General features: G+C 72.6%; 419 protein-coding genes, 2 tRNA genes and 9 pseudogenes (1 of these 430 only partly in view). 222 read left to right on the forward strand and 208 right to left on the reverse strand.

What is annotated here, in order from left to right; translation table 11 throughout:
- From OG472_RS40740 to OG472_RS40755, 4 genes are all read left to right on the forward strand, one after another.
- Positions 1–35 carry the 3' end of a hypothetical protein gene (locus OG472_RS40740; protein ID WP_405942935.1) on the forward strand. Its footprint begins 382 nt before the window's first position, so the window shows 35 of its 417 coding nt (coding positions 383–417); the start codon falls outside the window, past its left edge; it ends in the stop codon at positions 33–35.
- A 91-nt stretch (positions 36–126) separates the two neighbouring features.
- Entirely contained in the window at positions 127–768 is a 642-nt protein-coding gene (locus OG472_RS40745) for a hypothetical protein (RefSeq protein WP_405942936.1), read from the forward strand.
- A gap of 45 nt (positions 769–813) precedes the next feature.
- The gene (locus tag OG472_RS40750; protein ID WP_401613608.1) at positions 814–1,764 is read left to right on the forward strand and encodes an aldo/keto reductase; all 951 of its coding nucleotides are present in this window, start codon (positions 814–816) and stop codon (positions 1,762–1,764) included.
- A complete protein-coding gene (locus OG472_RS40755; RefSeq protein WP_401613606.1) occupies positions 1,761–2,762 on the forward strand; it encodes a D-2-hydroxyacid dehydrogenase family protein in 1,002 nt (333 codons plus the stop codon). The genes OG472_RS40750 and OG472_RS40755 overlap by 4 nt, the downstream gene beginning before the upstream one ends.
- A 22-nt stretch (positions 2,763–2,784) precedes the next feature.
- Here the strand turns inward: OG472_RS40755 and OG472_RS40760 are convergent, their stop codons facing one another.
- The 3 genes from OG472_RS40760 to OG472_RS40770 form a co-directional block, all read right to left on the reverse strand.
- Complete coding sequence (locus OG472_RS40760; RefSeq protein ID WP_401613604.1) at positions 2,785–4,272, reverse strand: DUF2079 domain-containing protein; 1,488 nt, start codon at positions 4,270–4,272, stop codon at positions 2,785–2,787.
- 143 nt (positions 4,273–4,415) lie between these two features.
- Entirely contained in the window at positions 4,416–5,279 is an 864-nt protein-coding gene (locus OG472_RS40765; RefSeq protein WP_361763206.1) for an ABC transporter permease subunit, read from the reverse strand.
- Positions 5,276–7,978, reverse strand: coding sequence for an alpha/beta fold hydrolase (locus tag OG472_RS40770; RefSeq protein ID WP_405942937.1), 2,703 nt, complete (start codon positions 7,976–7,978; stop codon positions 5,276–5,278). The genes OG472_RS40765 and OG472_RS40770 overlap by 4 nt, the downstream gene beginning before the upstream one ends.
- 152 nt (positions 7,979–8,130) lie before the next feature.
- Between OG472_RS40770 and OG472_RS40775 the strand changes: the two genes are divergently transcribed.
- From OG472_RS40775 to OG472_RS40795, 5 genes are all read left to right on the forward strand, one after another.
- Positions 8,131–9,666 carry an ATP-dependent DNA ligase gene (locus OG472_RS40775; RefSeq protein ID WP_405834281.1) on the forward strand — a complete coding sequence of 512 codons (1,536 nt, stop codon included), beginning with the start codon at positions 8,131–8,133 and terminating at the stop codon, positions 9,664–9,666.
- A gap of 91 nt (positions 9,667–9,757) precedes the next feature.
- A complete protein-coding gene (locus tag OG472_RS40780; protein WP_401613598.1) occupies positions 9,758–10,387 on the forward strand; it encodes a helix-turn-helix domain-containing protein in 630 nt (209 codons plus the stop codon).
- A 16-nt stretch (positions 10,388–10,403) separates the two neighbouring features.
- Positions 10,404–10,559: a DUF6126 family protein gene (locus OG472_RS40785; RefSeq protein WP_383578299.1), complete on the forward strand. Its 156-nt coding sequence runs from the start codon at positions 10,404–10,406 to the stop codon at positions 10,557–10,559.
- 89 nt (positions 10,560–10,648) lie between these two features.
- Positions 10,649–11,731 (forward strand): dihydrodipicolinate reductase, encoded by a 1,083-nt coding sequence (locus OG472_RS40790; protein WP_401613595.1) that lies wholly within the window; start codon positions 10,649–10,651, stop codon positions 11,729–11,731.
- The gene (locus OG472_RS40795) at positions 11,728–12,207 is read left to right on the forward strand and encodes a carboxymuconolactone decarboxylase family protein (protein WP_401613593.1); all 480 of its coding nucleotides are present in this window, start codon (positions 11,728–11,730) and stop codon (positions 12,205–12,207) included. Before OG472_RS40790 ends, OG472_RS40795 begins: the two co-directional genes overlap by 4 nt.
- A gap of 77 nt (positions 12,208–12,284) precedes the next feature.
- On the opposite strand, the gene OG472_RS40800 is transcribed toward OG472_RS40795, so the two are convergent.
- The 3 genes from OG472_RS40800 to OG472_RS40810 form a co-directional block, all read right to left on the reverse strand.
- Positions 12,285–13,922: a GMC oxidoreductase gene (locus tag OG472_RS40800; RefSeq protein WP_405942938.1), complete on the reverse strand. Its 1,638-nt coding sequence runs from the start codon at positions 13,920–13,922 to the stop codon at positions 12,285–12,287.
- A gap of 62 nt (positions 13,923–13,984) precedes the next feature.
- Complete coding sequence (locus OG472_RS40805) at positions 13,985–14,638, reverse strand: DUF6629 family protein (RefSeq protein WP_405942939.1); 654 nt, start codon at positions 14,636–14,638, stop codon at positions 13,985–13,987.
- Between the two features lie 27 nt (positions 14,639–14,665).
- Positions 14,666–16,159, reverse strand: a complete 1,494-nt coding sequence (locus OG472_RS40810) for an MFS transporter (RefSeq protein WP_401613587.1) — start codon at positions 16,157–16,159, stop codon at positions 14,666–14,668.
- Positions 16,160–16,343: 184 nt separating this feature from the next.
- Between OG472_RS40810 and OG472_RS40815 the strand changes: the two genes are divergently transcribed.
- The 5 genes from OG472_RS40815 to OG472_RS40835 all read left to right on the forward strand — a co-directional run bounded on the left by OG472_RS40815 (position 16,344) and on the right by OG472_RS40835 (position 24,253).
- Entirely contained in the window at positions 16,344–19,952 is a 3,609-nt protein-coding gene (locus tag OG472_RS40815; protein ID WP_405942940.1) for a S8 family serine peptidase, read from the forward strand.
- A gap of 205 nt (positions 19,953–20,157) precedes the next feature.
- Positions 20,158–20,955: a hypothetical protein gene (locus OG472_RS40820; RefSeq protein ID WP_401613583.1), complete on the forward strand. Its 798-nt coding sequence runs from the start codon at positions 20,158–20,160 to the stop codon at positions 20,953–20,955.
- A gap of 52 nt (positions 20,956–21,007) precedes the next feature.
- Positions 21,008–21,526 (forward strand): protein phosphatase, encoded by a 519-nt coding sequence (locus OG472_RS40825; protein WP_401613581.1) that lies wholly within the window; start codon positions 21,008–21,010, stop codon positions 21,524–21,526.
- Between the two features lie 82 nt (positions 21,527–21,608).
- The gene (locus OG472_RS40830; RefSeq protein WP_405942941.1) at positions 21,609–23,177 is read left to right on the forward strand and encodes a cytochrome P450; all 1,569 of its coding nucleotides are present in this window, start codon (positions 21,609–21,611) and stop codon (positions 23,175–23,177) included.
- 119 nt (positions 23,178–23,296) lie between these two features.
- The gene (locus tag OG472_RS40835; RefSeq protein ID WP_405834295.1) at positions 23,297–24,253 is read left to right on the forward strand and encodes a hypothetical protein; all 957 of its coding nucleotides are present in this window, start codon (positions 23,297–23,299) and stop codon (positions 24,251–24,253) included.
- Here OG472_RS40835 and OG472_RS40840 read toward each other — a convergent pair.
- On the reverse strand, positions 24,239–25,636 hold the full coding sequence (locus OG472_RS40840) for a gluconate:H+ symporter (RefSeq protein WP_401613574.1): 1,398 nt from the start codon (positions 25,634–25,636) through the stop codon (positions 24,239–24,241). The genes OG472_RS40835 and OG472_RS40840 overlap by 15 nt on opposite strands.
- Positions 25,637–25,657: 21 nt before the next feature.
- Positions 25,658–26,209: a gluconokinase gene (locus OG472_RS40845; RefSeq protein WP_401613572.1), complete on the reverse strand. Its 552-nt coding sequence runs from the start codon at positions 26,207–26,209 to the stop codon at positions 25,658–25,660.
- A 132-nt stretch (positions 26,210–26,341) separates the two neighbouring features.
- Here OG472_RS40845 and OG472_RS40850 point away from each other — a divergent pair, with 132 nt between their 5' ends.
- Positions 26,342–27,052: a FadR/GntR family transcriptional regulator gene (locus tag OG472_RS40850; RefSeq protein ID WP_401613570.1), complete on the forward strand. Its 711-nt coding sequence runs from the start codon at positions 26,342–26,344 to the stop codon at positions 27,050–27,052.
- A gap of 104 nt (positions 27,053–27,156) precedes the next feature.
- Here OG472_RS40850 and OG472_RS40855 read toward each other — a convergent pair whose 3' ends face one another.
- The 3 genes from OG472_RS40855 to OG472_RS40865 all read right to left on the reverse strand — a co-directional run bounded on the left by OG472_RS40855 (position 27,157) and on the right by OG472_RS40865 (position 30,720).
- A complete protein-coding gene (locus OG472_RS40855; RefSeq protein ID WP_405942942.1) occupies positions 27,157–28,254 on the reverse strand; it encodes an alpha/beta hydrolase in 1,098 nt (365 codons plus the stop codon).
- Positions 28,255–28,424: 170 nt separating this feature from the next.
- Positions 28,425–29,693 (reverse strand): hypothetical protein, encoded by a 1,269-nt coding sequence (locus OG472_RS40860; protein ID WP_405942943.1) that lies wholly within the window; start codon positions 29,691–29,693, stop codon positions 28,425–28,427.
- A gap of 142 nt (positions 29,694–29,835) precedes the next feature.
- A complete protein-coding gene (locus tag OG472_RS40865) occupies positions 29,836–30,720 on the reverse strand; it encodes a sigma-70 family RNA polymerase sigma factor (RefSeq protein WP_405942944.1) in 885 nt (294 codons plus the stop codon).
- Positions 30,721–30,942: 222 nt separating this feature from the next.
- Between OG472_RS40865 and OG472_RS40870 the strand changes: the two genes are divergently transcribed.
- Positions 30,943–31,290 (forward strand): hypothetical protein, encoded by a 348-nt coding sequence (locus tag OG472_RS40870; protein ID WP_319723153.1) that lies wholly within the window; start codon positions 30,943–30,945, stop codon positions 31,288–31,290.
- Between the two features lie 12 nt (positions 31,291–31,302).
- On the opposite strand, the gene OG472_RS40875 is transcribed toward OG472_RS40870, so the two are convergent.
- From OG472_RS40875 to OG472_RS40885, 3 genes are read right to left on the reverse strand one after another with little or no spacing between them, the layout of a single operon-like run.
- Positions 31,303–31,800 carry an HIT family protein gene (locus tag OG472_RS40875; protein ID WP_401613562.1) on the reverse strand — a complete coding sequence of 166 codons (498 nt, stop codon included), beginning with the start codon at positions 31,798–31,800 and terminating at the stop codon, positions 31,303–31,305.
- Positions 31,801–31,845: 45 nt separating this feature from the next.
- A complete protein-coding gene (locus OG472_RS40880; protein ID WP_327411856.1) occupies positions 31,846–32,223 on the reverse strand; it encodes a VOC family protein in 378 nt (125 codons plus the stop codon).
- Positions 32,224–32,230: 7 nt separating this feature from the next.
- Positions 32,231–34,144, reverse strand: a complete 1,914-nt coding sequence (locus tag OG472_RS40885) for an ABC transporter ATP-binding protein (RefSeq protein ID WP_405942945.1) — start codon at positions 34,142–34,144, stop codon at positions 32,231–32,233.
- Between the two features lie 140 nt (positions 34,145–34,284).
- Between OG472_RS40885 and OG472_RS40890 the strand changes: the two genes are divergently transcribed.
- Positions 34,285–36,363 carry an AMP-binding protein gene (locus tag OG472_RS40890; protein ID WP_405942946.1) on the forward strand — a complete coding sequence of 693 codons (2,079 nt, stop codon included), beginning with the start codon at positions 34,285–34,287 and terminating at the stop codon, positions 36,361–36,363.
- A gap of 70 nt (positions 36,364–36,433) precedes the next feature.
- Here OG472_RS40890 and OG472_RS40895 read toward each other — a convergent pair whose 3' ends face one another.
- Positions 36,434–38,239 (reverse strand): GNAT family N-acetyltransferase, encoded by a 1,806-nt coding sequence (locus OG472_RS40895; RefSeq protein WP_405942947.1) that lies wholly within the window; start codon positions 38,237–38,239, stop codon positions 36,434–36,436.
- A gap of 95 nt (positions 38,240–38,334) precedes the next feature.
- On the opposite strand from OG472_RS40895, the gene OG472_RS40900 reads away from it, so the two are divergent.
- A complete protein-coding gene (locus tag OG472_RS40900) occupies positions 38,335–38,757 on the forward strand; it encodes a DUF350 domain-containing protein (protein WP_401613554.1) in 423 nt (140 codons plus the stop codon).
- Positions 38,758–38,829: 72 nt separating this feature from the next.
- Here OG472_RS40900 and OG472_RS40905 read toward each other — a convergent pair whose 3' ends face one another.
- The 4 genes from OG472_RS40905 to OG472_RS40920 all read right to left on the reverse strand — a co-directional run bounded on the left by OG472_RS40905 (position 38,830) and on the right by OG472_RS40920 (position 43,317).
- Positions 38,830–40,059 carry an acyltransferase gene (locus tag OG472_RS40905; RefSeq protein WP_405834308.1) on the reverse strand — a complete coding sequence of 410 codons (1,230 nt, stop codon included), beginning with the start codon at positions 40,057–40,059 and terminating at the stop codon, positions 38,830–38,832.
- Positions 40,056–41,099 carry an alpha/beta hydrolase gene (locus OG472_RS40910; protein ID WP_405942948.1) on the reverse strand — a complete coding sequence of 348 codons (1,044 nt, stop codon included), beginning with the start codon at positions 41,097–41,099 and terminating at the stop codon, positions 40,056–40,058. Before OG472_RS40910 ends, OG472_RS40905 begins: the two co-directional genes overlap by 4 nt.
- Positions 41,100–41,275: 176 nt before the next feature.
- On the reverse strand, positions 41,276–41,956 hold the full coding sequence (locus OG472_RS40915; protein ID WP_030721681.1) for a response regulator transcription factor: 681 nt from the start codon (positions 41,954–41,956) through the stop codon (positions 41,276–41,278).
- Complete coding sequence (locus OG472_RS40920; protein ID WP_405834311.1) at positions 41,953–43,317, reverse strand: sensor histidine kinase; 1,365 nt, start codon at positions 43,315–43,317, stop codon at positions 41,953–41,955. The genes OG472_RS40915 and OG472_RS40920 overlap by 4 nt, the downstream gene beginning before the upstream one ends.
- 83 nt (positions 43,318–43,400) lie before the next feature.
- On the opposite strand from OG472_RS40920, the gene OG472_RS40925 reads away from it, so the two are divergent.
- The 3 genes from OG472_RS40925 (at position 43,401) to OG472_RS40935 (ending at position 45,395) form a co-directional block, all read left to right on the forward strand.
- Positions 43,401–44,348, forward strand: a complete 948-nt coding sequence (locus OG472_RS40925) for an AEC family transporter (RefSeq protein ID WP_405834313.1) — start codon at positions 43,401–43,403, stop codon at positions 44,346–44,348.
- The gene (locus OG472_RS40930; protein ID WP_401613543.1) at positions 44,345–44,887 is read left to right on the forward strand and encodes an HXXEE domain-containing protein; all 543 of its coding nucleotides are present in this window, start codon (positions 44,345–44,347) and stop codon (positions 44,885–44,887) included. Before OG472_RS40925 ends, OG472_RS40930 begins: the two co-directional genes overlap by 4 nt.
- A 115-nt stretch (positions 44,888–45,002) precedes the next feature.
- Positions 45,003–45,395, forward strand: a complete 393-nt coding sequence (locus OG472_RS40935) for a hypothetical protein (protein ID WP_383578289.1) — start codon at positions 45,003–45,005, stop codon at positions 45,393–45,395.
- Here OG472_RS40935 and OG472_RS40940 read toward each other — a convergent pair.
- Positions 45,349–46,635 (reverse strand): trypsin-like peptidase domain-containing protein, encoded by a 1,287-nt coding sequence (locus tag OG472_RS40940; protein ID WP_405942949.1) that lies wholly within the window; start codon positions 46,633–46,635, stop codon positions 45,349–45,351. The genes OG472_RS40935 and OG472_RS40940 overlap by 47 nt on opposite strands.
- A gap of 12 nt (positions 46,636–46,647) precedes the next feature.
- The gene (locus tag OG472_RS40945) at positions 46,648–48,183 is read right to left on the reverse strand and encodes an FAD-binding oxidoreductase (protein ID WP_405942950.1); all 1,536 of its coding nucleotides are present in this window, start codon (positions 48,181–48,183) and stop codon (positions 46,648–46,650) included.
- A gap of 148 nt (positions 48,184–48,331) precedes the next feature.
- Between OG472_RS40945 and OG472_RS40950 the strand changes: the two genes are divergently transcribed.
- Complete coding sequence (locus OG472_RS40950; RefSeq protein WP_405834319.1) at positions 48,332–49,525, forward strand: cytochrome P450; 1,194 nt, start codon at positions 48,332–48,334, stop codon at positions 49,523–49,525.
- A gap of 39 nt (positions 49,526–49,564) precedes the next feature.
- Here the strand turns inward: OG472_RS40950 and OG472_RS40955 are convergent, their stop codons facing one another.
- Both OG472_RS40955 and OG472_RS40960 read right to left on the reverse strand, forming a co-directional pair.
- The gene (locus tag OG472_RS40955; RefSeq protein ID WP_401613535.1) at positions 49,565–50,212 is read right to left on the reverse strand and encodes a class I SAM-dependent methyltransferase; all 648 of its coding nucleotides are present in this window, start codon (positions 50,210–50,212) and stop codon (positions 49,565–49,567) included.
- 59 nt (positions 50,213–50,271) lie between these two features.
- Positions 50,272–51,798, reverse strand: coding sequence for an IucA/IucC family protein (locus tag OG472_RS40960; RefSeq protein WP_405942951.1), 1,527 nt, complete (start codon positions 51,796–51,798; stop codon positions 50,272–50,274).
- 106 nt (positions 51,799–51,904) lie between these two features.
- Between OG472_RS40960 and OG472_RS40965 the strand changes: the two genes are divergently transcribed.
- The 4 genes from OG472_RS40965 (at position 51,905) to OG472_RS40980 (ending at position 57,649) form a co-directional block, all read left to right on the forward strand.
- Entirely contained in the window at positions 51,905–53,500 is a 1,596-nt protein-coding gene (locus tag OG472_RS40965) for an IucA/IucC family protein (protein ID WP_405942952.1), read from the forward strand.
- A 127-nt stretch (positions 53,501–53,627) separates the two neighbouring features.
- On the forward strand, positions 53,628–54,425 hold the full coding sequence (locus tag OG472_RS40970) for a GntR family transcriptional regulator (protein WP_405834327.1): 798 nt from the start codon (positions 53,628–53,630) through the stop codon (positions 54,423–54,425).
- A 378-nt stretch (positions 54,426–54,803) separates the two neighbouring features.
- Positions 54,804–55,856 carry a glycine betaine/L-proline ABC transporter ATP-binding protein gene (locus tag OG472_RS40975; protein ID WP_405942953.1) on the forward strand — a complete coding sequence of 351 codons (1,053 nt, stop codon included), beginning with the start codon at positions 54,804–54,806 and terminating at the stop codon, positions 55,854–55,856.
- Complete coding sequence (locus tag OG472_RS40980) at positions 55,856–57,649, forward strand: ABC transporter permease/substrate binding protein (RefSeq protein WP_405942954.1); 1,794 nt, start codon at positions 55,856–55,858, stop codon at positions 57,647–57,649. The genes OG472_RS40975 and OG472_RS40980 overlap by 1 nt, the downstream gene beginning before the upstream one ends.
- Positions 57,650–57,782: 133 nt before the next feature.
- Here the strand turns inward: OG472_RS40980 and OG472_RS40985 are convergent, their stop codons facing one another.
- Entirely contained in the window at positions 57,783–59,981 is a 2,199-nt protein-coding gene (locus tag OG472_RS40985; protein ID WP_405834333.1) for an MMPL family transporter, read from the reverse strand.
- Positions 59,982–60,255: 274 nt separating this feature from the next.
- Here OG472_RS40985 and OG472_RS40990 point away from each other — a divergent pair, with 274 nt between their 5' ends.
- The 3 genes from OG472_RS40990 to OG472_RS41000 all read left to right on the forward strand — a co-directional run bounded on the left by OG472_RS40990 (position 60,256) and on the right by OG472_RS41000 (position 62,621).
- Positions 60,256–61,566 carry a sensor histidine kinase gene (locus OG472_RS40990; protein ID WP_405942955.1) on the forward strand — a complete coding sequence of 437 codons (1,311 nt, stop codon included), beginning with the start codon at positions 60,256–60,258 and terminating at the stop codon, positions 61,564–61,566.
- Positions 61,563–62,231, forward strand: coding sequence for a response regulator (locus OG472_RS40995; RefSeq protein WP_401613520.1), 669 nt, complete (start codon positions 61,563–61,565; stop codon positions 62,229–62,231). Before OG472_RS40990 ends, OG472_RS40995 begins: the two co-directional genes overlap by 4 nt.
- A gap of 147 nt (positions 62,232–62,378) precedes the next feature.
- Positions 62,379–62,621 carry a hypothetical protein gene (locus tag OG472_RS41000; protein WP_401613518.1) on the forward strand — a complete coding sequence of 81 codons (243 nt, stop codon included), beginning with the start codon at positions 62,379–62,381 and terminating at the stop codon, positions 62,619–62,621.
- Positions 62,622–62,715: 94 nt separating this feature from the next.
- Here the strand turns inward: OG472_RS41000 and OG472_RS41005 are convergent, their stop codons facing one another.
- A complete protein-coding gene (locus OG472_RS41005; RefSeq protein WP_405942956.1) occupies positions 62,716–63,654 on the reverse strand; it encodes an SDR family NAD(P)-dependent oxidoreductase in 939 nt (312 codons plus the stop codon).
- A 208-nt stretch (positions 63,655–63,862) separates the two neighbouring features.
- Positions 63,863–64,723, reverse strand: coding sequence for an MBL fold metallo-hydrolase (locus OG472_RS41010; RefSeq protein WP_405942957.1), 861 nt, complete (start codon positions 64,721–64,723; stop codon positions 63,863–63,865).
- Positions 64,724–64,929: 206 nt separating this feature from the next.
- On the opposite strand from OG472_RS41010, the gene OG472_RS41015 reads away from it, so the two are divergent.
- Positions 64,930–66,525 carry an alpha/beta hydrolase gene (locus OG472_RS41015; protein ID WP_405834342.1) on the forward strand — a complete coding sequence of 532 codons (1,596 nt, stop codon included), beginning with the start codon at positions 64,930–64,932 and terminating at the stop codon, positions 66,523–66,525.
- 195 nt (positions 66,526–66,720) lie between these two features.
- Positions 66,721–69,978, forward strand: coding sequence for a TIM-barrel domain-containing protein (locus OG472_RS41020; RefSeq protein WP_405942958.1), 3,258 nt, complete (start codon positions 66,721–66,723; stop codon positions 69,976–69,978).
- Between the two features lie 6 nt (positions 69,979–69,984).
- Here the strand turns inward: OG472_RS41020 and OG472_RS41025 are convergent, their stop codons facing one another.
- Positions 69,985–70,515 (reverse strand): DUF6817 domain-containing protein, encoded by a 531-nt coding sequence (locus OG472_RS41025; RefSeq protein ID WP_405942959.1) that lies wholly within the window; start codon positions 70,513–70,515, stop codon positions 69,985–69,987.
- Positions 70,516–70,696: 181 nt separating this feature from the next.
- Between OG472_RS41025 and OG472_RS41030 the strand changes: the two genes are divergently transcribed.
- A complete protein-coding gene (locus OG472_RS41030; protein WP_401613506.1) occupies positions 70,697–71,605 on the forward strand; it encodes a LysR substrate-binding domain-containing protein in 909 nt (302 codons plus the stop codon).
- On the opposite strand, the pseudogene OG472_RS41035 reads toward OG472_RS41030, so the two are convergent.
- Both OG472_RS41035 and OG472_RS41040 read right to left on the reverse strand, forming a co-directional pair.
- Positions 71,558–72,829: pseudogene (locus OG472_RS41035) on the reverse strand (MFS transporter); the annotation flags it as partial. The gene OG472_RS41030 and the pseudogene OG472_RS41035 sit on opposite strands and share 48 nt — an antisense overlap.
- Before the next feature lie 38 nt (positions 72,830–72,867).
- Entirely contained in the window at positions 72,868–73,494 is a 627-nt protein-coding gene (locus OG472_RS41040) for a TetR/AcrR family transcriptional regulator (RefSeq protein ID WP_405942960.1), read from the reverse strand.
- Positions 73,495–73,651: 157 nt separating this feature from the next.
- Here OG472_RS41040 and OG472_RS41045 point away from each other — a divergent pair, with 157 nt between their 5' ends.
- Positions 73,652–73,891, forward strand: a complete 240-nt coding sequence (locus OG472_RS41045; protein ID WP_327411829.1) for a DUF6158 family protein — start codon at positions 73,652–73,654, stop codon at positions 73,889–73,891.
- Positions 73,892–73,954: 63 nt separating this feature from the next.
- Here the strand turns inward: OG472_RS41045 and rpsR are convergent, their stop codons facing one another.
- From rpsR to rpmG, 4 genes are all read right to left on the reverse strand, one after another.
- Positions 73,955–74,191 (reverse strand): 30S ribosomal protein S18, encoded by a 237-nt coding sequence (rpsR, locus tag OG472_RS41050; protein WP_405834350.1) that lies wholly within the window; start codon positions 74,189–74,191, stop codon positions 73,955–73,957.
- Positions 74,192–74,252: 61 nt separating this feature from the next.
- On the reverse strand, positions 74,253–75,395 hold the full coding sequence (locus OG472_RS41055) for a CobW family GTP-binding protein (RefSeq protein ID WP_405942961.1): 1,143 nt from the start codon (positions 75,393–75,395) through the stop codon (positions 74,253–74,255).
- Complete coding sequence (locus tag OG472_RS41060; RefSeq protein WP_401613498.1) at positions 75,392–75,640, reverse strand: type B 50S ribosomal protein L31; 249 nt, start codon at positions 75,638–75,640, stop codon at positions 75,392–75,394. Before OG472_RS41060 ends, OG472_RS41055 begins: the two co-directional genes overlap by 4 nt.
- A gap of 33 nt (positions 75,641–75,673) precedes the next feature.
- Positions 75,674–75,838 carry a 50S ribosomal protein L33 gene (gene rpmG / locus OG472_RS41065; protein ID WP_405942962.1) on the reverse strand — a complete coding sequence of 55 codons (165 nt, stop codon included), beginning with the start codon at positions 75,836–75,838 and terminating at the stop codon, positions 75,674–75,676.
- Between the two features lie 17 nt (positions 75,839–75,855).
- Here rpmG and OG472_RS41070 point away from each other — a divergent pair, with 17 nt between their 5' ends.
- Together OG472_RS41070 and rpsN are read left to right on the forward strand one after the other, a co-directional pair.
- Positions 75,856–76,014 (forward strand): hypothetical protein, encoded by a 159-nt coding sequence (locus tag OG472_RS41070; RefSeq protein ID WP_405942963.1) that lies wholly within the window; start codon positions 75,856–75,858, stop codon positions 76,012–76,014.
- Positions 76,014–76,319 carry a 30S ribosomal protein S14 gene (gene rpsN / locus OG472_RS41075; RefSeq protein WP_405942964.1) on the forward strand — a complete coding sequence of 102 codons (306 nt, stop codon included), beginning with the start codon at positions 76,014–76,016 and terminating at the stop codon, positions 76,317–76,319. The genes OG472_RS41070 and rpsN overlap by 1 nt, the downstream gene beginning before the upstream one ends.
- Positions 76,320–76,408: 89 nt before the next feature.
- Here rpsN and OG472_RS41080 read toward each other — a convergent pair whose 3' ends face one another.
- Entirely contained in the window at positions 76,409–76,570 is a 162-nt protein-coding gene (locus tag OG472_RS41080; RefSeq protein ID WP_401613491.1) for a DUF6126 family protein, read from the reverse strand.
- Positions 76,571–76,667: 97 nt separating this feature from the next.
- On the opposite strand from OG472_RS41080, the gene OG472_RS41085 reads away from it, so the two are divergent.
- Both OG472_RS41085 and OG472_RS41090 read left to right on the forward strand, forming a co-directional pair.
- Positions 76,668–77,249 carry a TetR/AcrR family transcriptional regulator gene (locus tag OG472_RS41085; protein ID WP_405834357.1) on the forward strand — a complete coding sequence of 194 codons (582 nt, stop codon included), beginning with the start codon at positions 76,668–76,670 and terminating at the stop codon, positions 77,247–77,249.
- A 45-nt stretch (positions 77,250–77,294) separates the two neighbouring features.
- A complete protein-coding gene (locus OG472_RS41090; protein WP_401613487.1) occupies positions 77,295–78,818 on the forward strand; it encodes an MFS transporter in 1,524 nt (507 codons plus the stop codon).
- On the opposite strand, the gene OG472_RS41095 is transcribed toward OG472_RS41090, so the two are convergent.
- Positions 78,781–80,160 (reverse strand): tetratricopeptide repeat protein, encoded by a 1,380-nt coding sequence (locus OG472_RS41095; RefSeq protein WP_405942965.1) that lies wholly within the window; start codon positions 80,158–80,160, stop codon positions 78,781–78,783. The genes OG472_RS41090 and OG472_RS41095 overlap by 38 nt on opposite strands.
- Before the next feature lie 139 nt (positions 80,161–80,299).
- Between OG472_RS41095 and OG472_RS41100 the strand changes: the two genes are divergently transcribed.
- Complete coding sequence (locus tag OG472_RS41100) at positions 80,300–81,658, forward strand: M64 family metallopeptidase (RefSeq protein ID WP_405942966.1); 1,359 nt, start codon at positions 80,300–80,302, stop codon at positions 81,656–81,658.
- Positions 81,659–81,676: 18 nt separating this feature from the next.
- On the opposite strand, the gene OG472_RS41105 is transcribed toward OG472_RS41100, so the two are convergent.
- Positions 81,677–82,501 (reverse strand): DUF1206 domain-containing protein, encoded by an 825-nt coding sequence (locus OG472_RS41105; RefSeq protein ID WP_401613481.1) that lies wholly within the window; start codon positions 82,499–82,501, stop codon positions 81,677–81,679.
- Between the two features lie 222 nt (positions 82,502–82,723).
- Positions 82,724–82,912 carry a DUF6381 family protein gene (locus OG472_RS41110; protein ID WP_189744743.1) on the reverse strand — a complete coding sequence of 63 codons (189 nt, stop codon included), beginning with the start codon at positions 82,910–82,912 and terminating at the stop codon, positions 82,724–82,726.
- A 240-nt stretch (positions 82,913–83,152) separates the two neighbouring features.
- Between OG472_RS41110 and OG472_RS41115 the strand changes: the two genes are divergently transcribed.
- Genes OG472_RS41115 through OG472_RS41125 form a run of 3 tightly spaced genes read left to right on the forward strand, consistent with a single transcriptional unit; the run spans position 83,153 to position 86,924 of the window.
- The gene (locus tag OG472_RS41115) at positions 83,153–83,788 is read left to right on the forward strand and encodes a (2Fe-2S)-binding protein (protein WP_401613479.1); all 636 of its coding nucleotides are present in this window, start codon (positions 83,153–83,155) and stop codon (positions 83,786–83,788) included.
- Positions 83,785–84,792: an FAD binding domain-containing protein gene (locus OG472_RS41120; RefSeq protein ID WP_405834360.1), complete on the forward strand. Its 1,008-nt coding sequence runs from the start codon at positions 83,785–83,787 to the stop codon at positions 84,790–84,792. The genes OG472_RS41115 and OG472_RS41120 overlap by 4 nt, the downstream gene beginning before the upstream one ends.
- Positions 84,793–84,833: 41 nt before the next feature.
- A complete protein-coding gene (locus OG472_RS41125; protein ID WP_405942967.1) occupies positions 84,834–86,924 on the forward strand; it encodes a xanthine dehydrogenase family protein molybdopterin-binding subunit in 2,091 nt (696 codons plus the stop codon).
- A 78-nt stretch (positions 86,925–87,002) separates the two neighbouring features.
- On the opposite strand, the gene OG472_RS41130 is transcribed toward OG472_RS41125, so the two are convergent.
- Positions 87,003–87,755: a VOC family protein gene (locus tag OG472_RS41130; protein WP_401613473.1), complete on the reverse strand. Its 753-nt coding sequence runs from the start codon at positions 87,753–87,755 to the stop codon at positions 87,003–87,005.
- A gap of 239 nt (positions 87,756–87,994) precedes the next feature.
- On the opposite strand from OG472_RS41130, the gene OG472_RS41135 reads away from it, so the two are divergent.
- A complete protein-coding gene (locus OG472_RS41135; RefSeq protein ID WP_401613471.1) occupies positions 87,995–88,975 on the forward strand; it encodes an isopenicillin N synthase family dioxygenase in 981 nt (326 codons plus the stop codon).
- Between the two features lie 117 nt (positions 88,976–89,092).
- Here the strand turns inward: OG472_RS41135 and OG472_RS41140 are convergent, their stop codons facing one another.
- On the reverse strand, positions 89,093–89,854 hold the full coding sequence (locus tag OG472_RS41140) for an SDR family NAD(P)-dependent oxidoreductase (RefSeq protein ID WP_405942968.1): 762 nt from the start codon (positions 89,852–89,854) through the stop codon (positions 89,093–89,095).
- A 145-nt stretch (positions 89,855–89,999) separates the two neighbouring features.
- Between OG472_RS41140 and OG472_RS41145 the strand changes: the two genes are divergently transcribed.
- The 7 genes from OG472_RS41145 to OG472_RS41175 all read left to right on the forward strand — a co-directional run bounded on the left by OG472_RS41145 (position 90,000) and on the right by OG472_RS41175 (position 94,353).
- Positions 90,000–90,914 (forward strand): AraC family transcriptional regulator N-terminal domain-containing protein, encoded by a 915-nt coding sequence (locus tag OG472_RS41145; protein ID WP_405942969.1) that lies wholly within the window; start codon positions 90,000–90,002, stop codon positions 90,912–90,914.
- Positions 90,915–91,055: 141 nt separating this feature from the next.
- Positions 91,056–91,340 carry a hypothetical protein gene (locus tag OG472_RS41150; RefSeq protein ID WP_401613465.1) on the forward strand — a complete coding sequence of 95 codons (285 nt, stop codon included), beginning with the start codon at positions 91,056–91,058 and terminating at the stop codon, positions 91,338–91,340.
- A 99-nt stretch (positions 91,341–91,439) separates the two neighbouring features.
- Positions 91,440–91,952: a pyridoxamine 5'-phosphate oxidase family protein gene (locus tag OG472_RS41155; protein WP_401613707.1), complete on the forward strand. Its 513-nt coding sequence runs from the start codon at positions 91,440–91,442 to the stop codon at positions 91,950–91,952.
- Between the two features lie 63 nt (positions 91,953–92,015).
- A complete protein-coding gene (locus OG472_RS41160) occupies positions 92,016–92,498 on the forward strand; it encodes a hypothetical protein (RefSeq protein ID WP_405942970.1) in 483 nt (160 codons plus the stop codon).
- Positions 92,499–92,568: 70 nt separating this feature from the next.
- Positions 92,569–92,997 carry a hypothetical protein gene (locus OG472_RS41165; protein ID WP_405942971.1) on the forward strand — a complete coding sequence of 143 codons (429 nt, stop codon included), beginning with the start codon at positions 92,569–92,571 and terminating at the stop codon, positions 92,995–92,997.
- A gap of 86 nt (positions 92,998–93,083) precedes the next feature.
- Positions 93,084–93,698 carry a nucleotidyltransferase family protein gene (locus OG472_RS41170; RefSeq protein ID WP_405942972.1) on the forward strand — a complete coding sequence of 205 codons (615 nt, stop codon included), beginning with the start codon at positions 93,084–93,086 and terminating at the stop codon, positions 93,696–93,698.
- Positions 93,699–93,786: 88 nt separating this feature from the next.
- Complete coding sequence (locus OG472_RS41175) at positions 93,787–94,353, forward strand: DUF4291 domain-containing protein (protein WP_401613457.1); 567 nt, start codon at positions 93,787–93,789, stop codon at positions 94,351–94,353.
- A gap of 21 nt (positions 94,354–94,374) precedes the next feature.
- On the opposite strand, the gene OG472_RS41180 is transcribed toward OG472_RS41175, so the two are convergent.
- Entirely contained in the window at positions 94,375–95,451 is a 1,077-nt protein-coding gene (locus OG472_RS41180) for a hypothetical protein (protein WP_405942973.1), read from the reverse strand.
- A gap of 219 nt (positions 95,452–95,670) precedes the next feature.
- On the opposite strand from OG472_RS41180, the gene OG472_RS41185 reads away from it, so the two are divergent.
- Positions 95,671–96,834 (forward strand): alpha/beta hydrolase family protein, encoded by a 1,164-nt coding sequence (locus OG472_RS41185; RefSeq protein ID WP_405834376.1) that lies wholly within the window; start codon positions 95,671–95,673, stop codon positions 96,832–96,834.
- A gap of 8 nt (positions 96,835–96,842) precedes the next feature.
- Here the strand turns inward: OG472_RS41185 and OG472_RS41190 are convergent, their stop codons facing one another.
- Positions 96,843–98,117 carry a sulfite oxidase gene (locus tag OG472_RS41190; RefSeq protein WP_405834377.1) on the reverse strand — a complete coding sequence of 425 codons (1,275 nt, stop codon included), beginning with the start codon at positions 98,115–98,117 and terminating at the stop codon, positions 96,843–96,845.
- Between the two features lie 150 nt (positions 98,118–98,267).
- Here OG472_RS41190 and OG472_RS41195 point away from each other — a divergent pair, with 150 nt between their 5' ends.
- The 3 genes from OG472_RS41195 (at position 98,268) to OG472_RS41205 (ending at position 100,753) form a co-directional block, all read left to right on the forward strand.
- Entirely contained in the window at positions 98,268–98,801 is a 534-nt protein-coding gene (locus OG472_RS41195; RefSeq protein ID WP_405942974.1) for a GNAT family N-acetyltransferase, read from the forward strand.
- A gap of 165 nt (positions 98,802–98,966) precedes the next feature.
- Entirely contained in the window at positions 98,967–99,611 is a 645-nt protein-coding gene (locus OG472_RS41200) for an ankyrin repeat domain-containing protein (protein ID WP_401613447.1), read from the forward strand.
- Positions 99,608–100,753, forward strand: coding sequence for a YncE family protein (locus OG472_RS41205; RefSeq protein WP_405942975.1), 1,146 nt, complete (start codon positions 99,608–99,610; stop codon positions 100,751–100,753). The genes OG472_RS41200 and OG472_RS41205 overlap by 4 nt, the downstream gene beginning before the upstream one ends.
- Before the next feature lie 7 nt (positions 100,754–100,760).
- Here OG472_RS41205 and OG472_RS41210 read toward each other — a convergent pair whose 3' ends face one another.
- Positions 100,761–101,048, reverse strand: a complete 288-nt coding sequence (locus tag OG472_RS41210; protein ID WP_401613443.1) for a hypothetical protein — start codon at positions 101,046–101,048, stop codon at positions 100,761–100,763.
- Entirely contained in the window at positions 101,045–101,788 is a 744-nt protein-coding gene (locus tag OG472_RS41215) for an HNH endonuclease family protein (protein ID WP_405942976.1), read from the reverse strand. Before OG472_RS41215 ends, OG472_RS41210 begins: the two co-directional genes overlap by 4 nt.
- Positions 101,789–101,989: 201 nt before the next feature.
- On the opposite strand from OG472_RS41215, the gene OG472_RS41220 reads away from it, so the two are divergent.
- From OG472_RS41220 to OG472_RS41240, 5 genes are all read left to right on the forward strand, one after another.
- Positions 101,990–102,856 (forward strand): DUF4132 domain-containing protein, encoded by an 867-nt coding sequence (locus tag OG472_RS41220; protein ID WP_401613439.1) that lies wholly within the window; start codon positions 101,990–101,992, stop codon positions 102,854–102,856.
- Positions 102,853–107,787 (forward strand): DNA-binding protein, encoded by a 4,935-nt coding sequence (locus OG472_RS41225; protein ID WP_405942977.1) that lies wholly within the window; start codon positions 102,853–102,855, stop codon positions 107,785–107,787. The genes OG472_RS41220 and OG472_RS41225 overlap by 4 nt, the downstream gene beginning before the upstream one ends.
- Before the next feature lie 157 nt (positions 107,788–107,944).
- On the forward strand, positions 107,945–109,102 hold the full coding sequence (locus tag OG472_RS41230) for an AAA family ATPase (RefSeq protein ID WP_405942978.1): 1,158 nt from the start codon (positions 107,945–107,947) through the stop codon (positions 109,100–109,102).
- Positions 109,099–113,142, forward strand: a complete 4,044-nt coding sequence (locus OG472_RS41235; protein ID WP_405942979.1) for a DUF5682 family protein — start codon at positions 109,099–109,101, stop codon at positions 113,140–113,142. The genes OG472_RS41230 and OG472_RS41235 overlap by 4 nt, the downstream gene beginning before the upstream one ends.
- Positions 113,139–114,959 carry a hypothetical protein gene (locus OG472_RS41240; protein WP_405942980.1) on the forward strand — a complete coding sequence of 607 codons (1,821 nt, stop codon included), beginning with the start codon at positions 113,139–113,141 and terminating at the stop codon, positions 114,957–114,959. The genes OG472_RS41235 and OG472_RS41240 overlap by 4 nt, the downstream gene beginning before the upstream one ends.
- Positions 114,960–115,086: 127 nt before the next feature.
- Here the strand turns inward: OG472_RS41240 and OG472_RS41245 are convergent, their stop codons facing one another.
- The 3 genes from OG472_RS41245 to OG472_RS41255 form a co-directional block, all read right to left on the reverse strand.
- Positions 115,087–115,314 carry a hypothetical protein gene (locus OG472_RS41245; protein ID WP_401613429.1) on the reverse strand — a complete coding sequence of 76 codons (228 nt, stop codon included), beginning with the start codon at positions 115,312–115,314 and terminating at the stop codon, positions 115,087–115,089.
- A gap of 314 nt (positions 115,315–115,628) precedes the next feature.
- Entirely contained in the window at positions 115,629–116,555 is a 927-nt protein-coding gene (locus OG472_RS41250; RefSeq protein WP_405834392.1) for a hypothetical protein, read from the reverse strand.
- 71 nt (positions 116,556–116,626) lie between these two features.
- A complete protein-coding gene (locus OG472_RS41255; RefSeq protein ID WP_401613425.1) occupies positions 116,627–117,085 on the reverse strand; it encodes a hypothetical protein in 459 nt (152 codons plus the stop codon).
- Between the two features lie 605 nt (positions 117,086–117,690).
- On the opposite strand from OG472_RS41255, the gene OG472_RS41260 reads away from it, so the two are divergent.
- Positions 117,691–122,073: a hypothetical protein gene (locus OG472_RS41260; protein ID WP_405942981.1), complete on the forward strand. Its 4,383-nt coding sequence runs from the start codon at positions 117,691–117,693 to the stop codon at positions 122,071–122,073.
- Between the two features lie 70 nt (positions 122,074–122,143).
- Here the strand turns inward: OG472_RS41260 and OG472_RS41265 are convergent, their stop codons facing one another.
- Both OG472_RS41265 and OG472_RS41270 read right to left on the reverse strand, forming a co-directional pair.
- Entirely contained in the window at positions 122,144–122,743 is a 600-nt protein-coding gene (locus OG472_RS41265; RefSeq protein WP_401613421.1) for a DUF6461 domain-containing protein, read from the reverse strand.
- Between the two features lie 133 nt (positions 122,744–122,876).
- Positions 122,877–123,356, reverse strand: a complete 480-nt coding sequence (locus OG472_RS41270) for an HAD domain-containing protein (RefSeq protein ID WP_401613419.1) — start codon at positions 123,354–123,356, stop codon at positions 122,877–122,879.
- 20 nt (positions 123,357–123,376) lie between these two features.
- Here OG472_RS41270 and OG472_RS41275 point away from each other — a divergent pair, with 20 nt between their 5' ends.
- On the forward strand, positions 123,377–124,102 hold the full coding sequence (locus tag OG472_RS41275) for an MOSC domain-containing protein (protein ID WP_405942982.1): 726 nt from the start codon (positions 123,377–123,379) through the stop codon (positions 124,100–124,102).
- 79 nt (positions 124,103–124,181) lie between these two features.
- Positions 124,182–124,913 (forward strand): hypothetical protein, encoded by a 732-nt coding sequence (locus OG472_RS41280; RefSeq protein WP_405834401.1) that lies wholly within the window; start codon positions 124,182–124,184, stop codon positions 124,911–124,913.
- Here OG472_RS41280 and OG472_RS41285 read toward each other — a convergent pair.
- A complete protein-coding gene (locus OG472_RS41285) occupies positions 124,897–126,528 on the reverse strand; it encodes a carboxylesterase/lipase family protein (protein ID WP_405942983.1) in 1,632 nt (543 codons plus the stop codon). The two genes, OG472_RS41280 and OG472_RS41285, sit on opposite strands and share 17 nt — an antisense overlap.
- 185 nt (positions 126,529–126,713) lie before the next feature.
- Here OG472_RS41285 and OG472_RS41290 point away from each other — a divergent pair, with 185 nt between their 5' ends.
- Positions 126,714–127,694, forward strand: a complete 981-nt coding sequence (locus tag OG472_RS41290; protein ID WP_405942984.1) for a hypothetical protein — start codon at positions 126,714–126,716, stop codon at positions 127,692–127,694.
- Between the two features lie 54 nt (positions 127,695–127,748).
- Here the strand turns inward: OG472_RS41290 and OG472_RS41295 are convergent, their stop codons facing one another.
- From OG472_RS41295 to OG472_RS41305, 3 genes are all read right to left on the reverse strand, one after another.
- Positions 127,749–128,777, reverse strand: a complete 1,029-nt coding sequence (locus OG472_RS41295; protein WP_405834407.1) for an NAD(P)/FAD-dependent oxidoreductase — start codon at positions 128,775–128,777, stop codon at positions 127,749–127,751.
- Positions 128,774–129,328 (reverse strand): isoprenylcysteine carboxyl methyltransferase family protein, encoded by a 555-nt coding sequence (locus tag OG472_RS41300; RefSeq protein ID WP_401613705.1) that lies wholly within the window; start codon positions 129,326–129,328, stop codon positions 128,774–128,776. Before OG472_RS41300 ends, OG472_RS41295 begins: the two co-directional genes overlap by 4 nt.
- Before the next feature lie 140 nt (positions 129,329–129,468).
- Positions 129,469–130,530 carry a type III polyketide synthase gene (locus OG472_RS41305; RefSeq protein ID WP_405942985.1) on the reverse strand — a complete coding sequence of 354 codons (1,062 nt, stop codon included), beginning with the start codon at positions 130,528–130,530 and terminating at the stop codon, positions 129,469–129,471.
- A 76-nt stretch (positions 130,531–130,606) separates the two neighbouring features.
- On the opposite strand from OG472_RS41305, the gene OG472_RS41310 reads away from it, so the two are divergent.
- The gene (locus OG472_RS41310) at positions 130,607–131,503 is read left to right on the forward strand and encodes a UbiA family prenyltransferase (protein WP_405942986.1); all 897 of its coding nucleotides are present in this window, start codon (positions 130,607–130,609) and stop codon (positions 131,501–131,503) included.
- Between the two features lie 143 nt (positions 131,504–131,646).
- On the opposite strand, the gene OG472_RS41315 is transcribed toward OG472_RS41310, so the two are convergent.
- Positions 131,647–133,422 carry an Ig-like domain repeat protein gene (locus OG472_RS41315; RefSeq protein WP_405942987.1) on the reverse strand — a complete coding sequence of 592 codons (1,776 nt, stop codon included), beginning with the start codon at positions 133,420–133,422 and terminating at the stop codon, positions 131,647–131,649.
- Between the two features lie 191 nt (positions 133,423–133,613).
- A complete protein-coding gene (locus OG472_RS41320) occupies positions 133,614–134,648 on the reverse strand; it encodes a PHP domain-containing protein (RefSeq protein WP_405834413.1) in 1,035 nt (344 codons plus the stop codon).
- Positions 134,649–135,823: 1,175 nt separating this feature from the next.
- On the opposite strand from OG472_RS41320, the gene OG472_RS41325 reads away from it, so the two are divergent.
- Positions 135,824–136,108 carry a hypothetical protein gene (locus tag OG472_RS41325; RefSeq protein ID WP_405942988.1) on the forward strand — a complete coding sequence of 95 codons (285 nt, stop codon included), beginning with the start codon at positions 135,824–135,826 and terminating at the stop codon, positions 136,106–136,108.
- A 228-nt stretch (positions 136,109–136,336) separates the two neighbouring features.
- On the opposite strand, the gene OG472_RS41330 is transcribed toward OG472_RS41325, so the two are convergent.
- A complete protein-coding gene (locus OG472_RS41330) occupies positions 136,337–136,885 on the reverse strand; it encodes a GNAT family N-acetyltransferase (RefSeq protein WP_405942989.1) in 549 nt (182 codons plus the stop codon).
- A 1,066-nt stretch (positions 136,886–137,951) separates the two neighbouring features.
- On the reverse strand, positions 137,952–138,542 hold the full coding sequence (locus tag OG472_RS41335) for a Ku protein (protein WP_405943249.1): 591 nt from the start codon (positions 138,540–138,542) through the stop codon (positions 137,952–137,954).
- 165 nt (positions 138,543–138,707) lie between these two features.
- Between OG472_RS41335 and OG472_RS41340 the strand changes: the two genes are divergently transcribed.
- Positions 138,708–139,526, forward strand: coding sequence for a hypothetical protein (locus OG472_RS41340; protein ID WP_405942990.1), 819 nt, complete (start codon positions 138,708–138,710; stop codon positions 139,524–139,526).
- A gap of 311 nt (positions 139,527–139,837) precedes the next feature.
- On the opposite strand, the gene OG472_RS41345 is transcribed toward OG472_RS41340, so the two are convergent.
- On the reverse strand, positions 139,838–140,272 hold the full coding sequence (locus tag OG472_RS41345; RefSeq protein ID WP_401613391.1) for a hypothetical protein: 435 nt from the start codon (positions 140,270–140,272) through the stop codon (positions 139,838–139,840).
- Positions 140,273–140,885: 613 nt separating this feature from the next.
- Here OG472_RS41345 and OG472_RS41350 point away from each other — a divergent pair.
- Together OG472_RS41350 and OG472_RS41355 are read left to right on the forward strand one after the other, a co-directional pair.
- Positions 140,886–141,421 (forward strand): annotated as a pseudogene (locus tag OG472_RS41350) (DUF6420 family protein).
- A gap of 2 nt (positions 141,422–141,423) precedes the next feature.
- Positions 141,424–141,741 (forward strand): transposase, encoded by a 318-nt coding sequence (locus OG472_RS41355; protein ID WP_405943250.1) that lies wholly within the window; start codon positions 141,424–141,426, stop codon positions 141,739–141,741.
- Positions 141,742–141,767: 26 nt separating this feature from the next.
- On the opposite strand, the gene OG472_RS41360 is transcribed toward OG472_RS41355, so the two are convergent.
- Entirely contained in the window at positions 141,768–142,409 is a 642-nt protein-coding gene (locus OG472_RS41360; protein ID WP_405942991.1) for a hypothetical protein, read from the reverse strand.
- A 187-nt stretch (positions 142,410–142,596) separates the two neighbouring features.
- Between OG472_RS41360 and OG472_RS41365 the strand changes: the two genes are divergently transcribed.
- The 11 genes and pseudogenes from OG472_RS41365 to OG472_RS41415 all read left to right on the forward strand — a co-directional run bounded on the left by OG472_RS41365 (position 142,597) and on the right by OG472_RS41415 (position 148,582).
- Entirely contained in the window at positions 142,597–142,983 is a 387-nt protein-coding gene (locus OG472_RS41365; protein WP_405943251.1) for a hypothetical protein, read from the forward strand.
- Positions 142,983–143,540, forward strand: coding sequence for a hypothetical protein (locus OG472_RS41370; RefSeq protein ID WP_405942992.1), 558 nt, complete (start codon positions 142,983–142,985; stop codon positions 143,538–143,540). The genes OG472_RS41365 and OG472_RS41370 overlap by 1 nt, the downstream gene beginning before the upstream one ends.
- Positions 143,540–143,746, forward strand: a pseudogene (locus OG472_RS41375) (putative T7SS-secreted protein); the annotation flags it as partial. The gene OG472_RS41370 and the pseudogene OG472_RS41375, both read left to right, overlap by 1 nt.
- 50 nt (positions 143,747–143,796) lie before the next feature.
- Positions 143,797–143,946, forward strand: coding sequence for an HNH/endonuclease VII fold putative polymorphic toxin (locus OG472_RS41380; RefSeq protein ID WP_405943252.1), 150 nt, complete (start codon positions 143,797–143,799; stop codon positions 143,944–143,946).
- A gap of 22 nt (positions 143,947–143,968) precedes the next feature.
- Positions 143,969–144,325, forward strand: a pseudogene (locus OG472_RS41385) (Imm50 family immunity protein); the annotation flags it as partial.
- A 95-nt stretch (positions 144,326–144,420) separates the two neighbouring features.
- The gene (locus OG472_RS41390; protein ID WP_405942993.1) at positions 144,421–144,816 is read left to right on the forward strand and encodes an Imm50 family immunity protein; all 396 of its coding nucleotides are present in this window, start codon (positions 144,421–144,423) and stop codon (positions 144,814–144,816) included.
- Positions 144,817–145,102: 286 nt separating this feature from the next.
- A complete protein-coding gene (locus OG472_RS41395; RefSeq protein WP_405942994.1) occupies positions 145,103–145,240 on the forward strand; it encodes a hypothetical protein in 138 nt (45 codons plus the stop codon).
- 156 nt (positions 145,241–145,396) lie between these two features.
- Positions 145,397–145,696, forward strand: coding sequence for a lamin tail domain-containing protein (locus OG472_RS41400; RefSeq protein WP_405943253.1), 300 nt, complete (start codon positions 145,397–145,399; stop codon positions 145,694–145,696).
- Between the two features lie 269 nt (positions 145,697–145,965).
- Positions 145,966–146,253, forward strand: coding sequence for a hypothetical protein (locus tag OG472_RS41405; protein ID WP_401613381.1), 288 nt, complete (start codon positions 145,966–145,968; stop codon positions 146,251–146,253).
- 395 nt (positions 146,254–146,648) lie between these two features.
- On the forward strand, positions 146,649–147,422 hold the full coding sequence (locus OG472_RS41410) for a DUF4190 domain-containing protein (RefSeq protein WP_401613379.1): 774 nt from the start codon (positions 146,649–146,651) through the stop codon (positions 147,420–147,422).
- 833 nt (positions 147,423–148,255) lie between these two features.
- Positions 148,256–148,582, forward strand: coding sequence for a GYD domain-containing protein (locus tag OG472_RS41415; RefSeq protein ID WP_362237378.1), 327 nt, complete (start codon positions 148,256–148,258; stop codon positions 148,580–148,582).
- A gap of 422 nt (positions 148,583–149,004) precedes the next feature.
- Here OG472_RS41415 and OG472_RS41420 read toward each other — a convergent pair whose 3' ends face one another.
- On the reverse strand, positions 149,005–149,127 hold the full coding sequence (locus tag OG472_RS41420; RefSeq protein ID WP_405942995.1) for a hypothetical protein: 123 nt from the start codon (positions 149,125–149,127) through the stop codon (positions 149,005–149,007).
- 309 nt (positions 149,128–149,436) lie between these two features.
- On the opposite strand from OG472_RS41420, the gene OG472_RS41425 reads away from it, so the two are divergent.
- Together OG472_RS41425 and OG472_RS41430 are read left to right on the forward strand one after the other, a co-directional pair.
- Positions 149,437–151,620, forward strand: coding sequence for a hypothetical protein (locus OG472_RS41425; protein WP_405942996.1), 2,184 nt, complete (start codon positions 149,437–149,439; stop codon positions 151,618–151,620).
- A 583-nt stretch (positions 151,621–152,203) separates the two neighbouring features.
- A pseudogene (locus OG472_RS41430) lies at positions 152,204–152,383 on the forward strand (IS5/IS1182 family transposase); the annotation flags it as partial.
- 203 nt (positions 152,384–152,586) lie between these two features.
- Here the strand turns inward: OG472_RS41430 and OG472_RS41435 are convergent.
- Positions 152,587–153,747 carry an IS701 family transposase gene (locus OG472_RS41435; protein ID WP_405943246.1) on the reverse strand — a complete coding sequence of 387 codons (1,161 nt, stop codon included), beginning with the start codon at positions 153,745–153,747 and terminating at the stop codon, positions 152,587–152,589.
- 117 nt (positions 153,748–153,864) lie between these two features.
- Positions 153,865–154,014, reverse strand: a pseudogene (locus OG472_RS41440) (IS5/IS1182 family transposase); the annotation flags it as partial.
- A gap of 208 nt (positions 154,015–154,222) precedes the next feature.
- Between OG472_RS41440 and OG472_RS41445 the strand changes: the two are divergent.
- Positions 154,223–154,474, forward strand: a pseudogene (locus tag OG472_RS41445) (transposase); the annotation flags it as partial.
- A gap of 234 nt (positions 154,475–154,708) precedes the next feature.
- On the opposite strand, the gene OG472_RS41450 reads toward OG472_RS41445, so the two are convergent.
- A complete protein-coding gene (locus OG472_RS41450; protein WP_405942997.1) occupies positions 154,709–156,373 on the reverse strand; it encodes a beta-1,3-glucanase family protein in 1,665 nt (554 codons plus the stop codon).
- 111 nt (positions 156,374–156,484) lie between these two features.
- Positions 156,485–157,741: a family 16 glycosylhydrolase gene (locus OG472_RS41455; RefSeq protein WP_405942998.1), complete on the reverse strand. Its 1,257-nt coding sequence runs from the start codon at positions 157,739–157,741 to the stop codon at positions 156,485–156,487.
- Positions 157,742–158,432: 691 nt separating this feature from the next.
- Between OG472_RS41455 and OG472_RS41460 the strand changes: the two genes are divergently transcribed.
- Entirely contained in the window at positions 158,433–159,407 is a 975-nt protein-coding gene (locus tag OG472_RS41460; RefSeq protein WP_401614558.1) for an L-threonylcarbamoyladenylate synthase, read from the forward strand.
- 99 nt (positions 159,408–159,506) lie between these two features.
- Here OG472_RS41460 and OG472_RS41465 read toward each other — a convergent pair whose 3' ends face one another.
- From OG472_RS41465 to OG472_RS41475, 3 genes are all read right to left on the reverse strand, one after another.
- Positions 159,507–160,148 carry a carbonic anhydrase gene (locus tag OG472_RS41465; RefSeq protein ID WP_405942999.1) on the reverse strand — a complete coding sequence of 214 codons (642 nt, stop codon included), beginning with the start codon at positions 160,146–160,148 and terminating at the stop codon, positions 159,507–159,509.
- 422 nt (positions 160,149–160,570) lie between these two features.
- Positions 160,571–161,056, reverse strand: coding sequence for a transposase (locus tag OG472_RS41470; RefSeq protein ID WP_405943254.1), 486 nt, complete (start codon positions 161,054–161,056; stop codon positions 160,571–160,573).
- Positions 161,057–161,062: 6 nt separating this feature from the next.
- A complete protein-coding gene (locus OG472_RS41475) occupies positions 161,063–161,548 on the reverse strand; it encodes a MarR family winged helix-turn-helix transcriptional regulator (protein WP_405943000.1) in 486 nt (161 codons plus the stop codon).
- A 127-nt stretch (positions 161,549–161,675) separates the two neighbouring features.
- Between OG472_RS41475 and OG472_RS41480 the strand changes: the two genes are divergently transcribed.
- Both OG472_RS41480 and OG472_RS41485 read left to right on the forward strand, forming a co-directional pair.
- Positions 161,676–162,086: an organic hydroperoxide resistance protein gene (locus OG472_RS41480; protein WP_030770995.1), complete on the forward strand. Its 411-nt coding sequence runs from the start codon at positions 161,676–161,678 to the stop codon at positions 162,084–162,086.
- A 76-nt stretch (positions 162,087–162,162) separates the two neighbouring features.
- Positions 162,163–163,818, forward strand: coding sequence for an FAD-dependent monooxygenase (locus tag OG472_RS41485; RefSeq protein WP_405943001.1), 1,656 nt, complete (start codon positions 162,163–162,165; stop codon positions 163,816–163,818).
- A gap of 95 nt (positions 163,819–163,913) precedes the next feature.
- Here OG472_RS41485 and OG472_RS41490 read toward each other — a convergent pair whose 3' ends face one another.
- Entirely contained in the window at positions 163,914–164,279 is a 366-nt protein-coding gene (locus OG472_RS41490) for a DUF6204 family protein (RefSeq protein ID WP_401614550.1), read from the reverse strand.
- A 173-nt stretch (positions 164,280–164,452) separates the two neighbouring features.
- Between OG472_RS41490 and OG472_RS41495 the strand changes: the two genes are divergently transcribed.
- Both OG472_RS41495 and OG472_RS41500 read left to right on the forward strand, forming a co-directional pair.
- Positions 164,453–165,736, forward strand: coding sequence for a VWA domain-containing protein (locus tag OG472_RS41495; protein WP_405943002.1), 1,284 nt, complete (start codon positions 164,453–164,455; stop codon positions 165,734–165,736).
- The gene (locus OG472_RS41500; protein ID WP_405834434.1) at positions 165,736–166,542 is read left to right on the forward strand and encodes a hypothetical protein; all 807 of its coding nucleotides are present in this window, start codon (positions 165,736–165,738) and stop codon (positions 166,540–166,542) included. The genes OG472_RS41495 and OG472_RS41500 overlap by 1 nt, the downstream gene beginning before the upstream one ends.
- A gap of 74 nt (positions 166,543–166,616) precedes the next feature.
- Here OG472_RS41500 and OG472_RS41505 read toward each other — a convergent pair whose 3' ends face one another.
- Positions 166,617–169,223 carry a serine hydrolase gene (locus OG472_RS41505; protein WP_405943003.1) on the reverse strand — a complete coding sequence of 869 codons (2,607 nt, stop codon included), beginning with the start codon at positions 169,221–169,223 and terminating at the stop codon, positions 166,617–166,619.
- Between the two features lie 223 nt (positions 169,224–169,446).
- Between OG472_RS41505 and OG472_RS41510 the strand changes: the two genes are divergently transcribed.
- Positions 169,447–170,112, forward strand: coding sequence for a lysophospholipid acyltransferase family protein (locus tag OG472_RS41510; protein WP_319731561.1), 666 nt, complete (start codon positions 169,447–169,449; stop codon positions 170,110–170,112).
- Here OG472_RS41510 and OG472_RS41515 read toward each other — a convergent pair.
- Positions 170,109–170,834: a hypothetical protein gene (locus tag OG472_RS41515; RefSeq protein ID WP_405943004.1), complete on the reverse strand. Its 726-nt coding sequence runs from the start codon at positions 170,832–170,834 to the stop codon at positions 170,109–170,111. The two genes, OG472_RS41510 and OG472_RS41515, sit on opposite strands and share 4 nt — an antisense overlap.
- Positions 170,835–170,960: 126 nt before the next feature.
- Positions 170,961–171,392 (reverse strand): GNAT family N-acetyltransferase, encoded by a 432-nt coding sequence (locus OG472_RS41520; protein ID WP_401614538.1) that lies wholly within the window; start codon positions 171,390–171,392, stop codon positions 170,961–170,963.
- A 200-nt stretch (positions 171,393–171,592) separates the two neighbouring features.
- On the opposite strand from OG472_RS41520, the gene OG472_RS41525 reads away from it, so the two are divergent.
- From OG472_RS41525 to OG472_RS41540, 4 genes are all read left to right on the forward strand, one after another.
- On the forward strand, positions 171,593–172,009 hold the full coding sequence (locus OG472_RS41525) for a YciI family protein (protein WP_401614536.1): 417 nt from the start codon (positions 171,593–171,595) through the stop codon (positions 172,007–172,009).
- Positions 172,006–173,283 (forward strand): RNA polymerase sigma factor, encoded by a 1,278-nt coding sequence (locus OG472_RS41530; protein WP_401614532.1) that lies wholly within the window; start codon positions 172,006–172,008, stop codon positions 173,281–173,283. The genes OG472_RS41525 and OG472_RS41530 overlap by 4 nt, the downstream gene beginning before the upstream one ends.
- Positions 173,284–173,347: 64 nt before the next feature.
- Positions 173,348–173,530, forward strand: a complete 183-nt coding sequence (locus tag OG472_RS41535; protein ID WP_405943005.1) for a hypothetical protein — start codon at positions 173,348–173,350, stop codon at positions 173,528–173,530.
- 143 nt (positions 173,531–173,673) lie between these two features.
- On the forward strand, positions 173,674–174,834 hold the full coding sequence (locus OG472_RS41540) for a serine hydrolase domain-containing protein (RefSeq protein WP_405943006.1): 1,161 nt from the start codon (positions 173,674–173,676) through the stop codon (positions 174,832–174,834).
- A gap of 17 nt (positions 174,835–174,851) precedes the next feature.
- Here OG472_RS41540 and OG472_RS41545 read toward each other — a convergent pair whose 3' ends face one another.
- Positions 174,852–176,444 carry an AMP-binding protein gene (locus OG472_RS41545; RefSeq protein WP_405943007.1) on the reverse strand — a complete coding sequence of 531 codons (1,593 nt, stop codon included), beginning with the start codon at positions 176,442–176,444 and terminating at the stop codon, positions 174,852–174,854.
- On the opposite strand from OG472_RS41545, the gene OG472_RS41550 reads away from it, so the two are divergent.
- Both OG472_RS41550 and OG472_RS41555 read left to right on the forward strand, forming a co-directional pair.
- The gene (locus tag OG472_RS41550) at positions 176,443–177,204 is read left to right on the forward strand and encodes a class I SAM-dependent methyltransferase (RefSeq protein ID WP_405943008.1); all 762 of its coding nucleotides are present in this window, start codon (positions 176,443–176,445) and stop codon (positions 177,202–177,204) included. The two genes, OG472_RS41545 and OG472_RS41550, sit on opposite strands and share 2 nt — an antisense overlap.
- A 79-nt stretch (positions 177,205–177,283) precedes the next feature.
- Complete coding sequence (locus OG472_RS41555) at positions 177,284–177,694, forward strand: rodlin (protein WP_401614522.1); 411 nt, start codon at positions 177,284–177,286, stop codon at positions 177,692–177,694.
- A gap of 205 nt (positions 177,695–177,899) precedes the next feature.
- Here OG472_RS41555 and cynS read toward each other — a convergent pair whose 3' ends face one another.
- Both cynS and OG472_RS41565 read right to left on the reverse strand, forming a co-directional pair.
- Complete coding sequence (gene cynS, locus OG472_RS41560) at positions 177,900–178,370, reverse strand: cyanase (RefSeq protein ID WP_405943009.1); 471 nt, start codon at positions 178,368–178,370, stop codon at positions 177,900–177,902.
- Positions 178,371–178,430: 60 nt separating this feature from the next.
- Positions 178,431–179,042, reverse strand: a complete 612-nt coding sequence (locus tag OG472_RS41565; RefSeq protein ID WP_405943010.1) for a carbonic anhydrase — start codon at positions 179,040–179,042, stop codon at positions 178,431–178,433.
- A 123-nt stretch (positions 179,043–179,165) separates the two neighbouring features.
- Here OG472_RS41565 and cynR point away from each other — a divergent pair, with 123 nt between their 5' ends.
- Positions 179,166–180,128, forward strand: coding sequence for a transcriptional regulator CynR (cynR, locus tag OG472_RS41570; protein ID WP_405943011.1), 963 nt, complete (start codon positions 179,166–179,168; stop codon positions 180,126–180,128).
- Here the strand turns inward: cynR and OG472_RS41575 are convergent.
- Entirely contained in the window at positions 180,095–180,745 is a 651-nt protein-coding gene (locus OG472_RS41575) for a DUF4360 domain-containing protein (RefSeq protein WP_401614514.1), read from the reverse strand. The genes cynR and OG472_RS41575 overlap by 34 nt on opposite strands.
- 302 nt (positions 180,746–181,047) lie before the next feature.
- A complete protein-coding gene (locus OG472_RS41580) occupies positions 181,048–181,437 on the reverse strand; it encodes a PleD family two-component system response regulator (RefSeq protein ID WP_405834448.1) in 390 nt (129 codons plus the stop codon).
- A 99-nt stretch (positions 181,438–181,536) separates the two neighbouring features.
- Here OG472_RS41580 and OG472_RS41585 point away from each other — a divergent pair, with 99 nt between their 5' ends.
- From OG472_RS41585 to OG472_RS41595, 3 genes are all read left to right on the forward strand, one after another.
- Positions 181,537–181,821 (forward strand): hypothetical protein, encoded by a 285-nt coding sequence (locus tag OG472_RS41585; protein ID WP_401614510.1) that lies wholly within the window; start codon positions 181,537–181,539, stop codon positions 181,819–181,821.
- A 202-nt stretch (positions 181,822–182,023) separates the two neighbouring features.
- Complete coding sequence (locus OG472_RS41590; RefSeq protein WP_405943012.1) at positions 182,024–183,133, forward strand: serine hydrolase domain-containing protein; 1,110 nt, start codon at positions 182,024–182,026, stop codon at positions 183,131–183,133.
- A gap of 97 nt (positions 183,134–183,230) precedes the next feature.
- Positions 183,231–183,707, forward strand: a complete 477-nt coding sequence (locus OG472_RS41595) for a hypothetical protein (protein ID WP_405943013.1) — start codon at positions 183,231–183,233, stop codon at positions 183,705–183,707.
- 27 nt (positions 183,708–183,734) lie between these two features.
- Here the strand turns inward: OG472_RS41595 and OG472_RS41600 are convergent, their stop codons facing one another.
- On the reverse strand, positions 183,735–185,267 hold the full coding sequence (locus OG472_RS41600; protein WP_405943014.1) for an FUSC family protein: 1,533 nt from the start codon (positions 185,265–185,267) through the stop codon (positions 183,735–183,737).
- Positions 185,268–185,375: 108 nt separating this feature from the next.
- Positions 185,376–188,849 carry a M28 family peptidase gene (locus tag OG472_RS41605; RefSeq protein WP_405943255.1) on the reverse strand — a complete coding sequence of 1,158 codons (3,474 nt, stop codon included), beginning with the start codon at positions 188,847–188,849 and terminating at the stop codon, positions 185,376–185,378.
- 178 nt (positions 188,850–189,027) lie between these two features.
- Here OG472_RS41605 and OG472_RS41610 point away from each other — a divergent pair, with 178 nt between their 5' ends.
- Positions 189,028–189,987: a LysR family transcriptional regulator gene (locus OG472_RS41610; RefSeq protein WP_405834456.1), complete on the forward strand. Its 960-nt coding sequence runs from the start codon at positions 189,028–189,030 to the stop codon at positions 189,985–189,987.
- Positions 189,988–190,053: 66 nt separating this feature from the next.
- On the opposite strand, the gene OG472_RS41615 is transcribed toward OG472_RS41610, so the two are convergent.
- The 4 genes from OG472_RS41615 to OG472_RS41630 all read right to left on the reverse strand — a co-directional run bounded on the left by OG472_RS41615 (position 190,054) and on the right by OG472_RS41630 (position 192,168).
- Positions 190,054–190,884: a class I SAM-dependent methyltransferase gene (locus OG472_RS41615; RefSeq protein ID WP_401614500.1), complete on the reverse strand. Its 831-nt coding sequence runs from the start codon at positions 190,882–190,884 to the stop codon at positions 190,054–190,056.
- A gap of 88 nt (positions 190,885–190,972) precedes the next feature.
- Entirely contained in the window at positions 190,973–191,233 is a 261-nt protein-coding gene (locus OG472_RS41620) for a hypothetical protein (RefSeq protein WP_401614499.1), read from the reverse strand.
- The gene (locus OG472_RS41625; protein ID WP_405943015.1) at positions 191,220–191,504 is read right to left on the reverse strand and encodes a DUF6400 family protein; all 285 of its coding nucleotides are present in this window, start codon (positions 191,502–191,504) and stop codon (positions 191,220–191,222) included. The genes OG472_RS41620 and OG472_RS41625 overlap by 14 nt, the downstream gene beginning before the upstream one ends.
- Positions 191,505–191,592: 88 nt before the next feature.
- The gene (locus OG472_RS41630; protein WP_401614495.1) at positions 191,593–192,168 is read right to left on the reverse strand and encodes a GNAT family N-acetyltransferase; all 576 of its coding nucleotides are present in this window, start codon (positions 192,166–192,168) and stop codon (positions 191,593–191,595) included.
- Between the two features lie 147 nt (positions 192,169–192,315).
- Between OG472_RS41630 and OG472_RS41635 the strand changes: the two genes are divergently transcribed.
- Genes OG472_RS41635 through OG472_RS41680 form a run of 10 tightly spaced genes read left to right on the forward strand, consistent with a single transcriptional unit; the run spans position 192,316 to position 203,466 of the window.
- Entirely contained in the window at positions 192,316–193,596 is a 1,281-nt protein-coding gene (locus tag OG472_RS41635; RefSeq protein ID WP_405943016.1) for an ATP-grasp domain-containing protein, read from the forward strand.
- A complete protein-coding gene (locus OG472_RS41640; protein ID WP_401614491.1) occupies positions 193,593–194,438 on the forward strand; it encodes a Rossmann-like domain-containing protein in 846 nt (281 codons plus the stop codon). Before OG472_RS41635 ends, OG472_RS41640 begins: the two co-directional genes overlap by 4 nt.
- Positions 194,435–195,523, forward strand: coding sequence for a PLP-dependent cysteine synthase family protein (locus OG472_RS41645; protein WP_405943017.1), 1,089 nt, complete (start codon positions 194,435–194,437; stop codon positions 195,521–195,523). Before OG472_RS41640 ends, OG472_RS41645 begins: the two co-directional genes overlap by 4 nt.
- Entirely contained in the window at positions 195,520–196,575 is a 1,056-nt protein-coding gene (locus tag OG472_RS41650; protein WP_405943018.1) for a mandelate racemase/muconate lactonizing enzyme family protein, read from the forward strand. Before OG472_RS41645 ends, OG472_RS41650 begins: the two co-directional genes overlap by 4 nt.
- Complete coding sequence (locus OG472_RS41655; RefSeq protein ID WP_405943019.1) at positions 196,572–197,897, forward strand: MFS transporter; 1,326 nt, start codon at positions 196,572–196,574, stop codon at positions 197,895–197,897. Before OG472_RS41650 ends, OG472_RS41655 begins: the two co-directional genes overlap by 4 nt.
- On the forward strand, positions 197,894–198,724 hold the full coding sequence (locus OG472_RS41660; RefSeq protein WP_405943020.1) for a class I SAM-dependent DNA methyltransferase: 831 nt from the start codon (positions 197,894–197,896) through the stop codon (positions 198,722–198,724). The genes OG472_RS41655 and OG472_RS41660 overlap by 4 nt, the downstream gene beginning before the upstream one ends.
- Entirely contained in the window at positions 198,721–200,289 is a 1,569-nt protein-coding gene (locus tag OG472_RS41665; RefSeq protein WP_405943021.1) for an ABC transporter substrate-binding protein, read from the forward strand. Before OG472_RS41660 ends, OG472_RS41665 begins: the two co-directional genes overlap by 4 nt.
- Entirely contained in the window at positions 200,286–201,233 is a 948-nt protein-coding gene (locus tag OG472_RS41670) for an ABC transporter permease (RefSeq protein WP_405943022.1), read from the forward strand. Before OG472_RS41665 ends, OG472_RS41670 begins: the two co-directional genes overlap by 4 nt.
- Entirely contained in the window at positions 201,230–202,057 is an 828-nt protein-coding gene (locus OG472_RS41675; RefSeq protein ID WP_405943023.1) for an ABC transporter permease subunit, read from the forward strand. The genes OG472_RS41670 and OG472_RS41675 overlap by 4 nt, the downstream gene beginning before the upstream one ends.
- Entirely contained in the window at positions 202,054–203,466 is a 1,413-nt protein-coding gene (locus OG472_RS41680) for an ABC transporter ATP-binding protein (RefSeq protein WP_405943024.1), read from the forward strand. Before OG472_RS41675 ends, OG472_RS41680 begins: the two co-directional genes overlap by 4 nt.
- A 7-nt stretch (positions 203,467–203,473) precedes the next feature.
- Here the strand turns inward: OG472_RS41680 and OG472_RS41685 are convergent, their stop codons facing one another.
- The 5 genes from OG472_RS41685 to OG472_RS41705 form a co-directional block, all read right to left on the reverse strand.
- Positions 203,474–203,764, reverse strand: a complete 291-nt coding sequence (locus tag OG472_RS41685; RefSeq protein ID WP_405943025.1) for an antitoxin MazE7 — start codon at positions 203,762–203,764, stop codon at positions 203,474–203,476.
- A gap of 79 nt (positions 203,765–203,843) precedes the next feature.
- On the reverse strand, positions 203,844–205,094 hold the full coding sequence (locus OG472_RS41690; RefSeq protein WP_405943026.1) for a mannosyltransferase family protein: 1,251 nt from the start codon (positions 205,092–205,094) through the stop codon (positions 203,844–203,846).
- A gap of 97 nt (positions 205,095–205,191) precedes the next feature.
- A complete protein-coding gene (locus tag OG472_RS41695) occupies positions 205,192–205,617 on the reverse strand; it encodes a hypothetical protein (protein ID WP_405943027.1) in 426 nt (141 codons plus the stop codon).
- Positions 205,610–206,107, reverse strand: a complete 498-nt coding sequence (locus tag OG472_RS41700) for a SigE family RNA polymerase sigma factor (RefSeq protein WP_401614467.1) — start codon at positions 206,105–206,107, stop codon at positions 205,610–205,612. The genes OG472_RS41695 and OG472_RS41700 overlap by 8 nt, the downstream gene beginning before the upstream one ends.
- A gap of 367 nt (positions 206,108–206,474) precedes the next feature.
- Positions 206,475–206,548: transfer RNA gene (locus OG472_RS41705), tRNA-Met, on the reverse strand.
- Positions 206,549–206,836: 288 nt separating this feature from the next.
- On the opposite strand from OG472_RS41705, the gene OG472_RS41710 reads away from it, so the two are divergent.
- Positions 206,837–207,040 carry a cold-shock protein gene (locus tag OG472_RS41710; RefSeq protein ID WP_030384970.1) on the forward strand — a complete coding sequence of 68 codons (204 nt, stop codon included), beginning with the start codon at positions 206,837–206,839 and terminating at the stop codon, positions 207,038–207,040.
- Between the two features lie 131 nt (positions 207,041–207,171).
- Positions 207,172–208,311: a serine hydrolase domain-containing protein gene (locus OG472_RS41715; RefSeq protein WP_405943028.1), complete on the forward strand. Its 1,140-nt coding sequence runs from the start codon at positions 207,172–207,174 to the stop codon at positions 208,309–208,311.
- Between the two features lie 37 nt (positions 208,312–208,348).
- On the opposite strand, the gene OG472_RS41720 is transcribed toward OG472_RS41715, so the two are convergent.
- A complete protein-coding gene (locus tag OG472_RS41720) occupies positions 208,349–209,623 on the reverse strand; it encodes an MFS transporter (RefSeq protein ID WP_405943029.1) in 1,275 nt (424 codons plus the stop codon).
- A 50-nt stretch (positions 209,624–209,673) separates the two neighbouring features.
- On the opposite strand from OG472_RS41720, the gene OG472_RS41725 reads away from it, so the two are divergent.
- Together OG472_RS41725 and OG472_RS41730 are read left to right on the forward strand one after the other, a co-directional pair.
- The gene (locus tag OG472_RS41725; protein ID WP_405943030.1) at positions 209,674–210,066 is read left to right on the forward strand and encodes a MerR family transcriptional regulator; all 393 of its coding nucleotides are present in this window, start codon (positions 209,674–209,676) and stop codon (positions 210,064–210,066) included.
- Positions 210,067–210,250: 184 nt separating this feature from the next.
- Complete coding sequence (locus OG472_RS41730) at positions 210,251–210,766, forward strand: DinB family protein (protein WP_376613864.1); 516 nt, start codon at positions 210,251–210,253, stop codon at positions 210,764–210,766.
- 12 nt (positions 210,767–210,778) lie between these two features.
- On the opposite strand, the pseudogene OG472_RS41735 reads toward OG472_RS41730, so the two are convergent.
- A pseudogene (locus OG472_RS41735) lies at positions 210,779–211,658 on the reverse strand (IS5 family transposase).
- A gap of 31 nt (positions 211,659–211,689) precedes the next feature.
- Entirely contained in the window at positions 211,690–212,343 is a 654-nt protein-coding gene (locus OG472_RS41740) for a response regulator (protein WP_401611812.1), read from the reverse strand.
- A 160-nt stretch (positions 212,344–212,503) separates the two neighbouring features.
- Here OG472_RS41740 and OG472_RS41745 point away from each other — a divergent pair, with 160 nt between their 5' ends.
- Genes OG472_RS41745 through OG472_RS41760 form a run of 4 tightly spaced genes read left to right on the forward strand, consistent with a single transcriptional unit; the run spans position 212,504 to position 216,749 of the window.
- The gene (locus OG472_RS41745; protein WP_405834487.1) at positions 212,504–213,481 is read left to right on the forward strand and encodes an ABC transporter ATP-binding protein; all 978 of its coding nucleotides are present in this window, start codon (positions 212,504–212,506) and stop codon (positions 213,479–213,481) included.
- A gap of 5 nt (positions 213,482–213,486) precedes the next feature.
- A complete protein-coding gene (locus tag OG472_RS41750; protein ID WP_405943031.1) occupies positions 213,487–214,305 on the forward strand; it encodes an ABC transporter permease in 819 nt (272 codons plus the stop codon).
- Between the two features lie 57 nt (positions 214,306–214,362).
- Positions 214,363–216,027 carry a sensor histidine kinase gene (locus tag OG472_RS41755; RefSeq protein WP_405943032.1) on the forward strand — a complete coding sequence of 555 codons (1,665 nt, stop codon included), beginning with the start codon at positions 214,363–214,365 and terminating at the stop codon, positions 216,025–216,027.
- A 20-nt stretch (positions 216,028–216,047) separates the two neighbouring features.
- The gene (locus OG472_RS41760) at positions 216,048–216,749 is read left to right on the forward strand and encodes a ribonuclease H (protein WP_405834492.1); all 702 of its coding nucleotides are present in this window, start codon (positions 216,048–216,050) and stop codon (positions 216,747–216,749) included.
- Here OG472_RS41760 and OG472_RS41765 read toward each other — a convergent pair.
- A complete protein-coding gene (locus OG472_RS41765; RefSeq protein ID WP_401611777.1) occupies positions 216,746–217,480 on the reverse strand; it encodes a beta-glucanase in 735 nt (244 codons plus the stop codon). The genes OG472_RS41760 and OG472_RS41765 overlap by 4 nt on opposite strands.
- Before the next feature lie 145 nt (positions 217,481–217,625).
- Between OG472_RS41765 and OG472_RS41770 the strand changes: the two genes are divergently transcribed.
- The 4 genes from OG472_RS41770 to OG472_RS41785 all read left to right on the forward strand — a co-directional run bounded on the left by OG472_RS41770 (position 217,626) and on the right by OG472_RS41785 (position 223,314).
- The gene (locus OG472_RS41770) at positions 217,626–218,033 is read left to right on the forward strand and encodes a GNAT family N-acetyltransferase (protein ID WP_401611775.1); all 408 of its coding nucleotides are present in this window, start codon (positions 217,626–217,628) and stop codon (positions 218,031–218,033) included.
- A gap of 80 nt (positions 218,034–218,113) precedes the next feature.
- Entirely contained in the window at positions 218,114–218,995 is an 882-nt protein-coding gene (locus tag OG472_RS41775) for a hypothetical protein (RefSeq protein ID WP_405834494.1), read from the forward strand.
- Positions 218,995–221,166, forward strand: coding sequence for a bifunctional serine/threonine-protein kinase/ABC transporter substrate-binding protein (locus OG472_RS41780; protein ID WP_405834495.1), 2,172 nt, complete (start codon positions 218,995–218,997; stop codon positions 221,164–221,166). Before OG472_RS41775 ends, OG472_RS41780 begins: the two co-directional genes overlap by 1 nt.
- Before the next feature lie 6 nt (positions 221,167–221,172).
- Entirely contained in the window at positions 221,173–223,314 is a 2,142-nt protein-coding gene (locus tag OG472_RS41785; RefSeq protein ID WP_405834497.1) for a bifunctional serine/threonine-protein kinase/ABC transporter substrate-binding protein, read from the forward strand.
- Between the two features lie 19 nt (positions 223,315–223,333).
- Here the strand turns inward: OG472_RS41785 and OG472_RS41790 are convergent, their stop codons facing one another.
- A complete protein-coding gene (locus OG472_RS41790) occupies positions 223,334–223,954 on the reverse strand; it encodes an L-threonylcarbamoyladenylate synthase (RefSeq protein WP_401611766.1) in 621 nt (206 codons plus the stop codon).
- Positions 223,955–224,177: 223 nt separating this feature from the next.
- Here OG472_RS41790 and OG472_RS41795 point away from each other — a divergent pair, with 223 nt between their 5' ends.
- The 5 genes from OG472_RS41795 to OG472_RS41815 all read left to right on the forward strand — a co-directional run bounded on the left by OG472_RS41795 (position 224,178) and on the right by OG472_RS41815 (position 229,595).
- Positions 224,178–226,265 carry a SpoIIE family protein phosphatase gene (locus tag OG472_RS41795; RefSeq protein WP_405834499.1) on the forward strand — a complete coding sequence of 696 codons (2,088 nt, stop codon included), beginning with the start codon at positions 224,178–224,180 and terminating at the stop codon, positions 226,263–226,265.
- Between the two features lie 87 nt (positions 226,266–226,352).
- On the forward strand, positions 226,353–227,627 hold the full coding sequence (locus tag OG472_RS41800; RefSeq protein ID WP_405943033.1) for a serine hydrolase domain-containing protein: 1,275 nt from the start codon (positions 226,353–226,355) through the stop codon (positions 227,625–227,627).
- 58 nt (positions 227,628–227,685) lie between these two features.
- Entirely contained in the window at positions 227,686–228,210 is a 525-nt protein-coding gene (locus tag OG472_RS41805; protein ID WP_401611760.1) for a GNAT family N-acetyltransferase, read from the forward strand.
- Positions 228,211–228,261: 51 nt separating this feature from the next.
- Positions 228,262–229,053: a class I SAM-dependent methyltransferase gene (locus OG472_RS41810; protein ID WP_401611758.1), complete on the forward strand. Its 792-nt coding sequence runs from the start codon at positions 228,262–228,264 to the stop codon at positions 229,051–229,053.
- 143 nt (positions 229,054–229,196) lie between these two features.
- Positions 229,197–229,595: a DUF4440 domain-containing protein gene (locus OG472_RS41815; protein ID WP_405943034.1), complete on the forward strand. Its 399-nt coding sequence runs from the start codon at positions 229,197–229,199 to the stop codon at positions 229,593–229,595.
- A 43-nt stretch (positions 229,596–229,638) separates the two neighbouring features.
- On the opposite strand, the gene OG472_RS41820 is transcribed toward OG472_RS41815, so the two are convergent.
- Complete coding sequence (locus OG472_RS41820; protein ID WP_405943035.1) at positions 229,639–232,884, reverse strand: amidohydrolase family protein; 3,246 nt, start codon at positions 232,882–232,884, stop codon at positions 229,639–229,641.
- A 173-nt stretch (positions 232,885–233,057) separates the two neighbouring features.
- On the opposite strand from OG472_RS41820, the gene OG472_RS41825 reads away from it, so the two are divergent.
- Complete coding sequence (locus OG472_RS41825) at positions 233,058–233,954, forward strand: aminoglycoside phosphotransferase family protein (RefSeq protein WP_405835027.1); 897 nt, start codon at positions 233,058–233,060, stop codon at positions 233,952–233,954.
- A 170-nt stretch (positions 233,955–234,124) separates the two neighbouring features.
- Here OG472_RS41825 and OG472_RS41830 read toward each other — a convergent pair whose 3' ends face one another.
- A complete protein-coding gene (locus OG472_RS41830) occupies positions 234,125–234,676 on the reverse strand; it encodes a hypothetical protein (protein ID WP_405834508.1) in 552 nt (183 codons plus the stop codon).
- Positions 234,677–235,521: 845 nt separating this feature from the next.
- Here OG472_RS41830 and OG472_RS41835 point away from each other — a divergent pair.
- Complete coding sequence (locus OG472_RS41835) at positions 235,522–236,409, forward strand: helix-turn-helix domain-containing protein (RefSeq protein WP_401611753.1); 888 nt, start codon at positions 235,522–235,524, stop codon at positions 236,407–236,409.
- Positions 236,410–236,499: 90 nt separating this feature from the next.
- Positions 236,500–237,507 (forward strand): LuxR C-terminal-related transcriptional regulator, encoded by a 1,008-nt coding sequence (locus OG472_RS41840; RefSeq protein ID WP_405943036.1) that lies wholly within the window; start codon positions 236,500–236,502, stop codon positions 237,505–237,507.
- A 149-nt stretch (positions 237,508–237,656) separates the two neighbouring features.
- On the opposite strand, the gene OG472_RS41845 is transcribed toward OG472_RS41840, so the two are convergent.
- A complete protein-coding gene (locus OG472_RS41845) occupies positions 237,657–237,986 on the reverse strand; it encodes a DUF2690 domain-containing protein (RefSeq protein WP_405943037.1) in 330 nt (109 codons plus the stop codon).
- Here OG472_RS41845 and OG472_RS41850 point away from each other — a divergent pair.
- The 3 genes from OG472_RS41850 (at position 237,985) to OG472_RS41860 (ending at position 241,307) form a co-directional block, all read left to right on the forward strand.
- Positions 237,985–238,404, forward strand: coding sequence for a helix-turn-helix domain-containing protein (locus tag OG472_RS41850; RefSeq protein ID WP_401611747.1), 420 nt, complete (start codon positions 237,985–237,987; stop codon positions 238,402–238,404). The two genes, OG472_RS41845 and OG472_RS41850, sit on opposite strands and share 2 nt — an antisense overlap.
- A gap of 10 nt (positions 238,405–238,414) precedes the next feature.
- Entirely contained in the window at positions 238,415–238,828 is a 414-nt protein-coding gene (locus tag OG472_RS41855; protein WP_030711955.1) for a VOC family protein, read from the forward strand.
- Between the two features lie 76 nt (positions 238,829–238,904).
- On the forward strand, positions 238,905–241,307 hold the full coding sequence (locus OG472_RS41860) for an ATP-binding cassette domain-containing protein (protein WP_401611743.1): 2,403 nt from the start codon (positions 238,905–238,907) through the stop codon (positions 241,305–241,307).
- Between the two features lie 95 nt (positions 241,308–241,402).
- On the opposite strand, the gene OG472_RS41865 is transcribed toward OG472_RS41860, so the two are convergent.
- Positions 241,403–242,587: a cytochrome P450 gene (locus tag OG472_RS41865; protein WP_401611741.1), complete on the reverse strand. Its 1,185-nt coding sequence runs from the start codon at positions 242,585–242,587 to the stop codon at positions 241,403–241,405.
- A complete protein-coding gene (locus OG472_RS41870; protein WP_365481541.1) occupies positions 242,577–243,317 on the reverse strand; it encodes a tRNA-dependent cyclodipeptide synthase in 741 nt (246 codons plus the stop codon). The genes OG472_RS41865 and OG472_RS41870 overlap by 11 nt, the downstream gene beginning before the upstream one ends.
- A 407-nt stretch (positions 243,318–243,724) precedes the next feature.
- Between OG472_RS41870 and lepB the strand changes: the two genes are divergently transcribed.
- Positions 243,725–244,345: a signal peptidase I gene (gene lepB / locus OG472_RS41875; protein WP_401611739.1), complete on the forward strand. Its 621-nt coding sequence runs from the start codon at positions 243,725–243,727 to the stop codon at positions 244,343–244,345.
- 76 nt (positions 244,346–244,421) lie between these two features.
- On the opposite strand, the gene OG472_RS41880 is transcribed toward lepB, so the two are convergent.
- Together OG472_RS41880 and OG472_RS41885 are read right to left on the reverse strand one after the other, a co-directional pair.
- On the reverse strand, positions 244,422–245,294 hold the full coding sequence (locus OG472_RS41880) for a PhzF family phenazine biosynthesis protein (protein ID WP_405943038.1): 873 nt from the start codon (positions 245,292–245,294) through the stop codon (positions 244,422–244,424).
- 13 nt (positions 245,295–245,307) lie between these two features.
- Positions 245,308–245,934 carry a hypothetical protein gene (locus OG472_RS41885; protein WP_405834516.1) on the reverse strand — a complete coding sequence of 209 codons (627 nt, stop codon included), beginning with the start codon at positions 245,932–245,934 and terminating at the stop codon, positions 245,308–245,310.
- 71 nt (positions 245,935–246,005) lie between these two features.
- Here OG472_RS41885 and OG472_RS41890 point away from each other — a divergent pair, with 71 nt between their 5' ends.
- A complete protein-coding gene (locus tag OG472_RS41890; protein ID WP_405834518.1) occupies positions 246,006–246,974 on the forward strand; it encodes a TAXI family TRAP transporter solute-binding subunit in 969 nt (322 codons plus the stop codon).
- Between the two features lie 4 nt (positions 246,975–246,978).
- Here the strand turns inward: OG472_RS41890 and OG472_RS41895 are convergent, their stop codons facing one another.
- The 3 genes from OG472_RS41895 to OG472_RS41905 are packed head-to-tail and all read right to left on the reverse strand — an operon-like array spanning position 246,979 to position 250,593.
- Positions 246,979–248,433, reverse strand: a complete 1,455-nt coding sequence (locus OG472_RS41895; protein WP_405943039.1) for an ATP-binding protein — start codon at positions 248,431–248,433, stop codon at positions 246,979–246,981.
- A complete protein-coding gene (locus tag OG472_RS41900; protein WP_405834522.1) occupies positions 248,430–249,155 on the reverse strand; it encodes a response regulator transcription factor in 726 nt (241 codons plus the stop codon). Before OG472_RS41900 ends, OG472_RS41895 begins: the two co-directional genes overlap by 4 nt.
- Positions 249,156–249,189: 34 nt before the next feature.
- Positions 249,190–250,593: an MFS transporter gene (locus tag OG472_RS41905; protein WP_405835028.1), complete on the reverse strand. Its 1,404-nt coding sequence runs from the start codon at positions 250,591–250,593 to the stop codon at positions 249,190–249,192.
- 312 nt (positions 250,594–250,905) lie between these two features.
- Here OG472_RS41905 and OG472_RS41910 point away from each other — a divergent pair, with 312 nt between their 5' ends.
- A complete protein-coding gene (locus tag OG472_RS41910; protein WP_405943040.1) occupies positions 250,906–252,249 on the forward strand; it encodes a phytase in 1,344 nt (447 codons plus the stop codon).
- Between the two features lie 79 nt (positions 252,250–252,328).
- Entirely contained in the window at positions 252,329–253,177 is an 849-nt protein-coding gene (locus tag OG472_RS41915) for a PaaX family transcriptional regulator C-terminal domain-containing protein (protein ID WP_401611723.1), read from the forward strand.
- Between the two features lie 3 nt (positions 253,178–253,180).
- Here the strand turns inward: OG472_RS41915 and OG472_RS41920 are convergent, their stop codons facing one another.
- The 4 genes from OG472_RS41920 to OG472_RS41935 form a co-directional block, all read right to left on the reverse strand.
- Positions 253,181–253,990: a GDSL-type esterase/lipase family protein gene (locus OG472_RS41920; protein ID WP_405834526.1), complete on the reverse strand. Its 810-nt coding sequence runs from the start codon at positions 253,988–253,990 to the stop codon at positions 253,181–253,183.
- 60 nt (positions 253,991–254,050) lie between these two features.
- Positions 254,051–255,514: an MFS transporter gene (locus tag OG472_RS41925; RefSeq protein ID WP_405943041.1), complete on the reverse strand. Its 1,464-nt coding sequence runs from the start codon at positions 255,512–255,514 to the stop codon at positions 254,051–254,053.
- Positions 255,511–256,473: a class I SAM-dependent methyltransferase gene (locus tag OG472_RS41930; protein WP_405943042.1), complete on the reverse strand. Its 963-nt coding sequence runs from the start codon at positions 256,471–256,473 to the stop codon at positions 255,511–255,513. The genes OG472_RS41925 and OG472_RS41930 overlap by 4 nt, the downstream gene beginning before the upstream one ends.
- Before the next feature lie 379 nt (positions 256,474–256,852).
- Entirely contained in the window at positions 256,853–258,487 is a 1,635-nt protein-coding gene (locus OG472_RS41935) for a carboxylesterase/lipase family protein (protein ID WP_405943043.1), read from the reverse strand.
- Positions 258,488–258,792: 305 nt separating this feature from the next.
- On the opposite strand from OG472_RS41935, the gene OG472_RS41940 reads away from it, so the two are divergent.
- Genes OG472_RS41940 through OG472_RS41965 form a run of 6 tightly spaced genes read left to right on the forward strand, consistent with a single transcriptional unit; the run spans position 258,793 to position 263,764 of the window.
- On the forward strand, positions 258,793–259,968 hold the full coding sequence (locus OG472_RS41940; RefSeq protein ID WP_405834533.1) for an ABC transporter substrate-binding protein: 1,176 nt from the start codon (positions 258,793–258,795) through the stop codon (positions 259,966–259,968).
- A gap of 1 nt (position 259,969) precedes the next feature.
- The gene (locus tag OG472_RS41945) at positions 259,970–260,848 is read left to right on the forward strand and encodes a branched-chain amino acid ABC transporter permease (RefSeq protein ID WP_401611707.1); all 879 of its coding nucleotides are present in this window, start codon (positions 259,970–259,972) and stop codon (positions 260,846–260,848) included.
- A complete protein-coding gene (locus tag OG472_RS41950; RefSeq protein WP_405834536.1) occupies positions 260,845–261,837 on the forward strand; it encodes a branched-chain amino acid ABC transporter permease in 993 nt (330 codons plus the stop codon). The genes OG472_RS41945 and OG472_RS41950 overlap by 4 nt, the downstream gene beginning before the upstream one ends.
- A complete protein-coding gene (locus OG472_RS41955; RefSeq protein WP_401611701.1) occupies positions 261,834–262,613 on the forward strand; it encodes an ABC transporter ATP-binding protein in 780 nt (259 codons plus the stop codon). Before OG472_RS41950 ends, OG472_RS41955 begins: the two co-directional genes overlap by 4 nt.
- The gene (locus tag OG472_RS41960) at positions 262,610–263,320 is read left to right on the forward strand and encodes an ABC transporter ATP-binding protein (RefSeq protein ID WP_405943044.1); all 711 of its coding nucleotides are present in this window, start codon (positions 262,610–262,612) and stop codon (positions 263,318–263,320) included. Before OG472_RS41955 ends, OG472_RS41960 begins: the two co-directional genes overlap by 4 nt.
- 18 nt (positions 263,321–263,338) lie before the next feature.
- Positions 263,339–263,764 carry a VOC family protein gene (locus tag OG472_RS41965; RefSeq protein WP_405943045.1) on the forward strand — a complete coding sequence of 142 codons (426 nt, stop codon included), beginning with the start codon at positions 263,339–263,341 and terminating at the stop codon, positions 263,762–263,764.
- Between the two features lie 7 nt (positions 263,765–263,771).
- Here the strand turns inward: OG472_RS41965 and OG472_RS41970 are convergent, their stop codons facing one another.
- On the reverse strand, positions 263,772–264,707 hold the full coding sequence (locus OG472_RS41970) for a hypothetical protein (protein WP_405943046.1): 936 nt from the start codon (positions 264,705–264,707) through the stop codon (positions 263,772–263,774).
- Positions 264,708–264,865: 158 nt separating this feature from the next.
- Here OG472_RS41970 and OG472_RS41975 point away from each other — a divergent pair, with 158 nt between their 5' ends.
- Both OG472_RS41975 and OG472_RS41980 read left to right on the forward strand, forming a co-directional pair.
- On the forward strand, positions 264,866–265,291 hold the full coding sequence (locus OG472_RS41975) for a YjbQ family protein (RefSeq protein WP_401611692.1): 426 nt from the start codon (positions 264,866–264,868) through the stop codon (positions 265,289–265,291).
- 130 nt (positions 265,292–265,421) lie between these two features.
- Entirely contained in the window at positions 265,422–265,796 is a 375-nt protein-coding gene (locus tag OG472_RS41980; protein WP_405943047.1) for a hypothetical protein, read from the forward strand.
- A 29-nt stretch (positions 265,797–265,825) separates the two neighbouring features.
- Here OG472_RS41980 and OG472_RS41985 read toward each other — a convergent pair whose 3' ends face one another.
- Together OG472_RS41985 and katG are read right to left on the reverse strand one after the other, a co-directional pair.
- Entirely contained in the window at positions 265,826–266,278 is a 453-nt protein-coding gene (locus OG472_RS41985) for a hypothetical protein (protein ID WP_405943048.1), read from the reverse strand.
- A gap of 66 nt (positions 266,279–266,344) precedes the next feature.
- Entirely contained in the window at positions 266,345–268,585 is a 2,241-nt protein-coding gene (katG, locus tag OG472_RS41990; RefSeq protein ID WP_405943049.1) for a catalase/peroxidase HPI, read from the reverse strand.
- A gap of 299 nt (positions 268,586–268,884) precedes the next feature.
- Between katG and OG472_RS41995 the strand changes: the two genes are divergently transcribed.
- The 6 genes from OG472_RS41995 (at position 268,885) to OG472_RS42020 (ending at position 276,432) form a co-directional block, all read left to right on the forward strand.
- The gene (locus OG472_RS41995) at positions 268,885–269,295 is read left to right on the forward strand and encodes a Fur family transcriptional regulator (RefSeq protein ID WP_401611683.1); all 411 of its coding nucleotides are present in this window, start codon (positions 268,885–268,887) and stop codon (positions 269,293–269,295) included.
- Positions 269,296–269,373: 78 nt separating this feature from the next.
- On the forward strand, positions 269,374–269,697 hold the full coding sequence (locus tag OG472_RS42000; protein ID WP_405943050.1) for a plasmid stabilization protein: 324 nt from the start codon (positions 269,374–269,376) through the stop codon (positions 269,695–269,697).
- A 14-nt stretch (positions 269,698–269,711) separates the two neighbouring features.
- Positions 269,712–270,194, forward strand: coding sequence for a DUF6328 family protein (locus tag OG472_RS42005; RefSeq protein ID WP_401611678.1), 483 nt, complete (start codon positions 269,712–269,714; stop codon positions 270,192–270,194).
- 193 nt (positions 270,195–270,387) lie between these two features.
- Positions 270,388–274,305: a Pls/PosA family non-ribosomal peptide synthetase gene (locus tag OG472_RS42010; protein WP_405943051.1), complete on the forward strand. Its 3,918-nt coding sequence runs from the start codon at positions 270,388–270,390 to the stop codon at positions 274,303–274,305.
- A gap of 91 nt (positions 274,306–274,396) precedes the next feature.
- Positions 274,397–275,812, forward strand: coding sequence for a M1 family metallopeptidase (locus OG472_RS42015; RefSeq protein WP_401611672.1), 1,416 nt, complete (start codon positions 274,397–274,399; stop codon positions 275,810–275,812).
- Positions 275,813–275,877: 65 nt separating this feature from the next.
- Positions 275,878–276,432 (forward strand): 2'-5' RNA ligase family protein, encoded by a 555-nt coding sequence (locus OG472_RS42020; RefSeq protein WP_401611670.1) that lies wholly within the window; start codon positions 275,878–275,880, stop codon positions 276,430–276,432.
- Between the two features lie 16 nt (positions 276,433–276,448).
- Here the strand turns inward: OG472_RS42020 and OG472_RS42025 are convergent, their stop codons facing one another.
- Entirely contained in the window at positions 276,449–278,326 is a 1,878-nt protein-coding gene (locus tag OG472_RS42025; protein ID WP_405943052.1) for a protein kinase domain-containing protein, read from the reverse strand.
- A gap of 206 nt (positions 278,327–278,532) precedes the next feature.
- Between OG472_RS42025 and OG472_RS42030 the strand changes: the two genes are divergently transcribed.
- The 5 genes from OG472_RS42030 to OG472_RS42050 all read left to right on the forward strand — a co-directional run bounded on the left by OG472_RS42030 (position 278,533) and on the right by OG472_RS42050 (position 285,522).
- Positions 278,533–279,057: a zinc-binding dehydrogenase gene (locus OG472_RS42030; protein WP_405943053.1), complete on the forward strand. Its 525-nt coding sequence runs from the start codon at positions 278,533–278,535 to the stop codon at positions 279,055–279,057.
- A 220-nt stretch (positions 279,058–279,277) separates the two neighbouring features.
- Positions 279,278–280,084 (forward strand): polyphosphate kinase 2, encoded by an 807-nt coding sequence (gene ppk2 / locus OG472_RS42035; RefSeq protein WP_405834555.1) that lies wholly within the window; start codon positions 279,278–279,280, stop codon positions 280,082–280,084.
- Between the two features lie 124 nt (positions 280,085–280,208).
- Entirely contained in the window at positions 280,209–282,104 is a 1,896-nt protein-coding gene (locus OG472_RS42040) for a VanW family protein (RefSeq protein WP_405943054.1), read from the forward strand.
- 183 nt (positions 282,105–282,287) lie between these two features.
- Positions 282,288–284,927: a SpoIIE family protein phosphatase gene (locus OG472_RS42045; protein ID WP_401611656.1), complete on the forward strand. Its 2,640-nt coding sequence runs from the start codon at positions 282,288–282,290 to the stop codon at positions 284,925–284,927.
- 67 nt (positions 284,928–284,994) lie between these two features.
- Positions 284,995–285,522: an SMI1/KNR4 family protein gene (locus OG472_RS42050; protein WP_405943055.1), complete on the forward strand. Its 528-nt coding sequence runs from the start codon at positions 284,995–284,997 to the stop codon at positions 285,520–285,522.
- A gap of 13 nt (positions 285,523–285,535) precedes the next feature.
- On the opposite strand, the gene OG472_RS42055 is transcribed toward OG472_RS42050, so the two are convergent.
- A complete protein-coding gene (locus tag OG472_RS42055; protein WP_405943056.1) occupies positions 285,536–286,093 on the reverse strand; it encodes a GNAT family N-acetyltransferase in 558 nt (185 codons plus the stop codon).
- Positions 286,094–286,360: 267 nt separating this feature from the next.
- Between OG472_RS42055 and OG472_RS42060 the strand changes: the two genes are divergently transcribed.
- Entirely contained in the window at positions 286,361–289,012 is a 2,652-nt protein-coding gene (locus tag OG472_RS42060) for a transcriptional regulator (protein ID WP_405943057.1), read from the forward strand.
- Between the two features lie 3 nt (positions 289,013–289,015).
- On the opposite strand, the gene OG472_RS42065 is transcribed toward OG472_RS42060, so the two are convergent.
- The 3 genes from OG472_RS42065 to OG472_RS42075 are packed head-to-tail and all read right to left on the reverse strand — an operon-like array spanning position 289,016 to position 291,213.
- Positions 289,016–289,561 (reverse strand): TetR/AcrR family transcriptional regulator, encoded by a 546-nt coding sequence (locus OG472_RS42065; protein ID WP_405943256.1) that lies wholly within the window; start codon positions 289,559–289,561, stop codon positions 289,016–289,018.
- A gap of 40 nt (positions 289,562–289,601) precedes the next feature.
- A complete protein-coding gene (locus OG472_RS42070; RefSeq protein WP_405943058.1) occupies positions 289,602–291,011 on the reverse strand; it encodes an amidase in 1,410 nt (469 codons plus the stop codon).
- Positions 290,998–291,213: a hypothetical protein gene (locus OG472_RS42075; protein ID WP_401611642.1), complete on the reverse strand. Its 216-nt coding sequence runs from the start codon at positions 291,211–291,213 to the stop codon at positions 290,998–291,000. Before OG472_RS42075 ends, OG472_RS42070 begins: the two co-directional genes overlap by 14 nt.
- Positions 291,214–291,357: 144 nt before the next feature.
- On the opposite strand from OG472_RS42075, the gene OG472_RS42080 reads away from it, so the two are divergent.
- Both OG472_RS42080 and OG472_RS42085 read left to right on the forward strand, forming a co-directional pair.
- Entirely contained in the window at positions 291,358–292,626 is a 1,269-nt protein-coding gene (locus OG472_RS42080) for an MFS transporter (RefSeq protein ID WP_405943059.1), read from the forward strand.
- A gap of 86 nt (positions 292,627–292,712) precedes the next feature.
- Positions 292,713–293,627, forward strand: coding sequence for an MBL fold metallo-hydrolase (locus OG472_RS42085; protein ID WP_405834562.1), 915 nt, complete (start codon positions 292,713–292,715; stop codon positions 293,625–293,627).
- A gap of 13 nt (positions 293,628–293,640) precedes the next feature.
- On the opposite strand, the gene OG472_RS42090 is transcribed toward OG472_RS42085, so the two are convergent.
- Together OG472_RS42090 and OG472_RS42095 are read right to left on the reverse strand one after the other, a co-directional pair.
- Positions 293,641–294,711, reverse strand: coding sequence for a class I SAM-dependent methyltransferase (locus tag OG472_RS42090; protein ID WP_405943060.1), 1,071 nt, complete (start codon positions 294,709–294,711; stop codon positions 293,641–293,643).
- A 154-nt stretch (positions 294,712–294,865) separates the two neighbouring features.
- The gene (locus OG472_RS42095) at positions 294,866–295,168 is read right to left on the reverse strand and encodes an antibiotic biosynthesis monooxygenase family protein (RefSeq protein ID WP_405943061.1); all 303 of its coding nucleotides are present in this window, start codon (positions 295,166–295,168) and stop codon (positions 294,866–294,868) included.
- A 189-nt stretch (positions 295,169–295,357) separates the two neighbouring features.
- Here OG472_RS42095 and OG472_RS42100 point away from each other — a divergent pair, with 189 nt between their 5' ends.
- The 3 genes from OG472_RS42100 (at position 295,358) to OG472_RS42110 (ending at position 297,766) form a co-directional block, all read left to right on the forward strand.
- Positions 295,358–296,359 (forward strand): RNA ligase family protein, encoded by a 1,002-nt coding sequence (locus OG472_RS42100; RefSeq protein ID WP_405943062.1) that lies wholly within the window; start codon positions 295,358–295,360, stop codon positions 296,357–296,359.
- Between the two features lie 123 nt (positions 296,360–296,482).
- Positions 296,483–296,986, forward strand: a complete 504-nt coding sequence (locus OG472_RS42105) for a hypothetical protein (RefSeq protein WP_405943063.1) — start codon at positions 296,483–296,485, stop codon at positions 296,984–296,986.
- 429 nt (positions 296,987–297,415) lie between these two features.
- A complete protein-coding gene (locus OG472_RS42110) occupies positions 297,416–297,766 on the forward strand; it encodes a hypothetical protein (protein WP_401611624.1) in 351 nt (116 codons plus the stop codon).
- Between the two features lie 22 nt (positions 297,767–297,788).
- On the opposite strand, the gene OG472_RS42115 is transcribed toward OG472_RS42110, so the two are convergent.
- Positions 297,789–298,277: a hypothetical protein gene (locus OG472_RS42115; RefSeq protein ID WP_401611621.1), complete on the reverse strand. Its 489-nt coding sequence runs from the start codon at positions 298,275–298,277 to the stop codon at positions 297,789–297,791.
- A gap of 17 nt (positions 298,278–298,294) precedes the next feature.
- Between OG472_RS42115 and OG472_RS42120 the strand changes: the two genes are divergently transcribed.
- Positions 298,295–299,206, forward strand: a complete 912-nt coding sequence (locus OG472_RS42120) for an NADPH-dependent F420 reductase (RefSeq protein WP_405834570.1) — start codon at positions 298,295–298,297, stop codon at positions 299,204–299,206.
- A 217-nt stretch (positions 299,207–299,423) separates the two neighbouring features.
- On the opposite strand, the gene OG472_RS42125 is transcribed toward OG472_RS42120, so the two are convergent.
- Complete coding sequence (locus OG472_RS42125) at positions 299,424–300,809, reverse strand: pyridoxal phosphate-dependent decarboxylase family protein (protein ID WP_405943064.1); 1,386 nt, start codon at positions 300,807–300,809, stop codon at positions 299,424–299,426.
- Positions 300,810–300,927: 118 nt separating this feature from the next.
- On the opposite strand from OG472_RS42125, the gene OG472_RS42130 reads away from it, so the two are divergent.
- Together OG472_RS42130 and OG472_RS42135 are read left to right on the forward strand one after the other, a co-directional pair.
- Complete coding sequence (locus tag OG472_RS42130) at positions 300,928–301,461, forward strand: GNAT family N-acetyltransferase (RefSeq protein WP_405834573.1); 534 nt, start codon at positions 300,928–300,930, stop codon at positions 301,459–301,461.
- 75 nt (positions 301,462–301,536) lie between these two features.
- Positions 301,537–302,109 carry a GNAT family N-acetyltransferase gene (locus OG472_RS42135; RefSeq protein WP_405943065.1) on the forward strand — a complete coding sequence of 191 codons (573 nt, stop codon included), beginning with the start codon at positions 301,537–301,539 and terminating at the stop codon, positions 302,107–302,109.
- A gap of 29 nt (positions 302,110–302,138) precedes the next feature.
- On the opposite strand, the gene OG472_RS42140 is transcribed toward OG472_RS42135, so the two are convergent.
- The 10 genes from OG472_RS42140 to OG472_RS42185 all read right to left on the reverse strand — a co-directional run bounded on the left by OG472_RS42140 (position 302,139) and on the right by OG472_RS42185 (position 315,686).
- Positions 302,139–302,669 (reverse strand): EF-hand domain-containing protein, encoded by a 531-nt coding sequence (locus OG472_RS42140; RefSeq protein WP_405834576.1) that lies wholly within the window; start codon positions 302,667–302,669, stop codon positions 302,139–302,141.
- Positions 302,670–302,739: 70 nt separating this feature from the next.
- Positions 302,740–304,500, reverse strand: a complete 1,761-nt coding sequence (locus tag OG472_RS42145) for a hypothetical protein (protein ID WP_405943066.1) — start codon at positions 304,498–304,500, stop codon at positions 302,740–302,742.
- A gap of 24 nt (positions 304,501–304,524) precedes the next feature.
- Complete coding sequence (locus OG472_RS42150; protein WP_405834580.1) at positions 304,525–305,097, reverse strand: NADPH-dependent FMN reductase; 573 nt, start codon at positions 305,095–305,097, stop codon at positions 304,525–304,527.
- 45 nt (positions 305,098–305,142) lie between these two features.
- Entirely contained in the window at positions 305,143–306,759 is a 1,617-nt protein-coding gene (locus OG472_RS42155; protein WP_401611600.1) for a serine/threonine-protein kinase, read from the reverse strand.
- Positions 306,760–306,866: 107 nt separating this feature from the next.
- Entirely contained in the window at positions 306,867–308,879 is a 2,013-nt protein-coding gene (locus OG472_RS42160; RefSeq protein WP_405943067.1) for a calcium-binding protein, read from the reverse strand.
- Positions 308,880–309,052: 173 nt separating this feature from the next.
- Positions 309,053–309,826, reverse strand: coding sequence for a PIG-L deacetylase family protein (locus tag OG472_RS42165; RefSeq protein ID WP_405943068.1), 774 nt, complete (start codon positions 309,824–309,826; stop codon positions 309,053–309,055).
- Between the two features lie 52 nt (positions 309,827–309,878).
- On the reverse strand, positions 309,879–310,835 hold the full coding sequence (gene hemC / locus OG472_RS42170; protein WP_401611591.1) for a hydroxymethylbilane synthase: 957 nt from the start codon (positions 310,833–310,835) through the stop codon (positions 309,879–309,881).
- Positions 310,836–311,078: 243 nt separating this feature from the next.
- Positions 311,079–311,570 (reverse strand): MarR family winged helix-turn-helix transcriptional regulator, encoded by a 492-nt coding sequence (locus OG472_RS42175; protein ID WP_401611588.1) that lies wholly within the window; start codon positions 311,568–311,570, stop codon positions 311,079–311,081.
- Positions 311,571–311,649: 79 nt separating this feature from the next.
- Positions 311,650–314,499 carry a glycosyl hydrolase 2 galactose-binding domain-containing protein gene (locus OG472_RS42180; RefSeq protein WP_405943069.1) on the reverse strand — a complete coding sequence of 950 codons (2,850 nt, stop codon included), beginning with the start codon at positions 314,497–314,499 and terminating at the stop codon, positions 311,650–311,652.
- Positions 314,500–314,768: 269 nt separating this feature from the next.
- Entirely contained in the window at positions 314,769–315,686 is a 918-nt protein-coding gene (locus OG472_RS42185) for a LysR family transcriptional regulator (RefSeq protein WP_401611584.1), read from the reverse strand.
- A 78-nt stretch (positions 315,687–315,764) separates the two neighbouring features.
- Between OG472_RS42185 and OG472_RS42190 the strand changes: the two genes are divergently transcribed.
- Positions 315,765–317,261, forward strand: a complete 1,497-nt coding sequence (locus tag OG472_RS42190) for an aminotransferase class I/II-fold pyridoxal phosphate-dependent enzyme (protein ID WP_405943257.1) — start codon at positions 315,765–315,767, stop codon at positions 317,259–317,261.
- 108 nt (positions 317,262–317,369) lie between these two features.
- The gene (locus tag OG472_RS42195) at positions 317,370–318,320 is read left to right on the forward strand and encodes an ABC transporter substrate-binding protein (RefSeq protein ID WP_405943070.1); all 951 of its coding nucleotides are present in this window, start codon (positions 317,370–317,372) and stop codon (positions 318,318–318,320) included.
- A 124-nt stretch (positions 318,321–318,444) separates the two neighbouring features.
- On the opposite strand, the gene OG472_RS42200 is transcribed toward OG472_RS42195, so the two are convergent.
- Both OG472_RS42200 and OG472_RS42205 read right to left on the reverse strand, forming a co-directional pair.
- Complete coding sequence (locus OG472_RS42200) at positions 318,445–319,626, reverse strand: GDSL-type esterase/lipase family protein (protein ID WP_405943071.1); 1,182 nt, start codon at positions 319,624–319,626, stop codon at positions 318,445–318,447.
- Complete coding sequence (locus OG472_RS42205; protein ID WP_405943072.1) at positions 319,623–320,258, reverse strand: TetR/AcrR family transcriptional regulator; 636 nt, start codon at positions 320,256–320,258, stop codon at positions 319,623–319,625. Before OG472_RS42205 ends, OG472_RS42200 begins: the two co-directional genes overlap by 4 nt.
- Positions 320,259–320,400: 142 nt before the next feature.
- On the opposite strand from OG472_RS42205, the gene OG472_RS42210 reads away from it, so the two are divergent.
- From OG472_RS42210 to OG472_RS42230, 5 genes are all read left to right on the forward strand, one after another.
- Complete coding sequence (locus OG472_RS42210) at positions 320,401–321,243, forward strand: class I SAM-dependent methyltransferase (RefSeq protein WP_405943073.1); 843 nt, start codon at positions 320,401–320,403, stop codon at positions 321,241–321,243.
- Between the two features lie 20 nt (positions 321,244–321,263).
- Entirely contained in the window at positions 321,264–321,926 is a 663-nt protein-coding gene (locus OG472_RS42215) for a nucleoside/nucleotide kinase family protein (RefSeq protein WP_405834596.1), read from the forward strand.
- Positions 321,927–321,993: 67 nt separating this feature from the next.
- The gene (locus OG472_RS42220) at positions 321,994–322,908 is read left to right on the forward strand and encodes an arginase family protein (protein WP_405943074.1); all 915 of its coding nucleotides are present in this window, start codon (positions 321,994–321,996) and stop codon (positions 322,906–322,908) included.
- A gap of 78 nt (positions 322,909–322,986) precedes the next feature.
- A complete protein-coding gene (locus OG472_RS42225; protein WP_401611570.1) occupies positions 322,987–323,604 on the forward strand; it encodes a flavodoxin family protein in 618 nt (205 codons plus the stop codon).
- Positions 323,605–323,718: 114 nt separating this feature from the next.
- Entirely contained in the window at positions 323,719–325,020 is a 1,302-nt protein-coding gene (locus tag OG472_RS42230; RefSeq protein WP_405943075.1) for a hypothetical protein, read from the forward strand.
- A 5-nt stretch (positions 325,021–325,025) separates the two neighbouring features.
- Here OG472_RS42230 and OG472_RS42235 read toward each other — a convergent pair whose 3' ends face one another.
- Positions 325,026–325,991 (reverse strand): glycosyltransferase family 2 protein, encoded by a 966-nt coding sequence (locus OG472_RS42235; RefSeq protein WP_401611564.1) that lies wholly within the window; start codon positions 325,989–325,991, stop codon positions 325,026–325,028.
- Between the two features lie 156 nt (positions 325,992–326,147).
- On the opposite strand from OG472_RS42235, the gene OG472_RS42240 reads away from it, so the two are divergent.
- Positions 326,148–326,684: a hypothetical protein gene (locus OG472_RS42240; RefSeq protein WP_401611561.1), complete on the forward strand. Its 537-nt coding sequence runs from the start codon at positions 326,148–326,150 to the stop codon at positions 326,682–326,684.
- Positions 326,685–326,739: 55 nt separating this feature from the next.
- Here OG472_RS42240 and OG472_RS42245 read toward each other — a convergent pair whose 3' ends face one another.
- Positions 326,740–327,777 (reverse strand): helix-turn-helix transcriptional regulator, encoded by a 1,038-nt coding sequence (locus OG472_RS42245; protein ID WP_405943076.1) that lies wholly within the window; start codon positions 327,775–327,777, stop codon positions 326,740–326,742.
- A 222-nt stretch (positions 327,778–327,999) separates the two neighbouring features.
- Between OG472_RS42245 and OG472_RS42250 the strand changes: the two genes are divergently transcribed.
- Together OG472_RS42250 and OG472_RS42255 are read left to right on the forward strand one after the other, a co-directional pair.
- The gene (locus OG472_RS42250; protein WP_405943077.1) at positions 328,000–328,932 is read left to right on the forward strand and encodes a hypothetical protein; all 933 of its coding nucleotides are present in this window, start codon (positions 328,000–328,002) and stop codon (positions 328,930–328,932) included.
- 85 nt (positions 328,933–329,017) lie between these two features.
- Complete coding sequence (locus OG472_RS42255; RefSeq protein WP_401611554.1) at positions 329,018–329,416, forward strand: peptidase inhibitor family I36 protein; 399 nt, start codon at positions 329,018–329,020, stop codon at positions 329,414–329,416.
- A gap of 106 nt (positions 329,417–329,522) precedes the next feature.
- Here OG472_RS42255 and OG472_RS42260 read toward each other — a convergent pair whose 3' ends face one another.
- The 3 genes from OG472_RS42260 to OG472_RS42270 all read right to left on the reverse strand — a co-directional run bounded on the left by OG472_RS42260 (position 329,523) and on the right by OG472_RS42270 (position 332,331).
- Positions 329,523–331,088, reverse strand: coding sequence for an FAD-dependent monooxygenase (locus OG472_RS42260; RefSeq protein ID WP_405943078.1), 1,566 nt, complete (start codon positions 331,086–331,088; stop codon positions 329,523–329,525).
- A gap of 193 nt (positions 331,089–331,281) precedes the next feature.
- Positions 331,282–331,764: a hypothetical protein gene (locus tag OG472_RS42265; protein WP_405943079.1), complete on the reverse strand. Its 483-nt coding sequence runs from the start codon at positions 331,762–331,764 to the stop codon at positions 331,282–331,284.
- A gap of 72 nt (positions 331,765–331,836) precedes the next feature.
- The gene (locus OG472_RS42270) at positions 331,837–332,331 is read right to left on the reverse strand and encodes a winged helix-turn-helix transcriptional regulator (RefSeq protein ID WP_405834609.1); all 495 of its coding nucleotides are present in this window, start codon (positions 332,329–332,331) and stop codon (positions 331,837–331,839) included.
- On the opposite strand from OG472_RS42270, the gene OG472_RS42275 reads away from it, so the two are divergent.
- A complete protein-coding gene (locus tag OG472_RS42275; protein WP_401611544.1) occupies positions 332,311–332,721 on the forward strand; it encodes a YybH family protein in 411 nt (136 codons plus the stop codon). The two genes, OG472_RS42270 and OG472_RS42275, sit on opposite strands and share 21 nt — an antisense overlap.
- Positions 332,722–332,791: 70 nt before the next feature.
- On the opposite strand, the gene OG472_RS42280 is transcribed toward OG472_RS42275, so the two are convergent.
- Positions 332,792–333,502: an intradiol ring-cleavage dioxygenase gene (locus OG472_RS42280; RefSeq protein WP_405834612.1), complete on the reverse strand. Its 711-nt coding sequence runs from the start codon at positions 333,500–333,502 to the stop codon at positions 332,792–332,794.
- 297 nt (positions 333,503–333,799) lie between these two features.
- On the opposite strand from OG472_RS42280, the gene OG472_RS42285 reads away from it, so the two are divergent.
- Together OG472_RS42285 and OG472_RS42290 are read left to right on the forward strand one after the other, a co-directional pair.
- On the forward strand, positions 333,800–334,891 hold the full coding sequence (locus tag OG472_RS42285; RefSeq protein ID WP_401611539.1) for a sugar ABC transporter substrate-binding protein: 1,092 nt from the start codon (positions 333,800–333,802) through the stop codon (positions 334,889–334,891).
- Positions 334,892–335,060: 169 nt separating this feature from the next.
- Positions 335,061–336,293, forward strand: coding sequence for a cytochrome P450 (locus OG472_RS42290; RefSeq protein ID WP_405943080.1), 1,233 nt, complete (start codon positions 335,061–335,063; stop codon positions 336,291–336,293).
- Between the two features lie 33 nt (positions 336,294–336,326).
- Here the strand turns inward: OG472_RS42290 and OG472_RS42295 are convergent, their stop codons facing one another.
- From OG472_RS42295 to OG472_RS42310, 4 genes are all read right to left on the reverse strand, one after another.
- Positions 336,327–336,983: a class I SAM-dependent methyltransferase gene (locus tag OG472_RS42295; RefSeq protein WP_405943081.1), complete on the reverse strand. Its 657-nt coding sequence runs from the start codon at positions 336,981–336,983 to the stop codon at positions 336,327–336,329.
- A gap of 54 nt (positions 336,984–337,037) precedes the next feature.
- Positions 337,038–337,262, reverse strand: coding sequence for a response regulator transcription factor (locus tag OG472_RS42300; protein ID WP_401611525.1), 225 nt, complete (start codon positions 337,260–337,262; stop codon positions 337,038–337,040).
- 292 nt (positions 337,263–337,554) lie between these two features.
- On the reverse strand, positions 337,555–339,279 hold the full coding sequence (locus tag OG472_RS42305) for an acyl-CoA dehydrogenase family protein (protein WP_405943082.1): 1,725 nt from the start codon (positions 339,277–339,279) through the stop codon (positions 337,555–337,557).
- Positions 339,280–339,354: 75 nt separating this feature from the next.
- A complete protein-coding gene (locus OG472_RS42310) occupies positions 339,355–339,990 on the reverse strand; it encodes a PadR family transcriptional regulator (protein ID WP_405943083.1) in 636 nt (211 codons plus the stop codon).
- A gap of 197 nt (positions 339,991–340,187) precedes the next feature.
- Between OG472_RS42310 and OG472_RS42315 the strand changes: the two genes are divergently transcribed.
- Positions 340,188–341,129 carry an alpha/beta fold hydrolase gene (locus OG472_RS42315; protein WP_405943084.1) on the forward strand — a complete coding sequence of 314 codons (942 nt, stop codon included), beginning with the start codon at positions 340,188–340,190 and terminating at the stop codon, positions 341,127–341,129.
- 7 nt (positions 341,130–341,136) lie between these two features.
- Here OG472_RS42315 and OG472_RS42320 read toward each other — a convergent pair whose 3' ends face one another.
- The gene (locus OG472_RS42320) at positions 341,137–341,361 is read right to left on the reverse strand and encodes a response regulator transcription factor (RefSeq protein WP_401611532.1); all 225 of its coding nucleotides are present in this window, start codon (positions 341,359–341,361) and stop codon (positions 341,137–341,139) included.
- Positions 341,362–341,614: 253 nt separating this feature from the next.
- On the opposite strand from OG472_RS42320, the gene OG472_RS42325 reads away from it, so the two are divergent.
- Complete coding sequence (locus OG472_RS42325; RefSeq protein WP_405943085.1) at positions 341,615–343,078, forward strand: amidase; 1,464 nt, start codon at positions 341,615–341,617, stop codon at positions 343,076–343,078.
- A 156-nt stretch (positions 343,079–343,234) separates the two neighbouring features.
- Positions 343,235–343,786 (forward strand): hypothetical protein, encoded by a 552-nt coding sequence (locus OG472_RS42330; protein ID WP_405943086.1) that lies wholly within the window; start codon positions 343,235–343,237, stop codon positions 343,784–343,786.
- A gap of 88 nt (positions 343,787–343,874) precedes the next feature.
- Here the strand turns inward: OG472_RS42330 and OG472_RS42335 are convergent, their stop codons facing one another.
- A complete protein-coding gene (locus OG472_RS42335; protein ID WP_401611519.1) occupies positions 343,875–344,216 on the reverse strand; it encodes a hypothetical protein in 342 nt (113 codons plus the stop codon).
- 241 nt (positions 344,217–344,457) lie between these two features.
- On the opposite strand from OG472_RS42335, the gene OG472_RS42340 reads away from it, so the two are divergent.
- Together OG472_RS42340 and OG472_RS42345 are read left to right on the forward strand one after the other, a co-directional pair.
- Positions 344,458–344,916 carry an alpha/beta fold hydrolase gene (locus OG472_RS42340; RefSeq protein WP_405943087.1) on the forward strand — a complete coding sequence of 153 codons (459 nt, stop codon included), beginning with the start codon at positions 344,458–344,460 and terminating at the stop codon, positions 344,914–344,916.
- 38 nt (positions 344,917–344,954) lie between these two features.
- The gene (locus tag OG472_RS42345; protein ID WP_405943088.1) at positions 344,955–345,254 is read left to right on the forward strand and encodes an alpha/beta fold hydrolase; all 300 of its coding nucleotides are present in this window, start codon (positions 344,955–344,957) and stop codon (positions 345,252–345,254) included.
- Positions 345,255–345,351: 97 nt separating this feature from the next.
- Here the strand turns inward: OG472_RS42345 and OG472_RS42350 are convergent.
- Positions 345,352–345,893, reverse strand: a pseudogene (locus OG472_RS42350) (MFS transporter); the annotation flags it as partial.
- A 16-nt stretch (positions 345,894–345,909) separates the two neighbouring features.
- The gene (locus tag OG472_RS42355) at positions 345,910–346,464 is read right to left on the reverse strand and encodes an HPP family protein (protein ID WP_405943089.1); all 555 of its coding nucleotides are present in this window, start codon (positions 346,462–346,464) and stop codon (positions 345,910–345,912) included.
- Between the two features lie 329 nt (positions 346,465–346,793).
- Between OG472_RS42355 and OG472_RS42360 the strand changes: the two genes are divergently transcribed.
- Both OG472_RS42360 and OG472_RS42365 read left to right on the forward strand, forming a co-directional pair.
- Positions 346,794–347,174 (forward strand): CU044_2847 family protein, encoded by a 381-nt coding sequence (locus OG472_RS42360; RefSeq protein WP_401611514.1) that lies wholly within the window; start codon positions 346,794–346,796, stop codon positions 347,172–347,174.
- A 292-nt stretch (positions 347,175–347,466) separates the two neighbouring features.
- Entirely contained in the window at positions 347,467–348,849 is a 1,383-nt protein-coding gene (locus OG472_RS42365) for a S41 family peptidase (RefSeq protein ID WP_405834630.1), read from the forward strand.
- A gap of 7 nt (positions 348,850–348,856) precedes the next feature.
- On the opposite strand, the gene OG472_RS42370 is transcribed toward OG472_RS42365, so the two are convergent.
- The 4 genes from OG472_RS42370 to OG472_RS42385 all read right to left on the reverse strand — a co-directional run bounded on the left by OG472_RS42370 (position 348,857) and on the right by OG472_RS42385 (position 351,660).
- Positions 348,857–349,876, reverse strand: coding sequence for a hypothetical protein (locus OG472_RS42370; protein WP_405834632.1), 1,020 nt, complete (start codon positions 349,874–349,876; stop codon positions 348,857–348,859).
- A gap of 99 nt (positions 349,877–349,975) precedes the next feature.
- Complete coding sequence (locus OG472_RS42375; RefSeq protein ID WP_405835031.1) at positions 349,976–350,410, reverse strand: hypothetical protein; 435 nt, start codon at positions 350,408–350,410, stop codon at positions 349,976–349,978.
- A 94-nt stretch (positions 350,411–350,504) separates the two neighbouring features.
- Positions 350,505–351,206: a DUF4232 domain-containing protein gene (locus OG472_RS42380; protein WP_405943090.1), complete on the reverse strand. Its 702-nt coding sequence runs from the start codon at positions 351,204–351,206 to the stop codon at positions 350,505–350,507.
- Between the two features lie 226 nt (positions 351,207–351,432).
- Positions 351,433–351,660 (reverse strand): hypothetical protein, encoded by a 228-nt coding sequence (locus tag OG472_RS42385; RefSeq protein WP_401611509.1) that lies wholly within the window; start codon positions 351,658–351,660, stop codon positions 351,433–351,435.
- Positions 351,661–352,210: 550 nt separating this feature from the next.
- Between OG472_RS42385 and OG472_RS42390 the strand changes: the two genes are divergently transcribed.
- From OG472_RS42390 to OG472_RS42400, 3 genes are all read left to right on the forward strand, one after another.
- Complete coding sequence (locus OG472_RS42390; protein WP_405943091.1) at positions 352,211–355,300, forward strand: DUF4132 domain-containing protein; 3,090 nt, start codon at positions 352,211–352,213, stop codon at positions 355,298–355,300.
- A 4-nt stretch (positions 355,301–355,304) separates the two neighbouring features.
- On the forward strand, positions 355,305–356,333 hold the full coding sequence (locus OG472_RS42395) for an aminoglycoside phosphotransferase family protein (protein ID WP_401611506.1): 1,029 nt from the start codon (positions 355,305–355,307) through the stop codon (positions 356,331–356,333).
- Between the two features lie 65 nt (positions 356,334–356,398).
- The gene (locus OG472_RS42400; protein WP_405943092.1) at positions 356,399–357,190 is read left to right on the forward strand and encodes a hypothetical protein; all 792 of its coding nucleotides are present in this window, start codon (positions 356,399–356,401) and stop codon (positions 357,188–357,190) included.
- Positions 357,191–357,214: 24 nt separating this feature from the next.
- On the opposite strand, the gene OG472_RS42405 is transcribed toward OG472_RS42400, so the two are convergent.
- The 5 genes from OG472_RS42405 to OG472_RS42425 all read right to left on the reverse strand — a co-directional run bounded on the left by OG472_RS42405 (position 357,215) and on the right by OG472_RS42425 (position 360,952).
- Positions 357,215–357,631: a hypothetical protein gene (locus OG472_RS42405; RefSeq protein WP_405943093.1), complete on the reverse strand. Its 417-nt coding sequence runs from the start codon at positions 357,629–357,631 to the stop codon at positions 357,215–357,217.
- Positions 357,632–358,115: 484 nt separating this feature from the next.
- The gene (locus OG472_RS42410) at positions 358,116–359,510 is read right to left on the reverse strand and encodes a Mucin-2 (RefSeq protein ID WP_405943094.1); all 1,395 of its coding nucleotides are present in this window, start codon (positions 359,508–359,510) and stop codon (positions 358,116–358,118) included.
- 30 nt (positions 359,511–359,540) lie between these two features.
- Positions 359,541–360,350, reverse strand: coding sequence for a polysaccharide deacetylase family protein (locus tag OG472_RS42415; RefSeq protein WP_405943095.1), 810 nt, complete (start codon positions 360,348–360,350; stop codon positions 359,541–359,543).
- Positions 360,351–360,511: 161 nt separating this feature from the next.
- Positions 360,512–360,676 carry a hypothetical protein gene (locus OG472_RS42420; RefSeq protein ID WP_405943096.1) on the reverse strand — a complete coding sequence of 55 codons (165 nt, stop codon included), beginning with the start codon at positions 360,674–360,676 and terminating at the stop codon, positions 360,512–360,514.
- 96 nt (positions 360,677–360,772) lie between these two features.
- The gene (locus OG472_RS42425; RefSeq protein ID WP_405943097.1) at positions 360,773–360,952 is read right to left on the reverse strand and encodes a hypothetical protein; all 180 of its coding nucleotides are present in this window, start codon (positions 360,950–360,952) and stop codon (positions 360,773–360,775) included.
- Between OG472_RS42425 and OG472_RS42430 the strand changes: the two genes are divergently transcribed.
- From OG472_RS42430 to OG472_RS42440, 3 genes are all read left to right on the forward strand, one after another.
- Positions 360,951–361,400, forward strand: a complete 450-nt coding sequence (locus OG472_RS42430; RefSeq protein WP_405943098.1) for an ankyrin repeat domain-containing protein — start codon at positions 360,951–360,953, stop codon at positions 361,398–361,400. The two genes, OG472_RS42425 and OG472_RS42430, sit on opposite strands and share 2 nt — an antisense overlap.
- Positions 361,401–361,486: 86 nt before the next feature.
- Positions 361,487–362,776: a sensor histidine kinase gene (locus OG472_RS42435; protein WP_405943099.1), complete on the forward strand. Its 1,290-nt coding sequence runs from the start codon at positions 361,487–361,489 to the stop codon at positions 362,774–362,776.
- A 129-nt stretch (positions 362,777–362,905) separates the two neighbouring features.
- Complete coding sequence (locus tag OG472_RS42440) at positions 362,906–363,466, forward strand: hypothetical protein (protein WP_405834653.1); 561 nt, start codon at positions 362,906–362,908, stop codon at positions 363,464–363,466.
- Positions 363,467–363,495: 29 nt separating this feature from the next.
- Here OG472_RS42440 and OG472_RS42445 read toward each other — a convergent pair whose 3' ends face one another.
- Both OG472_RS42445 and OG472_RS42450 read right to left on the reverse strand, forming a co-directional pair.
- Entirely contained in the window at positions 363,496–364,293 is a 798-nt protein-coding gene (locus OG472_RS42445; protein ID WP_401611486.1) for an inositol monophosphatase family protein, read from the reverse strand.
- A gap of 33 nt (positions 364,294–364,326) precedes the next feature.
- On the reverse strand, positions 364,327–364,971 hold the full coding sequence (locus tag OG472_RS42450) for a hypothetical protein (protein ID WP_405834655.1): 645 nt from the start codon (positions 364,969–364,971) through the stop codon (positions 364,327–364,329).
- Positions 364,972–365,078: 107 nt separating this feature from the next.
- On the opposite strand from OG472_RS42450, the gene OG472_RS42455 reads away from it, so the two are divergent.
- Positions 365,079–365,819: a class I SAM-dependent methyltransferase gene (locus OG472_RS42455; protein WP_405834657.1), complete on the forward strand. Its 741-nt coding sequence runs from the start codon at positions 365,079–365,081 to the stop codon at positions 365,817–365,819.
- Positions 365,820–365,913: 94 nt separating this feature from the next.
- On the opposite strand, the gene OG472_RS42460 is transcribed toward OG472_RS42455, so the two are convergent.
- Positions 365,914–366,246, reverse strand: a complete 333-nt coding sequence (locus OG472_RS42460; RefSeq protein WP_405834659.1) for a hypothetical protein — start codon at positions 366,244–366,246, stop codon at positions 365,914–365,916.
- A 517-nt stretch (positions 366,247–366,763) separates the two neighbouring features.
- Between OG472_RS42460 and OG472_RS42465 the strand changes: the two genes are divergently transcribed.
- On the forward strand, positions 366,764–367,183 hold the full coding sequence (locus tag OG472_RS42465) for a DUF2809 domain-containing protein (RefSeq protein ID WP_405834661.1): 420 nt from the start codon (positions 366,764–366,766) through the stop codon (positions 367,181–367,183).
- Positions 367,184–367,336: 153 nt separating this feature from the next.
- Here OG472_RS42465 and OG472_RS42470 read toward each other — a convergent pair whose 3' ends face one another.
- The 5 genes from OG472_RS42470 to OG472_RS42490 all read right to left on the reverse strand — a co-directional run bounded on the left by OG472_RS42470 (position 367,337) and on the right by OG472_RS42490 (position 370,787).
- Positions 367,337–367,603, reverse strand: coding sequence for a hypothetical protein (locus tag OG472_RS42470; RefSeq protein WP_401611476.1), 267 nt, complete (start codon positions 367,601–367,603; stop codon positions 367,337–367,339).
- Between the two features lie 64 nt (positions 367,604–367,667).
- Complete coding sequence (locus OG472_RS42475; RefSeq protein WP_405834662.1) at positions 367,668–368,891, reverse strand: FAD-dependent oxidoreductase; 1,224 nt, start codon at positions 368,889–368,891, stop codon at positions 367,668–367,670.
- 54 nt (positions 368,892–368,945) lie between these two features.
- Positions 368,946–369,422 carry a hypothetical protein gene (locus tag OG472_RS42480; RefSeq protein WP_405943100.1) on the reverse strand — a complete coding sequence of 159 codons (477 nt, stop codon included), beginning with the start codon at positions 369,420–369,422 and terminating at the stop codon, positions 368,946–368,948.
- Positions 369,423–369,514: 92 nt separating this feature from the next.
- Positions 369,515–370,225, reverse strand: coding sequence for a hypothetical protein (locus OG472_RS42485; protein ID WP_405943101.1), 711 nt, complete (start codon positions 370,223–370,225; stop codon positions 369,515–369,517).
- Positions 370,226–370,262: 37 nt separating this feature from the next.
- On the reverse strand, positions 370,263–370,787 hold the full coding sequence (locus tag OG472_RS42490; RefSeq protein WP_405943102.1) for a GNAT family N-acetyltransferase: 525 nt from the start codon (positions 370,785–370,787) through the stop codon (positions 370,263–370,265).
- A gap of 377 nt (positions 370,788–371,164) precedes the next feature.
- Between OG472_RS42490 and OG472_RS42495 the strand changes: the two genes are divergently transcribed.
- Positions 371,165–371,638, forward strand: a complete 474-nt coding sequence (locus tag OG472_RS42495; RefSeq protein ID WP_405835032.1) for a DUF1772 domain-containing protein — start codon at positions 371,165–371,167, stop codon at positions 371,636–371,638.
- Between the two features lie 93 nt (positions 371,639–371,731).
- On the opposite strand, the gene OG472_RS42500 is transcribed toward OG472_RS42495, so the two are convergent.
- On the reverse strand, positions 371,732–372,631 hold the full coding sequence (locus OG472_RS42500) for an NAD-dependent protein deacetylase (RefSeq protein WP_405834667.1): 900 nt from the start codon (positions 372,629–372,631) through the stop codon (positions 371,732–371,734).
- 171 nt (positions 372,632–372,802) lie between these two features.
- Between OG472_RS42500 and OG472_RS42505 the strand changes: the two genes are divergently transcribed.
- Positions 372,803–374,170 carry an AMP-binding protein gene (locus OG472_RS42505; protein WP_405943103.1) on the forward strand — a complete coding sequence of 456 codons (1,368 nt, stop codon included), beginning with the start codon at positions 372,803–372,805 and terminating at the stop codon, positions 374,168–374,170.
- Between the two features lie 77 nt (positions 374,171–374,247).
- Here the strand turns inward: OG472_RS42505 and OG472_RS42510 are convergent, their stop codons facing one another.
- A complete protein-coding gene (locus tag OG472_RS42510) occupies positions 374,248–374,712 on the reverse strand; it encodes an ATP-binding protein (RefSeq protein ID WP_405834671.1) in 465 nt (154 codons plus the stop codon).
- A gap of 174 nt (positions 374,713–374,886) precedes the next feature.
- Entirely contained in the window at positions 374,887–375,792 is a 906-nt protein-coding gene (locus OG472_RS42515) for a creatininase family protein (protein ID WP_405834672.1), read from the reverse strand.
- A gap of 236 nt (positions 375,793–376,028) precedes the next feature.
- On the opposite strand from OG472_RS42515, the gene OG472_RS42520 reads away from it, so the two are divergent.
- From OG472_RS42520 to OG472_RS42530, 3 genes are all read left to right on the forward strand, one after another.
- Entirely contained in the window at positions 376,029–376,967 is a 939-nt protein-coding gene (locus tag OG472_RS42520) for a class I SAM-dependent methyltransferase (RefSeq protein ID WP_405943104.1), read from the forward strand.
- Entirely contained in the window at positions 376,964–377,488 is a 525-nt protein-coding gene (locus tag OG472_RS42525) for a hypothetical protein (RefSeq protein WP_401611460.1), read from the forward strand. The genes OG472_RS42520 and OG472_RS42525 overlap by 4 nt, the downstream gene beginning before the upstream one ends.
- A gap of 87 nt (positions 377,489–377,575) precedes the next feature.
- On the forward strand, positions 377,576–378,457 hold the full coding sequence (locus OG472_RS42530; protein ID WP_401611458.1) for an isocitrate lyase/phosphoenolpyruvate mutase family protein: 882 nt from the start codon (positions 377,576–377,578) through the stop codon (positions 378,455–378,457).
- Here OG472_RS42530 and OG472_RS42535 read toward each other — a convergent pair.
- A complete protein-coding gene (locus OG472_RS42535) occupies positions 378,432–379,580 on the reverse strand; it encodes an AraC family transcriptional regulator (protein ID WP_405943105.1) in 1,149 nt (382 codons plus the stop codon). The genes OG472_RS42530 and OG472_RS42535 overlap by 26 nt on opposite strands.
- 102 nt (positions 379,581–379,682) lie before the next feature.
- Here OG472_RS42535 and OG472_RS42540 point away from each other — a divergent pair, with 102 nt between their 5' ends.
- Complete coding sequence (locus tag OG472_RS42540) at positions 379,683–380,621, forward strand: MBL fold metallo-hydrolase (protein ID WP_405943106.1); 939 nt, start codon at positions 379,683–379,685, stop codon at positions 380,619–380,621.
- A 15-nt stretch (positions 380,622–380,636) separates the two neighbouring features.
- On the opposite strand, the gene OG472_RS42545 is transcribed toward OG472_RS42540, so the two are convergent.
- The gene (locus tag OG472_RS42545; protein WP_401611454.1) at positions 380,637–381,347 is read right to left on the reverse strand and encodes a 4'-phosphopantetheinyl transferase family protein; all 711 of its coding nucleotides are present in this window, start codon (positions 381,345–381,347) and stop codon (positions 380,637–380,639) included.
- Positions 381,348–381,430: 83 nt separating this feature from the next.
- On the opposite strand from OG472_RS42545, the gene OG472_RS42550 reads away from it, so the two are divergent.
- Positions 381,431–382,714 (forward strand): hypothetical protein, encoded by a 1,284-nt coding sequence (locus OG472_RS42550; RefSeq protein WP_405943107.1) that lies wholly within the window; start codon positions 381,431–381,433, stop codon positions 382,712–382,714.
- Positions 382,715–382,786: 72 nt separating this feature from the next.
- Here OG472_RS42550 and OG472_RS42555 read toward each other — a convergent pair whose 3' ends face one another.
- Complete coding sequence (locus OG472_RS42555; protein WP_405943108.1) at positions 382,787–383,782, reverse strand: GlxA family transcriptional regulator; 996 nt, start codon at positions 383,780–383,782, stop codon at positions 382,787–382,789.
- Positions 383,783–383,988: 206 nt separating this feature from the next.
- On the opposite strand from OG472_RS42555, the gene OG472_RS42560 reads away from it, so the two are divergent.
- Positions 383,989–384,579 (forward strand): isochorismatase family protein, encoded by a 591-nt coding sequence (locus OG472_RS42560; protein WP_405943109.1) that lies wholly within the window; start codon positions 383,989–383,991, stop codon positions 384,577–384,579.
- A gap of 79 nt (positions 384,580–384,658) precedes the next feature.
- On the opposite strand, the gene OG472_RS42565 is transcribed toward OG472_RS42560, so the two are convergent.
- A complete protein-coding gene (locus OG472_RS42565) occupies positions 384,659–385,900 on the reverse strand; it encodes a tryptophan 2,3-dioxygenase family protein (protein ID WP_405943110.1) in 1,242 nt (413 codons plus the stop codon).
- Positions 385,901–386,272: 372 nt separating this feature from the next.
- Here OG472_RS42565 and OG472_RS42570 point away from each other — a divergent pair, with 372 nt between their 5' ends.
- Entirely contained in the window at positions 386,273–386,962 is a 690-nt protein-coding gene (locus OG472_RS42570) for a DUF4328 domain-containing protein (RefSeq protein ID WP_405943111.1), read from the forward strand.
- Positions 386,963–387,077: 115 nt separating this feature from the next.
- Here the strand turns inward: OG472_RS42570 and OG472_RS42575 are convergent, their stop codons facing one another.
- Positions 387,078–388,568, reverse strand: a complete 1,491-nt coding sequence (locus tag OG472_RS42575; RefSeq protein ID WP_405943112.1) for an MFS transporter — start codon at positions 388,566–388,568, stop codon at positions 387,078–387,080.
- A 187-nt stretch (positions 388,569–388,755) separates the two neighbouring features.
- On the opposite strand from OG472_RS42575, the gene OG472_RS42580 reads away from it, so the two are divergent.
- The 3 genes from OG472_RS42580 (at position 388,756) to OG472_RS42590 (ending at position 391,199) form a co-directional block, all read left to right on the forward strand.
- Entirely contained in the window at positions 388,756–389,907 is a 1,152-nt protein-coding gene (locus tag OG472_RS42580) for a winged helix DNA-binding domain-containing protein (RefSeq protein ID WP_405943113.1), read from the forward strand.
- Positions 389,908–389,990: 83 nt separating this feature from the next.
- Entirely contained in the window at positions 389,991–390,590 is a 600-nt protein-coding gene (locus OG472_RS42585) for a hypothetical protein (protein ID WP_405943114.1), read from the forward strand.
- A gap of 33 nt (positions 390,591–390,623) precedes the next feature.
- On the forward strand, positions 390,624–391,199 hold the full coding sequence (locus OG472_RS42590) for a THUMP-like domain-containing protein (RefSeq protein ID WP_405943115.1): 576 nt from the start codon (positions 390,624–390,626) through the stop codon (positions 391,197–391,199).
- Positions 391,200–391,237: 38 nt separating this feature from the next.
- Here the strand turns inward: OG472_RS42590 and OG472_RS42595 are convergent, their stop codons facing one another.
- Entirely contained in the window at positions 391,238–392,227 is a 990-nt protein-coding gene (locus tag OG472_RS42595) for an MsnO8 family LLM class oxidoreductase (RefSeq protein ID WP_405943116.1), read from the reverse strand.
- A 207-nt stretch (positions 392,228–392,434) separates the two neighbouring features.
- On the opposite strand from OG472_RS42595, the gene OG472_RS42600 reads away from it, so the two are divergent.
- Positions 392,435–392,956 carry an ATP-binding protein gene (locus OG472_RS42600; RefSeq protein ID WP_401611439.1) on the forward strand — a complete coding sequence of 174 codons (522 nt, stop codon included), beginning with the start codon at positions 392,435–392,437 and terminating at the stop codon, positions 392,954–392,956.
- Positions 392,957–393,031: 75 nt separating this feature from the next.
- On the opposite strand, the gene OG472_RS42605 is transcribed toward OG472_RS42600, so the two are convergent.
- From OG472_RS42605 to OG472_RS42615, 3 genes are all read right to left on the reverse strand, one after another.
- Complete coding sequence (locus OG472_RS42605; RefSeq protein WP_405834698.1) at positions 393,032–393,454, reverse strand: VOC family protein; 423 nt, start codon at positions 393,452–393,454, stop codon at positions 393,032–393,034.
- Between the two features lie 77 nt (positions 393,455–393,531).
- Positions 393,532–393,606: transfer RNA gene (locus tag OG472_RS42610), tRNA-Trp, on the reverse strand.
- A 168-nt stretch (positions 393,607–393,774) separates the two neighbouring features.
- Complete coding sequence (locus tag OG472_RS42615; RefSeq protein WP_405943117.1) at positions 393,775–395,388, reverse strand: alpha/beta hydrolase; 1,614 nt, start codon at positions 395,386–395,388, stop codon at positions 393,775–393,777.
- A 340-nt stretch (positions 395,389–395,728) separates the two neighbouring features.
- On the opposite strand from OG472_RS42615, the gene OG472_RS42620 reads away from it, so the two are divergent.
- Both OG472_RS42620 and OG472_RS42625 read left to right on the forward strand, forming a co-directional pair.
- Positions 395,729–396,931 carry a serine hydrolase domain-containing protein gene (locus tag OG472_RS42620; protein ID WP_405943118.1) on the forward strand — a complete coding sequence of 401 codons (1,203 nt, stop codon included), beginning with the start codon at positions 395,729–395,731 and terminating at the stop codon, positions 396,929–396,931.
- Positions 396,932–397,113: 182 nt separating this feature from the next.
- Positions 397,114–397,884 (forward strand): YqjF family protein, encoded by a 771-nt coding sequence (locus tag OG472_RS42625; RefSeq protein ID WP_401611435.1) that lies wholly within the window; start codon positions 397,114–397,116, stop codon positions 397,882–397,884.
- Positions 397,885–397,984: 100 nt separating this feature from the next.
- On the opposite strand, the gene OG472_RS42630 is transcribed toward OG472_RS42625, so the two are convergent.
- The 5 genes from OG472_RS42630 to OG472_RS42650 all read right to left on the reverse strand — a co-directional run bounded on the left by OG472_RS42630 (position 397,985) and on the right by OG472_RS42650 (position 402,312).
- Positions 397,985–398,704 carry a hypothetical protein gene (locus OG472_RS42630; protein WP_405943119.1) on the reverse strand — a complete coding sequence of 240 codons (720 nt, stop codon included), beginning with the start codon at positions 398,702–398,704 and terminating at the stop codon, positions 397,985–397,987.
- A 223-nt stretch (positions 398,705–398,927) separates the two neighbouring features.
- On the reverse strand, positions 398,928–399,947 hold the full coding sequence (locus OG472_RS42635) for a phosphotransferase family protein (protein ID WP_401611432.1): 1,020 nt from the start codon (positions 399,945–399,947) through the stop codon (positions 398,928–398,930).
- A gap of 112 nt (positions 399,948–400,059) precedes the next feature.
- Positions 400,060–400,239 (reverse strand): hypothetical protein, encoded by a 180-nt coding sequence (locus OG472_RS42640; RefSeq protein WP_405943120.1) that lies wholly within the window; start codon positions 400,237–400,239, stop codon positions 400,060–400,062.
- 280 nt (positions 400,240–400,519) lie between these two features.
- Positions 400,520–401,182: a response regulator gene (locus OG472_RS42645; RefSeq protein ID WP_405943121.1), complete on the reverse strand. Its 663-nt coding sequence runs from the start codon at positions 401,180–401,182 to the stop codon at positions 400,520–400,522.
- Positions 401,179–402,312, reverse strand: coding sequence for a sensor histidine kinase (locus tag OG472_RS42650; protein ID WP_401611428.1), 1,134 nt, complete (start codon positions 402,310–402,312; stop codon positions 401,179–401,181). The genes OG472_RS42645 and OG472_RS42650 overlap by 4 nt, the downstream gene beginning before the upstream one ends.
- A gap of 197 nt (positions 402,313–402,509) precedes the next feature.
- Between OG472_RS42650 and OG472_RS42655 the strand changes: the two genes are divergently transcribed.
- Complete coding sequence (locus OG472_RS42655) at positions 402,510–402,938, forward strand: DUF6223 family protein (protein WP_405943122.1); 429 nt, start codon at positions 402,510–402,512, stop codon at positions 402,936–402,938.
- Between the two features lie 1,187 nt (positions 402,939–404,125).
- Positions 404,126–404,581, forward strand: a complete 456-nt coding sequence (locus OG472_RS42660; RefSeq protein ID WP_405940664.1) for a transglycosylase SLT domain-containing protein — start codon at positions 404,126–404,128, stop codon at positions 404,579–404,581.
- A gap of 2,292 nt (positions 404,582–406,873) precedes the next feature.
- On the opposite strand, the gene puuE is transcribed toward OG472_RS42660, so the two are convergent.
- The gene (gene puuE, locus OG472_RS42665) at positions 406,874–407,788 is read right to left on the reverse strand and encodes an allantoinase PuuE (RefSeq protein ID WP_405940663.1); all 915 of its coding nucleotides are present in this window, start codon (positions 407,786–407,788) and stop codon (positions 406,874–406,876) included.
- A 251-nt stretch (positions 407,789–408,039) separates the two neighbouring features.
- Entirely contained in the window at positions 408,040–408,756 is a 717-nt protein-coding gene (locus tag OG472_RS42670) for a hypothetical protein (RefSeq protein ID WP_405940662.1), read from the reverse strand.
- Positions 408,757–408,956: 200 nt separating this feature from the next.
- Between OG472_RS42670 and OG472_RS42675 the strand changes: the two genes are divergently transcribed.
- The 3 genes from OG472_RS42675 to OG472_RS42685 all read left to right on the forward strand — a co-directional run bounded on the left by OG472_RS42675 (position 408,957) and on the right by OG472_RS42685 (position 410,663).
- A complete protein-coding gene (locus OG472_RS42675) occupies positions 408,957–409,154 on the forward strand; it encodes a hypothetical protein (protein ID WP_405827060.1) in 198 nt (65 codons plus the stop codon).
- Positions 409,155–409,343: 189 nt separating this feature from the next.
- On the forward strand, positions 409,344–410,003 hold the full coding sequence (locus OG472_RS42680; RefSeq protein WP_405940661.1) for a nuclear transport factor 2 family protein: 660 nt from the start codon (positions 409,344–409,346) through the stop codon (positions 410,001–410,003).
- Between the two features lie 162 nt (positions 410,004–410,165).
- Entirely contained in the window at positions 410,166–410,663 is a 498-nt protein-coding gene (locus OG472_RS42685; protein ID WP_401611418.1) for a DUF1772 domain-containing protein, read from the forward strand.
- A gap of 137 nt (positions 410,664–410,800) precedes the next feature.
- Here OG472_RS42685 and OG472_RS42690 read toward each other — a convergent pair whose 3' ends face one another.
- The 7 genes from OG472_RS42690 to OG472_RS42720 all read right to left on the reverse strand — a co-directional run bounded on the left by OG472_RS42690 (position 410,801) and on the right by OG472_RS42720 (position 421,470).
- Entirely contained in the window at positions 410,801–411,418 is a 618-nt protein-coding gene (locus tag OG472_RS42690) for an anthrone oxygenase family protein (protein ID WP_401611416.1), read from the reverse strand.
- Between the two features lie 157 nt (positions 411,419–411,575).
- On the reverse strand, positions 411,576–412,994 hold the full coding sequence (ahcY, locus tag OG472_RS42695) for an adenosylhomocysteinase (protein ID WP_405940660.1): 1,419 nt from the start codon (positions 412,992–412,994) through the stop codon (positions 411,576–411,578).
- A 5-nt stretch (positions 412,995–412,999) separates the two neighbouring features.
- The gene (gene metF / locus OG472_RS42700) at positions 413,000–413,962 is read right to left on the reverse strand and encodes a methylenetetrahydrofolate reductase [NAD(P)H] (protein ID WP_405940659.1); all 963 of its coding nucleotides are present in this window, start codon (positions 413,960–413,962) and stop codon (positions 413,000–413,002) included.
- 28 nt (positions 413,963–413,990) lie between these two features.
- Positions 413,991–417,455: a methionine synthase gene (gene metH / locus OG472_RS42705; RefSeq protein WP_405940658.1), complete on the reverse strand. Its 3,465-nt coding sequence runs from the start codon at positions 417,453–417,455 to the stop codon at positions 413,991–413,993.
- Positions 417,452–418,432, reverse strand: a complete 981-nt coding sequence (locus tag OG472_RS42710; protein WP_405827055.1) for a carbohydrate kinase family protein — start codon at positions 418,430–418,432, stop codon at positions 417,452–417,454. Before OG472_RS42710 ends, metH begins: the two co-directional genes overlap by 4 nt.
- Before the next feature lie 151 nt (positions 418,433–418,583).
- Positions 418,584–419,792, reverse strand: coding sequence for a methionine adenosyltransferase (gene metK / locus OG472_RS42715; protein WP_405834711.1), 1,209 nt, complete (start codon positions 419,790–419,792; stop codon positions 418,584–418,586).
- Positions 419,793–420,000: 208 nt separating this feature from the next.
- The gene (locus tag OG472_RS42720) at positions 420,001–421,470 is read right to left on the reverse strand and encodes a multicopper oxidase family protein (RefSeq protein WP_401611406.1); all 1,470 of its coding nucleotides are present in this window, start codon (positions 421,468–421,470) and stop codon (positions 420,001–420,003) included.
- 315 nt (positions 421,471–421,785) lie between these two features.
- Here OG472_RS42720 and OG472_RS42725 point away from each other — a divergent pair, with 315 nt between their 5' ends.
- The 3 genes from OG472_RS42725 to OG472_RS42735 all read left to right on the forward strand — a co-directional run bounded on the left by OG472_RS42725 (position 421,786) and on the right by OG472_RS42735 (position 424,585).
- A complete protein-coding gene (locus OG472_RS42725; RefSeq protein ID WP_401611405.1) occupies positions 421,786–423,180 on the forward strand; it encodes a pyridoxal phosphate-dependent decarboxylase family protein in 1,395 nt (464 codons plus the stop codon).
- A gap of 170 nt (positions 423,181–423,350) precedes the next feature.
- Positions 423,351–423,953, forward strand: coding sequence for a hypothetical protein (locus OG472_RS42730; RefSeq protein ID WP_401611403.1), 603 nt, complete (start codon positions 423,351–423,353; stop codon positions 423,951–423,953).
- Positions 423,950–424,585, forward strand: a complete 636-nt coding sequence (locus OG472_RS42735; RefSeq protein ID WP_383577067.1) for a DUF6875 domain-containing protein — start codon at positions 423,950–423,952, stop codon at positions 424,583–424,585. Before OG472_RS42730 ends, OG472_RS42735 begins: the two co-directional genes overlap by 4 nt.
- A gap of 129 nt (positions 424,586–424,714) precedes the next feature.
- On the opposite strand, the gene OG472_RS42740 is transcribed toward OG472_RS42735, so the two are convergent.
- The 12 genes from OG472_RS42740 to OG472_RS42795 form a co-directional block, all read right to left on the reverse strand.
- On the reverse strand, positions 424,715–425,551 hold the full coding sequence (locus tag OG472_RS42740) for an alpha/beta hydrolase (protein ID WP_405827052.1): 837 nt from the start codon (positions 425,549–425,551) through the stop codon (positions 424,715–424,717).
- Positions 425,548–426,270, reverse strand: coding sequence for an indole-3-glycerol-phosphate synthase (locus OG472_RS42745; RefSeq protein WP_401611400.1), 723 nt, complete (start codon positions 426,268–426,270; stop codon positions 425,548–425,550). The genes OG472_RS42740 and OG472_RS42745 overlap by 4 nt, the downstream gene beginning before the upstream one ends.
- Complete coding sequence (locus OG472_RS42750) at positions 426,267–427,019, reverse strand: N-(5'-phosphoribosyl)anthranilate isomerase (protein WP_405834726.1); 753 nt, start codon at positions 427,017–427,019, stop codon at positions 426,267–426,269. The genes OG472_RS42745 and OG472_RS42750 overlap by 4 nt, the downstream gene beginning before the upstream one ends.
- Before the next feature lie 5 nt (positions 427,020–427,024).
- Positions 427,025–428,170 carry an acyl-CoA dehydrogenase family protein gene (locus OG472_RS42755; RefSeq protein ID WP_405827051.1) on the reverse strand — a complete coding sequence of 382 codons (1,146 nt, stop codon included), beginning with the start codon at positions 428,168–428,170 and terminating at the stop codon, positions 427,025–427,027.
- A 58-nt stretch (positions 428,171–428,228) separates the two neighbouring features.
- The gene (locus OG472_RS42760; protein WP_030721055.1) at positions 428,229–428,603 is read right to left on the reverse strand and encodes an ectoine synthase; all 375 of its coding nucleotides are present in this window, start codon (positions 428,601–428,603) and stop codon (positions 428,229–428,231) included.
- Between the two features lie 75 nt (positions 428,604–428,678).
- Complete coding sequence (gene trpA, locus OG472_RS42765) at positions 428,679–429,563, reverse strand: tryptophan synthase subunit alpha (protein ID WP_405940657.1); 885 nt, start codon at positions 429,561–429,563, stop codon at positions 428,679–428,681.
- Positions 429,556–430,599 carry a hypothetical protein gene (locus OG472_RS42770; protein WP_405940656.1) on the reverse strand — a complete coding sequence of 348 codons (1,044 nt, stop codon included), beginning with the start codon at positions 430,597–430,599 and terminating at the stop codon, positions 429,556–429,558. Before OG472_RS42770 ends, trpA begins: the two co-directional genes overlap by 8 nt.
- Before the next feature lie 45 nt (positions 430,600–430,644).
- Positions 430,645–430,902 (reverse strand): phosphopantetheine-binding protein, encoded by a 258-nt coding sequence (locus tag OG472_RS42775; RefSeq protein ID WP_401611394.1) that lies wholly within the window; start codon positions 430,900–430,902, stop codon positions 430,645–430,647.
- Positions 430,899–432,515, reverse strand: coding sequence for an AMP-binding protein (locus OG472_RS42780; protein WP_401611392.1), 1,617 nt, complete (start codon positions 432,513–432,515; stop codon positions 430,899–430,901). The genes OG472_RS42775 and OG472_RS42780 overlap by 4 nt, the downstream gene beginning before the upstream one ends.
- Positions 432,512–433,372, reverse strand: a complete 861-nt coding sequence (locus tag OG472_RS42785; RefSeq protein ID WP_401611390.1) for a MaoC/PaaZ C-terminal domain-containing protein — start codon at positions 433,370–433,372, stop codon at positions 432,512–432,514. Before OG472_RS42785 ends, OG472_RS42780 begins: the two co-directional genes overlap by 4 nt.
- The gene (locus OG472_RS42790) at positions 433,369–434,622 is read right to left on the reverse strand and encodes a beta-ketoacyl-[acyl-carrier-protein] synthase family protein (RefSeq protein ID WP_401611388.1); all 1,254 of its coding nucleotides are present in this window, start codon (positions 434,620–434,622) and stop codon (positions 433,369–433,371) included. Before OG472_RS42790 ends, OG472_RS42785 begins: the two co-directional genes overlap by 4 nt.
- A gap of 41 nt (positions 434,623–434,663) precedes the next feature.
- Positions 434,664–435,875, reverse strand: coding sequence for an aminotransferase class I/II-fold pyridoxal phosphate-dependent enzyme (locus tag OG472_RS42795; RefSeq protein ID WP_405827046.1), 1,212 nt, complete (start codon positions 435,873–435,875; stop codon positions 434,664–434,666).
- Positions 435,876–436,169: 294 nt separating this feature from the next.
- Between OG472_RS42795 and OG472_RS42800 the strand changes: the two genes are divergently transcribed.
- Positions 436,170–437,075 (forward strand): BTAD domain-containing putative transcriptional regulator, encoded by a 906-nt coding sequence (locus OG472_RS42800; RefSeq protein ID WP_383577043.1) that lies wholly within the window; start codon positions 436,170–436,172, stop codon positions 437,073–437,075.
- A gap of 195 nt (positions 437,076–437,270) precedes the next feature.
- Here the strand turns inward: OG472_RS42800 and OG472_RS42805 are convergent, their stop codons facing one another.
- From OG472_RS42805 to OG472_RS42815, 3 genes are read right to left on the reverse strand one after another with little or no spacing between them, the layout of a single operon-like run.
- Positions 437,271–438,023, reverse strand: coding sequence for an SDR family NAD(P)-dependent oxidoreductase (locus tag OG472_RS42805; RefSeq protein ID WP_401611384.1), 753 nt, complete (start codon positions 438,021–438,023; stop codon positions 437,271–437,273).
- Positions 438,020–439,006: a 3-oxoacyl-ACP synthase III family protein gene (locus OG472_RS42810; RefSeq protein WP_401611382.1), complete on the reverse strand. Its 987-nt coding sequence runs from the start codon at positions 439,004–439,006 to the stop codon at positions 438,020–438,022. Before OG472_RS42810 ends, OG472_RS42805 begins: the two co-directional genes overlap by 4 nt.
- 11 nt (positions 439,007–439,017) lie before the next feature.
- A complete protein-coding gene (locus OG472_RS42815; protein ID WP_030390264.1) occupies positions 439,018–439,272 on the reverse strand; it encodes a hypothetical protein in 255 nt (84 codons plus the stop codon).
- A 206-nt stretch (positions 439,273–439,478) separates the two neighbouring features.
- Here OG472_RS42815 and OG472_RS42820 point away from each other — a divergent pair, with 206 nt between their 5' ends.
- From OG472_RS42820 to OG472_RS42845, 6 genes are all read left to right on the forward strand, one after another.
- Positions 439,479–440,375: a class I SAM-dependent methyltransferase gene (locus OG472_RS42820; protein WP_319732791.1), complete on the forward strand. Its 897-nt coding sequence runs from the start codon at positions 439,479–439,481 to the stop codon at positions 440,373–440,375.
- 10 nt (positions 440,376–440,385) lie between these two features.
- Positions 440,386–441,948: a flavin-containing monooxygenase gene (locus OG472_RS42825; RefSeq protein WP_405940655.1), complete on the forward strand. Its 1,563-nt coding sequence runs from the start codon at positions 440,386–440,388 to the stop codon at positions 441,946–441,948.
- A gap of 13 nt (positions 441,949–441,961) precedes the next feature.
- Complete coding sequence (locus tag OG472_RS42830) at positions 441,962–443,488, forward strand: FAD-binding protein (protein WP_401611379.1); 1,527 nt, start codon at positions 441,962–441,964, stop codon at positions 443,486–443,488.
- A 96-nt stretch (positions 443,489–443,584) separates the two neighbouring features.
- The gene (locus OG472_RS42835; protein WP_401611378.1) at positions 443,585–444,058 is read left to right on the forward strand and encodes an SRPBCC family protein; all 474 of its coding nucleotides are present in this window, start codon (positions 443,585–443,587) and stop codon (positions 444,056–444,058) included.
- Positions 444,055–444,891, forward strand: a complete 837-nt coding sequence (locus OG472_RS42840) for an alpha/beta fold hydrolase (protein ID WP_405827044.1) — start codon at positions 444,055–444,057, stop codon at positions 444,889–444,891. The genes OG472_RS42835 and OG472_RS42840 overlap by 4 nt, the downstream gene beginning before the upstream one ends.
- Positions 444,888–445,589, forward strand: a complete 702-nt coding sequence (locus OG472_RS42845; RefSeq protein WP_401611376.1) for a 4'-phosphopantetheinyl transferase — start codon at positions 444,888–444,890, stop codon at positions 445,587–445,589. The genes OG472_RS42840 and OG472_RS42845 overlap by 4 nt, the downstream gene beginning before the upstream one ends.
- A gap of 68 nt (positions 445,590–445,657) precedes the next feature.
- Here OG472_RS42845 and OG472_RS42850 read toward each other — a convergent pair whose 3' ends face one another.
- The 4 genes from OG472_RS42850 to OG472_RS42865 form a co-directional block, all read right to left on the reverse strand.
- Positions 445,658–446,656, reverse strand: a complete 999-nt coding sequence (locus OG472_RS42850) for an AraC family transcriptional regulator (RefSeq protein ID WP_401611375.1) — start codon at positions 446,654–446,656, stop codon at positions 445,658–445,660.
- A gap of 134 nt (positions 446,657–446,790) precedes the next feature.
- The gene (locus OG472_RS42855) at positions 446,791–447,285 is read right to left on the reverse strand and encodes a DUF1772 domain-containing protein (protein WP_401611373.1); all 495 of its coding nucleotides are present in this window, start codon (positions 447,283–447,285) and stop codon (positions 446,791–446,793) included.
- On the reverse strand, positions 447,282–447,917 hold the full coding sequence (locus tag OG472_RS42860) for a hemerythrin domain-containing protein (RefSeq protein WP_401611371.1): 636 nt from the start codon (positions 447,915–447,917) through the stop codon (positions 447,282–447,284). The genes OG472_RS42855 and OG472_RS42860 overlap by 4 nt, the downstream gene beginning before the upstream one ends.
- Positions 447,918–448,087: 170 nt before the next feature.
- Positions 448,088–448,906: an NAD(P)H-binding protein gene (locus OG472_RS42865; RefSeq protein WP_401611369.1), complete on the reverse strand. Its 819-nt coding sequence runs from the start codon at positions 448,904–448,906 to the stop codon at positions 448,088–448,090.
- A gap of 321 nt (positions 448,907–449,227) precedes the next feature.
- On the opposite strand from OG472_RS42865, the gene OG472_RS42870 reads away from it, so the two are divergent.
- Positions 449,228–450,226, forward strand: a complete 999-nt coding sequence (locus OG472_RS42870) for an AMP-binding protein (protein ID WP_401611368.1) — start codon at positions 449,228–449,230, stop codon at positions 450,224–450,226.
- Positions 450,227–450,320: 94 nt separating this feature from the next.
- Here OG472_RS42870 and OG472_RS42875 read toward each other — a convergent pair whose 3' ends face one another.
- From OG472_RS42875 to OG472_RS42885, 3 genes are all read right to left on the reverse strand, one after another.
- A complete protein-coding gene (locus OG472_RS42875; protein ID WP_401614655.1) occupies positions 450,321–451,127 on the reverse strand; it encodes an SDR family NAD(P)-dependent oxidoreductase in 807 nt (268 codons plus the stop codon).
- 66 nt (positions 451,128–451,193) lie between these two features.
- On the reverse strand, positions 451,194–451,427 hold the full coding sequence (locus tag OG472_RS42880; protein WP_405827042.1) for an acyl-CoA carboxylase epsilon subunit: 234 nt from the start codon (positions 451,425–451,427) through the stop codon (positions 451,194–451,196).
- On the reverse strand, positions 451,424–452,998 hold the full coding sequence (locus tag OG472_RS42885) for an acyl-CoA carboxylase subunit beta (protein WP_405827041.1): 1,575 nt from the start codon (positions 452,996–452,998) through the stop codon (positions 451,424–451,426). Before OG472_RS42885 ends, OG472_RS42880 begins: the two co-directional genes overlap by 4 nt.
- Positions 452,999–453,115 lie beyond the last annotated feature (117 nt).

The following is a 453,115-nucleotide window of genomic DNA, read 5'->3' on the forward strand; positions in this document are numbered from 1 at the left end:
ACCTCGGCCGCACGACGGTCGTCACGCTCCAGTAGCCCTCTCCCCGAGCGGTCCGAGGCAACCTGCGTCGCCCGATGTCACTCCTCCCTCACGGAACGGTCAGGCGAGACACGGGGAGTCGGGGACATGAACAGCTGGATCAACCGGATCAACCGGATCAGCCGGATCAGTCGGATCAACCGGAGCCGCGGGATCGGCCGCACCGCGCCCGCGGCCGCCTTCGTCGTAGGCGCCGCGGCCCTGGCGGTCGGGGCGGCGGCCGCGCCGTCCTCGGCGAGCGGCTGGGCCTCCACGGAGCAGGACGGACGTGCGGGGGAACTCGTACCGGTGCTGGCCAAGGACGATCCGCAGCACCAGGCCCGCGTTCCCGCGGGGCGGCAGCTGCGGGTGGTCAAGGTGAGCAGCCCGGTCCTGACGGAGGAGCCGGAGGACCACCAGATCGGCTACAACGGCCGGTCCTACCTGGGCTGGGCGCGGATCAAGGCCGATGCGCGGCCCGGAGAGTATCCGCTCTCCGTCACCTTCGACTACGTGAACCCGCTCGACTCCGAAGACAGCGCGGGGAGCCGCCCGTACACGGCCGGCGGCGGCACGATCACCGTCGTGGCCGGGGAAGGGGAGGGAGAAGGGGACGAGGAAGGCGGCAGCGCCGTCCGTCCCGAGGTCTGGGCCCTGACCGGCGCCGCGGTGGCCGGGCTCGCGACACACGGTGTTCACGTCGCACGGCGCCGACGCCGTACCGCCGCCGAACAGGGCAGCCTAGACTGACCACTTGGTTGATCATGTACCCGACGAGTCTGAGGAACGAAACGCATGCGCTATCTCCCCCTGGGCAGTTCAGGTCTGCAGGTCTCCGCCGTCGGCCTCGGCTGTAACAACTTCGGTGGCCGCCTCGACGCCCAGGCCACCCGCGCCGTCGTCGACGCCGCCCTGGACGCGGGCATCACCCTCCTCGACACCGCCGACATCTACGGCAACGCGGGCGGCTCCGAGGTCCACCTCGGGCAGGCCCTCAAGGGCCGCCGCGACCAGGTCGTCCTCGCCACCAAGTTCGGCTACGACGGCGTGGACATGAAGTACGGGCCCGCCGCCGGGTCCCGCGGCGGCCGCGCGTACATCCGGCGGGCCGTCGAGGAATCGCTGCGCCGCCTCGACACCGACCACATCGACCTCTTCCAGCTGCACAGCCCCGACCCGGCCACCCCGGTAGCCGAGACCCTGGCCGCGCTCACCGAGCTCGTCGCCGAGGGCAAGGTCCGCTACATCGGCCACTCCAACCTCTCCGGCTGGCAGCTCGCCGAGGCCGCGCACGTCGCCCGGGAGACCGGCTCGGTCCCCTTCGTGTCGGCGCAGAACGAGTGGTCGCTGCTGGAGCGCTCCGTCGAGCGCGAGCTGGTCCCGGCGGCCCTGCACTACGGCGTCGGCGTGCTCCCGTACTTCCCGCTCGCCAACGGCCTGCTGACCGGCAAGATCCGCCGAGGCGCGCCCGTCCCGGCCGGCTCCCGGCTCGAAGGCCGCGACGCGTACCTCACCGACGAGCGCCTCGACGTGGTCGAAGCCCTGGCCGCGCTCGCCGAGAAGCACGGCCGCACCGTCCTCGAACTCGCCATCGGCTGGCTCTCCGCCCAGCCCGGCTGCGCCTCCGTCATCGCGGGAGCCACCTCCGCCGAGCAGGTGCGCGCGAACGCGGCCGTCGCCGACCGCCCGCTCGACGCCGGGCTGCTCGCCGAGATCGACGCCATCGCCCCGGGTATCGGCGCGTGACCGGCGGCGGGCGGCGGCCCCTGCGCTGCGCGCTCCTCGACGACTTCCAGAACGTCGGGAGCACCGCCGCGGACTGGTCGCCGCTCGCCGGCCGTGTCGAAGTGGTCGCCTTCACCGACCACACGGACGACGAGGACGTGCTCGCCGGACGGCTGGCCGGCTTCGACATCGTGGTCACCCTGCGCGAACGCGTCCCGTTCCCGGCGTCGCTCCTCGACCGGCTGCCGCGCCTGCGCCTGCTCATCGCTTCCGGCATGCGCAACTCGGTGATCGACTACGAGGCAGCCGCACGCAACGGCGTGACCGTGTGCGGGACCGGCAGCTCCTCCACGCCGCCCGTGGAACTCACCTGGACCCTGCTGCTGGGCCTGGCCCGGGGCCTGGTCCAGGAGAACACCGCCCTGCGCGGCGGCGGCCCCTGGCAGCAGGGCGTCGGCGCGGACCTGCACGGGCGGCGGCTGGGTCTGCTCGGCCTCGGCAAGATCGGCAGCCGGGTCGCCCGCGTCGGGCTCGCCTTCGGCATGGACGTGGTGGCCTGGAGCCCGAACCTCACCGGGGAACGCACCGACGAGGTGGGGGTCGCCCTCGCCCCGTCCAAGGAGGAGCTGCTGGCGAGCAGCGACTTCGTCTCCGTCCACCTCGCCCTCGGCGAGCGCAGCCGCGGCCTGATCGGCGCCGCCGAGCTCGCACTGATGCGGCCGACGGCCTACCTGGTCAACACCTCCCGGGCGGCGATCGTGGACCAGCCGGCGCTCCTCGAAGCCCTGCACGCGGGCCGGATCGCGGGTGCGGGTATCGACGTCTTCGACATCGAGCCGCTTCCCGCCGAGCACCCCTTGCGCACGGCTCCGAGGCTGCTCGCCACACCACACCTGGGCTATGTGACTCGGTCCAACTACGCCACCTATTACGGCGAAGCCGTCGAGGACATCCAGGCGTTCCTCGACGGCTCACCCCTGCGCGTTCTGCACCCGCACCCGAGGCCCTTGCCGCGCTGAGCCCCGGGCGCCGTGGTCCCTGCTATCGCGTGCGGCTCAGGAGGACGAAACCGTCCTTCTCCTTGACGGTGCGGTAACCCCGCATGCGGGCGAAGTCGAGGGCGACCAGTTCCTGCCGGACCGACATCGGCCAACGGTGGTTCGGCGCGACCTTGGTGTCAACCATGATCCACTCGGGATTGCGGCGGCTGTCCCCCCAACCGTAGACACTGACGCTGGTGCGGTCGGCGAGGTGGGGCCCCAGGTTGTTCGACGCCTGGACCGTGGCCCCGTCCGGGATCTCGGCCATCACCCTGCGGGCCACCGAGCTCCGGGGATCGGTCCGCCAGGTCGCCGGCTGGACCAGCTGCCACAACGGAAAGTGAGGCAGCAGCAGCAGGGTGACCGCCGCGGACCCCGCCAGGTAGCGGTACAGGCTGCGGCCACTCGCACCCCGTCGGTGCAGGGCGTCGATGAACGCCGCGAAGACGATCGGCATGATCAGCAGCCCGTAGTGGTAACTGGTGCCCCAGTGCGCCGGGTAATCCGAGGCGAGGCGCCACAGCACGGTGGGCAGCGCGATCAGCAGGAGCGGCGAGCGCAGCGCCAGGAACAGGGTGGGAGCCAGCATCAGGATGAGTGTCGTGACCTTCTCCTGCGGGGTGATGAGACCGAGCGTCCCCTGGTGGAGGAGTTCCACGAGGCCGCCGTCCGACCCGCTGCCCGCGCCGCCGCCGGGATTGTGGGAGGCGAAGTAGCCGTCGAAGCCGCCCGGATGGAAGGAGGCCAGCGTCAGCACGGCGAGCGCGGACGCGGCCAGCCCGGCCGCGGCCGTGACGATCCCCAGCCTGCGGCCACCGCGCCCGCCCCGCCACGCGATGACCAGGCCAATCACGGCCACCGTGAGGCCGAGGTCCTCCTTCACCAGCACGAGCGGCAGCGCCCAGTACGCGGCGGCGCGCAGCCGGCCGTCGGCGAGGGCGGTCAGGGAGAAGGCGAGCAGCGGAACGGCGAAGGCCCATTCGTGGAAGTCGTAGGCGACCCCGCTCGCGATGCCCCACGAGACGGCGTAACAGGCGCCGATGACCACGGCACCCGTGGAGCCGAGCGTCCTGCGGGCCCAGAAGGCCAGCGGCAGCACGCTCGCGGCGATCAGGGCGGCCTGCGCGACGAGCAGCAGCTTCACCGACGGCCACAGCCAGTACAGCGGTGCCAGAACGGCCAGGACGGGAGAGAAGTGGTCGCCCAGGACGGGGAAGTCCGGCCCCTTGATCTCGGAGACGGGCAGGTGCCCGTCCGCGTAGGACCGTACGACCTGTACGAAGATCCCCAGGTCGAAGGAGTGGGAGAGCAGATGCTCGTGGATCCGCAGGGACAAGGCCGTGTAGGCGAAGAACAGCGCCCCCGCCATGGCCCAGATCCACCAGGTGGCCCCGGGGCCGCTTCCCGCGGCCGGCTCCCGAGCCGCCTGTTCCTCGGTACCCGACTGCTGCGGCAGGACTGCGGCGGTGTTGCCGGTGGGTGCTTGCATGAACCCTCAAGATGCCAGCAACCCCACGGGCCGGACGCGGAGCTGGGGCCCGTGTGGGCAGTTTCCTTCGAATGGCGGACGCCACAGGATCTCCGCGCCACCCCCGGCCCCTGCCGTACCAGGCCGGGTCCGGGGGCCTGCGCTCACGACACGATGTCCTTGCGGGAGAACCCGCGGAAGGCGAGCGCGAACAGCACCAGCGCGTACGACACCGACACCACCGCTCCCTTGACCATCCCGCCCCACTCCAGCTGCGGCTGCAACGCGTCCGCCCACGCGAACTGCCAGTGCGCCGGCAGGAACTCGCGCCACGATCCGAGCGCCGTCACCGCGTCCAGCACATTGCCGACGATCGTCAGACCGACCGCCCCGCCCACCGCCCCCAGGGGCGCGTCCGTGCGCGTGGAGAGCCAGAACGCCAGGCCCGCCGTCACCAGCTGCGACACGAAGACGAAGGCCACCGCCAGCGCGAGCCGCGGCACGGTGTCCCCGGCCGCCAGCGCCCCGCCCGCCGGGAGCTTCAGCGGCCCCCACCCGTACGCGGCCGTGCCCGCCGCCAGCGCGACCACCGGCAGCAGCACCATCGCGGCCAGGCTGAAGCCCAGTGCCACCACCAGCTTGCTCCAGAGCAGCCGCATGCGGGGCACCGGCGAGGCCAGCAGGTAGCGCAGCGAGGACCAGCTCGCCTCCGAGGCCACCGTGTCCCCGCAGAACAGCGCCACCGGCACCACCAGCAGGAACCCGGCCGAGACGAACAGGCAGGTCGCGGCGAAGTTCGCGCCCGAGGCCGTGGCCGTGTCGATCAGGGTCACCCGGCCGTTCCCGCCGTCCCGGCTGCCCGGACCGCCGCCCACCGCGAACGCGATCATCAGGATGAACGGCAGCGCCGCCAGCACCCCGCCCATCACCAGCGTCCGCCGCCGGCGCCACTGCCGCAGCGCCTCCACGCGCAGCGGCAGCGTACGGCTCGCCCGGTAGCCCGGGGCCACCTCCTGTACGGCGCTCACGCCGAACCTCCGATCAGGGTGAGGAACGCGTCCTCCAGTCGCCGGTGCGGTCCCACTCCGGTCACCGGCACCTCCAGCCGTACGAGTTCGGCGATCAGCCCCGCGGCCGTCGCGCCTTCGAGCCGTACGAGCAGCCCGTCGTCGGCGGCCACCACTGAACCCACTCCCTCCAGCGCCGCCACCTTCTCGACGCCCACCGCGTCCACCGGCTCCGCCAGCGTCACCAGCAGCGTGTCCCCGCCACCGGTGATCTCGGCGACCTCGCCCGCCGCGACCCGCTGTCCGCGATCCATGACGACCAGGTGCGTACAGGACTGCTCCACCTCGGACAGCAGGTGGCTGGAGACGATGACCGTCCGTCCGCCAGCGGCGTAGCGGATCATCACGTCCCGCATCTCCCGGATCTGTGGCGGGTCCAGACCGTTCGTCGGCTCGTCGAGGATCAGCAGGTCCGGCATGCCGAGCATGGCCTGCGCGATCGCCAGGCGCTGGCGCATGCCCTGCGAGTACGTGCGCACCGCGCGCTCCAGGGCGTCGCCCAGTCCCGCGATCTCCAGCGCCTCCGCCATGCGCGAGTCCTCGGCCGGGCGGCCGGTGGCCTGCCAGTACAGCTCCAGGTTGGCGCGGCCGGTCAGATGCGGAAGGAATCCCGCGCCCTCCACGAACGCCCCGACCCGCGACAGCACCGGAGCCCCGGGCCGCACCGCGTGCCCGAACACCCGGATCTCCCCGGCGTCCGGCGAGATCAGCCCCATCAGCATGCGCAGGGTGGTGGTCTTGCCGGCGCCGTTGGGCCCGAGCAGCCCCAGCACCTGACCCTTCTCCACCCGGAACGACAGGTCCCGCACCGCGTACCGGTCCTGCGCCTTCGCGTACCGCTTCGTCAGTCCCGTGATCTCCAGGGGTACGTCGGCCAGTGCAGGGTCCGGCTGCGCCGGGCCCGGCCGCGTCCCCGCGGCCCCCCGGCCGGTGCGCCGGATCCCGAGCAGGGCCGCGGCCAGCGCCGCCGCGCCCAGCGGCAGCCACCAGGTCCAGGCGGGCAGCCCGGCCGAGGCGGTCCGTACCCCGGTCGCGACGGGCACGGCCAGCGGGCCCTCGACGGAGACCGTGTAGGCGGCCGGCGCGGCCGGGGTGGCGTAGCCGAGGTCGGTGGCGGCGACCACCAGCCGCAGCCGGTGTCCGGCCACGGCGGAATGGTCGATCGCGGGCAGCCTCAGCTGCACGCTCACGCCCTGCTGCGCGCTGTCCACGCGCACCGGGGCGACGAGCTGGCCGGGCAGCACCTGCTGCTGCCCGTCGGGCCCCACGTCGTACATCTTCCCGAACAGCACGGCCGACCCGTCGGCGGCTGTCGACCTCACCTTCAGGGTTACGGTCGGGGTCCCGGTGACCTGTACGTCCTCGGTCAGAGGCGCCGACTCGAACCGGGCGTTCTGCCCCGGGAAGTCCAGGGAGAGCCCGGCCCCGAAGGCGGCGAGCTGCCCGCCGATGCCGGGCAGCGAGGACAGGGCCGGAGGCGCGCCGCCCGCCGGATTGGCGAAGGTCTGCTCCGGCCCCGCCAGGGCGAACTGCCGCGGGCCGGAGACCAGCCCGGGGTAGCGGTCGCCGCTCGCGCCGCGCAGCGTGACCGCGCCGTCGGTGGAATCGATGCCGCCGGAGCGGGAGACCCGGAACGCCGGACCGGTGTCCGCGCCCCCGTCCCCCTTCAGGTGGCGGTCGAACCAGGCCGCCACCCGGTCCTCGACCCGGTCCGCCTCGCGCATGCCGCCGTCGTGCCCGCCGGCCGCCCAGTCCACGGAGACGGGGGCCCCGTTCGCCGCGATGGCCCGGGCCATGGCATCGGCCTGGTCCAGCGGGAAGAGGGAGTCGTCCTGGCCCTGCACGATGAGGGTCGGCACCTTGATCCGGTCGCCTACGGCCGAGGGGCTGCGCTGTTCCAGCAGGGCGCGCGCCTCGGGGTCGGGCTTCCCGGCCACCGCGACGCGTTCGTACATCGCGCAGAGCTCGGGCTGGAACCGGCCGCAGCCGGGGGCGGCCGCCGGGTCCGGCCGCCCGGGCCGGGCCTGCTGCATCCCGCCGGACGAGCCGGTGGTGAAGAAGATGCCGGACCACAGCTTCTTGAAGACGCCGTTCGGGAAGAGGGAGTCCGCGAGGTTCCAGTAAGTGATCTGCGGAGCGATCGCGTCCACCCGCCGGTCGTACCCGGCGGCGAGCAGCGAGATCGCCCCGCCGTACGAGGCCCCGGACACGCCGACGCGCGGATCACCGTCCGCGTCGAGCCGCACCTCCGGCCGGGCCGCGAGCCAGTCGATCAGCCGGGAGACGTCCTTGACCTCGTTCTCGGGGTCGTTCAGCCCGATCCGGCCGCCGGAGCTGCCGAAGCCGCGCGCCGACCAGGTCATGACGGCGTACCCGTCGCGGGCCAGCCGCTCGGCCTGCTCGCGGACATCGTCCTTGCTGCCGCCGAAACCGTGCCCGAGGAGCACAGCGGGACGTTTCTCCGCACCGCCGCCCGCAGTGAAGTAGGAGGTGTCGACGGCGGCGCCGGGCATGTCCAGGACCTGGTCCTGGCGGTGCACGGCCGGAGCGTCGCCGGCCGCCGTCGTGGCCGTCCAGGTGCCGGCGCCCGCCACGACGGCGAGCGCGGCGGCGCCCGCGAGGAGGCGGTCTCGGCGGCGCCGGGGCATTCGGAGCTTCATATGGGAACCCTAAAGGGCAGGTCCCCGGGCTCCGAGCACCCACAGGCGTAACCCCAGCCCTTCTCAAGGACCATGCCGGGCCCCGGGCGTACCGCACCTGCGGTATGCGCCCCCGACCTGCGCGGCAGGTCCCGGGGCGGGAGGATGGCCGCATGCTGCTGGCCGAGGTCGCGCGCGTGTCCCGGGAGGTCGCCGCCGCCTCCGCCCGCTCCCGCAAGACCGCCCTGCTCGCGGAGCTCTTCGCCGCCGCGCCGCCCGACGAGGCCGGTCTGGTCATCTCCTACCTCTCCGGCCGCCTTCCGCAGGGCCGTCCGGGCATCGGCTGGCGCGCCCTCGCCCAGGAGACGGCACCGGCACCGGAGCCCGCCCTGACCGTCCGCGCCGTCGACGCGGCGGTCACCGAACTCGCCGCCGTCGCGGGCCCGGGCGCGCAGGCGGAGCGGCGCCGTATCGTCGCCACCCTGCTGGGCGCGGCCACCGGAGCCGAGCAGGCGTTCCTGCGCAGCCTGCTGTCCGGCGAGGTACGCCAGGGTGCGCTGGACGCGGTGGCCCTGGAAGGCGTGGCCGCGGCCGCCGGAGTACCGGCCGCCGACCTGCGCCGCGCGGTGATGCTGGACGGCTCGCTGCCCCGCGTGGCGGCGGCGGTACTCGCCGAAGGGGCGCAGGCCCTGCGTTCCGTCACCCTGCGCGTCGGCCGGCCCGTACAGCCGATGCTGGCGGGCACCGCCAAGTCGGTCACCGAGGCGCTGGCCGCGCTCGGGCCGTGCGCGGTGGAGGAGAAGCTCGACGGGATCCGCGTGCAGGTCCACCGGGACGGGGGCGAGGTGCGGGTGTACACGCGCTCCCTGGACGAGATCACCGGGCGGCTCCCGGAGGTGGCGGAGCTGGCCCGGTCGCTGCCGGGGGAGCGGTTCATCCTCGACGGGGAGGTCATCGGCCGCGCGGCGGACGGCCGCCCCGTCCCCTTCCAGGAGATCGCGAGCCGGGTCGGCTCCCGCGTCGACGTCGAGGCCGCACGGCGGACGCTCCCGGTCGCCCCCTACTTCTTCGACGTCCTGGCCGCGGGGGGCGACGTCCTCCTCGACCTCCCGGTCCGGGAGCGGTACGAGGCCCTGGCCGCCCTCGTGCCCGAGAACGCCCGGGTCCGGCGCCTCGCCGTGGAGGATCCGGGCGGGCAGGCGGCCGAGGCCGAGGAGTTCTTGTCCGAGGCCCTGCGCCGGGGCCACGAGGGGGTGGTGGTCAAGGCCCTGGACTCGGCCTACGCGGCCGGCCGCCGCGGCAGGCACTGGCTCAAGGTGAAACCGGTGCACACCCTGGACCTGGTGGTCCTCGCCGCGGAATGGGGCCACGGGCGGCGTACCGGACTGCTCTCGAACCTGCACCTGGGGGCGAGGGCAGCCGACGGCACGTACGCCATGCTCGGCAAGACCTTCAAAGGGCTCACGGACGAGATGCTGCGCTGGCAGACCGGGGCGCTGCGCGCACTCGCGACCTCGGACGACGGCTTCACCGTGCGGGTGCGGCCCGAACTGGTCGTGGAGATCGCCTACGACGGCCTGCAGCGCTCCCCGCGCTACCCGGCCGGGGTGGCCCTGCGCTTCGCACGGGTCCTGAGGCACCGCCCGGACAAGGAAGCGGAGCAGGCCGACACGGTGGAAACGGTGCTCGGGGAGGGGCGCGAGGCCTGACCGCCGGGCCGTGGCCGCGGCCGGCCGGAGAGGATTTGCCTCAGAGGCAAGACAGATTGCCAGGAAGGCAAGTCTCTGGCTCAATCGGGGCATGAAACCCGGTCCTGCCCCCGGCCCCGAAGACGCGGCCGACGAGCTGCCCGCCGTGGCGCCGCAACTGCGCGAACTGCGCCGCCGCGCCGGACTCACCCTGGAGGCCGCCGCCGCCCGGGCCCGGCTCTCGCCCGCCCACCTGTCCCGTCTGGAGACCGGCCGGCGCCAGCCGTCGCTGCCGCTCCTGCTCGGACTCGCCCGCACCTACGGTACGACGGTCTCCGAGCTGCTCGGCGAGACCCCCGCCGTCGCCGATCCCATCGTACGGGCCGGCGGCCCCGGGGCCCGCGAGGCCGACGGGTGGACGTACTGGCAGGCGGGCGGATCCGGCCGCGGCATGCAGGCGCTGCGCGTGCACGTTCCGCACGGTCGCAGCCAGGGCGAGCTGGTGCGCGTACATCCCGGAGAGGAATGGCTGTACGTCCTGGACGGGCGGCTGCGGCTGCACCTGGGCGAGGCCGAGTACCTGCTGGAGCCGGGGGACAGCGCGCACTTCGACTCGCTCACCCCGCACCGGATCGCCGCGGCCTCCTCCGGGGGCGCCGACCTGCTGTTCGTCCACACCCTGCTGCAGAGCAGCCTCGCCGGGCTGTGCCTCGGCGGGACCTCCACCACGCACCACCGATAGCCGAGGAGCCGTAGCCATGTCCCAAGGAGAGAACCCCGTCACCGTACGGGCGCGCATCGAGGCCAAGTTCCCGCGCGGCCTGGTGATCCGGCTGATCGCCTACTTGTTCGTCGGCCACCTCTTCGCCTTCTTCGTCTACCTCCTCTTCGTCCTGGGGGGCCAGAACCAGTAACCCGGCGGGAAGAGGGACCACGGGGGCGTGGCGCGAGACGGCGCCGCGAGACTCTAGGAAGTTGCAGGTCCTGTGGCTACCCTCCGCGCATGATTTCCACGGTTGTCTGGGGTACCGGCAACGTCGGCCGTCTGGCCATCCGCGCCGTCGAGGCCCATCCCGCGCTGAAACTCTCCGCCGTCATCGTCCACAATCCAGCCAAGGCCGGCCGCGACGCGGGCGAACTCGGCGGCCTCGACCACCTGTTGGGGGTCGAGGCCACCGACGACATCGAGGCCGTCCTCGCCGCCCGCCCCCGGGCCGTGGTGTACGCCGCGTCCGGGGACATCCGCCCCGACGAGGCCCTCGCCGACATCACCCGGGCGATCCGGTCCGGTGCGGTCGTCGTCAGCCCCGCCCTCTATCCGCTCTACGACCACCGCAGTGCCCCGCCGGAGTTCCGCGATCCGGTGCTCGCCGCCATCGCGGAGGGCGGCGGCTCGCTCTTCGCCTCCGGGGTCGACCCCGGCTGGGGCAACGACGTGCTCCCGCTCCTGCTCAGCGGACTCGGCACCACCATCGACGTCATCCGCTGCCAGGAGATCTTCGACTACTCCACCTACGACCAGCCGGACTCCGTCCGCCACCTCGTGGGCATGGGCCACCCCATGGACTACGAGCCGATGATGCTCATGCCCTCGATCCCGACCATGGTGTGGGGCGGGCAGATACGGATGATGGCCCGGGCCCTAGGCGTCGAACTCGACGAGATCCGCGAGACGTCGGAGCGCCGCGCCCTCGACGCCACCGTGACCACCCGGACCATGGGCGACTTCGAGGCCGGCACCCAGGGTGCGATCCGCTTCGAGGTACAGGGCATCGTCGAGGGCGAGCCCCGCATCGTCATCGAGCACGTCACCCGCATCCACGCCTCGTGTGCACCGGACTGGCCCACGCCGCCCGACGGCGGCGACGGCGCCCACCGGGTCGTCATCGAGGGCCGGCCGCGCATCGAGGTCACCATCGAGGCCACCGACGAGGGCGACAACCGCTCGGCCGGCGGCAACGCCACCGCCGTCGGCCGCCTCGTCGGGGCCATCGACTGGCTCACCGAGGCGGAACCCGGACTCTACGACGCCCTCGACATCCCGCTGCGCCCCGCCACCGGCAGACTCGGAAGGAAAACGTCATGAGGATCGACATCCCCGAAGGCCAGCACCCGATCGAGTACGTGTGGGGCGACATGGTCCCCGGCATCGGCATGGCCGCCGCGAACTTCTCCCTGTCGGTGTACGCCCACACCACCCTCGGCCTGCGCGAGTTCGAGGCGGCCCGGCTGCGCGTCGCGCAGATCAACGGATGCGTCTTCTGCCTGGACTGGCGCACCGAGCGGGAGGGGGAGAAGGTCGAGGAGGAGTTCTCCGAGGCCGTCACCGACTGGCGCACCACGGACCGCTTCGACGAGCGCACCCGGCTGGCCGCGGAGTACGCCGAGCGGTACACCCTGGACCACCACGGTCTCGACGACGAGTTCTGGGAGCGGATGACCGCGCACTACAGCCAGTTGGAGATCGTGGAGCTGACGATGAGCATCGGGTCCTGGCTGGCCTTCGGCCGGCTCAACCACGTGCTCGGCCTCGACAGCGTGTGCGTGCTGCCCGGCCACTGAGCGGGGCGGAACGGGGAATGACAAGGGGCCGTTCGGTGAATCCGAACGGCCCCGGCCGCTGGGGGGAGGACGCGGCCCTACCGGAGGTCGGTTGCGATGATCTTCTCGATGTTGCGCTCGGCGAGTGCCGTGATGGTGACGAACGGGTTGACGCTGGTGTTTCCGGGGATCAGCGCTCCGTCGATCACGTACAGGCCGGTGTAGCCGTGCAGGCGCCCGTAGTTGTCGGTGGCCTTGTTCAGGACGGCGCCACCGAGCGGGTGGTAGGTGAGGGTGTCGTTCCAGATCTTGTTGCCGCCGAACAGGTCGGTCCGGTAGATCGTCCCCTCCTTCGAGTTGATCTTGTCGAAGATCGTCTTGGCCATGCCGATGGACGGCTGCTTCCAGGCGGTCTGCCAGCTCAGGTCGGCCGTGCCCGTCGCGGCGTTCCAGGTGAACTCGCCGCGGTTCGGGTTCTTCGTGATCGACAGGTAGAAGGAGGCGTAGGTCTCGATCCCGGTGGGGAGCGGCGCGACCTCGGCGAAGGCGCCGCCGGCGTCCCAGTTGTCGATGCCGGAGCAGGGGATGGTCGACTGGAGCTTGCCGGTCGGGTCCCACAGGTGGTTGGCGCGCCCGCACATGACGTTGCCGTTCTCGCCCCAGCCCTTGCCGACCTCGTTGTTGAGGTTCGGCAGCGCCCCGGTGGCCTTCAGCTTGACCAGGAGCTTGCTGGTGCCGACGCTGCCGGCCGCGAAGAACACCCGGTCCGCGGTCACGGTCTTGGTGGCCACGCTGTCGCCGGTGGTGTTGATCTGCGCGATGGTGACCGTGTAACCGCCGGCCGCGGCGGGGGACACCGAAGTGACCTTGTGCAGTGCCGAGATGGTGACCTTGCCCGTCGCCCTGGCCTGGGCGAGGTACGTCTGCACCAGCGACTTCTTGCCGTGGTTGTTGCCGTAGAGGATCTCGCCGGCCAGGGCGGACTTGGTGGCGGTGCCGGCGGCCTCCTGCTTCATGTAGTCCCAGTCGTACACGTCGGGTACGAAGGTCCAGGCGAAGCCGGAGCGCTGGGCGTGCTTGCGGCCGACGCGGGAGAACTGGTAGCAGTCGGCGGTGTCGAACCATGCCGGGTCGACCATGCCCACCCCGAGACCCGCGTTGGCCCGGGGGTAGTAGGTCGCGTACATCTCGTCCGCGTCCACCGACGGGAGGACGGCGGCGAAGTTGGCGCGCTTGGGCGTGACCGCCATGCCGCCGTTGACCAGCGAACCGCCTCCGACGCCGCGGCCCTGGTAGACCGTGATGCCGGCGAAGTCCTCGGCGTCCAGGATTCCCGTGTACTTGGGGACGTCCTTGTCGATGGGGAAGCCGAGGAAGTTGCTGAGCGGCGCCTTGGTCCGGGTGCGGAGCCAGAACGACCGGTAGTCCGGACTGGTCACCGTGGGGAAGATCTTGCCGTCCGAGCCGGGGGTGTCCCAGGACATGCCCATCTCGATCATCTGCACGTCCACGCCGGCCTGCGCGAGCCGCAGCGCCGCGACCGAACCGCCGTAGCCGGTGCCGATGACCAGTGCCGGTACGCGGGCGCCGTCGGCTATGGGTGCGGCGGAAGCCGCACGGGCCGGGGTGATGTGACCCGCCAGGGCCACGGCCCCAAGAATGGAACTCGTTCTACCTATGAATCCACGACGGGAAATTCCTCTGGGGCCATTTCCGGGCAGGGTTTTGTCACCCATGTGAGGTTCCTCACTCTCGATGGAATGGGAACGAGTTCTACTGCCGGGTGCATGTGAAGTCACTACATACGTCTAGGTAACTTTCGGTCATCGTGCGGCCGGGGAGCGGCTTCCGGGCGCCGTACCCAGCCCAGGACGAGCACGGACGCGACCGCGGCGAAGGCGCACCGCGTGGAGGCGAATTCCAGCCGCCACAGCGCTGAGCAGGCCAGCGCCCCGGCCGCCAGCACCGCGCCGAGGGTCCGCAGCCGTCGGTCCCCGGCGAGCAGCAGGGAGCCGAGCGTGGCGAACAGATAGCCCGTCAGGACGAGCGGTGTCCACGGAACATTCACGCCGTAGCCCATGGTGCGGCCCCGGATCTCGGCGGTCACCGGCCGGGTCGCGAGGCAGTACGCGAGCACCGCGGCGGTGGCGAGACCCACGGCCACCGGCGCCCACAGGCGGCGCCGGACCCCGGGCGCGGCCGCGAGCAGCACCCCCACGGACACCCAGAGCGGCAGCAGCGGCAGGGCGATCACGGCCCAGGCCGTGGTGGCTGCGGAGCAGCCGCCGCCCGAACTCCAGACGGCGGCCTCGACCAGCTGGTGTGCGCCCAGCAGCAGGGGCAGCGCGGCGATCGGCAGATCGCGGGCCCGCCGTACGCGCGCCACGCACACGACTCCGACGGCGGCTATGACCGTGCCCGCCGCCAGATCGGCCGTCGCGCTCCAGCACACGGGGATCAGCCTGACCCGCCCCGGAGATCAGTCAAGTCCCCGCTTCTCCTCCCTCGGGGGTTCGAGCGGCGGGGCCGTCACCGCGCAGTACGTATGACACTGCGGGTGGCACGCCTCGGGCACGGGGGAGCGTACGGTCGCCCAGGCCACGGCGGCGCCGGCCACGAACGCCCCGGTGCACCAGAACATGGCCCGCCCGAAAGCGGCATCGAACTGGGTCGCCGAGCGGTACGACTCCGGCCCCATTCCGGACAGCAGTGGCAGCGCCGCCACCGCGAGCAGCCCGGCGACGCGCGCCGCCGCGTTGTTGATGCCGCTGGCCAGGCCCGCCCGGCCGGGGTCCACCGAGGCCAGCACGGTCGCCGTCAGCGGGGCCACCAGGGCCACCAGGCCCATGCCCATCACGACCATCGCCGGCAGCACGTCCTGTACGTACGAGGCCGCGGGCCCCACCCGCAGCATCAGCAGCGTCCCGGCCGCGCACAGCAGCGGCCCCACCGTGAGCGGGATGCGCGGCCCGATCCGCTCCCCGAGCTCACCCGAGCGCGCCGACAGGAGGAGCATCAGCAGCGTCGTCGGCAGCATCGCGGCCCCGGCGGCCAGCGCCGAGTAGCCGGACACCACCTGGAGCTGGAGGACGACGAGGAAGAAGAACCCGCCGATGGCTCCGTACACGCACAGGGTGACGAGGTTGACGGCGGTGAACAGCCGGGACGCGAAGATGTCCGGTGGCACCATCGGGTCGGACCGCCGCCGCTCCACGGCGACGAAGGCGACGCCCAGCAGGACCCCGAGCACCGCCGCGACGATCACCGCCGCCGATCCCGACCGGGCTTCGATCAGCGCGTAGGTGACCAGCCCCAGGGAGGCCGCACCGAGTACCGCCCCGGCCACGTCGAACCGCCCGTGCGCCTGCGGGTCCCGCGATTCCGGTACGTGCCGCAGTGCGACCGGCACGCACACCGCGGCCAGCGGCACGTTCAGCAGGAACACCCACCGCCAGCCCGGCCCGTCCACCAGCCAGCCGCCGAGGAACGGTCCCACGGCCGCGCCCACCCCGCCGAACCCCGACCACAGGCCGATCGCCCGCCCCCGGTCGTCGGCCCGGATCGACGCCTGGATCAGGGCCAGGGAGCCGGGCGCCAGCAGCGCCCCGCCGATGCCCTGCAGGGCCCGGGCGGCGATCAGCACCCCGGCGTTCGGCGCGATCCCGCACAGCAGCGAGCCCACCGCGAACCACACCACGCCGAGTACGAAGATCCGGCGCCGCCCGAAGCGGTCACTCAGGGACCCGCCGACCAGGATCAGCCCGGCCAGGGTGAGCAGATAGGCGTTCACCGTCCACTGGAGCACCGCCAGATCGGCGTCGAGATCCTCGCCGATGCGCGGCAGCGCCACGTTCACCACGGTCCCGTCCAGCATGGCCATGGTCGACCCGAGCACCGTGGTCAGCAGGATCCACCGGCCGCGCGCGGATGCGATCGGGACACCGGCTCCGGACGGCTCGGCGGGCGCAGTCATGTCTTCAGGCTGGCCCGCGCCGCCGGGAAGGGCCACCGGGAGGGCGTTGTCCGAGGCCGGGGACGGCTCGATCCGGCTCAATAGGCCCTCTTGTAATGAGCATGACCCCTCCTTCACCATGACCCGCGCACGTCACGCGCACCCTTCCCGCACAACCCGCACACGGCGTACGAGGAGACAACACGTGGCCCAACGCAACAACCGGTCCTCACGAGCCTTAAGGCCCACAAGGTCGACAAGGCCCCGCCGGTCCTTACGCGCGGCGCTCGCCGCCCTCACCTCGGTCCTGCTGCTCCCGCTCGGCGCGGGCGTCGCCGCGGCCGCGCCGGACCCCGGTCCCGCCGCACCGAGCGCGGCCGAGCGCAAGATCGAACCCAAGCTCCGCGCCCAGCTCGACGGCTCGGCCAAGGCCGTCTTCTGGGTGTACCTCGACAGCGCCGCCGACCTCACCGCCGCGGGGAAGCAGCAGACCCGCGCCGCCAAGGCAGAAACGGTTCTGCGGACCAAGAAGGACCACGCCGCGCGCAGCCAGGCCGGGATCCTCAAGGCCCTGGAAGGCGCCCAGGCGGAATACACCTCGTACTGGATCGTGAACGCCGTCCGCGTCGTGGGCAGCGAGAAGCTCGCCGGAGCCCTCGCGGGGCGTCCCGAGGTCGCCCGGATCGACGCCGACGACAAGGTCGAGCTCCCCAAGCCCGCCGAGGGCAAGCGGGAGAAGACCGCCGCCGACGCCGTCGAGTGGAACATCGACCGGATCAAGGCCCCGCAGGTCTGGGACCAGCTCGGTGTCCGCGGCGAGGGCATCGTCGTCGCCAACATCGACAGCGGTGTCGACTACACGCACCCGGCCGTGAACAACCAGTACCGCGGCAAGAAGGCGGACGGCTCGTACGACCACGCCTACAACTGGTTCGACCCGGCGGGCGTGTGCACCACCGCGGCGCCGTGTGACAACAACGACCACGGCACCCACACGATGGGCACGATGGTCGGCGACGACGGCGGCGCCAACAAGATAGGCGTGGCCCCCGGCGCCAAGTGGATCGCGGCCAAGGGATGCGAGTCGAACTCCTGCTCCGAGGCCTCCCTGCTCGCCTCGGGCCAGTGGATCGTCGCCCCGACCGACCTGAACGGCCAGAACCCGCGCCCCGACCTCGCCCCGCACATCGTCAACAACTCCTGGGGCGGCACGGGCGGCGACACCTGGTACCAGGAGATCGTGAACACCTGGCGGGCCGCCGGCATCTTCCCGGCCTTCTCCAACGGCAACTCCGGCCCGGGCTGCTCCACCAGCGGCTCCCCGGGTGACTACGCGAGCTCCTACAGCTCCGGCGCCTTCGACATCAACAACGCGATCGCGTCCTTCTCCTCGCGCGGCGCGGGCCCCGGCGGCATCATCAAGCCGAACATCGCCGCCCCCGGCGTGAACGTCCGCTCCTCCGTGCCCGGCGGCGCATACGAGGCCTTCTCCGGCACCTCCATGGCCTCGCCGCACACCGCCGCCGCCGTGGCCCTGCTCTGGTCCGCCGCGCCCACCCTCGAAGGCGACGTCGCGCAGACCGAGTCCCTCCTGGACGGCACCGCCCAGGACACCGACAGCAGCCAGTGCGGCGGCACGCCCGCCGACAACAACGTCTTCGGCGAGGGCAAGCTCGACGTCCTCGCCGCCGTGAACGCCGCTCCGCGCGGCGCCATCGGTGCGCTCGGCGGCACCGTACGCTCCGGCGACCAGCCCGTCGCGGGCGTGAAGATCACCGCCGACGGCCCGATCGACCGTACGACCACCACCGCGGCCGACGGCAGCTACCGCTTCGCCTCCCTCTCGGTCGGCGACTACACCCTGACCGCCGCCAAGTTCGGCTACGGGCAGCAGACCGCGACCGCCACGGTGACCGAGAACGGCACCGCCACCGGTGACTTCACCCTCACCCAGGCCCCCTCCGGCAAGCTCACCGGCACCGTCTCCTCGGCCGCCGGACCCGCCGCCGGAGCCTCCGTCTCCATCGCGGACACCCCGGTGACCGCGACCGCCGACGCGCAGGGCCGCTTCGAGGTCACCCTGCCGCACGGCACGTACGACGTGAACGCCACGCACGCCTCCCGGTGCGTCACCGGCGGCACCGCGAAGGTCACCGTCGCCGGCGACGCCACCGTCGCGGTGAACCTCCCCGAGCGCACCGACGGGTACGGCTACGCCTGCGCCACCGCCGGCGACCGCCCGTACACCGAGGGGAGCCGGCAGCTCGCGCTGACCGGCGACAACACCACCGAGCGCGTCGACCTGCCCTTCCCGCTGCCGCTGTACGGGAAGACGTACGGCCAGGCCTGGATCGGGACCAACGGCACGGTCAGCTTCGGCGGCAACAACACCGGTGACATCAACGGGGACATCCCGAGCACGGCCACGCCCAACGCGGCCCTGTACCCGTTCTGGGACGACCTGGTCGTCGGCGCCGCGGGCAGCGGCTCGGGCGTCTTCACCGGTGTCACCGGCACCGCCCCGCACCGCAGTTACGTCATCGAGTGGCGCCAGGTGTCCCACTGGTCCGCGCAGGCCGACAAGTTCTCCTTCTCGGCGGCGATCGGCGAGGACGGCACCGTCTCGTACTCCTACAAGGGGACCGGCGGCACCGGCATCAAGGGCGGCTCCACGGCCACGGTCGGCGTGGAGAACGCGGCCGGCACCGACGCCTTCAAGTACTCCTTCAACACCGCGGTCATCACGGACGGCCTGTCCATCGCCTTCCGGACCACCAAGAGCGGCGTGGTGGCGGGCCGGGTGCTCGACGCCAACGACGGCAACGGCGTCGCGGGCGCCACGGTCACCGTCGGCACCGGCGCCACCGCGGTGTCGGCGACCACCGCGGCGGACGGCGGATACGTCGTCCAGAGCCCGTCGGGCTCGCTCCCCGTCTCGCTGGCGGCGCCCCAGTACGAGTCCGCCACAGCGACGGTGAACATCAAGGCCGCCGACGTCACGGCGGTGACGCAGTCCCTGCGCACCGGCAAGGTCACGGCGTCCAAGCCGTCCGTGGAGATCGTCCTCCCGGCCGACCAGAAGCGGACGCGGACCCTGGACCTGACCAACCCGGGCCTCGGCACGGCGTTCACGGTCTCCGAGGACGCGGCCTGGCTGACGGCCACGCCGGCCGGCGGTGACCTCCCGACGGGCGGCAAGATCCCGGTCACCCTTTCGGTGGACACGGCCGGACTGGCCCCCGGGACGGTCCTGACCGCCGACCTGAAGATCGCCTCGGCGAGCGGCCGCACCCCGGTCCTCACCGTCCCGGTCAAGGTCGTCGTCCCGCGTTACCAGGTCGGCGTGGACGCGGGCTCCGGCTACGGCAGCACGGACGCCCTGGGTGACGCCTGGTCCCCGGACCGCAAGTACACGGCCGGCTCGTACGGTTACCAGGGCAACGGCTCGGTCCAGTCCACCGGCCGCACGATCGCGGGCACGGACGAGCAGCGGCTCTTCCGCAACGCGCGCGAGGGCATGTACGAGTACCGCTTCGACAACGTGCCGAACGGGACCTACACGGTGGAGCTGGGCTTCGCCGAGCTCTCCTCCACCAAACCCAACAAGCGCGTCTTCGACGTCCTGGCCGAGGGCACCCAGGTCCTGCCCTCCCTGGACGTCTCCCTGGAAGCGGGCACCTACAAGGCCCTGACCCGCGAGTACACGGTCACGGTCACGGACGGAGTCCTCAACATCCGCTTCGTCACGCACAACGGATTCGGCAAGCCCCTGCTGAACACGCTGCGCGTGACCGACCGCCCCGACAAGAGCTGACGCTCTGAGGGGGGCGGGGCGCTCACGGGCGCCCCGCCCCCTTCCTTCGCACCTGTCCGCACCTGTCCGCACCCGTCCGGGCCCGCGGCAGTCCGGCGCCACCTCGCCCCGCGACGGCCGGGGCCCGCCCCATTCGGGTGGCGGGGGACGCGAATGCGCCACGACGTGCCGGGAGGCCGGGCCGGGCTCGTTAACGTGGGGGACCATGACGCTCCTGAGCGACCAGGCAGACGACATCCGGGCTCTCGTCGAGTCCGCCGATCCCGGGGCGGTCTGGGCCGTCGGCGGCGCCGAAGGCGTCCACGCGGGGTCGCACTCCGCGGGCGCGGACACCGGGGACGCTCCGGGCATGGACACCGGGGACGCCCCGCGCACGGTATTCGACGTCGGCGGCCTCGCCGCCGTCCTCGCGCTCTGGCCGGTGGTCGGGAGCCTCGTGGACGAGGGCGCGCTCCACCTGCACACCCCGCTCGCCGTCTACGGGGACGAAGCCGCCGTCGGCGCCCCCGGCGGGACCACCGCCCACCACCTGCTGACCCGCCCCGGGGGGACCGCCGCCCTCACCCGCCTCGCCGAACACGTCTGCGGCAGCCCCCTCGCCGACCTCGCGGTCACCCGGGTCTGGCACCCCCTCGGCATGGCTGGGACCCGCTTCGCCGACGGCACCCTCCGAGCCCCCCTCGCCGACCTCGTCCGCTTCCTGGGCCACCTCCTCGCCCCGGCGGACACCGGAGGGTCCCCGGACACCGCCCACGGCATCACCCGCGCCTGGACCTCCGAGTCCCTCCGCATCCGCACCGGCGAACTCACCCCGGCGCGCGGCCTCCTCTGGCACCCCGCCCCCTACGGTGTCTGGACCCACCACGCCCCGCAGGACGGCGGCCCGGCGCTGTGGGTCTCCCCGCGCCACGGCCGCTGGGCGGTCCTCCTCCCGGCCGACGCGCGCGGCCCGCTGCGCAAGGCCTTCCGTGAGGCGGTCTTCGCCCCAACTTCCGTTAGGTGAAGGCCTGTTGTATGCGATGCTGGGTGCCGTCACGCCAGGAGGTCCCGGCCGCATGAAGAAGACCCGCCAGAGCGACCGCGACGTGCCCGGCCCGCCGCCCACCCCGTGGGACGAGATCGCGCCGGGCCTGTGGATGGGCGGGCACTACCGGACCGACCCGGGCGGGGAGCTGCGTCCCGTCGTGGTGGCGGACGAGTTCGACCTCGTGATCAGCCTCTTCACCCGGACCGGGCACGGCCCCGGCCCGCGTGCCGAGCACGTCGTGGCGGAGATGCCGGACGCCGAACTCACCGCCGCCCAGCTGCGCACGGTGCAGCGCCTCGCGCGCACCGCCGGACTCGCCCTCGACAGCGGCCTCACCGCACTGGTCCGCTGCCACTCGGGCTACAACCGGTCCGGTCTCGTCGTCGCCCAGTGCCTCGTCGACCGGGGGCTGGCACCCGCCGAGGCCATCGCGCTCGTACGCCGCCGGCGCTCCCCGTGGGCCCTGCACAACGAGACCTTCACCTCCTACCTCACCGCCGGACTCGACGCCGCCGCGCTGCTCGTCGGGCTGGACCCCCTGGCGTAGTCGGGGCGCGGAGTGCGCAGACGGGACGTACGGTGATGCCGATGTCACCGACCGTCGTCGGTCCGGCTGCGGAGGTACACGGATGCGTACGGTCCAAGGGGTCGCCCTGGACGGGCTGAGGGCCCGGGTGCGGGCCCTCGCGGAGCGGACCGGGCTGCCGGTGCGGTCCGCTCCCTTCGCCGCACGGGCGGCCGGAGCGGGCGCCGCCCGCCGCAGCACCGGGCGCGCCGGTCGGCCGCCCCGGGGCGGGACACCGCTCGCGGACCGGGGCCCGGCCGGGAAGGGGCTCGGCGCGGAAACCGCCGGCCGCCGGACCTTCGTAAGAGAATCGTTTCGGCATCCGGCCGCCTCCTCCTCAGGGCCCGCCATCCCCGCCATCCCCGGAGTCCTGCGCGGCCTTCTGAGCGCCCTCGCCCCCGCGCGCCCGATCCGCCGCCCCGGCGAGGTACGGGCGTCCGCCGCCGCGCTGCGCGCCCTGCGCGCCCGGCACGGGGACGCGCCCGCCCTCGTACGCACCCGATCCGGCCGGACGGTCCTCGTCCTCCTCGACCCGCAGGACCTGCGGCGGTTCTACGAGGAACCCGTGAGCGTCCTCGCGGCCGACCCGCCCGAGAAGTGCCGGGGCCTGGATGCGGCGGAGCCCGCCGGCACCGGCTGCTCCCGCGCCGAACTGCGCACGGAACGGCGCCAGATCAGCGCCGAGGTACTGGCCGCCGACCTGCCCGTGCACCCGTCCTGCGGACCCTTCCTGGCGGCCGTCGCCGAAGAGGCCCGGCACCTGACCGCCACCGGCACCCTCGACCTGGCCCGCGCCCGGCACGCCGTGAACCGGGCCGCCCGGCGCATCGTGCTCGGCGACGCGGCCGCCGCGGACGAGGAGCTCGCCGGCTGGCTCACCCAACTGCGCGCCGAGGGCAAGGGCCTGCGCGGCGGCCGGGTGCGCACCGCCCGCGCCACCCGCTCGGTGCGGGACAAGGCCCGCGCCCGCATCCAGGAGTACGCCCGGCACGCCGACGGCGGCACCCTCGTCGGGCGGGCCGCCCGCCACGCCGACCCCACCGGAACCCTGGACACCGTGGGCGAGGCCGAGGACTGGCTCCTCGCCATGGGCGCGGTCCCCGACACCCTGCTGCGCACCCTCCTGCTGCTCGGCGCGCACCCCGCGGAGCAGGACGCGGCCGCGGCGGAGGCGGTCGCCGAAGCCGCGGACGGCCCGGGCCGGGGTGAACTGCCCCGACTGCGGGCCTGCGTACGGGAGTCCCTGCGCCTGTACCCGGTGGTGCCCGACCTGATCCGCGTGACCCGCGCCGAGACCGAATGGCGGGGCGTGCGCTACCCGGCCGGCACCTCGGTGCTGCTGCCGGCCGCGTTCCACCAGCGAGATCCCGAACGGGTACCGGCCGCGCACGTGTTCGTGCCGGGCCGGTGGAAGAACCCGCGTGCGGACCAGGACATCCGGATGGCGCCCTTCAGCCATGGAGGCGGCCGCTGCCCGGGTGACCAGCTCGGCCTGATGATCACGGCCGCGCTCTGCGCCGAAGTGCTGCGGGGTCATCGGATCGGAGCCGGCCGGCCGGTCCTGGACCCGGTGGGACCGCTGCCCGCGACCCTCGACCCGCACGGCATCCGGATCACCCTCACCCGCCGCTGACGGCGCCGCACGCATCCGTCGCGGCCCCGCCGCAACGTCGCCCGACCCTGCTCGCCGCCCGACCCTGCTCGCGCCCGCTCCCCGAATCCGCCGAACGAGCCGAACCCCACGAGGATCCCATGCCCGACGCCGCGACCTCCGCGTCCACCGCCCCGGACGTCGACCTGCTCGACGCCCCGTGCCGCGCACTTGCCGAGGCCGCCGACGCGGTCGGCGAGGCCGCCCGCTACGCCTCCGGCCTGGCCCTCGGCGCCCGGCTGCCCGCAGCCGCCTTCGCCCGCGGCGGGAGCGCCAGGCGCGGCTGGCGGACCCTGCTCCGTACCCTGACCGACCCGGCGGGCCTCGGCTGGGCCCCGCGCGGCCGGGGCGTGGCCCGGGCCGGCCGGCTCGCGGGAATCCTGACGAGCCGGGAGAGCCTCGCGATCAGCATCGCCGTCTGCGGACTCAGGGCCCGGATCCGGGCCGCGAGCGCGGGCCGTCCCGAGCTCCTGGACGATCCCGGCGCGGCGGCGGTCCTGCGGGCCGTCGAGGCGGGCCTGTTGGCCGAGGCCGTCCGCCTGTTCCGCACGATCATGCGCGACCAGGGGGCCGAGCACGCCTTCTCCCTGCTCGCCCCGTCCTTCGCGGACATCCTCGCCTGGAAGGCCCTGACCGACGCCAACCCCTTCAACGACCACGCCGGCTGGCAGGTCGCGACCGGCCGGGCCGAGACCGCCGAACCGCTGCTCGGGCTGGGCGCCGCCTTCTGGGCCCTCTGCGACCGCGGCCAGGGCCTGCCCCAACGTCCCCCGACGGGAACCGCGCCCGCCCGCGGCCCCGCGCGGCGCCGGGTCACGGGCCGGCCGCTCCGCCCGGCGCCGCGCCCGCCGGACGGCGGCCTGCGCGGCCACGCCACCGCGCTGCGCACGCACGCGGCCCGGCTGAGCGAGGTGGCCGCCGCGGCGCCGGACTGGCACGGCGCGCAGGCCGAGGCCCTGCGCGCCCAGGTCGCGAACCTCGCGGCCCGGTGCGAGACGGCGGCGGACGGCCTCGCCCTCGCCGCCGCCCAACTGCAGGGCCGGCTAAAGGGCCAGTGACAGCAGCAGCACGCAGCCCAGGCCGACAACCGAGATGATCGTCTCCATCACCGACCAGGTCTTGAGGGTCTGGCCGACGGTCATCCCGAAGTACTCCTTGACCATCCAGAAGCCGGCGTCGTTGACGTGGCTGAAGAACAGCGAGCCCGAACCGATGGCGAGGACCAGCAACGCGGTCTCCGTCGTGGACATGCCGGCCGCGAGCGGGGCCACGAGACCGGCCGCCGAGATGGTGGCCACTGTCGCCGAGCCCGTCGCCAGCCGGATGGCCACGGCGATCAGCCAGGCGAGCAACAGCGTCGGGATGGCCCAGCCCTTCGACAGGTCCAGGATCATCTGGCCCACGCCCACGTCGATCAGGGTCTGCTTGAAGCCGCCGCCGGCGCCCACGATCAGCAGGATGCCCGCGATCGGGCCCAGGCTCTTCTCCACCGTGACCGACAGCTGCCCCTTGGTGAAGCCGGCCGCCCGGCCGAGGGTGAACATGCCCACCAGCACGGCCGAGAGCAGCGCGATCAGCGGGGAGCCCGCGACGTCGGTCACGCGCTGCACCGGGTTGGCCGGGTCGTTGACCACGATGTCGACCAGGGCCTTGACCAGCATCAGGACCACCGGCAGCAGCACGGTGAAGACCGTTGCGCCGAACCGCGGACGGTGCTCCACGTCGGCCGAAGGGCGCTGCGTGACCATGTGCTCCGGCGCCGGGATGTCCACCCACCGCGCGGCGTAACGGGAGAAGAGCGGTCCGGCGATGATCACGGTCGGGATCGCGACGACCACGCCGAGCGCGAGCGTGACCCCCAGGTTCGCGTGCAACGCGTCGATGGCGACGAGGGGGCCGGGGTGCGGCGGTATCAGCCCGTGCATCACCGACAGGCCGGCCAGCGCAGGGATGCCGATCCGCATCAGGGAGTAGTTCCCCCGCTTGGCCACCAGCAGCACCACCGGAATCAGCAGCACGATGCCGACCTCGAAGAAGAGCGGCAGCCCGATCACCGAGGCGATCAGCACCATCGCCCAGGGCATGGCCCGGCCCTTGGCCCGGGCGAGGATCGTGTCCACGATCTCGTCCGCGCCGCCCGAGTCCGCCAGCAGTCTGCCGAGGATCGCGCCGAGGGCGATCAGTACGCCTACGCCCGCGACCGTGGCGCCGAGTCCGGCGGTGAAACTGGCGATCGTCTTGGCCAACGGCGCGCCCGCGAAGACCCCGAGGGCCAGCGAACCGACCGTCAGGGCGAGGAAGGCGTGCAGTTTGAGGCGGGTGATGAGCAGGACGATGACGGCGATGCCCGCGAGGACGGCGATCCCCAACTGGGTGTTCCCGGCCGAGGTGATCGGGCCGGTGGCGGCCGCTGCCAGTGTCTCGACACTGAGACGGGTCACGGTGAGGTTCTTCCCTCTTCTTCAGTTCTCGGGGGTGTGGTGTGCGGGGGCGCCGTGTTCGGCCGTGCCGAGCCGTCGCAGGGCGGCCAGGGCCCGTTCGGTGATCTCGTCCGGGGATCCGGACACGTCGACGACGACGCCGAGTTCGTCGTCCTGGAGCGGTTCCAGGGTGGCGAACTGCGAGTCCAGCAGGGTGGTGGGCATGAAGTGGCCCTTGCGGTCGGCCATCCGCTTCTCGATCAGCGGGCGCTCACCGGTGAGGTGGACGAAGACCGCCCCGGGGGCCGCGGCGCGCAGCCGGTCGCGGTAGGCGCGCTTGAGCGAGGAGGCGGCGACCACGCCGCCGCGCAGCCCGGCGCAGTTGCGGATCCACTGGCCGATGGCGTCCAGCCACGGCCACCGGTCCGCGTCGTCCAGCGGGGTGCCGGCCGACATCTTGGCGACGTTGGCCGCCGGGTGGAACGCGTCGCCCTCCGCGTACGGAATGCCGAGCGACGTCGCGAGCAGCCTGCCTACGGTCGTCTTGCCCGTGCCGGCCACGCCCATCACCACAATGACGCGCTGGGTGCTCACGCCTACCTGCCTGTCCTCGTCGACATCGGTTCGTGCGGCACCACTGAAGCCTATTAAGTACTACTTATTCAAGGGTCGGTCGGTAAAACGTCGCATCTTTTGTCGACCGGGGCGTCACCGTACGCTTACGCCATGACCACCGAAGGCAGTCCTGGGCAGGGGCTCCACTCCCACGTGCTGGACACCCTCGGCCTCTCGATCACGGCGGGGGAGTACCCGCCCGGCAGCGTCCTGCGCACGGACGAGATCGCCGAACGCTTCGACGCCTCCCGCACGGTGGTACGGGAGGTCGTCCGCGTCCTGGAGTCGATGCACCTGGTCGAGTCCCGCCGCCGGGTCGGCGTCACGGTCCGCCCCACCGACGAGTGGAACGTCTACGACCCGCGGGTGATCCGCTGGCGGCTGGCGGGCGCCGACCGGCCCCGGCAGCTGCGCTCCCTCACCGTGCTGCGCTCCGCGATCGAGCCGGTCGCGGCCGGGCTCGCCGCGACCCTGGCCACACCGGAGCAGTGCGCCGAACTCACCGAGGCGGCCCTCGGGATGGTCCGCACCTCGCGCGGCCACCAGCTCGAGGGCTACCTGCGCCACGACATCGCGTTCCACCGCGTCGTGCTGAACGCCTCCGGCAACGAGATGTTCGCCCGGCTCGGGGACGTCGTCGCGGAGGTCCTGACCGGACGCACCGAACACGCGGTGATGTTCCACGACCCCGACCCGGCGGCCGTCACCCTGCACGTCCAGGTGGCCGAGGCGGTACGGGAGGGAGACGCGGCCCGGGCGGAGGCGCTGACGCGGCAGATCGCGGTGGGCGCGCTGGAGGAGCTGGACGTACTGGCCCCGTAGGGGACCGGCGGTGCGGCCGTGTCGCCGCGTCGCCGGAGACGCCCGCCGGCGCCCATCGGAGGCGCCCGCCGGGTGGTGCCGCCGGGTGCGCCCGCCGGGTCACCTCACTCGGCGCCGAGCCGGCCGCCGATCCATTCGAGGGCCGGCGGGATCTCGCGGTTCCAGGTGTTGAAGCTGTGTCCCCCGCGGTCGAGCGTGATCGAGGAGACGCGGGCCGGATCCTTCACCGCCTTGACGAACTGCTGGGTCGGTTTGTAGTTCGCCTCGCCCTGCAGTGAGGTCGTCACGAGGAACGAGGACGCGCCCTGCGGCCGGTTGGCGAGATGCCACAGCAGGTCGGATCGTTTCTCCTCGTCCTTGTCGCCGTGGAAGAGGTCACCGGAGTCCTGGTCGATCTCCGGCTTGTAGTCCGCCGAGAGGCCCACGCCGGCCGCGTAGGTCTCCGGATGCTGCACCGTCATCTTCAGGGCGCAGTAGCCGCCGGTCGAATCGCCGATGATGCCCCAGCTCCGCGCCGAGGTGCCGGCGCGGTACGTGCTCGATATGGCCCGGGGGACGTCCGTGCCGAAGAAGGTCTCGCTCTGCGGGCCGCCGCCCCGTACGTCGATGCACTGGGTGTTCTCGGCGGAGACGGTGGGCCGCATCATCACGAGGATCATCGGCTGCGTCTTCTTCTCCTTGGCCAGGGTCCAGGCCGTCTTCGGGTAGCGCAGCCCCTTCAGCAGGTTCTCCGCCGTGCCCGGGTAGCCCGTGAGGACCACGGCCGCGGGGAACCTCCGCTGCTCGTTGCCCTTCTGGAAGTACTCCGGCGGCAGGTACACGTAGGCCTGGGCGGCGCTCCTGGAACGCTCACCGTGCAGGGTCACCTTCTCGATCACGCCGCTCACCAGGGGATTGCCGCCACCGGGCACATTGGGGGCCTGCCGCCCCAGCACCTCGACGGCCACCCCGCCGCGCACGGCCTCCTGGCGGGCCTGCCCGGCCAGGTCCGCCCAGGAACCGTAGATCAGCAGGCTGCGGTTGGCCGCGAGCGCGACCGACGCGAAAAGGAACACCTGCACGAGGACGATCAGCCCCATGCGCCCCAATACCCGTGTCTGGCTCCCCCGCGCCAGCCGCGGCCACAGCCACACGGTGACCGCGAAGGCCAGTGCCGTGCACAGCACGGCACACAGGAGGAGCGCACTACTTGTCAGACCCATGGATCAGCGGAACTCTCTATGACGTCTCGGTCTGGACGCACCGGTCCAGAGCACCGCCAACCGGTGCGCATCAGGCTAGAGAGGTACCGGGGCCAAAGCGTTCCACCCGGCGGCGTGAGGCCCGCAACGTCCCCTCGCCGAAGGCGCGTCGGCCCACCACGCGCCCGGGGTCACCCGCAGCCGCAGCCGCCGCATCCCCCTCCGCATCCGCCACCGTCACCGCAGCCTCCGCCGCAGCCGCCCGCGGCGGAGTCCGGGCTCCGCGACTCCTTGCGTTCCCGCTCCCGTTCGCGCCTTCTCTCTTCGGCCAGGCGTGCCGCCTCCCGGACGGCCTCGCGGTACGAGCGGCCGGCCGGCTTCCAGCCGCCCAGCCCGTGCCGGCGGTGCGGAAGCAGCGAGGCTGCGGTGACGTACGGGACGAGGCGGGCGCCGCCCTCGTAGACGGCGCTCGCCAGGACGACCTCGGCCCCCTCGTGTACGGCTCCGTACACGACGGCCTGGAATGGTTCCGCGCGGGCGTCGATGTCGTGGTGCTCCCTGCGCAGGGTCCGTTCGGCGCCGGAGAGGAGGATCCGACGTCCGGTGAGGATGTCCCGGGCCTGCGGTCGTTGGGCGATCAGGGGCGGCCCGGCCGGGGTCTCGGCGTCCGGGTGGATCCAGTGGTGTCCGGACGCGGAGATCCGTACGCCGACCAGGAGCGCGGGCTGCGGCCGCCGGCTCAGGCGGCGCGCGGCCCGGCGGCGGGCCAGGCCCCGGCCGAGCGCGGTGGTACCGGGGACCAGGAGCACCAGGGCGAGCATCTGCAGACCCCACGGGTCGTACGGGTGCGCGCTGCCCGAAGCCCGCGCTTCCAGGAGGACGCCGCCGGTGAGGGCCGCGCCGGCCCCGAGGCAGCAGGCGGAGCCGAGGCCGATCGCCGTCCGCCCGCGGCGCCGGTGGGCGGCCGGAAGCGGTTCGGGGAGCGGGAAACGGGCGGATCCGGCGGCGGCCAGGGCGAGTTCGCGCTGGCGGCGGCGGGCGAGGAGGCGGACCAGCGCCCCGGTGAAGGCCCACGCGGAGAGGGCGAGGACCAGGCCGCGCCCGATCGCGCCCGCCGCGTCGGCGCCCGCGGCGAGCGCGAGGGCGGCGTCCGCCGCGATGACGGGTGCGGCCAGCAGGGCGGCCACGGGTAAGTGGCGGAAGAAGACCGGCAGCGCGATGAGGAGGACGCCCAGGGTGTAGCCGCGCCAGTCCTCGCCGCGCTCGGGTTCCGCATCGCCGAGGGCTGTCAGGACGATCGCGAGGAGGACCGGGCCGGCGAGGAGCCGGCCTCCGGCGACGGGTGCGAACGCCGCCGGGACGCGGGCGCGGAGCCAGCGCCGGGCGTCCTCGACGCCCCACCCCCTGACCCCGCCCTCCGGTATCCCGGCGGTCGGCAGGTGTTTGACGTAGTCGGTCACGGCGCCAGTATGAGAGCGCCGTGCCGCGGCCCAGAAGAGGCGGCCGCGGCACGGAATCGCTACGGCCGCTTCCGGGCCGACGGCGGGTCGGGATTGGCGCCGGGGGGTGGGGACCGGCGCCGGGATCGGGATGGGGATCAGGTCAGGCGTCGAGCACCGCGAGTTCCAGCTCGTCGAGGCGCTCCGGCTCCGCGACGATGTCGATCTCGGTGATCAGGCCGTCCTCGATGCTGAAGTCGAGCACCAGGAACAGTCGTCCCAGCGGTGCCATCGCCAGGCCGACCACACCGTTGACCAGGGCGGGCTGCGTGGACTGCGCCCGCTGCATGGCGGCCATCGCGCCCTTGGCGACGGTGACGGCGCCGCTGAAGAAGAGGGGCGCGGGGGTGGGGCCGACGGCCCGGTCGGCGCGGAGCACCACATCGGGGTGGAGCAGCGAGACCAGCGCGTCGAAGTTCCCGCCGCGCGTGGCGGCCAGGAAGGCCTCCACGACGCTGCGCCGACGGGTCAGATCGGCCTCGGGCACGAGCGGGGCCCCCTTGACCCGGCGGCGGGCGCGGCTCGCGAGCTGGCGGGTGGCGGCCGGGCTCTTCTCGATCAGCGGGGCGATCTCGTCGAAGGGCACGGCGAACAGGTCGTGCAGGACGAACGCCAGCCGCTCGGCCGGTGCGAGCGTGTCGAGCACCACCAGCAGGGCCAGCCCGACGGAGTCGGCCAGTACGGCCTCCTCCTCGGGGTCGACCGTGTCCTCACGGCTGACGGCGGGGTCGGTGGGATAGGCCTCGATGGAGTCCTCGCGGCGGGAGTCGCGCGAGCGCAGCATGTTCAGGCACACGCGCGACACGACCGTGGTCAGCCAGCCGCCCAGGTTCTCGACGTCGCTGATGTCGGAGCGGTTGAGGCGTATCCACGCCTCCTGCACGGCGTCTTCGGCCTCGGCGAGCGAGCCGAGCATCCGGTAGGACACCGCTCTCAGATGAGATCGGTGCTCTTCGAACTGCTCGGTCAAGCCGGAACTGTCGTCCACGGGTCACATTCCTTCCTCACAGCGGATCCTCAAAATAGATCATGAAGAAATCGCCCGTGTGAGGGGGAGTTGGGGCCGGGGCCGGGGCCGGGCACCGCCCCCGGCGGGACCGGCCGGGGCGGTCGGCCGCGACGGCCGCCGCTGCTGGATAATGGCCCCGAACAGCAGAATCACCGAAGACGCCGGGGACCCGTGGTTGCCCGGCAGGAGAGGGAGCCCCCGATGGAAGCGCAGCACTTCGAGCGGATCACCGCGTTCATCGAGGCACGGCTCACCCCGCTGTTCGACGCCGAGACGGGCAGCGAGTACGGCTTCGGCATGGACGACACCTCCCGTGCGCTGCGCGCGCTGCGCAACTCCGTCCTGGAGGCGTCCGCCATCAAGGGCCTCATCGCGCAGCGGGCGACGGCCGAGCCGGCCATGCGCCGCGTCATCGACCAGTCGGTCGAGCACAACTGGGACGTGCTGCGAGGCATCGCCCGCCAGTGGGAGGACCACGCCGACTTCCGCCACGAGTTCAAGCACCACGCCTGGGAGCTCGACCACCACCACGCCGCCGCGGACGCCTGAGCCCCTGCGCCGTCACCCCGGCGGCGTGCGGATGCCGCGTGCCGCGATGGCCGAGCGCAGGCGCGCCGCCGAGGCCGCCGCCTCCTGCGGCGACGGCGAGAGCACTCCGTGCTCGGTCATCAGGGCGTGGAACTGCTGCTGTTCGTACGGCACTCCGGGCGGCAGCGCCGCGATGTGCCAGTGGAGGTGGGCGTTCCCCTGCCGGCTGCCCAAGGAGTAGAGGTAGGTCCGCTCGGACGGGTAGACCTCCTCGACCGCGAGGGCGACCTCCCGCACGACGAGCATGATCCGCGTGTAGGCCGCGGCGTCCAGATCACGGACGGCGTGCTCGACGTGTGCCTTCGGTGCCACCAGGACCTTCCCGGGGAGCGTGGGCCACCGGTCGAGGAAGGCCACGTGGTGCTCGTCCTCGAAGACCGTCTCGTGTGCGTATTCCGGGTCGCCGGCGAGGAACGCGCAGACGAAACACGGCCCCCTGCGCGCCCGCTCGACGTACCGCGCGAGGTCCATGGCCCCGCGTTCCACCGGCCCCGGCGCGGCTTCCGCGGACAAGGCCTAGCCCGCCGTCTTGCGCGGGGTGGTCTGCTGGACCGCCCAGCCGTTGCCGTCCGGGTCGGAGAAGTAGACGAAGGAGCCCCACGGCAGGTCCTGGATCTCCGTCACCTCGACGCCCCGGCCGCGCAGGTCCTCGTACGCCTCCTCGATGTCGGTGACGACGACCTGCATGTTGTCCAGCGATCCCGGCGTCATCCGGGTCAGCCCCTTGCCGATCGCGATCGAACAGGCCGAGCCCGGCGGGGTCAGCTGCACGAAGCGGATGTCCTCGCTGACCGTGACGTCGTGGTCGGCGTTGAAGCCGAGCTTCTCGTAGAAGGCCTTGGACCGGTCGACATCGGTGACGGGGACGGCGACCAGTTCGAGTTTGATGTCCATCACAGCATCATGCTCCCGGCGCCGGTGCCGCGCCGTCCGAGGCCAGGTCGGCAGGCGTGTCCGCGGCCGCGAACTGGGTGCGGTACAGCTCCTCGTACCGGCCGCCCGCCGCCAGCAGCCCGGTGTGCGTGCCCCGTTCCACGATCCGGCCGTCCTCGACCACCAGGATCAGGTCCGCCGCCTGTACGGTCGACAGCCGGTGCGCGATCACCACCGCGGTCCGGCCCGCAAGGGCCTCGCCCAGCGCCTCCTGCACCGCCGCCTCCGAGGTGGAGTCCAGGTGCGCGGTGGCCTCGTCGAGGATCACCACCCGCTGCCGGGCCAGCAGCAGCCGAGCGATGGTCAGCCGCTGCCGTTCCCCGCCCGACAGCCGGTAGCCGCGCTCCCCGACCACCGTGTCCAGTCCGTCCGGCAACGAGGCGACGAGCCCATCGAGGCGCGAGCGCCGCAGCGCCTCCCAGATCGCCTCCTCGCCGGCGTCTGGCCGGGCCAGCAGCAGGTTGGCCCGTACCGATTCGTGGAAGAGGTGCCCGTCCTGGGTGACCATGCCGAGCGTCTCGCGGATCGAGTCGGCCGTGAGGTCCCGTACGTCGATCCCGCCGAGGCGCACCGCGCCCGCGTCGGCGTCGTACAGCCGCGGCAGCAGCTGGGCGATGGTCGACTTGCCGGCGCCGGACGAGCCGACCAGGGCGATCATCTGGCCGGGTTCGGCACGGAAGGACACCTCGTGCAGCACCTGTGTACCGCCCCGGGCGTCGAGGGTGGCGACCTCCTCCAGGGAGGCGAGCGAGACCTTGTCGGCGGAGGGGTAGCCGAAGGAGACCCGGTCGAACTCCACGGCCACCGGTCCCTCCGGCACTTGGCGGGCGTCCGGCTTCTGGGCGATGAGCGGCTTCAGGTCGAGGATCTCGAAGACCCGCTCGAAGCTCACCATCGCGCTCATCACCTCGACGCGGGCGCCGGCGAGCGCGGTCAGCGGGGCGTACAGCCGGGTCAGGAGCAGGGCGAGGGCCACGACGGAACCGGCGTCCAGGGAACCGCGCAGGGCGTAGAACCCGCCGAGCCCGTAGACGAGCGCAAGGGCCAGCGCCGAGACGAGGGTGAGGGCGGTGATGAAGGCCGACTGGGCCATCGCCGTACGGATCCCGATGTCCCGCACCCGCGCCGCCCGGGCCGCGAACTCCGCGGACTCGTCGGCGGGCCGGCCGAACAGTTTGACCAGCGTCGCGCCGGGAGCGGAGAACCGCTCGGTCATCTGGGTGCCCATCGCGGCGTTCAGCGCGGAGGCCTCCCGCTGCATCGCCGCCATCCGCGCCCCCATCCGGCGGGCCGGCAGCACGAACACCGGGAGCAGCACGAGCGCCAGCAGGGTGATCTGCCAGGAGATGCTCAGCATCACGGTGAGGGTCAGCAGCAGGGTCACGGTGTTGGCGACCACTCCCGACAGGGTGTTGCTGAAGGCGCGTTGGGCGCCGATCACGTCGTTGTTCAGCCGGCTGACCAGGGCCCCCGTCCGGGTGCGGGTGAAGAAGGCGACCGGCATCCGCTGCACGTGGTCGAAGACCGCGGTCCGCAGGTCCAGGATCAGTCCCTCGCCGAGGGTGGCGGAGAGCCGGCGGGTCAGCAGCCCCAGCCCGGCCTCCGCGACCGCGATCAGCGCGATGAGCAGCGCGAGCCGGGTGACGGCAGCACCGTCGCGGCCGTCGACGATGGCGGTGACCACCCGGCTGGCGAGCACCGGGGTGGCCACCGCCAGCAGCGCGGTCACCACGCTCAGCAGGAGGAAGAGGGTGAGCCCGCGGCGGTGCGGGCGGGCGAAGGCGGCGACGCGGCGCAGGCCGGCCCGGGAGAGCGGGCGGCGGTCCTGCTGGGCGTTGATCGCGCTGTGCAGCGAGGTCCAGGCGGTGACTTCCATGTCCATGACCGGAACGCTAGGACCTCGACTTAACCTGAGGTCAAGCTTTCGGTGCCGGACCGCCCGCAGGTGTCGCCAACTCCCGCCCGTACGAACGATTTTCGTCTTCCCCGTCCGCTGTCGGTGCCCGGTGGCATCATCGGTTCATGACGCAGGGATCCGAGTCCGTACGCTTCGGCAAGCGAACCGCCGACACCGTCCTGCAGCGCTTCGAGCAGTGGGCCCGCGACACTCCCGGGGCCCACGCCCTCATCGCAGGGCCCGAGAGCCTCACCTACGCGCAACTGGACGAGCGGGCCGGCCGGCTGGCACACCGTCTGCTCGCCTCCGGCCTGCCGCCCGGCGGCCTCGTCGCCATCGGCACCGCCCTCCAGACCGAACTGGTCGTCGCCCTCCTCGCCACCCTCAAGGCCGGCGGGACGTACGTCGTCGTCGACGCCGAAACCCCGCGCACCGGGCAGGGCCAGCTCGCCGTGGCCGAGCCCTTCGTGCTGCTCACCACGCTCGCCCACCGGGCCGCCCTCGACAACGGCAGCGGGGTGAAGGTGATCCGGCTGGGCGCCGAGGGCCCCGCGATCGCCGGACAGCGGGGGGAACAGCCCGCGGACCGGCCCTCCGGGCAGTCCGCCGACCAGCCCTCCGACCAGCCCTCCGACCAGCCCTCCGGAGGGGCGGCCGCGTTGCCGCCGTCCCCGGCGCCCGGCCGTACCGCAGCCCTCCTGTTCACCGGGGCTGCCGAGCCGCGCGCCGTCCCCGTCAGTCACGGTCTGCTGCTCGCCGCCCACGAGAGCTGGGCCGAGGTGGCCCGGCTCACCCCGGCGGACCGGCACCTGATCGCGGCCGGGACGGACGTCACCGCCTTCGCCGCGGGCTGGACCGGGGCCCTGTGCTCGGGCGGCGCCCTCGTCCTTCCCCGGAAGTCCCCCTGGAAGCCCGAGGACATCCGGGCGGCGGTCGGGACCGAGCACGTCACCGTCCTGCACACCGGCCCGGCCACCGCCCTCGACCTCCTGAAGGGCGGGGAGGGGCCGGGCACCGCCTTCCGGTCGCTGCGGCTGCTCGCCGTGTCGGGCGACCGGCTCTACCTCGACGACCAGGCGGACCTGCAGGTCCTGCTGCGGCCCGGCGCACGGGTGCTCAACATCTACGGGCTCGCGGAGAGCGCGGGCACGGGCACCTGGTTCGAACTGCCGCAGTTGCCCCGCCCGCTCGACGACCCGGAAGAGCTCTCCCTGCTCGGCACCCCCTTCCCGGGCTGGCGCGCCGAGGTGCGCGACGGGCAGATCCGCCTCACCCCGCCCGGGGCCGGTGACGCGATACCCACCGGTGACCTGGGTGTGCTCCGCGAGGACGGGCTGCTGGAGTTCGGCGGCCGGCTGGGGGACCGCATCACCCTGCCGGGCGGGCGCTCCGTCGACCCCCACCCGATCGAATCCGCGATCCGCAGCCACGAGGGCATCGGCTCGGTGATCGTGAACGGGGTCGACAGCGCGCGCGGGCCGCGCCGACTCGTCGCCTACGTGGCCCCGCCCGCCGGAGGCTCCACCTCACCCGTGCGCGCCCTGCTGCCGGACATCGAGGAACTGCGCGACCACCTGGCGGGGAAGGTGCCCAGGGAGGAGACCCCGCGCACCGTGATCCGGCTGCGCGCACTGCCCCGCAACCGGGCCGGCCAGGAGGACCGGGCTGCCCTGCCGCTGCCCATCCTGCCCGCGGCCGCGGCGAAGGGGGGCGGCGGGAGCAGGTCCGGGAAGTACGGGGGCGCCCCGGCCGGAGAGGGGCTCCCGGCCTCCTGCGCGGGCTGCGGGGGAGTCGTCCTGGGCTTCGTCGCCCTGATCCTCACGAACCTCCTCTGGCCCGGATCCACCGACCTCTCCGGGGTGCCACAGCCCTGGGCGTCCCTCTTCGCCGTCCTCTACCTGTTCGAGTGCGCCGCCTTCGGCATCGGGGTGGTCTTCCTCTTCGGGGGCCGCGCCCGGATGCGCAGCCGCGGCCGCGGCCGTCGCATCACCGCGGCCGCCCATGTGGCGGTGTCCTACCTCCTGCTGGCCTGGTGGCCGCAGGACAACCTCTACCGGCTGGCCGCCAAGCAGGACTGGCCGCGGCAGGCCGCGCTCGTCTACACGTTCAACATTCCCCTGATGATCGCGGGAGCCGTCGTCGCCGCGTACCTCGTCGCGAAACCGGCCGACCCGTTCGACTTCGACGAGGAGGACGGCTACTGACCGATCAGGGTCCGGCGAGCAGCGAGTGGGCGGGCGGGCCGGGCCCACCGGGCCTGGGGCGCGGACGGGGCTACCGGGCGGATCGACCGGTGGGCGCGGTGAACGCGGTGAACTCCGCCCCGACCGCCCGGGCCCCGGCCCGCACCAGTGCCTCGGCCGCGTCCAGCGTCTCCCTGCGGTGCGCGGCCACCAGCACGCCCAGCCAGGGCGCGGGTTCGAACGCCCCCGTCGGGATCGCCGGGACGAAGACGGCCCCCAGCTCCGCACAGCCCCGCGCCAGGGCCGCGCACAACTCGTCCAGCTGCGCCTCGGGCAGCCGTGCGCCGAGCTCCACCCGGTCGGCGATCCGTACGAGGTGCCCCGCGCCCCGCAGCGCGTCGAGCCGGGCGGCCACCATGAAGGCGACGGACGGTCCCGTCAGCCGCAGGTTCGACTCCGTCGGAGCGAGCCGGCCGGCGCCGTCGGCGACGAAGTCCACGTCGAACCAGCCCCGGTAGCCGGACTCCGCCAGCTCCCGGCCCACCGCCGCCCCGAAGGCGGCGAGCGGTTCCTCGGCCCATGCGGGCACCACTCCGGGACCCACCGTGGCGCCCCGGTAGCAGCCGTCCTTCACGTCCATCACCGCCCCGCCGACCTCGTGCACCCGGCCCGCCCCGTCCACGAAGCCGTCGTAGGTGAGATCCCGCGGGCCGTCGGCCTCCGCCGGACCGGCCACGTACTCCTCCACCAGCAGCGGCCCGCGCGGCAGCCGCCGCAGGACGGCGCGGGTCCCGCCCGCGGCCCGGACCCGATCGGGGGTGACCACCGTGGTGCCCGAACCCCCGACACCATGCTCCGATTTCAGAACACTGCTCTCGCCGGCCCTGGTCCGGGCCGCCAGCAGCCGGACCGCCGCCCACCGGCCGGAGGCCCGCCACTGCGCGGGAAGCACGATCCCGGGATGCCCGCCGTCCGCCAGGATCCGCCCGAACAGCGCGTGCGCCGCGGACTTCGACTCGTAGCGCAGCTCCCCGGCCCGCCACGGCCGGCCCGCGAGCCGCCCGAACGGCCGGGTGCGCCCCCACGGTACGAGGGGCAGCCCGGCCCCGGTCAGCAGCGCGGCCAGCGCCGGCCGGGCCCGTACGGCATCGCACAGCCCGGGATCCCGTTCCGCCAGACCGTCGTACACCTCGACCCCCGACCAGCCCAGTTGGCGGCAGACCAGCTCGGTCCAGCCCTTCGGGACGGGCCGGGGCAGGACCAGGGCCGCCGGGTCCGGGCTGTAGAAGGCGGCCAGGCAGGCGTAGTGGTGTGCGGCCGACTGCTCGCGGTCGAGGGAGGCGTCGGCGAACTGCGCGTTGAACTCCGCCACGTTGCCCACGTGCACGGCCCGCCCGCCTCCGGTCCACGCCCGCGCCCACCCGGCGAGCGGGACGGGAGCCGCCTCGAACCGCACCAGGGCCGCGCCGTCGAGCCCGGGGTCCGGCGGCGCGGCCGCCTCCACCGCCTCCACCGCCCCCATCGCCCGGTAGAACCCGGCGGCGTGCGGGTCGGCGTCGATCACCAGCCTGCGCACCCCCAGCTCCACGGCCCGGCGCAGCACGTCCCGGTACAGCAGCCGCCCCACCCCCTGCCCGATGGCCGACGGCTCGACGAAGAGCAGCCCCAGCGCAGCCAGCGGGGGAGCCCCCTCCAGGGAGGCCAGCCCGAGCACCGTCCCCCGCCCGTTCTCGGCCACGACGATCCGGCGGGACGTCACCTCGTCGGGCCGGATCCGCAGTTCCGGCGCGCACGCGGCGAGGAAGCCGGCGTCGTACCCCCAGTGCGCCTTGGACCGCATGACCAGCCGGGTCAGGGCCCCCGCCTCGGCCGCCCGCGCGGCCCTGACCTTTACCATCTGCTGACCTCCCCATGGTCCACCGGAGAGCCGTGCGATAGATTCGGCCTCCCCACGGCACATACTTTCCCACCCACGCGGAGACAGGCTTCTCAATGAGCGACATCATCAACGGACTTGGCCGCACCAGCGCCTACGGCGCCCTGGGCCTGGTCCTGCTGATCCTCGGCATCGTCCTCGTGGACGTGCTGACGCCCGGGAAGCTTCCGAAGCAGATCTGGGAGGAGCGCAACCGCAACGCGGCCCTCTTCCTCAGCTCCGCGCTCCTCGGCATCGGCGGCATCGTCTTCACCTCGATCTGGACGACGTACCAGGACTTCGGCAAGGGCCTGGCGTCCACCGCGGCCTTCGGTCTGCTCGGCCTGATCCTGATGGCGGTCGCCTTCCTGGTGCTCGATCTGGTGACACCGGGCAAGCTCGGCGCCATCGTCGTCGACCCCGAACCCCACCCGGCGGTCTGGGTCTCGGCCGCCTGCAACCTCGCCGTGGCCGCGATCGTCGCCGCCTCGATCGCCTGACGCGGAGCACCCGTACGCGACGAGAGCGCCGCTCCCTCCGGGGAGCGGCGCTCTCGTCTTCGCATGTGGGGGCTACGCGAGACCCAGTGCGAACACCGCGAACCCCGCCGCCAGCAGCCCCGCGACGGTCCGGCGCAGTGCCCGGCCCCCGCGCACACCCTTCGGCGGATGCTCGAACCGGCGCGCGTACCGGGCGATGCCCACCAGCAGCGCCGCGAACACCGGCATCCACGCCACCCGCGCCGCGATCCAGCCCAGGCTGTCCGGCGCCGTCGTCAGCCCGGCCAGCCCACCCACGAACGAGCCGGGTACGGCCGCCGCCAGCATGGCCGTCTGGTGCCAGCACAGGATCGTCATCGCGCTCAGGTTGACCACGACCACGGGAGCCCACAGGGCCGGCCTGGCCAGCAGCCTCGCCAGCCGGTCGCGCAGCAGGATCGCCGCACCCGACTGGGCCGAGGCCAGGGCCAGTACCAGCAGCGACGGCGGATGCGAGTTGGTCCGTGCCGCGCCCGGTACGCCGACCATCGACGCGGGATAGTGGAACACCGCCAGCAGGGCCGCGAACAGCAGCGTCCCGCCGGCCAGCAGCAGCCAGGCCCCGCGCCGCCCGATCCGCCGCTCGCCCCAGGAGACGCCCAGCTGGTACGCGAACAGCCAGCCCGGCAGGATGTTCACCAGGGAGAGCCAGGACGGTACGGAGTCGGCGAGCGGCCCGTAGCGCAGGAAGTCCACCACGGCCACCGAAGCGAGCAGGGGGACCGCGGCCCAGCCGCCGAGGCGGCCCGCCGCCCGCACGCAGTACGGGGTCAGGGCGGTGACCACCACGTACACCCCGACGAACCAGAGCGGCTGGATCACCAGCTTCGCCCCGGTGCGCAGCGAGGCCTCGGGCACCCCGGCCGCGTACAGCAGGGGCGCGGCCAGCGCCCACACCGCGGTGACGCCGAGCACCGGCCGCCCCAGCCGGACGATCCTGCCCTTCAGCCAGGCACCCGCCGAGCCGGGGCGGCGCCGGTAGGAGAGCGCCGAGGCGTACCCGCCGACCAGGAAGAAGATGCCGAGCATCTGCAGCACCCAACTGGCCGGGGCCAGCCCGCCGAAGGCCGACAGCGGGCTGGCGTTGTGCAGGCCGCCGCCGGAGTCCAGGGTGAAGCCGCCGAGCAGCCAGTGGCCGGTCGGCACGGCCAGCAGCGCCAGGGCGCGCAGCCCGTCGACCGCCCGGTCACGGTGGGCCGGGGTCTGCCGGTCGATCCGTTCGGCGGTCCTCCTCAGCGGGGCGAGGGCGGCGGATGCGCTCATCGGGCCGCTCCGTTCGCGATCGCGGCGAAGGCCGCCAGGGACTGGGTGCCGGGCGTGAAGTAGCCGGCGTGGCCCTGGACATCGGCGGCGGCCACCCGGCGGGCGCCGAAGGCCGCGGAGGTGGGGTCGGCGCCGTGGCCGATCCCGGCGAACTCGACGTTAGGGACGTCCGCGATCCAGTCGGAAGGCCCCCGGGCCGCCCAGACGCGGGCGCCGGTGCCCAGACCGGCCGCGGTGTCGGCACGCATCCCGGGGGAGCCGAAGGCCACGATGTCGGAGGCGTCCGTGTGCCGGGCCGCCAGCCCGCACACGACCGAGCCGTAGCTGTGGCAGAACAGCACCGGATCCGGCGCGCCGACCGCGTCGAGCCCGTCCGTGAACCGGGCCAGGCGGGCCGCGCCGGCCGTGGCCAGCCGGCCGTCGGCCGCGTCCAGGCCGACCCCGACCGGAGTGGTGTAACCGATCCACGCGACGACGGCGGTGAACCCGCCGGTCGCCTCGCGCAGCGCCCGCGCCATCCCGGCCGGGCCGGTGTTCGGCTTGCGCCGGCCGTCGTAGGTGGTGGCGTCGTTGTCCGACCCCGGCACGATCACCGAGACGTGCTCCGTGTGCTCCAGGTCCCCGAACACCTCGGCGACCTGGCCCCGGCCGCGCGGGTCGAAGGCCAGGATCTGCCGGTCCGGCGCGGCGAGGGAGGCGTACCGAGCCTCGCCCGTGGCGGCGATCGCGATCCGGTTGGCCTCGTACCGCAGGGGGAGCGGCGCCCCCTCCAGATTGCCGACCACCAGCGGGTGGTCGCGCAGGAGTGCCCGGCGCTCCGCCTCGTCGAGGCCGGCGAAGAAGCGGGCGACCTCGCGCGGCGTCGCGGTCGCCGGACCGGGCAGCGCCCGGCCGGACGCCGTGTCGGCCCGCCAGCCGGCGGTGCCGGGCGGCGGCCCGGTGACCGCGGTCTGGCTCTCGCCCGAGGCCCATCCGGCGGTCCCCCCGACGACGGCCACCGCCAGCGCGGCCGTGACCATCGTCCTTCCGAAGCGGCGCATGCCCCTTCTCCTCTCCTCGTGACGAGGAGGAAGGTAGGAAGGAGGTACCGGCGCGCACGTCGCACCGTGGTGCCAAGTCGGATGTCATACCCCGGTAGGGGGTGGAGGAGCCGGGGCGCCCCTCCCGCCGGGAACCGCCCCGCCGTCCGGTTGGGCGGGGCCGCTCTGCCGTCCCGTCAGGCGGAGTCGCCCGGCCGGACCAGCCCCGCCTCGTAGGCGAAGATCACGGCCTGGGCCCGGTCCCGCAGGTCGAGTTTGGCCAGCACCCGTCCGATGTGGGTCTTCACCGTCTGCTCCGCCAGCACCAGATGCCCCGCGATCTCCTGGTTCGACAGGCCGCGCGCGATGAGTTCCAGTACCTCGGTCTCACGCGGGGTGAGGCCGTTCAGCCGCAGCGCCGGGTCCTTGCGCGGAGCCGGCCGCTGCTGGACGAAGTCCGCGATGAGCCGCCGGGTCACCGAGGGCGCCAGCAGCGCCTCGCCCGAGGCGACGACGCGTACCGCCGCGATCAGGTCGGCCGGCGGGGCGTCCTTCAGCAGGAAACCGGAGGCGCCGGCGCGCAGCGCCTCGTACACGTAGTCGTCGATGTCGAAGGTGGTCAGCATCAGCACCTTCGGCCGGTGCACCACCCCGGGCGGGGGATCGAGGATCTCCCGGGCCGCCGTGAGCCCGTCCATCTCCGGCATCCGTACGTCCATCAGCACCACGTCGGGGTGCGTGGAACGGGCCACCTGCACGCCTTGCCGCCCGTCGGGAGCCTCGCCCACCACGTCGATGTCGGCCTGCGCCGACAGCAGCGCGGCGAACCCCGCCCGCACCATGGCCTGGTCGTCGACGATGATCACACGGATGGTCAACTTGCGTCCTCGGTCGGGTCGTTCAGGGGCAGGCGGGCGGCGACCCGGAAACCGCCGTCGGGCAGCGGACCGGTGTCCAGGGTCCCGCCGGTCAACCGTACGCGTTCCCGCATCCCCACCAGACCGTGTCCCGTGCCCGAACTCTCCAGCTCCACCACGGCGTCCCGGGCCGGACCGTTGACCACGAGCACCAGCACCTCGTCCTCGTCCACCGTCACCGAGACCCGGGTGCGCGCGCCCGGCGCGTGCCGCACCACATTGGCCAGGGCCTCCTGCACGATCCGGTACGCCGACAGGTCCACCGCCGGCGGAGCCGCCCCGGCCGCCCCCGCCGCCAGAGACAACTCCACCGGCTGCCCGGCCCGTACGGTCGCCTCCACCAGTTGCTGGAGCCGGTCGATCCCCGGTTGCGGGGCCCGCTCGCCCTCCGCGCCGCCGTTAGCCCCGTCGCCGCGCAGCACGGTCAGCAGCCGCCGCATCTCGCCCAGCGACTCCCGGGCACTGGCCGCGATCGCCGCGAACTCCTCCTGTACGGGCCCGGGCATCCCCGGCAGCCGGTACGGCGCCGAATCGGCCTGGACAGTGATCACCGACATGTGGTGGGCGACCACGTCGTGCAACTCGCGGGCGATCCGGGCCCGTTCCTCCAGCAGGGTCCGCCGGGCGCGCTCCGCCTCGCTGATGCTCTCCTGCTCGGCGATCCGCTGCTGCGCGTCGCCCAGACCGCGCAGCGCGCCCGTCAGCACCAGCATCACCCCGCTCAGCACGAACAGCAGGGCGGCGGAGTTCATCACGCCGTCCGGCTGGGAGAAGCCCAGCGCCGCACCGAGCGCGCCGGTCACCAGCCACACCCCGACCAGGGTCCGGATGGACTCGCGCAGCCCCAGACAGGCCATCAGCACCAAATACCCGACGATGGTCATCGGCGGCCACGGCCAGGAGTGCCCGGCCACCTTGTCGGCACCGATCAGCAGGACCGCGCCTGCGAAGTCCGCCGCCAGGACGAGGCCCCAGGCGGGCAGCGGCCGGACCACCGCGAGCAGCAGCGGCACGGTCTGCGCCACCCCGAGCGCGCCCGCCCAGCCGCCGTCCACCCCGTAGTCGTTGGTCAGCACGGCGATGGTCACCGGCAGCAGCGTCACCACGAAGATGCCGACGACGACGTACGGCAGTGCCCGCTGCCAGCGCTTGGGCGCCTGCCCCAGCAGGGGCTGCGTCGCCCGGGCGGGCGTGCGCAGCACCACGGCGAGCTGTCCCAGCGCGCCGGGCACGCGGGCACCGGGTGATCCGGCTGCAGGTGCGCTGGTGCGGTCGTGGTCGCGGTTCCGTCCGAACAGCCGGGTGCGGGGTTTGTCGCTCATGATCGGACCAGCCTATGCGCCGACGGGCCCCGAACCGGGGTACGGGTAGGCTGCTCGCCGGGCGATCATGGGGGAAGACAGGCATGGGTGGGGCAGCCGCGCTGGAGAAGCTGGTGCCGGTGCTGCTGGCCTTCGGCGGCGGGGTGGTGCTCGCACGCCGCAAGATCGTCCCGGCCGAGGCCTCGAAGGTCTTCTCCGACTACGCGTTCCTCTTCGCCGTCCCCTGCTACCTCTTCGGCAACATCTACGCCAGCGACCTCGCGGCCCTCTTCAACTGGCGGGCGATCGGCGGCTACGCCGGGGCGGCGGCCCTCGCGGTCGTGGCGGTCGCCGTGGCGGCCGTCGCCCACGGCATCCGGGAGCCCCGCGTCGTGGCGCTGCGCGTGATGGCCGGGGTCCAGGTCAACACGGCCTACTTCGCCGTCCCCGTCTTCATCACCGTGTTCGGGACGGCGGCACCGATCTTCCCGATCCTGCTCTTCCAGGTCTGCGTGCTGTCCCTGGTCGTCATCGCCCTCATGGAACTCGGCCGTGCGGGCCCCTCCGCGGGCGGCCCGGCCCGGCGCCTCGCCCGCGCCGTCGGCGCCTCGCTCACCACCCCGGTGGTCCTCGCCTGCAACGCGGGGATCCTGCTCAACCTTCTCTCGGTGAAGGTGCCGGGCGTGGTCCTGGACGGCGCCGCCTTCGTCGGCGACAGCGCCTCGCCGGTCGCCCTGTTCGCCCTCGGTCTGCACCTCGGCGGCCTCGGCCTGGACCTGCGCGGCACCACGCGCGAGGAGTTGGCGCTCATAGGCTTCAAGTGCCTGGGGTTCCCGCTGCTCACGTGGGCGGTGTGCGGGATGCTCTTCGGCGTCCGGGGCGAGTGGCTGGCGTACCTCGTCCTGATCGCGGCGATGCCGACCCCGCAGAACCTCTTCATCTTCGCCCAGCGCTACGACGTGGGCGTCGACCTCTCCGCGTCGCTGGTGATCAAGACTTCGCTCGTGTCGCTCCTGCTGCTGCCCTTGTGGCTGCAGACTGTTGTCGCATGAACGCATCCTCGATACCGCGCAGCGCCGTCACCCTCGGACTGCTCGCCGCCTGGGCCGTGCACGACCTCGAAGAAGTGGCCACCATGGCGCGCTGGACCCGTACCCGGGTCCCGGTGCTGCGCGAGCGCCACCCCCGCGTCCCCGACCGGGTCTGGCGGAGCATGGAAGCCGTGGACGGCCGCGAGTTCACCACCTCGGTCGGCGTCATGGCCCTCGTCGTCGCGGCCGCCTCCGCCGACGGCCACCGCACCGGCGGGCGCTCGGCCTTCTACCAGGCCTCACTGAACGGCTTCGGCCTGCACGGGCTCGTCCACCTCGCCCAGGCCGCCGCGACCCGCGGCTACACCCCCGGCGTGGTCACCTCGCCGCTGCTCGTGATCCCCTTCACCCTGTGGGCGCGCGGCCGGCTGCGCCGCGACGGGGTCCTGCGGCCCACCCGGGCGCGCGACGTGGTCCAGGGCCTGGCGCTCGCCGGGGCGGCCACCGTGGCCTCGCACGCCGTGGCCCGGCGGATCCTCCGGGCCGCGACCGCGCGCTAGGTCGACGCGCCGGGCGGGCCGTCTCGCCGGGAGGGCGGGCCGACCCGCCCGGCACCGGTTCGCCTCGCGGGGCATCCGGTCGTACCCCCGGGCGGGACCGGCTCGTTGACCCGGCATGGAACTGCCGACCATCGCGGCGCCGGGCGTCGGGGAACGGGCCGACGCCGTGGCCGATGCCGCCTGCCACCTCTACGACACCATCGCGCCCTGGGGCATCGGAGCGCCCGGAGGGTGGAGCCGGACCGCGGCGGAGGACGCCGCCGAGGCGATCGAGACCACGGCCCACGCCCTCGCGTCCATCGACCCGGGCGCCGAGGTCGTCCTGGCGCCCGTCCACGCCGCCCTCGCCGACCTGCGCCGCCGGCTCGGCCTCGCCTCCGCCGAGGTGGCCGCCGGCGACGGGCTCCCGGCGATGCCGCGTACGGTCGGGAACCCGCGCAGGACCCGCTGGGTGCGGGTGCTCACCGCACCTTCGCCCCGGCAACCGCCTTCTCGTACAACTTCTTGATGTCCGTGCCGAAGTAGGAGCTGTACGAGGTGGCGGCGGTGTCCCCGCCCGTCTTCCAACCGCCGATGACCCCCACCACGTCACCGGTCCCCGTCTGCCCGTTGTAGCGGAGCAGGAAGGGGCCGCCGCTGGTCCCGCCGGGGTAGCCGGTGCAGTCGATGCGCAGGAACGACCCGGGGATCCGTGCGTCCTTGCTGGTGAACTTCGTCGTGCGGTTCACGCACAGGCGCGGACGGGCGGCGGACGCCGGGTACCCGATCAGCGACACCTTCGCGTGCGCATAACCTGCGCCGGTGACCAGCCGGTTCCCGCCGACCACGTCCTGCACCGGGAAACCGCGCGCGTCGGGCCCCACCTGGGCGAAGGCCACGTCGAGGGTGGCGGCCCGGTCGGGACCCTGGGAGCGGTAGCGCGGGTCGATCCAGATCCTGGAGCGCCCGGCCGCGTCCCGCAGGACGGGGAACATGCCGTACGGCTGCGGTTTCGCCTTCGTGTACCGCGGTACGAACGCCACCTGCTGGGTGTCCGAGCCGAGCAGGCAGTGCGCCGCGCTGAGCACGAGGTTGCGGCCGGGGGAGGCGACCACGCTCGCGGTGCAGAAGTAGGATCCGCCGCCCTTGACGAGGAACATCCGGCCGACGACCGGGATGCCGTCGAAGTTCTGCCCGATGCCGGGGTCGGTGACCGGCACCCGGGGCACGACCGGCCGCGCGGGGGCGGGAAGCAGAGACGGCTTCGGCGTCGGCTTGGGCGTTGGCTTCGGAGTCGGAGTCGGAGTCGGGGTTGGGGTCGGAACGGGCAGCGGCAGCAGGGTCGGTGTCGGAGTGGGAGTGGGAGTGGGGGCCTCGGGGGCGAGCGGGGACGGGATCGCGGACGGCTCCGTCGTGTCCGGGACCGGGACCGGGACCGGCATCGAGATCGGCGTCGGCATCGTGATCGGTGTCGGGGCCGGCGTTTCGACAGGCATCGGTTCCAGAGGTCCCAGAGGTTCCAGTGGCTCCTGCGGTGTGAGGGGCTCCAACGGAGGCTCGGGCGCCGCTGGTTCGGGGGGTTCCGGTGCCGCGGGGGGCAGCGGGGCGGCGGCGGCCATTCGTTCGGGCGTCCAGAAGGTCTCGGCCTCGTGGGCGGACCAGCGGCCCGCGCTCACGGAGGCGGTGCTCCCGGCCTCGGCCACCGGCAGCGGACCTCCGGGCACCAGCAGGGCGGCCGCCAGTGCGGCCATCGTCACCATACGTCGCATTCCGGACACTCCCTAAATGGCCTGGGGGAAACGGAAGAGCCGGTCCGGGTCGTAGGCACGCCGGACCTCCTGCAGGCGGGCGAGGTTCGGGCCGTAGTAGGCCTCGCGCCAGCCGGTGAGTTTCGGGTCGGTGTAGTTCTGGTAGGCGCGGCCGCTCGCCCAGGGCCTCAGGTCCTGCCAGAGCCCGTCGAGCCAGGCCTCGTGCCGCGCCACCTCGGCGGCCGACGCGGACGCGGGCCAGTGGACGAGGTACTGGGCGAGGAAGGCACTGTCGCGGTGGGCGAAGGCGGTGTCCGCGACCGCGACCCGGTTCAGCGCGCCGCCGCAGACCCCGTCGAACTGCACCACCGCGAGCCCGCCCCGGGGGACACCGGCGTCCGACCCGTACCGCCGCACCGCCTCCAGGACCGTGGCGATCGCCGCGTCGGGCAGCCCGGTGCCCGCCCAGAAGTCGGAGCGAGCGGTGTAGGAGTGCCGGTCGAGCCGCCCCTGCGGGTCCCGGCCGGGCAGGGTGCCCGGCAGCCGGCACTGGGCCGCGGTCAGCTCCAGGCAGCCCGACATGGCCCGCAGGGTGTCCGCGTGACTGCGTACGACGGTCCAGTCGTCCCGTGGCGGTCCGCCGACCAGGTCCGACAGCCGGGTCAGCTGCCGTTCCAGCTCCCCGCGCCCGTCGAGGCAGACCACGCGGACCGCCGGGAGCGCCGTGGCCCGCTCACCCGCACCGGAACCGGATTCGACGGTGAACTCCACCTGGCTCCAGAACGGGTCCGGCAGTGCTGCCAGCCAGCGCTGCCAGCCGCGCAGGACGTCCGCGGAGTCGGCGCCGGGCCAGTGGAGTTCGGCGAAGGCACAGTCCCGCGGGGCGGGGTGTGGGCGGAAGCGGAACTCGGTGACCACGCCGAAGTTGCCGCCCCCGCCGCCGCGCAGGGCCCAGAAGAGTTCCGGATCCCGGTCGGCGGTGGCCTCGCGCACGTGCCCGTCGGGCGTCACCACCTGGGCCCCCGTGAGCCGGTCCGCGGTGGTCCCGTACGCCCGCGAGGCCAGCCCCAGACCGCCGCCGAGGGTGAGTCCGGCGATGCCGACGGAGGGGCACAGCCCGGTCGGGACGGCCAGCCCCCGCCCGGCGAGGGCGGCGTGCACGTCCCCGAGCCGGGCTCCCGCGCCGATCCGTACGCCGTCCCCCTCGACCACCACTCCCGCCATGGCCCCGGTGTCGACGACCAGGGCGCCGGCGCGGGTGGACCAGCCGGCGTAGCCGTGCCCGCCGCCGCGCGGGACGACGGCCGCGCCCGAGCGGCGGGCGAAGTCGAGGCAGACGGCCACGTCCGCGGCGTGCGCGGGGTAGGCCACCGCGGCGGGCGCGACGGCGTCGTAGCGGGGCTGGAACAGCCGGCGGGCCTCGGCGTAGTCCCGCTCGCCGGGGAGCACCACCCGCCCGTCCATCCCGCGGGCCAGCGCACCGTAGTCCGGGCCCCGGGCGGACGCGCCCACGGTGGCGAGGACCGCCGCGGCGGCGCTGCCCAGGACTTGGCGGCGATGGAGGCTCATACCTCCTTCCTGCCACCGCCCGCCCCGATCGCCGCGAAGGCGGGCCCACACACACCGCCCGGCCCCCCGAACGGCTCATGGCCGAAACGGTTCGGCTTGTCGTATGGACGGGCGGGTACGGACGGCATCGCACCCCTAGGCTGCGCCCATGCCCCTCGTCGACCTCAGCACGCACACCGAAGAGTTCAACGCCGATCCCTACCCCTTCTACGCCGCGCTGCGGACCGCCGGTCCCGTCCACGAAGTGGTGCTGGGCGGCGAGCGGACGTGGCTGGTCGTCGGCCACGAGGAGGCCAGGCAGGCGCTCGCCCACCCGGCCCTGTCGAAGAACTGGTTCGGCGCCGGAGTGTTCGGGGACGCACCCGTCCCGGCGGTCGCCACGAGCATGCTGGACGCGGACCCGCCCCACCACACCCGGCTGCGCGCTCTGGTGGCCCGGGAGTTCACCCCCCGCCGGATCGGATCCCTGCGCCCCCGCATCCAGCAGATCACCGACGAACTGCTCGACGCGATGGCGGCCCGGCCCGACCGGCGGGCCGACCTGATCGGGTCCTTCGCCGTACCGCTGCCGATGACCGTGATCTGCGAACTCCTCGGCGTGCCCGGGCTGGACCGCGCGCGGTTCCGCTCCTGGTCGAGCGAGATCGTCGCCCCGCTGGACGGCGTCGGTGCGGACGGCCGCGTCCTGGAGCAGATGACCGCGTACCTCTCCGAACTGGTCGGGGCCAAGGCGGCGGATCCCGGCGAGGACCTGCTCAGCGCCCTGATCCGCACCCGCGACGAGGACGGCGACCGGCTCTCGCCGGACGAGCTGATCGGGATGGCCTTCCTGCTGCTCGTCGCGGGCCACGAGACCACCGTCAACCTGGTGGGCAACGGGGTGCGGGCGCTGCTCGCGCACCCCGACCAGCTCGCCGCCCTGCGCGCCGACCCGGACGGCCTGATCGACGGCGCCGTGGAGGAGATGCTGCGCTACGACGGCCCGGTCCAGCACGCCACGTACCGCTTCGCCCGCACCGGTCTGGAACTCGGCGGCACCTTCGTCCCCGCCGGTTCCTCCGTCCTGGTCGCCCTCGCCGCGGCGGACCGGGATCCGGCGCGTTTCGCGGGGCCGGGGCCCGACGTGTTCGACATCCGGCGCCCCGGCCCGGGCCACCTCGCCTTCGGGCACGGCATCCACTTCTGCCTCGGCGCCCCGCTCGCCCGGATGGAGGGCCGCATCGCGATCAGGGCCCTGCTCGAGCGCTTCCCGGACCTGGCCGAGGATCCCGACGCGGGGCCGCGGGACTGGCTTCCGGGCGGGCTGATGCGGGGCGTGACCCGGCTGCCATTGCGCTGGTGAGCGAGGCGCCGTCCGCGAGCCGGGCGAACCGGCCCCGGATCACCCCTTGCGCGCCAGCAGGAAGCCCTGCGGGGACTTCTCGAGGGCGTCCGGCTCGCGGACCAGGCGGGCCGTCTCGACCAGCCCGGCCCCGGCCAGCAGGCCTGCGATGAGGTCGGGCGGCGTCCCGTACACGTCGAGTTCGAACGGATGCCCGTAGGCGTGCTCCATCCGGATCCGCTCGCCGCCCGCCTTGAAGGCGATCAGGACGTGGCCGCCCGGCGCCAGCACCCGGGCGAACTCCGCGAACACCACGGGCAGTTCCGCGGGCGGGGTGTGCAGGGTGGAGTACCAGGCCAGGACCCCGCCGAGCACCCCGTCGGCGACGTCCAGCGCGGCCATCGACCCCACCTCGAACCGCAGCCCCGGGTACGTCCGGCGGGCCACCGCCACCATCGCCGGGGACAGGTCCACGCCGAAGGCCCGTACGCCGAGCCCGGCCAGATGCGCCGTCACCCGGCCCGGGCCGCAGCCCAGGTCGGCGACCGCCCGGCCGGCGCCGCCCCCGCGCACGTACTCGGCGAAGGCGGCCAGCATGGCCCGGTCCAGTGGCTTCCTGGCCAGTTCCGTGCCGACGAGCCGGGCGTAGTCGACGGCGACGGCGTCGTACGACGCCCTCACCGAGGTCAGGTCCGAGGTCTCCGTCATACCCCTGGACAGTAGCCGCCCGCACCAGCCCGGGGGACCCCCGGCTCGGGTGCTCCGGCTCACCCTCCGGCCAGCGGATTGGGCAGTTCCGCCCACTGATCGCCGGGGATGCCGGGGCTAAGCCGCATCAGGGTGAGCGCCTTGGTGGGCAGCGGCCGGGTCAGCAGGGCCTCGGTGTCGGCGGTCGCCGGCAGCGAGGTGACCTCGGCGAGGGCCTCGGCGAAGGCCCCGGCCGAGCCCGCCGTGGCGCCCAGCGCCCCCGTCAGCAGGGACCCGAAGAGCTTGCGCCGCAGCACCGTCACGTCGTCGGTGATCAGCCGGCCGGACAGCGGCGGCACCGGCAGGCCGTGCCGGACGAGCCGGGCCGGGCTGATCCGGATGTCGGCGAGGTCGCGGTAGACCAGCCGGACCGGGGCACCGGTGGCCGAGAGGACGACGAGGAGGTTCTGGCCGTGGGCCTCCAGGGCCACCCCCAGCTCCAGCACCCGCAGGCACACCGAGAGCGCGAGACGGGCGAAGTCCGCCCGCCAGGCCGCCGAGCGCGCCGGGGGGAACGAGGCCAGGGCCGCCACCGGGAGCACCCGCTCACCGGCGGCGGCGTCCGCGTGGACCTCCGGCTGCTCGCGCAGCACGGCCGCCAGGTCCGGGGTGTGCGCGGTCGCCGCGCCCAGCGTGCGGGTGATGTGGAGCCGGCCGTCGAGCCGTTCGGACAGGCCCTGGGCGAAGGCGGACACGGCCGCCGCCGTCTCGATGGAGTAGACGGAGATGTCCCGTACGGAGGAGGTCAGCCGGGCGCTCAGCGCCGTCTTCACGTGGGGGCCGCCGTCGGCGGGCGCCAGCGTGCGCAGGGCCATCAGCGGGTGTGCCGCGAAACCGGCCAGCACCCGCTCGTGCCGCAGCACGTGCGCCGCCTGCCACGGATGCACCGGGACCAGGATGCGCCCCGAGTCCTGCAGCGACTCCGGCCAGTCCCCGGTGACCAGGCACTTTTCAGCCGGTACGGCGACCAGGCCGAGCTCCACCACCGGGCGGTGCTCGGGTGCGTACGCCAGCTGCTCGGCCACCGAGAAGCCCGGCCGGGAACGGCAGTTCGGGTGGTAGGGATGGCCGTCCACCACCCGCTGCTCCCACTCCCAGGTGGCCCCCGGGCCGGCATCCTCCCCGGCATCTTCCCCGGCGGGCGCCCGGCCGGCCCGGGAGAGCGCGAGGGAGGCCGTGCTGCCGTCGAGTTCGGCGGCGAACTCCTTCCCGTGCGCCGGCCCCAGCGCCGTGACCAGCGCCGCGGCCTGCCCGTAGGCCCGGCCGTCGAGCAGCAGTTCGCTCACGTACGGCTCGGTCGCGTACGGATCGGGCAGCGGGCCCTCCAGCCGGGCGCCGCCGGCCAGCAGGAGCGCCAGGCCGTCCGGCCCCCGCTCCCGGCCCACGACCCAGGGCAGCGGTTCGAAGGCCAGCGCCCGCCACAGCCGGGTCAGCACGGCCGCCCGGGCACCGCTCAGGGCGGCGGCGTACCCGGGGCCGAGCGAGGGCCGCACACCGGCCAGTTCGGCGGCGACGGCCTCTTCGGCCGGGGAGGAGGGAAAGTACATGCTGGGCTCCGACATCGGAATATCGCTTTACGGGATGATCAAGTAATCATTGCGGATACCGACGATCACGACCGGTGGTTACGCCTCGCGGACCCCGGCGCACCGGATGGACCGAATGGAACCAGTGGACCTCAACGCCGCCGCCGACGCGTACGCCGCCACCCCGCTCCTCAACTGCCTGCTGCGGGAGACGGCCGATCCCGTCGAACCCGCCGGGAGCGGCGGCCCCGCCGAAGAGTACGGCCCGGGCAGGGCGGCGGGCGCGGGAATCCACCGGCTGCGCGGCAGCGGGCGGCTGCTCCGGGTACGCGGCGGACGCCGGCCCGTGCGACCCGAACTGCGCACCGCCGCCGGCTGGCATCCGCTCGGCCACGCCGAACTGGTCAAATTCGTCTCCGACGAACTGGTCCGCTACACCGGCGTCCCCAACGACGAGCTCCCGGTCGAGATCACCGACAGCCGGGACGCGATCGCCGCACTGCTGGCCGCCCGGGCCGGGGCCGAGGCCCCGCAGGACCCGTACGTGCTCTCCGAGCAGTCCCTGGTGATGGGCCACCCGCACCACCCCGCCCCCAAGGCCCGCGGCGGGGCCCCGGCCGGAAGCTGGCTGCCGTACGCGCCGGAGGCCCACGCCCGTTTCCCGCTGGTCTTCCTCGGGCTGCGCGAGGACCAGACGGCAGAGGAGGGCGGCCCGGCCGCCTCCGACGCGATCGACTCCCTGGCCGACGCCCTCGACGGGCCGCGCGCCCCGGCCGGCTACCGGCTGCTGCCCGCCCACCCCTGGCAGCTCGACCTGGTGGGCGACCGGCCCGCGGTGCGCGAGGCCCTCGCCGACGGGCGGCTGCTGCGGCTCGGAGAGAGCCGCCGGCCCGTCTGGCCCACCGCCTCGATCCGGACCCTGTACGTACCGGAACCGGCGGCCGACCTCTTCGTGAAGTTCAGCCTCGACGTCCGGATCACCAACGACGTGCGCCGGCTGTGGCGGCACGACCTGCTGAAGCTGCGCCGCACGGACGCGGCCGTCGAAGCCGGTTTCGCCGCGCTGCGCCGGACCGGCTCGGAGGCGGCCTGGCTGGCCGACCGCGGCTACCGCACCGCCTCCTTCGCCTTCGAGGAGCTCGCCGTCCTCGTCCGTGACGGCCTGCACGCCCACACCGTGCCCGGGGCCACCCCGCTGCTGGCCGCCGCGCTCGCCGAGGGCTACGCCGGGAGCCCGCCGGACGGCGCCACCGACCCCGTCCGCTGGTGGCGGGCGTACCTGCGCCAGGTCGTGCCGCCCGTGCTGGAGCTGTTCGCCCGGCACGGAGTCGTGCTGGAGGCCCACCTGCAGAACACCCTGGTCGCCGTCGACGCGGAGGGCATGCCCGTGCAGGCCCTCTTCCGGGACGCGGAAGGGGTGAAGCTGCTGCCGGACCTGCCGCGCGCGGACGCCTGGCAGCGCCTGGTCTACTGTCTCGTCGTCAACCACCTGGCGGAGATCGCGGGGGCACTGGCCGATCGGTATCCGGACATCTCGCCGCTGTTGTGGCCGGCCGTACGGGAGGAGCTCCTGCGCTACGACGCCACCCGCGGGCTGCCCGAGATCGCGGAGCTGCTCGCCGCCCCGACCCTGCCGGCCAAGACCAACCTGCTGCTGCGCTGGACGCGGGCGGACGGAGCGGACGCCCGCTACCTGCCCCTGCCCAACCCGCTGCGGGACTGAGACGGTGGTGAACGGATCCGGCCAAGGTGGGCCGCGTTCCCGGATCCGCCCTCACGAAAGGTATAGACCAATGCTACGTTGGTCGGGCAGACCGCGCAGTCCTTGACCACCCGTCAGAGGAGAAGCCATGCCCTCCCCTTCGCGGGGCGGCGGCCCGGCCGCCATGCCCAAGTACCAGCGGATCGCCGCAGCACTGCGCCGCGATCTCGAGCGCGCCGCACGCACCCCTGGCGGCAGACTGCCCTCCGAGCGCAGCCTGGCCGCCCGTTACGGGGTCAACCGGCAGACCATCCGGGCCGCCCTGCAGCACCTGCGCGAGGACGGCCTGGTCGTCACCGGCCGCCGCGGCACCCGACCCGCCGTCACCGCCGTGGTGGTCCCCGCCGCGGCCGGGCCGGGGAGCGCGCCCGCGGTCGAGCAGGCGGCCGTGCGGCCCGCCTCCGCCGTGCCCGCCCTCGCCCGGACCCGGCTCACCCTGGTCACCGTCCCGCCCTCGCTCGCCGGGCTGCTCGGCATGGCGGGCGGGGACCGCACCCTGGTCCATCACCACCGCGAACGGGGCCCGGCCGGGGAGACCCTCCGCGACGCCGTCACGTACTTCAGCCCGGGCGCCGTCGCACGGGACCCCGAGCTGGCCGGCTTCCGCGACCGGGTGTCGACGCTCCGCGACGACGAGCTCACCCCGCTGCAGCGCTGGCTCGACGACGCCGCGGCCGCCGGCCGGGTCGCCGAGACCATCACCATGACCCGCACCACGCACCCGCCGACCGCCTCCCCGGTCTGCGGCCTCACGGTGCGCCGCACCCTGCACGACGCATCGGGCCGACTGCTGGCCGTCACCGACCTGGCCTTCCCCACGTGGGACCGCCTGACCTTCCACCGCGACCGCCGGGACCCCGCGACCACCGGCTTCCGCGTCACGTAGGTCACACTCCGGGCCGCCGGACCCGGGTCCACCCGCCGGACGTGCGGTGTGGGCTCCGACACGCCGCGGGCGGCGGCGCTCCGGGCCCGGCGGGCGATCCGGTCGCCGGGCGTCCGCCCCAACTCCGTCCCGGTGGCCGCGCGTCGCCGCCCCCCTCGTGCCGCGGCCCCGTGCACCGCGGTTCCCCACTCGGCAAGTGACCTGAATCACGCTGGTGTTTGCGCTGGTGAATGCGGGGCATCGTGGACTGCTGGAGCGGAACCACGCCCTCCGGTCTGTGAGCCGGAGGCGAGGCGCACACGGGCAGATCCCGTCCCGCTCTACGGCCCCGCCGGTCCGCCGGCGCGCGCCGTACCCCGTACGACCCGTGAGGTTTATGTGTCCACGCTCCAAGCCGAGCACGTCTACAAGGTGTTCGGAAGACGACCCGACGACGCGGTCCGCGCGCTCGAAAGCGGCACCGACCGCAACGAGTTGCGTGCCGACGGCACCACGGCTGCAGTGATCGACGCCTCGTTCAGCGTCGAACCCGGCCAGATCTTCGTCGTCATGGGTCTGTCGGGGTCCGGCAAGTCCACGCTGCTGCGCATGCTGAACGGACTGCTGGAGCCCACCGCGGGACGCATCCTCTTCGGCGGCCAGGACCTCACCGCCCTCAGTGCGGGCGAGCTGCGCCGCGTACGGTCCACGAAGATCTCCATGGTCTTCCAGCACTTCGCACTCTTCCCGCACCGAAACGTCCTGGAGAACGCCGGCTACGGCCTGGAGGTGCAGGGAGTCCCCCGCGCCAAGCGCGACCGGCGCGCCGCCGAGGCCCTGGCCCTGTGCGGGCTGGAGGGCTGGGAGAAGTCCTGGCCCGACGAGCTCTCCGGCGGCATGCAGCAGCGGGTCGGCCTCGCCCGGGCCCTGGCCACCGACGCGGACCTCCTGCTGATGGACGAGTCCTTCAGCGCGCTGGACCCGCTGATCCGCCGTGACATGCAGGACCAGCTGCTGGAGCTCCAGCAGCGCTTCAAGAAGACCATCGTCTTCATCACCCACGACCTCAACGAGGCCATGCGCATCGGCGACGGCATCGCGGTCATGCGCGACGGCCGCATCGTCCAGCAGGGCACGGCCGAGGACATCCTCATCCGCCCCGCCGACGACTACGTCGCCTCCTTCATCCAGGACGTCGACCGTTCGCGGGTGCTCACGGCCGACGCCGTCATGGACGAGCCCGACGCGGACGCGGACGCCTGTGGCTGCCCGACCGTCCACGGCGACACCCCGCTCGCCGACCTGTGCGCGGTCAGCGCCCGGGTCCCGCACGCGGTCGCCGTCACCGACGCGCAAGGCGCCGTCGTCGGCTCCGTGCCGCAGGACCGGCTCATCGCCTTCCTCGGGGACGAACAACGGCCCCCGATGGCCTGCGCGGAGGTGGCCGCCTGATGCCCCGCCTGCACCTCGGCGCCTGGGTCGACAGCGGTGTCGACTTCCTCCAGAGCCACCTGTCCTGGCTGTTCGACGCCATCAGCGCGCTCGTGACCGGCCTCTACGACGGCATCGACGCCGTCCTCTCGGCCCCCGCCCCGCTGCTCTTCGCGGGCATCCTCGCGGTCGGCGCCTGGTGGCTGCGCGGGCTCCTCGCGGGCCTGCTGGCCTTCGCCGGCCTCGCGCTCATCGACTCCGTCGACCTGTGGTCCGACGCGATGTCCACGCTCTCCCTCGTCCTGGTCGCGACCCTCGTCACGCTGGTCTTCGCGGTCCCGCTCGGCATCTGGGCCTCCAGGTCCGACCGGGTCAGCGCCGTCCTGCGGCCCGTCCTGGACTTCATGCAGACCATGCCGGCCATGGTCTACCTCATCCCCGGGATCATCTTCTTCGGGGTGGGCGTGGTGCCCGGCATCATCGCCACCATCATCTTCTCGCTGCCGCCGGGCGTACGGATGACCGAGCTCGGCATCCGCCAGGTCGACGCGGAACTGGTCGAGGCCGCGGAGGCCTTCGGCACCACCCCGCGCGACACCCTCGTCCGCGTGCAGCTGCCCCTGGCCCTGCCGACGATCATGGCGGGCATCAACCAGGTCATCATGCTCGGCCTGTCCATGGTCGTCATCGCCGGCATGGTCGGCGGCGGCGGACTCGGCGGCGCCGTGTACCGCGCCATCGGCAACGTCGACATCGGTCTCGGCTTCGAGGCGGGCATCTCCATCGTCATCCTCGCCATGTACCTCGACCGGATGACCGGGGCGCTCGGCCGCCAGGTCTCCCCGCTCGGCCGGCGCGCCCTGGCCAAGGCGAGGGCCGCGGCCACCGGCGCGGCCAAGGTGTGGAACCACCGCCCCCGGCCCGCCTACGCCCTCAGCGGCGTCGTCGTGCTCTCCCTCGTCGCGGGCGGCCTCAGCACCTTCGGCGGCTCCACCGCCGGGGACGGACCGGCAGGCGCCGCGAACATCGGCAAGGGCCGCACCGTCTCCGTCGGATACATCCCCTGGGACGAGGGCATCGCCTCCACCCTCCTCTGGAAGGAGCTGCTGGAGCGGCGGGGCTTCAAGGTCGACACCCGCCAGCTGGAGGCCGGAGCCCTCTACACCGGCCTGGCCGGCGGCCAGCTCGACTTCCAGACCGACTCCTGGCTGCCCGTCACGCACGCGCAGTACTGGGAGAAGTACGGGAACAAGCTGGAGGACCTCGGCTCCTGGTACGGCCCCACCTCGCTGGAGCTGTCCGTGCCCTCGTACATGAAGGACGTCCGCTCGCTCGCCGACCTCAAGGGCAAGTCCGCTCAGTTCAAGGGCCGCATCATCGGCATCGAGCCGAGCGCCGGAGCCATGTCCATCCTCAAGGACAAGGTGCTGAAGGAGTACGGCCTCGAAGGCGAGTACCAGGTCGTCGACGGCTCCACCCCCGGCATGCTCGCCGAGCTCAAGCGGGCCTACGAGAAGAAGGAGCCCGTGGCGGTCGTGCTGTGGTCCCCGCACTGGGCGTACTCCACGTACGAGCTGACCAAGCTGGAGGACCCGAAGGGGGCCTGGGGCAAGGGCGACGGGATCCACACCCTGGCCCGCAAGGGCTTCACCGCCGACGAGCCCGAAGTGGCCCGCTGGCTGAGCTCGTTCAAGCTCACCGAGGAGCAGCTGACCAGCCTGGAGGCGAAGATCCAGGACACCGGGAAGGGCAAGGAGCAGGAAGCGGTCCGTGCCTGGCTGGGGGACCACCCCGAGGTCGACCGGCTCGCCTGACACCGACCGGCTCGCCTGACACCGGCCGGCTCGCCTGATTCCGACGAGTTCGCCCGACACCGAAGGCGCCGGCGCGTGCAGGACCGTACGAGGCCCTGCACGCGCCGGTGCTTTCGTGTGTCCGCGCCGTGGTTCAGCCGACCAGGACGCGGTCCGGGGCCTCCTTCGGACCGGCGGCGGCGCGGGATCGGCGCGGCCGCACCGGCCACCAGATGGAACGGCCCAGCAGGGCGGCCAGCGCGGGCACCAGCACGATCGACAGGACGAAGGCGGAGAGCAGGATCCCCAGGGCCGTCGCGAAGCCGATCTGCTGGGTGGACGGAGCGGGGGTGACGGCCAGGCTGCCGAACGACGCGGCCAGCACCAGGCCCGCCGTGGCGATGGCGGGCGCCGTGTGCCGCACGGCGCGGCCCACCGCCGCCCGCGCCGGACCCGGCCGCTCCATCTCCTCCCGGATCCGGTCGCTCATCAGGATGTTGTAGTCGGTGCCCAGCGCGACCACGAACAGGAACAGCACGAGGGGAAGCGTGAAGTCCACACCGGGCCGGTCCAGCGCGCGCTGGAACACCAGGGTCGAGGCGCCGAGGGTCGCGGCGAAGCCGAGTCCGACCGCGGCCAGCAGGATCACCGGCGCCAGCAGGCTGCGCAGCAGGGCGAGCAGGATCAGTGCGATGAGCACGGCCGCCACCGGGAAGACCACCTTCAGGTCCTTGTCCACCGCGGTCGAGATGTCGGCGAAGAGCGCCGGCGTCCCACCCACGTGGGCCTCGGTACCGGCCGGTGCGTGGGCCCGCACCGCGGCCCGGACCGGGCCGGTGACCAGGTCGCGCGCCTCCTTGCGCTGCGGGTCGGCCGTCAGGAACAGGTCGATGCGGGCCGCCCGCCGGTCCTGGCTCAGCACGGTCTGCGCGACCTGGCCCACGCCGTCGACCCCGGCGAGCGCCTTGGACAGCCCGCCCAGGCGCTCGACGGTGAGCGGGCCCCCGTCGGAAGCCGTGACGAACACGCTGGTCGGGTCCGACACCCCGGCCGGCAGGGCACGCGAGATCTCGGCGGCGGTGACGACGGCGGCCGTGCGCTCCGCGCCCGCGCCGCTCTGCCCGTAGTCCATGCGCATTCCCATGACACCGGCGGCCAGCGTACCGAGCAGCGCCACCGAGGCCAGGACCAGCGCCAGCGGCCGGCGTGCCACCCGGTCGCCCAGCCGGGCGGCGGAGCCCGGGCGGGGAGCGTGCTTCAGGGCCCGGGAAGGCCAGAACATCCTGCGCCCGGTGACCGCCAGCAGGGCCGGCATCAGGGTCAGGCTGCCCAGCAGCATCACCAGGACCGACAGGGCGATGGCCGGCCCGAGCACCCGGAACTGGCCGAAGGAGGCGACCCCGAGGGTGGCGAACGCGGCGACGATGGTCAGCGCCGCGGAGGTGATGGCCGTCCCCACCCGCCCGGCGACCTCGGAGGCCGCTTCGCGCCCCGACTGTTCGGGGTGTTCGCGCAGCTGCTCCCGGAAGCGGAAGAGGAGGAAGAGGAAGTAGTCGATGCCGATGCCCACCAGCACCACGCTGATCAGCCCCGGTGTGGAATCGGCCAGTCCGGTACCGGTCAGCAGCGCGGCGCCGACCACGACACCGGCCGCGGCGCCGCCGATGACGGAGACCGCGAGCAGCGGCAGCAGCGCCGCCAGGGCACTGCGGAAGACCAGTACGTGCAGCAGGACGATGACCCCGAGCATGACCGCCCCGACCACCTTCGTCCTGGTCTTCTCGGCGTCCGCCGTGTCCACCCGGTCGGCGATCCCGCCGGTGAAGCCGGTCCGCAGCCCCTCCTCGGCGAACCGGTCCCGTGCGGAATCCCGGAACGCCCGGTAGGTGTCCTGCACCCCGGGATCGGCGGGATTCCCCGTCAGTTCGACGGAGAGCAGGCGGAAGGAGCGGTCGGGCGCCGTCATGGCCGGGCTGACCCGGGGGATCTGCGAGTGGTCCTGGGCGAGGGGCATCGTGTCCTCGGTCCTGGGCATGGCGACCCGCTTCCGGGCCAACTGCGCGGCCTGCGCGTCGATGCGCTCCTCGTCGGCGGCGCCGAGCGGCGCGTTATCCGAGCGGGCCACCAGCAGGGTCAGGAGGTTGGCGTCCGGCTTCACGCCGAACCGGTCCTCCGCGATCTTCAGGGCGGCCGCCGAGTCGTAGTGGGCGGGCAGGAACCCGCCGTTGCCGGGCTGCGTGGCGCGGAAGACGAACGCCTGGCCCAGGATGGTGGCTGCGATGCCCAGGACCGCCCACAGGGCGATGACCTTCCACGGACTTCGCGTCGAGAATCGGGTCAGGGCGCGGATCACTGGTCTCCTCCGGTCTGTACGGTGCCGGCCGGGGTTCCCGGCCTGACTCCAGACCATCAGCGGGGAGCGGGGAAAGCGTCGGGGCAGGGGAGGATCCGCACCGCGGGACCAGGGTCCGTACGGGGGCGCCGACCAGGACCGGAGTCCTGGTACGGGCCCACCCCGGGGACTGGTGGCAGGGGATGCGGCCGGTGCCAGAATGGATCACCGGAGAGCGCGGCCGCGCGAGCCCGGCACCTGCCGGGAGGGTGGCCGGCGGGGGAGGACCGGCAGCATGGGTGTGGGTGTGGGTGGCGGTGTGACGGTGGGAGCGGAACGGGGCGGTGGCCTCGTGCATGCGGTCCCCGACACGGGCCGGGAGGCGGACCGCGACGCCGTCGGGCCGGGCGACCCGGTCGTGGAGCCGGGTGCGGAACGCGGCGCCGACCGCTCGCCGTGGACGCGCAACGACGCACTCGTGGCGGTCGCGGCCGGCACCATCGACCTCGTCGGCTACTCCCTGGGCATGCAGACCGAGGGCCGGGTCCTGAGCGTGACCGCGGCCCTCTCCCTGGTCGTCTCGGCGATGCCCCTGATCGCCCGGCGCGCGCGGCCGGTGACGGTGCTCGCCGCCGTCCTGGCCCTGGGCGTGCTCGTGAACCTGGCCACCCCGCCGACCCCGCACTTCACCCTCACCCTGATGGTGGCGCTCTACACGGTGGCACGGTTCAGCCGTCCCGCCGTTGCCGCGGCGGCGGCGGTCGCGGCGGTGCCGCTGATCGCCGCCGGCCAAGGCGGCTGGCCCCTGCCCTTCGGCTGGGCGGGTCTGGTCGCGAACGTGATCGGCACCCTCGGCGCCGTCGGCGTGGCCGCCGTGGTCAACCACCGGCAGCGGGAGGCCGAGGTCCACCGGACCCTGCTCGCCGACCGTGCGGTGGCCGAGGAACGCCGCCGGATCGCCCGCGAACTGCACGACATCGTCGCCCACCACATCACCACCATGCAGCTGATGGCGGGCGGGGCGCGGGCCAACCTGGCGCACGACCCGGAGGTCGTCCGGGAGGCCCTCGTCACCCTGGAGGACTCCGGGCGGATGGCGCTGCGCGAGATGCGCCAACTCCTCGACGTGCTACGGGCGGGAGAGGAGCCGGAGCACACCCCGCCGGCCCCGCAGCCCGGGGCCGGCGACCTCGACCGGCTCATCACCGAGTCCCGGCTGGCCGGCACGGAGACCGAGTTCACCGTGGACGGCCCGGTCCGCCCGCTGCCGCCGACCGTGGGCCTCACCGTCTTCCGGATCGTCCAGGAGGCCCTGACCAACACCCGCAAGCACGCGGGGCGGGCGCGGGCCCGCGTACGGCTCACCTACCGCCGGGACGAGGTGGTCGTGGAGGTGCGCGACGACGGGGCGGGTGCGCAGGCGCCGTCCTCCCGGCCCGGGGCGCGCTCCGGGTACGGTCTGATCGGTATGCACGAGCGCGTCGCCCTGCAGGGCGGAACCCTGGAGGCCGCCGCGCTCGACGGCGGGGGCTTCCGGGTGGCGGCCCGACTCCCGGTCCCGGTTCCGGGGCCCGGGGAGGGCGAGAGAGAGGAACGGCACCGATGATCCGTGTGCTCATAGCCGACGACCAGCCGCTGGTGCGGCGCGGCCTGGCCCTGATCCTGGGCCCCGACCCGGAGTTCGAGGTGGTGGGCGAGGCCGAGGACGGGGCCCGGGCCGTCGCCCTCGCCCACGAGCTGCGGCCCGACGTGGTCGTCATGGACATCCGGATGCCGGTCCTCGACGGGGTCCAGGCCACCGGGGAACTCGCGCGGACGCTCCCCTCGACGCGCGTCCTCGCCCTCAGCACCTTCGACATGGACGAGTACGTGGTGGCCGCCCTGCGCGCCGGCGCGTACGGCTTCCTGCCCAAGGACATCTCGCCGGAGGAGCTGATCGCGGCGGTCCGCATCGTCCACACCGGCGAGGCCGCCGTCGCGCCGCGGCTGCTGACCCGGCTCATCTCCGCCTACGTACGGACCCCCGTGCGGCCGCGGTCGTGGGCCGGCGAGATGCCGGCCGAACTCACCCCGCGGGAGCTGGAGATCTGGCGCCTGCTGGCCGGCGGCCGGGGCAACGCCGAGATCGCCCAGGACCTGGACATCAGCGTCTCCACCGTCAAGAACCACATCACCGGCATCTTCGGCAAGTTGGGCGTCCGTGACCGTGCGCAGGCGGTGATCGCGGCCTACGAATCGGGCCTGGTGGAAGCCGGTTGTGCGAGCGGTTGATCACCAAGTGCCCGCAAGAGCACCGGAATTTTCCTGGTGACCACACCTCTGACCAGCCAAAACACTGGATGATTCGCCCGTGCGGAGAGGGGCACGTCCATGGCACAGTGCGATCAGCCAGACCGCACGCACGACCAGGGAGCCGCCATGCGCGATCCGCACGCCACGCCGCTCGCGGCCGCCCTCGCCCCCGACCGCATGCCGGAGGCGGAGCCCGGCCCGCTGCCCCGCTGTCCGGTGTGTGACGGTCCACCGGAGCGCATCTCCTGGCGCCAGCGGCCCGGCCGGCCGGTGATGCTGGTCTTCGACCCCTGCGGCCACCACTGGTCGACCCCGGCCCCACCGGTCCTGGCGGTCACTTCGCCCCCGGCCTCGGGCCGAGCCATGTGAAACGCGGCCGGCGCCACCCCGCGTTCGGCTTCCACGGGGACCCGCTCCGGCCCGTCAAGGGCCGCCACCACGGCCACTTGGTGTCCGCGGCCCGCTACCGACCCCGGCCGTCGGTCAGATCACGGCTCGCCTCCCAGAGCCGTGCCGCGACGGAGGCGTCGGCGAGGTGGTTCCACACCGGTTCACGGCGGGGCTCGCCGCGCAGGCCGAAGACGCGCGGTCCCCACAGCTCGCCTCCCCGCACGGCCGGGTCGAGCACGGCCCGTACCGCGGGCCGAGCGCCGGCGTGCTTGCCCTGGACGAGGAGAGCCGCAGGTGCCGCGCTCAGCCGTGCGCCGGTGGTGCGCACATGGACCGGTGGCCGTGCCGGGGTGAGGGAGTCGAGCGCGCCGCCGGGGTGGACCACCACGCTCGCCACCGTGCTGCCGGAAGCGCGCAGGCGGCGGTCGAGTTCGACACCGAAGTACATCTGGGCCAGCTTGGAGCGTCCGTAGGCGCGCTGGGGCCGGTAGTCCGTCCGGGATTGCAGGTCGTCGAGGTCGAGCCGCTCGGATTTCGCCGCGAAGCTGCCCATGGTCACCACGCGGGCGGCCGGCGCGGCCGACAGCAACGGCATCAGCCACCGGGTCAGGACGAAGTGCCCGAGGTGGTTCGTGCCGAACATGAGCTCGTGACCGTCTCCGGTCTCCCTGCGCGGCGGGTCGTCCAGCGCGACGCCGGCGTTGTGGACCACCGCGTCGAGGCGTTCCACCTCCAGAGATTCCACCGTCGTCCCGAGCGACGAGAGGTCGGCGAGGTCCAGCCGTACGGCCCGTAGGCGCGCGCCGGGGACGCGCGCACGGATCGCTGCCGTGGCGGCTTCGGCCTTGGCGGGATTCCGGCTGCCGAGTACGACGGTGGCCCCGGTCGCCGACAACTGCTCCGCGACGAAGTACCCGATGCCGGCGTTGCCGCCGGTGACCAGGAAGATGCGGTCATCGGCACGGGGCAGTCGTCGGCGATTCCAGGGCGGGGCGGAGGGTGTGGACGACATGGCGACGGGGTCCCTTGCTGTCGAAGCTGCGGCTGCCCCCTCGGGCAACTCGGCACCCACGGTTCCAGCGGCCACCGACACATCGCCGATGGATCGGCGACAGCCTCGGCGGGCGACCGACATCCCGCGGACGCGGCGCTCCCGCCCACGCCCCGTCGGCACCCCGTATCGCCCCGCACCCGCCCGGAGCGGCGGCGCACACCGCCGGTCAGTCCCGGTACACGAGGATGAACTCCCCGTAGGGGTGCGTGCCGTGGCGGTCCGCCGTCTCGTCGAGGGCCCTGCGCAGCGTGCGCAGGTGGTCCGGGGCGAGCTGGAGCGGCGGCTCGTCCGGCTGGTGCATGGTGCCGCGGGGGTAGTCCTCGCCCGCCGTGGTGGTCATCTCGATGTGGCAGCCGAGCACATGGCGGACCGGCCGGGTGGCGCAGAAGTCCAGCAGCCGGTCGACGGTGGCCGAGTAGGCCGTCCGGTCCTCGATGTAGAGCCGCCCCGGATAGAGGGAGTCGCCGGTCAGCAGGAGGCCGGTGTGGCGGTCGTGGAAGACCAGGGCGGCCTGCTGGTGGCCGGGGCCGGGGATCAGGTCGAGGATCCGGCCGCCCAGGTCCAGTACGCCGGTGCGGTGCGGCCAGTCGGAGAGGCCGAAGCCGGCCGTGACCTCGTCCAGTCCGGGTCCCACGACCGTGGTGAGGGGCCGGTCCGCGAACTGCTGGTCCGCCGCGACGTGGTCGCCGTGTCCGTGGGTGTGGGCGACCAGCAGCGAGTACGCGGGCCTCGGATGGCGTTCCAGCCAGTCCGTGACGAGCCGGTCGACCGTTTCCCGCAGGGGGAAGTGGGCCGGGTCGGCGGACGCGCCCGTGTCGAGGAGCAGCGCCCGGTCATTGCCGAAGAGGAGGAAGAGGAACGGGGCTTCGTAGTGCACGGACTTGTTCTGGCGCAGGATCACCGTGTGCTCGGAATAGGCGTGTACCTGGATCTCCGGGGCCGGGTCGTGCTTCGGGGAGGGCCAGCCCGCGTGCCAGACGACGTCGAGACTGCCTGCGACCGGGGCGCCCCGGAGAAAGTCGATCACGCGTCCAACCTACCCCCGTCGTCGGGCGGCGGGCAGCGGCGCCGGCCCGGCGAGATCCGAAAGGGACGGCCCGGGCCCGCACCGGTCCCGCGCCCGGGTCGCGCGCACTGCCCAATCGCGGTTGGGTGGTGGCAGAGGCGTGTGTACCCGATGCGGCGGCATCGACCGCCGGACCGAGCCCTCGCCGTGACGGAGGAGGGCGGAACATGTCCGCACCAGGTCCCACAGTCCGCCGCCGACGCCGTGCGGCAGTCCTCACGGCGGCGCTGGCCTGCTCGGCGCTGCTCACCGGGCCCGGACCGGCCGCCGCACACGGCGCGCCCCCCGCGCCCACACCCCCCTCGCCGTCACCCTCGGCGACCGTGCCGAAACTGGACTGGAGTCCGTGCAAGCCCGGCAGCCCGTGGGACTGCGCCACGGCCAAGGTGCCGCTCGACCACGCCGCCCCCGCGGGCCGCACCATCGACCTGGCCGTCGTCCGCCGGCAGGCCACCGATCCCGGCCGGCGCATCGGCACCCTGTTCGTGAACCCCGGCGGTCCCGGGGGCCCCGGGACCGTGCAGGTGCCGCAGAACTACGACGCCTTCCCCAAGGAGCTGCGGGAACGGTTCGACATCGTCAGCTGGGACCCGCGCGGGATCGGCAACAGCACCGCAGTGAACTGCTTCGACACCACCGAGGAGGCCAAGGCCTGGGCGGCCCGCCCACCCGGGGGCTTCCCGGTGGGCGCGCAGGAGCGCAAGGCCTGGATCGACGCGTACGAGGACCTCGGCCGGCTCTGCGAGAAGCGCGACCCGGACCTGCTGCGCCACGTGTCGACCGCCGACACCGCCCGGGACCTGGACCTGCTCCGCCGGTCGGTGGGCGAAGGGCAGCTGAACTACCTGGGCGTCTCCTACGGCACGATCCTCGGCGCCACCTACGCCAACCTCTTCCCCGGCAGCGTCCGCGCCATGGTCCTCGACAGCAACATCGCCCCCCAGGCCTGGACCGACGGCGCCGGGCAGGGCGAGCCCCGGACCACGACCTTCCTGCGCATGGGCTCGGACGTCACCGCCGCGGCCACCCTGGACCGGTTCCTCACCCTGTGCGGATCGGCGCCCACGGCCCGCTGCGCCTTCTCGGCGGGCAGCCCCGAGGCCACGCGTGACAAGTTCGACAAGCTGATGCAGCGGCTGCGGGAGCGTCCGGTCGGCCCGTGGACGTACGCCAAGACGGTCGCCGACGCGGTGAACAGCCTGTACATCGTCGACCCCGGCTGGGCTGCTCTCGCGGGCAGGCTGCAGGAGCTGTCGCAGGGCCGGGAGCCCAAGCCCCCGGTGTACCCGCCGCCGCCCCCCGTGGACCGGCCGAACCCGTACCTGGGGGACGAGCAGGCGGCGGCCGTGTGGTGCGCGGACAGCCCCAGCCCGCGCGACCCCGCCGCGTACCAGGGCCTGGAGGAGGACAGCGCCCGGCGGGCCGGTGACGCGGGACGCTTCTGGACGTGGGCGGCGGAAGGCTGTGCCACCTGGCCGGCCAAGGCCGCCGCCGGGTACGAGGGCCCGTGGAACAGGCCCACCGCCCACCCCGTCCTGGTGATCGGGACCCGGTACGACCCCTCCACGCCCTACACGGGAGCCCAGGCCATGGCCCGTGAGCTGGCCGACGCCCGCCTGCTCACGAACGACGGGTACGGGCACACCGCGCTGTTCAACGACAACAGCAGCTGCATCAGCGCGTACGAAAGCCGCTACTTCGTCGACGGGACGCTTCCGCCTCCCGGCACGGTCTGCCGCCCGGACCGGGTTCCCTTCTCCTGACGGGCCGGCGGGGGCTGTGCCTTGCCTGATGTTGCCCCGATGTTCACCCCGATATTCACCTCCATGGTGCTCGAAGCTGCGTGATCCCGGCTGACTTCGAGCATCATCTTTCATACAGGGGCCATGGAGCGCTATCTTGTCGGGCGCATGCCAAAGAGCTGTGTCCGCGATGCGGACCGCACGAGGAGCTGCCCCATGAGACTGCCGAGCATCCGCAGGAGCCAGCACCGACAAGAACGCAACGACGGGCAACGCCGGTTAGGGGCCCGGGCGCGCCCGGCCCGGCGACGGAGCCGCCGCACCCCTGGCGCCGCCCTGCTCGCCGCCGCCCTGACCGTCGCGGGCCTGTCCGCCGCAGGCCCCCTCGCCCCGCCCGCCGCCGCGGCCCCCGCCGGTGCCACGGCCACCGCGGGAAACGTCACCGGCTTCACCCAGTCCGGGAACACCTTCACCGTCACGGCCTCCGGCGGAGCCAAGGCCCGCGTGGTCGTCGCCCGCGCCGACATCTTCCGCCTCTGGCTCTCGCCCGACGGCACCTTCACGAACGACCCGGCCGGCTCCGACCTCGCCACCACCACCGACTTCGGCTCCGTGGCCACGTCCTGGTCCGACGCCGGCGCGTACTACCGGATCACCACCGGAGCCCTCTCCATCCGGGTCAACAAGGCACCGCTGCGGTTCTCCGTCTACCGCGCCGACAACACCACCCCCGTCTGGCAGGAGACCCAGCCCACCAGCTGGACGGGCAGCCAGACCACCCAGTACCTGGCCCGCGGCGCGGACGAGCAGTTCTACGGCACCGGCCTGCGCCTGGGCGAATGGGCACTGCGCGGCAAGACCGTCCCGATCGCCGTCGACAACAAGTGGCGCGAGAACGACAACGCGAGCCCCGCCCCCTTCTACATGTCCACCAACGGCTACGGCGTCATGCGCAACACCTGGGCCCCGGGCTCCTACGGGTTCAACGCCCCCACCACCCTCACCCACGACGAGAAGCGCTTCGACGCCTGGTACTTCACCGGCGACTCGCTCAAATCGGTGCTCGACGCGTACACCGACGTCAGCGGAAAGCCCTTCATGGCGCCGATGTGGGGCTTCGAACTCGGCAACGCCGACTGCTTCAACGCCTCCAACCCCGACTACCAGGGCGATCACAACCGGCTGCGCCACCAGACCACGCCCGACGTCGTCGGCTACGCGACCGACGCCCGCGCCGCCGACATGCCCTCGGGCTGGTTCCTGCCCAACGACGGCTACGGCTGCGGCTACACCGCGCCCCTCAAGTCCACCGTGGACGCCCTGAAGGCCAAGGGCTTCCAGACCGGCCTGTGGACCTCCACCGGCCTCGGCTCCATCGCCGACGAGGTGGGCACGGCCGGCAGCCGGGGGGTGAAGACCGACGTGGCGTGGATCGGCAGCGGCTACAAGTACGCCTTCGACGGTGTGCAGCAGGCCGTGGACGGGATCGAGAAGAACTCCGACGCCCGCCGCTACGTCTGGACCGTGGACGGCTGGGCGGGCACCCAGCGCAACGCCGTCGTCTGGACCGGCGACACCCACGGCACCTGGGACGACATGCGCTGGCACGTCCCCGCCATCACCGGAGCGGGTCTGTCCGGCCTCAACTACGCCGCCGGCGACGTCGACGGCATCTTCGGGGGCAGCCCCAAGACGTACACCCGCGACCTCCAGTGGAAGGCGTTCACCCCGGCCTTCATGACCATGTCGGGCTGGGGCGCGACCAACCCGTCCACCGGCTACCAGGACAAACAGCCCTGGCGCTTCGCCGAGCCCTACCTCTCCATCAACCGCAAGTACCTGCAGCTCAAGATGCGGCTGATGCCGTACCTCTACACGATGAGCCGCGTCGCCCACGAGAGCGGCGTACCCAGCACCCGCGCCATGGTCCTGGAGTACCCCGACGACCCGGTGGCTCGCGGCAACGCCACCAGCGGCCAGTTCATGGCCGGCGACTCCCTCCTCGTCGCGCCCGTCGTCTCCGACACCTCGGTCCGGGACGGCATCTACCTCCCCGCCGGGACCTGGACGGACTACTGGACGGGCAGGACGTACGCGGGCCCGGGCCGCCTCAACGGCTACCAGGCGCCGCTCGACACCCTCCCGCTCTTCGTCAAGGGCGGAGGCATCGTGCCGATGTGGCCGCAGATGAACCACACCGGGGAGAAGCCCGTCTCCACCCTCACCTACGACATCCACCCGCGCGGCAACTCCTCCTTCAGCCTCTACGAGGACGACGGCCGCACCCGCGCCCACGAGTCGGGCGCCTACGCCCGGCAGCAGGTCGACGTCGGCGCCCCGACGTCCGGCTCCGGCACGGTCACCGTCAACGTCGGCGCCCCCACCGGCAGTTACGCCGGCAAGCCGGCCTCCCGGGGGTACGAGTTCACCCTCCACGTGGCCTCCGCGCCCACCGCCCTCACGGTGGACGGAGCCGCCGTGGCGCGCCTGACCTCCAAGGCCGCCTACGACTCCGCCGCGACGGGCTGGTTCTTCGACCCGGCGGACCGCTCCGGCGTGCTCTGGATCAAGACGGGTTCCAAGGCGGGCGCCTTCAGCGTCTCGGCCGCCGGCACCAGCCTCCCCGCGGCCGAGCCCCTGCCCTCCTCCGCACCCATCGACAGGTCGGCCTGGTCCCTGGCCTACGCCGACAGCCAGGAGACCAGCGCGGAGAACGGCGCCGCCGCGGGCGCCTTCGACGGGAACCCGGCCACGCTGTGGCACACCGCCTGGTCCGGCCCGAAGCCCGCCGCGCTGCCGCACGAGATCCAGATCGACCTCGGCGCCCGCTACGCGGTGGACGGCCTCGGATACCTGCCCCGCCAGGACGGCGGCGTCAACGGCCGGATCGGCGGCTACGAGGTCTACGTCTCCGACACCACCGCCGACTGGGGGCCACCGGTCGCGAGCGGCACCTTCCCCGACACGGCGGCGGCCAAGACCGCCGTCCTCTCCCCGAAGACCGGCCGCTACCTCCGCCTCAAGGCCCTCACCGAGGCCGGCGGGCGCGGCCCCTGGACCAGCGCCGCCGAGATCAGCCTCACCGGCCGCCCGGCCCCGCTCCCCGCGGACGCCACCCTCGTCAACGCGGCCTCCGCAAGCTGCCTGGACCTGCCGCACAGCGCCACCACGCCGGGCACCGAACCCACCCTCTACACCTGCCACGGCGGTCCCAACCAGCGCTGGACCCTGCAGGGCGACGGCCGCCTCACCGGCCTCACCGGCGTCTGCCTTGACGGCGCGAACGCCGCCCGCGTCACCATCCGGGCCTGCGACGGCAGCCCGGGCCAGACCTGGCAGGCGGGACCTCAGAGCACCCTGCGCACCGTCGGCCAATGCCTCACCCCGGCCGGCTCGGGCACCGCCAACGGCACCACCCTCACCCGCGCCGCCTGCGACAACACCCCGGCCCAGCGCTGGACCTTCACTCCCTGAACCCCGTCAACCGCCGAGCACGGCCCGGCACTCCCGCCGGGCCGGCTCGCTCAGCAGCCCCCCGAACCGGCCGAACAACTGCAGGAGTGCGGCTCCCCACGCCTCACGGAAGGCGGGATCGACGCGCGCCAGGTCGAGCTCGTTGGCCGCCGACAGCTCCGCGAAGTCCCTGCGCAGCCCCACGGCGGGGGAGTGGACCCGGCCGGTGAACCGGTCCCGGAAGGCGGCCTCCTCGTGGGCGAGCGTCGGATACGAGGCCGCCCGGTCGCAGGCGGCGTACAGGTACACGATCGCCTCGGCCTCCTCGCCGATCACCTCGGCGAGCTCTGCCCGCCGGGTGAGCGGCAGCAGGGCCGTGGGGAACCCGTCCGTACCGTAGAAGGCGTGGCACAGGCCCGCCCGTTGCAGCGCGGGCCGCGCACCCCAGGACGCGAGCAGCTCCCCTACGCGCTCCAGGTGCGCGAGCAGGGTCCCGCCGGGGTGGGCGAGATCCTGCGCACCGAGCTCCCGCAACCATGCGATGGCGCGTTCCGACACGGGTGCTCCCTCGGTCGTGGTGGTGGGTCGGCACCCGTCCACACCTTTCGCCGGGGGTCCGGACCCCGTGGCGAAGGCGGGGACGGGTTGCCGCCCGGGCCCTGTATCGATCTTGATCCAGCCGAAACCCCAAGTCAATCCTCCGATTTACTCCCCACACCCAAGCGATACCTTGGATCTCATGACCCTCGACGATCTCCGCGTGTTCGTGGCCGTCTGCCGTGCCGGCAGCCTCAGCGCCGTCGCCCGCGACCTCGGCTGCACCCAGTCGGCCGTCAGCCAGCACGTCCGCCGCCTGGAGAAGCAGACCGGCGCGAGCCTCCTGGAGCGCCACGCCCGCGGTGTCGTCCCCACCGAGGCGGGCCGCATCCTCCAGGCGGCCGCGGCGGACGGCATCGCCGGTCTCGACGGAGCCCTGCGCCGGGTGGACGACCTCGTACGGGGCGGAGGCGGCTCGGTGCGCGTCACCACCGGCGCGACGACCGTGCGGCACTTCATGTCCGAGGCCGTCGTCACCTTCCGCCGCCTCCACCCCGGGGTGAGCCTGGAGTTCCAGACCGAGAACTCCAGCCGCAGCTGCTTCGACGCACTCGCCTCCGACGACCTCGACCTCGCCTGGATCACCATCGGCAGACCGGTCCGCGGCATCGAACAGCGCCCGGTCATGGAACTGCCCTGGGTGCTCGCGGTCGGCGCCGACGACCCCCTCGCCGCCCGCCCGTGCATCGATCCCGCCGACCTCGCCGGCATCCGTCACATCCGGCTTCCGGAGAACTCCGCCTCCCGCGCCCACCTCGACGGCGCCCTCGCCGAGTCGGGCATCCACGTACGCTCCGACACCAGCGTGGCCGACTGGGACACCGCCCTGCTGCTCGCCGAACTAGGCCTGGGGCACGCCGTCGTGCCCGCGCTGCCCGGCTGGCAGGTCCCCGGCTCCGACGGCCCGCTGCGCCTCGTGCCCATCCCCGCCCTGCCGCCGCTCGCCGTCGGCTGGGCGGTCCGCCGCTGGGCCGCCCTCGCCCCGCCGGCCCTCGTCTTCGCCGACGAGGTCGCCCGCAGCTGCCGGGCGCGCGCCGCCGGGCAGCAGTGACGCCGCGACCAGCCCCACGGCGGCCAGCGCGGCCAGGGCCGGCAGGGACGGGCCCTGCACCCCGGCGCTCGCGGCCACCGCGATACCGAGGGCCGGGCCGACGTTCATGGCCGTCTGCTTGAGCCCGCCGACGACCCCGGCGTACCCGGCCGGGGCCTCGCCGACCACGGCCCCGGTGGCGGTGACCATGACGGTGGTGAACCCGGCGCCGAGCACCGCGAAGGCCACCCCCGACGCGGAGCCCAGCCCCGCGATCCCGGCGACGACCAGCGCCGTACCGGTGAGCGCGGTCCGCCGCGGCCCGCACCGGCGCAGCGCCGCCCCCGCCACCGGCGCCCCTGCGACCATCAGCGCGGTCAGCGGCAGGACCCGCAGTCCGGTGTCGAGCGGGTCCAGTCCCTGGACGTCCTGGAGTTGGAAGGTGGCCGTGAACAGGGCCCCGAACATCCCCGCGGAAACGAGCAGCAGCAGCGCCATCGAGGCCGTCACCGCCCTGGTCCGGGCCACGGCGGTCGGCACGAGCGGCCGTGCGGAACGCCGCTCGCGCCGTACGAACAGGGCCGCGAGCACGGCGGCCGCCCCGAACCCGAGCACGGTCGGCGCACCGGTCCAGCCGTACGCCGGTACGCCGACCAGCGCGTGCACGAACACCGCGAGAGCCGCAGCCAGCAGGGCCGCACCGGCCATCTCCAGCCGTCCGCCCTCCGCACGCGACGGCGCGGGCGCCCGTACGGCGAGCGTCAGCGCGGCGATCACCACGGCGACCGGCACATTGATCACGAAGACGGCCCGCCAGTCCCACTGGGCGACGAGCAGGCCCCCCAGCAGCGGGCCGGCCGCCGCGGCCACCCCGATCGCGCTGGTCCGCACGGCGACGGGAGTGGCGAGCCGGTCGGGTGGATACGCGAGCCTCAGCAGCGCCAGCGTCGCGGGCTGGAGCAGCGCACCGAACACGCCCTGCACGGCGCGCAGCCCGATCACCCAGCCCACGCCGGGCGCGAGGGCGATGCCCGCCGAGGCCGCGGCGAATCCGAGCACGCCGACGAGGAGCAGCCGGGCATGCCCGTACCGGTCGCCGAGCCGCCCGGCGACCACCAGGAACGCGGCCACCGCGAGCAGGTAGGCGGTACTGGTCCACTGGACCTGTGTGACGCTCGCCCCCAGGTCGCGTCCCAGGCTCGGCTGCGCCACCGTCAGCACGGTTCCGTCGAGGGCGACGATCATGGCGCCGGCCACGCTGACGAGGAGTGAGATCCGCTGCCTCACGCGGCTGCACCCCCGAGGTGCGCGTCGACGGCGGCGTCGACCATGCGCTCGACGCCGGCGGCCCGGTCCTCGCCGAGGGCCAGCGGCAGGCTGCCCCAGCGCCACAACTGCGCCACGCCGTGGAGGTTCGCCCACAGCGCGGCGGCGGTGACGGAGGGCTCGGCCGCCCCGCAACGGGAGACGAGCGCGACGAGGAGGTGGAACAGCGGCAGGGTCGAATCCCGCAGCCGGGCCTCGTCCGAGGGGGCCTGGTCCGTGCTGTCCAGCAGGTCGTGCCGGAACATCAGCTCGAACATCCCGGGCTGCTCCAGCGCGTAGCCGACGTAGGCGCACGCGATCGCCCGCACCCGTTCCCGGGCCGAGGACTGCCCGGAGTCGGCGTCGGAGTCGGCGTCGGCTTCGGCGGTCACGGCCGCGATCCGCTCGCCGAGATCCGCGAACCCGCGCCGGGCGATCGCCGACAGCAGGGAGTGGTGGGTGGGGAAGTACCGGCGGGGTGCGCCGTGCGAGACGCCCGCCCGGCGCGCGATCTCCCGCAGCCCCAGAGCGCCGGTTCCCTCGCTCGTGACGAGCTCCGCACCGACGTCGATCAGCCGTTCCCGAAGGGGTCTCTCCTGGTCCATGACCCCTGTCTACCAGCAGGAGTAGACAGTGTCTACCTACTTCGGCCGTGGCGGGGACGGCTGGCGAGGCCGCACGGCGCGGCGCGGAGGATGATGGAGTGGGCGGGGGTGAAGCCCGAGCGTGAACCCGCCGACCGGCGGAGGAGGTGCACGTGCCATGACGGAGCACGACGGCGGTCCGGCGGCGCGGAAGCTGGAGGAGGGCAGGCTGCTCAAAGAGCTGGAGGCCATCCACCGGACGCGCCACGAGACCCTGCTGCACGGGTCCGACGACGCGCTCGTCACCCACACGAAGCGGATGAACGAGCTGGAACACGAGTACGTACGCCGCCACCCGCAGCGTGCCCAGACCGCGGGCCGCACCCGCTCGGGAGCCCGTGCACGCGCCGGCGAGTAGTCGCCGCGCGCCCGGCTCGTCCCCGGCGGCCGGCCCCGCAGGGGCCGGACCGCCGGAGTCCGGTCACCGCGCGGCGTAGGGGAGCAGGGCCATCTCGCGGGCGTTCTTGATCGCGGCGGCGAGCCGGCGCTGCTGCTGGGCGCTGACCCGGGTGACGCGGCGGCTGCGGATCTTGCCGCGGTCGGAGATGAACCTGCGCAGCAGGTCGGTGTCCTTGTAGTCGATGTGCGTGACCTTGGCGGCGTCCAGCGGGTTGGGACGGGCCTTGACGGGCTTGCGGGGGTCCTGACGGCGGGCCATGCGGATTCCTTCGTGCGGGGCCGGTGGGGTACGGGTGTGCGAGGCCGGGCGGGCGGGGGGTCTACGAGACGGGGTCGAGCAGCGCGCCGAAGGCGGTCGGCAGGCGCTTCCACGCCTCCCGCCCGGCGGTGTATTCGGCGTCGGTCAGCAGGCACGAGTCGAGGAGCCCCGCCAGCCCTTCACGGTCGAGGCCGGGTGAGGTGAAGACCAGGTGCTGGCAGCAGTCACCGTGCTCGGGATGCCAGCCCAGGGCGGCGGCCGCCCTGCGCACGGGAGGCACCATCTCCCAGGCGGCGTCGGGCAGGGAGGCCAGCCACGGACCCGTGTTCTCCACGCAGAGCGCGCCACCCGCGGCCTCCCAGGCCAGCAGGGTGTCGGGCCGGTCGGCGAGCCAGAAGCGGCCGCGGCTGCGCGCGGCCGCGCAGGCGAGGTCCTCCAGAGCCTCGTAGAGCCGCTCCGGATGGAAGGGGCGGTGGCGGTGCCAGACCAGGGTGGCCACCCCGGCCTCGTCCGCCTCCTGGGGAAGCAGCGCGCAGGCCGGATGCTGGGCGGCGGCCGCCGCCTCGGTGTCGAACCCGGCGAAGGCGAGCCGCGCCAGCTCACCGGACCCGGTCTCCACCCGGCGGGCGGTGGGGTGGAGCTGGGCGAGCAGGGCGCGGTCCTCGTCGTCCGCATCCGCGCCGTCGACGAGCGCGAGGACGGGCGCGTACTCCAGCTGCCGGGCCCAGGTGTCCCCGACGGTCCGCTGGTCGGTCGCCGCCGAGGCGAGCCCCGCCTCCGTCAGGTCGTCCCCGTTGGCGAGGTACGGCAGGACGAGGGCGGGGTCGACGGCGGTGATCACATTGGTCAGGTCCAGCGCCCGGCCGCCGTGCGCGGCGACGACCTCGGCCATCGCGCGCGGCTCCACGGAGTCCCACAGTTCGACGACGGCGAGCCGGGTCCGCCCGTCCGCGGCCAGCCGCCGCAGTTCCGGGACGAGGTCCTCGCGCAGCGCGCAGCACGCGCAGTCGTTGACGAGCGGGGCCTCGCCCCGGGACAGCTCGCCCGAGGCGTCGCGCACCAGGCGCCGTACGGTGCCGTCGGCCGCCGTGGACAGGTCGTGGTGGAGGGCGACGCTGCCGGGCACGGTGGTGAGCAGTTCCCGCACCGCGCTCCGGCGGGCGTCCGCGTGGAGCCCGCCGACGATGACGACGGGCAGGGTCACGGCTTGCTCCCGTAGCGGCGCTGGAAGCGCTCGACGCGGCCGGCGGTGTCCAGGACGCGGGCGGTGCCGGTGTAGAAGGGGTGGCTCTGCGAGGAGATCTCGACGTCGATGACGGGGTAGGTGCTGCCGTCCTCCCATTCGACCGTCTTGGCGCTCGTGGCGGTCGACCGGGTGAGGAAGGCGAAGTCGGCGGCCTTGTCGCGGAAGACGACGGGGCCGTAGGCGGGGTGGATTCCAGGCTTCACGGGTTGCTCTCCGAGGGCTCGGGGGAGGTGGGGTCAGCGCTCTTCGCGGAAGTCGACGTGCCGGCGGACCACCGGGTCGAACTTGCGCAGCACCACGCGGTCGGGGTCGTTGCGCCGGTTCTTGCGGGTGACGTACGTGTAGCCGCTTCCGGCGGTGGAGCGGAGTTTGACGATCGGGCGTACTTCGTTGCGTGCCATGCAGCTAGTATATGGCAATGGTTTCCATTATCAATAAGGTCCTCGACGAGGGGCGCCACGTGCGGCTCTCGATCAGGGCGAAGGCGATCAAGGTCATCGACGTCATGGGTGTCGTGGGTGTCGTGGGTGTCGAGTGCGCGGCGGCCCGGGGCGACGTGAGCGGGGAGAGGGTCTGATGGCGAAGAAGAGCAAGATCGCGCGGAACGGCAGGCGCAAGGAGGTCGTCGCGCGGTACGCGGCCCGGCGGGCAGAGCTGAAGGAGGCCCTGCGGCGGCCCGCCTCGACCGGGGCAGAACGCGCTGCCGCGCTCGCGGAGCTGCGGCGCCAGCCGCGCGACGCGAGCGCCACCCGGGTGCGCAACCGCGACAGCGTGGACGGGCGGCCGCGCGGGCACCTGCGCAGGTTCGGCCTGTCCCGCGTGCGGATGCGCGAGCAGGCGCACGCGGGATTCCTGCCGGGGGTCACCAAGTCGTCGTGGTGACGGTCGGCCAACGCGACCGGCCCGCACCCCTGAGAGGGGGTGCGGGCCGGTCCCGTTCGTCTGAAGCCGCCTGCGGTTGGTGCTTCCGGTTACTTCTGGGCGTGCTGGCCCAGGTAGAAGAGCAGCCAGACGAAGCCGGCGAACACGTGTGTGCCGAAGATGTAGAAGAAGGCGCGCAGGGCCACGCCGTTCTCCTTCCACTTCTCGTGCCTCTTCGCCGCGGCGGTCTCGGGCTGGTGTCCGTCGGTCACTCTGCACCTCCGGTGCGAGCTTAGCGCCGCGCCGCGGCGAATCACCTTTGCCTCGGATGAGACAATCTTGTATCGTTCGAGGCGAAGGAGGCTCACGATGGTGCACGAAGAAGAACTGCTGGACGGCGCCGCCCGCGTCCTCGCCGGCGATCACAGCGCCTCGATGGTGCAGATCGCCGCCGGCATCGGGACCAGCCGCGCCACACTCAGCCGCCGCTACGCGACCCGGGAAGCCCTGCTGAAGGCCGTCGCGGTCCGCGCGATCGAGGTGGTCGACGGGTGCCTGGCCCCGCTCGACCTGGCCGAGAGCGCCGACGGGCCAGCCTTCGACGCCGCGCTCGAGGACCTGGTCCTCGCCCTGATGCCCGCCGCCCACCTCTACGGCTTCACCTCGCGCGACGCCACCGTGCTCGCGGACCCGGAGTTCCGCGCCGGCGTGGACCGCCAGGACCAGCGGGCCCTGGCCTTCCTCGCCCTCGGCCAGCGGCTGGGGCGGCTGCGCGCCGACCTGCCGCCGTACTGGATCTGGTACTCGCTCTGGGGTCTGCTCGACGCAGCCGCCGAGGGCGTGCGCGACGGCCACCTCGCCCCCCGCCAGATCGGCCACCTGGTCCTCACGTCCTTCCTCAGCGGGACGCGGCCCCCCGCACCGCCCCCCGCCGGCGACCCCGCACCCTGACCGCGCGCCACCGAGCGCCCCCGGAACCACCCCGAACGGAACCCGATGCACACCCCCGAGCCGGCTCCCCGCAGGTGGATCGTCCTGGCGATCCTCTCCGGCAGCCTCCTGCTCATCTCCATGGACACCACGATCCTCAACGTGGCCTTCCCCTCGCTCGTCGGCGACCTCCGGCCCGGAGCCGTGCAGCAGCTGTGGATCATCGACGTCTACGCGCTCGCCCTGTCCGGCCTGCTGGTCACCGCGGGCGCCCTCGGCGACCGCTGGGGGCGCAAGCGGCTGCTCATGGCGGGCTTCGGCATCTTCTCGCTGGCCTCGCTCATAGCCGTGTTCTCCACCGAGGCCTGGCACGTGATAGCCGCCCGCGCCCTGCTCGGCATCGGCGGCGCCGCCATCATGCCGTCCACCGTGTCGATCCTGCGCACCGTCTTCACCGACGCCAAGGAGCGCGCCTTCGCACTCGCCGTCTGGGCGGCCGTCTTCGGCGGCGGCATGGCCTTCGGGCCGGTGGTCGGCGGGCTCCTCGTCCAGGACTACGGCTGGCACTCCGCCTTCCTCCTGAACCTCCCCGTCGCCGCCGTCATCGTCGCGGCCGGCCTGCGCTACCTGCCCGAATCGCGTTCCCCGCGCAGCACCGGCGCCTGGGACTGGTGGGGCGTCGGCCAGTCGGTCGTCGGCATGCTCGCCCTGGCCGGGGGCATCAAGCAGCTCGGCAAGAGCGGGGTCGCCGACCCACTGCCCTGGGTCCTGCTCCTCGTCGCCGCCGTCGCACTGACCGTCTTCGTACGCCGCCAGCTGCACCTGGACAACCCGCTGCTCCAGGTCCGGCTGTTCGCCAAGCCCGCCTTCAGCGTCGCGGCCACCGCGATCTTCCTGCCCATGGTGGGCATGGGCGCGATCCTGTTCCTGGTCACCCAGTGGTTCCAGTACGGCGAGGGCTACACCCCGCTGCAGGCCGGAGTGCGCCTCCTGCCCGCCCCGCTCGCCCTGATCGCCGCCTCGATGGTGGCCCCCTCGCTGATGCAGCGCTTCGCCATCCGCCACGTGCTGGGCGCCGCACTGGTCGTCCTGGCCCTCGGCATGGCCCTGCCCTGGACCCTCCAGCAGTTCACCGACCTGGGCTACCCGGCCTTCGCGGCCGCCCTGACCGTGATGGGTGCGGGCGCCGGCATCGCGACCACCGTGGCCTCGGTGACCCTGGTCTCCGCCGCACCCGCGGCCGAGGTCTCCAGCGCCGCCGCCATCGAGGAGACCTGCTACGAGCTCGGCTCGGCCATGGGCGTCGCCGTCCTCGGCTCCACCGCGGCGGTGCTCTACCGGGACAACCTGCCCGCCCTCGACCTGGACGGCCCGACCGCCGCCGCCGTACGGGGCTCCGTCGGCGAGGCCGCGCACACCGCCGAAGGGCTGGGCGGCGCCGTCGGCCAGGCCCTGCTCGACACCGCCTCGCAGGCCTACACCCTGGCGATCACCCCGGCGTTCCTGCTGGCCGGCGGCCTCGCGGTGGTCGCCGCGGCCACGACCTGGGCGCTCATTCCGCGCGACCTGCGGCCCACCGAGAACCACTGAGCCGGGCGGGCCGGAACGCGGGCGCGGCGGGCGCCGGGCCCAGGGTGGTGGTGCCCGGCGCCGCCCGGTGGCCCAGGCCCGTGCGGTAGGCGTCCATCGCCGCCTCCACCCGGCCCGTGCGCCGCATCAGGTCGCCGAGCAGCCGGCACAGATCGGCGAGGTCGCCCGTCGCCCCGCTGCGCTCCAGCAGCGCCAGCGCCTGCACGTAGTGCTCCTCGGCGGATTCGGTGTCGCCGCGCTCCTCGGCCATCAGGCCGAGGAGCCGGTGCGCGCCGCCCGCGTGCACGGCGCCGTGGCGGTCCCCCAGGTCCAGCAGCGCGGAGAGCAGCCCGGCCGCTTCCTCGTACCGGCCGAGCTGGCGCAGTACGTCGGCCAGCTCGACCTCCACCTGAGCCGTGTAGAGGCCCGCGCGCCGGGCCGACAGCATGTCCCGGGCCGTGCGCAACTCCCGTTCCGCCGACGCGAGCTCCCCGTTCTGGGCCTGTACGTAGCCGCGCATCCAGTGGCAGTGCGCCAGGTCTGTCCGCAGCCGCAACTGCCCGTAGATCGCCTGGGCCTTGGCGAGGGAGGCGTCTGCGTCGGCCACCCGCCCCTCGGCGAGGAAGGTCCGGGCCACCTGCCGGTGCATCCCCGCCACCAGCGCCGGATCGTTGACCTGCGGGGCCAGTGCGAGCGCGAGCTCGGCGGCGTGAGCGGCGCGCGCATGCGCGCCCATGTCGATGTACGGCCCGATCACCGCGGCGTGGAGCAGCACCAGTGCGTCCGGATCGGACAGCCCGCTCGCGCCCAGCTCGTCGATGGTGGATTCGAGCAGGTAGCACGCGTAGCGCAACTCGCCGGCGAGCAGGTGCGCCACGGCGCGGCCGCGGATCGGCCGGGCCCGGCGGGTCAGCGGCTGGTCGGCCAGCATGCGTTCGGCCGCCTCGAAGTGGGCGATCGCCTCCGGCAGTTCACCGGCTTCCAGGGCGCATTCGCCGAGCCCGAGCCGGGCCTCCGCCTGCTCGGGGACGAGCCCGAGGTCCTCGGCTTCGGCGAGCAGGCGCCGGTAGCGTACGGCCGCCTCGGCGGCTTCGCCCGTGGCGAGCGTCTGCTGGGCGTCGGTCAGGGCGAGCCGCAGCTCGGTCGCCAGGTGGGCGGGACGGCCGGTGGTCAGCTCCTCGTACGAGGTGCCCAGGCGTGCGGCGAGGAAGCGCAGCGCGGTCTCGGAAGGGCGGACCTTGCCCGACTCCAGGGTGGAGATATAGGCCGAGGTGTACGCAGGATCCGCCAACTGTCGCTGAGTCCAACCAAGTTCACCGCGCATGCGCTGAACCCGGCGGCCGATCAGGGCCGGTTCGTCCATGAAGTCCCCCCTTGTTGCTCGAACTCCCCAGTATTCAGGGGGAGCAGGCATTGCGCACCTCTCGCGCGCCCCCTAGTTTAAGCAACCGCTTCACCAGATTTATAAGACTGCTTAACTTCCGTTTCCGGGGGAGGACTTCATGGTTCGAGTCAGACGTCCGGCTGTCCGCACGGCGCTGCGCGCGGCCGTCGCGACGGTCTGTGCGACCGCCGCTCTGGTGGCCGCCGGGCCCGCGGACGCGGCCGACCCGCCGGCCGCCGAGAGGCGAGTGCAGGTGGAGATACCGGGGCCGGAACAGGGCGGTGACGCCGGATCCGGCCACGCCCGGGTGCCGGCCGCAGGCAGCCCCGCGAAGAGCGCGGGCCGGCTCTCCCCGGCGCAGCGGGAGGCGGACGGTGCGGTCACCAAGCTGATCGACAACGGCTCCACCGCCGACCGGCTCGACGTCGTGGTCATCGGTGACGGCTACACCGCAGCCGAACTGGCGCGCTTCCACGCCGACGCCGAGCAGAAGTGGGCCGAGGTGACGGCCGTCGAGCCGTACACCACGTACCGCAACCTCTTCAACGTCTGGACGGTCGACGCGGTCTCGCACGACTCCGGCGTCTCCGGCGACCCCGACCCCGCCACCGTCCGCGACACCGCCCTCGGCTCGTACTTCTGGTGCGAGGGCATCGAGCGGCTGCTCTGCATCGACCAGCCCAAGGTCGACGCGTACGTGGCGAAGGCACCCGCGGCCGACCTGGTCGTCGTCCTGGCCAACAGCGCCAAGTACGGCGGGGCCGGCTACAACGAGCCCAGCGCGACCCTCGGTTACGAGGGGATCTCCACGGCCTCGGCGGGCCATCCGAAGTCGGGCCAGGCCGCCATCCACGAGACCGGTCACTCGCTGGGCAAGCTCGCCGACGAGTACTTCTACCCGGGCGTCCCGGACTACGAGAAGTACACCGGCCCCGAGCCCGCCGAATCCAACAGCACCGCCCTGAGCGCCGACCGGATGGCCGCACAGCGGGCCAAGTGGTACCGCTGGCTCGGCGAGGAGTCACCCGACGGCGGCACGGTCGGCGCCTACGAGGGCGGCAACTACTTCGTGACCGGGCTCAACCGGCCCACCGACAACTCGCTCATGCGGGTCCTGGGCAAGCCCTTCAACCTGCCCGGAGTCGAGTCCATGATCGCCGGGTTCTACCAGCACGCGCGGGTCGTCACCCCGCTCACCCCGACGGACCGCACCCTGCGGATGCGGCACACGGCGAAGGCGGCCGTACCGAGGCTGAACGGGGCGGACGGCCGGCAGCTGGTGGTCCGCTGGTACCTCGACGGCCGGGAGCTGAAGCGCTTCGAGGGCCGCACCGAGGTACCGGTGGCGCAGCTGTGGCTGTTCGACCTCCGGGCGCACCGGCTGTCGGTCACGGCCGAGGACCGTACGCCCTCGGTGCGCGACCCGGAGATCGTCCGTACGCTGCGGTCCACGGCCACCTGGACGGTCAGGCTCTGACGGTCCCGCCTGCATTCCTCACACCCGGCGCCAGCAGGCCAGCGCCCAGGAGAACAGCCCGAACAGCACGAGCCCGGCGGCGACCAGCACCAGGAGCCATGGTCCCGCCGGGGTCCGGGTGAAGGCCCGGAGGGTGTCGTCGACGCCCTTCGCCTGCGAGGGGTCGTAGCTCACGGCCGCATAGACGATGAAGCCCCCGGCGACGGTGAAGAGCGCGCCGCGGGCCATGCCGCCGGCGACCCCGAGGAACTCGACCGCCTTGCGGACGCCCTCGGGCACCCGGTCCATCTCCAACTGCTTGCGGAACGAGCGCCGGGCCGCCTGTACGGCGATCACGATGCCGCCTACGGCGATGGCCGCCCCGGCCACCCCCACCCACCACGGACCGCCGGGCACATCCATCACCTTCGACGTCACGTCGCGCGACTGATCGTCGCCGGACCGCCCGCCGCCGGAGCCGGCCGCGAAGGACAGCACCGAGAAGGCGACGACCCCGTAGAACACGGTCCGGGCCGCCGACGCCAGCCGCTTGGAGGCCTTGTCGCCGTCGGGACCGGCGGCGCCGAACACCGCCTCCGACAGCCGCCACAGCATCATGCACACGAGGCCGATACCGACGGCCCACACGAGGAAACCACCGAGGGGTTTCTCCGCGAGCTCCTGGAGCGCGCCCGTCCGGTCCGCCTCCTGACCGCCGTCGCCGAACGCCACCCGCACCGCGAGCACGCCGATGAGCACATACAGCAGACCGCGTGCCACCAGCCCGCAGCGGGCGACCACCTCGCGGCCCGTGCCGCCCCGGGACCCGGTCCGGGCTCCCTCGCGTGCCACTTTGCCGACCATGAGGGCCAGCCCCCCTTCCGCTTCGTCCGGCGCGGCTCGCGGACGCGTACGCGTCGGACGGCGTGCCGGACCTCTCTCTCCGCGCGGCTACCCGCGCGCCACCCCTCCATGCGGGGGGCGAGGCGGCGCGCGACGGGAACGCACCGGCCGGTGGCCGCGCGACGGATCGCGGCGGCCACCGGCCGGGGTACGGGGGAGAGGCGCCGGGCGTGGGCTCCAGTGCTACATGGGGTCCATACCGCGATCGTCCATCCGGCCCTCCTGCTCGCTCTGCTCCTGGAGGCGGCGGGCCTTCTCCTTCAGCCGCCGGCGCTCTTCCGGGTCGGTCGAACGCTCGGCCGCGTCGTTCAGCTCCTTGGCCTTGGTGCGCATCTGCTGGGACCGGCCGCGGGATTCGCCTGAAACACTCATGATCGCTCCTTGGATCCGTGGGGGAGAGCGGGCGGATTCAGCGAACCAGGACTGCCGTGCGCCCGCATCTCGAAGCGTCACCGAGCGTGATCCACAACCCACGGCACACTGCCCACAGCCCACTACCCACGGCCCACTGCCCAGGGCCCACGGCCGCACGTGAACGGCTGCCCGCCACGGGCTGCGCGCGAACGGCCCTCCGCGGATGCCGGACCGCGGACATTCGGAGAGCCTGTGGTCGTGAGCCGAACCGACCCCGCGCAGCACGCCGCCCCCGCCACCCGCACCCCGGTCACGCTGCGCGTCAACGGCACGGACCACGCCCTGCGGCCCGACCACCGCGTCACCCTCCTCGACGTCCTGCGCGAGGAACTGGACCTCACCGGGGCGAAGAAGGGCTGCGACCACGGCCAGTGCGGCGCGTGCACCGTGCTCCTCGACGGGCGGCGGGCCTACAGCTGCCTGCTGCTCGCCGTCGCACAGGACGGTGCGGAGGTCACCACGGTGGAGGGCCTCGCCGCCACCGTGCCGGGCGGCGGCCCGCACCCCCTCCAGCGGGCCTTCCTCGAGCGGGACGCCTTCCAGTGCGGCTTCTGCACACCCGGCCAGCTCTGCTCCGCCGCCGGGGCCCTCGCGGAGGCCGCGGCCGGCCACCCCTCCGCCGCGACCCCGGCCGAGGCCCTGGCCGCACCCGGCCCCGTGACCCTGACCGCGGAGGAGATCCGGGAACGGCTCAGCGGCAATCTCTGCCGGTGTGGCGCCTACCCGGCCATCGTCCAGGCCGTGACGGACACGGCAGGCGGGGCGGACGCGGTGGACCCGGCCGGTGCGCCGGCCACGGCAGGCGGGGCCGACGAGGCGGGAGCGGTCGCATGAAGCCCTTCGGGTACATCCGGGCCGTCGGCCTGCAGGAGGCCACCGAAGCCCACACGGCCCACCCCGGCTCCCGCTACCTCGGCGGCGGCACCAACCTCGTCGACCTGATGAAACTCGGCGTCGAGACCCCCGGCACCCTCATCGACATCTCCCGTCTCCCGCTGCACGCCATCGAGGAACTGCCCGGAGGCGCCCTGCGCATCGGAGCCACCGCACGCAACAGCGACGTGGCCGCCCACCCCCTCGTACGCGCCCGGCACCCGGCGCTCGCCCAGGCCCTGCTCGCCGGGGCCTCTGCGCAGCTGCGCAACATCGCCACCACCGGCGGCAACCTGCTCCAGCGCACCCGGTGCACCTACTTCCAGGACGTCTCCAAGGCCTGCAACAAGCGCGAGCCGGGCACCGGCTGCGCCGCCCGGGACGGCATCCACCGCGACCACGCCGTGCTCGGACACTCCGCCCACTGCATCGCCACCCATCCCTCGGACCTGGCCGTGGCCCTCGCCGCGCTCGACGCCGGAATCGAGCTGTACGGGGCCGGGGGCGCCACCCGGACCGTGGCGGTCACCGACTTCCACCGCCTGCCCGGAGACCGCCCCGAGCAGGACACCGTCCTGCGCGACGGGGAGATCGTCACCGGCGTGCTCGTGCCCGCGGCCGCCCCCGGCACCGTCCAGCTGTACCGCAAGGCCCGTGACCGGGCCTCGTACGCCTTCGCGCTGGCCTCCGTCGCCGCGGTCCTCGACCTCGACGACGACACGGGCCGCATCCGGCGGGTCGCCCTCGCCTTCGGCGGGCTCGCCCACCGGCCCTGGCGGGCCACCACGGCCGAACGGGCGCTGACCGGGGCCGAGCCGACCGCCGACGCCTTCCGGCGGGCGGCCGAGGCGGAGCTGGCCGAGGCCCGGCCGCTGCGCGACAACGCCCACAAGGTCGTGCTCGCCCGCAACCTCGCCTGTGACGCGCTCGGCACACTCCACGCCCTCGCCCGCCGACACCCGTAGCCCGTAGCCGCACCCCGCCGCACCCCGCAGAGGAGCCGGCCATGCCCGCGCACACCGCACTCGGTACGCCCACCGTCCGCGCCGAGGGCCCGGACAAGCTCACGGGCGCCGCGCGCTACGCCGCCGACCACACCCCGCCCGGCTGCGCCCACGCCTGGCCCGTGCCCGCCACCGTCGCGCGCGGCCGGGTCACCGCCGTGGACGTCGCCGCCGCGCTCGAACTGCCCGGCGTCCTCGCCGTCCTCACCCCGTACGACGCACCCCGCCTGGGCCCGGCGGACGACCCCACCCTGCGGGTGCTCCAGGACACCGCCGTCCCGCACCGCGGCTGGTACGTGGCCCTGGCCGTCGCCGACACCCCGGAGGGCGCGCGGGCCGCCGCCGGGGCGGTACGGATCAGCTACGCGCCCGAACCGCACGACGTCGGCTTCCGCGAGGACCACCCCGGTGTGTACGTGCCCGAGGAGGTCAACGGCGGCTATCCCGCCGAGCGGGAACAGGGCGACCCCGACGCGGCGCTCGCGGCCGCGCCCGTACGGGTCGACTGCGCGTACAGCGTGCCGCCCCTGCACAACCACCCCATGGAGCCGCACGCCGCCACCGCCGCCTGGGACGCCGGGCGCCGACGGGTGACCGTGTACGACTCCAGTCAGGGGGCCGATCTGGTCGGCAGGACGCTGGCCGCGCTGTTCGGCCTGCCCGAGGACCACGTCCACGTGATCTCCGAGCACGTCGGGGGCGGCTTCGGATGCAAGGGCACCCCGCGCCCCCACGTGGTCCTGGCGGTCATGGCCGCCCTGCACACCGGGCGGCCCGTCAAACTCGCCCTGCCACGCCGCCAGTTGGCCGCCACCGTCGGCTACCGGTCGCCGACCCTGCACCGGATCGCACTCGGTGCCCGCCGCGACGGCACCCTCACCGCCCTCACGCACACCGTCACCACCCAGACCTCCCGCGTACGGGAGTTCGTCGAGCAGGCCGCCGTACCCGCCCGGGTCATGTACGCCGTTCCGGACATCCGCACCACCCACCGCGTCGTCGCCCTCGACGTGCCCACCCCCTCCTGGATGCGCGCCCCCGGAGAGACACCCGGCATGTACGCTCTGGAATCGGCCATGGACGAACTGGCCGACGCGCTCGGCATGGACCCCGTCGAGCTGCGGATCCGCAACGAGCCCACGAGCGAACCCGACAGCGGCCGGCCCTTCAGCAGCAGGAACCTCGTCGCATGCCTGCAGGAGGGCGCGGACCGGTTCGGGTGGGCCGCCGCGCGCACGCCGCGCCGAGAGGGGCCGCTGCTGGTCGGCGCGGGCGTGGCCGCCGCCACCTACCCCGTCTGGATCGCCCCCTCCACGGCCAGGGCCACTGCCCGGCCCGACGGCACCTACCTCGTCGAGATCGACGCCACCGACCTCGGGACCGGCGCCCGCACCGTCCTCGCGCAGGTGGCCGCCGACGCCCTCGGCGTGCCGCTCGCGTCCGTGACGGCGGCCATCGGCCACACCGGCCTGCCCGCGGCCTCGCTCGCCGGGGGCTCCTCCGGAACCGCCTCCTGGGGCTGGGCGGTCCACGACGCATGCACCGCCCTCGCCGCGGAGCTGGCCCGGCACCGGGGGCCGCTGCCGCCCGAGGGGCTGTCCGCGTCCGCCGACACGACGGCGTCGGTCCGGCAGAAACCCCCGTACGCCCGCCACGCCTTCGGCGCGCACTTCGCCGAGGTGCAGGTCGACACCGTCACCGGCGAGGTGCGGGTACGCCGCCTGCTCGGGGTGTACGCGGCCGGGCGCATCCTCAACCCGACGACGGCCCGGTCGCAGTTCATCGGCGGCATGGTCATGGGTCTCGGCATGGCCCTGACCGAGCACGGTTCCGTCGACCCGGTCCACGGCGACTTCGCCGAGAGCGACCTGGCCGCCTACCACGTGCCCGCGAACGCCGACGTCCGAGCTGTCGAGGCGCACTGGATCGATGAGGCCGACGCCCACCTCACCCCGGTGGGCGGCAAGGGCATCGGCGAGATCGGCATCGTCGGGGTCGCCGCCGCGATCGGCAACGCCGTCTGCCACGCCACGGGGCGCCGGCTGCGCGAACTCCCCCTCACCCCGGACCGGGTACTGGCCGCACTCGGCTGACCCGCCGCACCGGACCCGCACGGGACCCGCTGCACCGGGCCGGGTGGACCGGGCGGGGCCGGGCTCGGGACGGGCGGGTCAGCCCAGGTCCGTGTCCGCGCCGAGCAGGGTGGTGAGGGTGAACAGGGCCCCGTCCGGGTCGCGGAGCGTCACCCACCGCTCCACTGCGTTCGACGTGATGTCCGAGACCGGGCGTCCGCCCAGCGCGACGGCGGCCTCGATCGCGGGCCGGAGCCTGGGCACGCGGAAGTGGACGTGCCAGCGGGGCCTGGTGTGCGGGGAGTAGGAGGCGAGCTCGACGGGGCCGCTGTTCAGGCGGGCCACGGGCTCACCGTTCTGCCGCAGCACGACCTGGTCCTCCTCGTAAGAGACCTCGCAGCACCCTGGGCGCTCGGTCGCCCATTCGAGCACCGCGCCGTAGAAGATCGCCGCGTCGAGGGCGTTCCGGGTACGCAGTTCCAGCCAGGCCGGCAGGGGGCCCTTGCCCGCCCGCCAGTCCGCGGCCACGGCGCCCTCCCAGATCCCGAAGACCGCGCCGTCGGGGTCGGCGACGAGCGCGGCGCGGCCGCCGGAATCGAAGGAGACCGGGCCGACCGCGATGGTGCCCGTCCGCTCCCGGATGCGGTCCACCGCCACGTCGGCGTCGTCGACGGCGAAGTACGGGGTCCAGGCCACCGCGACCCCCAGGTCCGCGGCCAGTGCCCCGATGCCCGCCACCGGGACCCGGTCCAGGTACGCCACCGAAAAGGCCTCGCCGAGGCGGGCCGGCCGGAACCTCCAGCCTGCGACCGCACCGTAGAAGCGCTGGGCCGTCTCGAGGTCGCGGGTCATCAGGCTCACCCAGCACGGCGCCCCGAAGACCTCCCTCGTCGAAATCTCCACCGCTCGCTCCGTCCCTGATGGGCCCCTCGTACATTCTGGCCCTTTTCGTGCCGTTCCTCGCGGTCGACAGCCGTGCACGCACACGGAAGGTGTCCGAGAACCACGCTCCGTGTCGGTCCCGGCCGGCGGCGTCCGGCGATAGCCTCGGTGCCGGACGCCACCCCGCAGCCCCGGAAGGCAGGTCTCCCATGGTCGGTTCCCAGGTCCCCGTGATCGATCTCGGGCCGTGGCGGTCCGGCGGAGCGCAGGCCCGCGCCCGTACGGCCGCCCGCGTCGACGAGGCCCTGCGCGCGGCCGGCTTCCTGCTCGTGACCGGCCATGGCGTGGACCCCGCGCTGCCCGCGCGGATCAGGGAGGCGGCGCGCGCCTTCTTCCGGCTGCCGGCCGTCGCGAAGGAGCCGTACGCCGTCACGGTCGGCGGCCGGGGCTGGCTCGGCCCCGGGGCGGAAGCCAACAGCTACGCCGAGGGCACGGCCTCGCCGCCCGACCTCAAGGAGTCCTGGTCCCTGGCGGCGGACGATCCCACCGGTGACCCCGCCGTGGACGCCGAGTGGTTCCGGCCCAACGCCTGGCCCGCCGAGGTGCCGGCGCTGCGGCCGCTGGTGACGGAGTACCTGGGCCTGATGCGGGCCCTCTCCGACGAACTGCTGGAACTCCTGGCCGTCGCCCTCGGCCTCGCCGAGGACCACTTCACGCGCCACACCTCCCACCCCACCTGGGGGTTCAACGTCAACTGGTACCCGGGCACGGAGACCGTCGGCCCCCCGCTGCCCGGCCAGTTCCGCATCGGGGCGCACACCGACTTCGGCACGGTCACGGTCCTCGACCGGCAGCTCGGCGCGGGTGGCCTGCAGATCCACACCGACGCCGACGGCTGGCAGGACGCGCCCTACGACCCGGCCGCCCTCACCGTCAACATCGGCGACCTGATGGCCCGCTGGACGGGCGACCGCTGGCGCGCGGGCCGCCACCGCGTACTGCCCCCGCCCGCGGACACTCCGGCCGAGGAACTGATCTCGCTCGTCTACTTCTACGAATGCGACGCGCACACCCGGGTGGAGTCCCTCCCCGCCCCGGTCGGCCGGGTGGTGCACGAGCCCGTCGACTCCCACACGTACCTGCGCGGCAAGCTCGACGCGATCAGCGTCACGGAGGGGGACGAGACCTGAGGCGGGACCTCCTCGCGTGGGGACCCCGCGGCCCGGACGAGCTCCATCCCGTCATCGGGGGAGGGGACGCGCAGCGCCTCAGCCGGTGCCGGTGGCGGCCGGGCCGGGCCGCGAGGCCTACAACTGGTAGCCGCCGGAGACCTCGATGTCCTGGGCGGTGATCCAGCGGCTCTCTTCGCCGACCAGGGTCGCGATCAGCGAGCCGACGTCGTCGGGCTCGCCGACCCGGCCGAAGGCGGTCTTCGCGGCGAGGGCCGGTACGACCTCGGGGAAGCGGGTGAACGCGTCGTCGGCGAGCCGTGTGCGGGTGGCTCCGGGCGAGACCGCGTTGACGCGGATGCCGCGGGCACTGAACTCCTTGGCCATGTAGCGGGTCAGCACGGTCAAGCCGCCCTTCATGGATGCGTACGCGGCGTAGCCGGGCTCCAGCCCGGAGGTCGCGGCCGCCGCGTTGCTGCTGACGTTGACGACGGAACCGCCCTCGGCCATCAGCGGGAGGAGCCGCTGGGTCAGAAAGTACGGGCCCTTGAGCAGGACGCGCATCAGCAGGTCGAAGTCCTCCTCGGAGGTGTCCTCGATCAGCGAGGTCTGCGCGATGCCGGCGTTGTTGACCAGGTGGTCGAAGGTGTCGCGGCTCCAGTTCGTGCGCAGCGCCTCGGCGACGCAGTCGCGGAAGCCGTCGAAGCCGCCGCTGTCACCGAGGTCCAGGTGCAGCGCGACGGCCGTGCCGCCCGCCTGCTCGATGGCGGCCACGGTGTCCGCGGCGCCCTGCCGGTTGCGGCCGTAGGTGAGGACCACCCCGATCCCGCGTTCGGCGATCCGGATGGCGGCGCTCTGCCCGATGCCGGAGCTCGCGCCCGTGACGATGGCGACCTGCATGATGGTCCTCCTGGGAATCCGTTGGGATGCGGTACTTCCATTGGACGCCTCTGACCTGCTGCTTCAGTAGAACGATCGTCCAGGAGGCTTGCCTGATCCTCCCGCCTGCGGGATGCCGAGACCGGCCCTGTGCTGCACTGGGACCATGGATCTGGAAGAGCTGCGGAGCCTGCTCGGCCGGCACGCGCGCCCGGACGCGACCACGGCCATCGACGGGGTGCTCGTATCGAAGGTCGACCGGTCGGACGCACCGGAGCCGGCAACCACCGGCACCGTGCTCGCGGTCATCGCGCAGGGCACCAAGCGCCTGGGGCTCGGGGACCGCGTCCTGGAGTACGGCGCCGGGCAGTACCTCGTGGCCTCCGTCGACCTGCCTGTCACCGGCCAGTTCCTGCGCGTCGGCCCGGACTGCCCGGCCCTGGGCTTCGGCCTGGTGCTGGAGCCCGCCGACATCGCCGAACTGCTGCTGCTCGCGGGTCCCGGAGACGTGCCCCGGGCCGGCGGCGGCACCGTGCCGGCCCTCGCCGTCTGCGATGCGCCCGACGAACTGCTCGACGCAGTGGTGCGCCTGCTGCGGCTCCTCGACCGGCCCCGTGACCGCGCCGCGCTCGCGCCCCTGGTCAAGCGCGAGATCCTGTGGCGGGTGATGACCGGGGAACAGGGCGCCACCGTACGCCAGCTCGGTCTCGCCGACAGCGGCCTGCGCCATGTGGCGCGGGCGGTGGCGTGGATCCGCAGCCACTACGCGCAGCCGTTCCGGGTCGAGGACCTGGCACGCCTGTCCGGCATGAGCCAGTCCGCCTTCTACCGGAACTTCCAGGCCGTGACCGCGATGAGCCCGCTCCGCTTCCAGAAGCAGATCCGGCTCCAGGAGGCCCGCCTGCTGCTCGCCACCCATCCCGGCGACGTCACCGGCGTCGCCCACCGCGTCGGGTACGACAGTGCGTCGCAGTTCAGCCGTGAGTACCGGCGGCAGTTCGGTACGCCTCCCAGCCAGGACGCCGCCCGGCTGCGGCTCGACGCATCGGGTGTCCCGGTGGCGGTGCCGGTGCGCTCGTAGCGGGCAGTGCGGGCGGACCGTTCGTATGACCGGGCGAGGGCTCTTCCGGTGATTGGCGGGCGCCGCGCGAGCCACGCACGCGGCGGGCGGGATACGCCCTCTACGCTGCGACGACGCCGAGCATCCTTGAGGAGACCAGCCATGTACGCAGCAGTCCGCAGGTACGAAGGCGTCACCGACCCGGCCGAAGCCGGACGCCTCGTCGACGAGGGGTTCGTGCCGATCATGCGCCACGTTCCCGGGTTCGTGGCCTACTACTGGGTCGATGCCGGCAACGGGGTGATGGTGTCGACCAGCGTGTTCGAGGACCGTGCGGGCGCGGACGAATCGATCGAGAAGGCGGCGGACTTCGTGCGGGAGAACCTCGCTTCGCTCCTTCCCAACCCGCCGCAGGTCACAGCGGGCGAGGTCGTCGCCTCCGCGTAGCGGCGTCGGGGCGCGACCACCCACCTCGGAGCGCGATCGGCCGGTACGTCAGCGCCTCGTCGGCAATCCGCTCCGCAGGAGCGATACTTGATCATGCCTATGACCAACCCGTGGCTGTCCGGCCCGGCACCGAAGAAGCGGCTTGATCGAGAGCGGCTGGAAGAGCGGATACTCAATCTGCTGTCGTCGCAGAACATGTGCGTCCTGGCGACGGCAGGGCCGGAAGGGCCACTGGCGACGCCGGTGCGCTATTTCCACCTCGACTTCGCGGTGATGTTCACCGCCGCCCCGCGTTCGCCGAAGATGAGGAACCTTGCTGCGGACCCCCGGGTCTCGGTGGGGATCTTCGCTCCGCTGGTCGGGCAGGCGAGCAGCCGGGGCGCTCAGGTCTTCGGGCAGGCTCGTACTCTGTCCGAAGACGACCCCGACTTCGAGCACTACTGGTCGGCCTTCCGCTGGCAGTCCGACCATGTCGAGCGTGCACTCTCTCTCGACGAACCACCGTCTGGGCCTCTTTGCGTGATCGAGGCCGAGCGGATCGTCTATACCGAGCACTGGCTCCGCCGCGAGGGCTTCGCGCCGCGTCAGTTCTGGACCAGATCCGGCCGGTAGTTTCACGCCTCCGGCCACGCACCTGGTCGGTCATCCGGCCTTCGGCCGGGCGGGGATACTGCTGTGGTGCTGTTGACATGGATCGCCGAGGTGGCGGACGAGCCCCTGGTGCTCGAGCCGGCCGACCGGCAGGTGGAGGTGGATACCAACACCTGGTGGCTGAGTGCGGCGGAAGGGGACAGGGAAACGCTGTCCGTCTCCGAGGTGGTGGCCGCCTTCGAGGAGACTGCTACCGCCATTCGGGGACGCGTTCGCGAGCGGGGCTTTCCCGGGGTGGCGACGTTCTACGTGTGGCACGACGAGCAGGCCGGGCAGCTCCGGTGTTCCACTGGGTCGGTGCCCCCGGATGCATTGCCGTTCGGCGGGAACTACGTGGCTTGTGACGATCTCGGTCCGATCGTCGAGGCGTTTCTGACCGACGGCGAGCCGGGGTTCATCGCCTGGGCGGACCTGGACGATGTGCAGAGCCGGGCGGAGGAGACCGGCGTCGAGCCGGAGGACGCGCCCTTCCCCGTCTGGGTCAGCAGCGTCGGGGCCGCACACTGACACGTTCTGCACGACCACACGGACATGTCGGCGTGCTCTCCCCACCACCTCTTCCACGAGGAGCAATGCGATGCGCACCAGCGAGGACCGCCTCGTCGAACTCATCCGAAGCAGCGGCCTCGACGTGCACACGGTCCAGGGCGACGAACCCGGACCCTCGGTCGGAACGGCCTGGCGGGCCATGGCGGGTTTCGGCGTGGAGCCCAGTGCCTCCCTTCCCCTGAAGGGAGACCTGGAGGGAGTCCACCGGCTGTGGCTCGAACATGCCCGCCGAGCCGATGTCATCGGCGAGGACGGGACGTTCCTGCTCACGGCGGTCGTGACAGGGGGTTCCGCAGTCGGCTGGGTCCGCGTGCGCCTGACGGACGACGCCGACGTCGCCCGCCTCGTGGACGACCAAGGGCGGATCGAGTTCATCGCCCGGTCCGGCTCGGGCGGCCACATCTGCGGCATCACCGCGGAGGAGTACGAGTACTGGATCGTGAGCCTGACCCTCTGACCGATCGTTTCAGAAGGGATCGTCCCAAGGCGTCTCGGTGGGGACTCGACGGCCGCGGAGGGCGCACCGCATGGTAGGTATGGGCGATGATCGGTCGCCTTCCGCTAGATGAGCAACTCGCCGCCCTGAAGACGGTGCTCTCCCGCAACGAGGTGTTGCTCGAGGTGCTGAGCCGGACCGCGACGCTGGAGTTGCCCGGCTGGTACGTGACGGCGGGCTGTCTGTTCCAGACCGTGTGGAACGTCGTGACGGACCGGCCCCCGGCCAACGGGATCAAGGACTACGACGTCTTCTACTTCGATGACGGAGACCTGTCGTGGGAGGCGGAGGACAAGGTGATCAGGGCTGGGAAGCAGGTCTTCGGTGACCTGCCTGCGGAGGTCGAGATCCGCAACGAGGCCCGAGTCCACCTCTGGTACGAGCAGAAGTTCGGCGTCGCATGTGCTCCGCACGGGTCCACGGAGTCGGCCATCGACTGCTTCGCTGCGACCACCTGCTGCCTGGGGGTGCGGCTGGAACCCGATGGCCGGTGGCGGGTCTACGCACCACACGGTCTCTCCGATGTGTTCAACCTCGTCGTGCGCCCGAATCCGGTACTCGCCCCGCGAGAGGTCTACGAGGCCAAGTCGACCCGTTGGCGTGCACAGTGGCCCGAGTTGACGGTACTGGACTGGCCGTCGACGCTCGTCGAGCGGCTCTGAGTCGCTCTGAGCGGCGCATTTGAACCGCCCCCAGGGGGAGGCGAAATCGGCTCGCCGCGTCGGCTGACCAGGTGGCAGGGTGCGGCGAATGACGCCCCAGTATCAGATTCGTGCCGACTACGACGCTCACACGATCGTGGTCTATCAGGCGTACCCGCCTGCCATCGCTGAAGCGGCACTGCGGGCGGGCCGCTTCGTTGCGCCGTTCTCGTTCCACCGGATGACGTGGATCAAGCCGTCGTTCATGTGGCTGATGCACCGCAGCAACTGGGCCCGCAAGCCGGGTCAGGAACGCGTTCTCGCCGTGCGGATGACCCGGGAGGGCTGGGAGGAGGCCCTGTCCCAGGCCGTGCTGACGACCGCCGCCCCGGCGGCGGTCGCCCAGGCAGCCGTACACGTCCAGTGGGACCCGGAACGCTCGCAGCGCGGAGCGGCACTGAACCACTACAGCATTCAGGTCGGCATCAGTCGCCGCCTGATCCGCACCTTCACCGACGACTGGATCGTCAGTCTCACCGACCTCACCCCCCAGGTCCGCAAAGCCTCGGCACTGATACAAACCGGGCACACCGCCAAGGCACAACGGCTGCTTCCCACGGAGCGCACCTACCCGATGCCTCAGACACTGCAAGATGTCGTTTCCCCAGGTAGCTGACAACGGGCCGCGCGGCCGCGCTCACCGTGAGGCGATGCCTCGGGAGTCTGTGCGGTCCAGCGACCAGCGGTGCAGCCGTTCGCCGTCGTGCGTGAGCCAGGTGCCGTCTCCCAGCACGGTGACGTCCTCCCCGACCGGCGCCGGGTAGTCCAGCCGGCCGAGCGGACGCAGTGTGTCCGCGTCCAGCAGCCAGTGCCGCGTCTGCGGTGCGCCTCCGGCCGGGTGCACCCGGCCCGGAACCAGCACATGGCGCCCGTTCAGGACCTCGGCGGAGGAGAACTCGTCGTTCTCCGGGTCGACGGCCAGCTCCGACAGGTCCAGCAGCGCCACCTGCTCCCCTGTCCCGAGGTCGTACGCCGCCAGCTCGTCGCGGTCGTCGTCGGGGAACAGGTGCTCGGCGTACCGCTGGGTCAGGATCCGGGAGCCCGGGAGGAATCCCGCCAGGGCGCGCATCCACGTGCCGCCGAGGATCCGGAGATCGTCGGCGCGCGGCTCGGCCCACCAGGTCGACCAGCTCTGCCAGGCGGTCCAGCAGGACACCACCAGGATGCCGCCGTCCGGACGCCAGGACTGCACCGCGGCCGACGCCAGCGAACGGATCTGCCGCCGGCCGAGCACCTTGCCCGTCGCCGTGTCCAGGAGCAGCAGGTCGTCCCAGGTGTAGTTGCGGTCCGGCTCCAGGTCGTACACCAGGGCGGCCTTCTCCTTGTCGGGCTCCAGCGTCGGCACGACGACGCTCACCAGCCGTCCGTCCGGACTGACGGCCGGGGTGGAGTGTGCCCGGGCGGTGCCGTGCGACGGGGCGTGGGGAAGCTCCCATCGCGGGCCGCCGTCGGGGCCCAGTGCCCGCACCGATGCCACCCCGGCCACGACGAACCCGCCGTCGGGCGTGGGGACCGCCCGCTCGTGCTCCTCCGTCCGCAGGGCGGCGGTCGCGCCTGTGGTCGCACCCGTAAGGAAGTCCTCGCGGTCGTGGACCTCCACCAGCCCCGGCGTGCGGACGAGGAGCCGCCCTCCGGCGACCGCCTCGACCGTGCCCGGCGCCCGCGTCGTGCCGAGCGGTACCACGTCGATCCGTTCATCCCCCGTGTCGTTCATGACGAGAATGCTCGCAAGTGCCGCGCGGGCACCGCCAGCCGTTTCCTCGTGCCGAGGTCCGGCGCCGGCCGAGGCCGCCTGACAGCCGTCGGCCCGGTGTCCGTGCGGGTATTCATACCTGGGAGTGACCGCGGGACGAGAGGCCCTCCTCCGGTGGGACGGGCCGGATCCTCCGCAGTGGTGACGATCGGTCAGGCGCCGGTGCATAGCGTCGGATCCATGAACCGACGCAGAGCAGTCGCCTCAGCCGCCTTACTCGCCCTCCTCCTGCCCCTCCCGCTCACCGCCGCCGGCACCGCGGCCGCCGCGGACTCCCCGTCCGCTGCCGCGCCGAGCCGCACCTCGGTGGAACTCCCGCGTCCCACGGGCCGTTTCGCGGTCGGCCGGGAAGACCTGCACCTGGTGGACCGCAGCCGCACCGACCCCTGGGCCGGCTCCGGGCCCCGCGAGCTGATGGTCACCATGCGCTACCCGGCACGGCGCGACACCGGCGGCCCCGCGCGCTACCTCACCGACGAGGAGGCCCGGCTGCTGCTGGTCGACCGCGGGCTGGACCAGGTCATCCCGGTCGAGACCCTGACCGGTACGGCGAGCGCCTCCCGGACCCACGCCCGCCCCGCCGCCGGACGGTACCCGCTGATCGTGCTCTCCCCGGGCTTCACCGTCCACCGTGCCACCCTCACCGCGCTCGCCGAGGACCTGGCCTCCCGCGGCTACGTCGTCGCCTCCGTCGACCACGCCTACGAGAGCGTCGGCACGGCCTTCCCCGGCGGGCGCGTGCTGAAGTGCCTGGCCTGCGAGAAGACCGAGGCGGGCACGCCCATGCGGACGGTCAGCGACACCCGCGGCCGCGACGTGTCCTTCCTGCTGGACCGCCTCACCGGACGCCACCCCGCCTGGCGCCACGCCGGCCTCATCGACCAGAGCCGCATCGCGATGGCGGGCCACTCCATCGGCGGCGCCTCCGCGGTCGCCGCGATGGCGATCGACCCCCGGATCCGGGCCGGGGTGAACATGGACGGCGGACTCCACACCCCGGTCCCCGACACCGGGCTCGGCGGGCGCCCCTTCATGCTGCTCGGAGAGCGGAAGAGCGCCCCGGGCGGCATCAAGACGTGGGACGACGACTGGCCCAAGCTCGACGGCTGGAAGCGCTGGATCACCTTCGCGGACTCGGGCCACTTCACCTTCACCGACTTCCCGGCGATCGGCGAACAGCTCGGCCTACCCGACCAGGGAGCCCCGTTGCCCGGCGCCCGCTCCGTCGAGCTGACCCGGCGCTACGTCGCGGCCTTCTTCGACCAGCACCTGAAGAACATCCCGCGGCCCCTCCTCGACGGTCCGTCCGCCGACGCGCCGGAGGTCAGCTTCCACACCCCCTGAACCGGTCCTCAGACCACGGTCACCGGGTGCCGCACGACCGCGTCGAAGAGGTAGCCCTGCGTGTTGTGGACCGAGGTCTCGGGCTGCGTCCGCCCGCTCGCGTCGGTCGCCCGGGCCAGCAGCGCCGTCGCACCCGTCGTCCGCGGGGTCCACGGCAGCGACCAGCGCACCCAGCCGCCCCGGCGCGGGGCGTCGTGCATCCGGGCCCGCCGCCAGTGGCCGCCCCCGTCCGTGCTGACCTCGATGCGGGTGACGGGGGCCGCCGCCGACCAGGACCGGCCGGTCAGCAGCCGGGTCCGGTGCACGGGCAGGGTGGCGCCCAGCTCCAGCTCGAAGGCGCTCTTCAGGGTCTGCCGGGTCAGCGGGGCGCTGCCCTGCGCCGGGTGCTCGGGCCCGAACAGCCGGTACATGTCGGTGTTCCACGGCGAGTACAGCGGCTCGTCGCTCACCTCGATGTCCCCGACCCACTTGATCGAGGAGATCCCGACCCAGTCCGGTACGACGAGCCGCACCGGACCGCCGTGGTCGGGCGGCAGCGGCTGCCCGTTCATCTCGTACGCGAGCAGGACGTCGTCCAGCGCCTTCGCCACCGGCAGCGGGCGGCGCACCCGGCCCAGGTTCACCCCGTTGGAGATCACCTCGTCGTCCAGCCCCCTCGGCAGGACGTCGACGGCGGCGCCGGTCACCCCGGCGAGCCGCAGTACGTCCGACAGCCGCGCCCCGCGCCAGCGTGCGACCCCGATCGCGCCCAGGGTCCAGGCGGTGCCCGTCACCGGCTGCCCCTGCTGCGTGGTGTAGAAGCTCCGGCCGTTGCCCGCGCACTCGATGAACAGCGTCCGCTCGACCGCCCGCAGGGCCCGCAGCCGCTCGTACGAGAACTCCACCGGGCCGCCCGCCAGCCCGTCGCCCCACACCTTCAGCCGCCACCCGGCCGCGTCGACGCGCGGGGTGGAGGTGTGGTTGCGGACGAAGAACCGGTCGATGGGGGTGAGCGGGCCGGTGCCGCGCAGCGCCGCGAAGTTCGTCTCCGCATTGGTGCCGCGGAGCGTGAACAGCTCGGGCGGCAGCGGTTTCACGGTGCCGGGGCCCGCGGCCGCCACGGGCGGGACTGCGGCCGAGGCCGGTGCGCCCGCGGCCATGCCCAGCGATCCGGCGGCGGCGCCCACCGCGAACAGCTTCAGCAGATCGCGGCGGTCCACCCCGGCGGAGCGGGCGCGCCCGCGTGTCCACTGCCGCAGGCGCGTGCGGTCGTAGTGGCTCTCGTCCGACAGATCGAGCGGCATGGCAGTGCACTCCTTGGTCGCGGTTCCCGAGGGACCGTAGAGGCCCGGGGCGAGCCGCGGGAACCTTCCCAGGGGGATGGCCACGCACTCGAAACACTGCCGCAACGGCCGATTACCGCTGGTCGGCGGAATTTCGGCAGGATGTGGGGCATGACCGAGATCCGTACCCCCCGCCTCCTCCTCCGCCGCTGGACCGACGACGACCTCGTCCCCCTTTCGGAGATCAACTCCGACCCGGAGGTGATGCGCTGGATCGGTGAGGGCGAGACCCTCGACCTGGACGAGACGGCCGAGGAGATCGAGCGCTGGGAGGAGGAGTGGGACGAGGAGGGCTTCGGGCTCTTCGCCGTCGAGCTCCTCGGCTCCGGGGAACTCATCGGCGCCGTCGGTCTCTCGGTGCTCGAGAACCTGCCGGACGCGCGGGCGGACGTGCAGATCAGCTGGCGGCTCGGCCGCCAGTACTGGGGCCAGGGCTATGCCTCCGAGGCCGCCCACGCCACCTTGGAGTTCGCCCTGCAGGACCGCGGCCTGGACCGCGTCGTCGCGATCAACAGGATGAGCAACACCGATTCCGAGAACGTGATCCGCAAGCTGGGCATGGTGATGGAGCGCGACACCACGGACCCCCGGTACGGGACTTCCGTGCGGATCCACGGCATCGACCTCACGGAGTACGAGGCCTGATCCGGCCGTCCCGCATCAGCCGATCGGCCGACCCCGGGGTCGGCCGGACCGCTCCCGGGCTCCGTCCACCGGGCGGACCGGCCGGGGGCTCCGGTGCGGCGAGCATGGACCGGGGGAGCGGGAGGGCGTACGCGGCCCTCCCCGCCCGGAGCCGAGAGGGACACCATGAACGCGCACGACCGACTGCTCCTCGACGGCGCCCGCGCCGGTGACGCGGCGGCGGTGAGCGCCGCGCTCGCCGCCGGAGCGTCCGTGGAAGCCCGCGACGAACAGCTGCGGACCCCGCTGCTCCTCGCCGCGCTCGGCGATCACGCGGCCGCCGCCGCGGTGCTGCTCGCCGCCGGAGCCGACCCGAACGCCCCGGACTCCCGGGAGGACAGCCCCTGGCTGGTCACCGGTGTCACCGGCAGCGTCCGGATGATGCGCCTGCTGCTGCCCGCCGGGCCCGATCTCAAGCAGCTCAACCGCTTCGGCGGGATCTCCCTCATCCCGGCCGCCGAGCGCGGGCACACCGCATACGTGCGCGCGGTGCTCGACGAGACGGACATCGACGTCGACCACGTCAACCGGCTCGGCTGGACCGCCCTGCTGGAGGCGGTGATCCTCGGCGACGGCGGCCCCCGCCACGAGGAGGTCGTCGCCGCGCTGCTCGCAGCCGGAGCCGATCCCGAACTGGCCGACCAGGACGGGGTGACCCCGTACGAGCACGCCGTGCGCCGGGGTTTCACGGGCATGGCGCGGATCCTGCGCGCGGCCGGGACGGCCGGGGACGGGCGGGGGAGCGGGGACGAGCGGGAGGCCGGCCGGTGAACCGCCGCGCACGGGGATCCCGTACCGCCCTCGCGGCGCTCGCCGCGACCCTGCTGCTCGGCGCCTGCACCCAGGCCGGGACCCCGGCCGGCTCCGCGACCTCGGCTTCCCCCGCGACGCCGAGTCCGGCGCCGTCCGCGGCCTCCCCGCTGCCGGCCACCGCGCCGACCCCGCAAGGGCTGCTCCTGACCGCCGACTTCGGAGCCGACACCGTCACCTTCGTGGACCCGGAGCGCGGAGCGGTCGCCTCCGTCGCCGTGGGCAGGGCCCCGTACGGACTGGCCGTCGGCGCGGACGGCCGCGCGTGGGTGGCCACGGCCGAGGGCCTCGCCGTCGTCGACACCCGCACCCGCGCCCGGGTGGCCCGCATCCCGTACCGCACCGACGCCGGCCCGGCCACCGACGGCGAGTACCGCGGCGGCGGCATGGGCATCGCGCTGTCGCCCGACGGCGCGCACGCGTACGTCGGGGTCAACGTCCCCGGCACGACCGGCGTCCTGGAAGTCGTGGACACCGCCACGCAGCGGGTCACCGCCGTCGTACCGGTGGGCCGGCGCCCCTTCGACGTGGACGTGTCGGCCGACGGCGCCGAGGTGTACGTCACCGGCCACGACTCCTTCGACGTCACCGTCGTGGACGCCGGTTCGCTCCGGCCCCGCCGGATCGAAGTCGCGCCGTACGGCACCGAAGGCGGGCTCGGCTCCTGGCTGAAGCCGCACTACGCGGCCGTCCGCCCGGCCGACGGGAAACTGCTGCTCCCCTTCGAGGGCGAGCGGCTCGTGGTGGTCGACCCGCGGACCGGCCGGACCACCGTCGAGCCGATGACCGCCGACACCCACCAGCACGGCGCCACCGCCACCGCCGACGGGCGGCTCCTGGTGGTCGGCACCGGAGCGGTGGAGCCCGGCACGGGCAAGGGCCCGTCACTGACGGTGCGTTCCCCGGACGGCAGCGAGCGGGTGTACCCGCTGGAGGGCCCGCACGAGGACGTCGCCGTGTCCCGGGACGGCCGGACGGCGTACGTCACGGGCGGTTACACCCGTGACGGCCACTGGAACGGCATCACGGTCGTCGACCTCGAGACGGGCGCCGCCCGCCGCCTCCCGGCGGGCGCCAGGCCGCTCGGCATCGCCGTCCTCTGAGCCCCTCTCAGGCGGGCGCGGTTCCGGGGGCTTGGGCCGCGCCGCCCCGGCGGACCGCGGCGAGCGCGGCGGCGTGCAGGGCGGCCGGATCGCCGTGGTGGGGGAGCGGGCTGCCGCTGAGCGTGTACCACTCCTCGGCGCCCTCGTACTGGACGTCGAAGCGGGCCAGGTCCCCGGCGACGGCGGTGGTGCACAGGATGAGGGGGCCGGTGATGACGCCCACCTCGTCGGTCATGGCGCCGCCGGGCCCGGCGGTCACCCGGTCCTGCCACTGCCGTTGGTGCGCTCCGGTCATGAGGTGCAGGTGTCGAGCATCGTCGTGAGCATCTTCTTCTCCGGTTCGGTGACGGTCAGCCCGTACGCCGACTTCACGGTGGTCCAGGCCCGCCCGTACTGGCACCAGCTCGACTTGTCCGGCGGCTGCCACAGGTCCGGGCTCTGGTCGCCCTTGGAGCGGTTCGAGGCCGCCGTCACGGCGAGCAGCTGAGGGTTGGTCAGGTCGTTGGCGAAGGCCTTGCGCTTGGCGGCGTCCCAGCCGGCCGCACCGGAGCGCCACCCCTCGGCGAGCGGGACCATGTGGTCGATGTCCATCTTCGAGGCGTCGGTGACGACCACGCCGTCGTACAGGCTCTTCCAGGTGCCGGACACCGCCCGGCACTCCGCGTCCCGCGTGACGCCGGAGCCGTCGCGCTCCAGGATGACCTCGCGGGTGTCGCACTTGTTGCCCTGCTGGGCCCAGTGCGTGAACTTGTCCCGGCTGTAGCCGGTCATCGTGCCCACCGGCGCCACCTTCAGCGCCTCCAACCGGGTCCGCGCCACGTCGGCGCCGACCATCCCCGGCAGCACGTCCCCGCCGCCAGGCTTGGAATCCGGTTTGGAATCAGGCTTCGCCTTCGAGGACTGTCCGGTCCGCGGGGCGGACGGCTTCGCGTCCCCGCCACCGCCGCTCGTCGCCGCCGGACCGGAGCAGCCGGCCGCGGCCGCCAGCAGTACGGCCGCCAGGACCGCACCGGGCACACCTATCTGACGTCCCATAACCCCACCCCGAGTCGGCTCCACTGCGCAACTGTCCCCGGAAGACTACCCAGAACCGGACATAAAACCAGCCATGGACCCTCCGGCGGGCGTTGTCAGTGGGGCTCGCTAGTCTCCCGGCATACCGCAGCTCAGGGGGGTTCGTTCCCCCCTGTCAGGGCTGCGCGGAACCGTAGGTGACAGGCGGAGGGGCACGGGCTGATGGCATGGCTGGCGGCGGGCGAGGGGTACGAGATCGCCCTGGTGGAGGGACGGGTGGCGGCGAGGTCCACCACCGGCCGGACTGCGGGACGGCAGTTGAAGACGCTGCCGAAGGCGCTGAAGGACCATCCCGAGGTGGACCGGCTGCGCCGGCTCGCCGAATGGCTCGACCGGCACGAGGCCGCCTGCGTGGCGCAGGTCGACGGCTGGATGGTGTCCTCACTGCCCGTGCCGACCGCACTGCTCGCCCGGGTCTGGCCGGACGAGGCCTGGCAGCACGCCCTGCGCGACATCGCCGTCGTCGGTGACGACCCGGACGAGGTGGGCTTCCTGCGGGACGCCACCGCCTCCGGTGAACTGAAGGTGGTCAACCTCGACGGCGAGACCGTACGGCTCTCCCCGAGCACGGTGACCCTGCCCCACCCGGTGCTGCTGCCGGACCTGGACGACGTACGGGACTTCGCGGCCGAGCTGGGCATCGTCCAGCGCGTCGAGCAGATCCACCGCGCGACGTGGCAGAAGCCGGACGGGCTCACCGCCACCGCCACCGAGGTCCGCGACTACGCGGGCGGGGTCTTCCCCACCCGCTTCAGCCTCGCCGCCCGGGCCACCGGCCTCGGCTACCGGGTCTCCGGCGGCTACGCCACCTGCAAGGTCCGCGACTCGGGCGCCGGCGCGGAGGCGGCGGTGTGGATCGGCGAGCCCTACTACGAGGACGAGACCACCACCGGCGCCCTGAGCTGGCACGACGAGAACGGCCGGACGGTACCCCTGGCCGCCGTCGGACCGGTGGCCTGGTCCGAAGGCATGCGGATGGCCGCGGCGCTGTACGCCGGGCGCAAGATCGAGGAGGGCGGGAACGCATGAGCACCAACCAGAAGGACACCGCGATGAACACGGCCGAACTGCTGCTCAAGGCCGGCGCCGTACTGCCGCACGACACCGAGGGCGCCGGCCCCACCGCCGTCGCCCTGACGGCCCGTTCCTACCGCCATCCCGGACTCGGCGACGACCGCGTCGTCGTCCGTCTCGCGCCCGCCGAACTGGGCCCGGCCGAGGACCTCGCCGCCGGCTTCCTGGGACTCGTACGCGCAGAGGGCGAGCCCCCCGTCGTCGGCCTGAGCCGGCGCCAGGCACTCGGCTTCCCCGAATGGGTCCTCGTGCACCACCCCGAGGACGGCCACCACGCCCTCGCCGTCGTCCCCGAACTGGACCGGGTCGCCCGGCAGGCCAAGACCAAGCCCAAGGCCGCCCTGGACGCCTGCCAGGAACTGGCCGACCGCCTCGCCGCCTCCGTCCCGCACTTCCTGCCCGTCTTCCACGAGCAGGCGGCCCGCATCTTCCTCGCCGTCGAGAACACCACCTACGCCGCCCAGCTGTTCGGCCGCGCCCGCACGGCCGAGGCCCAGCACGGCCTCGCCATCGACGAAGACCGCCTCGACTCCGTCTTCCTCGAATTCGCCCTGGCCGGCGCCCTGCCGGTGAAGGTCCTCACCGGCTACGCCAAGGCCCTGGCCGGCCGCGTCACCCCCGCCGAGGCCCACGAGCGCTTCCGCCGCCTGTGCGTGCGCCGCACCGCCGGCGGGCTGCCGCCCTCCGCCCAGGCCGCCGTCGAACTGCGCCGCCTCGCCCGCGCCGCGGGCCTCACCGGAACCGAGGCCGAGCAGGACTACCTCGCCGAACTGCTGCCACTGCCCGCCACCCTGCGCGCCGCGCTCGGCTGGTGGAAGGCCCACCGCGCAGCCCTCGTCGCGCTCGCCCACCGCGTTCCCGCCGTACGCGGCACGCTCCTCGGACTGACCCCGCCCGGAGGCGGTGACGAGCTCACCACCCTGTGGCTGGAGATCCTGGAGGAGTCCGGCGCGACCGCCGGGCTGGCCGGCGAGGACCTGCCCGCCGAGCAGCGGTGCGCCGACGGCACCGCCGGCTGGCTGGAGCGCTTCCACGCCGCCCGCCACACCGGCTGGGGCGTGCGCCCCACCCTCGACGTCCTCCTCGACGTGGTCGAGCGCAGCGCGGAGCAGCTGCGCACCGAACTCGCCCGGCCCGGCCGGGAAACGGGCCTGCGCGTCGGAGTCGAGGACGCCGACCTCCTCGACCTGCTGCTCGCCCTGGAGATCCCGGTCGCCGACCCCGACCCGGACCCCGAGAACAAGCGGCACCGGCACGACCAGCTGAACCTGACCGGCTGGGCCCGCTCCGAGCAGCGCCGCGACCTGCTCGCCCTCGCCGGGGACCAGCGGTTCCACCCCGCCTTCCGCCGGGCGCTGAACGCCCTCGGCGGCAACGGCGAAGGCGTCCAGGTCATCCGGCGCGTCGCCGAGTCGCCCGGTGGCCGCCCGCTCCTGACCGAGTGGATGCGCGAAGTCGCCCGCGCCTCCACCGCCGCCGGCCTGCCCGGAGTACCGGAAGCCATCCGGCGCCTGACCTGGCTGCCCACCGAAGCCCTCGAACTCGCCCCCGGGGAAGTGGCCGCCGCGGCCGCCGCCGACCTCGCCGAGACCCTCGCCCGCACCCTGCGCGGCGGCCTCTTCGAAGAACTCGCCTGGCCCTCCTGGGAGAGCGCCCTCGCCGAACTGAGCCCCGGCCAGAGCCGCCACGGCCTGACGGTGATGGAAGCCTGGCCGTACCTGATCGTCGCCAACCAGGCCGAGGTCCGCGTCATCGACGCCGACTCCACCGTCCTCACCCACGACCTGCGCGTCCCCACCGGGTCCGAGTACCGGCACGGATTCCACTACGTCGACGGCGACCTGCTGGTCTTCTGGTCCTCCTGGAGCACCAACCGGACGGAGGGCTACTGGCACTCCGCACCCCAGACCGTCTTCACCCTGGACACCGACCGCAACCACTGGTCGCTGCGCAGCGAGCACATCTCCCTGCCGCTCCCCGGAGGCGGCCGCGCCACCGGCGGCGGCGTCCTGCACCGCGGCGACACGAAGCTGCCCGACGAGCGGTCCCTGCTGTCCGACGGCACCTCGTACTGGGTGTGGCAGCGGCGCGACGAGAAGAACGAGGCCGGCTGGCGCGAGTACGACCCCGCAGGCGCGGCGTACGGCCGGATCTCCCTGCCCGGGTTCCTCGCCGACGCCCTGTACGCGCACCCGGACAACGCCCGCCACAGCGGCCACTCCAACTGGCTGCGGCCTGCGCCCACCGTCGCCGGCTCCGTGCTCGGCGCCCCCGCCGGCGGCCTGCTCGGCTGGCGCACCGTCCGCCTCGCCGGCCACGGCTGGGAGGGCACCGACACCGGCGGCCGCACCGTCACCGTCCCCGAGGGACGCGACATGCCCCTCGCCGCGCTCGCCTTCCCCGGCGACGACCGGCCGCGCGCCCTGTCGCAGCACTGGCAGGAGCTCAGCATCAGCGACCCCGACGGCGTGGTCACCGCCCGCTCGCGCGGCGACCACCACCGCCGCTCCGCCTTCGGCACGGGCAGCGTGGACCTCCCGCCGCTGTCGCACTGGTACGCCCTGCGCCCCCGTGACGTCGAAGGCTCGGCCGCACTGCGCTCCGCCGACCGCGAGACCGTCGCCGCACTGCTGAAGGCCGCCGCCACAGCCGAGAAGGTCACCGACCTGCCCGGCCTCGTGAGCGCGGCCCTGCCCCGGGTCACCGCCTCGAAGCTGATCGGCGGCATCGTCGAGGTACTGCGCTTCACCCTCACCCAGCAGAAGGCCCTGGACGCGGTCGCCGCCCGGCTCCACCCGGACGACGCCCCCGCCGAGGAGCGCGAGCACGGACCCAGCGACCGGCTGCTCGGCGACGCGCTGAGCGGGCTCATCGGCTCCGGGTACTACCGCTGGGGCGGCGACGAGGACGGCGCCCACCACTTCCTGAGCGAACTCCGCGCCGCCTGCGCGCGGACCGGCGACACGGAAGTGCCCGGCAGGCTCCACTTCGACGTGCCCGCGCTGACGCACAGCACCCTCTCCTGGACGCCGTTGCTCGACGAGCCCGCGGCAGCCGCCTACCGCGCCGCCACCGTGTCGGCCACCGACGAACAGCGGGCCGCCCTGGTCACCCTGCTCGGCGCGGTCGACGCCCTGGGCCTGGCCTCCGCGGAGGGCTCCGCCGCCCGCTGGCGCCGCGTCGTGCTCCACCTCGACCGCGCCCACCTGACCGGCCCCGACGGCCTGTCACGCAACCTCCACCACCGTGGTGTGCTGCCGCTGGGCGGCGGAGCCGTCCTCGCCCTGACCGAGCACAGCGAATCCGTGCCCTACGGCCACGAGTTCGGCGCCCTGCTGCACGACCCCACCGGCCGCTTCACCGTCCCCGGCCCCTACACCGTGCGCGGCGAGACCCCGCTCGGCGACCGCGAACGGGGACCCGGCTGGCTGGCCGACTTCCTCGCCGCAGCCGCCGAACACGGCCCGGCACCCTTCAGCCCGGAAGCCGCGGAGGAGTTCTCCCGGCTCACCGGAGTCCCCGGCGCCCTCGCCCGCCTGGTGATCGCCGGACTCCCGCACACCGACACCTACGAGCGCAACTTCCTGCCCGCGGAGCTGCGCACCGCCCTCGGGGTCAAGGCCACCGACGCGGCCCACGCCCGCGACGAGCTCAAGAACCTCGACGCCGAAGTGCGCCGCGCCGTGGTCGCCGCCCTGCTGCCCGCCGATCCGGCGAAGCTGTGGAGCGAGGGGCCCGACGTGTCCGCCGCCGCGGAGGTGTGGAACCGGCGCGTGGGCCGCCGTACCCGCGTACCCGACTGGCTGGCCACCGAGGCTGCACGCGCCGTCGGCCGGGGCTGGGCCGCGCACCGGGGCCTGGGCGCACTGCTCGACCCGGCGGCCTCGCGCGAACTCTCCGTCGACGTGGCCTGGACGGTGAAGGGCGACCACGTGGAGCCCCGCGATCCGGCCACCCACCCCTTCACCGCGAGCGTCCTGACCGGGACCGTGGCCACCGCGGCCTGGCTGGCGCACCGGCTGCCCGCCGGAGACCCCGTACGAGCGGCCCTGCCGCCCGCGCTGACCGCCGTACGGCAGCGGCTCGCCGCGCCCGAACTGCTCCTCGAAATCGGGCACTACACCAGCCTGCCCGACTTCCGGAAGGCAGCGGGCACACCGACCGAAACCGGTGAGGGATACGAGCGCTACGGCGCAGTCGTCATGGCCACCCACGACGACCAGCCCAAGCCCGCACTGCGCCCGGCCCTGCTGGACTCCACCGGCTCCGACCCCTACCTCCCGGCGCTGCGCGGCGCCGAACAGCGGCCCTCCGCGGTCGAGACGGCCCTGCGGACCGTCCACGACCCGCGCTTCGCGGCCTTCCTCGCCGACCCGGGCGCCCCCGCCGCCGGCGCGGCGGACGCCGACGGCACCTGGTGGCCGCAGGACCCGAGCCGCTCCGTTCCCGAGCTGGTCGAGGAGGTGAGCGCGGCGCACGGTCTCGGCGCCGACGCGGCCACCGTGTACCTCGTCCTGCTCGCCATGCCCGACCCCACCGACCGCAACACCGCGCGGTGGACGGGCTGGAAGCCCGCCCGCCTCAAGGCCGCCCGCGCCGAACTGGCCGCCACCGACCTGGTGGTGTCGGCCGGCCGCACCCGGGCCGGGCGCTCGCTGTTCCTGCCGGGCGGATGGGCCGAAATGGCCTCGCCGACCCTGCCGGTGGAGCAGTGGAAGCTGCCGATGTACGGTCTGGGCGCCGGTGAGCGGCCGCTGCTCGGCGTGCTCACCCCGGCCGAACCGGCCGCCGACCTCTACCGCCGGGCCTGGCAGCGGGTCCGGGAGGGCGACGTGCCGCGCTTCGAGGAGCTCAAGGTGAAGCGCACCCGCGCCCGCCGCCGCTGAACCACCGGCCGCCCGGGCCCCTTCGGCGCGGCGCACCTCCCCAGGGGTGCGCCGCGCCCCCGGCCCGCACGCGGCACGCCTGCCGGGTACCCGGTACCCGTTTTCCCCTTCCTTGTTCCCCGTTCCCCGTTCCCCGCTCACGTTCCAGAGGACCCCGATGACCGTCACCGCACCATCCGTCCCCGCCCCCCGGCAGGTGCTGCCCGCCGAGGAGCGTCACGCCGCCGAGCTCGACTTCCTCGCCGCCCAGGACCCCGGCCCCCGCCCGCCCGGCTGGGCCCTGACCCCGCGCGCCGTCGTCACCTTCGTCTGCGGCAGTGACGGAGCCGAACTGGCCCTGCCGAAGGGGCGCGCCGGGCTCCCCTCCAAGCTGGCCATCGCCCCCAAGTTCGTCGGCGAACGCGCCCTGGTGGAGCGCTGCGTCGTCACCCTCGCCGGAGAGCGCGGCCTGCTCCTCACCGGCGAGCCCGGCACCGCCAAGTCGATGCTGTCCGAACTGCTGGCCGCCGCCGTCAGCGGTACCAGCGCCCTCACAGTCCAGGGCACGGCCGGTACCACGGAAGACGCCTTCCGCTACGGCTGGAACTACGCGCTGCTGCTCGCACAGGGGCCGAGCTCAGGCGCCCTCGTCGACTCCCCGGTGCTCTCCGCCATGCGCACCGGACGCGTGGTCCGCGTCGAGGAGATCACCCGCTGCCTGCCCGAGGTGCAGGACGCACTGGTGTCGATCCTGTCCGACCGGCGCGTCAGCGTGCCCGAACTGACCGCCACCGAGGACGCGGTGGTCTCCGCGGCCCCGGGCTTCACCGTCATCGCCACCGCCAACCTGCGGGACCGCGGCGTCTCCGAGATGTCCGCCGCCCTCAAGCGGCGCTTCAACTTCGAGACGGTCGCCCCGATCGCCGACGCGGACGCCGAGGCCACGCTGATCCGCCGGCAGGCGGTCGCCGCCGTCGAGCGGGCCGGCGCGGCCTTCGGGGTCGACGACGCCGTGCTCGACGCGCTCGTCACCGTCTTCCGCGACCTGCGCTCCGGGCGCTCCGCCGAGGGCTGGGACGTCGAACGCCCCGGTACGGTCATGTCCACCGCCGAAGCCGTGCAGGTGGCGGCCTCGCTCGGGGTCGCGGCCGCCTACCTGCCGGGCGGGGACGTACTGGACCTGCTGCCGGGCCACCTGCTGGGCGTGGTCCGCAAGGACGACCCGGCCGACCACGGCCGCCTCCTCGGCTACTGGGACGGCCCGGTGCGCCGCCGTGCCGAGGACGGCTCCGCGATGTGGCGCCGCCTCTGGGACCTGCGCGGGAGCCTGCGTTGACCTCCGACCCGCGCGCCGCCGTCGCCGCGCTCGCCGCGTCCCGTACGCCGTACCTGCTGGGCGTACGCCACCACAGCCCCGCCCTGGCCGCGGTGGTGCCCGAGCTGCTGGACGCCTCGGGCGCGGACGTGGTCTGCGTCGAACTCCCGGCGGACTTCCAGCCGTGGCTGGAGCATCTGGCCGACCCGGAGACCGTGGCCCCGGTCGCCCTCGCGGGCACCGACGGCGACGGCCGCCTGGCGTTCTACCCGTTCGCGGACTTCTCCCCGGAACTGGCCGCGATCCGCTGGGCCCGCCGCACCGGCGCGACCGTCCTCTGCTGCGACCTCCCCCTCCCGTCCCCCGGCTGGACGGCCGAGCCCGCCGCGGCGGACCGGGCTCCGGCTCCGGGCGGGACCGGGGGCTCGGCCCCTGGCCCGGACCCGGCTTCGCCCGCAGGGCAGGTCCCGGGCCGGCCCGCTCCCGCAGGCGCGGCTCCGGTTCCGGACGGGGACGGGGACGGAGGAACCGGCCCGGCCCTGGAGGCAGAGCCGGAGTCGCAGGCGGACTTCGGGCCGGACGTGCGGGCGCGGCGGGGGAGTTCCTTCGCGGATGCGCTGACCGCCGCCGGTACCGGCCGTGACGGTGACGACCTGTGGGACCGCGCCGTCGAGGTGCTCGCGCCGGGCTGTTCCGCGGAAGCCGTGCGGCGGGCGGCGCTCGGCGTGGGCTGGGCGCTGCGCGCGGACTCCACCCCGCCCGCCAGGGATCTGGCGCGCGAAGCCCACATGCGCTCCGTGATCGCCGGCGCCGCCGCCGGGGGCCACCGGGTGGCCGCCGTGATCGGCGCCTTCCACGCCCCGGCCCTGCTGGGCGCGGACGCGCCGGCCGCGGACCCGGAGCGCGCGGACGCGGGCGCCGGGAGCGGGACCGCTGCGGACCGCGCCCGCGAGGGTGCGGCTGCCGGGACCGGGCCTGCCGATGGGGACCCCTCCCGTGCGGGTGCGGGTGCGGACGCGGAGGCCGGATCGGTCGCTGCCGGCCCGACCCTCCTCGGCGCGAGCGCCGGGACCGGGCCGGTCGATGCCGACCGCGCCCGCCAAGGCGCCGCTGCCGGGCCCGTGGACGTCGCCCCGGCGAGCGCGGGCGCCGGGAGCGGGGCCGCTGTGGTGGGCCCGGGCCCCGTTGACGTCGTCCCGGCCCTCGTCGGCGTGGATGCCGGGACCGGGCCCGCCGCCGGCTCGGTGCCGGGGCCTCGGGCCGCCGGGACCGCGCACGCCGACCCCGGTCCCGGCGCGGGGACGGAGCGGGCCGTCACCTCCTTCGTGCCGTACTCCTTCGATCTGCTCGACTCCCGCTCCGGCTACCCCGCCGGAATCCGGGATCCGCTCTGGCAGCAGGCCGTCCTGGAAGCCGGCACGGACCCCGTACGGGTCCGGGAGGCGGCCTCCGTCGCCGTCACCCGGCTCTGCCGGGAGCTGCGCCGCGCCGGGCACACCGCCGGAACCGGCGAGGCCGCCGAGACCCTGCGGCTCGCCTGCGACCTCGCCGTCCTGCGCGGGCTCCCCGCGCCCGGCCGCGGCGAGATCCTCGAGGCCGTCACCACCGTGCTCGGCCAGGGCGAACCGCTCGGCCGGGGCCGGGCGCTGGCCCGCGCCCTCGAGGCCGTGTTCGTCGGCACCGCCCGCGGGCGGATCACCCCGCACGCCCCCCGCTCCGGTCTCGGCCCCTCCGTCGAGGCCGAGCTGACGGAACTGCGCCTGCCCGGCCCCGACGAGCCCGCCTCCCGCGAGGTCCGCCTCGACCCGCTGCGCTCCGCCCTCGACGGCCGCCGCGAGGTCCTGTTGCAACGGCTCCTCGTATGCGGTGCCTCCTACGGGGAGCCGCTCACCGTCGCCGCCACCGGCGACGGGACCGCCCTCGGCACCAAGTGGCGGCTGTCCTGGACGCCTTCCGTCCCGGCCCGCCTCGATCTCGCCGGAGTCCGCGGAGTCACCGCCGCCCAGGCCGCTGCCGGAACCCTGCGCGAGACCGCCCGCCGGGCCGCCGCCGACGGCGGACCGACCCCGGCGCAGGTCCTCGCCGGGCTGGCCGCCGCCGCGCGGTGCGATCTGCCCGAGCTGGTCGACGTACGCCTCCACGAGGCGGCCACCACCCTGCCGCAGACGGCGACCCTGCCCGAACTCCTCGACGCCCTCGACCTCCTGGAGGCCCTCCACCGCGGCCACCTCCCCGGCACCTCGGACGGGTCGCGCGCCACAGCCACCGCCCTCACCGCCGACCTGCTCGAAGCGGCCGTACGGTCCCTGCCCGGACTCGCCGGGAGCGACGACCCCGCCGACGCGGCCGCCCTCGTGGCCCTCGCCGACCGCGCCGCCGCCCGCCACCTCGGGCTGCGCACGGACGACGCCCTCGCCGGGCTGGCCGCTTCCGCGTCCCCGCTGATGCAGGGAGCGGCCCTGGCCGTCCGGGTCCTCCTGGACCTCGACCCGGCCGCCGGGCTCGGGGACCGCGCCGCCGGGTGGATCGACGCCGCGGGCAGCCCCGACAGCCGGCGCGCCCTGACCCGCCGGCTCGCCGGACTCCTCACCGCCGCCGGGCCGTTGCTGCAGTCCTCCCCGGCCGCCCTGACCCCGCTGCTCGACCGCGTCGAGCGCCTCGCCGACCAGGACTTCCTGGAGCGCCTCCCGGCCCTGCGCGGCGGCTTCGACGCCCTCGCGCCCGCCGCCCGCGACCGGCTGCTGGACACCGTCACCGAGCGGCTCGGCGACCGGCTCGACCTCACACTCGACGCCTCGCCCGCCCTGCTCGCCCTCTGGGCCGCCGCCGACGCCGCCGGACTCGCCGCGCTCAAGGCGCTCCCGCTTCCGGAGGCGGAGGCACCCGCCCCGGCCCCGGACGTTCCCGACGCCCCGCCCGCCGCCCGCACCCCCGAGGCCGAGGAACACCGGCTCGCCCCGGCCGACCGCTGGCGGCTGCTGCTCGGCCGCGAGCGCGACCGGCTGCCCGCGGGCGCCCGCCGCTACGCCCATGCACTGGACGAGCTGTACGGCGCCGGGGCCGGCGAAGGCGCATCCGACCTCGACTCCGGTCAGGGCGGCGGCCAGGAGGGCTCCTTCCCCACCGCCCGGGAGTGGTCGCAGGAGCTGGAGGCGCTGTTCGGAGCGGACGTACGGGAAGAGGTGCTCGCCGGCGCCGCCGACGCGGGCCGCACCGACGTGCTCGCCCAGCTCGACCCGGCAGCCGTACGGCCCTCCGTGGAACTGCTGAGCTCCGTACTGTCCCTGGCCGGCGGGCTCCCGGAGGCCCAACTCGCCCGGCTGCGCCCCCTCGTCAAGCGGCTGGTCGACGAGCTCGCCAAGGAGCTGGCCACCCGCCTGCGCCCGGCCCTCTCGGGCCTCGCCACCCCGCGCCCCACCCGCCGCCCCGGCGGCAGGCTCGACCTGGCCCGGACCCTGCGCGCCAACCTCGCGCACACCCGGCGCCGGGACGACGGCACGGTGGTCGTCGTACCCGAGCGGCCCGTCTTCAGCACCCGGGCGAGCCGCGAGGCCGACTGGCGGCTGATCCTGGTCGTCGACGTCTCCGGCTCGATGGAGGCCTCCGTCATCTGGTCGGCCCTGACCGCGGCCGTGCTCGGCGGCGTACCGACCCTGTCCACCCACTTCCTCGCCTTCTCCACGCAGGTCGTGGACTTCACCGACCGCGTCGACGACCCGCTCTCACTGCTGCTGGAGGTCCGCGTCGGCGGCGGTACGCACATCGCCGCCGGTCTCGCGCACGCCCGTACCCTGATCACCGTCCCCAGCCGCACCCTCGTCGTCGTGGTCAGCGACTTCGAGGAGGGCGCCCCGATCGGCGGACTCCTCGGCGAGGTCCGCGCGCTGGCCGCCTCCGGCGCCCACCTGATGGGCTGCGCCGCGCTCGACGACGCGGGGACGCCCCGGTACTCGGTCCCGGTCGCGCGGCAACTCGTCGCGGCCGGCATGCCCGTGGCCGCCCTCAGTCCCCTCGCCCTCGCCCGCTGGGTGGGCGACCGCCTCCGTGGAGAGTCCCGTTGAGCACCGAACTGCCGCCCGTCGCACCCGAGGTGCTCGCCGAAGCGGTCGAGAACCTCACCGCCCGCCTGCGCAAGAAGCTGGACGCCGCCACCGAGAGCTGCGCCGCGGGCGCCACCAGTGTGGCGGACGGCAGCGTCACCATCGCCTTCGGCGAGGACGCCCTCGTCACCCTGCGCCCCGGTCCGGCGGGCACGGTCACCGAGGCCGGACAGGCCACGTGCAGCTGCCTGCTGGCACCCCGCTGCCTCCACCGGGCCGCCGCACTGGGCGCGGCCCCGCTCGCGGACACGGTCCCCGTGCAACCGCCCGCGGAGCAGCCCGCGCCGGAACCCCCGGCGGAGCCCGCGCCCGCGGTGCCCACCGACCCGGCGCCGGCCCTCACCGAGGCCCAGCTCGGCGCCGCGGCCGCGCTCTGGCACGCCGCCGCCGAGGCCCTCGCCGCCGGAGCGACGGCCGGCGGAGCCGTGGTGCAGGCCGAGCTGCTGCGCGCCGCGCACACCGCCCGCCTCGCCGGGCTGCCGCGCGCCGAGGCCGCCGCCCTCCGGGTCGTACACGGCCTGCGCGCCGCCCGGGAGCGCCGGGCCGCACAGCGGCTCGGCGCCCTCACCGGAGCCTTCCGCGAACTCCTGCACACCGCCGGACTGCTGGCCTCCGGAGCGGCCGACCCCGTCCTGACCGGCACCGCCCGCCGCGCCTACGCGCCCGGCGGCAGCCTCCAGGTGCACGGCCTGTGCCGGGAGCCGGTGCTCTCCGCCACCGGATACGGCGGAGTCGTCACCCACCTGCTGGCCCCCGACGGCTCCCGCTACTCGGTGTCCGACGTCCGGCCCGGCGGCCTGGCCCGGGCCCGCGGAGCCGGCTCCGCCTCCGTCGCCCTCGGCGGTGCCACCCTCGACCACGCCGGTCTCGCCCGCGGCGGCCTGCGCATCGTCGGCGCGACGGTCTCCGCCGAGGGCCGCCTCGGCGCGGGCCGCGGGGTCAGGGCGACCCCGCTGCGCGGCACGCCCTGGACCGAGCAGCCCGCCGCGCCGCTCTTCGCCCGCCCGGCCGCCGAGGCCGTCGCCGAACTGCTGGCCGATCCGGAGGCGGCCGAGTCCGCGCTGCTCGGCTGCGACGTCACCGTCGTCGGCGCGGCCGGCGAACACCTCCTCGTCCGCGAGGACCGCCCGGACGCACCGCTGCTGCGGCTGCTGCCCGCGCACCCCCACCCGGAGCTGCCGCACACGGCGAACCTGCGCCGCATCGCCGCGTACCCGGGACTCCGGATCCGGGTCCTGGGCCGCCCCGACCTGGACCGCGCCGCCACGCTGCGCCCCCTCGCCGTCGGCCCCGTGCCGGGGGCGCCGTACACGCTGCGGCTGCCCGGGGAATGGCTGGGCCGCGCCGACCTCGGCTACGACCGCCTCCAGGGCATCCACTTCCCGCCGCAGGCCGAAGCCCCCGGGGCGGTCCCGGCGGCCGAGGGCCCGGACCCGCTGGCCGACTCCCCGCTGTGGCGGGTACGCCGCCTGCTGGAGACCGGGGTCGCGGGTGGCCGCCGCGCCGTCGCCGAAGCGGCCCGCGGTACGGAGCCCGTGGCCTCGTACGGCCCGCTGCGCCGGGCCGGGCTCAGCGCGGCGGCGGACCTGTCGGCCGCCCTCGCCGCCGAGGCCGACCGCCGTCCCCGCGACGCCTTCGGCCGCCTCACCGATCCCTCGCCCGACGGCTACGCCTGGGCCTGGCTGGCCGCGGCCACCCACCTGGCGGCGGCGGAACGCTCCCTGGTCGCGGCGTCGTGGGCGGCCGTCCCGAACGGAGCCGCGTCGACATCGCGTTGAAGTCCGCGTCGGTCGGCTGACGGATCCCGGTCGAAGGGAGGTCTGTCCGGGCGAGGGCTCGTTTCGTGCCGGGCCCGGAGAAACCGTCAGCGTCTGCGCCGGCCGTGAGTCCGGCAGGCGGCTGTACCTACTGGCCCCGGAGGGCGACGAGAAGGGCGTTGTTGAGGTCCCTCGGTCCACGGGCGAGCGTGTCTCCGGCCTTGCGGCACGCGGCAACCGTGTCGGCGTCCGACGGCCCGTCGGCGCAGCCGAGTCGCCGGTAGTCCGACTCGGCCTTCGTCAGGTGCGTCGCCACATTGCGCAGGGTGGGGAAGTCCTGGGCGGGCTTGATCTCGCGCAGGGCACTGCCGGACACGGCCGCCATGGCGCCCGCGGCGTCACCGCAGGCCGGAGTTAGCAAGCGCGACGAGGCGCAAGGAGACTTGTCCGGCTCTCCGTACCGCTGTTGGAGGTCGTTGACGCGGGGCTGGATCAACCCTCGGATCCGTTCCGCCTCCGTAGCCTTGGGGTTGGCGGGCGGCTCCAAGGAGGTTGCTTCGTCGCTTGGGGCCGAGCTGGACGGCGCGCTGGGGGAAGGGGTGGGCGGCGCGGGCCGCGGTGGTGTTTGCGCCGTACACCCGGCTGTCACGGCTGCGATGAATGCGCAGGCAATGGCACGCTTTACCCGCGTCACGGCGCTGCCACCATTGCCGCGGCGTTCTTGATGGTCTTTTCCCTTTCCTTGCTGGCTGCGTGCAGGGCTTCCTCGCGCTTCCCGATCATCTGCTTCTGGATTTCGGACTCCACGGCGAACCAGGCTCCGATGAGGTTGACGCGCGTCTTGCACTCCACGTCATACGAAGCCATCTTCGTCTCGGCTTCGCCGCCTGCCCCGTTGGCGCCCGCCGATTCGAACGGCTCCAGGGGGGTGTTGAAGGAGTAGCCGCGTTCCTTCATGCACTCCGACCATTGCTTGAAGGCGGCGGTCACCTGTGGGTCCGTGAGCGACCTCTGGAAACTTGCGAAATTGATTTCACCTGCGACTTCTTGCCGCAGTCCGTCACCGATCTTTCGGCGCGCCTCGCCCGCACAGCCGCCGGGCGGTATTTCCTTGCCGTTGTACTTCTCGCCCGGCTGGACCTCCAGAACAGGGTCCGCGTCACCGAGGAACACTCGATTCTCGGCGTCGGACAGGGGGGATTGCGTCTGTCCGGCCCCCTCCGGCTCAACCTGCTCGGGCAGGCTGTATCCGAACTGCGCAGCCTTGCGGTCGTCGTAGATGCCGTACCGGCGATCCATATTCGTGGCGTTCTCGTTGGCGGCTGCCTTCCCGCCGGTGAGGGGCGGAGCGGGCAGCTCGATGCCGAACCCCCTCATGCAGTCGGCCGCCACGAGTCGCGAGGCCTTGAGGATCTGGGCACGCTCCGCCTGCTTGACGAGATAGGGATCGATGGGCAGCTGCAACTCCTGACCTGGTGCAACGGCGGGAACGGCTGACGGGCTTGTGTACTCGACCTTCGCCAGTGACGCCTCCCCGTCGCCCGACGGGGGTGCACTGCAGGCGGTCAGCCCGGCGGCCGAAATCAACGCGGCGACGACCGTCAGCTTCGCTCTCATCGTGGATCTCCTTGAATCGGGAAAGGCGGCCAGCCGGAAGTGCCGGCTGGCCGCCGAAAAAGGTCAGTTACTCAGCACTCGGCGCACATGTTCTGCTGCGACGCGTTCTGGTTGTACGTACGGACGAGGTTTCCGAAGTAGGTGCCGTAGCCCTTCGGGTCGAACTCGTCGACGGGCCCGCTCCAACCGCTGTTGTAGTAGACGCGGTAGGGGTGGAAGTCGGCGTTGTAAGCCGAGGCCGCATTGTTCTTGATGTACTGACCGTAGCCGTTTCCGGAGGTCTGGAACGAATACTTGGAGCAGCCCTGCGACGAGCACATGGTCGGGTTTGCGTCGTAATTGTGAACCTTGCCGTAGATACCGACGCGCGAGCCCTTGTTGTCGGAGTTGTAGTAGATGCAGAGGCTCTGGTTCGTGCCGCAGGTCTGGATCGATCCGTTGACCGGGGCAGCCGCGCTGACCTGGGCGCCGTAAAGACCGAAGGCCGAGAGGACGGCAACGAGAGAGAGCAGGATTGATTTTGTGCGCATGATTCCCCGAATGTGCCTGAAAAAAGGCCTAAGTAGCAACTGAATGGATCGCCTGAGGCAAGGAGAGTGGAACGTAGGAAGAAATGTGCGAGCTGGTCGGCTCGGTCGCCCCCGACGTCCTGAATCCCCACCCTGGACGCTCGGAGGATTAAAGCATTTCATATATGCGACAAGCCAGACATTTAGCGGTCAATGGTGATCGCCTACCTGACAGTTTGGAGGAAACGACGATGCGGACAGGTGCCCTGCGGACGTAGCGCCTACGTGTTGACGAGGGCGGGCATCGCCTCGCAACCGCCCTCCGCTTCCGCATCGTTGCGCGCCGCGGCGTGCCGCCGCCGGCCGCGGCGGTCGCCTCGCGCGTCGAGGGGCATTCGCATTCGTATGGGTGTTCACGGTGCGGGCGTTCCACGTGATCTAATGACGGCGCCTCAGCCACCCGTCGACCGCGGTTGGCTGACGTACGTTCACCAAGGTCGAGCGGGGGGCTCGACCCCGTGGGGGATCTCCACCTCAGACGAGCCGCTGGCCGATCAAGGGGGATCTCTGCCCGCAGACGGGCATCGAGAAGCCCTCCGCTCTCAACGCACCGGGGAAACCAGCTCTTGAAACGCCGCACAGCCAAACTACGTGCGCCTGCAGTCATGTTCTGCAGCGCCACTCTCATCGCCGGGCTCATACAAAGCGAGGCCTGGGCCGAACCCGGACCCACCGGCACCTCCCTGCCCGCCGCCAACCCGGCATCCCCTTCTCAAGTTCCGCCTGCCGACCGCGAGAAGCTCCTGGGCAAGGAGTGGAAGTCTTCGACCGACCGGGCGTGGACCACCAGTGGTGACGCCGCCGGTTTCCATGTGCTGGTTGCGGACCAGAAGGCCGGCTACGGCTGGCGTACGGCCGCGACGCTCGCCGAGCCGGGCTTCGATGCCGACATGTGGATCGGCAACGCCTGCGTCACCGGGTCGGGCAGGCGGGCCGTGGTCGCCTACGCACCGCGTACGTTCACCAACAAGCCCGAGCTGATGGCGCGGGGTGCGTTCACCGCGGTGGTGGACCTGGACTCCGGTGCCGTCACCAAGCTGGACCGGCAGGCCTCGCTCGCCTACTTCAGCCCTGGCTGCGGAACCGGCGAGACGGCCGTCCTCACCCAGGCCGGCGGCGACACCAGGAACCAGACCCGGCTGCTGACCGTGGACGCCGCCGGGGCGAAGGTCAGCCGGACCACCGAGCTGGCCGGCCAGGTCACCTCGGCGGTGCCGGTCGGCAAGGCCATCGTGGCGGCGGACGCCGCCCGCCTGACCCGGATCGACGAGCAGGGCCGCCGAACGGCCATCGCCCACACGGGGCAGGTGCCCTTCGGACTCAAGGCCGATGCCGAGGGCGGCCTCGTCTACCTGGACCGTCCCGCCGGATCCACGGACAAGGGCGAGGTCAAGCGCATCAGCGCGACCGACATCGCGCGCGGCGACGCCGACAAGACCAAGCAGAGCGTCCTGGCACGCGGCGCGCTGACCAGGATGGACCTGTCCAGCAGCGCCGACGGCGCCGTCGTCATCACCGGTGACACCAAGGCCGCGGAGCCGCTGCCCAAGACGGTCCAGCGCCGCCCGGACGTGCCCAAGGAGTCCCAGGTCACCACCGGTGGCAAGGCTCTGGTCACCAAGGTGGCTGCGGCCGGCGAGGGCGACCCGCGCAAGCAGGACCCCGCTGCCGAGTCGAAGAAGATCAGCCTCAAGGTCCTCGCCACGGGCAAGGACACTCAGTTCACCGTCACCCCGTCGCTGACGGCCGAGAAGGCCGCCGCGGGTACGGCTCCCTCCCCGGCCCTGGCCCCGGCCGCACCGCAGTCGGCCGCCCCGGCAGCGAAGTCGGCCCCGGCGCTCGCGGCGGCGCAGGCCGCCTCGCCGGCCGAGGACGAGCGCTACTGCTCGGTGGCGCGCAACGACCCGGCCAAGCAGGCGATGCAGCCCAAGCCGCGTCAGGTGGAGTGGGCGGTCGACCAGATCGTCAACGGGACGCTGGACAAGAACGTCTCCCGGCCGGCGAACTGGAAGAACCTGGGGATGGCGGCGTACCAGCCGCAGACCCTGTTCCCCCGTCTGGGCCTCCACAGCGGCGGCCGGATCCCCGCGCAGGTGCTGCTGGGCATCACCGCCCAGGAATCCAACATGTGGCAGGCGTCCCGCGTCGTCGTCCCGGGTGTGACCGGTAACCCGCTGATCGGCAACTACTACGGCATCAAGTACGCGGCCAGCGGCCAGCAGACCGACCCGTGGGGCATCAACTGGGCCGAGGCCGACTGCGGGTACGGCGTCACCCAGATCACCGACGGCATGCGCGTGCACGGCAAGGAGAAGACCGGCGAGCTGCCCCTGACGACCCTGCAGCAGGAAGCCGCCGCGCTCGACTACACCGCCAACATCGCCGCCGGCCAGCGCGTCCTCGCCGACAAGTGGAACGTGACCACCGCGGACGGCCTGAAGGTCAACAACGGCGATCCCAAGTACTTGGAGAACTGGTTCTTCGCCCTCTGGGCCTACAACTCCGGCTACTACCCCAAGGCAGCGGCCGCGAGCAACGGCGGCCTGTGGGGCGTCGGCTTCACCAACAACCCGGCCAACCCGCTGTGGAAGGCCAACCGCACGCCGTTCCTGGAGGGCCCGGCGGGCGCGAACGACTACTCGCACGCCAAGCACCCCCAGGACTGGCCGTACCAGGAGAAGGTCCTCGGCTGGGCAGCCCGGCCGCTGGAAGCGCTGGAATCCCCGGGCAAGATGGTCGCGGGCTTCCGCGAGGCCTGGTGGACCAGTCCCGCACTGCGCAGCACGGTCAAGCCGGCGGAGAACCTGTTCTGCACCGCGGCCAACAGCTGTGACCCGAGCAAGATCGGCCCGAACGACAAGAACGAGCCGGGCCTGGGCGCCTGCACCCGCTCCGACCTGAAGTGCTGGTGGAACCAGCCGGTCACGTGGAAGGACTGCACCACCAAGGCCGAGTGCGGCAACGAACTCATGCGCTTCGACGACACCTACAAGGAAGAAGCGGACGGCACCGCCTACCCGCCCAACTGCACCGCCCAGGGCCTGCCCGCCAACGCACTCGTCGTCGACGATGCCCCCGCCGGCACTTCCATCCACCGGCCCGGCTGTTCTCCGCCCAAGCCCGACAGCGGCACCTTCAACCTCGACTTCGCCACACCCAGCGCGAAAATCGACCTCCACCAGATCGGCGCAGGCTACAACAGCCATTTCTGGTTCGGTCATACGCGAAAGCCGGGAGACCTCGGCGGTCGAATGAAGGTGACCGGAACCTGGAAGCTCTCCGCGCCCATGACCGGCGGTGCGGAAGTGTTCGTCCATCTTCCGGATCACGGCGCTCAGGCGACACTGGCCACCTACAACGTAAAGTCGATCACACGCACTGACGCGGTCGTGGTGAATCAGGTGGGCACGGGGAACCGGTGGGTCTCGCTTGGTGAATTCAATTTCAAGGGCGTAATCCCCGAGGTCAGCCTTTCGACGGACACCCCTGATGGCACCGGCGACAAGGACATCGCCTTCGACGCGGTTGCTTTCGCGCCCAAGAACATAACGGGCGGCGTCCCGCAGATAAAGCTTCCCCCGGCTAATCCGAATGCTCCCGACATAACGAACTACGGCGAGGACCCGCACCCTCTTCCGGGGATCAGCCCCACCATGAAGAGTGCTCCCAGCGGAAATTGCCAGCCCATGCAGGGGCAGATCGGTCGCACCATGTGCGTCCAATCCGCACCGCACGAGGGGCCCAGCGCGGTACAGGATAAATTCCTCAAAAATGCACCGCAAGATGCGCCGGGCGTGCGGGCCGCGGGCGTTTCCGTGAGCTGCTCGACGAACATGCGGGTGAAAACGTTCACGCGGTTCAATGCCTGCGCGTCGACGGATCTCAACCTGATCGTGCTCGAGAACAACGTGCCTCTGGGTACGGCTCAGTTCCAGGTGGACCACAACATCCAGCTCGACAGGACCAAAGCCCAGATATTCCAGTCCCTGACCGTGACTCCGATCAAGATCCAGGACACCCTGGGAACCGTCAGTCTGAAACTCGATTTCAACTGCACGCGGCGAGGGAAGACCTTTGCGGGCGGCGCCACGGTTCCGGACAAGGCCTGCCCTGTCAAAACCGCGACGATCGTCAGCCCCACCTGGGCTGCCGGTCAGACCGGGCCGGCATCCCTCAGTGCCTGGCAGGACTGGGAGAGCACTGCTCCCACCAAGGCGAACAACGACATGCTCGACCTGTCGTGGACGGTCACTGCCACGGTCCCGCGCGGATCGAGCGTGCCCCACACCTGGGCCAAGCCCGGAATGCAGGTGCGCTGCGACAACGAGGTCGGGGGCTCCACGGGGTGTGTATTCCACGAATACACGCCTGACTTCCCGATCGACTACGCCAAGCATCCCGTTGCGGCTGCCCTCTACTGGATGACGACCAAGAAGCTGGCCGGCGGCAAGTACGCGGGAAGTGCGAGCTACCCCGGCAGCAAGAGCAGGCTGTCACCTCTGACGCGCAACTCGAGCGAAAGCGTCGCAAAGACCAACCGCGGCAGAATGTGCAGCAAGTCTGCCAAGAATTTCACGTCCAACCCCCCGGGGATGACGTGCGACGAGTACCCGTTCGCCCGTTCCAGGCAGAGCGGCGGATATATCGTCGATCCGGCCACCGGAAAGAACATCATCGGCGCAGAGTGCGCGCAGTTCTCCGCCATTGTTTCCGACCAGGGGACGGCGAACGAAAAATGGACTCTCCACTACGATGACAACTACTCCCTGCCGAAGTGGGACGAGCCCTGCGCCCGGGGAAGCATCCCCGGCCCGCAGAACACCGGGGCCGGAGGCGACCTCGGGCGGTTCGTCACGGCCGTCCGACTGATTGACGAGGATCGCTATTACGTGACCGTCAAGGAGCTGGACGCCTGCGACCCGAATTCGGTGTGCACGCCGATGCCGTGAAACCCCTAGCGGGTGGGTAGGTCCGTTCAAGATCTCGAGGCCGGGAAGCGATGCTTCCCGGCCTCGATTTCTATCTGCGGATCGCCATGCTCGGTGCCCGGTCGGTCAGGATTTCCCGAGGCACCGAGATCCCGAAGTCTTCCTCCGCCATGCGGTAGGCCGCCTTGACGGGATCCAACCCCTCGACGTCATCAACGGAGACGGGCTCCCCGTGCTCGTCCAAGAGCCCCACCCGGATCATCGAGGGGATCAGACGCCCGGGTTCCCTCCCCGTGGGAGCCGGATCGGTCAAGGGATCGAAGGCGCAGATGGTCTCGCCGTCGACGGCATAGATGAAATGGGTGTCGAAATTCGTCGTCTGCGACAGCTCCACGGCCTCGGTGCCCCTGGAGATCTCGCGGACCCGCGAATCGATCTCGGCGCCGTGCTCCACGACAGCGCCGTAGCTCGCCAGGAAGAACGACCAGTCCCCCGACCGGCCGGCCCTGAGGAGTGTCACATCGGATTCCATTTCGATTTTCTCGGCCTCGGCCCGGCTCAGGCGCATCTCCTCGCCGACGCAGCCCGCCCTCCGCAACAACTCGGAAGGCTCGATATTGCGAGCAGCAATCAACCAATGACCTTCGAGGCCGGAGCCGTCGAGCCACTGCAATCCGCCGCTGTCCGTCATCGATTCTTCCCCCTGCTCTCCGCTTCATGTGCTTCAACCGGATCCTACGGCCAAGCCTCCGACGGCCGGGGAACCCCGCATGCGAGGGCGTATGTGAGGGCGAAACGCCTCCCTGCCGCCGCGTCGAGGGCGGCTATCCCGAACGGAGCCATGCCCACAAAGCGGTGAAGTCGGCGTCGCCCAGCCCCCGCCCGGGATCCACGCGCTGCAGGAGCGCCCTGCCGGGGTGCCGGGCGGCCACCCAGTCCCGGTCGGCGCCGGTGATCTCGTCGTCCACCCAGACGAAGGGCCGTCCGGCCGCGTGCGCGAGGAGGGCGGGGGTCTTCCAGTGGATCCCGCCCCGCCCGTCCTCGTCGGACGGCTCGGGCCAGGCCACCAGCGGCAGTTCCGGGAGGCCGAGCCGGGGCGCGACGCACTCGTTGGCCTCGGCCATCCAGGTCGTGGCCCACACGAGCTCGCACGGCAGCGCCGCCAGCCTCGGCCCGAGGGCCGGATCGATCCGGGCGAGCAGCGGGTTGGCAGCGTCCCCGGGCGGGTACGGGCCCGCACCGAACGGGATGAGCGGTCCGTCGACATCGAGGTAGAGGAGGGGACGGACCAGGGAACCGGTCATGATCCCACCGTAGTACCGTCATGGCGGTGGCGGAGAACGTGGGCGTGACAGAGCGGTTGTGGCGGTACCCGATCAAGTCGACCGGCGGCGAACTGCTGCGCGGCGTAAGGGTCGACGAGCGCGGCCTGGTGGGCGACCGGCTGTACGCGGTACGGGACGCGGAAGGCAGGTTCGGCTCGGGCAAGAACACCCGGCGCTTCCGCCGGATGGACGGCCTGCTCCACCTGAGCTCCCGCTACGCGCCGGGCGGCCGGGAACCGGGCCGGCCGGAACTGCTCGACCCGCACGGACGGGTGGTGGCCGACCCCACGGCCTACCTCCGCACCTACCTCGGCCGCGACGACGTCGAACTGGCCCGCGAGGGCGAGGTCTCCCACTTCGACCAGCTGCCGCTCAGTGTCCTCACGACGGCCACCCTCGACTGGATCCGCGACGAGGTGCCGGGCGTGCCGGTCGACGAACGCCGCTTCCGTCCCAACATCCTGCTGCGCACCCCGCCCGGCACCCCGCCGTTCGTCGAGGACGAGTGGATCGGCCGCAAGGCCCGCCTGGGAGACACCCTCCACATCGAGTTCCTGCGCTCCAGCGAGCGGTGCGTGATGACCAACCAGGCCCAGCACGACCTTCCGCACTCGCCGCTGATCCTGAAGGCGATCGCCAGGGCCCACGACAACCGGCTCGACGTGCTCGCGCAGGTCCTCACACCCGGAACGGTCCGGGTCGGGGAACCCGTCGTGCTCGAATAGCGGCCCCGACCAGGTGGGTGCGAGGCGGGCGGAACCAGGGCGGCCGGGATCGCCTCTTGCTGACCAAAGGGGGATGGTCATGACAATCGCAGCGGGGTCCGTGACGGGACGAGTGATGGTGGCGGGGCTCCTGTGCGCCGTTCTGGCGGGGTGCGGGACCACCCGGGCGGGGCAGGCCGCGCCGCCCGGCGGCGTCCCCACACTCGCGCCGGCCGAGTGCGGCCTCGACGTGCCGACGGACGGGGGCACCGGCGGGGCCGCGGGCCCGCCGACGGATCAGGAGACCGGTGCCTACGCCGGTCCGCCGACGGACGAGGACACCGGTGCGCCCGCCGGCCCGCCCACCGACGAGGACACGGGCGCCCCCGCAGGTCCGCCCACGGACGAGGACACCGGCGCCCCTGCCGGTCCGCCCACCGACGAGGACACGGGCGCCCCCGCAGGCCCGCCGACCGACCAGGAGACCGACGGGTACGTGGGCCCGCCCACCGACGGCGAGATGGGGAACGGCGGCGGCCCGTGCGGCCCGGCCGACTGGTTCGACATGACCCGGGACTTCAACGCCTACTTCGACAAGCGCCGCACCGACCAGGACAGCGACGTCCGCGTCAGGGAGACCCGCGTCCGCAAGGTCCGCACGGTCGGCGAGGCACGCATCACCTTCACCACCAGGGAGGTGGGCAAGGGCGCCGCCGAGGACGCCCGCAGGATCGCCGCCGTCTTCACCGCATGGCGGCGCCAGGTCTACGGCGACACGGGCACCCTCACCCTCCGCACCGACGAATACACCGTCATCACCCAGAAGTGGTGACCCCGGGCCACTGCGCGTCCCAGAGCGCGCAGTGGTGTTCGGCCCGCGCGTCCACCGTACGGATCCCGTCCGCGCCCGGCGCCAGGGACAGCACCGCCGCCGCCGATCCGTGGCGCGCCCACGGCGGCGCTCCGGGCGCGGCCGGGACGCCCGTGCGGGCGAATCCGGTCCAGTAGCCGGCCATCCGGTCCGCGAGCTGCTGCTGGGGGCCGGTCAGCGCAGCCATCGTGAACAGGTAGGGGAGTTCGAAGCCGTGGGCCGCACCGAGCGGCAGCCCCGGCACCTCCGGCAGCCCGGTGAAGTTGGGCGCGTCACGGTCGCTGAACCGGTACTCGTACGTCGGCACGTGCCGCGCCAGCGCCCGGCCGTCCCGCAACGCCGGGCAGAGGAAGGACGCGTCCGTCAGCAGGGTGGCCCAGGCCACCGTAGGGGTCGGGTAGGCCGACACCGGATAGCGGGCCCCCACCGCGCGGGCGGCCGAGGCGCCGAAGGACAGCTCCAGCCTGGCCCGGTACGCGGCTTCGTCGCCGATCGGATACGCGGCCAGGGTCTGTGCGAGGAAGAGGCGCATCTCGTCCTGTGTGGCGCCCTGCATCACGGGCACCCGGTGGAACCGCCCGTCCTCCAGCGCCCGCCGGGGCTCCAGCGGCAGCGTGTCGTTGCCGTAGGAGACCAGGGAGAAACGCTGCATCAGTTCGGCGGTGGCGAGGGCGCCGGAGTCCAGGCGGCGCAGGCAGTCCAGCACGCCGGTGGGCCGGCTGCAGCCGAGCCGGGCCGCCGCCAGGACGCCCTCCTCGACCGTGCGCCGCTCGGGCACGAAGGGCTCGTACGTGCCGAGGCCGGGCAGCAGCGACCGGGGAGGCGTGGTGATCGAGCACGACCCGCTCTGCACGATCGCCTTCTGGAACAGGCCCGCCGAGGCCGGGGAGGTCAGGTGGGCGCAGACGCTGAGGGCCCCCGCCGATTCACCGAAAACGGTGACGTTGCGCGGGTCCGCGCCGAAGCCCTCCGCGTTGGCCCGCACCCAGCGCAGCGCCGCCCGCTGGTCCGCCAGGGCGAAGTCGGGGGCGCCGCCCAGCTCCGGATGGCCGAACAGGCCGAAGACGCCCAGCCGGTAGTTGACGGTCACCACCACGGCCCCGCCGCGCACGGCCAGCCGGTCCGGCCGGTAGGAATCGCCCGCACCGCTGAAGAACCCGCCGCCGTGGAACCAGACCATCACGGGCCTGAGCCGGCCCCCGGCATCGCGGCCGCCCGCCGGAGCGGTGACGTTGAGGTACAGGCAGTCCTCGGAGCCGATCGGCGCGCCCGGCTCCAGGACGGGCAGCTGCACACAGCGCGCCCCGGGCGCCCCGGCGTCGCGTACACCCTCCCACCGGGGCGCCGGCTCCGGGAGCCGCCAGCGCAGGGCGCCGGTCGGGGGAGCCGCGAAGGGGATCCCCTCAAACGTGCGGTACGCGCCGTGCGCCCGGCCGCGTACGGAGCCACGGTCGGTGCTCACGACGGGTCCCGTGTCGGCGGCGGGCCGCTCCGGCGGTGCGGCCGCGCCCAGCAGGAGCAGGACCACCGGCAGCAGCAGCGCGCACCGGCGACGGAACTGGCGGATGTCGGTCACACCGACGACCTTTCCCGGAGGACCCGGGCAGGCCGGGGCGGGCCGGCGTGAAGACCCCCGTTTGCCCGCCCCGAATGGCGCAGTGAGCAGAACTGGCACTCAATGTAACAAAGCGTGCGCTTCCCATGACGCACGATGACCGGCGCGCGATGTGTAGACCCGCGCGTCGGCGAACGGAGCTTTCCATGAATGACCCCATCACCCTCGCGACGACGCCACACGAAGACCGCCGCGGGACCCCCGACTCCACCGCGCCGGACGCGCCGGACGCGCCGAACACACAGCGCATGCGGACCCTGCTGGACACGGCGGCCACCTGCCGTCCCCTCGAGGAGGTCACCGCCCTGGTGAGCCTCCTCAAGGAGGGCGGCCGGCTGCCCGACGCCGGACACGAGGCGCTGCGCACGGCCGCCGTGACCCGGCCCGTACAGGACGTACGACGGATGGTCGCCCTGCTGGGCGAGCCCCCGCACGAGGTGGTCGAAGCGGACATCACGCTGCGCGCCGCCGCCGTCGGGCGGTCCATCGAGGACGTGGCCCTGCTGGTCGCCATCCTCGGCAAGGACGAGCCCGGCACGGTGGACCGGCAGCGCCGCGCCGGTCCCTCCGGGCCCCCCGAGCAGGACGACGAGGAGCGCCACCACGAGCCCGAGGAAGAGCCGTACGACGAGCGGTTCGAGGAGCCGTACGAGCTGCCGCACCGGGAGCTGTACGACGCGCCGTACCAGGAGCGGCACCCGGAGCCGCGCCGGCGCACCGCCCCCGCCGGCGAACCGGCCGGCTCCCCGGCGCTGCGGCACGTACTGCGCTGGCCGGTGGCGCTCGCCCTCCTGGTCAGCGGCGCCCTGCACCTGCCGGCCGACCTGACGGCCCTGCCGTCCGCGGCCCCCGCCGACTTCCTGCCCCTCCTCGTCACGGTGCTCTGCCTGGGAATCGGCGCACTCGTGGCGCTCCGGGACACCCCCGGGGTGTGGCGGGCCGGTGCGGTCACGGGGACCGGAGTCGTGGCCCTGCACGTGCTCGGCGGATCGGCGGGCTTCGACCCGCTGGCCGGCGCCGTGGGCGGCGCCCTGGCCTGGGCGGGCGTCACCGTCGTGCTGTGCGCGGCGGCCGGCGCGGTCCTCGCCGGACTGGCCCTGAGGAACCGTCGGGAGAACTCGGCCTGACCCGCGGCCCCTCCGCCCGACCGGCACCCCGCGCCCCGTGCGCGGGGTGCCGTGTCATGCGAGCAGGTTCACCGCCCCCGTGAACACCCGTGGCAGCCGGGCGGCCAGTGGAACGATCCGCGGTGCGAGCCGCGGCTGGTGACGGGCCCAGAGCAGGGACGCGGTGAGGGTGCGGTAGCTGCGCGACAGGTCCCGCCAGGCCTGCTCGTACGCCTGTGGCCGGCCCGCCCGTACGCAGCGCACCAGCTCGCCCGCCGCCGTCACGGCCAGGGTCAGGCCCTCGCCGGTCAGCGCGTCCACGTACCCCGCCGCGTCCCCAACGAAGAGCACGCGCCCCGCCACCCGTACGCGGGCCCCCTGGCGCAGCGGCCCGGCCCCGCGCACCGGCGTACCGGCGGCGCCCGCGCCCAGCCGCTGCGCCAGCAGCGGGAAGCGGGCGAGCTGTACGTCGAACGGGGCCTGCTCGGTGGTCAGTACGGCCACGCCGACCCGGTCGGGTCCCAGAGGGGTGACGTAGGCCTCGCACCGCGCCGACCAGTGCACCTCGACGAGGTCGCTCCACGGTGCGACCTCGTAGTGGCGGCGCAGCCCGTAGCGGGCCGGCCGGCGGGGCGCGGCCGGCGCCGAGAGGCCGAGGCCGCGCCGGACGGGGGAGTGCAGGCCGTCTGCGGCCACGAGGTAGCGGGCGGTGAGCCCGGCCGCGGTGACGTGGTGGACGTCCTGGCGCACCTGGTCGACGCGCTGCCGGAGCACCCGTACGCCGAGTTGTGCGGCGCGTTCGGCCAGTGCGGCCTGCAGCACCGTCCGCCGGGCGCCGAGCCCCGGGCCGGACCGGAAGAGCCCCTCCGCGTGCCGGCCGCTCACGCCGTCGACGTAGCGGATGCCGTGGAACGGCTGTCCGGCCACGGGGACGCCCAGCTCCAGCAGCCGGCGTACGGCGCCCGGCATCAGGCCCTCCCCGCAGGCCTTGTCGATGGGCGTGGCCCTCGGCTCCACGACCACCACCTCCAGGCCGGCGAGCGCGCCGTGGATGGCGGTGGCCAGTCCGGCCGGCCCGCCGCCCGCGATCAGCAGGTCGATCACGGCCTGGCGCCCGCGGACGGGACGGAGCCGGGAGCGCGCAGCCGGCCGCCGTCGGTCAGGGCGGCGTCCTCACAGCCGATCCGGACGCGCAGGAGGAGCAGGTTGAGCACGGTGAAGCCGAGCGCGGTCAGCCAGGCCGAGTGCACGAGCGGGAGCGCGATCCCCTCCGCGACCACCGCCACGTAGTTGGGATGGCGCAGCAGCCGGTACGGTCCCGCTTCCACGAGCGGCAGACCGGGGACGACGAGCACCCGGGTGTTCCAGCGCCGCCCGAGGGTGGCGATGCACCACCAGCGCAGGGCCTGGGCGGCCACGACGACGCCGAGGGCCGACCAGCCGAGCAGGGGGACGAACGGCCGGCCGGCCGCCCAGGGTTCGACCACGCAGCCCACCAGCAGGGCCGTGTGCAGGGCGACCATGGCCGGGTAGTGGCCGCGGCCGTACTCGCGGCCGCCCCGGGCCAGGCTCCAGGCGGTGTGGCGGCGGGCCGTGACCAGCTCGGCCAGGCGCTCGACGACGACGAGGCCGATGAGCAGGAGGTACGGGACCAGGGAGGCGGGCACGGTCACGGAGCCCGGAAGGGTCACCTCGGCCGGGAGGGCCGCGTCGGCCGGAAAGGCCACGGAGGTCATGGAGGGCATGGAGGGCATGAGGGGCATAAGGGGCATGGAGTCCATCGCGTTCATCGGGGTCACCAGCGGAGGAGGACGAGTTCGGAGGCGAAGCCCGGACCGAAGCCGAGCATCAGCCCGACCGAACCGGGCGGCGGCGGCCCCGCGCTCTGGACGCCGTCCAGGATGTGCAGGACCGAGGCGGAGGAGAGGTTGCCCACGGCGGCCAGGGAACGCCGGCTCGCGGCGAAGGCCTGCTCCGGCAGGGCGAGCGCGTCCGAGAGCGTGTCGAGGATCTTCGGGCCGCCGGGATGGCAGATCCACGCGTCGACGTCCGCGGGCTTCAGGTCGTGGGCGGCGAGGAAGGTTTCGACCTCCTCGGCCACGTGCAGTCTGACCAGGTCCGGGAGTTCGCGGCCGAGCACCATGCGCATGCCCCAGTGCCCGATGTCCCAGCCGAGGAGGTGCTCGGTGCCCGGATAGAGCCGGCTGCGGGCGGCCACCACCTCGGGACCGGCGCCGGTGGCGTGCAGGGGATGGTCGCGGCCGACCGCGAGCAGGGCGCCCGCGCCGTCGCCGAACAGGGCCCCGGCCACCAGGTTCGCCATCGAGGTGTCCGTGGACTGGAGGGTGAGCGAACACAGCTCGGTGGACAGCAGCAGGGCCGCGTGCCCGGAGCGGCCCGTCAGATGGTCGTGGAGATGGCCGACCCCGGCGGCGCCGGCCGCGCAGCCGAGGCCGAACAGCGGCATCCGCCGCACGTCGGGCCGGAGACCGGTGCGGGTGGCGAGACGGGCCTCCAGCGAAGGCGTCGCGAGCCCGGTGACCGTGGTCGACATGACCAGATCGAGCTCGTGCGCCGCCAGGCCGGCGTCGGCGAGGGCCAGTTCGAGGGCGCGGGCGCCGAGTTCCAGGGCCGTCTCGACGAACAGGGCGTTCGTCGTGCCGAAGTCGTTCGCCGGCCCGTAACGCTCCAGCGGGAGCGCGAGATGGCGGCGCTCCACGCGCACCGAGGCGTGGACCCGGCGCAGCAGGGCGGTATCGGAGCCGGACGGCAGGAAGCGGGCGAGCGCCTCCGTGATCTCGTCCTGGGGATGGAGATGGGGCGGGAACACGCTGCGCACTGCCAGAACACGTGTCATTGAGTCACCATAGGAAACAACTGACACATCGTTATGAATCAGGAGAACCGGGCGCGGCGCCGCATAGCGTGTCGCCGTGCCCCCGCGAACCCCGCAGACCCCCGAGACGACCGCCTCCACGGAGCGGGCCGAGCCCACCGAGATCCGCAGGCCGGCGAGGCCCGCAAGCACGGTGACCGGCCTGTTCGCGGCATGCCATCCGCTGCCCGCGACCGCCGTGACCCTCTTCAGCGCCGCCCTGGCGGCCGCCGCGGGCCGCAGCCTGCCCGGGGCGGCCGTCACCGTGGGCGCGGTGGCCGCCGGACAGCTGTCGGTGGGCTGGTGCAACGACCGGGCCGACCTGCGCCGTGACCTGGCCACGGGCCGACGGGACAAACCCCTGGTCGCCGGTACGGCGTCGGCCGCCGCCGTGACCCGGGCGGCCGCCGTCGCGCTGCTCCTCTGCGTTCCGCTGTCGCTGGCCGGCGGGCTGCTCGCCGGCGCCGTGCACCTCGTCGGCGTCGCGGCCGCCTGGGGCTACAACCTGCGGCTGAAAGGCACGGCCGCCTCCTGGGCCCCGTACGCCCTCGCCTTCGGTCTGCTGCCCGCCTTCGTCACCCTCGGGCTGCCCGGCGCGCCCTGGCCGCCGCCCTGGCTCACGGCCGCCGCGGCCCTGCTCGGCGCGGGTGCGCACTTCGCCAATGTGCTGCCCGACATCGAGGACGACCTGGCCACCGGGGTCGTCGGACTGCCCCAGCGGCTCGGCGTACGGCGCTCCGCCGCAGCCGCCGCCCTGCTCGTCCTCGGCGCGACCGCGGCCCTGGTCGCCGGACCGCCGGGGCGGGTGACGGCGTACGGATGGGGGCTGCTGGCCGCCACGGCGGCGGCCCTGCTCCTCGCGGCCCGCCGGCCCGCCGGAAGGCTCCCGTTCCTGACCACGATGGCGGTGGCCGCGGCCGATGTGGTCCTGCTGCTGGTCGAACTCCGCCCCTGATCCTGCCGCTCTTCCGGCGGCACCTGGAGCGTCGGGGCGCTGCTCGTGTGCGGACACCGGCTGAGGCGGGCGGCGGCGGGTGTCGGCCGCCACGGTGGCGACCCCGGCAAGCGCGTTCTCGCCGGGGTCGGCCCTGCCGGTGGCTACGGGCACCCGGGTCCGTTGCCGGGGCGGGCACAGGCGTCGCTGCCGGGGCCGCCGTCCAGGAAGTTGGTGCCCGCGCCCCCGTCGAGCGCGTCGTTGCCCGGGCCGCCGGTCAGGGTGTCGTCACCCGCGCCGCCCCGGAGCGCGTCGTTCCCGTCGCCGCCGACCAGCTTGTCGTTGCCGTCGCCGCCGACCACGTTGTCGTTGCCGGGGCCGGCATCGAGCGTGTCATTGCCTCCGCCGCCGCTCAGGTTGTCGTTCCCGGCGGCGCCGTCTAGCGTGTCGTCGCCTTCGCCGCCCGTCAGGCTGTCGTTGCCGGCGCCCCCGCAGATCAGGTCGTTCCCGCCGCGGCCGTCGACGAGGTCGTTCCCGCCGAGGGCGAAGATGACGTCGTCGCCCGGCGTGCCGTTCAGGCTGTCGTTGCCCTGGGTGCCGCTGATCGTGGGCGTGGCGTTGGAACAGGTCAGGGGCTGGACGATCTGGTTGACCACGGGGGAGGTGCTGGGGAGGTAGGTGCCGCTGCCGCCGTAGCGTGCGGTGACGGGGTGCGTGCCCACGCTCAGGGCGGAGGTGGTGAACGCGGCCTGGCCGGAACCGTCCAGGGCAGAGGTGCCCAGGACGGTCGCGCCGTCCTTGAAGGTGACGGTGCCCGTCGGGGTGCCGGAACCGCCGGTCACGGTGGCCGTGAACGTCACGCTCTGACCGGCGACCGACGGGTTGGCCGAGGAGACCAGCGTCGTCCCCGACGCCGGCTTCACCGTGGCCACCGTCGCCGCGAGCGGGAGGCTGCCGACGCCGACCGTGGCCGTGACGCTCTTGGCCGCGGTGTCGATCACGGACACGGAGTCCACGTTGCCGTTGGCGGTGTAGGCGTGGGCCCCGTCCGGGGAGAGCGTCACGTCGCGCGGGCTCTGGCCGACGGGGATCGTGTCGGTGACGGTCTGGGCCACGGTGTCGATCACCGATACCGAGGAGGAGGCGAGGGCGCTGTTGGCGGTGTAGGCGTGGGCGCCGTCCGGGGAGACCGCCACCCCGAACGGTGCGCCGCCGACAGGGATCGTGGTGGTGACGGTGTTGCTCACGGCGTCGATCACCGACACCGAATCACCGTTGGCGTTGGCGGTGTAGACGCGGCTCCCGTCCGGGGAGACCGCCAGCCCCAACGGGCCCGCGCCGACGTCGATCGTGGCGGTGACGGCCTTGGTCGCGGTGTCGATCACGGACACGGTGGAGGCGGTGATGCTCGCGTTCACGGTGTAAGCGTGGGTGCCGTCCGGGGAGAACGCGACCGCGCGCGGACCGACGCCGACGTCGATGGTGTCGGTGACGGTGTTGGTCGTGGTGTCGATCACCGATACGGACGACGCGATCTGGTTGGCGGTGTAGACGTGACCGCCGTCCGGGGAGACGGCCACTCCCACCGGGGAGATCTGGCCGACGTCGATCGTGGCGGTGACGGCATGGGTCGCGGTGTCGATCACCGAGACCCCGTCGGAGCCGAAGTTGTCGTGGGCGACGTAGGCGCGGGTGCCGTCCGGGGAGACCGCCACATCGCGCGGGCCGGCGACGGTGCCGATGGTGGCGGTGACGGTGTTGGTGGCGGTGTCGATCACCGACAGCGAGCCGGTCCCGCCGTTGTTGACGACGAACGCGTACGTGCCCGGCGGTACCGCCACCGCCTCGCCGGCCGGCAGGGCCACCACCGCCAGGGCGGCCACCGCGAGGGACGACAGCGATCGCCCCACTCGCTCACGACGCACAACGACAGGCCTCATACCGAAGGTTCCTTCCACTGGCACGGCGACACCCACGGCACCGGGCACACCCCTGGCGAGCGAACAGAACCCGATGCATCAGAGCAAATGATGATCAGATATACATTCCGCCCACCGTCGCGGAGGTCAGCGACCAGGGCGCCGCCCCGCACGCCACCCGCGCGGCCCTGGCGGAAGCCGGCATGCGGACCTCACCCGGCGCGTCGGGTGTCGGTCCAGGTCAGGAGCTGGTCCGCGGTCCAGGTGTTGATGATCCGCCCCGCCGGTACGCCGCATTCCACGGCTCGTTCGCAGCCGAGCACCTGCCAGTCCAGCTGGCCCGGCGCGTGTGCGTCGGTGTCGATCGCGAAGAAGGTGCCGGCCGCCACGGCCAGGCGCAGCAGCCGCCTCGGCGGGTCCAGACGCTCGGGCCGGCTGTTGATCTCCACGGCGGTACCGGACTCCGCGCAGGCCGCGAAGACGGCCTCGGCGTCGAACTGCGACTCCGGCCGGGTGCGCCCGGTGACCAGCCGCCCCGTGCAGTGGCCCAGTACGTCCATCAGCGGATTGCGCACGGCCGCCAGCAGCCGCCGGGTCATCGCGGGAGCGTCCATCCGCAGCTTCGAGTGCACCGAGCCGACGACGAGGTCGAGCCCTTCCAGCAGCTCCGGCTCCTGGTCCAAAGCCCCGTCGTCGAGGATGTCGCACTCGATTCCGGTGAGCAGCCGGAAGGGCGCCCACGTTTCGTTGAGCTCGGCCACCACCGCCAGCTGCTCGCGCAGCCGCTCCGGGGAGAGCCCCCGTGCGACGGTCAGCCGCGGGGAGTGGTCGGTCAGCACGGCCCAGTCGTGGCCCAGCGAGGCCGCCGCCCGGCCCATCGCCTCGATCGGACTGCCGCCGTCCGACCAGTCCGAGTGCATGTGGCAGTCCCCGCGGAGGGCCGCCCGCAGTGCGGTGGCGGCAGGGGTGGCCGGCGGACCCTCGGGGAGTGCGGCGGCCTCGTCCTCCAGGGTCTGCAGGTAGGCCGGGACGGTCCCGTCGAGGGCGTCCCGTACGACTTGGGCCGTCTTGGGGCCGATGCCCTTGACGGCTTCCAGGGTGCCCGCCGCGGCCCGCTCGGCGACCTCCCGCTCGCCCATCCGGGTGAGCGCCGCGGAGGCCGTGCGGAAGGCCCGTACCCGGTAGGTGGGGGCCTGGGCGCGCTCCAGCAGGAAGGCGATCCGGTCCAGCGCCGCCACCGGTTCCATCGGGTGCCTCCCGTCTCCGGCCTCCCCTATCCGCTCTTCAGCTCCGAGCGTCCCGCCTTCAGTCTCCCGCGCCCCGCTTTCCGGACCAGTGTCCGGCGCGGGAGGGACAGCCTCCGTTCCCGGCGCCGGGGGCCGTACCACGGTTCCAGTGTCCCCTGGTCTCCTTCGCCAGTTCGGCCCACTCTGCGTGCACGGGCTGCGGCCGCACGGCGTGGATCGTGCGGCGCATCGACGGGGCCGGACTCTGTGCCCGCTGTTACCGCCTCCCGCCCGCGGTCTGCTCGACATGCGGTCGTACCCGGCCCTGCTTGTACGCCAAGACCCCCAGCCCGCAGTGCGGGTCGTGCAACAACCTCCAGCGACGTGCGGTCGTGTGCGCGGGCTGTGGCCTGGAACGACGCGTTGAGGTCCGCAGGCAGGACGGCCGGCCGCTGTGCGCAAACTGCGGGCGCCAGCGGCCGGCGTGTTCACAATGCGGGTGGAAGCGCCGCGTCGGCGGGCGCACGCCGGACGGCGCGCCTCCGTGCCGCTCCTGCTACGCCGCCCATCCGATCGCCCGCCAGCCGTGCGTCGGCTGCAAGGTCGCGACCCGGCTGCACCGCCACGGCCTGTGTCCCCCGTGCGCGCTCGCTGCGCTCCTTGACCGGCTCCTGGCCAGCCCAGATGGCACCGTCACCCCCGGCCTACGGGCGGTCGCCCGCAGTTTGCACCGGGCCGAGCCCCGGCCCGTCTGCGCTGGCTGGAAGAGCGGCCCGGCCCGCAGGCCGTCCTCGTGCGAGCAGGGCTACGTATGGCGGGACGGCTACGACGGCGACTCCCCCCTGCGCGTCACACCGGAAGAACGCGGGCGGCTCTTCTCTTTGTGCGGGCGGCCGGATGGGGGACGTGCGGGCGGGAGCAAGGACCGAGGGCAGGGCGGGCGCTTTCCTCAGCATGGAGGGTGCTAGGTCTAGCGACAGGGGTCGCTAGGTCCAGCACCAGTCCTGGCAACTTGAAGGGCCGCTGACCTGGGATCTAGCGGCTAGCAAGCGATACACGAAGCCCCATCCGACCGGAACCGGGGCGTTGGGGCTCACTGCCGCACGCTAGCCGGGCATGAAGCCGGGCTCCCCTCCCTCAATGCCTGCCGGCGAGGCGGGGTCCCGGACCCCGACCTGTACCTGCAGCCCACCCCCATGGCCCTGCAGGACTGGGCCATCGGCTACGCGGCCCGCTCCCGCGACGCCGCCTGCGGCGCCGGCCGCTCCTTCTACCGCTGGGCCCAGACCCCCGCGGCCGCGGGCGGGCCCGCCCGCGTGCCGGCCGGCACCGCGAAGTCGCTCCAGTTCCGGCGCGGCGGGAACTGCGCCGCCGGGGAGCCGCTGGTCGCATCGGACGGGGTCGGGAGCCGGCTACAGGGGCGGGGCCAGCCGGGAGCCGACGCGAAAGCGTGGGTCTGCCGGGGAACCGCCCTGCGATGAGGCCTCGTAGCCGTTCGCGTCCGGCTCAACGGGTGGCACGGCATCGTCGGAGCCTGGCGGCCCGTGACCTGCCAGCGTTTGCCCGCCCACCGGACCCGCCGCTGAGCCAGCTTGACGTGTTCCCAGTCCCCGCGCCACTGGTCGACGAGCGCGGTATCGGCCCGGAGCTTGTCGGCGGCCGGCCTGTCCAAGCCGCGCGGGTGGTGAACTGCGGTCAGAGCCGCAACATCAACGGAGGTGCTCATCGTCCCAGTCAGGTGCCGTCGCCGTGCCGGCGAGCCAGTCCCGGCGAAGAACCGCGTATCCGACGGCGTCGTGGACCGTGCCCTCGGCCGACGGCCACGCCTCCCGGTAGTGCGACTCCTTGACGTACCCGCACCGTCGGAAGGTGCGGCGCATGGCGGCGTTGTCCTGGCGCGTGGTGCCCTCGATCCGCCGGATCCGGGGGAACTCGGTGAACAGGTACGCCGTCAGCCAGGCCAGGGCGTGGCTCCCGACGCCCCGACCCCGGTGGCGGGACCGGATCCTCAGGTCGAACACCGGCGTGCTGTCGCCCAGGTCCATCAGCCGGATCAGCCCGAGGACCCGGTCACCTGCGGTGATCCAGAAGGTCCGGCTCTCGTCACTGTCGAAGCGGCCGTCCGAGATCCATCGCCGAGCCTGCTCGCGGTCGATTACGGCTGCACCGTGGAACGGCCAGGTGTCGCCGGCGAGGAAGTCGACCAGGTCCTCGGACTCGGCCTCGGAGGGGACGAAACGTCGATAGGTGATCTCCACGGCCGCACAGTAGGGCCGACACGATCCGGCTTCCAAGCCATTTCGGCCGGGGCGGGCCGGAAGCCGGGTAGTCAGGAGAGCGGCAGTGCTGTCCCGGTGTCGAGCCGGGCGGGCCAGAGCGCGGGAAGGGTCCGGTGCGCCTGCGGGTCAAGTCCCGACGCCACCAGGACCCGACGCCTCGCCCCGCTCCTGATCGTCACCCCCCTGGCCAGCGGAGGCGCCTCACTCTCCTCCACCGCTTTCGCCGCTCCCACCACGACAACCGCAAACGTCACCACCGACACCGACAGCCCGCGCACCGTCAAGCACGTCACCAAGGGCACGTGGATCGACGGCGGGTCCGGTGGTCTCGTGGGTGGAGGGGGAGGTAGTGCGGGAGATGCTTACACGACCGAGCGGGAGAACGTCCTGTGGTCAACGGATCGCGAGATGAGTGAGGTCCACAACGAGCTGTAAGAGGCGACGGGACCTCGACTGAGCTCCGTTCCGGTCGGCAGCCGCGGCTCCAGTGGTAACTCCTGCCCACCGGGGCCGGGCGGGCCGGTGCGCGCGTGCGCGCTCTTGGTCGGCAGGCACCGGAGCGGAAGCCGACCCGGCTGGCTGGGCCGGGATGGGGTGGTTGGTGTGGCTGAGCACGATAGGTGGCCCCTGAGCACGCTGGTTGGCCCGCAGTGCCGTGTCAGGAGCCCGCGGGACGGTCAGGGCTCTGACCGGGGGTTCCGTGGTGGGTCCCCGCTCCTGCGTGGTCTACTCGCGGCATGGCCACCTCGAACTTGGACTATTGCGGCTCTGGATTTTGGGTCCGCGACGAGCAAGCCGAAGTGTGGCTGTACCTGCTGGCGCAGGAGGCGAAGGCGGTCGCTGACGCTCCGGAGTGGTTGGCCGGTGCCTGCGACGACTGGGAGATGCAGGCCACGACCGGCTTCGTCGGGTTCGTCTCGTCCTGTCTGGACGAGCACCTCGGGACGGAACCCGCTCGGGTCGCGCTCGCGCTGCACCTCTCGGAGTGCGTCCTGCAGCGACTGCTCGCATGGACCCCCGCCATCCCGAAGGATCTCGTCAACTCCTACGGCACAGGCGGCCATGACAAAGGCTTCGACGTGGACCTGCCCGTCGAACCCATGCTGGCGTGCGGTCGCGCGTTCACAAGCCTTCTGCGCGGACAGCTCCCGCCAGGACACGACAACTGGGCCTGCTGACCTCGGCATTCCATGAGACCCACGGCGCCGGTGGCCTTGGGCGCGGGTTCGGCCTTCTCGACGGTCTCGCCGGCCTGCTTGGCCTCGATGAGGGCGGCGACCTTCTCCTGGTAGACGTCGCGGTAGTCCTCCGGCTGCCAGTCGATGGCGAGGGCGTCGATCAGCTGGTGGGCCATCTTCAGCTCCCCCGCGCTCGCCTTGCCGCTCTTGGGGAGGTCGGGGATCTCCTGGTGGGGGTCGCGGATCTCGTCCGAACAGTGCAGCGTGTGCACCGCCAAGAGCCCCTTCTCCGCCTTCAGGGCGACGGGGTGCTCGCGGCCGCGCATCACGAAGGTCGCGATCCCGGCCCGGTTGGACTCCTCCAGCGCCTGCTCCAGCAGCCGTAGACCTTGGTTTTCTTGGGGAGAAGTGTGGCGCGAGGCGAGTCGGGACGACTTCGTGCAGCTCAGCGCAGGTATCGATCACCCTGGCCCGTGCAACAGGTGTGGCGCTATCACTGGATCAGGTGCCGGTCAACGCTTCAACGCGTGGGACCCTCGTAGCCCGGGAGGCCCGAGCGGAACGGTGGTCGGATGCCCATGGGGCGGGGCCGGCGGCGGCCGTCTGGGCACTACGCTGCACGCGTGATCGATCATCCGAACGTACGTCTCGCCGACCTTCTCGACCGCCGCGCGGACGGGTACGAGCCCGCGCCGGACACAGTGCTCGCCGCACTGTTCGAGGGCGGGGTGTTCGTTCCCGTCACCGACACCGGATCGGTGATGTTCCTCCCCGACGACGAGCAGCCACCCACGCTGCTCGGCTTCACCGACGCGGCGCTCGGCGCGCAACTGCTGCCGACGGCCGCCGGGATGGTGCACTGTGACGCGGCGCGGCTGAAGGACATCCTGGAGAAGACCGGCGTCTCCGTGCTTGGGGTCCGCTCCGGGAACGGGCAGGCGATCTTTCCTGAGCAGGTGCTGCGGGACTGGGCGACCTTCGGCCCCGGGGCGGAAATGAAGCTCGACTGGTCCACCGACCCAGTGGCGGTCGCCCTGCGCGACGCACTGGTTCGGCGGGTCCGCGAATTTCCCGCCGTCCGCTCGGTGTGGGTCGCGCAGGTCCGGTGGCGGGCCAGCGGCGAGGAACACCTGATGCTGCACGTCGCCGTGGACGAGGACCCGCCCTCGGCCTCCGCCGACCGCCTGATGCAGATCCTGCTCAGCGAGGAGGTAAAGCTCGGCCCGAGGCACCCGAAGGTCGGGATGCTCGCCCTGAACACCACCACCCACGCCGACACCATCGCCCAACTGGACCGCCAGGGCCTGGACACGGTGCGCCACGACGTCGAGTCGGGCCAGGTCCAGGTGATCTCCCGCGAGTACGACGACCCGTCGGCGGCCCCGGCGAATGGCGCCGCGCCCCCGCCCCGGGCCAAGCGCCGCTGGTTCGGCCGCTCCTGACGGGACGTCGCCGATGCGCTCTCCTTCGGATCTCGCCGAGCGCCCAACGCGCGCGCCGATCCGACAAGTTCCGAAAGAGAGGGCCCAGGAGTGACTGACCCAACGGTCCACTCCCGCTTGCCGGCGATGCCGGAGACGCTGACCGGGGTGCCGTTCTTCACAGTGTCCTTGATCGCGCCGCGTGAGCGGGGGAGCAGTAGTGGTGCCGGACGATGCGCTGGCTCCGGTTGAGGCTGCCGGGCACAGCGCTGCCGAGCTACGGCGTCTGAGGCTGCCGCCCTGCGTCGGGCTCGAGACCAAAGCCCAGCGAGCTACTCTGAGGCGTCGGCGGCCGTGCGGTGAAGAACGTGTTTGTCCAGGACGATGGTGTTGCTGCTTCGGACGGTGCCGTGGAGGTCCGAGAGGTTGCCGTCGAGGTGAATGGTCCTTCCCTCCGTGCGGTAGGTACCCGTGTTGACGCCGATCTTGAACACGGGGCAATCGTCCAGGTTGCAGATCACGTTGTTGATCTGCTCGAAACGGCCGTCCGGGGTGAAGGTCAGCTTCTGGATGTAGTGGGTGATTCCCGGGCGGTTCTTGTCGACGGACTCGGTCCACTGCCCTGTCAGCCGGGCCTGGTGTGCGGCTGGGGCGTCGGCCCCCGCCACCTGGGCGGCGGCAGAGCCGCTGGTGGCCGTCATGGCGGCCAGGAGCAGCAGTGCGGTGCCCAATGCTGACTGCATCGTCGTCTTCATCTGCGCGCTCATCCCTTGTTCGTCGGTCCCTGGTCCGTAGAAGACGCAGCAGGGTCGGCTTGCGTGACTGGGGGTGACAGCCCCTCGCTTCGGCGCATGCCGCTGGACAGCCTCCGTGCTGAGTACTGTCGGCGTTGGCGAGCCCGACCGTATCCGTTCAAATGCCGACCTCGTTCCCCCTCGACAGGGACCGCGTCTCGTTTCGTTTGCTTGGCGGACGCGGTGAACACTCCACACCAACCAAAGGGGACGGAGGTAGCGGGCCACTTCCGTTATCCGGCGTGGGGCACACCGGCGGACACTGATTGGCCGAGAGTCACCACGCTCATCACATCGGCAGTCCCGCTGCCCGTGGGGGTCATTCCCGCGTACACAAGGAGCAGATGAACGCGAGCCATCCTCGGATCTCCCGGATGGGGTCATCCCCGCATACGCGGGAATGACCCTGAGACTCCGGGAGTGTCCTCTTCGGCCCTCCGAGAGCTCACAACTGGAGGAACTGGCCGACTCCATGGTGTGCGGATGGGCCTCCTCAAACCTTAGAGGGGTCACAAGGCGAGAAGGCTGCTCCCTCCGGAGGTTCGATTATTGCGATTAGCTGCCCCGCTACTCCCCATGGTGGGGGATGACGAACGATCACCAAGGCACCGTCGGCCCGTACGCCGAGTACGACGGACTGCCGGTCCTGCGCGCTACCGAGACCAGCCTGCCGTTGCTGCACCCGTACGGCCCGGTAGCCGACGGCCGTTGCGTCACGCCCGGTGGCGGGCGACTCACGGTCAGCTCGAGCGGCCGCCATCACAGGATCACGCTCGACCGCCTTGGCTGTGCCGCACAGCTCACCGAGGAGAAGGAGGCGGTCTTATGGCGGCTCGCCTTGGCCGGGGAGGGGCACTGCCTGTTGGCCGGGTGCAGCCATCCGGCCGCCTACCAGGGCACGGTTTTGCGCAGCTTCGAGTTCCGGCCGGGAGCATCTCGACCACCGCGTTCGTCCGTGCGCTGCTCGCCGTCGAGCTGGGCGAGGAGGGCCCCACGAATCGGCTCATGAAGGAGGTCGAAGGGCTGGCTGGGCCCATGCGCCGGCTGAGTGTGCGAGATGAGGCACAGTCGCCGGCTGGATTCTCACTCACCCCGACTCCCTGCCTGAGCGCGAGCGCCTGAAGCTGAAATGCGTCCTCGCTGGCTGCCCCGAATTGGATGCCCTCACCGGACACGTCCGCGCGTTCGGGAAAATGCTCACCCAGCTCCAGGGTGACCAGCTCCCGCAGTGGATAGAGGCGGTCCGCGCTGACGACCTCCCCAGCCTCCACGCCTTCGTCAACGGCCTCGAACGGGATCTCGCGGCCGTCACCGCCGGTCTGACACTGCCCTGGAGCTCCGGCGTCGTTGAAGGCCATGTCAAGCGGATCAAGATGATCAAGCGCCAGATGTATGGCCGGGCCGGCTTCGGTTTGTTGCGGAAGCGAGTCCTTCTTGCCTGATCGCAGCTCTGGCACTCGCTGTCCGTTCAGTTGATCGCAAGCACCAAGGGATCGAGGCCCAGCTTGCTTCGGCATGAATCGACGACCCGCGTGACCCAGGCGGTCACGGCGTCGTGATCTGCCGCGATCGCGTATAGCTCACGAGTCTTCTCCTGGGCTTCGACGATCCAAGGCGCAAACGCGTCCTCTCGTAGGACTCGCTCGAAGTGATCGCGGGCCATGTCCGGGTCCCCAATGAGGGCGGATGCGATCCCGGCGTCGAAGCTGTCCCAGAGGAACCCCTGCCGCACCGGCCTGGACCTCAGGTATCGGGCGACGTTCGGCAGAGCCGGGAACTTCTCCCTCAGCGCCGTCACGTTCGCAACCGCCTGGCGGCTGAGGTCGAGCGCCAGGGGCGTGAACTGGTCCTCGGTGCGGAACAGCTCGGGGTTGGTGCGGACTGCGTCCACGCGGAATGCCAGGCGGTCCACGTCGTGCCACAGCCACATCGCGCCGACGTACAGACCGCTGCCGGCCGTCCGCGGCGGGGTGAACTCCACAACCCCGAGCCACCACCCTTGATCATCAATCCACAGCCGCGACCGCCCGCGTTGGGCCAGTCCGAGCGGCTTCAGGAACTCCCGCGCCGCTGAGGTGATGATCCGGAGGACCGGACTGCGATCTGCCATGTCCGGCATTATCGACCGTCCCACCGACACCGCCGTCGCGCTCCGAATGGGCGACCCTGAACAGGGGGTGGTGCTCGGTGGACACTGACCGCTTGGGTAGCGTGTGCGAATTGGGAGGTTGCCGCGCTGAGCAGGCGGCCTCGGGGAATGGGGCAGTTCATAGGGGTTGACCGAGCAAATCGTTGCCATGCGGAGTGGAATGGGGTACTCCGCTCGTTTGCTGGGTGAATTCCGCCGCACGGCGCTGCTGGTGCCGCTGTCGGAGGGTGATGACGGTGGTCTGATGTCGGGGTGGCAGGGCGGTGTCCGCTGGATCTACGCGTTCACGGATGAGGACGCGCTGGCGCGTTTCGCCGTGGCGCGGGGTGCCGGTGCCGAGGTTCGTGAGTGGGAGTACCTGTCGATCCTGGGTGCCCGTTTGGTCGATGCGGTGATTCCCACGGTCGACGGCCCGACCGGTGTGGCGGTCGATGTCGCGGACGAGGACGCTTCGATGCTGTTCCCGCCGGTCGTGGGGATCGTTGCGGACGCGTACGCCGTGGATGCCGGGCTCGACCGTGCGGATGCCGTCTGATGGCGGGCGACGGGGACCTCGAGGTCTCGCCGGCTGCGGTCAAGAACTTCCAGGACGGTCTGCGCAAGGCGATTGCCGAGTTACGCGAGTCGGGGGATGCGGCCGGTGCGTCCCAGGGTGCCGGTTTCAGTGATCTGTCGATGACGGGGATGGAGGCCGGACACATGGGTCTGTCCGCCGACTTCGAGGACTTCTGCGAGCGCTGGGAGTGGGGCGTGCGCAGTCTCGTGCAGAACGCCAGCACCCTTGCCGGCAACCTCGGGATCGCGGCGGGGACGGTGTGGGAGGAAGAGCAGTACCTGCAGGGTGCGTTCAAGGTCGTCGCGAATGCCGCGTACGGGAATCCGCATGCGAGTGAGGACGAGATCGAGAAGAAGAGCTGGGACGACATCTGGCGGGCGGACGTCTACAAGCCGGACTACAGCGATGCGTCCTTCGAGAAGAGCGACGCGGACATCAAGCAGACCTGGTCGGATACGGGCGACAAGCTGACCTCCAGCGGGTATGTCGGCTCGATCAAGGATCTGCTGGACCAGGCCGACGGGGACGGTAACTGATGGGCGTGGGGGACTTCGTACCGGACTTGTGGGAGGACTGGGCCGAAGACAGGGCCAAGGACGTCGGCGACGCGATTGAGTGGACCGGCGACAAGGTCGCCGACGTGGCGGAAGAGGTCGGTCTCGACGAGGCGGGCGACTGGGTCCGCGACAAGAGCCGCTCCGCCGCCAATCAGCTCGGCGCTGATGTCTCGGAGCTGGAGCTCGGGCAAAAATCTACTACACCGAAGAGTGGTACGAACTACCCAACGGCGACATCGTCGTCTTCCAGGACCACTGGTTCGGCCATCAGAAACCGGGCGAGCCGGGGTATCAGCCGCCACACTTGCACGTCAGGCCCGAGAGTGATCCTCGGAACGGTCACATACCTGGTACGGAGGAGCACTACCGCTATGACCTGGACTGACTTTGTCGTGAACGCGCATGCCATCGAGCCGTACTACCACGAAGTTCCCGACCTGACAGGTGTACGGCTGCGCTCAGTGAACCTGGACGGTTGGGACTCGGCCGTCGTCTTGCGACTCGACCTCCCTCGGTTTCCAGACCGGTGGGACGATCCGTCCGGCGACACCATGCAGTGTCAGATCCAGTTCCTGATGGTCCAGGAATTCCTCATGGAAGGGTGGCAGGCCTCGGTCAAGGCAGATGTGTCACTGCATGAACTGTCCGAGCATCGGCTGTCTGTGCGGGTGACAGCACCCGGCGTTTCGGTGTCGTTCACATCAAATGCTTTCGCTCAAGGTGGGGAGAATCACCGTTTTCAACCGGGACGCAGACGGCGGTGACAGCGGCCTGCAACACTTCACACGGCCCATCGAGACCAGACGCTATCCGAAGATTCCTCCGACTTATACGAACACCTTCTTTGAGCGGGTGTGAAATGACTGACCCACGCATTTGGCTGGAACTTAAAGCCCTATACGGCAGTGCACCCGTCCCCGACCTGGACACCTGCCCCCTTTTCTACATCCACATCGACGAGCGGGGCACCTCGGTGACCTTCGGCTTCGAAACCCAGCAGCTGCCGCCGCACCCGAAGCCGGAATGGTCGGAGCAGGCGTACAACACCTTCCGCTTCTGGATCGAATTCACCGGAGTGACCAACCTCCGGGTATCCGGCATCCGCGCGGAGACAAAGCGCGCTGTCCGAATCATCGCTGGCGACAGAGCTGACGACCTCCAGGTCTCGGTGAACAGCGAGACCCGCTCGATCATCTTCTCTGCGGTCTCTTCGCGGGTCTCGCACACTCGCGTCTACCTGCAGGGGGCGCTGTAGCAAGGTCTTGTGCCGCTCGATTCCCCTGCGCCAACCTCGCGCAGGACCGATCAACGGAACGCCTGCGCTGTTGCACCGGGCGGCCGCCCTGGCGGGGTGTCAGTCCACTGCGCCCGCCATCGCCGCGAGCGAGACTCCGATCATTATCCTCGATGCTTCGACAACGCGGTGAGGTCCGGTGCCGGGCGGCGCAGATCGGCGGCCCGTACCTCGGGGGTGTCCCGCCCGGCGAGCCCGGCCAAGGCCACGTCCCGGACGTTGGGGTTGGTGTGCCTTTCCCGGCGCCATGCTGTACGGGCGTACGGGGGACAAGCTGGCCGACCACCCGGACAACGACGAGCTGTACGCCATGGCCGAGCGGCTGGCCGTGCCGCTCACACCCGGCGGTGCGCTGACACCGCCTCAGGGAGGGAACCCCACTTGAAGAAGACCGCCATGTTCGCCGCGACTGCGGCACTCGCCACCCACGCTTCTCGCCGCACCGCAGGCCAGCGCCGCCACCCATCAGGCTGGCCTGCACTTCGGCGTCCTCCAGTTCGACGGCCCGGGAGCGGATCTGCCGCAGACGAACGCGAAACCGATCGCCGAGTACGTCGACCTCCACGACAACACCCGCACCGCCCTCCAGCTCCGCGGCTACACCGTCAAGACCAACTCCGGATACCTGTACACCTTCCCCACCTTCACGCTGGGCGCATGGAAGACGGTCAGGCTGAAGATAGGCCAGGGCGCCAACAGCGCCGGCACCGTGTTCCGGAAGAAGAAGAACTTCTGGCTCAACAACAATTCCGGCTCCCTCACCCTCACCGCGCCCGGCGGTACCAAGAAGGACAGCTGCTCCTGGCGGGCCAACGGCCGCGGCTCCACCACCTGCCACTGAGCACGCGCTCGCGCCCGGCCTGTTCCCGCCGAGACGGTGGACCGGCCACCGCCCGTTCCGTGCCCGGCCCCGCGCGGGTGTGACGCTTGACCGCCATCCGGTTCGGGCCGTCCAGAGCGACCCGAAACCGCTCGTTGCCGAACAGCTCGACCGGACTGACCTCCGCACCTCTGACCACGGCAGGCGGCGCCGGGCCGTGGGAACCGACCGCTGCCTCGTAGGACTCGCCCGGCGCGACCCACCCACCCCTGCTAGGAGAAGGACCCCACATGACTGCCATCGACGACCCGACGTTGAGCATCGACCACGCCCGGGTGTGCAGGGCAGCGGCCCGTATCGCCCCCGCGCACAGCGACTTCATGGACCAGCACCGCGCCTGGTACGCCCTGGTCGGCACGAACCTGTACTACGTCCGCGAACTGCTGGCACAAGCCACCGAAGAGCCCGCCCCAGACGTCGTCACCTCGCGGAAGATCCTCGACGCGCTCGGCTTCCCCGTTTTCGCCCTCGGGTACCGGGACCTCCTGGACCACGGCCACCCTGCCCACCGCGAGTAGCGACACGGCGGTGGATCGCCCGGCGACCACGGTTGCCTACGAGCCGGGTGCGTTGCAGCTGCAGGGCACAGGGCCGGGCGTTGGGGAGGTATGCGAATCCACCGCCTCGAGAACGCACACCATGCGGGGTAATGGGCTCCTGAGCGTCGGATCGGTGATGGGCTACCGGTCGATTCCGAGGCGGAGCTGGAACAGCCGGGCGAGTGCGAAAGGAACCGTCTACCGGGACGCCGGCACCGCCCGGCGGAGCGGCCATCCACCTGGACTCGAACGTGCACGCGGTTCGAGCTGGTGTCCGCAGGCGCCCCCCGGGTGCCGGGCGTAGCGTAGGAGGGGCAAAAGCCACCGGCCGGCTGTTCGTTGCGTCTCATCCTCTGCACAAGGAGGGTCCGCGCATGTCCAGACCTCCGCAACCACCGTCTCCCCCCGAGCCCGATCCGCAGTGGGGGCCGTACGGGCGGCCGGGGCAGGCCGGTCCGTACGGCGGGCCGCAGGGGTGGAACGCGCCGCCACACGGACCGTTGCCGTCGCCGAAGACCAACGTGCTGGCCATCGTGGCGTTCGTCCTGTCGCTCACCTGCATCCCGCTGCTCGCGCTGATCCTCGGCTTCATCGCCCTCAAACAGATCCGCGAGCGCGGCGAGCAGGGCAGGGGCTTGGCCATCGCGGCCATCACCATCAACTGTGCGGCCATGCTGCTCGCGCTGGCCGTCGGGGTCACCGGTGTATTCGTGGACGGCCCGGAGCGCGACAGCACTGGCAAGGTGACCGAATCGGGCACCAGCGAGGTGGCGGACATCCGCGTTGGGGACTGCTTCAACACGGATGACAGCCTGAAGGATTACGACAAGGAAGAGGCAGAGGCCGCCTTCACGGTGACCATCGTGCCCTGCCAACAGGCCCATGAGGCGGAGGCGTACGCCGTCTTCGACCTGGACGAGGGGCCGTACCCGGGCAAGGAGAAGATCATCTCGATCGCTGACGAGAGGTGCGGAGGCACGACGCTCAACGACTACGTGGGCGGCGCCGCGAAGATACCGTCGAACCTGGAGAACTACTACTACTACCCGAGGTCCGGCAACTGGGACGCCGACGACCGCCGTGTCACCTGCTTCCTGGGCTACCCCGGCGGCACGAGCACCGGCTCGGTCCGCGCCACCGGTTCCTGAGCCGCCTCAGCCGAGGATCCGGCCCACGGGCTGACCGGTCACGTGGGCGATGGTCTCGAAATGCCGGGCCGGGCGGGCCCCGCGGCGGGTGCGGCGAAAGCCGTCAGCGACCTCGAGCAGCGGCATCCGTCCACCGCAAGCCCGGCCCCGACAGGGTCGTCAGCGCGCGACGTCTGCCCGGACACGGTTTCGACGCCACATGACCGCCGCCGCGGCCCTCTTCGAAGTGGTCGACGACACCGTCCGCTACCGCGCGGCTGGGCGAACCCCTCCACGAACTGCGCCAGCACCTCGACGTACAGATCCACCGGACGCAGGCAGACGTCGTCACCAGGCCGGCCTCAGCCCGCCGCACCACCCAGGGGGCGGCGGCCGCCATCTGCCAGCCGGCGGCGGAGAGCCGGTACGCCGTGGGCCCTGCTCCGGTTCACACCGGGAGAGGGCAAGCCACGGGCCAGGTGGAGCAGCGCGGCTGCATGTGGCGGGTGGGCGTGGTGGGATCTGCGGGGTGAAGGATCCCTTTCGCCCCGGCTGGAGGGCTCCTGGTGGCGCCGCGACTGCATGGCGACCTGGTCCTCGACGGCTCGTCGTGTGGGATCCGCATGCGGGCCGACTGCCGTCCGAGGCGTTACAACGCTGCCCCGCGCCCCGGCGCAGTACGACAGGTGCCAGTGCTTGCAGCCCTCGTAGCGGTTGGGCTGGCGGCCTGCTCACCCATTCGCCCTGGGCCTTGCCGGTCATCGTCCCAGACTGTTCGGGCGAACCGCGTTCCAACCCGTCCCTTCTCCCATCCGGCGGGGGCAACCATTGGCAGGACGAAAGGGAGCCACACGATGCCGCTCTATCTATCGAGGTTCAGTTACACACCGGAGACTTGGGCGAGGCTGACCGTCCACCCCGAGGACCGCACAAAGGCCGCTCAGGCGTACATCGAATCCGTCGGTGGAAAGCTCCACGGCTTCTGGTACGCCTTCGGCACGCACGACGGCTACAACCTCTGGGAAGCTCCGGACAACGTGTCCATGGCCGCGGTTGCTCTGGCGATCAGCGGAGGTGGCGCGCTCAGCTCGTTCGAGACGACCGTTCTCCTGAGCGTCGACGAAACGCTGGATGCCCTGCGCAGGACCCAGCAAATCCAGTACCGGGCTCCTGGCGGGTAACGTCCCGCGAGCAGAACCTGCCGCCTCAGCGGGACAGCGCCCGGTTCGATCACATCCACGACATGGTTGATCTGTTCCGACTGACCAAGCACCTCATGCGCGCCTCCAATCTGGCGGGCAGTGGCAGCTACGGCCGCGACGGCCGGTGACTCCCGAGGGCTGTGCGAGTACATCCGGGGCGCCCTCGAAGGGTGGGTGCCCCGGATGCTCGGCGTGCATGTCCACCGGTCGGTGTTCGGGCCGGCCGGGGTGGCGCGGCTGGTCTGCGCGGTCGCGGACGCCGTCGAGCTCACGTTGCTCCCCGGCGACGGTGCGACCGCGCGGGCCGTACGGCCGTCGCCGTCGGCCTGCGCGTGCCCGTCGCCTTCTGACATGGATAGGAAGGCGGGGTGCGGCAAGGGGTCCCCTGCTCGCCTCCGCGTTCAGCGGCGTGCGCGCCATGTGCCGTAGAGGGCGGCTACGGCGCTGATGACGCCGGCGAAGCCGGCTTCGCCGACGGTGAGGTAGGTGCCGGCGCAGGTGGCGAGGAGCGCGACCAGGACCACGGCGTCGGGGACGCGGTGCGTCCTGGTTTCGGGGTCCGGTCCACGGGTGGTGGGGGGGCCGGTCGGGGTCGGGGTCGGGTGACTGTGGGGTGGTGCCGGTGGTGGTCATGACTCCAGGAGAGCTGCTCTCCTGCCGGGTTCCCAGTGATTCGTACGGGCCCGCCCGGACCCGGACGACCCTCCGTTTCGGCAGGTGGAGGTCGGGCTGGTTCCGGACGGGTCGAGGCGTTCGGAACCATTCGGAGCGTTCCGCATACGTACGGTCTTACCGCCCTCTAGCGTGGCTTTTCCGCACAGGCAGGGGGTTTGATGGCAGTCGAAGAACCTGGGGTCGAGCCGCAGGACCGCGAGGCGATCGAGGCTTACGAGGCCGCATTGGCCGTCTTCGCTGAAAAGCTGAACCGCCTCCACATATCCGGCGGCTCCCCCTCCTACGCGACCGTCGCCTCTGCCTCGGTGCGGCCACGCCTGACCACTACAGGCCTGTACGAGATGCTCACCGGCAGACGCCTGCCACCCCTTGAGTCGCTCCTCGAGTTCGTCCGTATCGTCACCGCCCCGCGCGGCTTGGACAAGCCGGCCGCCGAGAAGTTCCGGGCCGATACCGCGCTCGTCGACGAGTGGCGCGGGGACTGGCAGGACGTCAAGCTGGCTCAGCGCCGGGCCCAGTGGGCGAGCAAACGCCGGCAAATTACGGGCCAGCAGACTCCCGACGATGTCGTGCCACTCGTTGAGCCGGACGCGAACGACACCGTAGCCCTGTTGCAGGGCGGTGCCCAGGCAGATCCGCCTGTGCGCTCCGAGGCCCCGCCGGAGGACCGGCGCCCCGAGGCCCCCGTGCAGAAGCCTGAGGTTCCGGAGCAGGGCAATCCTGTGACAGCCCCGGACCGGGGTTCGCAGGACGCGGAGCCGTCCGACCCGCAGGACCCGAAGAAGGCATTGGTTTCGGAAGGCACCGGTCGGGGCCGGCCGTCCTGGCTTACGCGCCGGCTGACCGCGGTGACCGCGCTGGTATCGGCGGGCGCTTTGATCGCGGGCGGCCTGTGGTGGCACGCAGAGGACGGGAAGGCTAAGGACGCCGCGGAGCGCGCACACCGGCAGCAGCTGGAGGCGCAGGAACGCAAGGTCCATTGCGGCACCAGGAATCCGGCATTGACGACCACGCCGGACGGATGTGCGGGGATCACCGATGGGAGTGACGGGCCCGGCATCCTCGGTCCCGGGTTCGAGCCGGCTCTGACGGTGCTCAACGCCGAGAACACGGCCGTGGAGAAGACCGACGGCTATGTCACGGTGGCGCTGATGGGGCCGCTGACCCAGGGCCCGGGCAGCCTGACCGGCGACCGTGCCGTGCACGAGGTCGAGGGAGCCCTCATCGCCGTACGCAAGGCGAACGAGGGCAACGCCTACCCCAAAATCCGGCTGGTGCTGGCCAACATGGGCTCGGACGAAACGCACTGGCCCGGCGTCGTCGACCAGCTCAAGAAGATGACCGGCGCGACCGGCCCGCTCGTCGCGGTGACCGGGATGGGCCTCAGTCAAAAGGAGTCGATCGACGCCGCGCGGGCACTGTCGGCGGCAGCCATCCCGATGGTCGGCGACGTCATCACCGCAGACGGCTTCGACACCACCGGCAGCATCGACGCCGGTGCCAGGATCGAGGGACTGGTACGCGTCTCCCCCAACTCCAGCGCGCAGCTGCAGGCGATCAGCCAGGAACTCTGCAAGCGTCCCGAGTTGAAGACCGCTGCCCTCGTCAGCGCCCCGACCACCCCCGCCGGAACACCCGACTTCTACTCGAACTCCATCGAAAAGGCAGCTCAGAACCCGGCGACCGGACTCCTGCCGTACCTCCAGGCGGGAGGCATCTCCTTCAACTTCGACGTCCGCGGAGGTGCTGCGCAGACCAGCCTCGGCACCATCAGCAAGAACCTCTGCGGCAAGGTCACACCCGACGTGGTGATCTACGCAGGCAGAGCGACCTTCCTGCCCACCTTCCTCGAGAAGCTGCACCAGCGGCAGTGCCGCACCACCCCCATCACCGTCGTCACCGGATCCGACGCGGCCACCCTGGACCGCAAGCTGCCCGCCCTGAACGACCCCGAAGCACCCATCTCGGTCCTCTACGTTCCCCTCGCCGATCCCGGCCAGCTCGGCGACAACACCAACCCCGACCACAGCCTCTACCAGGACTTCGCCGACGAATTCATCCGTGACCACCACGGCCAGAGGTTCGACCCGGGCCACCTGGCCAGCGGCTGGGCAGTCATGGCCCACGACGCGATCGTCACCGCGACCCTGGCCATCCGCAACGCCGTCGACCCACCCCAGAAGCCGCCCACCGTCTACGCGGTCAGAGCACAGCTCTACCTCTTCGACACCACCAACGTCATCGAAGGAGCCAGCGGCATCTTCCGCATCGACCCGCAGACCGGCAACCGGAAAAGCACCCACACCCCCCAGGTGGTACGCCTGGGCACCCCGAGCACCTGACTGCACAGCACACGAACCCCGCTGGGCGGCCCCCACCGTCCAGCGGGGTTCGTATGCCCGGCATGCCCGGCATGCCCGGCATAGGAATCTCCGCCGGTCATGGCAGCAGCCGTGACCATGCCCCGGGCCCGGCCAATGCCTGCGGAGATGATGCCCCGTCCGGCTTCCCCGGACGGGGCCTTCTTCTGTCAACCGGGGGGGGCGGACATCTCCGGAACCGCACGGTCTCGAACAGGTCGCCAGAGGCCGCCGTCCCATGGCGTGCCGCCCTCCGGGACTCGTGCCGCGCCGGCGGGCTTGCCGCCGGCCGGGCGCCGCAGCCCACATGAGACGTGCGCCGAGGAGAACGGTGAGAAGTGCGAGGGTCGGCAGCGCTCCTGCCCTGCCGCGCGGGTGAGCCGTATGGTTCGGCCGGGCGGCCCGGTCCGGCTCCTGCGCGTTCTCGTCGTCCTGGTGAGGGAGAGGCGCGGGAGGGGCGGCCGGTGCGCGCAGGGACGGTTCGCCGTACACGGGGGCGGGGAGAGGGCCGGCGGTCCACTCCTCGTAGCCCCATCCCGGGCATGGGGCTACGGCTTCCACGCGACAACGCGGCGAAAGCTTCTGCCGTCTCGACTACGCGGTCTATCGGCGGCGCAACGTTGTCGAACGCTGCTTCGACAAGCTCAAGCAGAACAAGGCCCTCGCCACCCGCTACGACAAACGAGCCCGCCACTACAAAGCCCTGGTCACCCTCGCCGGCCTGCGACTATGGCTCCCCACCTGACATTGCGGACACGCTCTAGTACTGCAACGGTGCTTGCTGTGACGGTTGGGCAGTTTCTGGTGGTGTGTGGCCGCGTCGTCTGTAGTGGCTGACGCGGGCTTGGTGTTGTCGTCTGCGTCGCCAGTGTGACCAGTGCAGGACGTGGTCGATGGTCGGGCGGGGCCGGGTGAGCCGGCTGATCAGGCGTCGGAGTTCAGGCAGGCTCAGGGGTATGAGCTGGGAGGATCCGTTTCTGCTTTGCCCGTCTCGAGTTCGCAGGCCCGCAGGACGGTGAGGCAGACGTGGGCGGCCATGGCCAGGGTCATGTGGCGGTGCCAGCCGTCGTAGCGGCGGACCTGGTAGTCGTCCAGGCCGCACTCCTGCTTCGCAGTCTGGAAGCATTCCTCGACCGCCCACCGGCTTCCCGCGACGTGGATCAGCTCATCCAGTGTGGTCTCGGCAGGGCAGTAGGTGATGTAGTAGGAGATCTCTTCGGGCCGGCGGACACTGCGGCGGGCGATCACCCAGTGTCGGCGGTCTTCGCGGTGCCAGGGCCTCACCTCGACCCTCGCCCAGTCGTAGACCCGCGGACCATGGGCCCCGTTCCCGCAGGAACGGCGTTTCCATTTCTGCCTTGGCAGCCCGGGGAAGAGGTCGTGGACGGGGTGGTCGATCGCCCAGCGGGTGACGACGGTGTCGTGCCGGGTGGTGGCCATGACATGGAAGACATCTGCCCGCTCGAGCTCGGACCGCCAGCTTTTGGAGAAGCCGTAAGCGGCATCCGCGGTCACCCACCGGAACGGAATCCGGCCTGTGATCGCCCGGTGGACCATGGCCTTGGCCATCACCACCTTCGTCTCGAAGGCGACCGTGTCCTCAATGCCGGCAGCCCGGCACCGTTCCCGGTCTTCCGTCCATGAGGTGGGCAGATACAGGCGGCGGTCGATCAACGTGCGGCCCCGGCCGCCGGCATAGGCGAGGAACACTCCGATCTGGGCGTTCTCTGTCCGGTCGGCGGTTCCGGAGTACTGGCGTTGGACCCCGGCGGAGCGGACACCCTTCTTGAGGAATCCGGTGTCGTCAACGATCAGCACCGCTTCCGGGTCTCCGAGGTGCTCGACGACGTAGTCCCGCACGTCGGCCAGGACCTCATCGGCGTCCCAGTCGATCCGGTTCAGCAACCGATGGATCCGGTCCGGACCCCCATGCCCGGCCTCCTCGGCAAGCGTCCAGCCGTTCTTCCGCTCCAGCGGAGCTATCAGTCCTCGCATATAGGCAAGAGCCGACTCCCGTGGCTCCGACCTGGAGAAACGATGCAGGAACCGCTCATGCAAAGCCTTCAGTTCACCAGCCCACAACCGGGCATCTGCAAGTTCCCCACCCATGACCTGAACAACGACGGACCTGCCCAACCGTCACGGCAAACACCGTTGCAGTACTAGGACGGCCTCCCTCCCGCCTGTACCGCCCGCCGCGCCCCAGCAGCCGACGATGTCCTCCTGGCCCTTGTCGCCGATCACTCTCGCCGGTCGGGTGCGGGGCCGGCCGGGCCCGCACCGTTTCATCCGGATGCGGGCCATGACCAGATCGAACTGCGTGCAGTCGTTGACGTTCCCGCCGGTGATCGTGAACGCGAGGGTGCGGCCCCGGCCTGTTCCGGCGCTGGCAGCGGGACTGCACCTGGGCTCGGATCCTCACCCGGCTCCAGGCCGAGGCGGACGCCAAGGGCCTGATCACCTGGGAGGTCAACGTCGACTCCATCGTCTGCCGGGCCCACCGGCACGCCGCAGGTGCTGCGAAAAGGGGGATCTCCCAAAGGAGCCGCCCGGTGGCGTCTTCATCGAGCCGGCCGACCACGGCCTCGGACGCTCCCGAGGCGGCCGGACCAGCAAGATCCACCTGGCCGTCGAGCAAGGGCAGAAGCCTTTGTCGGTGGTGATCACCGCCGGACAGCGGGGCGACGCTCCGCAGTTCGAGCCGGTCCTGGAAGCGATTCGAGTGCCCAGACCAGGGCTCGGCAGGCCGCGCAAGCGACCGGACCGTGTGCGGGCCGACAGGGCGTACGACTCACGCGGCAACCGCTCCTACCTGCGCAGACGCGGAATCAAGGCCACGGCGAGCCAAGACCTGCGCCTGCTCGGATACGTCGATCCCTGCGACGGCACCGTGTTCAACCGGTCGCGGCTCAGAGTCCTCATCCCCGAACTCCGGCCTTGGGGACAGCTCAGCCGCCGAAGAAGCCGAGGCGGTGCACAAGATCCTTGCTGTGACTGCTCAAGTCGAGCGCAAGGCTCACCGGTATCTCGTCTTCAACGGCGACTGACGACGCCTCTTCCACAACAGGCGTTATGCGAAGGAGAACCAGTTGACGTTGACGAAGTCGGAGGACTGGCCGCTGTCGAAGGTCAGATAGACGTCGTGGGTTCCGGTGGTGCGGCGGATGTCGGCAGGGACGGTGCGCCAGGCCTGCCAGCCGCCGGTGTTGGCGACGGCGAAGCCGCCGACCGGGGTGGCTGTGGGGCTGTCGAGGCGGACCTGGACCAGGCCGCTGACTCCACCGGCGGCCCCGGAAGCGACGCGGGCGTCGAAGCGGGTGGCGCCGGTGGAGCCGAAGGCCACGGCCGAGAACTTGAGCCAGTCGCCGTTGGACAGATGGCCGACGGCGGATCCGCCGCCGCCGTCGGAGCAGGCCTCGACCTGTGCTCCGGACTGGGCGTTGAATGCCTCGGCCTGGATGGTGGTGAAGGCGCTGCCCCCGCCGCCCGAGGCGGTGGCGGTCGGCGTGGGGGTTGGTGTGCCGCCGCCGGCCACACCGCCGACCGTGATGGTCCAGCGGCCGGGGGTGCCGGACTGCACCTTGCCCTCGAAGTCGACTCCGGCCGGGTGAACGTCGTCGTACGGGAAGGCGTACCCGAGATGGTCGGGGGTGGTGTTGTGCAGGATGCGGGCGTAGTGGTTGGTGCGCGGCCGGGTGTAGAAGGAGGCGGGCTTCTCGGCGGTCGGCTGGTGGGGGTTGTCCAGCAGGGTGGTGCGGTTGAAGGCGGCGGCGAGCCGTGCGCTGAGATTGCCCATCAGGTCGTTGCCCGTGGTGAAGGGCGCGTCGCTGCAGGAGAAGATCGAAAGGGTGGACGGCTTGGCGAAGCTGCCGACTCCGGGGAAGGCGAGGACGTCGCCGTTCACCCGGCCGGTGACGGTTCCCCAGGTGAACTGGGTGTCGATGCGCAGGTCGGTGGAGCGGTACTTGTTCCACACCTCGTCCACGTAGCCGTCGAAGTAACCACGGAACAAGGCGCTGTTGCCGCGGATTGCCAGGTTGGGGCTGAGCGCGCGCACGTCGCGGCCGCCCGCGGTGACGATCAGCCGGCTCCAGTCGCTGCCGTCGGCGGCGGACTGGGCCCGCAGTGCGGCGGCGACCCGGGACAGTCCGTCGGCGGGCAGCCCGCGCACCGTCTGGGTGCCCTGCCCGGTCTCCAGTTGGAAGGCGATCGGCAGCGAGACCATGTCGACGAACGTGATGTTGGCGTACAACTGGTCGCTGTTGAAGGTGAATTCGCAGAAGTCGTGAGCGACGTTCACGTTGGGGTCGGTAGGGTTGCTCACCGATGGCAGGGCCAGACCGCCGCCGCGGTTCACCAGGAAGGTGAGCTTCGTGCCGACGGAGAAGTAGATACGGCCGCTGTCCAGGCGCGGCAGCGTCACCCTCCGCGCTCCGGCGCCGGACTCGTTGAGCGGGATGGCACAGTCGACCCCGAGCGGGGTCTGATCGTTGGCCGGAGCCGGCGGGTGGTACAGGCTGGAGCCGTTGGCCTGGATGAAGGCCCAGGTGCCGCCGGCCGCGGGGTCACGGCCGAGCACATAGGCGTACACCGTGTTGTTGCCGGTGGTGTTCACCAGGTCCAGGGGGAGCGTGGCGGTGGTGGACGCGTTGGCGCTCATCTCGAGCCAGGCTGCCGCGGCGGGCACGGCCAGGGCCAGGCCCGCTGTCACGGCGAGGAGTTTTCTACGGGGCATGGTTCGTTGGTGGCGAGCCGTCACGGTGGGGGTCCGTTCTTCGTGAGGTCGGGCGGGGGAGCGGTCGGACGCAGGGACGGGGGGAGAAGGGAGGGCGGCGGGGCCGGTGGGTCAGCCGACCGTCCACTTCTGGTTGGCGGCGCCGGTGCAGGTCCAGGTCTGCAACCGGGTGCCGTCGGCGGAGGAGTTGCCCTTGGCGTCCAGGCACTTGCCCGCACCTGTGTTGGTGAGGTCACGAGCGGCGGTGTACGTCCACTTCTGGGCGTTGGTGCCGTTGCAGGTGTAGAGCTGGACGACGGCGCCGTCGGCGGTGGAGCCGCCCGCGACGTCCAGGCACTTGCCGAGGGCGCGGACGGTGCCGTCGCCCCCGATGGTCCACTGCTGGGCCGCGCTGCCGGTGCAGTCGTGCAGCTGGATGGGGGTGCGGTCGGCGTCGGAGCCGCCGGCGACGTCGACGCACATGCCGCCGATGCCGCGGATCGGGCGTGCGGCGGGGGCGCCGGCGGAGGAGGCGCGGACATAGTCGACGGTCATCGTCTGCGGGAAGGACGTGGAGGCGTCCGGGCTGCCGGGCCAGTCCCCACCGACCGCCAGGTTGAGGATGACGAAGAACGGGTGGTCGAAGACCCACTTGTTGCCGCCGGTGTCGGTCGGCGTGAGGGTCTTGTACGTGGTGCCGTCCACCGACCAGACGAGGGAGTTCGGGCTCCAGTCGACGGCGAACACGTGGAAGTCGTCGGCGAAGGCGCGGCCGCCGGGCAGGCTGTAGGCGGCGCCGAGGCTGCCCGCTCCGGAGTAGCCGGGGCCGTGCACCGTACCGTGCACGGTGTTGGGTTCGCGGCCGATGTTCTCCATGATGTCGATCTCACCGCTGTTGGGCCAGCCCACGCTGCCGAGGTCGTTGCCGAGCATCCAGAAGGCGGGCCAGATGCCCTGGCCGCGAGGGATTTTGATGCGGGCCTCGAAGCGGCCGTACGCCTGGGTGAAGGTTTTGGCGGTGTTCAGCCGGGCCGAGGTGTATTGGCACTGCCCGTACCAGCAGCCGAGGCCGGCGTCGGTGTTCTTCCGCGCGGTGATGACGAGGTTGCCCTGGCCGTCGAGCGCGGCGTTCGAGGTGCTGTTGGTGTAGTACTGCAGCTCGTGGTTGCCGAAGCCCGAACCGCCGCTCTCAAGCGTCCACTTGGCGGCGTCAGGAGCGCGGCCGGCCGCACCGTCGAACTCGTCGGACCAGGTCTGCGCGACAACTGCGGCACCGGCGTGCGGGGCGACCGAACGGGTGAAGGACATGAGCACCGCCGCGACCAGGGCGGTGGTCACGAGGAGCACCACTCCGCCGAGAGAGCGGCGACGTGCGCGATGAGCAGCCATGGGCATGGTTCCTTGTCTGGGTGGGGAGGAGGGCCAGGCTGGGCGAGTCGTGAAGAGTGACAGGAGAGGAATGAGAGCGCTCTCACGCGTGACGCAATGTCACCCGAGACAGCGAGTATTACGGAGGGGTAACCGTCATGGCAACGTCAGGCGTCACTCTTCGCACGCCTCTGAGCTGCGGTTTTCTATTGCGGCCTTCGGCTTAACGATCTCTTAAGGCTGGCTTGATGCAGAGAAGGTGTGAATCGGAGCCTCACGTGATCGTCGGCCGGACGGCCGCCGCGGGTACTCCGCGCGGCATCCGGACCGCGTGCTCCCGGCCACGAACCCAGCCCCCGCCGATGTTCCTCGTTCATGCGTCGGTGTCCGGCGCCGCGCAGCCCGTCGATCGGTGCACTGGCGTTGGTCCGCGACACCACAGACGCGTCGACGAGCAGCGCCGCCGGCCTCGTGCGGGAAGCCGGGCGACAGGTCCTTCCGGGGGCGAGGCGGGTGTCGGCGCCCAGTGCCCGCGCTCGACCTCCCCGCCGCACATGGGCTGACCGGAGCTGTCCTGGCGGTGATGCACTTGCAGGGCCGGTATGGCCTTCGTACGTTCGGGGTCGCTCGGTGACGACGTCTGCCTTGATGGGTCGTCATGGGCCGGTGGACGCCGGGATGTCGGTGCGGAGCGGGTGAGAGAATCGTGAGCGTGACGACAGGAACGACTGACATCGATACGGCGGCCGGTGTGCTGCGCGCAGGGGGCCTGGTTGCTCTGCCGACCGAGACCGTCTACGGTCTGGGCGCCAACGCCGAGGACGCCGCCGCGGTCGCCCGCATCTTCCAAGTCAAGGGGCGCCCGCCCTCCCATCCGCTGATCGTCCACATCGGCGGCGCGGAGCAGCTGGACGACTGGGTCGAGCACGTGCCCGCCACCGCGCGCCTGCTGGCCGGGCACTTCTGGCCGGGTCCGCTGACGCTGGTGCTGCGGCGAGGCAGCCGGGTGCCGCTGGAAGCGACCGGCGGATTGGAGACGGTGGCCGTGCGGGTGCCCGACCATCCTGTCGCGCTCGCGCTGCTGTCCGTTTTCGGCGGCGGGGTGACGGCCCCGTCGGCCAACCGCTTCGGCTCGGTCAGCCCCACGACGGCCGCCCACGTCCGTGTCGAGCTCGGCGACGCGGTCGACTTCGTGCTGGACGGCGGCCCCTGCAAGGTCGGTGTCGAGTCGACCATCGTGGACGTCACCGATGACGTCCCGAGCATCCTGCGTCCTGGTGGGGTGACGCGTGAGGACCTCGAAGCGCTGCTGGGCCGCCCGCTCGCGGTCCCTTCGGCGAGCCATGTCAGGGTGCCGGGCCAGCATCCGTCGCACTACGCGCCCCGTGCGAGGGTTGTCCTCGTGGCGCCCGAGACGGTCGTCGCCGAAGCGGAACTCGCACAGGAGCGGGGACACCGGGTGGGCGTCCTTCTGCCCTCGGCTCTCGTCGGCGCTCCGGTGAAGGCACACGCCGTGGTGGAGGTCCCCGCCTCGGCGGCCGCCTACGCGCGCGGGCTGTACGGGTTCCTGCGCGAGCTCGATGAGCGGGGCAGTGATCTCATCGTCGCGTCCCTGCCGGTGGAGGAGGGGCTGGGACTGGCGATCGGCAATCGGCTCCGCCGCGCCGCCGGCCCCCGGACCTCCTGAGCGATCGACAGGGACAGCGCTCGCTGCTCCCGGCGGGCTCGGTGCCTCTGTCGTTGGTGCCGGGCTGTGCTGGACGTTCAGGCGGGCCGAGCCGCCGCGTCACGCAACCGCGTCTGCGGGTATGTGCAATCCGCGAGCGGTGACCAGGCGGGCCGTTCCGTCGGCCAGCCGGTACGACAGCCCCACCACGGCGGCCTGACCGGCGTCGACCGCCTGTGCCAGGACGCGGGAGCGGTCCAGCAGCAGGTCCACGGTGTGCCGGATGTGTTCGGCTATGAACTCGGCGTCCTCAGTGTGCCCGGCGGCGCGGGCGGCCAGCACGCTGGGGGTGACCCGTTCGATCACGTCCCGCACGTAGCCGCTCGCCGCTGCGCCGCTCTCGACGGCGGAGCGGGTGGCCGCGACCGCACCACACGCGTCGTGGCCGAGCACCACGACCAGCGGGGCGCCCAGCACGCTCACCCCGTATTCGATGCTGCCCAGAACCTCCGGTCCTTGGACGTGTCCGGCAGTACGGACCACGAACAGGTCGCCCAGCCCGCGGTCGAAGATGATCTCGGCTGCCAGGCGGGAGTCGGAGCAGCCGAAGAGCACCGCGAACGGATTCTGTGCGGGCACGACCTCGGTGCGGCGAGCGGCGTCCTGGTTCGGGTGCTCCGTCGAACCGGCGACGAACCGCCGGTTGCCGGCCAGCAGCATGTCGAAGGCTTCCCGGGGCGTAAGGGCGTGGGTGTCGTTCATAGGCATCAGACTAGGTTCGCGTCTCAGGCGCCGCTCGGTCAGGTCCGGTGGCGGTCGAGGCGTCGGTGGGAACCGGGATCCGGGCCGGCGCCCGGCTGCGGGTACACGGCCTTCGGGCCGGATCTTCGACGCATGACGGAGCCACCGGACGGCGCGGTCGGCTGGGGTGGTCCGGCGAGGCCCTACCGCGATCGTCTGCCCGCGCCCTGGTCGCTTGCGCCTCGGACCGCGCGGACAGGGCGGCGTAGAAGCGCGGCTGTGCGGTGCACATCGGGGCGTCGTCGCCGGGGTGGAAGGCTGGGACGAGCGGTTTGCCGGCTGCTCGGACGGGGTGTGGTCGGTGCGGTGGAAGGTTCCGCCGGCAAGGCGCCCGCCCGGCAGGCGGAAGTCGCTGACGATGTCCCCGATCTTCGGGGTGCCGGTCATGCGGGACCTCGATCGATATCTGGTGCGGGCAGCCTGCCGGCCGGGGGCCGGGTCAGGTGGGAAGGGTCATCAGGAGCAGGGGGTCGGTGGTGGGCCGGGGGGAGCCACCGGCGGGTTCGAGGGTGAGGCCGACGGCGCCCGCGTCGGCGGGTTGTCCGGCTCGCCGACCGGGGCCTCCTTTGCCGGGCCCCGGCGGCGTGCTGGTGGGCACGGATGATGGTGGAGTCGACCGCGACGACCCGGTCGAGGTCGCCTTCGGCGTCGGCCTGGGCGAGCAGGGCGGTGAACACCTTCGCCCAGGTGCCGTCGGCTGCGCACTTCCGCAGCCGGTTGTGGGCACCCTTCCACGAACCGAAGTGCTCGGGCAGGTCCATCCACGGCGTGCCCGTGCGGTACTTGAACGCGATCGCGTCGATCGCCTGCCGGTGATCACGCCACCGCCCACCCCGCCGAGGTGTCCGGTCCCGCAGCAACGGCTCGATCCGGGCCTACGCCTCTCCGGCCTCCCGCGGCACCGCCGCGTCGAGCGCGGCGGTCAGGCGGTTCAGGCGGGTCTGGAGGTCGAGGACCTCGGCGAGCTCGAAGCCGGTCGCGGCCGCGATCCGCCGGGGCACCTCCGCGGCGCGGACGCGCAGCGCGGCGCCCTCCTCGGTCAGGTGGGCACGGACGGAGCGCTCGTCCTCGGTGCTGCGCTCGCGGCGGACCAGCCCGGCCGTCTCCAGCCGCTTGAGCAGCGGGGACAGCGTGCCCGAATCCAGCCGGAGGTGCTGCCCGATCTCCTTGACCGGCAGCTCGCCGTGCTCCCAGAGCACCAGCATCACCAGGTACTGGGGGTAGGTGAGCCCCAGGTCCTTGAGGACGACGCGGTAGAGGCCGCCGAACGCGCGGCTCGCGGCGTTCAGCGCGAAGCAGATCTGGCCGTCCAGGCGCAGGAAGTCCTGGTCGGTGTGGGTCGCGGTCGGCTGCTCGGTCATGACGGCAAGTGTACCCGGGCGAGCTTGCGAGGCATTTAATTGCGCACAACTGAATTGCGTGCTCTACTGGTGGAGCGCGGCCGACCACCGGCCGCCACCACGGTTCATTTCTGCGAGAGGAACTCTCATGGACGCGCTCTACACCGCTGTCGCCACCGCCAACGGCCGCGAGGGCCGCACCGTCAGCTCCGACGGCCAGATCGACCTCGCCCTCGCCATGCCCCCGGCGCTCGGCGGCAACGGGCAGGGCACCAACCCCGAGCAGCTCTTCGCGGCCGGCTACGCCGCCTGCTTCGCCAGCGCGCTCGGCCTCGTCGGCCGCCAGGCCAAGGCCGACACCAGCGAGGTCTCGGTCACCGCGGAGGTCTCCATCGGCAAGGACGGCGCCGGCTTCGGCCTGGGCGTCACCCTGCGCGTCGAGCTCCCCGAGTCCCTGGCCGGCGAGACGGGCGCCCTGCTCGTGAAGCAGGCCCACGAGGTCTGCCCCTACTCCCGGGCCACCCGCGGCAACATCGACGTCGACCTCGTGATCGAGTAAAGATGCCGGACACCCGGCGCGCGGCGACCATGGAGGGGCAACGACCCTCAGGGGGGCCGCACGCCGGGAGGCGCCAGTGGCGCGCACCTATGCAACGGACGTCCTGGTCGTCGGCGCCGGCCCGGTCGGGCTGACCGCCGCCGCCGAGCTCCGCCGGCGCGGAGTCTCCTGCCGGATCGTCGACCGGCTGCCGGCCCGGCTGCCGTTCGCGAAGGCCGTGGGCATCCAGCCGCGCACCCTGGAACTCTGGGACCGCATGGGCCTGGTCCGCGCGGCCCTCGAGGCGGCCGTCCCGATGCGCGGACAGTACATGTACGTCAACGGCATCGAGCAGCCGCGCCTCGACCTCGTCCTGCCGCCCGAAGTGCCCTACGGATTCGCGGCGCTGCCGCAGTACGAGACCGAGCGCATCATCGACGAGTTCCTGGTCCGCTTCGGGACCACGGTCGAACGCGGCACCGAGCTGGTGTCGTTCAGGCAGGACGCCGACGGGGTGACCTCTCGGCTGCACACCCCTTCCGGCGCCGGGGAAGAAGTACGGACCCGGTTCCTGGTGGGCTGCGACGGCGCGCACAGCATCGTCCGCAAGGGGCTCGGACTCAGCTACGAGGGCGGCGCCTTCCCCGAGGAGTACATGCTCGCCGACGTGCGGGTCGACTGGGACGTGCCGCACGGGTACGGCGTGCGCTCCATGCACCGGGGCGGCGACGGCGCGGTCGACGACGTGCTGGTGTGCATCCCGCTGCCCGGCCCGGGCCGGTACCGGATGTCCATGATGGTGCCGCCCGAACTCTCCACAGCCCGGCAGGCCGAGGCCGCCTCCGACGGCATCGCCCACGGCCTGCAGACCAGCCGGGCCCCCGGACTGGCGGACATCCAGACCGTCCTGGACCGGCTGTCGCCGCAGCCGACCACCGCCTCCGACATCCGCTGGTCCTCGGTGTTCCGCATCAGCCACCGGATCGTGGACAGGTACGGGGACGGCCGGGTCTTCGTCGCCGGGGACGCGGCGCACATCCACCCGCCGACCGGCGCCCAGGGCATGAACACCGGTATCCAGGACGCCTGGAACCTGGCATGGAAACTCGCCCTCGCGGTCCGGGACGCAGCCGGCCCCGGCCTTCTCGCCAGCTACGACGCCGAGCGCCGGCCCGTGGGCGAGGAAGTCGTCGGCCGCACCGTGCGGCACGCCGCCCAGGGATTCGAGTCGGACCCGGACGCCCCGGAGACCCTGATGCTGCGCGAGGCCCAACTCCTCGTCGGCTACCGGGGAAGCCCGGTCGTGGACCCGCCCGGTGAGGGCCGCGGACCCCGCCCGGGAGACCGGGCGCCGGACTGCGGCGGGCTCACCGGGCACATCGCCGCCTACCCGCTGCGGCTGTACGACCTCCTGCGGGAGCGCGAGCACCTCCTGCTGCTGTACGGGACCGGGCCCGGCCTCGACGAACTCGTACGGACGGCGGGGGAGTCCTCCGGCGGGCGGGTGGAGGTCTGCATGGTGCTCCCGGCCGACGCCCCGCCCGATGCCCTGCCGGGCGGCCGGGCCGGCGCGACCCCGCTGCCGGTCTACCGCGACGGCCGCGGCGAGTTCGCCCGCCTCTACGCGGCCGACCAGCCGACGGCCTTCGTGATCCGCCCGGACGGCTACCTGGGAGCCCGCCTCACCCCGCCCGCCCCGCAGCCGCTGGCCGCCCACCTCGGAGCCGTCTTCGCCGCGAACGGCGGGGACTGACACGCGAGGCGCGGCGAGGCGCGGCGAGGCGCGGTCGGCGGGCCGAGGTCAGGCCGGGTCAGCCGGGTGAGGCCGGGGCAGGCCCGGGCAAAGGGTCAGGCCCGGCCGTCGGCGCGGGCCGCCTCGCGGCGCCCCCGCTTGCCCAGCGGAGCCTGTGACAGGTCCTGGGCCTGCGACTTCAACTGCTTGAAGCCGTACCCGCGCTCGGTCAGCCAGCCCTCCGCCGCCAGCTCCGCACGGGCCGTCGCATCGAGGATGTCCTCCTCGGTCTCGCCCGATTCGAGGAAGCGGAAGGTGAAGAAGGGACGAGCCGCCAGGTCGTAGGTGAGGTGCCCCTCGACGGTGAACTCGGCGCGCAGCATGTCGTGCTCGGGCGCGGCCGCGAGCAGCTCGGCCCGCTGGTCGTCGGTCAGACCGTCGAACGAGCCGCGGACGGTGATGCGGAAGGTACGGGTGCTCATCCCGGCAGAGTAGGCCGGGCACTGCGCCCCAAGCACCCGGATATCCGCCGTTCCGCACCCGTCCGCCGGCCCGGTCCGCCGCCGGGACCCCCGGGGCAAGGCCGCGTACACCCTGAATGCCACGGCCGGGACCCGGTTTTGGTTTGCCGGACGATCCTCAATACGATCCGGCGATGATCACTAGAAAACGGCTGGCGACCGGGGCGTGCGGCCTGCTCGCCGCCCTGGCCGTCGGGCTCTTCCCGGCGAGCGCCACCGCCGCCGACGGACCGACGGCGAAGGAACCCCCCAAGGTCGACCTCGTCCTGGACGTCAGCGGCTCCATGCGGGCCACCGACATCGACGGCCAGTCCCGGATGGCCGCGGCGAAGCAGGCCTTCAACGAGGTCATCGACGCCGTACCCGCCGAGGTGCAACTCGGCATACGGACCCTGGGCGCGACCTACCCCGGCGAGGACAGGGCGCTCGGCTGCAAGGACACCAAGCAGCTCTACCCGGTCGGGCCGCTCGACCGGACCGAGGCGAAGACCGCCGTGGCGACCCTCGCCCCCACCGGCTGGACGCCCATCGGACCGGCCCTCCAGGGCGCGGCACAGGACCTCGAGGGCGGCAACGCCACCAAGCGGATCGTGCTCATCACCGACGGCGAGGACACCTGCGCCCCGCTCGACCCCTGCGAAGTGGCGCGCGACATCGCCGCCAAGGGCATCCACCTGGTCATCGACACCCTCGGCCTGGTGCCCGACGCCAAGACGAGGGCCCAGCTCACCTGCATCGCCGAGGCCACCGGCGGTACCTACACCTCGGTGCAGCACAAGGCGGAACTCTCCAGCAGAGTCCGCCAACTGGTCGACCGGGCCGCGGACCCGGTCGTCAATCCGGTCGCGACCGAGGGCGCCAAGCAGTGCGAGGGCGCCCCGCAGCTGAAGGCCGGCCTCTACAGCGACCGCGAGACCTTCGGTGAGCACCGCTGGTACCGGGTGGACGTCCTCCCGGGCCAGGAGCTGCGCGCCTCGGTGAGCATCGGCGCCGACCGGGCCGTCAACAAGGACTACGGAGTCCTGCTGCGCGCCACGACCGTCCACGGGCGCGAGATCGTGCGCGGCTCCGAGGCGGGCGACGGACGCACCGACGTCCTCTCGACCGGACTGCGGTACCCGAAGGCCGAGATCGACGACGCCGACGGTGACGGGGACGCGAAGCCCGCGGCGGAAACCGTCTGCATCCAGGTCAGCAACTCCTTCTCGGCTCCCGCATCCGTCAAGACCACCCCGGGCATGCCCGTCGAGCTGACCATCGACCTGGTGGACGGACCCGACGGCACCTCCGACGTGGCCGCGTTCGGCCTCGGCCGCGGCTGGTGGCTGCTGGCCGTGCTGGCGCTCGCCGGACTGCTGGCCGGTCTGGTGTGGGGCTGGATCTCGCGCTGGCGCATCTCCGTCTGGAGGACCAACTGATGCGTACCGTACGCACACTGACCGCCGCCCTGCTCGCCGGAGCCGCCGCCCTCGCGGTGGCGGGTACGGCCGTGGGCACGGCGGTCGCGGACACGCCCTCGGCGAGCCCCACCGCCACCCCGGCCAAGGGCACGGCCGAGTCCGCCCCGACCGAGGCGGGCACCAGCTTCCGTACCGCCGCGGCGTTCCGGCCGGGCCAGAAGGCCACGGCCGGCGCGTCCACCGGCGACTACCTCTACTGGGTGCTGCCGCTCGACGCGCAGCAGCGCGCCACCGTGAAGGCCGCGGTCACGCTGCCCGAAGCGGCGACCCGGCACGGCGCCTCGACCTGGCAGCTCGACGTGTACGACGGACTGCGCCGCCGGCAGGCGTGCACGTACGGCACGCAGAGCGCGACCGCGGCGAAGGAAGCCGCCTCCGTCGAACTGTCCTGCACCCTGCGCACGGTCCGGGCCGGCGCCGAGCCGTGGGCCAACGACCCGCTGCCGGGCAGCTACTACGTCCGCCTGACGGTCGTGGGCCTGCCGGAGGAGGACCTGGGCCTGCCGGTGCGCACGGCCGTCGAGGCCGACGTGAAGGAGACCGGTGGCGTCCACGCGGTGGACGGCGCCCTCTCCACGCCCCTGGTCGCCGGAACGGTGACCGCGTCCCTGCGCGAGCCGGAGGACGGCTGGTCCGGCGGCTGGTGGTCGGACCGCTGGATCTGGACGGTGATGGGCGGGGTGCTCGGAGCCGCCGCGGGCATCTTCGGGTACTCCCTGACGCGCGGTTCGGGCCGGCCGTCGCGGGTGCCGCACGGCGCCTGACCCACCACACGGCGAGGCGGTCGCGGCCCTCGGGCCGCGACCGCCTCTGCCTGTACCGGCTATGACCGGCCGTTCTAGCGCATACGGGTCATGCGCGTGCCGAACGAGGGCTCGGCCATGTCCTTCTCGACGGCCACCGGCACGCTCTTGGCCCCGTCGCCCTCACCGACGGTCAGCGTCGCGACCTCGGTACCGGCCTTCGCGGTGTGCGGCAGCGGCGAGGCACCGGGCGTCAGCGACAGCTTCAGCTGCTGGCCCGGTACGCCGATCACCTTGAGGTCCTTGGTGGCCACGAGCGGCATCCGGCCGCCGAGCCCGTCGTCCAGGTACCCCACCTGCTGGCCCTTGCGGATGACCGGGGCCGACGCCAGTGCCCCCCGTACCGCTTCGATGATCTTCTTGCTGTTGTCCTGCACGAGGATGAGACTGTTCCCGCCGTTCAGGTCCGGGCCGTCCACGTGCTGGTCCATCAACGTGCCGAGGATCAACTGGTCCTTGTTGTCGACCGTCTTGTACGCCGCCCACATCAGGGCCCCGCCGGCGGGTGTGCTGGAACCGGTCTTGATGCCGCGGATGCTGCTGTTGAGCAGGTCGTTGTTGTTGTCGAGCGGCGTGGAAAGCCCCTTGATGGGGGCGTTCGGCAGCGCGACGATCGAACGGAAGACCTCGTCCTTCATCACGGCCTCGGCGAGCTTGAGCTGGTCCGCGGCGGTGCTGACGGTGCCCGCGTCCAGACCGCTGGGGTCCGTGTACGTGGTGTTGGTCATCCCGAGTTCCTTGGCGGCGGCGTTCATCTTCGCGACGAACGCGGCCTCGGAGTCGGTCCCGGTGTCCCAACGGGCCAGCATCCGGGCCACGTTGTTGCCCGAGGGGATCATGAGCATCTTCAGCATGTCCTGCTGGCTGAACTTCTGGCCGGCGGTGAGTCCCACGATCCGGGACTCGTTCTCGGCCTTGCCGTCCGAGACCGTCTTCGCGTCGACCGTGATCTCGGGACCGGGGTCGGCCATGCGCAGCGGGTGCCCCTTGAGGATCACGTACGCCGTCATCACCTTGGCGACGCTGGCCGTCGGGACGGGCTTCTGCTCGCCGAAGGTGCCGACCTCGCCGGAGCCGGAGAGGAGAACGGCCCCTTGGCCCTTGGCGGGCCACGGGACGGAGAACTGCCCGTCGACGGTGCGGGTGGTCTCGGTGGAGACCATCTGCGGGGCGGGCAGGGGGCGCAGCATCTGGGCGGCGACGTAGGCGCCGGCGAGGACCAGCAGGATGGGCGTCCACACCTTGACGCGGCGCAGGGCGGTCCGGCGGGGGGTCTCCGGCGGGGGAGGGGTGTTGGTGAGCTCGGCGAGCAGATCGAGCGCGGGCAGCGGCTGCGCGGGTGCCTCCGGCGGCCGGGACTGGACCCGCGGCTTCGCCTCCGGCGCGGCGGGCGGGGGGACGTCGAGGTCCTTGAGCGCCACGAACTCGCTCGTCTGCTCCGCGTCCGCGTCCGCCCGCGCCCAGGCGGGCACCCTCGGAGATCCGGCGCCGTCCCCGCCCGACGGGACCCGCCGGGGCCTGGGAGCAACGATGACCTGCGTCGCCTCCGCCCCCGCCTCCCCTTCGGGCTCGGCCCCGGCTTCGGCCTCGGCCTCGGGGTGGACTGCGGGTGTCGCCTGGTGGGCGGGCCCGCTTGCGGCGTCGCCGACCGCCTCGGCCCGGGGCTTCGTCCCGGCTTCGGTGTCGGCCGTGGCTCCGGCCGCGGGCTCGGCTGCAGCGTCGGCCCGAGGCGCAGCCCGGGTCTCGGCGTTGGCTGCGGGTGTCGCCTTGTTGGTGAGCCTGGTCGTGGCGTCGCCGACCGCCTCGGCCCGAGGCTTCGTCCCGGCCACAGGCCCGGCCGTAGTGTCGGCTCCGGCCGCCGCCGGGGTTCCGGGCCCGACCTCGGCCTCGGAGTCTGCCCCACCCTCGGTGTCCGCCTCGGCCACGGTCTCGACCGCAGCGTCGGCTTCGGGTTCCGCCTGGACCCCGGGCCCGGCCTTGGCCTCGTTCTCCGGTGCGGCCTCAGCTTCGGGCTCCGCCCCGGCCTCGGCCTCGGGTGCCGCCTGGGTTGCGGGCCCGGTCGTGGCTTCGCCGGCAGCCTCGACTTCCGATTCGGCCCCGGTGTCGGCCTGAGACTCCGCCCCGGCGTCGGTGCCGGCCTTAGCCTTGGCCTCGGGCACCGGCTGGGTTGCAGGCCCAGTTGCTGCGTCACCCGCAGCGTCGACCTCCGGCCCGGCCTTCGCCTCGGCGTCGGCTACGGGCTCGGCTTCACCTTCGACCTCGGCGGCAGGCTCGGCGTCGGCCTCAGGTGCAGCTGCGCCTTCCGGGGCGGGCTCGCCCGCAGCCCCGGCTTCGACATGGTCGTGGGCCTGGGCCATGCCCTCAACTCCGGCCTCCGCCTCCGCCTCGGCCTTCCCCCCGGCCTCAGCCCCGGATTCGTCCCCGGCTTCGGCCCCGCTCTGGACCGCACGGTCGGCTTCGGCTTCGGCTCCGGCCTTGGGGGCTGCCTTGGGGCTGTCGGCCCTGGGCCGGGGGGTGTTGGCCTGCGCCTGCTCGGCGCCCCTGCTGTCGGGGGCGACATCGGGCTCCGTCTCCGGGACGGTGGTCCCCTGCTCGATCTCCGGGTCGTCCGAGGAACCGCCCGCCACCGTTACCGCCTTCATCCCAGCCCCGCCTTGCTGCTCACACCGTTCCGATACTGTGCGGCGGGCCCCGAGGAGCGTCGCCGCACAGGTAGATGTCCGCGGCAGCCCCGCTCGTTCCGTGTGCTTGATCCTGTGACAGTTCGGTCACATTCGATTGAGTACGCCTACTCATGACCGTGTCTCCCCGCCGGTCGACGATGGACCGCACCGCCACCACCGCCGCACTCGAACGGGGCCGTCCATGCTCAGCCGAATCGCCGCCGCCCTCGTCCCCGCCTTCGGGAGGCTGACCGTCACCGCCGACCCGGGCGCGCGGCCCGCCGCCCCCAGCATCCTCGTCGCCAACCACACCTCCCTCGCCGATCCGGCCGTCGTGGTCGCCGCGCTGCGCCGGTACGGGATCGAGCCGGTCATCCTGGCCACCGGCGGCCTGTGGCGCGTACCCCTGCTCGGCTCCGCGCTCCGGCGCGAGGGGCACATCGCCGTCCACCGCGGCACCGCCCGGGCCGCGGACTCCCTGGACGCCGCCGCCGTGGCCCTCGCCTCGGGCCGCAGCGTGCTGCTCTACGGAGAAGGGGGCCTGCCGTCGCGCCGCGACGCGGGGGAGGCGGCCCCGGGCCCCTTCCGCAGCGGGCTGGCCCGGCTCGCCGCCGCGACGGGAGCTCCCGTCGTGCCCGTCGGCCAGGCGGGCGCCCGCCGCCTGTGCTCCGGCAGCAGCGCCAAGCAGCTCGCGGGAGTGGTCACGGCTCCGCTGCGCAGGCCCTGCCTGCACGTTCACATCGGCTCGCCGCTGCACCTCCCGGACCGGGTGCCGGAGGCGACGGACCGGGCCCGACGGGCCGTCACGGCCGCCTGGCGGACCGCCGCGCTCGCAGCCGGGGAAGCGTGCCCGGGAGCCTCGTCCTAGCGGGTGGCGTGCCCGAGGACGACATGGGCGGCGGCCACCCGGTCGGCGTCGGTGTCGATGAAGGACACCACCACCGGGCTGCTGCCCGTCGGCCCGCCGGCGGTCGCCCGCAGCCGGTAGCGCTCGACGCGCACGGTCTCGCGGGCGAGCGGGCCGCCGCCCGTGAACAGGGACAGCGGCTTGACGTCGTTGGCGATGCGGAACTCGGCCGGGCGCCACGCGCCCGAGGCCTGGTCGAAACGTTCCAGCAGGAAACCCGGTCCGCTGCCCGGCCGGTCGCCGGGTTCACCGACCAGCAACTCCATCTGGAAGGCGACCAGCAGGTGCCGGTACTCGGCGGAGTTCCCGTTCCGCAGGGTCACCGTGAACTCCTGCGCGGCGCCCCCGCGTACGAGGGCGAGTCGGCCGCCCCGGGTGTCGACCGCGACGGTCAGCCGGGTCGGCGCCGGGGGCGCCGCCGCCGCCCGGGTCGTGGGCGCGGCCGGTGACGCGGAGGAGCCCGACGGGGAGGCGGGAACGGGCGCGGAGGCAGGGGCCGTGGAGGCTGCGGCGGCCGCCGGCTCCGATGCGGATGCGGACGCCGGCACCTGGGCGGAGGCCGAGACCGAGGCCGCCGCCGGTCCCTCGGCGCTCTTGTCCCCGCACCCCGTGGAACCCGCCAGCAGGACGGCGGTCACGGCCGCGGCGGACAGGCCCCTGCGGGGGCCTCGGGATGCGGACATGAGATCGGTTCCCCCAGGGTCGGTCGGCTTCCGCAGGAACCTAGCAACCACGTGACCGGCCGACGAGCCCGATCGGGCCTCGGGGCGGCGACGGTTCGGTCACGGGAACCGCGCGCTCCGGCCCCCTCAGCCGAGCGGCTTCTCGAAGCTGAAGGCGGTCACGGCCATCCGCTCGCGGAAGTAGAAGCGGTGTGCGTCGGTGCGCTGGGTGCCGGAGTCGAGGGTGAGGGCGGTGCAGCCGGCGGCCAGCGCGTGCCGTTCCAGGTGCGCGAGCAGAGCGTGCCCCACCCCCGCGGAACGGGCGGTGGCGGCGGTGACCAGGTCGTCGACGTAGAGCTTGCGGACCAGGGAGGTGGTGGCGACCAGCCGCCAGCCCGCCGCGCCCACGCACACGCCGTCCGTGTCGTACGCGGCGGTGAAGCGCAGCCCCTGGCCATGCCCTTCCGCGAGGATCCCGAGGAAGAGCTCCTCGGTGAGGTGGGGGCGCAGTTCCCGCAGTACGGGCAGCAGGTCCGCGGTGAGCCGGGGGTCTCCGGGCTCCAGGTCGATGATCTTCATGGGGCCAGGGTAGGCGGCCCTTCATCCGGCACCGGGTCCCGGCCTGCCCCGCAGCAGGGCACAGCCGATCGCGCGGCAGGACACGGCCGTATCGCGCGGCACCGGCCGACGTGTCGAAATGGGAAGGACGGCTCCGACGTCCCATGCGAGAGGCTCCCGACCCCGGAGCCCGTGAGCAGAACAGTGAGGAGTGGCACCCCATGAAGTACATGCTGATGGTGCTCGCGAAGCAGGCCGACTACGACGCCATGTTCGGCAAGGCGAACAGCGGCGGCCCGGCATGGTCCGAGACGGAGCTGAAGGCGATGTACGACCACATGGGCGCCCTGAACGCCGAGCTCGCCGAGTCGGGCGAGTGGGTCGACGGGCAGGGCCTCACCGAACCCCGCCAGGCCCGCCTGGTGACCGTCGGCGCCGACGGTGCCCCCGTGATCTCCGACGGACCGTACGGAGAGGCCAAGGAGGTGCTCGCCGGCTACTGGATCGTCGACGTCCCCGATTTCGCCCGGGCCGCCGAGATCGCCGCCCGCGCCTACGCCTGCCCGGCCCCCGAGGGCGCGCCGAACTACCCGGTCGTCGTCCAACCCGTCGACACCGCCTCGGGAACCGAGATGTGACGACGCCGTCCACCCCCGCCAACGAGGACCTGCTGCGCCGGCTGGCGCCGCAGGTCCTCGGCGCGCTCGTACGCCGCTACGGGCACTTCGACGCCGCCGAGGACGCCGTGCAGGAGGCCCTGCTCGCCGCCGCCCGGCAGTGGCCCGGGGAAGGCCGTCCGGCCAACCCGCGCGGCTGGCTGATCCGCGTCGCCTCCCGCCGCCTCACGGACCAGCTGCGCAGCGAGGACGCGCGCAGGCGCCGCGAAGAGACCGCCGCCGCGCTGACCCCGCGCGACGCGTTCGTCGAGCCTCCACCGGGGGAGAGCCGCGCCCCGGCGGAGGACGACACCCTCGCGCTGCTCTTCCTCTGCTGCCACGCAGAGCTGTCCCCCGAAGCGCGGATCGCCCTCACCCTGCGCGCCGTCGGAGGCCTCACCACCGCCGAGATCGCCCGCGCCTTCCTCGTGCCCGAGGCCACGATGGCGCAGCGGATCAGCCGGGCGAAACGGCGTATCAAGGCCTCGGAGGCGCCGTTCGGCATCCCGCACGACGGATGGGACCGGGGGCGGGACCTCGACCCGGACCACGCCGAGCGGCTCGCCGACGTGCTCCACGTGCTCTACCTGATCTTCAACGAGGGTTACACCGCCACCTCGGGCCGCGATCTGCAGCGCGCCGACCTCGCCGCCGAGGCCGTCCGCCTCACGCGCGCCGTCCGTGCGCTGCTGCCGGCCGACGGCGAGGTGGCCGGCCTGCTCGCCCTCATGCTGCTCACGGACGCCCGCCGCGCCGCCCGTACCGAGCCCGACGGCAGCCTCGTGCCCCTCGCCGAGCAGGACCGCTCCCGCTGGGACCGGGCCGCCATCACCGAGGGGGTCGCCCTCGTCAGCGACGCCCTCACCCGCACCCCGCTCGGGCCGTACCAGCTGCGGGCCGCGATCGCGGCCGTCCACGACGAGGCGGCGAGCGACGCGGACACCGACTGGGCGGAGATCCTCGCCCTGTACGAGGTGTTGATGCGACTCGTCCCCGGTCCCGTGGAGCGCCTGGGCCACGCCGTCGCGGTGGCCATGGTGCACGGGCCGCGGGAGGCCCTCGCCCTGCTCGCCGCGCTGGACGAGGACGACCGCCTCGCGGGCCACCACCGCCTCGAAGCCGTACGGGCCCACCTGCTGGAGATGGCGGGCGACCGTGCGGCGGCGCGCGCCGCCTACGCGAAGGCCGCCGGACTCACCCTCAGCCTCCCGGAGCGCCGGTACCTCCAGTCCCGGGCCGCCCGGATCGCGGAATGAGCGGGGGCGTCCGCATTGCGGACATGGTCCACGGTTGTCACACCCCCCGATTACTCTTGATCACGTGAGCCCGACCCCTGACGACCATTCCGCGGCCGAACGTTCCCTCGCCGAGATCAACGCCGACATCCGCTGCCTCTTCGCCCGCGCCGAGGGCCGCCTCTCCGACGCGGAGCGGATCCGGCACGCCGTCCTGCTGCAGGAGTGGGCCGCAGCCATAAGGGCCTCGGTGGTTCCGGCCGCGTAGCGCCCGCGGTCGCGCCGACCGACGCGTGTCCGACCGACGCGTATCCGAACGACACGTGTCCGACCGATGCGTGTCCGGCCGATTAATGCGCGGCCCGGCGGCAGTCTTCCCTACGAGCATCCGCACGTACGAGAAGGTGGACCATGAGCGTGAGCGACCTGCGCAGTCTCCTGGAGGCCCATGTCGGTGCCGGATCGCTGCCCGGCGCCGTGGGCCTGGTGGCCCGCGGAGAGGACGTCGAGCTGGCGGCCGTCGGCTCCCTCGACACGTCCGGCACCGCCCCCATGGCCCGCGACTCCCTCTTCCGGATCGCCTCGGTCACCAAGCCGGTGACCGCCGCGGCGACCATGATGCTGATCGAGGAGGGCCCGCTCGGCCTCGACGCCCCCGTGGCACGCTGGCTGCCGGAGCTCGCGGCGCCGATGGTCGTCCGCACCCCGTCCTCACCCGTCGACGACGTGGTGCGTGCCGACCGCCCGGTCACCGTCGCCGATCTCCTCACCTTCCGGGCCGGGTACGGTTTCCCCGCCGACTTCTCGCTGCCCGCCGTGGCCCCGCTGTTCAGTGAGCTCAAGCAGGGCCCGCCGCAGCCCGGGCAGGTCGCGGCGCCGGACGAGTGGACGGCGATCCTGGCGCGCATCCCGCTCCTGCACCAGCCGGGCGAGGCGTGGCTCTACCACACCTGCTCCGACATCCTCGGGGTCCTCATCGCCCGCGTGAGCGGACAGCCCTTCGAGGAGTTCCTGGCCGAGCGCGTCTTCGCGCCGCTGGGAATGCGCGACACCGCCTTCGCCGTCCCCCGGGCGCAGCGCCACCGGTTCACCAGCTCCTACCGCGCCGACCCCGGCGGCGGAGCCCTGGAGCTGGTCGACGCGCCCGACGGCCAGTGGAGCAGCCTTCCTCCGTTCCCGTCCGGCGGCGGCGGGCTGGTCTCCACCGTCGACGACGTGCACGCCTTCTGCCGGATGCTGCTCGCGGAGGGCGCGTACGAGGGCGGGCGGCTGCTCTCGCCGGAGTCGGTACGGCAGATGACCACCGATCACCTCACCGCGCGGCAGCGCGAGGAGGCCACCCTGTTCCTGGAGGGCCAGGGCTGGGGATTCGGCGGCTCGGTCGACGTGACCCGCCGCGACCCGTGGAACGTCCCGGGCCGGTACGGCTGGATCGGCGGCACCGGCACCGCCGCCCACGTGGTCCCCGCACCCGGGACGGTCACCGTCCTGCTGACCCAGCGGGAACTGGCCGGCCCCACTGCGCCCCGGGTGATGCGGGACTTCTGGACCTACGCCGCCACGCGGAACTGACGGCCCACGCCCGTCGGCTACGCCTGGTCGCGGCCGTCGCCGCCGTCCTCCTCCGCGGCGGCGGCCGCGGCCGCGCGCTCCCGCAGCCGGCGCTTGTCCGGCTTGCCCCGCGCGGTCAGCGGCACCTTCCGCTCCCAGAACACCGCGGTGGGCCGGTGCGCCGGGGACAGCTCCTTCTCCACCAGGTCACAGGCCTCGGCGGCCTCCTCCGCCCCGGTGGAACACCCGGCCGCCGGTACCAGGAAGGCACACACCTCCTCGCCGGTGAGCTCGCTGTGCCGGCCCACCACCACGGCCTGCGCCACGGCGGGATGCCGGGCGAGCGCCGCCTCGACCGGTACGCAGTACACGTTGTCCCCGTCGACCATCACCACGTCCTTGACCCGGTCGTCGAGGTACAGGTAACCGTCCTCCGCAAGGTGTCCGAGGTCCCCGGTCCGCAGCCAGCCCTCCCGCAGCACCCCGGCCGTCAGCCCGGGCCGGCCCCAGTACCCGGCCATCATCGCCGCCGACCGCATCCACACCTCCCCGGTGTCCCCGGCCGCCAACACCGCGCCCCGCTCGTCCCGCACCTCGACCTCCACCCCCGCGACCGGCCGTCCGACCGACGCGAGCAGCTCGGGCCGCCCGGCCACCGCCGCCTCGTGGTCGGCGGGGGAGAGGCGGCAGATCACCGCCGCCTCGTTCATGCCGTACCCCTGCTGCCACCGGCCGCCCCAGCGGGTCACCGCCTCCCGCAGCCGTTCGGGGTGGACGGGCGAATCGCCGTACGAGACGGTTTCCAGCCCGGGCACTCCGTCGGCCGTCACCGGGTCGGCCAGCAGCCGGTAGACCATCGAGGTCGTCAGGTATGTGGACACCGGCCCCAGCCTCAGGCAGGCGGCCGCGAACTCCCGGGTCCCGAAGGGGTCGAGGATCTCCACCCGTCCCCCGGCCCGCAGCTGCTCCAGGCACCGCCCGCCCGACCGCTGCGCGAGCGACGTGACCGACAGGTACACCGACTCCGCCCAGCCCTGCGCGTGTACGGCGTTGCGCGCGGCCATCGCGCCGAAGGTGGAGGCCACCCCCTTGGGCAGCCCCGTGGTCCCGCCGGTGTACGTCACCCGCGCCACGTCGTCCTCCCGCGCCCGTACGGACACCGGCGCCGCCCCGCGGTGGGCGGCCCGCCGGAGCACCTCGTCCAGGGCCAGCCGCGGAGCACCGGTGCCGGGCACCGCGACGTCGTGCAGCACCAGGTCAGGCCGGCAGTCCCGCAGGATGAAGTCCAGCCCGTACAGGGCCGGCCCGGCGAGCACCTGGGTCAGCCGCGCACCCAGCAGGTGCGCGGCGATCCGTACCAGCAGCACCTCCGGCCGGTTCGTGCCCGCCACACAGGCCAGCCCCGAGCCGCGCCCGATCCCCTCCTCGCAGAGCACCGCGGCCACCCGGCAGGCGCCGTCCAGCACCTCGTGGAACTCCAGGACGACCGGGCCGGTCCCGAGCGCGGGCCGCCCCGCGTACCGCTCCAACGCCCCGACCAGCTCCGTGACATACCGTGCGGCCACCACGCGCCGACCCGCCTCTCGTGCCCGCTCCACCGCGCCCGGGGCCACCGGCATCATGGACGGCATGACGACCGAATCCCGTGCTCGTTCATTCAGCGCCGCGGCCGCGCGCTACGCAGACCATCGCCCCTCGTATCCGCCCGCGCTCTTCGACACGCTGGCGGAACTGGCCGGCTTTCCGCTGGCCGGCGCCCGGGTCGCCGACGTCGGGGCCGGAACGGGGATCGCCACCGCCCTGCTGGAGGCGCGCGGGGCCCGCGTGATCGGGGTGGAGCCCGGCGAGGGCATGGCCGCCGAGTTCCGGCGCCGCAACCCCCGCACGCCGCTCGTCCGCGCGGACGGCAACCGGCTTCCGCTGGCCTCCGGTTGCCTGGACCTGCTGACGTACGCACAGTCCTGGCACTGGACCGACCCCGCCCGTTCCGTACCCGAGGCGCTGCGCGTGCTGCGCCCCGGCGGGGCGCTGGCGGTCTGGCAGAACGACCCGGACGTCACCGTCGGATGGATCGCGGATCAGCAGGCGCGCATCGAGGAACGGTTCGGCCCGGGCTGGTACATCAACGAGCGCGCCCGCTCGCAGGAGGGGCTGCGCTTCACCGTCCGCCGCCTGACCTGGTCGCGCCGCGTCCCCGTCGACACCCACCTGGCCAAGCTGTCCACGCACTCCCTCTTCCTCGTCGGCGAGCCGGGCACGGACGCCTTCCTCGCCGACGAACGTGCCCTCCTCATGCGCCGCTTCCCGGACGGCCGGGTGGAGGAGCACTACGTCGTCGAGCTCAGTCTGGCCGTACGCGGACCCGATGCGGGGGAGGGGCTGATCGGGTGAAGCCGCGGAACCTGTCACCGCCCCGTGCGTTGATCAGGGCGCTCACCCACCATGCACTCGTGCAACATAAGGATCCATTGTGCTGAAGAAGATTATGGCCACCGCCGCCGCCACCGCGTCCATCGTCGGCGTGGGCGCCGCCCTGGCCGCCCCGGCCATGGCCATCGGCAACGACCAGGGGGTCACCACCGTCAACGGCAACGGTTCCCAGCAGATCTACGGCAACCAGAAGACCCACGGCGACCTGAGCCCGCAGCTCGGCGTGGTCCAGGGCACCCTGAACAAGCCCTGCATCGGCCTGCCGGCGAAGCTGAACCTCCAGGGGCTCCTTGCCGCCGCCAACATCAACGTCCAGGACGTCAACGTCCTGTCGAACCCGCAGAACCAGCAGTGCACCGAGAACTCCACCCAGGCCAAGGGCGACGAGCCGCTCTCCCACATCCTGGACAACATTCCGGTCCTGTCGGGCAACATCTCGCAGGGCAGCTGACGCAGTCCCCTTGTACGAGCCGGGGCCTCCGACGCCTGCGCGAGTGCCCACGGGGCCCCGGCTTGCTCCACCCGGATCAGCGGATCCACGCTCCAACCGGCGCGCGCCGGCCCGATGGCCGTCACCGTGGGCACCGAACCGCAACTCGAAGAGCCTCCCGCCCGACCGGGCGAGAGGCTCTTCGACGTGTGCCGGAAGGGCTTCGTCAGAAGGGCTTCGTCGGGAGGTACTTGCCGTCCAGGGTGATGACGGCGCGCTCGCCGCCCTCGGGGTCGGCGACCTTCTTCACGTCCAGCCTGAAGTTGATCGCGCTGATGATGCCGTCGCCGAACTGCTCGTGGACCAGGGCCTTCAGGGTGGTCCCGTACACGTGGAGCATCTCGTGGAAGCGGTAGATGGTCGGATCGGCCGGGACGCCACCGGTCACCGGGCCGCGGGCCGGGATCGTCTGCAGGAGCAGCGCCGCGTCCCCGTCGAGGCCGAGCAGCCCGGCCACCGCGTGCGCCGCGGCCCCGGGGAGGGGGTGCTGGCCGAGCAGGGCGGCGGTGACGAAGGCGACCGACAGGCCGGCGGCGTCGGCGAGCTGCTGCCAGGTGAGGTCCTTGCGGGTCTTGGCATCGACGACGGCGACGGCCAGGGCCTGGCGGGCGGTGGGGTCGAACTGGGCGTGCGGCATGGCGGGACGTCCTTCTGCGGTGAGGGGGTTCGGAGGGGGGAGGGGGATTCAGGAGGGTGTTCAGGCGGTGCGCGGGCCGAGGACGGCCGGGCGGTCGGCGAGGGGGCCGACCTCCGCGACACCGCCGGAGCGGATGTCGTACACCCATCCGCGCAGGGCGAGGGTGCCCGCCGCCCGGGCACGGGCGACCGAGGGGTGGGTGGCCAGGTTCGCGAGCTGGGCGCGTACGTTCTCGTGCACCAGGGCGGACACCCGGTCCGGGCCGGAGCCCGCCGTCCGGGCCACCGAGGCGTCCGCGTGCCGCAGCCAGCCGGCGACGGAGGGGGCGGCGCCCAGGTCCGTGCCCTCGGCCAGGGCGGTCATCGCGCCGCAGGCGGAGTGCCCGCACACGACGATGCCGGTGACACCGAGGACGGCGACGGCGTACTCGATGCTGGCCGTCACCCCGTCCGGGCCCGGCGCGTAGGCGGGTACGAGGTTCCCGGCGGTGCGGACGACGAACAGGTCGCCCGGCTCGCTCTGGGTGATGAGCTCCGGCACCACGCGGGCGTCGGAGCAGCCGATGAAGAGGGTCGTCGGCCGGTGCGTACCGGCCAGCCGGGCGAAGAGCTCCGCCTTAGCCGGAAACACCTCGCGCCGGAAGCGTGCGACGCCGTCCGAGAGGTCCTGCACGGTCACTCCCTTCGATGGGGTGGGCCCCTGGGGGCTGACGTGTTCCACCATGCATGACCTGCATCTATTGTGTCCAAGACGCAAAATCCATGTCTGCCATCGATGGCATCTATAGTTGTCGTCATGGCTCTGGAACTGCGTCACCTGCGCTATCTGATCGCCGTCGCCGGACACGGCAGCTTCACCCGCGCAGCCGAGGAGCTGCGAATCTCCCAGCCCACCCTGTCCCAGCAGGTGAAGCAGCTCGAACGCACCGTGGGCGCCCAGCTGTTGGACCGTACCGGGCGCACCGTACGGCTCACCGACGCCGGCGCGACGTACGTCCACCACGCGCGCAGCGCCCTGCGGGACCTCGCGGCCGCCGAGCGGGCCGTCCTGGACCTGGCCGACCTCTCCCGCGGCCACCTGCGCCTCGCGCTGACCCCCACCTTCACCGCATACCTCGTGGGCCCGCTCGTCGCCGCACTGCACGCCGCCCACCCCGGCATCACCCTGGAGCTCCGCGAGATGCCGCAGGACCGCATCGAAGCCGGCCTGCTCGCCGACGACCACGACCTCGGCCTCGCCTTCGAGGGGCCACACCTGCCGGGCATCGCCGCGACCCCGCTGTTCACGGAGACCCTCGCCCTGGTCGCCGCCGCCGACGCGGATCCCGAGCCCCTGCCCGTAGGCGACCTGGCGGCGCGCCGACTGGCGCTGCTCAGCGGGGACTTCGCCACCCGCGGGCACGTCGACGCCTACCTCGCCGCACACGGCGTACGGCCGCCCATCGCGGTCGAGGCGAACTCGGTCCAGGCCCTCACCGAAATCGTCCGGCGCACCTCACTGGCGACCGTCCTGCCCGCCGCGGTCACCGACGACCACCCGTACCTGCGCCCCGTCTCCCTGGACCCCGCCCTCCCGTCCCGCACGGTCACCCTGCTGCGCCGCGGGAACGCGTACGAGAGCGCCGCGTCCCGCGCCTTCACCGAACTCACCACCCGGCTGGTCCGGGAACGCGGGTACCGTCCCCCGCTGCGCGCGCACGCGCAGCGGGGGACGGCCGGGGCGGATCACTTGCCGGGGCACTGCTTCCAGGCGAGGTGATAGATGGTGTTGATGCTGCCGTCGGTGGAGTCCATCGTCATGTAGCTGGTGGACGAGGGGGACGAGGTGCCTCTGTTGACGCGCAGTTCGGTGTTGATGTTGAAGTTGCGCTGCACGCCGCACGGCGCCCACACCAGCTGGGCCCAGTCGGTCACGTCGGTGGCCTGCCAGTTGTCCTCCTGCGGCCCGCTGAAGTTGTGGGTGCGCGCGGCGGTGTCCGGCGAGCCCTGGAAGTAGTACGAGGCCTTCTCGGTGGCCTTCGCGCCCGGCGCGAGCGAGGCGTAGCCGCGGTAGTCGGCGCTGGCGACCGCGTAGGTGAAGCCGTGGGGCACATGCACGATCAGGCTGAGCTGGCAGTTCTTGCGCGCCGCGGTGGGCGGGGCGCCGCCACCGACCTGTGCGAGGTACTGGCTGTAGGTCACGGTGAAGGCGGTGTTGTCCTGGGACACGGCGACCTCGGCGGTGTCCTTGGGACACCCGGATCCGTTCACCGTGGCGACTTCGATCACGATGCGGTCGGGCGGCGGGTCAACGATGGCGGACGGGGTGGTGTGCGTGGGGACGGTGGCCGTGAGCAGGGCGCCGATCGCGCCGCTCACGAGGAATGCACCGGACATGGTTCTCCATTCCACTGCTTCGGTACCGGGCGGCGCGCAGGCGGGTGCCTGTGTGCCGGAAGGTGGGGGGTGCGGCCGGCCAGAGCGGAGCCGGGTCGTCACAGACCGGTGTGCAGGGTGGAACGGGGCAGGCCCAGGAAGGGGAATCTGGGCATGTCCCTGACAATTCCCGATCGGTGGAGACCGGGTGCCCGAATCGTAGGAACCCCGGGCGGCCCGGACCAGGGCGATCTCCGGCCAATCGCGCTCCCCGGCCCGGACCGGCCGGATCCCGACGATGGGCCAAAGGCCGAAGAGCGGAATCAGGCCGCGGTCTGCCGGGCGAGGCGCTCGACGCGGGCCAGGAACTCGGTCGGGTGGAACGGCTTCGCGAGGCAGTCGCTCACCCCGGCCGCCAGCGCCTGGACCGTGCACTCCGGGTCCGCGGGCGGCAGCGCCAGGATCGGCACGCGCCCGTGGTCGGGGTGGCGGCGGATCTCCTCGAACATGGCCACCTCGTCCAGACCCGGACCGGTGCGCTCGCAGATCAGCAGGGCGATCGGGCCGGCGCTGCCCAGCAGGGCAATGGCGTCCACCCCGCTCCCGCCGTCGACCACGGCGAACCCCCGGCCGACGAGGAGGCGCTCCAGCAGGGTCCGGAGGGTGCGGTCCTTCGCCACAAGGAGGATCTTGCTCGGGGAATCGCCGCTCATGGTGTTGCCTCTTCGTTCGCGTCCGGGGGTCCTGGAGAGCGTACGAGGTGGGGCGTGTGAGCGCCCGCTCCGGGGCACCTGATCGGGTAGCTTCGAGCCATGACCAATGAGCCGCAGAGCTTCCAGATCCTGCTGGTGCCCGAGCACATCGAGAACCTGCGCGGAGCCTCCGCCGCCGACAGGGCCCTGCGCGCGGCCACGGTCGAGGCGACGGGCGAGACCGGCTCCTCCGGTTACCCCCACTACCGCGGTGAGGGCATGGAGGCCGACATCGACCCCCGTACGCGCTCGATCGAGGCGCTGCTCGTCGACGGCGCGGAGCTGGACCTCGGCCTGACCGCCATGATCGCCCCCGAGCGGCGCGGGAGCGGCGGCTCCAAGTGACGACGGGCCGCTGACCCCGGTCGCGCACCGGCTGCCGGGCAACCTCCCCGGATATCAGCGGATGCGAGGGAAGGGAAGAGCGGCAATCCGGTTGTCCCGGTCTTCTCGATGTTGGCCGGGAGCGGGCCAGCGCCCGAAGGTCCCCGCGGCGTAGCGTTTTTCACTCAGGGAAGAACGCCGGAGCCGCATCGAGGAGACCGAGATGACCAAGTCCGTTCCCCGGAAGACGAGTTCGCGTTCGGCCGTGCAGGAGGTCCTGGACCGGGCCGTGACCGAGAGCGGCCTTCCCGGCATGGTCGCCGAGGTCCAGGACGGCGCGGGCCGCTGGTTCGGGGCGGCGGGGGTGGCGGACACGGTGACCGGGCGCGCGCGGCTGCCGCAGGAGCAGTTCCGCATCGGCAGCACCACCAAGACGTTCACGGCCACCCTCCTCCTCCAGCTGGCGGCCGAGGGCAGGCTCGGCCTGGACGACACCGTCGACCAGTGGCTGCCGGGCCTGGTCCGGGGGAACGGCAACGACGGCGGCGGGGTCACCCTGCGCCAGTTGCTCGGCATGACCAGCGGACTCTTCAACTACGCCCAGGACGAATCGCTGACGTCCAGGCACTACGGCCCCGCCTTCCTGGAGCACCGCTACGACCGGTTCCGCCCGGAGGAGCTCGTGGAGGTCGCGATGTCCCACGCCCCCGACTTCGCGCCGGGCGAGGGCTGGACCTACAGCAACACCGGCTACATCCTGAGCGGCCTCGTCATCGAGAAGGTGACCGGCCGGAGCTACGCCGACGAGCTCGAGCAGCGCATCGTCCGCCCGCTCGCACTGACCGGAACCTACCTGCCCGGCGATGGCCAGCACGAGCTGCGCGGACCGCACACCCGGCTCTACAGCAAGAACCACCTGCCCGCGCCCGATGCCGAGATCCACGACGTGACCGAGCTCAACGCGAGCTTCGCCTGGACGGCCGGCGGGATGGTCTCCACCGTCGGGGACCTGAACCGGTTCTTCGGCGCGCTGCTGGGCGGCCGGCTGCTGCCGCCCGCCCAGCAGGAGGAGATGTTCACCGCGTTCCCCACCCCCGAGGGCAAGTGGATCCCCCACACCTCCTACGGACTGGCCGTGGCATCCGTCGAGCTGTCCTCCGGTGAGCGGGTCTGGGGCATGGGCGGCGCCTTCACCGGATCGTTCTGCTACACCTTCGGCACCCGTGACGGCGGGCACCTCGTCTCCCAGAGCCTCAACGGCGACTGGAGCGACCCGATCGGCCTCTTCACCGAGGTGCTCGAAGCCGAGTTCGCCCGGGGCGGCTCCGTGTGACGAGTGTCCCGCCTACGGTGCTGCTCCCCCGCACGGGGGAGCAGCACCGTACGCGGGGAGGAGGCGGCGGTGCGGGCCCGCGCAGCAGGATGGGGCCATGACCCGATCACCGAGGACCCGCCGGATCGGCGCGCTCACCGCTTGCGCCGGTGCGCTCGCCTACACCGTGAGCAAGATCGACCTTGCCCGGGAGGGCGAGCTGGGCATGCCGGGCTTCCCCGCACCGCAGGAGGCCTACGCCCAGGTCGCCGATGTCACGGCCGCCCAGCTGGGCAACGCCGGCCTCGGCCTGCTGATGGCCCTCGTCGCCCTCCTGCTGGTGCGCCCGCCCGCGGCCCGGTCCGTCCGGTGGGCCGCGATCGCCGTCTCGTGGGCGGGCATCGCGATGGTCGGAGCCGGGGTCGTCGGCTTCGGCGCGCGGGCGGCAGGTGTGTCCCCGAGCCTCGGCGACACGCCCCCGGACATGGGCACGGCCCTCGCGGCACTGGTGGTCGGCGCCGTCTGGGTGGCGGGATGGTGTGTGGCCGCGGTCGGCGCGGGACGGCGCCGCGACCGGATCCGCAGCGGGGTCTGAGGCGGCGGCGCCCGGGGGAGGCGGGGCTCAGGCCGTGCCGGACTCCGCGGCCCGGCCGATGCCCCGGGTGGCGCGGACCGCGGCCGAAGCCGTCGCCAGTGCCGCACCCGCCAGCGCGTACGCCGCGTCCGTGAGCGGGGCCGCGGGGCCCGGGCCCGGACCCCGCGGCCCGGCCCGCCCCGTCGGAGTGACGGCGGCCGCCGCGTCCCGCAGCAGGCCTGCGCACGCCAGCAGTTCGGCCGGATCCAGCACTTCCCGGGCCCGGTCGTAGGGGCGGTGCACCGTGACCAGGGCGCGCAGCCGGCCGGCCGCCCCGCACGCGTCGTCGAGCCGGTCCAGCAGCTCCGGATCCGCCCCGCGCCGGGTGGCCAGGCGCGCGCGGGCCGCCCGTAGGTCCGCGGTGGCCGCCTCGGCCTTGAGGACGCGGAACTCCCGGTGCCGGACGGGCCCGAACTCCACGACCACGGCGACCCGTTCGAGGAAGCGCGCGTGGGTGTCGAGCAGGGTGGCGAGCCGCTCCGGGATCCGGCCCTCCTCGCGCGCGGGCCACAGCAGCAGCGCCGCCGCGGCGGCCAGCAGCGCGCCGAGCAGGTTGTTCCCGAGGCGTTCCGCGACGTCCACCCATCCCAGGTGCTGGTCGAAGTCCGTGAGCAGGAGCAGCAGCGGCGTGGCGAACACGGGCCAGAGACCGTAGTTGAAGCCGCGCACGGGCCGGGCGACCGCGGCGAGGACGGTCACGACGACCGCCTCGGCGAGCGCGGACCCGGGGGTGAAGAGCAGCAGCAGCGCCGTCAGGACGCACCCGGCGAAGGTGCCGACGAGCCGTTTGACGATGCGGCTGTGGGTCTGGCCCCAGCTGGGGCGCAGCGTGGTGAGGATGCCGATCAGGGCCCAGCTCGCGTGCGGGACCGCCAGCAGCCCGAGCACCACGGACGCGGTGGTGACGCACACGAACAGCCGTACGGCGTAGCGGACCTCGGGGTCCCCGGCCGCCACCGCCGCCCGGAATCCCCGCCACGTGCCGGGACCCGGTGCGCGGACCGGGGCGGGTCCGTAGCGGCCGCCGACGAAGGGGACGAGCAGGATCAGCCCTGCCCACAGGGAGCCCGCGGCGAAGAGCAGCAGCTGTTCGGCGGAGCCGAGTCCGGGCTGCGGGGCGGTGCCCAGCACCATCACGATCACCGGGGTGACGGCCACCCCGGGCAGGGGTGCGAGCAGCGACAGGAGGCCGGCGACGGCCGCGGAGGCCCACAAGTGGCCGGAGGTCAGCATGCCGAGGGCCTGCGCCGCGGTGAGCATCGCGGTCCGCAGGCCGAACTGCCGGATCCGACCGCGCGGGTCCGTCTCCGGCGTCGCCAGCGAGGTGAGGAACGCGGCGAGGGTGAAGAGGCCCGCCGCCCGGGTCTCCCCGGTGACCACGCCCGTCAGGGCCGGTACGCCGACCATGACGGCGGCGCCGAGGGCGAGGTGCAGGTCGAAGCGGGCGGAGGCCTCGCGCGCGAGGTAGACCTCCCACAGGCCGTGCAGCGAGCGTGCGACGCGTTGCCCGTATTGCTCCATGTCCGTCCCTGATCGACCGATACGTCCACACGGGAACAGTACGGCAGGCGTCCGGCCCGGCCCCCGCCGTACGGGGACCGGGCCGGACATCAGAGGGCCGGGTGGGCGTCAGCTCACCTGGAGGGCGACATCGTCCACGACGAAGGAGGTCTGGAGGGACTGGTCCTCCACGCCGTTGAACTTCAGGGTGACGGTCTGGCCGGCGAACGCCGACAGGTCGTAGGACTTCTCGGCGTAGCCGGAGTTCGCGTCCAGGTTGGAGAAGGACGCCAGCGTCTGGCTGCCGGCGGAGACGGTGAACCGGTCGTAGACGACGTTCTCGTCCTCGTCCGTGTCGATGTGGAGGAAGAACGACAGCCGGTACGAGGCGCAGCCCGACGGAATGGCCAGCGACTGCGAGGCGCTGTCGGTGTGGGTGGACCCGTACCCGTTCAGCCACGCCTTGTAGCTGCCGCCGTGCGGGGCCTGCCCGGACTGGTTGGTGATGACGCCGGCGGTCGCGGTCCACGGGCTGGAGCCGCTCTCGAAGCCGCCGTTGACCACGAGCTGGCGCGGGGTGCAGGTGCCGCTGCCGGTGACGGTCAGCGTGTAGGTGGTGGTGTGGCTGACGGTGCCGGAGCCGGTGACCGTCAGGGTGTAGGTGCCGGGCACGGTGCTCGCGCCGACCTGGACGGACAGCGTCGAGGAGCTGCCGGACTGCACGGACGCGGGGCTCAGCGTGGCGCTCACGCCGGCCGGCGCGCCGGTGACGGAGAGGGCGACGGTCTGCGCGGCGCCGCTCACGGTGGCGGTGTTCACCGTGGCGGTGGCGGAGCCGCCGGGGGCCGCACTGCCCGCGGACGGGCTGACACCGATGGAGAAGTCCTGCGCGGGCGTCTCACCGCCGACGGCCTGCTTCCACACGGCGTAGGCGACGCCGTCGGCACTGCGGTCCAGCACCGTGGCGCTGATGTTGTTCGTGGTGTCGCAGGCGCTGTGGTAGCAGGAGTCGTAGGCGGCGTTCGCCGTGCCGCCCCACTTCGCGGCCTGCGCCGAGGTCTTGCGGGCGCTGGCCCCGGCCGCGTAGCCGGAGGTGGGGATGCCGCCCTGCTGGAAGGAGTAGTCGTCGCTGCGGCCCTGGCCCTCGGTGTTCTCCTCGGGCGCCAGGTTCAGCGAGGTCCAGTACGCCTTGAGCGGGGCCGCGGTGGCGGAGTTGACGTTGTTGATGAAGTAGCCGCCGTTGGTGGATCCGACCATGTCGAAGTTGTAGTAGCCCTTGATGGCCGCGCGCTGGGCGCTGCTCAGCTGGTTGACGTAGAACTCGGAGCCGTTGAGGCCCTGCTCCTCGTCGGTCCACCAGGCGAAGCGCACGTGCTTGGTCATCGTGGGGTTCTTCTGGGCGAGGACGAGCGCGTTCTCCAGCAGGGTCGCGGAGCCCGAGCCGTTGTCGTTGATGCCGGGGCCGGCCGAGACGCCGTCCAGGTGGGCGCCGAACATGACGGTCTGGTCGGCCGGGCCGCCCGGCCAGTCGGCGATCAGGTTGTTCGACGGGTAGGTGCAGGAGGAGCAGTTCTGCTCGGTGACCGTGTATCCGGCGGCCTGCAGCTTGCCCTTCACGTAGGCCAGCGACTGCGTGTAGCCGGCGCTGCCCGCACGGCGGTGGCCGCCGTTCTGGGAGGCGATGGTGCCGAACTGGGCCAGGTGCGCCTGCACGTTGGCGACGCTGATGTCCGGCGGGTCGTTGCCGGGCTGGGTCCCGCCGACGTTGAGCGTGTAGTCGACGGTGTGGGAGAGGGCGGCGCCCTGTCCCTTGACGACGACGGTGGACGCGCCGGGCGCCGCGTTGGCGGTGGCGGTCAGGGTCAGTACGGAGGACTGGCCGGACTGCACGGTGGCGGGGTTGAAGGAGGCGCTCACCCCGGCCGGCAGGCCGCTTGCGGTCAGCGTCACCGACTGGGCGGTGCCGGTGGTGACGGTGGTGCCGACGGTCGTGGTGACCGTACCGCCCTGCTGGACGGTGCCCGACGAGGGGTTCAGCGCCATCGAGAAGTCGTTGTTCTGGCCGCTCGGGGTGCAGGTCGGGTCAGCGGTCTGGGCGGGCACGCTGATCGCGTCCCAGGCGCCCTTGGTCTTGTTGAAGAGATCGCAGGTGGCGTCGAGCGACTTGGCGGAGCTCAGCGTCGCCGTGCGGTACTTCTTGTAGGACATGCTGCTGGTCTTGAGCAGCATGCCGCCGTAGAAGATCTTGCCGGCGTTCTGGACGCCCACCCCGGTGACCGTGGACTGGTTGCAGGTCGGGCTGCTCGGCTTGCCGCCGCCCGGGCTGCTGCCCTCGGCCAGCAGGTAGAACCAGTGGTTCAGCGGGCCGGCGGCCTTGTGCACCTCGGTGCCGGGTATCGCCGAGCTGTAGCAGGCCGGGTCGTTGTTGACGGCCGGCGGGTTGTACATGTTGCGGATGGGGCCCCGGCCCTGGAGGTTGATGACCTCGCCGACGGTGTAGTCGGGGGTGTCGTACGGGGCCGGCTGGTTGATGTACGCCTCGGTCAGCGCGCCGAAGATGTCGCCGGTGGCCTCGCCGAGGCCGGACTCCTGGCCGCTGGTGCCGCCGGGGGTGTTGGAGTCGATGGCGTGCCCGTACTCGTGGGCCACCACGTCCACGCCGGCGATCCACTCGTTGGCGCTGTTGTGGCCGATGGTGACCGAGCTGCCGTCCCAGTAGGCGTTGAGGTCGCCCAGGCCCACCTTGCCGGGGAAGCTGCGGCCGTTGCCGCTGACGCCGTTGCGGCCGAGCCACTGGGCGAGCATGTCCCACTGCTTCTGCGCCGCGAACATCAGGTCGACGCAGCCGGTCTCCTTGCTCGTGGGGTTGCCGGTGCCCCAGGAGTCGGAGGACTTGGTGAAGACCGTGCCGTTGCCGTAGTCGGCGCAGCTGAGGCCGGTCCGGTTCGGGTCGCGCAGCGTGTACGTGGAACCCGAGTTGGTGGTGTCGAGGGAGATCGGGCCCGGCCCGTTCCACTTGCTGTTGCCCGTGCCGGCCACCACGTCGTCGTAGCTGTCGACGAAGGCGCCGGTCCGCGCGTCCGTGAAGACGTGCAGTCTGCTGGGCGCGGTTTTGGTACGGCCGCTCAGCACGGTCTCCCAGGCCAGCACCGGCTTGTCGTCCTTGAGCCGCACGACGAGCCGGCTGCTCTCGACCTTGTCGACCGAGGCCAGCCTCGCGCGCGCGGCGGACTCGGCGTCCTTCGCGGAGACCGACGCGCGCGTCGCCACGTCGATCCGTACGGAGGAGGCCGACTGGAGGGCGCGCACCTTGCCGTTGCCGTCGGCGAGTACGACCGCGTCGCCGCCGACGACCGGCAGGCCGCGGTAGCTGCGCTCGTAGGAGACGGAGTAGAGGTCCTTCACCCAGGGGGTGACGAGACGTCTTTCGTACTGTTCCTGCGAGGAGTTGACCAGGGAGTCGAGACCGCTGTCGACGGCCTGGTCGGCCGCCGCGACCGCGCGGGCGGCCGGTGTGTCCTTCTGGGAGGGTGCGGGCTGCGCCTGCTGCGCCGCCGATGCCGTCCCGGCCAGGGTGCCGGCGAGGCCTGCGGTCAGCGCCATCGCCGCCACGGCCGCCGTCCATCTTCTGGGCTGCAACGTCCACTCCGATCGTGGGGGGTCGGGGATGAGTGTTCGTTCGCGGCCGAGTATGAGCGTGGACATGACGAGAATGGGACATCCCGGCGGGCATAAGGCCCGCGTTATGGTGCCGGGACGGGCTGCTGCGTACGCTGCCCGGATGCAGCTGGAGTTGAGGCATCTGCAAGCCGTCTGCCGGATAGCGGAGGCGGGCAGCCTGGGGGGCGCGGCGCGGCGGCTCGGTGTCTCCCAGCCCGCGCTCTCGGCGCAGCTGCGGCGCATCGAGCAGGTCACCGGCGGCGAGCTGTTCGTGCGCGGTCGGGGCGGGGTGGAACCCACCGCGCTGGGGCAGTTCGTCCTGGCCAGGGCGCGTCGCGTGCTCAGCGAGATGGACGCCCTGGGAGCGGATGCGCGCGCCCTGTCCGCCGGCGGTCCGCTGCGCCTGGGCTGCATCCTGCTCGTGCTGCTCGACTGCCTCCTCGCCCAGACCGACCTGTCCATGTCCGGCCGGGAGATCGCCGTGGACCTGGAGGACTCGGTGACCGCGCTGGCCCGGATGCTCGGCGCGGGGCGCTACGACGCCATCGTGTACGGCGAGGTCAACGACCACGAGGTCCCGCTGCCGGAGGGGACCCTGGCCAGGACGCTGATCCCGAAGGAGCCCTTCTGCATCAGGCTGTCGGCGAAGCACCCCCTCGCGGGCCTCGACCGCATCGACCTGGCCGACCTCGCCGACGAGCCGTGGCTGACCCTGGTCGAGGACGACGACGGCGGTCCGGAGGCCCTCGTCGCCGCCTGCGCGAAGGCCGGATTCAGCCCGTCACTGCGCTACCGGATCACCGACCGCAAGATGCAGCACGACCTGATCGCCGCGGGCCGCGCGGTCTCGCTCTGCCAGCCGACGGCCCCGCCGGGGGAGGGGACGGTGATGCGCCCGCTCGTCGGCACCCCCATCACGGGCCGCATCCGCCTGGCCTGGAACCGCTCGGCGCTCTCGGCCGGGCAGGCGGAACTGCTCTACCGGGCCGCGGCCCGCGCCTATCTGGCCAATGTGGACAACAACGCCTTCCACAAGGAGTGGTGGGACGCGCACCCGGAAGTGCATCCGGCCGTCGACTGACCGGAGCGGGCGCGGCTGCGGGGCACTGCGGGGCACGTCTGCCGGGGCGCGGCTGCGGCGGGCGGATCAGCCCCGGCGGTGGGCGGTCAGCAGGAGGTACTCCCACTCCATGACCCCGTCCACGGTGTGCTCGGCGGCGAGGGCGTCGAGTGCGGCGTCCAGGGCCGCCACCCGGTCCGGATCGCCGGCGACGGCGCGGTAGACGGCGATCGTCGGCCCGTAGCAGGCCTTGAAGAACTCCCGGAAGTCCGCGGGCTTCGCGAAGCGGTCCACGCGGACCGTCTCGCGGCGGGCGTCGACGTCGGTGACCGCATCGCCCAGCAGCTCGTGGACGTGCTCCTCGTCCCCCCACAGGGGCGGCGGCTGGGCGCCGGGCGGCGGCGGGGGAGCGAAGGGCTTCATCGTGGCGAACATCCGGCCCACGAAGCCCTGCGGGGTCCAGTTGGCCATCCCGATCGTGCCGCCGGAGCGGCAGACGCGCAGCATCTCCTCGGCGGCGGGCCGGTGGTGCGGGGCGAACATGACGCCGACACAGGACATCACGATGTCGAACTCCCCGTCGGCGAACGGCAGGGCCTCGGCGTCCGCCTCCCGCCACTCCAGCCGGGCGCCGCGTACGGCGGCCAGGTGCCGCCCGATCTCCAGCAGCTCGGGGGTGAGGTCGGAGGCCACCACGTCGGCCCCGGCCAGGGCGGCCGGTATGGCCGCGTTGCCGGAGCCCGCCGCGACGTCGAGCACCCGGTCGCCCTGCCGGACGCCGCACTCCTGCACGAGCCGGGGCCCGAGCTCCGGGATGACGTGGGAGACCACGGACGGGTAGTCGCCCAGCGCCCACATCGCGCGGTGCCTGGCCTTCAGGGTGCGGTCGGCCTGGACCGCTTCGCTCGCCTCGGTCATGACAGCCGACCTCCAGGGCTCGGAGCAGCACCTTCTTCGAGGATAGGCACCTTCCGCAGGCCCGGCCCGTCGGCCGCCGCGGGCCGGGTCAGGGGTGCGACAGGCCGTCGGTCAGCCGGTTCCACAGCGAGGAGCGGGTGGCGCCGAAGCCGCTCTCGTGCACCCAGACGTGGGTGCAGCCCGGGCACTGCAGGTGGAGCAGGCTGCCGGTGTTGGAGAGCAGGTAGCGCCAGTGCGCGGAGCACGCCCCGCGCTCCCCGCACGGCTCGCACCCACGGGTGTCCTCGCAGTTCGGGCAGGCCACCCAGGCCCGGCGGCCGATGTCGGCCTGCGGGTCAAGCGGCAGCACGGCCGTGTCCTCGGCGGGGCAGCACGCCGGCCGCGACCAGGTCGTCGTACATGCGCTGCTGGGCCTCGTCGAGCCCCGAGTACAGCAGGTCGTACGCCGTCTCCTCGCCGCGCAGCACCTCGATCGGGTCCCAGTCGGGGCCGAGGGCCTCCATCACCTGGGCTCGCCGGAGGACCTCCTGGGAGGTGAGGTCGACGGTGAAGCCGACCAGCGCGGGCTCGGCGGCCGCGTCGTCCGGGCCGGCGGGGGGAGTGGGGGGCTGCGGGCTCATGATTCGAACTTAGGTAACCCTTCCTTGATCGGTCAAGGGAGGGTGTGCGGAGTCACAGCACGGCCCGGAGTCGAGGCGGAGCGGGGAGTCACGGCAGCGCCCAGGGCGCCGGGATCTCGAAGTGGACCGTCCCGAATCCGCCGTGCTCGCCGGTGGTGCGGGCGTCCCAGACCTCGGTGGCCAGACTGCGCCAGAACCGCTCCGCGCCCGGGATGTCGACGTTCGTGTGCAGGTAGACGCGCTCGTAGCCCGGCACGCCGGCCGCGAAGGCGCACGCCTCCCGGACCATGGCCCGGGCCAGCCCGTTCCTGCGGTGGGCAGGGCGTACGTAGACCCGCAGGAGCTGGGCGGTGCTGCCCGAGGGGTAGCGCTCGGCGAGCCAGCGGGGATGCGGCGGGTGGACGGGCCCGCGGGAGTGCACGGCGCACGTGCCCACCACCTCCCCGTCCCGCACGGCCACGACGAGGGTGTGGCGCGGGTGGTCGAGGTAGGTGCCGCGGATGTCGACGACGTCGGAGTGCCACTCGGGCACGTACCCGTACGTGAACTCCCGGTAGAAGGTGTCGAGCATGACGCTGCGCGCGCCCCGGACGTCCTGCGGCCCGGCGTGCCGTACCCCGTACGCCCCCACGCGCACTTCCTGATGCTGTCTCAGTTCTTCCATGCCTCCGCACCGTACCCGAAAATCGGCGTATTGGAAATGAAAACGATTTCGGATAACGTCTGCCGGGTTCGGTCGGGCGCCTCCCGACGGGCGCACCGTGCCGCCCGCGCGCCCCACTGCTGTCATGCCGGTCTGAGAGGAACTCCTGTGGGACATCTGCTGGTTGTCGAAAGCTGGGTCGGATCGATGAGCAGGCTCCTGCCCAGGGCGATCGGTGAAGGCGGACACACGTTCAGCTTCCTCACCCGGGACCTGCACCACTACCTGCGCGCCGCGCCGGCCGACGGGCCGCACCCGCTGCTCGGCGCGCGCAACATCGTCACGGCGGACACCAACGACACGGACACGCTGCTCCCGCTCGTCGAACGGCTGCACGAGGTGCTCGCCTTCGACGGAGTGGTCTCCTCCTGCGACTACTACCTGCCCGCCGTCGCGCGGACCGCCGAGCGCCTCGGCCTGCCCGGACCCACCCCCGAAGCGGTCGGGAACGCCTGCCGCAAGGACCGCACCCGCCAGGTCCTGGCCGGAGCCGGGGTGGACGGCCCGCGCTTCGCCGTCTGCGCGGACACCGCCGCGGCACTCGCCGCCGCCCGCGACATCGGATACCCGCTGGTCGTCAAGCCCGTCGACCTGTGCGCCGGAATGCTGGTCCGCAGGGTGGACGACGAGCGCGCACTGGAACGGGCCTGCCGGGCGCTGGCCGAATTCCCTGTGAACGCCCGCGGCCAGCGGCGCGCCCCCGTCCTCCTCCTCGAAGAACTGCTCACCGGCCCGGAGATCAGCGTCGAGACCGTCTCCCACGGCGGCGCCACGCACGTCGTCGGCATCACCGACAAGAGCATCGGCGGTGCGCCCGCCTTCATCGAGACCGGACACATGTTCCCGGCCGGCCTGGCCCCGGACCTGGCGAAGGAGGCCGCCGAGAGTGCCGTACGGGCCGTCGGGGCACTCGGCCTCGACCACGTCGTCTGCCACACCGAACTCAAACTGACCCCCGCCGGCCCGCGCCTGATCGAGGTCAACCCCCGCCCGGCCGGCAACCGCATCACCGAACTGGTCCGCCACGTCACCGGCGTCGACCTGGCGGCCGCCTGCGTGGACCTCGCGCTCGGCCGCGCGCCCGACCTCGCCGTCCGTCCCACCGGGGTGCGCAGCGCCGCCATCGCCTTCCTGCTGCCCGCCGGCGCCGGCACCCTCACCGGCATCGACGGCGCGGACGAGGTACGCGTCCGGCCCGAGGTCCTGGAGCTCGCCCTCGCCGAACCGGGCCGCGCCGTACTGCCCGCCACCAGCAACAACGAGTACCTCGGCCACATCATGACCGCCGACACCGAAGGCGGTGGAGCCCGGGCGGCCGCCGAGCACCTGCTCGCCGGACTGCGCCCCTCCTACGCCTGTCCCGAGCTGCCCGCGGCGGTGACCGCATGACCGCCCCCCTCACCACCCCCGCCCTTCGCACACCGGCCGTGCGGACCGTCGACGAGCTCCTCGCGCGCGTGCGTGCGGGGGCCTGTGGGCCCGACCCCGCCGGGCAGCGCGTCGCGCTCGCCTTCACCACCGCCCAGGCCGTACGCCACGAAGGCCGCACCGGCGGCTACCGCAACGAGGTGCTCAGCATCCGGCTGGCCGCGGCCGTCGGCTCCTGCGCCGTGGAACCCGGCGCACTGCCCCCGGCCGCACTCGAGGACTGCGCGGGAGCCACCGTCGCCGACCTGCTCGACCACCCGCTGGCGCCCGTACGGATCGCCGCCCTCGACGCCTACCTGATGCACGTACGCCCGCACACGCCCGGCAACGGCGCCCGCCCCTACCCGATCCCGGCCGGCAGCTCACTGCACCGCTCCCGGGCCCGCGCCCGCGCCGTCGTCGGCCTGCTCCCCGCGAGCGGACCGGAGCGGGTCCTGGTCGTCGGCGTCGTCAACTCCCTGCTGGAGCAACTGCGCGAGCGCGGGACCGCGTACGCGCCCTGCGACCTCAAGGGCGGCACCACCGAATGGGGCGAGCCCGTCCTGACCGACGCCCTCGCCGAGCTGGAGCGCTGCGACGCCGTCCTCGCCTCCGGCATGACCCTCGGCAACGGCACCTTCCAGCCGCTGCTCGACCACGCCGCCGCGACCGGCAAACCCCTCGTCATGTTCGCCCAGACCGGCAGCGCGGTCCTGCCCCACTTCCTGGGCGCCGGGGTGAGCGCCGTCTCGGCCGAGCCCTACCCCTTCTTCTGGCTCGACGGCGGCCCCGGCGTCGTCCACCGCTACGGGGGCGCCCGGTGACCCTCGCCCCGATCCTGCCCCGCCCGGCGGCCCACACCGCCAACCCCGACCTCCTGCCCCTGCTCGGCGGCACCCCGCTCGCCCGGATCCGCACCGACCTGCCGCACCGCCACCCCGGCTTCTGGGCGAAGCTCGAATGCCTCGGCGCGGGCGGTATGAAGGCCCGCGCCGCCGTCTCCATGCTGACCGGCGCCCGCGACCGCGGCGAACTGCTGCCGGGCGCCCCCGTCGTGGAATCCACCTCCGGCACCCTGGGCGTCGGACTCGCCTTCGCCGGCCAGGCCCTCGGCCACCCCGTCGTCCTCGTCGGCGACACCGAACTCGAACCGTCCATGCGCCAGTTGCTGCGCACCTACGGAGCCCGGCTCGAACTCGTCGACCGCCCGGCGGCGGAAGGCGGCTGGCAGGCCGCCCGGATCGCCCGGCTGCGCGAGGTGCTGCGGCGGACGCCGGGGGCCTACTGGCCCGACCAGTACAACAACCCCGACAGCGCCGCCGGCTACCTCACCCTCGCCGCCGAGCTGACCACCCAGCTCGACCACCTCGACGTCCTGGTGTGCAGCGTCGGCACCGGCGGTCACAGCGCCGGCCTGGCCGGCCCGCTGCGCCGCCGCTGGCCCCGGCTGAAGGTCATCGGCGTCGACTCCGTCGGCTCGGCGATCTTCGGCCAGCCCGCCCGGCCCCGCCTGATGCGCGGGCTCGGCAGCAGCATCCACCCGGCCAACGTGGCCTACGAGGCCTTCGACGAGGTGCACTGGGTGGGGCCGGCCGAGGCGGTCGACGCCTGCCGGCGGCTCGCCCGCTCCGCCTTCGTCAGCGGCGGCTGGAGCACCGGAGCCGTCGCGCTCGTCGCCGCCTGGGCGGCCCGTACACAGCCGGGCGCGGTCGTCGCCACCGTCTTCCCGGACGGACCGCACCGCTACCTCGGCACCGTCTACGACGACGACTTCTGCCACGCCCACGGCCTGGACACCTGCGCCCTCGCCGTCCGCCCCCTGCAGATCCCGCACCCGCACGCGGCCGAGGCGGCCGGCTGGGCCCGCTGCGCCACCGTGCTCGCCCCCACCCGAGGGGGCGCCGCATGAAGCTCACCCGGCACACCGCCGACCTCCGCCTCGCCGAACCCCTGCGCATCTCCCGCTCCGTGATGACCCGGCGCGACGCCGTGTGGCTATCGGTCGAGCACGGCGGACTGCGCGGCTGGGGCGAGGCCGTCAGCAGCGACTACCTCGGGCTGCCCGCCGCCCGGATCCACCGCCACCTGGAATCGGTGCGCGCCGCCACCGAACGCTTCCCTGACCCGGAGACCGCCTGGGCGGAGACCGGCGCCGGACACCCGGCCTGGCACGGCCTGCCGCCCGGGGTGCTGGCCGCGATCGAGGCCGCCGTACTGGACCTGGTGGGCAAGCGGGCCGGGGAGCCCGCCCACCGCCTGCTGGGCACGCCCGCCGCCCCCGCCGCCGCGACCACCCGTACGATCGGCATCACCGCGCCCGTACGGGCCGCCGCCCAGGCCGCCCGGCTCGCCACGAGCGGTTTCACCGCCCTCAAGGTGAAAGCCGGCTCCCCCGACCCGGCCGAGGACCTCGCGCGCGTGGCCGCCGTACGCACCGGGGCCCCCGGAGCGAGCCTGCTGCTCGACCCCAACGGTGCATGGACCGAACGCCAGGCCCTCGACCTGCTCCCGCGCTTCGCCGAACTCGGCGTCACCGCCGTGGAACAGCCGATCGGGCCCGGCAGCCCCGACGCGCTCGCCCGCGTGGCCCGGCACTCCCCGGTCCCCGTCATCGCCGACGAGGACGCCGTCTCCCACGAGGACGCCGTCGCACTGGCCGGACGGGTCCACGGGGTCAACGTCAAACTCGCCAAGTGCGGCGGGGTCCGGGCGGCCCTGCGCATCCACGAGGCCCTGCGCGGCACCGGCACCGAGCTGATGCTCGGCTGCCTCACCGCCAGCTCCCTGGGCATCGCCCCCGCCGTGCACCTCGCCGACCGGGCCCGCTGGGTGGACCTCGACGGGCACCTGCTGCTCGCCGACGACCCGTGGACCGGCATCGGCGGAACCGACGGCACCGTACGCGCCCCGAACCGGGCCGGCCTCGGGGTCAGACCCGCAGACGGGGAGGCGGGCCGGTGAAGACCCTCGCCGCCGTCCGCGGCTTCCCGCCCGCCGTGCGCCTGCTCCTGGTCAACCAGCTCGGCGTCAACGCCGGCTTCTACCTGCTCGTTCCGTACCTCGCCACCCACCTCTCCGAGGACCTCGGACTCTCCGCGGCCGTCGTCGGCGTGGTCCTGGGCCTGCGCAACCTCAGCCAGCAGGGACTGTTCCTGATCGGCGGCTCGGCCGCCGACCGGCTCGGCGCCCGCGGGGTGATCATCACCGGCTGCGCGCTGCGGACGGTGGGGTTCGCCCTGTTCGCCCTGGGCGGCACACTGCCCCTGCTGCTCACCGCCGCGATACTCAGCGGGCTCGCGGGGGCCCTGTTCAACCCCGCCGTACGGACCTACGTCGCCCAGGAGGCGGGCGAGCGCAAGGCCGAGGCCTTCGCGCTGTTCAACGTGTTCGCCACCGCCGGGGCGCTGCTCGGCCCGCTGCTGGGCTCCCTGCTGCTGCTCGTGGACTTCCGGGCGGCCGCCGTCACCGCGGCCGCGGTCTTCGCCGCGCTCACCCTCGCGCAGCTCCTGGTGCTGCCCGCCCGCCGGATCCCCGCCCCGGACACCGGACTGCTCGGCGACTGGCGGGAGGCGGCGCGCAGCCGAGGGTTCCTGGCCTTCTCCGTCGCCATGATCGGCATGTACGGGCTGCAGAACCAGCTCTACCTGCTGCTGCCCCACGCCGCCGCGCGGGCCTCCGGCCGGGACGGCTCGATCGGCCTGCTGTTCCTCGCCGGCACCCTCGCCAACCTCTTCCTCCAACTGCGCATCACCCGAAGGCTGGAGTCCGCGGGCGGCCGCGGGCGCTGGATCGCCACGGGCCTGGCCGTCATGGGGCTGGGCTTCGTCCCGCCCCTGCTCGTCGCCGGCGCCCCGGCCCCGCACCCGGCGGACCTGCTCGCCGTCCTGGCCGGCGCACTGCTCCTGCACGTCGGCGTGATGATCGCCCAGCCGTTCGTCATGGAGCTGATACCGGCCTTCGGACGGGAGGGCCTCACCGGCACCTACTACGGGCTCTTCTACGCGGTGTCCGGCACCGCGGCCGCCCTCGGCAGCGCGGGGACCGGCTGGACGATGGACACCGCCGGCCGCACCGGCGCCGCCTGGCTGCCCTTCGCCTGCTGCCTCGCACTCGGGCTGGCCTCCGCCGCGGCCGTCGCACGGCTGGACCGAAGACGGGCTCTGCCCGCACCCGCACCTGCACCCGCACCCGCACCCGCACCTGCATCCACATCCGCATCCGGCCCGGACCCCGGCCCCGCCCGCCACCGCGACGGCACCCGCCCGAGAAGCGAGAAACGATGAGCACCGGCAACCTCCTCACCGACCGTCCCGAACTGTACGAAGAGCGCTTCCCCGACTCCGACCACCTGGCCGCCCGCTGGGCCGAGGACGTCCTCGCGCGCCACGGCGCCGGCCCCCGCGTGCTCGACGTCGGCTGCGGCACCGGCCGCGACGCCGCCTGGCTGCACCACGAGGCCGGCCGCGAGGTCACCGGCATCGACACATCCGAGGCCATGCTGGCCCACGCCCGCACCCGACACCCCGGGCCCGCCTACCACCGGGCCGACATGCGCGACTTCGACCTAGGAGCCCGCTTCGACGCCGTCGTCTGCCTGGACAGCTCCCTCCTCTACTGCCACACCAACGAGGACCTCACCGCCTTCCTCGCCCGCTGCCGGTCCCACCTCACCCCCGGCGGGCTGCTCGTCGCCGAGATGCGCAACGGTGCCTTCTTCCTCGGCACCACCGAACTGCTCGACGGGCCGCGCACCGCCGGCTTCACCCGGCACGGGACCACGTACACCTCGCACACCACCCTGCACATCGACCACGCCGCCCAGCTCCTGCGCCGCCGCCGGGTCTGGACCGCCGACGACGGCTCGCCCCCGGCCGTCCAGCACTCCGCCTGGCGCCTGCTCTTCCCCCAGGAGCTCCGCCACTTCCTCACCACCGCCGGCTTCGAGCCCCTGGACCTCTACGACCGGCCCGGACCCCGCACCGAACCGCCCTGGAGCGAAGGGGACACCCCGCTCCCCACGGTGCGTTCCGACCGCCTGCACCTCGTGGCCCGCCTGCAGCCGCACCACCTCCACCACCCTCACCCCGGCAACGGAGACAGCCCGTCATGAATGACCGCCCCACCGGCCCCGCCCGAAGAAGCCTCCTCATCGCCGGCAGCGCGGCCTCCCTCGCCCTCGCCGCCGGCTGCGGGACCGGCTCCGGCACCGCCACCGACGCGAAGAACACCGCGGACGACACTCCCAGGCCCGGCGGCCGGCTGCGCGCCGCCTTCGCCGGCGGCGGCCCGGGCGAGACCCTCGACCCCCACGCGGCGAGCCTGTTCGTCGACGCGGCCCGCGCCAAGGCCCTCTTCGACAAGCTCGCCGACTTCGGCGCCGACCTCGCCCCCGAGCCGCGCCTCGCCGCACGCTGGGAGCCCAACGCGACCCTCGACACCTGGCGGATCACCCTGCGCCAGGCCGCCTTCCACGACGGCCGGCCCGTCACCGCCGAGGACGTCCTCTACAGCTACCGCCGCATCGCCGACCCCAAGGGCACCTTCCGCGCCAAGGCCTCGCTGGAGCCCGTCGACCTCGCCGCGAGCCGCGCCGTGGACGCCGCCACCGTCGAGTTCAGGCTCAAGCGGCCCTACGCCGAGTTCCCCAACGCCCTCGCCGCCTTCGGCGCCTACATCGTCCCCAAGGACACCACCGCCTTCGACCGGCCCGTCGGCTCCGGCCCCTTCACCTTCGTCTCGTTCAAGCCCGGCGCGAGCCTCCTCGTCAAGCGCAACCCCGCCTACTGGGAGGGCGCCCCCCACCTCGAAGAGCTCGAATTCGTCATCGCGGGCGAGGAGTCCGCCCGGGTCAACGCCCTCCTGGGCGGCCAGGTCGAGTACGCCCACGAACTGAACCCGGCCACCGCCCGCGCCCACGAGGGCAAGGGCCGCATCGACGTCGTACGGCTGCCCGGCAGCGCCATGCAGGGCTTCGTCATGAAGACCGACCGGCCGCCCTTCGACGACAAGCGGGTCCGCCAGGCCTTCTTCCTCATCGCCGACCGCCGGGAACTCGTCGACGGCGCGCTCTCCGGCGCCGGGGAGATCGGCAACGACCTCTTCGGCAAGGGCTGCCGGTACTACGCGTCCGGCCTGCCCCAGCGCGTCCAGGACCTCGAACGGGCCCGGGCCCTGCTCAAGGAGGCCGGCGCCGAAGGACTGAAGGTCACCCTCGACACCGCGCCCGCCGCCACCGGCTTCATCGAGGCCGCCGGCATCTTCAAGGAGCAGGCGGCCAGGGCCGGAGTCACCGTCGAGGTCAAGGTCGGCAACAAGGAGACGTACTGGAAGGACATCCTCGACTCCGGAACCTTCGCCTCCTACCGGTCCGGCGCCATGCCCATCGAATCCCATGTCTCCCAGCGGCTGCTCACCGCCTCCACCACCAACGCCACCAAGTGGCGTCACAAGGACTTCGACGACCTGTACCAGCAGGCCCAGTCCACCCCGGACGAGAAGGAGCGCACCGCCCTCCACGAGCGGATGCAGCGCCGGCTCCACGATGAAGGAGGCTTCCTGATCTGGGGCTTCGCCGACTGGATCGTCGCCACCGCGCCCAAGGTCCGCGGCGTGTCCCGGGCCGCCCCCGCCAACACCCTCGACTGGGCCCGCTTCGACAAGCTCTGGCTCGCGTGACGGGCCGGCTGCCGTGGACCGGCCGCCGTCTGCTCCTTGGCCTGGGGCAGACGGCGGCCGTCGTCCTGCTGGTCTTCGCCCTCACCGAGGCGCTGCCCGGCGACGCGGCCGTCGCGCTCGCCGGCGACCAGCCCGACCCCGAACGCATCGCCCGTATCCGCGCGGCCATGCGGCTGGACCGGCCCGCCGCCGAACGGCTCCTGGAGTGGGTCACCGGCATGCTCCACGGCGACCTCGGCACCTCCCTGGTCACCGGCCGGCCCGTCGGCGACCGTCTCGCGGAAGGCCTCGGCCCCACCCTGCTGCTCGCCGCCGCCACGCTCACCGTGCTGGTCCCGCTCTCGGTGGGCCTCGGAGTCCTCGCAGCCCGCCGCGAGGGAGGCGCCGTGGACCGGACCGTCAGCGCCCTGACGCTGGCCGTGCACGCCGTACCGGAATTCGCCCTCGGCGTGCTGCTGGCCGCGCTGTTCGCCCTGCACCTCGGCTGGCTCCCCGCCACCGCAGTCGCCGCGGACCCCTTCGTACGGCCCGAAGTCCTGGTCCTGCCCGTCCTCGTGCTGACGGCCCGGCCCGTGTGCACCCTCAGCCGACTGGTGCGCGCCGGGATGATCGAGGCGATGGCCTCGCCGTACGCGGCCCAGGCCCGCCGGTGCGGACTGTCCGGTTCCCGCATCCGCTGGGCGCACGCCCTGCCCAACGCCCTGGCCCCCGCCACCCAGCAGCTCGCGCGCACCTGCGACTGGCTGCTGAGCGGAGTGATCGTCGTGGAGGCGCTGTTCGTCGTCCCCGGCCTCGGCACCGTCCTCATCGAGGCCGTCGCCGCCCGCGACGTACCCGTCGTCCAGGGCATGGCGGTCGTCTTCGGCGTCGTCACCGTCCTCGTCAACCTCGGCGCCGACCTCGTCGCACGCCGCTTCGCCCCCCGCTCGGAGGTGGCCGCGTGACCCGCCCTCCGGCGCGCTACGCCCTCGGCATCGCGCTCGTCGCCGTACCGCTGCTGCTCGCCCTGCTCGGACCCCTGGCCGCCGGCCCCGCCGGACCGAGGTCCGTCTCCTTCGCCACGGGCCAGGGCCACTGGCTCGGCACCGATTTCAGCGGTCGCGACGTCTGGCGCCAGATCCTGCTCGGCGGCAGGTCCGTGGTCCTCGTGGCGCTCGGCGCGACCCTGCTCGCCTACGTCCTCGCCCTGCCGCTCGGGCTCGCCGCCGCCCTCACCCGCCGGGCCTGGCTGCAGGAGGCCCTGATGAGACCGCTGGACGTGCTGGTGGCCGTACCCTCACTGCTCCTGGTGCTGCTCGTGGCGGCCACCCTCACGCCGGGCCCCGCGGGGCTGACGGCCCTGGTCGCACTGGCCGCCGTACCCGACGCGGCCCGGGTCGTCCACGCGGCGGCGGTCGAGGTGTGCGCCCGGCCGGCCGTCGAAGCGCTGCGCATGCAGGGCGAATCCTGGTGGCGCACGGCCCTGGGTTACGTGGCCCGCTCCCTGCGGCGCACCCTCGCCGCGGACGCCGGGATCCGGCTGACCGGGGCCCTGTACCTGGTGGCCACGGCCGCGTTCCTCGGCGTCGGCGCCGCCCCGGACGCCGCCGACTGGGCGGTGATGGTCGACCGCAACCGGACCGGGCTCTTCCTGCAGCCCTGGGCCGTGGTGGTGCCCGCCCTGCTCATCGCGGCGCTGTCGATGGGCGCCAACCTGCTGTGCGACGCGGCACTGCACGCCGCAGTCCCCTCCCCGCGGGGACACCACCGGAAGGAAGTACGGGCATGACCACCGTGGCAGAGGTCCGGGACCTGCGGGTCGAGACGGGCGGGCGGACCGTCCTCGACGGGGTGAGCCTCACCGCCCGCGCCGGCCGGGTCACCGCCGTCATCGGCCCCTCCGGCAGCGGCAAGACCACCACGGGCCTCGCGCTCCTCGGCGAGTATCCGCCGGGCGCCCGCGTCGAAGGCGCCGTGCTGACGGAACGGGCCGGCGCGGTGGGCTACGTACCCCAGCACCCCGCCGCCGTACTCAACCCCGCCCGGCGCGTCGGCGCCCTGCTGGGCGATGTCGCCGCCCGCCGGGGAGGCGGCCGCAGGGAGATCCGCCGACGGGTGATCGAAGCCCTGGAGCTGGCCAGGCTCCCGGACCCGGCGCAGACGCTGCGCCGCTTCCCCCACCAGCTCTCCGGCGGCCAGCAGCAGCGCGTGGTACTGGCCCAGGCGCTGCTCCTGGGCGCCCGGGTGATCGTCGCCGACGAACCGACCACGGGACAGGACGCGCTCACCAAGCAGGCGGTCGTGGCGGAACTGGCCGCCCTCGCCGGACGGGGCATCGCCGTCGTCCTGCTCAGCCACGACCTGGACGTGGTGCGCCGGCTGGCCGACGAGGTCGTCGTGCTGCGCGCGGGCCGGGTCGTGGAGCGCGGACCCGTCAGCGCCGTGCTCGGCGACCCGGGACAGGAGAGGTCCGCGGCCCCGCGCGCCCCGCGCCCGGCAGGGCCGGTCGTCCTGGAGGCGCGGGCCCTGACCGCCGGGCACCGTACCGCGCGCGGCACGGTCGGCGTACTGCACGACGTCGCCCTTTCGGTCGGGTCGGGCGAGTGCCTGGCGCTGGTCGGCCGCTCGGGAAGCGGCAAGACCACCCTGGGACGATGCCTGGCCGGGCTGCACGCCGGCCACCGGGGCGAGATCCTGCTCGACGGCGAACCGCTGCCGAAGAGCCTTCGCGCGCGCAGCCGGAGCCAACTGGCCGCCGTGCAGTACGTGTTCCAGGACGCGAAGGCGGCCTTCGACGAACACCGGCCGGTCCTCGACCAGGTGGCCCGCACGGCGGTCCGGCTGCGCGGCGCCGATGTGCGGGGCGCCCGCGCGGAGGCGGTACGGGCGATGGAGGCGCTCGGCCTGGGCGCGGGCCCGGCCGGCCGCCGGCCCGGGCAGCTCTCGGGCGGGGAACTCCAGCGCGCCGCGCTGGCCCGGGCCCTGCTCGCGCGGCCGCGGGTGCTCGTCTGCGACGAGATCACCTCCGGCCTCGACCATGCCACCCGCGGGGCCGTACTCGAACGGCTGGGCGGCCTGCGCGAACACAAGGACCTCGCCCTGGTGTTCATCACCCACGACCTGGCGGCCGCGGCCGCACTGGCCGACCGTACCGCCGTACTGGAGGCGGGACGCCTCGTCGGCACGGGAGGACCGTGACGTACCGTCAGGCCTGGTCCTCGCGCCCGGAGGCCCGGCCCAGCGGCGGCCGGTGCCGGGTCTGCGAGAGCCGGTGCGCCGGGAGGCCGCCGAAGTCGCGGGCGAAGCCCTCGCGGAAACCGGGCCGTTCGAGCGCCTGCTCGAAGGCGCGCGCCGCGCGTGCGAGGGCGGCCTCGTTCTCCTGGGCGGCGGCGAGTTCGGCGAGGTACGCCCGCAGGCTCAGTCCGCGGTCCGCGGCGAGCGCGGCGAGCCGGTCGTGCACATCGGTGTCGACCTCGACTGTGGTGGTGTCGGCCATGCACCGAGTATGCGCGCCCGCGGACCGGGCGGGGGCCCGTTCGCCGCAGGGCGCCGGTGGCGGAGCGCCGACCTGGTCCTCAGCCGGCCCAGCGGCCCGTGAGGAAGGTGAGGGCGACGGTGATGCCCAGCGGGCCGACGACGTACAGGTAGGCAGACTGCACCCGCGGGCGGCGCAGGTTCCAGGCGGCCAGGGCGGTCCAGAGCGGCCACCACAGGAGCGTGGAACGGGGGACCGAGGTGTACCAGTAGGAGGTGCCCAGGGCCCACAGGGTGAGGGCGATGTAGAGGGCCTCGGGCCAGCGGCGGCCCCGTACCAGCACGGCGATCAGGACCGCGCCGACCAGCATGGCCAGGAGTTCGGCCTGCCACATCAGCGCGTACCCGGTCGGCTGGGTGTGGTGGAACGCGGCCTCCCAGGTGTTCGACCAGGCCTCCCACGGCGTGTGGAAGTCCCGGTACCAGCCGCGTTCCTGGGCGTGCTTCCAGGCCATCCAGTCCCCGGTCCGCGCCTGCAGGTACCAGGAGTAGAGCGCGGGAGCGAGGGCGGGCAGGCACAGCCAGGGTGCCGCGCGCCAGGCGCGGCCCCGGACGGTGAGGACGAACTGGAGCACGAGCGCGGCCACGAGGAACAGCCCGGTGACGCGGACCGAACAGGCCAGGCAGGCCAGGACCGAGGCCGCCGGCCAGTTCCGGCGCTGCGCCGCCAGCCAGGCGGGCAGGGCCAGCGCGAGGAAGAGCGCCTCGGTGTATCCGGCGGCGAGGAACACGGCGCACGGCGAGAGCAGGAAGAAGAGGACCGTACGCCGGCCCGCGTCCTGGTCGGGCAGCCGGAGGCGGGCGATGCGGGCGAGGGCCAGGACGGCGACGCCGCCCGCGAGGAACGAGATCAGCGCTCCGGCAGCGGCCCAGTCGGGGACGACCGTGTGGACGGCGCGCAGGGTGAGCGGGAAGCCGGGGAAGAAGGCCTCCCGGTTGTCCCAGCCTGCCGTCCAGGGCCCGGCCTGGCCGGGGAAGTACCCGTCCCTGGCTATGTGCATGTAGTGCGTCCAGTCCCACTGCTGCCAGGGCGCGAGCGGCGAGGCCGGCCGGCGGGCGTCGCCGTCGGCGGGGAACAGCCAGCCGACGGCTCCCGCGATGCTCCAGATGCCGACGCGGGTCAGCAGGTAGAGCCACAGCACCTCGCGGTCGTCCGGACCGAGCCGGTGCCACGTCCGTCGGGCGCGGTGGGCACGGCGGGTGCGGTCGGTGTGGCTTTCGTCGGGGACGCGCGGCCCGGCGGTGCGCGAGCCGGCGACCTCGCCAGGCCGATGCGGGGCGGAAACGGACATTCGGGATCTCCTGACCCTGTGAGGGCATGCGGAACCACCGGCCGGGGGTCAAGGCCGGTGTCCGCGAGCGGTGATGGGGGGAGTGGAGCGGGCGGGACTACCCGGGCAGCCGCGAGGAAGTGGCGGACGCGCCCGGGTACGTCGTCCCGGTGGGAGCGCCGGGCGGCTCCGTCGTACGGCGGGGCGGGGTCGGGCTGGAGGTCGCAGTGGAGGACGGCAGGGAGGTGGGCGTGGAGGACGGCGGGGTGGACGGACTGGGGGTCGGCCCGGAGGACGGGGCCAGGGGAGAGGGCGTGCTCGCCGGGAGGGCCGGACCCGGGCTGTCCGGCAGGAACGAGGCCAGGGCCGCGCCGGATCCGGCGAGGACGAGGCAGCAGGCGACGGCGAGGCCGGCGATCCGGCGCCGCCGTACCCGTTCCCCGCGGCGCTCGATGACGGCGACGGGCGGGAGCGCGGTGCGGGTCTCCGCGGCGGAGGCGGCTTCCCGGAACAGGGACCGCAGCGGGTCGTGGGAGTCAGGCATCGGGGGCCTCCTCGGTGCGGGGGTCCTGCAGACGGAGGGAGAGCGCGGCCCGGCCCCGGGACAGATGGGTCTTGACCGTGCTCGTGGACAGCGAGGTCTCGGCGGCGATCTGCTCGACGGTCAGATCGCACACGTAGTGCAGCGCCATCGTCCGGCGCTGCTTCGGGGGCAGCTGCCGAAGCGCCTCCACGAGGGCGACCGCCTCCGGCCCGGGCCCCTCCACATGGGTGACGGGAGCCGTGCGCTGCCAGGCGTCGGCGGTCCGCCGCCGCCCACGCCAGCGGCTGACCGCGAGCCGCCAGGCGACCGTGCGGATCCACGCCTCCGGCCTGCCCTCCCGGTCCAGCTGACGCCGGCGCCCCCAGCCCCGGACGAAGGCCTCCTGCACCACGTCCTGGGCCTCGTGATGGTCGCCGAGCATCACGTACAGCTGTCCTGTGAGCCGTCCCGCCGCTTGCGCGTAGAACTCCTCGAATTCCTCGACGGTCAAAAAATCGCTCCTGAATCCATGTGCACCTCTCACGGGGCATACGCCCGCCGCACCGCATCCGGTTGACACCGGACGACAGGTCGTCGTGTGAGTGCCGTCACACCCCGGACGGCTCGGTTCCAGGACGGCGCCGCCGCAGGCCCGCGGCGTGGACGATCAGGGCGACGTGGACCCGGATCGCGCCGACCACGGTAGTCAGGCCCGCACGAGGAGATCCCCACCGGTCGGTCCGTACCGCGGCCGGTTCCCGGCCGGGACCGGGGGAGGGGCTTCCGGTGGACGCGCCGTCGCCTCACCCGGGGAGCGGGCCGCCGCCCGAAATGACACAAGGGCCCGGATCCATGAGGATCCGGGCCCTTGTGAGCAGTAGCGGGGACAGGATTTGAACCTGCGACCTCTGGGTTATGAGCCCAGCGAGCTACCGAGCTGCTCCACCCCGCGTCGGTAGACCTCACCCTACGGCATTCCCGGGGCCCCACTCGACACATTTCGGGACGGCCGGGTCCTTACGGTCCGCGCGGCGGCGGGATCCCGCCGTTAAGGCGAGATCATTCCCCCTGGTGACCGTGCGTGCAGGCGTGTACCTTCACGGGTAGCTGTCGTGGTTCCAAGTGCCTTGCCCGTGCCTTTCGGTGTGGGCAGTTTTGCTGTGTTGTGCCGTAGGACCAGGGCGATCACCTCCGTCTTCCACGCCGTGTGGAAGACGTACGTCAACGGGAAGGCATGAACATGGCTACGGGAACTGTGAAGTGGTTCAACTCCGAGAAGGGCTTCGGCTTCATCGCCCAGGACGGTGGCGGCCCGGACGTCTTCGCCCACTACTCGGCGATCAACGCCTCGGGCTACCGCGAGCTCCAGGAGGGCCAGGCCGTGACGTTCGACATCACGCAGGGCCAGAAGGGCCCGCAGGCGGAGAACATCACCCCCGCCTAGTCCCAAGACTGCCGGAGAACCGTTTCGTCGCTGACGTCGTCACCATGTGATCACTGACGTGCCGAGACATCCGACATACGACACCAGGGCCGTGCGGCGACTGCCGCACGGCCCTGGTGCATGATGCACAGGTGAATCGCAGGGTGGGCGCGGACGTCCAGGCGCGGGTCGGCGTGATCCTCGAAGAGCTGGTGGAGTCCGGTCGGGAGAGCGGCCTCCAAGTGGCGGCCTACCTCGACGGCGAGCCGATCGTCGACGCGCACGCGGGCTGGGCCGACCGGCCCGGTGGCCGCCGGCTCGGAGCCGACACGCTGATCCACAGCTTCTCGACCGGCAAGGGATTCACCGCGACCCTGGTCCACGTGCTCGCCGAGCGCGGACTGATCGCGTACGACACTCCCATCGCCCACTACTGGCCCGAGTTCGGGGCGCACGGCAAGGAGCGGGCCACCGTACGCCATGCCCTGACGCACACCATCGGGGTACCGCAGCTCCCCTCCGCCGTCACCCCGGAGGAGCTGTGCGACTGGGACACCATGTGCGCGATCGTCGCGGCACAGGAACCGCTGTGGGAGGCGGGCACCGCGAGCGGGTACCACGGCTGGACCTTCGGCTGGATCCTGGGCGAGACCGTACGCCGGATCACCGGTCTGACCCCGGCCCAGGCCCTGCGCACCTACGTCACCGAACCGCTGGGCGTGGCCGACGAACTCTTCTTCGGCCTGCCCGAGAGCGAACTCGCCCGTACGGCGCCGCTCGTGGAGGGCAACTGGGCGGCCTGGCTGGAGAGCCTTCCGCCCACCGCGCCGTTCCGCCGGTACGTGGCCCCCAACCGCGCCGTGTGGACCGTCGCCGAGCTCGCCAACCGCCGGGCGTACCTGCTCGCCGACCTGCCCGCCTGCGGCACCACGACCGCGCGGGCCGCCGCCCGGCTCTACGCCGCGTTGTCGGGCGAGGTCGACGGCGTACGGCTGATGTCCCCGGAACGGGTGGCCCTGGCCGCGGACGTGGCCGTCGAGGGCAAGGACCTGATGCTCCTCGGCAGGTACGCCAAGGGGCTGGGCTACTTCCTCGGCCTGCCCGCCATGGCCGGCGAACGCACGGCCTTCGGGCACCACGGCAGCGGCGGCAGCATCGCCTTCGCCGACCGCGGGCGAGGCCTCGCCTTCTGCCTCACCCGCACCCGCCTGGTGGCCGGCGCGGCGGACACCGCGGCCGGGCTGCTGGCCGACGAGATCAGATCGGCCGTCACCCCTCCGCGCACGTCCTGACGCGTCGGCCCGGGTCCACCGGCTCACGGCTCACGGCTCACACGAGCCGGGACGTCACCCGCCGGCTGGTCCAGACCCGCATCACGGCCGCGACGAGGGCGAGTACGACGGTCGCGATCCCCGACGCCGCCAGAACCCCCCGCGGCCCCATGAACGCGATGAGGGGCCCGCCGAGCGCGGTGCCCACCGGCCCGGCGGTGAGGAGGGCGGCGCTGCGGGCCGCGAGGACCGTGGTCAGCCACGCGGCCGGCGTCCGGTCCTGGAACAGGGTGTAGGACAGCGCCGTGAACGGTCCGTAGATCAGCCCGCCGAGAGTGAAGCAGGCGAGCGTGACGGCCGCGGGCGCGCCGAGGCCGAAGGGCACCAGGGCCAGACCCCAGCCGGCGACGATGGTCAGGGTGACCGGCCAGAGCGGAAACCTGCGCAGGGCGCCCGCCGCCAGGCCGCCCAGTACGGCGCCCGCTCCGAACAGCGTCCAGTACAGGCCGAGAAGGCCCGCCCCCGCATGCAGGTCATCGGTGACGTGCAGGGGCAGCGCGACCTCCGCCGGTCCGTACAGGAAGTTGAAGAACCAGGTCAGGGCGAGGACACCGAGGAGTTCGGGCTGCTTGCGCAACAAGTGCAGCCCTGCGGCCGACCGGTCGGCGTCGACGGGCGCGCTCTCCGCCCCGCCGGCCTGCCCCGCAGCGCCGGACGCGCCCCGCACCCGGCCCACCTGGGCGGCGAGCACGGCGAACGACAACGCGTCCAGACCGATCAGCCAGGCAGGACTGATCGCCGCCGCCAGGAATCCGGCGAGCGCGGGGCCGATGACGATCGAGGCCGAGGCGCTGGAACTCACCAGCGCGTTGGCGGCCAGCCGCTGCTCCGCCGGCAGCAGCCCCGCGAGCAGCGCGTACTTCCCCGCGTTGCCCCAGGCGTGAAGGACCGACGAGCCCGCGAGCAGGGCCACGTACAGCACGGGGTGCAGCACGCCCAAGGCCCAGGCCAGCGGCACGCAGCCCAGGAGCACCGCGCGGATCCGGCTGTCGGCCGCCAGCAGCCGTGCGGCGGGCAGGCGGCGCAGCCACCGCCCGAAGAGCAGCGCACCGGCCGCCCCGGGAAGGGCGTACGCGGCGAGCGCGGCTCCCAGCAGCATCCCGGACCGGCCGGGAGGCGCGATCTCGATGGCCAGCCAGGCCACCGCGACCACGCTCATCCCGTCACCGAGATCGGAGGCCGCCAGAGCGGGCAGGAGCCGCCGGAACCGGGGGTGGGCGAACAGCGGCCGGTAGGCCTGCGGCAGCAGGCGAGTTGTCTGTGGGGAAGTCACCAGGTCAGACTTCTGGTTCAAGCGCACTTGAAGTCAAGGGGGAATGGCAGGTGCGAAAGCTCGGAATAGGGGAGCTCGCACGGCAGGTCGGGATGCGGCCCTCGGCCCTGCGCTACTACGAGAGCGTCGGTCTGCTGCCGTCCGTCGAGCGGGCCGCGGGCCGGCGCGTCTATCCGGCCGGCACCGTGCGGCGCATCGCGCTGATCAAGATGGCCCAGCGGGCCGGGTTCACCCTGGCCGAGATCCGCGCCCTGCTGGACACCGACACCGACCGCGGAGCGACCCGGCAATGGCGCGCGCTCGCCGAGCGCAAGCTCCCCGAACTGGACCTGTTCATCCGGCAGACGCAGCTCCTGCGCGACGCGGTCGCCGACTGCCTCGCCTGCGGATGCATGAACTTCGACAAGTGCCACCTTCTCACGGCCGCCGGGCCCGGCTCCTGAGCCGGTGACCCCGAGCCCGCCGGTGCGGGCATCCCGGCGCCCCGGCAGGCTCGTCACACCCATGGACGACCGGTTCGCCCAGCACGGCGGCGGAACCGTCCGGCGGCACCTAGAGCCTGTCCGGGGGATCTTGAGCCGAAAATCAGGCGACAGTCGGAGACCGAGCGCCCTAACGTCCGCAGGCATGGCACCTTCACTTGAGCGTCCCCCCTTGCAGGCCGACGAGCGCACCGCGCTCATCGGCTGGCTGGATCTGCAACGGCAGATCCTAAGATGGAAGTGCGATGGCCTGAGCGAGGCGGACGCGCACCGCTCCGTCATCCCGACCTCGCCGGCGATGACGATGGCTGGCCTCATCAGCCATATGCGGTGGGTCGAGCACACCTGGCTGGAGGTGCTGTTCCTGGGCGGCGACAAGACGCAGAACCCGTCCTTTGACGAGACGGACGAGGACGCGAACTGGCGTACCGACGGCATCCCGCTGAAGCAGCTGCTCGCGGAGTACGAGGCCCAGTGCGCCCGAAGTAACGAGATCGTAGCCGCGGCTTCCCTGGACGACGTCGGCCGACACCCCGACTACCGCTCCGGCAACGCCAACCTCCGCTGGATGCTCATCCATCTCGTCGAGGAGACCGGACGGCACGCGGGGCATGCGGACATCGTGAGGGAGCTACTCGACGGGGCGAAGGGATATTACTAGGCCCCCGGTGGATCACGACCTGGGCCAGAGCCGGATCGAGGCAACGGTGACGGTGCCGCGGAAGACGTAGGCGCGTTTGTCGAACCGCGTCGCGACAGCCCGGAAGTTCTTGAGAGCAGTGATCGTCCGCTCCACCTCGTTCCTGCGCTTGTAGATCGTCTTGTTGAAGCCGGCAGGCCGACCGCCCCTGCTGCCTCTGCGTTGTCGGTTGGCCCGCTGGTACTTCGGCTCGGGGATCGTGTGCTTGATCTGACGTCGTCGCAGGTAGCGGCGGTTGCGGCGGGAGGAGTAAGCCTTGTCTCCGCCGAGATGTTCAGGTCGGGTCCGGGGACGCCCGCCGTCCAGGCGGGCGACGCGGACACGTTCCATGACCGGGATGAGCTGCGGGCGTCTCCCCACTGACCCGGGGTGATCAGCAGGGCGAGTGGGCGGCGTCCGCCCTCACCGGCGAGGTGGATTTTGCAGGTCAGGCCGCCCCGTGAGTGTCCCAGGCCCTCGTCGGCGCGGTGCTGCCGGGGCGTGCGTCTTTTCCCGGCAACCGCGGGGGCTTCTTGCGTGCTCCTGCGGCGTGCTGGTGGGCCCGGCAGGAGGTGGAGTCCACACTCACCATCGACCGGTCGATGCGGCCTCCCGGGTCAGCATAGGCCAGGACGGCCGCGAAGAGCCTGTCCCACGTACCGTCCGCTGACCAGCGCCGATGCCGCTCGTACACGGTCTTCCACTTACCGAAACGCGCAGGTAGATCCCGCCACGGCACCCCTGTGCGCTGCCGGAACAAAATCCCGTTGATCACCCTGCGATGGCTCTCCCAACGACCCCCGCGCTGCCCGAACTTCGGCAGATGCGGCTTCAGTCGGGCCCATTCTTCGCTTGTGAGATCTCCCCGCCCCATGAGCATGGGAACGAGCCAAGACCGAGACGGCCTAGCCGCGCGGCTTTTCGGCCAGGGCTGCCTCGTGGGCGGCGATCGCCGCCTCCACCCGGTTGCGTACGCCGAGTTTCCCGAGGATCGCGCTGACGTGGGCCTTCACCGTGCCCTCCACCAGAGCCAGACGAGCGGCGATCTCGGCGTTGGACAGCCCGACGCCGAGCAGCGCCAGGACCTCGTTCTCCCGCTCCGTCAGCCGCTCCACGGCGGCCCGCGGCGGCGCTCCGCCCGCCATCCGCCCGGTGCGCAGCCCCGCGACGACCCGGGCGGCGACCTTCGGCGAGAGGTACGCTCCGCCCGCGGCCACCGCGTGCACGCCCGTCAGCAGTTCCCTCGGGTCGTCCGCCTTGAGCAGGAAGCCGCTCGCCCCCTCGCGCAGGGCCCGCCCGATGAACTCGTCCTCGCCGAAGGTCGTCAGCATGATCACCGCCGTCCCGGGCAGCTCGCGGTGGATCCGGGCGGCCGCCGCGATCCCGTCGAGCCGGGGCATCTGGATGTCGAGCAGGGCCACCGCGGGCCGGAGCCTGCGTACGGCGTCGACGGCCTCGTGCCCGTCGGCCGCCTCGGCGACGACCTCGATCCCCGGATCCCTCGCCAGGATCGCGCGTACGCCCGCCCGGACCATCGCCTCGTCGTCTGCCACCAGCACCTGAACCACCGGCGCAGTCTAACGACCGTCCGCTGCCCGGCCGTTCGGCGGGGACCCCCGACGAAAGCAGGGGTGCGGAACGCCGACCTGCGGCCGATGCGCGCCGGACCGGGCGATTCCTACGGTCGTGGCAGTACCGCGAACACCGAAGGGACACCCAGTGATCACCCTGCGAGGCCTGACCAAACGCTACGGCGGCACCGTCGCCGTGGACGGACTGACCCTGGACATCGAGGAGGGACGGGTCACCGGCTTCCTCGGCCCCAACGGCTCGGGGAAGTCCACCACGATGCGCATGATCCTCGGCCTGGACCGTCCCACCGCCGGGCGGGTGCTCATCGACGGCAGGCCGTACGCCGCGATGCGGCATCCGGTCCGCGAGGTCGGCGCGCTCCTCGACGCGAAGGCCTTACACCCGGCCCGCTCCGCGCGCAGCCACCTGATCGCGCAGGCCCGCAGCAACGGCATCCCCGTCCGCCGCGTCGACGAGGTCCTGGAGACGGTGGGCCTGGCCAAGGTGGCGCGCCGGCGCGCCGGGGCCTTCTCGCTCGGCATGTACCAGCGGCTCGGCATCGCGGGCGCCCTGCTCGGCGATCCGAAGGTGCTCATCCTCGACGAGCCGGTCAACGGCCTCGATCCCGACGGGGTGCGCTGGGTGCGCGAACTCGTCCGCTCCCAGGCCGCCCAGGGCCGTACGGTCTTCCTCTCCAGCCACCTGATGAGCGAGATGCAGCTCACGGCCGACCGGCTCGTCGTCATCGGCAGGGGCCGGCTGCTGGCCGACACCCCCATGGCGGACTTCCTCGCGGCCGGCGCCTCTGCCTCGGTGCGGGTGCGCGCCGCCGAACCCGGCGATCTCGACAGCCTGGCCGGCCGCCTGCGCGCGCACGACGGGGTGTCCGTCGAGTCACCGGGCGGTGAGCGGAACGAGATCGTCGTCCGGGGCCGTACCGCGGCGGAGATCGGTGACCTCGCCCACCGCCTGGGCGTCCGGCTGCACCAACTGCACAGTGTCTCGGCCTCGTTGGAGCAGGCCTACATGGAACTGACCGAGCACAGCGTCGAGTACGGGACGGCGGCGCGACCGCGGCCGCCCGTGTCCGCCGGCTCCGTCCCGACCGCAACGACCGAGGTGTGAAACCCATGTCACTCACGTCACCCACGTCACCCACATCGCCCGCGTCACCCACGCAGCGCACCACCCGTACCGGGACGTCCGGCGGCGGATTCGCCGGCGCGGTCGGCGCCGAGTGGACGAAGCTGTGGTCCGTCCGCGCGCCGTACGCCTGCCTGCTCGCCGGCGTCCTGCTGACGGGGGTCTTCACCTTCTACTACGGCTCGATCGCCCGGATCAACGACAGACCGGTCCAACCGCTCGGCAACGCCCCGATCTCCTCCATCGCCCTCGGACAGTTCGTCATCGTCGTCCTGGCGATGAGCACGGTCACCGCCGAGTACGCCACGGGCAGCGTCCGCACCTCGCTCCAGTGGGTGCCGGTCCGGCACCGCATGCAGCTGGCGAAGGCGGTCGTGGCGGCCGCGGTGTCCTTCACCGCCGGAGTCCTGTTCGCCGTCCTCGGCATGGCCGTCGCCTGGACGCCCTTCCGCGGGCACGCCGTCTTCGACCCGGCCGAGGCGCTCTCGCAGGTCCTGGCGATGGGCCTCTACTGCGCCCTGACCGCCGTACTCACGGTCGGGCTGTCCTTCGCCCTGCGGACCGCGGCCGGCACGCTGTCGGCCGCCTTCGTACTGATCTCCGTCCTCCCGAGCATGTGCACGGCACTCGGCGGGCCCTTCCTCCTGTCGGTGTACGACTACCTTCCGCAGAGCGCCGGCGGCCACTTCATGCGCGCCGGCGGCGACGCCCCCTACCCGACCGCGGCCGGGTTCCTGATCGTGCTGGCCTGGACGGCCGCCGCCCACCTGGCCGGCCGGGCCGTCCTGCGCCGCCGCGACGGATGACGTGAACTAGCCTCGGCCGGTGACGTGGGGGAACGCGAGGGGGAAGGCGGGGCGCGCGTGAGGACGCCGAGGGCCCTGGCGGCCGGGGGGACCGGCCCGGCCGTGCGCGACGCCGCGCTGTGGGCGGCCCTGGCGGGCGTCGGCGTCTTCGCCTACCAGGAGCGCGGCGCCGACGGCTCCCCGCTACTCGCCCTGGTCCTGCCCCTGTTGATCCTGGCGGTGGCGGTGCCCGGCAGCCGGAAACGGCCCGGCGCGGCCGTGTTCCTCGCCAACGCGGTGTGCGCACTGGGCCTGGCCGACCCGATCGCGACGGCGAGCCCGTACCTGGCGGCCCTGGCCGTGCTGACGTACCTCCTCGGCGTCCGGTCGGCGCGCACGGGGGCTGCGCTCCTGCTGTTCGGGTCCTGCGCGGCCGTCGACCTCGCGCTGTGCGTCCTGTTGGGCGTCGGCCCCGTCTACTGGTTCTACGCGCTGTCGATGATTCCCTCGGCCCTCCTCCTGCCCTGGCTGGCGGGCCGCTACCGGCGGGCCAGGCTGGCCCTGGTGCGCGGGGGCTGGGAGCGGGCGCGCGGCCTCGAACAGCGCCAGCGGTTCGTCGCCGAGCAGGCCCGGCTGCGGGAACGGACCCGGATCGCCGCCGACATGCACGACTCGCTCGGCCACGAACTGAGCCTCATCGCCCTGCGCGCCGGCGCCCTGGAACTCTCGCCCACCCTGTCCGGCCAGGACCGGGCGGACCTGGCCGTGCTGCGCGCGGCCGTCTCGGACGCCGTCGGCCACCTGCGGGACACCATCGGCGTCGTACGCGAGGGCTCCGACGGCCCTGGCGGCTGCGACAGCTCCGGACCGCAAGCGGATCCGACGGCCTCGTCCGTGGAACCGGTGGAGGAACTCGTGGCCCGGGTCAGGGAGTCCGGCGTCACCGTGGACCTGCGGCGGGAGGGGGCGGCCGGGGCCCTGTCGCCCCTGGTGGACCGCACGGCGTACCGCGTGGTGCAGGAGTCGCTGACCAACGCCATCAAACACGCCCCCGGCGCCGCGGTCCGGATCCGCATCGTCCACCGGGGCGCCCGCACCGAGGTACGGGTGGCCAACTCCGCCCCGCCGGCGGGCCCGGCGCCCGCCCCCGTACCCGCCCCCGCGGGCGCGCGGGACTCCGGCCACCAGGGACTCACCGGCCTGCACGAACGGGTCCGGCTGATCGGCGGAACGCTGCACGCCGCACCCCGCCGCGGCGGCTTCGAGGTCCTCGCCACCCTGCCGGACCAGGTGGGGCCCCGGCAGCCGGGAACCGCCGAAGGGTTCCCGGACGACACCGGTACCGCATCGGAATCGGCGCGCCGTCTCGCCGCCGCCCGGCGCAGCACCCGGCGCCGCTTCGCCGTCGCCATCGCGGCCCCGGCCGGACTCGGTCTGCTCTTCCTCGGCTCCACCGCGTACCTGGCCCACCAGCTGACCGCCTGCGTGCTGCGCCCCGCGGACTTCGCGGACCTCCGGCCCGGCCAGGAGCGGACCGAGCTCGCGCGCCTCCTCCCGGACCGTGAGTTCCGGTACGTACCGGACGCCGTGAAGGCGCTGCCCGCACCCCCCGGGACCGTGTGCGCGTACTACCGCTCGAACGGCAGCCTCCTGGACCAGGCCGACGTCTACCGGCTCTGCTACGCGGGCTCCCGCCTGGCGGCCAAGGACGTGCTCCCGGGCCGACCGCTCACCACCCCGTGAGGATGAGGCATGATCGGGGGATGTCTGATCGCATCATTGCCGCCTGTGACGGAGCGGCGAAAGGTAATCCCGGGCCGGCCGGCTGGGGCTGGGTCATCGCCGACTCCCAGGGACGCCCAGAGCGTTGGGAGGCCGGGCCGCTGGGCCGGGCCACCAACAACATCGGCGAGCTGACCGCGCTCCAGCGGCTGCTCGAGGCGCTCGCCCCCGGGACGTCCGTCGAGGTGCGGATGGACTCCCAGTACGCGATGAAGGCGGTGACGCAGTGGCTGCCGGGCTGGAAGCGCAACGGCTGGAAGACCGCCTCCGGCCAGCCGGTCGCCAACCGCGGACTCGTCGAGCAGATCGACCTGCTGCTGGCCGAGCGTGACGTGACGTTCGTCTACGTTCCGGCGCACCGCGAGGACGGCGACCTGTTGAACGCGATCGCCGACCAGGCCGCCAGCGACGCGGCCCGGACGCAGGAAGCCGCCGGCACCGCCCTCGGAAACCCGGACCTGCCGGTGCCGGCCCCGGCCGCGCCCGCGCGCCAGAAGGCGGGCACGGCGAGGAAGCGGACGGCCGAAGGGGCCGCGCCGGGCCGCGCACCCCGGGCCATCAAGGCGAAGTTCCCGGGCAGCTGCCCCTGCGGCAAGCCCTACGCCGTCGGTGACATGATCGCCAAGAACGGCAGCCGCTGGGGCCACGAAGGCTGCGCCGCCTCCGCCTCCGCCCCGGCCTAGGGGCGGTGGACGCGCAGGTACGCGACCTCGTACGACATCTCGGACACGTCCGCGTCGGGGGCCGGGTGGTAGCGCCCGGCGCAGACGGAGAGGTTGACGATGAGGTACGCCCTCCAGTTGCGCCCCACCCCGCGCCGGTCGGCGTACACCCGCGTGCCGTTGACCCACCAGACGACCGAGCGCGCCCCGAACTCGACCTTCAGGTCCACCCAGCCCCCGGGGCCGACCGAGGGGTCCCGGTGGTAGCGCGAGCCGCCCCTGACGTGGTTGGAGAGCTCCAGCAGGTCGGGGTTGTCCGGGTGGTACTCGAAGACGTCGACCTCGTTGCCCCCGTCCCGCCACGTCCAGATCGCCGGCCAGGCGCCGGCCTCGACGGGCAGCCGCACCCGGGACTCCAGCACATCCCCGGCCCGCACCATGAACCCCTCGTCGCTGCCCTCGGTGGTCAGCAGGCCCGCGTTCCAGTCGCCGTCGGGGCGGCGGACGGCCCGGAAGGTGCCGGTGCGGCTGTAGGACGGGTCCGCCACCAGGTGGTCGAGCTTGTTGTCCCCGGGGTTGGTGGGTCCGCCGTTCGGATAGGCCCAGGAGCGGCCGGCGACCCATTGCGTGGCCGATCCGAAGTCCGCGGTGAAGAGCGGGGCCCTGCCGCTCGCCGAGACGGTGCCATGGGCCGTGGTTCCGGTGAATCGTTCCTTGAGCCGTCGGAGCCAAGCGAGAACGTGAGTGAGCACAGCGCTCCTTCCGTGGACGGACGCTCCCGGATACTGCCCAGTCGGCGCGTCACACATACCGGTCCACCGGTTTGTGTTGCACTTCCCCCCGCGTGTAATAATCAATATCGATTCTTGCCTATTACATGCGGGGAGTTGCGGCGGTATGTGGACCTGTGAGCGAGTCGTCGGTGCAGACCTGGACGTCGAGGAGGTCATCGGCCTCTACCGCGCCTCCACCCTCGCCGAGCGCCGTCCCGTCGCCGACGTGGAGCGGTTCTCCCGGATGCTGGCCGGCGCCAACCTCGTGGTCGTTGCCCGCGCCGACGACGGCAGCCTCATCGGCATCGCCCGCTCGATCACCGACGGCGCGTACTCGACCTACCTCAGCGACCTGGCCGTCGACGTCGCCTACCAGGGCAAGGGCGTGGGCCGCGACCTCATCCGCGTCACCCGGGAGGCGGCGCCCGAGGCGAAGGTGGTCCTGCTCTCCGCCCCGGCGGCGGTCGGCTACTACCCGCACATCGGCTTCACCCGCCACGAGTCCGCCTGGACCCTCGGTACGCGGCGCTGAGCCGGTCGCCCGGAGGACGCCTGAACACCGCTTTCCCATAGGCCAGTTGCGCGCGGCCGCAGCGGGGTACGATCCGTGCCGTGGGGGGACCGGAGACACGCAGACGGCGCTCTGCGCTGCACGCCTACGGGTGCGCGGCAGCGGGCTTGTTCCTACTCGTCGGGTGTGCGGCCGACGGCACGGCGAAGGGCGGTGCGGCGACGAGTGACGCGGCGGGCCGCACCCCGGCCGCGTCGCCCGCCACGGGCGGCCCGGCCCCGGGCGGCTCCGGCGCGAGCACGCCGGCCGCCTCGCCCAGCAGTTCCGGGTTCCCCCTCGTGCCTGCGCTGGACGAGTCGAAACAGCCGAAGACGGCCGCCGAGGCCCGCGACCTGCTCGGCCGGATCGTCATCACCGAGGCGGCCTTCGGCCCGGAAGTCGTGCGCAGCACCCCGTTCGAGAGCGATCCGGGCCGCTGGCCCGTCCTCGACGAGGACTGCGTCTGGCAGACCGCGGACCTGCCGGACGACGTACTCGCCACGAGCACCCGCTCCTTCCACATTCCGGCCAAGGACGGCCGCGGCCGCCTGCAGTTCAACGCCACGGTCACCATCCACCACAACCGCCAGGAATCCGGCTGGGAGACCGCACGCGCCATGGAAGAGGTCCTGCGCTGCCCGGTCCAGAAGCTGCGGGAGGGGGAGGAGCTCAAGAACCTGTGGGGAGGCTCCCTCTACCTCGGTGAACAGATGAACGGCTGGACCGAGGACGCCTTCAGCGAGTCCGGCGAGTACGTCAGCACGAAGCACGGCGGGCCCCACCACTACCGGTGGCACCAGGCCCAGTTCGGACCGGTCACCGTGGCCGTCGCCGGCAAGAGCGCGGCGGGCTACACCGACGACGAGATGGTCGCTTTCGTCGTCCAGGGCACCAGCCGGCTGATGATCCAGGCCAAGCAGGAGCTCGGAAAGGCGGCGGGCTGATGGAGCGGCTCCTTCCCTCGGACCCCTCCCGGATCGCCGGGTACCGCCTCCTCGGCCGGCTCGGCGCCGGCGGCATGGGCGTGGTCTACCTCGGCCGCACCGACGACGGGGCGCTCGCCGCCGTCAAGGTGATCCGCGCGGAGTACGCCGACGAGGCGGACTTCCGGGCCCGCTTCCGCCGCGAGGCCGAGATCGCCGCGGAGGTCGACAGCCCGTGGGCCGTACGGATCACCGGCGCCGACCCGGACGCGCCCGAACCGTGGCTGGCCACCGCCTTCGTCGCCGGCCCTTCCCTGGCCGAAGCCGTCACGGCCCACGGCCCGCTCCCGCTGCGCGCCGTACGGATCCTCGGCAAGGCCTTGGCCAAGGCTCTCGGAGGGATGCACGCACAGGGCCTCGTCCACCGGGACGTCAAGCCCGGCAACGTGCTGCTCGGCATGGACCGGCCCCGGCTCATCGACTTCGGAATCGCGCGCGGCGGCGAGCACACCGCCCTGACCTCCGCCGACGCGGTCCTCGGCACTCCCGGCTTCCTCCCGCCCGAGCAGGCCGAGGGCCGCCCCGCCGAACCGGCCGGAGACATCTTCTCGCTCGGCTGCCTCCTCGCGTACGCCGCCACCGGACGCCTGCCCTTCGGCACCGGAACCGTGGACGCGGTGCTCTACCGGACCGTCCACGACGAGCCCGATTTCGGCCCGGAGATCCTCGCCGACCCCGAACTCGGCGCGCTCCTGCGGACCTGCGTCGCCAAGCACCCCGACATCCGCCCCACCGCGGACGAGGTGGACGCGGCACTGACCGAGGACACCCCGGGCGAGGGCACCGACTGGCTGCCCGACCCCGTCGTCGCCACCATCGCCGAGCGGGCCGCCGCGCTGCTCGCCCTGCCGGGCATCGACGAGACCGTGGCCGACCCGGACGCCGCCCCGGCGCCCGGCGCGGCCGCACCCTCCCGCAGGCGTTTCCTCGCCCTCGCCTCCGGCGGCGCCGTGCTCGCGGCCGGCGGCGGCCTGGCCGCCTGGCTGGCACTGCGCGAGCGGGACAAGCCCCGGGCCGCGGACGCGAACGCCCCCCGGCCATGGGTGATCGGTCTGCACGCCGACCTCTCCGGCCCGCAGAAGGCCGCCGGACAGGCCCAGGAACGCGGGGTGCGGCTGGCCGTCGACGCGTTCAACTCCCGCAAGGACAAGCCGTTCACGCTCACCGTCGCCACCGCCGACGACGCCGGAAGGGCCGACCGCTCGGCGGCCGCCGCCACCGGACTCATCGCCAACCGCGACCTGTTCGCGGTGATCGGCCCCACCGGCAACGACTCCGTGATCCCGTGCCTGGAACTCTACGGCGAAAGCTCCGTACCCCTGGTGACCGTGTCCGCCCTGGCGACCACCTTCAGCGTCACCGACCGGCGCAGCTTCTTCCAGAGCTGCCCGATCTCCTCGGCCCAGGCCGCCGCGGTCAACCTTCAACTGGCCGGAAAGCAGGGCGTCCGGAAGATGGGCATCCTCAGCGACCGCGACGGCGACACGGACACCTGGCAGGCGGCCCTGCTGGTGGGCCGCACGATCGCCCTCTTCGCGCCCGGGGCCACCTTCTACGTGCGCGTCGTCCCGCGCGGCACCCAGGACCTGGCCCCGGTGGTCACCGACATGCTCGCCCACGGCGTCGACGGCTTCTTCTACACGGGCACCCCGGCCGGTGGGGCCAAGGCGGCCGCACTGCTGGCGGCCGCCGGCTTCAAGGGGCCCCGCGCCGCCGACTACACCATCGCCGGCCCGGACTTCCTCGCGGCCGCGGGGCAGGCGGCCGAGGGCTGGCAGTTCTGCACGCCGTACACCGGCCCCGAAGCCCCCGAGGTCGCGGAGGTGGCCCGCGCGCACCAGGCGGCGTACCGGTCGGCACCCGCGATCTGGACAGCGGAGGCCTTCGACGCGACCCGCCTGGTCATCGAAGGCCTCGTCACCGCCGCGGCGGGCGGCAGCCGCCCGAACCGAGCCGACCTGCTGACCGCACTCACCCAGGGCACCTTCCGCGGCCTGACCAAGGAGTTCACCTTCGACGAGCGCCGGCAGCTCAAGGGCAACATCTACTTCCTGCACAAGGTGGAGGGCGGCCGCATCCGCTACGTGGGCCCGGCCGCCGAGCCCGCGCCCGCCGCGTCCCCGGCGGGGTAGCCGCGGATGCGCCCCCTCACCCCGGCCGATCCGTCGGCGATCGGCGGCAACCGGCTGCTGGGACGCCTCGGTTCGGGCGGCATGGGCACGGTGTACCTCGCCCGCTCGGCCGCGGGCACCCTGGTGGCGGTCAAGGTCATCCGCGCCGACCACGCCTCCAACCCGGACTTCCGCCTCCGCTTCCGTCGCGAGGTGGAGGCCGCCGGGCAGCTGACCGGGCGCTGGGTGGTCCCGGTGGTCGCCGCCGACGCGGAGGCGCGCGAGCCGTGGCTCGCCACCCCGTTCGTCCCCGGGCCCGCCCTGTCCGAGGCGGTGGGAGGGTACGGTCCGCTGCCCGTCCGGGCCGTACGGACCCTGGGTGCGCGGCTCGCCGAGGCGCTCGCGCAGGTCCACGCCGCCGGGCTGGTCCACCGCGACGTCAAACCGGGCAACATCCTCCTCGCCCCGGACGGGCCCCGGCTGATCGACTTCGGGATCGCCCGCGCCGAGGGGGCCGCCACGCTGACGGCCGTGGACGCCGTCATCGGCACGCCCGGATACCTGGCTCCGGAGCAGGCCCGGACGGACGGCGCCGCGGCGGGCGCCCCGAGCGACGTGTTCTCCCTCGGCTGCGTCCTCGCGTACGCGGCGACCGGGCACGGCCCGTTCGGCGGCGGGCACGCGGCCGCCGTGGTCTACCGCACGGTCCACGACGAGCCCGAACTCGCCGGTCTTCCGACGGAGTTGCTCGAACCGGTGCTGGCCTGTCTGGCGAAGGACCCGGCCGCCCGGCCGACCCCGGCCCAGCTGAGCGCCGTACTCGGAGACCAGCCGTCCGGGGCCGACGCCGAGGACTGGCTGCCGCCCGCGCTGTCCCGCCTCATCGCCGAACGCTCCACCAGGGCCCTGGACCTGCCCGTTCCGGAGCCGACCCGCATCGACGCGCCGCAGGCGCCCGTACGGGGCCTCACGCGCAGGCGGCTGCTCGCGGCCGGGGCGGGCCTGGTCGCCGTCGGCGCGCCGACCGCCTGGTTCACGACCCGGGAGAAGGCCCGCGGCGCGGCGCCGCCGCCGGCCCGCGACCTCCCCACCCTCACCCTCGCCCTGCAGGCCGATCTGACCGGGCCCGGCCGGGCCGTCGGCCAGGCGCACGAGCGCGGCATGAGGCTGGCCGTGGACGGGCACAACGGCCGGGCGGACGCCGCGTTCAGGCTGGCCCTGCGCGTCGCCGACGACGGCGGGGACGCAACGCGCGCCGCGCAGGTGGTCAAGGAACTGGTTGCCGACCCGGCGGTCACCGCGCTCACCGGCCCCACCTGGGACGCGGCCGTGCCCGAGCTGGCCGCCGCCTGCTCCGCGGCCGACCTCGCCCTGCTGCTGGTGGCCGTCGACAGCCCGGAGACCGCCCAGTCCCAGTGGCGGACCCTGTGCGCCACCCGCCCGGCCGGGGACCGGTTCGCCCTCCCGGTGATCGACTACCTCAGCCGGATCCGGCCCGTCAAGAACACCGGCATGGTGGAGGACGTGGAAGGCGGTGAGCCCACCTGGCCGCTCGTGCGCACCCTGCAGCAGAGCCCGCCCTCGATGGGCACGCTCACCGTCCACCGGATCCCGGTCGGCAGCTCCGACTTCGCGGGCGCGGTACGCGCCCTGACCGGGGCCCGGGCCGAGGCCGTCGTCTACGCCGGCACCTCACCGCAGCGCGCGGCCCGACTGGCCCGCGCGCTGACCGATGCCGGATTCCAGGGCCCGCGCGTGGCTCTCCAGCACGTCATGGAACCGGCCTTCCTCGCGGACGCCGGGCCGGCCGCCGAGGGCTGGGTGTTCAGCGCCCTCTTCACCGACCCGCTGGCCGTCCCCGCCGCCGCCGGGTTCGTCGGGGCCCACCGCGCCGCGCACGGGGAGCCGCCGGGCCGCTGGGCCACCGAGGCGTACGACGCCGTGGGCCTGCTGGCCGCGGCCCTGACCGGCCTGGACGAGGAGGGGAGGGGCCGCGCGGGCCTGACCCGGCGGATCTTCCGGACGACCCACCAGGGCCTGGCCAAGCCGCTCGCCTTCGACACGGGCACCCACGTCCTGACCGGAGAGCGCACCGCCCACCTCTACCGGGTCGAATCCGGCGCCTACCGGTACCTGGGCCTCTACCCGGACGTGCGCCCCTCCACGTGAGCGCCCGGGCCCGGTGCGGCTACTCGAACCGTGCCGTGTCGCCCGCGCCCCGCCGTACGATCTCGGCCTCGCCGCCGGAGAAGTCGATGACCGTGGTCGGCTCGGTGCCGCAGTCGCCGGAGTCCAGCACGGCGTCCACCTCGTGGTCGAGCCGCTCCTTGATCTCCCAGCCCTGCGTCATCGGCTCCTCCTCGTCGGGCAGCAGAAGGGTGCTGGAGAGCAGCGGCTCACCGAGCTCGTCGAGCAGGGCCTGCGTGACGACGTGGTCGGGAATCCGGACTCCGACCGTCTTCTTCTTGGGGTGCAGCAGCTGGCGCGGCACCTCCGACGTCGCAGGGAGGATGAAGGTGTAACTGCCGGGTGTCGCCGCCTTGATCGCGCGGAACACGTCGTTGTCGATCTGGACGAACCGGCCCATCTGCGCGAAGTTCTGGCACACCAGGGTGAAGTGGTGACGGTCGTCGAGGTTCCGGATGGACCGGATCCGGCTGATGCCGTCACGGTTGCCGAGCTGGCATCCCAGCGCGAAGCAGGAGTCTGTCGGGTACGCGATGAGCGCGCCGGAGCGGATGATGTCGGCCACGTTGCCGATCGTGCGACGCTGAGGATTCTCGGGGTGCACGTCGAAGTATTTCGCCATCCGCCGAGCCTACGTGGTCCCGGCGCCGGGGCCCGGGCCGCGGTGAATCGCAGATGCGCGCGCTGAGTGAACCGACCCGGGCCGATGACCGGCCACCCGTCCGGGCGGGCGCTCCGGACGCTGCCGGGAGGGTTCCGGGGCACGATGAGAGGTAGCCGTGCGCCCCGGGCCGCCGCTGGGCGGGTGGGCGCCGGGCCGAGGGTGCCGGAAGGGAGCGTCCCCGATGGGTTCGATCGACGGGTTGGGCGCCGGCGGGGCCGGGCGGGCCGAGGCCGGGCTCGCTCCGCCCAGCGGGCTGCTCGACGTCCTGAACGTCGCGGCGGTCGTCCTCGACTCCGAAGGACGGGTCGCCCTGTGGAGCCCCCAGGCCGAGCAGCTGTTCGGCTGGTCGGCCGAGGAGGCGCTCGGCCGTCCCGCCGCCCAGCTGCTGGCCTCCAAGGAGCACGTCGGGCTGGTCACCGAGCTCTTCGCGCGCGTCATGGGCGGCGCGGGGGACTGGGCGGGCGCCTTCCCGGTGCACCACAAGGACGGCGGTACGCGCCTGGTGGAATTCCGCAACATGCGGCTGCTCGACGAGCACGGGGAGCTGTACGCCCTCGGCATCGCGACGGACCGTACCCGGCTGCGGCAGCTGGAGCGGGACCTCGCCCTCTCCGCACGCCTGGTGGCCCAGTCCCCGATCGGGCTCGCAGTCCTGGACACGGAGCTGCGCTACGTCCTGGTCAACCCGACCCTGGAGCGGATCAACGGACTGCCCGCCGCCGAGCACATCGGCCGGGGCGTCCGCGAAGCCCTGTCCTTCCTCGACGACGCCGAGGCCGCCGAGTCGGCCATGCGCCAGGTCCTGGCGACCGGCACCCCGCTGCTCGAACAGTTCACGGCCGGCCGGACTCACGGCGGGGAGCGCACCGAACACGCCTGGTCGGTGTCGTACTACCGGCTGGAGGACGCCACCGGACGGGTCCTCGGCCTGGCCACTTCCGTGGTGGACGTCACCCAGAGTCACCAGGCGGCCCTGGAGATCGCCCGCAGCCGCCGGCGCCTCGCCCTGATCGCGGACGCCACCGTCCGCATCGGCACCACCCTCGACCTCGACCAGACCGCCCGCGAGCTCGCCGACGTCGTCGTGCCCGAGCTCGCCGACATCGCCGCCGTCGACATCCTCGACTCCGTCCTCGAAGGCCGGCCGACCCTGCGGTCGTCCGCCCACGAGCCCGCCGTGTTCCGTGCCCTGGCCGTCGCGTCCGCCTTCCCCAGCGAGGCCGTCCGCGCCGCGGACCCGCCGGGCGACATCGCCGCGTACGCCGCGGACCGGCTGGTCACCCAGTCCGTGACGACCGGCCACCCGGTGCTGGTGGCCCACGTGCACGCCCGGGACATCTCGCGCATCGCCCGCGACAGCAACGCCGCCACCCTCCTGACCCGCGCCGGCCTGCGCTCGTACCTGGCCGTGCCGCTCATCGCCCGCGGCGAGGTCCTCGGGGCGCTCGACCTCAAACGCACCCGCAACCCGCTGCCCTTCAACGACGACGACATCGTGCTGGCCGGCGAACTGGCGGCCCGCGCCGCCGTGTGCATCGACAACGCCCGCTGGTACCGCAACGCACACCACACCGCGCTCGCCCTCCAGCACCACCTCCTCCCGCACCACCCGCCGCCCACGCCCGGCCTGGAGGTCGCCTCCCGCTACCGGCCGGCCGCGGCCAGCAGCGAGATCGGCGGCGACTGGTTCGACGCCATCGCCGGCCCGGACGACACCACCGTCCTCGTGATCGGCGACGTCATGGGCAGCGGCATCAACGCCGCCGCCAGCATGGGACAACTGCGCACCGCGACCCGCACCCTCGCCGAACTCGCCCTCGACCCGCCCCAGGTGCTCCGACAGCTCGACCGCACCACGGCCGCCCTCGAAGAGACCATCGCCACCTGCGTCTACGTCGTCTACGACCCGCATCGCGCCCGGTGCCGGGTGGCCGTCGCCGGACACCTGCCGCCCGTCCTCATCCGCGCCGGCCGCACCCCGGAGCTCCTCGACCTGCCCACCGGCGCACCGCTCGGCGTGGGAGGCATCCCGTTCGAGGCGACCACCGTGGCCATGGAGCCCGGCGACCAACTCGTGCTCTACACCGACGGCCTGGTCGAGACCCGCGACCAGCCCATCGACGAACGCCTGGACCTCCTCCTGGCCCTGCTCGCCGACACCGGCCGCCCGCTGGAGGAGACCTGCGACCGGCTCCTGGGCTCCCTGCGCCGGCCGGACGACCACGACGACGTCGCCCTGGTCATCGCCCGTGCGAGGCCCCTGCAGTAGCGGACCGCTCGCCTCGCGGCCCGGCCGCCACGAGCCTAGGCTGTTCGTGATCGCTGTGCCTTGACCCCGTACGGCAGGAGGCATGTGGTGACTCCGACGCACATACGGTTCCGCCGGGCCTGTGTGGCCGCCGCCGCAGCGGGCCTGCTCGTCGCCCCGGCCGTCGCGGGCTCCGCGTACGGCACCCCCGCTCCGGTACGGTCCGCCCCCGCCGCCCCCACCCCGGACGCCGACGGCGGCTTCCCGGAACTCACCCCCGCCGTCGCGGCCCAACTCGACGCCGCCGTGCTCAAGGTCATGCGCGAGGCGCAGGTGCCGGGCGTGATCGTGGGGCTGTGGGCACCCGGCAAGGGCAGCTACGTGAAGGCCTTCGGCGTGGCCGACAAGGCGACCGGCGCACCCATGCGGACCGATTTCAACACCCGCATCGGCAGCCAGACCAAGACGTTCACGGTCACCGCCCTCCTCCAGCTGGTCGACCAGGGCAAGGTCGGGCTGGACGACCCGATCGGCGACTACATCGAGGGCGTACCGAACGGGGACCGCATCACCCTGCGCGAGCTGGCCGGCATGCGCAGCGGGCTCTTCAACTACAGCGAGGACGCCGACTTCGACAAGGCGTTCACCACCGACCCCGACCGTCCCTTCGCACCGAAGGAGCTGCTGGCCTACTCCTTCAAGCACCCGGTCCAGTTCGAGCCGAACGCGCAGTTCCAGTACTCCAACACCAACCTGATCCTGCTCGGGCTGCTGATCGAGAAGGTCACCGGCAGGCCGCTCAAGGACGTCATCGACCGGGACGTCGTGGCGCCGGCCGGACTGCGCCGCACGCTCTTCCCGACCGGTGCGGAGTTCCCCGAACCGCACGCGCAGGGCTACACGGACCAGACGGCCTCCGGAAGGATCGAGGACGCCGCCGACTGGAACCCGTCGTGGGCCTGGGCCGCGGGCGCGATGATCTCCGACCTCGAGAGCCTGCGCAGCTGGGCACGGACCCTCGCCACGGGCACCCTGCTGACGCCCGCGACACAGGCCCAGCGCCTGAAGACCACCTCGGTCGGCATTCCCGGCGCCGGCTACGGGCTGGGCCTCTTCAACGTGCAGGGCTGGATCGGTCACAACGGCTCGCTCCCGGGCTACGAGAGCCTGGGCGTGTACCTGCCGCAGGAGCAGGCGACCCTGGTCGTCATCCTCAACACCGACGTGCTGCACGACGGCCAGGAGCCCAGCACCCTCTTCGGCGAGGCGATCACCAGCATCGTGACGCCGGACCACGTGTATCCCGGCCACAAGCCGTCGGAACCCAAGTCGTCCGCACCCGCATCGTCGGCGCCCGTGCAGCCCGCACCCACGTCCGGCTGAGGTCCGCCCCCGGCGGCAGCGGACCGGGTCGGATGATCCGACTGTTATCGTCCGAGGTATGCCAGAGCTCATCAGCCCCACCCCGCGCCTGCACAGCTCCTGGCTCGCCGCCCAGCTGGAAGCGGGCCCCGACGCCCACCTGGACGGCGCCGGGCTCGGCTCCGACGACGACGTGGACAGCCCGGAGGGCTTCGCGGCCTGGGTGGACCGGCTGCACCGGTACGCGGACCGCACGCTGCCGGTCGAGCACGGCCGCGTGCACGCCACGTACTGGTGGATCGCCGAGGGCGACACCTATCTCGGCGCCATAGACCTGCGCCACTACCTGAACGGCTTCCTGCTCGACGCGGGCGGCCACATCGGCTACAGCGTCCGCCCCTCGGCCCGCCGCCGGGGACTGGCCACCTGGGCCCTCGCGGCCGTCCAGCACGAGGCCCGCCTGCTGGGGATGGACCGGGTACTGCTGACGTGCGACCCCGGCAACGAGGCGTCGATCCGCACGATCGAGGCCAACGGCGGTGTGCTGGAAGACGTCCGCGACACCCTCATCGGCCCCAAACGGCGCTATTGGATCAACCTCTAGCAGTCGTGTCGTAACAGTGCCGCGCGGCCGTACTGGGTCGATAGTGGGGCTGTGAGCGACTGGTCGGAGGGACCCGGGCAGCGCGGCGCCGCAGATGGCGCCGCCTGGTCCGGACGTGAGGGCGCGCGGGCATTCGCGGCGCTGGAGGCGGCCACGGACTGGCTGCTCGGTTACCCCTTCGTCTTCCGGGCCCTGTCCCGCCGGATCGGACCCGGCGCGGTCCTGGTGGACTACGGATGCGGGCCGGGCCGGGTGGCCGACCGCGCGGCCCGGCAGCTGGGGGTGCGGGTCATCGGGGTGGACACCTCCCCGGAGATGCTGGCGCTCGCCCGCGCCTCGGCGACCGCGGTGGCGGAGTACCACCTCGTGGAGGACGGCCGGGTGACCGGCCTCGCGGACGGCTGCGCGGACGCGGCCATGTGCAACCACGTGCTCGCGTCGCTGCCGACCGAGGACGCGGTGCTCGACGTCTTCACCGAGATCCGCCGCCTGCTGCGGCCGGACGCCCCCTTGGTGCTGCTGAGCACCGACCCCGCCTGCAACGGTACGGAGTACGCCTCGCTGCGGGTCGGCGAACCGGGGGAGGTGTACGGGCCGGGCGACGAGCTGACGGTGCGGCTGCGGCGCACGGACGGATCCTGGCAGGAGATGCGCAACCATGCGTGGCCCGTCGGCTACTACCCGGGCCTGCTGGAGCGCGCCGGCTTCCGGGACGTCGTCCAGCACCGGCCCACCGTGGACGAGGCGCTCACCGTCGCCGACCCGGACCTCGCGGCGGGCCGGGCGTGGCAGGCGGAGCGGGAGAGGCCGCCCCTGGTGATCACCAGTGCGCTGGTGGCCTGACCGGACGGACGTCCCGTGGACGGGAGCCGGGCCATGAGCGTCACCGACCGCCGGCGCGGGAGGACCGGCACGCCGGCCGGAGCTGTTCTTCGACCTGAAGCGGAGCGATGTCCCCCAGCCCGCACGGGTGTTACTGTCGCGCCATGTCCAAGGCCGAGATAGACGTGGTGACCGCCGAGTTCTTCGGCGCCTTCGACAACCGCAGTGGCAAGACCGCCGACGTGGGACGGATCCGCCGGCTGATGCTGCCGGGCGGAGTGATCGTGAAGACCGGCCCGGACCTCACCTCCTACACCGTGGACGAGTTCATCGAGCCGCGCCGGCTGCTGCTGTCCGGCGGCCGGCTGGCCGAGTTCTCCGAGTGGGAGACCTCGGAACGGACCGAGATCGCGGGCGACATCGCGTCGCGGTTCGGCGAGTACCGCAAGTCCGGGATCCTGGACGGCGAGCCGTTCGAGGGCGGCGGGACCAAGACCATCCAGTTCGTCCGGACCGCGCAGGGCTGGCGGATCGCCGCCTTCGCCTGGTTCGACCAGCCCTGACCGCGAGGCCGACGGCGCATGGCGCCGACCTCAGTGGGCGTCCTCAGTGGGCGTCCTCCGGGGCAGTGCAGCAGCCGTCCCGGAGCATCTGCTGCAGCACGGCCCGCCAGTCCCCGGGGGCCGCGTCCGGCGTCGCGCCGGAACGGCCGAAGGCGCGCTCCAGGGCGGGGCGTTCACGCAGGACACCGCCCCGGACCGTGGCCCGTACGCGGACCAGGTCCGCGAAGTCGCTGAAGGGATCGCCGTCGACGAGGGTGAGGTCGGCGATCCTGCCCGGCTCGACCGTGCCGAGCCGGTCCGCGACGCCGAAGACCCGGGCCGGGGTCCGGGTCACGGTCGTCAGGGCCTCCGCCGGCGACATCCCGTACCGGTGCAGGGCGCGCAGGGCGAGGTGCAGGTGGAGCCCGACGGGGGTGAGCGGCGCGTCCGTGCCCAGTACGAGACGGCCGCCCCCTTCGACGACACGCCGGTAGACGCCCACCTCCCGCTCCAGGACGGCGCTCTGCTCCGCGCTCGGCGCCGTCGCGGCCGCGGCCCGGACGGCCTCCACGTCCCAGGGCGGCATCAGGGCCGTCACCCGGGGATCGGCGGCGAGCGCCGGATCGGCGCCGAGCAGCGGCAGCGCGGTGAAGGGGGTGGCGATGAGGTCGAAACCGCCGCGCGCGTACACCTCCACGGTGTCCTGGTACGTGTGGCCCCGCGGGGTCGCCCCGTGGCCGTACTCCGCGCGCTCGGTCGCCACCAGGTGCGTGGTCAGGTCCTGGCCGGCCTGGATGCCAGGGGCGCACAGGTGGGAGCCGGCCAGGACGCCGAGGCGGTCGTGGGCGAACCGGGCCGCCTCGGCCATCAGCTCGTAGGGGGCGCGTACGTACGTCTTGACGAAGTCCCAGTCCAGCGCCTCGGCCCGGGCCAGGGAGCGGGCGAATCCCGCACGGGTGCGATGCGCACGCCCCATGCTGTAGGCGACCCGGGAGCCGTCGAGGAGCTCCCCGCCGGCCAGCATCCGCGGCGCGGCGAGCAGCCCGGCCCGGATGTCCTCGCGCAGCCGGGCCTGCTCGTACGCCGAACCGCCCAGCGAGACCACGGTGGTGACGCCGTACGCGAGGTGCAGCGCACCCTGGCGCGCCCCGTACGTGTAGGGGTACGGATGGACGTGCGAGTCCCACAGACCCGGCAGGACCGTGCCGTTGGAGGCGTCCACGGTGCGGGCGGCGCGGCGGCCCGGCCGGTGCGGCTCGACGGCGGTGATCCGGCCGCCGCTGACGAGGACGTCGACGTCGGCCCGGGGCGGCGAGCCGGTGGCGTCCCACAACAGCCCCGCGTGCACGACGGTGTCGACGGGTGCGGGGCGCCGGTAGGAGAGGGAGACGGGCACGGTGCGGGCGGGCCCGGCGGGCGCGCCGGAGCCGTCGAGGGCGAGCAGGCGCAGCCGGGCGCAGGACTGGTAGAGCAGCGTGCGCGAATCCGCCGACCAGGACGGGTGGTCGGCGGGCTCGTCGGTCAGGCGGCGGGCCGGGCCGGTGGGCGTGCCGTCCGGCCTGACGGGCAGCAGCCACAGGGCCGACTCGCTGACGCAGGCGAGGAAGCGGCCGTCGGGTGACCAGACGGGTCCGGAGGCGTAGCGGTCCGCGAGTGAGGCGTGCGGGGCGAGCGCGTGGAGGCGGGCGGCGCCGGTGGCGGTGTCGACGATCCGGATGAGGTTGTAGCCCTCGCGGAAGCGCCGGCTGAGCCGGTTGCGGTCGCACAGGGCGAGGTGGCGGCCGTCGGGCGACCAGCTGGGCGGGCCGGGCAGTCCGCCGCCGCCCAGGGCCGGGACCGGCGGGGTCTCCGTCCCGGTCGCGAGATCGCGTACGAGGAGCCGCCCGGCCAGGTCCAGCGCGGCGAGCCGCCTGCCGTCCGGGGAGAGCGACCCGTAGACGCGGCCGCCCGGCGCGAGCACGCTCTCCCGGCCGCCGTCGAGCTCCCGGCGGCGCACGGTGTTCAGCCCGTCGCGGTCGTCGGTGTAGACCAGGGACCGGCCGTCCGGGCTCCACACGGGCCCCTGGACGTAGGCCGTGGCGGGGGCCTGGACGACCTTGCGCGGCGCCCCGCCCGCGACGGGAGCGATCCACAGCGCGTTCAGTGCGGCGAAGGCCACGCTGCGGCCGTCGGGGGACAGGGCGGGCAGGTGGATGCCCCGGACCGGGCGGCTCTGCTCGGCCTCCAGGACGTACTCCTTGACCCGGTAGCGGGGGCGCGTGACGCTGAGCGTGGCGTCGAGGGGGATCTCCTGGCCGTCGTCGCCGTCCCGGTGCGGGCGGATGATCCTGAACCGGCCGTCGAGGGTGATCAGCAGCCGGTCGTCGCCGATCCAGCGCGGGGGAGCGGGCGCGAGGTCGCCGTCGAGGGGGACCTGACGGCCGTCGGCGAACAGGCTCAGCGTCTCGGCCTTGCGGGGGCCGGGGGCCGCGGACAGCCAGGCGGTGCGGCCGGCGGGGGAGAGCGCGGGGGCCAGCAGCCGGCCGTCGGTGACGGTGTGTTCGATCCGTACGGTGCCCGGGCCGTCGCCGGGGCCGGCGGCGACGGAGGCGATGGTCCGGGCGGTCAGCGTGTCCCCGGCCGGCGTGCCCGCGGTCAGGGTGGCCCGGACGAACAGCACGCGGGAGCCGTCCGGCGACCAGACGGGGTCGAAGTCCTCCCACTCCCCGTCCTGGCCGGGGCCCTCCTGTCCGGGCAGGCCCGTCAGGCGGCGCGGGCGGCCGCCCGTGACCGGGACGGCCCAGATCCGGTACGGGCTGCCGGCCACCGGATCACCGCCGCGTTCGGAACAGCAGGCGAGGGTGCGGCCGTCGGGCGACCAGGCCGGCGCGCGGTGGTCGAAGGGACCGTCGGTGAGCCGGCGCAGACCGGAGCCGTCCGCGTTCATCACCCAGAGGTGGAAGGCGCCCCCGCGGTAGGCGCTCATCGCCACCTGCCGGCCGTCGGGGGAGAACACCGGACGCCCGGGCTCCAGATCGGGCGGGGTGAGCTGCGTCGCGGGCCCGCCGTCCGGGGGCAGCGACCACAGGACGTTCTGCACCTCGGCGACGACCCGGTCCCCGCCGGCCGTGGCGGTCGCGGCCCCGTTGGTCGCACGGGTGAACCGCAGCGCGACCGGCGCCGCCCCGGCCGCGGAGTCCCGGGCAACGGCCGGGACATCCTGGGCACCCGCCGGGACGTCCTGGGCACCGGCCGCGGGGGAACGGCCGAGCAGCGCCGCCGCGGCTCCCGCCGAAGCCGCCTGCAGCACGGTCCTGCGCGCAACTCGCATTCCGACCACTCGCCTCACCTGTCGACGTACGTACCTGCCGATGACCGCCCCGGACATCCCGTCGGCAATCGAACGATCAAGACCCCCTCCGGGCAACGGCGCCACCGTCCGGGATAAACCGCTTGGCCCCGGCGCGCCCCGGTGATCGGATGGCGGACGTGATCACAGGACAGATGCATCCCGGTCAGCACCCCGTCGGCGACGACCTCGTACGGCGGCTGGTCGCCGGGCAGTTCCCGCAGTGGGCGGGGATACCGGTGGAGAGGTACCCCTCCGGCGGCACGGTCAACGCCATGTACCGGCTGGGCGAGGACATGGTCGTACGGCTGCCCCTGCTCGAGGGCGGAGCCGGGGACGTGTCCCTGGAACGGGAGTGGTTGCCGCGCCTCGCACCCCGGCTGCCCACGGCCGTTCCCCGGGTGCTCGGGGCCGGGGAGCCCGCCGAGGGGTATCCGTGGCGGTGGTCGGTGTACGGGTGGCTGGCGGGCGAGAACCCGGAGGCGGGCGCGCTGGGCGAACCCGCGGCGCTGGCCCGGGACCTGGCCGGGTTCGTGGCGGCGATGCGGGACATCACCCTGCCGGGCGCGCCACGGGCCTACCGCGGCGGGCCGGTCGCCTCGCTCGACGGGGCCACCCGGGCGGCGATCGAGGAACTGCGCGGGATCCCGCAGGAGGGCGTCGACTGCGATGCGGCCGCCGCCGTATGGGAGGACGCGCTGCGGGCCCCGGCATGGGACGGGCCGCCGGTGTGGCTGCACGCCGATCTGACGCCCGGCAACCTGCTCGTGCACGGCGGCAGGCTGACCTCGGTGATCGACTTCGGGTGCACGGGGGTGGGCGACCCGGCGTGCGACCTGTTCCCGGCGTGGAACCTGCTGCCGGCCGGTGCGCGGGAGGTCTTCCGCGAGGCGCTCGGCGCGGACGACGCGACCTGGAGACGGGGCCGGGGCCGGACGCTCTCGCAGGCGCTGATCGCGCTGCCGTACTACCGGAGCACCAACCGGGCGATGGCGCACAATGCCCGGCACGTGATCCGGGAGGTGCTGGCGGAAGCGCACGGCGCGCGCTGAGGCCTTCGACCGCGACCACGTGGCGTGACCTGCGCCGCCACCGGGTCGCCTCGCCGCCGGTCGTGCGGCGGAACGGGATCCCGTCGTGCGGAGGGCCGGGGCCCGTCGTGCGGCGGAACGGGGCCGGGCGGGCGCTCCGGCGGCGCCCCCGCCCGGCCGCCGTGCGCCGCTCAGGAGCTGGCCGCCGAGGTGCAGGCCGAGCTGCCCCCGCAGAAGGTGACGTCCCAGTGATTGCTCTCCCGGGCGTAGACGTTGCCCGCGGCGGAGCGGTAGCGGGCCGCGCCGTCGCCGCGGTTGGCGATCCGGGTGAAGCTGCCCGTGACGTAGTTGCCGACGCAGCTGGTCGGGCTGAAGTCGATCTTGTAGCCGTTCCAGTGGCTGTAGGTGCCGGCCGCGTGCCCCACCTCGGTGCCGCCGGTGATGGTGAGGGCGCATCCGCTCGCCTTGCGCAGGGTGATGACGTCGCTGATGCTCGCGGCGTTGACCTGCTCCAGGGAGGTGCAGGTGCTGTTGTTCCGGTTGCTGCAGCCGCCGCTCGAGGACAGGCCTATCCCGCCGGTCGCGTTCAGCTTGCTCACGGCCGACGCGTGGCTGAGCTTGGCCGGGGCGGCGTGGGCGGTGCCGGGCACGAGCAGGGCGACGAGGGCGGCGGTGGCGCCGACGAGGCTGGTGGCGACGGTGCTTCGGACTCGGCTGCCCATGAGGCTTCCCCTTGTTCGCATCGGTGTCATGGAGTCCGGGGCCGCTCGCGGCGATCCGCGGCGCGGCCGGCCGGTCGGTCGGTGACACCCACTTCAGCACCGGGGGCCCGCCTTGCCCAGGCCTGACGGGACAGCAGACCGGTACCGGACAGCGGAAGGGTGTGGTCCGGAACCGGCGGCGGGCCGGCTCCGGACCGTGGAGACGCTCGGCGGCCGGCGGGCAGCCAGCCGATCCTGATCGCGGCGAGCGCCAGGGTGAACCGATTGCTCGCGCCGGACCGCTGGGCCAGTGCCTCCACCTGACGGCGTACGGAGCGTTCGCTCAGGTTCAGCCGGCGGGCGATCGTCCCGTCCTTGGCCCCGCCGGCCATGAGCACCCGCACCTGCCGTTGGACGGGGGACGGCGGCGGGCTGCCGCAGGGGGTGTGGGAGCCGGCCGCGGCCGACCGAGCACAGAGCAGGTCGATCTGTTCCAGCAGGGCGTTCTGCTCGGCCGGGGTTCACGGAAAATCTCACGGTGCTGCCATTCCCCTCGGGTTCCCGGGCAATTCGTCGATGAGTCGGGCCGGTTCAGTCCCAGATCATGGGATTACCTCGATTCTGAAGTGCGGAATGACCCGGGGCCTCGGATCGTGTCCCTTCCGGCGGCCCGCCGTGTTCCCGGTGAACAGCCTTCCGCCCGGCAGGGACCGGTGGAAGGGGGGATGCGTGAGAGCAAGTACTCCGGAGCGCTTGGTGTCACCGCTCGGAACCGGCCAATTGCCCCGTCCGCCCGGCATTGTGCCGAGACCCGCCTGTGGATTGCCCCCGGGCTGATGCATTCTGGTGGCCGTCCGGACCGAAGGCGCCCTATACGGGGGGTAGGCATGGTCTTGATCGTTCGCGCTCCGGAACCCGCTGCCGGAGGCGCCGAGAGCGTCAGGTCGCGCCCTGCGGCGGCCCTGCGGGGACAGATCATCGCGTACCACGGCTACCGCCTGCCGGAAGGCCGTCCCCGGACCCGGCTCGAAGTCCCCGACGGCGTGGTGACGGTGGTCATCGCCCTCGCGGGCGGCCTGAGCCTCACCGCCGGCGGACCTGCACAGGGCGCCTCGTCCTTCCTCTCCGGACTGCGCACCACCGCGACGCGCGGCGAGCACCCCGGAGGCCTCCACGGCATCGAGGTCACCTTCTCCGCGCTCGGCGCCTACCGGACCTTCGGGATACCCATGCGGTACTTCACGGAGGCTTTCGTCGACCTGTCCGACCTGCTCGGCCGGACCGCCGCCCACCTCGTCGAGCAGTTGCAGCAGACCGAGTCCTGGGCCGACCGGTTCGCCCTCCTCGACGCCGTGTTCCTCTCCTGCGGCGCAGACCGGGGCGGCACCGTCTCGCCCGAAGTCCGCGAGGCCCTGCGCCGGTTGTGGGCCGACAGCCGGCCGGAGGCCCTCAGCAGCATCGCCGGCGAGGTCGGCTGGAGCTCCCGCCACCTGCGCGACCGCTTCGGGCAGCAGGTGGGGCTGGCGCCGAAGGCCGTGGCCAGGGTCGCCCGGCTCCAGCGGGCGCTGCGCCTCCAGTCGCTAGGCCTGGACGGGGCCGAAGTGGCGGCCTTCGGCGGCTTCCACGACCAGGCCCACTGCATCCGCGAGTTCAAGGCGATGACGGGACTCACCCCCTCCCGGTTCGCGGCCCGCCGGGGCGGCCTGCCGCCCGGCTCGGCGCTGGACCGGGTGGCGGGCCGGGTGACCAGCCTGCTGCTCCCGGATACGGCCTGAACTCCGATTCCTACAAGACCGCCGCCGCTGACTCCCCCCATGCTGCTGTGCGCTGGAAAAGACGCTGTTGACGTGGGTAGGAGCACCGGGATGCTGTCCGCACTGGGACTCGACACATCGACCGAGGCCGTCTACAGGCTGCTGGCCGCGCGCCCCGAAGGCTGGGGCGTCGGGCAGATGGCCGAGCGGCTCGGACTTGGGGAACAGCACGTGCGGGACGCGCTGGACAGACTCGCCGAGCTCTCCCTGCTGCGCAGGTCGGCGGACCGGCCCGGAGGATGGCGCGCGATCCACCCCGAACTGGGACTGCACCTGCTGCTCCGCCGCCAGCAGGACGAACTCGAGCAGCGCCGACGGGAACTGGACGAGACCCACGTCGCGGTCACCCGCATGATCGCCGACCTCGCCGAGCCCGGGACCGGGTTCGCGGGCGAAGGCGGGGGCGAAGAGACGGACAGCGAGCGCCTCATCGGCATGGACGCGATCCAGAGCCGGCTGGAGCAGATCGCCAACAAGGCCACCACCTCGGTCTGCACGTTCATGCCGGGCGGCGGCCACTCCCCGGCGTCCATCGAGGCGGCGCGGCACAACGACGCCCAGATCCTGCTCCGCGGGGTGGAGGTCCGGACGGTCTGCCTGGACAGCGTCCGCAACAGCGCACCGACGCTGGAGTACGCACGCTGGCTGACCGAGTCCGGGGGCGAGGTGCGCACGGTTCCCAGCCTGCCGCTGCGGATGATCCTCATCGACGGCGCCAGCGCGCTGGTCCCGCTGGACCCGTCGGACACGCGCCGCGGCGCCGTCCTCCTCCACGCGGCCGGGGCCATGACCGCGCTGTCGACGCTCTTCGAGCAGGTGTGGGCCGTCGCGCTGCCGCTCGGCGCACAGCAGGCCAGGGACGAGGGCACCGGGCTCACCGCGCAGGAACGGGAACTGCTCACCCTGCTGGCCAAGGGGCTCACCGACGAGACGGCCGCCGGGCGGCTGGGGGTGTCCCTGAGCACCGTCCGCCGCAGCATGGCATCGATCATGGAAAGGCTCGGTGCGCGCAGCCGCTTCGAGGCCGGGCTGCGGGCGGCGCAGGCCGGCTGGCTGTGAGCCGGAGCCTCAAGGCGCGGTGAGCGGTCAGCGGTGTGCGGCGAAAGGGACGGTGCCCCACCCCGGCGAACGACGTCGCCGGGGTGGGGCACCGTCGGCCGGTCCCGCCCTCAGGAGGAGAGGTTCATGGACGGATACCCGGCCATGCCTCACCTTCCCCTCGGTAATCGCCCGTGCACGCGGTGTTGGTGCCGCCGAACCCGGAGGGCCGGATGCCGCAGGCCCACGCCTTCACGTCCTCGTCGTTGATCACGACGCTGTAGAACCTGCCGCTGCCGTTGGTCCGTGTACTTCCTGCCCTGGCTGTTCTTGACCTCCATGCGGGAGCCGGAGGGCACGTTGATCTTGAACCGGCCCCAGGCGGCCCGGCAGGACGGGCTGTAGCGCAGCTGCGCTCCTGAACGCTTGTTCTCAGCCGTCGGACCGGGTTCGCACAGGTGGCCGACGCCCCCGCCCCGCCCGTGCGATGCTGGGTCCATGACCCTGGAGGACCTGGTACGCCTGCGTCGCGCGCGGGACACGATGGACCGCGACTACGCGCAGCCGCTGGACGTTCCGGCGCTGGCCAACGTCGCCCTCATGTCACCCGGGCACTTCTCCCGCAGCTTCCGCGCCGCCTTCGGGGAGACCCCGTACAGCTACCTCATGACCCGCCGCGTCGAGCGGGCGAAGGCGCTGCTCCGGCGGGGTGACCTCAGCGTCACGGAGGTCTGCTTCGAGGTCGGATGCACCTCGCTCGGGTCGTTCAGCTCGCGCTTCACCGAGCTCGTCGGCGAGACCCCGAGTGCGTACCGGGCCCGCCGCCACGAGGCCGGCGCGGCGATCCCGGCGTGCATCGCGAAAATTCATACGCGACCGATCAGGAACGGAGAAGCGGAATCGGCCACCGCCTCGTAGCGTCGGAGGCATGACCATCAAGCTCTCACAGTGCTTCATCGCAGTCGACGACCACGACAAGGCGCTCGCGTTCTACCGCGACGTCCTCGGCATGGAGGTACGCAACGACGTCGGGTTCGAGGGGATGCGCTGGGTGACCGTCGGCTCACCCGAGCAGCCCGACGTGGAGATCGTCCTCGAACCCCCGCTCGCCAACCCCAACGCCTCCCCGACGGACAAGCAGCAGATGGCGGAGCTGCTCGCCAAGGGCATGCTGCGCGGGGTGATCTTCTCCACCGACGACGTCGACGCGACTTTCGAGCGCATCCAGGCAGCCGGCGGGGAGGTGTTGCAGGAGCCGATCGACCAGCCGTACGGCGTCCGCGACTGCGCCTTCCGCGACCCGGCCGGCAACATGCTCCGCTTCAACCAGCCGAAGCGGTAAAGACCGCAGCAGAGTCCGGACCAGCGAAACCGACGGGGACCGCACACGCGGTCCCCGCCCGAACGACGGAGACACGATGAGCAAGGCCACGGGGACGGGGACGGGGGCGCGGCCTTCCGCGCCGCACGGTGCCGACAGCCACGACGTGATCCGCGTGCACGGCGCGCGCGAGAACAACCTCAAGGACGTCAGCATCGAGATCCCGAAGCGCCGGCTGACGGTGTTCACCGGGGTCTCCGGCTCGGGCAAGAGCTCGCTGGTCTTCAACACGATCGCCGCCGAGTCCCAGCGGCTGATCAACGAGACGTACAGCAGCTTCGTCCAGGGCTTCATGCCGACGCTCGCCCGCCCCGAGGTCGACGTCCTCGACGGTCTGACGACCGTGATCACCGTCGACCAGCAGCGGATGGGCGCCGACCCCCGCTCCACGGTCGGCACCGCCACCGATGCCAACGCGATGCTGCGCATCCTCTTCAGCCGGCTCGGGAAGCCGCACATCGGCCCGCCCAGCGCGTACTCCTTCAACACCGCCACGGTCCGGGCGAGCGGGGGGATCACCGTCGAACGCGGCGCCGCCAAGACCAGGACGGTGAAGGCGACCTACAACCGCACCGGCGGCATGTGCACGCACTGCGAGGGCCGCGGCAAGGTCTCGGACATCGACCTCACCCAGCTCTACGACGACTCCAAGTCCATCGCCGAGGGCGCGTTCACCATCCCCGGCTGGAAGTCGGACAACGTGTGGACCGTGGGGATCTACGCCGAGTCGGGATTCCTCGACCCGAACAAGCCGATCCGCCGGTACACCAAGAAGGAGATGCAGGACTTCCTCTACCGCGAGCCGACCAAGGTGAAGGTCAACGGCGTCAACCTCACCTACGAGGGCCTGATCCCGAAGATCCAGAAGTCCTTCCTGTCCAAGGACAAGGAGGCGATGCAGCCGCACATCCGGGCGTTCGTGGAGCGGGCTGTCACCTTCACCACCTGCCCCGAGTGCGACGGCACCCGGCTCAGCGAGGGGGCCCGGTCGTCGAAGATCAAGCGGATCAGCATCGCCGACGCGTGCGCGATGGAGATCAGGGACCTCGCCGAATGGGTCCGCGGCCTCAAGGAGCCCTCGGTGGCGCCGCTGCTCGCCGCGCTGCAGCAGTCCCTCGACTCCTTCGTCGAGATCGGCCTCGGCTACCTCGCCCTCGACCGGTCCGCGGGATCGCTGTCGGGCGGCGAGGCGCAGCGCGTGAAGATGATCCGCCACCTCGGCTCCGCCCTCACCGACGTCACCTACGTCTTCGACGAGCCCACCATCGGCCTGCACCCCCATGACATCCAGCGGATGAACGACCTGTTGCTGCGGCTGCGCGACAAGGGCAACACGGTGCTCGTGGTGGAGCACAAGCCCGAGGCGATCGCGATCGCCGACCACGTCGTCGACCTCGGCCCCGGGGCCGGGACGGCGGGCGGCACCGTCTGCTTCGAGGGCACCGTCGAGGACCTGCGGGCCGGCGGCACGATCACCGGCCGCCATCTCGACGACCGGGCCACCCTCAAGGAGACGGTGCGCGAGCCCGCCGGCGTCCTGGAGATCCGCGGCGCGACGGCGAACAACCTGCGGGACGTCGACGTCGACATCCCGCTCGGGGCGCTGGTCGTCATCACGGGGGTCGCCGGCTCCGGGAAGAGCTCCCTCGTCCACGGGTCGATTCCGGCGCGCGAGCAGGTGGTGTCGGTCGACCAGGCGCCGATCCGCGGCTCCAGGCGCAGCAACCCGGCCACCTACACCGGACTGCTCGACCCGATCCGCAAGGCGTTCGCCAAGGTCAACGGCGTGAAGCCGGCGCTGTTCAGCGCCAACTCCGAGGGCGCCTGCCCGACGTGCAACGGCGCCGGGGTCATCTACACCGACCTGGCCATGATGGCGGGCGTCGCCACCCCCTGTGAGGACTGCGAGGGGAAGCGGTTCCAGGCCGAGGTGCTCGAGTACCGGCTCGGCGGGCGTGACATCAGCGAGGTCCTCGCGATGTCCGTCGACGAGGCCGAGGAGTTCTTCGGCGCCGGCGAGGCGCACACGCCGGCCGCGCACAAGATCCTGGACCGGCTCGCCGACGTGGGCCTCGGGTACCTCACCCTCGGCCAGCCGCTCACCACGCTGTCCGGCGGCGAGCGGCAGCGGCTCAAGCTGGCCACCCACATGTCGGAGAAGGGCGGCGTCTACGTCCTCGACGAGCCGACGACCGGCCTCCACCTCGCCGACGTGGAGCACCTGCTGGGCCTGCTCGACCGGCTCGTCGACTCGGGCAAGTCGGTGATCGTGATCGAGCACCACCAGGCGGTCATGGCGCACGCCGACTGGATCATCGACCTCGGTCCCGGCGCCGGCCACGACGGCGGAAAGGTCGTCTTCGAGGGCACTCCCGCCGACCTCGTGGCCAAGCGCTCCACGCTCACCGGCGAGCACCTCGCGGCCTACGTCGGCGCCTGACACCTCGCGGGCGTCGCAGGCGTGCCGCTACGGGAACCGCCCCGGCCGGATGTTCCGGCCGGGGCGGTCGTCGTACGTGCGTACGCGCCCGGTGGTTACCAGAGCACGGGCAGGCGCTCCGGCAGGCGCTTCATGAAGCGGGTCCGCCAGACCAACTGGTCGACGGGGACGGCGAGCTGGAGGTTGGGCATCTTCTCCAGCAGGACCTCGATGGCGATCTCGGTGTGCCGCTTGCCGAGGGCGGTGGCGGGGCAGTAGTGCTGGCCGCCGCCGAAGGAGAGGTGGGTGCCGGCGTTCGCCCGGTCGATGTCGACGAGGTGCGGGTCCGGGTACACGGCCGGGTCGGTGTTGGCGGCCTCGACCAGGACGAGCATCAGCTCGCCCTTCTTCACCTCGACGTCGCCGACGGTGACGTCCTCCAGGGCGAGGCGGGGCAGCCCGTCGGCGATGGAGAGGTTGACGCGCAGGAGTTCGTCCACGGCGGCGGGGATCTTCTCCGGCGCCTCGCGCAACTGCTCCCACACCTCGGGGTGCTGGATGAGGGAGACGAGTGCCATCGTCAGGAAGCCCATGGTGGAGATGACGCCGGCACCGAAGAGCGTGACGCCGACCGTGGCCAGCATCTCGTCCGTCAGGTGGGCGTAGTCCGGGTCGTTGCGCAGGGCGGCGAGTTCGGAGATGAGCCCGGTGGTGGCGGGGTCGTCCAGGCGCTCGACCATGTAGGCCATGTCCCGGTCCCAGTTGAGCTTGGCACCGGTGACGGGGCAGGCCGAGTTCATGAAGGCGATGTCGAGGCTGGCGGCCAGGCGCGGGGCGTCGGTCTCCGGGATGCCGAGGATCCGGCAGTGGAGGCGCTCCGCGTACGGGTTGGCGAACTGGCCGCGCAGGTCGACCGGCGCACCGTAGGTCAGCAGGCTGTCGACGAGGGCATTGGCCTCGGCGCGCATCCAGTCGACGAGGCCGTCGGTCTTGGGGTTGATCGCTTTGAGGACGGCCTTGCGCAGGCCGGCTCCGGTGATGTTGCCCATGTTGTTGACGACCTCGGGCGGGATCGTCAGGGCGTACTGGCGGGGCACGCCGGGAGCCGACGTGTCCTTGAGGCTGAACCGGGGGTCCTCCAGGACCATCTTGCACAGTTCATAGGAGGAGACGAGCCAGGCTTCGTCACCGGCTATCGTGCGGACCCGCTTCACGGGCTCGTTGCGGAGCTCTTCGATCTCACGGGGGAGCTGGTCGCCGCGCGCGGAGAACGGGAAGTCGAGCAGGGTGTCAGTGGGCATCGGGGTGTCCTTCGGCGGGCGTGATGATGGCGTGGCCCTGGTTGCGCGAGGCGCGCAGGCCCGAACCGCGGGAGTAGAGCAGTTCGGCCATCGGCAGGAGCTGGTGGTAGCAGTTGAGCGAAGACGGCACGCCGAGGATGGCCGGCGTGTCGAGGAAGAGCGGCGCCTCGGCACAGACGTACTCGAGGCACACCTCGCGCTGCCGGGTCGTGGCGGACTTCCCGTCCAGGACCTTGGAGGAGAGGAATGAGTCGACCAGGGAGTTGCAGGTCTTGCGGAACTCCGGGTCGTTGTCGAGCAGGCTGTTCAGGTGGTTGTGGAGAGCGCGGTAGGCCGGGATGTCGGTGAGGGAGGACATCGGCCGGGCGCGCAGGCGGGTGCCGGTGGGGTCGGCTTCTGCGGCGGCGTTGTTCACCTTGGCGCGAACGCCACGCAGATTCTTGACCGCCTTGCGTCGGGCCTCGTCCTCGCCGTAGCCGAGGGCCTCGTACATCTCTGCCACGTGCAGGTCGGTGTAGATGAGGTCGACCTGCTCGAAGTTGCGCATCCCCCATTGGGCGAGGTCCAGAACGCGCTGGGCGGAGAAATAGCTGTTCCCCGGAGAGATGCCTATGACGGCATGGTCGCCTTCGGTGCTGATCACCTGGCAATGCGGGGTGTACGGCCGGACTGTGAAGACTTCGGTCGCTGTCGTCAACAGGTGTCGGGTCCTTTGCGCCGCAAGTCCCATGGGGCCCTGTGCCCCGGGTGTGGCGGCGACGTGAAGGAAGGTACCGCAACTCTGTGCGACGTTCCATCACTTCCTGTTGGTAACTCACCTGTCGGACAGGACAGTTGTCTGGGGCATCTTTCGAGTGGGCCGTGCGGAGTCAAGAGTTGGCGCCGAATTCGCGCCGAATTCGGCGCCGAGCCGGCGAATTCCGGGGTGCCGATGCGGCCGGGGACGGGGACGGGGCCGTCCGGACGGCGGCCGAGTCTCCCCGTTGTGGGAGCCGACCGTGTTGTCGCGTCCGGCGTTGAAGACGCCTGAACGGCCCACGCCGACGTACTCTTCCCCCAGACGGATGATCATGGGGGGACGACGTGGGAAACGGGCCGGCACGCAGACGCGGGACATGGGCGATCATCCTCCTGGTCATGGGGGTGAAGACGGTCCTGGCAGCGCTGGTCACGATCGGGGTGTTCTTTGCGCCAGGGGGGTACGACGCCCAGCGCATGGGGGACGATTTCATGGCGCCGACGTCTCCCCGCGGCGCGGCCATCTGGTACGAACTGTCCGGCGAGGAACGCATCCACCGCGGGGACGTCGCCGTGGTCTCCGATCCGGAGGGCGTCGAAGGCATCGGCATCGGCGGGCGGGTCCTGGCGGTCGCGGGCGACCGGCTCTCGTACGCGACGGGGGATCCCGCCCTGACGCTCAACGGGGAGCCCCTCGCCGAGCCCTACCTGGCAGCCGGCTCCCCGCCCTCGGCCGTGCCCTTCGACGTACATGTCCCCGAAGGGCGGGTACTGGTCATGGGTGACAACCGCGGCCTCTCGCACGACGCCGACTACCTGGCCGGCAAGGGCCACGGCACCCTCCCCACCGAGGACGTCCGGGGCAAGGCCGTCCCGAAGCCCACCTGGCTGCTCGTGGTCGCCATCGCCCTGGCCCTGGGTGCGCTCCTCGCCCTCGCCGGTACCGTCGTCGGCATTTCCTTCCTGACCGCCCGCCGCCGCGCCCGGGCAGCCGCCCCCGCGATCCTCGGGCAGCACTGAACACCGGCCCAGGACCACCGACGCCCCGCTCGGCCCGAACCCGGTCGGCAGGGCGCGCCGGACGCCGTACGGGCCCTCAGCCCGGCGGCAGTTCGCGCAGCCGGCCCTCCGCGACGAAGGCGACGCCGCCCCCGACGCGCACGGAGCGGACGTCCTCGCCGTGACCGTCGGCGGTGACGGTCATCTCGCTGGGGCGGCCGGTGAACCGGCCCTGGCGCAGAACGGCCGGCTCACCGGCGCCGATGCGGCCGTGCCGGCGCAGGTAGGCGGCGGCGCAGCCCGCGCCGCTGCCGGTGGCGACGTCCTCGAGGACCCCGTCGTTGTTCCAGTGCCGTCCCTCCAGGGCCCCGGCGTCCAGGAGGTAGGCGAACTGGGCGCCGATGCGGGCCAGGGGCCCGTCGAGGGGGGTGGTGACGCGGGCGCGGGCCAGCGCGTCGCCGCGTACGGGGAGCACCAGGTAGCGCAGGCCCGTGGAGACGACCTCCGGCGGCAGGCCGGGGTCCAGGTCGTCCGGTCCGAGGGCGAACAGGGCGGCGAGGCCGTGCGGGTCGGGGCGGCCGAGGAAGGCGGCGGCGCCCTGGTCGAGGAGGCTCGTGTACCGGCCCGGACCGCGGCGCTCGGTGGTGACCTCCACCGTCCGGGCCGGCAGCCGCAGGGTCCAGGCCTCGTGGCCGGCGCCGCCGTGGAGGGCGTGCAGTACGGCGGCGGCGCCGATGAGGGGATGACCGGCGAAGTCCAGTTCCCCGGTGAGGTCGAAGACACGGGCCCGCGCCCGCCGGGGGTGCGCGGACGCGCCGTCGCGGAGCAGGAAGACGGACTCGAAGTGGCGCAGTTCGCGGGTGACGGCCTGCATCTGTCCGCCGGTCAGCGCATCCGCCTCGGGGAACACCGCGAGGCTGTTGCCGCTGTACGGATGGCCGGTGAAGACGTCGACGTGGTGGTAGAGCATCGGGGCGCGGGCCTCAGTGGGCGAAGGGCGGTTCGAAGCAGCCGCTCTCCATGTACGGGCCGTTCGCCCTCACCTGGTAGTTGGTCTTCTGCACGAACGCCGTGACACAGGCGTCGTCATGGACCCACAGCCCGACGCGGGTCCCCTCCGGCGTGACGTAGTGGTCGGCCTGGAAGCGCGGCTCCATCTCCCGCACGCTGAGCGTCCCGCCGAGCCGTTCGCCCTTCGGCCCGGTCTTCTCCTCCTCGTATCCGAGCGGCCGCAGGGCCGACCGCACGCTCGCGGGGTCCCACTTCCCCTCCTCCCAGAGCCGCTTGAGCACGGGCTCGATCCGGTCGGCCTCCTTCCGGGCATCCTTCGCACTGGAGGGGGACATCTCGCCGGATCGGCGGTGCGCGTTGTTCTCCCCGTGGTGCGGAGCGCCGTCGCCGGCGCCGGGCTCCACGTACGGAGAGGCGCCGGGGGCACCGGGACTCGCACCGTGGGCCGCACTCGGGCTCGCGGTCGGGAGCGCGCCCGGGGCCGCGGGCGCCGCGTCCGTGCCGCGGCGCTCACCGCAGGCGGTCAGGGACAGGGCAGCGCTCAGGAGAAGAGCGGCCGCGGCGGAGCAACGGCGCGGCCCGCGTATCGAAATGACCATGGGAGGACTCTGCCATGCCGGGCCGCGGAGCCGCCCTCCGCCACCACGGCGACACCCCCTAGGCTTGGACGGTGACCAGCACAGCGCCCAGCCGCCGACGGGTGATGGCCGCCGGGCTCGGCGCCCTAGCCGGGGCACTGGGCGGATGCTCGGGCGAGGCCGGACCGGTAGGCCGGCTGCGGCTCGCGACGGGGCCGGAGGGCGGGCCGTACAACGCCTTCGGGAAAGCCCTCGCCCAGGCCGTCGCCGCGAGCGGCCGACCGCTCGAGATCGTGCCCGTCAGCACCGCGGCCAGCGTGGACAACCTGAGCCGGCTGGACGACGGCTCCGTGGAACTGGCGCTGGCCATGGCGGACGTGGCCGAGGACGCGGTACTCGGGCGCGAGTCGTTCTCCCGGCCGGCCGCGGTGACGGCACTGGCCCGGGTGTACGTGAACTACACACACCTGCTCGTCCCGGCGGAGGGGCCGGTGCGCGCGGTCCAGGACCTCGCAGGGCGTCCGGTCGCGGCCGGCGCGGAGGGCTCGGGCGTACAGGTCGTGGCGGAACGGGTCCTGCGGGCGGCCGGGCTGAGCGAGGGCCCCGCGCCGGCCCGCGCGCGGCGGCTGGGCCTCGCCGCCTCCGTCGGGGCGCTGCGCGAGGGCGACGTCGACGCGCTGTTCTGGTCCGGGGGCGTGCCCACACCGGCGCTGTCGGGGCTGGCGCGCGAGCTGCCGCTGCGCTTCCTGCCCCTCGACGGCTACGTGGGCGCGCTGCGGGAGCGGTACGCCCCCGCCTACTCGGCGGTCACACTGCCGGCCGGGGTGTACGGGCTCGCGGAGCCGGTCGCGACCATCGGGGTCGGCAACTACCTCCTGGCCCGTTCGGACGTGGGGGAGGACGCCGCGCGCGAGCTGCTCCACGTCGTGTTCGAGCAATGGCGCGACCTGCTGCGCGAGGTCACGGCGGGGGCGCGGCTGGAGCCCCGGTTCGCCATCTCGACCGGTGAGGTGCCGCTCCACCCGGGGGCGGTCGCCTACTACCGGTCGGTGTACGGCTGAGCGGTCACGGGGCCGGGAGGCGGAGCTCGGCGACCAGACCGTGCGGCACGTTCCCGCGGACGTCCAGCCCACCGCCGCTGCCGCGGGCGAGCTCGTCGGCGATGGCCAGTCCCAGGCCGCTGCCGCGCACGTTCTGGTGCTCGGGAGAACGCGCGAAACGCCTGAGCAGAAGCGCCAGTTGGTCCTCCGGCACGCCCGGGCCGTCGTCCGCGACCCGGACCACCGCGCTCCCGTCGGCCGCACGTGTGGCGAACACCTCGACCCGGCCGTCACGCGGCACGAACTTGACGGCGTTGTCGAGGAGCGCGTCCAGGATCCGGCCCGCCGCGTCGGGCAGGGCCCGCGCCCGCAGCTCGCCCGGCAGGCCTGTGGCGGTCAGGCGCAGTCCCGCGGCGCGGAAGACCGGGGTCCAGGCCGTCACCCGGTCCCGTACCGCCTGCACCACGTCCTGGACGCCCGGCTCCGCCGTGCCGGACTCCACCCGTGCCAGGGACAGCAGGCCGTCGAGGAGTTCCTCCAGGCGCTCGGCCTCGTCCAGGGCGCGGGTGTGCTCGGTGAGGCCGGGACCGGGAACGATGTGCGGCTCCACGTTCTCCAGCTGCAGCACCAGGGTGGCCAGCGGGTTGCGCAGCTGGTGTGAGGCGTCGGCGACGAAGTCGCGCTGGCGGCCGATGGAGTCGGCCATGGCCTCCGCCATGGTGTTGAAGTGCCGGCGCAGATGGCGCAGTTCCGGAGGCCCGGTGTCGGAGACGGCCCGTGCCTGGAGGCTGCCGGCCGTCAACCGCTCCACCGCCCGGTCCAGGTCGAGGAGCGGGCGCATCAGCCAGCGCGCGATCCCCGCCGCGACCAGGGCGGCCGCCGCGAAGGCGGCGACCGCCCCGGCGGCGATGAGCGACCAGCGGACCGCCACGTCCCGGCGGGCGGCGTCGGTGGGGACGGCCAGCAGGACCGCCCCGCTGACCCGCTCGTCCCGGCCCACCGGTTCGGCGAGCACGACGGTCCTCGGACCCCAGGGGCGCAGTGTGGGCAGCCGGTCGGTGGAGCGGCCGGTGAGGGCGCGGCTACGGGCCTCCGTCGCTGCGGAAGGGGCTTCGGGGGAGGCGCCGGCGTCGCCCGTGTCCGTACGCGTACCCGTTCCGGTAGCGGTGGCCGCGTCCGTGGCGGCCCGGTACGCGGGCCCCGCTCCGGCCCGCGCGATGGTCTCTCCCGCCGTGTCGACCACCACCACCCCGGCTCCGTACAGCTCGGCGTAGCGGCCGATCTCGGCCGAGAGCTCCGCCCGGTCGGCGGCGGTGCGCATCCGCTCGGCGAGATCGGCGAACCGCACGGCCTCCGAACGCCGTTGCAGGAGCAGGTGCTCGGTGCGGCCGCGCGCGTAGGCGTCGGCCAGGGGGACGCAGAGCAGCAGGGCCGCGGCGCCCATGAGCACCATCAGCACGGCGAGGAGCCGGCGCCTCATCGGGTGCCGCCCCCCTCCGCGGGTGCGGCGGGGGAGCCGAGCTGGTAGCCGAAACCGCGGACCGTGCGCACGAGGTGGGAGCGGCCGGTCTTCGCGCGGATGCCGGCCACGTGCACGTCCAGGGAGCGGGAGGCGGCGAGGAAGACGTCCCCCCAGATCCGGTCCAGGATCACCTCGCGGGAATGCACCTCGTCCGGGCGGGCGGCGAGGAAGGCGAGAACGTCGAACTCGCGTCGGGTCAGCCGCACTTCGGCGCCCGCCACGGTGACGGTGCGGCCCGCCAGGTCGACCTCGACGTCCCCGGTGCGGACCGGCCTTGCACCGGCGCCGGTGGCGTCGGCGGGATGGGCGCCCGCCCGGCCGGAGCGGGTGTCCGTCCGCCGGCGTACCGTGTCGATGCGGGCCATCAGCTCGGCCATCCGGAACGGCTTCACGACGTAGTCGTCGGCGCCCGCCCGCAGCCCCTGCACGATGTCGCGCTCCTCGCAGCGCGCGGTCACCACGATCAGGGGCGCGTCGCAGACGGTCCGCAGCCGCCGCAGCAGTTCGAGCCCGTCGAGGTCGGGAAGGCCCAGGTCCAGCAGGACGAACTCGGCCTCGTGCACGTGCCGCAGGGCGTCCAGGGCCCGGCCCACCCGGCGCACCGTGTGGCCGCGCTGGGCGAGAGCGGTGCCGAGGGCCCGGGCCATCCGGTCGTCGTCCTCGACGAGAAGCGCGTGCATGGACAGTTCCCTCGCGACCTGTGACCGGGGCGGCTCAGCTTACGGGAGCCGCCGCCGGACGTCCCGGGGTTTCACCGGTGCCGGCACCGGCACCGGCACCGGTCTCGCTCCCGGCACCGGAGTCGGCCTCGGCCTCGGCGCGGCTGAGCGCGGCGTTGCGGGTGTCCGGCATCAGGACGTACGTCACGAGGGAGACGAGGGCGCACCCGGAGACGTACCAGAAGAACATCTTCTCGTGGCCGCTGTTCTTGAACCACAGCGCCACGTACTCCGCCGTGCCGCCGAACAGCGCATTGGCGATCGCGTACGGCAGCGCCACGCCCAGGGCGCGCACCCGGGTCGGGAACAGCTCCGCCTTCACCGCCGCGTTGATCGAGGTGTAGCCGGTGATGACGACCAGGGCCAGCAGGGACAGGCCGAGCGCGGACCAGTACGAGGTCGCCGACCCGAGGGCGGTCATGATCGGGTACGTGCCGACGGTGCAGCCCACCGCGAAGGTGATCAGCAGCGGACGGCGGCCGATCCGGTCGGACAGCATCCCGGCGAAGGGCTGCAGCACGGCGAAGAGGGTCAGCGCGGTGAAGCTGACCAGGGTGGCGGTCGTCTTCGGCATGCCCGCGCTGCCGACCAGGTACTTGGTGAGGTAGGTGGTGTAGGTGTAGTAGGCCACGGTGCCGCCGAGGGTGAGCGCCATGACCAGGCCCGCCTGCCGCCGGTAGAGCCACAGGGCCTTGAGCGTGCCGCGCGTGCTGTCGTCGTGGGCGTCCTCGCCCGACGACTCCTCCTTGAACGCGTCGGTCTCCTGGAGCCGGCGCCGCAGCCAGAAGACGACCACCGCGAACAACGCCCCGAGGACGAACGGGATCCGCCACCCCCAGCTCTCCAACTGGGCGGTGGTGAGGGTGTGCTGCATCGTGATCAGGATGCCCAGGCCGAGCAGCTGGCCGCAGGTCATCGACACGTACTGGAAGGAGGAGCCGAGGCCGCGCCGGTTGCGGGCCGACGCCTCGGTCAGGTAGGTGGCGCTGGCCGCGTACTCGCCGCCGATGCTCATCCCCTGGAGCAGGCGTGCGAGCAGCAGCACCAGCGCGCCGAAGTAGCCGGCCTGGCCGTAGGTCGGGGCCACGGCGATCAGCAGGGCGGCCACCGACATCATGGTGACGGTGAGGGTGAGGGCGCTCTTGCGGCCGTGCCGGTCGGCGGCGCGGCCGAGGATCCACCCGCCGACGGGGCGCATCAGGAAGCCGACGGCGAAGATGCCCGCCGTGTTCATCAGCTGCGTGGTCGGATTGTCGCCGGGGAAGAAGGAGTCGGCGAAGTAGATCGCGAAGCTGGCGTAGACGAACCAGTCGTACCACTCGACCAGGTTGCCGAGCGACCCGCCGATCAGGGCGAGACGGCGCTTCTTGCGCTCGTCCCCGGGCGGTGAAGCGGGCATGACGGCGGACGCGGACATGGCGGCTCCTGACGGAAGTCCCCGAGGGGAGAGGGAGAAACGCCCCGGTGGCGGGGAAGTGTCCCGAGCATGCGTCGGCCGTTGTACCCGGACAAGCTCCGGCACGCAGATCTAACGTTCCGCTAAGAAAGCCGCGCGGCTGCGGGGATTTCACAGCTCGGTCATGTGCACGTCATGTCTGCTCCATGGCGGTCACCCGCAGGTGGACCACGGTGGTGGCGCCGGCCCGGGAGCGCCCCCAGGGGTTCGAACCGCGGCCAGGCCCCCCACCGAATACCATGAGCAGGAGGCAGGATGAGCGTGATCAGGAGAAGGCGGACGCCGGTCGTGGCCGTGGCGACCCTCGTGGCCCTGGGAGTGGTCGCCGGGCCGGCGCACGCCCGCGGAGACCACGGCGCGGCGGCGGCGCTGCCGCAGGTGCAGGCCTCCCTGGAGACGCCCTCCCTGTTCGACGACGAGGCCGGCGGCAACGCGAACGCCGACGACCCCGCGATCTGGCGCAACGAGAAGGACCCGGACCGCAGTCTGGTCATCGCCACCGCCAAGGAGGGCGGCCTGCGCGTGTACGACCTGGACGGGCGCCAGGTGCAGTCCCTCCCGGCCCCGCCCCCGCCGAGGGACGGCGACGCGCCCGGGCGCTTCAACAACGTCGACCTGATCACCGGGCTCCGCTTCCCCGGCGGCGCCCGCCACGACGTGGCCGTCGTCTCCGACCGGGGCCGCGACCAGCTGCGCGTCTACCGGATCGACCCCCGCCGGCCCTCCGCACCCCTGGTCGACGTCACCGACGAGTCGGCGGCCCCGCAGGTCTTCTCCGCAGGCCAGGACGAGGTCAACGACCAGCGGACCGTGTACGGCCTGGCCGCGTACACCGACCGTCGCAGCGGCCGTTCCTTCGCGGTCACCAGCCGGCGCCACGCCACCGCCCTCGCACTGGCCGAACTCCTGCCCGACGCCCGGGGGAAGGTCGGCTACCGCACGGTCCGCACCACCTCGCTGCCCTCCACCTTCACCCTGCCCGACGGGAAGGCGTGGAGCCCGTGCGGTGAACCGGGCGAACTCCCGCAGATCGAGGGCATGGTCATCGATCCCGACACCGGCGACCTCTACGCGGGCCAGGAGGACGTCGGCATCTGGAAGCTGGACGCCGACCTGCGTTCCCCCGCCCGGCTGATCGAGAAGGTCCGCTCCTTCGGAGTACCCGGCACCTGGAACCCCGGGACCGAGGAATGCGACGCGGGCGCGGACCCCGGCTTCGGCGGCCGGCACGTGTCCGCCGACGTGGAGGGCCTGACCATCTGGCGCGACCCGGAGCACCCCGGACACGGCGGCTACCTGCTCGCCTCCAGCCAGGGCGACGACACCTTCGCCGTCTTCGAGCGCGGGCGCGGCAACGCGTACGTCCGTAGCTTCCGCATCACGGCGGGCACCAGGCCGGGCGCCCCCGACGGCTCGCAGGAGTGCGACGGAGCCGCCGTCACCAGCGCACCGCTGGGCAAGAGGTTCCCGAACGGCCTGCTGGTCGTCCAGGACGGCGCCAACACCCCCGAATCCACCGGTCCCGACGGGGAGGCCCGCACCGACACCGACTTCAAGTTCGTGGACCTGGGCCGCCTCGAACGCGCCGCACGCCTCTGACCCGGGCCCGGCGGGGACTGGACGGCGCCGCGTCCGCGCGGCTCGGTAGGATCGCGACCGCATACGACGGAAGGCGATCATGGCGGACAGTCCCCTCAGGCCCAGCTCGTTGATCAACACGGTCTACGGGGCGTTCCTGCGACGCCTCGGAGGCTGGATCTCCGTGGCCGACCTGGTCACCCTGATGTCCGAACTGGACGTCGACGGCCCGGCGGCGCGCTCGGCGATCTCCCGGCTCAAGAAGAAGGGCGTCCTCGAACCGGAGCGCCGGGGCGCCACCGGCTACCGGCTCAGCCCGGCCGCCCAGCCCGTCTTCGACGAGGGCGACCGGCGCATCTTCGGCAGCCTGGAACCGGCGAAGCTGAGCGACGGCTGGGCGATGGCCGTCTTCTCCGTGCCCGAGTCCGAGCGGTCCTACCGCTACCAGCTGCGCACCCGGCTGACCTGGCTCGGCTTCGGCAACATCGCCCCGGGCGTGTGGCTGGCGCCGGGCCGCCTCCTCGGCGACGCCCGCGACATGCTCGTCCGCCTCGGACTCAGCGACTACGTGCACCTGTTCGCCGCCGACTACGCCGCCTTCAGCGAGCTCCCCGAGACCGTCAGCTCCTGGTGGGACTTCCCGGCGATCGAGGAGCAGTACGCCGGCTTCACCGAGGCCTACGGACCCCTCGCCGCCCAGCTGACCGAGCAGCGCGAGATCGACGGCGGCGAGGCCTTCCGCGCCTATGTCCCGATGCTCACCCAGTGGCGCCGCCTGCCGTACCTCGACCCGGGCCTGCCCGCCGAACTGCTGCCCGCCGACTGGAACGCGGTCGCCGCACGGCAGATCTTCCAGCAGCTGAACGCGGTACTCGCCGCACCCGGCCTGCGTCACGTACAGGAGGTCACGGGCCTGGCGGAGGAGCCGCCAGGCCCCGGTACCGCCTAGGACCTAGGCGGTTTCCTGCAGCCGGTCACCCGCCGCGGCCACGGGCCCGGCCGCCTGCTCGGACGCACGATGGGCCGCCGTCGCGGCGAGGAGGGTGGGGAGTACGCGTACGGCGTGCTCGGCGTACCCCCGGGGTGACGGGTGGACCCGGTCCGGGCCGAGGAGCTCGGCGGCCCGGATGCGGAAGTCGTCGACCGCCGAGGCGGCGATGAGCGCGCCGAGCCGCGCGGCGGTGAGGGACTGCATCCGCCCGAGCCTGCGGGCCCGGCGCGAGGCCGCCCAGCGGACCGGCGCACGGAAACCCGGGGCGTTGCCGGGGTCGGGGCAGGGCATGACGACGACCTGCCGGCCGGCCTCCCGCAACCGTTCGACCGCGCGCTCGAAATGGCGGGCGGCGCGGGCGATGGAGGTGGGGATCAGGGTGTCGTTGCTGCCGATGATCACCACGGCGATCCCGCGTTCGACGGTGCCGATGCGGTCGAGCTGGCGGTGCAGCGCGGCGGTGGTGCTGCCGGCCCGGGCCAGGACGCGCAGGTGCACCGGGCAGCCGGTGCTCTCGGCCAGGGCGTGGGCCAGCCGGGCGCCGAGCGTCTCCTCGGCGGCCCGGGCTCCCACGCCGCGGGCCAGGGAGTCACCGAGCAGCAGCAGGGGCAGCGGCTCGCCCTGCTCCGGCCCGTACCGTCCGTCGGGCGACGGCGTGACGTGGCGTTCGGGCGGATGCTTCATCAGCAAACGGGTGTAGAGGCGGGCGGCGGTGGCGATGACGCGCCGCCGCCCGCTCGGTCCGGGCCTGGGGGTGGAGACAGCGGGCATGGAGATGGACGTCCCTCGGTCGCGTGGATTTTGGTGCACTTCGAGTCGGTGCGCGGGCGCTTACGGACGGCGTACGGCCTCGGGCGTCAGGCCCTGGACCGGAAGCGGCTCCGGTACCGAAGCGGTTTCCCCGGCGGAGGACCGCCCCGGCGTCCCCTCGGGGCCCGGCAGGCGGAACCAGGCGAGGGCCGCGCCCGCCAGGGTCAGCGCGGCCGCGGTCCAGGCCGCCGCCGCCATGCCCCGTACGAACGCGTCGCCCCCGGCGGCGACCGGCGCGGAGTCCCCGGTCGACACGGTGGCCAGGACCGAGCCGAGGACGGCCACGCCCAGCGTGGAACCGACCTGCCGCGAAGCGTCGTTGAGGGCCGAGCCGAGGCCGGAGGACTCCTCCGGAACCGCCGCCATCAGGGTCTCCGTGGCGACGGGAGCCACCAGCCCCGCCCCGAACCCGGCGAGCCCCTCGAAGGCCAGCACGTGGGTGTCGCCGGCGAGGACGGCGCACCCCGCGGCGATCAGGACCAGGCCCGCCGTCACGGATGCCCGGGCCCCGTACCGCTTCGACACCACGGCCGCCGCGCCCGCGCCGACGGCCAGGCCGACGGACAGCGGGGTGATGCGCAGCCCCGCCTCCAACGGGCTCATCCCCCGCACCTGCTGGAGGTACAGCGTGACGATGAACATCGCACCGAACACCGCGAACGACATCAGCGCGAGAGCCACAGAAGCCGCCCCCACCCCACCGTCGCGCGCCACCGCGGGTGGAAGCATCGGCGCCGGGCACCGCCGCTGCCACCAGGCGAACACCGCCATCAGCACGGCCGCCACCAGGAACGCGGCCAGCACGGGCCCGCTGAGCCAGCCCCGCCCGGGCGCCTCGATGATGCCCCACACCAGCGCGAGCAGCCCGCCCGACGACAGCAGGGCCCCCGCCCGGTCGAGCGGCCGCGGGCGCGGGCCGGTGGACTCGGGAACGAACACCACCGCGACCGCGAACACGGCGAGCGCCACCGGCACATTGAGCCAGAAGGCCGCCCGCCAGGAGCTGTGCTCCACCAGCCAGCCGCCCGCGACCGGCCCGGTGAGCGTGCCGATCCCGGCCACGGCGGCCCACAGCGACATCGCCCGGCGACGGTCGGCGGCGGCCTCCCGGAACACGTGGGCGATGGTCGCCAGCGTCGCGGGCATGAACAGCGCGGCGCCCAGCCCCATCCCGCACCGGGCCGCCACCACCTGCGCGGGGCTGTCGGCCAGCGCCCCGCCCAGGGAGGCGAGGGCGCAGACGGCCAGCCCGGCGAGGAAGGCCCGCCTCCTGCCGTACGAGTCGCTCAGCGTTCCGGCGGCCAGCACGCAGGCGCCGAGGGTGAGGGCGTAACCGTCGACGATCCACTGGGTCTCGGCCATGGACGGGCCGAGGTCCTGCCGGAGCCCGGGGATCGCCACGTTCAGCACGGTGAAGTCCAGGCCGATCAGGAACAGCGCCGAGCAGACGACCGCCGTCGCCGCCCACGCCCCGCGCCGGGTCACGATACGGACCCCACTGCACCGCCGCGCACCGCCGGGGCCGTCCTCAGGGGCTCGTCACGCCGTCGGAACCCGATCCGGTAGAGCGTGGCCGCGCGTCGCAGGAACGTGCTCTCGGACGCCCGCAGGTACAGCCGGTAGCGCCTGAAGCCTTCCGGCCCCACCAGCTCATCCGCCTGCTCGCGCGCTCGCAGCAACCGCGCCGACCAGCCGCGCAGCGTCCGTGCGTAGTCGTCGGGCGAGGCGCTCAGCACGGTGACCGAGAAGTACGGGTCGCAGGCCGCGGTGATCTCGGCCAGCCGGGGCAGGGTCATCCCGGGGAAGATGCTCGCGGCCACGAACCGGCCCACCGGCCCGTCCGGCCCGGTCTGGTCGTCGTACGCGATGGTCTGCAGGGACATCCGACCGCCGGGCTTCAGCCAGCCGTGGCACTTCTCGAAGTACGCGCCGTAGACGGCGAGGCGTTGTTCCGCGCCCATGCGGTCGGTGACGAAGTGCTCGAACGCCCCCACCGAAACGATTCCGTCGTACGGCCGGACGGCGGTGTGCGCGTCCCAGCTTTCCAGCAGGGGCAGCACGCCGGGCAGAGCCCGGTCGGTCATGTGGGCGTGCTGGGCGGGGGAGAGGGTGAGCCCGGTGACCTGCTGCACCCGTCCCGAGCCGACGGCGTGGGCCGCCATGCCGCCCCAGCCGCAGCCGACGTCGAGGAGCCGGAACCCGGTGCTGTGGCCCCGGGCGCCCGCCAGGTCCAGGTGGTGATCGAGCTTGGCGCGCTGTGCACGGGCGAGAACGTCCCCGTCGGCAGGGTCACCGTCGATGCCGTCCCACAGGGCCGCCGAATAGCTCATCGTGCGGTCGAGCCAGAGGGCGTAGAACTCGTTGCCGACGTCGTAGTGGAATGCGATGTCGGCAGGGCTCGTGCCGGACCGGGCGGCGGGCGCGTGGGGAATGGTCGTGGTCATGCCGCTCCCGAATGCGTCCGGCCGATGCCCCGGGAACAGGGCGAAGCGGGCAACCGCACGGGCAGCACGAGGAGTTGACGGGCCTTCATGCTTCTGAAGGGGGGCCTGGGCTCGCTGGTCCGGGAGACACCGGCCCACACGGAATCGATCTTCACGGAAGGTGATCATGGTGCGACGCACGGTGATCGCGCAAACCGGCTCACCCGAAAGGGTCCCCCGGAGGCGGACCGGCTCACCCGGGCCCGGCGCCGTCGGGCCCGAGGCCGACGGTGATGACGACTCCGGCTCGCGTCCAGGCCGGCCTTCGGGCGCACCCGCGCGTGCGGCCTCCCGGCCGGGTCCTGCTCCGGGAGGGCCGCTCGCCCTGGGCTCGTGCCTCTCAGCGTCCCGTCGACTGGTGCAGGCGCCGCCAGTACCCGGCGAGGTCGTCGACGGCGGAGGTGACCGAGTCCAGCCGCATCGTGGTGCGGGAACTGCGCTCGTAGCGCGCCCAGTTCGGCATGGGGCCGTGGTTGGGGTCGCCGGTGCGGATGAAGGAGATCCAGGATGCGTGCATGGTCGAGGCCAGGCCGTCACGGACCCGGGGGTTCAGTCCCGCCAGGAACGGCGCCTGCGACCACTTGTCGAAGTTGTTGAACGCGAAGGGCAGCTCCAGGCAGTGCGCGGCCCCCAGCTGACCGTTCTCGGCGGGCGTCGGAAGGTCGAACTGGTACGCCCAGACCGGCCGCCCGCGGGCCGCCCGCCGCTCCGCCAGCGACACCGCCGGCATGCGGAACAGGTCGTCGCCGACCAGGTCCATGAGCACGTCGAGCGGGCGGGCGCCCGGCCGGGCCTCCTCGTACGCGGTGTAGGCCTCGCCCGCCCGCGCTCCGAAGGTGTTCCGCGCCCGCGCGAGCACCTGGTCCTTGGTCACGCCGGTGTACTCCGGGTTGAGCGCGAAGGCGAAGTTGGCCTCCTCCCGGGTCCAGCCGATGAGGACGTCGATGTCCGCCCCGGGGCCGCTGAGCAGCAGGTCGGCCGGGTTGCGGTCCAGCGTCACCTCGTCGATCACCGGAAGGTACGGGGTCGACCAGTACCCCCACTGCTTGGTGCGGCCGAACATCCCGAAGGTGGCGGCGACCAGCTGCGGCCAGGGCACGTCCCGCAGCGCGGCCACGTCCGGCGCCTTGAGGATCTCGAGAAAGGCTCCGCTGCGCTGCAGCGACTCCGCCCGGGTGGGGATCTTCAGCCCGAGCGGCGGGCTCTGCAGGATGGCCCGCCGGAACAGCGGGCGGCCGGCGGGCCGTGCACCGGCGAGTGCCGCCACCGAGAAGGCGCCGCCGGACTGTCCCGCGAGCGTGATGTTGTCCGGGTCGCCGCCGAACCCGGCGATGTTGTCCCGTACCCAGCGCAGCGCGGCGAGCTGGTCGGTGAACCAGAAGTTCCCGCCGGCGCCGTCCTCGCCGAAGTAGAGGTATCCCAGCGGGCCCAGGCGGTAGTTGAGGGTCACGACGACGAGATCGCCGTTGCGCGCGAAGGTCTCGCCGGAGTAGTTGGGCAGTGAGCCGGAACCCGAGATGAAGCCGCCGCCGTGGATCCAGACCAGCACGGGGCGCTTGCCGGCATCGGCCGCGGGGGTCCAGACGTTGAGCGTCAGGCAGTCCTCGCTGAACGGGGGCGCGCCGTGGTTGCCGAGCGGCCCGCCGCCCCCTTCGGGCTGCGGTGCGCTCGGGCCGAAGGCGGTCGCCTCGCGCGTCCCCTGCCATCCGGGGTGCGGCTGGGCGGGCCGCCACCTGAGGGCGCCGACAGGGGGCGCCGCGTAGGGCACGCCCTTGAACACGGCGAGCCCTCCCTCGACGACTCCGCGCAGTCGGCCCGCGGGCAGGTCCACGACGGGCGAGGGCTCGTTCGCCCGGGGTGCGGCCTGCGCCGCGTGAGCGCCCGGGAGGCCGCCCGGAAGGCCGGTGAGGAATGCGGCGCCGGCCAGCACCCCGCTGTTCTTGAGGATTCTGCGCCGCGATGGATCGTCGGTCATGGTGCTTCACTCCCTGACGGATCGGGGGCCCGCTGCCGTGACGGCATAGCGTGAATTTGACGAGGGTCAGTGCTACGGCATATGAACCGCCCGGGTCAAGGGATGGAACGAGCCCGCCGTGCATATCTTGCGAACTATTGACGAGCGTCGTCATTGCACGATAGACACGTGTCACCTCGACCCCGCACCTCTCTCCCGGGACCGGTCGGGCACCCCCACTCCGCACCCCCGTTCCGCACCACCATTCCGCACCCCATCGGCACCATCCGGTCCGCCAGGACCGGGTCACAACGTACGGAGTCCCCATGGCAGGTCGGTTTCGCCCCGTAGGTCTGATCACCGCAGTCACCGGCCTCTTGCTGGCCACGGCATGCGGCGGTGCCAGCCTCGGGAACGGCGACGGCAGCAAGCAGAGCGGGCCCGTGAAGATCGGGCTCCTGGTCCCGCAGTCCGGGACCTACAAGGCGCTCGGCGACGACATGAAGCAGGGCTTCGAGCTCTACCTCGCACAGCACGGCGGCCGGCTCGGCGGCCGCGAGGTCCAGATCGTGGTCGCGGACGAGGGGGAGACCGCCGACTCCGGCAAGGCGGCGGCCGAGAAGCTGGTCAAGCAGGACCGGGTCCTCGCGGTCAGCGGGGTGGTCAGCTCGGCCACCATCAACGGGGTCAAGGACCTCTTCGAGACCAGCAAGGTCCCGCTCGTCGGCTCCAACGCCTCACCCACGACCCTGACCGGGACCAAGTACGTCTGGCGCACCTCCTACGTCAACGACGAGCCGGGCGAGGCCCTGGGCAAGCACGTCGCCGAGAAGGCGGGCGGCCCGGTCTTCCTCATCGCCGCCGGCTACCAGGCGGGCAAGGACGAGATCGAGGGCTTCAAGTCCACCTTCCTCCCCGCGGGCGGCAAGATCGCGGGGGAGGAGGTCTACACCCCGTTCCCGGCCACCAAGAACTTCCAGCCCTACCTCGCGCAGATCGAGAACTCCGGCGCCAAGGCCGTCTTCTGCTTCTACGCCGGCGGCGCGGCCGTCGACTTCGTGAAGCAGTACCGGGACTTCGGACTGGCCGGCAAGATCCCGCTCTACGCCCCCGGCTTCCTCACCGAGGGCGGCGTCCTGAAGGGGCAGGGAGAGGCGGCCACCGGCATCCTCACCGCGCTCAACTACAGCGCCGACCTGGACAACGCCGCCAACAAGCAGTTCGCACCGGCCTACCGCACCGCCTACGGCGCCGACCCGACGACCTACGCGATGGCCTCCTGGGACGCGGCACAGGTGCTCGACAAGGCGATCAAGGCGGCCGGCGGCACGGTGACCCCGGAGACGGTCAACTCCGCCATCGCCACGGTGGGGGACATCGACAGCCCGCGCGGCACCTGGCGGTTCAACAGCGGCGGCACGCCCGTGCAGCCCTGGTACCTGCGGGAGGTCCGGCAGGGAGCCAACACCGTCGCCGGCGACCTCGGCCGGCTGGGCGGCTGACATGGGCGGATGGCTGGACGGCAACGTCGTCAGCGTCGTCGACGGAGTCGCCTTCGGACTGCTGCTGTTCACGATCGCAGTGGGCCTCTCCCTGGTCTTCGGCATGATGGACGTCCTCAACCTGGCGCACGGCACGCTCTACCTCGCCGGCGCCTACACCGCCTACGCACTCTCCGACGGCACCCTGCCGGGCCTCCTCCTCGCCCTGGCGGCCGGGGCCCTGGTGGGCGCACTCGGGGGAGCGGCGCTGACGGCGCTCACCCAGCCGCTGGCCCGGCGCGGGCACCTGGACCAGGCCGTGCTCACCCTCGGCATCACCTTCATCGTCGCCGACCTCCTCGCCGCCGCCTTCGGCGGCGAGGTGCTCCCCACCGACCCGCCCACCTCGCTGCGCGGCACGGTGGACCTCCTCGGCCACACGTATCCGGTGTACCGGCTGGTGTTCATCGCCGTCGCCGCAGCCCTCGCCACCATCGTGTACCTCGTCTTCGAACGCAGCTCGCTCGGAGCCCTGGTACGGGCCACCGTCGCGGACCGCGACATGGTCCGCGCCCAGGGCGTCGACATCCGCAAGGTGCTCTACGGAGTCTTCGCCGCCGGCGCTGCCCTGGCAGCGGTCGGCGGGGTCCTCGGCGCACCGATCCTGGGTCCGGGCCCGGGCGTCGACGAGAGCGTGCTCGTCCTCTCGCTCGTCGTCGTGGTCGTCGGCGGCCTCGGCTCCGTGCGCGGCGCACTCGCAGGAGCCCTGCTCATCGGCCAGGTCCAGACGCTCGGCGTGGCCCTGCTCCCCGAGTACGCGCCCTTCCTCCTCTTCGGCACCATGCTGCTCGTGCTCGTGGTCCGCCCGCACGGCCTCGTCGCATCGGCGGTGCGCACATGAGCCACTCCGCACCGTCCGGTTCGACGAGGCCGGGCTCCGCGACCCGGCGACTGCTGGTCACCGCCGTGGTCGCCGGACTCGCCCTGGCCCCCTTCCTCCTCGGCTCGTACGCCATCGGCACCCTCTCCAGGGTCCTCGTCTTCGCCCTGCTCGCCCTGAGCGTGAACCTGCTCACCGGCCTGACCGGACTGCCGACCCTCGGCCAGTCCGCGTACTTCGGCGTCGGCGCCTACACGGCGGCGATCGTCGCGACCCGGCTCACCGACATCGGTGCACTCCAACTCCTCATCGCCGCAGGCGTGTCCGCGCTGGTGGCCGTGCCGACCGGGTGGCTCGCCGTCCGGGCCCGCGGCGTGGTGTTCCTCATGCTGACCCTGGCCATCGGCGAGATCGCCTACAGCGCCGCGGTCAACTGGAAGTCTCTGACCAACGGCAGCGACGGCATGTCCGGCATCCCGCCCGTCGTACCGCTGCCCGGCCTGCCCCCGCTGGAACTCGACGGGCTGGTCTACTTCTACGTACTGGCCGTGTTCCTCCTGCTCTTCGCAGCCGTCAGCCGCCTCGGCTCCACCCCCTTCGCCCTCGCCCTGCGCGGAATCCGCGACAACGAGGCCCGCATGAAGGCCATCGGCTACCCCACCCGGCGGTACGCCCTGACCGTCTACTGCGGCGCCGCGGCGCTGGCCGGCGCCGCCGGGTCGCTGTGGGTCTCCGTACAGCGGTTCGTCTCGCCCGGCGACGCCGGATTCGAGATAGCCGCCCTGGCGCTGCTGGCCGTCGTCATCGGCGGCCCGGGCTCGATGTGGGGAGCATGCGCCGCGGCCGCGCTGATCTGGACGACCCGCGACCACCTCGGCAACCTCGAGGCCGTCGCCGGACGAGGACCGCTGCTGCTCGGGCTGCTCTTCGTCATCGCCGTCTACACACTGCCCCGCGGACTGGCCGGCGTACGGCTCCCGTCGAGGCCGACCCGGAAGAGGACGGCGTGACCGATCCCGCACCACATCTCCTGGAACTGCGCGGAGTCTCGAAGCACTTCGGGTCCTTCCGAGCCGTCGACCAGGTCAGCTTCACCGTGCGCCCCGGCGCGCGCCACGCCGTCATCGGCCCGAACGGCGCCGGCAAGTCCACCCTGTTCGGCCTCGTCTCCGGAACCCTGCCCGCCACCGCCGGATCCCTGCTCCTCGACGGGCGGGACGTGACCCGGCTGCCCGTGCACCGACGGGTCGGGCTCGGCATCGCCGCGACCTTCCAGCACTCCAGCCTCTTCCTGCGGGAGACAGTGCTGGAGAACGTCCTGCTCGCCGCGCTGCGCCGGGCCGCAGCCGGTACCGGAACGGGGCTCGGCGGCCGGCGGAGGGCCGGTGCCCGGACCGCCGCGACCGCGCAGGCGCGCACACTGCTGGAGCGCGTCGGCCTGCCCACCCGGCACGACCTGCCGGCGGCGGAGCTCTCGCACGGCGAACGGCGACAGCTGGAGGTCGCCGTGGCGCTCGCCACCGAACCGAGGCTGCTGCTCCTGGACGAACCCGCCGCCGGCATGTCCCCGGCCGAGACGGAGCGGCTGACGAAGCTGATCGCCGCCCTGCCCGCAGAGGTGACCGTGCTCCTGGTCGAACACGACCTCGACATGGTCTTCGAACTCGCCGACACCGTCACCGTCATGCACCTCGGAAACCACCTCACCACCGGCTCCCCGGACGAAGTACGGGCCTCCGCCGAGGTCCAGAGCGCCTACCTGGGCACCACGGAGGTCTCCTCGTGAACCCGTTCCTCAGCGTGCGCGGCCTGCGCTCCGGATACGCCGGCGGCGTCGTGCTGGGCGGCGTCGACCTCGATCTCGAAGCGGGCGGGACCCTCGCCGTCCTCGGGCGCAACGGAGTCGGGAAGACCACCCTCATCTCGACCGTCATGGGATTCGTCCGGCCCTACGAGGGCAGCGTCGAGCTCGACGGCCGGGAGATCGGCGGAGCCCGCGTCGACGTGATCGCCCGGGCCGGGGTGGGCGTCGTCCCGCAGGGGCGCCGGGTGTTCGCACCGCTGACCGTGGCCGAACACCTCGCGATCGCCGCGCCGCGGCGCCGCACGCGGGGGCCGTGGACCAGCGCGCGCATCCTCGACCTGCTGCCGCGGCTGGGGGAGCGGCTGGGGCATCGCGGCGACCAGCTCTCCGGAGGAGAACAGCAGATGCTCGCGATCGCCCGGGCCCTGCTGGGCAATCCGCGGCTGCTGCTCCTCGACGAACCGTCCGACGGGCTCGCCCCGGCGATCGTCGCGCAGGTCGGCGAGGTGATCCGCGAGGTGAGCGCGCAGGGCATGACGGTCGTCCTCGTCGAGCAGAACCTGGGGCTGGCCCTGTCCGCCGCCCAGCAGGTGGCCGTCATGCAGAAGGGCCGCATCGTGCACCGGGCGGACGCGGCCGAGTTCGCGTCCCGCCCCGACGACCGGCGGCGTCTGCTGGGCGTCGACTGACACCGGAAGGAATGACCGATGGCTCCCTCTCCCGACCGCGAACCACCGTTCACCGCCCTCGGCCGCACGGTGGTGCTCGTCGCGGACGCCGAAGCCGCCCTGGCCTTCTACCGGGACGTCCTCGGCTTCGCGGTGCTGCACGACCGGACGGCCGACGGCTACCGCTACCTCCACATCGGTCTGCCCGGCCCGACCGGACAGCCGGCGGTCGGCCTCTGGCTGATGCCGGCGGCCACGGCCCGGGAGCGCGACCTGATCGGCCGTCAGTGCGGCGGCCAGCCCATGCTCGTCCTGTACACGGACGACGTGCGCCGGACCGGAACGCGCCTGCGCGCCAGCGGCGTGCGGGTGTGGAACGAACGGGTGGGGGACGCGGGCCGCTCCCTGCACTTCGCCGACCTGTACGGCAACGTCATCGTGGCGGCGCAACTGACCGGCTCCTAGGCCGGCCCTATCCGGGCGTGTCCCGGCCGCTGTCGCGCAGGGCCCGGGCGAGGTGGCGGGCGGTGTCGCGGGTCCGGCGCGGTACGCCGCGGCCGCCTTCGACGAGCCGGGCGGCGCGGCCCATCGTCCGCAGTGCCCGTACGGACCCGACGGCGGGCACGGCGTCCGTCAGGGCCGCCATGGCCGTGCCGGTCTCGCGCCAGTCGCCCGCCCGGGCCAGGACCCGGGCGAGCTCCGCGGCGAACAGCACACGGTAGGCCGGGCCGTCACCGTCGGCGTACGCGGCGCCGTGGAGGAGGGCGGCCGCCGTCTCCAGGTCCCCCAGCGCGGCCCGCACCAGCCCCTGGTGGCCTTCGAGCTCGGGCCGGTCGAACCACCAGGCCCAGGACGGGTCCCGGCCCGTCGGCGGGTCCGCGAGCAGCTCGGCGGCGGTGCGCAGGGCCCGCCCGGCCTCGGGCCCGCGCCCCAGCCGGGCCAGGGCCCGCCCCGCCCGCACCTGGAAGATCGCCGCGACGCGCCCGGGAAGGTCCTCGCGGGCCAGCACGGACGAGGCGATCCGCAGCGAACTCCCGGGCCGCCCCAGATGCTCCTCCTGCATCGCCAGCACCGCGAGGATCAGGGGTTCCACGGTGGCCGGTCCGGCCCCGCGGCTGCCCCGGGCCAGCTCCAGGGCCCGGAGGTGGAGCCGCCGCGACACGGCGTGCCGTTCGGCGTCGAAGGCGATCCACGCGGCGACCTGGAACAGTTCGGCGCGCGCGTCCCGCCCCGCGTCGTCCGCCCCGGCGTCGCCCCGCCCCGCGTCACCCCGTACGGGGGCGGCGCGGCCGACCGTACGGACCGCGTCCAGGGCCGCGCCCACCGCCCACCGCGCCCCGGCCGCCACGTCGAGCGCGACCAGCTCCTCCGTCAAGGCCTTCACCTCGGCCACCGACACCTCGGGCACCGCCGGCCCCCCTTCCGTCGATCGGCCTGCCACTTCGCGGGCCCGGTGCCGTGCAGGACCTCAGACAGGAGCCCACCCCCTGTGATCATCGTAGGCGGCCCGGCCGACACCGGCCGTGGCTGCACGGCTGCGGGAAGCCGCGGCGTGAGGATGGGGCCATGCCCGACACCTTCGCTTCGCGCACCATCGACGTGACGACCGGGGAGCGGGAGACGGTCCACGACCTGACCGCTGCCTGCGCCGCCTTCCTCGGGGAGGTGGCACAGGGCCGGTGCGGACTGCTGAACGTCTTCACGCCCCACGCGACCGCCGGCCTCGCCGTCATCGAGACGGGAGCGGGCAGCGACGACGACCTCCTGACGGCCCTGCGGTCCCTCCTGCCCGCCGATGAGCGCTGGCGGCACCGGCACGGATCCCCCGGCCACGGGCGGGACCACGTACTGCCCGCAATCGTTCCGCCCCACGCGACGCTGCCCGTGATCGACGGAACGCTCGCGCTGGGCACCTGGCAGTCCGTCACCCTGGTGGACACCAACCGGGACAACCCCCGGCGCCAGGTCCGCCTGTCCTTCCTCGGCTGCTGAAGGGGCGTCAGGGAGGGGCGCAGAGGTGAAGACGTCACCATCATGACAGGTCAGACGGCGTTTTCGTAGGACCAAGGGCACAGGCGGATTGTCTTGTTCGGACCCCTGTGCGGCTTTGAGAATCACCGTCATGACTCACTCAGCGCACCCCAGCCACGACGCAGTTCTCCGAGCCCGAGTGGCCCTCCTCGGATCACAGGCGCTGCCGGTCCGTCAGGAGGTCGCGGCCTACCGCGTGCTCGCCCAGGTGAGCCCGCTGGCGTACCTGCCCCTGCTGACCGGCGCGCTGCACGAATACAGCCGCCAGGAGTTCGCCGATCAGCCGGAGATAGCCCTGGCCCTGCGTGCGGAGGCCGTCGCCGCCGCCCGCCGCATGCACTCCATGGAGCCCGACCGGGCGAACCTGCTGGTCGGCGCGCTGCTCCGCTACAAGAAGCAGCTGACGGTGATGGATCGGCAGGTGGAACTCGACGCTGTGGAAAGGGAGTTGGCCCAGCTCGTGTGACCGCTCTCACCTGCGCCCGGCGCGCTCGGTCACCAGCGCCAGGTGAGTGCTTCGCCTTCCGCGACCGCGGACCAGCGCTGCGCCGCGCGGTCGAGCGCGGCCGAGGCCAGGGCGGTCTGCCGGTCGTCGAGGGGACTGCGGCCCAGCCCCCGTCCGTCCGTGGGCAGCCCCGACCAGGCGCGGTAGGCCCAGTTGACGCAGAGCTCGGCCTGCATGACCGCTTCGCCCTTGCGCCGCAGGACCTTCAGTCCCGACCTGCGGTGGCGGGTCGGCCCGACCGGTTCGAATCCTTCGAAGGTGGCGCCCTCCGCCGTGGCACCCCAGAAGCCGTCGGTGATTCCGAGCGCACTCTCGACCGCAGCGTGCACGAGGTCGTGGGGCATGGTCGGGCCGGTCGGCCGGGCCGCCAGCCGGACGTCCGGGCCCCGCCGGTCCCGTACCTCGAGCTCGTGACGGTTGTCCGGAAGCTTCCGGAAGATCATTTCCAAGGTTCCGCCTCCTAGGGCGTCCGGGCCGGCCGGGGTGGGCCGGCCGGCCCGGACGTCAGGTCACACGAGGTCGAACCGGTCCAGGTTCATCACCTTGTCCCACGCGGCGACGAAGTCCTTCACGAACTTCCCCTTCGCGTCGTCGCTCGCGTAGACCTCCGCGAGCGCCCGCAGCTCCGAGTTGGACCCGAAGACCAGGTCGGCACGGGTGCCGGTCCACTTGACGGCGCCCGTGGCGGCGTCACGCCCCTCGAAGGTGCTCTCGTCCCCGGCCGTCGCCTTCCACGTCGTCCCCAGGTCGAGCAGGTTGACGAAGAAGTCGTTGGTCAGGGACCCGGGGGAGGTGGTGAAGACGCCGTGCGAGGACTGCTGGTGGTTCGCGCCCAGCACGCGCAGGCCACCGACCAGGACGGTCAGCTCGGGGGCGCTCAGGTTCAGCAGGTTCGCCCGGTCGAGCAGCAGGTACTCGGCCGGCAGCCGGTTGCCCTTCCCGAGGTAGTTGCGGAACCCGTCGGCGGTCGGCTCCAGCGCCGCGAACGACTCCACGTCCGTCTGTTCCTGCGCCGCGTCCGCACGGCCCGGCGTGAAGGGCACCGTGACGTCGAAGCCGGCGTCCTCGGCGGCCTGCTCGACGGCGGCCGCACCGGCGAGCACGATCAGGTCGGCGAGCGAGATCCGCTTGCCGCCGGCCTGGGCGGCATTGAAGGACTCCCGGATCGCCGTCAGCGTACGCAGCACCGTCGCCAACTGGTCGGGCTCGTTGACCTCCCACCCGCTCTGGGGCTGGAGCCGGATGCGGGCGCCGTTGGCGCCGCCGCGCTTGTCGCTGCCGCGGAACGACGAGGCCGAGGCCCACGCCGTGGACACGAGCTGGGACACCGTCAGGTCCGAGGCGAGGACCTGCTCCTTGAGGGAGGCGATGTCGCCGGCGTCGACGAGCTCGTGCGTCACCGGCGGGAGCGGGTCCTGCCACAGCAGCGTCTCGGCGGGGACCTCCGGGCCCAGGTAGCGCACGACCGGGCCCATGTCGCGGTGGGTCAGCTTGAACCACGCGCGGGCGAAGGCGTCCGCGAACTCGGCGGGGTTCTCCAGGAAGCGCCGGGAGATCTGCTCGTAGGCCGGGTCGATCCGCAGCGAGAGGTCGGTGGTCAGCATCGTCGGAGCGTGGGTCTTGGACGCGTCGTGGGCGTCGGGCACGGTCCCCGCGCCGGCCCCCTCCCTGGGCCGCCACTGGTGGGCGCCCGCGGGGCTCTTGAACAGCTCCCACTCGTAGCCGAAGAGGATCTCGAAGAAGCTGTTGTCCCAGGTGATCGGGGTGTTGGTCCAGATGCCCTCGAGACCGCTGGTGATCGCGTCGGCGCCCTTGCCGGTACCGAAGGAGTTCGCCCAGCCGAGCCCCTGCTGCTCGATGGAGGCGGCCTCGGGGTCGGCGCCGACGCTCTCCGCCGGGCCCGCGCCGTGGGTCTTGCCGAAGGTGTGGCCGCCCGCGATCAGGGCGACGGTCTCCTCGTCGTTCATCGCCATCCGGCGGAACGTCTCACGGATGTCGCGCGCGGCGGCCAGCGGGTCCGGAGTGCCGTTCGGGCCCTCCGGGTTGACGTAGATGAGGCCCATCTGGACCGCGCCGAGCGGGTTCTCCAGCTCGCGGTCGCCGGTGTAGCGCTCGTTGTCGAGCCAGGTGGTCTCGGGACCCCAGTAGACGTCCTCGTCGGGCTCCCAGACGTCCGCGCGGCCGCCGCCGAAGCCGAAGGTCTCGAAGCCCATCTGCTCCAGGGCCACGTTGCCGGTCAGGATCATCAGGTCGGCCCACGACAGGCTCTGGCCGTACTTCTTCTTGACCGGCCACAGGAGCCGGCGGGCCTTGTCGAGGTTCCCGTTGTCGGGCCAGCTGTTGAGCGGCGCGAAACGCTGCTGGCCGGCGCCGGCGCCACCGCGGCCGTCGCTGATCCGGTAGGTGCCGGCGCTGTGCCAGGCCATCCGGATCATGAAGGGGCCGTAGTGGCCGAAGTCGGCGGGCCACCAGTCCTGGGAGGTGGTCAGCACCTCCGCGATGTCCTGTTTCACCGCCGGGAGATCGAGGGTCTTGAAGGCCTCGGCGTAGTCGAACTCCTCGCCCAGCGGATTGGCCACGGCGGGGTTCTTGGCGAGGATCTTGAGGTTGAGCCGTTCCGGCCACCACTGACGGTTTCCGCCGCCCTGGGTCGGATGCGGGGCACGCTCGTGTGCGACCGGGCAGCCGCCGCCCTCCGACTTGGCGTCTACGACGATTGCATCGTGGTTCTCGGCATGGTTCTCGGACATGGGAATCCTTCCGTACCAGGCGGATCGCGGTGTTCAGGAACTGAAGGCGAGGAAACTGTCGGGCAAGGGCCCCGTGCACGGCCTCGGCCTCGTCGGTCGGTTCGACGCCGAGGCGGTCACCGTCCCGGACGGTGTCACCTGCCGCTCTGGAGTCTTCCTGTCTCTTGGCTATCTACGAAACCGATCCTACGATGGACGGAATCCAAGTCAAGAAGCACACCAAGCCCATATCCGATCGGATCCCGGACGTCCGCAGATGAACTCCGGGTACCCGTCGAACCTGAAACAGGTGAGCCGATATGAGTGACCTGCTGCAGCGGCTGCGAGGGCGTGGCTGGCGGATGACGTCCCAGCGGCGCGTGATCGCGGAGGTCCTCGACGGCGACCACGTGCACCTCACGGCTGACGAGGTGCACGCCCGCGCGGCCGAGCGGCTGCCCGAGATCTCCCGGGCCACCGTCTACAACGCCCTCGGTGAGCTGGTCGCCCTCGGCGAGGTCATGGAGGTCACCACCGACGGCCGAGCCAAGCGCTACGACCCCAACGCGCACCACCCGCACCAGCACCTGGTGTGCTCCGGCTGTGGCCTGATCCGCGACGTCCACCCGACGGGAAGCCCGCTGGCCGGCCTCCCGGCGGAGGAGCGCTTCGGCTTCACGGTGTCCGGGGTCGAGGTCACCTACCGAGGTCTGTGCCCGGCCTGCGCCTAAGGGGCCGGGAGGGGCCGGGGAGTGAGCGGGCGCCGAGCGGGTAGGCGCCGCACACCTGGTTCCGACCGAGGAGTCGCCATGCCCCGCAGTTTCAGCCCGAAGCGCGAACGCCAGTACGAACACATCAAGGAGAGCGCGCAGAAGCGCGGCGAGAGCACCGGGCGTGCCGAGGAGATCGCCGCGCGAACGGTCAACAAGGAACGGGCCCGCGCCGGAGAGTCCAAGACGGCCAGCAGGACGTCGCTCCAGGACATGTCCTCCGCCCGACGCGGCGGACAGCGCTCCCACAGCGGCGCGCAGGGACCCACGTACGACCAGCTCTACGAGGAGGCCAAGCGCCGCAACCTGCACGGCCGCTCCTCCATGAACAAGGCCGAGCTCAAGCGCAAACTCGGCCATTGACCCGTGGAGGCGCCATGTCGCAGGCCCCCGACGGGAGAAGCGAGAGCGAGGAAGAACGCGCGGACCGGCAGTGGCAGGAGCTGATCCAGGAGATCCGCGTCGCCCAGACGGGCGTGCAGATCCTCTTCGGTTTCCTGCTGACGGTCGTGTTCACCCCCCTCTTCCACGCACTTCCGCAGACCGACAAGACCATCTACATCGTCACCGTCCTGCTCGGCGCCCTGGCGACCGGCGCGCTCATCGGGCCCGTCGCCTTCCACCGCATCGTCTCGGGCCGGCGCATCAAGCGCGAGGCGGTGGCCTGGGCCTCGCGGCTCACCTTCACCGGGCTCGTCCTGCTGCTGGCCACCTGCACCTCGGCCCTGCTCCTGGTCCTGAGGGTGGCCACCCACGACGCCCTCGTGCCCTGGCTCGTGGCCGGAGTGCTGGCCTGGTACCTCCTGTGCTGGTTCGTCCTCCCGCTGTGGGCGCGAATCCGGTACACCGCCGAACAATGACCCGTCCGTTCACGACCCGTTCACCACGGTGCGGCGCCTTCGTTCCTTCCCGGCCACACGCCAGGCTTCAACCAGAAAATCCTTGATGCCGCACTAGACTGGTGGGTTGTTTGGCGCTGGAACGGAACAACCCGGGCAGACCTGGGCTCCGCCGGCGACCCGGACGGTTTCCGGGAACGAGACGCGAGGGCCGATGGCTGCAACACCTGAGCACGGTGAACTCACTCTGCTCGACGGCGGGGACGCGTACGGGGCCGAGTGCGGGGAGTCCGGCAAATCCGCCCGGTTCTCCGCCGGACCCGCCGCCCCGACGCGCACCCTCGTCGACATCTTCGAAGCCTCCGTACGGGCGTACCCCGACGAGCTCGCCCTGGACGACGGCACCACCCGGTTGACCTACCGGGCGCTGGCCGCCGAGGTCGAGCGCCGCCGACGGGCCCTCGCGGCCGCCGGGGTGGGCCTCGGCGACCGGGTCGGGGTGCGCGTCCCCTCCGGCACCAACGAGCTGTACGCGGGCATCCTCGCCGTACTCGCCGCGGGCGCCGCCTACGTGCCGGTCGACGCCGAGGACCCGGACGAGCGCGCCGAGCTGGTCTTCGGCGAGGCCGGGGTACGGGCCGTGCTGGGCGCCGGAGCGCGTATCGACGTCACCGACCCCGCCGACGCCGGAGCGGCCGCCGCCCGGCCCGGCCCCGAGCACGACGCCTGGATCATCTTCACCTCCGGCTCCACCGGCAAGCCCAAGGGCGTCGCCGTCAGCCACCGCAGCGCCGCCGCCTTCGTGGACGCCGAGGCCGCGCTGTTCCTCACCGAGGAGCCGATCGGCCCCGGCGACCGCGTCATGGCCGGGCTGTCCGTCGCCTTCGACGCCTCCTGCGAGGAGATGTGGCTCGCCTGGCGCTACGGCGCCTGCCTCGTGCCCGTCCCGCGCTCCCAGGTCCGCAGCGGCGCCGACCTCGGCCCCTGGCTGGCGGACCAGGAGATCACCGTGGTCTCCACCGTGCCGACCCTGGCCGCGCTCTGGGAGCCCGAGACCCTCAACGAGGTCCGGCTGCTGATCTTCGGCGGTGAGGCCTGCCCGCCCGAGCTCACCCAGCGCCTGGTCACCGAGGGCCGCGAGGTCTGGAACACCTACGGCCCCACCGAGGCCACCGTCGTCGCCTGCGCCGCGCTCCTCACCGGCGAGGAACCGATCCGGATCGGCCTGCCGCTGGCCGGCTGGGAACTGGCCGTGGTCGACGAATCCGGCGAGCCCGTCCCGATGGGCGGCAGCGGCCAGCTCGTCATCGGCGGCGTCGGCCTCGCCCGCTACCTCGACCCGGAGAAGGACGCCGAGAAGTACGCCCCCCTGGAATCCCTCGGCTGGCAGCGCGCCTACCGCAGCGGCGACCTCGTCCGCGCCGAACCGGAGGGCCTGGTCTTCCTCGGCCGCGCCGACGAGCAGATCAAGCTCGGCGGCCGCCGGATCGAGCTGGGCGAGGTGGACGCCGCACTGCAGGCCCTGCCCGGTGTCGCCGGCGCGGCCGCAGCCGTCCGCACCGCCCGCAGCGGCAACCAGCTGCTCGTCGGCTACCTCGTCACCCAGGAGGGCTGGGACCACGCGGCGGCGGTCGAGCGACTGCGCGCCGAGCTGCCGGCCGCCCTCGTACCCCTGCTCGCGCCGGTCGAGGAGCTGCCGACCCGCACCTCCGGCAAGGTGGACCGCGACGCGCTGCCCTGGCCCCTGCCCGAACTGGAGACCACCGGTCCCGCCGAGCAGCTCTACGGCACCGAGGCATGGCTCGCCGAGCAGTGGAGCGAGACCCTCGGCGTGGCCGTCACCGGCGCCGCCGACGATTTCTTCGCGATCGGCGGCAACAGCCTCGCAGCCGCCCAGCTCACCACCCGGCTGCGCACCCGCTACCCGAGCGCGGCCGTACTCGACATCTACCAGCAGCCCACCCTGCGCAAGCTGGCCCGGCGGCTGGAGAAGTCCGTCCCGGACGACGGCGCGGCCCGGACCGTCGCCCCGGTGCCGCTCCGCTCCAAGGTCGTCCAGTCGCTCCTGCTGCTCCCGCTCTTCACCCTGGTCGGCCTGCGCTGGACGGTGGCGCTGCTCGCCCTGGGCAACGTCCTGCACCGGTTCGGGCCCTACCCGTGGGCGCCGACCGCGTCCTGGTGGCTCGTCGCCGCCGGAGCCGCGCTGCTCTTCAGCCCGCCCGGGCGCCTCGCGATCGCGGCCGGCGGCGCCCGGCTGCTGCTGCGCGGGGTGAAGGCGGGCCGCTACCCGCGCGGCGGAAGCGTGCACCTGAGGCTGTGGACGGCCGAGCGGCTCGCCGAGTACGTCGGCGCGACCTCACTCACCGGCTCCTGGCTGGAACGCTACGGGCGGGCCCTCGGCGCCAAGATCGGCCCCGAGGTGGACCTGCACTCCCTGCCCCCGGTCACGGGCCTGCTCAAACTCGGCCGCGGCTGCGCCGTGGAGTCCGAGGTGGACCTCTCCGGGCACTGGCTGGACGGGGACCGGCTGGAGATCGGCACGGTCAAGGTCGGCGCCGGCGCGGTGGTCGGCACCCGCAGCATCCTCTTCCCCGGCGCCCGCGTCGGCAAGCGGGCCGAGGTGGCCCCCGGCTCGGCCGTGGTCGGCCAGATCCCCACCGGCCAGCGCTGGGCCGGAGCGCCCGCCGGCAAGCTCGGCAAGGCCAAGCGCAACTGGCCCAAGGAACGCCCGCCGCGTTCGGTCCACTGGCGGGCCATGTACGGAGCGACCGGCTTCAGCCTCACGGCCCTGCCCGTGCTGGCCACCGTGCCCGCCCTGCTCGTGGTGAGCCGGTTCGTGCCCGCCGACGCCGGCCTCGTCCAGGCCCTGCGCGGAGCGCTGATCGCCGTCGTCCCGGGGGCGCTCGCCTTCGGGTTCGCCTACGCGCTGCTGCTGCTGGTCTCCGTACGGCTGCTCAGCCTCGGACTGCGCACGGGCAACCATCCGACGCACAGCAGGGTCGGCTGGCAGGCCTGGACGGTCACCCAGCTGATGGACCTGTCCCGGGAGACCCTCTTCCCCCTCTACGCCGGGCTGATCACCCCCGTGTGGCTGCGGCTGCTCGGCATGAAGATCGGCCGGGGCGCGGAGGTGTCCACGGTGCTCGCGCTGCCGAGCCTCACCACCGTGGGCGAAGGCGCGTTCCTCGCCGACGACACCCTGACCGCCCCCTACGAACTGGGCGGCGGCTGGGTGCGGATCGGACACTCCGAGATCGGCCGCCGGGCCTTCCTCGGCAACTCCGGAATGACCGCCCCCGGCCGTACCGTGCCGGACGACGGGCTGGTCGGAGTCCTGTCCGCCACCCCGAAGAAGGCCAAGAAGGGCAGCTCGTACCTGGGCCTGCCCCCCGTCCGGCTGCCGCGGTCCACCGCCGACGCCGACCAGAGCCGGACGTACGATCCGCCCGCGCACCTGCTGTGGGCGCGCGGCCTGGTGGAGCTGTGCCGGCTCGTCCCCGTCTTCTGCTCGGCCGCGCTGGCCGTCCTGACCGTGGCGGCGCTCTGCGCGCTGATCACGGTGACCGGGCTGGGGATCTGGGGAGCCGCGCTGCTCTCCGGGGCGGTCCTGCTGGCCGCCGGTCTGGCCGCCTGCGCAGTGGCGGTGGCCGCGAAGTGGCTGCTGGTGGGCCGCCACCGGGTGGGCGAGCACCCGCTGTGGAGCGCCTTCGTATGGCGCAACGAGCTGGCCGACACCTTCGTCGAGGTACTGGCCGTGCCGTGGCTGGTCGGATCCGTGCCCGGAACTCCGCTGCTGGCCCTGTGGCTGCGGGCGCTGGGTGCCCGGATCGGCCGCGGCGTGTGGTGCGAGAGCTACTGGCTGCCCGAAACGGACCTGGTGGAGCTGGGCGCCGCGGTCAGCGTGAACCGCGGCTGTGTGTTGCAGACACACCTCTTCCACGACCGGATCTTGAGGACGGATACTGTGGTCCTCCGCGAGGGCGCCACCCTGGGCCCGGGCGGCATCGTCCTGCCCGGCAGCACGGTCGGGGCCCGCAGCACACTGGGTCCCGCCTCTCTCGTGATGGCCGGGGAATCCGTCCCCGCCGATACCCGCTGGCTGGGCAATCCGATCGAGGCGTGGCGGTCCTGAAAGGACTGCACCTGCGGTGGTCGGAAGCGGCAGTGGCGGCAGCAGGACACCAGCACGTCGTACGAGCACAGCGCAGGGAGCGGAAGCGGCAGTGAGCGCCCAGAAGACAGAGGCATCGGACCCGTACTTTCCGGCCAACGGCGACTCCCGTTACCGAGTGCACCGGTACGAACTCGCTCTGGAATACCGTCCCGGCCCCAACCGGCTGGCCGGGACGGCCAGGCTCAGCGCCATCGCCGGGCGGGCACCGCTCGCGGAGTTCCACCTCAACCTGGCCGAGTTCAGAATAGGACGCGTCCTGGTCAACGGACGGGCGCCGCATTACACCCACCGCGGCGGCAAGCTCCGCATCCGGCCGGCCAAGCCGCTGCCCGCCGGCGCCGCCTTCACCGTGGAAGTGCACTGGGCGGGCAACCCCAAGCCGGTGCGCAGCCCCTGGGGCGGCCTGGGCTGGGAGGAACTGACCGACGGCGCGCTGGTGGCCAGCCAGCCGGTCGGCGCCCCCTCCTGGTACCCGTGCAACGACCGGCCCGCCGACAAGGCCTCATACCACATCTCCGTCAACACGCCCTCCGCCTACACGGTCGTGGCCGGCGGCCGGCTGCTCACCCGGACCACCAGAGCCAGCACCACCACCTGGGTGTACGAGCAGTCCGCGCCCACCTCCAGCTACCTCGTCGGCCTGTCCATCGGCATGCACCAGACGGTGCTGCTCGGCGACCCCGGGCTCGGCGGCGTTCCGCAGAGCGCCCACGTGCCCGCGCACCTGCTGCCGCAGTTCTCCCGCGACTTCGCCCGGCAGCCCGCGATGATGCAGCTGTTCGAGGAACTGTTCGGCCCCTATCCCTTCGGCGAGTACACGGTGGTCGTCGCCGACGAGGAACTGGACGTACCGGTCGAGGCCCAGGGCCTCTCCCTGTTCGGCACCAACCACGTGGACGGCGCGCGCGGTTCGGAACGGCTCATCGCCCACGAGCTCGCGCACCAGTGGTTCGGCAACAGCGTGACCATCGCCGACTGGCGGCACATCTGGCTGAACGAGGGCTTCGCGAAGTACGCCGAATGGCTCTGGTCGGAGCGCTCCGGCGGGCGCACCGCCCACGAGCTGGCGGCCATCGCACACCGGCTGCTGGCCACGCAGCCGCAGGACCTGCGGCTGGCCGACCCGGGCCGCAAGCTGATGTTCGACGACCGCCTGTACCAGCGCGGGGGCCTCGCCGTGCACGCGATCCGCTGCGCCCTCGGTGACGGCGCGTTCTTCCGCATGCTGCGCGACTGGGTCACCGTCCACCGCAACGGGGTGGTGACCACCGCCGGCTTCACCACGCATGCGGCCCGCTACGCCGCGGAACCGCTCGACGACCTCTTCTCGGCCTGGCTGTACACGCCGGCGCTCCCGCCCCTGCCCTCACCGCCGCCCCTGCCGTCGATACCGGCGAAGCCCGGCTACCCCCCGACGAACGGCAGGCCCGGCAAGGGCCGCGGCCGGGGCCGCACCTCCGCGTAGCGCCGCATCGCCCGGTGGGGAAAGGCCACCCGCCGTCCGGAGCGGAGGTGACACCATGCGGTGTCATGGCAGATGACAGCACCAGCGTGTTCGAGGCGGGCCAGACGGGACTCGTCGTCCGGATCCCGGAGGCGGAGCCGGTCGCCCGGGCCTGGCGGGAACGGCTCGACCCCTCGGCCCACGACGGGGTTCCCGCACATGTCACCGTGCTCTTCCCGTTCCTGGACGAGAGCCGCGTGGACGAGCACGTCCACGCGGCCCTCGCAGACCTGCTGGGCCGCCACCAGGCGTTCGACCTGCGGTTCGCGAAGTGCGGGCGGTTCCCGGACGTGCTGTACCTCGTCCCCGAGCCGGACACGGGATTGCGGCAGCTCACCCGGGCGATCGCGGACCGCTGGCCCGAGGCTCCGCCGTACGGCGGCCGGTTCGCCGAGGTCGTGCCCCACCTGACCATCGCCCAAGGCCGGTCAGGGGCCGCCGTCCTGGAGGAGATCGAGGCCGGCCTCGCCGACGGGCTCCCGTTCACCTCCCACGTCTCGTCCGTGGAACTCATGGTCCACGACGGCACGGGGTGGCAGGAGCGGGCCTCGTTCGCACTCGGAGAACGAAGCGGTCCGTGAGGCCCGTACCGGGGCCCTAGCCCTGCCTCGTCCAGCGCTGCGACGCCTCCCCGCCGCACGACTTCGTCACCAGGCCGCCGGCCATCCCCAGGTCGAGGCAGCCCCCGCCGTAGTCGCTCCGGAGGCTGCCGTTCGAGCCCGTGCGCCAGATCCGGCCGATGTCCTGGGCGCAGTCGCCCACGAAGACGGCCTGGCCGAGCCCGTTGGAGTACAGGCACTGGCCGCTCTGCTGGTTGACGAGCTTGAAGCTCCCGTCCGACCTGCCCTGCACAGTCCAGCGGGCGGACCCGTCCGAGCACTCGCCGAAGTCCGAGGCCCCGAAGACCTGGGTGATGCACTTGCTGTTGTTGCCGTTGCGGTAGCGGTAGGTGCCTGACGCGGGGGGCGCCGGAGGTGCCGGGGCGGTGGGGGCGGTGGACGTCCCGCCGCCGGACGGGCGCGTACTGCCGGTGCCGCCCGCGTTCGCGGAGTTCCCGGATCCGGCCGGGCCTCCGGAGCCGCCCGGGCCGGTCTGGGCGCCGCCGCCCGGGCCGGGACCGGGTCCGGGGCCCTGTCCGGTGCCCGCGGCGGCCGCGTTCGGAGGAACGCCGCCGGCCCCGCCCTGTGCCTGGTCCGGGGCAGGTGACTGCGCGGGTGACGCCGTTGCCGCCGGGCTGCCGCCCGTGGCCGTCGGCGGCGTCGGGTCGGCCGGCGCGGTGACCGAGCTGTGCGGGGCGTTCCCCGCCTCGGCCTGCGGTGAGCCCGTGTGCGGCAGGTACTGGATGGCGAGCGTCGTGCCGCCCGCGACCACCACGACGGGGAAGACGGCCAGCAGGACGCGGGTACGGCGGCGCCGCTCCGGCCGCCCGGGCCGCTCCGGACGGGGCGCGGCGGGTGCGGGCGCCGGCCCGGGATCATCCGGTTCCTTCCCGGACCCCTTCTCCGGTGCCGGTTCCGGCTTCTCGCCCGTGAGCGGCAGCGTCGGTACGTCGACCTCCTGCACGTTCGCGGCGAAGGCGGCCCGCTCTGTCAGCCGCTCGGCGACGGCCGCCGGCCAGAGCGGCTCGGTGAACGGGCCGTGCTGCGAGGCGCGTTCGAGGAGCTGGGCCGCGGTGGGACGGGCGTCGGGGTCCTTGTCGAGACAGGCCGCGACGAGGTCGGCGAGCTCCGGCTCCACCTCCCGCAACGGCTCCAGGTCGGGCTCCTCGTGGACGATCCGGTACAGCACGCCGTGTCCCGACTCGTCGCCGAAGGGCGGCTGGCCGCAGGCCGCGTACGCGAGGACCGAGCCCAGCGCGAAGACGTCGGTGGCGCCGCTCAACCGCCGTCTGCCCGAGGCCTGTTCCGGAGCCATGTAGGCGGGCGTGCCCACCACCATGCCGGTCCTGGTCAGCTGGCTCTGTTCCGCGGCCCGGGCGACGCCGAAGTCGATGAGGGTGAGACCGTCGAGCGTCAGCATGACGTTGGACGGCTTGAGGTCCCGGTGCACCATGTCCAGCGCGTGCACCGACGCCAGGCCCGCCGCCGCCTCCCGCAGCAGCAGCCACAGCGCGTCCGCGGGCAGCGGGCCGCCGTGCAGCCCGATGGCCTCCCGCAGGGTGAGCCCGGGGATGTACGCGGTGGCGAACCACGGCGGGCTCGCGGTGCGGTCGCTGTCGAGCAGCGGCGCGGTGGCCTCCGCAGGCAGCCGGGCGAGGTTGTCGAGCTCGTGCCCGAAACGCCGCAGGAAGTCCTCGTCCTCGCCGACGACGGAGGACAGGAGCTGCTTGACGGCGACGTACCGGCCGTCCCGGACCCCGAGGTACACCCGCCCCATGCCGCCGGCCCCGAGCCGGCCCGCCAGCGGAATCGCCCCGATCCGGCGCGGATCCCCCGGCTCCAGCGGCTCGGCCCCGCTCCCCGTCAGCTCTAACACGTCTTCCCCGCCCGAAATTAGAATCAGTTTCTAGGAATCTAACCCGATGATCCCGCAACGGCAACGCGCCCGGCTGCGCGCCGACTTGGCGCTTTTCTTCAGCCGAGGCGGAACGCCTGCCGGTGGGCCGTGGAGGAGGCCCCGATGGCCTGAGCCAGGTGCCGGCGCAGGGACGCCGCCGTTCCGAAGCCGGTGGGGGAGGCGCCGTGGTCGACCGACAGCCCGGTGGTCTACGGCAGCCGGCACGCGTGCTCGACCCGCCGCCGGGCGAGCCACCGGCCGCCAAGACGCGCGGCGCCCACGTCATCGGCCCCGCCCGCACCGCCAAGCACGACTTCCTGCGCTCGCTCGGCGCCGACGTGCTCGTCGATCACACCGAAGCCGCGTTCGAGACGGCCATGGAGCCGGTGGACGTGGTCGTCGACGCGATCGGCGGCGCCCACGGGACGCGCTCCCCGCGCGCACGGCGTCCCGGTGGCCTCGTCGTCGCGCTCGCCTCACCGGCCGAGGCGCAGCCGGCGGACATCGCAGGGCCACTCGGGCTGCGCGCCGCCTTCATGGCCGTGGAAGCCGATCCGGCGGGCATGCGCGGGGTCGCCGCACTCGCCGAAGCCGGGCGGCTGCGCCCCGAGCTCGGCACCGTCCTCCCGCTCGCGGACGCGGCCAAGGCCCACGAACTCGCCGCCGGCCGCCGCGCGACGTGCAAGATCGTCCTCTCCGCCACCGGCTGACCGGACTCGAGCGCCCCGCCGCCGCCTCCGGCCGGCGTGCGCACGCCCCGGCGGACGGCCACGACCTGGACGCCGCGCGGCCGCCGCTCGTGCCCTCTGGGCGTGGCCGAGCATCGGCTCGTACCGCTTGCGTATCTTGTCGCTCACGGACGGCGACATCGGCGCCGCGCGCGGTGGCGACCCCGGCCCACGCGCGGCACGACGACGAGGAGGAACGGTCATGGGCCTCAAGAAGGCGGTCTACGAGACGGAGCTGCTGCGGCTCCAGACGGAGCTGGTCCAGCTCCAGGAGTGGGTGCGGGCGGCGGGCGCCCGGCTCGTCGTCGTCTTCGAGGGGCGCGACGCGGCGGGCAAAGGCGGCACGATCAAGCGGGTCGCCGAGCACCTCAACCCCCGTGTCGCACGCATCGCGGCCCTTCCCAAGCCGACGGAGCGGGAGCGCGGTCAGTGGTACTTCCAGCGCTACGTGGAGCACCTGCCGGCTGCCGGCGAGATCGTGCTGTTCGACCGCAGCTGGTACAACCGCGCCGGCGTGGAGCACGTCATGGGCTTCTGCACGCCCGCCGAGCACCAGCGCTTCCTGCGCCAGTGTCCGGTCTTCGAGCGCATGCTCGTGGAAGACGGGATCCTGCTCCGCAAGTACTGGTTCTCGGTCAGCGACGCCGTTCAGCAGGAACGCTTCCGCCGCCGTACGGAGGACCCGCTGCGGCGCTGGAAGCTCTCTCCCATGGACCTGGAGTCCCTCACGCGCTGGGAGGCGTACTCGCGGGCCAAGGACGAGATGCTCGTCCACACCGACACCGTGGACGCCCCCTGGTACGTGGTCGAGAGCGACGACAAGCGCAGCGCGCGGCTCAACATGATCGCGCACCTGCTGTCCACGGTCCCGTACGAGTCCGTGGCCCTGCCCTCGCTCGTCCTGCCGCCCAGGCCCGCGTCGACGGGATACGAGCGTCCGCCCAAGGGCCTGCAGACCCTCGTGCCCGATCACGCGGCCACGCTGAGCAAGGGCCGGCCCGCATCGTGAGAACTATTACATTCACCCCAGAATCGCCCATTCGGGGTGGATCATTGCGTCTCGGAACTGTCGTATATGGGTCGCTTGTGGGGCCCGCGCCACCTGCTTGACCGGTCGGCGCCGTGGGAGAGGCATGGGACGCGTGGGCAACTGGACCTCCAACCGACGGATCGCCCTGCCGCTGGCGGGCGGCGCCGTCGTACTGGGACTCGGCGGCGGCCTCTACGTCACCGGGCTCGTGACCGGCGGCGACATCGACCGGGGCACGAGCGTCCTGGGCGTGGACATCGGCGGGATGAGCCGGGGGCAGGCGCAGCAGACGCTGACCCGGGAGCTCGGGCCCGCCGCCGCGGCCCCGGTCGCGATGAAGATCGGCGACCACGTGGAGAAGGCCGCCCCCGCCGCGCTCGGACTCTCGCTCGACACCAGCGCGACCGTGGACCGCGTCGTCCGTACGGGCTACGGACCGGCCACCGTCATCGGCCGGCTCTTCGCCTCCGCCGACCGCGAGGTCGAGCCGGTGATCCGGATGAACGAGCAGACCGCCCGGGCCGCGGTCGACCGCATCGGCGCGGCCACCGGTCGGCAGGCCCGCGACGGGTCGATCACCTTCGACAAGGGCGCGGCGAAGGCCGTCGCCCCTCAGCAGGGCGTCACCCTCATCCAGGACCGGGCCCTCACCACCCTCCGCGAGGCCTACCTGCGGCCTGCCGCAGACCCCGTCGTGATGCCCGTCGAGCGCACCCAGCCCCGCATCGGGGCCGAGGAGACCGGACGGGCCATGCGCCAGTTCGCGCAGCCCGCGATGTCCGGGCCCGTCAACCTCACCGTCGCCGGGCAGCGCCTGTCCATAGGCCCCGGTGTCCTCGGCGAGCACCTCAAGATGCGGCCCGACGCCCAGGGACGGCTCGTACCGGCCCTCGATTCCAAGGGCCTGCTCGCCGACCCCGCCGTGGCCCGCCCGATCGGGGAGGTCACCGCAGCCCCGCGCGACGCCGTGCCCCGTCTCGACGCGGACGGCAGGGTGGTCATAGGGGATCCGGGCCGCGAGGGCCGGCAGGTCACGGAGGCGGCGCTCGGCCGGGCCGTGCTGCCCCTGCTGACCCGCTCGGGCGAGGCCCGCAGCGGCGAGCTCGCGACCGTGGCCATCCCGCCGGAACTCTCCGCCGAGGAGGCGCGGCGGCTCGGCATCAAGGAGAAGGTCTCCTCCTTCACCGTCGAATTCCCGGCCGCCCCGTACCGCACCACCAACATCGGCCGCGCCGTGGAGCTCATCAACGGCTCCGTCGTCATGCCGGGGGAGGAGTGGAGCTTCAACCGTACGGTCGGCGAGCGCACCCCCGAGAACGGCTTCGTCGACGGGATCATGATCAATGACGGCCAGTACGTGAAGTCGCCCGGCGGAGGCGTCTCGGCGGTCGCCACCACCATGTACAACGCGGCGTTCTTCGCGGGCGTCAAGCCCGTGGAGCACGGCGCCCACTCCTTCTACATCGAGCGCTACCCCGAGGGGCGGGAGGCCACCGTCGCCTGGGGCACCCTCGACCTGCGCTGGATCAACGACTCGGGCCACCCCCTCTACATCCAGGCCCGGTCCACCGACACCTCGCTGACCATCACCCTCCTCGGCACGAAGAAGTACGACGAGATACGTGCGACCAAGGGTCCGCGCACGAACGTCACCCCGCCCGCCAAGCGCACGGGCAGCGGGCCGACGTGCGAGGTCCAGACCCCGCTCGAGGGCTTCGACGTGGCCGTCGGCCGCGTCTTCGTCCAAGGCGGGAAGGAGGTCAAGCACGAGGAGTTCAAGACCCACTACACGCCGCGCGACGAGGTGACCTGCACGCCGGAGGCCTCGCCCACCCCGGGAGCCCCGCAGGCCCCGGGAACCCAGCCGGCCGAGCAGACCCCGGAGACCGGGCAGGCCCCGCAGACCGCACGGGCGGCACAGGCCCCGCAGACCACGCCGGCCCCGTCCGCCACGGCCACGGGCGGCCCCCTGGCCCTCGGCGGCACCCCGTCGCACTGACCGTCCGTTCAAGACGAGGCGTGACAGATCCGGAGCGCGCCGTGCGTGATGGGAGCCATGCAGGCCCGGAAGTGCTACAACTGGGTGCGTGACCATTCCTTGCCACCCGTGCCGGGCACGTCGGTGCGGTCACCGCTAGGCAACAGAACCAGGAGCGTCGCCGGACAGGTATTCGTCCTCCAGGTGGCGATCGTGGTGTTGCTCGCGGCCGGGGCGCTCCTGGCCCTCGTACTCCAGTCGCGCCACGACATCGACCGCGAGGCGCGCAACCGCTCGGTGTCCGTGGCCGAGACCTTCGCGCACTCCCTGGGGCTGCAGGACACGCTGAAGACGAACAACCCGGCCACCGTCCTGCAACCCCTCGCCGAGGAGACGCGCAAGGCCGCCGGCGTCGACTTCATCGTCGTGATGGACACCAAGGGCATGCGCTACAGCCATCCCCAGCCCGACCGCATCGGGAAACGGTTCGTCGGCACGATCGAGCCCTCCCTCGCCGGCAAGGTCCATACCGAGAGCGTGCAGGGCCCCCTCGGCAAGGAGATCCAGGCCGTCGTACCGGTCAAGGGACCCGACGGCAAGGTCGTCGGCCTGGTCTCGGCCGGACTCACCGTGAAGAACGTGACCGGCGTCGTCGACCGCCAGCTCCCCGTCATCCTCCTGGCCATCGCCACCGGCCTGGCCCTGGCGACCGGCGGCACGGCCCTGATCAGCCGACGGCTGCGCCGCCAGACCCACGGGCTCGGCACGCAGGAGATGACCCGCATGTACGAGCACCACGACGCGGTGCTCCACGCCGTCCGCGAGGGGGTGCTGATCACCGACGGTGAAGGACGGTTGCTGCTGGCGAACGACGAGGCCAAGCGGCTGCTCGGGCTCCCGGAGGACGCCGACGGACGCCACATCGCCGACGTACCGGGCCTGGACCGCCGGATGGCGGACCTGCTGCTTTCCGGACGGACGGCCACCGACGAGGTGCTGGAGAGCGGGGACCGGCTGCTCGTGGTCAACCAGCGGCCCACCCACCCCCGGGGCCGGCCGGAGGGCAGCGCGGTCACCATCCGCGACTCCACCGAGATGCGGGTCCTGACCGCCCGGGCCGAGACGGCCCGCAGGCGCCTCAAGCTGCTCTACGACGCGGGCGGCGACGTCGGTACCAGCCTCGACGTGGTGCGAACGGCCGAGGAGCTCGCCGCCGTCGCCGTCCCCCGCTTCGCCGACTTCGTCACGGTCGACCTGGCGGACCAGGTGATCGACGGTGACGAACCCGCCCCGGGCGCCGACATGAGGCGCACGGCCGTCAGCGGCATCCGGTCCGACCATCCCCTCTACCCCGTCGGCCGGCTGATCGACTTCCTGCCGTCCACCCCCCAGGCACGGGGCTACGGCACCGGCCGGGCGGAGCTGGTCACCGACCTGTCCAACGCGCCGGGCTGGCAGGCCCAGGACCCGCCCCGCGCCCAGGCCATCGTCGAGTACGGGATCCACTCGCTGATCGCGGCACCGCTCATGGCCCGCGGCGTCGTACTCGGGGTGGTCAACTTCTGGCGGTCGCAGAAGAAGGAGCCCTTCGACGAGGACGAGCTGTCGCTGGCCGAGGAACTCGTCGCCCGCGCCGCCGTCAGCATGGACAACGCCCGCCGCTACACCCGCGAGCACGCCCTCGCCGTCACGCTCCAGCGCAGCCTGCTGCCGCGCGCCCTGCCCGAGCAGAGCGCCATGGACGTGGCGCACTTCTACCTGCCCGCGCAGTCCGGAGTGGGCGGCGACTGGTTCGACGTGATCCCGCTCCCCGGCAGCCGGGTCGCGCTGGTCGTCGGAGACGTCGTCGGGCACGGCCTGCACGCCGCCGCCACCATGGGGCGGCTGCGCACGGCGGTGCACAACTTCTCCTCCCTGGACCTGCCGCCCGACGAGATCCTCGCCCGCCTCGACGACCTCGTGCAGCGCATCGACCACGACCGCGACGGGGACGGCGCCGACACGAACGGCGGCGGCGGCATCATGGGCGCGACCTGCCTGTACGCGATCTACGACCCGGTGTCCCAGCGCTGCACGGTGGCACGGGCGGGGCACCTGCCGCCCCTGGTGGTCGCCCCCGACGGCACGACGGAGATCGTGGAACTGCCGGCCGGACCCCCTCTGGGGCTCGGCGGCATGCCCTTCGAGACCGCGGAACTGGACCTGGCGGAAGGCAGCCAGCTCGTCCTCTACACGGACGGGCTGATCGAGGAGCGGACCCGGGACATCAGCGAGGGACTGGAACTGCTGCGCGCGGCCCTGAGCCATCCCGACCGGGATCCCCAGGAAAGCTGCCGGGCCGTACTGGACATGCTGCTGCCGCCCCGGCCCACCGACGACGTGGCCCTGCTCATCGCGCGGACGCGGACCCTCGGCCCGGACCGGGTCGCGCAGTGGGACGTGCCGTTCGAGGCGAGTGCGGTCGGCTCCATGCGCAGCATCGCCGCGAAGAAGCTCGACGAGTGGGGCCTGTCGGAGCTCGGCTTCGCCACGGAACTGATCCTCAGCGAACTGATCACCAACGCCATGCGGCACGGCAGCGAGCCGGTCCGCGTCCGGCTGCTCCACGACCACACCCTGACCTGCGAGGTGTGGGACGGCAGCAGCACCGCCCCCCACCTGCGGTACGCCGCCACCACGGACGAAGGAGGGCGCGGACTCTTCCTGGTCGCGCAGCTCAGCGAACACTGGGGCACGCGGTACACCCCCGAGGGCAAGGTCATCTGGGCGGAACTGCTCCTCCCCGGCACCCCGGGCGGCAGCGAACCCGCCCTCACCGCCTTCCTGGACATCGACCCCCTGTGACGGGCCGGGCCCGTCCTGCGGCCCGGCCGGCCACCGACGCCGGGAGGCAAGATGTGAGGATGGGGCCATGCCCGATGCCCATGATCCCGGCCCTCTCACGCCCGCCTCCCTCGCTGCCTGGCGCGAGGAGGTCTCGGCGAGCCTCTCCGCGGTGACCTGCGGCTTCGAGGAGAAGTACGGCTACGGGCCGGGAGAGAACGCGATTCACCCCCCGGAGGCGGACGACCGGGTCGCGGCGGGGCGGCTGGCTGCGCAATCACCGGGCTTCGCCGATCTCGCCGCGTACTACGGCGAGATCGGCACCGTGACCATGAGTGACGTCGGCAACGCCTACTTCCTGCACTCCGGGGCCCGGGCGCTCGGGGAGCGCACGGCTCTGCCCGAAGCCGGCAGAGCCGTGCCCGCCGTACTGATCGGTTCCGACGGCGGCGGCATCCTGTACGCGGTGGGCGCGGACGGCGGCGTGTGGCGTTCCCGGGGTGCTTCCGAAGAGGTCGGGTTCGACCGGATCACGAACGACCTCGCCGTGTTCCTCGACCTCCTGCGGCGCTCGGTCCACCGGTTCAAGGAGACCGGGCAGCCCGGCTTCGTGTAGCCGGCGTGCGGATTCAGAGCACGCGTCGGTAGCGGAGCTCGGAGAGCGTGATCTCGTCGTAGACGTCGTCCTGAGTCGCGCCGTCGGCCTGGTAGCCGGCCCGTTCGTAGAAGTGCCGGGCCCGCTCGTTGTCCCGCAGGACCCACAGGGCCGCCGCCGCGAAGCCCTGGTCCTGCATACGGGCGTGAGCCTCGCCGAGGAGGATCCGGCCGATGCCCCGGCCGATCAGCTCCGGTGACACGTACAGGGCGTACACCTCACCCACCCGCCCCGCGCCCGGCAGGCGACTGCGGCACGGCCCGAAGCAGATCCACCCCACCGGGCCACGGTCGCCGACCGCCACGAGGTCCTTCGACTCCCTGCGAGGTTGGGAGAACCACTGCCGCCGCCGGCCCGCGTCGTCCTCGACCGTCATCGCGTCCAGGTAGGTCCGGGGAACGATGCCGGCGTACGCCGCCTGCCACCCCCGGACGCGGATCGTCGAGACGGCCTCGATGTCGGCCCCGTCCATCTCCCGCACGTGCACCATCGCGCCACCGTAGGCCACGGCCGCCTCGGAAGCCATCCGCATTTAATTGATACCAGGCCATATGACTGTGACGTATATGGTGTTGCCGCGAGAGCACGGCGGCCAAGACGGCTGCGGGCAGACTCATCCTGCCGGTGCTCCTCATGGCGGTCCGTCCCTTTCCCGCACAGGGAAGTTGAGATCGGACCTGCCGTTTGGGATGACGTGCGGCATGTTCTCAGCCGCACGACGACACACACTGTCGCCCCCCTCTGTCGGCACGGCATCTCCGGGGAGTTGGCGCGCCGAAAACAAAGGGGAATCGACCACATGGTGTACGAGGAACGCGAGAGCCTGACGGATCCGCAGGCCACTCTGGAGACGCTGCAGGACAACTGCGCCTCTCACCCGGCCGATACGGCGGCCCGGGCAACTCGGGGGGTGCCCATCGGCGACCTCGACCCGCTCAGCCTGAAGACGCACCCCGGACCCGTGAACACGGCGAGCCGTGCGGCCGGGGAGCCGCTCACCGGCCTGCCCGGCTATGTCCCCCGCCCGCACGACCGTGCCCTGGCCGATCTGGTCGGGGCGGCGCTCGCCGGGGAGAGCGGCAGACTCTTCCTCGTCGGGGAGTCTTCCACCGGCAGGACACGCGCGTGCCGGGAGGCCCTGCGGCCCCTGGCCGAGCAGGGGTGGCGACTGTGGCATCCCTGCGAGTCCTCGCACCTCGACGCCACGCTTGCCGACCTCGAGCAGGTCGGCCCGCGCACGGTTGTCTGGCTGTACGAGGCACAGCGCCATCTCGGCGCACCCTCCGGAGACGGCGAGCGGTTCTCGGCCGTCCTGCGCGCGCTGCTCCACGACTCCGCCCGCACACCGGTCCTCGTCCTGGGTACCCTTTCGCCGGCCAACCACCGCAAGTACGTCATCCGTCCCCGGGAGTACCCGCAGGCGTGGGACGTGCTGGCAGGGCAGACCGTTGACGTCCCCGACGCCTTCGATGCCGCCGCCATGGAGACCCTGACGCGTCTGGCCGAGTCCGACACCGTACTGGCCGGCGCCCTCGGGCGGGCACGGAACGGGCAGGTCGCCCAGTACCTGGCAGGCGCACCGGTCCTGTTGGAGCGATTCCGGAACGCGTCGGCGCCGGCGCGGGCGGTGCTCGAGGCCGCGATGGACTACGTGCGGCTGGGAGTGGGCCCGCATCTGCCGACTGCCTGCCTGGCGCAGGCCGCCGAGGGCTACCTGAGCGAGGCCGAGCGTGAAGACGCTCCCGGCAACTGGTTCGCCGAAGCCCTCGCAGAAGCCACCACCCCCATCGCCCCCACCGGCGCCGACCATGCGCCCCTGCGGGTGAGCACCCCCTGTACCGCCGACGGCCACGCTCCCGCGATGTCCTCGGGCGGGCCCTTCCTCCGGCTGGCGAGCTCCCTCGGACAGCACGCCGGGATCACCCGTCGCGCGCTGTGCCCGCCCGCCCCGTTCTGGCAGGCTGCCGCCGACCATCTCACCGACCCCGAGCACCTCGGCACCCTTGCCCGCGCCTCTCTCGAACGCCACCGCCTGAGCTGGGCCGAGCGACTCGCGCAGAAAGCCGCTCACTGGGGTGAGACCGGTGCGCTGCATCAGTTGGCCGAGGCGCAGGAAAGGGCAGGGGACGACAAGGACGCCGAACGGCTCTTCAGGCAAGCCGCCGATCACGACGACACCTGGGCCCTGATCCGGCTGGCGTGGCTGCGCGAAGAGGCTGGGGACGGAAACGACGCCGAACGCCACCTCACCCGGGCAGGTGACCTCGGAGACGCTTACGCCCTGACGCTCCTGGCCGGGATGCGGGAGGAGGCCGGGGATTTTTACGAGGCCGAACGCCTGGCCCGGCAAGCCGCCGACCTCGGCGACGACTTTGCCCTCTACAGTCTGGCGGAAATCCGGGAGGAGGCCGGGGACCACGACGGGGCCGAACGCCTCGTCCAGCAAGCCGCCCGTGCCGGGAACATCCACCCTGTCTACCAACTGGCCCTGCAGCGCGCGGTGGCGGGAGACGCGCACGGCGCCGAACGCCTCTTCATGCAGGCCGCCGACGACGGTGACACCAGCGCCATGATCGGGCTGGCGGACATCCGGGAGAAGGCCGGGGACCACGACGAGGCCGAACGCCTCGCCCAGCAGGCCGCCCGCGACGGCGATGCCGAAGGATTGTGCAGGCTCGCAAGTCTGAGGCGGGCGGCAGCGGACGCGCACGGGGCCGAGCGGCTCCTCTCCCAGGCCGCCGAGCACGGCAACACCTGGGCCCTGAACGAGCTGGCACAGATACGGGAGAAGGCCGGGAACCACGACGAGGCCGAACGCCTCGCCCAACCCGAGCGTGGTGCGTACCGTCTCGGCGAACTGAGTGTGACGTCTGCCCTGGTCTGTCTGGCAGCGATGCGGGGGAGGGCGGGAGACCATCACAGCGCCGAACGCCTCGCCCGACACGCCGCTCACCACGGCGACACCGGTGCCCTGTACCGGCTGGCCGAGATACGGGAGGAGGCCGGGGACCGTCACGAAGCCGAACGCCTTGCCCTGCAAGCCGCCCGCCACGGCAACGGCCTCGCCCTGACCCATCTGGCAGGGCGACGCGAAGAAGCCGGGGAGTACGAGGAGGCCGAACGCCTCGCCCGACTGGCCGCCCAGCACGGCGACGCGGAAGCCCTGTACAGGCTGGCAGTGGGGCGGGAACGGGCCGGCGACGCCCGCGGCGCCGAGCGCCTCTTCACGGAATCCGCGGACTGGGGCAACACCTGGGCCCTGAGCCGGCTCGCAGAGATGCGGGAGAGGGCCGGTGACCGTCAAGGGGCCGAACGCCTCGCCCGACGGGCCGCCGACCGTGGATCAAGCATGGTGAGCTTTTTCAGGAGCCTGTGGCCGCACGGCCTCGAGGCCGATGGCACGCCCTCCCTTCCCCTTCGCTTTGCGAGTCGGGCTCGTACCCCTGAGTAGGCGTCAGGCCGCGCCGAGGGCCGCCGTGACCAGCCCCCGTGCGTAGGCGGTGTCGAGACCTTGGGGGCGGAAGAGGAGGCGGTACATCAGGGGGGCGACGACCTGGTCGATGACCGCCTCGACGTCGGGTGTCCGCTCCCCGCGTTCGGCCGCGCGGGTGAGGATGACGCCGATCTGTTCGGCGGCATAGGCGGAACACTGCCCGGCGTTGCTGCCGTCCGGGTCGCCGAGCAGGGCGTCGCGGACGTAGGCGCGGCCGGCAGGCGAGGACATCTCGTCGAGGAACTGCTCGGCCCAGGTCGTCAGGTCGGCCGACAGCGTGCCGTGGTCCCCGGGCGCGGTCTCGGGCCTCAGGCGCTCGACCGCGACATCCGACAACAGCTCCTGCAGGTCGCCCCAGCGACGGTATACCGTCGAGGGGGTCACGCCCGCACGCTGGGCGATCAGCGGGACCGTGAGGGCGTCACGGCCCATCTCCGCGGTGAGTTCGCGCACCGCGGTGTGCACCGCTGCCTGGACCCGGGCGCTGCGCCCGCCAGGGCGCACCATCTGCCTGCTCACACCGCACCTTAACGCGAAATCATTGCTTCTAGCGAGTCCGCCGACCACCTCCCGGGCGCCCGTGCCCGTGGGCGGGGCGGGTCTGCTCGTACGCGTGGCCGACGCGGAAGAGCACGTCCTCGCCGAGGGGCCGTCCCAGGAGCTGCATGCCGATGGGCAGACCCGCCGCGTCGTGACCGACCGGCAGGGACAGGGACGGTACGCCGGTGATGTTGGCCGGGGACGAAAGGCGCACGTACGCGTCCGGGACGCCCTCGACCGTGCCGTCGGCCCAGGTGATCGTCTCCTGGTCGGCCCGCACGGCGGTCGCCGGCACGGCGGGGGCGGCGATGACGTCGACCTGCTGCAGCATGCGGGCCCACTCCTGCCGCATCAGGGTGCGGGAGCGCTGGGCGCGCAGGTAGTCCCCGGCGGGCATCAGCGCGCCGGCCTCCAGGAGGACGCGGACGTCGGCCTGGTAGAGCTCGGGAACCGTGCGCAGGGTGTCCTCGTGGTAGGCGGTGGCCTCGGGCACCATCAGGCCCCACTGGGTGGCCCGGACGTAGCGGGTCATCGGGATCTCGACGTCGACGAGGCGTGCACCCAAGGCCTGGAGGTCGTCGACGGCGCGGCGGACGGCGGCTTCGACCTCGGGGTCGACGTGGTCGAAGTAGTACGTGCGCGGCACGCCGATCCGCAGCCCCGCGAGGCTCGTGCCCCCGGTCGGTCGGTAGTCGACGGCGGGCGGGGCGAGCGAGGCGGGGTCGCGCGGGTCGTGCCCGGCCAGTGCGCTCAGGACCAGGGCCGCGTCCTGGACGGTCCGGGTGATCGGGCCGACGTGGTCCAGGGACCACGACAGGGACGTGACGCCGTGGCGGGGAACGAGACCGTAGGTCGGCTTGAGGCCGACGACGCCGTTGAGCGCGGCGGGCACCCGGATCGACCCACCGGTGTCGGTGCCCAGGGCGAAGGTCGCGGAGCCCGACGCCACGGCGACGGCGGATCCGCCGCTCGATCCGCCGGCGACCCGGTCGAGGTCCCAGGCGTTGTGTGTCTGGGGTGTGGTCAGGCCGTACGCGAACTCGTGGGTGTGCGTCTTGCCGAGCAGGACCGCGCCGGCTGCCGTCAGGCGGGCGGCGACCGTGCTGTCGGTCTGCGCGCGGTGGCCGGCGCGGACCCGGGAGCTCGCGGACGTCGGTGTGCCGGCCACGTCGATCAGGTCCTTCAGGCCCATCGGGATGCCGTGCAGCGGACCGCGGCAGCGGCCGGTCGCGATCTCGTGCTCGGCTTCGCGAGCGGCCTTGCGGGCGTTCTCGGCGGTGACGCCGACGTACGCCCGCAGGCGTGGTTCGACCCGTTCGATGCGCTCCAGTACGGAGTCCACCAGCTCGACGGGGGACAGCTGGCGGGTGCGGACGGCGTCGGCGGCTGCCGTCAGGGAGAGCTCATACGGCTGCATCGTGGTGCTCCGGTTCCGGTTCCGCGCGGTAGGCGGGGGCGGGCGGGGTGTCACCGAAGTCGAGCTCTCGCAGGACCGCGACGACGGAGTGGATGTGCTGGGCGACGGCGGCGACCGCGGCGTGGCGGTCGGCCGGCAGGGGGAGTCCGGCGCGGGCGGCCCAGAGGGCTGCCTCCGGTGGGGTCAGGTCAGCCGTGGACATCTATGTCTCTCCTCGGGCTGGAGGGCTGGAGGGCTGGAACGCAATTCCCCGAGCCTCTAAAGCTAAGGGTTTGCGTTAGTCGACTGTATGGCTCTACGGTGCCTTAAAGCAAACTGATTGCGTTTAGCGCCGAGGAGGCTGCCCATGCCCGCCGTGACACCACGAGCACCTGCGCCGTCCCCCTACCGAGCCGCCCTCGGGAACACGGGGCGCCGGACGGCGGCCTTCGCCCTGAACGCCTCGATCCTGGCCGCCCTCCTCGCCGCATCCAGCGCACCCACCCCGCTCTACCCCCACTACCAGGCCGCCTGGGGCCTGTCCGCGCTGACCATCACCGTGGTCTTCAGCGCCTACTCCCTGGCACTGCTGCTCGCCCTGCTCACCACCGGATCCCTCTCCGACCACCTGGGCCGGCGGCCCGTCCTGGCCGGAGCCCTGGCCCTGGAGGCCTTATCCATGCTGATGCTGGCCTCGGCGGACGGCGCCGGTGCGCTGATCGCCGCCCGGATCCTGCAGGGAGCGGCCACCGGTGCGGCCACCAGCGCCGCGGGAGCGGCCCTCCTCGACCTGGAAGACCCCCTGCGGCCGGGACGCTCCGCCCTCACCAACAGCGTCGCCCCGGTGGCGGGCATGGCCGCCGGCGTCCTGGCCTCCACCCTCCTCGTCCACTTCGCCCCCGCCCACATGGCCGGCATCTACGTGGTACCGGCGGTCCTGTTCGCCGCCCAGGCGGTCGCGGTCGCCTTCACCGCGGAGACCGCCCGCCCGCACGCCGGCGCCCTGCGCTCGCTGCGCCCGCAGCTCGCCGTGCCGCCGCCGGCACGTCGCGCACTCCTGGCGGCCGGCACCGCCGTCGTCGCCATCTGGGCCCTGGGCGGCTTCTACTCGTCCCTCGGCCCGGCGCTGGTGCACCTCGTGGCCCCGGCCGCCCCACAGGCAGCCGGCGGCATGGTCTTCTTCACCCTCACCGCGGCGGCCACGCTCACCGTGTGGACGCTACGGCGCACGGCCGCGCACATCGCCGTCACCGGCGGAAGCCTGGTGGTCCTGCCCGCCGGCGCCCTCGCTCTTAGCGGTCTGCACGGCGCCGGCCTGCCCGCCGTCCACGGCGGAGCGGCCCTGGCCGGGATCGCCTTCGGCGCCGTCTCCCAAGGGGCGCTGCGCATGACGCTCACCGGGCTGCCCGAGCGCGACCGTGCGGCGACCCTGGCCGCCTACTACGTCCTCAGTTATCTCTCCATGAGTCTGCCCGCCGTCGCCGCGGGCGACGCCACCCGGCACTACGGGCTGGCCACCGCCACCCACGCCTACGCCGTCGCCGCCGCCCTGCTCGCCGTCGCAGCCCTGGGCGCACTCGCCGCGGCGCGCCGCAGTCGCCGGGGAGCCCAAGGCGACCCCGACGACCTTCCGTAACAGACAGACAGACAGACAGACAGACCGAACGAACGACCGACCGACCGACCGACCGTCCGTCACGAGACCGAGGAAAACGAACCGTCATGAGCACTCCGCAGGCCACCCGGTCGACCACCATCCCCGCGTGGACCGTGGGCGACGTCACCGTCCACCGCATCGACGAAACGCTCCTGCCGCCCGCCACCGGACCGTGGCTGCTGCCGGACGCCACCCCCGCCGTCGTCGCCGGGCAGGACTGGCTGCGCCCCCACTTCGCCGACGACGAGGGCATACTCCGCCTCGACAGCCACAGCTTCGCGTTCACCGTCGACGGGCTGCGCGTCCTGGTGGACACCGGCATCGGCAACGGCAAGGAGCGGGCCAACCCCGCCTGGCACCACCTGAACACCGACTACCTGCAGCGCCTCGCGGTCGCCGGATTCCCCCCGGAATCGGTCGACCTGGTGATCCTCACCCACCTGCACGCCGACCACGTCGGCTGGAACACGCGCGAAGCGAACGGAGAGTGGGTCCCCACCTTCCCCAACGCCCGCTACGTCACCTCCCGCACCGAGAGGGAGTTCTGGGCCGGGTACGACATGGACGAGGCGCGCAGCCAGATGTTCCTGGACTCCGTGATTCCGGTGGAGGAGGCGGGGCTGCTCGACCTCGTCGACGTCCCCGCCGGGGGCGCCGACCTCACCCCGCACCTCCGCCTGCTCCCCACGCCCGGCCACACCCCCGGCCACGTCGCCGTCGAGCTGACCAGCCGCGGCCGGACGGCTCTGATCACCGGCGACTGCATCCACCACCCCGTCCAGCTCGCCCATCCCGCCATCGGCGCCTGCGTCGACATCGACCCCGGACGGTCCGAGGCCTCGCGCCGTACGCTGCTCACCTCGCTCGCCCACACGGACACCCTGCTCCTGGGCACGCACTTCGCGCCGCCCACAGCCGGCCGTGTCGTCCCCCACGAGGGCGCCTACCGGCTCGCGCCCGTCCCCGCCGACGCGCACTGATCGGGGAACGGGGTCAGGGCCGGACGTCGTAGAGGACGTTGAACGGGTCCTCGGCCGGGGAGCGGGTGACTTCGGAGAACCCGGCTTCGGAGCAGAGCGTGCGCACGGTCGCCTCCGGCAGCCCGCAGGTCCCGAAGGCCGCTCCGCCCCCGGCCAGGGACGTGGTCATGCAGTAGAACATGCTGAATCCGTACAGCAGCGACGCGACGGGGCCGACGTTGTCCTCGGGGCGGTCCCGGGAGTTGATCTCGAGCATGAGGTAGTCCCCGTCGTCCTCCACCCCGGCCCGGATGGCGGCCAGGAGGCGCTGCGGCTGCGCCGCGTCGTGGATGACGTCGAACGTCGTGACGAGGTCGTACCGGCCGGGGAGCCCCTGCCCGGCGTCGAGCGTCTCGAAGGTCACCCGGTCGGCGACCCCCGCCCTCTCGGCGTTGGCACGGGCCCGCTCGGTCTGGCCAGGGAAGCTGTCGAAGCCCACGAACCGCGACCGCGGGAACGCCTTGGCGAGGACGATCAGGGCACGGCCCGCGCCGCAGCCCACGTCCGCCACCGTGCTCCCGCGCTCCAGTTTCCCGACGATGTGCGGGAACGTGGACAGCCAGTCGTCGATCATGACGCTCTCGAACCAGCTGCCGCTGAAGCGGCTCATGCCGTCCCACAAGGACGGCGGATACTCGGCCTGTTGCACGCCGCCACCGGTCCGGAAGGCCTCGGTGAGCCGCTCGTACGGTTGCCACAGGCCCGGAAGCATCTGGTAGACGCCGCCCAGGAACATCGACCCCGACTCCTCGGCGAGCGCGGGGGCGTGCTCCGGAGGGAGGCGGAAGGTTCCCGGCTCCGGTTCCTCCAGATAGCCCGCGGCCGTGAGACCGCGAAGCCACTCCCGCACATAGCGTTCCTGCAGGCCCAGCCGGTCCGCCAGGTCCCGGCTGCCGGAAGGGCCGTTGGCGGCGAGGTCCTTGAACAGGCCCAGCCGGTCGCCCAGGACGCACAGGGCCGTGGCCATCGTCCCGCTCAGGTCCCCGAGCGCCTTCTCCATGAACGCCTCGAGCTTCGAGCCGTCCGGTTCCCGCGGTGCCGCCATGGGCGCGTTCTCCTGAAAGTCGGGTACGGCCACCGGACGTGACCGCATCCCAGGCAAGCAGGTCGACGCGCCCCCGCCGAGCCGCCGCCACGACCGCGGGGCGAAGTCCACTCCGAGGGAGTCCTCCCGCCCCGCGCCCGCGGCGAATCGGCCTTCAGCCGGTGCCGGGTTCGGCGAGCAGATCGTCGACGATCTGCAGCCGGGTCTCGGAAAGACGCTCGGCGATCGCCTCCAGCATCATGGCCACCCCGCGCGGATCGGGCGCCGAGCAGCGTTCGCGCGTCTCCTCGTCGGGCCAGCGGGCGTACGCCACCCACGTGCCGTCGTCCGCCCGGTGCAGCCGCGACCCGTACGAGCCGCACCGCGCGTGGATGGCCTCGGTCACCCGGTGCCAGCCGTCGGCGAACTGCTCCTCCATGCCCGGACGGAGCCGCCACCGGTAGATCACAGCGAACACGTCTGGATTCCCCTTCTCGGCACGTCAGTTGTCGTGGCCACCCTAGAAGGCGCCCACCGGGCACGGTCCGGCCGGGGATCCTTTCGGGCCCGACCGTGCGGGCGTGGCCCCGGACCACCGGACCGGGTTGGCCGGCCCCGCCGCGGAAACCCCGTGCTCCGCACCGGCCGTGCTCGCTACCATCGCGCGGTGCACCCCGAACCCCGCCCCTGGTCCCCGTATCCGAAGATCCCCGCCAACCGCCGACTGGGAGAAGTCCGCGGACGGACCTGGGTCGCCCACGAGAAGATCCACGGCGCCAACTTCGCCGTCGTGTGCGATGGGCAGGGCGCACATCCGGCCAAACGGCGCGAGCTCCTCGCGGACACCGGACTGGACGAGTTCTTCGGCGTCGGCCGGATCTGGCCCGCCCTCGCGGTCGCGGCGACCCGCTGCGCCCAGGCCCTGCGCGCGGACTGCGGGGCTCCGGCCTCGGCGGTCGTGACCCTCTACGGCGAACTCGCGGGCGGCCACTACCCCCACCCGGACGTCCCGCGGACGCAGGGCGCGGAGCCCGTACAGACCGGCGTCTGGTACGCCCCCGACCTGCTCTGGCTGCCCTTCGACGCGACCGTCGCCGACGGGGAGGGCCTGCGCTGGGTCGCCGACCGGACGCTGCGCGCGGCAGCGGACGCGGCCGGCCTGGTCTGCGTCCCGCTGCTGGCCGAAGGCCCGATCGCCCGGCTCCAGGAACTGCCGGCGGTCTTCCCCACGAGGCTGCCCGGCCTGCTGGGCTTGCCGGCCCTGCCCGGCAACCTCGCGGAAGGCCTGGTCGTCAAACCGGCCGGGGAAGACCGGGAGCCGGGCCGGCCCATGGCCAAGTTCAAGCAGCCCGCCTTCGCCGAGGACGAGCGCTTCGACGGCTCCCGCCCCTATCAGGCACCCGCAGAAGGCGCGGCCGGCGTCCCCGGCTGGCTGCTCGCGCACGGCACCGGCCTGCTCACCCCGGCCCGGGCCGCGTCGGCGGTGAGCAAGCTGGGTCCCCGTACCCCGCCGGGAGACCTGGCCGCCGAGATAGCGCGTGACGCCACCGAGGAGGTCGCGGAGGCCCTGGGCGGGCTGGACGCGGCGACGCAGCGCGCGCTGGAGGACTCCCTGCACGCCGGAGCCCTGTCCCTGGCCCGCTTCGACGCGGCCGACCGCCGCGTCTGACGGGCAGCCCTCCTGCCACGGCCTTCGACCGCGGCGTCCGACCGCGGCGTCCGACCGCCGTGTCCGACGTGCGGCACGGCGGGCGGCGACGGCCGGCACCGCGGCGCTGTGCATACTGCTGCCATGAAGTCCCCGCCCGCTCAGCGCATCCACCTGATGATCACCTTCGTCCTGGTGACGTGCGGTGCGGTCCTGGGAGCCTGCGTCGGTCTGCTCCTGTCCGGCCGGCTGATGGCCCTGATCTGTGCGAGCGCGGCCGGCCTGGGCGCGGGTGCGGGGTCGTTCCTCTCCCGCCGCCAGGTCTTCGCCTTCCTCAAGCCCGAGCGTGAGGAGGCCGTGCCGGCCGACGGCTATGCGGAGGGCCTCGCCGACGCGACCCTCGTGTGCATCGCGACGTACCAGGCCGCAGTCTTCCCCCTCACCGCCGACGGGGTGACCGAAGCCGAGCGTACGGCCCGCCGCACGATGGCCTACCGGATCGCCGCCTACGAGGGCCTGCCGCACCCCGTGCAGACCTCGGCTGCCGCCGCCCTCGAAGCCATCGACGAGGGCCTGGACGCCAAGCGGGCGGAGACCGCGATGAAGGCGCTGTCCCTCACCGTCTACGACAACCGCCGCGGCCGCTGACCGCTCGGTACCACGGAACGCGCGGGCGGTGGCGGTGACCGGACGGGCCCAACCAGGCGTCCGGTCCCGCCGGCTGGGGGAGGAGGCGAGGGCCCGGGGAGTGATGGACTTCCCCGGACCCTCGCGCCGCTGATGCCGCGGGGGACGCGGGTGTGTATCTGCGACAGATAGAGAAACGATTCACCCTGGCCGGGGTTACGCGCCGGACCGGAAAGAATCCGCCGGACCCGTCCGAGGCGGCCCCGGGCGGCCCGCGGCCGTGGTCACCGGCGCACCCGGCCGGCCCGGCCGGGTCCCCCTCGCGGGTGGGACACACCCGCCATCCGCCGCCGCGTTCATCCGGTCGGCCGAGCAGCGGAAGCCACCAGGGCCCGGCCGGGCCACGCTGTGTGCAAGGACCGCCACCACCGCACAGACGAGGACCGCACCATGTCCCACAGGCGACGTATCAGCATCCTCGCGGGGGCCGCAGCACTCCTGCTGACCGCCACCGCCTGCTCGGGCCTGGGTCGGAACACCGTGGGCATGCTCACCTTCCGCGGCCACGAGTCGCCGGTCGAGCTGAGCTACTCGAACACCCTGGTCACGGGCTGCCACAAGATCGCCCTGCCCAAGGGCGCCACCCACGTCGAGAACAACACCCTCGTCGACATCGTGCTGTACCGGACGTTGGACTGCCGGAAGAGCGACCAGGCCGAAGGCATCTACGTGGCCACCACCCTCTCGAACGTGACGGCCCCCGAAAGCCTGCCCTGGCGCAGCTTCAGCGTCATCCACTGAGGGCGCCCCCCGCGTACGCCGGTCAGTCCCGGATGGACACGATCTTCCTGGTCGCCAGGTCGGCCTGGACGAAGACCCTGGTCGTGTCGCCGCCGCCCCAGGTCAGGGTCACCGTGGCGTTGGTCTTGCCCATCCCGCTGCCGGTGGAGGCGACCTTCCACTGCAGCGGCACGTTCTGCGCGCGGAGCACGCCGTCCGCGTGGTTCGTCTCCTCCCACTTCCTCAGCTCCGCCCGGAGGGGCTCCGAGAGGTAGAAGGCGCGCAGCCGGTCCGCGGTCTGCCCGTCCCCGTCGTAGACCGCGTCGATGTAGGAACCGTAGAAATCGGCGATGCGGGTGAACGCCGCCTCGGGGCTGCCCGAGACGGACGGCAACGCCGCGGCCGCCGGGGGCTGCGGCGTGGATCCGTCGGCGGAGGCGGAGGTGGAGGCGGTGGTGACGAAGGCGAGGGTGAGTGCGGCGGCGGCCGCGAGGGTGAGGGAGGCGGTTCGCTTGGCTGAGGGCTTGGACATCTGCTGAGCCTTTCCCCGTGCTGAGTGGCCGTACGGACCGACGCGCCCCCGGACCCGCCCGGTTCTCGGAATGCGAGAAATGGCCGAAAAGCCACGCGGACGGGCGCATCGGGCATGCGGCAGGCGGCCCCGCCCGCCGATCGGCCCTCCTGCCGCGGCGCGATCCCGTCCTTCTTGCGGGGCGCAGCCGTCCGGGACCGGAATGCCGGGCCGGTGCCGGAAGTTGGCACGAGCGCGACACTGACCCAGCAGGCACAGGAGAGCTCATGAAGATCGGCATCATCGGCGCGGGCAACATCGGCGGCAACCTCACCCGCCGCCTCACGGCCCTCGGGCACGACGTCTCCGTGGCGAACTCCCGCGGCCCCGCGACCCTGGCAGCCCTCGCCGAGGAGACCGGCGCCACCCCCGTCACCGTGCGGGAAGCCGCACGCGGCGCCGAGATCGTCGTGGTCACCATCCCCTTCAAGAACGTGCCGGACCTGCCCGCCGGCCTCTTCGACGAGGCCGCCGAGGGCTTCACCGTCATCGACACCGGCAACTACTACCCGCAGCAGCGCGACGGCCGCATCGCCGGCGTCGAGGACGACGGCCTGACCGAGAGCCGCTGGACCGAGCGGCAGCTCGGACGTCCCGTGATCAAGGCCTTCAACGGCACCTACGCACAGGACATCCTCGACCGGCACCGCCCGGCGGGCGCGCCCGACCGGATCGCACTGCCGGTCGCGGGTGACGACGAGGCGGGGAAGAAGGCAGTCCGCGCCCTCATCGAGGAGCTCGGCTTCGACACCGTGGACGCGGGCGGCATCGACGACTCCTGGCGCCAGCAGCCCGAAACCCCCGTCTACGGACTCCGGGAAGGCGTCGACGGGGTCACCAAGGCCCTTGCCGAGGCCTCCCCGGTCCGCCCCGAATCCTTCCAGGGCTGACCGTCGCGGCCCCTGCGCGTTGCCGCAGCCCGCGCCGCTCCCGCCGCCCGATCCCGGCCGCGGCCCGCCGGCCCACCTCGCCGCCGAACGCGCCGAGGCGGACCGGCGTGTGGTGCACGCGGCTCAGCGCGCGGGCTGCGGCCGGGACCTGCGAGACCGCACCTGCCGGCACGAGGGGTCGGGCTGGGGCCGGAGTTCCGGCACGGCGGCTTCCGGATCAGCCGCCGGACGGCCGGGGGACGGCGGCGGACGCGCGCCGGATCGCGTCGAGGGCCCGCTGTACATCGTCGTCGGTCGTCGACCAGTTGCTCACCGAGATCCGCATGACGCGCCGGCCGTGCCAAGTGGAGCCGCTGATCCACGCCGTGCCGTCGTCGAGCAGCCGGGCGAGCACCCGGTCCGTGCGGGCGTCATCGCCGAACTCGGCGCAGACCTGCGTGAACACCACGTCGTTGAGGATCGTCGCGCCGTCGATCGCGGCGATGCCGGCGGCGAACTCGGACGCGTGACGGCACAGCCGGTCGACGAGGTCGGCCACCCCCGACCGGCCGAGGGACCTGAGCGCGGCCCACACGGTGAAGGCCCGTCCGCGCCTGGAGAGTTCGGGGACCTTGTCGGCGGGGTCCCCGTGTTCGTGCTGGATGAGGTAGTCGCCGTGAACACCCATCGCGGCCCGCAGCGCGCACGGGTCGCGCACGATGGCGAGCCCGCAGTCGTAGGGGACGTTCAGGGTCTTGTGGGCGTCCGTCGCCCAGGAGTCGGCGTCCGCGCACCCCGCCGTCAGACGGGCGTAGCGGGGGGAGGCTGCCGCCCACAGCCCGAAGGCGCCGTCCACGTGCACCCACGCCTGCGCCTCGCGCGCGGCGCGGATCGTCTCGGCGAAGGGATCGAAGGCGCCGGAGTGGATGTCCCCGGCCTGGAGGACCACGAGCGTCGGACTCCGGGCGCCCTCCGCCAGGGTGCGCCGCAGGGCCTCCGGCCCGATCCGGCCCTGGCCGTCCGCCTCCACCAGCTCGGGCCGGCCCAGCCCCAGGTAACGCAGCGCTATGTCCACGGCCATGTGACGGTCCTGGCCGGCGATGACGCGTACGGGAGGCCCACCCGCGAGCCCGTCGCCGGCGACGTTCCAGACGGCGTCCCGGAGCACCGCGTCCCGCCCGGCGGCGAGGCAGGTGAAGTTCGCCATCGTGGCACCCGTGGTGAAGCCGACCGCGCTGTCACCGGGCAGGCCGAGCAGGCCGAGCAGCCACGCACCGGCGATGTCCTCCGCCGCGGTGTACGCGGGTGAGACGGCGCGCATCACGCAGTTCTGGTCCCAGGCGCTGACCAGCCAGTCCGTGGCCAGCGCGGCCGGTTCGGTGCCGCCGATCACGAACCCGTAGAAACGGCCGCTGGGGAACGCGGTCAGCCCGGGCTCACAGGCCGTGGCCAGCAGATCGACGACGTCGGCGGGGGCGCTGGGATCCTCGGGCAGTTCGATTCCGAGCGCGCGCACGATCTCGTCGACCGAAGCGCGTGCGGGAACCGGGCGGTCGGACAGGCTCGCCAGCCAGCGGACGGCATGGTCATGGGCTCGTCGGAGCGCCGCCTCGCGCGCGTCCATACCTCGGACTATGGGACAGGCGCCGGCGTCCCGCAAGCCGCGACGGTTCCGGATGATCATCGCCACACTGCCGGCCACGGCCTGGCCGGGGGCGGGCCGAGGACGCGATCATGGCCGGATGACCGATCACGCTTCGTTACCTCGTCCGACCACAGTGCGGCTCGCGCGCTACACGAACACCGAGCAGAGCGAGATTCTCGGCGCCGGCCCGGACCCGTTCGGCGTGGCGGACGCCGGCCTCACCTGGCTCCCCAAGGAGGACCATTTCGGTGTCCGGCAGGGAGACCGCCTCGTGGCCCACGCGGGTCTGCTGAGACTGCCCCTGTCGATCGGTGGCGTGGAGACCGAGGTGATGGGCGTCGGCGGGGTGGCCGTCGCGCCCGACGTACGGGGGCGTGGACTGGCCCGGGCGGTCCTGACGGCCGCTCTGGACCACGCCCGGACCACGGGACTTCAGCACGCCCTGCTCTTCTGCCGACCGCCCCTCGTCCCCCTCTACCAACGGCTCGGCTGGCGAACGCTCGACCAGGACGTCCACGTAGAACAGCCGGGCGGGACCGTGACGATGCCGCTGCGGACCATGACGACCCCCCTGCGGGCCGATGCGCACTGGCGCGACGGCCCGGTACACCTGCGCTCGCTCCCGATGTGAGCTCGGTGTTGAGCTCCCCGTTGAGCTCCCCGTTGAACTCCGTGTTGAACTCCGCGCACGTGTCATGGTGGTGCCATGACCATCGACATACGCCCGGCTTCGGACTTCGGGGACGTCCGCGCCGTCCTCGGCCCGAAGTCGGCCGGGGCCAACGTCTGCTGGTGCCTGAGCTACCGGATCCCGTCCAAGCTCAACAACGAGCTGCGCGGACCGGCCCGCGGTGAGTACGTCGCCCGGCTGTGCGGTGAGCAACCCCCGCCGGGAGTGATCGCCTACGACGGCGACGAGCCCGTCGGCTGGGCCGCGGTGGCGCCGCGCTCGGACACCTCCTTCGCACGCAGCCGCACGATCCCGCAGGTCGACGACCTGCCCGTCTGGTCGCTGTGGTGCATCCGGGTCCGCCCCGGACACCGCAAGCAGGGCGTCTCGCACGCCCTCATCGCCGGCGCGGTCGAGTTCGCCCGCGCCCACGGCGCACCGGCCGTCGAGGCGTACCCCCTCGACAACGGTGACGCCAAGGTCGACATGACGATGGCGTACGCCGGGATCCGGAAGAACTTCGAACGCGCCGGGTTCACCCACGCCGCCGACACGACCTCGGTGCTGGCCGGCCACCCCCGCGTCCTGATGCGGCTCGACCTGCGCTGACCTCCTGCTGCTCCGCGGCGGATGAAGGGTCAGCCCGGCCCGTACAGCAGGGCGCCCAGGCCGTGCCGGTGGGCCGCGTCGCTGAAGTCGTTCCAGCTGATCGCACCGTCACCGTTCGAGTCGATCAGTTCGAACGAGGCCTCCGCCGTCCCGGCCGACACGCCCTTGAGCCCCCGCCAGACCACGAACTCATTGCGGCCCATCAGCCCGTCCCCGTGCCGGTCGGCCACGTTGAACTGCGCGTGCAGCACGGCCATCACCTCCGGTGACCCCGAGGGCCGGCCGGTGTCCGAGGCAGGAAGGGAGCCGACCCACTCCCGGTACTCCTCCCGAGTGATCCGCCCGTCGCGATCACGGTCGACGAGCGCGGCCTGCTGCTCCCACAGTGCGAGGTTCGCCTCGATCAGGGCGCGCCCCTTGGGCGAGCTCGGCCCCATCCCGTACGACTGGAGCACCCGATCGGCACTCGCCCGGTAGTCGTCCGCGGCGAGCACTCCGTCACCGTTCGCGTCCAGCCGATCGAAGATCAGGTCGGCCACTGTCACCCTGTCGGTACCCATGCCGCGAGCCTAGGCCGCGCCCCTCCGCACACCGGTGGATTCCCGCGCCCGGGGGCGTGTCCTGCCGGAGTCAGCCCATCGCCGCCAGGGCGGTGCGCACGACGCGGCAGAGTTCCTCGTCGCGCAGGATGTCACCGCCGTAGCGGCGCTCGGAGACGACGACCTCGGTGAGCGGGGGCGCGGCCGCCGCGGCGGGTCGGCCGATCGCACCGAGTGCGGCGACGACCCGAAGGACGAGCGGGCCCGCCCGGTGCTCCCTCAGCGGGTGCAGTTCGGGGAGCAGGGTCGTGACCGCGGTCCCGGCGTCCCCGGTCAGCCGCCACCAGGCCTCGGCCGCGCCGACCCGGGTCCATGCGCCGAGACTGCCGAGCAACGGCTCGAGGGCGTCCGCGTACCCGGCCGCGAGCGGGCCCAGCTCGGCCAGGTGGGACAGGACCGGCCGGGCCAGCCCGCCCCGGGTCGCCGCGCCGAGGGCGTCGAGCGCGAGCCCCGGGTCACCCGTGACGCGCCAGTACGCCCAGGCGGCGGTCTGGACGCCGTGCCAGCGGCGCGGCTCCCGGTACTCGCTCCCCGCGAGGCGCCGCGGGCGCAGGTCGCCCTTCGCGAGGGCGGCCAGCAGGCCCGCGGCGTCGACCGCCCCCGGCCCGATCCGGCCCAGGACGCCCGCGGCCGTGCGTGCGTGCGGGGTGTCGAGCAGCCCCATGAGATCCGGCACCGCCGGTGCGGCGGCGGGACCCCAGCCGGTGAGGATGCGCAGGACGCGCTCCGTCCGGGGGCCCCCGACCTGCACCAGCAGTGCGGGCATGACGCTCGGGGCCCACTCCGCCGGCAGGGACTCGGCCTCCAGCCAGTAGCTGTCGGCACGCTTGAGGTACCACGGCAGGGCACGCGGGTCGCCGATGCCCATCAGGCCGCGTACGAGATGGTCGGCGCGCTCACCCGCCCGCCAGCGGTGCGGGACGAGGAGGTCGGCGTACGGCGCGAGCGACGATCCGCCCCGGGCGACGATGCCGTGTGCCTCGTGCGAGGTGAGGAGGTCGTCGTCGGACAAGCCGGCGAGGACCGTCTCCCACGTCCCGGCCGCCGGGTTCCGCCACCTGTGCAGCCGGGCGCCGGCCTCCTTGACGGCCGCGCGACGGGCATGCGGGCTCCCGGTGAGCGAGGTCGCCGCGGCCGTGGCCGTGGCGGTCGTCGCAGACGCCCTGCCGGGCGTGGCCCCACCCGACGTCAGCTGCGCGCACCGGGCGGCCAGCCGGACGTGCGGATCGGAGTGGGCCAGCCAGGGGGCCAGCCACCCGGGAGGCCGGGACGCGCCGAGTGCCGCCAGTACCTCTCCGGCCGCGATCAGGTGGCGGCCCAGCGCGGCCGGGTCGGTCTCCACCGTGGCCTGACGTCGCAGCGCCTCCAGTGTCGCGGGGTCGGCGGCGCGGACCTGTTCGATCGCCCGGGCCGCGTACGAGCGCACCTCGGTACTCCGGTCGGCCAGAAGTCCTGCCGCGGCGCGCTGGCCGTCGACCAGCACCTCCGGCATACCGGGGGCCTCCGCCCGGAGGGCGCCCATGCGCAGCATCACGGCGCGATGCGCGACCAGGTCGAGCACACCGGTCCGGCCCGCCTCGTCCAGCTGCGCCGGCATGTCCAGCAACCGCCGCAGTACGGCGACGACGAGCTCCGGAGGGTCCGTCCAGCGCAGACGGTAGTCCAACGCCGACCACGGGACCCGCCCGCTGCCGGGTGTGACCAGCCCGTGCAGCAGGCCGGGTATCTCCTCCTGCCCCTCGCGCACCTTCTCCAGGACGTGCCAGGGCGTCTCGGCCCCCACTTCGCTCATGATCGGCAGCGTAGTACGCGGTCCTCACGAGGCTTCGCTCCACACCGCGTCGCGCTCACGCGCCGTACGGAGGGCGCCGGCCCACCACACCAGGTCGTCGAGCATCGTCACGGCCGCCTTCCCGGCGGCTCCGGTGTCGTGGGGCCGGCCGGCCTCGTCGAACGGAAACTGGTGGAAGCTGACCGTCTCGCGGATCGTGGCGGCGGCCAGCTCGGCGAAGACCAGGCGCAGTTGCTCGACGGCGCGCAGGCCGCCCGACAGCCCGCCGTACGAGACGAAGCCGACGGGCTTGCGCGCCCAGACGCGTCCCGCGATGTCGATCGCCTGCTTCAGCGAGGCCGGGAAGGAGTGGTTGTACTCGGGGGTGAGCACCACGTAGGCGTCCGCCTCGGCGAGGCGCTGGACGAAGGCCCGGCCGCGTGGTGCGAGGTCATGGGTCCAGTGCGCCGGGAGGTCGGCGTCGACCAGGTCGATGACGGTGAGCTCGATGTCGGTGCGGTCGGCGGCGACGGCTTCGAACCAGCGGGCGACCGTCGGGCCGAACCGGCCTTCCCGGGTGCTGCCGACGACGAGTGCGATGCGCAGGGGAGTGGTCATGACCACAGGTTTACGACCTCAAGTCCGCTTGAGGTCAACACCGGTTCATCGGCGGCGGGTCAAAGCCCCGGGCGCGCCGGCCGACTGCGCTCCCTCCGACTCCAGCGTCAGCCGGTCCGGTTCCGCCATGGTCAGCACGTAGAGATTGCCCTTGGGGCAGTCGAAGGTGGCCGTCTGGTCGGTCGGGTGGCTGGTCATCGCCTCGAAGACCGCACTGTCCTGGCGGATCTGCCGCAGCTGAAGGGCCTCCGTGCACCCGAGGTTCCGGCCCGTCGAGATCTCCTTGAGGTCGCTCACCTGCCGGCCCACGAGTTCGCCCACGGCTCCGGCGTGCAGGGTGACCGTGACGGAGAACTCGGCGGCGCGCGCCCGGGTGATGCCGTCCGCCTCCGGCGTGCCGGGGCCGACGCCGGACCACGTGCCGACCCACGATGCGGGCAGCGCCGAAGCGGACGAGGACGAGGCGGAGGGGACGGACGAGGACGGTGTGGGTGAGGTGGCGGGAGGCGCTGCCTTGTCGCCGTCTGCGCCCCACGGGAGCCGGACGGCCAGCGCGACGACCGCGGCGAGCACGGCGGCGCCGGCGACCGCGGTGATCACCCGGGGTCGACGAGCTCCCCACCCGGCGGGAAGGGGAACGGGAGCGGGGAAGGGCGGGGGAGTGCCCGGAGCCGTCGCAGGCGGCTGCGGCGGGCTGGCCGATGCGGGGCCCGTACCTCCGGGGGCGTAGGCGGGCGGCGGCGGTGTGGTGAGGAGCCGGCGGAGTTCGGCCTCGCGGCGCCCGACCTCCGCCACCAGGGCCGTCGGCACCGTTCTGCCCCATCCCTCGTGCTCCTCCTCCATCCCTGTGACGGCGCCGAGCCGCTCCCGCAGCTGCTCGGCGGTCGGGCGCAGCCCCGGGTCCTTGGCCAGGCACTCCCGCACGAGCGCGAGAAGCACGTCCGGTACACCGTCGAGCAGCGGCTCGTCGTGCACGATCCGGTAGAGGAGGGCGGGCAGTTCCAGCTCCTCGCCGCCCGCGACGAACGGGCTGCGCCCGGTGGCCGCGTACACGAGGACGGCGGCCAGGGAGAACACGTCGGCCGGCGCCGAGGCCACGGATCCGGTCGCCTGTTCCGGCGACAGGAAGCCGGGCGTGCCGATGACCGCGCCCGTCTGCGTGTAGCGGGGGTCGCGTACCGCGCGGGCGATGCCGAAGTCGATGAGGAAGGGCCGTTCCGGGCCCAGCAGCACGTTCGCCGGCTTGATGTCGCGGTGCACCACCCCGGCCGCCCGTACGGTGACGAGCGCGGCCGACAGCTCCCGCGCCAGGGCCGCAACGGCCGCTGCCGGCAGCGGCCCGTACCGGTGGACCCAGTCGCCCAGCGACGGAGCGGCGATGTACTCCGTGGCCAGCCACTGCGGCGAGGCCCCCGGCTGGCTGAAGTCCACCACCGAGACCGTCCACGCACTGCGCACCCGGTCGTTGGTGCGTATCTCCCGGTCGAACCGTTCGGCGAAGTCCGGCTGAAGGCTCAGATCCCGGTGCACGGTCTTCAGGGCCAGCGGCCGGCCGGAGGCCGTCCGGGCCAGGAACACCTCGCCCATGCCTCCCGCGCCGAGCCGCGCCAGCAGGCGGTACCCGCCGATCTCCGGCGGGTCACCGGGCAGCAAAGACTCCACCAACTCCACCTGCTCCCACGACCGTTGCCGACCCGCCCCGTACGGACCATCCGCTGGGCCACCCTAAAGGACGAGCGGCCTCGGAGCCCCGCCGGGCCGGACATCACTCAGGGGCAGCTCAGGCGGGTGTCGCCCGGGTCGGTGGTGCACGTGTCGGTGCCGGGGCCACCGTTGGCGGTGTCGTTGCCGAAGACGGTGTCGACCGTGTCGAGCCGGTCGTTGCCGTAGGAGCCGGTCAGCCTGTCCGCTCCGGGGCCGCCGCCCAGGATGTCGTTTCCGAAGCCGCCGTCGGCGTCGTCGTTCCCGGGGCCGCCGTGCACGGTGTCGTTGCCGTAGCCGGCCCTGATGACGTCGTTGCCGCTGAGGGCGCAGATCACGTCGTTGCCGAAGCCGCCGACCAGGTTGTCGGCGCCGCTGGTGCCGACGATCGTGCAGCCGCGCGCGTTGTCGACCGTACTGGCCGCCGTCGCGGTGCTGTTCGCGGGCACCGGGTCGGTCTGCGCGGCGCCGGCCGTCGCCGTGTCGGACAGGGTGCCGGTGGCCCGCGGTTCGGCGACCACCTGGACCGTCGCCCGGGCACCCGGGGCGAGGGAGCCCAGAGCGCAGTTGGCGCTGGTGGAGGTCCTGGTGCAGGTGCCCTGGCTGGGCGTGGCGGACAGGAGGGAACCGGGTCCGGTCAGGGTGTCGGCCAGCGTGACCGCGGTCGCCGTCGTCGTGGTGCTCGTATTGGTCACCGTCACGGTGTACGCGGCCTGGTCCCCGAGGCTGACGGTCGCAGGTCCCGCCTTGGTGACGGACAGGTCGGCCCCGGGCGGGGGCGGCGGTGTGGCGGCGACCTGGTAGCGGACCAGGCCGCGGTCGTCGCCCGTGTTGCCTGCGGCGACGATCTTGCCGTCGGGCTGCAGTGCCACCGCGCCGGCGACGTCGAAGAAGCCGAAGTAGACGTCGGTGGTCACCTTGCCGCCGGTCCCGAAGCCGCCGTCGAGGCTCCCGTCCTGGTTGTAGCGGGCCACCGCGAAATCGGCTTGGCTGATGCCCGCTGCGACGATCTTGCCGTCGGGCTGCAGCTCCAGGTCGGAGCTTCCGTCCAGGGTGCCGGTTCCGAAATCGGTCGTGACCTTGCCGTCGCCGTCGAAGCCGCCGTCGAGCGTGCCGTCGGGGTGGTAGCGGGCCAGGGCGAAGTCGAAGGCGCTGGAGCCGGCCGCGACGATCTTCCCGTCGGGCTGGACCTTCACCCCGCCGGCGACGTCGGCCTCGGCGAAGGCGGTGGTCACCCTGCCGTCGCCGTCGAAGCCGGTGTCGAGGCTCCCGTCCGGGTGGTAGCGGGCCAGGGCGAAGTCGGAGGCGTTCGCGGGATAGTTGTACCCCGCTCGGCCGGCGGCGACGATCCTGCCGTCCGGCTGGCTCGTCACGTCGAAGGCGGTCGCGGCGCCCCCGGCGAAGGCGGTGGTCACCCTGCCGTCGCCGTCGAAGCCGGCGTCGGGGCTGCCGTCCGCGTGGTAGCGGGCGAGTGCGAGCTCGGCGCCGCTCGTGCCTGCGGCGAGGATCGCGCCGTCGGCCCGTACCGTCACGGTGAAGGCCTCCTGCGCACCGCCCGTGCCGAAGTCGGTGAGGACGATGCCGTCGCCACCGCCGAACCCGGTGTCGAGGCTTCCGTCGCTCTGGTAGCGGACCACGGTGAACATCCCCCCGCCGCCATCGGGCTCCGTGCTGCGGCCCACCACTACGATCTTGCCGTCCGGCTGCACCGCCACCCCGTTGGCCACGTCCTCACCGCCGCCGCGCAGGTCGCTCAGGACCAGGCCGTCGCCGTCGAAGCCGGTGTCGAGGCTCCCGTCGGGGTTGTAGCGGGCCAGTGCGAAGTCGGCCGCGCCGCCCTCGGGGGCCGTGTTGAGGCCCACGGTGACGATCTTGCCGTCGGCCTGCAGCACCATGTCACGGCTCTCGTCGTAGCCACCGAAGTCGGTGACGACCCGTCCATCCCCGTCGAAGGCCGGATCCAGGTCGCCCGGCGCGGCCAGAGCGGCCCCCGGCAGGGTGAGGACGAACGCCAGGCCGGTGGCGGCCGCGACTCCGCTGCGGCCCAGCGTTCTCCTCAGACCGGAAGTGAGTGTGGACATGGAGACCTGAGTCCCTTCTTCCGGGCGCCGCCGCGCAGCGGGCCGCCGCCCTCCCGTGAGTGGCCACAGCCTGTTGGCACCGTCGCGGCCGTGCAGGCACGGCTGGCCGCGCTGCGCCCACTGGATGCCGCGATCCACCCGCACGGGTGAGGCCCGCGAGCCAGTGCGCCGGCTCAGACGGTCAGCCCGCCCGAGCCGCTCGGCACGCTCGGCATCGGCCGAACGGCCAGCCGGGTGTACCACTCCGTCGCGAGGATGCGGTCACGGGCATCGGCGGGAAGGCGCGAGAGGATGCCGGGCAGCGAGCGACGGCGTTCCGCCTCGCTCCGGTGCGCGGCGACGGCGGCCCACTTCCGCTCCAGCCACGGACGTACGTCGATCGTCGCGCTGACCCGCTCCTCCGGGACGCTGCGGACGCTCTTCCCGACGTCGGCCAGCAGCGCACCCAGCTCGCCGACACCCGAGTGCGGGTGGGTGGCCAGGCAGAGGGCGGCGGGCTGCCAGGGCTCACCCGCCTCGGGGTATAGGTGCTCGATCCCGGCGGCGTGCACGGCGAGCAGGGTGACCCGGTGGGTGTGGACGTGATCGGGGTGCCCGGTCAGCTGGCCGTGGTCGTCGTGGGTGACGACGATGTCGGGCCGGACCTCGCGTACGTGGCGTACGAGCCCTGCCACTGCCTCGTCGAGCGGTGCGTCGACGAACCGCGGCCGCCCTGGCGCCGATCCGGGGACGCGGGCGTCGGCGTACTCCAGCAGCCTCGGCTCGCCGGCTCCCAGGATGCGGAGGGCGTCGGCGAGTTCGGCGGCGCGGTGGCTGTCCGGCGTCCAGGTCGCGGTCACGACGGCCGTACGAGCCCCCGAGGCGGCGTGGTGGGCGAGTACGCCGCCGGCGAGCAGGGACTCGTCGTCGGGGTGGGCGAAGACGCCCAGCAGACTCGGCAAGGACATGGTTCCTCCAGGCGGATGGGGCGGGGGTGACGAGCGGGTGCTGGCCCCGCTGTCACGGCCGGACGCCGAGGAGCCGGTCGGCACCCGCGCCGAGCAGCCGCTGCCCGGCGCGGAGTCCGGTCCCGACGGGATCGTCGGCGGGTCCGGTGGCGCCGGCACGCAAGGGAGCGCCGCCGGCCGGGTCCAGGACGACCGCGTGCACGGTGACCAGGCGGGCCGTCGCGTCGAGAGTGGCGTGGGCGGAGGCGGCGGTCTGGCATCCGCCGTGCAGGGCGGCGAGCGTGGCGCGTTCGGCCTCGAGGAGGACCTGCGTGGGGGTGTGGGTGAGCGGGGTGAGCAGGGCGCGCGTGGGGGCGTCGTCGGCGCGGTGCTCGATCACGACGATTCCGGCGCCCGCGGCAGGCGGCCACACCGTGGGGTCGAGGATCTCGGAGACCCGTGCGGCCAGTCCCAGGCGGCGCAGGCCGGCCAGGGCGGCGATCATGACCTCCGCGCCGAGCGTGCCGGAGTCGAGCCTGGCCAGCCGGCTGTCGGCGTTCCCCCTGATCGGCACCGCCACCAGGTGGGGGTGGAGGGCGCGCAGGAGAGCGGCGCGCCGGGGTGCGCTGGTGCCGACCCGGGTGCCGGGCGGCAGGTCGGCCAGCGTGGTGGGCGGCTGCCCGGCGGGCCGGACCAGGACGTCGCGCACGTCCTCGCGGGGCAGGACCGCCCCCACGGCGATTCCGGGGGCCCGGTCGTGGGCGCCGGGCAGGTCCTTGGCGCAGGCGATGGTGGCCCGGACCCGGCCGTCGAGGAGGTGCTCGTCGGCGCGGCGCGTGAAGGCCCCCTTGCCGCCGATCTCGTGGAGCGGGCCGCGGTGCGCGTCGCCCTCCGAGGTGATCTCCACGGTGTCGAGGGTGATGTCCGGGTAACGGGCGCGGAAGGCCAGCGCGAAGCGGCCGGTCTGTTCCATGGCCATGGGGCTGGGCCGGGTGCCGAGCCGGACGGTCTGGGTCGCGAGGGTGGTCATGACGGGTACGGGCCTCCGGTCTGGGCGGGGCGGTCGGTGGCGTCGGGGCGGGCCGGGGAACGGCCTGCAGGTGCGCAGCCGTCGAGCTGTCCGTCGAGCGGACTCGCCACGCCCGCCGTCCGGCCCGGCCGCGCCCCGCCGCATCCCTTCGTCTGCCCAACGGAGCACGGGGCGCGGGTGTTACGGGTACGGATTCCCCGGACCCGGCCCGGAAGGCCCTGGGCGCGCGGCCGTCCAGAGGGGTCAGGAGCCCGTGTAGGCCTCGACGTTGGCGACCATCGTGCGCAAGACCTTGAGCGCTGCCACGTACTCCTCGTCGCTGATGCCCTGGTGGACGACGGCCCGCACCTCGGTGACCAGCCCGCGCAGCCGCACCCGGGCAGCCTCCCCGGCGTCCGTGAGATGCAGGTGCCGCCCGGCGTCGAGCCGGAGCCAACCGCGGTGAAGCAGTTGGTCGATGACCCGGGAGATCTCGTGGGGTCCGTCCGCGAGGGGGGTCAGCTGGGTGACGACGTCCTCCCGACTCGGCGCCGCGGCCCCGCCGTTCACGCGGTTGAGCACCCAGTACTGCGGCTGGCTGACGTCGATCCTGGCCATGGCGTCACGCAGATGCCGGGTGACGGCCGCATGGGCCAACCCGCTCCAGTAGCCGACGGGTTGGGTGGCCAGCACGTCGTCGCCGGCGCCCGGGTCGGCCGGTGCCTGGTCGGTGGTGCCTCCGGTCAACTGTTCCATGATCGCGACGCTACACCCGGCACGTCTCGGATGGTCACGGAGGCGGTGCGGAGCGGGAGCCCGGGCGGAGAGCCTGCGATCAGGTGGCCGGGACCGTGGCCGTCGGCGTGTTCCAGCCGGAGATCCGCAGTTGTGGCGCCGAGCCGCGCAGGTCCGCGGTCCGGTAGGTGGCCGTCAGCGTCGCCGACTCGCCCGGCCACAGGCTGACCTGGTTGTCGCTCCACCGGACCGGCAGCACCGGAGCCCCCTGCGCTCCCACGAGGTGGACGTCGGTGAGCAGGGCCGGCGTGGTGCCCGTGCCCGTGTGGCGTACGGTCACCGTCGTCGTGGACGTCCCCGCACCGTCTTCCACCGTCGAGGCGGCCGCCGTGACCGGCGCCTGCCGCATCGAGTTCAGCCCCCGCAGGTCGGCGTAGGACGTGGTCGGCGTGTAGTACCAGTCGCTGTTCTCGTAGTCGAGGACGTCCGCCCGGGTGGAAAGCCAGTAGACGTTCCGGCTCACCTCGCGCCCGGCGCCGTCGGTCAGCAGCAGCCGGGCCAGATACGTGGTGGACAGGCCGGGCACCGACTCCGGGACCGTGAGCGCGGTGCTGCTCGCGCCGCCGCCCGCGGCGCTCAGGCCCGTCACCGTCCGGTCGTACCGCTGCGTGCCGTCCGGGTCGAAGAGCGTCACCCGCGCCGTCAGGCCGGCGGCCGCGGCGCTGCGGTTGTTGACGACCGACACCGAGCGGTCGTCGTACCCGTACTGGACGTGCAGCGGTTCGTTCGCCTTCTTCGCACCGAAGTAGGCGCCGCCCTGGTCGAGGAAGCGGTCCACCAGCTGCCAGTGCAGGGAGGTCCAGCCGCTGTTGAACATCCAGTAGATGACGCCGGTCGACGGCTCGGAGTCGTCCTTGGCGTTGCGCGCATAGGCCTCGAACTGTGCGCGCACGTTCTCGTACTGGGCGAGCTGCGCCTTGCGCACGTAGTCGTCGAGGCCGGTCGGGGAACCGTAGCGGCCGGCCAGCGCGGCGCCGTACAGCCTCAGGGTGGAGAAGGTGCGCGAGGGGGAGCGGTGGTACTGGGCGGCGGACGGGTCCTTCCAGAGGGTCTCCAGCTCGGCCGGCGACATCATGCGGCGCAGCGTGTCGAGGGTCGGGACGTCCGGGCCGGCGCTGGTCTCGGAGTTGAAGCCGGTGGCGCCGCCCTCCCGCTTCTCGTACCAGTAGCCGGGCGGCACCCAGTCGTACGGGCCCGTCATCTTCATGCCGGAGCGACCGGTGATCGGGGCGGAGGCGTTGGCGGCCGCAGGGACCACCGGAGCCGTCCAGTCGGCGGCCCGCAACGCGTCGACGTAGCCCCGCTCGATCTCCTCGTTCGGGGCGAAGTCACTGCCGATCAGGAAGGAGATCACGCTGGGGTGGTGGCGGAGCCGGGCGGCTTCGGCGGCCATCGAGGCCCGGGCGACGGGATAGTCGGGGTCGTCCCATTCCTCCCCGGCCTCGGTTCCGTTGACCTCGCCCTCCCACTTGCTGCAGCACTCCCAGCCGGGCAGCGTCAGGATCCCGTACCGGTCGGCGAGGTCGAAGAACTCGTCGGGCTCGATGTGCCCTTCCAGGCGGAGGGTGTTCAGGCCCAGGTCGAGGGCGTACTTCAGCCGGTCCTCGACGTAGGTGTGGTCCCAGCGAAGGAACGCGTCGGGGGACCAGCCGGCCCCCTTGACCAGCAGCGGGTGGCCGTTGATCCGGTACTGCCGGTCGCCGTCGGCGTTCAGCGGTGCCTGCACGTCGCGGATGCCGAAGGACTGGTGCGCGGTGTCGGAGGGTGCGCCGTTCACCGTCGCCGTCACGTCGAGGCCGTACAGGGGCTGTTCGCCCATCGCGGCGGGCCACCAGACGCGGGGCGCGGTCAGGCGGAGCGCGGGGTGGTCGGCAGGGGAGAAGACCACCGTCTTCGTCTCGTTCGCGGCCAGGGTGACGCTGCGGCTGACGGCGACCGGAACCTCGGCGCCGGAGACCGTGCCGGACACCATGGCGGTGACGGTGGCGGCCGAGTCGTTGCGCACCCGGGCCTTGACGGTCAGGTCGGCGGAGCCCATGGAGGGCATGGCCAGGGCCGTCACCACATGTGCGTCCCGCAGGGCGACCGGCCCGCCGCGGCGCACCGTGACGTCACGGACGATGCCCATGTTCTCGTCGGGTGGCGGCTGGAGCCAGTCGAGCCAGCTCATGGTGAGCTGCTTTCGCGGATCGTTGGGCTGGATCCGGAAGGCGACCGTATTGGTGCCTTCCTCGACCAGGTCGGTCACGTCGAACTCGTGCCGGGTGTACGCGCCGGCCACGTCGGCCGCGGTGGCGACCCGGTGGCCGTTGACGAAGACGTCGGCGGCGGAGATCACCCCGCTGAAGTCCAGGTAGGTGCGCGCCGCCGTGTCGGTGACGGTGAAGTCGGAGCGGTACCACCAGGGCACGTCGAAGTCGGCGGCCGCAATCCGCTGCTGCTGGGTGGAGTAGAAGGGGTCGGGGTACACGCCGGCGGCGAGCAGCGCCGCGAGGACGGTGGAGCGTGCACCGGCCGGATACCAACCGGTCGCCGGGTAGCCGGGGCTGGAGACGACGGCCGCGGAGTCGGTGACCTCCTGCGTCGACCTGATGGCGTACCCGGCCAGGGCCGTCGTGCTGCCCGGGGCCGAGTCGACCGCGGTGACCGTGGCGACCTGCGGGCCCGCTCCTGCCCCGGGTACCGGCGCGGCAGCCGTCTGCGGAACGCGAACGGGGACGGGAGCGGGGGCCGGGACGGGAGCGCGGACGGGTGCCGGAGCCGCCAGGGACGGGCCTGCGGCGAGGGTGAGGACCAGACCGAGGCCGGCGAGGCCGAGGCGGTGGAACACGGGGCCTCCCGCAGGCCGGGGGAGAGGGGCTGGTGGGACTCCCCTGGGGTATACCGGCATTCGGCTCGGCGCGCGCGGACGCCACGCCAGATGTGCTCCGACTGCGCCCCGCGCCGATGGACGGCTGCGTCGCACGTTCGCGTCTGCCCCGTCGGAGGACACCCTGATCCGTGACGCCCGCTTGCGGGACCCGCGCGTTGCAGCAGATCGCCGTACGTCTCCCCGGCACCGCCGGTGACCTCGTCGGCGCCGCATCGGCATCGACACCGGCGCCGGCACGGCATCGGCATCGAGCGAGCGGGTAGGGACCGCCGGACAGGCCTACGGGGTCACGCCGCGGCCCAGCGCTCCGTGATCAGCGTGGCCTGCTCCAGCAGGGCCGCGATCAGTTCCTGGGCGGCGCCGGCCGAGGTGGACCGCAGTAAGGCGACGCTGATCTCCCGGGCGAGGTCGGGCCTGTCCAGGGGGCGTACCACCAGGTCGGGCCGGTGGTGCCCCAGGGCGAGCCGGGGGACGAGGGCCACACCCGTCCCCGCCGCCACGAGGCCCTGGACCACCGCGTAGTCGTCGGTGCGCATCACGTGCAGGGGCTCGTACCCCTCCTGGGCGCACGCCCATGCGAGCACGCGGTCGCAGGGGTCGTGCGGGTCGGCGGCGCCCACCCACGCGGTGTCCCGCAGTTCGCCGAGGGGGACCCGCTCCAGCGATGCGCACGGGTGGTCCTCCGGCATGACCAGGAGGAGCGGATCGGCCAGCAGCGGGTGGACCTCGAAGTCCTCTTCGAGGTCGAGGCGGTCGCCGGGCTGGGAGAAGACGAGGGCGGCATCGAGCTCCCTGGCCCGCAACCCGCGCAGCAGCAGCGGAAGTTCGCCTTCGGTGAGCGAGATGTGCACCCCCTGCCGGTGGAGGCGCTTGACCGCGGGCGCCAGCAGCAGGGCGCCCGCCGTGGGAAACGTGCCGATGTGGAGGGTGCGCATGCCGCGCTCGGCGAGGCTGCGCACCTCCAGCTCGGCCTGACGCAGTCGCTCGAGCACGGCCTCGGCGTGCGGCAACAGGGCTTCGCCGAGTTCGGTCAGCGTGGCGCCGCGCGGTCCGCGCTGGACGAGCCGGGCGTTGAAGTGGGCTTCCAGGGCCGCGAGATGGTGGGTGATCGTGGGCTGGCTGTAGTGCAGTGCGCGGCCGGCCGCGGCGAGCGAACCCTCCTGAGCGATGGAGCGCAGTACCTGGAGGTGCCTGACGTCGAGCATATAGACATCCTATGGAGGGGTAACGAAAAGTCCACCCTTCTTCGATGGGTCGAGGACTGCCACGCTCCCAGCGTGAACATGAGAACGACCGATCAGCACACCCCTACCCATCCCCCCTCCGGGCCCGGCGCCGGCCAGCTGTGTGCTCCGTACGCCGAGGCGGTGCTGCGCCATGCCGGACGGGACTGGCTGAGGCTGAACGTCCCCGGCCACGCCGCGACCCCGGGCTCGGACCTCGCCGGCTTCTTCGGCCCGCGGATCACGGCCCTGGACTTCCCGCCGCTGCTCGACGGCATCGACCTCGGCCCGGACACCCCGCTGGACCGGGCCCTGGATCTGGCGGCCGAGGCCTGGGGCGCGCGGCGCACGTGGTTCCTGACGAACGGCGCTTCGCAGGGCAACCAGATCGCCTCGATGGTCGCCCCCGCACTGGGGCGCACACTCGTCGTGCAGCGCAGTGTGCACTCCAGCGTGATCGACGGACTGGTGCTGTCCGGCATGAACGCCGTCTTCGTCCAGCCGTCCGTCGACCCTGAGCAGGGCATCGCCCACGGTGTGACCGCCACGGACGTGGCGGCGGCGCTCGAGCGGACGCCGGACGCGGCCGCCGTGTACATCGTCTCCCCGAGCTACTTCGGGGCGGTCGCCGACGTGCGCGCCATCGCCGACGCCGCCCATGCCGCGGGAGTCCCGCTGATCGTCGACGAAGCGTGGGGATCGCACTTCGGCTTCCATCCCGGACTTCCCGCGAGTGCGCTCGCCATGGGCGCGGACCTGGCGACCTCCAGTACGCACAAGCTGGCGGGCAGCCTGACGCAGTCGGCGATGCTCCACCTGGCGGAGGGTCCCTTCGCGGACCGGCTCGAGCCGCTCGTGGACCGGGCGTTCCGGCTCGTCCAGTCCACCAGCGCGAGTGCCCTGCTGACCGCGTCGCTCGATCTTGCCCGGCGGAGTCTCGTCACCGATGCCGAGGCGACGGGTGACTCCCTAGAGGCCGCGGACAAGGTGCGGGGCGCCATCCGCGCGCTGGGCCGCTTCAAGGTGGTGAGCGACGGATTCCACGCTTTCCCCGACATCGGCGGCGCCGATCCGCTGCGGATCGCGATCGATACCCGCGCCGGCGGGATCACGGGCCACGAAGCCAGGCGACGGCTCTTCCAGGACCACCAGATCATGGTCGAGGTGGCGACCGACGCGGCGATCGTCGCCGTGATCGGTGCGGGGTCCGCGCCCGACACCGACCGGTTCGTCGAGGCACTGCACACCCTGCCCTCACCCCTCACCGACCCGGCCGGCGCCAGGGGCATGCAGCGGCTGCCGGATCCGGGCCCCACGAAACTCACCGCCCGCGAGGCATTCCTGAGTCCCGCCCGGGTCGTGGCCGCGGAAGAGGCCGTCGGACGGATCTCCGCGGACACGCTGGCCGCGTACCCGCCGGGCATCCCCAACGTCCTGCCGGGCGAGGTCATCACCGCCGAGGCCGTCCGGTTCCTCCAGCAGACCGCGACCGCGCCGAACGGCCACGTCCGTGGCGCGCTCGACCCGGGCGTGACGCGCCTGCGCGTCGTCGCCTGAGACACCGGGCAGGCCCGGCCGTTCCATACCGGGCAGGCCCGGCTGTTCCGTCCAGCGCCCTCCGCGCTCCTTTTCCCCCGCACGCCGTCCCCGAGAAAGAGCACAGCCATGGCCTCACGCATACCGACCCGACGGACGCTCGCCGCCGTCCTCGCCGCAACCACCGCCTCCCTGCTGCTGGGTGCCTGCGGCGACCAGACCGATGCGGGCCGGAGCCCCGGTGCCGACGGAGCCGGCGCCGCGAAGAACGACGCTCCCCTGTTCACCAAGCTGCCCGCGGACATCCGGGCCGCCGGTGTCATCAAGGTCGGCACGGACGCCACGTACGCCCCGATGGAGTTCACCGAGAACGGAAAGATCGTCGGTGTCGACCCGGACGTCGCCGAGGCGCTCGGCAAGCAGCTCGGTGTGAAGTTCGTGTTCACCAACGGCACCTTCGACAGCCTCATCACCTCCCTCAACTCCGGGCGGCAGGACGTCGTGATGTCGTCGATGAGCGACACCATGGCCCGCCAGGAGGGTCTGGACGACAAGGGACAGAAGACCGGCAACGGCGTCGACTTCGTCGACTACTTCGTCGCGGGCTCCGTCGTGTACGTCCAGAAGGGCAACCCCCAGCAGATCCGGTCCATCGCCGATCTCTGCGGGAAGAAGACCGCCGTACAGCGGGGCACCACCTTCGAGGAGGTGGCCAAGAACCGGTCGAAGGAGTGCGAGGCAGCCGGGAAGTCGGCCGTCCCGATCGAGTCCTTTCCGACCGACGCCGAGGCGCAGACGCGCGTCAAGGCGGGCGGCGCCGTCGCCGGGGTCAACGACTACCCCGTGGCCGCCTACCTGGCCCTCAAGGCCGACGGCGGAAACACCTTCGAGGTCGTCGGCAACCAGATCGAGGCCGGGCCCTTCGGAATCGCCGTGGCCAAGGACAACCCCGAACTGCGCGACGCCCTCAAGGCGGCACTGGCGGCGAGCATCGCCGACGGTTCGTACCAGAAGGCACTCGACAAGTGGGGTGCGGGCACGGGGGCGATCGCCTCGGCGAGCGTCAACGCCGGCTCCTGACCACGAGCACACTGAAGGGCAGCCGCAGCGACTGAAAATACCGACAAGTCCCCCGCAGGCCGTCACGGCCGTTCCGGTCCGCCACCCCGGACGGTGGGCCGCCGGCGGCGTTCCTCGGGTCCGGTCACCCGTTGGCGGCGAAGGGGCCGTCGGGGGCGAAGGCCAGTGCGGCGAAGCGCTCGCCCATGCGACGGTGCGTCGCGGCGTCCGGGTGGAGCTGGTCGGGCAGGGGCAGCTCGGCGAAGTCCGCTTCACCGTAGAGGGCCCGGCCGTCCAGGTAGTGCAGGTTCGGGTCCTCGGCCGCGCGCTGGCGCACGATGCGTACGAGTTCGTCCCGGATGACGCTCAGGGTCAGCTTGCCGGCCACCCGTTCCGCGGGGTCGCCCGCGGCCCGGAAGCGGATCCGGCCGGCCTTCAGCTCCTCGAAGTCCGGGGTGCTGGGGCCGGGCGTGTCCTCGTGGATGAGGCAGAGGATGGGCGAGACGACCAGGAGGGGCACGGTGGGGTGGCCTTCGCGGACGGTGTCGAGGAAGCCGTGCACCGCCGGGCCGAAGGCGCGCAGCCGCATCAGGTCGGTGTTGACGAGGTTGATCCCGATCTTGACGCTGATCAGGTCGGCCGGGGTGTCGCGCACCGCGCGTGCGGTGAACGGGTCGAGCAGGGCGCTGCCGCCCAGGCCGAGGTTGGTCAGCTCCGCGCCGCCGAGGAAGCCGGCCACGGCCGGCCAGGTCGCGCTGGGGCTCGCGGCGTCGGAGCCGTGGCTGATCGAGCTGCCGTGGTGGACCCACCGCGGCCGGCCCCGGTCGGGCACGGGTTCGACGGGTGCATCGGTGCGCAGCGCGACCAGCTCGGTCGTCTCGTTGTACGGCAGCCAGATCTCGACGTCCTTGACACGGCCGGGCAGACCGGCGAACCGGACGGTCCCGACCGGGCCGGGCTGCGTCTCGGCGGATCCCGTGGCCATGTCCACCGTCAGCAGGTTGCCGCCGGTCACGCAGGCCTGCCCGGCCAGGTGTCCGTCGACGAGGAGGTCGTAGACGCCGTCGGGGCGGGGCGGGGCGCCCCGGTAGGCCCGCTTGGTGCGCAGCGCGTCCAGCTCGATGACGGTGGCGCGGGTGCGCAGGACCAGGCGTACGCCGGACGGCTGGGCCTCCGCCATGGCCAGTTGGCCGTCGGTGCACTGGGCACGGGCCCGGGCGGGCAGCCGGTGCGGCAGCACGCCGTGTGCCGTCTGCTCCAGGTCGAGGGCGCCGCGCAGGAGGTCGGAGGTGAGGGGTGTGGTGATCCAGTCGGGTGCGGTGCTCATGGTTCCAGCCTGTTGTTCTGAGGGGTCGGACCGGCGGCCTGAGGGGTCGGACCGGCGGCGCCGGTGGGCGCGGGCCAGTTCCGCAGCAGGGCGTCGAGGGCGTCGAGGACCCGTGACCAGGATTCCTGTGCGTCGGGGGCGCTGTGGCTGAAGCTTCCGCCCAGCTCCAGGCTGACGTAGCCGTGGAAGACACTGCCCAGGAGCCGGACGGCATGGGTCTGGTCGGGTTCCGTCAGGTCGTAGCCGCGCAGGATCGCCCGGGTCATCTGTGCGTGCCTGACGCCTGCGCTGGCGGCCGCGTCCTCCGGGCTGAGCCGCAGCTGGGCTGCGGCGTAGCGGCCGGGGTGCTCCCGGGCGTAGTCGCGGTAGACGTTCGCGAACGCGGTCAGGGCGTCCTTGCCGGCCCGCCCCGCGAGCGCCGCGGCCACCCGGTCGGCGAGTTCCTCCAGGGCGAGGAGCGCGATCCGGGTCTTGAGGTCCTGGGAGTTCTTCACGTGCGAGTACAGGCTCGCCACCTTGACGTCGAAGCGCCGGGCGAGGGCCGAGACGGTCACCTGGTCGAAGCCGACCTCGTCGGCGAGTTCCGCCCCTGCCCGGGTCAGCCGTTCCGTGGTCAGCCCTACGCGCACCATGGCCATCCTCCCGTTCGCCTATGGAGATTATGAATCTACCTAAAGCCTTTAGGCAAATGGGTATGACGTGTCTGCGCGAGCGTCGCCCGGCAGCGGCGCTGCCGCGCGCGCCCGCTGGGGGTGTTCGGGGGACAATCGGCCCATGACTGACGCGGGCCTGTCGTCGGACGGCGCGAGCTCCCCGGGCGAGGGGCGCTACGGCGAGCAGGTCTTCCGGCCCGAGGAAGGCGGCGAGGGCGACCGCATCGACCTCGGAGCCCTCACCTACGACGCGACGACGCTCGCCCGGTTGCGTCTGCTGGGAGCGGGCCCGGGCTGGAGCTGCCTGGACGTGGGTGCCGGCACCGGCACGGTGGCGCGCGGCCTGCTGGACGACGCGGGCGTCGCCGCGGTCCTCGCCGTGGACCGCGACGTACGGTTCCTCGCGGCGCACCCCGTGCCGGGACTGACGGTGCTGCAGGCGGACGTCACCGCCGACGACTTCGCCCCGGGCCTCTTCCACCTGGTGCACGCCCGGTTCGTCCTCATGCACCTGCCGTCCCCGCAGCGCATGATCGCCAAGCTGAGCGGGCTGCTCGCACCCGGTGGCGTACTGGTCGTCAGCGACGCGGTCGACCTGACCACCGGGTCGGCGCCCGTCACGCCGTACACCCGCGCCATGCGGGCCATGTGGCAGGGGCTGCACGACAGCATCGGCACCGACGTGTCACGGGTGCCCGGCCACCTCGACCTGCTGCGCGAGGCCGGGCTGGAATCCGTGGCGGCCGAGATCCACGTACCACCGCTCCTGCCGGGCAGCGCGATCAGCAGGTTCTGGGCCGAGACGTGGGGGCGGGCACGGGAAGCCATGGTGGGAACGGGCCTCGTCGACGACGGACAGATCGACGAAGCCGTGCGCTACCTGGATTCCCCCCGGTGCACCGGCCTGTCACCGGGCATGCTCACGGCCTGGGGGTGGAAGGACGGAGCCCCCACGGCTGCGTGATCCTCGGGCAGGATGTGCGGATGCAGGTGCAGACGACCACGGAGCTGGTACGCAGGGCGGCCGGGCTGGCCAGGCCGGCAGGGCCGACGGGAGAGGCCGGGCCGGCCGTACGGGGCAGCCGGCGGATCCTGGGCATCGCCGGGCCACCGGGGGCCGGTAAGTCGACGCTGGCCGCCCGGCTCGCCGAGGCGCTCGGCCCGGAGACGGCCGTGGTGGTCCCGATGGACGGGTTCCACCTCGCCCAGGCCGAGCTGACCCGGGTGGGGCGCGCCGACCGCAAGGGCGCCCCGGACACCTTCGACGTGGCGGGGTACGTCTCCCTGCTGCGCCGCCTGCGCGCGTCCGACGGGGCCACGGTGTACGCACCCGCCTTCGACCGCTCCCTGGAGGAGCCGATCGCGGGCAGCATCCCCGTGGCACCGGCGGTGCCGCTGGTGATCACCGAGGGGAACTACCTGCTGCACGACGCGGGGGAGTGGGCGGAGGTCCGGCCGTTGCTGGACGAGGCCTGGTACCTCGCCCCGGACGAGGACCTGCGCGTCCGGCGCCTGGTCGACCGGCACGTACGCCACGGCAAGGAGCCGGCGTACGCACGCGAGTGGGTGGCCCGCTCGGACGAGGCGAACGCCCGCCTCGTCGCCCCGGGCCGACACCGCGCCGACCTCGTCCTCGACACCGGCTGACGACGACCAACACGAACACGCACGGCTCGGCTCGGCACGGTGTCCCCCCGTGCGGGATCATGGTCCCGTGCGCGAAATCGCGATCATCGAGGCACCGTCCGTCCTCGGGCTACGCCCGTCCGGCGTCCAGCACCTGCCCGCGGCGCTGCTCCACGCAGGTCTGGCGGACCACCCCGGCCTCGTGCACGCCGGCCGGGTCGACGCACCGCCGTACGATCCCCGGCGGGACCCCGGCACCCAGGTCCTCAACCCCGCGGGCATAGCCCGGTACTCCGTCCGGCTGGCCGACGCGGTCGGGACCGTACTCGACGACGACCGCTTCCCCGTCGTCCTCGGCGGCGACTGCACCGTGCTGCTCGGCAACCTCCTCGCCCTGCGCCGCCGGGGCCGCTACGGCCTGCTGTTCCTCGACGGCCACACCGACTTCTACCAGCCCTCGGCGGAGCCGACCGGCGAGGCGGCCTCGATGGAACTCGCCCTGGCCACGGGCCGCGGCCCCCGGCTCCTCGCCGACCTCGAAGGCCGCGGGCCCCTGGTGCGCGACGAGGACGTCGTGGCCTTCGGATTCCGTGACGCCGCGGAGTCCCACGCCGCCGGGATGCAACCGCTGCCGCCCGGGCTCCGTGCGATCGACCTCGACGGCGTGCGCGCGGCGGGCGCCGACGGTGCCGTGCGCGAGGCGATCACCCACCTCACGCACGACGACAGCGCCGGCTACTGGGTCCACCTCGACGTCGACGTCCTGGACGACGCGGTCATGCCCGCCGTCGACTACCGCATCCCCGGTGGGCTGACCTGGCCGGAGCTGGAGAGCGTGCTGCGCACGGCACTGGCCGGCGAACGGGCCGTCGGCCTCGACGTCACGATCTTCAACCCCGGCCTCGACCCCGACGGGACCATCGCGGCCCGCTTCACCACATGCCTGCGCCGGGGACTGTCGGCACGGCTCGGGCCCGGCCACACGGCGGCGGCGCCGGAATAGCCGTTCAGGTCCCGGCTGTTGGAGGTGAAGATCGAATCCATACCCCCCGCTCCCGGGGGTCCGAGAACCGGAGCAGGCATGCCGACCGAGACGCCCCGTGTCACCGACCGCTCGTTCCTCTTCGTCCTCGGCAGCTCCCGCGCGGACGGCAACACCGAGATGCTCGCGCGGGCAGCCGCCGAACAGTTGCCCGCCGAAGTGCCCCGGCGCTGGGTGGACCTGGCCGCGCTGCCGCTGCCCGATTTCGAGGACGGCCGGCACGACAGTCCTTCCCGGACCGTCGACGGGAACGAGGAACTGCTGCGCCGGGCCACCCTGGACGCCACCGACATCGTCATCGCCTCGCCCCTGTACTGGTACTCGCTCTCCGCGCAGACCAAGCGCTACCTCGACTACTGGTCGGGCTGGCTGACGGTGCCCGGCTCGGACTTCAAGCAGCGGATGGCGGGCCGGACCCTGTGGGGGGTCACGGTCATGGCCGATCGCGACGAGGTGGTCGCCGGCGGCCTGGTGGCCGGCCTCAACAACACGGCGGCGTACATGCACATGCGATTCGGCGGGGTGCTGTTCGGCAACGGCTCGCGGCCCGGCCAGGTGAAGAACGACGAACGCGCCATGGTCCGCGCCAAGACGTTCTTCCACGGTGAGGCGCCACTCGCCCGCTTCCCGTTCGAGGAGGAGGCCGCGGGCCGGTAGCACCACGGCCACCGCCGCCGCTCCGCGCGACCCGGATCCGGACGGCCCACTCGATTCCACCCGTTCAGCGCGGTGATCCGACGGAGCCGGCCCGGGCCGGGGGAGTACGTTCGGATGCACCTCCGCGAGGCCTTCGCCAGGCTGATCGTGGATCTCCCTCCGAGCGGGGGCAGGACCGCCGACGAGACGATCGCGGGGCTGGAGATGGTGGAACCGACCCGGCCGGCGGGCCGCGATGGGCGCCACGCCGTGCTGCCGCCGGTCGCCGCATGGCTGATCGCGAACCTCGTCAGCTGGATGGTCGCGAAGGCATCCGTCGCCGGCGATGGATCCGAAGTTGCGTACTGGTCCCCAGGTGGTCGCAGCCGCTGGGACTCCGCGCACTACCTGTCCATCGCCAAGACCGGCTACGAGATGTTCTGGTGCCGGGACCGCTACCCGAACCTCCGCGATGTCATGTGCGGCAACGTTGCCTGGTTTCCCGGGTATCCCATGTCCGTCCGCGCGGTTTCCGCCACCGGGCTCTCCTATGAGATGTCCGCCCTGGTCATCACCGAAGCGTCCCTGCTCGGCATGTTCGCGGTGCTGTGGTGGCTGCTCGGCGCCCGGCTCACCTGGGCCACCGGCCTCACCCTCGCCATCGGTACCGTGTTCCCGGGCGGCATCTACCTCCATGCCCTGTTCCCCATCGCCACCGGAACGTTGGCACTGCTCGTCTCCATCGCCGGAGTGCAGCGCGGCTCCTGGGGGCTCGCGGCGGCCGGCGGATTCGTGGCGACCTCCTGCCATCCCGTCGGCGCCGTCGCCGTCGGCATGCTGCTCTTGAGCGCGTTCTTCGCGTGGCGAGCGGACACGTGGCCGATCCGCATCGCGAAGGCCGGGGCGTCGGCAGCCCTCGCCGCCTGTGGCGTGCTCTGGGCCAAATGGCTGATGTGGCAGGCGACCGGCCACTGGGACGCGTACGAGATCATCCAGGAATCCAGCTACCGGCAAGGAGGCCTGCACCAGCCCTTCGAAGCGATGGGGCAGGCCTACGATTTCCCGTTCAGGCACTGGTACACGCCCAAGGGGCACCTGCCGTGGCTGGTGGAGCACGGTCTCGACGCGCACAAGACGCAGCTCTGGCTGAACCTCGCCTTCGTTCTGCTCGTACTGGGCACGGCTGCCGTTCTGCTCGTCCGCAACCGCCGGCTCGACGTCGCGGAATGGGCTGCCCTGGTCCTGACGGCGGCCATCTTCCTGGTGCCGTTCTTCGCCGGCGCGGAGATGTCGTGGTACCGCAACCATGCGCAGATGTTCGTCGGGCTCGTTCTGGTCCGGCGCATGTCCCGATGGGTTCAGGTGCCGTTGCTGGCCTGCTGCGCGGTCCAGTACGCCCTCTTGGGGGCGATGTTCTTCTCCGGAGTGCTGGTCTGACCGGCCTACCGCTGTTCCTCGTCCGTGTCACGAGCGACGAAGTAGGTGGGCCGGGCCTGGACGGCCGTGTAGATGCGGGCCACGTACTCGCCGAGCATGCCCACGCAGAAGAGCTGGACGGCGCCGAAGAACAGGACCGTGATGATCAGGGAGGTCCAGCCGGGGAGGGTGTTTCCCGTGGCGTGGACGACCAGGGTCCAGGTGAGGAAGGCGAGGCAGACGACGAGACTGAAGGCGCCGAGCGCCGTGGCCAGACGCAGCGGGACCGCCGAGAAGCTGGTGACGCTGTCCAGTGCCAGGAGGATCATCTTGTGCAGGGGATATTTGGTGGTGCCCGCCACCCGCTCTCCGCGCTGGTAGGTGATCTGGCCACCGGGGAAACCGAGCCAGGGAATGAGCAGGCGATAGATCTGCTGCTGCTCGGGCAGGGTTTTGAGGGTCTCCACCACCGGGCGGGACAGCAGGCGGAAGTCGCCGGCCTGAGCGGGTACGTAGGAGCCGGCCAGGCGGCGCATGAGCCAGTAGTAGGCAGCGGCCGTCCGGCGTTTGAAGCCGCTGTCGGTGGAGCGGTCCATACGGATGCCGTAGACGACGTCCAGGCCGTCCGCCCGGGCCAGGGCGAGCATGTCCGGGATGACTTCCGGCGGGTCCTGGAGGTCTGCGTCCATGCTGATCACATAGGCACCGCGGGCGCGGTGCAATCCGGCCGTGAGGGCGGCCTGGTGGCCGCTGTTCCGCCGCAGCGTCACGATGCGGAGCTGGGGCCAGACATTGCGCAGATCCTCCAGCAGATGGGGAGTCTTGTCGGTCGAGCCGTCATCGACGGCGAGGACCTCGTACGGTTCCTCGCATCCGTCCAGGACGGGCCGGAGCCGCGCCGCCAGAACAGGCAGGGCCTCCTCCTCGTCGAAGACGGGAACCACGATCGAGAGACAGACCGGGCCCCTGTGTGGGTCATGCACAGCACTCATGATGCGCGAAGCCCCTGGACCCGGCATTTTGAGAGACGGAGCGCTGCCGTGCCGTCGGCGTGGGTTCGGGCAAGGCACCCGGCGTCCGCTGTTAGGGTGACGTGTGCTCGTCAAGACGGGCTGTTTTCGGTCACTGATATTTCAACGGGGTTGAACGTGAAGCTTCGCCATGTCCGCGCGATCGCCGTATTCGGCATCGCCATCGTCGCACTCACCGGAGCCCGTGGCTCCCACGGCGCCAGCTGCGGAGGCAGCAGCCACAGCTCGAGCTCCAGCAGCTCCAGCGGGGGCACCAGCGGCGGTGGCAGCGACAGCAGCAGCACCAGCGGCAGCAGCACCTCAGGCAGCAGCACCTCCGGCGGTACCTCCGTCACCGGCGGTTCCAGCAGCAAGAACAAGGCCGAGCGCGACATCCGGATCGACAGCTGCAAGCTGGACGACTCGGGCAAGAACCTGGTCGCCCGGCTCACCGTAACCAACACCGGTTCGGTGGACTACACCTACAACATCACCATGAAGTTCAGCGGGGACGCCACCTCGACCGCGACTTCCGCCCAGGCCAGGGTGAGCGCACTCACCGTCAAGGCGGGTGCGTCCGCACAGGCCGAGGCCAAGACGGCGTACACCGGGAAGGGCGACGGCAGCGAGTACAAGAAGTGCTCCGTCGACAGCGCGACGAAGAGCGCCCTCTGACGCACCGCCCGGCCCCCGTCGGTACGACACCGGCGGGGGCCGGGCCGTACCCGCGTCAGCCGAGCCGGCCGCGGGTTCCCATGGCGCGACCGGTCTCGACGTCGGGCTGGTAGTGACTGAAGTAGAGGAGCCGCAGGAGTCTGCCGCGGCTGTTCACCCCGGTCTTGTCGAAGACCTTCTTGAGGTGATCCCTGACGGTGTGCGGGGAGATGCCGAGCCGCCCTGCGATCTCCGTGTGGGACATGCCGTAGACGACGAGCCGCGCGACGTCCTGTTCGCGTGCGGTGAGGTCGTACGCGTCCATCAGGATCCCGATCGTCTGCTCGGGCCGGCCCGCCTGGATGATGACCGCGACACGTCCTTCCGCGTCCATGCGGGTGGCGGTGAGCGATATCCGCCGGCCGGCCGCGCCCCGTACGTGCACGCACGCGTCGCCCGACGTACGGGCCCGGCTGGACAGGTGCAGGACCGGCTGCGGAAGCCGGCCCGCCCGGGCCGGGGCGGCGCCCAGCTGGTCGAGCCACAGATGACCGGCAGGGGTGACCGAGGCGATCCCGCCGTCGGGCTCGAAGGTCAGCAGGCCCGGAGCGGCGAGGTGTTCCGCGGTGGCGGCGGCACCGGCGGTGGCGGCGTCGTGGCGCAGGTACGCGCGGCGCAGCCCCTGGGCGATGACCGGTGCGAGCGAGGACAGGGCCGCGGTCTCCTCGTCGGTGAAGGGAGCCCGGTCGGCGCCGCGGTGCAGCACCAGGGCGCCCCACACCGTGGGGCGACTGCGCAGGAGCACGCGCATCTCGTCGCCCATTCCGGTCGGACGGTAGACGTCGCGGTATCGGGTGCTGAGGTGCGGGCTGTGGCGCGTGGTCTGCCAGAGGCCGGCTGCGAGCCGGCCGGACCTGACCAGGTCGGGGAAGTGGTTGACGTCCTCTTCCCCGTACTCGATCTCCAGGAGCCGGGGCAGATGGCTGTGCGGTACGCCCCTTTCGTGGAAGCCGCCGGTGTGCAGGAGCGTGGTCGGATCCAGCGTCAGCCCGCACACCCCGTCGGCTTCCACGACCGCGGGAATGATGTCGTTCAAACGGCTGAACAAGGTCATCGGATCCGGCAGTTCCCGGCACAGCGTCTCGATCCGCCTGTGGGCCCGGCGCAACTCGGCGCCGCTGGGTAAGCCTGCGTTCGATCGGGTCACGCGGGTCTGTTACCGCGTTGCGGCGCCCGGCGAAACCCCCACTTCTTGGGATCGAACATCACCGGACGGCCGGGCAGGCTTCGTTCTGCGCCACACCAGGTGGCGAAGCGGGCGGCGGTGGGGGATGGCATGTCTGGAAACCGGCCTGCGCGCTGGAGATCGAGGTGCCTGCCGGCCGCCGCTCTTGCGGCGGCGACAGCGGCGGTCACCATCGGCGGCCTCGGCTGCACGGCTGCCGGCAGCACCCCTGCCGATGGGCCACCGGGGGAGCCGACCGCCGCGCACTGGGAAACGCTGGAGCACGCGGAGGCGCTGCTCATCGGTCCCTGCATGAAGGGCAAGGGGTTCCGGTACACCGCCGTCCCGCCCGCCGAACAGCCGCCCCGCCAGCCGGACTTTCCGTACGGGATCGACGACACGGAGTTCGCCCGCACGCACGGCTTCGGCACGGACCTGGACCGGGAGCTGCTGAGCCGCGCCGAGAAGGACCCGAACCGGGTCTACTTCCAAGGGCTGGACGCGTCACAGAGGGCCGCCTACTCCCTGGCGTTGACGGGCACCGAGCGGCAGCGGATCACGGTGACACTGCCCAGTGGGTTCCGGCTGGCCACGAATGACAGCGGGTGCCTGGCCGAAGCGCGCCGGCGGCTGTACGGGGACTACCCGGCCTGGTTCAAAGCCGCGCGGACCGTCGAGAACCTCAAGACCGTCTACCAGTCCCGGGCCCTCGAGGACCCGGCCTACGCGGCGGCGGTGAAGGACTGGTCCGCGTGCATGGCCGGCCACGACTGGACGGTCAAGGACCCGCAGGAACTGCGGGTCAAAGCCTCGGCCGCGGCGCGCGACGTCCCGACCGAGAACGAGCTGGCGCGCGAACGCGCGGCCGCGGAAGCCGAGGCGGCATGCGTCCGTACCACCGGTCTGGTGACCACGGCCACGCGTGTGGAACAGCGGTACCGCACACAGCTCGAGCAGACGCACAGGGATGCGATCCGCACCCGTGACCGGCTCGCCGCAGCAGCGCTGCCGCGCGCCCGGCAGCTGGTCGACGACGCCCGCTGAACCGCCCACCCCAGCTCCGCACCCGGCACCGGGCGCGGTGAACCAGAAGCAGAAGCACGTCACACGAACAAGAAGGGCAGCACCCATGCGATCCAAGATCGTCGGCTTACTCTTCGCCCTGGTCGCCACACTGGGCCTCGGGCTGATGACCGCGGCCCCGGCCACGGCGGGCACGGGAGCCTGCGCGAGCGGGAACTTCTGCGCGTGGTACTACAGCAACTACGAAGGCCCGAGCGCCTCGTGGTCCGGCAACGACCCCAACTGGTCGGACAACTACCTGTCCAACGGTGCGAACATCGACAACGACGACCAGTCGTGGCGCAACAACGGTACGGCGTGCGCGGGTTGCGACCATGTCCGCATCTACGACGGCTACAACTACTCCGGCCAGATCGCCTGCCTGCACTTCGGGGACGAGGGCTGGTACCCCAACGCCAACCCTGCCGACCGGGGCTCGTCCCACCGCTGGGGCGGTGAGTGCTGACGGGCTCTGCCCGAGCGCCCCGCTGATCCGAGCGGAGCACGTGGCTGTGTCCGCCCTTGCGTGAGTCTTCACGCAAGGGCGGACACAGCCCACGTCGCCCGGGCTGTCAGAGGGGTGCGGAGCCGGTGACGGTCGCGAGGGCGCGGACGAGGGCGTCGCCCGGTGGACGGTCGCGCCAGCGGGCGCTGACGTGGCCGTCGGGTCGGATCAGCAGTGCTCCCCCGGGGGAGACGCCGCAGAGTCCGGCGTGCTCGTCGGCAAGGGTCTCGACGCGCAGCGGCCATGGGGCGGAGGTCCGCTGCTCCCAGCGGGTGGGGTCGGGGGTGAGCAGGGTGAACCATTCGCCGAAGGCGTCGAGCGTCGAGCGGTCGCGTCCGAGCCAGAGGTGAGGCATGCGGTGGCCCGGTTCCGCGGTGGGGACGTAGTCCGTGCCCACGTCGGACGGCTCGGGCGGGGGAGCGCCGTCGGTGAGGACGGCAGCGGAGCGGTAGGTGACGCCGAGTACGAGCCCGAGCTGGGCGAAGTACCGTCCCGACCAGGGAAGTTCTACGCGCGCTGGTGCTGCTTCGCCGGTCTGTAGCTGCTGTTGCCGCAGGCTTTGTGCCTGGAACATGAGGTGGGTGTTGGCGACTGCCTGGCGGAGGGTCAGATGGGCGACGGGCTGTCGTTCCGTCGCGTAGGTGTCCAACAGGCCCGGTCCGGCCCACCCGCGGAGAACTCCCGCCAGTTTCCAGCACAGATTGTGCACGTCGGAGATGCCCGTGTTCATACCCAGGCCGCCGATGATGGGGAGCGCGTGCGCGGCATCCCCGGCCAGCAGGATCCGGCCGTCCCCGAAGCGCTCGGCGACGAAGGCGTTCATCACCCAGTGCTGGACCCGCAGCACGTCGGCCCGCACGGCGGCGCCGGGGCCGAGGGCGCGCGAGACGAGATCGGCCCAGTCGGCGCGGTCCGGGTCCTCGGGCGTGGGAGCGAGCCAGGCCCAGCCCCCTTCGGGGTAGAGCGGGAGGAACGATCCATGGGCGGTGAAGTAGACCCCGGCCGGCTGGTCGGCGCACCAGGTGTTGAGGTCGGCGTCGAACACGACGGTGGTGACGGCCGCCATCGCGCCGGGGCCGGTCGTGTCGATGCCCAGCCGCTCACGGACGGTGGAGTTCGTCCCGTCGGCGGCGAGTACGTAGCGGGCACGGACGCGCATCCCCCCACCGTGCTGGTGGTCGACGAGACGGGCCACGACGCTCTCGGGTCCCTCGGCCAGGTCGAGGAGCTCGACCCCGAACCGCACGGGTGCGTCCGCCGCGGCGAGCAGGGTGGGTTCCAACCGGTCCTGCGAGGTCGCCACGCCGATCACGGGGCTCTCGGGGATCGGCGCGTTCACCCCGACCATCGCCGCGGTGGCGAAGTCACTGTCGTGCAGCGTGTCGCGGAAACGGATGCGGCCGAACTCCCGTGGGAAGGCATTGCCCGTGATCTCGGCAGCGATGCCCAGCTGGCGGAAGATCTCCATCGAGCGCGTGTTGACCAGCCGGGACCGGGGGAAAGGCGACAGCTCGGGATGCTTCTCGACCAGCAGGGTCCGCACGCCCCAGCGTTCGAGCAGCGCGCGGGCGGTGAGCCCGACCGGCCCGCCGCCGACGATCAGTACTTCCACCTCGGTGTCCGCCGTGGGCATGCCACCATCCTCCTGCTCACCCCCGGGTCTGCCGGGCGTCGCCGGTGAAGTGACGGCGGTGACCAGACCGCCGGCGGCGAGGGGCCGGGGTGATGCGCCCGACTCTAGCGAGGAGATCCGCCGGACGACCGCAGGTGATGCGACGCCACGCCACGTCACACCACGTGCGGAACGGGCCCGTGCCCCGTCCGGGTCAGACGCGCCACCAGAAGCCCGGCACGGTCGCCATCGCCACCATCAGGAGGGCACCGGACCCGGTCATGACGGCCGCGGGCACCGGCCTGCGGCGCGGGTCCGCGAAGGCGGCCAGCCACATCAGGGGCACCGAGAGGAAGAAGACGCCCAGCCCGCCCAGGGATCCTGCGTACGACCACATCATGAGTACGAGCCCGCCGATCGCCGAGGCCCGTACGAACGCCGCGCGGCGGTGGTGCAGGAACAGCGGCCGCGCCACCAGTGCGGCCGTGACGGCGAAGAGCACGGCGTGGCCGACGCCCTCCGTGTAGGTGGCGAACACGAACGCCGGCGGCACGGGGGCGAGCAGGGCGCACACGGCGAGCCCGAACTGCCACGGGTGAACCCAGTCGCGGGCCCCGTCACGGGTGCCACCGCGAGCGCCGGGGCAAGCAGCTCCGCCGGGCGTGGTGCTTCTGCCGCTCGTCGCGATGGCTCTCACAGCGTCCCCCCTCATGGCATCCCCCGGGCATCCCTCATGGCGTCATGGCCGCAAGACTTCGGTTGAACGCGTTCAGGCTACTGGACCGCCGACCTTCCCTGATCCCTGCCCCATCTCCGCGGCTCCTGCCTCCGCCCCTCCTGCCTCCGCCAGCTCCACCCCGGTCCGGTACAGCTCGACCAGCAGGGGCCGCAGGGCCGCGCCCGCCGTCGTCAGGCCGTAGCGCGTGCGTACGGGGAAGCCCGCCAGCCTCTCCCGGACGGCGAGGCCCCGCCCCTCCAGCGTCCGCAGCCGCTCGGTGAGCACCTTCGGGCTGATGTCGGGCAGCCGGGCCGATAGCTCCCCGAACGACAGCGGCCCGCCCATCAGTTCCCGCAGCACGAGCGTGGTCCAGCGGCCGGACACCGCCGCGAGCGCCAGCTCCACCGGGCAGTCCGGCTCCGGTCGCCGGGTCCGGCCGCCGGCGTCCGGGACCAGCTCGGCGTCCCATCGGACGGCGTGGCTTTCCGTTTGGTGACCCATTCCGGCCCCGGCTTTGCTGTGGTCATGAGCTTCGAACGCGATCATGCGCCCACTGTCGTCCTGACCACCGATCCCCGGCAACATCCGGCCGTATTCGCCGCGGCCTTCAACACCGGTGACCCGGCGGCTGTGGCCCAGGTGTACGAACCGGACGCCGTCTTCGTCCCACGGCCCGGAACCCCGCTGACGGGCACCGCGCTGGCCTCCGCCACGGCCGAGTTCCTCGCGCTGGGGCTGCCGATCGACGTCAGCCCCCGCCATGCGTACACCGCGGGGGACCTCGCGCTGCTCGTCGTCGACTGGCGCATCGAGGGCACCGGCCCCGACGGCGCGGCCGTCCGGCTGGCCGGAACCGCCACGGACGTCGCCCGGCGCGGCCCGGACGGTCTGTGGCGCTACGTCATCGACAACCCGTTCGGCACCTCGCCCGCCTGACGGGCAAGGGCGCGCCCCGGACCGCAGACCGGTTACGCCTGTGAAGGGCGGCGGGTGCCGGGCGGCCGGCTCAGGCGATTCCCACGGTGTACGCGGCACGGTAGCCGTCGCCGTCGGGCGAGGCGGCCAGCGTCATGGTGGCGCCGGCTGCCCTGTATCGGCTGTCCCGCTGGTTGGGGTGCTCCGGTGCGCGGCGGCGGGCGTAGGGCTGGCGCGCGTACACCTTCAGCAGGAGGTCCTCGGGGAAGAAGAACTGGGAGGTCGTCTCGGTCCGTGCGTCGGGGTGGACCTTGAAGTGGATGTGCGGTGCCAGCCCCGCGTACCAGCCGGGCACGATCGTCCGGAACACGCATCGGCCGGCGTCGTCGGTGACCTGAGTGCCGCGCAGGAAGGTGGCCTTGCCGGTGGAGTAGGCGCCCGAGGCATCGGCGTGCCACACGTCCACGGTGGCGGCCGGGAGCGGCCGGCAGCCGGCCGACACCCGGACCACCGTCAGGTCCAGCCGGAACGGCACGCCGCCCAGGCCTTCGGTGATGTCCGACCGCACCCGGTCCAGGTCCACGTAGTACGGACCCGCGCCCGCCTCGGTACTGAGCACACAGGCAGGGGTGGGGGTACCGCTGGCTTTCGGCGGCCGGGGGGCCGAGGCCGACGGCTGCCCTGCGGCGCCGCGGGTCCCGGCAGGGCCGGAGCAGGCCGCGGCCAGCGCGGCGGCCCCGGCCGTTCCGGCGGCCCGTAGAACAGCACGGCGGCTGGTCCGGTGGGTGTCGTTCTCGGCCATGCGTCAACCGTGCCGGACGGCACGGTCGACGGTCGGTACCGACACACCGGGGACCCGCGGCCCACGCACCTCCACGTCCCGGCCCGGACCTGCCGCAATGTCTCTTCACAAGTTGATGTGACGTCAGGAAATCAGAGCGCCGGCAGGGGATAAAAGGCAGGCATGGGCGATTTGCTGCTACACCACGACAACGTTGCCAGGTCGTTAACACTTCACTTCTTGACGGCAGTAGTGGGGACAAGTTGACTGCCCCCACCTCGGCCGTACGGACACGGCCCCGTCAGGGAGGTTCACTTCGTGAACGCGAATCTGGGTCGTGCCGCCGTTGGACTGGCTGTTTCGGCGCTCACTGTCACGCTCGCCGCTTGCGGTGGCGCGGAAGAGGTCGACAGCGGGAGTGATGGTGCGGTCAAGGTCGGCCTCCTGCTCCCCGAGAACGAGACGGCACGCTACGAGAAGTTCGACAAGCCGCTGATGGAGAAGAAGGTCGCCCTCCTCACGCTCGGCAAGGGGAAAGTGGTCTACGACAACGCCATGGGGGACGCGGCGAAGCAGAACTCCCAGGTGGACGCGATGATCGCAAAAAAGGTCGACGTCCTGATCATTGACGCGGTGGACTCCAAGGCGATCGCCGGGGCCGTGACGAAGGCCAAGGGCGCGGGCATTGCGGTCGTCGCCTACGACCGCCTGGCGGAGGGCCCGATCGACGCGTACACCTCCTTCGACAACGAAGACGTCGGCCGCGTCCAGGGCAAGGCGCTGCTGGAGGCCCTGGGCGACAAGGCCAGGAGCGGGAAGATCGTCATGATGAACGGCGCGGTCACCGACCCGAACGCCGCACAGTTCAGAACCGGTGCCAGATCCGTCCTCGAAGGCAAGGTCAACGTCGGCAAGGAGTACGACACCGTCGAGTGGAAGCCGGAGAACGCCAACAGCAACATGGCGGCCGCGCTCTCCGCGCTCGGCAAGGACAAGGTCGTCGGTGTCTACTCGGCCAATGACGGCATGGCCGGCGGCATCATCTCCGCACTCAAGGCCGCAGGCGTGAACCCGCTGCCCCCGGTCACCGGCCAGGACGCGGAACTCGCCGGCGTGCAGCGCATCGTGTCGGGCGACCAGTACATGACCGTCTACAAGCCGTACGCCCGCGAGGCCGAGGCCGCTGCGGAGCTCGCCGTCAAGCTCGCCCAGGGCGAGAAGATCGACGGAATCATCAACCAGGTGGTCAGCAGCCCGACCAGCAAGCGAGTGCCGTCGGTGCTCATTCCCGGCACCTCCGTGACCAGGGACAACATCAGGACCACCGTGGTCCTCGACGGTGTCTTCACCGTCGAGGAGATCTGCGTCGACAGGGTCAGGGCCGCGTGCGAAGAGATAGGCCTGAAGTAGCGGACGGCGGACCCGGCACGTCCGAGCGGCATCCGCGGGGGCGTGCCAACCGTGCTTCCCGCAGGGGCCGCGGCGGACGCCCACCGGCATGGCTGGAAACCGGCATTCAGGGAGACTTGGGCGTATATCATCGCGCTCCACGAGAAGGCGACGTACTTCTGGAGGCATGATGAGCGAGCGGCCGGTCCTTCTGCCCTACGCCGATCCGGCCTTCGTCTCGGACCCCTTCCCGCTGTACCGGCAACTGCGCGAGGACGGCCCCGTACGCCGCGTCGTCATCGCGGGAGGCCTGGAGGCCTGGCTCGTCACCCGCTACGACGACGGACTCGCAGCCCTCTCCGAGCCCCGCCTCAGCAGCGACGTACGCGACGCCTCGGACACCCGGCTCCTGCAGCAGCTGCCCGAAACGGAGCGCGAGTCGATGCTGAGCAACATGCTCCGCAGCGACCCGCCCGACCACACCCGCCTGCGCCGCCTGGTCTCCAAGGCGTTCACCGCCCGCAGGGTGGCGGGGATGCGGCCCCGGATCCAGGCCATCGCCGACCGGCTGCTGGACGAGGTCCTCCCGTCCGGCCGCGCCGATCTCGTGGCGGACTTCGCGCTGCCGCTCCCGGTCACGGTGATCAGCGAACTGCTCGGAGTGCCGGTGGACGACCGTCACGACTTCCAGCGCTGGACCGACCGCATGATCATGCGCGGTGCGGAGCCGCCGGACCCCGCCGTGGTGAACGAGGCGTGGCAGCACATGCGCGCCTACGTGACCGAGCTCATCCGGGCCAAACGGGCCGCCCCGGGCGACGACCTCCTCAGCGGCCTCATCACCGCCCGGGACCAGGAACAGCAGCTGACCGAGGACGAGCTGATCGCCATGGTGTTCCTGCTGCTGGTCGCCGGCTACATCACCACGGTCAACCTGATCGGCGGCGGCATCGCCATGCTGCTGGCCCACCCCGACCAGCTCGACCGGCTGCGCTCCGAACCCGAGCTGCTGCCGGGCGCGATCGAGGAGTTCCTCCGCTACGACGGACCGGTCAGCCCCGGCATCGCACGGTTCGCGCGCGAAGACGTCGAGATCGCGGGCGTGACCATCCCGCGCGGCGCGACCGTGGTGATCGCCTCAGCCATCGCCGACCGCGACCCCGCACGCTTCGCCGACCCCGACCACCTGGACATCACCCGGAAGGACAACGCCCACCTCGCCTTCGGGCACGGCATCCACTACTGCCTGGGTGCGCCGCTGGCCCGCCTGGAGGGGCAGATCGCCATCGGCACCGCCCTGCACCGGCTCCCCGGACTCACCCTCGCGGTGGCGCCCGACGAGATCCGCTGGCGCCCCGGGGGCCTGCGCGGCCCCCAAACCCTGCCGGTGACCTTCACCCCCGGTGGCTCCGCGGCGGGCTGAGGCGGGCCGCCGCGGACCGGCCCGCTCGGCGCGTCACAGGTCGGCGACCAGGGCGTACCGCTCATCGTCCACCGGACCACCCCACAAGCCCGGGTCGCCGCTGAGAGGCTCCACGCGCACACGGGCCACGAGGGGGCGCACGGCCGCAGCAAGGGCTTCGGCGCTGAGTCCGCCGTTCCAAGGCAGTGATTCGGCGCCGGCCACATACGGGGCATCCTGCTGACCCGCCTCACGCCAACGCCCCTCGACCAGCACCATCCGGCCTCCGGGCCGCAGACGCGTCACCCACTCGCGCAGGGCGGCCTCCGGATCGGGCAGTGTCCACACCAGGTGCCGTGACAGCACGACGTCGAAGCGCTGCTTCCCGGTCGGGGGAGCCATGGCGTCGCCGACCAGGAAACGGCCCGCGAGGCCGGCGGTCGCGTACTTCGTGCGCGCCTGCTCGATCATGCGCGGGGCCAGGTCGACGCCGGTGGGCCGGTGCCCGGCCTCGGTCAGCAGCAGGGACACCGATCCGGTGCCGCAGCCGATGTCGAGGACGTCGGCCGGCCGGTCCGGCATCACCGACCGCAGGAGCCGGGCCCACGCAGCGCGCGTGTCGTCAGCCCTCAGCCCGTGGTCGGGCTCCTCGTCGAAGGTCGCAGCAGCGGCATCCCAGTAGGCGGTAATCAACTCGGTACGGTCAGTCATGGATCCAGGTTCTCAGGTCCCACTGACATCGGAGCGACGGTGTCGGTGTCGGTGTCAGAGTCCGAGGGCGATGGCCATGCGGGTCATTTCGGCGGTGCTGTTGATGTTGAGCTTGGCGCGGATGCGGCGGAGGTAGGCGTCGACGGTGTGCTTGGAGAGGCCCATGTGGCGGGCGGTCTGGAGGTAGGTGCGTCCGGCGGCGATGTGGCGCAGGGCTTCCCTTTCGCGGGGGGCCAGGGCGGTGGCTTCGGCGGTCGGCGCGGTGAGGGTGAGGCTCATGGGATTTCCTCCGACGTTGCGTCTCGGTCATCTCTGCTCGCGTCCTCGGAAGCAGGGGACTCTTTCCGGAATGTCGGTGTTTGTCCCTGATAAAGAGATTGGCTGCGTGACTTCATGGGGGTGTCCGCCGACTGTCACAGGCGTGTGACAGGGCCCACGACGCACGCCGGACCGGCGCATACCCGCAGGTAGCGCCGGGTATCCCGGAACGGGGTGGTGCCGCTCCGCCCGGCCCGGTGCCGTCCGGGCCGGGCGGAGCGCCCCTCGGCGGGCCGCCGAGGGGGCTGCTTCGCTACGGCGTCATTTCGTAGGCGCCGGAGAGGGCCTCGACCTGGGCCCAGACGCGTGCCGAGCGTGCCTCGTCGATGACCGGGCGGCGGATGGAGGCGAGTGCCCAGTTCTGCTGCTCCACCGTGGTGGAGTCCTTGCCGTGGAGCTCGATGGCGTGCTGGGAGAAGTCGCGTACGAGGACGGAGAACAGCTCGTCGAGCACGGACTCGTCCAGGTCCGTCAGGCGGGCCTGCTCCAGGATGAGCTGTCCGTGGACGACCAGCGCGAAGAGCTGACCCACGGAGAGGAGGAAGTCGAGGTCGCGGCCCTGCTCCTCGTCCGGGGCGATGGTGGCCGCGAACTCGCACAGGGCGTCGGCCTGCTCGCGGAAGCGCGCGACGTTGGGCACGGCGGCGTAGCCGTCGTAGGCGGGGCGCCAGTCGTGGAAGCGTACGGAGCCCAGGCCGCGGGCCGGTCCCTGCCGGAACAGGAAGTCGTCGTCGGCGGCGTCGAGGCGGGTCGGCACGGGCGCGTACTCGGCCGGGGCCAGGAGGTGGTTGCGCATGAACTTGAGGATCAGCGCGAGGTTGACGTGGACGGTGCCCTCGAGCTTCGGCAGGCCGCGGATCTCGACGGCGGCCTGGGCGAAGTAGTTGTCCTTCTCGAAGCCCTTGGCGGCGATGACGTCCCACATCAGGTCGATGACCTTCTCGCCCTCCGTGGTGACCTTCATCTTGGTCATCGGGTTGAAGAGCAGGTAGCGGCGGTCGTCGGGCCCGGCGGAGCGGAAGTAGTCGACGGCGCGGTCGCTGAACAGCTTCATCCCGACGAGACGGACGTAGGCGTCGGCCAGCTCGCGGCGCACGTGCGGGAAGGCGGTGACGGGGCGGCCGTAGAGGATCCGGTTGTGCGCGTGCGTCACGGCCTCGTACATCGCGTGCTCGCAGATGCCGATGGAGGCGGTGCAGAGGTTGAACTTGCCGACGTTGACGGTGTTCAGGGCCGCGTCGAAGGCGGCGCGGCCGGTGTGCAGCACGTCGGCGGCGGCCACCGGGTAGTCGGCGAGGCGGAACTCGCTGACGTACTTCGAGGAGTCGACGACGTTCTTCACGAGCTCGTACGCCGGGTGGCGGCTGTCGGCGGCGAAGAAGACGTAGCCGTCGGGGCCCTCGACGTCGGTGCGGCGGCCGAAGACGGAGACGAGGCCGGCAGCGTTGCCGTTGCCGATGTAGTACTTGGAGCCGCTGGCGCGGAAGCCGCCGTCGCCGTCGGGCTCCAGCAGCATGTCGGTGGAGTAGATGTCGGCGCCGTGGGACTTCTCGGACAGGCCGAAGGCGAACACCTCTCCCTCGGAGAGGAGTTGCGCGGCGCGGGCGCGGGCGGCGGCGTTGTCGCTCTGCCAGACCGGGCCGAGGCCGAGGATGGTGACCTGCCACGCGTACCAGTAGTCGAGGCCGTAGAAGCCGAAGATCTCGTTGAGGGCGGCGATCCGTGCGGTGTCCCAGCGCTTGTCCGGCTCGTCCTGGCCGGCGGCGGGGGCCGGCGTCAGGAAGGTCGCGAAGAGCCCTTCCTTGGCGGAGAAGGCGAGGAAGTCGGCCAGCCATGCACGGGAGCGGTAGTCCTCGATGATCCGGCGCTTGCCGCGGGCCTCGAACCAGTCCACGGTGGCGCGCAGGAGCCTGCGGGTCTCCGGGTCGAAGTGCTCGGGGTCGTAGGTGTGCGGGTGGAACAGCAGGGGGTCGGACATGGCGATTCACCTTCCGAGGGGTGGGTGTCGAAGGTCGCGCGGACGCGCGGAGGCAGGAGGTGGGGCGGGTGTGGTTCAGGCGGTCGTGGTCGAAGCGACGGACGCGGGATGCTCGGTCGGCTCGGTCGGCTCGGTCGGCTCGGTCGGCTCGGTCGGCTCGGGTCGGCCGAGCCGGTGGAGGGTGGCCAGGACGTCGTCGAGCCAGGCGATGGTCATCCGCTCCTGCGCGATGCCGCCGCGCAGCACCACGTGCTGGAGTTCCTGACCGGCGTCCAGCGGCGCGGGGGCATCGGGCCCGGTGAAGTCGCGCAGTTCCCCGGCGAGATAGCGCGCGAGTCGGTCCCGGTGTGCCTGCTGGTGCCGTTCGACCTCGCGGATCAGGGAGGCCGGGTCGTCGAAGGCCGCGCCGCGGATCTTCACGGCGAGGTCGTGTCGCAGGCTCTCGGGTTCGATCGGTTCGTGCAGCCAACGGGCGAGGGCGACGCGGCCGGGGTCGGCGGCCGAATACTCGTTCTTGTCCGGCCGGCCCTGCTGTGGGACGGTGCGGACGGTGAGCATCCCGTCGCTCTCCATGCGCTTGAGCACGCGGTAGATCTGCTGGTGCGTGGCGGTCCAGAAGTAGCCGATGGACCGGTCGAACCGGCGGGCCAGCTCATAGCCGGAGCCCGGCTTCTCCAGCAGGGAGACGAGGATCGCGTGTTCGAGCGCCATGCCGCGATCTTGCTATGCAACTTGTTGCACAGACAAGCGGCGGCAGCCAGGTGAGACGCGGCTCACCCGCGGCATGCGCGGGGCCGGCAGGTCACGCGAGCCGGTGATGCCGCGTCGTACGGGGCTGCCGGACGCCGGCGGGGCGGCCGGGCCGGGTCTGGTTGGCGGGGTGGTGAGGGGCGGGGGAGGGTGGGGGTATGCGATGGCGCGGGCCGGGCGGGGTGGTGGCTGCGGCGGCTGCCGTCGTCCTGCTCGTGGCGGGCACGCCGGGGCCGGGCGGCGGGGACACCGGGCAGCGCGTGGACGTCGGCGGCGGGCGGAGCCTGTACCTGCACTGCTCGGGTTCCGGGAGCCCCACCGTGGTGCTGCTGTCGGGGCTGCACGAGGCCTCCGACCCGTGGTCGCTGACCGACACCACCCCGCCCGTGCCGAAGGCCACGGCGGTGCTGCCGGGCGTGGCCGCCTTCACCCGCGTCTGCACGTACGACCGCCCGGGCACCATCCGCTATACGCAGCCACCGGCGCTCACGACCCGCAGCACGCCCGTCCGGGGAACCCGGGAACTGCCCGCCATGGTCCGGGACCTGGACCGGGTGCTGACCGCCGGGCACGTGCCGGGCCCGTACGTGCTGGTGGGGCACTCCTTCGGTGGGATGCTCGCTCTGCGGTACGCGCAGGAGCACCCGGAACGGACGCGCGGGCTCGTCCTGGTCGATGCGCTGGGGCCCGGGCTGAAGCCCGCGATGGGGGCGGACTGGGCGGCGTACGTCGAAGCGCTAAGGCATCCGGGCACGCCCTTCGACGCCGATCCGGATTTCGAGCAGGTCGACATCGACGGCGGCGTCACGGCCATCGACCGCGGTGGTCCGCTCCCGCCGGTTCCGGTCGTGGTGCTCAGCAAGACCGAACCCTTCGCCGCGCCGCCCACCATGTCCAAGGACCTGCTGGCGAAGCTCGAGGCGGCCTGGCCCGAGGCCCAGCAGGCGCTGGTGGGCCTGCGGCCGCAGACCCCCCACCTGCTGGCCACCGGCAGCGACCACTACGTCCAACTCCATGACCCGGATCTCACGATCGCGGCGGTCCGCCTGGTCGCGGACCGGGCCGCAGCTCGGCCGGGCGCGGTCCCCAGCGCCTCGTAGGCCGGTGTCAGAGTCCGAGGGCGATGGCCATGCGGGTCATTTCGGCGGTGCTGTTGATGTTGAGCTTGGCGCGGATGCGGCGGAGGTAGGCGTCGACGGTGTGCTTGGAGAGGCCCATGTGGCGGGCGGTCTGGAGGTAGGTGCGTCCGGCGGCGATGTGGCGCAGGGCTTCCATTTCGCGGGGGGCCAGGGCGGTGGCTTCGGCGGTCGGGGCGGTGAGGGTGAGGCTCATGGGATTTCCTCCGACGTTGCGTCTCGGTCATCTCTGCTCGCGTCCTCGGAAGCAGGGGACTCTTTCCGGAATGTCGGTGTTTGTCCCTGATAAAGAGATTGGCTGCGTGACTTCATGGGGGTGTCCGCCGACTGTCACAGGCGTGTGACAGGGCCCCCCGGTGCAATGGGGCCGGCATCGACTGCTTGACGTGCACGCTGCGGGGCGACAGCCTTGCTCGGAGTTACCGGCAGGTAAAGCGGAAGGGGTGGGCATGGACACGGACGGCGCACGGGGCGGGGAACAGGACCGGGAACAGGGCGGGGAACAGGACCGGGACGATGCGGAGTTGATGTTCCAGTCGGTCGAGCGGCAGGCCGAACTGGTGCGCACCGGCAAGATCACCTCCCGAGCCCTCGTCGAGGCCGCGCTGCGCCGCATCGCCCGGAACGACCCCGCCCTGGGAGCCTTCCGCATCGTCCTCGCCGAGGAGGCCCTCGCCGAGGCCGACGCCCGGGACGCGGAAGGGGCGGACGGCCCCCTCCACGGCGTGCCGATCGCGGTCAAGGACGAGCTGGACGTCGCCGGGCAGGTCACCACCTTCGGCGGCGTGGCCAACCGCACCCCCGTGACCGGCGACTCCGAGGCCGTACGCCGCCTGCGCGCCGCCGGAGCCGTCGTCATAGGAAAGACGACGATGCCCGAGTTCGGGCAGTGGCCCTTCACCGAATCCGCAGCCCACGGCCACACCCACAACCCCTGGGACACCTCCCGCACCCCCGGCGGCTCCAGCGGCGGCAGCGCCGCCGCCGTCGCGGCCGGACTGGTCGGGGCGGCGCTCGGCGGCGACGGCGGGGGCTCCATCCGCATCCCCGCGGCCTGCTGCGGGCTGTTCGGGCTCAAGCCCCAGCGCGGCCGCGTCTCCACCGCCCCGAACCCCCACCTCTGGTACGCCCTCGGCACCGTGGGCCCGCTGACCCGCACCGTGCGCGATTCCGCCCTGCTCTACGACGTCCTCGCCGGCTCCACCCCCACCGACCGATGGAGCGCCCGCCCGCCGGCCACCAGCTGGGTGCGTGCCCTGGAGACCCCGCCCGGCCGACTCCGCATCGGCTACTCGGCCAAGCCCGCCGTGCCCGGCGTACGCCCGCACCCGGAGCACGTCGAGGCCCTGCTGGAGACCGTACGGGCGCTGCGCGAGCTGGGTCACGACGTACGGGAGGTCAACCCCCGCTACCCGGACGCGACGGCCCCCTTCGCCGCGCAGTTCTGCGGCGGAGTGCGGGCTGAGGCCGCCGCGGTCGAGCGGCCCGACCTGCTGGAACGGCGCACCCGCAGCACCCTCGCGCTGGCCCGGATGGTCCCCGAGTCCGCCGTGGAGCGCGGGATCCGGGCGGGGGAGCGGCTGGCGCTGCGCGCCGACCGGATGTTCACCACCATGGACCTGCTGCTGACCCCGGTCATCGCAGAGCGCCCACGCCCGGTGGGCGCACTGGACGGCGCCGGGCTGCTGACGGCGCTGGCCCGCTCGCGCCCGATGGTCGCCTACACCGCGCTGTGGAACGTGACCGGGCACCCGGCCGCCTCCGTCCCTGCGGGCCACGGCTCGGACGGGCTGCCGCTCGCCGTGCAGCTGGTGGGCCGCCGCGACGACGAGGTGGCCGTGCTCCGGGTGGCGGCGCAGCTGGAGACGGCGAGGCCGTGGGGGGACCGGCGCCCGGAGCTGCCGACTCGGTGACCGATGCCGGCGAGGCAGGGGTATCAGGGCCCTTGATATCCGTCAAGTCACGAAATGCGGGGGCATGACGCGATTCGAGCGGCGGGGCTTACTTGAGTCATGGGTTCACGCAGAACCGGTGACCCCCTCCCCATCCCCCCACGTAGGAGTTCTCTGATGCCCCGCACCTCCCGCACCCTGCGTCTCGTGATGCTCACGGCCTCGACCTCGCTGGCGGCAGGAGCCGTCCTGCTGCCCACCGGCGCCTTCGCCGCCCCGGCGACCCCGCACACGATCACCCTCAAGGCCGACCGTGGCGGCAACGACCACGGCGACCGCCAGGACGAGGACTGGAACCAGGGCGAAGACCGGAACCAGGGCGAGGACCGGAACGACGACGGCTCCCGCGAGGACGGCTCCGGCGCGAGCGAGGAGCCGGGCACGGAGCAGGGCGGCTCCCAGGAAGAGGGCTCCGGCGAGGGCCAGGACGCTTCCCAGCCGAAGGACGCCGAGTCCGGTGTGGTCGAGGAGAGCTACTGCAACGACCCGAAGGCACTCCCGGGGCTGTGCGTCGACGGCAAGCCGCTGCCGAAGGGCGACGGCACCGTCAAGGTTCCGCAGGGCACGAAGCTGTGCCTCGGAATCGACACTCCCCAGCAGTGCGCGGACCGGCAGAGGCCCACGGTGCCGAGCCCCACGGGCAGCTCCACCGTTGAGCTCGCGGTGTGACCCGGGCGGCCGACCGCGAACGGACAGGGCACACACGAAGGGCGCGGCTCCTCAAGGGGCCGCGCCCTTCGGCGTCCGCGGCAGGACCTCAGTCGAGCGGCTGCTCGACCGTGCTGGTGCCGTGACCCTGCTGGGACTCCCACGTCCACGTCTCTTCCAGCCGCAGGCGGCCGTCGGGGAGTTCCGTGACGAGCGAGGTGCAGTGTCCGGAAGCGGTCGTGCCGTCGAGGCGGAGCTGCACGTAGCGGAAGTCGATGGAGTCGTCCGCCCGGGTGCCGACGAGGTAACCCCTGACCACGTCTCCTCCGGCGTACTCGGCCCAGACCCGGTCGTCCTGCTCGTGGTACTCGAACCGGGTCTGCCGGCCGACCTGGCCGGGCGCCTGGTCGGCCACGGGGACGAAGACGAGGCCGTCGAGCGAGCGCGCCACGGGTGACTCCTGGAGTAGGGCGGTCCGGGGCAGGCCCCGGCCGAGTGGACCGTCCGGGCCCGCCCGGGAGGCGGTGTGTCGGTTCGACCAGGTGGCCTCGGCGTGATCTTGTCCGTCCGTACAGGCCAGTCACCGCGAGACATGCCCAACGTACCGTACCGATGGGGGCCGTTGACCGCCCGGGCGTGGCAGCCGGACGGTCGGCGCGGCCCGAACGTCTCGGAGAGCAGAGGGATGCGACATGTTCAAGGTGGTCTCGTCCGACGGTACGGTGATCGCCTGTGAGCGACACGGCGACGCGGGCCCGACGCTCCTTCTCGTCGGCGGCACCTTGATGCCCCGCGCACGGCACGCCCCGCTCGCCGCGCTGCTGGCGCGTGACTTCAGCGTCGTCGACTACGACCGCAGGGGCCGCGGCGACAGCGGCGACCACCCCGACTACCACGTACAGCGCGAGATCGACGACCTGGACGCGGTGATCGAGCGGGTGGGCGGGCCGGTGTTGCTCTTCGGAATGTCCTCCGGAGCCGTCCTGGCCCTGGAGGCCGTGGCCAGGGGCAGCGCCGTCTCGGCCCTGGCCCTGTACGAGCCGCCGTTCGTCGTCGACGGGACCCGCCCTCCGCTGCCCGCCGACTACGTCGACCGCGTGCAGGCGGCCGTCGCACGGGGGAACGCGGCCGAAGCCTCGCCTACTTCCTGACCGTCGGCCTGGCCGCGCCGGACGAAGCCGTCGCCGGGATGCAGGACTCCCCGGTCTGGGCCGCCTGGGAGGCCACCGCCGCCACCCTGCCCTACGACGGTCAGGTGATGGCCGGCACCATGTCCGGCCGGCCGCTGCCCACCGACCGGTGGCGGTCCGTGAACATACCCGTCCTCGTGGCCTACGGCAGCGCGGGCGAGACGTACACGGCCAACGGGGCGAGAGAACTTGCCTCCCACGGCGACAACTACACCCTGCACGCCGTGCCCGGCCAGAACCACAACGTCGACCCCCACGCCCTCGCGCCGGTGCTGACCGCCTTCTTCACCGGCTCGTAGCGGCCGCAGCCTGCCTCCGGACGCCTGTTTCCGGACGCCGGGGCGGGTGGTCGTGCCGGGGGAGCAGGAACACGGGGTTGAACACGCCCATGCAGGTGATCAGGCCGCCGACGCAGGGCACGGCGAAGGCGAGGCCGTACTGCCAGGGCGTGAATCCGAGGTCGCGGACCATGAGGACGGCGAGCAGCGGCGATGCCGCCATGATCAGGCCGTTGACCAGGACCGTGTTGGCGAACAGCGGGCGCAGCGCCGAGTCGGCCACGATGTACCGCCACCCGGCGGCCAGGTCGCGGACTCGCAGCCGCGGCCGCGCTTCGGCGGGCGCGGGACGTGCCTCCCGCCCGCCGATCGCGCGGATCCCCACCGCCGAGAGCAGGTAGCTCACCGCGTTGGCCACCACGGTCATCACCGGGCCGATCAGGACGATCGCGGCCCCGCAGAGTGGCGGACCGAGCAGGGTGGCGGTCCAGATCGTGGACTCGAACCGCCCGTTCGCGACGAGCGGGTCCTCCGGCCGGACGAGCGCCTTCAGAGCAGCGCCACTGGCCGCCGTGAAGGCGGTGTCGGCCGCGCCGCGACGACCGACACGACCAGGACCTGGGCGAGGGAGAGCCGGCCGAGCGCGAACGCCACCGGCACGCCCCGCTCCGGCAGGTCACCACCAGTAGGCGGGGTACCTCGGCGCGTTGCGGCGAACACGTGAAGCGGCGTATCCGGTCAGGACCAGCAGGACCGTCGAACCGAACAACAGCGGGACGAAACGGCCGGCAGCGGGCGTCTGCAGCAAGACGATCACGGCGGTGGCCACGGCCGGCGAGTGCGGGGTGCGGGCGGCCATGTTCAGGGCGAGCGTGAGGCCGGCCGCCACGGCCGCCGCCCAGGCGCTGCTGCCCGCCACCGCGAGAACGCCGTAGCCCACGGCGCAGCCCACCAGGTGGCCGATGACCACACCACGCGGCTGGGCGAGCGGCAGGGCCGGGGCACTGTGGACCAGCGCGGCGCTGGCGGCCAGCGGGGGTATCAGCACCGGTTCGTGGATCATCGCGCCGATCGCGACGAGACCCAGCAGGACGGCGGTCGCTGCGCAGATGCTGTGCAGCGCCGCCGCCGGGGCCGGCCTGGCCGGGGGCCGCACACCGCTCTTCGCCCCGGGGCGAAGAGCGGTGGCAGGCATGGGGGGCTCGGGGCGCAGGGCCGTGTTGGTGCTCATGCAGGGAACGTCCGGGATAGGTGGCCGACAGGCCGGGGCAGGGCGGGAGGGTGCCCAGGCGGGTTGTCGCCGGGGCGGGGGCGGTCCGGGGTGAGGGTGGGCCGGGACGTCCGGTACGACGATATCCGGCTGGTACCCGACGGCTTCGCCGGGGGGCGAGGCCCGGCAGCCGACGGCCGCACCGCCGTCGGTACGGAGGCCCGCCCGGTGGCCGGCGGCCGAGTCGGGCGATCGTCCTGCACGAGCCGGGCACGACGTGCACAATGGCCGTCGGCGAGGTCGACGAGGTGCTCGTAAAGGTCCGTTGTCCGTGGGCGGGGAGAGAGACCATGGAACGCCAGATCCAGCAGATCGAACTGCCGGGCGGGGAGACCGTACTGGCCCGCGTGAGCGTGCTGCGCCCCGAGGACGTGCCCCCCGGATCGGACGAGTCCGCCTACGAGGACGTGGGCGCGCTCGACCACCTCACCGCTCGCGTGGACCAGCTGAACGAACTGGTCAGCGGCATCGGATCCGCCGTACTCGAATCCGCGCGCGCCGCCCGCCCCGACGAGGTCAGCGCCACCTTCGGGATCGAGCTGGCGGTGAAGCCGGGCAAGGCCGTCGCCCTGCTGGCGGACGGCGAGGCGAAGGCTGCGATCTCGGTCACCCTCACGTGGCGCCCCCGAGCAGGGGAAGGCACGGTGGCTCCGGACGACGCGAGCGGATGACCACGGCGAGACGCGACGCGCTCACACGCTGCGCCACGGTGCGACAGGCCCTGGGGCCGGGTTCGTCGTCGCGCCGGGCTGGGCCTGCGTACGGCTCCCCTTCTGGAATTTCGAGGCCGAGCCGCTGTGCGTACCCGCGTGGTGAAACGCCCTGACGTTCCGTCGTTGCGGGGGTTAACCCCCGGCCGGGTCACCGGTTCGCCGGATGTTCGCCGAGCGCGGGCCCCACCATGATCGTTTTCTGAGTGGGGCCGGGCAGGCCCGGCACGCCGAGGACGGGACGGGGAGCCGAATGGGACACAAGAAATTCAAAGGAGCCAAGGTCGTCACGGTCGTGATCGCGTCGGCCCTGGCCGCCGGGGCGGCCGTGCCCGCCGCCGCGGCGGGACGCACGACCAGCCGGATGGGTTCGGTCGACGGCGTCTGGCGCGTGGACGGCTACGGCACGGTCCTGTCGATCGCGGACGGGCGCCTGCGGGAGTACCAGACCACGGCGATGGGTTGTGTACCCGGCTACGAAGCCGTACGGACAGCCCCGGGCACCTACCGCGCCCCGGACGGCACCGTGCTCACCGTCCGCCCGCAGGGAGTGCTGCACGTGGCCGGATCCACGGGTGACCGCCGACTGCGGCGGCTCGCAGCACTGCCGGAGACCTGCGACCGGCAGCTGCCCACCGACCCGGTGACGGCCTTCGACGTCTTCTGGAGCACCTTCGAGGAGAACTACCCCTTCTTCGCGGGCAAGGGCATCGACTGGCACGCCGTGCGCGAGACCCACCGCCCCAAGGTCCACGCGGACACCACGAGGGAGGAGCTCTTCGACCTCTTCGCCGACATGGTGGGGCCGCTGTACGACGCGCACGTCGCCGTCGTCGAGCCGGGCCGCCGTCCGTTCGTCCGGCCCCGGCCGGGCACGCACGAGAATCCCGAACTGCTGGACGCCAAGGCCAAGGAGCACATCATCCGGCGGGACCTCGGCGGCACGCAGCCGCAGGAGTTCGGGAACGGCCGCATCTCCTACGCCGACCTGCCCGACGGGCAGGGCTACCTGCGGATCTCCGGATTCGCCGACTACGACGAGCAGGACCCCGGCTACGCCGCCCAGCTCGCGGAACTGGACCGGGCGCTCGATACGGTCCTCACCCCCGAGCGCACGGCGGCCCTGCGGGGGCTGATCATCGACCTGCGGGTCAACGGCGGCGGCGAGGACGCCCTGGGGGTGCACCTCGCCGGGCGCCTGACCGACACGCCCTACGTCGCCTACCGCAAGCGCACCCGCCACACCCCTCCGCAGGCCGTCAGAGTGGATCCGGCCCGGGACGCGCCCCGCTACACCGGCCCCATCGCCGTACTCACGGCCGGCACGACGTTCAGCGCCGGGGAATCCTTCACGCAGGCCCTCATCGACCGACCCGGCCGGACCATCCGCGTCGGAGAGTCCACCCAGGGAGTCTTCTCGGACGTCATGGTCCGCTCGCTCCCGAACGGCATGAGCATCCGGCTCCCGAACGAGGAGTACCTGACGCGCACGGGGACGACCTTCGACATCACCGGGATCCCCCCGCACCTGCGGACGCCGGTCTTCACCGAGGAGGAGTTCGAGCACAACCGCGACTCGGCCTTCGACACGGCCGCCGCGGCGCTGAAGAACCAGCCCCAGGGGCTGTCCGTCTGACCGACACTCATACGGTGGCGGGGCGCGTCCGAAGCCAGTACGAGCGGGCCGCGATGGTCACGGCGACGCCATAGACGGCGAAGGCGACCATCCCGATCCAGCCGACCAGCAGCGCGTCGCCCGAGGAGGGGAAGTCGCCGCGCCGCATCGGCGCCACGCCGGCCGTGGCCAGGACCAGGTACCCGACCCCCGCCACGCCGTACGGGGCGAGTGTGGCGGCTCCGAGCACCGCCGGGGCCAGCGGGAGCCAGCGCGGCACCCGCCGGCCGCGAAGGAACAGGGTCCAGCGCGGGAAGACCTGCCCCCACGGGCGGACCAGGCCCCAGAGCAGGAAGACGCCGAGTACGGCCAGCAGCGCGGTGGGGTCCAGGCCCCAGGACTCCAGGGCAAGGAAGAGGCCCGAGGCGCCGTTGCGTTCCGACATGGCGAGCATCTCCGCACCGGATATCCCCGCGAACGTGCCGCCGGACGCCCAGACGAGCTTCATCGCCGCGTACGGGACAAAAGCCAGCGTCCCGGCCCAGGCGGCGAGTTGGACGGGCTGCGGTGCAGCGGACGGCGCTCGTACGGCAGTACCGGCAGGCCGGCGACCGGACCGGGCCGTGGCCGTGGCCGCGAGCAGGACCGCCCCGACCGCAGCCAGGGCCTTGTTCGCGGCGGAGGCGCGGCTGTCCACTCCCTGACCGAGCATCAGCGTGATCACGTCCATCAGGAGACTGAACGCGGTGATCCCGGCCAGCCCGCAGGCCACCCAGAGCAACGCCCGCACCGCTGGCCTCAGCCCGTACAGCACCACCGCGCCGCTGGCCATCGTCGCCACCGCGCCCACCGCCGCGACCGCCCAACCCAGTCCGGAGGTCCTCGAGTCGCCGCCGTGGTAGAGCAAGGGGGTCCCGCTCAGTGCGCACGCCAGGCCGAAGCCGGCATACAGCACCGCCCACAGCATCGTTGCCCAGGCCACCCGGCGGGGCCCTCGCCGCCACCGGGCGCTCCGGAGCGCCTTCATCGTCCGTTCGGCACCAGTCATGCTCCCCACGGTGCAGCGACCGCGGCGGGGTGGCGTCAGCCGCCGGAACGATCTCCCTCCCCCTGCCGGGTGAGCCACTTCCGGCCGGGCAGGGGCGGGTCAGCCGAGGAGAGGGCTCAGAAGGTCAAGCGTCAGGCGGTTCCCCCAGTCGTTGGTCAGGACGGCGCTCATGCCTTCGTAGCGCACCCTGACGAACGGGTTGGAGTGGAACATCACGGCGACCCACTGCAAGGAGCGGTCGGCGTCGAGGCGGGCGAGGTAGCCGATGTTGCCCATCCCGCCGCCCCCGCCGGACATCCACCCGGATCCGTCCGGCAGGGGGCTCTCGAAACAGGTGTCCACCTCGTCGGTGCCGTGTTCCTCAACGGCCCGGGCCACGTCGAACGGCTCTCCGATACGGAAGGGAATCGGCTGCCCGGCGTCCGGGTGGAAAGCCCCCGGACCGTCGACATGCAAGTCCAACCCGGTGTCGTCGGGACGGTACAGCCCGTCGTGGAGCGGCATTTCCCCCGCCTGCCAGAGCTCGTCGACCATCCCCACGGCCCATCCCACCCCTCGACTACTGAAAACGTGCTGGATCCGAAGTCTGACGGTTGCCGGGCGGCAGGGCATCACTCACCGACTTCGATCAGCGGTTGCCCGACCTGAACAGGAAGTCCTCGACCGCACCGAGATCGGTGTTCCAGTAGGTGACCCGGGGGTCGGGTCCGACCGTGAGGGAGCCGACCTCGTCCGACAATCTGATGTCGAGCGGTGCGACATCCCTGTTGCTGTCGAGGGCGCGGTCCTGGTAGCCGAGCGAGAACGACGTGACGGTCCTCGTCTGCTGGCCCGCCCGGAAGACGAACACGCCTGCGTACGCCTTCTCCTTCGGCCCGATCGTGGCGACGGCCCGCGGCTTGGATTCCGTCGCACCGACCGGAGCCCCGATGCCGGTGCCGAAGCGGACGTACGGGTAGTGGTAGAGGGTGCAGGCCTTGTCGGTGAAGTTGGTGGCCGTGATGAGGAGGTGCTGGCCCGAGTCCTGTCGCCACCCCGACGTGTCGATCGACAGGTCGTTGTCGTTGCAGGCCGCGGTGCTGCTGCCACCGCCGCTGCCCGGCTTGGCCGAGCCGTCACCCGCGCTCTGCGAAGGGGCCGTCGAGCCCCCGCCTCCGGGCCTGGTGGTGCCGGAGGGGCTGGCGGCGCCGCTCGCACTCGGGGTGCCGGAGACGCCGGGGTTCTTGCCGTTGTCCGTGCCGCCGGAGTCGCAGGCCGTGGACGAAAGGAGCGCGGCCACCGCCGCAGCCCCAAGGGTGTAGGTTTTCCAGCTCGTGCGGGCAGTGCGCATGGTGGCCCCCGTGTGCCTTCACATGGCTCAAATGGTGTTCGACCATTCGGTTCTGCCCTGCGGAATCGCTGAAATCCCCTTTCATCGCGACCGTTACGGACTCAGGACGTGAAGGTCACCGTTCCGCCCAAATGGCCATGGCCCGTCCGGAAACTCCGGGTCACAGCGGCATGGGAACGTGACGCTGTGCAGCCCTCGTTGGAGCCGCACAGCGTTTCCTTGTTCGTCAGCAGTCGTGGCCGTACCCTCCGCCTCGGTAGTCGTCATCGTCGTCGTCGTACCAGCCGTGGTGGTGGCCCCGGTCGTGGTCCCAGCCGCCGCCGGTCACGTACGTGGCGGAGTGGGTCGGGGTTGCCGCCGAGGCCGTTCCGGCGGCTCCGATGGCGGCGCCGCCGGCCATCAGAACGCCGATGGCGGAAACCGCGAAGAGCCGCTTCACTCTCAGTGCTTGCATGGTTCAGAACCCTTCTTGTTGCTGTGGCACGAAGATTTCTCTTCCTCCTCACCAAGAGATGCACGCGCTGTAGCTGTGGTCATACACATGTGATGTGATGAGTGCATATTCCCCGTCAACGCGGCCTCGTCGGGCCACGGACTTTCTGGGCTGGTGCGCACATCCGCACGCCCCGCGCGCTGGCGCACACTGCAGGCCAAGGTGTGTTTCCCGCAGTTGCCACAGTTACCTACGGATGATACTAGTCACCGACCCGCCGCTTGGCATCTCGGGTTGAGCGGCGGGCGGCGGCGCCCGGCGGAAACGTCACACGGGCAGCGCCCCGGCGGTGAGCACCGACAGGGCCGTCGCCCGGCGGGGCGGGCGGCTGCCGGGACCGCCGAGGCGTCCGGCGCGCCCCCTCCGGTGGCATCAACGGCCCGGGGGAGTGCTGTCAGTGGGTGCCAGTAGGTTGTGATTGCCTGCTCGGTAAAGCGGCGGGCGCCGATGCACCACGGGGGTACACACGATGAGTTCGACCACTGCATGGAGGACTGCCCGGGACCATGAGGTGACACTCGATCCCTGGGCCGAGCCGAAGCCCGTGCTCCGCTGCCGTACCGCGGCCGGGCGGGAGCTGAAGAAGGTGCCGGCTGCGCTCAAGGCTGAGCCGCTGGTGCAGGAGTTGACCGCGCTGGCGGAATGGATCGGCGACCATGCCGCCCAGGCGCAGACGAGCGTCGAGCGGTGGATGACGCAGTCGCTGCCGGTACCCGCCGTGTTGATACGGCAGGTGTGGCCCGACCCGTACTGGCAGCGCGCCCTGCGGTACGCGGTGATCACACCGTACGAGGAGTCCGGGGGCGAGCCGGACGTGCGGCGTGCCGGGGTGCTCACGGGCATCAGGCAGGGCCCGGGCGGCGGGACGCTGGTGGTGACGGGGCTCGACGGGGAACGCGAACTGGACGACGCCGTGGTCGTGATTCCGCACCCGGTGCTCCTCGACCCCCACGGCACCGGGCTGCTCGAGCGCTGGCGGAAGCTGCTGGATCCCCTGGGAGGGGAGCAGGGGATCCAGCAACTGCACCGCGAGGTGTACGTACGGCCCGAGTGCTCACCCGCGCCCGCCCCGGGAGGGCGGAGCACGCGGGAGGGCATCACGGTCTTCTACGGCGCCTCGTACGAGTCCGGTGCGCGCTTCGAGGGCACGGTGGCGCGGTTCGGCGGACGTATCGGCGGGGAGCGCGCCCGTTTCGCCTTCGGGCACCAGGGACGCGCGTACGGCGTGGTGGCGGACCTGCGGTACCAGGGACCCGTGGCGCCGGTGAGCCTGCACGACTTCTGGTTCACCGACGCCCTGGGGCGCCAGGGGGCAGGGGCCTACGACGTGGTGCCCCGGACCGCCTGGTCCGAGGGGATCAGAGCCATGGTGACCCTCTACGACGAGCGGGAGGCCGACGCGGGGCGCTTCTCCGGGACCATGCCGGCCGACGGGGCATCCGGGTACCAGTCCTTCCTCGTCGCGTGCGCGGAGTACGCCGCGGCGGACGCACCGGAAGCCGGACCGCCCGAGGCGCGGCAGCCTGCCGACGCACGTCAGCTCCTCCACGCGGGCGCAGTGCTGGCGGGCGACCCTGCAGGCCCGGGCGAGGATCTGCTGATCGCGCGCCGCTACGGATCGCCGCTGCTGGAAGGCGACGGGCATTTCGTACGGCTGGTCGTGGCGCGCGCCGTCGAGGCGCAGGACGCGGTGGCGCGGGCGCTGGGCCTGGAGCCGGACGCGGGCGAGGCCGCGCCGGTCGGCAGGACGCCGCTCCGGCCCCTGGACTTCCTGTCCCGGGTCTGCCGGGTGCACCCGGAACTGGCACGGCAGGCGATGGGGCTGCTCGCCCCGTTGCGCACGTGCGCCAAGACGGCTGCGACGAAGCCGGGCCGGGCCGCGACCCAACTCCAGACGAGCCTGAAGAAGCTGACCGCGCCTCACCCCGCGCTCCTGCCGTTCGCCCTGGACGAGGGCGCGAGGATCGTGGCCGCGGCGGGCAGCGTGGCGATGGCCAAGCCGCTCTACACCGAGGCACGGGCCGCGCAGCAGAGGCTGGGCGGCATCGACGAGGATGCCCTGCGGGAGCTCGTGTCGGAGTTCCGCGCGCTCGGGGTCGTCGACGTGAAGCAGCTCAGGCAGTACCGGGACGACCTGGCCGCCCGCTCGTCGGCGGCCGAGGCGTACGGGAGCCACCGCCGGCTCGTCCTCGAGTCGTGCCGCAGGGAGAGCGCGCCCCCCAGGTCCTTCGTCCGGGACGGGGTCACCTACCACCGGCAGCGGGACATCCCCGGGTCCTTCGCGGTGGACCTGGCGGAGGGGAACGGCGGCCCGTTGGCCGCCGACGACACCAACACCGAGATCTTCCACCTCCTGCTGCGCGGCGGCGCACTGGAGACGGCCGACGCGTCCGTGTGGGAAGCATGGGCGGCGCCTCTGGAGCGGGACCTGGCGGAGCACCCCGACACGGCCGTACACCTGAGGACCCACCTGCCGGAACCCCGGGGTTCCTCGGCCGTCGCGAAGACCGCTGCCGCCGAGGCATGGTTCGCCCTGATGACACGCCTCGGCCTGCTGGAGCGGTTCACCGGAGGGGCGGAGCCCGCCTCCGCCGAGTCGGCGAGGGCCGCGAACGAATGGCTGACCCTGTTCCTGCGACGGTACGCGGGACTGCGCCGGCCCGTCGCCGGCCTGGAGCCGGTGGTGGCGTCGATCGCGGCACGGATGCGCGAGGCCGGTGAGACCCGCGAGCCCCTGCTCGGATTGCAGAGCAGATCGCTGGGCGGTGACTTCTGGGGCGTGGGCGTCGATCTCGACCTGCTCGCCCTGATGAAGCGGGTGGGCATGCCACTCGGCGCCCCGGCGGGCGATCAGCGCGTCTTCGCCCTCCAGTGGATACAGCGCCGGGGGACCGACGGTGTCGAGTCCGTACTGGCCGACCCCGTGTTCCGGGACCCGATCCGCACCGAACTGACCGGCACCGTACGGGGGAGCCTCGGCTACACCGTCACACGGCACTGCCTGACGCCGTTCCCGAAGGTGACGAAGCGGGTGGCCGCGCTGGAACCGCTGCGGGAGGTGATGGCAGACATCCTCGACGAACGTGCTCGCCGCCTGCGGCAGGGCGGCGCCGACGCCCTGTTCGCCCTTCAGGACCTGCTGCTCCATGTCGAGCCCTTCGTCGTCGCCGGGGCTGCGAAGCACTTCGACGCGTACGTACGGGAGGCACTGGCCGTCGAGCCGGCCGCCCTGCTGGCGGACGCCCTGCGCGCCCACTGCCTCACCCATGAACATGACGGCGCCCGCAACGGGACGGACGCGTGCGCACTGCGGGAGGTGACCGTGGACCACGCGCGGAAACTGCTGGAGTCGACGGACGCGGCCACACGGCAACGCCACACGCAGGTGTTCACCGTGGAACCGGCCACCCGCAAGAGCCGGTACCTCGCCTTCGCCCCGGAGTCCGAATTCGCGCGGGACCTGCTGCCCGGGATCGAGGAGGCGCTGCCGCGCATCGCGGACGACTCCTGCAGGTCGCAGGCGCTCGGGGTCGTGCAGGGCGTGCTGTGGTGCGAGACGTGGCAGGTGACACTGCGTCAGTTCGTGCGCGTGAGAGGATGAGTTCATGGGGACACCACTGCCGTTCGGAGACTTGCTGCGTGCTGAGCTGGGAGTGCCCAAGGGCTCCATCCGGCTGGGCAGCAGCCCTCGCTCGCGCGTCTGGCGCGTCGAGTTGCCGACGTCGACAGCGGTGGTGAAGCAGTTCGTCGACGAGCCTGACGCCGACGAGCGGTACGCACGTGAGGTGGCCGCCCTGCGGCTCGCCGCCCGCGCCGGAAATCCCGTCGTGCCGGCGTTGCTGGCCACTGATCCCGGCGAGCGGGTCCTGGTGCTGGAGCACCTGGAACACCAACGCCCGGCCGGCGACTGGATCGTCGACTACGCAGCCGCGCTGGCGCGGCTGCACGCCACGGCCAGCCCGGATGACGTGGGGGTACTTCCCCGGTGGCAGGGCCCGGACCAGGCCGACATCGACTCCTTCCTGCGTCTGGCCGGTGCTCTGGAGGTTCCCGTCACGTCTGCCGTGTCCGGCGAACTCGACGACCTCGTCGCCCGGCTCGACCAGGCACCCGGGCACGCCCTGCTCCACGGAGACCCCTGCCCCGGCAATGATCTCCACACGGCTGCGGGGATCAGATTCATCGATTTCGAGCAGGCCTCGTTGGGCAGCGGCCTGATGGAGCTCGCCTACCTGCGCATCGGCTTTCCGACCTGCTGGTGCGTCACTTCGGCGTCGGAGCCGCTGCTGGAACGGGCGGAGAACGCGTACCGCGAGGAGTGGCGCACCGCGACCGGCTCGGAAGTCCGGGGCGGGCTCGCCGACGCGTGCGCGGGCTGGCTGATCCGCGGTGACGCGCTGGTACAGCGGGCATACCGCGAAGGCACGGACCACCTGGCCCGGATTCCCCACCAGGACTGGACGTGGGGCACCGCGACCGCCCGGCAACGGCTCGTTCACCGGCTCGGAGTCGTGGGCCGGATGACGGCCGGCCACACCTCTCTCGGCGGCCTGAGCAGCCTCAGCACCGCCATGCGCCGGCACATGCTCGCCCGCTGGCCCACGCTTCGGCCCGTCCCGGCAGAGCGGCCTTGAAGGACGCTCGGGACTGCTGCGACGCAGATGGGCGAGGCACCGGCGGCGGGTGAGATCCTGAGCGGATGCACACATCACCCGCCGCCGTGGCGGCCGCCCAGTGGCCGCAGGCCGCCTCCGGGGAAACCGACTGGCTGCGGGAACTGGCCGGCGATGACGGGCTCACCGGGTTCATGCCGCCGGCGCTGCCCGACGCGGCCTGGGTCCTCCACTCCATGCACCAGCACGAAGTCGGGCCGACCGACATGCCGTACGTCGCGTACAAACGGGCCGTGCTGATGGGCGGAGGGCCCGAGATCGTCCCGGGCCTCGACCCCACGGAGGTGCTCACCGGCACGGTGGGCGAGCACCCCGGACCGCGATGGCACCGACTGCGCTGGGCGGAGCTCTCACGACGGACCGGTGATCCCGTGACGCCCGAGGAGCAGTGGCCCGGCCCCTACACCTGCTTCCCTTCGCTCAGAGAGTCGGGCGGATGGCCGGTCGGCATCGCCGTACCGTCCGAGGGCAGCCTGAACCGAGCCGACTGGAACCGGCTCGTCGAGATCCTCACCGCACACAGCCCGCAGGGGCCGGACACCCGCTGCCTGGCCTACTACACCCCGTTGGGACAAGGGGCCGAGGACTTCGACAACCTGCACGTCCGGGCCGGCCGGCTCGCGGACGCCAAGGTGTTGTACGACCACCCAGAGGAAGAGGGGTGGACCCCGTCCAACTTCTGGGCCCACGACCGGTCCTGGGTCCTCTGCACGGACTACGACCTGTGGGCCACCAAGGTGGCGGGCCCCGCGCCGCTCGTCGAGGCCCTGCTCGACGACGCGGAGATCGAGGCCGTACGGCTGTCCGAAGCCCTCTGACCCACCGGCTGTTCCGCAGGTCGCCTACCGCCCCCACACCGGTTCCAGCGCCCGGCTCAGGCGCTCCAGCGACTCTTCCGCCGTACCCCGTACCTCCGGGTGGTTCGCGCGGAATGCCTCCCAGTCCACGGACCACAGTGCCACCGCGTCCAGGCGCAGGGCGGCGTCCACGGCATCGGCAGCCGCACGGCCTGCGGTGCGCACGACGGTCGGCCCGGTGCCGTCACCACGGGGTATCGCCGTCAGGACGGGCGGCTCCGGGAGCCACTCGTCGCGGGCGAAGTCCAGCCACACCTCGCTCGGCGGCAGGCCTTCCGCCTGCGAGGGGATGCTCAGGCGTATGCCCGGGGTGTCGTACTCCGAGTAGGTCCAGGTGCCGCCGTCCCGGTCGGCGTCCGCCTCGAGGACCACACCCGGCGCGGTCACCGGCCGCTCACGCACCAGGTCGAGCAGGGTTTCGTGCGGCGGGCAGCACTCCGGCTCCGCGCCACTGCCGGACGGCCTCCACCGCCTCCACGTACGGATACGGCTGCCCGGGATCGACCGGGACCAGCAGGGGCCGGGGAACGACCCACGAGGTCCGCCGGCTCCCGCGCGTCGGCACCCAGCCATGCCGGCAGCACCATGCTCCCGCGCAGCACCAGGACGTCACCCAGCGGCGACCCGCCGACGAGGCCGATGAGGTGATCGAGCACAGCCCGGTGCGCGATGCGCCACCGCTCGCCGTCCACGGAGCGCGTCACCGGCCGGCCGTCGTCTCGTCACCGGCCATCGCCGTGCGCACCACCGCGAGACGGCTCTCCAACCCCCGCGAAAAATCCTTCACTACCACCCCGCGTGTGCCCGTCCGCCCACCGGTTGCCCACGGTACGGACCACCACTGACAGCGACGCGGGACGCTGGGGTGGGAGGCGGGTGCCCGTCGTCAGGCGGGCACGCCGGCCTCGTCCATGACCACGGCCATCTCACGTGGGGGAAGGGCCGGGTTGGCACCCGCGCTGCAGGCCAGCTCGGGCACGGCGAGGGCCTCGACGAGCCGGGGGAGCGGCAGGCGCGCGTCGCAGGTTGCCGCCTGGCGCGTCCAGACGTGCGGATCGTGGCTGAGCCGCTCGATCAGATCGGGGCCGGCAGCGGGGTCGCGGACCGCCAGCATTCGGTATTTCCCGTCCGGATGGTCCGCGAAGCGGGCGGCGAGTCCCTCGCGGGGGAAGCGGGGGTGACCGGTCGCCATCCAGGCGGAGAACGTCCCGCCGAGCCGGGCGTACACGCTCATCAGAACCTCCTCCGGGGTGTCGGGGTGATGGACGGCCAGGTGGTTGCGCACGACGACGTCCGCGTCGTCGGCCAGAAGCCGCAGGAGTTCGGGAGGCAGATGGGGGCTAAGGGCCGCGGCGCGGCGCAGCAGGGGATGGGCGGAGGCCGCCGCCCGGTGCAGCACGTCCTGATCGGCGAGGCCGGCCGCCACCCAGTCCACGTCACCGCGGTCGTACGGGCCCACCGTGACGTCGATCGCGGCGCGCCGGGCTTCGGTCAGCTCAGGCCGGAGGGAGACGGCGAGCCGCACCTCGTCGTCGGGGTCACCGGCGAGACGGTCCACGAGATCGGCCGGCAGGGACGGATTGGCGGCGAGTTCGACCAGGTGAACGCCCTCGGTGAGGAACCGCTCCGCGTCCGTGCGGTCGAGAAGCCCACGGCGCAGCACCTCGGGCAGGGCGGCTGCGGGGTCGCGGAGCAAGGCTGCCGTGACCCGTGCGTCGTGAGGACACGCGCACAGCGCGGCCGACCGCCGCACCTCGGGGTCGGGGTCGTCGAGCAGCGTGGCACGTACCTCCGTCGACAGTTCGTCCCAGACGCGCAGTGCGGCACGCCGCGCGGCCGGATCGTGGTGGCGCACCAGGGAGGCGAGGAAGGACGGCGCCAAGTGGCGCGAGTGCAACAGCGCCTTCCGTACGGACGGTTCGGGGTCTTCGAGGAGGCGGACGCACACACCGTCCGGCAGCGGGCGGACCTTCGTCCGGGGATCGTGGGTCGACTCGGGCCCGCCGGCGAGGGCGGCCCGTACCAGGGGCGAGGGGTCCTCCGCGAGCCGGGCCCGCTGTTCGGGAGCCGCCTGGCCGCTCGTCGCGAGCTCGACGCGCGGGTGCAGGAGGGGGTGAGCGAGGACGGCCGCCACGGCAGACTCGGGCAGCCCCGGCCGGTGGAGGGCCTGGAAAGGCGGACCGCCGTTGCCCTCGAAGGCGAGCAGTCGCAGCAGCAGCGGCGTGGGGAGGGCCGGGTTGGCGGCGACTCCGTCGAGCGCGGAGGAGTGGAAGGCGACCATGTCTCGGCTCTCCGGCCCGTCGCTCGGGGCCTACGGGGTGGTGCGGGCCGGGAAGGAGAAGGTGTAGCCGTGCGCGGTGAGCCAGGGCAGGTACTGCTTGAGCGCCGCGACGGTCTCGCTGCGGTCGCCGCCCCCGTCGTGGAAGAGGACGGTCGGCTGGTGGGGGAGTTTGCCCTCGACGGCGGAGATGATGGCAGGCAGGCCCGGCCGGCTCCAGTCCTGGGGGTCCACGCTCCAGCCGAGCGGCCGCATCCCGCTGGCCGCGGCTATCGCCCGGCTGTCGGGGGTGAAGGCTCCGCCCGGCGCGCGGTAGTAGCCGACGGTGACGCCCGGTACGGCCTTCTCGATCATGGCCTTGGCCTCGAGTATCTGCTGCTTCTGATAGGCGACGGGCTTGTGGTCCATCGTCACGTCGTGGTCGACGGAGTGGTTGCACAGCCGGTGCCCGTCGGCGGCGACAGCGCGCGCCAGGTCCGGGTGCTTCTGCACCTTCGTCCCGATCATGCAGAAGGTGGCCTTGACGTGGTTCTCCCGCAGCACCTTGAGGACCTGGGGCGTCCAGTGGGGGTCCGGGCCGTCGTCGATGGTGATCGCGACGTCACGCCCCGTGCCCTGCGCCAGCCTGGAGATCTCCAGCGGGACCCCGGCGGCGCCCCGGGCGGATCCCGGGCCTCCTGCGGACGCGGAGTGGTCGCCGGGGGTCGTGACCGGGGACCGGCCCGCCGAGCCGTCCGTTGCGGCGAAGGCCGGGGTGCCGGCTGCCGCCAGGAGGCCGAGGACGGCTGCCGCCGCGGCGGATCCCGCACGCCGACGACGTGCGGAACTGGTGGTGATGCCCATGGACGCGCTCTTCCTTTGCGCTCAGCCCCCCGGATCTCGCGTTGCCGATCCAGGCTAGGTCATGGGTCCGGGCCACTTCCTCGTCCGATCGGTCACATTCGACGGCCCGGTCCGCAGGCGTCGCCGGACCGGGCGTGCGTCCGCGGCCGTCGGCGGACCGGCTACCGGAGTCGCGGGACGACGACGTCGCACGGGGTGGGGGCGGCGTCCGTGAGCCGAGTCCAGTGCGCGGGGGTCTCCCGGTGGGAGCCCGTCGCCGTGGCGGCGGCGACCGACGCGGCGGCTTCCGCGGTGCACGGCGTCCCGTCCCGTGTGAGCAGTGTCACCGGCCATCGGGGGCCTTCTGCCGCCGCCCCTCCGTCGAAGGCGTGCCAGTGCCAGGGGCCGTCGAAGCGCCATGCTCACCCCGCGGCGTCGCCGACCTACTTGCCGTGGCACAGGAACGCGTACGGCCGGACCAGCAGGTCGATGGTGAACGGAATGTCGTCGCCCGGGTGCAGCTCGTAGCCGGTGCCGTCGGCAAGGCCTGGCCGTTCCAGTGGAAGTCCGCGTCTTCGATCACGACCACCGGCGAGGACGCCCCCCGTAGCCTGGCCCACCATGAAACAGCGGCAGCAGAAGCAGCTCTCCCGCCGTCTCTCCGAAGCGACGTCGGCGGCTGACACGGCCCGTGTGAAGGCGGTGCTGCGGGCCGGAGCAGACCCGGAGCGGGAGAACGGCGACGGCACCACCCCTCTGTACCTGGCCTCCGTGCAGGGAGAAGCCGAGGTGGCGCGCCTGCTCTTGCAGGCCGGTGCCCGCCCTGACACCGAGAGCAGGGGAATCGGCGCGGAGGGCACCCCACTGTGCGCGGCCGCTTGCTGGGGACACACGGAGACCGTACGCGAGCTGTTGGCGCGGGGCGCCGACCCGAACCTCCGTGAAGACGGCGGAACGGGCTGGTCCCCCTTGGACTGGGCGGACAACGGCCCCCACCCCGAGACCGTCGAACTCCTCATCGCAGCGGGAGCGGTTCTCCGTGCGCGACCGGCGCAGCCGCGCTTGGCGTAGGTCGTGATCGCAACGCCGGCGCCCGCCTCCACGCGGATGATCCAAACGAGGCACCCTGGCTGTGTCATGGCCCGTAAGCTGCGGCGATGCATGCTGGATTCGGGTTCCTCAGCCAACTCACGGGGAGGTACCGGTCCCTGGTCGTCGACGCGCTTCTCGCGCTGGGCTACGCCGGCGCCGGGCTGTTACTGGGCCAGGAGCGGCCGCCGGCCGGATGGCAGTCCATGGACGGGCTCGGGGCGGTCCTGACCGTACTGGTGGGTCTGGCCCTGCTGGCCCGACGCATCGCGCCCGTCGGGGTGTTCGCCACCAGCAGTGCGCTGTGGATCGTGTTCATCGCCTGCGGGTACTGGCCGGTGATCAATTCGATGCCCCCGCTCCTGGGCCTGTACACGGTGGCGGCGACCCGAAGCCTCCGTACGTCCCTCGTGTGCGCGGTCGTCGTCACCGGCACCTGGGTGTACGCGGGACTGGGCAATGCCGCCAACAGCTCCATGCCGACCGTCTTCGCCCAGGCGATCCTGTTCCCGGCCGTGGTGTTCGTCGTCGGGCGCGGATCGGGAAGACTTGCCGAGCGGAACCGGCAGTTCGCCGAACTGACCTTCCAACTGCGCAGGCAGCAGGAGGAGAACGCCCGCCAGGCGCTGACGGAGGAGCGGGTGCGCATCGCGCGCGAACTGCACGATGTGGTCGCGCACCACATGTCCGTGATCTCGCTCCAGGCGGGCGTGGCCTCGTACGTGTTCCCCACGAACCCGGCGCTGAGCCGGCAGGCCCTGGACACCATCGCCGACGCCAGCAGGGAAGCGCTGGAGGAGATGCGCCGCATGCTCGCACTGCTCCGTGTCGGCCGGGAAGGGCCACCGGAAGGGCGCGTGGAGCCGGACGCCGCCGACGACGCGCTGGAGGACGGCGGCGCCAACGCACCGGCCCCGGGGCTGGACCTTCTGGACCCGCTGCTCGCGCGTGTGCGGGGCGCGGGGGTCCAGGCCACCCTGCAGGTCGTGGGTTCCCCCACACCGCTCCCGCAGGGCATGGCGCTGTGTGTCTACCGGGTGATCCAAGAGGCACTGACCAATGTCCTCAAGCACGCGGGGCCGACCAGGGCGGATGTCACCATCCGCTACGAGACCCGGAGCATCGAGGTGTGCGTCATCGACGAGGGACGTGGCAACCTCCCGCCGGACACGACCGTCACGCCCGGCCACGGCCTGATCGGGATGACGGAGCGCGCGAAGATCTACGGCGGGACGGTCACCGCCGGCCCCCGCGCCCTCGGTGGGTTCGAGGTGCGACTCGTTCTTCCGGCGCCCACCACCAGTGACCGGCCGGCCGGTCACCCGGCCCCCGGCCACGGGGATGTCCCTTGCCGATGAGCCTTCGGAGGATGACGCCGGCCTCCCCCAAGCGGGGGAGGCCGGCGTCCCGCCATCGCCCCAGAGGGCCGTCGTGGTCCATCGCGCAGGCTGATGAAGGCCGTCCGGGGGCGCGTGACGATGTGCAGCATGAGTATGAGCATGCGAACGTGCGACCCGACGATCACCTCCGCTGCGCCGCCGCCCCGCTGGGCCGTCTGGGCCGCGCATGCGACGACATGGATCGTCCTGCCGAGCGGACTGTGGCGCATCGCCCTGGTGCTCGGATATCCGTCCGGGTACACCGACGTCGGCTTCGAGAGCTACCAGGCGATCGGCGCGAAAGCATGGATGCTGTCGCTCAGCGTGGTCTGCGAGCTCGCAGCCTTCCTCACGATCGGTCTGGTACGGCCGTGGGGCGAGGTCGTGCCCCACTGGATACCGCTGATCGGCGGGCGAAGGGTCCGCCCCATGGCCGCCGTCATCCCTGCCGCCGTCGGCGCGGCGGCCCTGACCGTGCTCTGGTCCGTCATCCCTTGGTGGTGGGCCTTTCCGCACGATGACATGACGCCCACCGGAAGCCTCGTCGTCGGCATCCTCTACCAACCGCTGGTGCTCTGGGGCCCGCTCCTCGCTGCCGTCACCGTCTCCTACCACCGCCGCCATCGCGCCCCGCGCCGTCCAAGGGAATGGACCTCCTCGCCGAAGTAGCCGTGACCCGGGGATCCTTGGTCACAGCACTAGCGCCGACCCGAGATCATCGACAGCAGCAGAGCGTGGGTCTCGGCGTCGGCAGCCACCACGAGTCCGCGGCCCGCCCGACCGATCGGGCCGCCGTCGATTCCGGTGACCACACAGCCGGCGGCCCGGCACACCGCGATGCCGGCGGCGAAGTGCACGCTCCCGGACAGGTCGCCGCCATCGGTGACGTACGCGGCGCGCTTGCCGGCCGCGACCCAGGCCAGCGCCAGCGTCGTCGACACGACCCGCGGCCGGAACCGCCCGACGAACCGGGAGTCGGCCAGCAAGTCCACGCCACGGAATCCGGGCGCGCCGGGGAACGGCGGATCCAGGTTGACATCGACCAGTCGGGTGGCGGGCGTGGGCGCCAGTCGGGCATCGACCCCCGCGTGCCGCACCCAGGCGCTCTCACCGTCGGTGAAGAAGACCTCGCCGCTGAACGGATCGGCCACCGCCGCCGCCCCGTTGCGCAAGGCCACGTTGACGGCTACGAGCATGTTGCCGACGGCGTAGTTCAGCGTGCCGCAGAGTGGATCCACCAACCACTCGCGCACGGCGGAGGCCGCACCCTGCTGCCCGCCCTCCTCGCCCAGCACCGCATCATCGGGCCGCGCAGCACGGATGACGCCGAGGATCGCCTTCTCGGCCTCCACATCGGCGGCGGTGGCGAAGTCGCCCGCGCCCTTGTCGATACGGGACAGCGGCTGCCCGTACAGACGGCGCACCACATCAGCACCGGCACCTGCGGCAGCTATCGCAACGCCCGCATCATCAAGACTCGTGTACGAGTTGATCATGCAGTGCAGGATATAGGCCCACCCTGGCTGCGCCTATCGGACCAGCGCGAAGGTACCGGCTGCGACGGCCCCGCCCACCACGGCGCCGGCAAGAACCTGGGCGGCGGTGTGGTCCTCCAGCTCTACCCGTGACCAGCTGACGACGGCGACCGCGGCGTACGCAAGGAGCGTCCAGGGCCCGTAGGTCATGGCCAGCATGGCGACGCTTCCGGAGGACACGGCCGCGTGGACGCTGATCTTCCAGGCAGGGGTCACGGCGAGGAGAGCTGCCAGGGTGACCAGCATGGCCGCAGTCAGCGCAATCATCGTCCGGGGCGCGCTGAAGGCCCACAGCAACAGGGTTCCGGTGGCGACCGAGGCGCTGATGAAGGCCATCACGACGATGCGCTGCCGCCTCTGGCCCACGTGCCGGTCGGCCCAGCGGCCGCGGCGGATGCCGTACTTGATGAAGGCCAGAGGAATGACCGCGGCGAACAGACAGCCGAGCAGGCCCCATCCGATCCCGGCGAGACGGCTGGTGTGCCAGCCGATGAGGAGGGTGTCGGCGATGATCCAGGTTTTGGGATCGAGCCCATCGGTGATCAGCCGCGCGGCCCGGGACGCCCTGGGCCGGGCGATCGTGGTCGTCACGCCGTGGCCTCCGGTCGGTTCGTCAGGCGCCGAACGGGCGATCAACATGCCGTGATCATACGGGTTTCGGCATGTCAGCGGACGCATAGGCGGAGCTGCGCGCCAGCGAGGAAGTGCTGCTCGCCGGAAACGGCTGAGTCGGCATACTGGCGCATGTGACGACCTATGACGGCATCGGCGTGACCTACAGCCACACCCGACGGCCGGATCCCCGGATCGCTGCCGAGATCCACAGGGCGCTCGGCGATGCTGCGACGGTGATCAACGTGGGTGCCGGGACCGGCTCCTACGAACCGCCGCAGACGGTGCTGGCGGTCGAACCCAGTTCGGTGATGATCGCCCAGCGTCCGGCCGGATCCGCGCGGGCCCTGCAGGCATCCGCGGAGTCGATCCCTCTCGCAGACGGCTCCGCCGACGCGGTGATGGCCCTCCTGACCGTGCACCACTGGACCGACCTCGAAGCCGGCATCGGGGAGCTGCTCCGGATCGCCCGGCGGCGCGTCGTCATCTTCACCTGGGACCAGAGCATCTTCCGCAGGTTCTGGCTGGTGGACGAGTACCTGCCGGAGGTGGCCGCGTTCGACGACACACGGGCCGTCCCGGTCGACCGGCTGAGTGCACTGCTGGGAGGCGCCCGTGTCGAGACGGTCCCGATCCCGCACGACTGCGCCGACGGATTCGGCGCCGCGTTCTGGCGCCGACCCGCGGCCTACCTTGATCCGGAAGTGCGTGCCGGCATTTCCATGCTCGCCCAGAGCGGCGAGGACGTACTCCGTCCGGGCCTGGCCCGGCTGTCCGACGATTTGTCCTCCGGCCTGTGGCACGAACGCCATGCCGACCTGCTCGACCGCGAAACACTCGACATCGGCTACCGGCTGGTCATCGCAGACCTGTAGGAACCCGTTGCGAGCCGGCGCAGACGCCCGCCTGCGGCTGCAGGTGACCTTCCAGGGTTCGAGGCACGTCGGACAGGTGCTGTGGCGGCCTCGCTCACGTGGAGTGGGTGACGGCCTGCGAAATGATCCAGACGGCCCAGGCGATGGGGATGAGGACCACGTAGGCCAGTGGCCGACGGAGCACCGGCGGGCCGGTGTCGAGGTGGGTGCGTCCCGGGGCCGGCGCCGACGCGGGAAGCCTGCTGAACTTCAGGTAGGCCACCAGATTCCAGACGAGCGTGAACGGGTTGAAGATCACCAGGGAGAGCGGGCCCCACCAGCCCAGGAACAGGGTCCTCGTGGTCATCTGCCGGACGACGGCTATGCCGCAGGCTCGGCAGAAAGGCCCGTCCAGGTGCTCGAACTTCATCATGATGAGAATGCCCACGTGGGACCGGACCTTGAAGTCGGCGGCAGACTGGGCGCCGCACGCGCGGCATGGCCGCGGGAGGTGGCTTGTGGCCGCCGGGGCGGCGTAACCGCCGGGCGTGGGCGCGTAGTTCCCGGGTGCCGGGGCGTGGCCGTGCCCTCCGGGAGTGCTGTACGGGTTGCCGGGGACAGGGCCGTGACTGGACGCATGAGGGGGTGTTGCCATTTTTGAACGGGTCTCCAGGATCGCTGTGCGTGCCGACACCATCCACAGGTGGGTGGAAGGAGTCCGGGGGAGGGGGCCGGATCCCCTGCGCGGTGCGCGCCACCCCGTCGGCGATCGTGACCGGACTTCCGGTGCTGATCTGCCGTGACGTCAACATTCTGGGGGACGGCCGCGGGGAACGGATGAGTGCGCGTACTCAGATCGGGTCGGCAACGTGCTCAGCCTGCTGAGTCGTCCTACCTCCCGAGCCCCGGTCCGAGGGCTGCTCCGTCCGGGGAAACACGATCACTGCGGCTGGCAGTATGACCTCGTGCCCCCTCTACCCGGAACCCGTGACCCTGCCGCCGTCGACCGGACGCGGACCCGTCTGCTGGCAGCCGCTGCGGCCGTGGCGGTCGTCGGTGCCGGGCTGGGGCTGCGGGCCGTGACGACGGGGAGCGTGGCCAAGTACGGTGGAGACGCGCTCTACACCGTCCTCCTTCTGGCCCTCGTCGTCCTGGTGGCGCCGCGGACGACGCCCCTGAGGGCTGCCGCAGGTGCGCTGGCGGTCAGTTGCACGGTCGAGTTCCTCCAGCTCAGCCCGGTGCCGGCGGAACTCTCCCGGCGCAGCACCGTCGCCCGCCTCGTGCTCGGTTCGACCTTCAACCCGCCCGATCTCTTCTGGTACGCAGTCGGCGCGGCGGCCGGGTGGCTCGTCCACACCAAGGTGCGGTCCATCCGGTCACGATGACCCCCTGAGCACGGCCGACACCACCCCCGGGCGCGGGCCCGACCCACGGCCAGGGCGGTGGCGCCCGTGCCGCGGGGCGTTGGGGGCCAGGGAGTGGGAAGCCGCGGTATCTCCGGTCCCGTCTCGTGGGCCGCGTGGCCGGTGGGCTGGGTCTCAGGCCGTCTCGTCGCGGATCAGGTTGCGGTGTTGCTCGTAGACGAGCCGTGCGTCGTCGTTGGGGAGTGCCGGGGTCGTGAGGCCGCAGGCACAGGTCACCACCGTGAGGTCGGACAGAGCGCGCAGGGTGTGGCCCTCGGGGCTGGTCCGGGCCGTCCCCGCCGGCTTCTCGTACCGGAGGCTGTGCGGGTAGTGGGGTGTGCGGGCAGCGGCCGGGGTGGTGCCGGAGCTGGTGTTTTCGATGGTGAAGCGGTGCTCGCTCATGGGTCCAGTGTCGTCTGCCGGACGCGAGTGAGGTGCGCCCGCGCGGCGGAACGCGACGAGAGGATCACCGAGCTGGCGGCGGGTTGCCGCTGTCGGGGAGGCGGAAACCGTTGAAGAGGTCGTCCATGCCGTGCAGGGCCAGGCGGGTGGGCGTGGCACGGATCGCGAGGTCGCGGACGGCCGCGGCGAGGGGATTGCCGATGACGCCCAGGCGGCCGATGCGGCGGGCGCGAACGCGGATGGCGTTGGTGCGGGCGCGGCGGGCGGCGGTGTAGGCGGCGAGGGCGGCCGGGACGGGGTCCGTGGTGTCCGGGCCGTGTGGGGCGTCCGCGGTGTCTCCGGCGGGGAGCAGGTGGGCGAGGACGACCGCGTCTTCGATGGCCTGGCAGCCGCCTTGGCCGAGATTGGGGGTCATGGCGTGTGCCGCGTCGCCGAGCCAGGCGATCCGGCCGTGGTGCAGGCGGGGGAGCGGGCCGGCCAGGTCGTAGAGGTCGTTGCAGAGGACGTCGGCGGCGTCGAGGCGCTCGATCCGGTCGAGCAGGGCGGGGATCGGGTCGTGCCATGAGCCGAAGCGCCGGCGGAGCTCGGCCCGCGGGTCGGCCGGGCGGGTGCCTGCCGGGACGAGGGCGGTGGCGTAGAGGTAGAGCCGGCCGTCGGAGAGCGGGGTGACACCGAAGCGCCGGCCGCGCCCCCAGGTCTCGCTCATGGACGCGATGCCCAGGTCCGGGGCGTCCACCATGGTCCGCCAGGCGCTCTCGCCCGTATAGCGCAGGCCGGGGTGGGCGGGGAAGTGGGCCCGCCGCAGCGGACTGTTGATGCCGTCGGCGGCGATGACCAGATCGGCGGTGAGGTCGGGGCCGGTCGCGGTACGGACGGTGGGGCGGCCTGTGGCGTCCTCGACGGCGGTCACCGGGGTGCCGTAGCGAAGGGCCTGCGGTGGCAGGGCGGCGGCGAGGGCCGCGGTGAAGGCCGGGCGGGGGACGGCGATCGGGGGCATGCCGTAGCGGGCGGCCAGGTCCGCGGTGCCGGTCCGGGTGAGCCACCGGCCGTCGAAGCGGCGCAGGCCCATCGTTTCGGGGACGGCGCTGCCGGCGGCGTGGGCGGCGTCGACGCCGAGGGTGTCCAGTGCGCGCAGGGCGTTGGGGGCGAGGCCGATTCCGGCACCGGTGGTGGGGGGTTCGGGGGCGCGTTCGCAGACGGTGACGCGCCAGCCGCGCCGGTGCAGGGCAAGGGCTGCCGTGAGGCCGCCGATTCCGGCGCCCGCCACCACAGCGTGACGTTTCGGCATGGAACACCACTTCCGTTCGCTTCGGTCCCCAGCCGCCGCCACGCAGCCCTCCCCTCACTCTACAACTGTAGAGTGAGGGGGTGTCCAGCTCTGCCCGGTGGCGGGGTGGGCGGCGAGCGTGTCGCGCAACCGGCGGGCCTGTATGAGGAGTTGGGACGAACCCGGCCGCTGTGCGAGTGCGGTGACCTCCGGCAGTTCACCGTGCGCAGCCGGGTCCCGAGCCGAGTCCGCGGCGATGGCCAGGAGCGCCGCGTGGGCCTGGGGGCGGGTGGAGGCCAGGAGTCCGGGGAGTGCGCCGGCCAGGACCGGCCAGAGGCCGGGGCCTGCCCGGGGGTGGGCGGCCGCCGCCCGCAGCGACTCGGTCAGCAGGGGAACCTTCAGCGTGCCGAGCGCCACGAGTTCGGCCAGTTCCCGGCCCAGCAGCGCCCCGTCCAGCCTGCCCCTCGCGACGAGCCGGGCCAGCGCCCCTACGGCGGCCCGGCGGTCCTCGTCGGGGACGGAGGCGAGCCCGTAGGCGAGAGCCAGGTGCACCGCGGGTCCGGGCGGGCCGTCGGCCGCGGCCAGCGCCGCAAGGAACGCAGGGGCCCCGCGACCGTTCTGGTCGGCCGCCGAGGCGACACCGCTCAGCAGCCGGGCCGCGGGATCTCCGGGTGCCAGGGCACGACCGCGACCGTGTGCGCGTCCCTCCCGTCCGGCTGCGACGCGTGCGCACAGCCGATGTGCGGCTCGAACGCGCGGAACAGCGACCAGAAACGCCGGGGGAACACACCGCGCCCCTCGATCGCCCCGTGCCCGACCAGGATCCGCCGGCCGATCCGTGCTCCCCGGCGCCTGCTGGACCGCTCGGGCGCACCGGCTTCCGGTTCGCGCAGCGACGTGGGGTGGGGCAGCCCGCCTTGGCGCAGCCAGGCGGCCACCCGGGGTGCCTCCTCCAGCTCCAGTCTTTCGGCGGCGGTCACCACTTCGGGATCGGCGGGTCCGCCGCCACACCGCAGCAGTGCCTGTCCGAGGTCAGCCGGGCCCGGAGTGATGCCGAGGCGTGCGTATGCGGTGAGGCGGTCGACCAGGTGGTGCGGCTCCACCGCGCCGGTCGTCCTGCTCGGCACGGAGAGGAGGAACGGGCGCACGCGGGGGTGCGCTGCCACCGTGAGCTCGCGTGGCACGGGCCCGAGCGCGGCGGCCAGTGCCTCAGGGTCCCGGTGGCCGTGACCGGCAACGGCGTTGAGTATGCGTTCGAACGCTTCGACGCCGCGGTCGTGGCGCGCGTTCAGCACGGCCGTGACTTCCTCGGCGAGCCCGTCCAATGACGGTGCGGCGCATTCCCCCTCGATCATGTGACGCAGGCCAGAGCCTCCCACCGACAGCCGCAGTTCAGGCCGTGGGTTGTGGCTGAGGGGTTCGGGCGGGGGTGCTCAGGGGGAGTACGCCGACGCGTTGGTCACCGGCGTACTCGCCGGTGGGGTGGAAACCGAGCCCGAGGTAGAAGGGTTCGGGACTGCCCTGGCCGGTGTGCCAGCTGACGTAGGCCCGGGTGGTGCCGCGGTCGCGGATCTCCTCGCAGACCGCGTGGACGGCGAACCGGCCGTAGCCCTTGCCCTGGTGGTCGGCGTGGATGTTCAGGCGCCAGATGCCGCTGCGGTGGTCGGTGGGGTCGGTCGCGGGGTCCCAGGCGATGTCGAGGAAGGCCATGACGAAGCCGACGACTTCCTCGCCGTCGACGATGGCGCGCGGCCAGGCGGCGGTGTGGACGTAGGCCTCGGCGAGGGATTTGACCACGGGGGAGACCAAGTGGGTCTGGTCCGGGCGTACCTGTATCGCGCAGACGGCGTCGAAGTTCTCGGCGGTGACGGGTTCCAGGCGCAGAGGGCGGGGCGTCGGGGTGTTCTCGGCGGGCATGGCTCCAGCCTAGGCGGTGTCCGGGCAGCGCCGCCCGCCCTACCGTCGCTCGGCTCGCACATGGCCCGGTACTCGGACAGCGGCAACTGAGGTTCGGCAACGGGTGCTGACGCCGTGCCGTCTTCCGGGTGAATCCGACCTGATGGCTGAAGAGTTGCTCAAAGAACGGATCAAATCCAGTAGGAGATCGAAAGTGTGGTGTCACGATCGGACGTTCGTGTCGAGGGTGTTTCCCGCCCACGCCTCTGTCGGTTGTTGGAAGTGAGGACTGTCATATGAGTAGCGGCCCGCCGTCGTTCACGCCGCCCCCGCCTGCCGGCCGGCAGGCCCCGTCTTCGCCGCCGGGGGGTGGGAGCGGGTTCGCCGTGGTCCTGTTGATGCTGTCGACGGTTCTGGTCGGGCTGATGGCGGGGCTGTTCTTCGCGTTCGATGTCTCGGTGATGCCGGGGCTGGCGGCCGGGGACGAGCGGACCTACGTCACTGCGATGCGTGCCTTCAATGCGGCCATCGACGGCAACCCGCTGTTCGGCATGGCCTTCGTGCTGGCTCTGCTGCTGGCCGCCGGTTCGGCGGTCGTCGAGTACCGTGCGGGCCGGCGTGCCACCGCCTTGTGGGTGGGGGTGGCCGCCGCGGCGTATCTCGTCGTACTGGTGATCACGTTCGCGGTGAACATTCCCCTCAACAACGAGCTCGCGGACGGCGGCGACGTCGCGCAGATGACCGACTTCACGATCGTGGAGAGGTTCAAATCCACGTGGGTCACCACGAACATCGTCCGTACGCTGTTGTGCACGACCGCGCTGGCCGCGCTCGCCCGAGCCCTGCTCCTCCATGGCCGCGCCACGCGCTGAGCGGTTGGCGGCGAAGGCGAGCGGCCCGAGGCGGCCGTGCCCGGCACTGCCGGCCGCGTGAGGGGTGATGCCCGGCCCCGGCAGGTCCCTGATTCAGTCCGCCGTCTGGCCGTCGACCTCGATGTTCAGGTCGTCGGCGAGGGCGGTGAGGGTCGTCCCCAGGGGCAGCGCGATGCGGGTGGCTGCATGCCGGTCGCCTCGGGTCGGGTCCCGGTTGACGATCAGTACGGGCTTTCCGGCCTGGGCTGCCTGGCGGACGAACCGGAGGCCGGACATCACCGTCAGCGAGGAGCCGAGGACCAGGAGTGAGGTCGCGGCGTCGACCAGTTCGCGGCAGTGCTCGACGCGGTGCGGGGGAACGTTTTCGCCGAAGAACACCACGTCCGGTTTGAGGATGCCGCCGCAGTGCGAGCAGGGCATGACGGTGAAGTCTCGGACCTGTTCGTCGGTGAGGTCGGCGTCACCGTCCGGATTCAGCCGGGCGGCCACGGGTTCGAAGCCCGCGTTGGCCTCTTCCAGCCTCCGGGCGAGTTCCCGGCGCGTGCCGCAGGCGCCGCAGGAAAGGCAGACGACCCGGTCCAGGCCCCCGTGGAGTTCCACCACGTCCTTGCTGCCGGCGGCCTGGTGCAGGCCGTCGACGTTCTGGGTGATCACTGCGGAGAGCAGGCCGTGCCGCCCGAACGCGGTCACGGCCCGGTGCCCGGCGTTGGGCCGGGCACGGCCGAAGGTGCGCCAGCCGAGGTGGCTGCGTGCCCAGTAGCGGCGCCGGGCGTGTGCACTGGTGGTGAATTCCTGGTAGGTCATCGGGGTGTGCCGGCGCAGGCTTCCGCCCTCGCCCCGGTAGTCGGGGATGCCCGATTCCGTGGACAGGCCCGCCCCGCTGAGCACCAGCACACCGCCGGCCCTCAGCGCGTCGGCGACCGGCTGCGGATCCGTGGTGCCTGGCCGCAGGTCCTCGGTGGGGGTCCAGCTCAGGGTGGGGCGCGTGCGCATGCAGCCAGCGTACGGAACGGGCCGGACAGCGGCACAGGAACGAGCGGCCTACGCGTCAAGTCCCGCTGATCACAGGCTCCTGCCGCCCCGGGGAGCCCGCGTAGGCTGGCAGGGCCTTCCGTATCGTTCCGTATCCACTGCCGAAATCCACTGCCGAACGGAGTCGCCGCCTTGCTCACCGCTCTCACCGGTGTCCACGGGGACCGGGCGGACGCCATCACCGTCGCCGGCCGCACCGCTTCCTACGAGGAGCTCCTCGGTGCGGCCCGCGCCGTCGCCGCGGACCTCGCCGGTGGTCACCCGCCGGCGTTCGCGGTGACGGCGACGGCATCGCTGGAAACGGTGGCCGCCGTGGTCGGCGGACTCCTCGCCGGCGTCCCGTGTGTTCCCCTGCCGCCCGACGCGGGGCCCGTCGAACGCGGTCACATCCTGAACGATTCCGGAGCCCGCCTCCTCGAGGTCGACTTCGCCCGCCGCTCCACGGCCACGCCCGTCCCCGCCGCTCCGGTGCGGGGGGCGGACGATCCAGCGCTGATCCTCTACACCTCCGGGACCACCGGCGCCCCCAAGGGCGTGGTCCTCAGCAGTGCCGCGATCACCGCCGACCTCGACGCCCTCGCCGAGGCCTGGCAGTGGAACGCCGCCGACACTCTCGTCCACGGCCTGCCCCTGTTCCACGTCCACGGCCTGGTTCTCGGCGTCCTCGGCGCCCTGCGGACCGGCAGCCGCCTCGTGCACACCGGCCGTCCCACCCCCGAGGCGTACGCCGCGGCGGGCGGCAGCCTGTACTTCGGGGTGCCCACCGTCTGGTCCCGTATCGCGGCCGACCCGCAGGCCGCCGCCGCCCTGTCCGGGGCCCGGCTGCTGGTGTCGGGCAGCGCGGCGCTGCCCGCGCCGGTCTTCCGTGACCTGGAGCGCCTGAGCGGGCACCGCACCGTCGAGCGGTACGGGATGACCGAGACCCTGATCACCGTCAGCGGCCGGGCGGGCGGCCACCTGCACCCGGGCACGGTGGGCACCCCGCTGCCCGGCATCACCACCCGCATCGCGGCCGAGGACGGCGCGGAGATCGGCGAACTCCAGCTCACCGGGCCCACGCTGTTCTCCGGCTACCTGAACCGGCCCGACGCCACCGCCGCGGCCTACACTCCGGACGGCTGGTTCCGTACCGGCGACATCGCCGCCGTCGACGAGAACGACGGCGTGCACCGCATCGTGGGCCGCGCCTCCACCGACATGATCAAGTCCGGCGGGTACCGGATCGGCGCGGGCGAGATCGAGAACGCCCTGCTGGACCACCCCCACGTCAGCGAGGCGGCCGTGGTCGGCGTCCCGGACGCGGACCTGGGCCAGCGCATCGTCGCCTTCGTCGTCGCCCAGCAGGTCACCGGGGCCGAGCTCACCGACTTCGTCGCGGCCCACCTGTCGGTCCACAAACGGCCGCGCGAGGTCCGCTTCGTCCCCGCCATCCCGCGCAACGCCATGGGCAAACCGCAGAAGCGGCTGCTGCTGAGCGACGAGGGCCGGCCCCGACCGTAAGGGCCCGCCAGAAGGCCCCGGCCCTGCCCGCGCGTCCGGACCTCACGGCGCCGCGCGGGCATCGGGAACGGTCGCAGTCATGCGCCGGGGGACCTGCCGGGGGCCTCGCCGGCGTGCGGACCCGAGTGACCCGTCCCGGCGTGCGGGGCGGGTGCCATGCGGGGATGGAAACAGGCGGTGATCGTCTTGCCGCCGTGGAAGGCATGGGCGTCCCAGGTGTCGGCGAGGGCGTCGATGATGGCGAGTCCCCGGCCGGAGGTCGCCACGCGTGAGGGGTCGCGCGGGGCCGGCAGGTACGGATCCCTGTCGGCGACGCTGACGTGCAGGCACCGGCCGTCCCAGGTGAGCACCAGACCGGCGCTGCTGTGGGCGTGGACGTGGGCGTTGGTCACGAGCTCCGACACCGTCAGCAGGACGGAGTGGGCCGTGTCCGGGGCGTCCGTCGTCCACTGCAGGGAGTCCAGGTGTGCCGCGGTCCACCGGCGGGCCTCGCGCACCCCGCGGTGGACCGGGAAGGACGTGGCCCACCCCTTGGCACGCATGGACACCGCGCTCACCTCGCTTGCGCTCTCGTGTGACGCCGGGCCCGACCGGACGGGCCGGGACGCGGGACGCGTATCAGAACCGGTCCGCCCGGTGGCGGGCACGGTGCCCGCCCCTGCGATGGACGAGTAGCAGGGCCAACGCCATGGGCGCGATCAGCAGGACCATCGTCGTCATGCGAGTGCTCCGTCCCTCGTGGTCCGTCCCTCCTGCGCGTGTGGCCCCGATGAGGCCTTTGAAACCCCCGATCCGTCCCGCCCCGGCTCCGTCTCCCCGAACATCCCCTGAGCGCTGAGCGAGCCGGCCACGGCGTCGGCCATGGCATGGGCCATGCGCTGGTGGAAGCGCCACAGGAAGGGATCGCGGGGGCTGGGTGCGCCGAAGTAGCCCAGTGGCGTCACGCTGCGGGCGTGTTCGCCGCCTTTGCGCCATTCGGCCAGGTCCGCCGGCCCGAGGCCCGTCGGCCGAAGCCGGGTCATGGCGTCGTAGTCGACGAGCTCGGGGAACCAGCGCATCATCAGCGCGCTCTCGATCTCTTCCGCATGGACGCCGAGTTCACCGGTCAGTTCCAGGCCCTCGAACAGCGGCTGCATGGCGAACGTGGCCAGAGCGGGTGTCTTCGCCGCCTCGCCCAGACGGTCGGCGATGAAGTCCGGCTCGATGAGGACGACTCCCGTGCTGCCCTCCTCATGCCGGCGCGTGACGACGTCGAGGAGCATCCGATTGTGAGCGATGTCGCCCTGATGGTTGATCACGAAGATGTGCCGGAACCCGTCCGTGGCGAGGGATTCCATGATGTCGAAGTGCAGCGCCGCCGCGGTCTCGGGGCGGGTGCGGAACGTCCCGGCGAAGGCACCGGAAACCTGATTGATCCCCCAGAACACAGGCGGGGCGATCAGCGCCGGTAGCCGGCGCCGGTCGAGCTCGTCCTTCACCATCCGGCACAGCTGGTAGGCGCCGTACGCGTCGGTGCCCAGCGGCAGATGGGGGCCGTGCTGCTCGATGACGCCGGTGGGCAGCAGGACGCATGCGCCGGCCGCAGCCGCCGCCTCCGCCTGCGGGTATGTGAGGTCGGCCATTGTTCCTGCGAAGACCGAGTATCCGCTGTGCATGTACTTCCCCCGTCAGCGATGTCACGACCGGCCTGGTCGCCGATCATGATCATTTTTGCCCTGACGTGCAGTCGCCCACGAGCGGCACCCAGGCCGGAAAACATCACCGTGCTTTGTAGGAAGAACACAAAGCGCCCCCGCGATGGGGAAGCGGTGTGGGCGGCCGGCAGGGCCGGGCGGGGGAGGCCGTAGGGTTCCGCCTCGTGCACTCACTTGAAATATCCGACCTGATCACGGCGGTGGACCCGCGCACCGGCCACCGGCTCCCCATCCAGCGCGCCGAGGTGATCCGCCGGCTCCGCGAGAGCGGTGACGAACGCGCCGCGAGGATCGTTGCCGGGCTGCCCGCCGGCCCCGACGGAGTGCTGGACCCCGACGCCGTGGACCGCCTGCTGATCAGCGTGCACACCGAGCTCCAGCGGCTGAGCGAGGAACTCCGGATCGGCGAACGCCTCGTCCAGCTCCTCGGCCCGCTCTTCACCGCGATCCGGGAGACCGACGGCCGGCACGGCGGCCCGTACCGGCTGGTCGATGTCGGCTGCGGCCTGGGCTACCTCGTCCGCTGGCTGGCGGCCACCAACGCCCTGGGTACGGATGTCGAGCTGGTCGGCGTCGATCTCGATGCAGCGCTGGTCGGTGAAGCCGGCCACCTCGCCCGCGAGGAGGGGCTGAACTGCCGGTTCGTCCACGGCAACGCCTTCGACCTGCCGCAAGCGGCCACCGTGTACGTCTCCACCGGCGTGCTGCACCACTTCCGCGGCCCCGCCCTCGCCGAGTTCTTCCAGACCCAGGCCGCCTCACCGGCGCAGGCCTTCTGCCACTTCGACATCGCCGCCACCCGCCTGGCGCCCATCGGCGCCTGGATCTTCCACCGAGCCCGGATGCGGCACCCGCTCGGCCGCCACGACGGCGTCGTCTCCGCACGGCGCGTACACAGCGACGAGACACTCCTGTCGGCCGCCGCCGCACCCGGCATCCGACCCCTGCTGTACGAACCGCGCGGCGCGGCGAACCCGTTCTGCACCACCCTGCGCCCGGTCATCGGAGTACGCCCGCACCTGGAAGAGCCGCTGCGCCGGGCCCTGGGACGCTCCGCCCACCGCCTCGTCGGCCCCGAGCAACTCACCGAGGCCACCCGATGACGTCCACTCTGCCCGCCGTACCCCTCGCACTCCTCTTCCTGGGCCTGCTCGACGCGACGTTCAGCGGCTTCCGCGCCTACGCCGGCCGCGACGCCCGCATCCGCAAACACCGGGCCACCGCCCGGGCCGCCCTGCGCGGGCTGGCCCTCGGCACCCTCCTGTTGCTCGCCCCCGCACTGACCGCCGCCGGCCTGCTGCTGACCGCATCCGACCGGGCCCGGACCTACCACACCCTGACCGCCGGAGGCCTGGGCTACCTGCTCCCGCTCACCGCCTACGCCACCGCCGTGCTGCTCTCCCTCGCCGCGTACTTCCTCCTGCCTTTCCGTGCCAGCACCCTCGCCATGGTCATCGGCCTCGGCCCGCTGACCCTCCTGCGCCCGCTCGCCGTCGTCGCCGCCTGCCTCGGCGCGTACCTGGGCGGCGGATGGCCCGCCCTGCTGGTCGGCGCGATCGCGGGCGCCGCCGTACTCGGCGTGGAACCCGCGGTGCACCGGCGCTGGTACCGGCACGTGCTGTGACAGTCAAGCGAAGCCCGGCCCCCACAGGACTGGGCCGGGCTTCGCGACGACCCCTCGAAGGCCGGGGTTACCTGCGAAGATCAGCAGATGGACGCCGCCTCTGCCGCCCCCGCCCCCAGCTCCGCTTCTGCCGATGCCCGCCACCGGCGGGCCGTGGCCTTCCGGGCCCTGCACGAGGGCCCCGGCCCGTTCGTCGTGGCCAACCCGTGGGACGCGGGCAGCGCCCGCATCCTGACCGGGTTCGGGTTCCCGGCCCTCGCCACCACCGGCGCCGGCCTGGCCCACAGCCTCGGCCGCCCCGACGGCGCCGGCGCCCTCAGCCGCACCGAGATCCTCGAGAACGCCCGCGGCATCGTGGAAGCCACCCACCTTCCCGTCACGGCCGACCTGGAGAGCGGCTTCGGGCCGACCCCCCGAGACGTCGCCGACACCATCCGGGCCGCCGCCGCGATCGGCCTGGTCGGCGCCTCGATCGAGGACTCCACCGGAGACGACGAGGACCCCGTGCGCCCCCTGTCCGAAGCCGTGGAGCGGGTGGCCGCCGCCGTCGAGGCCGCGGAACGGCTCGACTTCCCCTTCACCATCACCGCCCGCGCCGAGAACTTCTTCCACGACCGGCCCGACCTGGACGACACCATCGCCCGCCTGAAGGCCTATCAGGAAGTCGGTGCCCACGTCCTGTACGCGCCGGCCCTCCCCGACGCCGACGCGATCCGCGCCGTCTGCTCGTCGCTGACCCGCCCGGTCAACGTCCTCATGGGCGGCGCCCTGAACCTGTCCGTCGCCGACCTCGGAGCCCTCGGGGTACGCCGCATCAGCACCGGCTCGGCACTGTCCCGGGCCGCACTGGGCGCCCTGACGAGGGCAGCCCGCGAGATCACCGAGTCGGGCACCTTCGGCTTCGGCGCCGAGGCCCTGCCCTACGCCGACGCCAACACCCTCCTCACCCCGCGAAACGCCCCCCGCTGACCACCCCCGACATTCCCACTCCCGACATCCCCACCCCGGCTCCTGCCCCGACCCCGGCAGTCGCCCCGGCCTCTTCCCCCGCCTCCGCAACGGCTCCGGCCGGCGTCTCCGGGCCCGTTTCCGGCCGGCCCTGGGCCCGGTAGCGGCCGGGTGTGGTGCCGAACTCGCGGCTGAAGGCGTGCGAGAGGGCGTATGGGCTGGCGTAGCCGACCCGCCGGGCCACCGCGGCCAGCGGCTCCTCGGAGTCGCGCAGCGCCGCCGCGGCCAGACTCAGCCGCCACCAGGTCAGGTACGCCATCGGGGGCCGGCCCACCAAGGACGTGAAACGCCGGGCCAGGGTGGGCCGGGACACCCCGGCCTGCGCCGCCAGGCGCTCGTTGGTCCACGGTGCGGCCGGGTCCGCGTGCAGGGCCCGCAGAGCGGCGGCAGCCACCGGATCGCCCAGCACCGCCGACCACGTCCCGCTCCCGCCCTCGGCCAGCCAGGAGCGGATCATGTAGACGAGCAGCAGATCGAGCAGGCCGGGCACCGCGATGCCGGAACCAGGCCGCTGCTCGCCCAGCTCGTGTCCCAACAGGTCGATCGCCGACCGCAGTTCGGGCCGCGCGCCCACCCGGGAGGGCAGGTGCACGACCTGCGGCAGCTCCGCCATCAGTGGATGCGCCCGGCTCCGGTCGAGCCGGTACTTGCCGCACAGCATCTCCACCCCACCCGCCCCGTCCGGCCCGCCCCCGACCCCGGGCCCGCCAGGCACGACGAAAGCACCGGCCGCCCCCGGCCCGCCGCGCCCGCCCGCCCCGACCGCCCGGCCCGGTCCGCCTGTCGCGCGTACCGCGTCCCACTGTTCGAACGGCACCGCCCGCTCCGTCTCCCGCGGGCCGGCCGGACGGTCGGCGATCACATGGCCCGCCCCGTGCGGCAGCAGTACGGCGTCCCCCGCGCCCAGCGACAGGGGAGCACCACCGCCGTCGGGCAACAGCCAGCAGCTGCCCTCCAGCACGATGTGGAACCCGGCGCCGTCGTACGGGTCGAGGCGGGCGCACCAACTCCCGTCCACCCGCACCCTCTGCGAGGAGGGCAGCCCGATCCGCACGGTCGAGATCGCATCGCTCACCACGTCCATCCCGTCACGCTACCGGGCCGCCGCCCCGCATGAGACGCCCGCGTATCCGTGTGAGCCGGGCGGGCATTGAGGAGCTCACCGGCTTCTTCCTAGGGTCGGGGCATGACGAATGAGAACACGCAGTCGATCTGGCTGGGCGATGTCGAAGTGATCCGCGTCCGCGAGTGGCAGGGCTTCTTCACCTCCGCCCACGAGTTGGTGCCGGACTCCGCACGGGTGTGGGAGGACAACGGGCACTGGCTGGCTCCGGACCACTGGGAGCCGGAGCAGGGCCAGGCGGTGATGGCCCTGCAGTCCTGGGTCCTGCGCAGTGCCGGACAGACCATCCTGATCGACACCGGGGTCGGCAACGGCCGCGAACGCCCCCACAGCCCCCATTTCCACCACTGGCAGACCGACTTCCTGGGCGCCCTGGCCGGCGTCGGAGTCCACCCGGAGGACGTCGACATCGTCGTCAACACCCACCTCCACGCCGATCACGTCGGCTGGAACACCCACGACGTGGGCGGAGAGTGGGCCCCGACCTTCCCCCACGCCCGCTACCTCATCCCCGCGGCGGACGACTTCCACTTCGGGCCCGGCAACTCCCGTGGAAAGGGACGGAACCCGGACGACGGCCTGGTCTACGAGGACAGCATCGCGCCGGTCCACCGGGCCGGACAGGCCCTGCTGTGGGACGGCACCCACCGCATCGACGAACACCTCACCCTGGAGCCGGCCCCCGGCCACACCCCCGGCTCATCCGTCCTGCGCCTGGAATCCCAAGGTGAACGGGCCGTGTTCGTCGGGGACCTCATGCACAGCCCGGTGCAGATCGTCCAGCCCTCCTGCAACAGCTGCTTCTGCCTGGACCCGGTACAGGCGGCGGCCAGCCGCCGGCGCGTCCTGCAACGGGCAGCGGACGAGAGGGAACTGGTCGTCCCCGCCCACTTCGCCGGTCCGGGCGCCCTGAACGTCCGCGCCACCGCCGACGCCTTCGCCCCCGCCGGCTGGGCCCCCTGGTCGGCTTCCCACGACACGGCCGCCCCGCAACACTCCTGACGCGACCGCCCCCGCCTAGGTCGTGGTGGTGGCGGCGGTGGCGAGGGCGGCTCTGTAGTCATCGGGGGCCGGGAGGTCGGTGAGGGTCCAGCCGGGCGGGTGCGTGGGAGTGGGGTGGGTGCCGACGTAGGGGTGGGCGAGGCCCTCAGCGAGGCCGGTGCCGGTGGCTTTGAGGACGGCTTCCTTACGGGCCCACAGGCGGGCGAGTGCGAGGGGGCGTTGTCCGATGGCGAGGGCGTTCAGCTCTGCGGTCTCCGCCGGGTGCAGGACGTTGATGACGTCGGCCACCGCCTGCGGGCTCGGGATCTCCTCGATGTCGACGCCGACGGGTTGTGCGGCAAGGGCGAGGTAGGCCATGTCGCCGCTGTGGGAGAGGGAGAAGTGGAGGGCGGCGCCGGCTACGGCGGGGCGGCCGTGTGGGGCGCCGCAGCACGGGCAGTCTTCCCGGATCAGGCGTACGTCCTGCGGGGCCAGCCCCAGGCAGCTGCCGAGGAGGACGCGCAGTCCGAGATGCGAGGCGAGGTAGCGGTGGCGGTCGGCTGGCCGGACCATGCCTGCGGCCCGGGCGCGTTCGTCCGCGTCGAGTACCGTGCCCGCCTCCTGGACGGGGCGTCCGCCGACGACGTCCGCCGTGGTCTTCCAGGACCACACGGACACACCCGCGCCCGTGGGCGGCGGCCCGGTCCGCGGTGTCCGGCTGCCGAGTTGGTTCACTTGCTCGATCACCTGACCGAGGGTAGTCCAGCCGGTCGGATCACGGTGTGCCCTACTGTTCTTCATGGCGCGGGCGGTGTGAGTACGGTCTGCATATGCACTTGAACGCATGGGAGCAGCAGCGAGGGCACGTGCTGCTGATAGCGGGTGATGTGGCTGTGCGGCGGCGCACGGTGCAGCTGGCGCCGAGCGCGAACCTTGCCGCCCTGGCGATGGTGCCCGCTTCCGCCTTGTTGGACAGCGGCCTTCCCAGTGACACGGTCTGTCTCGACGGGGCGCGTGATCCGAACACGGTGCTGACGCGGCTGCGTACGGCTGCCGCCACGCCGGGCCCCTTGCTGGTCTACCTTTCGGGCCGTCTCACGGTGGACCGTCGGGGCCGGCGTCTGCACCTTGCGCTGGCCGGTACGACCGCGGCCTCGGTGCGCTACACCTCGCTGCCGTGGGAGTGGCTGGGCAGCGAACTGCGGACCCGCCCTGCCGGGATGACGACGGTGCTCCTCGATCTGGCCGCGGACAAGGAGGCCTGGCCGCTGCTGCAGGAGTACGGCAGTCTGCCGGCCTCGCCCTCGGTGGAGGTGTACGGGGTGATCTGCCCGCCGGCATTCGCCCCGGCGGCGGGCGCCGCGGTGAGCGGATACACCCGGCACTGGATCGACCAGCTGCGCCGCGGCCCCGGCCGGCCCGGCAATGTCCAGCTGCATGCCCTGGCGGTTTCGGCCGCGGCGCTGCCCCCGGGGACCGTGGTCCTGCCGACCGCCCGCGAGCTCGGCATGCGTACGGGCCCACAGCAGGAGCCTCGCCACCCCCGGCAGTCCCATCCGTCCGAACCTCCCCAGCCGCCGCAGCACCCCGTCCCCGGCTCCGTCCCCGCCTCCCCCTCCGCGCCGATCGCCGGGCCGGACCCTGAGACGGGCGGGCCGGTTCCCGTCTCCGGTGGGGATCCGCGGCCTTACATCCATGCGCTGGCCACGGCAGGCCGTCACGTGGAGGCGGCGAGGCTCGCTCAGGCGTGGGAGGAGTACGTGCTGCAGGCCTGCGGGCACGCCTCCTCGGAGGCGACCGGGTGGGGGGAGATCCGTGCTGATCTGGCGCGGATGGCGGGTGACTTCCCGTTGGCCACCCGGCTGTGGATCGGCGCCGGCCAGGCCCGCCTGGCCCGTCAGGGTGCCGGCGCCCCGGAGGTGCACGCAGCGGCGGCCGGTGCCCTCCACTGCTGGGGTCAGGTCAGGGACCGGGCTCTGGCGCTGGACTCCGGGCCCGGGCTGGTCGCTCTCCTGGGTGCCTTGCCCTTGGCGGATCCCCGTCACCTGCTCCTTGCCGAGCAGCGGCTGCAGGCGCTGCGCACCGCCGACCGCCCCCGCGCCCTTCACGGGTAGTACCCGGGAACGACACGGTGGGGCGGCCGTCTCGCGGGCCGGGTGGCAGCCCCTGTCCGTCCATCCGGACGGTCAGGGGTGGCGGGTGTGCCGGAAGCGGCTGCGGTACTCGGTCGGGGTGGTGTTCAGTTTCCGGCGGAACGCGCGGATCAGGGTGTCGGGGGTGTTGAAGCCGCACGCCGAGGCCACCCGTTCCAGGGTGTCGTCGGTGGACTCGAGCTGGTTGCGGGCCACTTCGACGCGGGCCGATTCGATGTAGGCGGCCGGGGTCATGCCCAGTTCGGTCTTGAAGATGCGGGTGAGCTGCCGTTCGCTGACATGGGCGTGTTCGGCGAGATCGGTGACGGAGAGCCGGCCGGTGATGTTGCCGGTGATGTAGTGCCGGAGGTCGTCCATGCGCCGCGTCGTGGAGACGGGCTCGATCGGAACGCTGAACTGGCTCTGCCCGCTGGGACGCTTGAGGTACATCACCAACTGCCTTGCGACGCGCAGGGCGACCGCCTCGCCGAAGTCCTCGGCGACCAGTGCCAGCGACAGGTCCAGGCACGCGGTGATCCCCGCCCCCGTCCACACGTCCTGGTCGCGGATGAAGATGGGGTCGGCGTCGACCTCGACCGCCGGGTGGTCGGCGGCGAGCTGCTGCGCGGTCGACCAGTGGGTCGTGGCGCGCTTGCCGTCCAGGAGCCCGGCGGCCGCCAGCAGATGCGCCCCCACGCACACCGACGCGATGCGCCGGGACCTGCCCGCCAGCTCCTTCACCCAGTGCACCACGGCCGGATCGGTGACGGCATGGACGCGGTCGAGGCCGTCGACCTCGACCGAGCCGGGAACCATCAGGGTGTCGATGCTGCGCGCGGCCGCGTCGGCGAAGGTGAGGTCGGGCAGGATCCGTACCCCGGCGGAGGTGGTGACCGCCTCCATCGTCTCGGCGGCCAGCACGACGTGATAGCCCTGCGCGCTGCCGGTCTCCCGCCGCAGCAGGGCGAACACCTCCGGGGGACCGGTGACGTCGAGCAGGTCGACGCCGTCGAAGAGGAGCACGACGATCAACCGGTTCAGGCTGCTCACAGCGATATCCGTCCATTCGGAGGGGCGGGGCGAAGGCGGGGGAGCGGCTGCCGCCCCCCGGGGCCGGGGGCACAGGAACACATCGGTGTCCGTATCTGCAAGTTACCTGACATTGCCGCCATGCGGGTGCGGTTCGTAGCGTTGGCGGTGCGCCACCACGCGTGGCCCCCCGACCCCTTCCGATACGTGATGCGAAAAGGTGCAGCATGCCTGTGACGACCCTGCGCGAACTCAACGGCTTCGACCAGAGCCCGGCCTCCCTCGCCGGCGCGACCGTGGTCCTGATCGACTACCAGAACACCTACACCCGCGGCGTGATGGAGCTCGAGGGCTGGCAGGAGGCACTGGACGCCGCCGCCGCACTGCTGGCCCGGGCCCGCCAGGCGGGCGCAACCGTCGTCCACGTCGTCAACGACGGCGGCGAGGGCACCCCCTACGACATCCGCGCCGAGATCGGCCGGATCCACCCCGGCGTGGCACCCGCCGACGGCGAGGAGACCGTCGTGAAGACCACCCCCGACGCCTTCCACGAGACGAACCTGGGCGAGGTGGTGGACAAGGCCGGCAACACCGACCTCGTCATCGCCGGATTCATGACCCACATGTGCGTGCAGTACACGGCAGCCGGCGCGTTCCTGCGCGGCAACCGGCCGACCGTGGTCGCGGACGCCTGCGCCACCCGCCCCCTGCGGGCTGCCGGCGTCGAAGTGTCGGCCGCCCGGCTCCACGACGGCGCGCTCGCCACCGTCGAGGACCTGTGGGGCGTGGTCGTGCCGACCGCCGCGGCGCTGGGCTGAGCTGCGACGGAGCCGGAGGGGCCGTCCGCCGGCGCGGTCAGGACACCGGACCGGCCGGAGGGGCCGCCCGCCCGTGCGGTCAGTCGCCCGTACCGGCCCGGTCCTGCCCGCACCGCGGGTCGCGCTGCCCGCTCAACTGCCCGAACAGCCTGTTGTCCAGACACTGCGTCAGGTAGGGCACACCCTCGGTGTCACCCGACCCGCGCGCACTGCCGAGCATCCGCGCGGCGAGGCTGCGGTGCGTGGACTTCCACCTCTGGTGCCGCTCCTCCAGCCGGCTCAGCGCGGTGTGGAAGAGGTTCCAGTCCGTCCAGCTGAAACGGGCCCTGCGGCGGAGGTCGAGGTACGCACGCGCGACCGTGTCATGGCCCGCGTCGTGCGCCTCGGCCCGTACGGCCGGAACACTCGTGAACGCCGCCGACCCCAGACGCTCGGCGGGCGGAAGGCCGCACAGGATCTCGAACCGCTTGTACTGCTCGGACTGAATCGCGCTCGCGCCCTGAGTGAACTCCCGGAATCCGGAGAAGTGCTCCGGCCGCATCGTCGCGACCAGCCGGAACAGCGCCGAGGCCCGCTCGAACGAGGCGGCCGCCCGGTCCACACAGGTGGCCGCCGGTTCCAGGCAGCCGTCGCGCAACGCCGCGATCGCAGCCCGCATGTCCTGCGCGATCGCCGTGAACACCATCTCGTGGGCCTGGAGGACGCGCATGAAGAAGTACTCGTCGTGCAGCACGTACACGGGCTGCACCGTCACGTCGAACCAGCGCCCCGCATCCGTCGCAGCGGGCCGGGGGAGCAGGTCGGCCGTCTGCCGGGTCAGGTCCTCGGCGTCCGGTCCGTCGACGTCCAGCCCCTCGTGGTCCTGCGCCACGAACCGCAGGGCGTGACGCAGCCGCTTGCGCAAGGTCGCCGCCCCGGGCCGGTCCCGGTCGGCGTCCGCCGGTTCCTGCGGCGCGGACGCGGTCTGCATCTCGTAGCGCGCCACGTCGGATATGAGCCAGGTCGCCACCCGGTTCGGCCCCGGCGCATGCCCGGGCTCGTCCATGATGAGCTCCAGCAGCGGCAGGGAAAGATACGTCCGGTTCCAGTAACGGTCCTCGTGCTTGTCGAGCAGGCAGTCGAGAAAAGCCCGGAGAAGGGGCCGGCGGTCCGTGGCGTGCCGGCCCCGGATCTCACTCAGCCGAGACAGGAATGGCTGCGGCAGAAAGTGCTTCCCAGCCCGCCTCACCTCCTCCGTGATCGCACGGGCCAGGTGAATCCCGTCCAGATCACCGTCCACGTGGCCGGCGGCCGCCCACCGCTCCACTTCCTCGAAGGTCAATGCGCACGGCCCGACGCGAGGCTGATCTGCACACTGCTGTGCACGGCATTCGGAATTCATCACCCATCGTCTCCTCGCTCTGGCGGGCCTCACACGCTCCGGGCGAGGCAGGAGATTTCAGTAGGCGTGAGGGAAAGCCCTCGCGTCATGTCTCGCATATTCGTGTCTTGACACATGGCGACGGCTGGGCATGCAGTCCCCGGCCCGGGGGGGTGCCACCGTCCCGGACGAAAACCCGCCGCACCGCCCTTGTCACCTCCGACCTGCGAGTACGCGATGGACGCAGCGGCTCCGGACGGCGTATCGTCCCCCGACGCTCCCAATCTGGTGAGCGACGTCTCTCAACTCCGTACCCGTGGGGGGTCCCTCGTCATGTCCGCAACCAGCCGGTTGAAGCCACGCCCGTCCCTGCCGGCCCGGACACCGCAGGCGCCGCGGCTCCTGTCGGCCGCCGTGGTGGTGCTGCTGGCCGCGGTCATCCTGACCGACCTGTTCTCCCTGTACGCCGGGACGCGGGCCTACTACCTGCTCGACTGGGAAGGCGGCTTCGCCTACGCCTCCATGGAGGACTGGGACGCCGCCGACACCCTGTACCGGCGTGCCGCGATGTTCCAGGGCCAGGCCGTCATCGTCTGCGGCATCGTGTTCATCGCCTGGTTCCACCGGATGTACCGCAGTGCGGTGGCGCTCGCACCGGACCGCCTGCGCATCGGAACCGGATGGGCGATCGGAGCCTGGCTGTTCCCGGTGGTCAACCTCTGGAGGCCGTTCCGGATCGCCCTGGACATGTGGGGCGTCTGCGTACCGGCCCAGGCCCAGGCCCCGGGGCAGCCGGCCAGGGCGGCGTTCTGGCCGGTGGGCCTGTGGTGGGGGCTGTTCACCGTCTCGGGAGCGTTCAACCAGTACACCGGGTGGATGTACGGCCGCGCCGAGGCGTTTCCGGACCTGCGGGAGGCCACGGTGCTGCTGCTCGCGGCCGACGTCCTGGACATCGTCGCGGCCGCGGCCGCGATCCACTTCGCCGTCCGCCTGACGTCGATGCTCCGGCGCCGCACCTCCTGAGGCGCCGCCTGCCGCCCGGTGCGGGCCGACCCCCGCCCGGAGCCGGTCCCTGAGCCCGCTGCCCGGAGCCGGCCCCTGAGCCCGTCGCCGGGCGCGGTCGACCGGCCGGCGGAGGTCAGGGCCGTCGGCCCGGTTCCCGCCCGGCACCCTCGGGGGCCCGCATCGACAGCGGGGCGATCCTGCCGAGCAGCACGAGCCGGTGGCGTACGGCCATGACGACCACCGCCGTCGCGAGGATGACCACCCCGCCCAGCTGCAGGATCGCGTCGTAGGCCTCCTCGGGCGGGCGCTCCGGAGTCATCGCCGAGATAGCAGCCGCCGTGCCGGCCAGGGCGATCGCACCCAGCGTGACCAGGAACGTCAGCAGCACCCCCGATGCCTCCCCGGCCCTGGCCGGCGCGACGACCTGCTGCGTCGCCACGCTGGAGAACGTCCAGCCCAGCCCCAGACCCAGGCCGCACCACGCGAACACCGGCACGTACAGCCACCAGGCGCCGACCTGCGCCAGTGCGTACATCCCCGTGCCCGCGACGGCCCCCGCGAGCGCCATCACCGCGGTCGGCCGCATGTACCGGGCCAGCCGCGCCCCGAGCGGCCCGCTGAGGGCCACCAGCAGGGCCGGGGCAAGGAAGACCGTCCCGGCCAGGAGCGGCGAGAGCCCGCGTACGCCCTGGAGGTAGAGCGTGGAGAGGAAGACGGTGACGCCGTAGCCCATGTTCGAGAGCGAGCCCATCCCGGTCACCAGGACGTACGGGACGTTGCGGAACAGCCGCAGATCGATCAGCGGATGCCGGGCCAGCCGCTCACGCACCACGAACAGCGCGCCGGCCGCCACCGCCACCGCGAAGAAACCGAGGGTACGGGCACTCGTCCAGCCCCAGGCGTCCCCGCGCTCCACCGCCAGGGTGAGGGCGGCCAGCGCGCACACGACCAGCGCGCAGCCCAGGAGGTCCAGCTCGCGCGGCGCCGACGTGTCGCGCGAATCCGGTACGTACACGAGAGCGACGAGCAGCGAGAGAAGACTCAGCGGCGCCATCAGCCAGAAGATCCACCGCCAGCCCGGCCCCTCGGTGAACCCGCCGCCCACGAAGGGCCCGAGCGCGGTTCCGATGTTGGCGATGCCGAACACGGCGCCCAGGGCCCTGGCGCGGCTCTCCTCGGGAAACGTGTTGGTGATCACGGACACCGACACCGGGAAGACGAACGCCGCGCCCACCCCCTGCGCGATCCGGGCCGCCACCAGCCAGCCCAGGCCGGGAGCCAGCGCGCAGCCCACGGAACCGGCCGTGAACAGGGCGGTCCCGGCCAGCAGGGTGCCCCGCCGTCCGAAGACGTCCCCTACCCGGCCGCCGATGATGAAGAAGCAGCCGATGGCGAGCATGTACGCGGACAGGGTCCACTGCGCGGCCGACACCGTGACGCCGAGCTCCGCCGCGATTCCGGGAAGGGCGAGGTTGAGGGCGAAGAAGTCGAGCTGGATGCAGAACAGCGCGACGGCGACGGCAACGAAGGCCCCCGTCCTCCGTGCGGCCGCCGAGGACTCAGCGCGCATGAGGGCGTTCCTCTCAGCCGACACCGCCAGGACACCGCCGATGCCCGCACGCATGCCCACGTCCCATTGTGGAACGCCCCGCCACACCCCGCAGTCCGGCCGCGGCCACCGAGGGCCCGCCGCCCGGCGCGCGCCCGGCCTTGCGGCCGAGGGCCTGCGGTCGAGGGGGAAGCCGCCGCCATCGGCCAGGAGACGGGGCCGGGCGCCGGCGGGGGAGCGCCACAGGGCACAATCCTGCACTGTGACGATCACCGCGCGTGAACTCAACCGGGCAACTTTGGGCCGCCAGTTGCTGCTGAACCGCGAGCCGCTGACCGTACCCGAAGGGGTGCGGCGCGTGGTCGCCCTCCAGGCACAGCACCCGGCCTCGCCCTACCTCGCCCTGTGGAACCGGCTCGCCGCTTTCACCCCGGCCGACCTCGACGCGGCCTTCACCGGGCGGTCGGTGGTCAAGGCGACCCTGATGCGGATCACCCTGCACGCCGTGCACGCCGAGGACTACCCGGTCTTCCGCACGGCGATGGAGCCCACGCTGTACGCCTCCCGCCTCGGCGCCCGCTTCGCCGTCGCCGGGCTGACCCCCGCCGACGCCGGAGAACTGCTGCCGGATCTGCTGGCCTTCGCCCGACGGCCGCGGACCTCGGCCGAGATGCAGGCATGGACCGGGGAGCGGCTCGGCGCCGGGCAGAGGGACGGGGCGTGGTGGGGGCTGAAGGCGTACGCGCCCCTGCACCACGCACCGACGGATGCGCCGTGGTCCTTCGGCCTCCGCCCCTCCTTCGTCGCGGCCGGAACCGGAACCGTGCCCGTTGCCCTGCCCGTTCCCGCGGACCGGGCAGCGGAGACCGAAGCGCTGCAGGTCCTGATCCTGCGCTATCTGGCGGGATTCGGACCCGCATCGGTCGCGGACGTGGCGCAGTTCGCCCTGGTGAAGCGGACGGACGTGCGCGCGGCACTCCGCGCCCTGGACGCTGTGGTCGAGCAGCTCCGGGGACCGGACGGCGGCACCCTCTTCGACCTCCCGGGCGCCCTGCGGCCACCCGCCGAAACCCCCGCCCCTCCCCGGCTCATGGCCATGTGGGACAGCATCCTGCTGGCCTACGCCGACCGCAGCCGCGTGATACCCCCGGCCTACCGCCCCCTGGTGATCCGCCGCAACGGCGACGTACTGCCCACCCTGCTGGTGGACGGCCACGTCGCCGGCGTGTGGCGACCGCTGCAGGGCGGCATCGAGGCCACGGCCTTCCATCCCCTGCCAGCCGCGGCCTGGGACGGGCTCGCCGCAGAAGCCCACTCCCTGACGGCCCTCCTCGACGACCGCGAGAGGGCGGTCTACAGCCGCTACCACCACTGGTGGGCCAAACTCCCCGACACCGACGTACGAATGCTCTGACCGGCGACCTCGCCGCCCCCGCCCCGAGGCACGGCGGGAGGCTGCCCACCAGGGGGCGGACAGGCCCCTGCTTGAATGACCGGATGGATCTCGCCACGTTCCGGGCCCTGCTGACCGACGAGGGCCAGACCCTGCTGGCCGCCCTCCAGGACACCGGCCCCGCCGAGGAGCCCGCGACGCCGGCCGGCCTGCGCCGGGCCCATCCTGCCGAGCTGCTGGCGGCGGCCCGGGAACAGGTACGGCTGCGGCGGCTCGCCGCGGCGAAGTTCGGCAGGCACGCGCCCCACCTGTACTTCACCCCGGACAGCGTGGCGCTGTCGTCCCACCTGGCCGTGTCCGACTACAAACTGGACCGCGTCCTGGACGAGCTCGGTGTCGTGATGATCGACGCGATGAGTCTCGGCAGTGGTGCGGACGCCCACGTACTGGGCTGGTCGCACGCCACCAGCGCGGTCGACGGGGACCGGCTGACCGTCGAGGTCGCCGCGGCGAACCGGACCGGGATGGACGAGCCGATGCTCGACCTGACCTGCGCGGACGTCACCACGTTCGACAGCCAGGGCGAGGCCGTCTTCATCGACCTGATGCGGCACGCCGGCCCGGACGGGGACCACGACCCCGAGCGGTACGACCCGCCGCTGTCCTGGGCACTGGAGCGGCTGCACACGACCGGGGCGGGCTGAATCAGGCTGGCACCGGGTGTTCCCGACCAGGCCGTGCCCGACCTCGGCCGGGCCCACGAGGCCGAGTGGATCTCCCACGACGGGCACATCCAGGAGGCGGTCTTGTGGTTCGGCCTCGACGGAATGCGCACCTCCTGGCCCACCACGGTACGAAAAGCCACCCTGCTGCCCGCCCGCGCGTCCCTCACCGGACGCGGCCTGCCGCATCCGGCAGTGCGCCCGGTCGGCCGCTACCTCTACGCACCGGACCCCGCCGTCATCCATGCCCGTCTCCTCGCCGAGCTCTCCGAGGACCTCGCCGCCAGCCTCGTGGACGAGGCCGGCACGCTCCTGACCTCCGACGGACTGCGCCCCACCCCCTTCGCAACCGCGTACGAGGTCACGGAGGTACTGCCGTTCGACAGCGCCGGGCTGCAGGCAGCGCTGCGCGGGCGCACGATCGGACGGGTGACGGTGGCGGTGGTTCATGGCCTGCAGATCGAAGCGGACGCGTTCCACCACGACCTCACTCCCCAGGACCCCCGGGCGGCAACGGTGTTCATCACCGGGCCCGCATCCCGCCCCGCCATGCTGATCACCGACCCCGCCCCTGCCGCGCACACGCCCTGAACGGCAGACGAGGCGCGGGCACCGTCCCGGCGGTGTTCCTAGGGCACGGTCGCGGCGGCTCCGGAGTACTTCCTGATGAGCTCGTAGGAGTGGAGGCGGTCACGGAGGTCGTAGACGGGCGTGGTCAGCATCAGCTCGTCCGCCCCCGTCTCACCGGCCAGTTGCGCCAGCCGGTTCACGACGCTCTCCGGCGTCCCGACGGCCTGCTGCGCACGGAAGCCCGCCAGCGCCTGCCGCTCCTCGGCCGTGAACGGGTGGGTGGCGGCCTGCTCGGGCGTGGGGAAGGGTGTTTCGCTCAGTCCCTTGAGGAGCCCCGCTTTGATGACGTTCATCGGCCCTGCCCGCCAGACGGCTTCCTCTTCGGTCTCGGCGCACACCGCCTCGACACACAGCAGCACGCGGGGCCGCTCGCACCACCGCGAGGGGGTGAACTGGGTCCGGTAACACTCCAGTGCGGCACGGGTGTTGTCCGGCCGGATGTGGTGGGCGAGCGCGACGGGCAGGCCGAGGGCGGCGGCGAGGGCGGCTCCTGCGGGGCTGGAGGCCAGCAGCCATGGCTCGGGCAGCGGTCCGAGTGCCACCTCGTCGACCAGGAACGAGAGGATCGCCGTGATGTCGTCGCGGTACTCGGCATCGGTCGCCGGCCCGGCTCCGCGGCGCAGTGCCCGTGCGGTGGCCTCGTCGAAGGTGCCGGGACCGCGGCCGATGCCCAGGTCGATGCGGTCCTCGTGCAGGGCGGCCAGCGTTCCGAACTGCTCTGCCACGGTGAGGGGCGCGTGATTGGGGGCCAGCACGCCGCCCGACCCGAGCCGGATGGTCGAGGTCGAAGCGGCAGCGTGGGCTGTCAGCACCACGGGCGGGAACGCGCCGATCGCGGGGGAGTGGTGGTGTTCCGCGTACCAGATCCGGTGGTAGCCCAGCCGTTCCACCCCCTGCGCGAAGGCCGCGGTGTCCCGCAGGGTCTCCAGGGCGCGGGTGCCCGTCTGGACCATCGCGACTTCCAGTGCTGAAACAGGTATGTCGAGCATGCCGCCAGCATAGGGATCACGCGCGCGGTCGCGGGCGGCGATGATCCCTTTCCCGCCACGGCGACGTCTCGGGACGCGTGACACCTGATCCCGACGGGTGACGCCGTCCTGGAAGACGCCGCAGCTGTACGGGATATGCGTTGTCCCTCCATGCCTCCGAGCACGGTTCGCGTGCCCGCGGCCCGCACCGCGCTAGCATCGGGTCCCATGATCGTATGGCTCAACGGCACCCACGGCGCAGGCAAGACGACGACCAGTGCACTCGTGCAGCCACTGATCCCGGATTCACGGGTGTTCGATGCCGAGAAGGTCGGCGAGACGCTCATGGACATCACGCCCGGGCTGCCCGGGACGGACAACTTCCAGCACTGGCCGCCGTGGCGGCCGCTCGTCGTCGAGACCGCCCGCCGCGTACTCGACTACACCGGCGGCACCCTGGTGATGCCCATGACGGTCCTGGTCGAGCAGTACTGGCGCGAGATCAGCACCGGCCTCGCCCGATACGCCATCCCCGTACGGCACTTCGTCCTCCACGCCGACCAGGACACCCTCCGCGGGCGCATCGAGGGGGACACTCTGCTCGGCCCCTCCCCATTCCGTCTCCAATACCTCGAGCCCTACGCCGAGGCGGCCCGCACCTGGCTGCACCGCGAGGCCGAGGTCGTCGACACCACGCACCTCACACCGGCCCAGGCAGCCCTGCGGATCGCAGAGGCCGTCAGGAGTTGAGGTGATCCTCTGCGCGGGCGCACAAGCGCGAGCCAGGCTTCGTCGAACGGCGCCTGCTATTGGGGCGCAGGGCCTTCAGACGACCGGTTCGCCGATGCCCAGCAGGTTGCCCTCGCTGTCACGGAACCAGGCGCCGCGCTCGCCCCTGGCTCCCTTGCTCGGGTAGTTCCCGTCGATCTCGGCGATCGAGTCCTTCGTCTTGAATCCCGGCACGTCGACGTCTTCGAACACCACACCGAGCCGCTTGAGCTCCGCGACCACACGGGTGAGGTCGTCGACCTCGAACGCCATCTGCGTGAACGTGCCGGGCGAGGATCCCGTAGACCGGAACAGCACGAACTCCGTGCCCCCACACCGGTACAGGAGGCCGCCGGGCCGCTCGTCGACAGGCTCCAGACCGAGCCGCTCGGCGTAGAAACGCCGGGCCCGTTCCAGATCCTGGGCGGGAAGCCGGGTCGCCACGCGCGCCCGGGCCAGAAGGTCGCCGCTCACGTTCACGTCCCCAGTGTGCCCGTGCCGGCCACAGACGGGCCGTCGACGCGCACCACCGAATGTGCTCGGCGGTCGTCTGCGGACGGAACCGACCGGATTCGAACCGGCGTCCTCGCGGTTTTGGAGACCGCGCGCGTCGACCTCTGCGCTACGGCTCCGCCCGCCCGGCATCCTAAGCCACCCCGACCCGACTTGACCCGCCCTGATGCCACCCTCTCCACCCTGGCCCGGTGCGCACGGGAGCCGGCCGGTGCGGTGCCCGCCCGGCCCCCGTTGTCACACGACACCCACCGCACGCACCCTGCGAACGCCCTCTCCGCACGTGCTCAGCGCAGCGCGGGGATCACATCGCGCGTCTCGTCGACCTCGACGCCCGCGGTGCGGCGGCCGAGCGTCCCCGCCGGCGTCTCGTCCGCGCAGACGGTGCCCCGCGCGGGCAGTGCCAGCGTGGCCAGGTAGTCCGTGACCAGGGCGCTGACGCACGCGCTCCGGTTGTACGCGGTGTGTCCTTCAGCGGCGAAGGTCAGCAGCCGCCCGTTGTCCAGCGTCCCTGCCAGGGCCACGGCGTCCTGGTAGGGGGTGTCCGGGTCCCCGGTCGTGCCGAGGACCAGGATCGGGGCGGAACCCGCCGCCCGGTAGGAGCCCTCGAAGCGGCTCGGGCGTTCCGCCGGCCACTGGGCGCAGGTCGGCGCATGGTTGTGGTCGTAGGTGGGCGGCCCGAGCCCGATGGCGGGTCCCAGCAGCGGCGCCGAGGCGACATGGGCACCGACCAGCGCGCCCAGGAGCAGCCGGCTGGTCGGATAGACGCGGTCGGCGCACTCGACGGCCATGTTGACGTTGAGGAAGTCGAACGACGCGGGGGAGGGCGGGTTCAGCAGGAACGTGGCCTGGCGCGCCTGCGCCGCCCGCAGGGCCTGCCCGAGCTCGGGCCAGATCTCCTTGCCCGCGTTGATGTTGAACATCAGCCGGTACGCGAGCGTGTACCCGGTGGCCGGGCGCCCGCTCGCCGTGATGACCGGGTCCCTGTCCAGTGCCCGCTTGAGCTGCTCGAAGGCCTCCCGCGGCCGGCCCTCACCGAATCCGCAGGTGGTCGCGTTCTGCGCGCACCAGTCCAGGAACCGGCCGACCGCCGCGTCCAGGGCGACGAACTGCGGGCCGTCGTAGGCGTACGGCACGTCCGCGTAGCGCCGCGGGTCATAGGCCCCGTCCAGGACCATGGCGCGTACCCGGCGGGGGAACTGCGCGGCGTAGACGGTGCCGACGTAGCTGCCGAAGGAGCGGCCGTAGAAGGAGAGCGTCTCCTCGCCGAGGGCTTGGCGCAGCAGGTCGATGTCCTTGGCGTTCGAGCCCGTGCCGATGAACGGTACGAGGTCCCCCGAGCGTTGCCGGCAGGCGTTGGCGAAGTCGGCGCCCTGCCGGATGGCGCCCTGCAGGGCCCCCGGACCGGGCACCCCGCGCGCGGCGTCGACGGCGGCGGAGTACTCCTGATCGTTCCAGCACTCCACCTGCCCGCTGCGCGCCACGCCCCGCATGTCGTACCCGACGACGTCGAAGGAGTCCCGCAGGGAGGCGGGGAGCGCGGCGTAGCTGTTACGGGCGAAGTCCACACCGGAGTTGCCGGGTCCGCCGGGGTGCAGCAGCAGGACACCGGCACGGCGGGCCGGGTCGGCCGCGACCCGCCGGGTGACGGCGATCGGGATCGTACGCCCGGCGGGTTGGCGGTAGTCCAGCGGCACCGGGGCGGTCGCGCACTCGAATCCGTCTACCGGGCCGGCACAGGGCTCCCACGACAGAACGGGCACGGGCGGGGGCGGGGTGGCGAGGCCGGTCGCCGTCGCGGCCCCGGGCGAGACCCCCAGGAGCGCGGCGACCGTGATCAGGACGAGGGATATCCCCCACACCACTGGCTTGCGGGGGCCATGGGCTAAGCGGGTCTGCATGCGGCGATCCTCCGTCATGGGCGTTGCGCAACGGGCGACAACGTAGCCGCCGGCCGCCGGCCTGTCGTCCCACCAGGAGTTGATTCCTGCCTACCACCAGGGGTGGCGTCCGGCTGTCACCAGGGTGGTACGTGGCGGCGCCGGCGGGCGGGCAACGCCGCGCCGGGTAACGGTGAACCGGCCATTCCCGTAGCCCGCTCAACCATCCGCCGATCCTTCGCGGTCTTGCTGTGCGAGCGGACCTCACCGCAGACGGAGAGCAGCCAGAGGTCAGCCGAGGGCAGCCGAGAGCAGTCAGAGGGCAGCCAGAATGCAGCACAGATCAGCTGAGGAGCACGGCATGACGACGTTACGCAAGACCGCACGGGCGGCCGGCGCGGCGGGCCTGGCGGCCGCCGCGCTGGCGGTGACCGCCTTCACCGTCCCCGCCATGGCGGCCCCCGCCGGGGCGTCCTCGGACACCGCCCCCGCAAGGCCGGGGCACGAGGCGACCCAGCGCGCGATGGACGCGGAGGTGAAGCGGGGCACCCCCGGCATCACGGCCCAGGCACGCGATACCAACGGCGTCTGGAAATCGACGTCGGGTGTCGGCAACCTGACCACCGGCGCACCGCGCGGCACGAACGACCGGTTCCGGGCGGGCAGCATCACCAAGACGTTCGTGGCGACCGTCCTGCTCCAGATGGAGGCCGAGGGCACGCTCGATCTCGACGACACCGTGGAGCACCATCTCCCCGGCCTGGTACGCGGCAACGGCAATGACGGCGGCAAGATCACCGTACGCCATCTCCTCAACCACACCTCCGGCCTCTTCGACTACCTGGCCGATGAGGAGTACGTCGACACGTACATGCGTGGCCAGGGCTACCTCGACCACCGCTACGACACCTTGCCGCCCAGGAAGCACGTCAAGGTGGCGCTCTCCCACGCGCCGCTGTTCGAACCCGGCGAGCAGCTCTCGTACTCCAACACCAACTACATCCTGGCCGGGCTGATCATCGAGAGGGCGGGCGGACGGACGTACGAGGCCGAGGTCCGCGACCGCATCATCAAACCGCTGGGGCTGAAGGCCACCTCCAACCCGGGCAACAGCATCCACATTCCCCGCCCCAGCAGCCGCAGTTACTCCAAGCTGTTCGCATCGGCACCCGAACGGATCGACGACGTCACCGAGATGAACGGGTCACAGGGCTGGGCCGACGGCGACATCATCTCCACCACCGGCGACCTGAACCGCTTCTACAGCGCCCTGCTGCGCGGAGAACTCCTCCCGCCGCAGCAGCTCAAGGCCATGAAGACCACCCGGTCGATGCCCGAGACCCCCGACCTGTCCTACGGGCTCGGCCTGACGCGGTTCCGCACCAGCTGCGGCACCACACTGTGGGGTCACGGAGGGGCCATGGTGGGGTCGAACTCCCTGGCCGTCACCACCGAGGACGGCCGCCACCAGCTCGCCCTCAACCGCAACGGGGACTGGAACGCGGGATCGCTGAGGGAGATCATGGAGGCCGAGTTCTGCCCGGCGCCACCGCCCTCGGACTGAGCCGCAGGCATTCGCGTCCGCCCCGCACGAGCACACCGGCGCGGCGGGCGCGTCCACCTGCCCAGCATCCAGACGTAACCCCACCCACGATCCAGGACACCGACTGAGGACCCGGACCCAGGCTCCCAGGTTCCGCCATCGGGGACATCGCCGGACAGCGCCCTCTCCGGGATACTGACGCAATGTCACACACGCTGCCCGCCGTGCCCCCCGAACCCGTGACGCCCGACCCGCCCCACCACACGGACCGCCCGCTGCTCACCCAGTCCTGGCTCGACCTCACTTTCCTGCACTGGGCAGCCGACCCCGCCGACATTGCCCCACTGCTGCCGGCCGGCACCGTGCCGGACACCCTGGACGGGCTCACCTATGTCGGCCTCGTTGCGTTCCGGATGCACCGGATCGGATGGTTCCGCCTGCCCGGCATCCCCTACCTGGGCTCCTTCCCGGAGACCAATGTCCGCCTCTATTCGGTGGATGCCCACGGCCGTCGTGGTGTGGTCTTCCGCTCCCTCGACGCTTCCCGCCTGGTTCCGGTTGTTGTGGGGCGGGCGGTGTTCCGCCTCCCGTACGTGTGGTCGCGGATGGCGGTCCGCCAGGACGGCCCCATCCTCACCTACACCGGCACCCGGCGATGGCCTGGACCGCGGGGCGCGCACAGCACGATCACGGTACGGCCCGGCGAACGCATCGAGGAGCCGACCGAACTTGAACACTTCCTGACGGCTCGTTGGGGTATGCACAGCGACTTCTTCGGTCGGTCGCTGTTTCTGCCGAACACTCACCGGCGGTGGCCGTTGCATCGCGCTGAACTCCTCGTCTGTGAGGAGAGTTTGGTGGCTGCGGCGGGCCTGCCTGTGCCGGCCGGCCCGCCGGTGAGTGTGTTGTATTCGCCTGGAGTGCGCGTGCGTTTTGCCCGCCCGGCTCCTGCTTCCCGGGGGTGGTTGGGCTAGGAGCCGGCTCGGGGGTGGTCGGCCGGGGGTGTGCGGGGGCTGATTGTGTCGGGGTGGTGTGGTTGGGCCGACCGGGGTGGGCTGGTGCGCGTGGGTGGGTTTAGGGGTGTTTGGTGGGTGTAGCGGGGGTGTAGTAGACGGATCGCCCTTGCTTGGTGCGTTCGATGAGGCCGCGGGCGACGCCTTGTTCGAGGGTGTTGCGGATGACGGCTGGTTGGGCTTTGCGTTGGGGGTGGGTGGTGTTGATGGTGTCGGTGACTTCGGCGGCGGATTTGGGTTCGGTTTGGCCGGTGAGGGTGGCGGTGATGAGGTCGAGCCAGGAGGGGTTGCTGGTTTCCTTCTTGGTCTCCTTCTTCGGCGTGCTGGCGCTGGCGCTGGCGCTGGTGCTGGTGGTCTTGGGGGCGCGGGGGGTTTTCACTTCAGCGGCGGCAGCGGCAGCAGGCTGAGTGGGGTCGGCAGGCCGAGTGGCGGTGGCGGGGGCGGCCGGAGGGGTGGGGGCTGTAGCGGACGTGGCGGTGGTTTTGGTTTTGGGTGTCTTCGTGTTGCGTGGGGCTGGTAGTGCGGTGCGCTTCGTGGCGTGTTCGGTGGTCGGTGCTGTGGCGTGCTTGGCGGGCGGTGCGGGTGCGGGTGTGGGGATGTTGAGGGCTTCTTGCATTTTGAGGAGGACTTTTGCGCTTTCCTCGAGTTGTTCGAGTTGGTGTTGGAGGCGTTGGAGTTCGTCTCGTGTTTGTTGTTGTGCGGTGTGGTTGATGGTGAGGTCGTTGGCGATTTGTTGTGCGTAGTCGTCTTTGATGTTGGTCGTGTGGGTGGGTGTGTTCATGGGTTCTCGGGTTTCTGTTGTGTAGGGCTGCGTGTGAGGTGATGGTACGCACTTGTGTGTGCTGGTGAGTGGGTATCGGCTATCCGTCATCCTTGAAGGTGTTGTTCCGCGGGCGATGTCACCAGTGTCGTCGGTGTCGCTGCTGTCAGTGGTGTTGGTGGTGTGGTGGTGTGTGGGTTGTGCCGTCAACTCTCCTTTGGGCGGGGGTCGTAATGGTTGCTGGTCAGGCGTGAGTGTGGAGGAGGGTGTGCAGGTAGTTTTCCAGGCGGTCTGTGAGTAGGGCTGGTGTGAGGTCGTTCCTGCCAAGTTTTCGCCAGGGCTCGGCGACTTTTTGTGCGTGGGGTGCGAAGGCGAGTGCGTCGAGTAGGCGCCAGTAGAGGTGGTCAGCCGGGTTGTTGGTGAGTGTTCCGCCGGCTGCGGTGTAGTGGTGGGCGAGTTGCATGGCGGTGGGTGTTCCGTGGAGCAGGGCGAGGGTGGTGGAGCAGTGGGCGATGTCGAGGTCGGCGGGTCCCCAGGAGGTTTCGACCCAGTCCACGACTCCGGTGATGGCGAGGGTGGTTCCTTGCTGGGTGAACAGGACGTTGCCGGGGTGGAAGTCGCGGTGTAGGAGGCAGGGCCGGTAGGCGGGGGGTGGCCGGCGGATCGCGTCCACGGCGCGTTGCCACACCTGCGGCCGGTTCGGGTTTTCGGGGAGTTGTACTCGTTCGGGGCTTGTCCATGCCTGGTAGGTGCGTGGCCGGGATGTGTGGGGAACGGGAGTTGAGTGGATGGCGTGGAGTTGGCGGGCGAGGAGTTCGGTCTTCAGGTCGATGTCGTGTTCGTCGAGCCTGAGGCTGCCCGGCAGCATCGACATCAGCAGTGAGGGGTGGTCGCATGTCCGGGCCGATGCGTCGACGGCGTGGAGGCGGGGGGCCGGCACGCCCGTGTCGGCGAGGAGTTGGAGGGTGTCGGCTTCCCTGGTCAGCAGTTGCGGGGCGTGTTTGACGTAGAAGGGTTTGACGAACGAGCGGAGCACCAGGGAGTACGAATCACCGCCCCCGCCCCCGCCGTCACCGTCGCTCTTGTTGATGAGGAGGCGGCGCATCTGTGAGGTCCATCCGCCGTGCAGTGTTTCCACGCGGTGGATCCGGTGCCCGGGAGGGAGGTTTTTCTCCACCCACGCGCGGGTGTTGGACCATTCCGGGTCGTCGGCATCGGTCTCGACAGCCGTGACGTTTCCGCTTTTGCCCTCGTTCTCGATCATGGTGGCAGCCTAGCGATCGCGAGGATGCAGCCCAGGGCAATCCGGCCAAAGGAGCCCGTCCGGCAATTCCGCCCGGGACGGGCGCGGTATCTGGCGCTCTGGTGTCAGCCTCTCACCACGCCAGCGGCAGGCACACGAAGAACTCCAGCAGGTTCGGACAGAAGTAGTCGCGTTCTTCACCGAGCGCCTCGGTCCCGCGCCGGACACGGTGGCTGCCCAGCGGCTGGTGGAGGAGGCAAAGGGGTGGAGTCCGCAGCTGGTCCGGGTGCTGGCCGCGCACCTGGCCGACCATCCGGACGCCCTGACCAGCCCGCCGGCAAACGCCCCTGCCCCGCTCGTTCGTTTACTCGATCTCCTCCACGCAGCCTGCCACGGTCGCCTGGTGACCAAGCTGGCGTGCGTTGTATGCGGGCGTACCGACCCCCTGCCGCTGGAGACTACGGAGCAGGGCCGCTGTTGCGGCTGGTGATACGCCCGCACTTGCTTCCGGCAGTGTGGCCGCTGCGGGCATGTGGATCAGATCGTCGACCACGGCAGTCAGTGAATGCGGTCCAGGGTGTTGCTGGTGGATGTCAGGAGTTGCGTGGGGTTACCAGGCCGGATTCGTAGGCGAGGATCACGAGCTGGGCGCGGTCGCGGGCGTGGAGCTTGGTCATGGCCCGGTTGACGTGGGTTTTCGCGGTCAGCGGGCTGATCACCATGCGGTCCGCGATCTCGTCGTTGGACACGCCCTGTGCGACCAGTACGACGGCTTCACGTTCGCGGCTGGTCAGTTCTTCCAGGGCCGGCCCCGTGGTGCTGGGGAGCGGCTGGCTGACGTACCGGTTGATGAGCTTGCGGGTAATCGAGGGCGCGAGCAGGGCGTCGCCGCGCGCGGCGACGCGTACGGCGTGCAGGAAGTCCTCCGGCTCGATGTCCTTGACGAGGAATCCGGCGGCGCCCGCGGACAGGGCGTTGAAGACGTATTCGTCCAGGCCGTAGTTGGTGAGGATGACGACGTGGACGCCTGTCAGTGCCGGATCGGCTGCGATGCGCCGGGTCGTCTCGATGCCGTCGAGGACCGGCATCTGGATGTCGATGAGTGCGATGTCGGGCAGGTGCTCTCTGGCTAGCTCCAGGCCCTGCCGCCCGTTGGCGGCTTCGGCCACGACCTCGATGTCGTCTTCGAGGTCGAGGAACGCGCGGAATCCGCTGCGGATGAGCGGCTGGTCGTCGACCAGCAGGACACGGATCACGAGGCACGCTCCACGGGGAGTTCGGCCCGGACGGTGAAGCCGCCCTCGTCACGCGGTGCTGCCCGAAGGCGACCGCCGAGGGCGGTGACACGTTCGCGCATCCCGAGCAGTCCGATGCCGGGCACGGGGGCGGTTTCCGGCGTGGCCTTGCCGTTGTCGTCGACCTGGAGGGCGACGGTGTCCGGGCGGTAGTCGATGCGGACCGATGCCGTGGTGGCGTCCGCGTGACGGGCGATGTTGGTGAGGGACTCCTGGACGATCCGGTAGAGCGTGCGGCCCACCGCGGCCGGCACGTCGTGCTGCCGACCTTGTCCTTGGATCGTCAGTGTTGCCCGGACACCGGTCTTGCCTGCCCGTTCCACCAGTTCGGGGATGTGGTCGAGTCCGTGGGGTGGGGTGGTGTCGTCGTCGCGCAGGGCCTCCAGGGTGGCGCGGAGCTCCCGGGACGCCTCCCGGCCGGCCTCCCGGATGGCCAGCAGGGCCTCCGGGACCTCTTCGCCGCGCTTGCGGGCCACATGGACGGCGGCTTCGGACTGCACCTTGATGACCGAGATCTGGTGCGTGAGCGAATCGTGCAGCTCTCGCGCAATGTGCAGCCGCTCCTCGTCAGCGCGGCGCCGTGCGGTCTCCTCCCTGGTGCGTTCGGCTTCGTCGGCCCGCCGCTCGGCCTGCCGGAGCGCTTCACCGGCGGCGCCTGCGGCGATCAGCCAGGCGATCTGGAGTGCGCCCCGGGCCTGCGCGAATGCCTCGCCGGTGTCGTGCAAGCCCGAGGCCAGGGCCGCGACGGGCAGCGCGGCCAGCACGGCCACGCTCACCGCCACCGTGACGATGCGGTGTCCCGCCCGCATGGCCGCGTACACCGCGAAGAGGAACGCGACGGCAGCCACATCGAACCCTGCCGCCTGGTACCCCACCGCGCAGAGCCCGGTGACGGCGAGGACGGCAACCGGAGCCCGGCGGCCCGCGGCCAGCGCCAGGCCGCCGACTGTCAACAGCACGTAGCCGAGCAGGCCGAGGCCGGTGGCGGAGTGTTGCCCGGACAGCCCGGTGACCAGCAGCGCAGCCGCCACACCGACGGCGATGAGCCAGTCCCTGACACCGGCCCGAACGCGGAACCGTCGATTACTCATGCGCGCACCGTAGCTGGAGGCTGCCGCGGGCGAATCCCGCCCGCGGACGAGCGGCCGACTACCACGCACGCAGTAGATCCGCAGGACCTGCCGCGTCCGTGGTAGCGCGAAGTGCCTGCGCCTGCCGGACGACTTGCCTGGGGTCCGGCCGACATGCTCGAACCACATCCAGTCGTGGGAAGAGAAGGAGCACCCTGATGTCCGCTCGTCGCCTGTTCGCCGCCTCCGCGACCGCCCTGCTCGCCGGGCTCGGTCTTGCCACCCCAGCGGCAGCGCACACCTCGGCCCAGCCGGTCCCGCTCGCCGCCAGTGTCACCGACTTCAGCCTCGGCAGGCTCGGCGCCACCACCGGCGGGCTGCTGGGGCTGGCCGCCGTAGTCATCGCCGTGCTCGCACTGAGACGACCTGCCGGTCGACTCGGCACCGCCAACGGGTCGCTCGGGGCCACCGTGGCCGTGGTCGCGGGGCTGATCGCCATGGCCCTCGGCGGGCTGGTCGCGGCCACCGCCGACGGTGGACTCGGCACCGGCAACGGGCTGGGCGGCGCCTACGTGGCCTTGCTGCTCGGGCTGACCGGCACCGCCCTGGGCGGGCGGGCTCTGACCTATTCCCGCCGTACCTGTTGACCACGGGGATCTGTGTTCTGCTGCGGTCACTGCCTGCGGGTGGTCACAGCGCGGCGTATCGCGTGGGCGTCGGCGTCGGCGGCGAGCACCGCGGCGCCGGAGGTCGGGTGTGTTTGTGTCCGGGTGGGTGGGCAGGGTGGGGGCTGCCGGGGTGGTGGGGTTCGGGTGTCGTGTTGTGGGAGCTGTGTGGGGTGGGTCTGTGGGCCGGTATCCGGGCCGCGATCCGGTCCGGGATCGGTGCTGTTCATGGCGTTCTCATGTTGTTCAGCCGTGTCGGGGACGGGCAGGGGGGGGCGCTGCGGGCCGGCCGTCGGGGCCTGCTCGGCGCCCGCCGGCCCCTTCGTCTGTCGCGTGATGCCTCGCACCGCGGGGTGTCGCCGTCCTCGGCAGCGGTGGCAGCGGTGGCAGCGGTGGCAGGGGTGGCGGCTGAGCGACGGGGGCCTTCCGGGGCGGCCCGACCGGCGCGCCGCACTACCGGAGACGCTGCGGCAGGCACCGCAGGCACCGCAGGCACCGCAGGCACCGCAGGCACGGCAGGCACGGCGGGCACAGCAGACGTGGAGGCACGGTGGTCGCGGTGGGTGCGGCGGGTGGGGAAGGTGCAGCGCGGCGCGGCAGGCGCAGCGGGTACGGCATGCACAGCGGATACGGCAGGCGCGGTGGGTGCCGTGGGCGCGGTGGGCACGGCGGGTGCGGCGGGTGCGGTGGGTGGGCAAGGCGTGGCAGGCCGGGTGGGCACGGCGGGTGCGGGTGACATGGTGGGCCCGGTGGGCACGGCGGGTGCGGGGCGGTGGTGGGTGTGGGTGGTGGGTTTTCGGGCCGTCCGTGTTCTTCGGTTTTGGTGTGGTTCCGGGAGTTGGGTTGGTTTATGGAAGGGGGGTGTGTGGTGACGGTGGGTGAGGTTGGGGTGGGTTGGGGGTGAGGCGTCCCATAGGGCCCACGTCACATACGGCCTGGGGTAGTAGTCCCTGGGGGGTTTGTTGCAGCCCCTCTGGTGGGGGTTTGGCCTGGGTGGATGTCTGGTGTCGGGGGGTGGGGTGGTGGGGGTGTGGCTGCGAGGGCGGCTAGTAGGCGGGGTCGTTGCCAGGGTGGTGGGGGGGTCGGTAGAACTGGATGTGTCGCCGGGCGGCACGGGTGCTTCACCCGCTGCCTGCGGATCCCCTCTCCTTTGCGTGAGTGGCTCACGCATGTCTTCGGCATGCCGCGACCGCCCTTGTCCCCGTCGGAAGGTTTCCTCCGTGTCCAACACCGTCATCCGCCGCATCGCCGTTTCCAAGAAGGCCCTCGCGGGTTCCGTCCTCGCCCTGGGCGTCGCCGGTTCCATGCTTGCCGCGGTTCCCGCGCAGGCTGCCCCGACGAGCGCCAAGGCGATCGCCCAGCAGATGATCAAGGACCCGGCCCAGTTCGCCGCCTTCGACAAGATCATTTCGCATGAGAGTGGCTGGGACTACACCGCGACCAACGCCTCTTCCGGCGCCTACGGCCTGGCCCAGGCCCTGCCGGCGTCGAAGATGGCCTCCGCGGGCGCGGACTGGAAGACCAACCCGGCCACCCAGATCAAGTGGGGCCTGGACTACATGAACGAGCGCTACGGCAGCCCTGTTGGCGCCTGGAACTTCTGGTCCGCCAACCACTGGTACTAAGCCGCCGGTACACAGCAGACGGACAGCGGACGTGAAAGACGCCCGGCCGGGATTCTCCCGGCCGGGCGTCTTTCGTGTATCTGCCGGCTGCCGTGGCCGGGTTTCCGGGTGACAGCGGGAACGAGATCACCGTCAAGTTGCTCGTGGACGTCGTGGGGGACGGCCAACGGCCTTCTCCGGGGGCCGGCCGCGGCTGTTCGGCGAGTACGCCTGGCTGGAGATCCCCGACCAGCAGGGCGACACCGCCCGGTTCCGCCTGACCGTGTGCATCCCGGTGGGAACGGCGAGGTCTGGATCCGGGTCTGCGCGCGGACCCTCGACCGCAAGAGCCTCACCGTCCGGGCCCGGTCTTCGCGTGGGAACGGGCCTGAACGTGCCTCTTTCCGCGCACAGGGACATCCACTGGCCCGTGCTGCAAGGCGCCTGGCGGCACCTGGGTGAAGCGGACCCAGGACTTCGCGATGAACCCCGGACACACCAGTGGACGACGCCCCCCCGGCCCCCGGCCCCCGGACCGCCCCCGGCCCCCGGCCCCAGGCCCCCGGCCCCAGGCCCCCGGGCCCTGGGGCCGGGGGCCGGGGTCGCCTCCGGGCTGCCCCCGGCCTCCCGGGTCGCCGCCGGGCCACGGCCGGACCCCGGGGTCGCCTCCGGGCTGCCCCCGGCCTCCCGGGTCGCCGCCGGGCCACGGCCGGACCCCGGGTCGCTTCCGGGCTCCCGTGTTTTTGGGTCGCCGCCGAGCCCCGGGGCTGCCTCCGGGTTCCCGGACCCCCGCCGGGTCGCCTCCGGCCTCCCGTGCTTTTGGGCCGCTGGGCTCCTGTGTTTTGGGTCGCCGCCGAGCCCCAGGGCTGCCTCCGGGTTTCCCGGGCTCCTCGGTCGCCGCCGGCTCCCAGGCTCGCGGGTCACCTCCGGGCCGCTGCCGGGCCCCCGCCCCCGGACCGCCTCCGGACCCCTGCCCCGGGACCCCGGACCGACTCCGGGCCGCGGCCGGATCCCCGGCTCCCGAGTCGCCGGGGCGCCCCGGGCTCCCGGGCTTTTGGGTTGCTGCCGGGCCCCGGGGATGCCTTCGGGTTTCCCGGGCTCCCCGGTCGCCGCCGCCTCCCAGGCTTGCGGGCCACTGCCGGGCCCCCGCCCCCGGACCGCCTCCGGACCCCGGCCCCGGGACCCCGGGTCGCCTCCGGGCTCCCGTGATTTGGGTCGCGGCCGGGCCCCGGGGCTGCCTCCGGGCCTCCGGACCGCCGCCGGACCGCCGCCGGGGCGTCGTCGGATCCCTGGACTCCCGGGCTGCCTCTGGGTTCCCGGGTCGCCTCCGGCTCCCAGGCTCGGGGGTCACCTCCGGGCCGCCTCCGGACCTCCGGTCCCCGGGCCTCTGGGCCGCCTCCGGGCTGGACCCCCGGCTCCCGGGTCGCCGGGTCGCCTCCGGCCTCCCGTGTTTTTGGGTCGCCGCCGGACCCCGGGGTTGCCTCCGGGTTCCCCGCCCCCGGACCGCCGCCGGACCCCTGGACCCCTGGACCCCGGCCCCCGGGCTGCCTCTGGGGCCCAGGGCCGCCTCCGGTTCCCAGAGCCTCGGGCCGCCTCCGGACCTCCGGTTCCGGGGTCGCCGGGTCGCCTTCGGCCTCCCGTGCTTTTGGGCCGCTGCGGGCCCCCGTGTTTTTCGGTCGCCGCCGAGCCCTGGGGATGCCTTCGGGTTTCCCGGGCTCCCCGGTCGCCTCCGGATCCCAGGCCCCCGGGCCCCGGACCGCCTCCGGGCCCCGGCTGGGCCCCAGGCTCTGGGTTGCCTCCCGGACCCCCGCCGGGTTGCCGGTCGCGGTCGCCTCTGGCCTGCTGGGCCTCCGGGCCGGCTCCGGGCTGCCCCGGACCTCCGGTTCCCGGGTCGCCCCGGGCTCCCAGGCTCGCGGGTCACCTCCGGGCCGCTGCCGCGCCCCCGGCCCTGGGCCACCTCCGGGCCCCCGGCCCTGGGCCACCTCCGGGCCCCCGGCCCTGGGCCACCTCCGGGCCCCCGGCTCTGGGTAGCCTCCAGGTTCCCGGCCCCCCGGACCGCCGCCGGATCCTAGCCGGACCCCTGGACTCCCGGGCCGCTTCCGGCTCCCAGAGCCCCGGGCCGTCCCCGGACCTCCGGTTCCCGTCCCGGGCCCGGGTCGTCTCCGGGTTGCCCCCGGCCCCCGGCCCCCCCGGATCCCGGCCCCCGGCCCCCCGGATCCCGGCCCCCGGCCCCCCGGATCCCGGCTTGCTTCCGGGCTGCCCCGCTGCTGGGGCTGCGGGTTTTCGGGTCGGTTCCGGGTTTCCGTAAGGATTTCAGCGCGGGGGTGGGGGTGGGTGGGTGGTGAGCCAGTGGTGTGCGATCTGCTCGCGGGTGGCGATCCAGGCCCCGCCCCGCTGCGCAAGGTGTTTCAAGAACCCGTCGAGCACGCGGATACGCCCGGGCCGGCCGATGATCCGGCAGTGCATGCCCACGCTCATCATCCGCGGCCGCTCGATGCCCTCGGCGTGGAGCACCTCGAACGTGTCGATGAGATACGCGAGCATGTCGTTGGCTGTTGTGAAGCCGTGGACGATCAGGAACTTGAAGTCGTTCGTATCCAGGCTGTACGGGACCACGAGGTGCGGGCGGCCGCCCGCCTGCACGTAGAACGGCAGGTCGTCCGAGTAGTCGTCGCAGTCGTAGAGGAAACCGCCCTCCTCGGCGACCAGGCGCCGTGTGGCGGGGCTGGTCCGGCCGGTGTACCAGCCGACGGGCCGGCGTCCCACGAGGCGCTCGATCGTGGCGACCGTGCGCGCGATGTCGGCGCGCTCGACCTCCTCGGGCACGTGGCGGTAGTCGATCCAGCGCCAGCCGTGGCCCGCCACCTCCCAGCCCGCGGCGCCCATCGCGCGCGCCGCGGCAGGGTTGCGCTCCAGGGCCCGGCCCACCGCGTAGACGGTGAGCGGCGCACCATGCGCCGTGAGCGTGCGGTGGACACGCCAGAAGCCGGCGCGCGCACCGTAGGCGAACATCGACTCGGCGTTCAGATCACGCCCGCCCACCACGGGCGGCGTACCGACGAGCTCGTGAAGGAACCCCTCCGAGGCGCGGTCGCCCTCAAGGACGCTCTGCTCCCCGCCTTCCTCGTAGTTCAGGACAAGACTGACCGCGACGCGGGCACCGCCGGGCCAGGCGGCATGCGGCGGCTCGCCACCGTAACCGACGAGGTCGCGCTGATCCCCGGACACGGCCCGCACCCTACCCCCGGCACCCGCCCCAACCCCGGCGACGCGACGCGACGCCAGACCTCCAACAGAAAGAAGAAGAAAGGAAGGAGGGAGGGCAAGGAGGAGGGAGGGCAAGGAGGGTGGGCCGCCAGCCGCCAGCCGCCAGCCGCCAGCCGCCAGCCGCCAGCCGCCAGCCGCCAGCCGCCAGCCGCCAGCCGCCAGCCGCCAGCCGCCAGCCGCCAGCCGGTGCGCGGTGGGTGGTGGGTGGCGGGTTACCGGTGTCCCGCGCCCCCCGGCCCCGGCCCCGCCCCTGTCCCCGACTCCGGTCCCGGCCCCGCCCCTGTCCCCGACTCCGGTCCCGCCCCCGTCCCTGGTCGGGAGGGGGCCGGTCGGGAGGTTTTCCTGGAGCGGTTGCGGTCCAGGGACCAGGCGCCCGCGCCCACCAGCACGGCCGCCCCGGCCCCGTACACCGGCAGCCACAGGGTCGTCGTGGACGCCAGGCACTCGGCGACGGCCTTGCGGCGCTGGGCCTCCTGCGCGTACGCCACCGCGGCGCCGTCGCCTGCGGCCAGGCCCGCGACCGCCGCCCGCGTGCGGATCACCTCGTACCTGCCGAGCCCCTCACAGCCGCTGCGCGTGCCCGGCATCGGGAACAGCCACTCCCAGCGCTGCATCATGGGGGCCAGCGCGATCGCCGCGCACAGCCCGACGACGAGCGAGTAGGCGACCAGGGCGCGCAGGTACGCCGTCCGGATGCCGGGCCTCCATTCGGGCTGACCCCGGAAGGCGAAGACCACCGCGAACAGTGTCACCCCGATGTAGGTGGCGAACCACTGCCAGGAACCCTGCGCGAGTGCGAACGTCAGGACAGCGGCGAGCCCGATGCCGATGACCCCGGCCTGGCCTTCGCCGTCACCGCCCGCTCCGTCCGCCCGGGCCGCGCCGGACGGCTGGGGCCGGCGGGTTTCTCGGGGGCCGATCTCGTTCACGGGCCCCTCCTGCACGGTGGGAGGCATCGCCCCCAGCATCCGCCGCGCACCGCCGCACCGCCCAGGCGCCATGCCGAAGACGGTCCGAACGGCCCGCGGACGGCGCCCGGATGCAGGAGCCGCACCAGGGGCAGCCCGCCGGTGATGTCCTGTCAGGAAACGCTGCAGCAGCGAGAATCGGGTGTGCAAGGGTGGGAGGCGTGACGTTCGGTTTCGAAGCGGAACGGACACGGGCGAAAGGGGGACGCGGCCCTGCGCCTCGCCTCCGCCGTGCCGTCGCCGACTCCACCGTCGCGGCCGGCATCTGGTACCTGTGGGTGCGGCCCGGGGTCTACGCCTGCGACATGGCCGCGGCGCTGCCCGGCACCGTGGTCCTGGAACCGCTCGGGCAGAAGTAGGGGGAGTCCCGTCCGCCGGCCCGGGGTGCGGTGGTGCCGGACGGGAGGTGCGGGTCCGGCGCGTCCCGGGGGCGGGCGTGGACAGGGGTGGACAGGTTTGGGCACTCCCGGGGCCCTGCGGAGTCTGGAGAGTGGACGGCGCCCGGTATGAGGCTGTGTGCCACACACCCGCCCCAAGGAGCAACAGCCATGGCATCCCGCCCGATCCGCACGATGACCATCCTGACCGCCGCCGCAGCCCTGTACGCCACCGCCCACACCATCACCGCCCACGCCGCCTCAACCGCTGCCCCCACCCCCACTGCCCACGCCGCCACCGCCTCACCCCCCGCCACCACCACCCCCGCCCCCACCCCCGCCCCCGCCACCACCATCCCCGCCCCCGCCGCCCCGGCTTCCGCGACCGCCTCCTTCGGGCATGGTGCGCGCGGCACCGGCCGGCAGACGCCGTGGATCGTCACCGCGTGGGCCCGTGCCTGGAACGGCACCGATCCCCGCGCCCTCGGCGCCCTGTTCACCGCCGACGGCACCTACACCGACGAGGCCGTGGCCGTCACTTTCCGCGGACGGGGACAGATCGCGGGGTGGAAGGCCCGCGCCGACACCCTCATCGACCACGTCCGCGTCACCGTCCGCACCACCCGCACCGAGGGGGACCGCGTCACCGTCCAATCCCTCTACTCCGGCCATCTCAAGGGCGCGCCCAAGCCCTTCGCCGTGCCGATGACCACCGTCCTCGGCCTCGACGCCGGCCACTGCCGGATCGTCTTCGACCGGGACCACTACAGCCTGGCCGCGGTCCTGTCCCAGTCCGGCCTGCCCGCCGACTGGACCCCGCCCGCCGCCTGACGGGGCGCCGGCCGCTCGAGAACCACTCGAAGGCGGCTCGAATCACCCACCGCCGCAGCCCGCCGCGCCCGTATGATCCCCATGACTTGACGATTCGATGACCCGTTCCCGAAGAATCGATGACCGACAGACTTGGCGGACGGACGAACAGGGGGACGCACGATGGAGACCGCACGCCTGGCCTCGCTCATCGCGGCCACGCTCACCACCGCACTGGTCAGTGGCCTCTTCTACGGTTTCTCCGTCTCCGTGATGCCCGGACTCAAGCGCACCGACGACCGTACGGTCATCGAGGTCATGCAGCGCATCAACGTGGCCATCCTCAACGGCTGGTTCGTCCTCGGCTACATCGGGGCGTTCCTGTTCACCGCGCTGGCCCTGGCCCTCCACGTCCCCTCCGACGGCCGTGACGTGCTGCCGCCGCTGATCGCGGCCCTGGTCTGCTACATCGTCTCGATGGGCGTCACCAACAAGGTGAACATCCCGCTGAACAACATGCTCGAGAAGGCCGGCCCCGCCGACCGGATCCCCGACCCCGCAGCCGTCCGCCGCGCCTTCGAGGGCCCCTGGTCCCGTGCGAACGTGTGGCGCACCCTGCTGTGCACGGCCTCCGTGGGCTTCCTGGCCTGGGCGCTGTACCTGCACGGCCAGAGCGCCTGACCCCCCGCCCCTCCCCGGCCGGCCGTCCCCCCGGCCGGCCGGGGACGGACGGGATACACGAAGTCCCCGGCCAGACGGCGGGGGGACTTCGCGATGCTGCCATGTGTACAAGGCGGGGGGTGTGGGGGGCTTGTGGTTCAGCGGGTGGCGCGCCCGTACAGGACCAGGGCACGGGACAGGGCCGTCAGGGCCGCCGTGCACAGCAGGGTGCGGACGATGTTGGTGGAGACCCAGGTGCCCTTGAACTTGTCGACGATCGAGAAGTCGCTCAGCTGCGCCGCGTCACCCGCGTCGGCGAGTTCGTTGTTGAGCGGGATGTTCACCGAGAAGGTGATCATCAGGACGAGGAAGTAGGCCACCGTCGCCGCCCCCACCCAGATCGCCACGGTACGGCGGCCCTTGCGGAACTCGACGATCGCCGAGGCCGCGGAGGCGAGCAGGGCCAGCACGAAGGCCATGCCGAAGATTGCGTTCCCGTCGATCGCCGCGTTGAAGTTCTGCATCGCGGTGACGTAGGTGCGCTCGTCGCCCGCGGCCAGACCCGGCATCACCGAGACGTCGAAGGCGAAGAAGAGGCCGGCCATCAAACCCATGAGGATCGTGGAGACCAGCAGGAGGGCGGTGGCCGCCTTGCCGCGCCCGGCGGGCGCGGGGGAGTGGGGCTGGGGCGGGGCGTAGGGGCCGGGCTGGGTCTGGTACGGGCTCGGGCCTCCGGCGGAGTAATGCTGGGGGCTGCCGGCCGGGTTGGGGTTCATGGGACATCCTCGTCTGGGGTGGTGGGAGCACTGCTCTTTCGGCACGGACATCCGATCGTGACACTCCCGGGGACACCCGGCCATGGGCTTTCCACCGGCTCTCGAGCGAGCCTCGAGAGCCGGTGGCTCGATCTTTTCGGTTACCGGCCGGGGGTGGTCAGTAGCGGTAGTGGTCCGGCTTGTAGGGGCCCTCGACCTGGACGCCGATGTAGGCGGCCTGCTCGGGGCGCAGGGTGGTCAGGCGGACGCCGAGGGCGTCGAGGTGCAGGCGGGCGACCTTCTCGTCGAGGTGCTTGGGCAGCACGTACACCTCGGTCGGGTACTCCTCGGGCTTGGTGAAGAGCTCGATCTGGGCCAGGGTCTGGTCCGCGAAGGAGTTCGACATGACGAAGGAGGGGTGGCCGGTCGCGTTGCCCAGGTTCAGCAGACGGCCCTCGGACAGCACGATCAGGACCTTGCCGTCGGGGAACTTCCAGGTGTGGACCTGCGGCTTGACCTCGTCCTTGACGATGCCGTCGATCTTCGCGAGACCGGCCATGTCGATCTCGTTGTCGAAGTGGCCGATGTTGCCCACGATGGCCTGGTGCTTCATCTTGGCCATGTCGGCGGCCATGATGATGTCCTTGTTGCCGGTCGTGGTGATGAAGATGTCCGCCGTCTCGACGACATCGTCGAGGGTGGCGACCTGGTAGCCGTCCATCGCCGCCTGCAGCGCGCAGATCGGGTCGATCTCGGTGACGATCACGCGGGCGCCCTGGCCGCGCAGGGACTCGGCGCAGCCCTTGCCGACGTCGCCGTAGCCGAAGACCACGGCCGTCTTGCCGCCGATGAGGACGTCGGTGGCACGGTTGATGCCGTCGATCAGCGAGTGACGGCAGCCGTACTTGTTGTCGAACTTCGACTTCGTCACCGCATCGTTCACGTTGATCGCCGGGAACAGCAGAGTGCCCTCGGCCATCATCTCGTACAGGCGGTGGACACCCGTGGTGGTCTCCTCCGTCACGCCGCGTATCCCGGACGCGAGAGTGCTCCAGTCGATGGGGGTCTTCTGCAGCAGGCCCAGGACCAGGGCCATTTCCTCGTTGCCGGCGGTGGACGGGTCCGGCACGGCGCCGGCCTTCTGGTACTCGACGCCCTTGTGGACCAGGAGGGTTGCGTCCCCGCCGTCGTCGAGGATCATGTTGGGTCCCGCATGGCCGGGCCAGGTCAGCGCCTGCTCGGTGCACCACCAGTACTCTTCCAGTGTCTCGCCCTTCCAGGCGAAGACGGGGACGCCCTGCGGGCTCTGTGGGGTGCCGTTCGGGCCCACCGCGACGGCGGCGGCCGCGTGGTCCTGGGTGGAGTAGATGTTGCAGGACACCCAGCGCACCTCGGCGCCCAGCGCCACGAGCGTCTCGATCAGGACGGCGGTCTGCACGGTCATGTGCAGGGAGCCGGTGATCCTCGCCCCGGCCAGCGGCCGGGAGGGGGCGTACTCCTTGCGGATCGACATCAGACCGGGCATCTCGTGCTCGGCCAGGGTGATCTCCTTGCGGCCGAAGTCCGCGAGTGAGAGATCGGCGACCTTGAAGTCCATGGGTTCTACTCCGTGATGGTGGCGGCTGGGTTCCTGACATTCAGGTTCAGGTTCAGGTTCTGATGGATCTCTAGAGTCGCGGTGGACTTGTTGAGGGTGATGTAGTGCAGGCCCGGCGCACCCTCGGCGAGCAGGCGCTCGGCCATGACGGTCGCGTACTCGACACCGATGCGGTGGCCGTCCGCCGGGTCGTCCTTCGCCGCCTCCAGCCGCCGGGCCAGTGCGGCCGGGAAGCGGGCGTCGCTGAGCTCGGCGAACCGCCGGATCTGGCGGAAATCGGTGGCCGGCATGATCTCGGGGATGACCGGTGTCAGGCAGCCGACAGAGGAGAGCCGGTCGCGCAGGCGCAGGTAGTCCTCGGCGTGGAAGAACATCTGGGTGATGGCGTAGTCGGCGCCGGCCCGGCACTTGGCGGCGAAGTGCCGGATGTCCTCGCTCCAGCCGGGCGAGCGGGGATGACGCTCGGGGAACGCCGCGACACCCACCGTGAAGTCACCCAACTGCCGTATCAAAGTGACCAGTTCGTGGGCGTGGGTCAGCCCGTGCGGATGCGGCGTCCACTGCCCCTTCGGGTCACCGGGCGGGTCACCGCGCAGGGCGAGCACGTCACGGATGCCCGCGTCGGCGTACTGGCCGATGATGTGGCGCAGCTCGGCGACCGAGTGTCCCACCGCCGTCAGGTGCGCGACCGGGCGCAGCGTGGTCTGCGCCGCGATGCGCTTGGTGACCTCCACGGTGCGGTCGCGGGAGGAGCCGCCGGCCCCGTAGGTGACGGACACGAAGGACGGCGCGAACGGCTCGATCCGGCGGATCGCCGCCCACAGGGTGCGCTCCCCGGCGTCGCTCTTCGGCGGGAAGAACTCGAACGAGAAGGTCCGCCGGCCCCTCGCCAGCAGCTCGCGCACTGACGGGGAGGCGGGCGCCGTGGTGCGGGGGCGGTCGGTGGTGGCGGCCAGAGCAGCCGGCATGTCGGGCTCCTTTCCAACTCATCCGGTCTCAGCGTGCGTTGAAATACTTCGCTTCGGGGTGGTGGATCACGATCGCGTCGGTGGACTGCTCCGGGTGGAGCTGGAACTCCTCCGAAAGGCGCACCCCGATCCGCTCCGGCTGCAGGAGACCGGCGATCTTCGCGCGGTCCTCCAGGTCGGGGCAGGCGGGATAGCCCAGCGAGTAGCGGCAGCCCTGGTACTCGGTACGCAACATGCCGTCCATGGAGAGGGGATCGGATCCGGCGATGCCCAGTTCGCCGCGGACGCGGGCGTGCCAGTACTCGGCCAGGGCCTCGGCGAGCTGCACGGACAGGCCGTGCAGCTCCATGTACTCGCGGTAGGCGTCGGCGGCGAAGAGCCGGGCCGTCTCCTGGCCGATGCGGCTGCCGACCGTCACGACCTGGAAGCCGACGACGTCGGTTGCCCCGCTGTCCTCGGAGCGGAAGAAGTCCGCCAGGCACAGCCGCCGTCCGCGGCTCTGGCGGGGGAAGGTGAAACGGGTCCGCTCGGATCCGTTCTCGTCGAGGACGATCAGGTCCTCGCCCTTGGAGACGCACCGGAAGTAGCCGTGCACCACGGCCGCCTCCAGCAGGGCGCCGGTGTGCAGGCGCTCCAGCCAGCCGCGCAGCCGCGGGCGCCCGTCGCTCTCGATGGTCTCGGCGTCCTTCAGACCCCACTGGCCCTTGAACAGGGCGCTCTCGTCCAGCCAGGAGGCGTACTCCTTGAGGGGGATGCCCTTGACGACGCGGGTGCCCCAGAACGGCGGGGCGGGGACCGGGTTGTCGACGGCGACGTCGGAGCGGCCGCCGGGCTGTGGCTTCACCGCCAGGAGCGGGGTGTCCCTCCTGGCGACGCGGCGCTGCTTCAGCGGCGGCAGCACGGCGCCGGGAACACCGCGTTTGACGCCCATCAGGGCGTCCATCAGGCGCAGGCCCTCGAAGGCGTCGCGGGCGTAGCGGACTTCGCCCTCGTAGATCTCGTGGAGGTCCTGTTCGACGTAGGCGCGGGTCAGGGCGGCGCCGCCGAGGATGACCGGGTAGTGGGCGGCCAGCTTGCGCTGGTTGAGCTCCTCCAGGTTCTCCTTCATGATCACGGTCGACTTCACCAGCAGACCGGACATGCCGATCACGTCGGCCTTGTGCTCCTGCGCCGCCTCCAGGATCGCCGAGACCGGCTGCTTGATGCCGATGTTGACGACGTTGTAGCCGTTGTTGGTGAGGATGATGTCGACGAGGTTCTTGCCGATGTCGTGGACGTCACCGCGGACCGTGGCCAGCACGATCGTGCCCTTGCCCTCGTCGTCGGTCTTCTCCATGTGCGGCTCGAGGTAGGCCACGGCCGTCTTCATGACCTCCGCGGACTGCAGCACGAACGGAAGCTGCATCTGCCCCGACCCGAACAGCTCACCGACGACCTTCATGCCCTCCAGCAGCGTGTCGTTGACGATGTCCAGGGCCGGGCGGGTCTGGAGAGCCTCGTCCAGGTCGGCCTCCAGGCCGTTCTTCTCACCGTCGATGATGCGCCGCTGCAGTCGCTCGTCCAGCGGCAGCGCAAGGAGTTCCTCGGCGCGGCCGGCCTTCAGCGACTTGGTGTTGACGCCCTCGAAGAGGGCCATCAGCTTCTGCAGCGGGTCATAGCCCTCCGCCCGCCGGTCGTAGATCAGATCCAGGGCGGTGGTGACCTGCTCCTCGTCGAACCGGGCGATCGGCAGGATCTTCGAGGCGTGCACGATCGCCGAATCCAGACCCGCCTTCACACACTCGTCCAGGAACACCGAGTTCAGCAGGACCCGCGCCGCCGGATTGAGGCCGAAGGAGATGTTGGACAGGCCCAAAGTGGTCTGCACGTCCGGATGGCGGCGCTTGAGCTCGCGGATCGCCTCGATCGTGGCGATCCCGTCGCCCCGCGACTCCTCCTGGCCGGTGCAGATCGTGAAGGTGAGCGTGTCGATGAGGATGTCCGACTCGCGGATCCCCCAGTTCCCCGTCAGGTCCTCGATGAGGCGTTCGGCGATGGCGACCTTGTGCCCGACGGTGCGGGCCTGGCCCTCTTCGTCGATGGTCAGCGCGATCAGTGCGGCGCCGTGCTCCTGGGCCAGTTGGGTGACCTTGGCGAAGCGGGACCCGGGGCCGTCACCGTCCTCGTAGTTCACCGAGTTGATGACCGCACGCCCGCCCAGCTTCTCCAGACCCGCCCGGATGACCGGGACCTCGGTCGAGTCCAGCACGATCGGCAGCGTCGAGGCCGTCGCGAAGCGGCCCGCCAGCTCCTCCATGTCGGCGACGCCGTCACGGCCCACGTAGTCCACACACAGATCCAGCATGTGCGCGCCCTCACGGATCTGGTCCCGGGCCATCTCCACACAGTCGTCCCAGCGGGCCTCCAGCATCGCCTCACGGAACTTCTTGGAGCCGTTGGCGTTGGTGCGCTCACCGATCGCCATGTACGAGGTGTCCTGACGGAACGCAACCGTCTGATACAGCGAGGCCGCACCCGGCTCCGGCCGCCCACTGCGCTCGGTCACCGCCGTGCCGCGGACCCGCTCCACCACCTGCCGCAGATGCTCCGGCGTCGTACCACAGCAGCCGCCCACCAGGGAGAGCCCGTACTCGCGGACGAAGGTCTCCTGGGCGTCCGCCAGCTCCGACGCGCTCAGCGGATAGTGCGCACCCTCCTTCGTCAGCACCGGAAGCCCCGCGTTGGGCATGCAGGACAGCGGGATGCGGGCATGGCGCGCCAGATACCGCAGGTGCTCGCTCATCTCCGCAGGCCCGGTCGCACAGTTCAGACCGATCATGTCGATGCCCAGCGGCTCCAGCGCCGTCAGGGCCGCACCGATCTCCGAGCCCAGCAGCATCGTGCCCGTCGTCTCCACCGTCACCGAGCAGATCAGCGGCACGCCGACACCCAGCGCCTCCATCGCCCGCCGGGCACCGATGATCGAGGACTTCGTCTGCAACAGGTCCTGCGTCGTCTCCACCAGCAGCGCATCCGCCCCGCCGGCGATCAGACCCTCCGCGTTGACCTGATAGGCGTCACGGATCTTCGCGTAGGCGATGTGCCCCAGCGTCGGCAGCTTCGTACCCGGCCCCATCGAGCCCAGCACCCACCGCTGCCGCCCCGTCGACACCGTGAACTCGTCCGCGACCTCACGGGCGATACGCGCACCCGCCTCCGACAGCTCGAAATTGCGCTCCGCGATGTCGTACTCCGCCAGCGCCGCGAAGTTCGCACCGAACGTGTTCGTCTCGACGCAGTCCACACCCACCGCGAAGTACGCCTCGTGCACCGTGCGCACAATGTCCGGACGCGTCACGTTCAAAACCTCGTTGCAGCCCTCCAGCTGCTGGAAGTCCTCCATCGAGGGGTCCTGCGCCTGCAGCATCGTCCCCATCGCGCCGTCGGCGACCACCACCCGCGTCGCGAGCGCCTCCCGCAGGGCATCGGCGCGCGCCTGCGCGTCCGCCGTCATGCCGCCCACCCCGGCTTCGCCCCCAGCAGCCCCGCCGCACGCTCCCCGTACACCGTACGGACCGTGGCCAGCAAAGCCTCCGGCCGGACCTCGTACGCCTGGGACCCGACCGTCGCCAGGACCAGCGCCGACATCGCGCAGCCGAGCTGCGCGGCCGTCTCGAGCGGCAGGCCCCAGCCGACGGCGGCCAGGAAACCGGAGCGGAAGGCGTCGCCGACACCGGTCGGGTCCTCGGCGCGGACACCGGGGACCGCGCCGACCGTGACGGCCGGCTCGCCCCTGCGGTCGATACGGACGCCCTGTGCGCCCAGGGTGGTCACCCACGTACCGACGCGGTCGAGGACCTCCCGGTGGCTCCACCCGGCCCGCTCACGCAGCAGCGCCGACTCGTACTCGTTGGTGAACAGCCAGCGCGCCCCGGTGACCAGGGAGCGCACCTCCTCGCCGGTGAGGCGGGCCAGCTGCTGCGAGGGGTCGGCGGCGAAGTCGATGTCCAGATCCCGGGCCTGCTCGGTGTGGCGGACCATCGCACCGGGATCGTTGGGCGAGACGAGCACCAGGTCGAGGGGAGCGCGGTCATGGACGGCACGCAGGTCGATACGGCCGGCCTCGGCCATGGCGCCCGCGTAGAAGGCGGCGATCTGGTTGGTGTCCTGGTCGGTCATGCACATGAAACGGGCGGTCTGGTGCTCGCACGAGACGTACACCGAGCCGGTGTCGACGCCGTGTTCCTTGAGCCAGACCTCGTACTCGGCGAAGTCCGGGCCCACCGCACCCACCAGAAGGGGGTCGAGGCCGAGGCTGCCGAGGCCGAAGGCGATGTTGGCCGCCACCCCGCCCCGCCGCACCTGGAGGGTGTCGACGAGAAACGACAACGAGACGTGTGCCAGCTGGTCGGGGAGCAGCTGGTCGACGAACCGGCCCGGGAAGGCCATGAGGTGATCTGTGGCGATGGATCCGGTCACCGCGATACGCACGTGGACTCCTGTGAACTCATCTGATGCCGGCGGGGCGAGACAGGGCGAGGCGGGGCAGGGTGTGTGTGGGGGGGCCTGACACGGGCGGAGCAGGCAGGGCTGGCGGGGCGGGGTGCCGGGGGCCCGGTGGGGGCGGGCCGGGCCGGGGTGCTCAGGCGCCGGCGACGGCCTTCAACTGCTCGGCGCGGTCGGTGCGCTCCCACGTGAAGTCGGGCAGCTCACGGCCGAAGTGGCCGTAGGCGGCGGTCTGCGCGTAGATCGGCCGCAGCAGGTCCAGATCCCGGATGATCGCGGCCGGACGCAGATCGAAGACCTCCGCGATGGCCCGCTCGATCCGGCCGGTGGGCACCGTGTGCGTACCGAAGGTCTCCACGAACAGACCCACCGGCTCCGCCTTCCCGATCGCGTACGCGACCTGCACCTCGCAGCGCGCCGCCAGACCGGCTGCGACCACGTTCTTGGCGACCCAGCGCATCGCGTACGCGGCGGAGCGGTCGACCTTGGACGGGTCCTTGCCGGAGAACGCGCCGCCGCCGTGGCGGGCCATCCCCCCGTACGTGTCGATGATGATCTTGCGGCCGGTCAGGCCGGCGTCGCCCATCGGGCCGCCGATCTCGAAACGCCCGGTCGGGTTCACCAGCAGCCGGTAGCCCTCGGTCTCCAGCTTGATGCCGTCCTCGGCGAGCTGACGCAGCGTGTGCTCGACGACCGATGCGCGGATGTCCGGGGCCAGCAGGGCCTCCAGATCGATATCGCCGGCGTGCTGGGTCGAGACGACCACCGTGTCCAGGCGCACGGCCTTGTCACCGTCGTACTCGATGGTGACCTGCGTCTTGCCGTCCGGCCGCAGGTACGGGATCGTCCCGTTCTTGCGGACCTCGCTCAGCCGGCGCGAGAGCCGGTGCGCGAGGTGGATCGGCAGCGGCATCAGCTCCGGCGTCTCATCGCAGGCATAGCCGAACATCAGGCCCTGGTCACCGGCGCCCTGCCGGTCCAGCTCGTCCTCCTCGCCCTCCACCCGGCTCTCATAGGCCGCATCGACGCCCTGCGCGATGTCCGGGGACTGCGCCCCGATGGACACCGACACGCCGCAGGAGGCACCGTCGAAGCCCTTCTGCGAGGAGTCGTAGCCGATCTCCAGGATCTTGTCCCGCACCAGCTGCGCGATGGGGGCGTAGGCCTGCGTGGTGACCTCGCCGGCTATGTGCACGAGACCGGTGGTGATCAGCGTCTCCACCGCCACCCGCGAAGCCGGGTCCTGGGCGAGGAGCGCATCGAGGATCGTGTCGCTGATCTGGTCGGCGATCTTGTCGGGGTGACCCTCGGTCACGGACTCCGAGGTGAACAGACGGCGGGACATCTCACTCCTGGTGGTGTGGGGACACGTCGGTCGGATCGGTCGGATCAATCGGATCGGTCAGGGGTCGGGCGTGGGGGACACGGCCGGACACGGTCTGTTGCCCAGGATCCTGCCGCCCGCTCCTCGGCCCGTCCTCGAGAGCGCGTCGAGCGGACCTGGCCGGTTCCCCCACCTCCCCTCCAAGCGGCACACCCCTGCGCGGGCACCGCTACCGGATACGGAAATTGGCCATCATGCCCATCGCCGAGTGGTCCAGCAGATGACAGTGGTAGACGTACGTCCCCCGGAACGTGTCGAAGGTGACGTGCAGCTTCACCGTCTCGCCGGGGAACAGCCGGACCGTGTCCTTCAGCCCGGCCTCGCCCGGCGCCACCGCCACCCCGCCCCGCTCCAGCACCCGGAACTGGACCAGATGCATGTGAAAGTTGTGCGGGACGATCTTGTTGGCGTTGGTGACCGTCCAGATCTCCGAGCTGCCGTGGGCGATCGTCTGGTCGATGCGCTGGTAGTCCCAGACCTGCCCGTCCATGAACCCCCGCGGCTCCTGGCGGCCGTCCTCGTCCATGCTCAACACGATGCTGCGCTCGACCGTGGCCTTCGCCATCGCCGGCAGGGTCCGCAGCCTCTCCGGCACCCGCGACGCATCCGATGCCGTGCGCACCACGTCGAAACGCAGCACCTGGCCCACCTGGTCGGGGCTCCCCGGCCCCAGGGTGTTCTCCAGAACGATCTTCGTACCGACCCGGTAGCGCGAGAAGTCGATGACCACATCCGCCCGCTCCGCCGGGGACAGCCCGATCGTGTCCGTCGGGAAGGGGGCCTCCAGCAGGCCCCCGTCCGAACCGATCTGGATCATCTGGCCGCCGTCCGACAGACGCAGCTGGAAGAAACGCATGTTGGAGGAGTTCAGCAGCCGGAACCGGTACTTGCGGGCCGCGACCTCCACATACGGGCTCGGGCGGCCGTTGGCCAGGATCGTGGTCCGCCCGAACACGTCGTCCATCACATACACCAGCTGGCCCGCCTCGTCGAAGCGGGCATCACGCAGCGCGATCGGAACCTCGTACTGGCCGGACGGCAGCGGCAGCGACCGCTCCGTCTCGTCCGACAGCAGATAGGCCGCGGACAGGCCGCGGAAGACGTGCTCCGACTCCATGTGGTGCGCGTGGTCGTGGAACCACAGGCCGGCGCCCGGCTGCTGGTTCGGATACGTGTAGGTACGCGAGGTGTTCGGCGCGAACGTGTCCATCGGGCCGCCGTCGTTCTCCGGCGAGACGCTGCCGCCGTGCAGGTGCACCGAGACCGGCATGGTGAGGGTGTTGCGGTGCCGGATCACCACCTTGCGCCCGCTGCGGGCCCGCAGCACCGGCCCCGGGAAGTGACCGTCGTAGGTCAACACCTTCGTCTGCACGCCGGGAATGATCTCCCGCGCCACCTCCTTGACGGTGACCGCATAGGTGTCCTGGCCGCCCAGCGTCGATATCGGCTGGAGCACCGGCGCCATCGGCATCCGCACACTGAACGGCGGCGGGACCGCGACCGGCCGGACCCCGGCCGCCCCCGTAGCGGAGGCCTCGGCGCTGCGCGCACCCAGCAGCGGCGTCAGGCCACCGGTGGTGAGCAGGCCGGCGCCGGTCGCGGCGACGGCACCGCCGAGCAAGCTGCGTCTGGTGACCATGGGATTTTCCTCCTGGGAAGGGTGCGTGCGGGCGGACGCCCGAGAACGGCACCGGGCGCGCCGAGGACGGCCTGCCGCGGTATGCGGCGGCCCGTGTGCCGGTGCCTGCGGGCAGCCGGCGGGGCAGTACCCCGCGTGGCGCTCGCGCCGCGAGTGCACCAGACGCGCCTTGCGCATCACTCGAGCCCAGATGGTGTGCGGGCGTCAGGCGTTGCGCGGGCCTTGCGGGGCCTTCGCAACCCTCCTCATGCGTACGTACGACCGCGTACGCCCGACTCGTGCCGCCGGACCGGGCGGCCGCTGGGGGAGGCACCCGTGGACCTGCACGACCTGCACGACTTACGCGACTGGCTGCCGCGCGCACTCACGGTGGCGCAGCAGTGGGGAGGGCAGTTCGGCCCCTACCAGACCCACGACGCGCACCGCGTCCACCCCGACGCCTTCACCGAGGCCTTCGACCGCCTCGCCAAGCGGATGGACCACAACTATCCGTTCTTCCACCCGCGCTACGCCGGACAGATGGTCAAACCACCCCACCCGGCGGCCGTCACCGGCTACCTCACCGCCATGCTCTTCAACCCCAACAACCACGCCGCCGAAGGCGGACCCGCCACCACCGAGATGGAACGCGAGGCGGTCGCCGACCTCGCCGCCATGTTCGGGCTCGACGCACACGTCGGACACCTCACCACCAGCGGCACCATGGCCAACCTGGAAGCCCTCTACGTCGCCCGCCAGCTCCACCCCGACCGCGGCATCGCCTACAGCGGCGAATGCCACTACACCCACGAGCGGATGTGCCACGTCCTGGGCATGCAGGGCCACCGCATCCCCACCGACGCGCACGGCCGCATCGACCTCGAAGCACTCGAGAGCGCCCTGCGCACGGGCCGTATCGGCACCGTCGTCGTCACCACCGGAACCACCGGCCTCGGCGCCGTCGACCCGGTCCACGAAGTCCTGCCGCTGGCCCGCCGGTACGGGGCACGGGTCCACGTCGACGCCGCCTACGGCGGCTTCTACGCCATCCTGGGCCGGGCCGGCACCGGCGCCGTCGACGCCGCCCCCTGGCAGGCGATCGCCGCATGCGACTCCGTGGTCGTGGACCCCCACAAGCAGGGCCTGCAGCCCTACGGCTGCGGCGCCGTCCTCTTCCCCGACCCGCGGGCCGGCCGGCACTTCGCCCACGACTCGCCCTACACCTACTTCACCGACGCCGACCTCCACCTGGGCGAGATCAGCCTGGAATGCTCACGCGCGGGCGCAGCCGCCGCCGCCCTGTGGCTGACCCTGCAACTGCTGCCCCTCACACCGGACGGCTTCGGACGCATCCTCACCGCGAACCGCCGGGCCGCCCTGCACTGGGCCGACCTGCTGACCGACTCCGACGAACTGGACCTCTACCAGCGCCCGGACCTCGACATCGTCACCTACTTCCCCACCACCGCCGCCAAAACCCTGTCCTCGATCGACGCGGCCTGCGACCGCCTGCTGCGCGACGGCATGACCGCAGAGGCAGACCCCGTGTTCCTGAGCGTGCTGCGCGCCGACGCGGACGCCTTCGTACGCCGCCACCCGCGCGTGGTACGGGACGCGCAGGCGGCCCGGGTGATCCGCAGCGTCCTGATCAAGCCGGAGTCCGAGCACTACCTGCCGACCCTGCACGCCCGCGTCGAGGAACTGGCCGCCCACGGCCGCACAACGTCCTGACGGCCGCCCCTGCCCCCGCCCCCCGACAGCCGACCGCCGATGCCGACTGCCGACGGCCGCAGCCCCTCTGCCTCCCCCCACCCCACACACCCGTCCCACCCACTCCGCCCCGCCCCCTCCCTTTCCCGTTCCCGTTGCTGTTTCGTCCTTCCGACCGGAGGTTCCCCGCTTTGTCCCCGAACGCGTCCAGCCCGACCGCCTTATCCCGGCCGAACCGGCCCTCCCACGACCACCTGTCCGCCCTGCTGTCCGCCGCCTTCCACGACGACGCGCTGACCCGCTGGATGATCCCCGACGAGCGGCTGCGCACCGAGCTCCTCCCCGGCTTCTTCCGGGTCTTCGTCGAACTCTCCGCCGCCCACGACGGGATCCTCACCACCCCCGACGGCGACGCGGTGCTCCTGTTCCTGCCGCCCGGCGCCCAACCCGACGAGGAAGCCCTCGACGCCGCCTTCACCCGGGCCCTGGGCGCGCACACGGACGCGCTGCGCACCATCGCCCGCCTCCAGGCCGAACGCCACCCGCACACCCCGCACTACTACGTCTCCTTCGGCGCCGTCCGCCCCGGCCGCCAGCAGGGCGGCCTGATGTCCCGCCTCCTCGCCGAGATCACGGCCCGCGCGGATGCCGACGGCACCGGCACCTACACGGAGGCCAGCTCACCGGGCGGCGAGGCAACGACCCGGCGCGCCGGCTTCGACCGCCTGGGCACCGACATCGCCCTGCCCGACGGCGGCCCCGTACTGCGACCGATGTGGAGGAACCCCCGATGAGGGGAGACGACCTGATCCAGTCCTGGACCAGCAGCCAGGTCGCCCGCGGCGAAGCACCGCCCGAAGCCATCGGAGTGCTGCTGCAAGTCCTCATGTGGAGCAGGGACTTCCTCGTCTCCAGCCACCCCGAACTGGGCCGCACCGGACCCGTGTGCCCCTACACCCAGCCCTCACTGCGCAAGGACCTGTTCCACCTGGCCCTGCCCTCCGCCGGATGCGAGAACCTGGCCATGGCCGTCGACTCGCTGCGCACCCGCCACGCGGCCCTGTCGCAGCCGCTGTCGCCCGAGGACCGCGAACTCCTCACCATCCTGCTGGTCCTGCCCGGCTTCGACCCCACCGACTCGGTGGAACTGGACGAACTCCAGCGCAAGGCGAAGGACGAGTTCGTCGCCGAGGGCCTGATGATCGGCCAGTTCCACCCGGTCTGCGAGGAACCGGGCCTCTACAACGAGGCCTTCCGCCCGCTGCGCGCCCCGCTGCCGCTGCTGGCGGTCCGCAAACTCCTGGTCTTCGACCTGCCCTTCCTGGTGAGCGACGACTCCCACATGGACCACTACCTGCAGCGGTTCGCGCCGGCCCTCCCGGCCCGGATCCGCGACCAGCTGGTGAGCCGGGTGGTCGCCGCCTGACCACCTGCCCCCTCTGTGACGACCGGCCGGCCGCGCCCCCATCTTCTTTGCGGGGCGCGGCCGTTCGGCGTACAAGCCACCCGCGAGAGCCCGTGGCAGAGCGCGGGGGAGGGCGGGGGAGTGCGGGGGCTAGGAGCGCAGGCAGTCCTCCAGGAAGGCCAGGACGCGCAGGTGGTAGGCGGTGGCCGCGTGGCCGAGGCTGATGTTGTGGCCCGCCGCGGCCAGGTGTTCCAGGGTCACCCGGGGGGCCGCGGTCAGGAGGGAGGTCATCGAGGCGAGGGTGGAGTCGTCCAGGTGCCACCACGCCTCGTGCTCCGCGAAGGTGAGGCGGACGGGGATTCGGATGCGGGGGGCCAGTTCCTCGTACTGGCCCGGCCAGCGCACGGTTTCCGCGCTCTCGCGCGCCGGGGTGGGGGCCAGCAGTGTCCGGCTGGCCTGGAAGGTGCCGCGCGGGTAGAGGTTCAGGGGGCCCCAGTTGAGTTTGGAGGCGCCGCCGCCGAGGGTGGAGGGGAAGTGCAGGGCCTGCGGGTCGTAGTGGTAGCCGACGCCCGAGGCGTCCAGGCCCAGGAGGGGGACGGCGCCGTCGGTGGCCGCCGTGTGCAGGGCCACCTTGCCGCCGTCGGAGTGGCCCAGGAGGAAGACGCCGGCGCCGATGGTGTGCGCGGCCGCGTGTTCCTTGAGGGCCGCGTGGAGGGTTTCCGCCTGGCCGGCCAGGCTCTGGCCCTCGGCCAGCAGGTCCGCCGAGTCGCCGTAGCCCGGCCGGTCCAGGGCCAGGACCGCGTGGCCCAGGCCGGTGGCGAGGGGGATGAAGGAGTTCCAGTACGCCGCCCGCATGCCCCGGCCGTGGATGGCCAGGATCGTGGAGCGGACCTCCCGGCCCGCGGGCAGGGCCAGCAGACCCGACAGGGGGATGCCCGCGGCGTTCAGCGTGTGGGGGCGTGCGCCGCCCGTCAGGGAGTGGTTCATCGCAGGGCCAGCCCCTTCCGGGCGCCCGCCATCGCGTCCACCCACTCCACGGGGGAACCCGTGCGCAGCAGCGAGGTGCCCACCAGCAGTCCCCCGAAGCCGGCGTCCAGGAGGCGGGCGGCGCTCGCCGGGCCGTCGATGCCGCTCGCGCTCACCGGGCAGGCGACACCGGCCGCGCGCAGCGCCGGGAGCAGGCCGAGGGAGCGGCCCAGGTCGCCGGCGCCCCGCTCGCGGGTCTTGATGTCCTTGTTGTTGACCGCGATCACACACTCCTCAAGATGGTGGACCGTTTCGAGTTCGGCCTCCGTGGTGATCTCCACGAACGGGGTGAGCCCGGCCAGCAGGCACTCCGTCACCAGGGTCCGCATGCTCGATGCCGGCAGCAGTGCCGCCGTCAGCAGCACCGCCGAGGCCCCGAGCTCCTTCGCCGTGCGGATCTGGTCCTTCCTGGTGATGAAGTCCTTCTGCAGGAGCGGCAGGCCGGTCAGGGCGGCCACGTCCCGCAGCAGCGCGGGCGAGCCGCCGAACCAGCGGCCCGTGACCACCGAGATGCACGGGGCGCCCGCGCTCTCGTACGCCTCCACGATCGCGGCGGGAATCCGGCCGCCGAGCATGTCGTAGCCGTGGGCGTCGCGCCGTTTCACCTCCATCACCACGGGGGTCGGCGAGGCCAGGAGGGCCTCGAGAAAAGGGAAGCCGTTCCGGTTCTGCTGCGTCATCGCGAGAGCTCCAGTCGGGGAGGGTCGGGGACGCCGCCGGCGACGGCGGCGGTGTGGGGGATGCCGGTGCGCCAGGCACGGGCCAGGGCGGCGATCTCCGGGACGCCGAAGCGGCCCGTCACCCGGTTGCGGGCCGCCGTGTCCACATCGATGCCGCGGAATCCGCTGTGGCGCACGACGTCCTCGTAGGCGGGACGGCCCGCCGCGCTCAGACCGCCGGCCAGGAGGAAGGGACGGGTGAGCCGGGGCAGCAAAGCGGTCAGGCGCCCCGGGTCGAGGGCGGCGCCGGTACTGCCGATCCGGCCGTCCCCGGTGGCGGTGTCGATGAGGAACAGGTCGGTGCCGGCCCGCTCGTACGCACCGATCAGCGGGCGCTCCACACAGCCGCCCGCCTCGTCGACGTGCAGCACCTTGACGAGGCCGACCTCCGCCGGCAGCGCCTCGCGCAGCGCCCGTACGACGGCCGGCGGCTGGTAGGCGTGGAGCTGGACCCAGGCGACACCGGTACGCCGCACGATCGCGGCCAGCTCGCCCGCATCGGCCAGGAACGTCACCAGCACCGGCAGGAGCCCGGCCGGCCGGGCCGCCGCCACAAGGGCGGCGAGCCCGTCCAGAGCCAGTTCCGACGGGCCGCCGGGTACGCCGTGCCAGAGCCCGACGCAGTCCGCCCCGGCGGCCGCCGCCGCCTCGATGTCACCGAGGCCCGTGGCCCCGCAGACCTTCAGCAGCGTCTGGGACAGCGGGCGCATGCCGCTCACTTGCCCAGTCCCAGCATCGAGGCGATGCGGTTGTACTGGATCTCGTTCGTCCCCGAGTAGATCGTGCCGCCCAGCGCGTTGCGCACGTCCTGCTCCAGGCCGAACTCCGACATGTAGCCGTGGCCGCCGAAGATCTGCACGGCGGTGATGCTGGTGGCCAGATTGCTCTCGCTCGTGACGAGCTTGGCGATGGCCAGGTCCACGGTGACGTTCTCGCCCGCCTCCAGCTTCTCCCCGGTGTCGTAGAGCCACTTGCGGGCGGTCTCCAGCTGGATCTTCGTGTCGACGATCTTGTTGGCGATCGTCTGGTACGAACCGATCGCCTTCCCGAAGGACTTGCGCGTCTTCGCGTAGTCGACACACCGCTCCAGCCGGTGCTGCATCTCGCCCACGTTGACGATGAAGGAGAAGAGGATCTCCCGTTTCATCACGTGGTCCAGGACGAGGAACCCGCCTCCGACCCTGCCGAGCACCGCACTCCTGGGCACCCGCACGTCGTCGAAGAACAGTTCGCTCAGCGGAGAGGTCCGCAAGCCCATCTTCTTGACCGGCTTGCCGGCGCTCACCCCCGGGGTGTTCCGGTCCACCAGGAACGCCGTCGTTCCCAGCGGGCCGCCGTCCGGATGGGTCCGGGCGTAGACCACGATCACGTCCGCGACCGGCCCGTTGCTGACGAAGGCCTTGCTGCCGTTGATGACGAAGTCGTCCCCGTCACGCACGGCCCGGGTCGTCATCGCCATGGCGTCCGAGCCGCCCTCGGCCTCGGTGATGGCGTGGGCGCCGATCGCCTCGCCCGAGCAGATCCGGGGCAGGTAGCGCTCCTTCTGCTCCACGGTGCCGAACTGCTGGATCGGTATTCCGGTGGAGCAGATGGACGTGGTGACCGAGAAGCTCAGGCCCGAGTCGCGGTTGTACTCGCCGAGGCCCTCCAACACGTACATGGTGGTCAGAAGCGACTGCCCGAGGCCTCCGTGGTCCTCGTCGAAGGGCAGCGACAGAATCCCGGTCTTCTGCACGAGCTTCCACTTGTCCTGCGAGAAGGCGGACTGCTCGTCGAGTTCGATGTGGTCTGCGCTGAGTGCGTCTCCCCACCGCTCCAGGCCTTCGCGCAGATCGGCCTGGTCGGCGTTCCAACGGATCACGAGGGACCCCTTTGTGATTCGGCTGACGGTTCCGGACGAGCGGCGCGCGCTGCGCGCCTCAGTAGGCGGAGGAGCTGTGGGCGTCCAGGCTGTGGACCTCGTCGCCGCGCAGGGCCGGCGAGAAGACGCAGACCAGGCGCAGGTCCTCGTGCGGGCTGGCGACGAGGAAGTGCGCGTCGTGCTGGTCGAGGGCGTACATCCGGCCCGGGACGATCTCGTGCGAGGTGCCGTCGAGCTCGATGACCTCGCCGGAGCCCTCGATGCAGTAGCAGGCTTCCAGGTGGTTGACGTACTCCAGGCGGGACTTGGTGCCGGCGAGGACGGTGGTGTCGGTGAGCGAGTAGCCCAGGCCGTCCTCGGCGAGGAGGAAGCGGCGGCTGAGGCCGTTGCCCCACTCGACGGTCTTCACGGACTCGATGTCGCGAACGATCATGGCAGTCTCCCGGTGTGAGGTGGTGCACGGATGGTGCTGTTGAGGGGTGGAGCTCGCTTCCGCTGGTAGGGAAGGTCAGTGCGGGCCTTCGGGCAGGACCGAGCGGACGAAGGTGCGGAAGGTGCCGGTCACATCGAGACCGGCCTCCTGCGCCCGCTCCACGGCCGCCACCGCGGCGGAGCCGATGATCGCGGCGTCGGCGCCGGACGCGCCGACGGCTTCCACGTCCTGCCGTGTGCTGACCCCGAAGCCGACGGCGATCGGGGACGTCGTGTGCGCCCGCAAGTCCGTGACGGTCTGCGCCAGCGCGGCATGTCCGGCCGCCGGTGCGGTCCCGCTGCGCCCGTAGTGGGCGACGAGATACAGGTAGGCACCCGCCTGGGCGGCGGCCTGGGCCCGAACCTCCGCCGGGCTGCTGGCGTAGCAGGTGGTGACCACCGGCAGCCCGGCCGCCCGGGCCGATTCCAGGTGCTCCTCGCGCAGCCGCGGGGGCAGCGCGTGCAGCAGGAGTCCGTCCGCGCCCGCCGAGGCGATCTCACCGGTGGTGGCCGCGAGGTCCCGGTGCTTCAGCGAGTGGCTCCAGTCGGCGAGCAGGGCGATCCGCAGGTGCGCCAGGTGGGGCCGTACGCCGGCGATGAAGGCGAGTACGTCGTCCAGGTCGGCGCCGCCTGCCTCCAGTGCCCGGCGGGCCGAGCGCCGTACGACGGGGCCGTCGGTGACCGAGTCGGGGAACGGGACGGCCAACTCCAGGCAGTCCGCCCCCTCCTGATCGAGCATCAGGACCAGGTCGTGCAGCACGGGCAGCGGCGGGTCGCCCGCGTTGAGGAACAGGGCCAGCCCGGGCGGCCCGCCCGGGGCGCGGCCGGTGAAGAACGGGGCGGGCGCGGGGTACGCGGCGGGGTGCGGCCGAGCCGCGCGGGCGGCAGCGGCTGTCGTTGCCGCGGGGGCGGTGCTAGGCACGGGCCACCGCCGGTGTGCGCGGCGCCGGTGCTCCCGCCAGGCGCCGTGCGAGGTCGTGGGCCTCGCCGGAGCGGACCGCGCCCTCGGCGAGGGCGACCGCGGAGGGCCAGTCCCGGCGGACGCCGGAGGCCACCACCAGGGCGGCCGCGCCCAGGCAGACCGTGTGGGTGGCCACCCGGCCGGCCGTGCCGGCCAGGACGGACAGGAAGTGGCCGACGGCCGCGCCGGGGTCGGGAGCCGGCCGCAGGTCCGCGAAGGAGCCGTCGCCCGGGGTGAGTTCGCCCGGCCGGATGACCCGGGTCAGCACGTGCTGCCCGTGGACGGTGTTGGTGGCGAAGGGCAGCAGCTCGTCCGCGCCGGTGTCGTTCGCGGTCAGCCAGATCCGGCGGGTCGTCGTGGTCGCGGCGAGCTGGCGCAGGGTGTCCAGGGGGGCTGCCGACGAGACCCCGGTGACCTGGGCGGCCACGGGCAGGTCGGCGAGGAAGGGGCCCAGCGCGTTCAGGAACCGCCCGAAGGGCTTCATCGGGTACGGGGCCACCGTCCGGGCCAGCCGGGTCAGCTGCGCCGGGTAGACGAAGGGTCCGGCGAAGGCGATCCCGTGGGCGGCGAGGGTGTCCTCGGTCTGGGCGTAGGAGGAGGTGAGAGGGACACCGAGCCGTTCCAGCAGGTCGACGGAGCCCAGCGAGCTGGTGTAGGCCCTGGACCCGGTCTTGACGACCTTGACCCCCGCGGCCGCGGCGACGAAGGCGGAGGCGGTGGAGATGTTGAAGGTCCTGGGCCCGCCGCCGGTGCCGACGACGTTGACGGTGCCCTCCCAGGGGGTGGTCGCCGTCGTGGGCGGCCGGCGCTCGGCGAGGGAGTCCAGCAGGTGGCGCAGGGTCTGGTGGTCCGGGAGCCGGCTGGTCAGGGAGGCCAGCAGGGCGAGGACCTCGCTCTTGTCTGGCCGGCCGTCGCCGAGCTGGTCCCACCAGGACCGCCAGGTCTCCCGGCCGACCGGGGCCCGCTGCTCCAGCAGGCCGGTGAGTGCGTCGTGCACGGTCGCTCTCCGTCCAGTCTTTCGTCGGGGTGGTGGTGGGTGGTTCTAGGCGGCCGCCGTGCGGCGGGCCTCCGTGATGAAGGTGTCGATCGCCTCGACGCTGCGGAAGTTGTTGGGGTCCAGGTCGGCGTCGCCGACGGCGAGCTCGAAGCGGTCCTCGACCCAGGCGATCAGCTTCAGGACGCCCAGGCTGTCGATGACCCCGTCGTTGAGCAGGTCGTGGTCGACGGCGAGTTCGGCGGCCGCGGTGCCCGGGAGGAACTCGGTGATGACGAAGTTCTTGATGGTGTCGATGTTGCTCATGACGGGATTCCTTCGGCGAGAGGTGTGGCGACGGGTGTCGTGGCAGGTGCGGGCGTGGCAGGTGCGGGCGTGGCCGTGGGGGAGCCGGCCCGGTCGGGCTGGTCGAGCCGGTCGAGTGCCTTGCGGTCGACCTTTCCGGTGGCGGTCTTGGGCAGCGGGGTGTCGGTCACGGTGAGCTGGTGGGGGACCGCGGCCCTGGGCAGGTGCCGGGCGCAGTGCGTGCGCAGTTGCAGGCCGGTCAGCGCGGAGCCGGGGGCGCGGTGGACGGCGGCGACGAGCCGCTTGCCGGCGATCGGGTCGGGCAGGGCCGCGACGCCCGCCTCCAGTACGTCGGGGTGTTCCTGCAGGACCCGTTCGATCTCGGCCGTGTTGACGGCGACCCCGCGGACCTTGACCTGGAAGTCGGTGCGTCCGCTCAGGTGCAGGGTGCCGGCCGCGTCGCGCCGTACGAGGTCGCCGGTGCGAAACCAGCGCCTGTCGTCCAGGCCCAGCGGGTGGGCGGTGAACTTGTCGGCGTGCCGGGTCCGGTCGAGGTAGCCGCGGCTCTGGAAGGGCGTGGAGACGAACAGCTCTCCGCTGCCCGGCCCTTCGACGAGGGTGTGGGTGTCGGGGTCCAGGACCAGGGCCGCCACGCCCGGCAGCGGCCGGCCGATGGGGACGGGCGGGAACGCGGTCGCCGAGGTGTCGACCTCGTGGACGAAGCTGTCGTTGGTCTCCGTACAGCCGTAGATGTTGTGGATGCGGGCCTTGGGGAAGAGGGAGGGCAGGGCGGCGAAGGTGCGGTCGGGGATGGCGTCGCCGGTGAACATGACGTGCTCGACGCCGGGGAAGGTGTCGCCGGTCTTGTCGGCCGCGTCCTGGAGGAGCCCGAAGGCCATCGGGACGGCCTGCACGACCTGGACGTCGTGGCGCAGGACCACATCGCGCAGGTGGCGTCCGTGGGCGGCCAGCGCCGGGTCGACCAGGACCACGCGCCCGCCGCGGGCCAGGGTGGTCCACACGTCCAGCAGGCACAGGTCGAAGTTGAGGGGGGCGTAGTTCAAGACGGTGCGGTCGGGCCCGATCCCGAAGGCGTTGCCCGCCCAGCGGGTGAAGCGGTCCACCGCGTCCAGGCTCAGCGGGACGATCTTCGGCAGGCTGGTGGAGCCGGAGGTGGTGAGCATGAAGGCCACGTCCGCGGCCTCGTCGGCCGGCAGCGGCTGGGCCGCCACGTCCGGGTTGGGCGCGACCCGGGCCGCCCGGCCGCCGGGCGCCAGCACACGGGCGCAGCCGGCCTGGGCGAAGAGATCGGCCAGGAGCGTGTCGGCGAGGGCCGGAGACGGCAGCAGCAGCGGCCGGCGGGCCAGCAGGCAGCCCAGGACGAGGGCCACGGCGGCGGGGGACTTGTCGGCCAGGACACCGACCGGCACGCCCGGGGCCAGCTCCAGCAGCGCGAGGCGGTCGCGTTCGCGGCCGGCGAGCTCGTACAGCTCGCGGTAGCTGGTCTCCTCGCCGTTGAAGACGAGGGCGGTGGCGTGCGGGCGGTCGCGGACCTGGGTCAGGAACCCTCCCAGGAGACCGAGTTCGACATGCACGGCGGCCGGCAGGGCCGGCAGGGCCGGGGTGGTCGTCATGGCTGCTCTTCTCCTTCCTGCGGCGCCGCCGGCCGGGCGAGCTCGATCCAGCCCGACTTCACGGCCGCGCCCCGGGGCGTCTTGCAGGTGAAGCGGACGACGCGCGCCTCGGCGTCGGGCTGCAGGAGGATCTCCAGCCCGATCCCGGGGGGCACCGGGGCCGAGAAACGGCAGCCCAGACCGCGCACCCGGGCGCTGTCACCGTCCGCGAAGCGGTCCACGGCCTCCTCCACGGCGAGGGCGACCACGCTCATGCCGTGCGCGATGACGGTGTCGAAACCGGCCCCGCGGGCCGCCTGCTCGTCGAGGTGGATGGGGTTCAGATCGCCGGACGCGTGGGCGTACGTACTGATCCAGTCGGTGGTCAGCTCGTGCACCGCGCTCTGCGCCTCGCCCGCCCCGAGCCCGGTGGGGGCGGCGGGGCCGCCCGCGATGTCGCCGAACGGCTCCAGCAGGGTCGCGCCCACCAGCAGGGCGGAGATGACCAGTTCCGCGAAGGGCTCCGGGCCGTCCTCGCCGATGAGGCGGACCCGCAGCGCGATCCGGGCGCCGCGGGGCTCCTTGCGTATGCCGAGCACGTCCAGGCGTACGGTCACCTCCTCTCCGGGCCGGACCGGCCGCACGGTGCGGATGTCCTGGCCGAGGTGGACCACCGAGACCGGGCCGGGCTCGGCGGCGGTCAGCTCGGCGACGGTCTGCTCGGCCACCGTGTGGGCCAGGACGAAGGCGTGCACGGGCGAGGCCTGGCCGGGCCGGGCGGTGGGCAGCCCCCGCCGGGCGGCGCCGCGGTAGTCGGTGATCTCGCCTTCGGTGACGGTCAGCGTGCGGACGGGGGAGGGCAGCGACAGCAGTGTCATACCGGCGTCACCACCACGGAGGAGTTGTGGCCGCCGAACCCGAAGGAGTTCGTGATCGCGGGCCCCGAGCGCACGGCACGGGGTGTGCCGTGGACGACGTCGATGTCCATTCCTGGCTCCAGCTGTTCGTGGTTGGCGGTGGGCGGTACCTCGCAGTGCCGCATGGCCTGCACGGTGGCGATGAGTTCGACGGCGCCGGCGGCGCCGATGAGGTGGCCGATGACCGACTTGGGGGCGGTGACGGGCGGCTGGGCGCTGCCGAACACCTTCCGCAGGGCCGCGGCCTCGGACCGGTCGTTGTGCGGGGTCGAGGTGCCGTGCGCGTTGACGTGCACGATGTCGCCCGGGTCGAGGCCGGCGTCGGCGATGGCGCCCTCCATGGCGGCCGCGGCTCCCGCGCCGTCGGGCAGCGGCATCGCCAGGTGGTGGGCGTCGGCGGTGGCGGCGTACCCGGCGACCAGCCCGTACGTCCTGGCCCCGCGCGCCCGCGCGTCCTGCAGCCGTTCCAGGACGACGAACCCGGCGCCCTCGCCCATCACGAAGCCGTCGCGATCCTTGTCGAAGGGGCGCGAGGCGTGCTCCGGGTCGTCGTTGCGGAAGGAGACCGCGTTGAGGTTGCCGAAGCCGGCCAGGGTGACCGGGGTGAGCGTGTGCTCGGCGCCCCCGGCGATGACGAGGTCGGCGCGGCCGGTCTGCAGCAGCATCAGGGCGTGGCCGATGGCGTCGGCACCGCTGGCGCAGGTGTTGGCCACGGTGAGGGCGGGGCCGGTCCAGCCGAGCCGGATGGCGATGTGGGCTGCGGCCGCGTTGGGCATCGTCATCAGCGGCATCAGCGGATTGACCCGGGCCGGGCCTCCTGAAGTGAAGTGGGCGGACTCCAGGTCGCTGGTGGCCCGGCCGCCGACGGCGTTGCCCACCACGATGGCGGTGCGGCCCGCCTCGGCGGTGGGAGAACCCGCATCGCGGTGCGCGGCGAGCGCCGCGGCCGTGCCGTAGTGGGCGAAGGGGTCCATCCGGCGGGCCTCCTTGGCCGGGACCAGCCCGGCCAGGCCCTCGAGGCCGCGGACCCGGCAGCCGATCCTGACCCGGTGGCGGCCGAGGTCGAAGTGGGTGAGCTCGGCGGCGGTGGACCGGCCGGCCCACAGCGTGTCCCACAGCTCGTCCGGGGTGCACCCGCCGGGGGTGACCACACCCATGCCGGTGATGGCGACGGGCGCAAGCGCCGAACTGCCCCTGGACGGTCCAGGCATGTCTGCTCCCTAAGGCGTGTGAACGGTCGTCGTGAGGGCGGTCAGATGATGCGGCACTCGCGCGCCGACTTGATGAAGGCCTCGGCGGCGAAGTCGATGTCGGCCTTGGTGTGGGCCGCGGTGATGGCGATCCGCAGCCGGGCCAGGTCGTTGGGGACGGCCGGGGTGACCACCGGCAGGCCGATGACACCGTTCTTGCGGGCGACGGTCGCCAGGTCGTAGGCGGCCTCGTCGGAGCCGGCGATCACGGGGACGACGGCGGTCTCGCTGTCGACAGTGCTGATGCCGGCCTCGTTGAGGGTGTCGCGGAAGCGCTTCGACTGCTCCTGGATGAACTCCACCCGCCACGGCTCGCGCTGCAGGATCCGCAGGGACTCCAGGGCGGCGCCGGTCTGGGCTCCGCCGAGGGCCGCGGAGAAGAGGAAGGGGCGGGCCGCGTAGCGCAGGTGGTGGATGAACTCGGCGGAGCCGGCGACCCAGCCGCCCATGGAGGGGATGGCCTTGGACAGGGTGCCGAGCTTGACGTCGACCTTCACCTCGTAGTCGAAGTGCTCCTCGATGCCCTTGCCGGTGGCACCGATGACACCGAGCGCGTGGGCCTCGTCGACCATCAGCAGCGCGTTGTGGGCGTCGCAGACCTTGCGCAGGTCGACCAGGGGGGCGATGTCGCCGTCCATGGAGTACACGCTGTCGACGATGACCAGCCGCACACCGGTGTCGGGGGCGGCGGCCAGCCGGCGCTCCAGGTGCGCGACGTCGTTGTGGCGGAAGCGGACGACCTTGGCGCCGGAGAGCTTGCAGCCGTCGACGATGCTGGCGTGGTCGTACTTGTCGATGAAGACGGTGTCGCCGGGTCCGACGATCGCGCCGACGGTGCCGGTGTTCGCGGCGTAGCCGGAGCCGAAGACCAGGGCCTTCTCGCGGCCGGCGACCTTGGCGACCTCGGCCTCCAGCTCCTCGTGCAGCGGGGTCGTGCCGGCCAGGGCCCGCACTCCGTGGTTGCCGGTGCCGTAGCGGTCGACGGCGGCCTTGGCGGCCGCGACGACACGCTCGTCGCCGGCGAGGCCGAGGTAGGAGTAGCCGGACATCATCAGCAGCCGGCGGCCGTCCTGGTCCGCGTACGCCGAATCCCGCTCGACGGTGTAGGCGACGAAGCTGTTCTTGCGGTTGGGCTCGTACTCCAAAGACCGGACCCGGTCGCGGAAGTAGGCCAGCTTCGGCTCGAGTCGGCTCCAGGCGGCGGATGCGTTCACGTGCTTCTCCTCGTCGCGATCGTCCGGCGGACCCGGAACTCCATCGGCGCTCTGCCGTTCTTCCGGCGGGGCTCTAGTGGAATTCCATTAAGACTCGGGGGGCGCAATAGCGGCGCAAGAGGAAGGCCATGGCCGCACTCGAAAAGAGAACGACAATGCCCGGACCTCGGCTTTCATTCGCGAAGGAATGTTTTGACGGCCGCTGTTGACATGCGGAGACGACCCGCCGGTATCCTCTGAAACGCACGAGCTAGGGGGACACGGCCGGAAGCCGACCGTTTCGGAGAGTGCATAGTGCTGATCAGACTCATAGGTCTTGTCACGATCGAGCCGGACGGAGCAGCGCCGCAACACCTGTCGAGCGCCCAGGCACAGGTGGCCTTCGCCCGCCTGCTCCTCGAGCGGACCGGCGGGACCGACCGTGACCAACTGGCCGAGACCATATGGCCCGAAGGGCTGCCCGACACCTGGGCCTCCGCCCTGCGCAGCCTCGTCAGCCGCGTCCGCACATTCGTCACCACACCGCAGGACCAGCCGGGAGTGACCCCGCTGGTCGCCCAGGGCGGCCGGTACCTCCTGCGGCTGCCCCAGGACGCGGCCGTGGACGTGGAATGCGCCGAAACCGCCGTCACCGAGGCCGCCGAGGCGTACGCGGAGGGCGCCTACGCCGTGGCACAGCAACTCGCCGCCGGCGCCGTCTCCAACCTGCGCGGCTCGTTCCTGCCCTCACACGAAGGCGAATGGGTCAACGCGATGCGCGAACAGCTCGAAGAGCTGCGCCTTAAGGCACTGGAGACCGCGAGCCTGTCCTCGTCCGCCCTGGGCGACGAGCACCACGCCCTGCGCTACGCGGAAGAGGCGGTCCGCCGGGCGCCCTTCAGGGAAAGCGCCTACCGCTGCCGGATGGCGGCCCACACCCGGGCCGGCAACCGGGCCGAGGCACTGCGCAGCTACCAGCAGCTGCGCGAGGTACTGGCGGAGGAACTGGGGATCGATCCGGCACCCGAGACCGAAGCGGCCTACCTGGAACTGCTGCGCACACCGGAACCCCGCTCGTTCGCCCCGCGCTCCGCACCCCGCCTGGACCCGCTGCTGATGGGCGTCTTCGAGATCGACCACCGCGCCTCGGCCCCCCGCCCCTGCTCCCTGGCCGACCACGGCTGCGTCACCCACCCCGTCACCTCCTTCCCCGCCGCCTGACCCCCGCACACGCCGAAGGCCGCCGCGAACTCCGCGGCGGCCTTCGCCCTGTCCAAGGCCAGACCGGCCCCCCGCACCCCCGCCCCCGCCGCACCGGGTGCGCCCGTCCGGGCGGCGGCCCCGCCCAGGGCACGGCGAGCGGCCCCGGCCTCCCCTGGGGGTGGGAGGCCGGGGCCGGGGAGGGGAAGGCAGGGGTCAGGTGATGGACACGCCACTGTCGATGCTGATGACCTGGCCCGTCATGCAGTCCTGCTCAAGGAAGAGGCGGGCGCTGCGGGCGACCTCCTCGACCGTGACGAACCGGGGAATGGGAGCCTTGCCCTCCATGCCCTCGATGACCCGGTCGGGCAGGGTGTTCGTCATACCCGTGATCATGAACCCGGGGGACAGCGCGTTCACCGTCACCCCGCGCCGGCCGCACTCGGACGCGAGCGTACGGGTGAAGCCGATCAGACCCGCCTTGGACGCCGAGTACGCCGTCTGGCCGGCCGTCGCGATGATGCCCGACGGGGACACGATGTTGACCACCCGGCCCCACCGCTGGCGCAGCATGTGCGGCACCGACACCCGCGCGGTGTGGAACGACCCGATCAGGTTGGTCTGGATGACCTGCGCCCAGTCCGCCGGGTTCTGCATCGCCATCAGGCTGTCCTTGCGGATCGCCCCGTTGTTGACCAGGACGTCCACCGGGCCGAGCTCGGCGGAAATCCGCTCGTGGAGGGCCTGCGTGGCCTCCCACGAACCGACGTCCCCGGTGACCAGCACCGACGGATTCACCAGCTTCTCCCGGACGGCCTCGGCCGCCTCGCGGGCACTGTTGTAGTGGACCGCGACCCGGCAGCCCAGCGCGTCGAGTTCGAGCGCCAGGGCCTGGCCGAGGCCGCCCGAGGCACCGGTCACCAGCGCGACCGGGGACTCGGGCCGCGCTCCCGCACCGTTCTTGCTCATGCCGCGACACCGCCCCACTCCATCAGGATCGAACCCCAGGTCATGCCGGCCCCGAAGCCGGCCAGCAAGACCTTGTCACCGGCCTTGATACGGCCCTCCTCCAAAGCCTCGGTCAGCGCGATCGGGATCGACGCCGAAGCCGTGTTGCCGTACTTCTGGAGGTTGGTGATCAGGGCCTCCGGGCGCAGGCCGGTGTGCGACAGGATCGAGTTGATGATCCGGATGTTGGCCTGGTGCGGAACGACATGGTCCACATCGGCCGCGTCCACCTTGGCGCTCTCCAGCGTCTCGCGCACCGTACGGACGGTGTAGCGGACGGCGTTGAGGTAGATCTCGTTGCCGTTGATCTGCGCGTAGTGCAGGCCCGCGTCCAGCGTCTCCTGGGTGGTCGGCATCCGGCTGCCGCCCGCCAGCACCTTGAGCGAGCCGGTGCAGGCACCGTCGGCGCCCAGGTTCCACGCCTTGACCCGGTTCTCCGCACCCGGCTGCAGGACGACCGCCCCCGCACCGTCGCCGACGAGGATGGACAGGTCACGGTCGGCCGGGTTGGCCGTCAGGGTGTGGGTGTCCGAGCCGATCAGCAGGATCGGCCGGGGATCGATGGCGATCAGCGCCATCGCGGACACCAGCCCGTAGACGAACCCCGCACACTCGGAATTGACGTCGTGCGCGCTCCCCGAGATCCCCAGTTCGTGGTGGACGAACGCGGACGTCGCCGGGGACGGCTGCTCGGGCGTGGCGGTCGCGACGATCAGGTGGGCGATGTCGGCGCCGGTCAGCCCGGCCTTCTCCAGCGCACGCCGGCCGGCCTCGACGGCCAGGGAGGCGGTGGTCTGCCCCGGGTCGACCGCCCGCCGCTCGCGGATCCCGCAGCGGCTGACCACCCAGTGCTCGTCCACGCCGAAACGCGCCGCGAGTTCGGCACTGGTGACGATGCGTTCGGGTACGGACATGCCCCACCCGGTGATGTCGAAGCCGGTCACGTCACCCCCCGCTACGCCTGAGCCGGGACGAGGTCGACGATCTTCGCGTAGACGTCACGCAGCGTCGTCGTGTCGTCCAGGTCCGCGAAGAGGGACTCGTCGGCCGGAATGTGCGGGTACTGGTTCTGGAATCCGTACAGCCACTCCATCAGGTCCAGCGAGTCGACGTCCGCAATGTGCTGGAGCGGGGCGTCGGGGCTGACCTCCGCGGCACCCGAGACGGCCTCGAGCTGGCTCGCCAGTTCTTCGATGGTGGGCAGCGACATGGGGTCGGTCCTCTCTCGGCAATGCAACTCGGCAGTGCGTGTCTGGTTTTCGAGAGCGATAAAAGCCCCGCCCCCGCAAGGAAGGCGCAACACCGCCCCCGATCCTCATTCCCGGCCTTCTTGCGCACACCTTGCGGGGCATCGGGTTTTCTCGGTCGCGAATTCGGAAAACACGGCCCGCCGGACACGCAGGAAAGAGGATCAGGATGACAACGGTCGCCCCCAAGTCGGTGGACCCCGAGGTCGATGCGATCAGGCACCACTACGAGGTCAGCAACGATTTCTACCGGCTCCTGCTGGGCCCCACGATGATGTACTCGGGCGGCTACTGGGAGGACGGCGAGGACCTGGTCGCCACCCTGGACGAGGCGCAGGAACGCAAGCTCGACAAGTTCGCCGAGCTCGCGAACGTCGCGGCCGGCGGCGCCAAGCGCGTCCTGGACATCGGCTGCGGCTGGGGCACCATGCTCAACCGCCTCACCACCGTGCACGGCGCCGAGCAGGCCGTCGGCCTGACCCTGTCCCGCACCCAGGAGGCCTTCATCGACGGCCTCGGCAACCCGCGGATCACCACGCTGGTCCAGAGCTGGGCGGACTACAAGGTCGCGGACGACAGCGAGAAGTACGACGCCGCGTTCTGCATCAACGCCCTGGAGCACTTCGTCTCCTCCAACCTGCCGCCCAAGGAGCGCACCAAGCGCTACCGGTACTTCTTCCAGCAGGTCGCGAACGCCCTCAACCCGGGCGCCAAGTTCGTACTGCACACCATGACCGCCGAGGCGCTGCCGATGAACCGCGCCCTCCTCGACGACCTGAAGTTCCTCCAGCGCTCCGAGTTCGAGGGCTGCCACATCCCCCACCTGAGCGAGCTGTCCGCCGCCGCCGAGGGCCTCTTCGAGATCGACGAGATCGTCAACGAGCGCGAGTCCTTCGCGATGGCCTGCCGCGCCTGGCTGGTCCTGCTGGCCGAACGCCGGGACGAGGCCGTGGCCCTGGAGGGCGAAGAGGTCGTCTCCCGCTTCGAGCGCTACCTCGACATCTTCGCGTACACGCTCGAGGACAAGTTCTTCAACAACTTCCGCGTCACCATCACGCGCCGCTGAGGAGGCCGACGTGACGAGCATTCTTGAACCGGCCAAGGACGGCGGGGCACACACGGGCACCGAGACGCATCCCGGTGGCGGCGGACCGACCCGGCACCTGCGGGTCGCGGTCATCGGCACCGGCTTCTCGGGCCTGGGCACCGCCATCCGACTGCTGCAGTCGGGCATCGACGACTTCCTGGTGTTCGAGCGGGCCGACGAGGTCGGCGGCACCTGGCGCGACAACAGCTATCCGGGTTGTGCGTGCGACGTCATGTCCCACCTCTACTCGTTCTCCTTCGCCCGCAACCCGAACTGGAAGTCCACGTTCGCCTCCCGCGACGAGCTGTACGCCTACCTGCGCGACACGGCCGACCGCTTCGGCGTACGCCCCCACATCCGGTTCGGGCACGAACTGCAGGCCGCCCGCTGGGACGAGGACGAGCGGCACTGGAACATCGAGACCTCACAGGGCCGCTACACCGCCCAGTTCCTGGTCACCGGCACCGGCTACCTCAGCGAGGCCGCCGTACCGGACATCAAGGGGCTTGACGACTTCGAGGGCAGGATCTTCCACTCCTCGGACTGGGACCACGACCACGACCTGGCCGGCCGCCGCGTCGCCGTCATCGGCACCGGCGCCTCCGCCATCCAGTTCGTCCCCAAGATCCAGCCCGAGGTCGGCCAGCTGGACCTCTACCAGCGCACACCCCCGTGGATCGGCCCCAAGCCCGACAAGGCCAACAGCGAGCTGCACACCAGGCTGCTCCGCTCACTGCCCGGATACCAGCAGTTCCGGCGGGGCTTCAACATGTGGGGCCGCGAGATCCTGGCCTTCTTCTGGAAGCGCCCCAAGCTCGCCGAGAAGGTCCAGAAGATGGCGAGCGACCACCTGAAGAAGTCGGTCCCCGACGAGGCGCTGCGCGCCAAGCTGACGCCCGACTACCTGGTGGCGTGCAAGCGCCTGCTGTTCTCCAACACCTGGTACCCGGCGATCCAGCAGCCCAACGTGGAGATCGTCACCGACGGCATCGCCGAGATCCGCCCCAAGTCGATCGTCGGCAGCGACGGTGTGGAGCGCGAGGTCGACACCATCATCCTCGGCACCGGCTTCCAGGCCACCGACCGCCCCGTCGCCCGCCGGATCTGGGGCAAGGGCGGCCTCCAGCTGCGCGAGGCCTGGAAGGACGGCATGGCCGCCCACCGCGGCACCACCATCGCCGGCTTCCCGAACCTCTTCATGCTCCTGGGCCCGAACACCGCCCTGGGCCACTCCTCGCAGACCGTGATGATCGAGGCGCAGGTCCAGTACGTCGTCGACTCCCTGAAGCAGGCGCACCAGCGCGGCCTGGCCAGCATCGAGGTCCGCCAGGAGGCGCAGGACGCCTACAACCGCAAACTCGACCGGCACCTCGAGGGCACCGTCTGGATGTCGGGCGGCTGCAAGAGCTGGTACCTCGACGCAAACGGCCGCAACACCACGGTCTTCCCGACCTACACCTGGCGCTTCCGCCGCGGGACCAAGCGCCTCGACCTGAGCGAGTACCAGCTCGCTTCCCGGGTGCGCAGCACCAAGCCGGTACCTCACCAGTAGGAGACGTACGAAGATGAGCAGCACCCACAGAACCGCCGCGGGCACCGCCGCCGAGCCGTCCCGCCGCCGGGTCCTCGGCGGCATCGCGACCACGGCCGTCGCCGTCGTCGGCTGGAACGCCGTGTCCCAGACCTGGGCGACGGCCGCCGAGGCCGCCGGCAACTCCGACGTCGTCCCCGTGCCGGGACTGGCCGGGACCCTGGAGACGACCCCGGGCGTGGTCGACGCCTTCGCCAACGACTTCGGTCACCTCTTCGACGGCGCCCCGAGCAAGCCGTGGGCGGTGCTGCGCCCCGGCGGCATCAACGACATCGTCAAGATCGTCGACTACGCCCGCACCAACAACATCAAGGTCGCCGTCAACGGCCAGGGCGGCACCGGCAACGACATCGAGTCCCACTCGGTCTACGGCCAGGCGCGCGTCCCCGGCGGCATCTCCATCGACGCCAAGGGCATGTCGAAGATCATCTCGATCGGCAGCGACACCGCCGTCGTCGAAGCCGGGGTGACGTGGGGTCAGCTGACCGACGCCGCCCTCCAGGCGGGCAAGACCCCGCCGGCCCTCCCCGACTACCTCTACATCTCCGTCGGCGGCACCATCAGCATCGGCGGCATCGGCGGCACCGTGCAGAAGTACGGCCTGCTGTGCGACACGATCCAGTCGATCGACATCATCACCGGCGACGGCAAGCTCGTCACCGCCAACGCCTCCCAGCGCCCGGAACTGTTCAACGCGGCCCTCTCCGGCGGCGGCCAGGTCGGCATCATCGTCCGGGCCACCGTCAAACTGATCCCCGCGCCCAAGCGGGCCGTCATCTTCAGCCTCTTCTACAGCACGGTCGAGCAGTACCTCGCCGACTCGGAGAAGGTGCTGGCCGACGGCCGGTTCCAGGTCCACGCCGGCGAGATGCTCCGCACCCCGGACAACTCCGGCTGGCGCTACAAGCTGGAGGTCGGCGCCACCTACAACACGACGCCGCCCAACCGCACCAGGCTGCTGTGCGACCTCAAGGACGTCCGCGCGGACGCGGTCATCGAGGACGTGTCCTTCCGGGACTACATGTTCCGCCTCGACGCCTACGAGGCGTACCTGAAGGAGGGCGGCCACTGGTACACGCCCAAGCCGTGGCTGAGCATGTTCCTGCCCGCCTCGAAGACCAAGGCGTTCATGAAGCTCGTCGAGCAGGAGCTGGACGCGAACTCCCTCGGCGGCGGATTCCTGCTCTTCTACCCCTTCTACACCTCGAAGATCAAGCGGCCGCTGGCGATGATGCCCAACGAGTCCGTGGTCTACCTCTTCGACCTGCTGCGCTTCCCCAACCCGGGTGAGCCGAACATCCAGGGCATGATCGACCAGAACCGCCGCCTGTACGACATCGCGGTGGCCAGCGGCGCCAAGCGCTACCTGGTGGGCTCGATCCCGATGACGGGCGCCGACTGGCAAAAGCACTTCGGCAACCGCTGGACCGGCTTCGTCAACGCCAAGCGGAGGTTCGACCCCAACAACATCTTCACGCCCGGCCAGGGCTTCTTCGCCTGACGGCAGACCGGCCGGCTGTGGAGTCCCGGCGGTGGGGGCGGGGAGCACGACAACCCCGCCCCCACCGCCTTTCCCGTACCGAGTGGAGGCCCTGAGATGAGCACGTACGACCTGATCGACGAGGCGGTGATCGACGCCCCGGCGGATACCGTCTGGGACGCGCTCGTCGCCGAATTCCGCGGCGCGAAGAAGTGGTGGGTCCCGCACAACACGTTCACCGCCGTCTCCGGCGCCCCCGACGAGGTCGGCGGCACGGTGGACGTGGTCGTGCACACCAAAGGCGTCGACAAGGGCGGACTGAAGCTGCGCTTCACCTCCCGCACGGTGGCCGTGGAGCCCGGCCGCCGCCTGGACATCGAGTACGTCGACGGCGTCTTCCGCGGCCCGGGCACCTTCCTCCTCGAACCGCTGCCCGGCGGACGCACCCGCGTCTCGATGCACTTCGCCGGCAGCCCGCACGGCTGGCTCAAGGCCCTGGCCAAGGTCGCGGACCTGGGCGCCGAACACTCCAAGGCCACCCTCGCCGCGTTCGCCTCGCTGGACCGGCAGCTGTCGGCGGCCCCCCGGTGACCGCCGCCCCGCAGGCCACCAGCGAACTGACGGTCCACACCGACGACGGCGCCGAGCTGGCGGTGACCGTACTGGCCCCCCTGAACGGGGCACCCCCCGCCGCCGACGTGGTCCTGCTGCACGGCTGGGCCCACACCCGCCGCGCCTGGGGCACCGTCGCCGACCGGCTGATCCGCGCCGGACACCGCGTCGTGCTGTACGACCAGCGCGGCCACGGCGCCTCCACCCTCGGCCGCACCCCGGTCTCGGTGGAGCGCCTGAGCGCGGACCTCGCGGCGGTCCTGGGCGAGACCGACGCCCGCGAGGCGGTGCTCGTCGGCCACTCCGGCGGCGGGTTCGCCGCCCTCTCCTACGCCGCCACCTCGCCCTCGGCGGGCCGGCTGCGCGGCCTGGTGCTGCTGGGCACGGCGGCCCACGGCCAGGACACCCCCGACAGCGAGGTGAAGATGATGGGCAGCGAGGTCTTCTCCCGGGCCCTGCGCCGGCCCTGGCTGGGCGGCAGACTGCTCGGCTCCACCATGGGCAAGGGCGTGGACCGAGTCGTGCGCGACGTGAACCGGCAGATGTTCGCCGCCACCACACCGCGCGTGCGGGCGGACTTCTTCCGCTGCACCCGCGGCTGGGACGTCCGCGAGGCACTGAAGGCGGTCACCACCCCCGCCGTCGTCCTGCACGGCGACGGCGACAAGGTGATCGACATCGCGCTGGCCGAGACCCTCGCCGAGGTCCTGCCCGGCGCCCGCTTCGAAACGGTCCCCGGCGCGGGCCACATGCTCGCGCTGGAGCGTCCGCTCCTCGCGGTCGCGGCCGTCACCGAGCTCGCCTCACGATGATCGAGGAACTCCTCCCCCCGGGCGTCACGTCATCGGAAGCCTTCGACGACGCGGCGCCCGCCCCTCTCTTCCCGGCCGAGGCCGCCCTGATGCAGGGCCGACGCGCCCACCGGCGACGCCAGTTCGCCACCGCCCGGGCCTGCGCCCGCCGCTGCCTGGCCGACCTCGGCCGCCCCGCCGCCGCCCTGCTCCCGGGACCGGGCGGCGCCCCCCAGTGGCCCACCGGCGTGGTCGGCAGCATCACCCACTGCCAGGGCTACCGCGCCGCGGTGGCGGCCCCCGCCTCCCTGATGGCCGCCGTCGGCATCGACGCGGAACCGGCGGGCCCACTGCCCCGGGGCGTCCTCGCCCTCATCACCTCCGAGGCGGAGCGCACCCACCTGGCCCACCTCGCCTCGGCCGATCCCTCCACCCCCTGGGACCGTCTCCTCTTCTCCGCCAAGGAGGCCGCGTACAAGGCCTGGTACCCGGCCACCGGCATCTGGCTCGGCTTCCGCGACGCCACCCTCACCCTCTTCCCCGACGGCGGCTTCGCGGCGACCCTGCACCCCCCGCTGCCCCCACCGGTCGACCCGGTCTACCAGGGCCGCTGGCTGGCCGGCCCGGACCTGATCCTGACCGCGGTGACACGCGAGGGGCCCCCGCCGCCCCCACGGGCCACGGCCGCCGCACTGATCTCCTCGGCAACACCCGCGTAGCGCCCCGGCCCGAACCCCGTCTCCCCGCACCCGCACCCGGGCCCGGGCCGCCGGCGGCCGGCCGGCGGTCAGGGCCGGGGCAGCACCACCGTGCGCGCCTGCTGCGGGGCCTGCGGCGCGGCGACCGGGTGGGCACCCGTACGGAACTCCTGGGGGCTCATGCCCCGCACGCGCTTGAACGCCGTCGACAGGGCGAACGCCGAGCTGTAGCCCACCCGCCGGGCCACCGTCGCGATGGTGGCATCCGGCTCCCGCAGCAGGTCCGCGGCGAGGGCGAGCCGCCACCCCGTCAGATAGGCCACCGGCGGCTCACCCACGACCTCGGTGAACCGGCGGGCCATCGAAGCCCGCGACACCCCCACCTTCAGGGCGAGTTCCTCCACGGTCCACCCGTGCGCGGGATTCTCGTGGAGCAGCCGCAGCGCCGGACCGACCACCGGATCGCTCTGCGCCCGGTACCAGGACGGCGCGCCACTGCCGGGCGCCGCCAGCCAGGTACGCAGCACCCCGATCAGCAGCAGGTCCAGGAGCCGGTCCAGCACGATCTCCTGGCCCGGCTCGTCCCTGGAGATCTCCGAGGCCAGCAGCGCGACCAGCGTGGTGTCGGCCGCCTCCGCCGGACGCACCAGGATCGTCGGCAGCGCACTCAAAAGCCGCCGGCCGATCTCGCTCGGCGCCTGGTAGGTGCCGCTCAGCATCACGGCCGAGCCGGCATCCTGGAACTCGTCGCCCCAGGTCCGCACACCGAGCGCCATCGTCTCGGTGACGTCCTCACCCTCCTCGGTGCTGCACCGCTGCTCCGGACCGACGGTGATCTGCACCGGCGTGTCCGGGGAGTCGGCGACCGTGTACGGCTCGGGTCCCCGCACGACCGCCACATCACCGGGCCGGATCATCACCGGCGTGCCGAGGGCGGGAAGCAGCCAGGCGTCGCCGTGCACCATCGTGACCACCGAGAGCGGCGCCCGGTCCTCCACGCGCAGCGACCAGGGCGGGTTGAAGACGGACTTGAGCAGGAAGGCCCCCCGGGCCTTGGGGCCCTCCAGCAGTCCGGTCAGCGTGTCCATGCGTACATCCTCTCGCGTCGCGCGGCCGCACCGAAGCCCCCGCACCCCGCCTGACCGCGTCGCCGCCTGCACGCGGCGAAGCGCCCGCTCTCCCGCGGGGGACGGAAAGAGAGCGGGCGCCGATCGCGGGGGTTCTACGCAGCCGACGCGCGGCCGTGCAGCGTCAGCGCGCGCCCCAGCGCGGCCAGCGCCGCCGTACAGGCCACCGTGCGCACGACGTTGCCGGACGCCCAGCGGCCCCCGAAGCGCGAGCGGGCCGCCGCCGCATCGGCGCCGGCCCGGGCCAGCTGGTTGTTGAGGGGGATGTTCACGATCGCGGTGACGGCCAGCGACAGCCCGTACAGCGCGAACGCCAGCCAGCCCCAGCGCGCCGCGTCGGGCCGGCCGCCGCGCTGCTGCTGCCTGGCCGCCACCCCGGTCGCCAGGAACGCGCCCAGGAAGAGCAGGCCGAACAGGCCGTTGTCGATCGCCTCGTTGATGTTCCGCATCGCGGTCACATACGTCTGGTCATCGCCGCGGCCCAGACCCGGCATCACCGAGATGTCGAAGGCGAAGTACAGGCCGGCCATCAGCCCCGTCCCCACCGTCGCCGCCACCAGCGTCACCGATTGCGTGGTCGTGCTGCTCAATTCAGGATTCCCTTCAACGTGCGCTCGTACCGCCGGTTCAGCAGCGTGGCGCCGATCAGCCGGACGGGAGGCGGGATCGTGGCGGAGACGTGCGCGACCGAGCGCCGCGACGCACCGTCGAACATCCACGGCTGCAGATACGTCATCACGCGCATCGGGGCACTGGAGACGACCTTGCGCTCCTCGGCCAGATAGGCCCGCTCCCCGAGCCGGTCGAAGACCGGGAAGACGATCCGCTCCTCATCGCGCAGGTGGTCGCGCAGCACACCCTCGAAAGTCTGCGCCGCCCTCACCAGACCGTCACCGCGGCGGGCGACCGCCGTCGACACGGCCGCCATCGCCGCATCCAACTCCTCGTGGTCCTCGTGCAGTTCACGCGCCTGTGCATCGAAGTCGGCATCCCGGCGGCGCAGCCCCGGCCACAGGACGTCGTCCTCACTGGTGTGGTGCCACTCGATGACCTCGCGCAGCCGCTGCCACCACGCGCTGCCCGCCCCGCTCCACGCGGGGGCCGCGGCGCGCAGCCGGGCCGCGTCACGCCGCATCGCGACGTGCATCAGGGCGAAGCCGTGGAAGTGCGGGGGAAGGTGTTCCAGCCCGTGTTCGCTGGAATACGACGGGGGAGCCGGCACGGGAGCCTCCTGCCTGTCTGTCATGCGGGGTGGTGCCGGTGAGCACTGGCACGGTGTCGTGCGCAGATCCCCGGACACCCCGAGCACCGGGCGGCGGCCGTACCAGAGTCGCCGCCCGGTCAAGGAGCGAAAAGAGGGGAACGCGCAGACGGTGAAGGGGCCTTGTGCCGTCAGACGTTCCAGACCCCGGACGCCGCCGCGTCGCGGGCGAACTCGGAGAAGTCCTTGGGCTTGCGGCCCAGGGCCTCCTCGACACCGTGCACCAGGTGCGCGTTGCGCCCGTCGAGGATCATCGTGAACAGGTCCGCGAACTCCTCCGGGAGGCCGTTCTCGCGCAGCACGGCCCGGTACTCCTCGTTGGTGACCGAGATGTACCTGATCTCCCGGCCGGTGGCCTTGGACAGTTCGGCGGCCACATCGCTGTAGCTGAGCAGGCGCGGGCCCGACAGCTCATAGGTCTTGCCGATGTGCTTGTCATCGGTCAGCGCCGCCACCACGACATCGGCGATGTCATCGGCGTCGACGAAGGCCTCCACCGCGTCACCGGTCGGCAGGGCGATCTCGCCGGCCAGCACGGGCTCCAGGAAGAAGCTCTCGTTGAAGTTCTGGTTGAACCAGCTCGAGCGGACGATGGTCCAGTCGCCGCCGGAGGCCTTCAGGTTCTCCTCCGACACCTCCGCGGCCTCCTCACCGCGCCCGGACAGCAGCACCAGACGGCGCGCACCGCCGGCGACGGCCACCTTGGAGAAAGCACCGACCTGTTCGGCGGCACCCGGGAAGGCGAGGTCGGGGTAGTAGGTCACGTACACCCGGTCGACGCCCTCCAGCGCCGGTCCCCAGGTGGCGGGCTCGTGCCAGTCGAAGGCGGGCTGGCCGCTGCGCGAACCGATCCGGACCTCGCGGCCCTGGGCGGAAAGCTTCTCGGCGACGCGCCGGCCGGTCTTGCCGTGACCGCCGATGACGAGGGTGATCTGCGTGTTCTGAGTCATGAGTACAGTCAAGTCCAGTCTCGCGAGACGGGCCATAGCCACAAAGCTCAGTTCCATATGCCTGCGTCTACGAGAGGTCGCCTCGGAGCGCGACGGAGAGAGGGTGGCTTCGGCGTGAGCTCCAGAATCGTAGGCATGCCCCCAGCAGGCGGGCCAGGCCTCTCCAGCAATCCTCGACCACCCGTGGACACACCGTCGAGCAGCCGTCCAGCCCCTCCTGACCAGCCGTCAAGCCGCCTTGTACGGCAGGACTTGAGCCGTTCTCCGGCCCCCTGCGACACCATCGGCCCCGGAGTCACGACCCGCCCGCTGGGAGGCCGCATGAACGCCACTCCGGATCATCCGGAGCTCGACCACCTGTCCGCCGACCTGGCCGCTCTGCTCACACGGATCGGGCTCGACCCGGCCGCCGAGCCGACCGTACGCCTCGACCGCATCGACACCCGCTTCGCGGCCGCGGCCGCCCGCCACCCGGCCCGGGTCTGCACCCGGGACACCGAGGAGCAGACGACCTATCTCGAATCGGACTGGCTCGCCGACGACATCGCCGGGCGCCTGTCGGGCCGTACGGGACCCGGATCGGTGATCGCCGTCCGCGCACAGCGCACCTGCCGGACCCCCGCCGCCGTGGTGGGCGCCCTGCGCACCGGGGCGGCCGTACTGCCGCTGGAGCCCGGGCACAACGCGGGCCTCCAGGAGTTCCTGATGCGCGACGCCGGCGCCGAGATGGTCATCTCCGACGGCGGACTGCTGCGCGACGAGATCCCGCTGGCCAAGGCGGGCAGGTTCGTCATCGCGGCGCGGCCCGAGGCGGCGATGCGCCGCGAAATCCCGCCGGCCACGGCCTTCCTGGCGCTCCCCACGGGCGGCGATCCGGGCCGGGCACTGACCCTGCGGCCCGTCGGCCACATGGACGTGCTGTCCTGGGTGGACGCCCTGGTCCCGCTGCTGGAGTCGGGACCGGACGAGGTGTGGACGTACTTCCACTCCCTCAGCCTGGACCTGGGCATGCGCGAGATCTGGGGACCCCTGCTGTCCGGCGCCCGCGCCGTCGTCGTGGACCGCGACACCGCCCGCGACGCCCGCGCCTTCGCCCGCCTGCTGGCCGAGCAGGAGGTGACGGTGCTGACACAACTGCCGTCCGCCTTCGCACGGCTGGCCGTCGCGGCGCGCGCCGGCAGGAGCACCCTGCCGGCCCTGCGGCACGTACTGCTCTCGGACGAGCAGACCGACGCGCCCGCCCTGGCCGACTGGCAGGACGCACGCATCGCCCCGCAGGCCGTCCTCTGGGACGTTTCGGGGCCACCGACCGTCCTCTGAAAACAGGGCCGCCGGGGGACCGGCGGCGGGGAGGGCCGCGGACGACCGACCGTCCGCGGCCCTCCCCCCTGTGCCCGTCCACCGGCGGCCGGCGTCAGAAGTTCCCCAGCCCTCCGCACACGTTGAGCGCCTGGGCCGTGATGGAGGCGGCCAGATCGGTGGTCAGATAGCCGACCAGAGCGGCCACCTCCTCGGGGGTGGAGTAGCGGCCCAGCGGGATCTTGGACTCGAGCTGCTCCTGGACGTACTCCTCGGTGGTGTCCCACGCCTGCGCGTACCCGCTGCGCACGCGCGCCGCCATGGGCGTCTCCACGTACCCGGGGCAGACCGCGTTCACGGTGGTACCGGTCGGAGCGAGCTCCTTGCCGAGCGCCTTCGTGAAGCCGACCACGGCATGCTTGGAGGCGGTGTACGGGGCCCCGAGCAGGACCCCCTGCTTGCCCGCGGTGGAGGCGATGTTGACGATGCGGCCCCAGGGCTGCGCCCCGAGGCCGCCGGCGTTGAGGACCTCGCGCGTCAGCAGGAACACACTGTTGAGGTTGGTGTCGATGACGTCGTGCCACAGCTCGTCGGTGATGTCCGCGGTGGCACCGCCGCCGCTGCGGCCCGCGTTGTTGACCAGGATGCTCACCGGCGCCCCGTACACCGCCACCGCCGCGGCGACCACCGCCTTCACCGCCGAGCGGTCGCGTACGTCGGCGGCCGCGCCCTCCACGCTCATCCCTTCGCACTGCAGGTCGGCGACGGTCTGCTTGACCGCGGCCTCGGTACGCGCGCAGACGAACACCCGGTGCCCGCGCGCTCCCAGGTCCCGGGCGACGGCCAGCCCGATGCCGCTGGTCGCCCCGGTGACCAGCGCCACGGGCCGTTCGGGGGCCTGCGTTCTCGCCTTGACCGTCATCCTTGTTCCCTCCGTCGCTCACCAGGACGTCCAGAGCGTGCCGCAGAGCACTCGGGGCGCGACGGATCAGCGCTCGCGCCAGGTCCCCGCGCGCCGCAGCCCGCCGGTTCGGTCCCAGCCGGCGGCCCGGGTGCGGGCGGGCTCGGTCCGCCCGCCCGACCGGCTGACCAGCAGGGCCGTCAACACCGCCAGCAGGGCGGCCGTCTCCGCCGCATCGGGATGCCCGCGCGTGATCCTCCACGACTCCGCTTCCGCCCCCGCCGCCGCTCCGGCCCCGGCGGCCGGCCGTCCGGCCGTCATACCGGCGGGTTGCCGTGCTTGCGCGACGGCAGGTCGGCGTACTTGGGACGGAGCATGGCCAGTGCCGAGGTGAGCACCGAACGGGTTTCGGCCGGGTCGATGACATCGTCGACCAGGCCGCGTTCGGCCGCGTAGTAGGGGTGCATGAGCTCGGTCGTGTACTCCTTGATCTTCTGCGCGCGCGTCGCGTCGGGGTCGGCGGCGGCGGCGATCTCCCGGCGGAAGATGACGTTCGCCGCGCCCTCGGCGCCCATGACCGCGATCTCGTTGGTGGGCCAGGCCAGTGCGAGGTCCGCGCCGATGGAACGGGAGTCCATGACGATGTACGCACCGCCGTACGCCTTGCGCAGGACCAGGGAGATCCGCGGGACGGTGGCGTTGCAGTACGCGTACAGCAGCTTGGCGCCGTGCCGGATGATGCCGCCGTGCTCCTGGCCGACCCCGGGCAGGAAACCGGGGACGTCGACCAGGGTGACGATCGGGATGTTGAAGGCATCGCAGAACTGCACGAAGCGGGCCGCCTTCTCGCTCGCGTGGATGTCGAGCACCCCGGCGAGGTGGGCGGGCTGGTTGGCGACGAAGGCGGTGACGTGTCCGTCCATCCGGGCGAGCGTGCACACCACGTTGGCCGCCCACCCGGGCTGGACCTCGAAGTGGTCGCCGTCGTCGACGACCTCCTCGATGACCCGGCGGATGTCGTACGCCTGCTGCGGATGGGCGGGCACGATCGCGGCGAGCGCCTCGGTAGGCCGGTCCGCGGGATCGTCGCCCCACTCACGCGGCGGTGTCTCGCGGTTGTTGGCGGGCAGCAGCGACAGCAGGTGCCGCACGTCCTCCAGGCAGCTCTCCTCGTCGTCGTAGGCGAAGGCGGCCACCCCGGAGACCGCGGCGTGCACGTCGGCGCCGCCCAGGCCGTTCTGCGTGATCTCCTCACCGGTGACGGCACGGACCACGTCGGGGCCGGTGATGAACATCTGCGAGGTGCCGCGGACCATGAACACGAAATCGGTGAGCGCGGGGGAGTACGCCGCCCCGCCCGCGCACGGGCCCATCATCACGCTGATCTGCGGGATGACGCCGGAGGAGCGGGTGTTGCGCCGGAAGATGCCGCCGTAGCCGGCCAGCGCGGACACGCCCTCCTGGATACGGGCGCCGGCACCGTCGTTGAGCGAGACCAGCGGGGCGCCGGCCGCCTCGGCCAGGTCCATCACCTTGTGGATCTTCTCCGCGTGGGCCTCGCCGAGCGCCCCGCCGAAGATACGGAAGTCGTGCGCGTACACGAAGACGGTGCGGCCGCCGACCGTGCCCCAGCCGGTGACCACCCCGTCGGTGTACGGCCGCTTCTGCTCCAGCCCGAAACCGCTCGCGCGGTGCCGGCGCAGCGCCTCGATCTCGTGGAACGAGCCCTCGTCCAGCAGCAGTCCGATGCGCTCGCGGGCGGTGAGCTTGCCCTTGGCGTGCTGCTGTTCGGTGGCCCGCTCGCCGGGACCGGCCAGGGCCTGTGCCTTGATGCCGGCCAGTTCCGCGGCACGGTCGGTACCCGGCGGGGTGGACACGTCGATGATGGTCATGAGGATCCTCCAGATCTGAAGACCGGATTGCGGCCACCGTCGCGCGCGCGGCTCAAGACGCCGTGGAAGTCCACTCGGACCCCGTACGAGACGCGGTCCTGGCGCGGCTCCGGCGTG

This window comes from Streptomyces sp. NBC_00207, from assembly GCF_045160965.1.
GTDB lineage: Bacteria > Actinomycetota > Actinomycetes > Streptomycetales > Streptomycetaceae > Streptomyces.

Bases quoted from the DNA above. Each gene is read 5' to 3' on its own strand.
- OG472_RS40745 (WP_405942936.1), top strand. From the start codon at position 127: ATGAACAGCTGGATCAACCGGATCAACCGGATCAGCCGGATCAGTCGG.
- OG472_RS40750 (WP_401613608.1), top strand. From the start codon at position 814: ATGCGCTATCTCCCCCTGGGCAGTTCAGGTCTGCAGGTCTCCGCCGTC.
- OG472_RS40760 (WP_401613604.1), bottom strand. From the start codon at position 4,272: ATGCAAGCACCCACCGGCAACACCGCCGCAGTCCTGCCGCAGCAGTCG.
- OG472_RS40770 (WP_405942937.1), bottom strand. From the start codon at position 7,978: ATGAAGCTCCGAATGCCCCGGCGCCGCCGAGACCGCCTCCTCGCGGGC.
- OG472_RS40775 (WP_405834281.1), top strand. From the start codon at position 8,131: ATGCTGCTGGCCGAGGTCGCGCGCGTGTCCCGGGAGGTCGCCGCCGCC.
- OG472_RS40780 (WP_401613598.1), top strand. From the start codon at position 9,758: ATGAAACCCGGTCCTGCCCCCGGCCCCGAAGACGCGGCCGACGAGCTG.
- OG472_RS40785 (WP_383578299.1), top strand. From the start codon at position 10,404: ATGTCCCAAGGAGAGAACCCCGTCACCGTACGGGCGCGCATCGAGGCC.
- OG472_RS40790 (WP_401613595.1), top strand. From the start codon at position 10,649: ATGATTTCCACGGTTGTCTGGGGTACCGGCAACGTCGGCCGTCTGGCC.
- OG472_RS40795 (WP_401613593.1), top strand. From the start codon at position 11,728: ATGAGGATCGACATCCCCGAAGGCCAGCACCCGATCGAGTACGTGTGG.
- OG472_RS40800 (WP_405942938.1), bottom strand. From the start codon at position 13,922: ATGGGTGACAAAACCCTGCCCGGAAATGGCCCCAGAGGAATTTCCCGT.
- OG472_RS40810 (WP_401613587.1), bottom strand. From the start codon at position 16,159: ATGACTGCGCCCGCCGAGCCGTCCGGAGCCGGTGTCCCGATCGCATCC.
- OG472_RS40820 (WP_401613583.1), top strand. From the start codon at position 20,158: ATGACGCTCCTGAGCGACCAGGCAGACGACATCCGGGCTCTCGTCGAG.
- OG472_RS40825 (WP_401613581.1), top strand. From the start codon at position 21,008: ATGAAGAAGACCCGCCAGAGCGACCGCGACGTGCCCGGCCCGCCGCCC.
- OG472_RS40830 (WP_405942941.1), top strand. From the start codon at position 21,609: ATGCGTACGGTCCAAGGGGTCGCCCTGGACGGGCTGAGGGCCCGGGTG.
- OG472_RS40835 (WP_405834295.1), top strand. From the start codon at position 23,297: ATGCCCGACGCCGCGACCTCCGCGTCCACCGCCCCGGACGTCGACCTG.
- OG472_RS40850 (WP_401613570.1), top strand. From the start codon at position 26,342: ATGACCACCGAAGGCAGTCCTGGGCAGGGGCTCCACTCCCACGTGCTG.
- OG472_RS40855 (WP_405942942.1), bottom strand. From the start codon at position 28,254: ATGGGTCTGACAAGTAGTGCGCTCCTCCTGTGTGCCGTGCTGTGCACG.
- OG472_RS40870 (WP_319723153.1), top strand. From the start codon at position 30,943: ATGGAAGCGCAGCACTTCGAGCGGATCACCGCGTTCATCGAGGCACGG.
- OG472_RS40875 (WP_401613562.1), bottom strand. From the start codon at position 31,800: ATGGACCTCGCGCGGTACGTCGAGCGGGCGCGCAGGGGGCCGTGTTTC.
- OG472_RS40880 (WP_327411856.1), bottom strand. From the start codon at position 32,223: ATGGACATCAAACTCGAACTGGTCGCCGTCCCCGTCACCGATGTCGAC.
- OG472_RS40885 (WP_405942945.1), bottom strand. From the start codon at position 34,144: ATGGACATGGAAGTCACCGCCTGGACCTCGCTGCACAGCGCGATCAAC.
- OG472_RS40890 (WP_405942946.1), top strand. From the start codon at position 34,285: ATGACGCAGGGATCCGAGTCCGTACGCTTCGGCAAGCGAACCGCCGAC.
- OG472_RS40895 (WP_405942947.1), bottom strand. From the start codon at position 38,239: ATGGTAAAGGTCAGGGCCGCGCGGGCGGCCGAGGCGGGGGCCCTGACC.
- OG472_RS40900 (WP_401613554.1), top strand. From the start codon at position 38,335: ATGAGCGACATCATCAACGGACTTGGCCGCACCAGCGCCTACGGCGCC.
- OG472_RS40905 (WP_405834308.1), bottom strand. From the start codon at position 40,059: ATGAGCGCATCCGCCGCCCTCGCCCCGCTGAGGAGGACCGCCGAACGG.
- OG472_RS40910 (WP_405942948.1), bottom strand. From the start codon at position 41,099: ATGCGCCGCTTCGGAAGGACGATGGTCACGGCCGCGCTGGCGGTGGCC.
- OG472_RS40920 (WP_405834311.1), bottom strand. From the start codon at position 43,317: ATGAGCGACAAACCCCGCACCCGGCTGTTCGGACGGAACCGCGACCAC.
- OG472_RS40925 (WP_405834313.1), top strand. From the start codon at position 43,401: ATGGGTGGGGCAGCCGCGCTGGAGAAGCTGGTGCCGGTGCTGCTGGCC.
- OG472_RS40930 (WP_401613543.1), top strand. From the start codon at position 44,345: ATGAACGCATCCTCGATACCGCGCAGCGCCGTCACCCTCGGACTGCTC.
- OG472_RS40935 (WP_383578289.1), top strand. From the start codon at position 45,003: ATGGAACTGCCGACCATCGCGGCGCCGGGCGTCGGGGAACGGGCCGAC.
- OG472_RS40940 (WP_405942949.1), bottom strand. From the start codon at position 46,635: ATGCGACGTATGGTGACGATGGCCGCACTGGCGGCCGCCCTGCTGGTG.
- OG472_RS40945 (WP_405942950.1), bottom strand. From the start codon at position 48,183: ATGAGCCTCCATCGCCGCCAAGTCCTGGGCAGCGCCGCCGCGGCGGTC.
- OG472_RS40950 (WP_405834319.1), top strand. From the start codon at position 48,332: ATGCCCCTCGTCGACCTCAGCACGCACACCGAAGAGTTCAACGCCGAT.
- OG472_RS40955 (WP_401613535.1), bottom strand. From the start codon at position 50,212: ATGACGGAGACCTCGGACCTGACCTCGGTGAGGGCGTCGTACGACGCC.
- OG472_RS40960 (WP_405942951.1), bottom strand. From the start codon at position 51,798: ATGTACTTTCCCTCCTCCCCGGCCGAAGAGGCCGTCGCCGCCGAACTG.
- OG472_RS40965 (WP_405942952.1), top strand. From the start codon at position 51,905: ATGGACCGAATGGAACCAGTGGACCTCAACGCCGCCGCCGACGCGTAC.
- OG472_RS40970 (WP_405834327.1), top strand. From the start codon at position 53,628: ATGCCCTCCCCTTCGCGGGGCGGCGGCCCGGCCGCCATGCCCAAGTAC.
- OG472_RS40980 (WP_405942954.1), top strand. From the start codon at position 55,856: ATGCCCCGCCTGCACCTCGGCGCCTGGGTCGACAGCGGTGTCGACTTC.
- OG472_RS40990 (WP_405942955.1), top strand. From the start codon at position 60,256: ATGGGTGTGGGTGTGGGTGGCGGTGTGACGGTGGGAGCGGAACGGGGC.
- OG472_RS40995 (WP_401613520.1), top strand. From the start codon at position 61,563: ATGATCCGTGTGCTCATAGCCGACGACCAGCCGCTGGTGCGGCGCGGC.
- OG472_RS41000 (WP_401613518.1), top strand. From the start codon at position 62,379: ATGCGCGATCCGCACGCCACGCCGCTCGCGGCCGCCCTCGCCCCCGAC.
- OG472_RS41005 (WP_405942956.1), bottom strand. From the start codon at position 63,654: ATGTCGTCCACACCCTCCGCCCCGCCCTGGAATCGCCGACGACTGCCC.
- OG472_RS41015 (WP_405834342.1), top strand. From the start codon at position 64,930: ATGTCCGCACCAGGTCCCACAGTCCGCCGCCGACGCCGTGCGGCAGTC.
- OG472_RS41020 (WP_405942958.1), top strand. From the start codon at position 66,721: ATGAGACTGCCGAGCATCCGCAGGAGCCAGCACCGACAAGAACGCAAC.
- OG472_RS41030 (WP_401613506.1), top strand. From the start codon at position 70,697: ATGACCCTCGACGATCTCCGCGTGTTCGTGGCCGTCTGCCGTGCCGGC.
- OG472_RS41040 (WP_405942960.1), bottom strand. From the start codon at position 73,494: ATGGACCAGGAGAGACCCCTTCGGGAACGGCTGATCGACGTCGGTGCG.
- OG472_RS41045 (WP_327411829.1), top strand. From the start codon at position 73,652: ATGACGGAGCACGACGGCGGTCCGGCGGCGCGGAAGCTGGAGGAGGGC.
- rpsR (WP_405834350.1), bottom strand. From the start codon at position 74,191: ATGGCCCGCCGTCAGGACCCCCGCAAGCCCGTCAAGGCCCGTCCCAAC.
- rpmG (WP_405942962.1), bottom strand. From the start codon at position 75,838: ATGGCACGCAACGAAGTACGCCCGATCGTCAAACTCCGCTCCACCGCC.
- OG472_RS41070 (WP_405942963.1), top strand. From the start codon at position 75,856: ATGGTTTCCATTATCAATAAGGTCCTCGACGAGGGGCGCCACGTGCGG.
- rpsN (WP_405942964.1), top strand. From the start codon at position 76,014: ATGGCGAAGAAGAGCAAGATCGCGCGGAACGGCAGGCGCAAGGAGGTC.
- OG472_RS41085 (WP_405834357.1), top strand. From the start codon at position 76,668: ATGGTGCACGAAGAAGAACTGCTGGACGGCGCCGCCCGCGTCCTCGCC.
- OG472_RS41090 (WP_401613487.1), top strand. From the start codon at position 77,295: ATGCACACCCCCGAGCCGGCTCCCCGCAGGTGGATCGTCCTGGCGATC.
- OG472_RS41095 (WP_405942965.1), bottom strand. From the start codon at position 80,160: ATGGACGAACCGGCCCTGATCGGCCGCCGGGTTCAGCGCATGCGCGGT.
- OG472_RS41100 (WP_405942966.1), top strand. From the start codon at position 80,300: ATGGTTCGAGTCAGACGTCCGGCTGTCCGCACGGCGCTGCGCGCGGCC.
- OG472_RS41105 (WP_401613481.1), bottom strand. From the start codon at position 82,501: ATGGTCGGCAAAGTGGCACGCGAGGGAGCCCGGACCGGGTCCCGGGGC.
- OG472_RS41110 (WP_189744743.1), bottom strand. From the start codon at position 82,912: ATGAGTGTTTCAGGCGAATCCCGCGGCCGGTCCCAGCAGATGCGCACC.
- OG472_RS41120 (WP_405834360.1), top strand. From the start codon at position 83,785: ATGAAGCCCTTCGGGTACATCCGGGCCGTCGGCCTGCAGGAGGCCACC.
- OG472_RS41125 (WP_405942967.1), top strand. From the start codon at position 84,834: ATGCCCGCGCACACCGCACTCGGTACGCCCACCGTCCGCGCCGAGGGC.
- OG472_RS41130 (WP_401613473.1), bottom strand. From the start codon at position 87,755: ATGACCCGCGACCTCGAGACGGCCCAGCGCTTCTACGGTGCGGTCGCA.
- OG472_RS41135 (WP_401613471.1), top strand. From the start codon at position 87,995: ATGGTCGGTTCCCAGGTCCCCGTGATCGATCTCGGGCCGTGGCGGTCC.
- OG472_RS41140 (WP_405942968.1), bottom strand. From the start codon at position 89,854: ATGCAGGTCGCCATCGTCACGGGCGCGAGCTCCGGCATCGGGCAGAGC.
- OG472_RS41145 (WP_405942969.1), top strand. From the start codon at position 90,000: ATGGATCTGGAAGAGCTGCGGAGCCTGCTCGGCCGGCACGCGCGCCCG.
- OG472_RS41150 (WP_401613465.1), top strand. From the start codon at position 91,056: ATGTACGCAGCAGTCCGCAGGTACGAAGGCGTCACCGACCCGGCCGAA.
- OG472_RS41155 (WP_401613707.1), top strand. From the start codon at position 91,440: ATGACCAACCCGTGGCTGTCCGGCCCGGCACCGAAGAAGCGGCTTGAT.
- OG472_RS41165 (WP_405942971.1), top strand. From the start codon at position 92,569: ATGCGCACCAGCGAGGACCGCCTCGTCGAACTCATCCGAAGCAGCGGC.
- OG472_RS41170 (WP_405942972.1), top strand. From the start codon at position 93,084: ATGATCGGTCGCCTTCCGCTAGATGAGCAACTCGCCGCCCTGAAGACG.
- OG472_RS41175 (WP_401613457.1), top strand. From the start codon at position 93,787: ATGACGCCCCAGTATCAGATTCGTGCCGACTACGACGCTCACACGATC.
- OG472_RS41180 (WP_405942973.1), bottom strand. From the start codon at position 95,451: ATGAACGACACGGGGGATGAACGGATCGACGTGGTACCGCTCGGCACG.
- OG472_RS41185 (WP_405834376.1), top strand. From the start codon at position 95,671: ATGAACCGACGCAGAGCAGTCGCCTCAGCCGCCTTACTCGCCCTCCTC.
- OG472_RS41190 (WP_405834377.1), bottom strand. From the start codon at position 98,117: ATGCCGCTCGATCTGTCGGACGAGAGCCACTACGACCGCACGCGCCTG.
- OG472_RS41195 (WP_405942974.1), top strand. From the start codon at position 98,268: ATGACCGAGATCCGTACCCCCCGCCTCCTCCTCCGCCGCTGGACCGAC.
- OG472_RS41200 (WP_401613447.1), top strand. From the start codon at position 98,967: ATGAACGCGCACGACCGACTGCTCCTCGACGGCGCCCGCGCCGGTGAC.
- OG472_RS41210 (WP_401613443.1), bottom strand. From the start codon at position 101,048: ATGACCGGAGCGCACCAACGGCAGTGGCAGGACCGGGTGACCGCCGGG.
- OG472_RS41215 (WP_405942976.1), bottom strand. From the start codon at position 101,788: ATGGGACGTCAGATAGGTGTGCCCGGTGCGGTCCTGGCGGCCGTACTG.
- OG472_RS41220 (WP_401613439.1), top strand. From the start codon at position 101,990: ATGGCATGGCTGGCGGCGGGCGAGGGGTACGAGATCGCCCTGGTGGAG.
- OG472_RS41225 (WP_405942977.1), top strand. From the start codon at position 102,853: ATGAGCACCAACCAGAAGGACACCGCGATGAACACGGCCGAACTGCTG.
- OG472_RS41230 (WP_405942978.1), top strand. From the start codon at position 107,945: ATGACCGTCACCGCACCATCCGTCCCCGCCCCCCGGCAGGTGCTGCCC.
- OG472_RS41250 (WP_405834392.1), bottom strand. From the start codon at position 116,555: ATGAGAGCGAAGCTGACGGTCGTCGCCGCGTTGATTTCGGCCGCCGGG.
- OG472_RS41255 (WP_401613425.1), bottom strand. From the start codon at position 117,085: ATGCGCACAAAATCAATCCTGCTCTCTCTCGTTGCCGTCCTCTCGGCC.
- OG472_RS41265 (WP_401613421.1), bottom strand. From the start codon at position 122,743: ATGACGGACAGCGGCGGATTGCAGTGGCTCGACGGCTCCGGCCTCGAA.
- OG472_RS41270 (WP_401613419.1), bottom strand. From the start codon at position 123,356: ATGACCGGTTCCCTGGTCCGTCCCCTCCTCTACCTCGATGTCGACGGA.
- OG472_RS41275 (WP_405942982.1), top strand. From the start codon at position 123,377: ATGGCGGTGGCGGAGAACGTGGGCGTGACAGAGCGGTTGTGGCGGTAC.
- OG472_RS41280 (WP_405834401.1), top strand. From the start codon at position 124,182: ATGACAATCGCAGCGGGGTCCGTGACGGGACGAGTGATGGTGGCGGGG.
- OG472_RS41290 (WP_405942984.1), top strand. From the start codon at position 126,714: ATGAATGACCCCATCACCCTCGCGACGACGCCACACGAAGACCGCCGC.
- OG472_RS41305 (WP_405942985.1), bottom strand. From the start codon at position 130,530: ATGACACGTGTTCTGGCAGTGCGCAGCGTGTTCCCGCCCCATCTCCAT.
- OG472_RS41315 (WP_405942987.1), bottom strand. From the start codon at position 133,422: ATGAGGCCTGTCGTTGTGCGTCGTGAGCGAGTGGGGCGATCGCTGTCG.
- OG472_RS41320 (WP_405834413.1), bottom strand. From the start codon at position 134,648: ATGGAACCGGTGGCGGCGCTGGACCGGATCGCCTTCCTGCTGGAGCGC.
- OG472_RS41325 (WP_405942988.1), top strand. From the start codon at position 135,824: ATGGCCCTGCAGGACTGGGCCATCGGCTACGCGGCCCGCTCCCGCGAC.
- OG472_RS41345 (WP_401613391.1), bottom strand. From the start codon at position 140,272: ATGAGCGCGCAGATGAAGACGACGATGCAGTCAGCATTGGGCACCGCA.
- OG472_RS41360 (WP_405942991.1), bottom strand. From the start codon at position 142,409: ATGGCAGATCGCAGTCCGGTCCTCCGGATCATCACCTCAGCGGCGCGG.
- OG472_RS41365 (WP_405943251.1), top strand. From the start codon at position 142,597: ATGCGGAGTGGAATGGGGTACTCCGCTCGTTTGCTGGGTGAATTCCGC.
- OG472_RS41370 (WP_405942992.1), top strand. From the start codon at position 142,983: ATGGCGGGCGACGGGGACCTCGAGGTCTCGCCGGCTGCGGTCAAGAAC.
- OG472_RS41390 (WP_405942993.1), top strand. From the start codon at position 144,421: ATGACTGACCCACGCATTTGGCTGGAACTTAAAGCCCTATACGGCAGT.
- OG472_RS41395 (WP_405942994.1), top strand. From the start codon at position 145,103: ATGCTGTACGGGCGTACGGGGGACAAGCTGGCCGACCACCCGGACAAC.
- OG472_RS41405 (WP_401613381.1), top strand. From the start codon at position 145,966: ATGACTGCCATCGACGACCCGACGTTGAGCATCGACCACGCCCGGGTG.
- OG472_RS41410 (WP_401613379.1), top strand. From the start codon at position 146,649: ATGTCCAGACCTCCGCAACCACCGTCTCCCCCCGAGCCCGATCCGCAG.
- OG472_RS41415 (WP_362237378.1), top strand. From the start codon at position 148,256: ATGCCGCTCTATCTATCGAGGTTCAGTTACACACCGGAGACTTGGGCG.
- OG472_RS41425 (WP_405942996.1), top strand. From the start codon at position 149,437: ATGGCAGTCGAAGAACCTGGGGTCGAGCCGCAGGACCGCGAGGCGATC.
- OG472_RS41435 (WP_405943246.1), bottom strand. From the start codon at position 153,747: ATGGGTGGGGAACTTGCAGATGCCCGGTTGTGGGCTGGTGAACTGAAG.
- OG472_RS41450 (WP_405942997.1), bottom strand. From the start codon at position 156,373: ATGCCCCGTAGAAAACTCCTCGCCGTGACAGCGGGCCTGGCCCTGGCC.
- OG472_RS41455 (WP_405942998.1), bottom strand. From the start codon at position 157,741: ATGGCTGCTCATCGCGCACGTCGCCGCTCTCTCGGCGGAGTGGTGCTC.
- OG472_RS41465 (WP_405942999.1), bottom strand. From the start codon at position 160,148: ATGAACGACACCCACGCCCTTACGCCCCGGGAAGCCTTCGACATGCTG.
- OG472_RS41475 (WP_405943000.1), bottom strand. From the start codon at position 161,548: ATGACCGAGCAGCCGACCGCGACCCACACCGACCAGGACTTCCTGCGC.
- OG472_RS41480 (WP_030770995.1), top strand. From the start codon at position 161,676: ATGGACGCGCTCTACACCGCTGTCGCCACCGCCAACGGCCGCGAGGGC.
- OG472_RS41490 (WP_401614550.1), bottom strand. From the start codon at position 164,279: ATGAGCACCCGTACCTTCCGCATCACCGTCCGCGGCTCGTTCGACGGT.
- OG472_RS41495 (WP_405943002.1), top strand. From the start codon at position 164,453: ATGATCACTAGAAAACGGCTGGCGACCGGGGCGTGCGGCCTGCTCGCC.
- OG472_RS41500 (WP_405834434.1), top strand. From the start codon at position 165,736: ATGCGTACCGTACGCACACTGACCGCCGCCCTGCTCGCCGGAGCCGCC.
- OG472_RS41505 (WP_405943003.1), bottom strand. From the start codon at position 169,223: ATGAAGGCGGTAACGGTGGCGGGCGGTTCCTCGGACGACCCGGAGATC.
- OG472_RS41510 (WP_319731561.1), top strand. From the start codon at position 169,447: ATGCTCAGCCGAATCGCCGCCGCCCTCGTCCCCGCCTTCGGGAGGCTG.
- OG472_RS41515 (WP_405943004.1), bottom strand. From the start codon at position 170,834: ATGTCCGCATCCCGAGGCCCCCGCAGGGGCCTGTCCGCCGCGGCCGTG.
- OG472_RS41520 (WP_401614538.1), bottom strand. From the start codon at position 171,392: ATGAAGATCATCGACCTGGAGCCCGGAGACCCCCGGCTCACCGCGGAC.
- OG472_RS41525 (WP_401614536.1), top strand. From the start codon at position 171,593: ATGAAGTACATGCTGATGGTGCTCGCGAAGCAGGCCGACTACGACGCC.
- OG472_RS41540 (WP_405943006.1), top strand. From the start codon at position 173,674: ATGAGCGTGAGCGACCTGCGCAGTCTCCTGGAGGCCCATGTCGGTGCC.
- OG472_RS41550 (WP_405943008.1), top strand. From the start codon at position 176,443: ATGACGACCGAATCCCGTGCTCGTTCATTCAGCGCCGCGGCCGCGCGC.
- OG472_RS41545 (WP_405943007.1), bottom strand. From the start codon at position 176,444: ATGCCGTCCATGATGCCGGTGGCCCCGGGCGCGGTGGAGCGGGCACGA.
- cynS (WP_405943009.1), bottom strand. From the start codon at position 178,370: ATGCCGCACGCCCAGTTCGACCCCACCGCCCGCCAGGCCCTGGCCGTC.
- cynR (WP_405943011.1), top strand. From the start codon at position 179,166: ATGGCTCTGGAACTGCGTCACCTGCGCTATCTGATCGCCGTCGCCGGA.
- OG472_RS41575 (WP_401614514.1), bottom strand. From the start codon at position 180,745: ATGTCCGGTGCATTCCTCGTGAGCGGCGCGATCGGCGCCCTGCTCACG.
- OG472_RS41580 (WP_405834448.1), bottom strand. From the start codon at position 181,437: ATGAGCGGCGATTCCCCGAGCAAGATCCTCCTTGTGGCGAAGGACCGC.
- OG472_RS41585 (WP_401614510.1), top strand. From the start codon at position 181,537: ATGACCAATGAGCCGCAGAGCTTCCAGATCCTGCTGGTGCCCGAGCAC.
- OG472_RS41590 (WP_405943012.1), top strand. From the start codon at position 182,024: ATGACCAAGTCCGTTCCCCGGAAGACGAGTTCGCGTTCGGCCGTGCAG.
- OG472_RS41595 (WP_405943013.1), top strand. From the start codon at position 183,231: ATGACCCGATCACCGAGGACCCGCCGGATCGGCGCGCTCACCGCTTGC.
- OG472_RS41600 (WP_405943014.1), bottom strand. From the start codon at position 185,267: ATGGAGCAATACGGGCAACGCGTCGCACGCTCGCTGCACGGCCTGTGG.
- OG472_RS41605 (WP_405943255.1), bottom strand. From the start codon at position 188,849: ATGGCGCTGACCGCAGGCCTCGCCGGCACCCTGGCCGGGACGGCATCG.
- OG472_RS41610 (WP_405834456.1), top strand. From the start codon at position 189,028: ATGCAGCTGGAGTTGAGGCATCTGCAAGCCGTCTGCCGGATAGCGGAG.
- OG472_RS41615 (WP_401614500.1), bottom strand. From the start codon at position 190,884: ATGACCGAGGCGAGCGAAGCGGTCCAGGCCGACCGCACCCTGAAGGCC.
- OG472_RS41625 (WP_405943015.1), bottom strand. From the start codon at position 191,504: ATGAGCCCGCAGCCCCCCACTCCCCCCGCCGGCCCGGACGACGCGGCC.
- OG472_RS41630 (WP_401614495.1), bottom strand. From the start codon at position 192,168: ATGGAAGAACTGAGACAGCATCAGGAAGTGCGCGTGGGGGCGTACGGG.
- OG472_RS41640 (WP_401614491.1), top strand. From the start codon at position 193,593: ATGACCGCCCCCCTCACCACCCCCGCCCTTCGCACACCGGCCGTGCGG.
- OG472_RS41650 (WP_405943018.1), top strand. From the start codon at position 195,520: ATGAAGCTCACCCGGCACACCGCCGACCTCCGCCTCGCCGAACCCCTG.
- OG472_RS41660 (WP_405943020.1), top strand. From the start codon at position 197,894: ATGAGCACCGGCAACCTCCTCACCGACCGTCCCGAACTGTACGAAGAG.
- OG472_RS41665 (WP_405943021.1), top strand. From the start codon at position 198,721: ATGAATGACCGCCCCACCGGCCCCGCCCGAAGAAGCCTCCTCATCGCC.
- OG472_RS41680 (WP_405943024.1), top strand. From the start codon at position 202,054: ATGACCACCGTGGCAGAGGTCCGGGACCTGCGGGTCGAGACGGGCGGG.
- OG472_RS41685 (WP_405943025.1), bottom strand. From the start codon at position 203,764: ATGGCCGACACCACCACAGTCGAGGTCGACACCGATGTGCACGACCGG.
- OG472_RS41690 (WP_405943026.1), bottom strand. From the start codon at position 205,094: ATGTCCGTTTCCGCCCCGCATCGGCCTGGCGAGGTCGCCGGCTCGCGC.
- OG472_RS41695 (WP_405943027.1), bottom strand. From the start codon at position 205,617: ATGCCTGACTCCCACGACCCGCTGCGGTCCCTGTTCCGGGAAGCCGCC.
- OG472_RS41710 (WP_030384970.1), top strand. From the start codon at position 206,837: ATGGCTACGGGAACTGTGAAGTGGTTCAACTCCGAGAAGGGCTTCGGC.
- OG472_RS41730 (WP_376613864.1), top strand. From the start codon at position 210,251: ATGGCACCTTCACTTGAGCGTCCCCCCTTGCAGGCCGACGAGCGCACC.
- OG472_RS41750 (WP_405943031.1), top strand. From the start codon at position 213,487: ATGTCACTCACGTCACCCACGTCACCCACATCGCCCGCGTCACCCACG.
- OG472_RS41760 (WP_405834492.1), top strand. From the start codon at position 216,048: ATGTCTGATCGCATCATTGCCGCCTGTGACGGAGCGGCGAAAGGTAAT.
- OG472_RS41770 (WP_401611775.1), top strand. From the start codon at position 217,626: ATGTGGACCTGTGAGCGAGTCGTCGGTGCAGACCTGGACGTCGAGGAG.
- OG472_RS41780 (WP_405834495.1), top strand. From the start codon at position 218,995: ATGGAGCGGCTCCTTCCCTCGGACCCCTCCCGGATCGCCGGGTACCGC.
- OG472_RS41785 (WP_405834497.1), top strand. From the start codon at position 221,173: ATGCGCCCCCTCACCCCGGCCGATCCGTCGGCGATCGGCGGCAACCGG.
- OG472_RS41790 (WP_401611766.1), bottom strand. From the start codon at position 223,954: ATGGCGAAATACTTCGACGTGCACCCCGAGAATCCTCAGCGTCGCACG.
- OG472_RS41795 (WP_405834499.1), top strand. From the start codon at position 224,178: ATGGGTTCGATCGACGGGTTGGGCGCCGGCGGGGCCGGGCGGGCCGAG.
- OG472_RS41805 (WP_401611760.1), top strand. From the start codon at position 227,686: ATGCCAGAGCTCATCAGCCCCACCCCGCGCCTGCACAGCTCCTGGCTC.
- OG472_RS41815 (WP_405943034.1), top strand. From the start codon at position 229,197: ATGTCCAAGGCCGAGATAGACGTGGTGACCGCCGAGTTCTTCGGCGCC.
- OG472_RS41820 (WP_405943035.1), bottom strand. From the start codon at position 232,884: ATGCGAGTTGCGCGCAGGACCGTGCTGCAGGCGGCTTCGGCGGGAGCC.
- OG472_RS41825 (WP_405835027.1), top strand. From the start codon at position 233,058: ATGCATCCCGGTCAGCACCCCGTCGGCGACGACCTCGTACGGCGGCTG.
- OG472_RS41830 (WP_405834508.1), bottom strand. From the start codon at position 234,676: ATGCGAACAAGGGGAAGCCTCATGGGCAGCCGAGTCCGAAGCACCGTC.
- OG472_RS41835 (WP_401611753.1), top strand. From the start codon at position 235,522: ATGGTCTTGATCGTTCGCGCTCCGGAACCCGCTGCCGGAGGCGCCGAG.
- OG472_RS41840 (WP_405943036.1), top strand. From the start codon at position 236,500: ATGCTGTCCGCACTGGGACTCGACACATCGACCGAGGCCGTCTACAGG.
- OG472_RS41850 (WP_401611747.1), top strand. From the start codon at position 237,985: ATGACCCTGGAGGACCTGGTACGCCTGCGTCGCGCGCGGGACACGATG.
- OG472_RS41845 (WP_405943037.1), bottom strand. From the start codon at position 237,986: ATGGACCCAGCATCGCACGGGCGGGGCGGGGGCGTCGGCCACCTGTGC.
- OG472_RS41855 (WP_030711955.1), top strand. From the start codon at position 238,415: ATGACCATCAAGCTCTCACAGTGCTTCATCGCAGTCGACGACCACGAC.
- OG472_RS41860 (WP_401611743.1), top strand. From the start codon at position 238,905: ATGAGCAAGGCCACGGGGACGGGGACGGGGGCGCGGCCTTCCGCGCCG.
- OG472_RS41865 (WP_401611741.1), bottom strand. From the start codon at position 242,587: ATGCCCACTGACACCCTGCTCGACTTCCCGTTCTCCGCGCGCGGCGAC.
- OG472_RS41870 (WP_365481541.1), bottom strand. From the start codon at position 243,317: ATGGGACTTGCGGCGCAAAGGACCCGACACCTGTTGACGACAGCGACC.
- lepB (WP_401611739.1), top strand. From the start codon at position 243,725: ATGGGGGTGAAGACGGTCCTGGCAGCGCTGGTCACGATCGGGGTGTTC.
- OG472_RS41880 (WP_405943038.1), bottom strand. From the start codon at position 245,294: ATGCTCTACCACCACGTCGACGTCTTCACCGGCCATCCGTACAGCGGC.
- OG472_RS41885 (WP_405834516.1), bottom strand. From the start codon at position 245,934: ATGGTCATTTCGATACGCGGGCCGCGCCGTTGCTCCGCCGCGGCCGCT.
- OG472_RS41895 (WP_405943039.1), bottom strand. From the start codon at position 248,433: ATGAGGCGCCGGCTCCTCGCCGTGCTGATGGTGCTCATGGGCGCCGCG.
- OG472_RS41900 (WP_405834522.1), bottom strand. From the start codon at position 249,155: ATGCACGCGCTTCTCGTCGAGGACGACGACCGGATGGCCCGGGCCCTC.
- OG472_RS41905 (WP_405835028.1), bottom strand. From the start codon at position 250,593: ATGCCCGCTTCACCGCCCGGGGACGAGCGCAAGAAGCGCCGTCTCGCC.
- OG472_RS41910 (WP_405943040.1), top strand. From the start codon at position 250,906: ATGAGCGTGATCAGGAGAAGGCGGACGCCGGTCGTGGCCGTGGCGACC.
- OG472_RS41915 (WP_401611723.1), top strand. From the start codon at position 252,329: ATGGCGGACAGTCCCCTCAGGCCCAGCTCGTTGATCAACACGGTCTAC.
- OG472_RS41920 (WP_405834526.1), bottom strand. From the start codon at position 253,990: ATGCCCGCTGTCTCCACCCCCAGGCCCGGACCGAGCGGGCGGCGGCGC.
- OG472_RS41930 (WP_405943042.1), bottom strand. From the start codon at position 256,473: ATGACCACGACCATTCCCCACGCGCCCGCCGCCCGGTCCGGCACGAGC.
- OG472_RS41935 (WP_405943043.1), bottom strand. From the start codon at position 258,487: ATGACCGACGATCCATCGCGGCGCAGAATCCTCAAGAACAGCGGGGTG.
- OG472_RS41940 (WP_405834533.1), top strand. From the start codon at position 258,793: ATGGCAGGTCGGTTTCGCCCCGTAGGTCTGATCACCGCAGTCACCGGC.
- OG472_RS41945 (WP_401611707.1), top strand. From the start codon at position 259,970: ATGGGCGGATGGCTGGACGGCAACGTCGTCAGCGTCGTCGACGGAGTC.
- OG472_RS41950 (WP_405834536.1), top strand. From the start codon at position 260,845: ATGAGCCACTCCGCACCGTCCGGTTCGACGAGGCCGGGCTCCGCGACC.
- OG472_RS41965 (WP_405943045.1), top strand. From the start codon at position 263,339: ATGGCTCCCTCTCCCGACCGCGAACCACCGTTCACCGCCCTCGGCCGC.
- OG472_RS41975 (WP_401611692.1), top strand. From the start codon at position 264,866: ATGCCCGACACCTTCGCTTCGCGCACCATCGACGTGACGACCGGGGAG.
- OG472_RS41980 (WP_405943047.1), top strand. From the start codon at position 265,422: ATGACTCACTCAGCGCACCCCAGCCACGACGCAGTTCTCCGAGCCCGA.
- OG472_RS41985 (WP_405943048.1), bottom strand. From the start codon at position 266,278: ATGATCTTCCGGAAGCTTCCGGACAACCGTCACGAGCTCGAGGTACGG.
- katG (WP_405943049.1), bottom strand. From the start codon at position 268,585: ATGTCCGAGAACCATGCCGAGAACCACGATGCAATCGTCGTAGACGCC.
- OG472_RS41995 (WP_401611683.1), top strand. From the start codon at position 268,885: ATGAGTGACCTGCTGCAGCGGCTGCGAGGGCGTGGCTGGCGGATGACG.
- OG472_RS42000 (WP_405943050.1), top strand. From the start codon at position 269,374: ATGCCCCGCAGTTTCAGCCCGAAGCGCGAACGCCAGTACGAACACATC.
- OG472_RS42005 (WP_401611678.1), top strand. From the start codon at position 269,712: ATGTCGCAGGCCCCCGACGGGAGAAGCGAGAGCGAGGAAGAACGCGCG.
- OG472_RS42010 (WP_405943051.1), top strand. From the start codon at position 270,388: ATGGCTGCAACACCTGAGCACGGTGAACTCACTCTGCTCGACGGCGGG.
- OG472_RS42020 (WP_401611670.1), top strand. From the start codon at position 275,878: ATGGCAGATGACAGCACCAGCGTGTTCGAGGCGGGCCAGACGGGACTC.
- ppk2 (WP_405834555.1), top strand. From the start codon at position 279,278: ATGGGCCTCAAGAAGGCGGTCTACGAGACGGAGCTGCTGCGGCTCCAG.
- OG472_RS42040 (WP_405943054.1), top strand. From the start codon at position 280,209: ATGGGACGCGTGGGCAACTGGACCTCCAACCGACGGATCGCCCTGCCG.
- OG472_RS42050 (WP_405943055.1), top strand. From the start codon at position 284,995: ATGCCCGATGCCCATGATCCCGGCCCTCTCACGCCCGCCTCCCTCGCT.
- OG472_RS42055 (WP_405943056.1), bottom strand. From the start codon at position 286,093: ATGCGGATGGCTTCCGAGGCGGCCGTGGCCTACGGTGGCGCGATGGTG.
- OG472_RS42060 (WP_405943057.1), top strand. From the start codon at position 286,361: ATGGTGTACGAGGAACGCGAGAGCCTGACGGATCCGCAGGCCACTCTG.
- OG472_RS42065 (WP_405943256.1), bottom strand. From the start codon at position 289,561: ATGGTGCGCCCTGGCGGGCGCAGCGCCCGGGTCCAGGCAGCGGTGCAC.
- OG472_RS42070 (WP_405943058.1), bottom strand. From the start codon at position 291,011: ATGCAGCCGTATGAGCTCTCCCTGACGGCAGCCGCCGACGCCGTCCGC.
- OG472_RS42075 (WP_401611642.1), bottom strand. From the start codon at position 291,213: ATGTCCACGGCTGACCTGACCCCACCGGAGGCAGCCCTCTGGGCCGCC.
- OG472_RS42080 (WP_405943059.1), top strand. From the start codon at position 291,358: ATGCCCGCCGTGACACCACGAGCACCTGCGCCGTCCCCCTACCGAGCC.
- OG472_RS42085 (WP_405834562.1), top strand. From the start codon at position 292,713: ATGAGCACTCCGCAGGCCACCCGGTCGACCACCATCCCCGCGTGGACC.
- OG472_RS42090 (WP_405943060.1), bottom strand. From the start codon at position 294,711: ATGGCGGCACCGCGGGAACCGGACGGCTCGAAGCTCGAGGCGTTCATG.
- OG472_RS42105 (WP_405943063.1), top strand. From the start codon at position 296,483: ATGAAGTCCCCGCCCGCTCAGCGCATCCACCTGATGATCACCTTCGTC.
- OG472_RS42110 (WP_401611624.1), top strand. From the start codon at position 297,416: ATGTCCCACAGGCGACGTATCAGCATCCTCGCGGGGGCCGCAGCACTC.
- OG472_RS42115 (WP_401611621.1), bottom strand. From the start codon at position 298,277: ATGTCCAAGCCCTCAGCCAAGCGAACCGCCTCCCTCACCCTCGCGGCC.
- OG472_RS42125 (WP_405943064.1), bottom strand. From the start codon at position 300,809: ATGGACGCGCGCGAGGCGGCGCTCCGACGAGCCCATGACCATGCCGTC.
- OG472_RS42130 (WP_405834573.1), top strand. From the start codon at position 300,928: ATGACCGATCACGCTTCGTTACCTCGTCCGACCACAGTGCGGCTCGCG.
- OG472_RS42135 (WP_405943065.1), top strand. From the start codon at position 301,537: ATGACCATCGACATACGCCCGGCTTCGGACTTCGGGGACGTCCGCGCC.
- OG472_RS42140 (WP_405834576.1), bottom strand. From the start codon at position 302,669: ATGGGTACCGACAGGGTGACAGTGGCCGACCTGATCTTCGATCGGCTG.
- OG472_RS42145 (WP_405943066.1), bottom strand. From the start codon at position 304,500: ATGAGCGAAGTGGGGGCCGAGACGCCCTGGCACGTCCTGGAGAAGGTG.
- OG472_RS42150 (WP_405834580.1), bottom strand. From the start codon at position 305,097: ATGACCACTCCCCTGCGCATCGCACTCGTCGTCGGCAGCACCCGGGAA.
- OG472_RS42160 (WP_405943067.1), bottom strand. From the start codon at position 308,879: ATGTCCACACTCACTTCCGGTCTGAGGAGAACGCTGGGCCGCAGCGGA.
- OG472_RS42165 (WP_405943068.1), bottom strand. From the start codon at position 309,826: ATGTCCTTGCCGAGTCTGCTGGGCGTCTTCGCCCACCCCGACGACGAG.
- hemC (WP_401611591.1), bottom strand. From the start codon at position 310,835: ATGACCACCCTCGCGACCCAGACCGTCCGGCTCGGCACCCGGCCCAGC.
- OG472_RS42175 (WP_401611588.1), bottom strand. From the start codon at position 311,570: ATGGAACAGTTGACCGGAGGCACCACCGACCAGGCACCGGCCGACCCG.
- OG472_RS42180 (WP_405943069.1), bottom strand. From the start codon at position 314,499: ATGCCGGTATACCCCAGGGGAGTCCCACCAGCCCCTCTCCCCCGGCCT.
- OG472_RS42185 (WP_401611584.1), bottom strand. From the start codon at position 315,686: ATGCTCGACGTCAGGCACCTCCAGGTACTGCGCTCCATCGCTCAGGAG.
- OG472_RS42190 (WP_405943257.1), top strand. From the start codon at position 315,765: ATGAGAACGACCGATCAGCACACCCCTACCCATCCCCCCTCCGGGCCC.
- OG472_RS42195 (WP_405943070.1), top strand. From the start codon at position 317,370: ATGGCCTCACGCATACCGACCCGACGGACGCTCGCCGCCGTCCTCGCC.
- OG472_RS42200 (WP_405943071.1), bottom strand. From the start codon at position 319,626: ATGAGCACCGCACCCGACTGGATCACCACACCCCTCACCTCCGACCTC.
- OG472_RS42205 (WP_405943072.1), bottom strand. From the start codon at position 320,258: ATGGTGCGCGTAGGGCTGACCACGGAACGGCTGACCCGGGCAGGGGCG.
- OG472_RS42210 (WP_405943073.1), top strand. From the start codon at position 320,401: ATGACTGACGCGGGCCTGTCGTCGGACGGCGCGAGCTCCCCGGGCGAG.
- OG472_RS42215 (WP_405834596.1), top strand. From the start codon at position 321,264: ATGCAGGTGCAGACGACCACGGAGCTGGTACGCAGGGCGGCCGGGCTG.
- OG472_RS42225 (WP_401611570.1), top strand. From the start codon at position 322,987: ATGCCGACCGAGACGCCCCGTGTCACCGACCGCTCGTTCCTCTTCGTC.
- OG472_RS42230 (WP_405943075.1), top strand. From the start codon at position 323,719: ATGCACCTCCGCGAGGCCTTCGCCAGGCTGATCGTGGATCTCCCTCCG.
- OG472_RS42235 (WP_401611564.1), bottom strand. From the start codon at position 325,991: ATGAGTGCTGTGCATGACCCACACAGGGGCCCGGTCTGTCTCTCGATC.
- OG472_RS42245 (WP_405943076.1), bottom strand. From the start codon at position 327,777: ATGACCTTGTTCAGCCGTTTGAACGACATCATTCCCGCGGTCGTGGAA.
- OG472_RS42250 (WP_405943077.1), top strand. From the start codon at position 328,000: ATGTCTGGAAACCGGCCTGCGCGCTGGAGATCGAGGTGCCTGCCGGCC.
- OG472_RS42255 (WP_401611554.1), top strand. From the start codon at position 329,018: ATGCGATCCAAGATCGTCGGCTTACTCTTCGCCCTGGTCGCCACACTG.
- OG472_RS42260 (WP_405943078.1), bottom strand. From the start codon at position 331,088: ATGCCCACGGCGGACACCGAGGTGGAAGTACTGATCGTCGGCGGCGGG.
- OG472_RS42275 (WP_401611544.1), top strand. From the start codon at position 332,311: ATGAGCTTCGAACGCGATCATGCGCCCACTGTCGTCCTGACCACCGAT.
- OG472_RS42270 (WP_405834609.1), bottom strand. From the start codon at position 332,331: ATGATCGCGTTCGAAGCTCATGACCACAGCAAAGCCGGGGCCGGAATG.
- OG472_RS42280 (WP_405834612.1), bottom strand. From the start codon at position 333,502: ATGGCCGAGAACGACACCCACCGGACCAGCCGCCGTGCTGTTCTACGG.
- OG472_RS42290 (WP_405943080.1), top strand. From the start codon at position 335,061: ATGAGCGAGCGGCCGGTCCTTCTGCCCTACGCCGATCCGGCCTTCGTC.
- OG472_RS42295 (WP_405943081.1), bottom strand. From the start codon at position 336,983: ATGACTGACCGTACCGAGTTGATTACCGCCTACTGGGATGCCGCTGCT.
- OG472_RS42300 (WP_401611525.1), bottom strand. From the start codon at position 337,262: ATGAGCCTCACCCTCACCGCGCCGACCGCCGAAGCCACCGCCCTGGCC.
- OG472_RS42305 (WP_405943082.1), bottom strand. From the start codon at position 339,279: ATGTCCGACCCCCTGCTGTTCCACCCGCACACCTACGACCCCGAGCAC.
- OG472_RS42310 (WP_405943083.1), bottom strand. From the start codon at position 339,990: ATGGCGCTCGAACACGCGATCCTCGTCTCCCTGCTGGAGAAGCCGGGC.
- OG472_RS42315 (WP_405943084.1), top strand. From the start codon at position 340,188: ATGCGATGGCGCGGGCCGGGCGGGGTGGTGGCTGCGGCGGCTGCCGTC.
- OG472_RS42320 (WP_401611532.1), bottom strand. From the start codon at position 341,361: ATGAGCCTCACCCTCACCGCCCCGACCGCCGAAGCCACCGCCCTGGCC.
- OG472_RS42325 (WP_405943085.1), top strand. From the start codon at position 341,615: ATGGACACGGACGGCGCACGGGGCGGGGAACAGGACCGGGAACAGGGC.
- OG472_RS42330 (WP_405943086.1), top strand. From the start codon at position 343,235: ATGCCCCGCACCTCCCGCACCCTGCGTCTCGTGATGCTCACGGCCTCG.
- OG472_RS42340 (WP_405943087.1), top strand. From the start codon at position 344,458: ATGTTCAAGGTGGTCTCGTCCGACGGTACGGTGATCGCCTGTGAGCGA.
- OG472_RS42345 (WP_405943088.1), top strand. From the start codon at position 344,955: ATGCAGGACTCCCCGGTCTGGGCCGCCTGGGAGGCCACCGCCGCCACC.
- OG472_RS42355 (WP_405943089.1), bottom strand. From the start codon at position 346,464: ATGAGCACCAACACGGCCCTGCGCCCCGAGCCCCCCATGCCTGCCACC.
- OG472_RS42360 (WP_401611514.1), top strand. From the start codon at position 346,794: ATGGAACGCCAGATCCAGCAGATCGAACTGCCGGGCGGGGAGACCGTA.
- OG472_RS42365 (WP_405834630.1), top strand. From the start codon at position 347,467: ATGGGACACAAGAAATTCAAAGGAGCCAAGGTCGTCACGGTCGTGATC.
- OG472_RS42370 (WP_405834632.1), bottom strand. From the start codon at position 349,876: ATGACTGGTGCCGAACGGACGATGAAGGCGCTCCGGAGCGCCCGGTGG.
- OG472_RS42375 (WP_405835031.1), bottom strand. From the start codon at position 350,410: ATGGTCGACGAGCTCTGGCAGGCGGGGGAAATGCCGCTCCACGACGGG.
- OG472_RS42380 (WP_405943090.1), bottom strand. From the start codon at position 351,206: ATGCGCACTGCCCGCACGAGCTGGAAAACCTACACCCTTGGGGCTGCG.
- OG472_RS42385 (WP_401611509.1), bottom strand. From the start codon at position 351,660: ATGCAAGCACTGAGAGTGAAGCGGCTCTTCGCGGTTTCCGCCATCGGC.
- OG472_RS42395 (WP_401611506.1), top strand. From the start codon at position 355,305: ATGGGGACACCACTGCCGTTCGGAGACTTGCTGCGTGCTGAGCTGGGA.
- OG472_RS42400 (WP_405943092.1), top strand. From the start codon at position 356,399: ATGCACACATCACCCGCCGCCGTGGCGGCCGCCCAGTGGCCGCAGGCC.
- OG472_RS42410 (WP_405943094.1), bottom strand. From the start codon at position 359,510: ATGGTCGCCTTCCACTCCTCCGCGCTCGACGGAGTCGCCGCCAACCCG.
- OG472_RS42415 (WP_405943095.1), bottom strand. From the start codon at position 360,350: ATGGGCATCACCACCAGTTCCGCACGTCGTCGGCGTGCGGGATCCGCC.
- OG472_RS42430 (WP_405943098.1), top strand. From the start codon at position 360,951: ATGAAACAGCGGCAGCAGAAGCAGCTCTCCCGCCGTCTCTCCGAAGCG.
- OG472_RS42425 (WP_405943097.1), bottom strand. From the start codon at position 360,952: ATGGTGGGCCAGGCTACGGGGGGCGTCCTCGCCGGTGGTCGTGATCGA.
- OG472_RS42435 (WP_405943099.1), top strand. From the start codon at position 361,487: ATGCATGCTGGATTCGGGTTCCTCAGCCAACTCACGGGGAGGTACCGG.
- OG472_RS42440 (WP_405834653.1), top strand. From the start codon at position 362,906: ATGAGTATGAGCATGCGAACGTGCGACCCGACGATCACCTCCGCTGCG.
- OG472_RS42445 (WP_401611486.1), bottom strand. From the start codon at position 364,293: ATGATCAACTCGTACACGAGTCTTGATGATGCGGGCGTTGCGATAGCT.
- OG472_RS42450 (WP_405834655.1), bottom strand. From the start codon at position 364,971: ATGTTGATCGCCCGTTCGGCGCCTGACGAACCGACCGGAGGCCACGGC.
- OG472_RS42470 (WP_401611476.1), bottom strand. From the start codon at position 367,603: ATGAGCGAGCACCGCTTCACCATCGAAAACACCAGCTCCGGCACCACC.
- OG472_RS42475 (WP_405834662.1), bottom strand. From the start codon at position 368,891: ATGCCGAAACGTCACGCTGTGGTGGCGGGCGCCGGAATCGGCGGCCTC.
- OG472_RS42485 (WP_405943101.1), bottom strand. From the start codon at position 370,225: ATGATCGAGGGGGAATGCGCCGCACCGTCATTGGACGGGCTCGCCGAG.
- OG472_RS42490 (WP_405943102.1), bottom strand. From the start codon at position 370,787: ATGCCCGCCGAGAACACCCCGACGCCCCGCCCTCTGCGCCTGGAACCC.
- OG472_RS42495 (WP_405835032.1), top strand. From the start codon at position 371,165: ATGCTGTCGACGGTTCTGGTCGGGCTGATGGCGGGGCTGTTCTTCGCG.
- OG472_RS42500 (WP_405834667.1), bottom strand. From the start codon at position 372,631: ATGCGCACGCGCCCCACCCTGAGCTGGACCCCCACCGAGGACCTGCGG.
- OG472_RS42510 (WP_405834671.1), bottom strand. From the start codon at position 374,712: ATGCGTGCCAAGGGGTGGGCCACGTCCTTCCCGGTCCACCGCGGGGTG.
- OG472_RS42515 (WP_405834672.1), bottom strand. From the start codon at position 375,792: ATGGCCGACCTCACATACCCGCAGGCGGAGGCGGCGGCTGCGGCCGGC.
- OG472_RS42525 (WP_401611460.1), top strand. From the start codon at position 376,964: ATGACGTCCACTCTGCCCGCCGTACCCCTCGCACTCCTCTTCCTGGGC.
- OG472_RS42530 (WP_401611458.1), top strand. From the start codon at position 377,576: ATGGACGCCGCCTCTGCCGCCCCCGCCCCCAGCTCCGCTTCTGCCGAT.
- OG472_RS42535 (WP_405943105.1), bottom strand. From the start codon at position 379,580: ATGGACGTGGTGAGCGATGCGATCTCGACCGTGCGGATCGGGCTGCCC.
- OG472_RS42540 (WP_405943106.1), top strand. From the start codon at position 379,683: ATGACGAATGAGAACACGCAGTCGATCTGGCTGGGCGATGTCGAAGTG.
- OG472_RS42550 (WP_405943107.1), top strand. From the start codon at position 381,431: ATGCACTTGAACGCATGGGAGCAGCAGCGAGGGCACGTGCTGCTGATA.
- OG472_RS42560 (WP_405943109.1), top strand. From the start codon at position 383,989: ATGCCTGTGACGACCCTGCGCGAACTCAACGGCTTCGACCAGAGCCCG.
- OG472_RS42570 (WP_405943111.1), top strand. From the start codon at position 386,273: ATGTCCGCAACCAGCCGGTTGAAGCCACGCCCGTCCCTGCCGGCCCGG.
- OG472_RS42575 (WP_405943112.1), bottom strand. From the start codon at position 388,568: ATGCGTGCGGGCATCGGCGGTGTCCTGGCGGTGTCGGCTGAGAGGAAC.
- OG472_RS42585 (WP_405943114.1), top strand. From the start codon at position 389,991: ATGGATCTCGCCACGTTCCGGGCCCTGCTGACCGACGAGGGCCAGACC.
- OG472_RS42595 (WP_405943116.1), bottom strand. From the start codon at position 392,227: ATGCTCGACATACCTGTTTCAGCACTGGAAGTCGCGATGGTCCAGACG.
- OG472_RS42600 (WP_401611439.1), top strand. From the start codon at position 392,435: ATGATCGTATGGCTCAACGGCACCCACGGCGCAGGCAAGACGACGACC.
- OG472_RS42615 (WP_405943117.1), bottom strand. From the start codon at position 395,388: ATGCAGACCCGCTTAGCCCATGGCCCCCGCAAGCCAGTGGTGTGGGGG.
- OG472_RS42620 (WP_405943118.1), top strand. From the start codon at position 395,729: ATGACGACGTTACGCAAGACCGCACGGGCGGCCGGCGCGGCGGGCCTG.
- OG472_RS42625 (WP_401611435.1), top strand. From the start codon at position 397,114: ATGTCACACACGCTGCCCGCCGTGCCCCCCGAACCCGTGACGCCCGAC.
- OG472_RS42630 (WP_405943119.1), bottom strand. From the start codon at position 398,704: ATGAACACACCCACCCACACGACCAACATCAAAGACGACTACGCACAA.
- OG472_RS42635 (WP_401611432.1), bottom strand. From the start codon at position 399,947: ATGATCGAGAACGAGGGCAAAAGCGGAAACGTCACGGCTGTCGAGACC.
- OG472_RS42640 (WP_405943120.1), bottom strand. From the start codon at position 400,239: ATGGTCGGCCAGGTGCGCGGCCAGCACCCGGACCAGCTGCGGACTCCA.
- OG472_RS42650 (WP_401611428.1), bottom strand. From the start codon at position 402,312: ATGAGTAATCGACGGTTCCGCGTTCGGGCCGGTGTCAGGGACTGGCTC.
- OG472_RS42655 (WP_405943122.1), top strand. From the start codon at position 402,510: ATGTCCGCTCGTCGCCTGTTCGCCGCCTCCGCGACCGCCCTGCTCGCC.
- OG472_RS42660 (WP_405940664.1), top strand. From the start codon at position 404,126: ATGTCTTCGGCATGCCGCGACCGCCCTTGTCCCCGTCGGAAGGTTTCC.
- OG472_RS42680 (WP_405940661.1), top strand. From the start codon at position 409,344: ATGGCATCCCGCCCGATCCGCACGATGACCATCCTGACCGCCGCCGCA.
- OG472_RS42685 (WP_401611418.1), top strand. From the start codon at position 410,166: ATGGAGACCGCACGCCTGGCCTCGCTCATCGCGGCCACGCTCACCACC.
- OG472_RS42690 (WP_401611416.1), bottom strand. From the start codon at position 411,418: ATGAACCCCAACCCGGCCGGCAGCCCCCAGCATTACTCCGCCGGAGGC.
- ahcY (WP_405940660.1), bottom strand. From the start codon at position 412,994: ATGGACTTCAAGGTCGCCGATCTCTCACTCGCGGACTTCGGCCGCAAG.
- metF (WP_405940659.1), bottom strand. From the start codon at position 413,962: ATGCCGGCTGCTCTGGCCGCCACCACCGACCGCCCCCGCACCACGGCG.
- metH (WP_405940658.1), bottom strand. From the start codon at position 417,455: ATGACGGCGGACGCGCAGGCGCGCGCCGATGCCCTGCGGGAGGCGCTC.
- metK (WP_405834711.1), bottom strand. From the start codon at position 419,792: ATGTCCCGCCGTCTGTTCACCTCGGAGTCCGTGACCGAGGGTCACCCC.
- OG472_RS42720 (WP_401611406.1), bottom strand. From the start codon at position 421,470: ATGGTCACCAGACGCAGCTTGCTCGGCGGTGCCGTCGCCGCGACCGGC.
- OG472_RS42735 (WP_383577067.1), top strand. From the start codon at position 423,950: ATGAGGGGAGACGACCTGATCCAGTCCTGGACCAGCAGCCAGGTCGCC.
- OG472_RS42740 (WP_405827052.1), bottom strand. From the start codon at position 425,551: ATGAACCACTCCCTGACGGGCGGCGCACGCCCCCACACGCTGAACGCC.
- OG472_RS42745 (WP_401611400.1), bottom strand. From the start codon at position 426,270: ATGACGCAGCAGAACCGGAACGGCTTCCCTTTTCTCGAGGCCCTCCTG.
- OG472_RS42750 (WP_405834726.1), bottom strand. From the start codon at position 427,019: ATGCGCCCGCTGTCCCAGACGCTGCTGAAGGTCTGCGGGGCCACGGGC.
- OG472_RS42760 (WP_030721055.1), bottom strand. From the start codon at position 428,603: ATGATCGTTCGCGACATCGAGTCCGTGAAGACCGTCGAGTGGGGCAAC.
- OG472_RS42775 (WP_401611394.1), bottom strand. From the start codon at position 430,902: ATGAGCAACATCGACACCATCAAGAACTTCGTCATCACCGAGTTCCTC.
- OG472_RS42780 (WP_401611392.1), bottom strand. From the start codon at position 432,515: ATGACGACCACCCCGGCCCTGCCGGCCCTGCCGGCCGCCGTGCATGTC.
- OG472_RS42785 (WP_401611390.1), bottom strand. From the start codon at position 433,372: ATGACACTGCTGTCGCTGCCCTCCCCCGTCCGCACGCTGACCGTCACC.
- OG472_RS42790 (WP_401611388.1), bottom strand. From the start codon at position 434,622: ATGCCTGGACCGTCCAGGGGCAGTTCGGCGCTTGCGCCCGTCGCCATC.
- OG472_RS42805 (WP_401611384.1), bottom strand. From the start codon at position 438,023: ATGAGCAAGAACGGTGCGGGAGCGCGGCCCGAGTCCCCGGTCGCGCTG.
- OG472_RS42815 (WP_030390264.1), bottom strand. From the start codon at position 439,272: ATGTCGCTGCCCACCATCGAAGAACTGGCGAGCCAGCTCGAGGCCGTC.
- OG472_RS42820 (WP_319732791.1), top strand. From the start codon at position 439,479: ATGACAACGGTCGCCCCCAAGTCGGTGGACCCCGAGGTCGATGCGATC.
- OG472_RS42830 (WP_401611379.1), top strand. From the start codon at position 441,962: ATGAGCAGCACCCACAGAACCGCCGCGGGCACCGCCGCCGAGCCGTCC.
- OG472_RS42835 (WP_401611378.1), top strand. From the start codon at position 443,585: ATGAGCACGTACGACCTGATCGACGAGGCGGTGATCGACGCCCCGGCG.
- OG472_RS42845 (WP_401611376.1), top strand. From the start codon at position 444,888: ATGATCGAGGAACTCCTCCCCCCGGGCGTCACGTCATCGGAAGCCTTC.
- OG472_RS42850 (WP_401611375.1), bottom strand. From the start codon at position 446,656: ATGGACACGCTGACCGGACTGCTGGAGGGCCCCAAGGCCCGGGGGGCC.
- OG472_RS42865 (WP_401611369.1), bottom strand. From the start codon at position 448,906: ATGACTCAGAACACGCAGATCACCCTCGTCATCGGCGGTCACGGCAAG.
- OG472_RS42870 (WP_401611368.1), top strand. From the start codon at position 449,228: ATGAACGCCACTCCGGATCATCCGGAGCTCGACCACCTGTCCGCCGAC.
- OG472_RS42875 (WP_401614655.1), bottom strand. From the start codon at position 451,127: ATGACGGTCAAGGCGAGAACGCAGGCCCCCGAACGGCCCGTGGCGCTG.
- OG472_RS42880 (WP_405827042.1), bottom strand. From the start codon at position 451,427: ATGACGGCCGGACGGCCGGCCGCCGGGGCCGGAGCGGCGGCGGGGGCG.
- OG472_RS42885 (WP_405827041.1), bottom strand. From the start codon at position 452,998: ATGACCATCATCGACGTGTCCACCCCGCCGGGTACCGACCGTGCCGCG.